Source organism: Amycolatopsis sp. NBC_01488 (assembly GCF_036227105.1).
GTDB lineage: Bacteria > Actinomycetota > Actinomycetes > Mycobacteriales > Pseudonocardiaceae > Amycolatopsis.
The window spans coordinates 5,031,937-5,493,309 of sequence record NZ_CP109434.1; the positions used below are offsets into that span (position 1 = coordinate 5,031,937).

Sequence of the window (461,373 nt, forward strand, 5' to 3'; positions counted from 1 at the left end):
CGTCCCCGGCGGAACACCGGCCTCCGGGTCCACCGCCCGGTACGTCAGCCCGGGCGCCGTCCCGCGCCTGCTGGTCACCGTCGAGCTGGACTGGTTCGCCAGCGTCAGCGCCGGTGCGCCCGGCTACGAGATCAGCTTCGTCCAGCGCGGCCACGAGTCGGTGCCGGACGGTTACCGGACGCAGCCGACGTCGGGACTCTCCTTCGGGCTCGTCGTCGAGGACGCCGCCGCGGAGGCGAAGCGGCTCACGGAGGCGGGTGTGGACCTGGTCACGCCCGTCGTCGACGAGGTCTACGGGCAGCGGCACTTCTCCGTCGCCGATCCGAACGGCGTGCTGCTCGACGTCATCGAGATGATCGCGCCCGACCCGGACTGGGCGGCGGCGAACCTCCCGGCGTCGTAGAGGACAATCGGAGTCGTGCCCGTACTGCGCTCCGACCCCGCCACCCCGCTCGATCCGGCGTTGCCCGACAGCGCGCTGAAGGGGCTCGGCAGCAGAGCGTTCGGGGTCTACGTGCACGTCCCGTTCTGCGCGACGCGCTGCGGCTACTGCGACTTCAACACCTACACCGCGGGCGAGCTCGACTCCGGCTCGTCGCCGCAGTCCTGGCTCGAGGGGCTGCGGCGCGAGCTGGAGCTGGCCGCGAAGGTCCTGGTCGTGCCGCCCGCCGCCGACACCGTGTTCGTCGGCGGCGGCACGCCGTCGCTGCTCGGCGCCGACGGCCTCGCCTCGGTGCTCGACGCCGTCCGCGACGTCTTCGGGCTCGCCCCGGACGCCGAGGTGACGACGGAGTCGAACCCGGAGTCGACGTCGCCGGAGTTCTTCGCCGGCATCCGCGAAGCCGGCTACACACGCGTCTCGCTCGGCATGCAGTCGGCCGCGTCGCACGTGCTGAAGATCCTCGACCGCGTGCACACGCCGGGCCGGCCGGGCCAGGCCGCCGCCGAGGCGCGCGCGGCCGGGTTCGAGCACGTGAACCTGGATGTGATCTACGGCACGCCCGGTGAGCGTCCCGACGACCTGCTCGCCACGCTCGACGCCGTGCTCGCGGCGGGCGTCGACCACGTCTCGGCGTACGCGCTGATCGTCGAGGAGGGCACGGCGCTGGCCCGCCGGGTGCGCCGCGGCGAACTGCCCGCGCCGGACGACGACGTGCTGGCCGCGGACTACGAGATGATCGATGCGGCCCTGTCGGCGGCCGGGCTGCGCTGGTACGAGGTGTCGAACTGGGCGGCCTCCGACGCCGCCCGCTGCCGCCACAACCTCGGCTACTGGCGCGGCGACGACTGGTGGGGCGCCGGACCGGGCGCGCACAGCCACGTCGGCGGCGTGCGCTGGTGGAACGTCAAGCACCCCGCGCGCTACACCGCGCTGCTGGCGGCAGGCGACTCGCCCGCGGGCGGCCGCGAGGTGCTCACCGACGACGACCAGCACCTCGAGCGGATCATGCTCGAACTGCGCGTCGCGGACGGACTTCCGCTGGACGTCCTCGACGAACCCGGCCTCGCCGAAGCCCGGGCGGCCGCGGCCGAAGGCCTGCTCGATCCGTCCGCTTTGGACACCCGCGGCCGCGCGGTCCTGACCGACCGCGGGCGGCTGCTGGCCGACGGCGTCGTCCGGCGGCTCGCGGGCTGACGGGATTAAATCCGCGGGGCCGGTCGTTGCTTGTATCGAGCAACGACTTCGAGGAGGCCCCCATGGCGCGCGCGATCAGGTTCGACGAGTACGGCGACGTGGACGTCCTCCGGGTCGAGGACGTCCCGCGGCCGGCACCGGGACGGGGGCAGGTGCTCGTCGAGGTCCGCGCCGCCGGGATCAACCCGGGCGAAGCCGCCATCCGGCAAGGGTTCCTGCACGACCGCTGGCCGGCGACGTTCCCGTCCGGGCAGGGCAGCGACTTCGCCGGCGTCGTCGCGGAACTCGGCGACGGCGTCGAGGAGATCGCCGTCGGCGACGAGGTGATCGGCTTCGTGCACACGCGGTCGAGTCACGCGGACTACGTCGTGGCGGAGGCTTCGGACCTCACGCCGCGGCCCGACGGGGTGTCGTGGGAGGCCGCGGGCGCGCTGTTCGTCGCCGGCACCACCGCCTACGCGGCGACGGCCGCGGTGCGCCCGCGCGAGGGCGACACGGTCGTCGTCTCGGGTGCGGCGGGCGGCGTCGGGTCGCTGGCCGTCCAGCTGGCTCTGCTCGCTGGTGCCACGGTGATCGGCCTCGCCGGGGAAGCGAACCACGCTTGGCTGCGCGAGCTGGGCGTGATCCCGGTGGCCTACGGCGAAGGCGTTCTCGAGCGGATCAAGGAAGCGGCGCCGGACGGCGTGCACGCGTTCGTCGACACGTTCGGCTCCGGCTACGTGGAACTGGCGCTGCACCTGGGCATCCACCCCGGGCGGATCGACACGATCATCGACTATGAGGCGGCCGCGAAGTACAACGTCAAGACCGAGGGCAACATGGCCGGCGCGTCGGCCGAGGTGCTGCGCGAGCTGAGCCTGCTGGTGGGAAAGGGACTTCTCGACGTGCCGATCGCCCGCGTCTACCCGTTGGACGAGGTGCGCGAGGCTTATCGCGAGCTGGAGCAGCGGCACACGCGCGGCAAGATCGTCCTGCGGCCCTAGTTCTTCGCCGCCACGACCTTCAGGCCGGCGAGGTAGACGTCGAGGGCGAACTCGAGGCGTTCGGTCGCGGTCTCGGCGGAGAAGAACTCGCCGATGTGCAGCATGTTCGGGAACGCGTCGGCGGGCAGTGAGCGCATGTACGCCACCATCTGCTCGCCGCGTTTCGCGGTCTCGGCTTCGTCGATGTCGCCCCAGGTCCAGCCGCTCGCTTCGTACGCGTACGCCTTGGCGTAGAGCGCCAGGGCGTCGCCGGCGAACGTCGCCTGCCTGAGCGTCAGGCCGCCCGCGCGCAGCAGGGCGAGCATCGCCTCGCCCTGCCGCAGCGAGCTGGGCGTGACCGGCACGGCGATGTCCCACGCCACCCGCGCGATGCCGGGGTGCGCGACCATCACCCGGATCTGGCCGCGGACCAGGTCTTTCACCTGCTCGTCCCAGCGCGCCGGGTCCGGGTCCGGGATCGGCGCTTCGGCGAGCACGGCGTCGAGCATCAGCTCCGCCAGCTCGTCCTTGTTGGCGACGTGCGCGTAGAGCGACGCGGGTCCCGTCTCCAGCTCCTGGGCGACCCGTCGCATGGTGACCGCGTCGAGGCCCTCCTTCGCCAGGATCTCCAGCGCCGTCTTCACGACGAGCTCCCGCGAGAGCGCGGGTTTCGTGGCCCGGCGGCGGGGGGCGCTGCGCCACGGCGGTGGGGGAACGGTCACGCGAACACTGTACTTGACGCGAACGTCGTTCGTCTGTAGAACGGTGTTCGTCAAACGAACGATGTTCGTGAAGGGGATCTCATGGCCACCACCACCGCCGAAACCGACGTCCGCGCCGTGCTCGGCCGGCTCACCGACGCGTGGAACTCCGCCGATGCCGCCGCCTACGGCCGGCTCTTCACCGAAGACGCGGACTACGTGACGTTCTTCGGGATGAACTTCCCGGGCCGGGAGGCGATCGAAAGCTCGCACCGCGCCCTCTTCGAAGGCCCGCTGAAGGGGTCGAAGCTGACCGGCCGGCTCGGCGCGTCGGCGAAGGTGCGGTTCGTCCGGCCGGACGTCGCCGTGGTCGTCGCCGGGGGCGGCTCTTCGGTCACCGGCGCGGACGCCACCGACGCGGGCCGTGAGTCGACCGTGAGCTTCGTGCTCGTCGAGGAGGACGGCGAGTGGCTGATCACGGCGTTCCAGAACACGCGTGTCTCGGATCCCCGCGGGTGAAAACGCTTGCGGAGGCGTCAGGGGTGGTCGCCCGGCCGCCCGCGGAGGTGTTCGAGGCGGTGCGGCGCCGCGTGACCGGGGGCGGCTACCCGATGCGGACGGAGGTCGACGCCGAACGCGGCTTCCTCGCGGTCCAGGGTGGCTGGTGGTACCGCGGGGAGTACCGCGTCACGGCCGATCCGGGCGGCGCGCGCGTCGAGCACCGCGTCGTCAACGTGGCCACGTGGGGACGCTGGGGTGTCCCGCCGGCCAACCGGTTCTTCTTCGGGTTCCGCGCGCGGACGTCTGCCGCTTTTGCCCGGATGCTCGAGGAACTGGCCACATCCGAGTAGGCAGCGCGGGGTTCCGGCGCGTACGGTTGCTTAGGTAAGCCTTAGTAGCTGAGCGAGGAGTTGGCCGATGGCCGAAGCACCCCGGCGGTCCGGACGGCCCGCGGTGAAACTGCGCGTGCTGCGCACCGAGCGGCTGACCCCGCACATGATCCGGATCGTCGCGGGCGGCGAGGGCATCGCCGAGTTCACGCCCAACGCGTTCACCGACGCCTACGTGAAGGTGCTGTTCAAGGTGCCGGGCGTCGAGTACCCGGAGCCGTTCGACGTCCAGGAGTGCCGGGCCACGCTGCCGCGGGAGCACTGGCCGCGGATGCGGTCCTACACCGTCCGGGCGTTCGACCCGCAGGCCGGCGAGCTGGTCCTCGACTTCGTCCACCACGGCGACGAGGGCATCGCCGGTCCGTGGGCCGCCGCGGCTCAGGCCGGGGACGAACTGCTGCTGTCCGGTCCCGGCGGCGCGTACGCACCGGGCACGGAGGCCGACTGGCACCTGCTGGCCGGGGACGAAAGCGCGTTGCCGGCCATCGCGGCGTCGCTCGAAGCGCTCCCGGCGGGCGTTCCGGCGCAGGCCGTGATCCTGGTCGAAAACGCCGACGAGGAGCAGCCGCTGGTCACCAAGGCCGACGCGCAGATCACGTGGCTGCACCGCTCGTCCGGCGGCGACGTCGCCACGGCGGTGCGCGAGCTGCCGTGGCGCGCCGGAGTGGTCCAGGCGTTCGTGCACGGCGAAGCGGGGTTCGTGCGGGAGCTGCGGCGCTACCTGCTCGACGAGCGCAGGGTGCGGCGTGAGCTGCTGTCGATCTCGGGGTACTGGCGCGCCGGCAAGAACGACGAAGCCTGGCGCGAGGAGAAAGCGGCCGAACGGGCCCGCGAGAAGTAACCTCGCCGCATGGCAGAACTCAAGGTGGACGTCGAGCCGGCCGAAGCCGGGTTCGACGCGGACCGGCTTTCCCGGATGGACACCCACTTCGACCGGTACGTCGAGGACGGCCGGTTGCCGGGCTGGCTCGCGGTGGTGAGCAGGCACGGCCGGATCGTGCACATCGGCCGCGGCGGCCACAGCGACGTCGAAGCGGGCACCCCGGTGGAGACCGACACGCTGTGGCGGATCTTCTCGATGACCAAGCCGGTCACGTCGGTCGCGGCGATGATGCTCGCCGAAGAGGGCTTGCTCGAGCTGGACGACCCGATCTCGCGGTGGCTGCCGGAGTTCGCCTCGCCGCGGGTGTACGTCAAGGGGTCGGCGCTGGCGCCGTTGACCGAGCCGGCGCGCTCGCCGATCCGCGTCTGGCACCTGCTGACCCACACGGCGGGCCTGACGTACGGCTTCCACCACGGCCACCCGGTGGACGCGATGTACCGCGCGGCGGGCTTCGAGTGGGGGACGCCACCGGGACTGGACCTGGCTGCCTGCTCCGAGCGGTGGGCGGAGTTGCCGCTGGTGTTCCAGCCGGGCGCGGAGTGGAACTACTCGATCGCGACGGACGTCCTCGGGCGGCTCGTCGAGGTGGTTTCCGGTCAGTCGCTGGACGAGTTCTTCTCGTCGCGCATCTTCACGCCGCTGGGCATGACGGACACGGGCTTCGTGGCTTCGTCTCCTTCTCGCCTGGCGGCGTTGTACGTGCCGGACCCCGCTTCGGGCCGCGCGGTGCGCAACGAGGCATTCGGCCGCTTGGGAACCTCGACCCCGGACTGCCTTTCGGGCGGCGGCGGCCTGGTGTCGTCGGCGGGCGACTATTGGCGTTTCACGGAGATGCTGCTGGGCGGCGGCACATTCGACGGCGCCCGGCTGCTGTCCCCGCGAACGGTGTCGCTGATGGCGAGCAACCACCTCCCGGGTCACGTGGACCTGGAGGAGTTCGGTCGGCCGTTGTTCGCCGAGATGCCGTTCGACGGACACGGGTTCGGGCTGGGCTTCTCGGTGTTGGAGGACCCGGTGAAGGCCCGCACGCTGTCATCGGCGGGAGAGTTCGCTTGGGGCGGCGCGGCTTCGACGGCTTTCTGGGTGGATCCGGACGAGGATCTGACGGTGGGGTTCTACACGCAGCTGCTGCCGTCGAGCACCTATCGGCTGCGGTCGCAGCTGAGGCAGCTGGTTTACCAGGCCCTCATCGACTGAGCTGGTTACGAATTCCGCTGAAAAAACGAAAAGTCCGGTCTCGAAACCGGAGCTTCAGGATGGTCGCGCAGTCGGACCTCCGCCTCCGCGATCCCTTCCGCAATCACCCTGCTGCCCCGCGCGTAGTCCAGCAGCTCCGCCACCGGGCGGTTGTCCGCCGAGTACACCGCCGTGAACCGGTCGAATCCGCGCTCCAGTGCCGCCAAGCCCAGCATGTTCAGCAACGCCGATGCCAGCCCCACCCGGCGCCACGCCGGGGCCACCGCTATCGCTATGTCCGCCACGCTCCTGCCCGTCGCCTCGTAGCGGGCGACCGCCACGCCCGGGCCGTCGGGACTGCGGGCCACCAGGGCGAACCGGCGCTCGTAGTCCAGCACCGTCAGGTGCTCCAGCAAGCGGGGCGTCACCTTGGGTGCCGAACCGCAGAAACGGCGGCGCAACGTCGCCGCGTCCGCGTTCCGGATCGCGGCACCCAGCTCCGGGGCGTCCTCCGGGGTGAGGGGGCGGACGCGCACCCGGCGGCCGTCGCGGAGGAGGAGCGTGCGGTCGAATCCCGGCGGCGGCTGCGTCACCGGCCCACCCTAGCGGCCGCTCGATCGGGCGGGGGCAGTTCCCGGAAACCGAGTACGTTGGCAGCAAAGGGTTCCTGGGGGAAGGGGCGGCCATGCGGCGGATCGGGATCGTCGGAGCGGGGCAAGCGGGACTCGTCCTGGCCATCGGACTGCGGCAACGGGGTTACGACGTCACGGTGTTCGCCGAACGTTCCGCGGACGACGTGCGCGACGGACGGCTCGTCTCCAACCAGTGCCTTTTTTCCACCCCGCTCTCGAACGGGAACGCGCGCTCGGCATCAACTTCTGGGAGGCGCCGCCCATCCGCGAAGTCGCCTTCGCCGCGGCCGGGGAAGGCGCCGAGCCCGCCATCTCCTGGCACGCCGGGCTCGACCGGCCGGCGCAGTCGGTCGACCAGCGCGTCAAGGTCGCCGACTGGATGACCGAGTTCGCGCGCCTCGGCGGCGACCTCCGCCTCCGGCGGGTCACCCCGGACGGCCTCGACGAGTGCGTCCGCGAGTTCGACCTGCTCATCGTCGCCGCCGGGCGCGGGCCGCAGTTCGACGCGCTCTTCCCGCGCGACGACGAGCGCTCGCCCTACCGCGAGCCGCAACGCGCGATCGGCGTGCTCTACGTCGCCGGGACACTGGCCGCCGTGCCCGGCCTGACCTTCGGGATGGCGCCGGTCGGCGAGTTCTTCCTGCTCCCGGTGCGGTCCGTGCACGGCCCGGTGCACGGCATCGGCTTCTTCGGCTTCCCCGGCGGCCCGATGGACGTCTGGGACGACGTCGCCGACGTCGAGCAGCACTACGAGACCGCCCGGAAGCTGCTGCGCGCGCACTACCCGTGGCAGGCGAAGCTCCTCGACGACGCGCGCCCGGTGGCGCCCACCGAAATGCTGCACGGCCGGATCACGCCGATCGTGCGGCACCCGGTGGGCTCCCTGCCGTCCGGGGCGAAGGTCCTCGCGATGGGCGACAGCGCGGTGACCAACGACCCGGTCGGCGGTCAGGGCGCCAACCTGGCCGCCCGCGCGGCCCGGGCGTACCAGGAGGCCATCGTCGAGCACGGCGACCGGCCGTTCGACGAGGAGTTCATGCACGACGCCTTTGCCCGCTACTGGCACCACGCCCGGCACGCGACGCGCTTCACCAACGACCTCCTGGCCCCGCCACCGGACCACGTTCTGGCCACTTTGGACACCGCGCAACGCGTTCCCGAAGTGGCGCACCGGTTCGCGCACCTCTTCGAGAACCCGGCCGACTACGAAGGCTGGCTGGGTGATCCCGACGCGGCGATGGCGTACCTTCAGTCGAAGGGACCCCGGTCCGGCGCGCACACCGTGCCACGCGCCGGGACGGAACCGGTCACGAAGTAGCGGTCCAGCCACGCGTCCACGCAGGCGCTCTTGCCGCGTGAGCCGTGGCCGTAGGTGTCCAGCGTCAGGAGATGGGCATTGGCGGGCTGCTTCTCCGCACGCTGAGCCCCGGCGTACGGCGTCTCGAGGTCGCCCTGGCGGTTGGCGAGGAGCAGGATCGGCGCCGTCGGGCGGTTCCACGGTCCGGTGTAGCGGCCGGTGTCCGAGACGTCCCACGTCGCGCACGGGAGCGTCTTGTAGACGTCGTACGGCCCGAATCCGCGGCCGACCTGGTCCGCGCGCCGGGCGTAGTCCCACCAGACGGCCGGATCACGCGGGTTCGCCGCGTCCGAGCACAGCGTCGCGCCGCCGCCCAGCAGGGAGTCGACGTCCGGCGGGCCGCCCGCGGCCGCGGGCACGCGATGCGAAGCCGGATCGGCCAGCGCCGTCAGGAACGCGGCCAGCTGCGGCGCGGCCTGGGCGTCGGTCAGGTAGTCGTGGATCTGCGCGATCGCGCTCTGGTAGGTGACGACGACCTGCTTGCCCGCGGTGTCCGTCACCGTGACCGGACCGGCCGCCAGGCGGTCGAGGACGGCGCCGTAACCGAAGTCGCAGCGCGCCGCGCAAGCGTCCAAAAAGGACTGAATCGCGCGGGGGCCGTCCTCGTAGCCCTGCAACCGGTAGCTCATCGGGCCGGCGCCGGTCGCCCAGCGCGCCGGGTCGTCGACGGCGTCCAGTGCCAGCGTGCCGACGCGGCCGGGGAACAGGTTCGCGTACGTCTCTCCGAGGTAGGTGCCGTACGACTTGCCGTAGAACCGCAGCTTCGGCTCGCCGAACGCGGCCCGCAGCCGGTCGAGGTCGCGGGCGATCGTCCCGGTCGACAGGTGGTTCGCCAGCGGGCCCGCGTTCTGCTCGCAGAGGTCCGTCACGGTGCGGGTGTCGGTGATCTGCTGCTGCTCGGCGTCGCGGGTCAGCGGGAACGTGCCGAGCGCCCGCTGCAGCACTTCCAGCTGCGACGGGTCGGTGAAGCAGTGGATCTTCGAGCTGGCGCCGACACCGCGCGGGTCGATTCCGACGATGTCGAAGTGCGCGTGCAGGAACGGCGTCAACGCGGGTGCGTAGCGCCCGGACGCGCCCGGGCCGCCCGGGTTGTAGAAGATGGTACCCAGCTTGTGGGCCTGGTCGGTGGCGGGCAGGCGGCCGACGGCGATCGACGCGGTGCCGGCGGACGGGTCCTGGTAGGACAGGGGGACGTCGAGGTGGCCGCACTGGTAACCGGCCTGACAGGTGTCTTCCCAGACGATTCCGGCGGGGCTCGCCGCGGCCGCGGGCGCACTCAAGGCGACCACGCTCGCGGCGGCCCCCAGAGCCAGCGCAGCACGGAGTTTCGGAGGATTCATGGGCCCGATCGTCCCGCCGCCGGGACCGGGCGCGCGCTGGTGCGCACCCCCGGAACCGGGGTAGGGCGGGCCCTACGCGGTCAGCTTCGGGATGATCTGCGAGCCGTAGGACGCCAGGGTCGCCTCGCGGTCGTCGTGCATCAGGTACAGCGAGAACTGGTCGACGCCCAGCTCCGCCAGCTCCTGCAACCGCTCCACGTGCGCCGACGCCGGGCCCAGCAGGCAGAACCGGTCGACGATCTCGTCCGGGACGAACTCCGTCGACGGGTTGCCCGCCTTGCCGTGGTGGCGGTAGTCGTAGCCCTGCCGCTCGCGGATGTAGTCGGTCAGCTCCCGCGGCACCGCGCCCGTGGAGCCGTAGCGCGCCACCAGGTCCGCGACGTGGTTGCCGACCATCCCGCCGAACCAGCGCAGCTGTTCGCGCTGGTGCGCCAGGTCGTCGCCGACGTACGCCGGCGCCGCGACGCAGATCGTGATGCCGCCCGGGTCGCGGCCGGCCGCGCGGGCGGCGTCGCGCACGGCGCCGATCGTCCAGCGGGCGATCGCCGGGTCCGCGCACTGGAGGATGAAGCCGTCGGCGTGCTCGCCGACCGTCTTCAGCGCCTTCGGCCCGTACCCGGCCATCCACATTTCGAGCCGCCCGTTGCGGATCCACGGGATCTGCACGGTCGTCTCGTTCATCGTCACCGCGCGGCCTTCGGCGAGGTCCTTCACCACGCGCATGCAGTCGCGGACGGTGGCCAAAGTGGACGGTGGCTTCCCGACGACCCGGTGTGCCGAGTCGCCGCGGCCGATGCCGCAGACCGTCCGGTTGCCGTACATGTCGTTGAGCGTGGCGAACGTCGACGCCATCACCGACCAGTCCCGGGTACCGGGGCTGGTCACCATCGGCCCGACGACCAGCGACGACGTCGCCGCGAGGATCGCCGAGTAGATGACGAACGGCTCCTGCCACAGCACGCAGGAGTCGAACGTCCAGCCGTAGCGGAAGCCGGCGTCCTCGGCGTCCTTCATCAGCCGCACGACGTCCCGCGCGGGCGGGTCGGTCTGCAGCACGATCCCGAAGTCCATTGGCCCGCTCCTAGTTCAGGTACTGGTTCAGCGAGCGGGACAGGAACTTGCCGTGTGACGTCGACCCGGTGAACCCGTCCGGCGACACGACCACGCGCCCACGCGAGAGCACGGTGTGCACGCGTCCGGTCAGCTCGAACCCTTCGTAGGCCGAGTAGTCGACGTTCATGTGGTGCGTCTCCGCGGACAGGGTCTGCGTCGCCGCCGGGTCGTAGATCACGATGTCCGCGTCCGAACCCGCCGCGATGACGCCCTTGCGCGGGTACAGGCCGAACATCCGCGCCGGCGTCGCCGAGCACGTCTCGACCCAGCGCCCGAGCGTCAGCTCACCGGCGACGACCCCCTGGTGCAGCAGGTCCATCCGGTGCTCGACGCCCGGCATGCCGTTCGGGATCGCCCGGAAGTCACCGCGCCCCAGCTCCTTCTGGTCCTTGAAGCAGAACGGGCAGTGGTCGGTGGACACCACGGACAGGTCGTTGGTCCGCAGCCCGCGCCACAGGTCGGCCTGGTGCGACTTTTCCCGCAGCGGCGGCGAAGCGACGTACTTCGCGCCCTCGAAGTCCGGCTTCGCCAGGTCCTCAATGGACAGATACAGGTACTGGGGACACGTCTCCGCGAACACGTTCTGACCGTCGTTACGCGCCTCGGCCACCGCCGCAAGCGCTTGCGACGCCGACAGGTGCACGATGTACAACGGCGAACCGGTGACCTTAGCGAGCTGGATCGCCCGCGACGTCGCTTCTCCTTCCAGTTCCGGTGGCCGCGTCAGGCCGTGGTAAACGGGGTCGATGTTGCCCGCGGAGAACGCCTGCGCCGCCAGCTGGTCGATCGCGATGCCGTTCTCCGCGTGCATCATGATCGTAGCGCCGATTTCGCGCGCTTTCTGCATCGCCAGCAGGATTTCCCCGTCCGTGGAGTAGAACGCCCCGGGGTAGGCCATGAACATCTTGAAGCTGCCGACGCCGCCGTCGACGCAGGCTTCCATCTCCTTCAGCGACTGGTCGTTGACGTCGCTGACGATCATGTGGAAGCCGTAGTCGATCGCGCAGTTGCCGTCGGCCTTCGCATGCCACTTGTCCAAAGTGGACAACAGCGACGTGCCCTTGGCCTGCACGGCGAAGTCGATGATCGTCGTCGTGCCGCCCCAGGCCGCCGCCGTCGTCCCGGTCGAGAACGTGTCGACCGAATGCGTGCCGCCGAACGGCATCTCCATGTGCGTGTGCGCGTCGATGCCACCGGGCAGGACGTACTTGCCGGTGGCGTCGATGGTCTCGTCACCGGTCAGCGTGCCGGGCGCCCCGACGGCGGCGATGGTCTCGCCGTCGACGAGGACGTCCGCGAGGAGCGCCCCCGACGGCGAGACGACCTGACCTCCCTTGATGAGCGTGGTCATCAGGCCTCCGCGAGCGGGCCGTAGGTGTCCGGGCGCCGGTCGCGGTAGAACGCCCACTGGTTGCGGACGTCGTCGAGCAGCGACAGGTCGAGGTCGCGCACCACGACCTCGTCGTCGGTGTCGGACGCGGCGTCGCCGACCAGCTGCCCGCGCGGGTCGACGAAGTACGTCTGGCCGTAGAAGTCGTTGTCGCCCAGCGGTTCCACGCCGACCCGGTTGATCGCGCCGACGAAGTACTCGTTCGCCACCGCGGCCGCCGGCTGCTCCAGCCGCCACAGGTACTGCGACAGGCTGCGGCTGGTCGCCGACGGGTTGAACACGATCTTCGCCCCGGCCAGGCCGAGCGCGCGCCAGCCCTCCGGGAAGTGCCGCTCGTAGCAGATGTAGACGCCGATGCGGCCCACGGCCGTGTCGAACACCGGGTAGCCGAGGTTGCCGGGGCGGAAGTAGAACTTCTCCCAGAACCCCTTCACCTGCGGGATGTGGTTCTTGCGGTACTTGCCGAGGTACGTGCCGTCGGCGTCGATCACCGCGGCGGTGTTGTAGTACACGCCGGGCTGCTCGACCTCGTACATCGGCACGATCAGCACGACGCCGTGGCGCTGCGCCACCTCCCGCATGAGCTGGGTCGTCGGACCGTCGGGGATGGCCTCGGTGTAGGAGTAGTAGTCGGTGTCCTGCACCTGGCAGAAGTACGGCCCGTAGAACAGCTCCTGCAGGCAGACGACCTGGGCGCCCTGCGAGGCGGCGGTGGCGATGTGGTCGACCGCCGCCTTGATCATGGACTCCTTGTCACCCGTCCACCGCTGCTGGATCAATCCGGCTCGGACGACGCTCACTTGCTTCCTCCTTGGTTGCTGACAGGGACAGGGCGGCGAAGACGACGAACGCGCCGACGAAGCCGACCACCCAGTTGTAGTCGTAAAGCGGCTTGAGGAACGGGATGAGCCCGTCCGCCGGGAACGGCCCGCCGTACGCTCCGCCGACCGCGAGCAGGGCTCCGACCAGCGTCGCGGCCAGCGCGCGCCAGTTCCAGCCACCGCTGAACCAATACACCCCATCGGGTGTGTACAGGTCTTTCAGGCGAAGCTTCGTGCGGTTGACGACCCAGTACCCGGCGACGAGCACCCCGGCGACCGCGCCGAGCAGGCCGCCGTAGAAGCCGAGCCACGCGAAGATGTAGATGTTCGGGTCCGAGTAGAGCCGCCACGGCTGGATCAGGATGCCGATGACGCCGGTGATGCCGCCGCCGATCGCGAAGGTGATCTTCTTCGGGAACGCGTTCGAGAAGTCGTAGGACGGGCTGACGACGTTGGCCGCGAGGTTCGCCGAGATCGTCGCGAGCACCAGCGCGACCAGCGCGACGACGACCACGACCGGGCTGGTGAACTTGTCGGCCAGCTGCGCCGGGTCCCAGATGTCCTGGCCGTAGAGCACGTGCCCGCCCGACGTCGTCAGGATGGCCACGATCGCGATGAACGTCATCGTGGTCGGCAGGCCGAGGATCTGGCCGCGGACCTGCTTGCGCTGGCTGCCGCCGAAGCGCGTGAAGTCCGGCATGTTCAGCGACAGCGTCGACCAGAACGCGATCATCGCCATCAGCGACGGCGCGAACACCTTCCAGAAGTCCGGGCCCCAGCCGAGCTTGCCGCCGTCGTCGAGGATCGGGCCGAGCCCGCCCGCCTTGACCAGCACGTACCCGAGCATGATCAGGAAGCCGACCGACACGAGCGGCGCCGTCCAGTTCTCGAACCGGCGGACCGCGTCCATGCCGCGCCAGATGATCAACAGCTGGCCGATCCAGAAGACCACGAAGGACAGCCAGAGCGTCCAGTGCTGCCCGGCGATCACCGGCGCGTCCCGCCACCACGAGCCGAGCAGGCGCCCGAGGATGACGTAGATGGCCTCGCCGCCCACCCAGGTCTGGATGCCGAACCAGCCGCACGCGATGAACGCGCGCAGCAGCGCGGCCAGGTTGGCGCCGCGCAGGCCGTAGAACGCGCGGGCGAACACCGGGAACGGGATGCCGTACTTGGTTCCGGCGTGGCTGTTGAGCAGCATCGGCGCGAGCACGATCAGGTTGCCGATCGTGATGGTGATCAGCGCCTGCACCCAGTTCATGCCGAGCGCGATCAGCGACGCGGCCAGGGCGTAGCTGGGGATGTTGTGCGCCATCCCCATCCAGAGCGCGAAGTAGTTGTAGGTGGTCCAGGTCCGCCTTGCGACGGGGACGGGGGCCAGCTCTTCGTTGAAGAACCGGCTGCCTTCGAGAGACCCGACGTCGGCGGGGTCGAGTTCGACCCGGCCGTCGTCGTGCACGCGCTGGTCTGCGGGTGTCGGCGCCATTGCGGAATCCTGCGCGCCGGGTCGCGGCCGGGGCAACGGCAGACTGTTCACTCTTCCCTGATCAGGAGTGCAGACTGTCGATTGCGCGAACGGCCGCCGAGGTGCATGACCTGCGTCACACATCCGGCGGTCACATCCCGGCAAAGCGGGGGAAACGTCTCCACAGGATCTTCACACTTCGCGCGGACCCTCTCCACCGGCGGTCCCTAGAGTCGTGCCCATGGAACCGGGAGTGCGGCGGGTGCTCGTCGTCGAGGACGACGTCACGATCGCCGCGTCGATCGCGGCCCGGCTGCGGGCCGAGGGGTTCACCGTGGACGTCGCCCACGACGGGCCGGGCGCGGTCGAAGCGGAAGCCGCGGCGGAGCCGGACCTGGTCGTGCTGGACGTCATGCTCCCGGGGTTCGACGGCCTGGAGGTCTGCCGCCGGATCCAGGGGCGGCGCCCGGTGCCGGTGCTCATGCTGACCGCGCGCGCCGACGAGACGGACATGCTGGTCGGGCTGGGCGTCGGCGCCGACGACTACCTCACGAAGCCGTTCTCCATGCGGGTGCTGACCGCCCGGGTGCACGCGCTGCTGCGGCGGGTCGAGCGGTCGGCGTCCGCCACGGGCACGCGGATCGTGCTGGGCGACCTCGAGATCGACGTCGACCAGCGGCGCGTCGCCCGGGCGGGGGTCGCGGCGCAGCTGACGCCGATCGAGTTCGACCTCCTGGTGCACTTCGCACGGCGGCCGCGGGCGGTGCAGCCGCGGGAACGGCTGCTGTCGGAGGTGTGGGACTGGGACGTCCACGGCACGTCCGCGGGCACCCGGGCGGTGGACAGCCACATCAAGGCGCTGCGGCGGAAGCTGGGCGCGGACCTCATCCGGACGGTGCACGGCGTCGGGTACGCGCTGGAGGCGGGATCGTGAAGGCTCTGCTGGTCAGGGTGGTCGAGCTGCTGCCACGGCCGCTGGACGGGATCCGGTCGATCAAGCTGAAGCTGGCGATCCTGATGGTCGCCTCCGGCGGGATCGCGTTCGCGTTCTTCAACTGGCAGATCGGCTGGCTGCCGCCCCGGACGACGATCACGGCGATGGTGCTGGCCCTGATGCTCTCGCAGGTGCTGGCCCACGGGATGACGCGGCCGCTGCGCGAGATGACGGCGGCGGCGCGGGCGATGGCGAAGGGCGACTACACGCGCCGCATCCGCGCGACGACCCACGACGAGGTGGGTTCGCTGGCGGAGGCGTTCAACCAGATGGCCGGCGACCTCGGCGACGCGGACCGGCAGCGCCGCGAGCTGGTGGCGAACGTGTCCCACGAGCTCCGGACGCCGATCACGGCGTTGAACGGGGTGCTGGAGAACCTGGTCGACGGCGTCGAGGACCCGGACCCGGCGACGTTGAAGACGGCGCTGCAGCAGACCGAGCGCCTGGCGACGCTGGTGGACGAGCTGCTCGACCTGTCGCGCCTCGACGCGGGGGCGATCCCGCTGCACAAGACCACCTTTCCGCTCGCTTCGTTGTTGACGGAGGCGGTCTCGGAAGCGGCGTTGGTGCGCGGGGTGACGTTCTCGGTGTCCGTTTCGCCGCCGGACGCTTCCGTGCTGGCGGACCGCGGCCGGCTGTTCCAGGTGGTGGCGAACCTGCTGGAGAACGCGGCCCGCCACGGCCCGGCGGGAGGCACGGTGCAGGTGCTCGCGGAGGTGCGGCCGGGCGAGCTGCGCATCGACGTCTGCGACGAGGGGCCGGGGATCGCACCGGCCGACCGCGTGCGGGTGTTCGAGCGGTTCACGCGGGGGGAGCGCCCGTCCGGCGGCGGGACAGGGCTGGGCCTGGCGATCGCGCGGTGGGCGGTGGAGCTGCACGGCGGGGCGATCGGGGTGGTGGAGCCGTCCGCGGGGGTCGGCAGCCGGATCCGGGTGACGCTGCCGACGGGGTAGTTCCCGGCCTGGTCGCGGGTGCCGTCCGCCGACCCGGTCGTGAGTGAGAAACAGTGTTCTAACGCTGTTTCTCACTCACGACTCCGGATATTCGCAAAAGCGAACACGAAAGCAGGCGAGATGCCGAAGAACAGGGTGGGTGAGCCCGGGCGGACGCGAGTGCCGCGGGGTAAGCGGTCAGCGGGGGTGACTTCCCCGGGATCCGGGCGGGGCGACCGGTTCGTCGCAGCAGGCTCTGCCCGGGCCGTGCTGGAGGCGGCTGGCGGTTCCTCTGAAACCGTGGCGGATGAAGCCCGGGCCGGTGGGGTCGCCGTTGCCGCGCCGCCGGTTTTGCTGCGGCAGGTTCCGCCGCCCAAGTCCGCCGTCGTTCCGCTGCCACCGGCCGTGCTGCCCGCCGCCCTGCTCGCCGGGGTGGCCGCGGCTCTCGTGCTGCCCGTCGACCGCCCCGGTGTCGGGTGGCTGCTCGCCGGGCTGGCCGTCGCCTTCGCCGTCTTCCTCGCCGATCGGCGGTCGCGGGACGACGGCGCCGGGTCGTTCACCTGGGGCAGCGCCGGGTGGGCCTTCCTCGCCCTCGCGCTGCTCGGGATGGGTGCCGTGCGGGCGTCCGGGTGGCTGTTCGCCCTCTGCGTGCTCGGCGCCTTCGTCTGCGGGTCGCTCGCCGTCGTGGGGAAGCGGACGATCAACTCCGTCTGCTACGACATGTTCGCCGTCCCGCTGGAGGCACTGCGCGCCGTTCCGTGGGCGGGTCGCGGCGTCGGGCGCTTCGCCGCCCGGCGCGACGGCGTCGCCCGGCGGATCGGGCTCGCCGTGCTCGCCACCGCGGCGCTCGTCGCCGTCTTCGTGCCGCTGCTCGCCAGTGCCGATGCCGCCTTCGCCGCCGTCGTCGACGCCGTCGTCCCCGATCTGAGCGTCGACGTCCTCGTGCGCTGGTGCTGCGTGTTCGCCGTCGTGGCGCTGCTGGTCGCCGGGGCTTGCTACTTCCTTGCCGCACCACCGCATCGCGCGGATGCGAATCGTCCATATCGGACGAAGTACGGTCTGGAGTGGACGGTCCCGCTCACCGTCCTCGTCCTGCTCTTCAGCGTGTTCGTCGGCGTCCGGCTGGTCGTGCTGTTCGGCGGCACCGGGTACGTCCTGCGCACCAGCGGCCTGACGTCGGCGGAGTACGCGCGCAGCGGCTTCTGGCAGCTGTGCGCGGTCACCGTGCTGACGCTGGCCATCGTCGCCGCGGCGCTGCGCTGGGCGCCGAACGTCACGAAGGCCGACCGCCTCCGCCAGCGTGTCCTGCTGGGTGCACTGAGCGCGTTGAGCCTGGTGCTCGCCGGGTCGGCGTTGAGTCGCATGTGGACGTACCAGGAGGCCTACGGCTTCACCGTCCTGCGGCTGCTGGTCGAGGTCTGCGAGCTGTGGTTCGGCGCGGTGTTCGTGCTGGTACTGGCATCGCTGGTCAAGCTCCGCTCGACGTGGCTGCCCCGCGCGGCGATCGCCACCGCGGCCGCGGCGCTGCTGGTGCTCGCCGTCCTCGACCCGGAACGCCTCATCGCCGACGCCAACCTCGACCGCGCGGCCGCCGGCAAGCCCCTGGACCACCGGTACCTGGCGGGATTCTCCACGGACGTGGTGCCGGTGGTGTCGGCCCGCCTGCCGGAACCGCTCCGGACGTGCGTGCTGCGCCAGATCCTCGCCGACGACACCCCCGACGGCTGGCCCGCCTGGAACTGGAGCCGGTCGAGCGCCCGCGACGTGACGCTCGGCACCTGCTGAACCGCCGACGCGTGCGGTGCGTGATTAGAAGCAATGCGCGGAAGCCACCGGGCCGTCGTGGGGGCGGCCCGGCGGCTTCCGCGCGCCCAACCGGTTTACTACGTTCGGGTGGTAACGCACTGTGTGCTCGCTCGCGGGCTTGGGTGTAGCGGATCTGCGACGGGGCGATGACCGACCTCGACGAATGCTTTACGCCGCCAGTTCGGCGATGACTGCCTCGATGAGCTGCGCGGAGTCCTGGTGGCTCAACGCCAGAGAAGACAAGGTCTCGATGGCTTTCCGGTAGTCGGCCACGTTGGGGTCGTCGTAGAGGTACCCGTTGCTGCGGTAGTGCTCCAGGTAGACGATCGGTGGCAGGTCGGCGTAGTCGAAGATGATGAATGGCCCGTAGTGGCCCGGGTGGTAGCCGATTCCATCCGGCACTATCCGCACCGAAACGTTGCGCAGCTGCATCCGCGAGCACAGGTAGCGGAGCTGCTCGGCCATCACGGCGGGGCCGCCGATGTTCTGGTGCAAGGCGGCTTCGCCGACCAAAAGCCGGCAGGGCAGGGGGTTTCGGCCGATCAGCATCTCGCGACGAGCGAGCCTGACCATCACCACGTTCTCGACGTGGGACCGAGGATGAGCTGTGCCGGCGAAGATGGCCCGGGTGTAGGCGGGTGTCTGCAGCATGCCGGGAACCAGAGCGGGACTCCAGCCGGCCATGCCGGCGGCTGCCTGCTCGTAGCTGACGTAGGTCGTCAGCATCGTGGGGCCGTCCAGGACGGCCTGATGGAGCCAGTTGGGATCGTTGGCGTAGCGGGCGAGGTTGAAGAGCCGCGCGCGTTCGGCGGGGCCGACCCGGAGCGCGCCGAGGATCATCGCCAGCTCTTCGATCTTCGGTACCCGCCTGCCGTTCTCCCAGTTCGAGATGTTCTGGGGAAGCAAGTCGGTCAACCGGCCGAGCTCCCTCACTTTGAGGTTGCGGGCCAGCCTGGCTTTCTTCATGCCGAAGCCCAGGGCGCGGGCCCGGGGCGTGGCGAACGGTGGTGGCATGGGGCACAGCCTGCCCAGGAGCAGGCCGTGCCCGGTCGGGCGATCCGTGTTCGTTGTAGCGGAACGGCGTCAGAACGCGAAGACGTCGTTCGAGTCGCGGTCCGCTTCGCAGTGGTTCGGGTACGTCGCCCGGAACGAGACCGGCTTGCCGTGCCAGGTGCCGACCGCCGTGACGTCCACGGGGGCGTAGATCAGCGTGCACATCTGGTGCCGCGCCGTGATCCGGGAGAAGTCGCCGTTCACGCCGTCGAGCACTTCGCACGCCTTCTCGCGCTTCGGGTGCGTGCCGCCCGTCGGGTCGCACGTCAGCACCACCGAACCGATGCGGTTGGCGGTGTCGTGGCTGGTCAGCTGCAACGTCGACGCCGGCGGGTGCGCGGGCGCGAGACAGCTCAAGCTCATCAGGCAGGCTGCGAGGGGGAGTAGGGCCATATCGGTTCCATCGGCAGTCCGAGGGCGATCACTGTGCTGCACGTCCGGGTGAGTCTTCTTCGCTCGACCGAGTGAGGTCCCAGGCCAGCAAGGCCACGTAGAGCGAGAGCATCGACTCCGGGTCTTCCAGCCGGACGCCGAGGACCTGCTCGATGCGGGCGAGCTGCTGGTAGTACGCGGTCCGCGAGGTGTGCGCCGCCGCGGCCGCCGCCGACTTGTTGCCGCCCTGCTCGCAGTAGTGCCGCAGCGCTTGGACCAGCCGGCTGCCGGAAGCCGCGTCGCGCTGCAGCAACGGCCCCAGCTCCCGCACGGCGAACGCCGTCACGCGCTCGTCGCCCGCCAGCAGGTGCAGCAGGCCGCGCAGGCGGACGTCCGACAGGCGGTGCAGCACGCGCTCGGCGCCGATCCCCAACGCGGCCGCCGCGACCTGGCCGGCCTCCAGGAGCGTCCGGCCCGCTTCGGCGGGCGACGAGACCGTCGTGCCGACCGCGAGCACGCCCGGCGCGCTGCCCCGGGCCTCGTGGACGTCGGTGGCGAGCCGCTGCAGCACGGTGTCGGCGTTCGCTTCCGGCGACAGCGCGATCAGCGCCCGCACCCCCAGCTCGTCCGTCGCCACCAGCGCCGACACCTTCGCGCGGCGCGCCGCCAGGACCGTCGCCTCGGCCAGTTCGCGCAGCACCGGGGGCGTGGAAAGCGAGGGCCGCCCGGTGACGGCCAGCCGCGGCCGGGCCGCCAGCCCGACCAGCTGCCGTCCGGTGAGCGGCACGGCCAGCGCCGAGGCGCGCGCCAGCAGCTCCGCCGTCGGCGCAGGCGACGCGAGCAGCTCGTTCAGCACGGCCCGGTGGGCCTGCCGCTCCAGGCCGTCCGAATCCTTGGCGACCAGCCGGTGCACGGCCAGCGCCGACGCGGCCCGCTCGGCGACCACCCGGTGGCGGTGCGGCGGCTGGTCGGCGCAGACGACGACCAGCCGTCCCCAGTCGTGCCCGCGCGCGCCCACGACGGTCACCAGCCAGCCCGAACCGGGGTGGTAGCCGGTCCGCTCGCCGAGCTGGACCACCCGCGACCGCGCCGGCCAGCCGGTGAGCAGCTCGGCGGGGTCGGTGCCGGCGGCGTCGTAGGCGAGCAGCTCGTGCGACAGCGTCTCGAGCACCACCGGCTGTTCGGTGAGCCGGGCGACTTCGCCCAGGACGACGCCGGGTTCGGCACCCGCGACCGTCAGGGCGGTGAACGTTTCGTGCACGCGCTCGGCGGCGCGCAGCTCGGCGACCTGGGCGTCGACGATCTGGCCGTTGACCGCCTCGGTGACGCTCACGTACCGGGTCTCGCGCGAGAGCGTCACCAGGGGCAGGCCGTGCTTCTCGGCCGCGTCGACCAGCGCGGCCGGCAGCTTGTCGCTCCAGTGCCGGACCAGCTCGATCACCAGGCCCGCGGCGCCGACCCCGGCCAGGTCGGCGACATACCGGGCGAGCGCCGGGCCGTCGTCGGGCAGTGCGACGCCGGTGGTCAGCACCAGCTCGCCGCCGCGCAGCAGGTGCGCGATGTCGGCGACCTCGGCGACGTGCGCCCAGCGCACCGGGGCGTCGAGCCCGGCGACGCCGGCGACGACGTGCGGACGGCCCTGGCGCAGCACCGGCAGCGCGAGCACCTCGGCGACGGTCGGGTACATGGCTCCTCGCGTGTTGCCAATCCGAGCAAAAGCAGGCCGACCCCGAGCGGCACGCAACCGGAGGTACGAAGTCATTCGGCCGTGACTGTGGTCGGATTGGCAACCATCGGCACGGTATCGGCAGGGACAGACTGTACGGCCGGGACGGTGAGTCCGTACACGTTGTCGATGGCGTCGGTGTGGCGCCCGCCCGGAGACTCTGGGTGATGTCCCCGAGCGAAGGAGCGCGCGCCGTGACCGACCGCATCAGCCACTGGATCGACGGCAAGCCGTTCACCGGGACCGCCGAGCGCTCGGGCGAGGTGTTCGACCCCGCGACCGGGCAGGTCCGGGCGCACGTCGACTTCGCCGGTGACGCCGAGGTCGAAGCCGCCGTCGCCGCGGCCAAGGCGGCGCTGCCGGGCTGGCGCGGGACGTCCCTGGCCGGCCGGACGCGGGTGCTGTTCGCCTTCCGCGAGCTTCTGGCCGCGCGCAAGCACGAGCTGGCGAAGATCGTCACGAGCGAGCACGGCAAGGTCGAGTCCGACGCCGCGGGCGAGGTCGCGCGGGCGATCGAGAACGTCGAGTTCGCCTGCGGCGCGGCTCAGCTGCTGAAGGGCGGCTTCAGCGAGAACGCGTCCACCGGTGTCGACGTCTACTCGATCGCGCAGCCGCTCGGCGTGGTCGGGGTGATCTCGCCGTTCAACTTCCCGGCGATGGTGCCGCTGTGGTTCGTCCCGAACGCACTCGCCTGCGGGAACACCGTCGTGCTCAAGCCGAGCGAGAAGGACCCGTCGGCGGCGGTGTTCATCGCGGAGCTGTTCGCCGAGGCCGGGCTGCCCGCGGGCGCGCTGAACGTGCTGCACGGCGACAAGGCGGCGGTGGACGGGCTCCTCACGCATGCCGACGTCAAGGCGATCTCGTTCGTCGGGTCGACGCCGATCGCGCGCTACGTCTACGAAACCGGCACCCGGCACGGCAAGCGCGTGCAGGCACTCGGCGGCGCGAAGAACCACATGGTCGTCCTGCCGGACGCGGACCTCGACCTGGCCGCTGACGCGGCGGTGTCGGCCGGGTTCGGCTCGGCGGGCGAGCGCTGCATGGCGGTGTCGGTGGTCGTCGCGGTCGACCCGGTCGGCGACGCGCTGGTGGCGAAGATCACCGAGCGGATGGCCCGGCTGCGCGTCGGCGACGGCCGCGAGCCGTCGTCCGAGATGGGTCCCCTGGTGACGGCGGCCCACCACGCGCGGGTCGCGTCCTATGTGGACGCCGGGGTGACCGAGGGCGCGTCCTTGGTGGTGGACGGGCGCGGGATCGAGGTTTCCGGTGCCCCGGACGGGTTCTGGCTGGGCCCGACGCTGTTCGACCACGTCCGCCCGGAGATGTCGGTCTACACGGACGAGATCTTCGGCCCGGTGCTGTCGGTGGCGCGCACGGCTTCCTACGACGACGCGCTGGAGCTGATCAACGCCAACCCGTACGGCAACGGCGTGGCGATCTTCACCGGCGACGGGTCGTCGGCGCGGCGGTTCCAGAACGAGGTCGAGGTCGGGATGGTCGGGGTGAACGTGCCGATCCCGGTGCCGGTGGGGTACTACTCCTTCGGCGGCTGGAAGGACTCGCTGTTCGGGGACAGCCACGCTTACGGGCCGGAGGGCTTCCACTTCTTCACGCGGACGAAGGTCGTGACGTCGCGGTGGCCCGACCGGTCGCACGCCGGGGTGAACCTGGGCTTCCCGCGCAACTCCTGAAGCCGGCCGACGCCTTCGCCGCGGTCGGTGCTACGCCGGCAGGACGTTGATCAGCAGCTTCGTGCGCGGAGCGATCAGCACGGTGTTGACCCGGTCCGGCCGGATCCGCTCGCGCAGCTTCCGCTCCAGCGGGTAGGTCCGGCCGCCGGCGCGGAGGCTGAACGTTTCGACGCTCTTGTACCCCTCCGGGCTGCGGTGCAGGCCGATCGGATACTGGTCGGTGAGGCGTTCGCGGTCGAAGTCGTGGGTCCAGCCCGTGACCGCGACCAGCCGGCCGTCGAAGGCGTCGGCGAGCCGCCGCCAGCAGACGAACGCGAACCAGCCGGTGATCGCCAAGAGCGGGACGACGGTGCCCAGCACTTCGCCGGCGGTCGCCGCCACGGTGGCGATACCCACCGTCGCCACGAGCGCGGCGAGCCCCACCACCGCGGCGAACCAGAAGGTGAGGTCGAGCAGCTTGCCGCGCTGCGCGGGGTGGAGCCGGCCGCCGCGGTTGGCCAGCTCCACCTCGGCCTGCTCGATCACTCGCCCTCGCCTTCGGGGTGGTCCTTCTCGTAGGCCTCGGTCGCCTCGTGGTACCGGTCGTACTGCTCGTTCTCCTGGCGGCGGCCCTCGGTCGCCACGCCGACCGTGTCGGCGGTGTTCCAGCGCACCTTCTCGTCCGGGTCGAGGACCTTGTGCTGGTTCAGCACGCTGCGGCCGTCCTCGGAGTACTTGTCGCCGAGGCCTTCGACCTTCTCGCGGCCCGGGACGCGTTCCTTGGCGGCGTCGCTCCACCCCTTCGCCGTGTCCTCGGCGGACTTCGCCTCCTTGCCCGCCTGCTTGAGCTCGTTGGCCTTGCGCTCGATGTTCGCGGCCGTGTCGACGCTCTTGTCCACGAGCTTGTCGACGCCCTTGCCCACCTTCTTCAGCGCGTTCGCCGCGCCTTCGAGGGCCGCCTTCGACTTGCCCGCGCCCTTCGCCAGGCTCTCGAGCTTCTCGACGACCTTCGTGATGCGCGTGCTGATCTTCTCGGCGAGCACGCCGCCCTCGACGACCGAGTCGGCGATGAACGCCGCGATCGTGCCGCCGAAGGTGCACCAGGACGCGGCCAGCGCGGCCAGGGCCTTGATGATCAGCTCGCCGACGAACGACGAGATCATGTCGCGGATCAGCCCGCGCTCGGTGCCGACCAGCGCCGCGCCGACGTTCATGGCCGTCGACGCGTCCCCGGCGTGCGACGCCGCGCCGCGCAGGACGCCGACGTAGCTTTCGGCCGTTCGCTGGTAGGCCTCGGCGGACCCGCAGTCGCTGAAGGACTGCTGGACCTTCTTCGCCTGCTGCTCGTAGCTCTCGGCCGTCTCGGTGAGCTGCTTGGAGATGTTCGTCCAGGTCACGGCCTTGGCGGTGACGGCTTCGGGCTTGCCGGCGAGCTTGTCCAGGCCGTCCTTGAGGAAGCTGATGTGCTCGATCAGCCAGCCGACCCCGGCACTCGCCAGCGTGCCGAGCGGGTCCATCGCCGCGCCGAGCAGGTCGAGGGCGTCGGTGCCGACGTCCATCGCGAGGTTGCCCCAGTCGCCGTTGCGCGCGTCGGTGAGCGTCGACGCGGCGTCGCTGAAGATGCCGGCGCCGCTCGTCTGGGCGTTGACGTTGTCGAGCTCACCCTTCGAGCCGTCACCCATGCCGGTGGTGAAGCCGCCCGGCGACTCGGCCGTCGCGACCAGCGGGTTCTCCTGCGTCTCGGTCATGCCGGGAGCTCCTTGCCGATGCCCTCGATCAGGCACTTCGTCTTCTCTTCGTGGTCGCGGAACGCCGTGTGCGCGGTCTTCACCCGGTCCGCGACGTCGTGGCCGGCCTCGACCGCCGCGCTCAGGAAGCTGTCGGCGGTGTCCACCCAGCCCTGGATCGGCACCGCGAACACCTGCCCGACCAGCCCGAACGCGTCGAAGTCGAGCGCGCCGGCGGTGCCGGCGGCGTCGACCGCCTGCTGCACCCGGTCGGCGATCTCGCGGATCTCGCCCTCGTGCCCGCCGAGGACGTCGAAGTCGACCTTCATCGCTTCGCCCGCCATCACAGCCCCCTGCGCAGGATCGGGCCGCCGAAGTCGTCGTCGTCTTCCGGGCGCGGCGGCCGGGCCGGGCGCGCGGGCGGTGGTGGCGGGGTTTCCCGTTGCGTTTCGGTGAATTCCCAGCGCGGCGGCGCCGTCTCTTCCTCCGGCAGCTCAGGCGCGGGGATCTGTTCCTGAAGGAATTTCATGGCGTCGCTGTCGGCGCCGATCACCGGCGCCATGACCGCGGTCAGCTGCTGGGCGGCGTCGACCTGCGCACGCTTGGCGGTCGCCAGGACGGCCTGGGCGAGCCGGGCGCGCGGCAGCTCGTCCGCGCGCGGGCCGAAGGTGAGTTCCTGCAGCGCACCGCTGGTGTTGACGGTGACCGTGACGGCTCCGTCGGCGCTCGTGGCGGTCGCCGAGACGCGCTCGAGCCGGGCTTTCGCCTCGGCGGCCCGCCGGGCGATATCGGGCATTCCGGCCGAAGCGGGTTCAATTCGGTTCACGGCGACCTCGGAGTCGGGGAAGGGCATGTGGATCAGAGGCAGCAAACCGCTTTTCGGTTCCCCCTTCAAGCCGGAAATCCCTTTCGAGGAAAGCGCATGGCAATTCCTTTGCCCATTCTTTACCTGTCCTGCGGGCCGGACACCCCGGCCTCGGTGGGCGGGGTTGAGCACGACTCGCTCAGGCTTCCGTAAACTCAAGCTGAGCAGCGAGCGAGGTAGGTGAGGAACCGGTGGCCAACGCGGACGAGCGCCGCTTCGACGTGCTGCGGGCGATCGTGGCCGACTACGTCGCCAACCAGGAGCCCGTCGGCTCCAAGGCGATCGTCGAGCGGCACAACCTCGGCGTGTCCAGTGCCACCGTGCGCAACGACATGGCGACCCTCGAAGAAGAGGGCTACATCACCCAGCCGCACACCAGCGCCGGCCGCGTGCCGACCGACAAGGGCTACCGGCTCTTCGTCGACCGGCTCTCCGAGATCAAGCCGCTGAGCGCCGCCGAACGCCGGGCGATCACCACCTTCCTCGACAGCGGCACCGACCTCGACGACGTCCTGCGCCGGTCGGTCCGGCTGCTCGCGCAGCTGACCCGGCAGGTCGCCGTCGTCCAGTACCCGATGCTGACCAACGCCAAGGTGCGCCACCTCGAAGTCGTGCCGCTCACCCCGGCGCGGCTGATGCTGGTGCTGATCGCCGACAACGGGCGCGTCGACCAGCGCACGGTCGACCTCGGCGACGTCGTCACCGAAGAAGACGTCAGCCGGCTCCGCACCGTCCTCAACGCGGCCATGGCCGGACGCCGGCTCAACGAGGCCGCGGCGCGGGTCGCCGAGCTGCCCGACAAGTCACCCGGCGAGCTGCGCGACGCGCTCATCCGCGTCACGACGGTCCTGGTCGAGTCGCTGGCCGAACACCCGGAAGAACGCCTGGTCCTCGGCGGTACGGCCAACCTCACCCGCAACGTCGCCGACTTCCCCGGCTCACTGCGCCAGGTCCTCGAAGCCCTCGAGGAACAGGTCGTCGTGCTCAAGCTGCTGGCCGCCGCGCGCAACCCCGGTGCGATCACGGTGCGCATCGGTGAGGAAAATGAAGACGAGCAGATGCGCAGCACCTCGGTCGTCTCCATCGGGTACGGCCAGGACATGGTGCTCGGCGGCATGGGGGTGGTCGGCCCGACCCGGATGGACTACCCCGGCACGATCGCCGCGGTGCGCGCGGTCGCCAACTACGTGGGGCAGATCCTGCACGGCCGCTGAGCCGGGCAGAGCAGAAGGAGAAGCGAAGACGGTGGCGAGGGACTACTACGGCATCCTCGGGGTGGCCAAGAACGCGAGCGATCAGGAGATCAAGCGCGCGTACCGGAAGCTGGCCAGGGAGCTGCACCCCGACGTCAACCCGTCGGAAGACGCGCAGCACAAGTTCGGCGAGGTGACGACCGCCTACGAGGTGCTGTCCGACCCGCAGAAGCGCAAGATCGTCGACCTCGGCGGCGACCCGATGGACGGCGGCGCGCGCGGCGGGGGCGGCGGCGACCCGTTCGCCGGGTTCGGCGGCCTCGGCGACATCATGGACGCCTTCTTCGGCGCGGCCGGTGGTGGCGGCGGCGGGCGCGGCCGCGGGCCCCGCAGCCGCGTCCAACCCGGCTCCGACGCCCTCATCCGGCTCGGCCTGTCCCTCGAGGAGTGCGCCACCGGGGTCGACAAGGAGATCGCCGTCGACACCGCGATCGTCTGCGACCTCTGCCGCGGCGCCGGCACCAGCGAGGGCACCTCGGTCAAGACCTGCGACACCTGCGGCGGCGCCGGCGAGGTCCAGTCCGTCCAGCGGTCATTCCTCGGCCAGGTCGTCACGGCCCGCCCGTGCCCGGTCTGCCGCGGCTTCGGCGAGGTCATCCCCGACCCCTGCCGCCAGTGCGGCGGCGACGGCCGCATCCGCGCCCGCCGCAACGTCACCGCCAAGATCCCGCCGGGCGTCGGCGACGGCATGCGCATCCGGCTGTCCGGCCAGGGCGAGGTCGGCCCCGGCGGCGGCCCGGCCGGCGACCTCTACGTCGAGATCGACGAGACCCCGCACGAGGTCTTCGTCCGCCAGGGCCACGACCTGCACTGCAACTTCCGCATCCCGATGACCACCGCCGCCCTCGGCGCCACGGTGCCCATCGCGACGCTGGTCGACGGCGACTACGAGCTCGACGTCGAACCCGGCACCCAGCCCAACGCCGAACTCGTCCTCACCGGCAAGGGCATGCCCCGCCTGCGGTCCTCCGGCCGCGTCGACGGCCGCGGCGACCTCCACGTCCACATCGACGTCGTGGTCCCGACGAAGCTCGACGAAGCCCAGCGCGAGCTCCTCGTCGAACTCGCCCAGCAGCGCGGCGAGGAAGTCCCCACCCTGGCGTCCAACGGCACCAAGCACGGCGGGCTGTTCGGCAAGCTCCGCACGAAGAACCACCGCTGACCCGTGCCCGACACCACGCTGCCGGTCTTCCTCGCCGCCTCCGTGCCCGCTTCGGGGCGCGCGACCCTCGACGGCGAGGAAGCCCGGCACGCGGCCACCGTCCGCCGCCTGCGCGCGGGGGAGCGGCTGGTGCTCTCCGACGGCGCGGGCACCATGGCCCGCTGCGTCGTCGAAGCCGTCCAGCCCGGCCGCGACGCCGCGTTGACACTGTCGGTCGAGGAGAGCTGGACCGAGGAACCACCCGCCCTGCGCGTCGTCCTCGCCCAAGCCCTCGCCAAGGGCGACCGCGGCGAACTCGCGGTCGAGCTCGCCACCGAAGCCGGCATCGACGCGATCGTCCCCTGGCGAGCCGCCCGCAGCGTCGCCAAGTGGGAGGACGGCGGCCGCGGCGACAAAGCCCTCGCCCGCTGGCGCGCCACCGCCCGATCCGCCGCCAAGCAAGCCCGGCGCGCCCACGTCCCCGACGTCACCGAACCCGTCACCACCGGCGAGCTGGCCGAGCTCGCGGCCACGATGTCCCTCGCGATCGTGCTCGAATCCGACGTCCCCGACCGCCTCACCGACCTCCGGCTCCCCGACACCGGCGACCTCCTCCTCGTCGTCGGCCCCGAAGGCGGCATCACCGACGACGAACTCCACAAGCTGCGGGAAGCCGGCGCGCGAGCCGTCCGCCTGGGCACCACAGTGCTCCGCACCTCCACCGCCGCGGCCGTCGCCCTCGGCGCGCTCGGCGCCCTCACCACCCGCTGGCGGTGAGAAGATCACCGGAAAAAAGACCCCCGATTTTGCGCCCAGTTATGGCGCGATCACACTCCGACCCGTTACTCTCGTTTACTAACGCGCCACACACCGTTTCGGGCCGGCGCGCCACTGGGAAAGCACAGACCCCGCCGGGCACCTCCCCCCTCGGTCCGGCGGCCGCCGCGGTGGCGGTAGATCGACCCCCAGGGTCTACCGCTCCGCGGCCCCCTTCCTCGCTTCGCTTCGGTCGTGGGCCGCTTTGCGTTCGTTGTGTTCTCTGGGGGTCAAACCCCCAGACCCCCAGCCGGGGGCGAGCCCCCGGACCCCCCGCGGCTGCCGCTCGGTGTCTGTCTGGTGGGGCGGCTTGCTGTCGCTAGGGTGTTGGTCATGAGTGAGGATGAGACTCTCTTCGAGCGGATCGTTGCTGGGGAGATCCCTGCTGACGTCGTGTACCAGGATGACTTGACCTTTGCGTTTCGGGATATTCGGCCTCAGGCGAAGGTTCATGTGCTTGTTGTGCCACGGAAGCGGTATCGGAACCTGGGGGAGCTTGCTGCCGGTGATCCGGGGTTGCTTGCCGCTGTTGCCCTTGCCGCTCGTAAGGTTGCTGAGCTTGAGGGTGTTCTCGAGTCGGGGTACCGGGTTGTCTTCAACAGCGGCTCCGATGCCGGGCAGACCGTCTTCCATGTTCATGCCCATGTTCTCGGGGGTGAGCCTCTGGGGCTCTTCGGGGCTCCTGAGCAGGACTAGGCGAAACCCGTCTGCGTTCCGTCGGTGGGTGCCAGTAGCATCGGTGGGGTCCGTTCTCCCTCACCGAGAAAGCAGGCCTGAGGCCACGTGGCCGGAACCGTACCGGGTGGAGCCGCCCGTCCCGACGTCCCCGGGGACGTCGCCAAGACCGAGGATGCCTCCGCTCAGGCTGCGCAGTCCCGGTTCCCCATTCCCGACGCCGCCGCCCTCAGCCTGCTCGGCTCCCGCGACGAGAACCTGCGTGTCGCCGAGGAGCTTCTCGCCGCGGACGTGCACGTGCGCGGCAACGAAGTCACCCTGACCGGCACCCCCGCCGACGTCGCGTTCGCCGAACGCGTCTTCGCCGAGCTCGTCCAGCTCGCGACCGGCGGCCAGCAGGTCGGGCCCGACACCGTCCGCCGCACCGTCGGCATGCTCTCCACCGGGGACGCCTCGCCCGCCGAGGTGCTCAGCCTCAACATCGTCTCCCGCCGCGGCAAGACCATCCGGCCCAAGACGCTCAACCAGAAGCGCTACGTCGACGCCATCGACAAGCACACCGTCGTCTTCGGCATCGGCCCCGCCGGCACCGGCAAGACCTACCTCGCCATGGCGAAAGCCGTCCAGGCCCTCCAGGCCAAGCAGGTCACCCGCATCGTGCTGACCCGCCCCGCCGTCGAAGCCGGCGAGCGCCTCGGCTACCTCCCCGGCACGCTCAACGAGAAGATCGACCCGTACCTGCGGCCCCTCTACGACGCGCTGCACGACATGGTCGAGCCCGAGTCCATCCCGCGGCTCATGCAGGCAGGCACCATCGAGATCGCGCCCCTCGCATACATGCGCGGCCGTGCGCAGCCTGTCGGCACGCCGGTGCTGACACCGGACGGCTTCCGGCCGATCGGCGACCTCCAGGTCGGCGACCTGGTCGTCGGGTCGAACGGCGAGCCGACGCCCGTCCTCGGCGTGTACCCGCAGGGCGAGAAGGACATCTACCGCGTCACCGCGAGCGACGGGTCTTCGACACTGTGCTGCGGCGAACACCTCTGGACGGTCCGGACGGCTTCCGACAAGCGCCGCAACAAGCCGTGGCGCGTCCTCGAGACCAAGGAAATGATCGGCAAGCTCCGGGCCGCCCACGCGCGCCGCTACGAGCTGCCGATGCTGACCGCCCCCGTGTGCCACCCCGAGCGTGAGGTCCCGATGGATCCCTACGCTCTGGGGCTCCTGCTCGGCGACGGCTGCCTGACCGGCTCCACGACCCCCGCTTTCGCGACCGATGATCCGGAACTGGCCGTCGCCCTCGAAATGGCGCTGCCCGGTGTGTCCGTGCGGCACAAGGGCGGGGTCGACTACGCCTTGAACCGCGTCCGCGAACCGGGTGACGTCATCACCCTGGAGAACCCGGTCACCGGTGTGCTGCGCGCGCTGGACCTGATCGGGACCCGTTCGCACACCAAGTTCGTGCCGGAGGTCTACCTCCAGAACTCCGCGGACGTCCGGCTCGCGGTCCTGCAGGGACTCCTCGACTCGGACGGCGGGCCGGTCACGCAGGTCGCCCGCACCTGCCGCATTCAGTACGTCACGACGTCGCCGCGGCTGAAGGACGACGTCATCCGCCTGGTGCAGTCGCTCGGCGGGGTCGCCTACACCCGGCGTCGCCTCGCGCTCGGCCGCAAGCCGGGCCGGGCCAACGGGCGCGACGTCGGCTATCGGCACGACGCGCACGTCGTCGAAATCCGGCTTCCCGCGGACATCGAGCCGTTCCGCCTGACCCGCAAGCGGCTGAAGTACCAGGAGACAGGCGGCGGACGTCCGATGCGGTTCATCGACCGCATTGAGCCGGCAGGCCGGGCTGAAGCGGTGTGCATCCAGGTCGCGGCGGAGGACTCGCTGTACGTCACCGAGGACCACCTGCTCACGCACAACACCCTCAACGACGCCTTCATCATCCTCGACGAGGCCCAGAACACCACGCCCGAGCAGATGAAGATGTTCCTCACCCGCCTCGGCTTCGGCTCCAAGATCGTCGTCACCGGTGACATCACCCAGGTCGACCTGCCCAGCGGGCAGCGCAGCGGCCTGCGCGTCGTGCGCGACATCCTCCACGGCGTCGAGGACCTCCACTTCGCCGAGCTGACCAGCCAGGACGTCGTCCGGCACCGGCTCGTCGCGAACATCGTCGACGCCTACGAGAAGTGGCAGGCCGTGCAGGACGCGCAGGACCAGCAGGGCAACGGCTGGAAGGGCAACCGGCGGTGAGCATCGAGATCGCCAACGAGTCCGGCGTCGACGTCGACGAGACGTCCATCGTCTCCGCGGCCCGCTACGCCCTCGACAAGATGGAGGTCAGCCCGCTCGCCGAGCTGTCCATCCTGCTCGTCACCCTCGACGTCATGGAAGACCTGCACGAACGCTGGATGGACCTGCCCGGCCCCACCGACGTCATGGCCTTCCCGATGGACGAGCTCGACTCCTCGCGCCGCCCCGACGCGCCCGACGCGTCGCCGGCGCTGCTCGGGGACATCGTGCTCTGCCCGGCGTTCGCCAAGGACCAGGCCAAGACCGCGGGCCACGAGCTGATCGACGAGCTGCACCTGCTCACCGTGCACGGCTGCCTGCACCTGCTCGGCTACGACCACGCCGAACCCGCCGAAGAACGCGAGATGTTCGCCCTCCAGAAGCGGATCCTCGGCGAGTACCAGGACGCCGTCGCCGCCCTGCAGAAGCGCGACGCCCAGCGCAACACCGACGACCGCGTCCTCGGCATCGCCGGGCTCGACGCGGCCACCACCCCGGCCGCCGAACCACCCGCCGGGGAAGCACCCTAGGCGTCAGGCATGGTCCAGCTCCTCTTCGCGATCGCGCTCGTGCTCCTCGCGGGCGTGTTCGCGGCGGCCGACGCCGCCATCAGCACCGTGTCGCAGGCCCGGGCCGACGGCCTCGCCCGGCTCGGGCTGCCCGGGGCCCGGCACCTCGCCGCGGTCGTCGCCGAACGCCGCCGCCACATCAACCTGCTGCTCCTGCTCCGCCTCGGCTGCGAGCTCACGGCCACCGTGCTCGTCACGGTGTTCGTCGGCACCCGCCTGGCGCCCCTGGGCCTGGCCGTGCTGGTCACCGCCGTCGTCATGGTCGTGGTCAGCTACGTCCTCATCGGCGTCGGCCCCCGCACCCTCGGCCGCCAGCACCCCTACCGCATCGGCCGCTACGTCGCCGGGCCCGTCCGCGTCCTCGGCTCGGTCCTCGGCCCGCTGTCGCGGCTGCTCATCCTCATCGGCAACGCCATCACCCCCGGTCAGGGCTTCCGCGAAGGCCCGTTCACCTCCGAGGTCGAGCTGCGCGAGGCCGTCGACCTCGCCCAGGAACGCGGCGTCGTCGAGGACTCCGAGCGCGAGATGATCCACTCGGTGTTCGAGCTCGGCGACACCGTCGCCCGCGAGGTCATGGTGCCGCGCACCGAGATCGTCTGGATCGAGCGCACCAAGACCGTCCGCCAGGCCCTCGCCCTGGCGCTGCGCACCGGCTTCACCCGGCTGCCGGTGATCGACGAGTCCGTCGACGACATCGTCGGCGTCGTCAACATCAAGGATCTGATGTCGGCGTACATGGACCCGGACGGGTCGAGCACGGTCGTCGACACGCTGATGAACGAAGCCTCCTTCGTCCCCGACTCGAAACGGCTCGACGAGCTCCTCAAGGAGATGCAGCGCTCGCACCACCACATGGCGATCGCCGTCGACGAGTACGGCGGCACCGCGGGCCTGCTCACCATCGAGGACGTCCTCGAGGAGATCGTCGGCGAGATCACCGACGAGTCCGACGCCGACGAGCGCCCCGAGGTCGAGGAGCTCAGCGACGGTGCCGTCCGCGTCTCGTCCCGGATGAGCGTCGACGACCTGGGCGAGCTGTTCGGCATCGACCTCGAAGACCACGACGTGGAGACCGTGGGCGGGCTGCTCGCGGAACGACTGGGTAGGGTCCCGCTACCGGGGGCCGAAGCCGAGGTCGCCGGCCTTCGGCTGTTCGCCGAAGGGGGCAAGGACCGGCGTGGCCGCATGCGGATCACGTCGGTGGTCGTGCACCCGGCCGACGCCGACGCGGTGACCGACCCGGCCGACCGCACCACCCGGCGCCGCACGCGCCTGCCCCACCCCGACGAACGCGACAGGAGCGTCGAACATGCCTGACCTCGAGGCGGACGACCAGAAGCTGGTCACCCTCGCGCGGTCCTCGCGCGCCCGCATCCAGGCCCCCGAAGGCGCCGCGGTCCGCGACACCGACGGCCGCACCTACGCCGCCGGCACCGTCGACCAGCCGTCGTTCAAGCTCACCGCGCTGCAGGCCGCGGTCGCCGCGGCCCTGTCCAGCGGCGCCGAAGGCATCGAAGCCGCCGCCGTCGTCAGCGAAGAAGGACTGCTCAAGGGCGCGTCCGTGCACGCCGTGCGCGACCTCGCGAAGTACGCGCCGATCATCCTCGCCGCCCCGGACGGCACGGTTCTCGAGGTGCTGGAGCGATGACGGAACACCGGTCCGGCTTCGCCTGCTTCGTCGGGCGTCCCAACGCGGGCAAGTCGACGCTGACCAACGCCCTCGTCGGCACCAAGGTCGCGATCACCTCAAGCAAGCCGCAGACCACGCGGCACGCGATCCGCGGGATCGTCTCCCGCGAGGACGCGCAGCTCGTCCTCATCGACACCCCCGGCCTGCACCGCCCCCGCACCCTGCTCGGCGAGCGGCTCAACGACATCGTGCACACGACGTGGTCCGAAGTGGACGTCGTCGGCTTCTGCGTGCCGGCCAACGAAAAGATCGGGCCCGGCGACAAGTTCATCGCCGGCGAGCTGCAGAAGATCGCCAAGCGCACTCCGGTGATCGGCATCGTCACGAAGACCGACCTCGTCCAGCCACAGCAGGTCGCCGAACAGCTCCTTGCGCTGCAGGACGTCATGGAGTTCGCCGAGCTGATCCCGGTGTCCGCGGTGGACGGTTTCCAGGTCGGCGCGCTCGCGGACCTGCTCGTCGGCAAGCTCCCCGAAGGCCCGCAGCTCTACCCCGGCGGCGAGCTGACCGACGAACCCGAGCAGACGCTGGTCGGCGAGCTGATCCGCGAGGCGGCGCTGGAAGGCGTCCGCGACGAGCTGCCGCACTCGATCGCCGTCACCGTCGAGGAGATGCTGCCGCGCGAAGGCCGTGACGACCTCATCGACGTGCACGCGTTCCTGTACGTGGAGCGGCCCAGCCAGAAGGGCATCATCCTCGGGCACAAGGGCGAGCGGCTGCGCGAGGTCGGCGCCACCGCCCGCAAGAACATCGAGGCGCTGCTCGGCTCCAAGGTCTACCTCGACCTGCACGTCAAGGTGGCCAAGGAGTGGCAGCGCGACCCCCGTCAGCTGCGCCGGCTCGGGTTCTGAGGTGACCGAAAAGCCGCGGCCGCCCGCCGACTACAACCCCGGGCCCCCGCCCGCGACCTACCTGGTCTGGGGGATCGTCAGCGCCGTCCTGTGCTGCCTCCCCTTCGGCGCCCTCTCGATCTACCAGGCCGCCAAGGTGGAAAAGCTCTGGGCCCAGGGCGATCCGGACGCCGCCCGCGCGGCGTCCGGCGACGCCCGGCGGTGGGCGATCGTCGCCGCGGTCGCCGGCGCCGTCCTCTGGGTCGCGGCGATCGTGACGGTCGTCCTGCTCTTCGGAACGCTCACCGACGACGCCGCGTCCCACTGACGACGTCGGCAGCAGGAGGCGAATCGCGGTGACCCAGCAGTACCCCCACTACGGATGGCAGCCGAACTACGGACCGCCGCCGGACAGCAACCTGGTCTGGGGGATCCTGACGACCGTGCTGTGCTGCCTGCCGTTGGGTATCGTCTCCATCGTGAAGGCGAGCCAGGTCAACACCCTGTGGTTCCAGGGCTTTCACGCCGAAGCGCACCGCGCTGCCGACGAAGCCCGCAAGTGGGCCATGTGGTCGGCGATCTCCGCGGGCGTCCTGATCGCGCTCTACCTGGCGTTCATCCTGGTCATGCTCGCCCTCGTCGGCGTCTCGTTCCGGTCGCTGGTGCCATGACGACCGGCTACCCGGGACACCCGGCCCGCGGCGCCAAGGCCACGCTGCGCGCGCTCGGCGCCCCGATGGCCGTCGTGGGCGGGCTGGGCGTGTGCTGCGCGGCCGTCCTGATCGGCGACCCCACCACCCCCGGCGGCTGGCTGCCGGTCTGCCCGACCAAGCTGCTGTTCGGCATCGACTGCCCGGGCTGCGGCGGCATGCGGATGGCGTACAGCCTGATGCACGGCGACCTGCCCGCGGCCCTGCACTACAACGCCGTGTCGCTCGTCGTCGTCCTCCTGTTCGTGTGGAGCACGATCGCCTGGACGGTCGGGCGGCTGCGCGGCCGGTTCGTCGGCAGCTGGCTGCACTGGCGCTGGACCCCGCTGACGTTCGGCGTCGTGTTCGTCGTCTGGTTCGTCATTCGCAACCTTCCGTTCGCCCCGTTCACCGGCTTGAAAGTCTGATTTCGACAGACGGGAACCGGTTCGCCACGCACCGCGTCGGAAGCTCGTCCGGTTCACCCGGACAGTGGATGCCTGGCGGTGCCGCCGCAGGTGAACCGAGTACGCTCCCGCGGACCAATGCCGTACATTCGGCGCGGTTCCGCACGGAGCGTGCGGTGGAGTGTCCAGCGAGGGGGAGAACCACATGACCGATCCCTACGGTCAGCAGTCCTTCGGGCAGCAGCCCGGCGGCCAGCAACCGTTCGGACAACCGCAGCCCGGTCAGGCGCCGCCGCCGTACGGGCAGCCCTACGGGCAGCCGGCGCCGTTCGGCCAGCCGGGAACGCCCTTCGGCGCACCGCAGAACTATGCGAACTGGGGCCAGCGGGCCGGCGCGCTGATCATCGACCAGGCGCCGATCATCGTCGTCTACCTCCTCGCGTTCATCCTGACCATCGCCGGCGCGCGCGGCATCGGCCTTCTCCTGTACGCGCTCGGCGGCCTCGGCGGCATCGGCTGGGCCGTCTACAACCGGTGGATCCAGCAGGGGAACACCGGGCAGTCGCTGGGCAAGCGCGTCCTCGGGATCAAGCTGATCTCCGAGCAGACCGGGCAGCCGGTCGGCGCCGGAACCGCGTTCCTGCGCGACATCTGCCACATCGTCGACGGCCTGCCGTGCTACGTCGGCTACCTGTGGCCGCTGTGGGACGACAAGAGCCAGACCTTCGCGGACAAGATCGTCAACTCCGTGGTGGTGCCGGCCGACGCCGCGCCCGGCCAGGTCCCGTTCGGCCCGCCCGGCGCGCAGCCGTTCGCCGGCGGCTACCCGCCGCCCGGGCAGCCGCAGTCCGGGGGATTCCCGCAGCAGCCCCAGTCCGGCGGCTTCGGCCAGCCCGCGCCGGGCGGCTTCCCGCAGCAGCCGTCCTCCGGCGGGTTCCCGCAGCAGCCGGCGTCCGGCGGCTTCGGGCAGCCCCCGCAGCCGGGTGGCTTCGGGCAGCAGCCGGGCCGGCCGCTCGCCCCGCCGCCGGGTGGTTCCGCCTTCGACGAAGTCGAGCGCACCCAGATGCTCCGCCCGGACTCCGCCGCAGGCGGGTCCGCGTTCGACGAACAGGCCGAACGGACGCAGATGCTGCGTCCCGAAGGCCAGGGCCACGGCCAGGGCGACGCCGGGGAAACCCAGAAGCTCCAGCCCGGCCAGTTCGGCCAGCCGCCGAACGACCAGCCGCCGCACCACTGAGGCACGCTTTTTCCCGCACACCGCCGGGTGACCCGGCGGACGTTCACGAGTAGTTGGGGTACACGCTCATGACCAATCCCTACGGCCAGCAGCAGCCGCCTTACGGCCAGCCGCAGTCCGGCGGTTTCCCGCAGCAGCCGCAGCCCGGCTACGGCCCGCCGTCGGGCGGCATGCCCGCCTACGGCCAGCCCGCGCCGTACGGCCAGCCCCCGACCGGCGGCTTCGGCGCCCCCGGCTACGGCATGCCCGGTGGCGGCGACATCAACGCCATCAAGGACTACAAGGGCTGGGCCATCGGCTGCATCTTCCTCATGTGGATCCTCGCGATCTTCGCGATCATGAAGTCCAACGAGGTCCAGACGTACAAGATGCAGGGCAATTACGCGATGGCGGAGCAGGCCTCCAACACCACGCGCACGCTCTGCCTGATCGCCACCATCATCGGGGCGCTCGGCTGGATCTTCGCGATCATCATGATCATCATCTCGATCGCCGCGGCCGCGTCCATCCCCACGTACTGCACCAGTTACTCCTGCTGAAACCGGGTCGGTCCACCCCGGCATCGCCCGACAGTGGGACGATGTCGGGGTGGTGAACCTCTACCGCGACACCGGGGTGGTGTTGCGCACGCACAAGCTGGGTGAGGCCGACCGGATCGTCACCCTGCTCACGCGCCGGCACGGCAAGGTCCGCGCCGTCGCGAAGGGCGTGCGGCGGACGTCTTCGCGGTTCGGGGCCCGGCTGGAGCCGTTCGGCCACGTCGACGTGCAGTTCTACACCGGCCGCACGCTCGACGTGATCACCCAGGTCGAGACCGTCGACGCGTTCCAGCTGCCGCTGGTCGCCGACTACCAGCGCTACACCGCGGCCAGCGCGATCGCCGAAACCGCGGACCGGCTCTCGGCCGAAGAGGGCGAACCGGTGCTCAAGCTCTACCTCCTCGTCTGCGGCGCGCTGCGGTCCCTCGCCGCCGGGGAGCGGGACGCGTCCCTCGTGCTCGACGCGTTCTTCCTCCGCGCGATGTCCTACGCCGGCTGGGCGCCCGCGCTCACCGAGTGCGCCCGCTGCGGCCTGCCGGGCCCGCACGTCGCGTTCAGCGTCCCCGCCGGCGGCTCGATGTGCCAGGACTGCCGCGTCCCGGGCTCGGTGCACCCGGCGCCCGAGGTCCTGGACCTGCTCACCGCCCTGCTGCACGGCGAATGGACGATGGCCGAGTCGACCCTGCCCGGCACCCGCCGCGACGCGAGCGGCCTGGTCGCGGCCCACCTCCAGTGGCATCTGGAGCGTCAGCTCCGGTCCCTCCCCCTGGTCGAGCGACGTGCCCGGGAGAGTGTGGTGCCCGGGCAGTAGGGTCGGGCCTGATCGGTTTCACCCATCCAGGGAGGCTCGCAGTGCTGCGCAGGGGACGCGAGAGCAAGGCGTCGCGATACGAGCTGCGGGCCCCGGATCCGCACCCGTCCGGCGCGAAGCCGCCGGAGATCCCGCGCGAGCTGGTGCCGAAGCACGTCGCGCTGGTCATGGACGGCAACGGCCGCTGGGCCAACCAGCGCGGCCTGCCGCGGATCGAAGGCCACAAGCGCGGCGAAGCGGTCATGATCGACGTCGCGAGCGGGGCCGTCGAGCTCGGCGTCAAGTGGCTTTCGGTGTACGCGTTCTCGACGGAGAACTGGAAGCGCAGCCCCGAAGAGGTGCGGTTCCTGATGGGCTTCAACCGCGACACGATCCGCCGCCAGGTCGACTACCTCGGCTCGATCGGCGTCCGCATCCGCTGGGCCGGGCGGCGGCCGAAGCTGTGGGCGTCGGTGATCAAGGAGCTGCAGGCGGCCGAGGAGAAGACCAAGCACAACACGGCGCTGAACATGACGATGTGCGTCAACTACGGCGGCCGCGCCGAGCTGGGCGACGCGATGCAGCGGATCGCGCGCGACGTCGCGGACGGTCGGCTGGACCCCGCGAAGGTCACCGAGAAGACCATCGGCAAGTACCTGTACCAGCCGGACATGCCGGACGTGGACCTGTTCCTGCGGCCCTCGGGCGAGCAGCGGACGTCGAACTTCCTGCTGTGGCAGTCGGCCTACGCGGAGATGGTCTACCAGGACACGCTGTTCCCGGACTTCGACCGGACGCACCTGTGGCGCGCGTGCCTCGAGTTCGCGAAGCGGGATCGCCGCTTCGGAGGCGCTGTCGACCAGGCTTCCTCATGAGCGCGACCGAAGCGGCGGAGACCGCGGAACTGCTTACGCAGGCGAAGGACTCCCTCGAGCGCTACCTCGAGGTGCACGTCGACGACGACGGCGCGCTGACGTTCGCCCACGGCGACGTCCCGTGCGTGATCCAGGCGACCCGGCTCGGCGAGGGCCTCACCGTGCTGACGCTGACCTGCGTGGTCGGCTGGGACCTCGTGGACGGGCCGGAGCTGCCGATCGCCGTCGCCGAGCGGGCGGGGCAGGGGTTGTTCGGGACCCTCGGCGTCGGGCATTCCGACAACGGCGTGGACGTGACGCTGCGGTACGCGTTCCCGGCGGCCGGGCTGGACGCCGCCGCGCTCGGGACGTTGCTGATGCTGGTGGTGTCGACGGCGTCGCAGCTGCGGACGGATTTGCCGGGAATCGTGCCTGACGAGTAACCCACTCGGGGTGTTGTACTTGCCGCGAACGGCGAATTTCGGCCGGAAAGCGGCACTTTTCGACCGTTCGCGGCTGTGCGCTGCTCTCGCTGTCGGACCGGGCTGGCATCATCTGCGCCATGGACACCCTTCCCGCAACCGCGACTGAACCGCGGCGGCGGTCTCGCCGGTTCCGGATCAGCTCGGTCGAGGTGCTGTGCGCGATCCTGCTGGTCGCGATCCTCGGCCAGGGTCGGTTGCAGCAGCTGTTCGACGTGCCCGCGTTGCGTACCGGCTCGACGGTGTTCGTGGCCGTGTGTGTGCAGGCGTTGCCGTTCCTGGTACTGGGGGTGCTGATCAGCGGGGCCATCGCCGCGTTCGTGCCCGCTCGGGTGCTGGAGAGGGTGCTGCCCCGTCGTGCGGGCGCAGCGGTCGGTGTCGCGGGTCTGGCCGGGGTCGCGCTGCCGGGGTGTGAGTGCGCTTCGGTACCGGTGGCGCGCCGGCTGATGGGGCAAGGTGTGGCGCCGGCGGCGGCGTTGACGTTCCTGTTGGCGGCGCCGGCGGTGAATCCGGTGGTGCTGGTGGCGACGGCGGTGGCGTTTCCGGGCAAGCCGGAGTTGGTGTTGGCGCGGTTCGCTGGTTCGTTGGCGACGGCGATGGTGATGGGCTGGTTGTGGGCCCGCTGGGGCAAGCTGGAGTGGATCACCGAACGCGCGTTGCGCCGATTGCCGGACGTGGCGGACGGGCAGCGGTGGCGGGTGTTCGCCGAGACGGCCCGCACGGACCTGGTCGAGGCGGGCGGCTTCCTGGTGCTGGGCGCGCTGATTTCGTCGGCGTTGAACGTGCTGGTGCCGGCGAAGTGGTTCGGCGTGCTGGGCGACCAGCTCGTCTTGGGCGTGCTCGTGATGGCGGTGCTCGCGGTCGTGCTGGCGCTGTGCAGTGAGGCGGACGCGTTCGTGGCGGCGTCGCTGACGGCGTTGCCGTTGTTGCCGAAGCTGGTGTTCCTGGTCGTCGGCCCGGCGGTCGACGTCAAGCTGTTCGCGCTCCAGGCAGGCACGTTCGGCCGGTCGTTCGCGGTGCGGTTCGCCCCGGTGACGTTGGTGGTGGCGACGGCGTGCGCCGTGGTGACCGGTCTGGTGGTGGGGTTGGCGTGAAGCGCGAGACGCAGAACATCCTGTTGCTGTTGCTCGGCGGCGCCCTGATCAAGATCGCGGTGAACGGCGACTATCTGCGCTACGTGAAGCCGGCGCAGCAGCCGTGGATCATCACCGGCGGCGGCGTCATGGTGGTGCTCGGGGCCGTCGCCATCGTGCGTGATCTCCTCGCCGCGCGGGCGAAAGCCGCCGAGCCGGACCACGATCACGACGGTCACGCGCATTCGGCGCGGCCCGCTTGGCTGCTGCTCGTCCCGGTGCTGGCCGTCTTCCTCGTCGCACCACCGGCCCTGGGCGCGGACTCGGTGATCCGGACCGAAGCGCGGGTCCCGGCGAGCGCGGCCGCCGCCAACGCCGCGTCCTTCCCGCCGCTGCCGACCGGGAACGTGGTGCCACTGACGGTCAACGAGTTCGTCAGCCGCGCGGGCTGGGACGCGGCGGGCACCCTCGACCACCGCACGGTTTCGCTGACCGGTTTCGTCGTGCACACCGGCGGCCGGACGCTGCTGGCGCGCCTGGTGATCAGCTGCTGCGCGGCGGACGCGTTCCCGGTGACCGTCCACCTCCGCGGCGATGAGGCCGACCAGCTCGCGAGCGACGCCTGGATCCAGGTGACCGGTCAGGTCGTCCCGGGCACGGCCACGAAGGACACCGGCTGCACGCCCGACTTCACCCTGGCCTCGATCGCGCCGGTCCCGGCCCCGAAAGATCCGTACGAGTACTAGGGCCTGTATCGAAGTCATCTCGAGCTGGTTGAGCTGGAGTTGGCGCTGTCGGGCGTGTCGATGGCCGAAATAGGTGAGGTCTCCGGTAGGTGGTTCGTCGACCAAGAAGAACCTGAACACCACCGGAGACCTCGTGGACACCCTAGCGGGGACGGGGCGGTTCGACCTGACCGACGAGCAGTGGGCAACGCTGAAGCCGTTGCTGCCCGCGCCGTCACGGCCGGGTCGGCCGTCGTTGTGGAGCAGACGGCAGCTGATCGACGGGATCCGGTGGCGGGTCCGCACCGGCGCACCATGGCGGGACATGCCGGTCGGATATGGATCCTGGGCGGCTGTTTATGGGTTGTTCCGGCGCTGGCAACGGGCTGGTGTCTGGCAGCGGATTCTGACCGCGTTGCAGGCTCTGGCCGAAGTCGAGGGGCGGATCACCTGGGACGTGAGCGTGGATTCCACGATCGCGCGGGCGCATCAGCATGCTGCGGGTGCGCGGAAAAGGGGGACCTGCAGGCCGAACCGCCGGGCGGGATCACCACCGAACCGGATGATCACGCGTTGGGCCGGTCCCGTGGTGGGTGGACCACGAAGGTGCATCTGGGGTGTGAGCAGGGACAGAAGCCGTTGTCGATCGTGCTGACCGCCGGGCAGCGTGGCGACAGCCCGCAGTTCGTTCCGGTCCTGGCCGGGATCCGGGTGCCCCGACCGGGCGGTGGCCGGCCGCGGACCCGTCCGGATCGGGTCCTGGCGGACAAGGCTTACACCTCGAAGGCCAACCGGGCGCACCTGCGCGGTCGTGGGATCAAGGCGACCATCCCGAGCAAGACCGACCAGGACGCGCATCGTAAGGCCAAGGGGTCGAAGGGCGGTCGGCCACCGGCCTTCGACCCCGAAATCTACAAGCAGCGTCATGCGGTGGAGTGCGGTATCAACCGGCTTAAACGCCACCGTGGGGTGGCTACCCGCTACGACAAGCTTGCCGTTCGCTACGAAGCCACCGTCCAGATCGCAGCGATCAACGAATGGCTATGACCGACTTCGATACAGGCCCTAGTGCTCGGCGCAGGTCCCGGTGATCTCGACCGTGTGCGAGATCTCCGAAAAGCCGTGCTCGGCGGCGATCTTCTCGGCCCAGCGCTCGACCGCCGGGCCCTCGACCTCCACCGTGCGGCCGCACAGGCGGCAGACGAGGTGATGGTGGTGGTGCGCCGAGCAGCGGCGGTAGATCGCCTCGCCCGAGTCCGTGCGCAGCACGTCGATCTCGCCGGCCTCCGACAGGGACTGCAGCGTGCGGTACACCGTCGTCAGGCCGATGCCGTCGCCGCGTTTGCGCAGCTCGTCGTGCAGTTCCTGGGCCGAACGGAAGTCGTCGACGGTGTTCAGCAGCTCGACGACCGCGGCCCGCTGGCGGGTCGATCGGCGCCCCGGCACCGGGGCCTGGCTGTGCGGTGCGACGGCGTTCATCACTTTCCTTCCTGCACGTGGGCGACGGCGTCGACGACGATGTGCGCCAGGTGGTCGTCGGCGAGCCGGTAGACGACCTCGCGCCCGCGCCGCTCGCCCTCGACCACGCCGGCGGTCTTCAGCACCCGCAGGTGCTGGCTGATCAGCGGCTGCGCGACGTCGAGGGCGTCCACCAGCTCGTGGACGCACCGGTCGGCGGCGCGCAGCTGCAGCACGATCGCGATCCGGACCGGCGCCGCCAGCGCCCGCAGCAGGTCGCCCGCGTCGGTCAGGACCGCCGCGGGCGGGTGTGCCGGTGCCGCGGCCGCCGCCGGAGCGCAGTCCGCGAGGCCCGGCTGGGCGCCACTCCCGGTGACCGTCGCCATTCCGCCTCACCCTCGTCGCCGCGACATGAATTCCGTAGTCATTGCCGATAACGGCACCACCCATCCTAGTGTTCCCGCGCGTAGCACCCACTCCGCGACCGCGCTCTGCGGATTACGGCCGGTCGTACTGCTCCATTCGGGTGAGTTCGTGGGGAATTGCCTCTTCGGCTTCGCAAGTCGTGGCCGACGGGGCAAGGTGGTCGCGGAGCGTTTCGTCGCTTCTCGTACGCTGGCGGCCCGCCCGAGCAGAGCAGTGGGGAGACATGGCCCGTTTCGTGACGAAAGCAGCCGCACTGGCGGCCGTCCTCTTCCCGCTGGTCGGCGCCGGGGTGGCCGGGGCGCAGAGCCAGGCCGTCGACGAGAAGACCGGGCCGGTTTCGTTCGCGAACATCGCGTCCGTCCGGATCGGCGGCGAAGGCCAGCACGGCGGCGCCCTGATCACCGAGACCCAGCGCTCCCCGCTGCTGCCCGGCCAGTCGAAGCTCGGCACGGACCGCGTCACGGTCCCCAAGGACGACGGCGAGCGCGCCACCTTCGGCGGGCACTACCAGATCGACCTCGGCCGCTACAGCTCCTCACAGGACCCCTATCCGGCCGGCATCGCGAGCCGGGACCACAACGTCGTGGCTGCGCTGCAGGCGACCACCGTGCCCACCGCCGTCGCCGAGACCAACTACGCGCTGCGCGACAACTGGCAGGGCGGCGCGAAGCCGGTCGACAACACCGTGCTCGTGCTCGAAGGCGCGAAGACGGCGGTGGACTGCACCGGGCCGGCGAAGCTCACCGGCACCTCGTCGGTGAGCCGGCTGTGGGTGCGCCAGGCCGGCGGGCTCGGCATCGTCCCGATGCCCGGCGGCACCGCGGGCCTCGAGCTGAAGAACCTGCGGCTCGGCCCGCCCGGCGACATCACGAACGCGAGCAAGGACACCACGGTCTCCGACCTCCGGCTGACCCGCGTCGGCACGTTCGACCAGCTGATCCGCCAGGACGGCTGGCGCGGTGGCGACTTCACCGCCGTCGCCGGCTGGCGCGTCGAGATCACCACCCACGTCAAGGACGCGGCGGGTACCGCGCTGCAGGACGTCCAGACGAGCGTCGTGCTCGGCGGCGTCAGCTGCTCGGTGCCGAAGGGCTTCGTCGCGAAGGCCGCGGGCAGCACCGGCGGCGGCACGAGCGCGACGCAGGCCGCCGTGCCGACGCAGGTCCCGGCCGGCTACCTCGGCGCGGCCGCGCCGGACACCGGCGGTGACGGCTCCCGCGTCCCGCTCGGCATCGGCCTGCTCTTCGGCGGGGTGTTCTTCGGGGCCGTCGCGCTGCTGCTCGGCAAGCGGCGCAAGTCCGGGACGGACTAGGTGCTGCGCACCGGGCTGGCCGCCGTCTCGGCGGCGCTGGCCGTGGCCGCCTTCGCGGCCGGCGTCATCGTGCTGACCTGGCTGCCGCCCGAGCCGACGTCGCTCGCCGCGCCACCGCCCGGCTCGCTGCCGGGGGAGAACGCGGCCCCGGCCGTGCTGCCCGCGGACAGCGAGTCCGGCGCGCAGCAGCGCCCGGGCACGGTCCGGCTCCCGGACGGCGCGACCGCCCGCCTGGTCCGCACGGAGCTCACCGACCGCGGCGTGCTCCCGATCCCGCGCGGCCTGGGCGACGCCGCCTGGTGGGGCGCCAAGCTGGGCGCGGCCCAGGGGGCGGCGCTGCTGTCCGGGCACGTGAACTGGGAGGGGCGGCGCGGCCCGTTCGACGAGCTGTGGCGCATGCGCGACGGCGACGAGGTGAGCGTGGTCGACGCCCGCGGCGGCCGCTGGGTCTACCGGGTCGACGACGTGGTGACGCTCCCGAAGGAGACGCTGCCGGACCAGGCCGCGAAGTGGTTCGCCCAGGACGGCCCCCACCGCCTGGTCCTGGTCACCTGCGGCGGCGACTACATCGGCGGCACCGAAGGCTACGACGAGAACCGCCTGGTCACGGCCAAGCTGGTGACCCGCCCGACGGGCTGACCGCCTGCGGGAGTCGGCCGAGTGGACCCCACCACCGCCGTCCGCGCCGCGTCCCTCCGGCTGATCGAATCCGGTGCAACCTCCGCCGCCCGCCACCGCATGTGAACCTCCGCAACGGCACGACAGCGAAGGAGCACAGGCGCATGCAGGAGCAGAACCCGGCGGAGCGGCAGACGGGCTCGGGCCGCTGGTGGATCGTCGGCGTCGCCGGCGCGTTCGTGGTCGCGGCGCTGGTCGCCGGCCTGCTCATCTTCACCGGAAAGGATGAACCCGCCGGTGCGAACGGCACCGCCACCACGTCCACCACCGCCGTGAAGCAGGACCAGCCCGCCAAGCCGGACACCGGCCGGACACCGGCGCAGCTGTCCCTTCCCGGGGGCGGTACCGCGAAGCTCGTCCAGGAGGACCTCGACGCCGCGGGCGCCCTCAAGATCCCCGAAGGGCTCGACGAAGCCGCCTGGTGGGGTGCCGAGCTGGGGGCCGACCACGGCGTCGCGCTGCTGTCCGGGCACGTGAACTGGAAGGGCAAGAAGGGCCCGTTCAACGAGCTCTGGCAGGTCAAGCAGGGGCAGGAGATCAAGCTGACCGACGCCGCCGGCGGCGCCTGGGTCTACCGGGTCGACGCGACCGAGACCATCCACAAGACCGACCTGGCCGGGCGCTCGGACCAGCTCTTCGACCCGGACGGCCCGCACAAGCTGCTCCTGGTCACCTGCGGCGGCGAGTACGTCGGCGGCAGCGAAGGCTACGAGGACAACCGCGTCGTGACGGCGTCGCTCGTGTCACGGCCGTAGCCTGCGCGAAAAGGACTCGGCCCCGGCGGATACCCTGGACGTTCTAGTCCGATAACCGTCCCCGCATGCTTCCGGAGCGTGGAGTGCCCACGAACACCATCGATACCGTAGTCAGCCTGTGCAAGCGCCGTGGTTTCGTCTTCGCCAGCGGAGAGATCTACGGCGGTACCCGCTCGGCGTGGGACTACGGGCCGCTCGGGGTCGAGCTCAAGGACAACATCAAGCGCCAGTGGTGGAAGACCGTGGTCCAGGGCCGCGACGACGTCGTCGGCCTGGACTCCTCGGTCATCCTGCCGCGTCAGGTGTGGGTGGCTTCCGGGCACGTCAACGTCTTCACCGACCCGCTGATCGAGTGCCTCTCGTGCCACAAGCGGTTCCGCGCCGACCAGCTCGCCGAGGAGTACGCGGGCCGCACCGGCAAGGAGACGTCGGAGGACGACCTGTCCGACGTGCCGTGCCCGAACTGCGGCACCCGCGGCAAGTACACCGAGCCGCGCGACTTCAACATGATGCTGAAGACCTACCTCGGCCCGGTGGAAACCGAAGAGGGCCTGCACTACCTCCGCCCGGAGACCGCGCAGGGCATCTTCGTCAACTACCTCAACGTGCAGACGACGGCCCGCAAGAAGCCGCCGTTCGGCATCGGCCAGATCGGCAAGTCGTTCCGCAACGAGATCACGCCGGGCAACTTCATCTTCCGGACGCGCGAGTTCGAGCAGATGGAGATGGAGTTCTTCGTCGAGCCGGGCGAGGACGAGAGCTGGCACCAGTACTGGATCGACGAGCGCACGAAGTGGTACACCGACCTCGGCATCAAGGCCGACAACCTGCGCCACTTCGAGCACCCGAAGGAAAAGCTCTCGCACTACGCGAAGCGCACCGTCGACATCGAGTACCGGTTCGCGTTCAACGCCGGGCAGGAGTGGGGTGAGCTCGAAGGCATCGCCAACCGCACCGACTTCGACCTGACGACGCACTCGAACCACTCGGGCGTCGACCTGTCGTACTTCGACCCGACCTCGAAGCAGCGGTTCCGGCCGTTCGTGATCGAGCCGGCGGCCGGTGTCGGCCGGTCGATGATGGCGTTCCTGATCGACGCCTACCACGAGGACGAGGTGCCGACCGCCAAGGGCGGCACCGAGAAGCGCGTGGTGCTGAAGCTCGACCCGCGGCTCGCGCCGTTCAAGGCCGCGGTGCTGCCGCTGTCGCGCAACGCCGACCTGACCCCGAAGGCGAAGGCCGTCGCCGACCTGCTGCGCAAGCACTGGAACATCGACTTCGACGACGCCGGGTCGATCGGCAAGCGCTACCGCCGCCAGGAGGAGATCGGCACGCCGTACTGCGTGACGGTCGACTTCGACAGCCTCGAGGACGACGCCGTCACGGTCCGCGACCGGGACACCATGGCGCAGGAACGCGTCGCGATCGACAAGATCGAGTCGTACCTGGCCGGGCGCCTGATCGGCTGCTGAACCACCCGGGGCCCGAGTACCCCTGACACCTGTCACGGTGAGGTCGTGACGCACGGTCTGGGGACCCGGGCCTCCCGGGCGGCAGCCTGGGGGCATGCGAGAAAAAGATTCCCAGGCGGTGGCGGCGGGGGCCGCGGTCCACCTCACCGGCCTGCGCAAGCACTACGGCGACGTGCACGCGGTCGACGGCGTCGACCTGACGATCGCCCCGGGCGAAGTGGTCGCCCTGCTCGGCCCCAACGGCGCCGGCAAGTCCACGACCGTCGACATGATCCTCGGCCTGACCACGCCGGACGCGGGCAACGTGCGCGTGTTCGGACGCACGCCGCTCGACGCCGTCCGCGCCGGCCTGATCGGCGCGATGCTGCAGGGCGGCGCCCTGATGGACGACCTGACCGTCGGGGAGACCGTCGGCATGGTCGCGGCGCTGCACCGCAAGCCGATGCCGGTGGCCGAGGCCCTGCGCGCCGCCGGCGTCGAGGAGCTGGCCGGCCGCCGCGCGAACAAGCTGTCGGGTGGGCAGAAGCAGCGCGTGCGCTTCGCCGTCGCCCTGGTCAGCAACCCCGACCTGCTGATCCTCGACGAGCCGACCGCCGCGATGGACGTCGGGACCCGGCGCGAGTTCTGGCAGTCGATGTACTCGTTCACCGAGTCCGGCCGCACGGTCCTGTTCGCGACGCACTACCTCGAAGAAGCCGAGGAGTTCGCCGACCGGGTGGTGCTGATGCGCCGCGGCCGCGTCGTCGCCGACGGGAGCGTCGCCGAGGTCCGCGCGCTGGCCGGTGGCCGCACGCTGCGGGCCGCCGTCCCGGGCGCCACCGAAGCCGTCATCGCCGCGCTGCCCGGCGTCAAGGAGTTCGAGCTGCGCGGCGACCGCGTGGCGATCTCCAGCGGCGACTCCGACGCGACGCTCTGGGCGCTCAAGACGGCGCTCCCGGCCGTGCACGACATCGAGATCAGCGCCGTCGGCCTCGAAGGCGCCTTCCTGTCCCTGACCGCCGACGAGACCCCGGAGTCCGTGCTATGAACGCCACCTACCTGCTCACCGAGATCCGCCGCAACTTCCGGGCGCCGCGGTTCCTGGTCTTCGTCATCGCGTTCCCGGTGCTGATGTTCCTGTTGCAGGCCAACGTCTTCACCAAGGCGAGCGATCCGAACCACACGCAGATCGCGGCCGTGATCATGATCAACATGATGACCTTCGGGACGTTCGCCGCGGCCAACACCAGCGGCGGCCGGCTCGCCCTGGAGCGTGCGCTCGGCTGGCAGCGGCAGCTGCGGCTGACGCCGCTGACCGGGTTCGGCTACCTCGGCGGCAAGGCGCTGTCCGGGATGCTCGTCGGCCTGCCCGCGCTGATCCTGGTGCCGGTGCTGGCCGTGACCGTCGAGGGCGTGCACCTCGACGCCGCCGGCTGGGTCCGCGTCCTCGCCGGCGTCTGGCTCGGCACGCTCCCGCTGGTGCTGCTCGGCCTGCTGATCGGCCAGTTCGGCACGCCGGATTCGATGCAGCCGATCAGCATGCTGGTCACCCTCGGCATGGGCTTCCTCGGCGGTCTGTGGATCCCGCTGGAGGGCATGCCGTCCTGGATGCACGACCTCGCGCAGATCATGCCGACGTACTGGGTGCTGCAGGTCGCGCGACCGGCCGTGACCAGCGACATGGTGGTCTCGCTGCCGCAGGCCGCCGGGGTGCTCGCGGCCTGGACCGCGGTGCTGGGGGCGCTGGTGATCAGGCGTTACCGTAAGGACAGCGCCCGCGTTTGAGGGCCGGAGAAGGGGCGAGGAACGGCGATGGCGAAGTCCGAGAGGCACGCGTTCGGGCTGAACGACAAGGAAGCGTGGTGGGCCGACCCGCTGCCCGATCCGGAGAACAACGGCCCCGACCGGGTGCGCTGGCCGATCATGGGCGTGTTCTTCCTGCTGCCGTTCCTGATCCCGGCCACGAAGTCGCTGGCCGCCCGGCCCGAGGTCGACGCCGGGGTCGTGCTCACCGGCGTGCTGGTGTACGCCTACGCGCTGTGCTACCTGCTGTTCCCGTTCGTCTTCCGCCGGACGCTGCGGGTGAAGCTGGGCTTCGGCATCGGGATGAACCTGCTGGGGCTCGGCGTGGTCGCGGCGGCTTCGGCGAGCCCGTTCATCCTGCTCTACGGCACGGCGGTGATGGTCTTCCTGTCCCCGGCCGCGTGGTCGGTGATCGTCGACCTCGCGACGCTGGCGGCCGGGGCGCTGCTGCTGGTCGCGGAGGGCAAGTTCCAGGACGGCTACGGCGACCTGATCACCGTCGGCTCGGTGACGCTGGCGATGTTCTTCATGGCGAACCTGATCCGCACGGTCCGGCGGCTCGAGCTGGCCAACAAGGAGATCGCCACCCTCGCCGTGACGAACGAACGCCAGCGCGTCGCCCGCGACCTGCACGACCTGCTCGGGCACAGCCTCACCACGATCACCGTGAAGGCGGGGCTGGCCCGGCGGGTGCTGGAGAGCGCCGGCGACATCCCGCGCGCGGTCGAGGAGATCCGCGAGGTCGAGAGCCTCACCCGCAGCGCGCTGTCCGACGTCCGCGCCACCGTGTCGGAATACCGCGAAGTGTCGCTGTCGGCGGAGCTCGTGGGGGCCCGTGCGGCGCTGCGGGCGGCGGAGATCGACGCCGACCTGCCGCACGCCGTCGACAACGTCCTGCCGGAGTTCCAGAACACGTTCGGGTATGTCCTGCGCGAAGCCGTGACGAACGTGCTGCGGCACTCCGGGGCCCAGCAGGTGAGGGTCAAGCTGGGTGGCAACTGGCTGGAGATCGAGGACGACGGCACGGCCACCGAGGTCAAGCCGGGCAACGGCCTGCGCGGGCTCTCCGAGCGGCTCGACGCGGTCGGGGGCACCCTGCGCGCGTCGCCCCGGCCCGGGGGAGGATTGCTGGTGCGGGCGGAGATCCCGCTGCCGGAACCGCGCGCGGCCACCCCGGCCGTGCGCGCCGAACCCGCGGGAGGACTCGCTTGATCCGGGTGTTGCTGGCCGACGACCAGGCCATGGTGCGCGGGGCGCTGGCCACCGTGCTCGGCCTCGAAGCGGACATCGAGGTGGTCGGGCAGGTCGGCTCCGGCGACGAGGTGGTGGCCGCCGCTCGTGAGGTCAAGCCGGACGTCGCCCTGCTGGACGTCCAGATGCCGGGCAAGGACGGCCTGGAGGCGGCGGCCGACCTGCGGGCCGCGCTGCCGTCGTGCCGGGTGATCATCTGCACGACGTTCGGCCGGCCCGGCTACCTGGCGCGCGCGATGGCGGCGGGCGCGGCCGGGTTCGTCGTCAAGGACGCCCCGCCCGAGCAGCTCGTCGAGGCCGTCCGGAGAGTCCACAGTGGACTCCGGGTGGTGGACCCGGCGCTGGCCGCCGAGTCGCTGGCCACCGGCGCCAGCCCGCTCACCGGGCGCGAGCGGGACGTGTTGCGGGAAGCCAAGGACGGCAGCACGGTCGCCGACGTGGCCCGCGCGCTGCACCTGTCCGAGGGCACCGTGCGCAACCACCTGTCCGCCGCGATCGGCAAGACGGGCGCCCGCACGCGCGCCGAAGCGGTCCGGGTCTCGGAGGAACGCGGCTGGCTCTGAGCGGCCCGCGGCCTTCTGACAAGATGGGGCGGGTGGGTACCGTTGAACGCACGAAGCCGACGCGCGCGAGCTGGGCGCGCCGGATCGCCTTCGGCACGGTCCTCATGCTGGTCGCGCTCGTCGGCGGCACGGCGTTCCGCGTCTGGCAGGTCGCGCGCGAGAACGACCGGACGCCCGCCGACGTCATCGTGGTGCTGGGCGCGGCGCAGTACAACGGCAAGCCGTCGGACATCTACGCGGCGCGGCTGGTGAAGGCGAAGCAGCTCTACGACTCGGGCGTCGCGAAGACGATCGTCACCGCGGGCGGCAAGAAGGCCGAGGACAACTTCACCGAGGCCCGCGCCGGCCAGCTCTGGCTGACCCGGCACGGCGTGCCGTCGGCCGCGACGCTGGCGGTCGGGGAGGGCAGCGACACGCTGCGCAGCCTGCGTGCGGTCGCGGACGAGGTCGAGGGACGCGGCTGGCACACGGCGGTGCTGGTCAGCGACCCGTGGCACTCCTTCCGGGCCCGGACCATGGCCGACGACCTGGGCCTCGACGCCTGGACCGCCCCGACGCACAGCGGTCCGATCGTGCAGGAACGCGTCACGCAGGTGCGCTACATCGTCCGCGAGACCGGCGCGCTGCTCTACTACCGGCTGACCAAGACCCCGGCGGACGACCTCTTCGCCACCTTCCTGGGCTGAGAACCTTCTTCTGGTCAGGACGGCGCCACGGACCGCAGCTCGCCGCTTGCTGCGGCCTCTCGTGCCGGCTGACCAAGGTTCCGCGGCATTTTGTCGGTGGCCGCGTTTAGGCTGGTCGGGTGGACTACACGGAGCACGACACCGCCCGCCTGCTGCCGGAACCGGCGAAGGGCGCGGCGCTGCCCGGCACGCGCGCGGACGGGCGCAGCGCGTTCTCGCGCGACCGGGCTCGTGTGCTGCACTCGGCGGCGTTGCGGCGGCTCGCCGGCAAGACGCAGGTGGTCGGGCCGGGGGAGGGCGCCGAGGTCACCGGCGTCCCGCGCACCCGGCTGACGCACTCGCTGGAGGTCGCGCAGATCGGCCGGGGCATCGCCGAGGAACTGGGCGCCGACCCGGATCTCGCCGACACCGCGGGGCTGGCGCACGACATCGGGCACCCCCCGTTCGGGCACAACGGCGAGCGCGCGCTCGACGAGGTGGCCGCGGCGTGCGGGGGCTTCGAGGGCAACGCGCAGACGTTGCGCATCCTCACCCGGCTGGAGCCGAAGCTGCTGTCCGCCGAGGGTGACCCGGTGGGGCTCAACCTGACCCGCGCGTGCCTGGACGCGACCACGAAGTACCCGTGGCCGCGCAAGCCGGGGCAGGCGAAGTACGGCGTGTACGGCGACGACGTCCCGGTGTTCTCCTGGTTCCGTTCCGGGGCGCCGGTGGAGCGGACCTGCCTGGAAGCCCAGATCATGGACTGGGCGGACGACGTCGCGTACTCGGTGCACGACGTCGAGGACGGCGTGCTGGCCGGCCGGATCAAGCTGCGCGTGCTCGCCCACCCGGACGAGCGAGCGGCGGTCGCCGAGGCGGCGGCCAAGCACTTCTCGGCGCAGTCGGTGTCCACTTTGGAGGATGCGGCGGCGGAGCTGCTGGCGCTGCCCGTGGTGGCGGCCCTGACGTCGGCGGAGCCGGACGGCTCGCCGGGAGCCCAGGTGGCGCTGAAGCGGTTGACGAGCGAGCTGGTCGGCCGCTTCACGACAGCGGCGGTCACGGGCACCCGCGCGGAGTTCGGCGAGGGGCCGCTGGGGCGTTATCGGGCGCGGCTGTGCGTCCCGGAGCAGGTCGCGGCGGAGGTGGCGCTGCTGAAGGCGCTGGCCCTGCGGTACGTGATGAGCGACCGCCGTCGGCTGGCGATGCAGGAGGGACAGCGCGAGCTGCTGGTGGAGCTGGTCCACGCGCTGGCCCGCCGCGCCCCGGAGTTCCTGGACCCGCTGTTCGTCCCGGCCTGGAACGCCGCCCCCGACGACGCCGGCTTGCTGAGGGTGGTGATCGACCAGGTCGCCTCCCTCACGGACGCGCAGGCCCACACGTGGTACTCGTGGCACGTGACCCGTCACCACCGCTGACCGGACCAAGCAGGCGCTCAGCAAGGCATCACACGTCTCCAGAGGGGCATCGCGCGTGTGTGGAGAGGCATCACGCCGATGCCCGCTCAATCACGCATGATGCCCGCCCGATCACGTGTGATGCCCGCTCAATCACGTGAGCCGATCCTCGGATGCGCGAAGCGACTGCATGGGTACGCGAGTCGATTCCCGGAGCCGGAGCCGGAGCCGGAGCCGGTGGCGGGGCCGGGTCCGAGGCTGGGCGGTGGGCGGACCTGGGCGTGTGGTGGTTCTGGCATGCCGTTGTGCGGTTGCGGGCGGGGGATTGTCACCGGTGGGCGGACTTCCGCGTGGCCGCCCGGTGGGGTGAACCGTTCCGGTACTCTCGCCCGCATGGCCACGGACAGGCACCTCCGGTTCGCCCTCGCCGTCCACGCGGCCCTCGGTGCCGGGGGCGGGAACTCCTGTTTCTCGCCGTATTCGGTGGCCAGTGCGCTGACCTTGGCTGCGCGGGCCGCCCGGGGGAAGACCCGCGACGAGCTCGTCGCGCTGCTCGGGGATCCCGACCGGCAGACCACCCTGCTGCGGGAGGCCGCGCAGCCGGTCGAAGAGGCACGAGGCGAGCAACCCGAGGTCGCCGTCTCGAACACGCTGTGGGCCGACGACCGGCTCCCGCTCGAAGACTCCTTCAAGGCCGAGCTGGCCGAATGGCCCGGCGCCGCCGTCGCGAGCGCGCCCTTCGAAAGCGAGCCCGAAGCCGCGCGCGCCCTGATCAACGAGGACGTCGAGCGCACCACGCGCGGCCTCATCCCGCAGCTGCTGCCGCCCGGGTCGATCGACCGGGATGTCGCGGCCGTGCTGGTCAATGCGCTCTACCTGAAGGCCGCGTGGAAGCTGCCGTTCCGCGAGGCCAACACCGCTGACGCGCCGTTCCACGCGCCGTCCGGGACCCGGGACGTGCCGACCATGTGGCTCAGCGAACGCGTCGGCTACGCGCACGCCGCCGGCTGGCAGGCCGTGCGGCTGGTCGCGGCGGGCGGCTTCCAGGCCGTGGTGCTGCTGCCCGACGGCGACCTCGCCGAAGCCGAAGCGGCCCTCGACCAGGCCGCGTTGACGAACCTGCTCGACGGAATCGGCTTCAAGCCGGTCGAGCTCGCGCTCCCGAAGATCTCGCTGGACGTCGCCAGCTCGCTCACCGGCGTGCTGCGCGGCCTCGGCGTCCGCACGATGTTCACCGACGAGGCCGACCTGAGCGGGCTCTCCCCGGACCCGCGGCTCACCGTGTCCGAGGTGCTGCACCAAGCCGTGCTGCGGGTGGACGAACAGGGCTTCGAGGGGGCCGCGGCGACCGCGCTGACCATGCGCCTCACCTCGATGATCATCGACGACCCGGTCACCGTGACGGTCGACCGGCCGTTCCTGCTGCTGGTCCGGCACGCCGGCACCGGGGCCCTCCACTTCCTCGCCAGGGTGGTCGAACCGTGAGCTTGAAGTCCGAAGCCGTCCCCGAACTCGTCCCGCCCGCCCCCGAACCACCCGAAGGCCCGAAGCGCTGGGTGTGGCAGGACTCCGCCATCACCGGCGGGTTCCTGCTGTTCACGATCCTGCTCTACAACGGGCTCTGGTTCGACCTCAAGCGCGGCTACCTCTGGAACGGCGCCTCCGACCAGAGCCAGTGGGAGTGGTACTCGACGGTCGTCGCGAAGGCCGTGCTGCACTTCCAGAACCCGTTCACCACCGACCTGCAGAACTACCCGCTCGGCGTCAACATGGCGGCGAACGCGGCGATGTTCGGCCTCAACATCCCGCTGGCGCCGATCACGCTGACCTTCGGCGCGACGCTGACGTGGGCGATCGTGCTCACCGCCGGGCTCGCCGGCACCGCGACCGGCTGGTACTGGGTGTTCTCCCGCCACCTGGTGCCCAACCGCACCGCGGCCGCGATCGGCGGCGCGTTCTGCGGCTTCGCCCCGCCGATGATCTCGCACGGCAACGCGCACCCGAACTTCGTCGTGCTGTTCGTGCTGCCGTTCATCGCGCTGAAGACGATCCAGATCGCGCACGGCGAACGCCCGGTGCGCAACGGGATCGTGCTCGGGCTGCTCGTCGCGTGGCAGATCCTGCTCGGCGAAGAACCGCTGATGATCTTCGCGCTGACGTTCGCCGTCTTCGCGATCGCCTACCTGATCCCGCACCGCGGGGAGATCCGCGGCATGCTGGCGCCGCTGGCCAAGGGGGTGGGCGTCGGCGCGGTCGTCGCGCTGCTGATCGCCGGGTTCCCGCTGTACTGGCAGTTCTTCGGCCCGCAGAGCTTCCACTCGCTGCTGCACGGGTCGGCGGGCAACGACACGGCGGCGTTCACGCGCTTCGCGACGCAGTCGATCGCCGGCTCGCCGGACGCGGCCGCGGACGTGTCGATGAACCGCACCGAGGAGAACGCCTTCTTCGGCTGGCCGCTGATCGTGCTCATGGTGGTGCTCACGATCTGGCTGTGGCGCGACGTCGTCTCGCGGGCGCTGGCGATCACGATGTACGTGATGGCCCTCCTTTCGCTGGGCGTCGAAATCACGGTGGCGCACGACGACACCGGCGTGCCCGGGCCGTGGAAGTGGCTGGGGCAGCTGCCGCTGCTGGACTCGCTGCTCGAGTCCCGGCTCGCGATGGGCTGCATCCCGGTGGTCGGCGGCCTCCTCGCGATCGCCACGCACCGCGTCTGGACGGCGGCCGCCGAGCAGCGAGAACCCTTGGAGGGCAAGCAACCCTTCCCGCTGCGCATGATCTGGATCGGCGCGGTGGTGGCGGTGCTGCTGCCGATCGCGCCGACGGAGCTGGTGACGCACGAGCGCCCGCTTTCCCCTCCCTTCTTCGCCGACGGGATCTGGCGCCAGTACGTCGCCCCGGGCGGCTCCCTGGTGCCGGTCCCGCTGCCGAGCACCGGCGAGGCGGAACCGCTGCACTGGCAGGTCGACGCGGGCCTGGGCTACCCGATGCCCGAGGGCTACTTCGTCGGCCCGACCTCACCGGACGACCGCCGCGGCCGCTACGGCGCCGTCCCGCGGCCGACGTCGGACCTGTTCGCCGAGGTCGAGCGCACAGGCCAGGCAGCGGACATCACCGAGGCCGACCGCACCCAGGCCCTAGCCGACCTGCGCTACTGGAATGCCGACGTGCTGGTGGTCGGCCCGCGCCAGAACCAGGAAGCGCTGAAGTCCACTGTGGAGCTTCTGCTGCGCAAGCCGGCGGAGTTCGTCGGCGGGGTGTGGATCTGGGACGTGCGCCCACTGACTCCGTGACCGCTCGGTACGCGAGACGTGCTTCGGCGCGCACGATGGGCCACCCAGGTTGATTTCGCCGCCTGAGCGCGGATCTGGAGCGTGCGCCCGCCGGCGCCGTGACCGCGGGACGTGGTTTGGCGCGTGCGACCTGGCGGTCGTTGCCGCGCTTGGGCGGCTGGTCCTGCCGCCCGGCTGCGGATCCCGCGCGCCGTCGCCTTCACCGGTGGGGCGCGACCGACTCGCGCGAAGCGATCACACGGCCTCCACCAGGACCCGTGCCAGCTCGGCCGGTTGCGAAAACATCGGCCAGCGACCGGTGTCCATCTCCACCAGCTCCCAGCGCTCGCTCTCGAGCAGCTTCACGACGTCCGGGCTCGGGGTCTCGCCGTCGAGGAGGCACTTGATGTACGTCGCCGGGATCTCGCCGAGCGAACCGCTCACCTCCGCCGGCTCGGTCAGGGACGCCGCCGGGTGCGGGGTCGATCCGCCGACTACGCGGGCGATCTGCTCGTCCGAAAGTCCTTGGCCCGCATAGTCTTCCGCCGTCAGCGGTGGCCAGTAGCCGCGGTCGGTGAGCGCGGAAACCTGGGCGGCGCTCCACGTCGATGTGAACGACTCGCCGTCGGCCGGGACGTTCGAGTCGACGAACACCGCGCGTTTCAGCCGGTTCCCGATCCGCTCGGCCGCCTGCCCCACCGGGATGCCGGAGTAGCTGTGCCCCACCACCACGACCTCCCGAAAGCCCGAGGCGACCTCGACGATGTCGCGCACGTGGGTTCGCTGCCCGGCCGGCACATCGCGCCGTTCGGCGAGGCCCGACAGCGTCACCGGGTGCACGCCGTGCCCGGCCGCGCGCAGCGCCGGTGCCACGTCGTCCCAGGCCCACGCGCCGAGCCAAGCCCCTGCCACCAAAACGAATTCAGCCATGATCGGAAACCTAGCGGAGGGGTCCGACAGTTTCGGTAGAGTCGGCGCCCGTGACCACCACGGACGACCAGGGGCGGACCGAGCCGCCCGTCGGCGGCGACGAAGCCGCGACGCTGCTCGGCTTCCTCGACTTCCACCGCGACACGCTGGCCTGGAAGTGCGCCGGACTGGACGCGGCCGGCCTGCGCGCGACGCACCCGCCGTCCACGATGACGTTGGGCGGCCTGCTCAAGCACCTCGCGTACGTCGAGGACTACTGGTTCTCCTGTGTCCTGTTCGACCGCGAGCCGGCGGCGCCGTGGAACGCCGTCGACTGGCGGGAAACCCCGGACTGGGACTGGGATTCCGCCGTCGACGACACCCCGGAGCAGCTGAGTGAACTGTGGCAGGACGCGGTCGCACGATCCCGCGAGCGCTATGCGGAGGCGCTGGCGAACGGCGGTCTCGCGCAGCCTTCGAAGCACACGCGGCGGGACGGCAGCACGCCGAGCCTGCGCTGGATCCTGGTCCACCTGATCGAGGAGTACTGCCGCCACAACGGCCACGCCGACCTCATCCGCGAGTCGATCGACGGCAGCACGGGCGAGTAGGTTCAGGCCGCCGGGCCAGCGCACGCGCGTCCGTCGTCGAGGACGACCTGGCGCAGCCGCGGGACGCGGTCAGCCACGGCGGTGGGCGATCTGGAAGACGTTGCCGAACGGGTCGCGGACCATCGCGCGCCGGTCGCCGTAGGGCGTGTTCGTCGGCGCTTCGATGCTTGTCGCGCCGCAGTCCAGGGCCCGGCGGTACGTCGCGTCCGCGTCGGCGACGTACACGTAGAGGAACGCGGGGAAGAGCGCGCGTTCGCCTTCGGCCGACACCATGAGGAGCGAGTCGCCGATGCGGATCTCGGCGGGCCGCCCATCCTCGGCCTCCCCGGTGGCGCCGAAGACCGTGCGCAGGAACGCGACGGCGGCGACGAGATCGCTCACCACCATCCGCGGGATCACCGTCTGGAAACCCGGAGTCATAACCGCACACCCAAGCCGGTTCCGGGCGTGATCACAAGTCAGCGCCGCAGGCCGACCAGCTTCACCAGGAACCGGTCGAGCTGCTCGCCGGCGGGCGGCCACGGCAGATCGGGCTCGTTGATCCGCTGCGCCAGCATGCCGTTGACGGCCGTCCGCAGGTCGATGGCCACGGTCGCGGCGTCGTCGGCCGGGGCCAGGCCGGCGTCCATGCACGCCTGGACGGCCTCGGTGGTGCGCGCGACCATGACCTCCTTGAACGGCATGCCGTGGCGCCGGTGGACCTTGCTTTCGTGCAGCACCTTGTAGAGCCCGGAGTGCTCCCGCGCCCAGTCCGCCTGCGCCAGGATGCGGGCGCGTAGCGCGGCGGCCGGGTCGGACGCGGCCGCGGCGGCGTCGTCGCCGGTGCGGACCAGCTCCTCGTGGCAGCGCCGCATCGCGGCCAGCACGAGCGCGTCGCGATCCGGGAAGTGCAGGTAGACCGACGTCGCCGCGATCGACACCGCCCGCGCCACGGCGCGCAGGGAGAGGGCTTCGTCGTCGGCCAGCTCCTCGAGCATCCGCACGGCGGCCGTGACGATCTCATCGCGCAGCAGGTCGCCCTGGCCGCGGGCGTTGGGACGGCGGCGGTTCTCGGTCATGGTCGGTCCAGTGTAGCTGGACACCCATCGCGCTACAGGTGTAGCGTCACTTGCACTACGGCTGTAGCGCTACGAACGTTCACCACACTGAGGGAGCACGATCTTGACCACGACCGAAACGCCGACCAACCTCGAGCGGCTCGCCGCTCTCGACCCGGTCTTCGCCCAGATGGTCGGCGCGACCGCGAAGTACGTCCGGGCGGTCCCGGAGCTGACCGACCGCGAGAAGGCGTTCCTGAGCGTCACGGCCGACGTCTGCCAGGCGAGCCTGGGCTTGGCCTTCCGCGCCCACGTGCAGGCCGGGCTGGCCGCCGGAGTGTCCACCGCGGACATCCGCGCGCTGCTGCGGTTCGTCTCCTACGACTGCGGCTACCACGCCGCGACGGCGGGCATCGAACGGATCGCCGAACTGGAGGAGGAACTCGGCATCGCCCGCCCGGAAGCCGAAGCTCTCGCGCCGGAACTGCTGTCGACCGGGCCGGACGCGGCGCCCAGCCCGCTCCCGGAACCGACCCGGGCCCGGCTGACCGAGCTGGACCCGCACTTCACGGGGTTCTTCGACCTGCAGTCGCGGATGCGCACCGGCCATGGCCCCGGCACGCTCAGCGAACGCGAACGCGGCCTGGTCAGCCTCAGCGTCGACGTCCACTACCAGACGCTGGCCGACACGTTCCGCGCGCACGTGGGGCGCGCCCGGCGCGGCGGCGCGGCACCGGAGGACGTGCGGGCCGCGCTGCGGTTCGTCGCCCAGTACGGCGTCACCCGGGCCTGGCACGCCTGGGAAGCGCTGAACCCGATTCTGGCGGAGAGCTAACCGAGGACCTCGTCCGCGAGCCGGCTGAGGTAGGCCGCGAACCGTTCGCGATCTTCGCGGTCCCAGTCGCCCACCAGCGCCTCGAACGCCTGGCGCTGGTGGGCCTGCGAAGCGGCGAGGAACTCCTTCGCCGTGTCGGTCAGGGTCAGTACCGCGCGGCGCGCGTCCCGGGCCGACGTCGAGCGCGCCACGAAGCCGTCGCGGCTCGCTTCGCCGACCATCCGGCTGGCCACCGAGCGGTCGACGCCCAGCTGGCGGGCGACGTCGGCGACCGTCACCTCGTCGCCGGCCGCGCCGTCGATCGCCTGGATGACGAACAGGTTCGGCACGGTCCACGCCGGTGGGGCGCCGTCGGCGAACCGCTCGACGACGTCCGGGGCCCACTGGCGCGCCCAGTGGCGGACCAGGCGGAACAGGGCCGGGCCGCCGTCGGACCTTGATGCGTGCATAAGGCACGTTATAATGTGTGCTTTATGCACGCATCTCGGAACCTCGCCTTCGCCGGCCTGCTGCTCGGCATGGCCATGGCCCAGCTCGACGGCCTGATCGTCGCCGCGGCCCTGCCCTCGGTCGGCGCCGACCTGCACGCCCGCACCGGGCTGGTCGCGGTGACCGCCGCCGGCCTGCTCACGCTCACCGTCGCGACGCCGCTGCACGGCAGGCTCGGCGACCTCCACGGCCGCCGAATCTCCTTCGTCGCCTCGATTCTCGTGTTCGCCGCGGCCTCGGCGTGGTGTGCCGCCGCGCCCGATCTCGGCTCGCTGGTCGCCGCCCGCGCCCTGCAGGGCCTGGGCGGGAGCGGGTTGATCGTCACGGCGATGAGTGCGCTCGGCGAGCTGTTCGAGCGCGATGAGCTGCTGCGCCGCCAGGGCTGGCAGACCGCCGTGTTCGCGGCGGCCACGCTCGGCGGGCCGCCGCTGGGCGGGCTCCTCGCCGCCGGCCCGGGCTGGCGGTGGATCTTCCTGGTCAACCTCCCGCTGTGCGTGCCCGCCCTGGTGCTCGGCCTGCGCGGACTGCCTGCGAAACCCCGTCGCGCCCAGGAGAAGTTCGACGTCGGGAGCAGTCTCCTGCTCGTGGCCGCGGGGTCGGCGGTCGTCGCGCTCGGGACCGTCGACGGCCTCGCGCGCAGTCCACTGTGGACGCCGGTCCTGGCCGGAACGGCCGTGGTCGCCGGATTCCTGTTCGTGCGCAGGCAACGCCGTGCGAAGAGCCCGCTGATCTCGCCGAAGGTCTTCGCGGACGCCGTCCTGGCGCGCGCGGTGGTGGTCAACGGCCTGGCGGGCGCGGCCCTCTACGGCACCTTCACCTACGTCGCGCTGGTCGCCGCGCTGAGCGCGGGCGCGGCCGGGACCGGCGCGCTGCTCGTCGCGATGACGGCCGGGCAGCTCACGCTGTCCGCGTCGTTCGCCGCGCTGGCCCGCCGCCGCCCGGACCTGACGGCGTGGGGCCGGGCCGGCTGCCTGCTCGGCACGGCCGGGCTCGCCGCGATCGCCGTCGCGGCCGCCCGGGACGGGACGCCGTGGCTCCTGGCACCGGGGCTGTTCGCGGTCGGCGCGGCCTTCGCGGTCTGCACGTCCGCCTACACCGTCCTGGGCCAGACCCGCGCCCGGCGCGAGCTGATGGGCGTCACGCTGGGCTCGCTGACCTTCGCCCGGCAGGCCGGCGGGCTGGCCGGGGCCGCGGTGTTCGGCTGGCTCGCGCTGGCCACGACCGGCGCGCTCGGTGCCGCCGGGCTCACCGTCGTGTTCGCTTCCGCGGCCGCGATCATGCTCGTGGCCTGCGTCACCGCGCCCGCTGTCACGTCTTCCGAGGCGGTCTCGTCCTCCTCGTGACCGCGAACGAAGGAGAACGCAGATGCCTCGCATCCCCGCGAAGAAGACGTCCGAAGCCGGCCTGTTCCTCAAGCTGGCCTACCGGATCGCCGGCCGGCGCTACGGCGCGGTGCCCGAGCCGATGGCCGTCGCCGCGCACCACCGCGGCCTGCTGCGGACGTACCTGGTGCACGAGCTGCTGGCCGAGCGGGCGTCGAAGAAGGTGCCGGCGAACGTGCGCGAGCTCGCCGTCTACCGCGTCGCGACCCGGATCGGCTGCTCGTGGTGCGTCGACTTCGGGACGATGCTGCAGAAGCACGACGGCCTGGACATCGAGCGGCTGAAGAAGATCGACGACTACGCGACCTCGCCCGCGTTCAGCCACCAGGAACGGCTCGCGATCGCCTACGCCGACGCCATGTCCGGCGAGCGGATCACCGTCACCGACGAGCAGGTCGCCGAGCTGGAGCGCGAGTTCGGCCGCGACGGCGTCGTCGAACTGACCTACCAGATCGCGCTGGAGAATTCGCGCGCCCGGATGAACAGCGCGCTCGGCATCGTCGACCAGGGCTTCACCTCGGGTGACGCCTGCCGCGTCCCGCTCCCGTAGGACCGGGAATCGGACCTGCCGCGGGCATCACGCGGGCGCGGCGCCGGGACGCGTGATCCGGGTCAGCTTGTCCGGGTTGACGATGTCGTAGATGGCCACGATCCTGCCGTCGCGGATGCTGACCGACTGGACGTGCTCGTCGAGCGCCAGGAAGCCCTCGCGGCCCGGCATCGGCGGCAGGTACATCCCGAGGTCGCCGTTGACCAGCACCGGTTCGCCGCGCTCGGCCATGCCGGGCGCGTACTTGCGCATGAGGCCCACGAAGAACCGGGCGATCTTGTCCGGCCCGACGATGAGCTGGCGCGCGGTGCGGCCCTTGCCGTTCGAGTCGCCGATGAGCACGACGTCCGGAGCCAGCAGCTCGGTCATCGCCCGGATGTCGCCCTCCTGCAGCGCGGTGACGAACTTCTTGAGGATCTTCGCCTGGTCGTCCAGCGGCACGCGCGGCGCCGGGTCGGCGTCGGCGAGCGCCTTGCGGCCGCGGGACGCGTGCTGGCGAGCGGCCTCGGCCGAGACGCCGAGCGCGTCGGCGATCTCCGAGAACGGCACCGAGAAGGCGTCGTGCAGCACGAACGCGACCCGCTGCTCCGGGGTCAGCTTGTCGAGCACGACCAGCGCGGCCATCCGCAGCCCGTCGTCACGGACCGCGACGTCGAGGGGATCTTCGCTCACTGGCCGCCCGAACGGCGTCACCACCGGCTCGGGCAGCCAGTTGCCGACGTACTTCTCCCGCCGCGCGGGGGCCGACTTGAGCCGGTCGAGGCAGATCCGGCCGACGACCGTGGTGAGCCAGCCGCGCAGGTCGCGGATCGCCACGCGGCCGGCGTCGTCGAGCCCGGCCAGGCGCAGCCAGGACTCCTGGACCGCGTCCTCGGCGTCGGCACGCGTGCCGGTCAGCCGGTAGGCGACCCCGATCAGGTGATCGCGGTGCGCGGCGAACTCCGCGGCGAGGGTTTCCTGGGCGGTGGGCGTGGAGGCCATCTCCCGAGTGTGCCGCACGCGAGGGGAGACGGGACGAGGGGAGACAGCGCAGCAGACTAGAGTGGTCGCCGTGGCAGGACGGATTCGGGAGAGCGACATCGCGGAGGTGCGCGAGCGGAACCGGATCGACGAGGTCGTCGGGGAGTACGTGGCGCTGCGCCGCGCCGGTGGAGGCAGCCTGAAGGGCCTCTGCCCGTTCCACAACGAGAAGACCCCGTCGTTCAACGTCCGCCCGACGCACGGCACCTTCCACTGCTTCGGCTGTGGCGAGGGCGGCGACGTGATCAAGTTCATCCAGAAGATCGACCTGATCACGTTCGTGGAAGCCGTCGAGCGGCTGGCCGACCGGGTCGGCATCCGGCTCACCTACGAAGGCGGCGGCGCGACGATCCAGCGCGACCGCGGCAGCCGCAGCCGGCTGATCGAGGCACACCGGGCCGCCCAGGAGTTCTACGCCGAGCAGCTGGTCACCGACGAGGCGCGCGCGGCGCGGGACTTCCTGTCCGAGCGCGGGTTCGACGCGGCCGCGGCGAAGACGTTCGGCTGCGGGTACGCCCCCGGCGGCTGGGACAAGCTGACGAAGCACCTGCTCAACCGCGGTTTCGAGGTCAAGGAGCTGCTGACGGCGGGGCTGTCCAAGGAGGGCCAGCGCGGCCCGATGGACCGCTTCCACCGGCGCCTCGTCTGGCCGATCCGCGACGTCGGCAACGAGGTCGTCGGCTTCGGTGCCCGGCGGCTGTTCGACGACGACCGGATCTCGGCGAAGTACCTCAACACCGCCGAGTCGCCGATCTACAAGAAGTCGCAGGTCATGTTCGGCCTCGACCTGGCCAAGCGCGAGATCGCGAAGCGGCACCAGGTCGTCGTGGTCGAGGGCTACACCGACGTGATGGCGATGCACGCGGCGGGCGTGCCGACGGCGGTCGCGTCGTCGGGCACGGCGTTCGGCGAAGACCACATGAAGGTGCTTCGCCGGCTGATGATGGACGACGACGCCTTCCGCGGCGAAGTGATCTTCACCTTCGACGGCGACGAAGCGGGCCAGAAAGCCGCACTCAAGGCGTTCGAGGGTGACCAGACGTTCGCCGGTCAGACCTACATCGCGGTCGCGCCGGACGGCATGGACCCGTGCGAGCTGCGGCTGGCCAAGGGCGACAGCGCGGTGAAGGACCTGGTCGCGCGGCGGACCCCGCTGTTCGAGTTCGTCATCCGGAGCACGCTCAAGAACTACGACCTCGACTCGGTCGACGGCCAGGTCGCGGCGCTGCAGAAGACAGTGCCGATGGTCGCGTCGATCAAGGACCGCGCGGCCCGCGACGGCTACGCGTCGAAGCTCGCCTGGTGGGTCGGCTGGCAGGACGTCGCGCAGGTGGTCAACCGGGTCCGCGGCAGCGCGGGCGCGACCGACCGGCGTGGCGGCCCGCCCCTCAAGCAACCGGCCCGCGTCGGTGCTCCGGAGGCTTCGGCGACGCCGGACGTGGCCCGCCCGGCGCCGAAGGACCCGCGGTTCGCCGTCCAGCGCGAGGCGTTGAAGGCCGCGCTGCAGCAGCCCGCGATCGCCGGGCCGGAGTACGACGCGCTGCCGCTGGAGGCGTTCACGCACCCGGTGTACGTCGCGGTGCACGAGGCCGTGCTCAAGGCGGGCGGTGCGGGCTCGGGCCTGACCGGCCCGGCGCTGCTGGACGCGGCGGCCCCGCACTGTCCGGAAGGGACGGTCCGGCGCGTGCTGTCCGAGCTGGCCGTGGAACCGTTGCAGGCCAAGGACGAAGTCGACTCCCGGTACATCTCGTCGATCCTCGCCCGGCTGCAGGAGGGGCTCGTCGGCCGGCAGATCGCGGAGATCAAGGGCAAGCTGCAGCGGCTCTCGCCGGTCGAAGCGCCGGACGACTACCGCGCGCTGTTCGGCGACCTCGTCGCGCTGGAGCAGTACAAGAAGTCGCTGGGCGAGCAGGCCGCCGCCGGCGCGTGGGGCTGACGTGGGGTTCCTGCGCCGGTTGCTGGGCGACCGCACGCCGGCCGGGTTCGCCGGCGTCCTGGAGCCGGGCGAGGACGTCGTCGACAGCGCCCCGGTCGAGGGCGGCGGGCACCTCGTCGTGACGCAGCTCGGGCTGTGGGTCCCTGCCGAAGACGGGGCGCGGCGCGTCGGCTGGCACCTCGTCGGCAAGGCGGCCTGGGCGGACGGCGTCTTCACGCTGACCGAGTCGGCCGAGGTGGGCACGGCGGGGTCGGCGGTCGTGCTGGCCGACCGGCCGCCGGTCCGCTACCGGCTGCCCTCGCCGGGCAAGGTGCCGCGCGAGGTGCACCTGCGCGTCGAGGGCTCGATCCGCTCGCGGCACCGGCAGGAGATCGGGGCCGGGGGCGCGTGGTTCGTGCAGCGCAAGGTGCCCGGCCGCGACGGCAGCGTCCTGCAGGTCCGGCCCGACCCGGGCACGGATGCCGAGCTGGTGACGGCCATCGCCGAGCAGGTCGCCGCGAAGCTGGTCAACCCCGCCGAATAGCAGTACGCTCGTACTCAGTACAGGCGTACTGTTTGCTGGGAGGCTGCCGTGTGGGATCCGGACAAGTACCTCGACTACGCCGACCTGCGGGCCCGGCCGTTCTACGACCTGGTCTCGCGCATCGGTGCCACCGCGCCGCGACGCGTCGTCGACCTCGGCTGCGGTCCGGGGAACCTGACGGTGTCGCTCCGGGACCGCTGGCCCGGCGCGGCCCTGGAGTGCGGCGATAGTTCACCTGAAATGGTGGCCGCCGCGCGCTCCCGCGGTCTCGACGCGTCGCTGCTCGACGTCCGCGACTGGACGCCGGCGCCGGACACCGACGTCGTCGTCTCGAACGCCGTCCTGCAGTGGGTGCCGGACCACTCGCCGTTGCTCCGCCGCTGGGCTTCCGCACTGCCCTCGGGGGCTTACCTGGCGATCCAGGTGCCGGGCAACTTCAACGCGCCTTCGCACGCGCTGACGCGGGAACTGGCGGCGTCCCCCGCGTGGTCGTCGCGGCTGGCCGACGTCGTCCTGCGCGAGGACGACGCGGTCTCGAGCCCGCTCGAGTACGCGAACCTCCTGGCCGACGCTGGCTGCGGCGTCGACGCCTGGGAAACGACGTACGTGCAGCCTCTGCGCGGGCCGTCGCCGGTGCTGGAGTGGATCACCGGGACGGCGCTGCGCCCGATCCGGGCGGCCCTGCCCGACGCCGAGTGGGAGCAGTTCCGCGCCGAGCTGGCCCCGCGGCTGGCTTCGGCGTACCCGACCCGCGCCGACGGCACGACGTGGTTCGAGTTCCGCCGCGTGTTCTTCGTGGCCCAGGTCTAGCGGCGCACCTTCTCGCTGATCTTGGCCCGGGCGACCCCGGCGGCCCCCTGCACCATCGGATGGTCGACGACCCGGCGGTAGGTGCGCACGAGCTGCTCGTACCGCCCCCGGCCTGCCTTGGCGCCCAGCACGTACCCCAGGCCTGCCCCCAGCAGGAACTTTTTCATCCGCGTCCACGCCTTCCGTCCGTAGGTCGTCCGACTGTCCATTGTCCAGGAAAACACCCCGAGGGGGCGGCTGCGCCAAGTGGGGGGTGCCGCGAAGCCGGTGGAGGGCATGGGTTAGAGTTCTTCTCGTCGGTCGGAGACCGGCACCGGAAGTGAGCGACATTCCCCTGTAGCTCAACTGGCAGAGCATTCGGCTGTTAACCGGAGGGTTCTTGGTTCGAGTCCAAGCGGGGGAGCTTACCGACGAGAAAGCCCAGGCCAGTGGCCTGGGCTTCTCTGTGTTGTGGAGCGATGAGAAACTCCGTCAGGGCGCCGCTGTTGCGGGCATCATCGCCTCCAGAACTTCGGCGTTCCCCAGGTTGGCTGCTCGCTGCGGTGGTTGGCCCCCTGCTACCGGTTGATCCGGTAGCGGATCAGGCGTGAGCTGTTGCCGACGACGGCGACCGAGGATGCGTTGTGCAGGATCGCCGCGGCCACCGGGGAGAGTCCGCCGGCGGCGGAGACGGCGAGCCCGATTGCGTTGACTGCGATGGACATTCCGTAGTTCTGGCGGATCAGGGTGATGCTGCGGCGGCCGAGGTCGCGTAGGTCGAGCAGCGCTCGCAGGTCGTCGGTGGCGAGGGCGACGTCGGCGGTTTCCACGGCGACGTCGGTGCCGCCGGCGCCCATCGCGATGCCGATGTCGGCCAGCGCGAGGGCGGGCGCGTCGTTGGTGCCGTCGCCGACGACCGCGACGGTGTGTCCCTCGGCTTGCAGCTGGCGGACGACGTCTTGTTTCTGCTCGGGCAGGACTTGGGCGCGGAATTCGTCGATCCCGAGTTCGGCCGCGACCGCCGCCGCGGTGGCCGGGTGGTCGCCGGTGAGCAGCACGATGCGCCGGACGCCGTCTGCGCGCAGCGCGGCGAGCACTTCCCGCGATTCCGGGCGCACCGTGTCACGTAGCGATACCAGACCGGTCAGCTTGCCGTCGACGGCCAGCAGGAGCGGTGTTTCGGCGTCCCGTTGCAGCTTGCGCACCCAGCGGGCAGCGTCCTCGGAGATCGCGATGTTCTCTCGGCGCAGCAGCTCGACGCTGCCGATGAGCATGACCCGCCCGTCGCTTTGGACCCGCATCCCTTGCCCGAGCAGGACCGCGCATTCCTCGTGCGGGGGGATTTCGATCCGCCGTTCCTCGGTGGAGCGGATGACCGCTGGGGCGAGGGGGTGCCGGGAGTGGATCTCGGAGCTGGCGGCGTAGGCGAGGACCTGCTCCGGCGACCACGTGTCGGCGAAGGAGATCACGTTCGTCACCACCGGGCGGCCCAGGGTCAGCGTTCCGGTCTTGTCGAACACGATCGCGTCGACCCGGCCGGCGGCCTCCAGGTGCGCGCCGCCCTTGATCAGGATGCCGCGGCGGGCGCCGTTGCCGATCGCGGCGCTGATCGCCGTCGGCGTGGCCAGCCCGACCGCGCACGGGCAGGCCACCAGCAGCATCGTCATCGCCCGGCGCACGTCCCGCGTCACCAGCAACGTCAGTGCCGAGAGCGCGAACGAGGCGGGCACGAACCGGCGGGAGAAGGTGTCCCCGACGGTCTGGATCGGCGCCCGGTCGCCCTGGGCCTGTTCGACGCGGGCGATGATCCGTCCGATCGCGGTGTCGGTGCCCACCGCCGTGGCTCGTACCACGATCCGGCCGCGCAGCAGTACCGAACCCGCGTGCAGCGCCATTCCGGGACCGACCGCGACGGGCAGCTGCTCGCCGGTGACCGCGGCCTGGTCCACGATGCCCTCGCCCTCGACGACCACCCCGTCGACCGGCAGGACCACCTGTTCGTGGACGACCACGTCGTCGCCGAGCAGCAGGTCGGCGATGTCGGCTTCGACCTCGACGCCCTGTGGGGTGCGCACCCAGGTCCGGGTCTGCGCGCCGGTGAGCAGCTCCGAGATCGCCCGCCTGCTCCGCCGCAGCGTCAGGTCCTGCAGGTACTCGCCGATGTCAGCAGCCACAGCACGGTCAACGCGACGACGTTCTCCCGCAGCACCAGGCTCGCCACGGTCGCGGCCGACACCAGCGCGTCGGTCCCGGCGCCGCGCCCGCCCGACAACGACCGCAGCGCGCCCCGCAGGAACGGGTACCCGGTGAAGATCGTGACCGCCGTCGCCGCCGTGCGGCTCGCCGGGCCGAGCATCGGGGGCCGGCGCAGCCCGTAGCGCCGCAGGCCGAGCAGCAGCAGGGCGGCACCGCCGGCCACCATGCGCAGCATGTCGGTGGTGCGGACGTCGGCCGAGCGGGGTGCCCGCGCGACCGGCGCGGCCGGATCCGAGCGCAGCGCCGCTTCGATGGCCGTCACCAGTTCGTGCCGGTCGCAGCGGTGCCGGTCGTACCAGACCACGACGCTGCCGGTGCGCGGATAGGCGTGTACCTGCCGCACGCCCGCGACCCGGTCGGCGGCGTCCTCGACGGCGACCGCGCGCGCCAGGCTGTCACGCAGCGTCTCCCCGACGAACCGGGCCCGGCCGGCGGCGTCGGAGACGAGGGTCAGCGGGGCGTCCGGCACGGCACTCAGTGCTCGTGTCCGTGCCCGGCCTGCGCGCCGGGGACCGGCGCCTGCTCCCCGATCCGCTCCCGGGCCTCGCTGAGCACGTCGGCGGTCGCCAGCCGCACCTTTTCCGCCCCGGTCTCGGCCGCGCGGGCGCCCTTCAGGCCCCACGCCGTCACCGTCACCGTCGCCGACCGGAATACACCCGAGCGGGCGACCCGCTTGACGCCGTCGTAGACCGCCGCCCCGGCCACACCGGTCACCACCACGCCCACCGCCTTGGCGGCGATCCCACCCAGCACCACCAGGCCTCCTCAGTCATCCAGCTCACCGGCACCGGCCTCGCCTGCGGCGAAGGGGCACCGGCGATGCGAGACCTGCGAGCCTAACCCCGCGGGCGGCTCGTGTCCTGACAGCCCATCCTACCTGGCAATGGTTGTCGTTACCGGCTGTCGTTCGTGAACCTGCCCACATCGAGGAACCGGACCAAATCCTTGAAAGGCCTATTTCCCCGGCCGCGTTCTCTTTCATTAGGAAATAGGAATATGATTATGAATACCCGTTTGTTACCGTCCAAAAGCTACAGTGCCGACCATGGAACAGGGCCCGGGTGACGCTCACCTCGCTGCCTGGCTCGATGCCCGGAATGCCCCTGCGGTGGCAGCGATGTTGCAGGCACTCGCCGCTCCGAGCCGATTGCTGATCCTCGCCCAGCTGCGCGACGGTCCGCTCGCGGTGACGACGCTGAGCGAGGCGCTCGGCCTCAGGCAGCCTTCGGTCTCGCACCATCTGGGTCTCCTGCGCGCGGCAGGCCTGGTCAGTGGGGTGCGCGACGGCCGAAGCGTGTTCTACCGGCTTCGCAACGAGCACGTGACCGCGCTCCTGGACGCGATCGTCCGGCACGGTGAGCACGTGCGGGCCGCCGCGGGTCGTGAGTGAGAAACAGTGTTCTAACCCTGTTTCTCACTCACGACCGGTCCGCGCTAGGGGAGAACCTTGAACGAGTAGGTCGCGTCGGCCGAGGCCGTCGCGAACCGGCGAGCGCGGCCGCGGCCACCGCCGTGGCGTTCGCACCCTTGCCGATCGGAGACGTGGTTCCGTTGCCGGTCAACGAGCTCGTCACTTCCCGGTGACGGTCCGGCTCACCGCTCCGAACGATCCCTGCGAATACTGAGACGTCGCGGGAGAGCCACCTCGAGGGGCTCGAGGTGGCTCTCCCGAAACGCCGGTCAGCTCAGGGTCACCGCGGTGTCGTCGATGCAGAACGAGGTCTGCAGGGACGAGTCTTCGGTGCCGGTGAAGGTCAGGGTCACCGTCTGCCCGGCGTAGGCCGAGACGTCGACGGTGCGCTGCTGGTAGCCGGTGGCCTTGTTGAGGTTGGAGTAGGTGGCCAGAGTGGTCGAGCCGGCCTTGACGGTCAGCTTGTCGTAGGCCGTCGTGGTGGTGGTCTCGGCGGTGTCGATGTGCAGGTAGTAGGTCAGGGTCGCGTGGCAGCCGGCGGGGATGGTCACCGACTGGGAGAGCGTGTCGGTGTGGGTGCTGCCGTAGCCGTCGAGGTAGGCCAGGTAGGTGCCGGTGTGCGGGGCTTCACCGTCGGCGGAGGTGGTGATGATGCCGGCGGACGCGGTCCAGGGGCTGGTGCCGGTTTCGAAGCCGGGGTTGCCCAGCTTCTGGCCGGAACAGCCACCGCCTCCGGCGGGGTTGATCGTCCAGCTGAAGGTGGTGCTGCCGGTGGCGCCGCTGGAGTCCTTGGCGGTCGCGGTGACCGAGTAGGTGGCGGCGGTGGTCGGCGTGCCGGAGACCAGCCCGGCGGTGCTGATGGAGAGCCCGGCGGGCAGGCCGGTGGCGGTCCAGGTGTAGCCGCCGCTGCCGCCGGAGGCCGACAGTTGCAGGCTGGCCGCGGTGCCGACGGTGCCGGTCTGGCTGCCGGGGTTGTTCGCGGTGACCGGGCCGGGGCCGGAGCCGCCGGCGGTGAAGGCGGCGGTGCCGTTGGGGGTGCCGAGCCCGGTCGGGCCGTCCCAGCCGGCGCCGGCCTTGCACTGCACGGTGACCGAGCAGCTGCCGTTGCTGCCGGAGGTCACGTCGTAGAGGTTTCCGCTGTGGGAGTAGGGATAGGCGGCCGGGGTGTCGGAGGCGCCGGGGTTGCCGGCGAGGGCGTAGACCGAGGCGATGATCGGCGACGAGGCGCTGGTGCCGCCGTAGACGGCCCAGCCGCTGCCGCCGTAGGTCTGGTAGACGGCGACCCCGGTTTGCGGGTCGGCCACGGCCGAGACGTCGGCGTCGGCGCGCTTGCTGCAGCCGGTGGTGACGTTCTGGAACGACGGCTTGGTCACCGAGATCGAGCAGCCGCTGCCGGCGCCGCTCCAGGCGGTTTCGGTCCAGCCGCGGGTGCCGCCGCCCTGGGTCAGCGAGGTGCCGCCGACCGCGGTGACGTACTGCGAGGAGGCCGGGTAGCTGATGCCGTAGCCGGAGTCGCCGGTGCTGGCGGTGATCGCGACGCCCGGGTGGTGGAAGTAGCTGGAGTCGTAGCTGGCTTCGCTGCCGTCCTCACTGCCGCCGTAGCTGTTGGACACGTACTTGGCGCCCAGCGACACGGCGGTGTTCACCGCGGTGCCGAGGTCGGCGGTGCTCGGCTGGCTGGCTTCGACGAGCAGGATGTGGCAGTTGGGGCAGATGGCGGAGACCATGTCGACGTCGAGGGAGATCTCGCCGGCCCAGCCGCTGTCCGCAGTGGGCAGGGGGCTGGTCTGGCCGTTTTCGTTGACCTTCTTGAAGCAGCCGTTGGCGGTGGTGCAGGCCGGCAGGCCGTAGGTGGAGCGGTAGGTGGCGAGGTCGGATTCGGCGTTGGGGTCGTCGTTGGAGTCCACAATTGCCACTGTCGCGGACGCGCTGCCGCTCGCGGTCAGGTTGTAGGCGCTGCGCAGACCGGACGGGCCGAAGCCGCTGGGCAGGGCGTTGGGCGCGAGCAGGGCGCGCATGGTGTCGGTCTGGCGTTCCGCGAAACACGTTGCCATACCTGGTTTTGCGACCGTGGCGCAGACGCGTGCGGTCGGGTGGACGGCGGCGGTCGCCGCGGGCGCGGCGATGGCCGGTGCCGCTACCGCGGGTGTGGTCAGTGCCAGCGCCGCGAGTCCGGCGACGGCGAGGATTCTTCGGGGTGAACGGGACACGATCCCTCCCAGAGAGATGCATGCGAACGGGAGTCCACTGTCTACATGGCGCGCTCCCGCGCGGGTAGCGACCTTCGGACGGTGCCGTCGTTTCGCCGGGCGCGCTGCGAGGGAAAGCCGCCGAACGGACCACCAAGGAACCGGCCATCTCTTGACGGTCAGCAGCAAACCGGACGAATCAGAAATCTCTTCCGGCATACTTTCGTCGGGTCCCGCACCGCGAATGGCCGGGCGCCTACCCCGCGGCGTCTTCGCTGTCGGACCGGCGGTAGATCACCCCGCGGCCGTCCCGGCCAGTGACGTGACCGACATCGCGCCGTGCCGCAGCCGGCCGAGGAGCAGCACCCGGCTTGGGGCGGCCGCGATGATTCCTTATTGATTGTCATATTCCTATGTCCTCATGATTCCGCTTCGTGGGGAACTGTTCGACAAATGCGACTTGCCTTGGGGAAGTCGAGAAAAATGGTCAGCTGGGACAAGTGGGACGGCGTTCGGTTACGAACCGGGAACGGTTTTCATTGGCGACAACCGTGCGCCTTGAAGTGACAATCACTTTCACCTAGCGTCCGTCGCGCCCCCACCGATCGGCGTAACCACGCAGAGGGCCGTCACGCCCTGTTGAGGAGACCGTTCCGCGATGACCATTCAGCTCATCGGCAACCGCCGGCGCCGCGCGACCGGCCTGACCACGGCCGCGGCACTGGCCGTGGTGCTGACCGGATGCGCCACGTCGGCGCCGGCCCAGAACACCGGTTCCACCGGGTCGAACACCAAGATCGCCGTGGTGGCCGCGGAAATCTTCTGGGGCAGCATCGCCACGCAGCTCGGCGGTGAGCACGTCACCGTCACCAGCATCATCGACAATCCCGACACCGACCCGCACGACTACGAGCCGACCCCGGCTGACGGCCGGACCCTCGCGTCGGCGCAGTACGCGATCGTCAACGGGATCGGTTACGACCCGTGGGCGCCGAAGCTGGTCGCGGCCAACCCGAACGCCCAGCGCACCGTGCTCACCGTCGGGGACCTGGTCGGAGTCAAGGAAGGCGGGAATCCGCACCGCTGGTACTCGCCCGACGACGTGCACAAGGTGATCGAGCAGATCTCCGCGGACTACAAGAAGATCGACCCCGCCGACGCGGCCTACTTCGACACCCAGAAGCAGACCTTCGAAACCCAAGGGCTGGGCCAGTACACGACGCTGATTTCCGACATCAAGGCGAAGTACGCCGGTACCCCGATCGGCGCGTCGGAATCCATCGTCTCACCGCTGGCCGAGGGACTCGGGCTGAAGATGCTCACCCCGGACAGCTTCCTGACCGCCATCAGCGAGGGCAGCGACCCGACCGCCGCGGACAAGTCCACGATCGACGCCCAGATCAAGGGCAAGCAGATCAAGGTCTACGTCTACAACAGCCAGAACTCCACCCCGGACGTGCAGGCCCAGGTCGACGCGGCGAAGGCGGCCGGGATCCCGGTGGCCACGGTGACCGAGACCCCGGACCCGGCCACCGCGTCGTTCCAGGACTGGCAGACCAAGCAACTGCAGGGCATCGAGCAGGCCCTGGGGCAGGCCACCGGCAAGTGAAGATTCCGAACGCGGCGACCGGGACGGCGGCGGGCGAAGTCCCGTCGCCGTCGGGCGCGTCGACCGGTCAGGACGTCATGCAGCACACCGAACCCGTGATCTCCCTTCGTGACGCCGCGGCGAGCGTCGGCGGCCGGACGCTGTGGAGCGGGGTGACCCTGTCGGTGGCGCCCGGTGAGTTCGTGTCCGTGCTGGGACCCAACGGGGTCGGCAAGTCGACCTTGATCAAGGTGGTTCTGGGGCAGTGGCCGGCGGCCGGCCGGGTGCGGGTGCTCGGCGGCGCGCCGGGGCACGACAACCATCGCATCGGCTATCTCCCGCAGCGCCGCAGTTTCGACGCCTCCCTGCGGATCCGCGGCGAGGACGTCGTCCGGCTGGGCTGGGACGGCGACCGGTGGGGCATCCCGCTGCCGTTCGTGAGCCGGTTCAGCGCCCGTCGCCGTGCCGCGGACGCGCGGATCGCCGAGGTCGTCGACCTGGTCGGCGCGTCCGCGTACGCGCAGCGCCCGATCGGGGAGCTCTCCGGCGGCGAGCAGCAGCGCCTGCTCATCGCCCAGGCCCTGGTGCGGCGGCCGGCGCTGCTGTTGCTGGACGAGCCGCTGGACAGTCTCGACCTGCCCAACCAGAGCGCGGTCGCCGCGCTGATCAGCCGGATCTGCCACGACGAGCAGGTCGCCGTCGTCATGGTGGCCCACGACGTGAATCCCATCCTCGGCTACCTGGACCGCGTCGTCTACATCGCCCACGGCGGCGCCGTGGCCGGGACCCCGGACGAAGTCATCACCAGCGAGACATTGACGCGGCTGTACGGCACGCCGATCGAGGTGCTGCGCAGTTCCGACGGCCGGCTGGTGGTCGTCGGCGGCCCGGAGGCCCCGGCCGTCCACACCGACCGCCACGACGGCACGGCGAGCGGAGACAGTGGTGCTGCTCGCTGACGCGGTGTCCGGGCCGAGCTGGGACCTCGTCGCCGACATCCGGGAACTCTGGTCGTTCCCGTTCATGGTCAACGCCTTCCGTGCGGGCACGATCGTCGCCGTCGCCGCCGCGGTGATGGGCTGGTTCATGGTGGTGCGCCGGCAGACCTTCGCCGGGCACACGCTGGCCGTGGTCGGGTTCCCCGGTGCGGCCGGAGCCACCCTGATCGGCGTGGGCGCCGGCTACGGGTACTTCACGTTCTGTGTGCTGGCCGCGCTGGTGATCGCCGCGATTCCGCGTGGTGGCCGGGAAAGCTACGGACACGAGTCGGCCGCCACCGGCACCGTGCAGGCCTTCGCGCTGGCCTGCGGGTTCTTGTTCGTCGCGCTGTACAAGGGCTTTCTCAACGGCGTCAACGCACTGCTGTTCGGGACCTTCCTCGGCATCACCGACGCGGACGTCGTGACCCTGCTGGCCGTGACGGTGCTGGTGCTGGTCGTGATGGTGGTGCTGGGGCGCCCGCTGCTGTTCGCGTCCGTCGATCCGATCGTCGCGGCCTCGCGGGGTGTTCCGGTCCGCGTCCTGTCGGTGGTGTTCCTGGTGCTGCTGGGCACGGCGGTGGCCGAGGCCAGTCAGATCACCGGGACGCTGCTGGTGTTCGCGCTGCTGGTGATGCCCGCGGCCACCGCGCAGGCACTGACCGCCCGGCCTGCCCTCAGCCTCGCGGTCGCGATCGCGCTCGCCGTGGCGATCACCTGGCTCGGCCTCGGGGTGGCCTACTACTCGCCGTATCCGATCGGGTTCTTCGTCACCACGATCGCCTTCATCCCGTATGTGCTGGCCAAGCTGACGCGCCGGCGGGTCGGCGCCCGGCGCCGGTGGGCGCAGCGGGCCGGGAGCCTCGCGTGAACGTGCTGGTCGCCGCGTTCGAGCATCCGTTCTTCGCCAACGCGTTCCTGGCGGGCACCATGATCGCGGCGGCGTGCGGCCTGATCGGGTACTTCCTGGTGCTGCGGGCCCAGGTCTTCACCGGTGACGCGCTCAGCCACGTCGCGTTCACCGGCGCGCTGGCCGCGCTCGCGTTCGGGCTCGACCTGCGGATCGGGCTGTTCACCGCGACGATCGCGATCGCGGTCCTGATGGGTGCCCTGGGGCGCGGGGGACACCCGGACGACGTGGTGATCGGCAACATCTTCGCCTGGATCCTCGGGCTCGGCGTCTTCTTCCTCACCGTCTACACGACCAACCGCAGCACCGCCAACGGCGCGGCCGGGGTGAACGTCCTGTTCGGATCGATCTTCGGGATCAGCTCGGGCAACGCGGTCGCCGCCGCGGTCATAGGTGTCGTCGTGTGCCTGCTGACGCTGCTGATCGCCCGGCCGTTGCTGTTCGCCACGCTGGACCCGGCGGTCGCCGCCGCGCGCGGGCTGCCGGTGCGGTTGCTCGGGCTGGGGTTCCTCGCGCTGGTCGGCGCCTGTACGGCCGAAGCCACCCAGGCGGTCGGTGCGCTGCTGCTGCTCGGCCTGCTCGCGGCGCCCGCCGGAGCTGCGGTCCGGCTCACGACGCGTCCCTACCGGGCGTTGAGCCTGTCCGCCGCGCTGGCCGTGGGCGACATGTGGGCCGGGCTCGGGCTGAGCTACGCGATCCCGAAGCTGCCGCCCAGCTTCGGCATCCTCGCCGTGGCATCCACCGGCTACGCCGTGGTCCTCACCGCATCCGCACTCCGCCGCCGCAGCACCAAGGCCCCGAGCTCCGCCACGCCATGACCGGCTCCGGCCCGCGCCGGAAGCACTACGAGACCCGGCAGCGACAAGCCGTTCTCGACGCGCTTGCCCGGGCGCCCGGCTTCCTCAGCGCCCGGGCCCTGCACGACCAGCTGCGCCTCGACGGCCGGCCGGTCGCGCTCAGCACCGTGTACCGGGCGTTGCACGCCTACGCCGAGGCCGGCCGGATCGGCATCACTCGCACCGCGGTCGGTGAGCACCTGTTCCGCCTCGCGCCCATCGCCGGACGCAGCCACTACCTGGTGTGCCGTGCCTGCGGTGCCAGCGTTCCCCTCGATGCGCACATCCCCGGGGACTGGGCGGTCGCCGTCGCCGCGGAGCACGGATTCGCCGACATCCACGTCGTCATCGAACTCGCCGGGCTGTGTCCGACGTGCGGAAATGAACCAAAGGACAGCATCCGGCGTAAGTCCTTGTGTACGGACGTGAGAGCGTCCGTGCCGGAGGTGGAAAGGGAAGACCTCCGAAGCCGCGCAAACCGGAGGTACCACCCGTGACGACGACCGAAGCGGCCCCGGTCCGGGGTGAGCGCGACGACCCGGACCGGCCGGACGGCTGGCACTTCGATCCACTCCTCATCCTCGTGCTGGTCCTGCTTGTCGGGTTCCTGCTGCAGAGCCCGATCCGCCGGGTGTTGTCCGCGCCCGCGATGCAGAACTGGATGACCGTGTTCGTCGCGGTGGCGCTGCAGGCCCTGCCCTTCCTCGTCCTCGGTGTGCTGCTTTCGGCCGTCCTCGCGGTGTTCGTCCCACCGGCGTTCTTCGCCCGCGCGCTGCCGAAGAAGCCGACGCTGGCGGTGCCGGTCGCCGGGTTGGCCGGGGTCGTCCTGCCTGGGTGCGAGTGCGCGTCGGTGCCGGTGGCCGGGGCGCTGGTCCGCCGGGGCGTGACTCCGGCGGCGGCGCTGACGTTCCTGCTCTCGGCCCCGGCGATCAACCCGATCGTGCTGACCGCGACCGCCATCGCGTTCCCCAACGCCCCGCAGATGGTGCTCGCCCGGTTCGTGGCGAGCCTGCTCGCGGCGTGCGGGATGGGCTGGCTGTGGCAGCGGCTGGGCCGCACCGACTGGCTGCGCCCGCCGGCTCACCGGTCCTTCGACGGCCTCGGCAAGGGAGAGGCGTTCTGGGGATCGGTCCGGCACGACGTCGTGCACGCCGGTGGTTTCCTCGTCGTCGGCGCGATGGCCGCGGCCACGCTCAAGGCCGTGGTGCCGGCGAGCTGGCTGCACACCGCGGCCGCCAACCCCGTGGTCTCGGTCCTCGCCCTGGCGGTCGTCGCGGTGCTGCTGTCGATCTGTTCGGAGGCCGACGCGTTCGTGGCCGCGTCCCTGACCCAGTTCTCGCTGACCGCCCGGCTGGCGTTCCTGGTCGTCGGGCCGATGATCGACCTGAAGCTGTTCGGGATGCAGGCGGCCACGTTCGGCCGCGGGTTCGCGCTGCGGTTCGCCCCCGTCACCTTCGCCGTGGCGATCGGCGTCGCCGCGCTGGCCGGGGCGGTCCTGCTGTGAACCGGCAAGCGCAGGCGGTCCTGCTGGCCCTGCTCGGCGGGGCCGTGCTCTACGCCGGCAGCACCGACCTGTTTCAGCGTTACGTCAAGACCGGATTGCGGCCCTTGCTGCTCGGCGCCGGCATCGTCCTGATCGCCGCGGCCGCGGCCACCGTCTGGTACGAGTGGCGCGCGTCCCGGAACAGTCGGTCCGAACGTGGTCACGACCACCGCGAGCGGCGGATTTCCTGGTTGCTCGTCGTGGCGTTGTTCGCGCTCGTCCTGATCAGGCCGCCGGCGCTGGACTCCTACAGTGGCCTGCGCGCGGGCACCGCGGTGCCCGCGCCGTTCGGGTTCCCCGCCCTCCCCGCCGCCGGCCCGCTCTCCCTCGGCGTACTCGACTACGCCGGCCGCGCGATCTACGACCACGGACGTTCTCTGCAGGGGCGGCAGATCGAACTGACCGGCTTCGTCGCTGTCGACCAGGGCGGTGCGGTCTACCTCATCCGCATGATCCTCAACTGCTGCGCCGCGGATGCCCAGCCGGTCAAGGTCGGCCTGACCGGCCAGGTTCCGCCCGTCCTGCAACCCGACACCTGGCTCGACGTCACCGGCACCTACACCGGCAAGCAGACCACCGACCCGATCAACAACGGCGCCGTTCCCTTCATCGACGTCCAGCAAGCCAGGCCGGTCCCCGCCCCATCCGACCCGTACGAAAGCATGGGGTGACGGTCCCGGTGGGACCGGCTGCGCAGGTGGCCTGACCGAGCGCAACGTAGGCAGAGCGGGAGAGGTGGCCGGGCGTGGGTTCCGGAGAGTGGTCGGCTGTTCTCCCGGCCGCTGCCGTGCGTGGTGGTGCCGGCCGGCACCGGACGCCGTTTCGCCGCGCTCGACGGATTGCTCGTCGGGTCCGGTCGCGCCACCCGCTGACCGTGCTCGTGGTGGCGGCGTTGGCGCTGGTGGTGGCCGCGACGCCGGTGGCCGCGCAGGACCAGCCGCCGCTGCCGAGCGTGCCGCAGAGTGCCGAGATCCAGCTCAAGGTCGAGCGCGACGGCTCGCTCTCGGTCGCCGAAGCGATCTCCGTCCCGGACGGCGTCACGATGGACCGCCGCGTCCCGCTGCGGGTCGCGGCGCCGCGCCACCACGACCGCGTCTACGGCGTGCGCGACGTCGTCCTGGAAGGCCGCGGGACGGCGAACGTGGACTCCGGCGCGTTCACCGTCCACCTCACCTCCGGCGCGTCGATCGTCCGGTACACAGTGGACGGTGCGGTCGACGGGAACCGGGTCACGTGGGAACTGGCCGGCGGCTGGAGCGCCGACCTGAAGTTCATTCGGGCCTCCTTCGCGGCGCCCAGGATCCCCACCGCCGTCGACTGCCTCGCCGGCCCGCCGGACTCGGACTTCCCGTGCGCCGCGGCGCAGATCGACCACGCCGGGCTGACGCGGTTCAGCCAGCAGAACCTGGCCGCGGGGCAGCGGATGACGGCGACCGTCGAGCTGCCCGCGGGCACCGTCCCCGCGAACGCGGAACTCGTGCCCGCCAAGACGATCGCCGGTGCGTTCGTGCTCACCGCCCCGGTCGGCTGGGCCTGGACGGCCTTCGGCGTGCTCCTGCTGGCCGCGGCCGCGCTCGTGGTGTTCGCGCGCCGCCGGGACGCTGGGGCGGGGGAAGCGCCGAAGGCGGAGCTGGTCGCGAAGGGCGGCGAGTTCGCGTCGCCCGAAGGCGTCCTGCCGGGCCACGCCGGCCTGCTGCTGCACGGCCGCGCCGGGGCCGCCGATCTCGCCGCGACCGTGCTCGACCTCGCCGTCCGCAACTACCTGTGGGTCAGCGCCGAGGACACCGGCTGGCGCCTGGTCCGCCGCAACCCGCCCGACGAGCACCTCACCACCTTCGAGCGGGCCGTGTTCGACGCCGTCGTGCCGGAGGACTCGGTGGCGCTGGCCGAGCTGCGCAAGAACCACGTCACCGTCGCCTCGGAGGAGCTGTACGCCGACGCCGCCCGCCGCGGCTGGCTCGCGCGCCGGCCGAGACGACTCGGCCGCGCCGGAATCCGGCTCGCCTTCTACGGCGTGTTCCTCACCGTCTTGCTCGCGCTGACCGTCGGCTACGCCCAGCTCGGCGTCATCGTCGCCGCGGCCGGGGTCGCCGCCGCCGTCGCCTCGGCCGCCCTGCCCGCGCGCCGGCGAGCCGGTGCGGAACTGGCGGACCGCCTTCGCGGCGTTGCCGCGGAACTCGCGTCGGTAGCGCCCCAGGATCTGACGGAACCCCAGCGCCAACTGGTGTTCTCCCGCGCGTTGCCGTACGCGCTCGCTCTGGGCGAGCTGGGACCGTGGGTGGCCGCGTTCGACGCCCTCGACCACCCGCCGCCGGTCTACTGGCACGACGGCGACAGCACCCCTGACCAGGCCGGATGCTTCGCGACGGCCCTCGCGGGCACCTTCGCCCCCGCCCGACGCGGCCGCCTCCTCGACACCGTGGCCCGGGACACCGGCTCTCTTCTGCCGGCCGAAACACCGGAAACCGCGCGGTCCTCATAGGGATCGGGTCGGGCACCACTCGTCCGACCGGGGCCAGCTGCTCAACCAGAGCCCTAAGCTGCGCGACTGCTAGTCGCGCAGCGCCGGCAGCACCTGCGCACCCAGCCGGGCGATGGTGGCCAGGGTGCGATCCCGGCTGCCGCTGCCTTCCACCATCATGATCACGTGGTCGATGCCGGTCCGTTCCGCGCTCTCCCGCAGCCGCGCCACACACAGCTCGGGACTGCCCACGGGGTGCAGCGAACACAACAGGTCGGTGTAGGCAACGGGATCCCGGGTCGGGCCGGGGCGGCCGTCCACCGGCGTGTGGGCCGTCAACCCGGCGGCCAGCCAGCCCGGCATCGCCGCACGCAACTCCCGCACCGCCTGCTCTCGGTCGTCGGCGACGTGGGCGAGCACCGCGGACACGTGCTCCACCGCGGCCGGATCACGGCCGGCCGCGGTGGCCGCCCGCGCGTAGTGGCGCACCATGGCCACCTTCTCCTGGTCGCTGATGTGCATGCCCAGCAACATGGGCAGCCCTCGCGCCGCCGCGAGTTCGACGGTGGCGCTCGAGGTGCAAGCCACCACGACCGGCGTGTGCGGCACTGACAGCGGCGCGGGCACGATCGGCACCTCGCGAAACGCGAAGTGCTCCCCGCTCGCCGTCACCGTCGGCCCGGCCAAGGCGGCCAACAGCAGGTCCAGACTCTCGCCGAAGCCACGCTCGTAGCGATCCAGGCCGGTGCCGAAGACCTCCAGGTCCACCCACGGCCCGCCGCGTCCGACGCCCAACCGGAACCGGCCACCGGAGACCTGGTCCAGCAACGCGGCTTGCTCGGCCAACGCGACCGGGTGCGCGGTGGACAACACGCTCACCGCCGTGCCCACCGCGATGGCACCGGTGCGGCCCAAGACGTGTGCGGCGAAGGTGATTGCCGACGGGCACACCCCGTAGGGCATGAAGTGATGCTCGGCGATCCAGACATCGTCGAACCCGGCTGCCTCGGCGCAGCTCGCCGCGTCGACCGAGCGGCGCAGGGCCGCGCCGTCGTCCTGGCCGGGAAAGCGGCCCGCCAAAAGGAAAACCCCGAATCTCGCAACCATTCCGATATTCTCCACGCCGATGGCCGGGTGCGAGCCGGGACCGGCTGGAAGCCCACAGCCATCGCTCCACGCAGAAGCGGTGATTCAGTGGACGTGGACCAAGTCCCACGCCGGGAACGGGTCCGCCCCGGTGGCGACCGCGCCGAGGCAGTCCCGCAGGGCGGCCAGCAGCGCGCTCCCGGCCAGGTCGACGCCGATGAACACCAGCTCCTGGGTCGGTTCCCCGGCCACGCCGTGGGGTTCGAACCGTGCCACCGCGCCCGCCTGCGACCACAGCCCGGTGACGCCGGGCCGGGACGCCAGCGTGAAGAACCCCTTGGACCGAAGTACCGTCCCGAACTCGCCGGAGTCCAGTCGCCGCGCCACGAAGTCCCACAGCGGGGCCGGATCGAACGCCCGCGACGCGCGGAACACGACGCTGGAGATGCCGTACTCCTCGGTCTCCGGCACGTGGTCGCCGTTCAGCTCGGCCACCCAGCCCGGCGCCTCCTGCGCCTTCGCCACGTCGTAGCGGCCGGTCCCGAACACCCGCTCCAAGGGGACGTCCCCGAAGCTGCCCGTGACGACGTCGGCCGCCGGGTTCAGCCGCCGTAGCACCGCCACCAGCCGCTCGACGTCGGCCGCGGGGACGAGGTCGGTCTTGTTCAGCAGCAGGACGTCGGCGAACTCCACCTGGTCCACCAGCAGGTCGCTGACCGTCCGCTCGTCATCTTCGTACTGGTCGAGCCGCCGCTCGGCGAGTGAGTCGCCGGTGGCCAGTTCGCGGGCGAAGTTCGCCGCGTCCACCACCGTCACCATCGTGTCGAGGCGCGCGAGCGGGTCCAGGAACGAGAACGTCGCCGCCACCGGCATCGGCTCGGAGATCCCGCTCGACTCGATCAGCACGTGGTCGAAGCGGTCGTCGGCGCACAGCGCCGCCACCTCCTCGAGGAGATCCTCGCGCAGTGTGCAGCAGATGCACCCGTTGGTCAGCTCGACCAGGCGCTCCTGCGAGCGCACGAGCGCGGCGTCGATGTTGACCTCGCTCATGTCGTTGACGATCACGGCGACGCGCACCCCGGACCGGTTGGCGAGGATGTGGTTGAGCAGCGTCGTCTTGCCCGCGCCGAGGAACCCGGACAGGACCGTGACCGGAACGCTCACCTTTCGAGCCGGTGGAAGTGCTTGATCAGGCGGCGGGGGACGAGTTTCGTCTCGCCGTCGACCTTGATCGGTACCAGATCCGGCACCGCGGCCTTCCATTGCGCACGCCGGGAGCGGGTGTTGCTGCGTGACTTCTTGCGCTTGGCGACGGCCATCAGCGGTTGCCTCGCTTTCCGTAGCGGCGGTGGAACTTTTCGACCTGGCCGGCGCTGTCCATGATCCGCTGGGTGCCGGTCCAGAACGGGTGTGACCAGGAGCTGATGTCGACCATGACGAGTGGGTAGGTGCGGCCGTCGGTCCATTCGACGGTCTTGTCGGAGGTGATGGTGGAGCGGGTCAGGAATGCGTCGCCGGTGGCGGAGTCCTTGAACACGACGGCGTGGTAGTCGGGGTGGATTCCGGATTTCATCGCTCTTCCTTTCGATTCGCCGCGGTCGCTTCGGTTCGCGCCGGGTCGCTGTCTTCGCAGGGTTCTTCGTGCCAGTCGCCGAAGGGGTCGGGGTAGCGCTGCCACTCCGCCGGGCCGGCGGCCAGTTCTTCGTCGGTCAGTAGAGCGCCGCGCAGGGCCGCGTCGATCTCGTCCGGCGTTGTCTGGTCCGTCACCACGACGAGCTCCTGCGCGCGGTCGCCGTGCACCGGGTGCCAGCGCAGGGACGCCAGGGTGCGGCGCTCGGGGGAGACGTCCGTCCACTCCGGACCGTCGGGTGCGGCGAGCCACGGCCCGGCGTGGCCGATGCCCAGGCCGCCGCCGGCCGATTCGATCCAGAACGCGACGTCGGGCTGGCTGGCCACCCAGGCGCGGCCGCGGGTGCGGACGACGCCGTCGAGGAGCACGTCGAGGGCGTCGTGCAGCCGCTGCGGGTGGAACGGCCGCTGGGCGGTGAACGTGACCAGGCCGATGCCGCAGTCGACGTGCACCGGCGGTTCGCCGCGCAGCAGCGCGCCGTGCAGGTCGGTGACCTCGCCGCGCCGGGCGTTCGCCGGGACCGCGTCGAGGACGCTGTGCCCGTCGATGCGGTTCAGTTCGACGCGGGGGACCGACGGCGCGACCCGGTCGAGGACGGCGGACGCTTTCGCGGCGGTCCACGCGTCGGTGGCGGCGCCGGCGAGCACGAGGACGTCGGCGAACTCGGCCTGCGACAGCGCGACCTGCGCGACGGTGCGTTCGTCCTCCGGGCTGGCTTGCAGATTCCGCTCGGCGGGGACGTCGTCGCCGGTCGCGTCGGCGAGGAAGGTCGCGCAGTCCACGACGGCGAGCACCGCGCGTAGGTCGACGTCGTCGCTGACCGGGTGGTCGCCGACCAGGACGTTGCGGATCGCCCAGCTGACCGGCTCGGGTTCCATGGCTTCGTCGAGCCGGACGACGATCCGGCGGACCTGCGGCATTCGGGCGAGGTGGCGTAGCAGCGGGAGGAGGTCCTCGCGCAGGGTGCAGGACACGCAGCCGTGGGCGAGTTCGAGGACGGTCAGCTGGTCGCGCTGCTCGAGCTGCAGGCGGCGGCGGACGACGCCGGAGTGGATCTCGCGCAGGTCGTGGTGGACGACGGCGGTGCCCGGCTCGGCGATGCGCAGCAGTTCGGCGAGTGTGGCGTTCGGTCCCGGGGCGAGGCCGGTCACGAGGATGAGCGGGACGCGGGGGTCAGGGGTCACGGGGGCTCCAGGAATGCGGGCGGGGTACGGTGCGTACAGTAGATGAAAACGAAAACCACTATCAACTCGGGAGGGTCCGTGTCCGCCGTGTGCCAGGTCACCGGCCGTAAGGGCGAAGGGGGTGAGGCTGTGATGGCGAAGTGCACCGACGTCCGCCCGGTGGTCAAGCTGCGGTCCACCGCCGCGTGACGGGATTAGTGCCCAGCAACAGAAACAGGTCGCCACGGCGATCAAGGACGCCCGCGAGATGGCACGATTGCCGTATCCCGTGGCAGGCCGTACAAGCTGAACAGCGACGCGTATCGGGCGGCGCGACCGTGGGCGCCGCGAGGGATGCACTGATGCCGTGCCTCAGGGCCAGGCTCAGCAGGTGCCGTTCTGCACCGGGTAGTGGATGACGACCGCGCCACCGGTGGCGTAGTTGGCGACATCGGCAGCCACCTGCCGGCCCTGCGGAGACTCCCTCGCGGCGGTCATTGCCGCGGCGTCAGCGAACTCGGCCTCGAAGACCGCGAAGTACGGCGTCTGTCCCTGCGTCGCTGTCACCTCGAAGCTGTAGCGCCACGCGAGCAGGCCGGGCATGCGCGTGACCAGCGGGAGGTGGTTGCTCACGTAGTAGTCGCGGAAGTGGTCGGGATCGGCGGGCTCGGGATACAGGACCACCAGCTTGTGCATGACGACCTCCGTTCAGCGGCGAGCGACCACGACACCCGGAGTGCGCGATCACCGCGAGGCGGACAGTAGATCAGACTCCACGCCAAGATCCAGTGCAGTGCGGACGAGCCGTCTGCTCCGAGACCGTCGCCGCTCGACGGCGTACGGCGGCACGGCCCCGTGCGAAGTTTCCGAGTGCTCAGCGCCGTGGTCGCGCACCCGTTGGCCGGACGTCCCCGTTTCGTCACAGCGTCGCAACACGATACGGCCGGTAATCGCGCAGGGTGGGCCGCGTCACCGAATCGGCGGGAACTCGGCGCAGCCGGCAGCCGACTGATAGCTGCGAGGCAGGCGAAAGGAGCTCGATGTCCATCGACCAGAGCGAAGACCGCACGGCCGAGGCACCGCCCGAGCCCCGGTTGACCTGGGCGGCGGTTCGCCCGCTGCTGGTGCGGCTGCATTTCTACGCCGGGGTGTTCGTCGGCCCGTTCCTGCTGGTCGCGGCGGTCACCGGGCTGGCGATGTGCGCGGCCATGGTCGCGATGGTGTGGCCGGCCACGATGGGCGTGGCCGGCCTGCCGCAGGTGGTGCTGTTCGGGCTCGCCGCCGCGTGGTTCGCCGTGGCCGCCGCGCGGGGCGCCGCGCACGAGGGCCGGTGGCACCCCGGCTACCACGCGGCGATGATGCTCGCGATGGTGTGGATGGTGTTCGCCATGCCCCGCGCCGTGGTCGGCAGCGGGGCCGCGACGACGATGGACATGCCGGGAATGGAGGGCATGGCCATGGCGCTTCCGTCGGCCGGCGGCGGAGTGCCCGCCGACGTGGTGATCGTCGCGCTGACGCTGGCGATCGCGTTCTGCCTGGCGGGGATCGCGTTCCTGGTCCGGGTCGTCGACGCGGCACGGGTCGCGCCGCCGTCGGTGCGCACGGCCGGGTGGGGTGCCGACGCCCTGATGGGCCTCGGCACCTCCGTGCTGCTGCTGGCGATGCTGTGAGGTCAGGCCGGCGTGAGAAGAAGCTGGTCGAGCACCCCGGCCTTGACGTCGGCGACCAGGACTTCGAGCTGGTCCACGCTCATTTGGATCTGCTGGCCGAAGTCGTCGGTGATGACGATCCGCCGCTCGGCGGGCGCGTCTTCGGCTACGTAGAGCTCCGGACAGCCGCAGTTGCACTGGCCGCAGAACGTCGCGACGTGACGCAGGGAGGGGTCCATGGTCGTTCTCCTCGGCTCGGAGGGCACTTCGGTCACTGCCACCGGTCGAGTAGTCGGACGCGGCCGCGGAATGGTTCCCCGATCAGCCGATCAGGTGACGCAACCCGGAGGAAGAGCCTTCTGAAGGTGCTGCGTATTCTCGGCGCTGGTCACCCCCTGTCGCTGCCACCGAACATCGACGGCGACCACGGAGAATCCATGTCTTCCGAGACGACCACACCCGCTGCGCAGAGCGTCGAACTCAAGCTCGACGGCGCGCTGGCCACCCCGGTGGTCTTCCGGGCCGCGGCACCGTTCCACCGGGCGGTGTGGTGGAACCTGCGGCACGGTTCGTCCAGTATGGACACTCTGGTGTCGCCGGACGCGCTGCGCCTGGCGCACCGCACCCTGGGCACGATCCGCGGCAACCTCGCCTGGGCGTTCGGTTACAACCTCGCCGCCATCCCGATCGCCGCACTCGGCCTGCTCAACCCGCTCATCGCCGGCGCCGCCATGTCGCTGTCGCCCGTGCTGGTCGTGTCCAACAGCCTCCGCCTGCGAAACTTCGCCGGCACCGGGGAAGTCCCCATCCGTCACGAAATCGAGGAAACCGCATGAAGATCGCCAGGCTTTTCGCCGCTGCCTTGCTCGCGTTGGCCGGGTTGCTGGCCTTCGCCGGGCCCGCGTCCGCCCATGCCGCGCTGAAGTCCAGCTCACCGGCCGAGGGCGCGAGTCTCGCGGCCGCGCCCAAGAAGGTCGACCTGACGTTCGAGGAGGCCGTGACGCTGCAGCCGGACCCGATTTCGGTGACCGGTCCGGACGGTGCGAAGTGGACGGTCTCGACGCCGACGGTGACCGATGCGACGATCACGGCCGCGGTGGTCCCCAGCGGCCCGGCGGGGGCGTACACGCTGACGTACAAGGTCGTCTCGGACGACGGTGACAAGGTGACCGGCGCGGTGCACTTCACCCTCACCGCGCCCGCTTCGCCGCCCACCACGTCCAGCTCCGCCGCACCGACGTCGTCCTCGGCGGCGCCGGTCACGACGGCGTCGCCGACCCCGGCCGCGTCGAGCGACACCAGCGGGGGTGTCCCGGCGTGGGTGTGGATCCTGATCGCGGTCGTGGTCGTCGTGGCCGCGGTGGTGGTCGGGCTGCGGCTGCGGCGGTCCCGGCAGTAGGTCCGCGCGGATGTCCGGGAACCAACTCACGCCGTCGTGCGACTACTGCTGGTGGAGCGTCGGCGACGCCGAAGAGGATTCCGGTGAGAACACGGCGGTGGACAGCGGCCGTGACGGTCCTTTTCGGACTGTCGGTGTGCGGGGCGGCCGACCCGGCCCAGCCCGCCGCCGCACCCTCGTCGCCGAGCAGTTCCATGAAGACGGGCGCTCGCCTCGCCTCCGAAGCGCGTCGTGACGATGGACGGTGGCGCGGCGGCGATCCTGGAACGCCTCGGTGTCGCCGATCGGATCGTCGGCACCGCCGCGCCGGACTTCTTCCAGGATGATGCCGGGCTCGGGGGCGTCGTCCCGGGTGTCGGTCACCGACACGCTGATCCCCTGCGAACTCGCCACCGGTGCCCGACCCGGGCCGACGAACCGGACGTCGAATCGGTCCGGGACCACGCTCAGCAGGTAGACCGGGCCGAATACGTCCAGCAACTGGAAACCCGCTGCTTTCCCATCGTCACCGCCTCTCGGTGGTCGTCAGGCGAGCCGGGTCGGTTCTCCGCGATCATCAAGCCGCGCGACGACGGCCGGCCGGCAGGTGCGGGAACCGGCGGCGCGGACCCCGGCCACCGTCCGCGGCCCCGGGCTCCCAGCCGAGCCTGACCTCGTCGTGCGCCTCGGGCTCGACGCGCGTACTCGGGCCCGGCGTCGATGTGCGGCGGTGCTGGCGGCGGACGCCGTAGAGGAGCCCGACCCCGGCCACGAGCAGGCCGTGCGACAGCACCCGGGACACGGTGACCTGGCCGTCGAAGAGGTCGATGCCCGAGATGAGGCCGAGGACGGCGACGAACCCGGCCAGCGCGGGCAGCAGCCCCGACGCCGTCGCCGGGCGCAGCGCCGCCCAGAGCAGGCCGAAGCCGACCGCGAGGTTCCAGGCCGCGCTCTCGTTGCCGAGATGCACGGCCATCGCCATCATCCCGCCGTGCTCGGCGTGCCCGACGTCCGCGCCGAGCAGCTCGGCGAGCCCGAGGCCGCTCTGGACCAGCGCGACGAGGGCCAGGGCGATCCGCAGGCCCCAGCGCTGGGCCGGCGGGGCCGGCACCTCGGTGAGGATGCGTTCGGTCAGGTCCGGCACCCGCGGTGCCTCGCGGACCAGGAGCAGCCGCCGCAGCCGGACGGCGTCGTCCTGCCAGGCCCGGCACTGCGGACAGCCCGCGAGGTGGCGGTCGACCACCGGGTCCGGCAGCGACCCCGCCTCACCGTCGATCCGGGCCGAGAGCGCTTCACGGAAGTCGGAGCAGTTCACCTCCACATAGTCGCGCGCAGACCCCTCCGAGTTCCCGCCGGTGTGGGCTACGGTGTCGCCTCGTGAACTCCAGCCGGGATCGTGACGACGAACGGATCACCGCGCTCGCCCTCGCCGCGGCGCGCGGTGACCAGCGCGCCTACGAGGACTGGGTGCGGTCGACGCAGGCCGACGTCTGGCGGTTCGTGGCCCATTTGACCGACTCGGTCGTCGCCGACGACCTGACGCAGGAAACATACGCCCGCGCGGTGATCTCGCTCATGCGGTTCGCCGGGCGGTCGTCGTCGCGGACCTGGCTGCTCTCGATCGCCCGGCGCGCGGTCGTCGACCACTTCCGGGCGCGCTCGGCCCGCCCGCAGCTCTCCGGGCAGGACTGGACGGCGGCCACCGAGGAGCAGTCCGCCCGCAGCCGCGCGGCCGTCTCGGGATTCGAAGAGGTCGTCGAAGTCGGCCTGCTGCTGCGGGACCTGGACGACGAGCGCCGCGAGGCACTCGTGCTGACCCAGTTGCTCGGGTACACCTACGCCGAGGTCGCGGAGATCTGCGGCTGTCCGATCGGGACGGTGCGCTCCCGCGTGGCCCGCGCCCGCGAAGACCTGCTGGCCGCGCGCGACGAGCGTGGCAACGTCATGTGACGCTGGGTCAGCCGACCGCCGGATACCCCGGCCGGGTCCCGGCCATCGCGGCCAGCAGGTCTTCCCTCGCTCTGGCGACACGGGAGCGGATCGTGCCGACGGGGCAGCCGCTCACCTGCGCGGCGTCCGAATAGGACAGTCCAAGGATCTGGGTGAGGACGAACGCCGCGCGGCGGTCGGCGTCGAGGGCCTGGACGAGCTGGTCGAGGACGACCTGCTCGTCGACCCAGACGACCTACCCGATGACCAGGACGACCTGCGGGCACTGCGCCAGTTCGGTCCGCGAGGAGCTCGGCGAGCTGCCCGGCGTTCGTGCGGTCGAGGTGGACCTCGGTACCGCCCGAGCCCGAAGAAAGCGCTTCCCTGCCGCCGGCCGACGCACTTCGCCGTCGCCTGCAGCTGTCGGCGTTGTTCGGCGCTCCGGTGATCCTGCTGGCGATGGTGCCGGTCCTGCAGTTCCCGGCCTGGCAATGGGTTTCGCTCGTCCTGGCGACGCCGGTGGTGGGGTGGGGTGCGTGGCCGCCGCTTACCTGTGGTCGCTCTACGCGTTGTTCTTCGGTGGCGCCGGGGTCATCGGCATGCGCCACTCGAGACCGCCGTGCCGGGCGCGGCCACCGTGGCCGGCTGTGCCTCTCGGTCATCCGCAGCAGCAGTCGGTTGGCGGTTCGGCAAAGGGAGTTCGGCCAGACTCAGGTCGGCATCGTGCCACCACCCATGCGGCGTGATTTGGGCGATGCCGCCGCTTCAGCGGGGGTAGGTGGCGGTGGCCTTGATTTCGATGAGGAATTCCGGCCGGGCGAGGCCGCTGATGCCGATCATCGACCAGGCCGGGTAAGGGGCTTCGACGAAGCGCTTCTTCACGTCCAGGAAGCCGGGGAGGTGCTGGTGGATGTCGACGTGGTAACTGGTGACCTCCACCAGGCTGGTGAGGTCGAGCTTCTCGAGCCGGAGGATCTCCTCGATGCGCCGGAGCGCTCGCTCGGTTTGTTCTTCGATCGTGTCGGGGACCGTTCCGTCGGGGCGGCTGCCGATCTGTCCGGCGATGAAGAGGTGGTCGTGTGCGCGGACGGCGGGGGAGTAGCCGAAGCGTGCGAAGCCCCCGGTCGTCTGCCCGAAAACCGCGGAGTCCGAAGGGATCTCGACAGAGTAGTTCGTCATCGCGGGTGGAGCCTTTCTCGGAGTTTTCCGGTGCGCCTGGCCGTGACGAGCAGGCACTCAATTGCGCTGTATACCGCCGGTCAGTCGCCCCACCGGCAGGTGCGGGCGGCCTGTTCCATGCGGGTCTCGCCGGCCGCGCGGCGTTGGCGGAGCAGTTCGCCGGGCACCGAGTAGCGGGGTGCGTTGGCCGGGTCGGCCGCGGCCTGGGTGACGATGGCGTCGACGAGCGAGCGGACCATGGTCAGGCGGGGGTAGGCGGCGTGGATGGCTTGCGCCTGCTCGTCGGTGACCGTGTCGGGCCGGCCGGCGCCGAGGACGCCGCCGAAGTCGAGGCCGATGCCTTGGCGAACGAGCACGCACAGCGTGCCGCGGCGTTCGGCGATGCCCGCCGACGTGTGCAGGGCGATCGCCTGCCACACGGCGTCGACGTCGGCCGCGGGCAATCCTTGTGCGGTGAGGAATTCCGCGGTGCGGTCGGCGCCTTCGACCTCGAACCGCTGCCGGTGCGGGCCGTCGGCGGCCAGGCCGAGGTCGTGGAGTGCGCAGGCGGCGAACAGCAGCTGGTCGTCGTAGTCCTGGCAACCGAGGCGGCGGGCGGTCAGGCGGGCGAACAGGTAGCTGCGGACGCTGTGGTTGAACAGGGACGGCGGTTCCGCGTTCCGGGCGAGGTCCACGGCCGCACGGGCCAAGGGTGTGTCCGGCAGCGCGATCGGACCGGTGCGGGGACGGCGTGTCATGCGGTCCACAGTGGCGGCAACCGGTCTGAGCCGGCGAGTGGCAGGATTGCCGCGTTTCGTTAGAATCCTGCCATGGCTGTGCACAGAGTCGCGGTGCTGGTCCTGGCCGGGGTGAGCCCGCTCGATCTGGCGATCCCGACGCAGGTCTTCGCCACGCGTGCCGAGACTTCCTACGACCTGACGGTGTGCTCGCTGACGCCTCAGGTCACCACGACCGTGGGCTTCGATCTGCTCGTCCGCGGCGGCCTGGAGCAGGTGCGGGCCGCCGACACCGTGATCGTGCCCGGATTCGAGCCGCCTCTCGTGCCGCCGCCGGAACCCGTGCTCGACGCGCTGGCCGAGGCCCGCGACCGGGGCTGCCGGGTGGTGTCCATCTGCACGGGCGCGTTCGCGCTGGCGGCAGCCGGGGTGCTGGACGGCCTGCACGCGACCACGCACTGGCAGCACATCGAGGACCTGGAACGGACGTTCCCCGCGGTGCGGGTGGACCGCGACGTGCTCTACGTCGACGAGGGGGACGTGCTCACCTCGGCCGGGGTGTGCTGCGGGATCGACCTGTGCCTGCACATCGTGCGCCGTGACCTCGGCGCCGTGGTGGCCAACCGGATCGCCCGCGGACTGGTTGCCGCACCGCATCGCGACGGTGGCCAGGCGCAGTTCGTGCCGGCGCCGGTCGCGGTGGCCGGCGACGCGTCCCTGGCCGCGACCCGGGCCTGGGTCCTGGAGCGGCTGGACCAGCCGCTCACGCTGGCCGTGCTCGCCCGGCACGCGAGGATGTCCCAGCGTTCGTTCATGCGCCGGTTCGCCGAGGAGACGGGCACGACGCCGTTGCAGTGGCTGGTCAACGCCCGGCTCGGCCTCGCCAGGGAGCTGCTGGAGACCACCGGCCACTCGGTGGACCGGGTGGCCAGGGACTGCGGGTTGGGCACCGCCGCCAACCTCCGGCTGCACTTCCGCCGGACGCTGGGCACCACGCCCACGGCCTACCGGCGGACGTTCACCCGCTGAACCGGCGTTACCGGGTCCGGCCATCCCCTTTCCCGGGCATTCGGAAAGCGCTTCCTGCCGAATCGGTGAACCCGGGGTTGGCCAAAACCGGGGGAAAGATGGCAATCGCGCCGATTCCGGCTGCGGGACGTGCTGGGTAGCGTGGTGCCGAATCGACCACAGGAGGACTGATTTACCCATGCTGACTGGTTCACCCCGCGTGACAGCCTGGTCGCCGCTGCGGATTGCGGCCACCGTCGAACTGGTCTCGCTCATCGTCCTGCTGGTGAACCTGGCCACCGCGCACTGGCCCGCGGTGTCCTCGTTGCTGGGGCCCACCCACGGTTGCGCCTACCTGTTCGTGTTCATCGCCACCGCACGCCACCCGGACACGACCCGGGTGATCACGGCAACAGCCCTGGTCCCCGGCATCGGCGGAATGCTCGCCCTGCGGCAGCTTTCACGCCGCCGGACATCGGACACCTCGGCGCCTGATACCGCGACACAGGAACGCCATCGATGATGGTTCCCCTGGACGCCGAAATCGCGGCCGTGCCCCGGCGACTTGCGGACCCGGCGGGAAGTGTTCGGCCCTTGCCCCCGGCTTCGGCATCAGCCCCAACCACATCGCGATCATGGGCGACAGCGTCGGTGACGGCCTCGCCGCCGGGGTCGCCCGCCTACGGCCCGAGGACGTCGAGCGGGTCGAAGCCGTCGTACAACACGACCTGAACGGGCACGGTGTCGCTCCTTCGCTCGTCAGTCGGTGACGCCGTGCGTGGCGGACCGGGGCTGGGCGAGCATCCGGCTCAGCGCGTCGACGCCGGCCGCGACCGCTTGCTCGAACCGGGGCCCGAGGTGGAGGAAGGGCAGGAACCCGTGGGGCAGATCGGGTTCGCGCACGGCGGTGACGCCGATCCCGGCGGACCGGAGCCGGGCGGCGTAGGCCTCACCCTCGTCACGCAGGGGGTCGAATCCGGCGGTGACCAGGTGAACGGGCGCCGTCCGGGGATCGATTTCCCCGTAGAGCACCGACACCCGCGGATCGGTGCGGTCGATCCCGGCGGGCAGGTAGCGGTCCTGGAACCACCCGATGTCGGCGTCGGTGAGCAAAAATCCCCGGCCGAACGTGGTGCGCGACGGATGGCGTCCGGCGAGGTCTGTGGCGGGGTACAGCAGCCACCGGCCGGCCGGCAACGGGCCGCCGTCCCGCTCGGCGGCCTGGCGCGCCGCCACCGCCGCGAGCGTCGCGCCGGCGCTGTCCCCGCCGAGCACGATCCGCTCCGGATCCACATCGAGTTCGCCGGCTCGGGCGACCGCGTCGTCGAACGCGGCGAGAGCGTCCTGCACCCCCGCCGGGAACGGGTCTTCCGGCGCGAGCCGGTAGTCCACCGACAGCACCCGGTGCCCGGAGCGCTCGGCGACGTACCGGGTGACGTGGTCGTACCCCGAGCGGCTCCCGATCACCCAGCCACCGCCGTGGAAGAAGACCAGCAGACCCGAAGGAGCCGCGCTCGTGGCCGGCTCGTACAGCGTCGCCGCGAGGCCGCCCGCGACGGTCAGTTCACGCGTCCGCACGCGGGAGTTCGGTCGACGCCCCGCGCGGAGGACCGGCGCGTTGCGGTCCAGCGTCGCCCGGGACGCCGTGGGCGAGTCGTCGACCACGAGGACGGATTCGCCGCGCTGGGAACGGATCAGCAGGCGGGCATCCACCGCCAGTTCCTGTCCCTCGACGACGATGTCCGGTCCGGCCATCGCCTTCCTCAGCCGCGTAGGCGCGCGCGCCAGCAGGGCCACCACGATCTCCTGGGCACGAACCGATGCCGGGACACGCTCTTGATGGGGCACGTCCACCTCCTCGACTGAGTTACAGTGTGACTGTAACTCACGCCGGAAAGGATCTCACAGAGATGGTGGAATGAGCGACGACACGAGCAAACCCGCGCCCGGGGCGGCCCCGCACCCGGAGCCCGTTCCCCCGCCCAACGCCGCGTTCCTGGTCATGGCGCTGGGACAGCGGATCCGCGATCGGGTCGACCGCGCGCTGCGTGCGCACCGCATCTCACGGCGGCATCTGTCGGCCCTCGGTCACCTGTACCGCGAACCGGGGATCTCCTACAGCGAGCTCGCGCGCCGCGCCCACGTCACCCCGCAGAGCATGATGGCGACGCTGCGGAACCTCGAGGACTTGGGAGCGGTGAAACGGTCCTCGGATCCTGGCCGCGGCAGAACCGCCACCCTGCACGTGACCGCCGAAGGGCACCGCCTCCGCGAGCACGGGCAGGGCATCCTCGCCGAAGCCGAGGCCGAACTCCTGGCCCGGGTTCCGCCCGATCTCCACCGGTGCTTCGTCGAGGCTCTCGGCCGTGCTCTGCGCGCCCCGGCCGACTGACTCGGTATCGACTTCGCAACTGTTGGCTGTAGTGAGGATGCGACCCTGCCGATTCTTGTCCGGATTGTCGGGGATGGAGCCGGTTGTGGGGCCAGGGTGGGAAAACTCCGCGATCGGGCGTCGTCTACGTTGACGCGTCGCGTGCGGACGCACGGGTTTGCGGGAAGGGGAGAACCGACGTGGGTGCTCGTCAGGAACGACGCTTGGTCAAGAATGCTGCCGCGCTGATGCGGCCCGAGGAGCGCGTCGAGCTTGTCGCCTTGGCGAAGGTCGGCTCGGTGAAGAAGGCGGTCGGGAAGTCGATCGCGTACGGCCTTGCGGTCGGCGTGCTCAGCGGCGGTACGGTGCTGGCCTTCTCGACGCAGGCCGAGGCCTACGTGGTGCTGACCGACCAGCAGATCCTCTTCTTCCGCTCGCACGCCGGCACGCCGGGCAAGCACCTGCTGAGCGTGCCGCGGGCCTACGCCGCCATCACGGAGCCGAAGTCCGGGTTCCTGCTGAAGTTCCAGCTGCACGTCCAGGGGTGGTCCGAAGTCCTGGCCCTGACGGTTCCCCCGCTCCCGCCGCGCTTGCGCAGGCGCGGGGTCGCGCTTACGCAGCTCCTGCCCCGGGTCTTGCCTGCCCCGGCGGTACGCAGCCGGTAACCGGACGGGCCCGGTCGCGCACCTCGCGACCGGGCCCTCGCCCCGGTCAGTTGTACGCGACCTGGGTGGTCGAGTTGGCGCTGATCCAGGTGATGGTTCCGTGCTGGAAGTTGTTGCGGCGGCCGCCGGTGACGCCGAACTCGTCGCTGGCCGGGTAGCCCAGGGCGCTCTTCTCCCAGCCCAGCGACGCCCACCTCTGCCGGATCGCGCCGTGGATGGACTGGGCGCCGGTGGCCTGTGTCCAGTAGATGGAAGCGCCTTGCGCGCCGTTGAAGTGGTTGAAGCGGCCGACGCCGTCCGGGGTGCCGTCCTCGTCCGTGGTGGGGTAGCCCAGTCCGGTCTCCCAGCCGAGTGCGGCCCATTTCTGCCGGATCAGGCCGTGGATGGATTGGGCGCCGGTGGCGGAGGTCCAGTAGATGGAGGCGCCTTGGGCGCCGTTGAAGTGGTTGTACCGGCCGACGCCGTCGGGGGTGCCGGACTCGTCGGTGGTGGGGTAGCCCAGTCCCGTCTCCCGGCCCAGTGCGGCCCATTTCTGCCGGATCGCGCCGTGGATGGACTGGGCGCCGGTGGCCTGTGTCCAGTAGATCGAGGCGCCTTGCGCGCCGGTGAAGTCGTTGTAGCGGCCGACGCCGTCGGAGGTCGCGGTTTCGTCCGTGGTCGGCAAGCCGAGTACGCCGCCGGGGCCGCCGAGCTGCTGGTAGTGCTGCCAGATCGCGCCGTGCACCGCGTACGCGCCGGTGGTCGGGAAGTAGCCGACGATGCCGTGCTCGTAGTTCTGCGCCCAGCCGCCGGCGGCCGGGTATTCGCCGCCGGAGGAGTTGCCCAGGTAGGACGACGCGCCGCCGAGGTCGGTGTAGTGCTGGGCGATCTTGTCGGGCCCGGTGCCGGTGGCGAAGGCCTGCAGGTCGGTGCCGCTGCCGTTGAACACGTCCTGGTCACCCGGGAACGTGCCGGACGACGCGGTCTGGTCGAACGTGTAGTCCGTCCAGCTCGCCGGCATCGTGACCGTGGACGTGATCCACAGTGGATCGTTGGTGAAGTTCGGGTTGTTCGCGGTGCAGTTGGTCCACCAGCCGTTGGTGGTGTAGATGACCGGCCACCGGTTCGTGCGGTCGTGGACCGTGGTGACGAAGTCGGAGATCCACGCCGAGATCTGCGCCGGGGTCATGTTGTAGCACCAGCCGGCCCAGTCCGCGGTGCTGTAGGGGTTGTATTCGATGTCCAGCACCGGTGGCAGCGTCTTGCCGTCCGCGACCCAGCCGCCGCCGTGGGCGAGGAAGAACTGTGCCTGCGCCGCGCCCGAGGAGGTGTCCGGCAGCCCGAAGTGGTACGCCCCGCGCAGCAGCCCGGCATCCGCGGAACCGGCAAAGTCCGCGGTGAACTGCGGGTCCACATAGGTCGTGCTCTCGGTGGCCTTCATGTACGCGAACTTCGCGCCCTGGCCGGCTGCCGCGCTCCAGTCCACTGTGCCCTGGAAGTGGGACACGTCCATGCCCGGCGTCGTCACCCCCGAGGCCGCGGCCGCCCGCGCCGCGGCTTTCGGTGTCGCCGTTGTGTGCGCGCCGACTGTGGAGCCCAGGTAGTCGGAATCCGGATGGACCGGCACGCTCGCGGTACCCCGCGAAGCACTCGGGGCTGCCGAAGCGCCCGATGCGATGGCTGGTGTCCCGGCCAGCACCCCCGTGACCAAGACGGTGACCGCACCCACGGTCACCGCACCACGAACCCAACCCATCACGAACCTCCACCTGGTATCTGTTCATCCCGCTATCGACGGGAGCGTGGAAGCGTTACCGACACGGACACGAAATCACCCTGGTCACAGGGAATTCCGGTGGCTGTCACCTTCCGTCGACGAAGCGTGGACCGGCCACTGCGGACAGTGCCCACTCCGAGGGCGGCCGAGGGGTGCGGGTCGTGTCGGATGCGCCTCGAGAGGACTCGGCGGGGATGTGACCGTCATCGGCAGTGTGATCCTGTTGGGGTGAGAGCCGGTCGGTACTGGGTCCGGTCCGATGTGGCTTGGAGGGCGAGCGCGGCGAAGGCGAGGTCTTGCAGGGCGATGCCGACCGAGTTGAACAGGGTGATCTGCTCGCGTCCGGTGGGGCCCGTGGTCGGGGCGGGGTGGCGCGCCGACGGTGTCGATCGGCCGGACCGTGCGGACGGCGGCGACGTGCTCGACCGCGAGCGGCCCGGCACCGACCAGGCCACTTCGACGTGCCGAGGTGACCGGTGGCGGCGTTACCGGGGCAGCACCTTGTCGGCGAGTGTCTCGACGACGCGGGCGACGTCGGCGGGAGCTCTCAGGTCGGCGCTGTGGTCCCGCTTGGGCATGACCACCCGTTCACTGTGTGGCAGGACGCGCTTGAGGACATCGAGCCGCTCGGCGAGGTTGTCGGGGCTGCGGTCGCCGCCGAGCAGCACGGTCGGCACGGTGATCCGGGCATAGGTGTCCAGGCGTACCCCGAGTTGCTGGATCGCTTCGAGGTCGTCGATCTGGCACGGCACGTACTTGCGGAGGTGGGGGACCGTGCCGGCGACCGTGCCCATCAGCGTGGCTTGCCACCAGGGCAGTCCGACACCCCGCCGGGTGAAGATCCTCATCGCCTTGGCGGGGTGGCCCGCGGCGATCGCGGCTCGCGCTCGAGTGAGGACCTCGCCGCCCTCGCCGACCGGCGGCGGCTCGATCATGGCCGGGGGCTCGAAGATCACGGCGCCGGCGAACGAGGACGGCGGCGCGGCCGCGAGGGCCTCGAGTGAGACCACGGCCCCGGACGAGTGGCCGTAGAGCAGCACCGGCCCGTCGACGGCTCGGGCCACCGCGAGCACGTCCTCGGCCTCTTGGCCGACCGAGCAAGGCACACCCTTGGACTTGAGGTCCAGCCGGTATTGGCGACGGTGCAGCCGAAGCACGCGAAAACGCTGGGCGAGGATCGCGGCGAGCTTCTTGCTCCGCGATCCGTCGTCCAAACCGGGGTGGACCATCAGGATGGCCGGTCCGCTTCCTTCTTCGCGGACCGGGATGTCGGTTCCGTCGGCCGAGACCACCGTGACCATGTGTCTCCTCATCATGTCGTCTGCCTGATTATCAGTACTGCTGACTGTCAGGCTATCGATAGGATTCGAGCGTGTCCACGACTGAGGGGCCGGTGCCGGATCGACCGCACGACGATGGTCGCGCTGCCGGACACCCGGCCGGCATGGGGGAACGGCTCGGGGCCGCCGGAAACGGAACCGCGGAAGCCGCCGGAGGAGTAGCAGCGGCGGGATACCGCGCCGGCGGCGCTGTGCCGATTCAGGTTGCCTTCTTCTCGGTGAGTTCGACGCGCAGCAGGGCGGCGTGGCGGACGACCCCGTCGGGTGGGGCGGTGGTTCCGCCGTCGGTGGTCACGTAGAGCACCCGGCCGCGGTCGGCGGGGGCCCGGCCCCAGGCGGCGCTGGAGGGTCCCACGAGGACGGGGTCGAGCGGGTCGCCGATGAGGTGGCGCACTTCGCTGCCGTGCCGGGGAACCAGCGGGACCCGGTCGAGGGTGTTGGCGCGATGCCGTGTCACGTAGGCGAAGCCGGCTTCGTCGTCCACGCAGAAGTCGTCGCCGTCGGACAGGGCGGCGACGAACTCCGGCGGGCCGGCCGGATCGAGGGTGGCCGGGTCGACCGGGACGCGCATGAAGACCTGCTGGGCGGTGGAAGTGTAGTAGAGGTAGCCGGTGCGCCGGCTGTAGCGCACGCCGTTGACGCCGGGCTGGGGCGGGGGCGCGACCTCGCTGTCCGGGTCGTCGCCCATGGTGTCGTGGGCCAGCCAGACCCGTGCGGTGGGTCCGGCGAGGTCGACGCGCCAGATCAGGCCGGCGAAGCAGTCGGCGACGGCCAGCACGCCGGGGCCGAGCAGGCAGGAGCCGTTGAGTGCGCGGACCCGGTCGTCGAAGGTCAGGATCGTCTGCGGGATCAGCCGGTCGCCCGGCTGCCAGCCGGTGAGGTCCAGGCGCACGAGGTGGGACTCGTGGGTGGTGTAGCCCTCGGTCAGGCACAGGACGAACACTTCGGGCTCGACCTCGGCGATGCCGGTGACGAGGTGGTCGAAGGTGTGCACCAGCACCGGTTCGACCGGTTCCCCGGCCGGATTCGCGGGCACGTACCACAGTTCCTTCTGCAGCACCGCGGTGACCAGCACCGAGCCGTCGGCGCGGACGGCGAGGTTCTCCAGGAAGTGGCCCTTCGGGAACTGGGCGACCGGGGTCACGGTGACATCGGGAAGCGGGGTCATGGCCATGATTTCTCTCCTCCTTCGGCGTCAGGAACGAAGGGTGCGCAGGCCGGTGCGGATTTCGCCGACCAGGATTTCGGGCTGTTCCCAAGCCGCGAAGTGGCCGCCCTTGTCGGCCTCGCCGTAGTGGATCAGATGGCGGTAGGTGTCTTCGATCCAGCTTCGCGGCAGGCGGGGGATGTCCCTCGGGAAGACGGTCACCGCAACGGGAAGCGTCAGCTTCGGGCCGGCGAAAGTGGCCGATCTGTTCTCCCAGTAGATGCGGCCGGACGACGCCGCGCTGTTGGTGAACCAGTAGAGGGATATCGCGTCGAGCATGTCGTCCCTGCTGAGGGCATCCTCGGCGAGTCCGTGGTTGTCCGTCTTGGACTGGAACTTCTCGTAGATCCAAGCCGCCTGACCAGCGGGAGAGTCCGCCAGGGCGAATCCGACCGTCTCCGGCTTCGTGCCCTGAAGGTGGTTCGACCCCCCGAGATCGCCGGTGTAGTGGGCGAGCGTCTCCACGGCGTGGCGCTGTTCGGGCGACAACGTGTCGGGCATCTGTGCGGGAAAGGCGTACTGGGTGTTCAGGTGAATTCCGAGAAGCCCCTCAGGCTGCATGGCCCCGAGGGTAGTGGTGACGACGGCACCCCAATCGCCGCCTTGCGCGGCCCATCTCGAGTAGCCGAGACGCTTCATCAGCTCCGCCCACGCGCTTGCGATGCGCGAGACAGTCCACCCGGTCTCCGTGGGCTTCTGGGAGAACCCGAACCCGGGGAGCGACGGGACGACGACGTCGAACGCATCGGCGGCGTCTCCTCCGAACGACACCGGATCGGTCAACGGGCCGATCAGCTTCATGAACTCGACGATCGAGCCCGGCCATCCGTGCGTGAGGATCAGCGGCATCGCGTGGGGATGCTGGGACCTGACGTGGATGAAGTGGATGTCCAGCCCATCGATCTCCGTCAGGAACTGGGGGAAGCGATTGAGCTCGGACTCGAAGCGCCGCCAGTCGTAGCCGCGCTCCCAGTAGCCGACCAGAGATCTGGCGTTCTCCACGCGAACCCCTTGCGACCAGTCGCCCACCGTTTCCGGATCCGGCCATCGAGTTCTGGCCAGTCGCTGCTTCAGGTCGTCGATCTCCGAATCCGGGATCGAGACGGTGAACGGGCGGACGAGGGCCGAGGTCGGCGGTGTGGTCATGGATTTCTTCTCTCGGGCTTCGAAGCACGGCACAACACTTCATTGCACACTGGTGTGCAGCCTACGTCGTTGCACACAGGTGTGCAACACTGTGTCGTGCCCACCGAGTCCTCCCGTGCGCGCTCGATGAACGAGACACGCGAGCGCATCCTCGACGTCGCCCTCGATGTGCTGGGCGAAGACCCCGACGCCGGGATGGGCGACATCGCCTCCGCTGCCGGCGTCGTCCGTCGCACGGTCTACGGCCATTTCCCCTCGCGCCTCGACCTGGTTCGGACACTGACTGAACGGGCCGTCACCGAGATGACATCCGTGCTCACCGACGTCACCGCCTCCGACGCGGAAGCGGACACGGCGTGGGTCGACTTCATCGCCCGGGTCTGGCCGGTGGCGCACCGGTACCGGGTGCTGTTGGCGCTGCGCCGTGGCGAGTACGGCGAGGCGATCCACGGCCTGCTCGGGCCACTCGACGAGCTCCTCGCCGACCTCGTGAAACGGGGCCAGGACAGCGACGTGTTCGCCCAGCACCTGCCGTCGGACATGCTGAGCCAGGTCGCCTACGGCGTCGTGTTCGCCATCGCGGACAGCGACCTGTCGAACGGGACCGTCGGCGCGCGGGCCGCGACGATCACGAGCCTGCTGATGCTGGGCGTGCCCGAGCCACGCGCAATCGCTCTCGTGGGCGACCGGCCCTGACGACGGCCCCGGTCGGTCCGGCACCCGTCCTGTGGTGTGATCCGGGGGTGAGCCGTGCCGTGGAGGAGAGCAACCGGCGGATGCTGCGGGCCCGGGACACCATGGACCGGGACTACGCCAAGCCGTTGGACGTGCCCGCACTGGCGCGGGTCGCGCACGTCTCGGCGACGCACTTCATCCGGACCTTCCGGGTCACCTTCGGGGAGACGCCGCACCGCTACCTGCAACGGCGACGGGTCGAGCGGGCCATGTTCCTGCTGCGCTCGTGCGACCGGAGCGTCACCGACATCTGCCTGGAGGTCGGCTTCACCAGCCTCGGCACCTTCAGCAGGACCTTCCGGGACATCGTCGGCGAACCGCCGACGGCCTACCGGCGGCGCGGGCCGCTGGCGGACGTGCCGACCTGCTTCGCCATGGCGTGGATGCGGCCACGGGACGATCGTTTCGGATAAGCGTCCCGGTGGGCACCTGAACTACCGTCACCCCCATGCTCAACGCAATCACCATTTCGCAGATCTTCGTGCTCGACCAGGACGAGGCACTCGACTTCTACGTCGGCAAGCTCGGCCTGGAGGTCAACACCGACGCCGACCTGGGCTTCATGCGGTGGCTGACGATCAACGTGCCCGGTCAGCCGGACCGCGAGATCCTGCTCGAGAAGCCCGGGCCGCCCAGGATGGACGAGGCGACGGCGAACCAGGTCCGGGACCTGCTGACGAAGGGCGCGATGGGCGGCTCGCTGTTCTTCGGCAGCGACGACTGCCGCAAGACCTACGAGACGCTGCTCGCCAAGGGCGTCGAGTTCACCGACGAGCCGACCGAGCGCCCGTACGGGATCGACTGCGGCCTGCGCGACCCGTTCGGCAACAGCATCCGGTTCAGCCAGCCGCTCTCGGGTTCCTGAACCGCGCGGCGCCGGTCAGCGCAGCCAGCGCAACGCCGCGTCGACGCAGTCCTCGGGAGTGCTGTCGAACGCGATGGCCGCGTCGGGCGCGTGCTGCCGGACCAGGTTGACCACCTGTTCGAAGAGCCCGAGCAGGGGCTCGTGCGTGCGGATGCCGGCGCCGATCACCACACAGGCATAGGTGTCGGCGGTCAACGCGTCCGCGACGGCCTGCGCGGGATTTTCGTCGAGGGCCACCAGGCAGTAGTCGGCGGCGACGCCGTGCTCGTCGAACCGGTCCTGGCCGCGAGCGATCGCGGCCAGGACCGGCGCGGGGTCCCAGCCGTCGAGCTTGGCGGGGTCGAGTCCGATGACCAGCACGCGTGTCATCGCCGAGACGATACCCGGGGGCCGCGGTTGCCGTCCGGTGGTTCGTCCGGCGACGATGGTGGCTGTGCCCGCCTCCGCTGTCCCGCCGCTCGCCGGCGAGGACCACACCTGCGCCGGGTGCGGGATCTCCTACGCCACGCTCACGATCGAGTCGGCCCGCGCGATCATCGGGTCACTGCCCGGCGCGGCGGGTGCCGTGGTCGAGCACGCGCCGCGGGAGCTGCGGCAGCGGCCGGCGCCGGACCGCTGGTCGGCGCTGGAATACCTCGTCCACCTGCGCGACGTCTGCGTCACCTACACGATCCGGGTGCACCGCGCCCGCACCGAGGACCGGCCCGTTCTCGAGCCGATGCTCAACGACCTGCGCGCACGACGCTTTCGCTACAACGACCGCGGCATCGAGGGCGTGCGCGACGAGCTCGCGGCCTGCGCCGCCGGGCTCGGCGACGAGATCGACCGGCTCACCCCACCGGACTTCGACCGCACGGTGACCCGCCTCGCGGGCGAACACCGCACGGCTCGGTGGCTGGTCCGGCAAGCCGCCCACGAGGTCACGCACCACCTCGACGACATCCGGCGTTGCCTGGCCGAACCGAGTCGAGCGAACTGAGCGGGCCGGCCGCGGTCGGGCCCGACCGCGGCCGGCCCTGCGGGATCAGCGCGTGAACGTGAACCAGTTGATGTTCACGAAGTCCGCCGAGCCGCCGCCGAACGTCAGGTACACGTCGTGGACGCCCGTTGCCGATCTCACGATGTTCGCCGGGACCGTTTGCCACTGCTGCCAGCCGCCGTTGTTGGCGAAGTCGATCTCCGCGATCACCGGGCCCGTCGTGCTGTCGAGACGCGCCAGGATCGCGCCGCTCACGCCCGCCGCCGCGCCGGAGGCCAGGCGGGCGACGAACTGGGCCGGCGAGCTGGAGCCGAAGTCGAGGCCGGCGTACTTCAGCCAGTCGCCGCCCGCGATCCAGCCGACGTCCGTGCCGCCTTCGCTGCAGGCTTCGTTCTGCGTGCCGCTCTGGGCGCTGTACGACTCGGCCTGGATCGTCGAGTACGCGCTCGTGCCGCCGCCGGGCGGGGGTGTCGTGCCGCCGCCCGCGCCCGGGCCCAGTGCGACCGTCCAGGACGTCGGGGCCGGGTCCTGGAGGTGGCCGTCCACCGGCTGGGCGCCCGTCGGGCCGACGTCGTCGTACGGGAAGGCGTAGCCGATCGACGCGTTCTGGTGGACCAGGCGGGCGTAGTGGTTCGTGGTCGCGTCCTTGTAGTACTGGGCGGGCGCGACGCCGTCGGGCTGGTTGTTGCCGCCGGCGACCAGGAGGCTGCTGCGGTTGAGGGCCGCCGCGAGGCGGGCGGCGATCGCGCCGCGGGCGTCGCCACCCGAGTTGTACAGCGGGCCGCTCGCGCAGCCGAAGATGTCGATCGCGCTCGGCTTGGTGAACGGGACGCCGTTGGTGTTCAGGCCGGCGAACACGATCGTGTCGCCGCTGACCGTGCCCGTGTACGCGCCGATGCTGCCCTGGCCGTTGATCGTCAGCGGCGTCGAGCGGTAGTGGTCCCAGACGGCGTTCAGGTAGTTCGTCCAGTAGCCCCCGAAGTCGACCGGGGAGTGGCCGGGGGCGAGCACCCGCACCACCTTGCCGGACGCGTCGGTGACGACCAGCCGGTCCCACGGCGCCCCGTCGGTGTTGTGCTGCGCTCGGAGCCCGTCCGCGATGGCCGCGAGCGCGCCGTCCGGCAGCGGGCTGACCGACTGCGCGCCCGCCGCGCCCGTGGTGGCCATCGACACCGGCAGCGCCACCATGTCGACGTAGCTGATGTTCGCATACAGGTTCGCGCTGTTGTAGGTGAACTCGCAGAACGTCCAGTTCGTCTGCCAGTTCGGGTCCGAGCTGGTGAAGCCGGGCTGCACGAGGCCGGGGCCCGGGTTGACGAAGAACTGGATCTTCTTGTCCGCCGAGAACCACACCCGGCCGCCGATGACGTAGTCGCGCAGGGTCACGGTGACCTGGGACCCCGAGCCGCCCAGCGGGATGGCGTAGTCCGGGATCGGCGTCACCGGCGAGGACGGGTTGGGCAGGCGGTGGAACTGGCCGTCGGCCGTCACGAAGCCGGGCCAGCCCGACGTGTCCGCGCCGCTGACGTAGGCGTAGACGGTGCCGCTGCCGGAATTGTTCTTCAGCGTCAACGGCAGGGCCGTCGCGGCCCGCGCGCTCGGCGCGGTGCCGGTGGACCACAGTGGCGCGCTGGTCACGGCGGCCGCGAGGCCCGCCGTGACGAAGGTACGCCTGGACAACATGGCGCCTCCTCGGGGAGGGCGGCCGAGTGCGTGGCGGGAGGCACGCGTCCGCGGGGTGGGGGTCGTCGAACGCTAGGTACGTGGCGCCGACGTGGTCAATGCCCCCAGGTCAGGTGGGGTACGCGCGGCCGCCGAGCTTGCCCTCGCGTACAGGTGCCGGCCTGGGGCCGTCCGCGCGGGAATGGCCGCCGGAAAGGCGGGAGCGCAATTCGGGAGATGCTTCCTGCTCCATTCGGGGACTACTCATCCAGGGGGCGATCAACTTAGGTTGTCGCGGTCGGCGACCTTTTCCGCTAGCCGTACCACGACCGGGCCCGGTTAGCTGATCACGGGGCACCGCGCGGGCGGTTCTTCCGCGGTGGAGGGAAAGCCGATGAGCGAAGCGCGGGGCCGCACGAAGCGGTACGAGCCGACGACCGAAGCGTGCGGGCGGGCGGGCCACGCCGCCGGGAGCGGCTGACAGACCCGGCGGGAGCACTCCCCCCTCCCGCCTGCGAGGTACGACGTCCGGCGCACCCATCCCCCAGTACGGCGCGCCGGACGTCGTGCCGACTACCAGAACCGTCCACAGGGGACAGACAGCGGATCAGACGGTGGCCGCGGCCTTCAGGTGCCGCCGGGCGTTGTCGGCCAGCTCGCCGATGTTGCGGTCCAGCAACGTCTTCAGGTAGCCGGGGCCGATGCCGAAGTCGTCGAACCCGGTCACGAGGCTCCGCAGCTTCTCGATCCGCACCTCGCCGCGCTTGGCCGGCATGTCCACCAGCTTGCGCTCGGCTCGCGTGCCGAGGCGCTCCTCCAGCCCGTCCACGATGTCCTCGATGGCCTCCGACCGCCCGGACGCCACGTTGACCACCTCGTCGCAGATGCCCTGGGTGAGCAGCGAGTCGATCATCCGCATCATGTCGCCGACGTCGAGCAGGTCGCGGGAGACGCCGGAGTGCAGCGTGACCTCGCCCGCGAGCAGCTGGCGCGTCAGGGACGGCAGCAGCTGGTGCGGCGACTGGCCCGGCCCGACGATGTGCGACAGCCGCAGGACGAGCCACCGCGCGCCGGACAGCGCGCAGACGTGCTCGAGGCACAGCTTGTGCCGGCCGTACGGCGTGAGCGGGAAGACCGCGCCGCCTTCGCTGCCGACCGACTGGTCGGCGCCGTACATGCCGGTCGACGCGGTGGACAGGAAGATCACCGTGCGGCCGGCGGCGCGGCAGCGGCGGATCACGTCGTAGACCAGGGTGGACTCCCGCTGGAACGCGGAGACGTCGTTGACGAGCACCGTCGAGACGCCCGCCGCGATCAGGGTGACGTCCGGGTGCCGGTCGCCGAAGTACCGGCGCGTGTGGTGGGCGATGAAGCCGTTCCCGATGATCTCCATCAGCGGGTCACCGTCCGGTCGTCGGACACGCCGGCCGCGCTCGCGAACACTTCGTCGGCGAGCCGCGCGGTGTCGAGGGAGGAGGAGAGCCAGGCCGCTTCGGACTCGTCGCGCCCGGCGAGCGCGGCGACGGCGAACGAGCGCAGCGACAGCTCGAACTGATGCGCCGGCGGCAGCCACAGCTCTTCGACGTGGTCCTGCTCTTCGATGCGCAGCACGGGTTGGCGCCCCGGCGGCGGCGTGAAGGCGCGGTCGAGCGACAACGAGGCGGCGCTGCCCCAGAGGTCGTACCGCGAGCGGTAGCTGTGCTGGAACCCGAAGTCGAGGGACGCGGTGACCCCGCTCGCCGAGGTGAGCAGCACGTGCCCGGCGACGTCCACGCCGCCGTCGTCGTACCGCAGGGTGGCGCCGGTGACCCGGAGGTCGGGGCCCAGCAGGAAGAGCGCGGCGCGCAGCGGGTAGACCCCGACGTCGAGCAGGGCCCCGCCGCCGAGCGACGGCTGGTAGCGGATGTCGTCGGCGGGCAGCGGCGGGATGCCGAACGACGCGGTGAACGTCCGGAGCTCGCCGAGCCGGCCGGCGTCGAGCAGCTCGCGCACCCGCGTGTGCTGGGGGTGGTGCACGAACGTGAAGTTCTCGCGCAGCACCAGGTTCCGCTCGGTGGCCAGCCCGGCCAGGTCCTCGGCCTGCTCGAGGTCGAGCGTGAGCGGCTTCTCGCACAGCACGTGCTTCCCGGCCAGCAGGGCTTTCCGGGCCCATTCGTGGTGCAGGCTGGTCGGCAGCGAGACGTACACGGCGTCGACGTCGGAGCCGGCGAGCAGTTCGTCGTAGGTCGTCGCGGTGGCGTGGAAGCGCGCGGCGAACTCCCGTGCCTTCTCCGGCGCGCGGGCCGCAACGGCGGTCAAGGTCAGCTCCGGCACGGCGGCCGCGGCGGGCAGCGTGCGCCGCGCGGCGATCGACGAGCAGCCCAGCGCACCCAGGCGCAGCGCGCGGCTCACCGCAGGCCCCGCAGGCAGGCGATCAGGCTGCGGGCCTGCACGTTGACGTAGTGGCTGTGCCGCAGCAATTCGTTGAGCTGGTTCAGGGTGAGCCACCGGAAGTCGGGCAGCCCGGCGTCCGGGAAGTCCGCGGGCACCTCGATGATCTGGTAGTCGCTGTACGCGTGGTGGAACCGGCCGCCCTCTTCGGAAAGCTGAGCGGAGAACAGCACTTGGTCGTCGCGTCTGCCCAGCACCGTGTCGAGGAACGGCGGCCGGTCCGCAGGCGGGGTGAGCACGTAGTTGTCCGGGGTGCACTGCACGGTCGGCGCGAGCTCCACCACGTCGAGGTAGCCGGGCTCGACGCGCGCGTTGAGCAGCGCGTGCAGCACGCCGTCGACGCGCTTCACGAGCAGCGCCACCACGCCCGCGCCGTGCGGCCGGACCAGCGGTTGCGTCCACTGCGCGACTTCACGCCCGTTCGTGGTGATGTCGACGGCGATGATGCTGAAGAACAGGCCGAGCTCGTGCGAGATCGATGCCGGCGTCCGGACCCAGTTCGCGACTTCGCGCAGCGGGAGCGGGCTGGTGCGCACGACGTGCTGGGCCTGGCGCGAGGTGATCCAGCTGAGCACCTCGGTGCGGGTGTGCAGGCTGCCGGAGTACAGCGCCGAGGACCGGGCGACGGCCGCGGCGAGGTCGGTCCCGGCGTCGGCCTCGAAGCCCTCGAGCCCGGCCGGCATGCAGGACAGCACCGTGCGGGCGTCCATGTTGACCAGGTTGTCCTGCTTGAGCAGCTCGTGCAGCTGGCCGAGGGTGAGCCAGCGGAAGTCGTCGGGCAGCTCGTCCTCGCCGGGGAACCCCGCGGCCTCGACGATCATGTTCCGGTTGCGCTTGCGGTAGAACCAGGAACCCTGCTCGGACTGCAGGACGTCGGCGAGCACGGTCTCCGGGTCCGGGTCGCGGAAGTGGTCCAGGTAGGGGACGGGCCTCCCGCCGTGGACGCGGGTGTAGTTGCTCTTGGTCGCCTGGACCGTCGGCGAAATCTGGACGCCGTTGACGTTGCCCGGTTCCGACTTCGCCTGCATCAGGCAGTGCAGGACGCCGTCGATCTCCTTGACGAGGATGCCGAGGATGCCGATCTCCGGCTGGTTGATGATCGGCTGCGACCAGTGCGTGACCGGGCCGTGGTCGGTGTCGACCTCGAGCCCTTCGACGCCGAAGAAGCGGCCGCTGTCGTGGCGCAGGTTCCCGGAGCCGGGGTCGAACCCCCACTGCCGCAGCTCGCCGAACTCGATCCGGCGCACTTCGTGGCGGTGGGCGAGGTTGCGGTCCGCGATCCACTTCTCGACGACAGCGTTCGGGGTCGCGACGCCGTCGGTGGCGGCCGCCGACTTCGCCAGCCGGTGTGGCAACGTCACGTCCGGTTTGCGGAGCAAGCCGGTTCCAGTGTGACGCTCCATGGATTTCACCTCGCGTGGCCGGCGGACGGGTCGTCTCCCTTTGTAGCTGGGGAAATCTAGGAGGAATGCTGGTCTTTGCCGGGCCGGCGCGGGGACACTAGGCGATTCATTGGATTCCCTGTGCACGCCGGGGCCGGCGCTCCCGGCCGACCTAGGGTGACCGGCGTGGACGTCTCCGGCGGGCATGTCGCCTTCTTCGGTTTTCCGGGCTTCGGTCACCTCCGGCCGACGCTGCCCGTCGTGCGCGAGCTGCTTTCGCGCGGGCACGACGTGTCGTACGTCGTCGCCGAGCGCTTCGCCGGCGTGGTCGCCGAGACCGGCGCGAGAGTGCTGACCTACCCGTCGGCGTTCCCGGAGTCGATGCCGGACGTGCACACCGCCGACGACCTCGCCGAGGTCCTCGCGCACTACCTCGACGAGGCCTACGCGCCGCTCGCCACCGCGTGGCCGGCGTTCGCGGACCGCCCGGTGGACCTCGTGGTCCAGGACGTGCTGAGCACCGACGTCGGCGCGCTGGTCGCGCGGCGTGCCGGCTGTGGGGTCGTCCGGCTCTTCGCCGGCTTCGGCGGCAACGACGAGGTTCCGCTCAACGGCAGCGAAACCGAGCTGGCCGGCCCGCCGCTCGATCCGGCGCACCCCGCGCTGGCGGCGTGCGGCGAACGCGTCACCGCGCTGCTCGGGAAGTTCGGTTTGGACACTCCGCCGGACTTCCCGCCCGGGGGCGGCGAGGTCGTGGCGAACCTCGTGTTCGTGCCGCGCGCCTTCCAGCCCCGTGCCGAGTGCTTCGGCGACGAGTTCGTGTTCGTCGGCCCGACCGGTGACGACGGCGAAGCCGCCGAAGGCTGGGCGGCGCCGGGTGACGCGCCCGTGGTGCTCGTGTCGCTGGGCACCTCGTCCAACAGCAACCCGGGCTTCTTCACCGCCTGCGGGCGGGCGTTCGCCGGCACCGGCTGGCGGGTCGTGATGACCACCGCCGGGCACGTCGGCGACGACGTCGCGGCGGCCATGCCGGACAACGTCGAGCTGCACTCCTGGCTCGACCACCGCGCGGTCCTGCCGCACACCGACGTCGTCGTCTGCCAGGCGGGGACGGGGTCCCTGATGGACGCGTTCGGCCACGGCGTACCCGTGGTCGCCGTGCCGCAGCGGCCGGAGGCGCGGGTGACGGCGCAGAACGTCGAGCGGCTGGGCCTGGGCCGCGCGCTGCTCGACGACGTGACCGGCGACGACGTGCGCGACGCCGTCCTGGCCGTCGCCGCCGACGCGGCCGTGGCGGCCGAGGTCGCCCGGATGCGCGCGGCCATCAAGGCGTCCGGCGGCGCGAAACGGGCGGCGGACGTGCTCGAACGCGCCGTGCGGGCCGGCGACGGAGAACCGGCATGAGCGACGACGACAAGCTGCGCGGGTACCTCAAGAAGGTCACCGCGGACCTCTACCGGACGCGCGAGCGGCTGCGCGACGCGGAGGACCGCGAGCACGAGCCGATCGCGATCGTCGGGATGAGCTGCCGCTACCCCGGCGGTGTCCGCTCGCCGGAAGACCTCTGGGACGTCGTGGCTTCGGGCCGCGACGCGATCTCGGAGTTCCCCGTGAACCGCGGCTGGGACCTCGACGCGCTGTACGACCCCGACCCGGAACGCGCCGGCAAGTGCTACACCCGCCACGGCGGCTTCCTGCACGACGCGGACGAGTTCGACCCGGAGTTCTTCGGCATCTCGCCGCGCGAGGCGCAGACGATCGACCCACAGCAGCGGCTGCTGCTCGAAACGGCCTGGGAGGCGTTCGAGCGCGGCGGGATCGATCCGGCGTCGCTGCGCGGCAGCAGCACCGGCGTGTTCGCCGGGGTGATGTACAACGACTACGCCACGCGCCTGACCGACCTGCCCGCGAGCCTCGAAGGCTATGTGGGCAACGGGAGTGCCGCCAGCATCGCCTCCGGCCGGGTGGCCTACACCTTCGGGCTCGAGGGCCCGGCGGTCACGGTGGACACCGCGTGTTCGTCGTCGCTCGTGGCACTGCACTGGGCCGCGCAGGCGTTGCGCCGTGGTGACTGCTCGCTGGCCTTGGCCGGGGGCGTCGCCGTGATGTCGACGCCGGTGACGTTCATCGGGTTCAGCCGGCAGCGCGGCCTTTCGCCGGACGGCCGGTGCCGGTCGTACGCCGACGCCGCCGACGGTACCGGCTGGGGCGAGGGCGTCGGATTCCTGTTGCTGGAACGGCTTTCCGACGCGCGGCGCAACGGGCACCCGGTGCTCGCGGTGGTGCGCGGCTCGGCCGTCAACTCCGACGGCGCGAGCAGTGGCCTCACCGCGCCGAACGGCCCGTCGCAGCAGCGGGTCATCCGCGCCGCGCTGGCCGACGCGGGTCTGTCCGCCGCGGACGTCGACGTCGTCGAGGGCCACGGCACCGGGACCACGCTGGGCGACCCGATCGAGGCGCAGGCGCTGCTGGCGACCTACGGCCGCGAACGCGCGGGCGGGGCGCCGCTGTGGCTGGGTTCCGCGAAGTCGAACTTCGGGCACACGCAGGCCGCGGCCGGCGTCGGTGGCGTGATCAAGATGGTCATGGCGCTGCGCCACGAGCTGCTGCCGCGCACCCTGCACGCCGAGATTCCGTCGTCCAAAGTGGACTGGGAGGCCGGTGAGGTCGAACTGCTGCAGGAGGCGGTCGCGTGGCCTGCGGGTGAGCGGACGCGGCGGGCCGGGGTCTCGTCCTTCGGCGTGAGCGGCACCAACGCGCACACGATCATCGAGCAGGCCCCCGAACCCGAGCCCGTGGCCGAGGAGGCCGGGGCCCCGGGCCCGGTTCCGGTGGTCCTGTCGGCGAAGACGCCCGAGGCGCTGCGCGAACAGGCCGCCCGGCTGCGGTCGCGTGTGGACGGTCACCGGCCGGTCGACGTCGCGTATTCGCTGGCCACCACGCGATCCGCGTTCGAGCACCGCGCGGTCGTCGTCGCGGAGACCGCCGAGGAACTGCGGGACGGCCTGGCCGAGCCGGCGTCGATCGGCGAAACCATCCCCGGCAAGACGGCTTACGTGTTCCCGGGCCAGGGAGCGCAGCAGCCGGGCATGGGACGCGGGCTGTACGCCGCGTTCCCCGCCTTCGCGCGAGCCTTCGACGAGGTCTGCGCGGGCTTCCCCGGACTGCGGGAGCTGGTGTTCGGCGGCGGCGGGCTGGACCGCACCGAGGTGACCCAGCCCGCGCTGTTCGCCGTCGAGGTCGCGCTGTACCGGCTCCTGGAGTCGTGGGGCCTGACGCCGGACTTCGTCATGGGCCATTCGATCGGCGAGCTGGCCGCCGCGCACGTCGCCGGGGTGCTCGACCTGCCGGACGCGTGCCGCCTGGTCGCCGCGCGGGCGCGGCTCATGCAGTCGGTGTCCGCGGCCGGGGCGATGGCGTCGGTGCGGGCCACCGAGGACGAGGTGCGGCCGCTGCTGCGCGAGGGCGTGGCCATCGCGGCGGTCAACGGGCCCGAAGCCGTGGTCGTCTCCGGGGACGCCGACGCCGTCGAGGAGATCGCGGCGCGGTTCGCCGGGGCGAAGCGGCTGCGCGTCAGCCACGCGTTCCACTCCCCGCACATGGACGCGATCCTGGACGAGTTCCGTGCCGTCGCGGAGACGGTTTCCTTTGCGGCGCCGAGGATTCCGGTGGTGTCGAACGTGACCGGCGAACCCGCCGACGTTTCCTCGGCCGCGTACTGGACCGAGCACATCCGCGCCACCGTCCGGTTCCACGACGGCCTGCGCTGGCTCGCGGCGAACCGCGTGACGCGCTTCGTGACGCCCGGTCCCGGCGGCGTCGTCGCCGCGATGGCCGGCGACTGCGTGCCGGACGCCCTGGTCGTCCCGGTCCTGCGCCGGGACCGCGACGAGGTGCGCACCTTCACCGAAGCCGTCGGCAACCTCCACGTGGCCGGGTTCAGCCCGGACTGGCAAGCCGTCTTCGCCGGTCGTGGCGCGCGGACCGTGGACCTGCCGACCTACGCCTTCCAGCGCGAGCGCTACTGGCTGGACGGGCAGCGCGCCGTCAAGCCGGCCGGTGCGCTGTACCGCGTCGAGCAGGTCCCGGCGACCGCCACCGGCCCGGCGGTCGACTGGCGCGAGCTGGGCTCCGACGTGCCGCCGGTGGTCTTCTTCCGCTGCGAAGCCGAGGATGACGTCGTCGAGGCTGCGCACAGCATGGCGCGAGAAGCCTTGGCAGTGCTGCAGGCGTGGCTGGCCGACGACCGGTACGCGCGGTCGAAGCTGGTCTTCGTCACCCGGGGCCTGGCCGGCGCCGCGGTGCGGGGCCTGGTCCGTTCCGCGCAGGCCGAGCACCCCGGCCGGTTCGTCCTGGCGGACCTTGCCGACGACGCCGAGCTGCCCGCCGAGTTCGTCACGGAGGAACCGGAAGCCCGCTACGCCGCGGACGGGATCACCGTGCCCCGGCTCGTCGAGTCCACTTCGGACGAACCCCGCCGCCGTCTCGAAGGGACCGTGCTCGTCACCGGCGGGCCCGGTGCGCTCGGGAGCGAACTGGCCCGGCACCTGGTCCGCGTCCACGACGTGCGCCGGCTCGTCCTCGTGAGCCGGCGCGGCCCGGAAGCGCCGGGCGCGCGCGAGCTCCAGGTCGAACTGGCGGCGGAGGGCGCCGAAGTCGTTCTCGCCGCCTGCGACGTCGGCGACCGGGAAGCCCTGGCCGGGCTGCTCGGCGAGGTCGGCCCGCTCGCCGCGGTGGTGCACGCGGCCGGAGTGCTCGACGACGGCGTCGTCGCCTCGCTGACCCCCGAGCGGCTCGACGCCGTGCTGCGGCCCAAGCTCGACGCGGCCTGGCACCTGCACGAACTCACCGAAGGCCGGTCCGCGTTCGTCCTGTTCTCGTCCGCCGCCGGGGTGCTGGGTGGCGCAGGGCAGGGCAGCTACGCGGCGGCCAACACCTTCCTCGACGCGCTCGCCGCGCACCGGCGGGAGCTGGGCCTGCCCGCGGTGTCGCTGGCCTGGGGACCGTGGGTGCCCGAGGGCGGGATGACCGGGCAGGTGACCGACGCCGACCTCGCCCGCATGCGCCAAGGCGGTGTCCGGCCGCTGCCCGCCCGCGACGCGCTGCGCCTGTTCGACCGGGCGATCGCCGGAAGCGACGCCGTCGTGCTGCCGATCGACTTCGCCGTCGACGACCTGGACACCACCCGGCCGTTGCTCGGCGGGCTCGCCGGAGACCGGTCCGGGCCGGTCGCGCGGCTCGCCGGGGAAGCCGAGCGGCCGTCCGCGCCGGTCGGCCTGTCCGACTTGCCCGCGGCCCTCGACCTGGTCCGGGCCCAGGTGGCGGCGGTGCTCGGCCACCCCCCGGCGTCCGTGCGCGCGGACCGGCCCTTCGCCGACCTCGGGTTCGATTCGCTGACCGCGGTCGAGCTGCGCAACGCGCTGAGCCGCGAGACCGGCCTTACCTTGCCTTCGACTCTCGTCTTCGACCACCCGACGCCCCGTGCGCTCGCCGAGCACCTGCTCGGGGCGGCCGACCTCCGGCCCGTCGAGGTCGCCGTGCGCGCCGACGAGCCGATCGCGATCGTGGCGATGAGCTGCCGGTTCCCCGGCGGGGTCAGCACGCCCGAGCAGCTGTGGGAACTCCTCACGGCCGGGCGTGACGTCATCTCGCCGTTCCCCGCCGACCGCGGCTGGGACCTCGACACGCTCTACCACCCGGACCCCGACCACCCCGGCACCTGCTACACGCGGGAAGGCGGCTTCCTCGACGACGCGGCCGGGTTCGACCCGGAGTTCTTCGAGGTGTCGCCGCGTGAGGCCGTCGCGATGGACCCGCAGCAGCGGCTGCTGCTGGAGACCGCCTGGGAGGCCTTCGAACGCGCCGGGATCGACCCGGCGGCGCTGCGCGGCAGCCGCACCGGCGTCTTCGCCGGGACCAACGGCCAGGACTACTCGTCGCTGCTGCGGGACTCGGCGGACGACGTCGCCGGGCACCTCGGCACCGGCAACGCGGCGAGCGTGCTGTCCGGTCGCGTCTCCTACACCTTCGGGCTCGAAGGCCCGGCCGTCACCGTCGACACGGCGTGCTCGTCGTCGCTGGTGGCGCTGCACCTCGCGGCGCAGTCGCTGCGGTCCGGCGAGTGCTCGCTGGCGCTGGCCGGCGGCGTCACCGTGATGTCCACGCCCGCCGGGTTCGTGGAGTTCAGCCGCCAGCGCGGGCTCGCCGAAGACGGCCGCTGCAAGGCCTTCGGCGAAGCCGCCGACGGCACCGGCTGGTCGGAAGGCGCCGGAATCCTGTTGCTGGAACGGCTTTCCGACGCCCAGCGCAACGGCCGCCGGGTGCTGGCGGTGCTGCGCGGCTCGGCCGTCAACCAGGACGGGGCGAGCAACGGGCTGACCGCCCCGAACGGCCCTTCGCAGCAACGCGTCATCCTCGCCGCGCTCGCCGACGCCGGGCTCGCGCCGTCCGATGTGGACGCCGTGGAAGCGCACGGCACCGGCACCCGGCTCGGCGACCCGATCGAGGCCCAGGCGCTGCTCGCCACCTACGGGCAGGACCGCGAGCGTCCGTTGTGGCTCGGCGCGATCAAGTCGAACCTCGGCCACACCCAGGCCGCCGCCGGGGTCGCCGGGGTGCTCAAGATGGTCCTCGCGCTCGGGCACGAGGTGCTGCCGCGCACGCTGCACGCCGACGTCCCCTCGGAGCGGGTCGACTGGACCGCCGGGAACGTCCGGCTGCTGACCGAGCCGGTCGCGTGGCCCGCCGACGGACGGCCGCGCCGGGCCGCGGTGTCCGCGTTCGGCTTCAGCGGTACCAACGCGCACGCCGTGTTGGAACAGGCCCCCGCGGCCGAGCCGTCGACCGAGTCCACTGTGGACGCACTGCTGTGGCCGCTGTCCGGCCACACCGAGGCGGCGTTGGCCGCGCAGGCCGCCGCGCTGCTCCCGGTGGCCGGAACCGAGCAGGCCATCGGCTCCGCGCTGGCGGCCCGGACGGCGTTCGACCACCGGGCCGTCGTGCTCGCGCCCGACCGGGAGACCGCGGTGCGGAACCTGCGGCTGCTGGCCGAGGGCGGCGAAGGCCCGGGCGTCGTGCGTGGCCGCGTCGCCGACGAAGGCCGCTCGGCGTTCCTCTTCACCGGCCAAGGTGCCCAGCGCACGGGCATGGGACTGCCGCTGCGCGAGGAGTTCCCCGTATTCGCCGAAGCCTTCGACGCGGCCTGCGCGCGCTTCGACCTCCCGTTGCACGAGGTGATCGCCGAGGGCGGCGCGCAGCTCGACCAGACCCGCTTCACCCAGCCCGCGCTGTTCGCCGTCGAGGTCGCGCTGTTCCGCCTGCTGGAGTCGTGGGGCCTGACGCCGGACTTCGTCATGGGCCACTCGATCGGCGAGCTGGCGGCCGCCCACGTCGCGGGCGTGCTGACCCTGGACGACGCCTGCACGCTGGTCGCCGCGCGCGGCCGGCTCATGCAGGAGCTGCCCGCGACGGGCGCGATGGTGGCGCTGCGCGCGACCGAGGAGGAGGTCCGGCCGCTGCTCACCGCGTCGGCCGGGATCGCCGCCGTCAACGGTCCCGCGTCGGTCGTCGTGTCCGGTCTCGAAGACGACGTCCTCGGCATCGCCGCGCACTTCACGCAGCTCGGCCGCGAGACCAAGCGGCTGCGCACCAGCCACGCGTTCCACTCCCCGCTGATGGACCCGATGCTCGCGCGGTTCCGCGAGGTCGCCGCCGGACTGTCCTATCGGGACCCGCGGATCGGGCTGGTCTCGAACCTCACCGGCCGGCTCGCCACCGCCGCCGAGCTGCGCTCGCCCGAGCACTGGGTCCGGCACGTGCGGGACGCGGTCCGCTTCGCCGACGGCATCGATTGGCTGGCGTCCCGGGGTGTCACCCGGTTCGTCGAGATCGGGCCGGACGCCGTGCTCTCGGCGATGCTCGGCGAGTGCGTGGACGACGTCTTCGTGACCGCGACTCAACGACGCCGGCGGCCGGACGTCGAGACCGTGCTGACCGCGGTCGCGGAAGCCCACGTCCACGGCTTCTCCCCGGACTGGTCCGCGCTGGTCCCGGCGGGCGAGCGGGCCGAGCTGCCGACCTACGCCTTCCAGCGCCGCCGCTTCTGGCCCGGCACGTCGGCACGACGCGCCGGCGACGTGGCGACCGCCGGGCTGGCCGCCAGCCCCCACCCGTTCCTCGGCGCCACCGCCGAACTGGCCGGGTCCGCCGGTGTCCTCGGCACCGGCCGGATCTCATTGCGAACCCACCCCTGGCTCGCCGACCACGGCATCGGCGGCTCGGTGCTCTTTCCCGGGACGGCGTTCGTCGAACTCGCCGTCGACGCGGGCGACCGCGCCGCCCGCCCGCAGGTCGAGGAGCTGACCCTCGGGGCGCCGCTGGTGCTGCCCGCGACCGGCGGCGTCCGGCTCCAGGTCCTGACCGGCGCGCCGGACGAGTCCGGGGCGTGCACCCTGACCATCCACTCGCGCGCCGAGGACGCGGCGCCCGACAGCCCGTGGACGCTGCACGCGAGCGGCGTGCTGACGCCGGAAGTCCCGGCACCCGGCGACGACCTCGCCGAGTGGCCGCCTCCGGGCGCGGAAAGCCTTGGCACGGAAGGACTCTACGACCGGCTCGCGGCCGGCGGGTTCGGCTACGGGCCGGTCTTCCAGGGCCTGCGGCGCGCCTGGCGGCACGGCGAGGACGTCTACGCCGAGGTCGAGCTCCCCGAGACCGCCGCTGCCGCCGACGGTGCGTTCGGGCTGCACCCGGCGCTGCTCGACGCGGTCCTGCACGCGGCGGCGTTCCTGCCGTTCCCGCCCGCCCCGAACGGCAGGCTGCCGTTCTCCTGGCGCGGGGTGTCGCTGCACGCCGAAGGGGCGCGCGCCCTGCGGGTGCGGCTCACCCGCACGGGTGCCGAGTCCCTCTCCATCGCGATCGCCGACTCCGCCGGCCGGGCCGTGGCCACCGTGGATTCGCTGGCGTTGCGGGAGTTTTCGCCCGACCAGCTCGCGGCCCGGCCGGACGCGCTGTACCGGCTCACCTGGCCCGGCCACGACGGCGACCTCGCCGGTCCGTCGTGGACGGTCGCCGACTCGCTCGGCGACCTCACCGAGGTCCCGGACGTCGTCGTGATCCCGTTCGCGACGCGGCCGGTGCGGGAGGCGACGCACGACGCACTCGCGCTCGTTCAAGGCTGGCTCGCCGACGACCGGTTCGCCGCCGCGAAGCTCGCGCTGCTGACCTCCGGCGCGGTCGTCACCGAAGACGGCGACGGACCGGCCGATCCCGCGCTCGCCGCGGTCTGGGGCCTGGTGCGCTCGGCGCAGTCGGAACACCCCGGCCGCTTCGCGCTGGTCGACTCCGACGGCTCGGCGGACCTCGCCGACGCCTTGGCGGCGGGGGAGAACCAGGTCGCGGTCCGCGCGGGCGTGGTCCGGGTGGCGCGGCTGGCGAAGGAAACCGACGCGCTGACCGTCCCTTCCGGACCCTGGCGCGTCGACATCGCCGAGCGCGGCACCCTCGACGGGCTGACCGTGGTGCCCTGTCCCGAATTCGCCGGACCGGTCGCGCCGGGTGCGGTGCGGATTTCCGTGCGTGCCGCCGGCGTGAACTTCCGGGACGTGCTCAACACGCTCGGCATGTACCCCGGCCCGGCCACCGCGCCGGGGCTGGAGGGCGCCGGGGTCGTCACGGCCGTCGGCGACGGCGTCACCCGGTTCGCGCCGGGCGACCGCGTGCTGGGCATGTTCGGCGGCGCGTTCGGGCCGGTGGCGGAGGTCGACGAGCGGCTGCTCTGCCGGCTGCCCGCCGGGATGTCGTTCGCGCAGGGCGCTTCGGTGCCGGTGGTGTTCCTGACCGCGCTCTACGCGCTGACCGACCTCGCTGACCTGCGGCCGGGCGAGACCGTCCTGGTGCACGCGGCGGCGGGCGGCGTCGGCATGGCCGCGGTGCAGCTCGCGCGGCTGCTCGGCGCCGAGGTGTACGGCACCGCGAGCCCCGGCAAGTGGGCCACGCTGCGGGCGTCCGGCCTGGCGGACGACCACATCGCGTCGTCGCGGACCCTCGACTTCGAAGGGGAGTTCCTCGCGGCGACCGGCGGACGCGGCGTCGACGTCGTGCTCGACTCCCTCGCGGGTGACTTCGTGGACGCGTCCCTGCGGCTGCTGCCCCGCGGCGGTCGCTTCCTGGAGATGGGCAAGACCGACGTGCGCGATCCCGAACGCGTCGCGTTCGACCACCCGGGCGTCCGGTACCAGGCGTTCGACCTGGTCGAGGCCGGGTACGACCGGATCCGCGAGCTGTTCGACCGCCTCCTGGAGTGGTTCGAGGCCGGGGTGCTGACGCCGATCCCGGTCACCTCCTGGGACGTCCGGCGCGCACCCGCCGCGTTCCGGCACGTCAGCCAGGCGAAGCACGTCGGCAAGGTCGTGCTGACCGTGCCCGCGCCGCTCGACCCCGAGGGCACCGTCCTGATCACCGGCGGTACCGGCGGGCTCGGCCGCCTGCTGGCGCGGCACCTCGCGACGTCCGGCGTCCGGCACCTGCTGCTCGCGAGCCGTCGCGGACCGGCGGCCGACGGCGTCGAAGAGCTGCGGGCCGAGCTGTCCACCTGGGGAGCCGAGACTTCCGTGGTCGCCTGCGACGCGGCCGATCGGGACGCGCTGGGGAAGCTGCTGGCCGACGTCCCGGAGCAGCACCCGCTGACCGCGGTCGTCCACGCGGCCGGAGTGCTCGACGACGGGCTGGTCGGCGCGCTCACCCCGGACCGGCTCGACACCGTGCTGCGGCCGAAGGTTTCCGCGGCGGTGAACCTGGACGAGCTGACGCGCCACCTCGATCTGTCCGCGTTCGTCCTGTTCTCGTCGGCGGCGGGCGTGCTCGGCGCGCCCGGGCAGGCGAACTACGCCGCCGCGAACGCTTTCCTGGACGCGCTGGCCCGGCGCCGGAGGTCCGCGGGGCTGCCCGCGCTGGCGCTGGCCTGGGGCCCGTGGCGGCCGACCGGCGGCATGACGGCCGGGTTGTCCGACGCCGACGTGCGGCGGATGGCGCGGTCCGGGCTGCCGCCGTTGCCCGCGGACCAGGGGCTGGCGTTGTTCGACGCCGCGCTGGGCGCGCCCGACGCGGTGCTCGTACCGATGCTGGTCGATGCCCGCGTGCTGGGTGCGGGCGACGTCCCGGAGCAGCTGCGCGCGGTGGTCCGGACCGCCGTCCGGCGCCGCACGGCCACCGCACCGGCCGAGGCCGACCTGCGGCAGCGGCTGGCCGCGACGTCCGGCGAGGAGCGGCGGCAGGCGCTGCTGGAGCTGGTGTGCGCGCAGGTGGGCGCGGTGCTGGGCTACGGCGGCGCGGAGCCGGTGGATCCGTCGCGGGTGTTCAAGGAGCTGGGCTTCGACTCCCTGACCGCGGTGGAACTGCGCAACCGGCTCAGCGCGGCGAGCGGGATTCGCCTGCCGGCGACGCTGATCTTCGACTACCCGACCCCGGCGGCGCTCGCGGACCACGTGGGCGAGGAGCTGTTCCCCGAAGCCACCGAGGAGGACGTCGAGGAGGCGGAGATCCGTGCGGCGCTGGCGTCGATTCCGATCGCCCGGGTGCGCGAGGCGGGGTTGCTGGAGGCGCTGCTGAGGCTGAGCGGCCGTGCCCCGGCGCTCGTGACGGATTCCGAAGACGACGGCCTCGGCGAACTGGACGTCGACGATCTGGTGCGGATGGCGCTCGGTACCGACGAGGCGTGAAACGGAAGCGGCCGTCCTGGTGACCCCCCGACCGGGACACCAGGACGGCCGCCAGGTCCGTCGAAAGTGCTTTCAGGAAATGAAGAACCGGCGCCGCCCGGCGGCGGTCGTCTTCCGGGACGTGGCGCTGCGGACGAAGAACAGCAGGCCCACGACGATGGTGACGCCGCCGCCGATCACGCCGATGGTGTGCTGGCCCGCGTTGATGATGATCGCGATCCCGCCCGCGACCAGGATCAGCCCCATGACGAGGGAAACGAACGGGCGGCCGCCTTGTTCTTTGGCCATGGGAAACTCCTTGGAAACGGTGGACGACGAATTGCCTGTGCTCGATTCAAGCACACGGCGATCAGCGTTGTGAGTCCTCGAAAGTCGTCTTCCGACCATCGAAAGTTGACATTCCCGAGTTGCCGGTCGCGCTGGGTACTGGGAAGATCACCCCCGTCCGGGGGTTGCAACTTTGGTTGTGGTGACAAGCGACCTTGTGCAGTAGCCCGACAGCGGTGGCAGCCGGTTGACTGTCTTCAGGTACCCAGGAACGGATACGGAGCAGGCGCTTGATCACAGCACGAGATCTGACGAAGCGATACGGGGACACGACGGCCGTCAACGGCCTGTCGTTCGACATCAAGCCCGGCGTCGTGACCGGTTTCCTGGGGCCCAACGGGGCCGGCAAGTCGACCACGATGCGGATGATCCTCGGCCTGGACGCCCCCAGCGGCGGCTCGGTCACGGTGAACGGCAAGGCCTACCGCGACCTGCCCGCGCCGATGCGCGAGGTCGGCGCGTTGCTCGACGCGAAGGCCGTCCACGGCGCGCGCACGGCGTACCGGCACCTGCAGTGGGTGGCGCAGGCCGGCGGCATTCCACGCAAGCGGGTCGACGAGGTGCTCGACACCGTCGGCCTCACCGACGTCGCGGGCAAGAAGGTCGGCAACTTCTCGCTCGGCATGTACCAGCGGCTCGGCATCGCCACGGCCCTGCTGGGCGATCCGCCGACGCTGCTGTTCGACGAGCCGGTGAACGGCCTCGACCCCGAGGGCATCTACTGGATCCGGACGCTGATGCAGGACCTCGCCGCCGAGGGGCGGACGGTCTTCGTGTCCAGCCACCTGATGAACGAGATGGAAGAGACCGCCGCGCACGTCATCGTGATCGGCCGCGGCGAGCTCATCGCCGACATGCCGATCGCCGACTTCACCCAGCGCAGCGCGCGCAGCCACGTCCACGTGGTTTCGCCGAAGGCCGCCGAGCTCGCCGAAGCACTCGAACGGGCGGGCGGCAAGGTGACGAAGCTGGACGACGGCTCGCTCAACGTCGTCGGCCTGGACGCGCCGGAGATCGGCGACCTCGCACTGGAGCGCCGGCTCGGGCTGCACGAGCTGACGCCGGTCCGCGCCAGCCTCGAGGCCGCGTTCATGGACCTCACCAAGGACAGCGTGCAGTACCGGTCGCACAGCGGCGCACCGCCGGAGGAGCACAAGGTACTCGAGACGGTGCGGGCGCTCGCGTCGGAAGGGACTGAATAACGTGACCACCGCAACGGCCTCGCTGCCGGAGACGAAGACCTCGCCCGGCATCACCAACACGCTCGCCGCGGAATGGACCAAGATCAAGTCGGTCCGCTCGACCTGGCTCGTCGTCATCGCCGCGGCCGTCGTCAGCGTCGGGTTCTCGGTGCTGTTCAGCTTCCTGACCGAGCAGGACTACAAGAACCTGCCCGCCGGGCAGACGGCGGACTTCGACTCGGCCGGCACCGCCATGGTCGGGATGAACCTCGGCCTGATCCTCATCTCGGTGCTCGGGGTGCTCGCCGTGTCCGGTGAGTACTCGACCGGGATGATGCGCCTCACCCTGGCGATCACCCCGCACCGCGGCCGGGTCCTGATCGCCAAGGCCGTGGTCGTCGGGCTGCTGGCGTTCGTGCTCGGCACCCTGTTCGCGACGGCGGCGTTCTTCATCGGCCAGCTCGTGCTCGGCATCAACCCGGCCATCCCGACGCTGGGCCTCGGCGGCCCGGGCGTGCTGCGCAGCCTGCTCGGCTGGGGCGCGGAGTTCGCGGCGTTCGCGCTGCTGGCCCTGTCGTTCGGCGTGATGATGCGCAGCGCGGCGGGCGCGATCGCGACGGCGATCGGCTTCATCTTCGCCCCGGCGATCCTCGGTGCGCTGCTGCCGCAGTGGGTCCAGCGCGACATCCTGGCGTACTTCCCGGCGTCGGCGGCGGAGCAGCTGAGCACGGCCCAGCTGAAGACGGACTCGGTGACGTACCTGGGCCCGCTGACCGGCGGCGGCACGCTGCTGACGTGGGTCGCGGTGGCGCTGGTGGTGGCGTTCTCGCTGATGGGCAAGCGCGACTCGGGCTGAGCGGTCTACCACGGCCGGTCGTGAGTGAGAAACAGGGTTAGTACGCTGTTTCTCACTCACGACCTTTTGCCACGTCGAGGATGCGGTCGGCGGCCGTGACAGCGCCCCCGCCTTCGTGCGCGTGGTCTCGCATGGCCCGCATCCGCGCGCCGATGCCTTCGTCCGCCGCCACCGCCAGGACTGCGTCGCGAATACGTTCCGGCGTCACCTCCGCACGCGGGATCCGGACGCCGAGACCCAGCTCCACCACCCGTTCCGTGTTGACTTCCTGCTCGCCGTGCATCGGCACCAGGACGAGCGGGGTCCCGCAGTAGAACGCCTCCATGACGCTCCCCATGCCCGCCGACGTCACGAACGCCGACGCGTGGCGCAGCACCGCCGGGTGCGGAACCCAGGGGCGCGCCTCGACATTCTGCGGCAGCGTCCCCAGTGACGCCGGGTCGACACCGCCGCCCAGGGTCATCACCACGTTCCAGAGCAGGTCCGCGAACGCGCTCGCGCACTGGCGGAAGAAGTCCGGCTGGTCGTTGAACGCCGACGTCCCGAGGGACACCAGCAACACGGGGTTCCCGTTCGACGGCGGCTCCCAGCCCGTCAGCGGCCGCTGCGGGCCGAAGCACGGCCCGGTGAACGTGTGCCGCGCGTCGAACGTCTCGCCCGCGTACTGGAAGTCGCGGGGAATGAGGACCAGCTTGTGGTCGCGTCCGTCGTCGAGGAACCGTTCGGCGGTCCGGCCGGGAGCTTCGGCCGCCAGCAGGGCGTTCAGGTCGGCGACGAAGTCGTAGGAGTCCTCTGTGGATGGTGGCGACGGGTACCGTGCGACGTGCGCCGGCAGCGAGTAGTGCTCGTTCGACGCGAAACACGCCGACAGCTGGATCGTCGGGCACGCGACGTCGTGGGCGAGCACCCGGCCCGCGATCCACATGGTCGAGTCGAACGCGAGCACGTCGGGCGGGTCGTCCGCCAGCAGCTTCCGCACCGGCGCCAGCGGCTCGAGACAGCTGGACGCGCCGGTCAGCGCGGCGGCCAGGCGGTGCGAACCCGGGTCGTCGGCCGGCCCGTCGTAAAGGAGAGGCCGGGCGCCGGTCGCAGCGATCCGGTCGGCGAACGCGCTCCCGGTGGCCACGGTGACCCGGTGGCCGCGCCGGACCAGCTCGCCGAGGACGTCCAGGACGGGGGTCACGTGCCCGTGGCCGGGCAGGGTGCAGAGCACGACGTGTCGGGTCACACCGGCCATGCTCGCACCGCGCATTCTGGGATTTCGCCAGACGTCCCGCCGCTAGCCTCGGGCGCGAACCCTGGTGGAGGTGGGCGGATGGAGTTCGGCTGGACCGCGGACCAGCGGCAGCGCTACGACCGGACACTGGCCGACACGCGGGCGGCCTTCCCGGCCGCACCCGAGTACGTGTTCAGCCGCGAAAAATGGGCCCTGCTCGGCAAGTTCGGCGTCCTCGGCGCCAGCGTGCCCACTGAGCACGGCGGTGGCGGCCTGACCGCCCTGGAGACGGCGCGGGTCTTCGAAGCCGCCGGACGCGGCTGCCCGGACACCGGCCTCGTCTTCGGCGCCGCCGCGCACCTGTTCGCCTGCACCATGCCGATCGTCGACTTCGCGCGCCCTGCGCTGCGCGACCGGCTCCTGCCCGGCCTCGCCGCCGGCGACCTGATCGCCGGCAACGCGATGACCGAGCCCGAAGCGGGGTCCGACGTCGGCGCGCTGCGGACCACGGCCATCCCGGTCGACGGCGGGTTCGTCCTCGACGGCGTCAAGAGCTTCGTCAGCAACGGCCCCGTCGCCGACGTCCTGGTCACCTACGCGGTCACCGACCCGGCCGCCGGTCACTGGGGCATCACCGCCTTCGCCGTCGACGCCCGTTCGCCGGGAATCGTCCTCGGGGAGCCGTTCGGCAAGCTCGGCATGGAAGGCTGCCTGGCCTGCGAGGTCACCTTCACGGAGTGTTTCGTGCCCGCGGACGCCGTCCTCGGCGAACCGGGCCAGGGCTCGGCGATCTTCCAGCACTCGATGGGCTGGGAGCGCGCCTGCCTGTTCGCGCTGTACCTGGGCGTGCAGGACCGGCTGATCGAGCGCTGCCGGGAGCACGTGCGCGAGCGCCGCCAGTTCGGCAAGCGGCTCGCGGAGTTCCAGTCGGTGTCCAACCGGATCGTGGAGATGAAGCTGCGGGCCGAAAGCGCCCGCCTGCTGCTGTACCGGGCCTGCTGGGCGCTGGACCAGGGCGAAGACGCGACGCTGTTCGCGGCGCTGTCGAAGCTCGCGGTGTCCGAAGGGACGGTGGCGAGCGCGACGGACGCCGTGCAGCTGTTCGGCAGCCGCGGCTACCTGCGCGCGCAGGGGATCGAAGCCGCGCTGCGGGACGCGATCGGCGGGACGATCTTCTCGGGCGCCTCCGACGTGCAGCGGCAGCTGGTCGCGATGGAACTGGGGTTGTGAGCACCATGGACCTGCTGCACCAATTGGTTCTCGCCGCGAAGGAGCGCACACCGGACGCCCCGGCCGTGCATGCCGGCGCGACGACCGTGACCTACCGCGAGCTGGACGAGCTGGCGGACCGGCAGGCCGCCGGGCTGCACGCGGCCGGCGTCCGCCGCGGCGACCGGGTGCTGATCTGGGCGGAGAAGAGCGTCGAGGTGGTGGCGCTGATGCAGGCGTCGCTGCGGCTGGGCGCGGTCTACGTGCCGGTCGCGCCGTCGAACCCCGTCTCGCGGGTGCGGCTCATCGCCGACGGCTGCACACCCGCACTGGTGGTCGCCGACGAGGCGGGACTCGCGGCCGGCTGGGGCGCGAACCCGCCGCCGCTCAGCTCGTTCGCCGCACTGTCCACAAGCGACACACCGCCGCCGCTCGAGCACGTCGGCCCGGACGAGCCCGCCTACATCCTCTACACCTCCGGCTCGACGGGCGCGCCGAAGGGCGTCCTGATCAGCCACCGCAACGCGCTCGCGTTCGTCGAGTGGGCCGCGGCCGAGACCGGGCTGCACGCGGGCGACCGGCTGGCCAACCACGCGCCGTTCAACTTCGACCTGTCGGTGTTCGACCTCTACGGCGCGTTCCTCGCCGGGGCGTCGGTGGACCTGGCCGGTTCGGACCTCTCGTACTCGCCCGCCGAGCTGACCGAGTTCCTGCACGGGCGCGGGATCAGCGTGTGGTACTCGGTGCCGTCGGCGCTGCTGCTGATGATGCGCCACGGCGGCCTGCTCGACCGGCCCGCCCCGGCGTCGCTGCGGGTCTGCGTGTTCGCCGGGGAACCGTTCCCGATCGCCGGGGTGCAGACGCTGCGCCGCGCGTGGCCGGACGTCCGGCTGTTCAACTGGTACGGCCCGACCGAGACCAACGTCGTCACCAGCTACGAGGTGACCGACGCGGACCTCGCGCGAACCGGCGGCCTGCCGATCGGGCGGGCGTGTTCGGGCGCCACGCTGACGCTGTCGGACGGCGAGATCGTCGTCGACGGCCCGACGGTCATGCTCGGCTACTGGGGTGCGGCGCCGCAGCTGGGCGGCTACCGCACCGGCGACGTCGGCCGGTACGACGCGGCGGGCGAGCTGGAGTACGCGGGCCGCCGCGACGCGATGGTCAAGCTCCGCGGCCACCGCATCGAGCTGGGCGAGATCGAGACGGCACTGGCCCGCCACCCAGCGGTGGCCGAGGTGGCGGTGGTGGTGGCGGGAGCGGGCATCGACGCGCGTCTGCGCGCGGTGATCGTCCCGCGCCCGGACCAGCGCGTGACGCTGCTGGGGATGAAGGCCCACTGCGCGGCGCACCTGCCGAAGTACATGATCGTCGACGAGGTGAGCCTGGTCGACGAGCTGCCCCGCACGGCCAACGGGAAAACGGACCGGGCCAAGCTGGCCGCGGCTCACTGACGCGGAAACGGAAGAGGGCGGTCCCGAAGCCCGGGACCGCCCTCTTCCGTCGTGCTCAGGAGTTTCGGGCGATGACGTAGTGGGTCGGCAGGTCCAGACCCGAGCCGCCGGCCAGCGTCTCCGTCGTGCGCAGCAGCAGTTCGCCGCCGTCGATGACGGTGAAGCCGCCCAGCTCGTACACCGTCTCCAGTTCCGCCTCGCCCGCCGCCGGCTGCAAGCCGATGCCGAAGTAGATCGACACCCGCTCCAGCTTCGGGAGGTCGTTGGCCGGGTCGGCGATCAGCTGCTGCATGTACGTGTAGCTCGCCGGCGTCAGCTCCTGGTCGAACACGCACCCGCGCGCCCCGGCCAGCACGGCCAGGTTGCGCGCGCACGCCACCCGCCGGTCGACCGGCAGCTGGTGGATCACGCCCGAGAGGTAGATGTTCACGTCGCCGTACTGCGCATGGAACGCCGCCACCGCCGCGTCGTCGAGCACGTCGAGCAGCTCGTAGGAGACGTTGTCCGCGGCGTTCTCCACCCAGGCCCGGTTCAGCGCGGCCTCGGCGATGTCGACGCCGACGACCCGGTCGTACAGCCTGGCCAGGTACTTCGTCTGGGTTCCGTTGCCGCAGCCGAGGTCGACGAGCGGGAGCGCCGGGTCGAAGTGCGCCTTGAACAGCTCGGCGTGCGCCGCCGCGCCGTCGGCCGGCTCGCAGTCCCAGAAGGCCGCGCCCGCGCGGTCCGGGAGGTCCGTCCAGTAGGCCTCCCACACCTGGCCGTCCTTGTTCGCCATGGTCGGCTTCTCCCGCCGGGTCAGTTCTTCGGCCACGGGATTTCCGGGGCCGCGTAGTACTTCACGCCGAGCGCCGTCCACCGCGGGCCCTGCGCCGCCAGCCGGGACGCGAACGACGTCCAGTCGTGGCTCGCCTGCGGCGACCAGCCGATCTCGGCGATCGCGGGCAGCCGCGGGAACGCCAGGTAGCGGACGTCGTCGAGGCTCCGCACGGTGTCCGTCCACAAGGGAGCTTCGACGCCGTCGATGTTCGAGGTGAGCGCGCCGGGCACCACCGCCGTCGGATCCCAGCCGTAGGCGGCCTGGACGCTGATGTCGCCCGCCCACTCCAGGCCGATGCCGGCCGGAACACCGGGGGCGTACTTCATGTCGAGGTAGGTGTAGACGCACGGGGCCATGATCAGCTTCGCGCCCTGTTGGCTGGCTCCGCCGACCTCGTTCTGGGTGCCGTCGTAGATCCAGAACTCGCCGGTCGCGCCCTTCGGCGGGGTCGCCGTGAGCATCTCCGCCCAGCCCAGCAGCTTCTTGCCGAGCTTGGCCACGATCGGCGCGATCTTCTTCATGAACGCGGTGTACTGCGCGTCGTCGAGGTCCTGGATCTCGTCGCCGCCGACGTCGAGGTAGCCGCCCGGGGTCAGCGCCGCGAGCTGGCCGAGCACGTCGCCGATGAACTGGTACGTCACCGGCTTGCCGACGCACAGGTCCGACCGCGGCGCGGGGGTGAGTCCGGTGTAGACCGGCCCGGCGACGCCGTCGCAGTTGAGCTCGGCGTACGACGACAGCGCCGCGCCGAAGTGCGACGGCATGTCGATCTCCGGCACCACTGTGATGTGGCGGCTCTGCGCGTAGGCGACGATGTCGCGGTACTGGGCCTGCGTGTAGAACCCGCCCGCTCCGCCGCCGGAGCCGGTGCTCGCGCCCTTGGCGGTCAGGTTCGGCCAGCCGTCGATCTGCAGCCGCCAGCCCTGGTCGTCGGTGAGGTGCAGGTGCAGGTTGTTGACCTTGTACAGCGCGATGTCGTCGAGGTACTTCTTGACGTCGGCGACCGGCAGGAAGTGCCGCGCCACGTCCAGCATGGCACCGCGGTACGGGTAGCGCGGGTAGTCGAGGATGTGGCCGCCGGGCACCGTGAGCGTCCCGCCGAGCGAGGCGGGCAGGAGCTGGCGCAGCGTCTGCACGCCGTTGAACAGGCCGGCGGGCTGCGCGGCCCGGATGGCCACCCCGGACGCGGTGCTGTCGAGCTGGTAGCCCTCGGCGCCGACGCGCGGGTCGGCGCCGCCGAGCAGCAGCGAGATCCCGGGCAGCACCTTCGAGAGCCCGGGCAGGGCGGGCGCGGGCACCACGGGGACGCGGAACCGGGTCGCCGGGCGGAGCAGCCCGGCGAGGTAGTCGGCGACCTGACGGGCATCGGTGCCGCCGGAGGTGAACACCACCGTCTCCGGACCGAGCCGGTAGCGGTCGGCCGGGTCCGGCGTCACCGACACCGGCGCCGGCACGATCTGCTGCAGGGCCGATGCGGCCGGCACCGGCTGCGGGGCGGCGCCGGCGGGCACCGCGGGGGCGAGCAGGCCGAGGAGGGCGAGGAACAGCACCCCACGCCTGGCACTTCGAGCGGTCATGAGCCGTCCATTGCGGATAGTGGTGACGGGAAGAAGAGAGTGGCCTCTTTCTCTTAACTTCCTGGTGGCGGGCGAGTCCACCCGATCGGCCGACGTCTGGGGAGACTGCTAGGTCCGGTTACTCCGCACGCCGGAACAACTAAGGTTGTGAACCGACAACCTTCCGTCACCGACTGTCAACCTTTGGCCGTTTTTCGGCCGGTTCCCATCCGCCAAGATCGAGTGGTACGAGCTGCCACAGAAACGGGTGACCGACATGACCGAGACGCCGACCGCCGTCCACTACCGTGCCTACCTCCTCGCCTACGACCTGGAGAAGGAAGACCTCTACGACCGCACCCGCACGGCGTTCCTGACCCGCGCCGGCGTGCTCACCGAGCTGGCGCTGCGCGGCAACATCGCCGACGAAGACGGCGACGCCGTGCTGGTCAGGTCGGACCCGACCGGCGACCCGGTGCTCGACCGGCTGCTGGCCCAGATCGGCAACGAGAAGCGCAGCTGGAAGTCGTGGATCCGCCACGACTACAAGGAGACCCTCGACGCGATCGAAGAGCAGCTGGTGGCCCAGAAGCTGCTGACGGTCGACGAGAAGAAGGTCCTCGGCGTCGTGCCGAAGACCCACGTGACCGTCACCGACCCGGCACTGGCGAAGGCTCTCCAGGAGCACGCGGTCGAGGTGCTGCACGGCTCGACCCCGGCCGCCCAGGTCGGCGCGGACGACGCCGCGCTCGTCGCGCTCGCCGCCGCCGGGACGGTGCCGAGCGTCGTCACGCGCAAGGAGAGCAAGGGCGAGTACAAGGACCGCATCGAAGAGCTGACCGACCGCGTCGGCGAGGTCGCGCCCGGCCTGGAGAAGGCCCTGCGTGGCATCCGCCTCACGATGATCGCCGCCCAGGGCGGCCTCGGCTTCAGCGGCTGACTCCCTTACCGCGACGAAAGGACCCGGTGGCCGTTTCGGCCACCGGGTCCTTTCGCGAGAGCGGAGATCAGCCGAGCGCGGGCATGACCTTGTCCGCGAACAGGTTCAGCGTGCGGGACATCGTCTCCAGCGACTGGCCGCCGAAGTCGAGGTTCCACAGGATGACGTCCGGGCCGAGCACGTCGCGGACCTCTTCGATGCGGCCCAGGACCGTGTCCGGCGAGCCGACGACCGCCTTGGCCTCCAGGCCGTCGGTCTCCAGGTCGAAGCTCGCCATCTGGCGCGCCATCGCCGTGTAGCCCTCGTACGCGGGCGATTCGACGTTGTGCCAGGACAGGATCGCTTCCTTGAAGGCGTTGAACGACTTCACCATGAACGGCACGGCCAGGTCGCGCGCCTCCTCGTCGGTGTCGGCGATCAGCAGCGGGATGCTCACCGCGAACTTCGGCTTGCGGCCCGAATCCCCGTGCTCCTCCAGGAAGGCGGTGCGGTACAGCTCGACGTACTCGCGCTTGCGGGCCATCTCGTTGAGCTGGGTCGAGCTGATCAGCAGGTTGAAGCCCTTGCGGCCGGTCCAGTCGAAGCTGGCCGGGGTCGCCAGCGCGGCCACCCACACCGGCGGGCCGTCCTGCTGCACCGGCGCGGGCAGCGAGTTCGCGTTCTCGTAGGAGAAGAACGGCGTGTCCTCGGTGACGTCCTTTTCGTTCCACAGCCGCACGACGGCCTCGATCGTGGCGAGGAACCGCTCGCGGCTGGTGTCCATGTCGACGCCGAACGCCTCGAACTCGTAGGGCAGGAAGGCCCGCGCGAACCCGACGTCCAGGCGGCCACCGCTCATCACGTCGACCTGCGCGGCGTGCGCGGCGATCTGGATCGGGTGGTGGAACGAGGCCTGGATGCCGCCGGTCATCAGGCGGATCGACTGGGTGCGCGCCGCCACGGCCGACAGGAACGCCAGCGGGCTGGGGGAATATCCGCCGTAGGAGCGCAGGTAGTGCTCGGTCATCTTGACGTAGTTCAGGCCGAGCCGATCGGCGAGCACACTGACCTGCAGCACATCCTGGAAGTACTGCGAGGCGGTCGTGGTCTCCGGGTCGCAGTCCGGCAACAGCGAGACGCCATACTCCACGTTCTGATACCTCCGGCGAATAGGGTGGCGAGCCTGGATGGGCCGGCTGCCACCTTTTTCCACCCGCCCGGCCCGGGACAGCCGCCCTAGCAGGCGAACCCTGGGGGAACTCTTAAGGAGTCCCGCGCCCGGAGCTGAGGTTTTGCCTAGAGACCCCATGCTAGCCCGGCTTCCCTCATGAGGGCGTGCGTAGCGTCGCGGCAGCCGCGTCGGACACGTTCGTTAGGGGAATTCGGTGACTCTGGGGTATCTCTTCGGCGCGAACATCTCCGATCCCGACCCGGAGCACGGTGCGCACCTCTACGAGGCGTACCCGGCCATGCGCCGCTCCTACGAGCAGGTGCGCGACTGGACCGGCCTCGAACCGCGCGCCCTGCTGCGCGGTGAATTCGAGCCCCGGGGTGACCACGACCGCTTCAGCCTCGCCGGCATCCGGCTGGCCGCACTGGCTTTCGGCATCCACGACGTGCTCGCCGAGTCCGACGTCCACCCCGGCGTCGCCGGGGGCATCAGCCTCGGCGGCCTGATCGCGAGTTCGGTGGCGGGCGCGGTGGACCGCCGGGTGCTGTTCGACCTGCTGGTGCGCGAGGCCAAGACGCCGGTGCCCGACCCGGCGCCCCCGGCGCAGGGCGCGGCCATCGCCTTCCTCCCGGTGACCGAAGACCCGACGTTCTACTACGGCGACCGGCGTCCCGGCGTGTACCTCGGCGGCGACTTCGGCGTGCTCGCGAACGGCACCGCGCGGCTGCTCATGCTCAGCGGCACGGCCGACGCACTGGACGAGCTCGTCGCGCAGAGCCCGCCCGGGATGATCAGCGTCATCGACGGCCAGCCGTTCGCCGTGCATTCCCCGCTGCGCCAGTACGCGACCGACTTCATGGCGCCCACGGTCGCGGCGATGGCGGTGACGGACCCGCGGATCCCGGTGTGCTCGTTCCTGGAGGAGCGCGCGCTGACGACAGCGGACGAGGTCCGCGATCTGTTCCAGCGCAACAAGACCACCACGATGAGCCTGCCGCACGTGTGTGCCGGGATGAAGGCACAGGGCGTCCGGCTCGCCTTCGTGCTCGGCCCGACGCTGCCGGCCGGGGTGCTCGACTTCGCGTTCCCCGTCGTGCGCATCACCGAGCCGCACCACGTCACCGACGCCATGACCGCGATCTACGACCACGCGGTCGACCTGGTCGCCCCCGCCTGACCCGAGCAAGGAGAAGACCGTGAGCACCCGCACGCACGAACGTGCCAGCCTGACCGACCACTGGTTGTCCCTCGACCTCGACGCGTGGACGCGGCACGTGGTGCGGAGGCACTTCAACCCCGAGCTCGGCAGCCCGTACTGGCTCAAGCGCGCGACCGAGCTGTCGTTCGACCCGCTGGACATCACGCGGTACGACCAGCTCGCCGAGTTCGGCCCGTTCCCGCCCGGCGACCTGCGCGGCATCGACCCCGGCGACCTGGTGCCGCGCGCCGTGCCGCGGCCGCTGACCGGCCGCGTGTGGGAGTCCGGTGGCACCACCGGCGACCCGGTGCGCGTGTTCTACACCGAAGACATGATGACCCACCGCGTCGAATGGCGGCGCTGGTCGTACCTCTTCGACGGCTACCGGCCGGGCCGGACCTGGCTGCAGGCGACGCCGAGCGGGCCGCACCAGATCGGCAACGGCGCGATCGAGCTGTCCGAGCAGCTGGCCGGGCTCGTCTACGGCATCGACATGGACCCGCGGTGGATCAAGCAGCTCATCCGCGCCGGCAAGATGAAGGAGCTGGGGGAGTACACCGACCACGTGCTCGCGCAGATCGTCGACATCCTGCGCTCGCAGCACGTCCACTACCTCAACACCACGCCCGCGCTGCTGCAGAAGCTGATCGCGCGGCAGCCGGAGCTGGTCGCCGCGCTCGACGGCGTCCGCCTCGGCGGCACGCACATGAGCCCGCGGATGTACCAGGACTTCGTCCAGGCCCTCGACGGCGGGCTCGTCCGCTCGGGCTACGGCAACACCTTCGGCAACGCGGTGAGCCTGCACCCCGAGGACGGCGGCGCGATTCTTCCCTACGCGCCGACTTACCCGCAGGTGACGATGTCCGTCGTGGACCCGGCGGACTTCCGGAAGAACGTCGACAACGGACAGTTGAAGCTCACCGTGCTGCACGAAGACCTCTTCCTGCCCAACCTGCTCGAGCGCGACGAGGCGACCCGCTACGACACCAAGGGCGAGTGGCCGGTCGACGGCGTCTTCAACGTGCGCCCGCTGCAGGTGAGCCAGGCCGCCCCGGAAGGCCTCTACTGATGGCGCCGACGGTCGTCGTCATCGGCGCCGGCGTCATCGGCGCCGCGGTGACCTACCACCTCGCCCGGCGCGGGGCGCGGGTGCACTGCGTCGACCGCGCGGACCGGCCCGCCTCCGGCACGACGGAGGTCGGCTTCGCCACGGCGACGGCGTACCGGCGCTTCCCCCGGGCGTACTTCGAGCTGAACCAGGCGGGCATCGACGAGCACGCGGCGCTGGCCGGGGACTCCGCACCCTGGTGGCACCGCACCGGGACGGTGGCCTGGACCGACGACGAGTCGTTCGCCGGCTACCTCACCCAGCTCGAAGAGTGGGGCTGCCCGGTCGAGCGGCACGTCCCGAACGGCGGTTCGGTGGTCTTCCCGTCGTCGGGACCGGTCGCCTTCCTGCCGTCCGAGGGCTGGATCGACGCGGTCGCCTTCACCCGCCACCTCCTGGACCAGGCGGTTTCCCACGGCGCCACGCTCGAACTCGGCGCCGAGGTGACGTCGGTGTCGCGCGGTGCAGGGCTCGCGGACGGCCGCCGGATCGAGGCCGACGTCGTGGTCAACGCCACCGGATCGGCCGCCGACGAGATCGGCGCGCTGGCCGGCGCCCGCCCGTTCCTCGGCGCGCCCCGGCGCAGCCTGATCGCCCACTTGCTGGTCGACGGCGACCCGCTGGACTTCATCCTGCGCGCACCGGAGGTCAGCATCCGGCCGGACGGCCCGGGGCGCGTGGTCCTGCGCTCGGACCGCGTCGACCGCGGCCTGCCCCCGCGCTCGGGCACCCCCGACCCGGAGTTCGTGAAGGACCTCCTGGACCGGGCGGCGAAGGTCGTCCCGCTGCTCGGCACGGCGACCGTGCGCACGGCCGCCGTGGTGGACGCGCGGTGTGCGCGTGACGAACTGCCGAGTGTCGGGCCGTTGTCGGCGCTGCCGGGGTACTACGAGGCCGTCGCGAGCGCGGGCGTCACGCTGGCGCCGTTGTTCGGCAAGGCGCTCGCTGCCCGCATCGTCGACGGGAAGCCCGATGCGCTGGTCGACGTCTTCACACCGGACCGCTTCGGTGCCGGGGTCGTGAGTGAGAAACAGGGTTAGAACACTGTTTCTCACTCACGACAGCCGCGGCAGACTCCAGCACTAGGTGGTTCCCCAAAAAATCCGCCGCATACTGATCTCGCACCGCGGGAAGCGGTGCGAAGGGGTGTAGCTCTCAATTGGCCAGAGCAGCGGTTTCCAACACCGACGGTTGCAGGTTCGAGTCCTGCCGCCCCTGCCACGAACACCGCGCCACCGGTCCCGGCCGGGCCCGCCGACCGTTGGGAGTGACCGAGGTGACCCTCTGGACCGAGCTGCTCGGCAGCCAGACCCACGTCCTCGGCGAGAAGCACCGGACTCGCGTCATCGAGGCCGGTGACGGCGAAGCGCTCGTGCTGCTGCACGGCGTCGGCGGCCACGCCGAGGCGTACGCGCGCAACGTGAACCGGCTCGGCCGGCACTACCGCGCGATGGCGATGGACCTGCTGTGGCACGGCTTTTCCGCCAAGCCCGACTTCACCCACGACGCCGTCGGCACGTACGTCGAGCAGGTGCTCGACCTGCTGGACTCCCAGGGCATCGAGCGCGCGCACCTCGAAGGCGAGTCGCTCGGCGGCTGGGTCGCGCTGACGCTCGCGCTGGAGCACCCCGACCGCGTCGGCAAGCTCGTGCTCAACACCACCGCGGGCATCAAGTGGGCACCCGGCTCGGTCGACGAACGGCCCGCCGAAGGACGCGAGGCCCTGCGCGCCCGTTCGCTGGCCGCCATCGAAAACCCGACCGCGGAGACCATTCGCACGCGGCTGGAGTGGCTGATGGCCACCCCGGACCGGGTCACCGACGAGCTGGTCGAGGTCCGCCGCCGGATCTATGCCGAGCCCACGACCAACGCCGCCCTGCGCACGGTGTTCGAGAACTCCTTCGGGTTCGGCTCCGGCCCGAACCGGAAGATCTCCGAGGACCGGCTGGCGGCGGTGAGCGTGCCGACGCTGGTGCTGTGGTCGGACCACAACCCCGGCAGCGGGCCCGACGTGGGCCGCCGGATCGCGAAACTCATCCCGGGCGCGGCTTTCCACTGTGTCGCCGACGCCGCGCACTGGCCGCAGTGGGAGCAGGCCGAGGAGCACGACCGCGTGGTCCTCGGCTTCCTGGGCCGTGCGGAGTGACCAGCAGGAGGACGGACCCCATGCGCATCCGCAGTCTCGCCTACGTCGGACTGTCCACAAGGGAGGTTCCGGCGTGGGAGACGTTCGCCGCGGACGTCCTGGGCCTGCCGGGCCAGTGGGTCGACGACGGACGTCTGCTGCTGCGCATGGACGAGCGGGCCTACCGCTTCGACGTGCGCCGCGGCGAGAGCGAAGCGCTGTCCTGGCTCGGCTGGGAAGTGGCGAGCGCCGCCGACCTGGCCGCGCTCGAACACGACCTGGTCGCGGCCGGCGTCGCGGTGACCAGCGCGACCGCCGCCGAGTGCGCCGACCGCCGCGTCGCGGGCATGGCCTGGCTCGAAGACCCGTCCGGGCTGCGCCACGAGCTGTTCTACGGGCAGGAGGCCGACTTCCGGCCGCTGCGCCTGACGCGCGCGCTCACCGGCTACCGGACCGGCGAGCACGGGATGGGCCACGCCGTCGTCGGCGTCACGAACTACGCCGAAACGCTGGCGTTCCTGGTGGACACGCTCGGCTTCGGCGTCAGCGACACCTTCAAGGGCTTCATCGCGTTCCTGCACTGCAACCCGCGCCACCACTCGATCGCGCTGGTGGAGACCGACGAGCCCGGACTGCGGCACATCATGCTGGAGACGACGACGCTCGACGACGTCGGCTCGACCATCGACGTCGCCTACGACCGCCGGATCGTCACGCGCACGCTGGGCAGGCACAGCAACGACCGGGCCGTCTCCTTCTACCTCGAAACGCCGTCGGGCTGGGAGATCGAGTACGGCTGGGACGGCCTCGAGGTGGACACCGCCGACTGGTCGACGCGCCAGCTGGCCGGGCCGACCAGCCTGTGGGGGCACCACCACGTGACCGGCACCGAGATCAAGACCTCATGACCCCCGACGCCATCGACCCGGACATCACCCAGCTGTCCGGCTGGCAGCGGGAATGGGTCAAGGCCGCGCGCGCTTCGGTCGACGAGGAAGAGCTGGCGCTGCTGTGCCAGGCGGCCACCGACATCCCCAGTCCGACCGGGTGCGAGCGGGAGCTGGCCGAGTACTTCCGCGACGTGATGACCTCGGCCGGGACCGACAGCCGGGTGCAGGCGATCGACGAACGCCAGGCCAACCTCGTCACCCGCGTCGGCACCGGCCGCACGGGCGCGCAGCTGCTCCTGCTGGCGCCGCTCGACACGGCGTTCGCGCCGGGCCCCGAGGACGCGCCGTGGCTGGGGGAGCGGCCCCGCCCCGACTTCACGCTGCCCGCGCAGCGCTACGGCGACAAGATCGTCGGGCTCGGCGCGGAGAACCCGAAGGCGTTCGCGGGCTGTGCCCTCGCCGCCGCGCTCGCCGTGCACCGCTCCGGCGTGCCCCTGGACGGGCAGCTGGTGGTCGCGCTCGTCGGCGGCAGCATGCCGGTGCTCGCCGGGGAGCAGTCGTCGCGGCGCAACTCGGGCATGGGCGTCGGCACCCAGTTCCTGATGGACCACGGCCAGTGCTCCGCCGACCTCGCGATCGTGCTCAAGCCGGGCTATTCGGTGGTGCACGAGGAGGTCGGGTTCGTCATCTTCCGCGTCGTCGTGCGCGGTTCGGTCGGCTACACCGGCAGCCGGCACAAGGGGCACTACAGCAACGCGATCGTCGCCGCCGCGCGGATGATCGGGCGGCTGGAGAGCTGGTTCGCCGAGTACACCACGCGCAACTCCTCGGGTCAGGTCGCGCCGCAGGGCGCGGTCACCGCGATCCGGGCCGGTGACGGGACCAAGCCGGCGTTCAACCCGGCGACCTGCGAGTTCTGGGTCGACCTGCGGGTCAACCCGCGCACCACGGTCAACGACGTCGCCGGCCAGTTCGAGGCGATCGTCGCCGAACTGCGCGCGACGGAACCCGCGGTCGGGATCGAGGTCGAGCTGGTCGCCGGCCAGGCGGGCTCGGCCACGCCCGCGGACAGCCCGGTCGTCACGCGGCTGATCCGCGCCTGGGAAGACGTCGAAGGCCGGCCGCACGTGCCGGGCAAGCCGGGCAGCGGCCTGTCCGACGGCGGCGTGCTGCGCCGCCACGGCATCCCGACCGCGCGGATCGGCCTGCCGGTGCCCGCCCACCCCGGCCCGTTCGAAGGGTTTTCCATGGGGGTCGCGGACCTGCCAGCCATGCGCCGGCTGGTCGACCTGCTGGTCGGCGTCGTGGTCGACGTGACCACCCGGCAGCGCGCCGAACTGTGCGAACCCCCTGCGAGCAGTCGAGGAGACGACCGATGACCGACACCGTCGGTGACAAGCAGGCCCCTCCGGCGCGGCAGACGACCGTCGGCGGCCCCGGCCGCCGCGACTGGTCGACCTGGCCCCGCTACGAAGCGGCGGCGCTCGGCTTCCGCGAGTACTGGTACCCGGTGGCGTGGTCGCGCAAGATCGGCAAGAAGCCGCGCGCGATCCAGGTGCTCGGTGAGAAGATCATGCTGATCCGCGACGGTGGCGCGGTCCGCGCGCTGCACGACCGGTGCCCGCACCGCGGGGTCCCGCTGAGCCACGAGATGTCGTCGCAGGAGTTCCCCGGCACGTGGAGCTGCTGCTACCACGGCTGGACGTTCGACCTGGAGACCGGCGTGCTGGTCGCCGCGATCACCGACGGCCCGGAGTCGCCGATCTGCGGCAAGGTCACCGTGCGGACGTACCCGGTCGAGGAGGCCCGCGGCCTGGTGTGGGTGTGGCTGGGCGACGGCCCGGCCCACCCGTTCGCCGAGGACGTCCCGGAGGAGCTGCTCGACCCGGACGCGGTCGTCGTCGGCCGGATCACCGTGCGGGACGGCAACTGGCGCTTCGGCGCCGAGAACGGCTTCGACGACGGCCACGCGAAATGGCTGCACCGCAACGCGTTGTGGACCAAGCGCGTCAAGATGCCGGTGTGGAGCGAGATGAAGGTCATCCGCGACGGGCCGTGGATCACCCGCCGCAAGGACAAGATGCACTACAGCGCCTCGTTCCCCGGCCTCGGCGACTTCCCGAAGAAGAAGTGGTACCGCCGGCGCGAAGGCAACAAGACGAAGGTGTCGCTGCGGCTGCCGGGCACGCTGCGGGTGAAGTACGCGGAGTGGTCGCACTTCGAGTGGTGGGTCGCCGCGACGGCGGAGAACCACACGTACGTCCAGCTCGCCGTGATGAACCAGGGCAAGTGGCGCAACCGCCGGTTTTGGCTCTACTACTGGACGTGGGCGCGCTGGGTGTTCCACGGCATGTTCAACGACGAGGACCGGCTGATGGTCGAGGTGACCGACGCCCCGCCGGAGCGCCTGTACCGCCCCGACGTCTCGCTGACCGAGTGGCGGCGGATGGTCGAGGAGGAGGCCCGGCGCAGCCCGGTCGAGGTCGTCAAGGAGCGCCAGGCGGAGAAGAGGCGGGCGAAGCATGACTGAGCCGTTCCGGCTGGTGGTCGGGATGTCCGGCTCCAGCGGCGCGATCTACGGGATCCGCCTGCTGGAGATCCTCAAGGGCATGCCCGAGGTGGAGACGCACCTGGTGGTCACACCGGCGGCGCGGCAGACGATCGCGTTCGAGACGGACTGGACGCCGGATTCCGTCGCTTCCCTGGCGGATTTCACCTATCGGCCCGGTGACATCGCGGCGCCGATTTCGAGCGGGTCGTTCCCGATCGACGCGATGATCGTGCTGCCGTGCTCGGTGCGCAGTCTCGGGGCGATTGCCTGGTCGCAGAACGACAGTCTTTTGGTTCGTGCGGCCGATGTGACGCTGAAGGAGCGGCGGAAGCTCGTCGTCGCGTTGCGCGAGACGCCGTTGCACCTGGGTCACCTCCGCGCGATGACGCAGGTGACGGAGATGGGCGGGATCCTGGCGCCGCTGATGCCCGCGTTCTACGGACGCCCGAAGACGGTGGGTGACCTGGTGGATCACCAGGTCGGCCGGCTCTGCGACCTGCTCGGGATCCGGCCGCCGGACGAGCTGGTCGAACGCTGGCACGGCCCCGCGCAGGTTTAACCCGCACCGGCGGAAAGCGTGGTGGAAGGTCGCCCGCACCGGCGTCGACGCCGGTGCGGGCGACCTTCAGTCCAAATAGGACGCCAGCGCGTCCCCGTCCTCCAGCAGCGCGCGGTGGTCCACCCGCGCCACCACCTCCGGAGGTACCCGGCACGACGGCGGGAACACCGCCGGCGGCACGGGTTTCGTGCAGTCGAAGATCAGCTTCGTCTCCATCGGGCCCTTCTCGTCCCGATTGTGCCCGTAGGTCACCGGGTTGAGCTGACCGCCGAGGAAACCCGGCATGATCGTCAGGTCGCGGTCGGCCTGGAAGCGCGTCGCCAGGCACCACAGCGTCTCGACTTCGTTGAACACGTCGACGTCGTCGTCCACCACGAACACGTGCTTGAGCAGCGGGTCGACCGCCAGCGCAGCGCACGCCGCGAGCTTCGGCTCGCCCTCGACGCGCTTGCTCATCGACAGGTACAGGTGCGACCGCGCCATGCCCGACAGCGGGAGGTGCACGCCGGTCACCGTCGGGACCGCTTCCTTGACCCGGCGGTAGATGCTGCCCATCCGGGGGAGCCCGCCCAGCATGCTGTGCTCGGTGTGGGCGTTGAAGACGTCGACGAAGATGGGCTTGCGGCGCATGGTGATCGCGGTGATCTTCACGTACGGTTGCGGGCCGGTGCGGGTGTAGAACCGCGGGTACTCGCCGAACGGGCCTTCGACGGCCGTCGCGTCCGGGTCGGTGTCGATCACGCCCTCGATGACGATCTCGGCGCGGGCCGGCACTTCGAGGTCGACCGTCTTGCAGGGCACCATCTCCAGCGGTTCGCCGAGCAGGCCGCCCACGACGTCGAGCTCGCCGCCGATGCCCTCCAGCTTGGACACCGCGCCCATCAGCAGCGCCGGGTGGTGGCCGATGACCAGCGCCACCTCCATCGGCTTCCGCTGCTCGCGCAGCTTGCGCAGCACGTAAGCGGTGTGGTGGGCCGGGTTGACCTGGATGCCCACCTGGTCGCTGCCCTGCTGCTGGTGGCGGAAGATGCCCGCGTTGATCTTGCCGCTGTCGGGGTCGCGGCAGATGGTCACGGCCGAGGTGATGTACTTGCCCGCGTCCAGCTCCTGGTGCTTGAGCAGCGGCAGCAGGCCGACGTCGATGTCGTCGCCGGTGAGCACGACCTCCTGCACCGGCGCGGTGTCCACGGTGACCGGCTTGATCCCGGACCCCTCGCGCAGCGCGTACTCGGGCACCATCGAGCGGACGTCCGCGCCGATGCTGCGCGCGAGCCGCTCGTAGGTGCCGTGCAGGTTGATGAGCAACGGGATCTCGGAGCCGCCGACGTTTTCGCACAGCACCGCCGGGAAGCCGGGGTACGCGGGGTCGTCCTCCATGCGGTCGACCAGCGCGGTGACCTCGAACTCGGGATCGACCGGCTTGCGCACGACCTTGACCTGGCCCGGCTCCAGCTCGGCCAGGAATGTCCGCAGATCCTTTGCCATCAAACGCCTTCCGTTCGCAAGGTGGCTCGCGAACCGAGTATCGGCCCCGGTCACGGCGCCGACGGGGCCCGGACGGCAAGAACTAGGGGAATGCTTCGTCCTGACGCCCGCGTGGCGCTCGGCCGGGGTCGCCGGGTGCTAAATGGTCTCGTCCACGAAGCCGCGCGTCGTCGTACGTCAGGAGAACGACATGACCGTCACCGCAGCGCCGCCCCGCGAAGCCGCGGCGGCCGAACTGGCCCGGTCCTGGGCCGAGGATCCCCGGTGGCGCGGAGTCCGCCGGGACTACTCCGCCGAGGACGTCCTGCGGCTGCGCGGCAGCGTGACCGAGGAGCACACGCTGGCCCGGCTGGGCGCGGAGCGGCTCTGGAACCTCCTGCACACGCAAGCCTACGTCCACTCGCTGGGCGCGCTCACCGGAAACCAGGCCGTGCAGCAGGTGCGCGCCGGCCTCAAGGCCATCTACCTCTCCGGCTGGCAGGTCGCCGCCGACGCGAACCTCTCCGGCCACACCTACCCCGACCAGAGCCTCTACCCGGCCAACTCCGTGCCGCAGGTCGTCCGCCGGATCAACAACGCGCTGCTGCGCGCCGACCAGATCAGCTGGGCCGAGGACGAAAAGGACGCTCCGCACTGGCTGGCGCCGATCGTCGCGGACGCCGAGGCGGGTTTCGGTGGCGTGCTCAACGCGTTCGAGCTGATGAAGGGCATGATCGCCGGCGGTGCCGCGGGCGTCCACTGGGAAGACCAGCTGGCCGCGGAGAAGAAGTGCGGCCACCTCGGCGGCAAGGTGCTCATCCCGACGTCCCAGCACGTCCGCACGCTGCAGGCCGCGCGCCTGGCCGCCGACGTCTGCGACGTCCCCAGCCTCGTCATCGCCCGCACCGACGCCCAGGCCGCGAACCTCATCACCAGCGACGTCGACGACCGCGACAAGCCGTTCCTGACCGGCGAGCGGACCCCCGAGGGCTACCACCGCGTCCGCGGCGGCATCGAGCCCTGTATCGCCCGTGGCCTCGCCTACGCGCCGTACTCCGATCTGCTGTGGATGGAGACGTCCAAGCCGGACCTCGAGGTCGCACGCCGGTTCGCCGAGGCGATCAAGGCCGAGTACCCCGATCAGCTGCTGGCCTACAACTGCTCGCCGTCGTTCAACTGGAAGCAGCACCTCGACGACGCGACGATCGCGAAGTTCCAGCGCGAGCTGGGGCACATGGGCTACAAGTTCCAGTTCATCACCCTCGCGGGCTTCCACGCGCTGAACCACTCGATGTTCGCCCTGGCGCGCGACTACGCCGACGAAGGCATGACGGCCTACGTCGAACTCCAGGAACGCGAATTCGCCGCCGAGGCCGCCGGCTACACCGCGACGCGCCACCAGCGCGAGGTCGGCACCGGCTACTTCGACCTCGTGAGCACGGTCGTCAACCCGTCCAGCAACACCGTCGCGCTGATGGACTCCACCGAGAAGTCGCAATTCTACTGAGCATTTCCCCAGTCCGCACCGTGCTAGAAACAAATTGACGACACATCAGCCACGCGAACAATGGAATTCAGGACGGTTGCCCATGCGCATGCCCGAGAACCTCGAAGACATGGTTTACGGAGTCTATGGAACCACTGAAATCGCGGTGAAGCCATGTCCGTTCACGCAGGCCGAGATCGATGAGCTCGAGAGCACCAACGAAATGCTCATCTACGTGCCCCAGGAGATCTCCGAGGCGCAGATGATCGAGACCGGCAAGCTCAACACGAACTTCCGCTGGGAAGTCGAGCAGAACATGATCAAGAGCCCGATGACCGACGAGTCGCACTGGCTCATCTGCTCGGCCTCGCCGATCCCGGAGATGCTCGGCCAGAGCACCCAGGCCATCTCCCGCGTCTACGACGAAGAGGGCCTCGACGGCATGGACTTCCGCCGGTACCTGGCCTTCGTGCTCACCTACCGACACCTGACCAACGAGTACCCCGACTTCCGGCAGTGGTGCCTGCTCGTCGGCGGCCACTACGACCGCAGCGGCATCTCGCTGGTCGGCTTCGACAAGCACGGCAACTTCGGCCACCACGGCTGGATGAAGAACTTCAAGGCCAAGATGTCCGGCGGCCGGTACGTCGCCTTCGCCCCGCGCAAGCACATCAACGCCGAGACCGAGCGCCTCGAGCGCCCCCGCCGTGGCTCGCGCAACAAGGCCACGCACGACGCGGGCACCGACTGAGGCTTTTCCGAATTCCCAGCACAACCCTGTGCGTGGAACTGTGCCGTCACTGGAGGAAACAACCATGGCAGACGACGAGCGCGTGGACATCACGCGGAAGCTCGTTGAGTTCGTCGAGAAGCACCTGTTGGACGGCAAGGACGTGGGCGAGCTGACCACGACCACGCCGTTGCTGGACTGGGGGCTGCTCAACTCGATCGAAACCACCCGGCTGGTCGCCTACCTCCGCGAGGAGTTCTCCGTGCGGGTGCCCCCCACGGAGATGGTGGCCCGGCACTTCAAGGACATCGAAAGCATCGCCGACCTGGTGACCTCGCTGCGCGCGCCGGTCGCCTGACCCCTGTCTCGGATCTTGAACGGAGAACCTGTGTCCTACGACTACGATGTCGGCATCATCGGCGGTGGCCCGGCCGGTTCCACGGCGGCGTCCTACCTGGCCAAGGCCGGCCTTTCGGTGGTGGTCTTCGAGGGCGAGACGTTCCCTCGCGAGCACGTCGGCGAGTCCCTGGTCCCCGCGGTCATCCCGGTGATGCACGACATCGGGGTCATCGGGAAGGTCGAGGCGGCCGGCTTCCCCCGCAAGTACGGCGCCGCGTGGACCTCTTCGGACACCCGCCCGACCAGCACGCTGGACTTCGACGCCGGCTCGCACGGCCTCGGCGTCGCGGAAATCGCCTACGAGGAGCGCGACCAGGACGGCGTCGACCGCGTCTACGCCTGGCACGTCGACCGCGGCCAGTTCGACTCGCTGCTGCTGAAGCACTCCGAGGAACTCGGCGCCAAGGTCTACCAGGGCGTCCGGGTCAACCGCGTCGACTTCACCGACCGCGACCGCCCGGTGCTGCAGGCGAAGATCGGCGAGCAGCCGATCGAGGTCGCCGTCCGCGTCGTGCTCGACGCGTCCGGCCGCCAGACCCTGCTGGGCCAGCAGCTCAAGGTCAAGGTGCCGGACAAGGTCTTCAACCAGTACGCGGTGCACACGTGGTTCGAGGGCCTCGACCGCGCGTCGCTGGCGCGCCGTCCCGAGGACGCCGACTACATCCACGTGCACTTCCTGCCCCAGGAGAACACCTGGGTCTGGCAGATCCCGATCACCGAGACCATCACCTCGATCGGCGTCGTCACCCAGAAGGAGAAGTTCAAGGAGCACAAGGACGACCTCGAGGGCTTCTTCTGGAACTCCGTCGGCACCCGGCCGGAGATGCTCGACGCGCTCAAGAACGCCAAGCGCGTGCGGAAGTTCAAGACCGAGGGCGACTACAGCTACGGCATGAAGCAGATCGCCGGCGACTCGCTGGTGCTCATCGGCGACGCCGCCCGCTTCGTCGACCCGATCTTCTCCAGCGGCGTCAGCGTCGCGATGAACAGCGCGCGCCTGGCGGCCAAGGACGTCATCGCCGCGCACCAGGCCGGTGACTTCCGGCGGGAGCGGTTCGACAACTACGTCGACACCCTCCGCAAGGGCGTCAACATCTGGTACGACTTCATCTCGATGTACTACCGGCTGAACGTGCTGTTCACCGCGTTCATCGACGACGACCGCTACCGCAAGGACGTCATCCAGATGCTCCAGGGCGACGTCTACGACGCCGAGGAGCCGGCGGCCCTGACCGCGATGAAGGAGTACGTCGCCGCCGTCGAGGCCGACCCCACGCACCTGTGGCACGGGCACCTCGGCAGCCTCAAGGCCTCTTCTTCGGCACTGGCGCTGTTCTAGCCAGACACCCGGTCGTGAGTGGGAAACAGTGTTCTAACCCTGTTTCCCACTCACGACCTTTTCCGGCAGCGTGAGCGGAGAGGTCAGCCATGTCATCGCTCGACGAGCGCACCCCCGAAACCCCGGACACCGCGGCCCCGGCGAGGCGGCCCCGGACCTGGATTTCCTACGGGGTCATGGTGGTCGTCCCGGTCGTCGTCGCGTTCTTCCTGCTGCGCACCGGCGGCGACGAGGGCGGGACCGCGACCGGGCACCTCGCCGGCGCGCCCGACCCGGTGGCCAAGCTGCTGTTCGCCCTGCCGGTGATCTTCCTGGCCTGCCGCCTGCTTTCGGCGGTCTCGCGGAAGCTGGCGCAGCCGACGGTGATCGGCGAGATCTTCGCCGGGATCCTGCTCGGGCCGTCGTTCCTCGGCTGGGTGTGGCCCGCGGCCTACCACTGGATCTTCCCCGACCACCTGGCCGCCACGATCAACACGTTCGCCCAGATCGGCCTGGTCATCTTCATGTTCCTGGTCGGCTACGAGCTGGACGTCGAGCTGGTTCGCCGCCGCAGCAAGGCCGCGGTGCTGGTGAGCCACGCCAGCGTCGCGCTCCCGTTCCTCTCCGGCGTGCTGCTCGCGTTCGCCCTGTACCCCACGCTGGGCGCCGGGGTCGGCCGCCTGCCGTTCTCGCTGTTCCTCGCGATTTCGATGAGCATCACGGCGTTCCCGGTGCTGGCGCGGATCATCACCGACCGCAAGATGGCGAAGCTGCCGATCGCCGCGCTCGCGCTCAGCTGCGCCGCCGTCGACGACATCACCGCGTGGTGCCTGCTGGCGCTCGTGGTCGCCATCGCGAGCGCGACCTCGATGGCCGCCACCGCGGTCACCGTGGGGCTCACGGTCGCGTTCTTCGCGTTCATGCTCTTCGTGGTTCGCCCGCTGCTGCGCCGGCTGTTCGCGCCCACCGAGCAGGGGCAGAAGGCACTGCCGACGACGGCGGTGGTGTCCGTGCTGCTGGCCGGGCTGCTGCTGTCCGCGCTGGCCACCAACGCCATCGGCATCCACCCGATCTTCGGCGCGTTCCTCTTCGGTGCCGTGACGCCGCGTGGGTCGCTGCCGATCCGCCAGGCCACCGAGCAGATGCACTCGCTGACCGTCACGCTGCTGCTGCCGCTGTTCTTCGTCTACACGGGACTGCGCACGAAGTTCGACCTGATCGGCTCGGATGCGGTGCTCTGGCTGTGGTGCGCGCTGATCGTCGTCGTGGCGATGCTGGGCAAGTGGGGCGGTGGCGTGGTCGCCGCACGGCTGTCCGGGATCGGCAGGCGGGACGCGTGGTCGCTGGGCGCGTTGATGAACTGCCGGGGGCTCACCGAGCTGGCGGTGCTCAACATCGGGCTCGACCTCAAGGTGATCAGCCCGACGATGTTCGCGATGCTGGTGATCATGACCCTGGTGACCACGGTGGCCACCTCGCCCGCGCTCTCGCTGATCGAGCGGTACAAGCGGCGCTAGGAGCCGGTCATGCCCGACATCACCTTCCTGCCCTACCCCGCCTACGGCCACATGACGCCGGTGCTGCCGGTGGTCGCCGAGCTCGTCCGGCGCGGGCACCGGGTCACCTGCTTCACCTCCGGCGAGTTCGCCGACCGGGTCGCCGCTACCGGCGCCCGTGCCGCGGACTACGGCTGCGACCTGTCCACCGCGCAGCCGGACATCACGAACGCCGACGAGGCCGCCCGGGCGCCGCTGGACCTGCTCGAGCAGAGCATGGCCGTGCTGCCCGCCGTGGACCGCCTGCCCGCGCCGGACCTGCTCGTCTACGACACGACGCTGTGGGCGCCGGGCCGGCTGCTGGCCCGGAAGCGGAAGCTGCCGACCGTGCAGCTTTCGGCGACGGTGGCGTCGAACGAGCACTTCTCGCTGACCAAGGAGAACCAGACCTTCGGCGAGGCGGTCGACCCGGCGCACCCGGCGATCGCCCGGTTCGTCACGCGCCTGGGCGAGTACTTGGCCGACCACGGCCTCGGGGCGCTGACGCTGGAGGAGTTCTTCACCGGCGGTGACGAGTTCACGCTGGTGTTCCTGCCCCGCGCGTTCCAGCCGGCCGGGGAGACGTTCGACGAGCGGTTCGCCTTCGTGGGGCCGCCGGCCGGGGCGCCGGCCGGTTCGTGGCGGCCGCCCGCCGACGGCCGTCCGGTCGTGCTGATCACCTTGGGCACGACCGTCAACGACCGGCCGGAGTTCTTCCGCACCTGCGCCGAGGCGTTCGCGGGCCTGCCGTGGCAGGTCGTGCTCACCTTGGGGAACCGGGTCGATCCGGCGACGCTGGGGCCGTTGCCGGCCAATGTGGAGGCCCACCGCTGGATCGCGCACGGCGACGTCCTGCCGCACTGCTCGGTGTTCCTCTGCCAGGGCGGGATGGGCAGCCTGATGGAGGCGCTGTTCTTCGCCGTCCCCGTGATCGCCGTGCCGCACCACCCGGAGCAGCACATCAACGCCCGGCAGATCCGGCGGCTCGGCCTGGGTGCCTCCCTGGACAAGGAAACCGTGACCGCCGCGCGGATCCGGGACACGGTGCTCGCCGTCGACCGCGACCAGGACGTGCGCCGGCGCGTCGAGCTGATGCGGCGCGAGGTGCGCGCCGCGGGCGGGGCGGTCCGGGCCGCCGTCGAAATCGAAGCCGTCGAAAGCGAAGCCAGAGCCGCCGCGAACCTGGCCGAAGGGAGCCGGAAGTGACCGAGCCGTCGCCGTTGCCCGTCAAGCGGAGCTGCCCGTTCGACCCGCCGGACGAGTACCGGACCCGGCGGGGGATCAGCCCGCTGGCGTTCGAAGCCAGTCCCGGCCCGGCCACCGGCTGGCTGGTGACCAAGCTGTCCGACGTCCGCACGGTGCTGGCCGACGCCCGGTTCAGCCACCGCAACGACCTCGTCGCGCTCGCGGTGCCGCCGCCGTTCCCGATGGACACCTACGAACCCGAGCCGGCCGCACCCGGTGCGTTCCCGAAGATGGACGGTGCCGACCACGCGCGGTACCGGAAGCTGATCGCGAAGTACTTCACCGTGCGGCGCACCCGGGAGCTGATCCCGGCCGCGGAGCGGATCGCCTCCGAGCTGCTGGACGCGATGGCCTCGGGAGGTGCCGGGGCCGAACTGGTCACCGCGTACGCCGAGCCGCTGGCCACCCGGCTGATGTGTGAACTGGTCGGAGTGCCGGAGTCCGACCGCGAAGAACTGTTGCACCATTTGAACGTCGTGGCCCGGATGCGGTATTCGCTGGAGGAACTGATCGCCGCGATCACCGTCGTCGGCGGCACGCTGGAGCGGCTCGTCGACGCGGCGTTCGACGACCCGCGCGACGACCTGCTCGGCGAGCTGGCCCGTACCGGCGAGCTCGACCGGCCGGAGCTGGTGAACCTGGCCTGGGCGCTGATCGGCGGCGGGTTCGACACGACGACGAACATGCTGGCACTGGGCACCTTCGCGCTGTTCGAGCACCGCGACCAGCTGGAGCGGCTGCAGGCCGAACCGGCGCGGTGGCCCAACGCCGTCGAAGAACTCCTGCGGTACTTGACGGTCTCGCACCTCGGCGCGAGCCGGGCGGCACTGGCGGACGTCGAACTGGGCGGCCAGGTGATCCGCGAAGGCGAGACCGTGGTCGTCGCGCTCCCGGCGGCCAACCGTGACCCCGAGCGCTTCCCCGACCCCGACCGGCTCGACATCGGCCGGGTGACCCAGGGGCACGTCGCGTTCGGCCACGGCGTGCACCAGTGCATCGGCCAGCACCTGGCCCGGTTCACGATGCGGGTGGGGTTCGAGGCGCTCTTCACGCGCTTCCCGGCGCTGCGGCTGGCCGTGCCCCGGGAACAGGTCCCGCTGCGCGACGACATGCTCCACTACGGGGTCCACGCGCTGCCCGTCACCTGGACCTCCGGAGTCCTCTAGGCACCGCACTAGACCTGACCTGTCCGCCGTGGACAGCGTTGTGGCGCCTGTGTTGCCGTGGACGTCGAGCCGTCTCCCCAGAAAGGAAGCCGCCCGCCGATGGAGCGTGAGATGACGGGGTTTGCGAGCACTCCGGGCGAGCCGGTCGCCGTGGTCGGGCTGTCCTGCCGCCTCCCGGGCGCGGACGGGCCCGCCGCCTTCTGGCGGCTGCTGACCGAGGGCCGCAGCGCGATCACCGACGTGCCCGCCGGCCGGTGGGACGCCGAGGAAACCGGTGTCCGCCAAGGCGGATTCCTCGACGACGTCGACCGCTTCGACGCCGCGTTCTTCGGCATCTCGCCCCGCGAAGCCACCGCGATGGACCCGCAGCAGCGGCTGGTGCTGGAACTCGCGTGGGAAGCCCTGGAGCACGCCGGGATCGTGCCCGCGAGCCTCGGCGGCAGCGCCGCGGGCGTGTTCGTCGGCGCCATGGGGGACGACTACGCCGCGCTCGTGCACGCGAGCGACCCCGCGGCGATCACCCACCACACCATCACCGGCGTGCACCGCAGCCTGCTCGGCAACCGCGTCTCCCACCTGCTCGGCGCGCACGGCCCGAGCTTCACCGTCGACTCCGGGCAGTCGTCCTCGCTCGTCGCCGTCCACCTGGCGGTGCAGAGCCTGCGCCGCGGCGAGTGCCCGATCGCGCTGGCGGGCGGGGTCAACCTCACCTTCGCGCCGGGCAACGCCGTCACCGTGGCTCGCTTCGGCGGGCTTTCGCCGGACGGCCGGTGCTTCACCTTCGACGCCCGGGCCAACGGTTTCGTGCGCGGCGAGGGCGGCGGGCTCGTCGTCCTCAAGACGCTCTCGCGGGCGCGCGCGGACGGCGACGAGATCCTGGGCGTCATCCGCGGCACCGCGGTCACCAATGACGGCGCGAGCGACGGCCTGACCGTCCCGGACGCCGAGGCCCAGGCCGCGGTGGTGCGCGGCGCCCACGCCGACGCCGGGATCTCGCCGTCCGCGGTCGGCTACGTCGAACTGCACGGGACCGGGACGAAGGTCGGGGACCCGATCGAGGCGGCCGCGCTGGGTGCGGTCTTCGCCGCCGGACGCGACGAGCCGCTGCCGGTCGGCTCGGTCAAGACGAACATCGGGCACCTGGAGGGCGCGGCGGGCATCGCCGGGCTGCTCAAGGCGCTCCTCGCGGCGCGCCACGCGACGCTGCCCGCGAGCCTGAACTTCGCGACGCCGAACCCGGCGATCCCCCTCGACGAACTGAAGCTCCACGTCGTGGCGGAGCGGACCGGCTGGGCCGCCGAACGCCGGATCGCCGGCGTCAGCTCGTTCGGCATGGGCGGGACCAACGCCCACGTCGTGCTCGAAGCGGCCGAGCCCGTCGCCCCTCGCGAGGCGACCGACGCGGCGGCACCCTGGCTGCTCTCGGCCCGCACCGCGACGGCGCTGCGAGCGCAAGCGCGCCGCCTGCTGTCGCATGTGGACGACCACCCCGAACTGTCCCCTGTGGACGTCGGCTGGTCGCTGGCGACGCGTCGCACGGCGTTCGAGCACCGCGCGGTCGCCGACGGCCGCGACGGGTTGCGGGCGGTAGCCGACGGAATGGCCGTCACCCAGGGCGTCACGGCCACGAACGACGGCCGCGTCGTCTTCGTCTTCCCCGGCCAGGGCGGCCAGTGGGCCGGGATGGCCGCCGAGCTGCTCGACGCCTCGCCGGTGTTCGCCGCGCGGCTGGCCGAGTGCGCCGCCGCACTCGCGTCGCACCTCGACTGGGACGTCGTCGACGTCCTCCGCCACGGGACGCCGTCGCTCGACCGCACCGACGTGCTGCAGCCCGTGTTCTGGTCGGTCGCGGTGTCGCTGGCCGCCGAGTGGCGGGCGCACGGGGTCGAGCCCGGGGCCGTGCTCGGGCACAGTCAGGGCGAGCTGGCGGCCGCCGTCGTCGCCGGTGCGCTGTCGCTGGCGGACGCGGCGCGGATCGTCGCGCTGCGCGCCAAGCTGCTCGCCGACCGGATGGCCGGGAACGGCGGCATGCTGTCGGTCGACCTGCCGGTCGCAGCCGTCGCCGAGGTGCTCGCGGCCTACCCCGGCCGCCTCTCGGTCGGCGCCGTCAACGGCCCGGCGACGACCGCGGTTTCCGGCGACCTCGACGCCCTCGACGAACTGCAGGCCGAGCTGTCCGCCCGCGAGGTGCGCTGCCGCCGGATCGCCATCGCCTACGCTTCCCACTCCGCGCAGGCGGAGCCACTGAAGGACGAGCTGCTGCGGCTGATCGCCGGAATCCGGCCGACGGCGGCGAAGATCCCGTTCTACTCGTCGACCGCGGGCGGCCTGCTCGACACCGAACGGCTCGACGCGGACCACTGGTTCGCGAACCTGCGGCAGCCGGTGCTGTTCGACCCGGCCGTGCGGGCCGCGCTGGCCGCTGGGATGGGCGTGTTCGCCGAGATCAGCCCGCACCCGGTGCTCGTCGGCGGCCTGCTGGAGACCGCGGCCGACGCCGGCCGCCCGGCCGCGGCGGTCGGCACGCTCCGCCGAGGCGACGGCGGCCCGGCCCGCTTCGCCACGTCGGTCGCCGAGCTGTGGACCCGCGGCGGCAGCGTCGACTGGACGGCCGCGTTCCCCGGCGCCCGCCCGGTGGACCTGCCGACGTATGCCTTCCAGCGCGAGCGCTTCTGGCTCGACGGGAACACCGCCGAAACCGTCGGTGCGCACCGATACGCTGGTAACCGGGGGCCGGAGGCACGCCCAGCGCAGCCGGCCCAAGACCTTCTCGACACCGTCCGCGCCCACACCGCGCTGGTGCTCGGCCACCCCGGCCCGGAGGCGATCGACCCCGCGGCGTCGTTCAAGGATCTCGGCTTCGACTCGATCATCGGCGTCGAGCTGTGCACGCGGCTGTCCGACGCGACCGGCCTGAAGGTGCCCGCGACCTCGGTGTTCGACCACCCGACCCCGGCCCGGCTCGCCGCGATGCTGCGCGGTGAGCCGTCCGGGATCTCCCCGGGCGCCGAAGCCCGCGCCGCCGAGCCGATCGCGATCGTCGCCATGAGCTGCCGGTACCCGGGCGGCGTCCGCTCGGCCGACGAGCTGTGGCAGCTGGTCGCCGACGGCCGCGACGTCATCGGCGGCCTGCCCGCCGACCGCGGCTGGGACCTCGACGGCCTGTACGACGCCAACCCGGGCAAGGCGGGCAAGTCCTACGCGCGCCACGGCGGTTTCCTCACCGACGTCGCCGAGTTCGACGCGGACTTCTTCGGCATCTCGCCCCGCGAAGCCCTCGCCATGGATCCGCAGCAGCGGCTGCTGCTGGAGACCACGTGGGAGGCGTTCGAAAACGCCGGCATCGACCCCGCGTCGCTGAAGGGCAGCCGCACCGGCGTCTACGTCGGGGCCACCTCGTCCGAGTACGGCCCGCGCCTGTTCGAAGGCGGCGAAGGCTTCGACGGCCACCTGCTGACCGGCACCACCGGCAGCGTCGCGTCCGGCCGGCTGGCCTACGTCCTCGGCCTGGAGGGCCCGGCGCTGACGGTCGACACGGCATGCTCGTCCTCGCTGGTCGCGCTGCATCTCGCCGTGCGCGCGCTGCTGGCGGGGGAGTGCACGCTGGCGGTCGCCGGCGGCGCGGCCGTGCTGGCCAGTCCCGGCATGCTCGTCGAGTTCAGCCGCCAGCGCGGCCTGTCGGCCGACGGCCGGTGCCGGGCCTTCTCGGCCGACGCCGACGGCACGGGCTGGGCCGAGGGCGCGGGTGTCGTGCTGGTCGAGCGGCTCTCCGACGCCCAGCGGCTCGGCCACCCCGTGCTCGCCGTCGTACGCGGCACGGCAGTCAACTCCGACGGCGCGTCCAACGGCCTGACCGCACCGAACGGGCCGTCCCAGCAGCGCGTGATCCGCTCCGCGCTGGCCGACGCCGGGCTCACACCGTCCGAAGTGGACGTCGTCGAGGCCCACGGCACCGGCACGCCGCTGGGCGACCCGATCGAGGCCCAGGCGCTGATCGCCACCTACGGCCACGACCGCGAACGGCCGCTGCTGCTCGGCTCGCTGAAGTCGAACCTCGGGCACACGCAGGCCGCCGCGGGCATCGGCGGCGTGATCAAGATGGTCCAGGCCCTGCGCCACGGCGTCGTGCCGCAGACGCTGCACGCCGACGAGCCCAGCCCGAAGGTGGACTGGTCCGCCGGCGCGGTGACCCTGGCCGCGGCGGCGCAGCCGTGGCCGGAGACGGGCGCGCCTCGCCGGGCCGGGGTGTCGTCGTTCGGCATCAGCGGGACGAACGCGCACGTCATCGTCGAGCAGGCGCCGCAATCGGTTCCCACGGCGTCCGAAGAGGACGGACTGGGCGTGTGGGTGCTGTCCGGCCGCACCGAAGCCGCGGTGGTGGACCGGGCGTCGGCGCTGGCGGAGACGTCGCACGGCGTCGCCGCAGTCGGCTGGTCCCTCGCCTCGACGCGGACCGCGTTCGAGCACCGGGCCGCCGTGGTCGGCGAACGCGCCCAGCTCCTGGACGGCTTGCGCGAAATCACCACGCGGACCCCGGGTGCGTCCGTGGTCACCGGCGTCACGGGCCCGGTCGGCCGGACGGTGTTCGTCTTCCCCGGTCAGGGCGCCCAGTGGGTCGGCATGGCGGCCGGCCTGCTCGAGGAGTCGGCGGTCTTCGGCCGGCGGTTCGCGGAGTGCGCGGCGGCGCTCGAGTCCTTTGTCGACTGGTCGCCTGTGGACGCTCTGCGCGAGGGCGAGTTGGACCGGGTCGACGTCGTCCAGCCTCTGTCGTGGGCGGTGATGGTGTCGCTCGCCGCGCTCTGGCAGTCGTACGGCGTCACGCCGGACGCGGTCGTCGGGCACTCCCAAGGCGAGATCGCCGCGGCCGTGGTCGCGGGTGGACTGTCCCTCGAGGACGGTGCGCGCGTGGTCGCGTTGCGCAGCAAGGCCATCGCGGCCGGACTGGCGGGCAAGGGCGGCATGGCCTCGGTCGCGCTGGACGCCGAACGCGTGCGGGCGTTGCTCGACGACCGGATCTCGATCGCGGCGTTCAACAGTCCGTCGTCGACGGTCGTGTGCGGCGACCCGGCGGCCCTGCGGGAACTGGTCGCGCGCTGCGAACGTGAGGGCATCCGGGCGCGGGCGATCCCGGTGGACTACGCGTCGCACTCCGCGCACGTGGAGGCGATCGAAGCCGAGTTGTGCGAGGCGCTCGCGGACATCCGGCCGCGGACCGGGCAGATCCCGTTCTCTTCGACCGTCACCGCCGAACCGATCGACACCGCGACCCTCGACGCCGGGTACTGGTACCGCAACCTGCGCCGGCCGGTCCGGTTCCACGAGACCGCCGTAGCGCTCGCCGAGCGGGGGCACCGCTTCTTCGTCGAGGTCAGCCCGCACCCGGTACTCGGCGGCGGACTCCAGGAGACCACGGATGCGGCCGTCGTCGGGACGTTGCGGCGGAACGAGGGCGGGCTCCGCCGGTTCCTGCTGTCCGCGGCCCAGCTCTGGGCGCACGGTCACGACGTCGACTGGTCGGCCCTCTACCCACAGCGGCGCACGGTGAGCCTGCCCACCTATCCCTTCCAGCGGCAGCGGTTCTGGCTCGAACCCGCGACCAAGCCCGCCGACGACAGCCGGTTCTGGACCGCGTTCGACGACGGCACGCTCGGCCTCGCCGAGGACACGCCGTGGCGCGACGCACGGCCGGTGTTGGCCCGCTGGCGGCGGCAAGCCGACTTGGACCACTGGCGCCACCGCATCGCCTGGCGCGCGTTGCCGGAACCGCACGCCACTCCGCTCACCGGCACGTGGCTCGTCGTCACGCCCACCGCCGGAGTCCTCGCCGGACTCGACGCCGACCTAGTCGACGTGCTCGTCACCGACGACGACCGCGCCACTCTCGCCGAACGGCTGGCCGGGCTGAACCCCGCCGGAGTCCTCGCGCTGGCGACGTCCGACGACCCGATCCACGCCGTCACCAGCGCGGCCGTGCTCGTCCAAGCCCTCGGGGACGCCGGGATCGACGCGCCGCTGTGGTGCCTGACCCGCGGCGCGGTCGCCGCGGCCGACACCGACCCGGCGCCGAAGCCGGAGCAGGCCGCGGTCTGGGGGCTCGGCCGGGTGGCCGCGCTGGAGCACCCCGGCCGCTGGGGCGGGCTGATCGACCTGCCCGCGACCTGGGACGCCGACGTCGCCGCCCGCCTGGCCGCCGTACTGTCCGGAGTGGACGGTGAGGATCAGGTCGCCATCCGGCCGTCCGGCGTGTTCGCCCGCCGGCTGGTCCCCGCGTCCCTGCGGGGCAAGTCGCCGGCCCAGACCTGGGAGACGCGCGGCACCGCGCTGGTCACCGGCGGCACTGGCGCGCTCGGCAGGCACCTCGCCCGGTGGCTCGTCGCGCGCGGTGCCGAGCACGTCGTCCTGACCGGGCGCCGCGGCGCCGACACGCCCGGCCTGGCCGAGCTGCGGGACGAGCTGGCCCCCCGGGTGAGCGTCGTGGCCTGCGACGTCGCCGACGCGGACGCCCTCCGCGAGCTGGTCGACGGCCTCGACGACCTCCGCACCGTCGTCCACGCGGCCGGGACCGGCACGCTCGCCGCGCTCGACGACACCGACCCCGCCGCGATCGCCGAAGTCCTGCGGGCCAAGGTGCTCGGCGCACGGCACCTCGACACCCTGCTCGGTGACCGCGAGCTGGACGCCTTCGTGCTCTTCTCCTCGATCTCCGGCGTCTGGGGCGTCGCCGACCACGCCGCCTACGCCGCGTCGAACGCCTACCTCGACGCTCTCGCGCTGCGCCGCCGAGCACTCGGCCGGACCGCGCTGTCGGTGGCCTGGGGTCCCTGGGCGGGCGGCGGCATGATCGCCGAGTCCCTGCACGACGTCCTCGCCCGCCGCGGCGTCCCGGTCATCGAGCCCGAGCCCGCTCTCCTCGGCCTGGGACAGGCGCTGGACCACGACGAGGCGTTCGTCGCGGTGGCCGAGATCGACTGGCCGGTGTTCGCCGAGGTCTTTTCCGCCGTCCGGCCGAGCCCGCTGCTCGCCGAGCAACCCGAAGTCAAACGGCTTCGCGAAGAGACACCGGACACCGCGGGCTGGACCGAGCAGCTCGTCGCGCTTTCCGGACCGGAGCGCGAAAAGCTCGTGTCCACTTTGGTCCGGCAGCAGGTCGCGGCCGCACTCGGACACTCGACTCCGGAGAACATCGACGTCCGGCGTGCGTTCAAGGACCTCGGCTTCGACTCGCTCACCGCCGTCGAGCTGCGCAACCGGCTCAGCGCGGCGACCGGGCTGAAGCTGCCGAGCACGCTGGTGTTCGACCACCCGACGGCCGCGCTGCTGACCGAGCACCTCCTGGCCCAGGTGACGCCCGAGTCCACAGTGGACGACACCGCTCCGGTCGCGGTCGCCGACGACGACCCGATCGCCATCGTCGCGATGGGCTGTCGTTTCCCCGGCGGCGTCGCCACCCCCGAACAGCTCTGGACCCTGCTGACCGACGGCGTCGACGCGATCTCCGGCCTCCCCGCCGACCGCGGCTGGGACCTCGGCTCGCTCTACGACGCCGACGCGAGCCGGCCCGGCACCACCTACGCCCGCCACGGCGGCTTCCTCGCCGACGCCACCCGGTTCGACCCGGCGTTCTTCGGCATCTCGCCGCGCGAAGCCGTCGCGATGGACCCGCAGCAGCGGCTGCTCCTGGAGGTCTGCTGGGAGGTGTTCGAGCGCGCCGGCATCGACCCGGCCGCGCTGCACGGCACACCGGCCGGGGTGTTCGTCGGCATGACCGACCAGGCCTACGGCTCGGGCGGCGCCGAAGGCGAGGACTACCTGGTCACCGGCGCGGTCTCCAGCGTCGCCTCCGGCCGGATCGCCTACGTCCTCGGCCTGGAGGGCCCGGCCGTCACGGTCGACACGGCGTGCTCGTCGTCGCTGGTGGCGCTGCACCTCGCGGCGCAGTCGCTGCGCTCCGGCGAATGCTCGATGGCGCTCGCCGGCGCGTCGATGGTGATGTCGACGCCGAGCCAGTTCGTCGGCTTCAGCCGTCAGCGCGGCCTCGCGCCCGACGGCCGCTGCAAGCCGTTCGCCGCCGCCGCCGACGGGTTCGCGCTCGCCGAAGGCGTCGGCGTCCTGCTCGTGGAACGGCTGTCCGACGCGCGCCGCAACGGGCACCCGGTGCTCGCGGTGCTGCGCGGGTCGGCGATCAACTCCGACGGCGCGTCCAACGGCCTGACCGCGCCGAACGGCCGGTCGCAGCACCGCGTCATCCGCGCCGCGCTGGCGGGCGCGGGCCTGCGTCCGTCCGAAGTGGACGTCGTCGAGGCACACGGGACCGGAACCCCGCTGGGCGATCCGATCGAAGCGCAGGCGCTGATCGCCGCGTACGGGCCGGAGCGCGAACGGCCGTTGCTGGTCGGGTCGCTGAAGTCGAACCTCGGGCACACCCAGACCGCGTCCGGGGTCGCCGGGGTGATCAAGATGATCGAGGCCATGCGCCACGGCGTGCTGCCGAAGACGCTGCACCTCGACGAGCCGACCGCGGAGGTCGACTGGTCCTCGGGGGTGGTGGAGCTGGTGGCCGAGGACCGGGCGTGGCCGGAGACCGGGGCCCCGCGACGCGCAGGCGTGTCGGCGTTCGGCATCAGCGGCACCAACGCGCACGTGATCCTGGAGCAGGCTCCCGAAGAATCCCCGGTGGACGCCCTGCCGGACACCGTCGGCACGTGGGTCCTGTCGGCCCGCTCCGAGGCGGCCGTGCGCGCGCAGGCGGCGGCGCTGGCCGAGTCCGCCCACGGCGTCGCCGAGACCGGCTGGTCGCTGGTCAGCACCCGATCGACGTTCGAGTACCGGGCCGCGGTCGTCGGTGATCGCGACGAACTCCTGGCCGGGCTGCGCGAACTGGCCGCGGGCGGTCCCGTGAGCACCGGGACCGCGGGCGAGACCGTCTTCGTCTTCCCCGGCCAGGGTGCGCAGTGGGCGGGGATGGCGGTCGGCCTGCTCGACGAGGCGCCGGTGTTCGCCGAGCGGATCGCGGAGTGCGCGGCCGCACTGGCGCCCTATGTGGACTGGTCGCTGACCGACGTCCTGAGTGACGCGACCGCCCTGGACCGGGTCGACGTCGTGCAACCGGCGTCGTGGGCCGTGATGGTCTCCCTGGCCGCGCTGTGGCGGGCGCACGGGGTCGAGCCCGACGCGGTCGTCGGGCATTCCCAGGGCGAGATCGCGGCCGCGGTGGTCGCGGGCGGACTGTCCCTTGAGGACGGTGCGCGGGTGGTTGCACTGCGCAGCAAGGCGATCGCGGCCGGACTCGCGGGGCGCGGCGGGATGGCGTGGATCGCCGCTCCGGAAGCCGAGGTCACCCCCTTGCTGGCCCCCTACGGCGGCCGGCTCTCGATCGCCGCGGTCAACGGGCCGCGCTCGGTCGTCGTCTCCGGCGAAGTCGATGGCCTCGAAGCGCTGCTCGCCGAAGCCGGTGACCTGCGGATTCGCCGCATCCCGGTGGACTACGCCTCGCACTCGGCCGCGGTCGAGGCGATCGAGGCCGAGCTGGCCGAGGCCCTCGCGCCGGTCCGGCCCCGGCCGTCGGCGATCACCTACGTCTCCGGCGTCACCGGCGCCCCGGTGGACACCGGCACGCTCGACGCCGGGTACTGGTACCGCAACCTGCGTCAGCCGGTGCGCTTCCACGACGCCACGAAGACGCTCATCGCAGCCGGACACCGGTTCTTCGTCGAGGTCAGCCCGCACCCGGTGCTCGGCGGCGGGATCGAGGAGACCCTCGACGAGACGTCGGAGACGGCCGCCGTCGTCGGCACCCTGCGCCGCAACGCGGGCGACCGCCGCCGGTTCCTGACCTCCCTCTGCCAGCTGTGGACGCACGGCCACGACGTCGACTGGCCGGTCCTCTACCCGGTCAAGCGCACCGTCCCCGTGCCGACCTACCCGTTCCAGCGGCAGCGGTTCTGGCTCGAGCCGCGGTCATCGGCCCCGGCCGTCCGGTCCGCTGTGGACGAACTCCGATACGAGGTCCGCTGGAGCCCGCTGGCCACTCCGCGCCCCGCCTCGCTCGACGCGGGCTGGCTCGCCGTGGTCCCCGCCGGGCACGACTGCCGCGACCTGCTCGGCCCGGCCGTCCGCCTGCTCGAAGTGTCCACTGAGGACCGTGCGGAGCTGGCCGCCCTGCTGGCCGCCGAAGCACCACCCGTCGGCGTGGTCTCCCTGCTCGCACTGGACGACCGGCCGCACGCCGAGCACCCCGTGCTCACCGCCGGGCTCGCCGGGAACGTCGTGCTCACGCAGGCACTGGCCGACGCCGGGATCGCCGCGCCGCTGTGGTTCGCGACCCGCGGCGCGGTCTCGGCCGAGCCCGGCGAGCCCCTGGTGAACGCCGGCCAGGCGATGGCGTGGGGCCTCGGCGGGATCCTCGGCCTCGACCAGCCCGACCGCTGGGGCGGCCTCGTCGACCTGCCGCCCGCCACGGACGCCGCCACCGCCGGCCGGCTCGCGGCCGTCCTCACCGGCTACGACGGCGAGGACCAGGTGGCGCTGCGGCCGTCCGGGGTGTTCGCCCGCCGGCTGGTCCGCGCGCCGGCGTCCCCGCCCGCCGGAACACGCTGGCGGCCGCGCGGCACCGTGCTCGTCACCGGGGGTACGGGCGCACTCGGCGGGCAGGTCGCCCGCTGGCTGGCCGCCCACGGCGTCGAGCACCTGGTCCTGCTCAGCCGCCAGGGCGACAACGCGCCGGGGGCAGCCGAACTGACCGGCGAGCTGTCCGCGCTCGGAGCCAAGGTGACCGTCGCGGCCTGCGACGTCTCGGACCGCGACGCCCTGCGCGAGCTGCTCGCGGAACTGCCGTCGCTCGACGCCGTGGTGCACACGGCGGGCGCGGTGGACGTCGAACGCCCGATCACCGCCGTGACCCTGGCCGACTTCGCCGAGCTGGCCGAGGCCAAGGTCCGCGGCGCCCGCAACCTCGACGAGCTGTGCGGCGACCTGGACGCGTTCGTCCTGTTCTCCTCCGGCGCCGGCGTCTGGGGCAACGCGGGCCAGGCCGGCTACGCCGCCGCGAACGCTTTCCTGGACGCGCTGGCCCACCAGCGCCGCGACCGCGGGGTGCCCGCGACGTCGATCGCCTGGGGCGCCTGGGCGGGCGGCGGCATGGTGGACGAGAACGTCGGTGCGCAGCTGGAGCGGCGTGGCGTCCCGATGATGCGGCCCGAGCTGGCCGTCACCGCGATCCAGCCGTCGGTCGACAGCGGCAGCCCGACCGGCGTCGTCGCCGACATCGACTGGGCGAAGTTCACCCCGCTCTACACCGCCTCGCGGCAGCGCCCGCTGCTGCGCGAACTGCCCGAGGCGCAACAGGAATCCCCTGTGGACAGTGGCGGTGGCGAGCTGGCGAAGCGGCTGCAGGCGGCGTCGGAGAGCGAACGCGACCGGGTCGTGCTCGACCTGGTGCGCGGCGAGGTCGCCGCGGTGCTCGGCTTCCCGGGCCGCGACGCCGTCCGGCCGACGCAGACGCTGAAGGAACTGGGGTTCGACTCGCTGACCGCGCTCGACCTGCGCAACCGCCTCGGCGCGGCGACCGGCCTGAAGCTGCCCGCCACCCTGGTCTTCGACTACCCGACGCCCACCGCCGTCGCGAAGCACCTGCTCGCCGGGCTGGTCGTCGAGGAGACCGAAGCCGGCGACCTCGTCGGCGAGCTGGACCGGATCGAAGCCGCGCTGGCGGACCTGCCCGCCGACGACCTCGGCCAGGTCACGGCCCGGCTGCGGAAGCTGCTGTGGAAGTGGGACGACCCGGGCGACGACGACCTCGAAGGCGACGACCTCGAACTCGACACGGCGACCGACGACGAGATGTTCGCGGCGATCGACCGAGAACTCGGAATCTCTTGACGTGAGCGGAAACCAGGAGCGGACGCAGATGCGCAACGAGGACAAGCTCCGTGACTACCTCAAGCGGGTCACGGCCGACCTGAAGCTGGCCAACCGGCGCCTGCACGACGTCACCGAGCGCCGCGCGGAGCCGATCGCCGTCGTGTCGATGAGCTGCCGGTTCCCGGGCGGCGTCACCACGCCGGACCAGCTGTGGGACCTGCTCGCCGAGGGCCGGGACGCCGTTTCGCCGTGGCCGGCCGACCGGGGCTGGGACCAGGACCTCTACGACCCCGACCCCGAGCGCGTCGGCCGCAGCTACGTGCGCGACGGCTGCTTCCTGACCGACGCCGCGCAGTTCGACCCCGCGTTCTTCGGCATCTCCCCGCGCGAAGCCGTGGCGATGGACCCGCAGCAGCGCCTGCTGCTGGAGACCACCTGGGAGGCCTTCGAACGGGCGAAGCTCGACGCGGCCGCCCTGCGCGGCAGCTCGACCGGCGTGTTCGTCGGGGCCAGCAACCAGGGCTACGCCGGTGGCCTGGTCACCGCCCCCGAAGGTCTGGAAGGGCTGCTGCTCACCGGCGGTTCGGCCGCTGTGCTGTCGGGCCGGCTCGCCTACACCTTCGGGCTGGAGGGCCCGGCCGTCACGGTCGACACCATGTGCTCGTCCTCGCTGGTCGCCCTGCACCTGGCGGTTTCCGCGCTGCGCAACGACGAGTGCTCGATGGCCCTGGCCTGCGGCGCCACCGTGATGGCCAACCCCCGCAACTTCGTCGAATTCAGCCGCCAGCGCGGCCTGTCCGCCGACGGCCGCTGCCGCGCGTTCTCCGCCGACGCCGACGGCACCGGCTGGGGCGAGGGCGTCGGCGTCGTGCTCCTGGAACGGCTGTCCGACGCACGCCGCAACGGCCACCCCGTGCTCGCCGTCATCCGCGGCACGGCGATCAACCAGGACGGGGCGTCGAACGGCCTGACCGCCCCCAACGGGCTTTCCCAGCAGCGCGTGATCGAGGCCGCGCTGGCCAACGCTCGGCTGGCGCCCGAGCAGGTCGACGTCGTCGAGGCGCACGGCACCGGCACCAAGCTGGGCGACCCGATCGAGGCACAGGCCCTGCAGGCGACCTACGGCCGCGACCGCGACCGGCCGCTGCTGCTCGGCACGGTCAAGTCGAACATCGGCCACACCCAGGCGGCCTCCGGGGTCGCCGGCGTGATCAAGATGGTCCTCGCCCTGCGTGCGGGCGTCCTGCCGAAGACGTTGTTCGCCGACGAGCCGACCCCGCACGTGGACTGGACCGCGGGCGCGGTCTCCCTGCTGACCGAACAGACGGCGTGGCCCGACACTGGTGCGCCGCGCCGGGCCGGGGTGTCGTCGTTCGGCGGCAGCGGCACCAACGCGCACGTCGTGCTGGAAGGCGTCCCCGACGAGCCCTCGACTGCCGGAGAGTCCACTGTGGACACGGCGGTGTGGGTGCTGTCGGGCCGTTCCGATACCGCGCTGAAGGCCCGCGCTGCCGAGTTGGCCGAGCTGCGGGACGCGAACATCGCCGACGTCGGCTGGTCGCTGGCCGCCACGCGCTCCGCGTTCGAGCACCGCGCCGCGGTCGTCGGCCGGGACCGGTCCGCGCTGGTCGCGGGCGTCCGCGAGATCGCCGAATCCGGCACGGCCGCCGGTGGCGCGGTGGTCGGCGGGGAAGCTCAGGTCGTGGGCGGCACCGTGCTCGTCTTCCCCGGCCAAGGCGCCCAGTGGGCCGGGATGGCCGTGGACCTGCTGGCGTCCTCGCCGGTGTTCGCGGCCCGGATGGCCGAATGCGCATCGGCTCTGGAAGCCTTCGTGGACTGGAAGCTGGCCGACGTCCTCGGTGACGCGGCGGCCCTCGAACGGGTCGAGGTCGTCCAGCCGGTTTCGTGGGCGGTCATGGTGTCGCTCGCCGCGTTGTGGGCGGCGCACGGCGTCACGCCGGACGCCGTCGTCGGGCACTCGCAAGGCGAGATCGCGGCCGCTGTCGTCGCGGGTGCGCTGTCGCTGTCCGACGGCGCCAAGGTCGTCGCGCTGCGCAGCAAGCTGATCGCCGCCCGGCTGGCCGGCCTCGGCGCGATGGCGTCGATCGCCGCGCCCGAAGCCCAGGTCTCGACGCTGCTCGCGGACGGTGTGTCCATCGCGGCCGTCAACGGACCCGCGTCCGTGGTGATCTCCGGCGAGGTCGCCGCCGTCGAGGAGGTGCTGGCCCGCGCCGAAGCCGGTGGACTGCGCGTGCGCCGGATCGCGGTGGACTACGCGTCGCACTCCGCCGTGGTCGAGGTCCTCGAAACCGAACTGCTCGAAGCCCTGGCGGACCTCGAACCCCGCGCCGCGCAGATCACGTTCGTCTCCAGCGTCACCGGTGAGATCGCCGAGACGCTCGACGCGGCCTACTGGTACCGGAACCTGCGGCAGCGCGTGCGGTTCCAGGACGCCACCAGGACCCTCATCGCCGACGGGCACCGGTTCTTCGTCGAGTCGAGCCCGCACCCCGTCCTCGGCGGCGGCATCCAGGAGACCCTGGAAGACGTCCTCGACGCCGGTTCGGCGGCCGTCGTCGGCACGCTCCGGCGTGGCGAAGGCGGCTTGACGCGGTTCCTGACCTCGGTGGCTCAGCTGTGGACGCGGGGGCACGACGTCGACTGGACGGCCGTCTACCCCCAGGCTGCCACGGTCGCTTTGCCGACATATCCCTTCCAGCGGCAGCGCTACTGGCTGGAGACGCCGGTCGAGACCGCCGCGGCGGACGGGGAGTTCTGGAGCGCGGTCGAGGACGGCGCCCTCACCGACGAGCTGGGCGTCACCGCGGAAACGCCGTGGCAGGAAGTGCTGCCGGCCCTGGCGGACTGGCGGCACCGCCGGACCGAGCTGTCCACAGTGGACCAATGGCGGTACCGGATCAGCTGGCAGCCGGTCACCGCACCGGCGCCCGCGTTGTCCGGTACCTGGCTGGTCGTGCACGCGCCCGACGTCTGCCTCGACGCCCTGGAGAAGGCGGGCGCGGTCGTCCGCACCCTGCGGGTCGACGAGACCGACGACCGCGCGTCGCTGGCCGAGCGGCTGCGCGGCGAGACCGACATCGCGGGCGTGCTCTCCCTGCTCGCGCTGGACGAACGCCCCCACGCCACGCACCCGGTACTCGACACCGGTCTGGCCGCGAACCTCCTGCTCTCCCAGGCTCTGGGTGACGCCGGGAGCACCGCGCCGCTCTGGCTCGCGACGCAGGGAACGGCCGTCGTCGTGCCCGGCGACGAGGCGCCGAACCCGGGCCAGGCGACGACCTGGGGCCTCGGGCGGGTGCTCGCCCTCGAACACCCCGACCGCTGGGGCGGCCTGGTCGACCTGCCGGAGATCCTCGACGAGCGCGCCGCCGCCCGGCTCTGCGCCGCGCTCACCGGGATCGGCGACGAGGACCAGCTGGCCGTCCGCGACTCCGGGCTGTACCGACGCCGCCTGCGTCGCGCCCCCTTGCAGGGCACCGCGCCCGAGTGGCGGACCAGCGGGACCGCGCTGATCACCGGCGGCACCGGTGGGCTCGGCGCGCACGTCGCCCGCTGGCTTGTCGGCCGCGGCGCCGAGCACCTCGTGCTCACCAGCCGCCGCGGTCCCGACGCGCCGGGCGCCGCCGAGCTGCGGGAAGAACTCGAAGCGATGGGCGTCGAGGTGACCATCGCCGCCTGCGACGTCGCCGACCGCGAGGCGCTGTCTTCGCTGGTCAGCGGCCTGTCGGAGATTCGCGCGGTGGTCCACACCGCAGGTGTCGGCCTGCTGGCCCCGCTCGCCGAGACGACGTTGCCCGAGTTCGAAGAGGGCGCCCGCGCGAAGCTCGCCGGTGCCCGCCACCTGGACGCGTTGTTCGGCGAGGCCGGCCTCGACGCGTTCGTCCTCTATTCGTCGGTCGCCGGTGTGTGGGGCAGCGGCGACCACGGCGCGTACGCCGCCGCGAACGCCTTCGTCGACGCGCTCGCCGAGAGCCGCCGCGCCCGCGGGCTCGCCGGGACCTCGGTCGCCTGGGGCATCTGGGCCGGCGACGGCATGGTCTCCGACGTCGTCGCCGACCAGCTCAAGTGGCGCGGGATCCCGTTCATGGCCCCGGAACCGGCGCTGCTCGGACTGGCCCAGGTGCTCGATCACGACGAGCCGTTCCTGGCCGTCGCCGACATCGACTGGGCGCGGTTCGTCCCGGTCTTCACCGCCGCCCGCCCGCGGCCGCTGCTGTCCGAGGTGCCGGAGGTCGCGGCCGTGCTGGCCGCCGAATCGGAGGTCACCGAAGCGGAGACGGGCGCGGCAGGTGCGTTGCGCGCCAAGCTGTCCGCACTGTCCGAAGAGGACCAGGAGCGCGAGCTGCTTGGGCTCGTGCGCAAGCACGCCGCCGCCGTCCTGGGCTACGCCGGGCCGGAGGACGTCGACTCCTCCCGCGCGTTCCGGGAGCTGGGCTTCGACTCGCTGACCGCGATCGAGCTGCGCAACCGGCTCACCGCGGCCACCGGCCTGAAGCTGTCCGCCACTCTGGTGTTCGACTACCCGAACCCGACGACCCTCGCCCGGCACGTGCGCACCGAGGTCCTCGGCGCGCCCGCACCCGCGGTGGCCGCGCCGGTCACGGCGACCGACGAGCCGCTGGCCATCGTCGGCATGAGCTGCCGGTTCGCCGGCGGCATCGGCAGCCCGCGGCAGCTGTGGGACCTGATGATGGCCGAGGCCGACGCCATCGGCGAGTTCCCCGGCGACCGCGGCTGGCAGCCCGGTGCGCTGTACGACCCCGACCCCGACAGTGCCGGTCACAGCTACACCCGCGCGGGCGGCTTCCTCTACGACGCCGCCGAGTTCGACCCGGGCTTCTTCGGCATCAGCCCGCGCGAAGCCCTGGCGATGGACCCGCAGCAGCGCGTCGTCATGGAAGCCGCGTGGGAAGCCCTCGAGGACGCCGGGTTCGACCAGGCCGCCGTCCGCGGCAGCCGCACCGGCGTGTTCGTCGGCGCCAGCGGCCACGACTACGGCCAGCGGCTGCGCGAGGTCCCCGAAGGCGTCGAAGGCCACCTGGTCACCGGCGGCACCGGCAGCGTGACGTCCGGCCGCGTCGCCTACACCTTCGGGCTCGAGGGTCCGGCGGTCACGATCGACACCGGCTGCTCGTCGTCGCTGGTCGCGCTGCACCTGGCCGGCCAGGCCCTGCGGTCGGGGGAGTGCGACCTCGCGCTCGCCGGCGGCGTCGCGGTGATGTCGACCCCGGCGCCGTTCGTCGCGTTCAGCCGCCAGCGCGCGCTGGCCGCCGACGGCCGCAGCAAGCCGTTCTCCGCCGAGGCCGACGGCATGGGCCTGGCCGAGGGCGTCGGCATGCTGCTCGTCGAACGGCTTTCCGACGCGAAGCGCAAGGGACACCGCGTGCTGGCCGTGGTCCGCGGAACTGCGACCAACCAGGACGGCGCGTCCAACGGCCTGACCGCCCCGAACGGCCCGTCGCAGCAGCGCGTGATCCTCTCCGCGCTGGCCGCGGCCGGGCTCGAACCGTCCGAGGTGGACGCCGTCGAGGCACACGGCACCGGCACCACCCTCGGCGACCCGATCGAGGCCCAGGCCCTGATGGCCACCTACGGCCGCGACCGTTCAGCCCCGCTGTGGCTGGGCTCGGTCAAGTCGAACATCGGCCACAGCCAGGCCGCCGCAGGTGCCGCGGGCGTGATCAAGATGGTGCTGGCCATGCGTCACGGCGTGCTGCCGCGCTCGCTGCACTCGGAACACCCGTCACCGCACGTCGACTGGTCCTCCGGTGCCCTCGAACTGCTCACTTCGGCGACACCGTGGCCGGACAAGCCGGGACCGCGTCGCGTCGGCGTGTCCTCCTTCGGCGTCGGCGGCACGAACGCCCACGTCGTGCTGGAACACGACCCCGCTCCCGAACCCGCCGCCGAGCGTGAGCCGGTCGCCGGCCCGGTGCCGTGGGTGCTTTCGGCGCGCTCGGCGGCCGGTCTGCCGGCGCAGGCCTCGAAGCTGGCGGCCGTCGCGGCCGCGGACATCGCGGACATCGGCTGGTCACTCGCCTCGACGCGAACCGCGTTCGAGCACCGGGCCGTGGTGCTGGGCTCAGACCGCGACGAGCTGCTGGCCGGGCTCGGCGGTCTGGCCGGCGGAACGCCGAGCGCGTCGGTGGTGACCGGCGTGGCGGGCACGCTCGGGCGGACGGTGTTCGTCTTCCCGGGCCAGGGCGCGCAGTGGGCCGGCATGGCCGTCGGCCTGGTGGACTCGTCATCGGTGTTCGCGGAGCGGTTCGCGGAGTGCGCGGCGGCGCTTGAGTCCTTTGTCGACTGGTCGCCGTTCTCCGAGCTGCGCGAAGGTGCGTTGGACCGGGTCGATGTGGTGCAGCCGCTGTCGTGGGCGGTCATGGTTTCGCTGGCCGCGTTGTGGCAGTCTCACGGCGTGACGCCGGACGCGGTGGTCGGCCACTCCCAAGGGGAGATCGCCGCCGCGGTGGTCGCGGGTGGACTGTCCCTGGTGGACGGTGCCCGCGTGGTCGCGCTGCGGAGCAAGGCGATCGCCGCCGGGCTTGCCGGCCGGGGCGGGATGGCGTCGGTCGCGCTCGGCGCCGAGCAGCTCGAGAAGCTCCTCCCCGAGTGGGCCGGCCGGATCACGATCGCGGCCTTCAACAGCCCGTCCTCGACCGTCGTCTGCGGCGAGCCCGAGGCCCTCGAAGAACTGCTGGCCCAGTGTGTCGCCGACGGCGTCCGCGCCCGGCTGATCCCGGTGGACTACGCCTCGCACTCGGCGCACGTGGAAACGATCGAGAGCGAACTGCTCGACGTGCTCACCGCGATCGAGCCGCGGACCGGCGAGATCCCGTTCTACTCCACGGTGTCGGCCGAGCCGATCGACACCGCGTCGCTCGACGCCGGGTACTGGTACCGCAACCTGCGTCAGCCGGTGCTGTTCACCCAGACCGTCGAGGTGCTCGCGGCGCGCGAGCACTCCGTGTTCGTCGAGGTCAGCCCGCACCCGGTCGTCACGTCCGCGATCGCCGAGGCCGTCCCGGACGCCGTCGCGACCGGCACGCTGCGGCGCGGTGAGGGCGGCCTGGCGCGGTTCCGGACGTCGCTGGCCGAACTGCACGTCCGCGGGGTCGACGTCGACTGGGCGCCGGTCTTCCCGGGCGCCGCGACGATCCCGCTGCCCACCTACGCCTTCCAGCACCAGCGCTACTGGCTGGACGCCCCCGCCCGCGACGCCGATTCGCTGGACGACGCGTTCTGGGCCGCCGTCGAGCGATCCGACGTCGAAGCGCTCGCCGCCTGGCGCGTCAAGCGGCAAGCAGAGTCCACTGTGGATAGTTGGCGGTACCGCGTCGAATGGACCCCGCTGGCCATCGCGTCCGGAACGATCATCGCGAACTGGCTCGTCGTCGCCCCGGTCGGATCTGACGCCCAGGAACTCGCCGACGGCCTCGGCGCGCGCCTGCTGGTGCTTCCGTCCGATGTGGACCGTCAGCGGTGCGCCGAGCTGCTTCGCGAGGCAGGCCCGTGCGAGGGCGTGCTCTCCCTCCTGGCCCGCGACGGTCTCACGCCGAACTTGACGCTGCTGCACGCCCTCGGCGACGCCGGGATCGACGCACCGCTCTGGTGTGCCACGAGCGGCGCGGTCAGCACCGGCGCCGCGGATCCGATCCGGACCGCGGAGCAGGCGCTGACCTGGGGCTTCGGCCGGATCGCGGCCATGGAGTACCCGCAGCGCTTCGGCGGCCTCGTCGACCTCCCGGCCGACCTCGACGCCCGCGAGATCGCCCGGCTCGCCGCGGTCCTCGGCGCGCCGGGCCCCGAGGACCAGCTCGCCGTCCGCGCTTCCGGGGTCTTCGGCCGCAGGGTGGTCCGCGCGGCCCCGGCCCGCGGCACGACGACGCCGTGGCGGCCGTCCGGCACGGTGCTGCTCACCGGCGGCACCGGCGGGATCGGCGCGCACCTCGCCCGCTGGCTCGCGGGCGCCGGAGCCGAGCGGCTGGTCCTCACCAGCCGTCGCGCCCAGGACCTCGCCGAGCTGACCGCCGAGCTGGCCGACCTCGGCACCGAGCTGACCGTGGCGGTCTGCGACGTCGCCGACCGCGAACAGCTGGCCGAGCTGCTGGCCGGGCTGCCGGACCTGACCGCGGTGGTGCACGCCGCCGCCGTGCTCGACGACGGCGTCCTCGACCGCCTCACTCCCGAGCGGATCGCGGGCGTGCTGCGGCCCAAGGCCGACGCCGCACGGCACCTGCACGAGCTGACCGCCGGCCGCGACCTCTCGGCGTTCGTCCTGTTCTCCTCGCTGGCCGGCACGCTCGGCGGGCCGGGCCAGGCGAGCTACGCCGCGGCCAACACCTACCTCGACGCGCTCGCCCGCGAGCGCCGCGCCGCCGGCCTGCCCGCGACGTCCGTCGCGTGGGGCGCGTGGAGCGGTGGCCGCGGCGAAGGCCTGGCCGCGCAAGGCCTGCCCGCGATGGATCCCGAGCTGGCGATCCGCGCGTTGCAGCAGGCCCTGGACGAGAACGAGACCGTGCTCGCGGTCGCCGACATCCGCTGGGACCGCTACCGCAAGACCCTGGCCCAGGGCCGCCCGAGCGCCGCGCTGCTGGGCATCCCCGAAGCGGCGGTGCCGGAAGCCGTCGAAACCGGCTGGGCCGACCGCCTGGCGGGCCTCGGCGAGGAGGACCAGCACCGGCTGGTCCTGGAGCTGATCCAGGCCCAGGCCGCGGTGGCGCTCGGCTACCCCGGACCCGAGTCGATCGAGCCCGGCCGCGCCTTCCGCGACCTCGGCTTCGACTCGCTCACCGCCGTCGACCTGCGCAACCGGCTCGGCGAGGCCACCGGCCTGCGGCTGCCGGTCACGCTGGTCTTCGACCACCCGACCGCCGTCGCGCTCGCCGGCCACGTCCGGCGCGAGCTGGTCGGCGAAGTCGTGAGGGAGACCGCGGTCCCGGTGGCCGCGGCCACCGACGAGCCGATCGCGATCGTCGCGATGTCCTGCCGCTACCCCGGCGGGGTCGTCGACCCCGAAGACCTGTGGCGGCTCGTCGCCGAGGGCGTCGACGCGGTCGGCGAGTTCCCCGCCGACCGCGGCTGGGACGTCGAACGGCGCTACGACGCGGACCCGGACAAGCCCGGCACGTTCTACACGCGCGGCGGCGGCTTCCTGCACGACGCGGCCGAGTTCGACCCGGCGTTCTTCGGGATCGCGCCGCGCGAGGCGCCCGCGATCGACCCGCAGCAGCGGCTGCTGCTGGAGACGTCGTGGGAGGCGGTCGAGCGCGCGGGCATCGACCCGTCGCTGCTGCGCGGCAGCCAGACCGGTGTCTTCGTCGGCTCCAATTACCACGACTACGGCGGCCGGCTGCGGCACGCGCCCGGCGAGTTCGAAGGGCACCTGGCGACCGGCAGCGCGGGCAGCGTCGCGTCCGGCCGGATCGCCTACACCTTCGGCCTGGAAGGCCCGGCGGTCACCGTCGACACGGCGTGCTCGTCGTCGCTGGTCGCGCTGCACTGGGCGGTCCGGGCCCTGCGGTCGGGCGAGTGCGATCTCGCGCTGGCCGGCGGCGTCACGGTGATCTCCTCGGTCGACACGTTCGTCGAGTTCAGCAGGCAGCGCGCGCTGTCCCCGGACGGCCGGTGCCGCGCGTTCTCCGCGGACGCCGACGGCGCGGGCTGGGCCGAGGGCGTCGGCATGGTGCTGGTGGAACGGCTGTCCGACGCGCGCCGCAACGGGCACCCGGTGCTCGCGGTCGTCCGGGGCAGCGCGGTCAACCAGGACGGCGCGTCCAACGGCCTGACCGCGCCGAGCGGGCCCGCGCAGCAGCGCGTCATCCGTGCCGCGCTGGCCGACGCCGCGCTCGCACCGTCCGATGTGGACGCCGTCGAAGCGCACGGCACGGGGACGACACTGGGCGACCCGATCGAGGCGCAGGCGCTCATCGCGACCTACGGCCAGGACCGCGATCGGCCGCTGTGGCTCGGCTCGGTGAAGTCCAACATCGGGCACACCCAGGCCGCGTCCGGCATCGCGGGCGTCATCAAGATGGTGCAGGCGCTGCGCCACGGCGTCCTGCCGCGGACGCTGCACGCCGAGACGCCGTCGCCGCACGTCGACTGGTCCGCCGGACGCGTCCAGCTGCTGTCGGAGCCGGTCGAGTGGGCCGCGAACGGCCACCCGCGGCGCGCGGCGGTGTCGTCGTTCGGGGTCAGCGGCACCAACGTGCACACGATCCTCGAAGAGGCACCGTCGCTGCCCGAGCCGGGGGAAGCCGTTACGAAGCAACGGTTCACCGCTTGGCCGGTGTCGGCCCGGTCGGAAGCCGCGCTGCGCGGCCAGGCCCGGCGGCTGCTGACGTTCGTGGAGTCCGAAGTGGACACCGCCGATGTCGCGCGTTCGCTGGCTGCCCGTGCGAAGTTCGGGCACCGCGCGGTCGTCGTCGGCGAGAGCCTCGCCGAGCTGCGAGACGGGCTGGCCGCGCTCGCCGTGGACCGGCCCTCCGCCGGGCTGCGGCGGCACACCGCGCGCGGCGGGCGCACGGCGTTCCTGTTCACCGGCCAAGGGGCGCAGCGGCTCGGCATGGGCCGCGAGCTGTACGACCGCTTCCCGGTCTTCGCCGGCGCCTTCGACGCGGTGTGCGCGCACCTGCCGGTTCCGCTGCGGGACGTCGTGTTCGGTGACGACGCGGCCCGGCTCGACCGGACCGGCTTCGCCCAGCCCGCGTTGTTCGCCCTCGAAGTGGCGTTGTTCCGGCTGCTCGAATCCTGGGGCATCCGCGTTGACTTCGTCGCGGGCCATTCGATCGGCGAGCTGGCCGCGGCGCACGTCGCCGGAGTCTTTTCGCTGGCCGACGCGGCGAAGCTGGTCGCCGCGCGCGGCCGGTTGATGGAGGCGCTGCCCGAGGGCGGCGCGATGGTGGCGATCGCGGCCACCGAGGCCGAGGTCGTCCCGCTGCTCGACGAACGCGTGTCCCTGGCCGCGGTGAACGGACCCGAAGCGGTCGTCGTTTCGGGTGCGACCGAAGCCGTGCTGGCGCTCAAGGAGCACTTCGCCGCGCTGGGCCGCAAGACCAAGCGCCTGGACGTCTCGCACGCGTTCCACTCACCGCTCATGGACCCGATGCTCGCCGAGTTCGCCGCGGTCGCGGCGAGCCTGACCTACCAGCGGCCGCGGATTCCGGTCGTGGCGGCCGGTGACGTCGCGACGCCGGAGTACTGGGTGCGGCACGTGCGGGAGGCCGTCCGGTTCGCCGACGGCGTCCGCGCGCTGGCCGCGGACGGCGTCACGCGGTTCGTCGAGCTGGGCCCGGACGCGGTGCTCGCCGCGCTCGTCCCGGACTGCGCCGGACCGGTCGAGCTGAGCGTGGGTTCCTTGCTGCGCAAGGGACACGACGAGGAACGGTCGTTGCTCACCGCGCTCGCCGGGCTGCACACGGCCGGCGCCGACGTCGACTGGGCCGCGGTGCTCGGCCGCGGCGGGCACGTCGAACTGCCGACGTACGCGTTCCAGCGGGAGCGGTACTGGCTGGACGCCCCGGCCGTGACCGGCGATGTCACCGGCGCCGGGCTCAGCGAACCGGACCACCCGCTGCTGGGCGCGGCGGTGTCGCTGGCCGGGTCGGACGGCGCGCTGTTCACCGGCCTGCTGTCGGCGACCAGCCACCCGCTGCTGGCCCAGCACGTCGTGCTCGGCAGCGTCTTGCTGCCGGGGACGGCGTTCATGGAACTCGCCGTGCACGCGGCGGACAAGGTCGGCTGCGAACGCGTCGAGGAGCTGACCCTCGCCGCACCGCTGGTGCTGCCGGAGCAGGGTGGCGTCCGGCTGCAGGTCGCCGTCGGCGGGCCGGACCGCTTCGGCACCCGCTCGATCGACATCTACTCCCGCGCCGACGAAGCCATGGAAGACGAGCCGTGGACCACGCACGCCAGCGGCTCGCTCGCCGCGGCGGCGGCCCCCGCGGCCGGTGACCTCACCGGCACCTGGCCGCCCGCCGACGCCGAGCCGATCGACCTCGGCGGCCTCTACGACCGCATCGCGGACAACGGGTTCGCCTACGGGCCCGCGTTCCAGGGGCTGCACCGGGCCTGGCGCGTCGGCGACGAGATCTTCGCCGAGGTCGGCCTGCCGGAGCAGGAACGGGCGGCAGCCGGACGGTTCGGCCTGCACCCGGCGCTGCTGGACGCGGCCCTGCACACCGTCGCCCTGCGCGACGAGAGCCGCGCGGTGCTGCCGTTCGCCTGGTCGGGGGTGACCCTGCACGCCGGCGGCGCGTCGGCGCTGCGGGTGCGCGTCACCGGGCAGGGCGACGACACGGTGGCCCTGGCGGTCGCCGACCAGGACGGCCTGCCGGTGGCCACCATCGGTGCACTGACCCTGCGGCCGGTTTCCGCGGAGCAGCTCGACGTCGCGCGGTCGGCGTACCACGAGTCGCTGTTCCGGGTGGGCTGGGTGATGGCCCCGATCACGCCGGTCAGCCACTCGGCGGCCGAACGCTGGGCCGTCGTCGGGCACGACGTCGGTGTCCGCGTCACCAAGGCCCTCGGCACCGCCGGCGTCCCGGTGGAGTCCTTCCCGGACTTCGACGCGCTGGGCGCGGCGGTGGCGGCGGGTGCCCCGGTGCCCGAGGTGGTCGTGGTGACCAGCGGCCCGCACGACGACGAGGACGTCGCGCGCGCGGTCCGGACCGCCACCCACGGCGCGCTGGAGCAGGTGCAGGGCTGGCTGGCGAGCGAGCGGTTCGCCGGGTCCCGCCTGGTGTTCGTCACCCGCGGCGCGATCGCGACCCGTGTCGGCGAAGGCATCACCGACCTCGCGACGGCGGCGGTCGTCGGCCTGGTCCGCTCGGCGCAGTCGGAGAACCCCGGCCGGTTCGTGCTGGTCGACCTCGATGACCGCGAAGTCTCCTACGCGGCGCTCCCGTCCGCCGTGGCCTGCGGCGAGCCGCACGTCGCGGTCCGGATCGGCGCGATCCAGGTGCCGCGCCTGGCCCGCGTCCCGGCCACCACGCCGGCGCCGGTCCCCGCTTGGGACCCCGAGGGCACGGTGCTGATCACCGGCGCTACGGGGACCCTCGGCACGCTCGTCGCCCGGCACCTGGTGACCGCCCGCGGCGCCCGCCGGCTGGTGCTGACCAGCCGGCGCGGGCCGTCGGCGGAAGGTGCCCGAGAGCTGGTCGAAGAGCTGACGGCGTGGGGTGCCGACGTCACGATGGCCGCCTGCGACGTCAGCGACCGCGACGCGCTGGCCGCGCTGCTGGCGGCGGTGCCCGCCGAGCACCCGCTGACCGCGGTGGTGCACACCGCGGGCGTCCTCGACGACGGCGTCGTGTCCGCGCTGACCACCCGCCAGCTGGACACGGCGCTGCGGCCCAAGGTCGACGCGGCCTGGCACCTGCACGAGCTGACCGCCGGGATGAACCTGGCCGGGTTCGTCGTGTTCTCCTCGCTCGCCGGGACGTTCGGCGGCACGGGCCAGGCGAACTACGCTGCGGCCAACGCGTTCCTCGACGCGCTGGCGCACGTGCGCCGGGCGCAGGGGCTGCCGGCGTTGTCGCTGGCGTGGGGCCTGTGGGCCGAGCGCAGCGGCATGACCGGCAAGCTCGCGGACGCGGACCTCTCCCGCCTCGCCCGCGGCGGCGTCGAGCCCATGCCGTCGGACGAGGGACTGGACCTGTTCGACATCGCGTGCACGCTCGACGAGGCGGTGCTGCTGCCGGTCCGCCTGGTCGTGGAGGCCATGCGCGACCGCGTCGGCGAGGACGCGATCCCGGTGATCCTCCGTAGCCTGATCCGCACCCCGGTGCGCCGCGCGGTCCGCGCCGCCCCCGCCGACCCGGTGGACAGCCTGACCCACCGCTTGGCCGGGATGACGGAGGCCGAACGCGACGGAGCGTTGCTGGACCTGGTCCGCACCCACGCGGCGACGGTCCTGGGCTACGCGGGCCCGGACGCGATCGAGCCGGACCGCGGCTTCCTCGAGCTGGGCTTCGATTCGTTGAGCGCGGTGGAGCTGCGAAATCTCCTCGGCGCGGCAACGGGCCTGCGTCTCCCGGCGACGCTGCTGTTCGACTACCCGTCGACGACGGTACTGGTGGAGTATTTGCGTTCCGAGCTGGTTCCCGACGTCCCGGCGGCGATCCTGCCCGCCTTGGCCGAGCTGGACCGCGTCGAGTTCGCGTTGCCGGAGCTGCTGGCGGACGCGCAGGCCCGATCGACGTTGGGTACGCGGTTGCAGGAGCTGCTGGCCCGGGTGAACGGCGCGTCCGCCACGGTCACCGCGGTCGAGGAGAAGCTGGAGTCCGCGACGGACGACGAGATGTTCGCGCTGATCGACGAACTCGACCTCGACTGACCCACCGGGCGGTCCCCACCCGTCCCTGGGGGCTGACCCCGGTCCAGTCTATCGGCCACGCCCGACGAAACCGGCCGGGAAGAGGGTTTCCGGCGCGGTTGTCCACAGTCGCGCCGGCCTGGGGACAGATCGGGCCGAGCGCGCCAAGTCTAGGGATTTGCGGGTGCCGCGTGCGGTTCACTCGAGGCGACCACGCCGTGAACCTGGAGGTACCTGGTGGCACTGTCTTCGGACAAGGACAAGGTCGTCGAAGCACTCCGGGCGTCCTTGCGGGACAACAAGCGGCTGCGGGAGCAGAACGACCGGCTCGCGGCCGCCTCCAGGGAACCGATCGCCGTCGTCGCGATGAGCTGCCGTTTCCCAGGCGGCGTCACCTCGCCCGAACAGCTGTGGGACCTCCTGCGCGACGGGACCGACGCCATCACCGGCTTCCCCGCCGACCGCGGCTGGACCGCCGACGAACTCGCCGGCAGCAACACGGCCGAGGGCGGCTTCGTCGACAATGCCGCCGACTTCGACCCCGGCTTCTTCGGCATCTCGCCCCGTGAAGCGCTCGCCATGGACCCGCAGCAGCGCCTGCTGCTGGAAGTTTCCTGGGAGACCTTCGAACGCGCCGGGCTGGACCGGGACGCGCTGAAAGCCAGTGACACCGGCGTCTTCATCGGCTGCAGCAACCAGGCCTACGGCTCGAGCGACTTCGACACCCTGCCCGACGAAGTCCGCGGCCACCTGCTCACCGGCAGTGCCGTGTCCGTCGCCTCGGGCCGGATCGCCTACACGTTCGGCCTCGAAGGCCCCACCGTCACCGTCGACACCGCCTGCTCGTCCTCGCTCGTCGCGCTGCACCTCGCCGTGCAGGCGCTGCGCACGGGGGAGTGCTCGATGGCGCTCGCCGGCGGCGTCACCGTGATGGCCACGCCCGCGGTGTTCGTCGAGTTCACCAGCCAGGGCGGCGTTTCCGCGTCCGGCCGGTGCCAGTCGTTCGCCGACACCGCCGACGGCACCGGCTGGGGCGAGGGCGCCGGCGTGCTGCTCGTCGAGCGGCTGTCCGACGCGCGCGAGAACGGCCACCCGGTGCTCGCCGTCCTGCGCGGCTCCGCGGTCAACTCCGACGGCGCGTCCAACGGCCTCACCGCCCCCAACGGCCTTTCGCAGCAACGCGTCATCCGCGCCGCGCTCGCCAACGCGGGCCTCAAACCGTCCGAAGTGGACGCCGTCGAGGCGCACGGCACCGGCACCACGCTCGGCGACCCGATCGAGGCCCAGGCCCTGCTCGCGACCTACGGGCGCGACCGCGAGCACCCGCTCCGGCTCGGCTCGATCAAGTCGAACATCGGGCACACCCAGGCCGCCGCCGGGGTGGCCGGCGTGATGAAGATGGTCCTCGCCCTGCGGCACGGCGAGCTGCCCCGCACGCTGCACGTCACCGAGCCGTCCGCCCAGGTCGACTGGACGCGCGGCTCGGTCGAGCTGCTGACCGAGCACGCCGCCTGGCCCGAGACCGGCGCGCCCCGCCGGGCCGCGGTGTCCTCGTTCGGCGTCGGCGGTACCAACGCCCACGTCGTCCTCGAAGCCGCTCCACCGTCCGCGCCCGAGGAAACCGAAGCGCCGCAAGGTCCTTCGACCTGGGTGCTGTCCGCCCGCACCGCCGAAGCCCTGCGCGAGCAGGCCGACCTGTTGCGCAAGCACGTCTCCGGAAACCAGCGGCCGGGTGACATCGGGCTTTCGCTGGCCACCGCCCGCACGGCCTGGGAACACCGCGCCGCCGTGGTCGGTGACACCGTCGGAGACCTGGTCCGCGGCCTCGACGCACTCGCGGACGCGACGCCGTCGGCCGATGTGGTCCGGGGCATCGCCGTGCCGCCCGGCAAGACGGTCTTCGTCTTCCCCGGCCAGGGCGCGCAGTGGGCCGGGATGGCCATCGGCCTTCTCGGCGAGCCCGTCTTCGCGGCCCGGATGGCCGAGTGCGAGGCCGCGCTGGAGTCCCACGTGGACTGGAAGCTGACCGACGTCCTCGGCGACGCGGACGCGCTCGCCCGGGTCGACGTCGTGCAGCCCGCGTCCTGGGCCGTCATGGTCTCGCTCGCCGCGCTCTGGCAGTCGGTGGGAGTACGGCCCGGCGCCGTCGTCGGGCACTCCCAAGGGGAAATCGCCGCGGCCTGCGTCGCCGGTGCACTGTCCCTTGAGGACGGTGCACGCGTGGTCGCGCTGCGCAGCAGGCTCATCGCCGAGGTGCTCGCGGGCAAGGGCGGCATGGCATCGGTCGCGTTGTCCCCGGCCGACGTCACCGCGCGCCTCGACGAGCGGATCAGCGTCGCGGCGGTGAACGGCCCCGGCTCGGTCGTGCTCTCCGGCGAGCCGGAAGCACTCGACGAACTGATCGCGACCTGCGTCGCCGAAGGCATCCGCGCCCGTCGCATCCCGGTGGACTACGCGTCGCACTCCGCGCACGTCGAGGCCATCGAGGACGCCCTGCTCACCGCGCTCGCCCCGATCAGCCCGCGCGAAGCCGCGATCCCGCTGCACTCTTCGGTGCTCGGCGAGCGCATCGACACCAGCACGATGGACGCCGGCTACTGGTACCGGAACCTGCGGCAGCCGGTCCTGTTCGACACGGCGGTGCACGGCCTCGCCGCGGCGGGGTTCAGCACGTTCGTCGAGGTCAGCGCCCACCCCGTGCTCGCCGCCGCGGTCGAGGACACCCTGGACGGGCCCGTCGTCGTCGGGTCGCTGCGCCGCGGGGAAGGCGGCCGGGCGCGGTTCCTGACGTCCCTGGCCGAGCTGTGGAGCCGCGGTGCGACGGTCGAGTGGGCCGGGCTCTTCCCCGGCGCGCGGCGCGTCGGCCTGCCCACCTACCCCTTCCAGCGCGAACGCTACTGGCTGACGGCGTCGGAGAAGGCGACGGGCGCGGCCGACGACCAGTTCTGGTCCGCTGTGGACAGTGGCGACACCGCAGGGCTCGCCGCTTCGCTGGACGTGGACGCGACCGCGCTCGCCGACGTCCTGCCCGGCCTCGCGCAGTGGCACAAACGCCGTCACGAGCAGTCCGTTGTGGACAATTGGCGATACCGCATCGCGTGGCAGCCCGCGACCCCGCTCGAAGCGGAGCTGACCGGACGCTGGCTGGTCGTCGCCCCCACCGGATACCCGGCCGACGACCTCGTCGAGGGCCTGGCCGCGCACGGCGCCGAGCCGGTCCTGGTGACCGTCGAGCCCGGCGGTCGGCTCCCGGAGCTGCCCACCGAAGGCGTCACCGGCGTCCTGTCGCTGCTCGCCTTCGCCGACGACGGCCTCTACGCCACCATCGAGCTGGTCCGGGCGGTGGCCGCGCCGCTGTGGCTGCTGACCCGCGGCGCCGTCTCCACCGGCCGGTCCGACCGGCTGACCCGGCCCGAGCAGGCGCAGGTCTGGGGCATGGGGCGGGTCGCGGGCTTGGAGCACCCGGCCCGCTGGGGCGGCCTCGTCGACCTGCCCGACGTCCTCGACGACCGCGCGCTCGGCCGGCTGGCCCGGGTGCTCGCCGACGCGAGCGAGGACCAGGTCGCGATCCGGGCGGCGGGGGTGCTGGTCCGCCGCCTGGTCCCGGCGCCGCTCGGCGCCACCCGCCCGGCCCGCGAATGGCGGACGAGCGGAACGGCGCTGGTCACCGGCGGTACCGGCGCGCTCGGCGCGCACATCGCCCGCTGGCTCGTCGGCGTGGGAGCCGAGCACCTCGTCCTGACCAGCCGCCGGGGTCCGGACGCCGACGGCGCCGCCGAGCTGCGCGACGAGCTGACCGCACTCGGCGTCGAGGTGACCATCGTGGCCTGCGACGTCGCCGATCGCGACGCCTTGGCCACCCTGCTCGCCGACGTCGAGCCCCGCACCGTCGTGCACGCGGCCGGGGTCGGCCGCTCGGCCGCCCTCGCCGACACCGACCGCGCCGAAGTCGCCGAAACGCTGCGCGCGAAGGTCCAGGGTGCGGCCAACCTCGACGCCCTGTTCACCGGCGAGCTCGACGCGTTCGTGCTGTTCTCCTCCAACGCCGGCGTCTGGGGTGGCGGCGGCCAGGCCGCGTACGCCGCGGCCAACGCCGCCCTCGACGCGCTCGCGCAGCACCGCCGAGACCGCGGCCTGACCGCGACGTCGGTGGCCTGGGGCGCCTGGGCCGGCGCGGGCATGACCGCCGACGGCTCCGCGGAGCAGCTGCGCCGCCGGGGCATCCGCGCGATGGATCCCGCCCTCGCACTCACCGCGCTGCGGCAGGCCCTCGACGCCGACGAGACGTTCCTGGCCGTCGCGGACATGGACTGGGCGCGGTTCGCCCCCGCCTTCACCGCGGCCCGCCCACGCCCGCTGCTCGACGAGCTGCCCGAGGTCCGCCGGGCCCTCGAGACCGAACCCACCGAGCACGACTCTCCTTGGGCGCACCGGCTTTCCGGCCTGACCGAGGCCGCGCGGGCGGAGGCGCTGCTGGACCTCGTGCGCGCCGAGACCGCCGCCGTGCTGGGCTACCCCGGGCCGGGTTCGATCGAGCCGGACCGGGCGTTCCGCGACCTGGGCGTCGATTCCCTGATCGCGCTGGAGGTCCGCAACCGGCTCGTCGCGGCGACCGGGCTCAAGCTGCCCGCGGTCGTGCTGTTCGACCACCCGGACCCGCGGCGGCTCGCCGCGTTGCTGGGGCACGAGCTGCTCGACGCCGGCCCCGTGGCGGCCGATCGGCTCGTGTCCCGGGTGGACCCCGGCGACCCGATCGCCATCGTGTCGATGGCGTGCCGCCTGCCCGGCGACGTGCGCTCGCCGGAAGACCTGTGGGACCTCGTTTCCGCGGGCGCGGAGGGGCTGTCGGCCTTCCCGGTGAACCGCGGCTGGGACCTCGACGGGGTGGGCGGCTTCGTCCACGACGCCGACGAGTTCGACGCCGCTTTCTTCGGGATCTCGCCCCGGGAAGCCGTGGCCATGGACCCGCAGCAGCGGCTGCTGCTGGAGAGCGCGTGGGAGGTCTTCGAGCGCGCCGGCATCGACCCGCGTTCGCTGCGCGGTAGCGCGGCCGGGGTGTTCGTCGGCTGCGGCACGCAGGGCTACGCCACCGGCCACGCCGAGGCGGCGGAGGAGGTCGAAGGGCACCTGCTCACCGGCAACGCCGGTGCGGTCGTGTCCGGCCGGGTGTCCTATGTGCTCGGTCTCGAAGGACCCGCGGTGACCGTCGACACGGCGTGCTCGTCGTCGCTGGTGGCGCTGCACCTGGCCGCCCAGTCGGTCCGCTCGGGCGAGTCGTCGATGGCGGTGGCCGGCGGCGTGACGGTGATGGCGACGCCGGGCGCGTTCCTGGAGTTCGCCAAGCAGGGCGGCCTGGCCGGCGACGGCCGCTGCAAGTCCTTCGCCGACGCGGCGGACGGCACCGGCTGGGGCGAGGGCGTCGCGCTGGTGCTGGTCGAGCGCCTGTCGGACGCACAGCGCCTCGGCCACCCGGTGCTCGCGCTCCTGCGCGGTTCGGCGATGAACTCCGACGGCGCGTCGAACGGCCTGAGCGCCCCGAACGGCCCGTCCCAGCAGCGCGTCATCCGCGCGGCGCTGGCGAACGCGGGCCTGGAACCGTCCGATGTGGACGCCGTCGAGGCGCACGGCACCGGCACGACGCTGGGCGACCCGATCGAGGCGCAGGCGCTGCTGGAGACGTACGGCCGGCACCGCGACCGGCCGCTGTGGCTGGGGTCGGTGAAGTCCAACGTGGGCCACACGCAGGCGGCGTCGGGCGTCGTGGGCGTGCTCAAGATGGTGCTGGCGATGCGCGGCGGCACGTTGCCGAAGACACTGCACGTGGACCGGCCGTCGGACCGGGTGGACTGGACGTCGGGCGACGTGCGGTTGCTGACGGAGGCCCAGGACTGGCCGGCGGGCGAGCGGCCGCGCCGGGCCGGGGTGTCGTCGTTCGGGGTCAGCGGCACCAACGCGCACGTCATTCTCGAGGAGCCGCCGGGAGTTCCCGCTGTCCACAGTGCATCCGCCGGTGGCGTGGTGCCGTGGGTCCTTTCGGGCCGCACCGAGCAGGCAGTGCGCGATGCCGCGCGCCGCCTGCCCGACGGTGACCCGGTCGACATCGCGCTCGCGCTGGCCGCGCGGTCCGCGTTCGAATACCGGGCCGTGGTGGTCGGCGACGATGGTGACGACCTGCTCGCCCGGCTCGACGCGGTGACCCCCGTGCTCGCGGAGCCGGGCAAGACGGCGTTCCTGTTCTCGGGGCAGGGTTCACAGCGCACCGGGATGGGTGCGGAGCTGTACGAGCGGTTCCCGGTGTTCGCGGACGCGTTCGACGCGGTGTGTGCGCTGGTGGACTCTTCGCTGGATCGGCCGTTGCGGGAGGTCGTTTCCGATTCCGGCTCGGCGCTGGACGAGACCGGGTACACGCAGCCCGCGTTGTTCGCGGTCGAGGTGGCGTTGTTCCGGCTCCTGGAGTCGTGGGGCATCCGGCCGGACTACGTGGCCGGGCACTCGATCGGCGAGCTGGCCGCGGCGCACGTGGCCGGGGTGCTGTCCCTTGAGGACGCTTGCCGGTTGGTGGCGGCCCGGGCAGGTCTCATGCAGGCGCTGCCGGGCGGGGGCGCGATGCTGGCCGTCGAGGCCACCGAAGACGAGGTCTCCGCGATCCTGACCGGCGGCGTGGACTTGGCCGCGGTCAACGGGCCGTCGTCCGTGGTGGTGTCCGGCGAGGTCGACGCGGTTGCCTTGATCGAGCGGCACTTCACCGGGCTGGGCCGGAAGGTCCGACGGCTGACCGTGTCGCACGCGTTCCACTCGGCGCTGCTGGACCCGATGCTGGACGCGTTCGCGGCCGTCGCGGACGGGCTGACCTTCCACGCGCCGGAGATTCCGCTCGTGTCCACTGTGTCCGGTCGGCTCGCCGGCGACGAGATCCGGACGCCGGAGTACTGGGTGCGTCAGGTCCGCGAGCCGGTGCGGTTCGCGGACGCGTCCGTCTCGCTGGCCGGGCTCGGCGTCACGCGAGGACTCGAACTCGGCCCCGACGGCGTGTTGTCGGCGCTGGCCGCGTTTCCCGCGGTTCCCTTGCTGCGCAAGGATCGTGCCGAATATCCGAGCCTGCTCACCGCGCTGGCCGACGCGCACACGCGGGGCCACACCGTCGACTGGCGGGCGGTTCTGCGGGCGGCGCACCCCGGGCGTCCCGGTGGCGCCGTCACGGTGCCGACGTATCCGTTCCAGCGTCGGCGCTACTGGCTGGAGGCACGCCCGTCGGCGGGCACGGAACTGGACGAGCGGTTCTGGGCCGCCGTCGAGAGCGGCGATCTCCCGGAGCTGACCGACGTCGACGCGCAGACACCGCTCGGTGCGGCGCTGCCCGCGCTGGCGGCCTGGCGGGACCGGGGCCGGTCGCGATCGCTGGTCGAGCAGTGGCAGTACGAGATCACCTGGACCACCCTGGCCAGTCTCGGCGCGGGCCGCCTCGACGGACGTTGGCTCGCGGTGGTCCCGGCCGGCGCGGAAGACCTGCTCCGTGCCCGCTTCGACGTGCTCGAGGTGACGCCCGCCGACGATCGGGCTTCCCTCGCCGCACGCTTGCGCTCCCACGACGGGCTCGCCGGGATCGTGTCCACAGTGGACGTCGGCGGCCAGCTGGCCCTGGTCCAGGCCCTCGGCGACGCGCAGATCGACGCACCGCTGTGGTGCGTCACCCGGGGCGCGGTCGCGGCAGCGGAAGGTGACGTGCCGGACCCGGCGCAGGCGATGGTCTGGGGCCTCGGTCGCACGGTGGCCCTGGAACACCCCCACCGCTGGGGCGGCCTGGTGGATCTGCCCGCCGAGGTGGACGAGCCGACGCTGGACCGGCTGTGCGCGATCCTCGGCGGAGCAACGGGGGAGGACCAGCTGGCCCTGCGCGGTCCCGCGGTGCTGGGCCGCCGCCTCGCCCGGGTCGTGAGTGAGAAACAGCGTTCTAACCCTGTTTCTCACTCACGACCCTGGCAGCCGAGCGGCACCGTCCTCGTCACCGGCGGTACCGGCGCCCTTGGGAAGCACGTCGCGCGCTGGCTGGCGGACGCCGGAGCCGAACGCCTCGTCCTGCTCGGCCGCCGGGGCCCCGACGCTCCCGGCGCCCGGGACCTGGCCGCGGAACTGACCGCGCTGGGCACCAAAGTCGACCTCCTGGCCTGCGACGTCACCGACCGCACGGCGCTCGAGACGACTCTGCGCGACGTCGGCGAGCTCACCGCCGTCGTGCACACCGCCGGTGTCCTGGCCGATGGCGTGCTCGAAGCCCTCACTCCGGAACGCCTGGCCGAGGTCGTCGACGCCAAGGCCACCGCGGCCCGGCACCTGCACGAACTGACCGCGACGCACCCGCTCCAGGCGTTCGTCCTCTTCTCCTCCTGCGCGGGCACGTTCGGCGCGGCCGGGCAAGGCAACTACGCCGCCGCCAACGCCTACCTCGACGCCCTCGCTGAACTGCGTCGGGCGCAGGGCCTGGTGGCGACCTCGATCGCCTGGGGTCCCTGGGCCGACGGCGGGATGGCCACGGCGGCCGCCGCCGAGGAGCACCTCGGGCGCACCGGGCTCGTCCCGCTGCGGCCCGAGCGGGCGGTCACCGCGCTGCGGGCCGCGGTCGACGACGGCGTGGCGGCCGTCACCGTCGCCGACGTCGACTGGGACCGGTTCGCCCCCGCGCTCACCGCGTCCCGGCCGAGTCCGTTGATCGGCGGCCTGCCCGAGGTGCGCCGGCTCGAGCCGGTCGCCGCGGATCCGCTGGAGTTGTCGGCCGCGGACGCCGACCGGGTGCTGCTCAGGCTGGTGCGGGAGCAGGTCGCCTTCGCACTCGGCCACCGCTCGGCCGACGACGTCCCCGCCCACCACACCTTCAAGGAACTCGGCTTCGACTCCCTGACCGCGGTCGAGCTGCGCAACCGCCTCGACACCGCCACCGGCCTGCGGCTTCCGGCCACTCTCGCGTTCGACTACCCGACCGCGACGGCGCTGGCGGCGTACCTGCGCACCGAGTTGCTGGGCGAGGCCGAAGAAACCCCGGCGACCCTCGCAACGAACACCGACGAGCCCATCGCCATCGTCGGCATGAGCTGCCGGTTCCCCGGCGGCGTGCGGAACCCGGACGAACTCTGGGCGCTGCTCGCCGAGGGCCGCGACGCCGTCTCGGAGTTCCCCGCCGACCGCGGCTGGGACACCGACGCCCTCTACCACCCCGATCCGGACCACGCCGGCACGACCTACGTCCGCGAGGGCGGCTTCCTGGCCGGTGCCGACCAGTTCGACGCCGAGTTCTTCGGCATCTCGCCGCGCGAAGCGCTCGCCATGGACCCCCAGCAGCGGCTGCTGCTGGAAGCCTCGTGGGAGGCCCTGGAGCAGGCGGGCGTCGACCCGCTGTCGGTCCGCGGCGCGCCCGTCGGGGTGTTCGCCGGGACAAACGGCCAGGACTACACCGCGGCGCTGCACTTCGGTGCGGAGAGCGTCGACGGCTACCTGGCGACCGGCAGCGCGGGCAGTGTCCTTTCCGGACGGATCGCCTACCAGCTCGGGCTCGAAGGCCCGGCGATGACCGTCGACACGGCGTGCTCGTCGTCGCTGGTCGCCCTGCACCTCGCCGCTCAGTCGCTGCGCGCGGGCGAGTGCTCGCTGGCACTGGCCGGCGGCGTGACGATCATGTCCACGCCCGGCCTGTTCGTCGAGTTCAGCAGGCAGCGCGGTCTCGCGAAGGACGGGCGGTGCAAGGCCTTCGCCGACGAGGCGGACGGTACCGGCTGGGGCGAGGGTGTCGGCGTCGTCCTCGTCGAACGGCTCTCCGACGCGCGCCGCAACGGACACCCGGTGCTCGCGATCGTCCGGGGCAGCGCGGTCAACCAGGACGGCGCGTCGAACGGCCTGACCGCGCCGAACGGCCCGTCGCAGCAGCGCGTGATCCGGGCCGCGCTGGCGAACGCGGGCCTGCGACCGTCCGATGTGGACGTCGTCGAAGCGCACGGCACCGGCACGACACTGGGCGATCCGATCGAGGCCCAGGCCCTCCTGGCGACCTACGGCCGCGACCGGGACGCGCAAGAGCCGCTGTGGCTCGGCTCGATCAAGTCGAACGTCGGGCACACGCAGGCTGCGGCCGGGGTCGCCGGGGTCATCAAGATGGTGCTCGCCCTGCGTCACGGCCTGCTGCCCGCGACCCTGCACGTCGGCGAGCCGTCGCGGCACGTCGACTGGGCCGGCGGTGCGGTGTCCCTGCTGACCGAGCCGCGCCCGTGGCCCGAGCGCGAAGGACCGCGCCGCGCCGGGATCTCGTCGTTCGCCGTGAGCGGCACGAACGCGCACGTCATCGTGGAGCAGGTTCCCGAGGTACCCACAGAGTCCACGGTGGACAGTGGCGGTCTGACCGCGTGGGTGCTCTCGGCCCGCTCGGCGGCGGCGGTCCGCGACCGGGCGGCCGCGCTGGCCGAGGTGCCCGGAAGCGTCGCCGAGATCGCCTCGTCGCTGGTGAGCACCCGCTCGACGTTCGAGCACCGCGCGGTCGTCCTCGGCGACCACCGCGACGACCTCGTCGCAGGACTGCGCGAGCTGGCCGCCGACGCACCGGGAGCCGCCGTGATCACCGGCACCGCCGGCGTGACGGGCGAGACGGTGTTCGTCTTCCCCGGCCAGGGCGCGCAGTGGGTGGAAATGGCCGTAGGGCTGCTCGACGAGCCCGTCTTCGCGGAAAGGCTCGCCGAGTGCGCCGCCGCGCTGGCCCCGCACGTCGACTGGTCGCTGACCGACGCACTGAGCGACGCGGACGCGCTGGCCCGGGTCGACGTCGTGCAGCCCGCGTCCTGGGCCGTGATGGTGTCCCTTGCGGCGCTGTGGCGTGCACACGGGATCGAGCCGGACGCGGTCGCCGGGCACTCGCAGGGCGAGATCGCGGCCGCGGTCGTCGCGGGTGGACTGTCCCTCGAGGACGGTGCGAAGGTCGTCGCGCTGCGCAGCAAGGCGATCGCCGCCGGGCTCGCCGGGCAGGGCGGCATGGCCTCGATCGCACTCGGTGCCGGAAGCGTGGCGGAGCTGCTACCGGCGGGGGTCGCGATCGCGGCCTACAACAGCCCGGTCTCGACGGTGGTGTGCGGCGATCCGTCCGCCGTCGACGACCTGATCGCCCACTGCGCGGACCAGGACACCCGCGCCCGGCGCATCCCGGTCGACTACGCGTCCCACTCGGCCTACGTCGAAGACATCCGCGACGAACTGCACGAAGTCCTGGCGGGCCTGACTCCCCGCACGGGTGCCGTCCCGTTCTACTCCGCGGTGACCGCCGAGCCGGTCGACACGGCGACCCTGGACGCCGGGTACTGGTACCGGAACCTGCGCGAGCCGGTCCGCTTCCTGGACACGACCCGCGCGCTCGTCGAGCGGGGGCACCGGTTCTTCGTCGAGGTCAGCCCGCACCCGGTGCTGCTGTCGGCGATCCAGGAGACCCTCGACGACACCCCGGGCGTCGTCGTCGGCACGCTGCGGCGCGGCGAAGGCGGCCCGCGCCGGTTCCTGACCTCGGTCGCCGAACTGTGGACGCAAGGGCACGACGTCGACTGGCGGGCTCTTCTTCCGGAGACGCGTACGGTCGGCCTGCCCACCTATCCGTTCCAGCACAAGCGCTTCTGGCCGAAGCCCGCGCCAGCCGTGACGACCGCCGGTGATCCGGTGGACGACAGCTTCTGGGCCGCGGTGGAACGCGAGGACCTGGCCTCGATCGCCGGCACGCTGTCCGTCGCGCCGGAACCCCTCGGCGACGTCCTGCCCGCGCTCGCGTCCTGGCGTCGCACCCGGCTCGAAACATCCACTGTGGACGGCTGGCGCTACCGCATCACCTGGAAGCCGCTCGCCACCGAACGGCGGCCCTTGGCGGGCACCTGGCTGGTCGTGACGCCGGAAGCCGGCGACCAGGCGTGGATCGACGCCGCACGGCAAGCCGTCGAGGAGGCGGGCGCCACCGCCGTCACGATCACCGTCGGCGCCACCGACCGAGCCGCGCTCGGCAAGCGCCTGGTCGACCTCGCCCCGGTGGACGGCGTGCTGTCCCTGCTGGCCCTCGACCCGGCCGCGCACCCGCTGCTCCCGCGCGGCGTCGCGAACACCCTGCTCCTGACCCAGGCACTCGGCGACGCCGGGATCGCCGCCCCGCTGTGGCTCGCCACGACGGGCGCGGTGGCCACCGGCCGGGCCGACGCCGTGACCGACGCGGCGCAGGCCCAGGTCTGGGGGCTCGGCCGGGTCGTCGGCCTGGAACACGCCGACCGCTGGGGCGGGCTGGTCGACCTGCCCGAGACCGCCGACGAGCGTGACCGGCAGCGGTTGACGGCGATCTTGGCCGGGGCGGGCGACGAGGACCAGGTCGCCGTCCGGGCGTCCGGGGTGCTCACCCGCCGCCTGGTCCCGGCCCCCATCGGCGACGGCGCCCCGGCCCGCGACTGGCGGCCGTCCGGCACCGTGCTCGTCACCGGTGGCACCGGGGCGCTCGGTGCGCACGTCGCCCGCTGGCTCGCCGGCCGGGGCGCGCACCGCCTGGTGCTCACCAGCAGACGCGGCGAAGCGGCCCCCGGCGCGGCCGAACTCCGCGACGAGCTGACCGCGCTCGGCGCGACCACGACGATCGCCGCCTGCGACGTCGCGGACCGCGCGGCCCTGGAAGCGCTGCTCGACCAGCTGGCCGCGGCGGGGGAACCGGTGCGGGCCGTCTTCCACGCGGCCGGGATCGTGCAGGGCACCGCGCTCGACGACACCGAGCTGACCGAATTCGCCGAAGTGGTCTCGGCGAAGGTCGCGGGCGCCACGCACCTCGACGCGCTGCTCGACGACCTCGACGCGTTCGTGCTGTTCTCCTCCAACGCGGGCGTCTGGGGCAGCGGCGGCCAGGGCGCGTACGCCGCGGGCAACGCGTTCCTCGACGCGCTCGCACAGCGACGGCGTGACCGCGGGCGCACCGCAACGTCGATCGCGTGGGGCGCCTGGCAGGGCGCGGGCATGGCGGGCGACCACGACGCCGAGGAGCACCTGCGCCGCCGCGGCGTGGGCGCGATGCCGCCGGCGCGGGCGCTGCTCGCGCTGGGCCAGGCGATCGATCGCGACGAGACCGTGCTCACCGTCGCCGACGTCGACTGGGACCGGTTCGTGCGGGGCTTCACCGCCGCGCGGCCGCGGCCGCTGCTCGACGACCTGCCCGCGGTCCGCCGGGCGCTGGAAGCCCAGACGGCGGAGGCCGAGCCGGCGTCGGAGGACTTCGCGGGCCGGCTCACCGGCCTGCCGCCCGCCGAGCGGGAGCGGGTGGTGCTCGACCACGTCCGCGACGCCATCGCCCGGGTGCTCGGGCACGCGGGTGCCGACGCGATCGACGCGAACCGGCCGTTCAAGGAGATCGGCTTCGACTCCCTGACCGCGGTGGAGCTGCGCAACCGCCTGCGCGCGGCGACCGGGCTCAAGCTGCCCGCCACCCTCGTCTTCGACCACCCGACGCCGTCGGCGCTGGCCGGGTTCCTGCTCTCGGCCCTGGTCGGCGCCGACGTCTCGGTCCTGGGGGAGCTGGACCGGATCGAGGCGCTGGTTTCAGGGGTTTCCCCAGACGATGCCACCTTCGGGCAAATCACCAGCCGACTTCAGACCATGCTGAACAAGCTGGGTGAAGCCCGGGCGGCCGACGGTCGTCTCGGGGCCGCCCAGCAGCTCGAAGGCGCGACGGACGACGAAATTTTCGACTTCATCCACCGGGAGCTCGGCAGGTCGTGATGCCCGTGCCGGTGGAGGACCACAGGCGAGGGCGCTGGTGAACGAAGAGAAGCTCCGGGACTACCTGAAGTGGGTCACGACCGACCTCGCCGAGACCCGGCAACGCCTCCAGGAGCTGGAGGCCGGGGAGCGGGAGCCGATCGCGATCGTCGCGATGGGCTGCCGGTTCCCGGGCGGCGTGACCTCTCCGGAGGATCTTTGGGACCTCGTCGACGGCGGCACCGACGCGATGTCGGCGTTCCCGGCCGACCGCGGCTGGGACATCACCAGCGGCGACTACGCCCGCACCGGCGGATTCGTCGACACCGCCACGACGTTCGACCCGGCGTTCTTCGGCATCAGCCCGCGCGAGGCGCTGGCCACCGACCCGCAGCAGCGGCTGCTGCTCGAAGTGTCCTGGGAGGTCTTCGAACGCGCCGGGATCGACCCCGGCTCCCTGACCGGCACCTCCGCCGGGGTCTTCGTCGGCTCGACGCCGTCCGGGTACGGCCTGGGTAGCGAGACCGACGAGGTCGCCGGGCACCTGCTCACCGGCAACGCGGGCAGCGTGCTGTCCGGGCGGCTCGCCTACAGCTACGGCCTGGAAGGGCCCGCGGTCACCGTCGACACGGCGTGCTCGTCCGCGCTGGTCGCGCTGCACCTCGCCTGCCAGGCGCTGCGCAAGCGCGAGTGCTCGCTCGCGCTGGCCGGCGGTGCGACGATCATGTCCACCCCGGCCGTCTTCCTCGAGTTCGCCCGCCAGGGCGGCCTGGCCGGTGACGGCCGCTGCAAGCCGTTCGCCGAGGCCGCCGACGGCACCGGCTGGGGCGAGGGCGTCGGCCTGCTGCTGCTCGAACGCCTCTCCGACGCGCGGCGCCGCAACCACCCGGTGCTCGCCGTGGTCGAGGGCTCGGCCGTCAACTCCGACGGCGCGTCCAACGGCCTGACCGCCCCGAACGGTCCCTCGCAGCAACGGGTGATCCGCGCCGCGCTCGCCGCCGCGGGACTGTCGCCGTCCGATGTGGACGTCGTCGAAGCGCACGGCACCGGCACCACGCTGGGCGACCCGATCGAGGCCCAGGCGCTGCTGGCCACCTACGGGCAGCACCGCCCGGCGGACCGGCCGCTGCGGGTCGGTGCGGTGAAGTCCAACATCGGGCACACCCAGGCCGCCTCCGGCGCGGCCGGCGTCATCAAGATGGTCCTCGCCCTGCGGCACGGGCACCTGCCGCACACCCTGCACCTGGACGAGCCGTCGTCCCATGTGGACTGGACGGCCGGGTCGGTCGAGCTGCTGGGCGCGCCGATGCCGTGGCCGGAGCGTGACGCGCCCCGCCGGGCCGGGGTGTCCGCGTTCGGCGTCAGCGGCACCAACGCACACCTCCTCCTGGCCGAGGCGCCCGCGGTCGAAGAGGCCGAAGAAGTCCCGGCCGCGGACGGACCGTGGCCGTTCCTGGTTTCCGCGCGGGGCGCGGCCGCTCTGCGCGAGCAGGCCGCGAGCCTGCGGTCCCTTGTGGAGAAGGAAAACCTGGCCGACGTAGCCTGGTCGCTGGGCACTGGCCGGGCAGCCCTGGACGATCGGGCGGTCATCCTCGCCGACAGCCGTGACGAGCTGCTGCGCGGTCTCGACGCGCTCGGCGTCGACGGCGTCGCCCCGGGGGTGCTGCGCGGCTCGATCCGACCGGGGAAGCTGGCTTTCCTTTTTACTGGCCAGGGTTCCCAGCGCGCCGGGATGGGTGGCGAGCTGCACGCGCGGTTCCCGGTCTACGCGGCCGCGTTCGACGAGGTGTGCGCGGAGTTCGACCGCCATCTCGACCGTCCACTGCGGACGGTGATCGCCTCGGGCGAGCACCTCGACGAGACGGCCTGCACCCAGCCCGCGTTGTTCGCGGTCGAGGTGGCGCTGTACCGGCTGGCCGAGTCCTGGGGCTACCAGCCGGACTACCTGCTGGGCCACTCGATCGGCGAACTGGTCGCCGCGCACCTGGCCGGTGTCCTTTCGCTGGCCGACGCGTGCACGCTGGTCGCGGCGCGCGGTCGCCTGATGCAGGCGCTGCCCGCCGGCGGCGCGATGGTCGCCGTGCAGGCGACCGAGGCCGAGATCACGCTGGTCGACGGGCTGTCCATCGCGGCCGTCAACGGGCCGTCGTCGATTGTGCTCTCCGGCGACGAGGACGCCGTGCTGGCCGCCGCCGGGCACTTCGCCGGGCTCGGCCGCAAGACCAAGCGCCTCGACGTCTCGCACGCGTTCCACTCCGCCCGCATGGACGGGATGCTCGCCGAGTTCCGCCAGGTCCTCGACGGCCTCACCTTCCACCCGCCGAAGATCGCGGTCGTCTCCAACGTCACCGGCACGCTCGCCGACCAGCTGACTTCGCCCGGCTATTGGGTTTCGCACGTCCGCGAGGCCGTGCGCTTCGCCGACGGCGTCGGCTGGCTGAGCGAGGCCGGGGTGACCGGCTACCTCGAACTCGGCCCCGACGGCGCGCTGGCCGCGCTCGCCCAGGACTGCGTGCCCGCCGGTACGGCCGTCGCCGCACTCCTGCGCCGGGACCGTCCGGAGGTGCCGGCCGCGCTCACCGGCGTGGCCCGGATGCACGTGTCCGGCCACGGCCCCGACTGGGCGGCCGTTCTGGGCGGCGGCCACCAGGTCGATCTGCCCACGTACCCCTTCCAGCGTCAGCGTTACTGGCTGGAGCCCGCCGCGTCCACCGGCTCCGGGGACGACGCCTTCTGGTCCGCTGTGGACTCCGGGACCCTCGCCGAGGTGCTGAACCTGCCGGAGGGCGCGGTCGGCGACCTGCTGCCCGCCCTGTCGGCCTACCGCGCGAAGCGGCAAGAAGCGTCCACTCTGGACGCTTGGCGGTACGGGATCGGCTGGACGCCGGTGTCGTCCGCGGCGACCCCGCTCACCGGCACGTGGCTGGTCGTCGTCCCGGCGGAGGACTTCGCGTCGCCGGTCCTCGATGCACTGGTGAGCCGCGGGTTCGTCCCCGTCACGCTCGACCGGCTGCCCGAACGCACCGAGGTGGCCGGTGTTCTTTCCTTGCTGGCTCTGGACGGCGAGGCATCGGCGACCCTGCTGCGCACCATCGAGCTGGTCCGTGGTGCGGCCGCCCCCGTCTGGGTCGCCACCCGAGGCGCGGTCTCGACCGGGCAGTCCGACTCACTGCGCGCGCCCGAGCAGGCTCCGCTGTGGGGCCTCGGCCGGGTCGCCGCGCTGGAGTACCCGCAGCGCTGGGGCGGTCTGGTCGACCTGCCCGAGAACCTCGACGAGCGCGCGCTCGACCGCCTGACGGGCGTGCTGACCTCGGGCGAGGACCAGGTGGCGCTGCGCGCGTCCGGTGTCTTCGGGCGCCGGCTGCGGCGGACCACCGGCCCGGCCGCCGAACCGTGGTCGCCCGCCGGGACCGTGCTGATCACCGGCGGCACCGGCGCACTGGGCGCGGTCGTCGCCCGCACGCTCGCCGAGGCCGGGGCCGAGCACCTCGTCCTGGCCGGCCGCCGCGGTCTCGACGCCCCGGGCGCGACGGCGCTGCGGGACGAGCTGACCGCGCTCGGCACCCGGGTCACCGTCGCCGCCTGCGACGTCGCCGACCGCGGCGCCGTGGCCGCGCTCCTGGACTCGCTGCCCGACCTCGACGCCGTCATCCACACCGCCGGCGTCCTCGACGACGCCGTGCTCGACGGCGTCACCGCCGAACAGCTCGCCACGGTCTTCCGGCCCAAGCTCGACGCCGCCCGCCACCTCGACGAGCTGACCCGCGACCGGGCCCTGTCCGCGTTCGTGCTGTTCTCGTCGTTCGCGGGCAGCCTCGGCGCGGTCGGGCAGGCCGCCTACGCCGCCGCCAACGCCGGGCTCGACGCGCTCGCCGAACAGCGTCGCGCCGCCGGGCTGCCCGCCACCTCCGTGGCCTGGGGCCCGTGGGGCGGCAGCGGCATGGCGGCCGAGGACCTGGTCGCCGACCGGATGCGCCGGGGCGGTGTGCCGCCGATGGCCCCGCGCCTGGCCGTCGCCGCGTTGCGCCGCGCGATCGGCGGCGGGGAAGCGAACCCGATCGTCGCCGACGTCGACTGGGCGAGGTTCGTGCCCGGCTTCACCACCACCCGCCCCAGCCCCCTGCTCGGCGACCTGCCCGAGGCGCGGGACGCGATGCGCACCCCCGACGAGCAGCCCCTGGCCGCTCGGCTGACCGCACTGTCCACAGAGGACCAGCAGACGCTGCTGCTCGACGTCGTCCGAACCCAGGCCGCCGCCGTGCTCGCCTACCCCGGGCCGGAGGCGGTCGAACCCGAGCGGGCGTTCAAGGACCTCGGGATCGACTCGCTGACCGCCGTCGAGCTGCGCAACGGCCTCGGCGCCGCGACCGGGCGCGCGCTGCCCGCGACGCTGGTGTTCGACTACCCGACCCCGGCCGCCGTCGCCACCTACCTGCGCGATGAGCTGGCCGGGGCCGCCGGGACGCCGGTCGTCACGCGGTCCGCCACGGCCGTCGAGGACGAGCCGCTCGCCATCGTGTCGATGGCCTGCCGCCTGCCCGGCGGCGTGCGGTCACCCGAAGACCTGTGGGACCTCCTGGCCGGCGGCCGCGACGCCGTCACCACGTTCCCCGAGGACCGCACCTGGCCGCTGGCCGACCTGTACCACCCCGACCGCGGCCACGAGGGCACCAGCTACACCCGCCACGGCGGCTTCCTCGACGGCGTGGCCGACTTCGACGCGGGCTTCTTCGGAATCTCGCCCCGCGAGGCCCTGGCGATGGACCCGCAGCAGCGGCTGCTGCTGGAGACGTCGTGGGAGACGTTCGAGCGCGCGGGCATCGACCCGCTGTCGCTGCGCGGTTCCCCGGTCGGTGTCTACATCGGAACCAACGGCCAGGACTACGCGGCACTGCTGCGCGAGACCGGCGAAGGCAGCTCGGACGGCCACGCCGGGACCGGGAACGCCGGGTCGGTCGTCTCCGGCCGGATCTCCTACGTGCTCGGCCTGGAAGGTCCGGCCGTCACGGTCGACACGGCGTGCTCGTCGTCGCTGGTGGCACTGCACTGGGCCGCGCAGTCGCTGCGCTCGGGCGAGTCGTCGATGGCGCTGGTCGGCGGCGTGACCGTGATGACGACGCCGGGCGCGTTCCTGGAGTTCAGCAAGCAGGGCGGTCTGGCCGAAGACGGCCGCTGCAAGGCCTTCGCCGACGGCGCGGACGGCACGGGCTGGGGCGAAGGCGTCGGCCTGATCCTCGTCGAACGGCTGTCCGACGCACGCCGCAACGGACACCCGGTGCTGGCTCTGGTCCGCGGTTCCGCGGTGAACCAGGACGGCGCGTCGAACGGGCTCACGGCGCCGAACGGCCCGTCGCAGCAGCGCGTGATCCGGGCCGCGCTGGCGAACGCGGGCCTGGAACCGTCCGATGTGGACGCCGTCGAGGCGCACGGCACCGGCACGACGCTGGGCGACCCGATCGAAGCGCAGGCGCTCCTGGCGGCGTACGGCCGGGACCGCGAGCAGCCGTTGTGGCTGGGTTCGCTGAAGTCGAACATCGGGCACACGCAGGCCGCGGCGGGCGTCGCCGGGATCATCAAGATGGTCCTGGCACTGGGCCACGGCGTGCTGCCGAAGACCCTGCACGTCGACCAACCCTCACGGCACATCGACTGGGAGAGTGGCGCGGTCGCGCTCCTGACCGAGGCACGCGACTGGCCGGAGCAGGACGGTCCGCGCCGCGCGGGCGTGTCGTCGTTCGGGGTCAGCGGCACCAACGCCCACGTCATCCTCGAAGGCGTTCCCGCAGACGAGTCCCCGGCCGCTTCGGACGGGCTGGTGCCGTGGGTCCTGTCCGGACGGTCCGACGCCGCGTTGCGGGACGCCGCGCGGGATCTGCTGCGGCTGGGGGACACCGAGGTCGCCGCGGTCGCGGCCGGTCTGAGCAAGCGTGCCGCGTTCGAGCACCGGGCCGTCGTGCTCGGCGCGGACTTCGCCGAGCTGGCGACCGGCTTGGCCGCCCTCGCGGCCGGCGGTTCGGCGGCGAACCTCGTCCAGGGCACGCAGAACGCCGGGAAGTCGGCGTTCCTGTTCTCCGGGCAGGGTTCGCAGCGCGTCGGGATGGGTGCGGAGCTGTACGAGCGGTTCCCGGTGTTCGCGGACGCGTTCGACGCCGTCTGCTCGCTGCTGGACTCTTCGCTGGACCACCCGTTGCGGGAGGTTGTCTTCGGCGACGCCAGTCTGCTGGATCAAACCGGGTACACGCAGCCCGCGTTGTTCGCGGTCGAGGTGGCGTTGTTCCGGCTCCTGGAGTCGTGGGGCATCCGGCCGGACTACGTGGCCGGGCACTCGATCGGCGAGCTGGCCGCGGCGCACGTGGCCGGGGTGCTGTCCCTTGAGGACGCTTGCACGCTGGTGGCGGCTCGGGCGAGCCTGATGCAGGCGCTGCCCGCGGGTGGCGCGATGCTCGCCGTGGAGGCCACCGAAGACGAGGTCGCCGCCGTGCTCGGGGACGGCGCGGGCTTCGCCGCGATCAACGGTTCACAAGCGACTGTCGTATCCGGTGAAGCCGACGCCGTCGCGTCGATCGAGGCGCACTTCGCCGCGCTGGGCCGCAAGGTCCGGCGGCTGACCGTGTCACACGCATTCCACTCCGCGTTGCTGGACCCGATGCTGGACGCGTTCGCGGCCGTCGCCGACGGGCTGACCTTCCACCCGCCGAAGATCCCGCTGGTGTCCACTGTGTCCGGTCGCGTGGCCGGCGACGAGATCCTGACGCCGGTGTACTGGGTCCGCCAGGTCCGCGAGCCGGTGCGGTTCGCCGACGCCGTCGGGACGCTGGCCGGGCTTGGCGTCACCGGGTGCGTCGAACTGGGCCCGGACGGGGTGCTCGCCGCCCTGGCGCAGGACACCCTGCCCGCGACGGCGGCGCTGCGCAAGGACCGGCCCGAGGAGCGCACGCTGCTCGCCGCGCTGGCCCACCTCCACGTCGGTGGCCACACCCCGGACTGGGCCGCGGTGCTGCGCCCGGCGCCGTTCGTCGTGCTGCCCACCTACCCCTTCCAGCGTGCGCGTTTCTGGCCGCGCGTCCCCGAAGCCGGTGCCCCGGTGCGCGGGGTGGTGGACGGCGAGTTCTGGTCGGCGGTCGAGGCCGCGGACCTGGCCGCCCTCGCCTCGACCATGGACGTCGCCGAGTCCGAGCTGACCGGTCTCGAAACCGCCCTGCCGCTGCTCGCGCGGTGGCACGGCGACCGCGCCGATCGGTCTACTGTGGACAACTGGCGCTACGCCGTGAACTGGCGCCCGCTGACCGGAAAGCTCGACGGGAAGCCGGGTACCTGGCTGCTGGTGCTCCCCGAGCACGGCGTCGCGCCGGACTTCCTCGAAGCGCTGACCACGGGCCTCGACTGCGTCCCGGTGCACGTCGCCGACCTGCCCGTCAACGGCGACTTCGACGGCGTGCTGTCCCTCCTCGCCCTCGACGAGCGGCCCGCGCCGGACGCACCGGGTAGCACCGTCGGCCTCGCCGCGACCCTCGAACTCGTGCAAGCGCTCGACGATGCCGCGCCGCTCTGGTGCGCCACCTCGGGCGCGGTCTCCGTCGGCCGCGCCGACGCGGTCCGCAGCGCGGCCCAGGCGGCGCTCTGGGGCTTCGGCCGCACCGCCGCCGTCGAACACGCCGACCGCTGGGGCGGCCTGGTCGACCTCCCCGCCGTGCTCGACGACCGCGCGGTCGCCCGGCTGGCGAGCGTCCTGGGCGGGACGGAAGACCAGGTCGCCGTCCGCGACTCCGCCGTGTTCGCCGCCCGCCTCGAACGCGCCCCCGCGACGACCTCCGGCACGTCGTGGCGGCCGCGCGGAACCGTGCTGGTCACCGGCGGGACCGGGGCGCTCGGCGCCGAGGTGGCCCGCTGGCTGGCCCGCGGTGGCGCCGAGCACCTGGTGCTCACGAGCCGCCGTGGCCTCGACGCTGCCGGCGCGCCGGAACTGCGTGCGGAACTGACCGCCCTCGGCGTCACCGTGACCGTCGCGGCCTGCGACGTCACCGATCGCGAAGCCGTCGCCGAGCTGATCGCGGGCATCGACGGGTTGCGGGCGGTCGTGCACGCCGCCGGGGTGGCCCAGTCCGTGCCGATCGCCGGGCTCGGCGTGGCCGAGTTCGCCGGGTTCACCGCCGCGAAGCTCGCCGGCGCCGAGAACCTGAACGCCGTCCTCGGCGACCGCGAACTCGACGCGTTCGTGCTGTTCTCCTCCATCGCGGGGGTCTGGGGCAGCGGCGGCCAGAGCGCCTACGCGGCCGCGAACGCCTACCTCGACGGCCTCGCCCACCGTCGCCGCGCGGCCGGGCTGGCTGCGACGTCGGTCGCCTGGGGGCCGTGGGCGGGCGGCGGCATGCTCGCCGCCGAAGGCGCCGAAGACCACCTGCGCCGCCGCGGCCTCCGCCCGCTGGACCCGGGGCTGGCGATCACCGCGCTGCGGCAGGCCCTCGACGCCGGCGACACCGCGGTGACCGTCGCCGACGTCGACTGGGCGCGGTTCGCCCCCGGTTTCACCTCGGTCCGCCCGAGCGCGCTGCTCGGCGACCTGCCCGAGGTCCGCGCCGCGCTCGACGTCCCGGTCGAGGCCGCCCCGGCCCGCGACCTGTCCGCCGAGGACCTGCTGGACCTCGTCCGGCGCGAGGCCGCGTTCGCACTCGGGCACGCCGACCCGCGGTCCGTCGCGGTCGACCGGCCCTTCCGCGACCTGGGCTTCGACTCGCTGACGGCCGTCGAGCTGCGCAACCGCCTGAGCGCGGCCACCGGCTTGAAGCTGCCCTCGACGCTCGTCTTCGACCACCCGTCGGCGACCGTCCTCGCGGCCTTCCTGACCGCCGAGCTGTCCGGCACCGACACGGCCCCCGTCGCGGTGCGGGACGTGGCGGACGCCGACGAGCCGATCGCGATCGTCGGCATGAGCTGCCGCCTGCCCGGCGGGATCACGTCGCCGGAAGAGCTGTGGCAGCTGCTGGCCGACGGCGGCGACGCCATCTCCGCCTGGCCGGAGGACCGCGGCTGGGACGTCGAGGGCCTCTACGATCCCGACCCCGACGCCGAGGGCAAGAGCTACTCCCGCGACGGCGGCTTCCTGACCGGCGCCGGCGAGTTCGACGCGGCCTTCTTCGAGATGAGCCCGCGCGAGGCGCTGGCCACCGACCCGCAGCAGCGGCTGCTGCTCGAGAGCTCCTGGGAGGCGTTGGAACGGGCCGGGATCGACCCGCGTTCGCTGGCCGGCTCCCAGTCCGGCGTGTTCGTCGGCGCGGGCGTCTCGGGTTACGCCGCCGGTCTGCGCGAAGCCCCCGAAGGCCTCGGCGGGCACCTGCTCACCGGTAACGCGGGCAGTGTCCTTTCCGGACGGATCGCCTACCACCTCGGCGTCGAGGGCCCGGCCGTCACGCTGGACACGGCGTGCTCGTCGTCGCTGGTCGCGCTGCACCTCGCCGCTCGGTCCCTGCGTTCGGGCGAGTGCTCGCTGGCGCTGGCCGGCGGCGTCGCGGTGATGGCCAACCCCGCCGCGTTCGTCGAGTTCAGCCGCCAGCGCGGCCTCGCACCGGACGGCCGCTGCAAGGCGTTCGCCGACGGCGCCGACGGCACCGGCTGGTCCGAGGGCGTCGGCATGCTCGTGCTGGAGCGGCTGTCCGACGCCCAGCGGCTCGGGCACACCGTGCTCGCCGTCGTGCGCGGGTCCGCGGTGAACTCCGACGGCGCGTCCAACGGCCTGACCGCCCCGAACGGGCCGTCGCAGCAACGGGTCATCCTGGCCGCGCTCGCCGACGGCGGCCTGGCACCGTCCGATGTGGACGCCGTCGAAGGGCACGGCACCGGCACCCGCCTCGGCGACCCGATCGAGGCGCACGCCCTGCTGGCCACCTACGGCCGCGACCGCGAGCGTCCACTGTGGCTCGGCTCGCTGAAGTCCAACCTCGGGCACACCCAGGCCGCGGCCGGGGTGGCCGGGGTGATCAAGATGGTGCTGTCCCTCCGACGCGGACTGCTCCCGAAGACCCTGCACGCCGAACAGCCCTCGTCCGAAGTGGACTGGACGGCGGGCAACGTCTCGCTGCTCACCGAGGCGATGCCGTGGCAGGCCGACGGTCAGCCGCGCCGGGCGGGCGTCTCGGCGTTCGGCGTCAGCGGCACCAACGCGCACGTCGTCATCGAAGAGGCCCCGGCGACCGAGCCCGAGCTGCCCCGGCCGCGGCGCGCCGGGCTCGTCCCGGTGGCGCTGTCCGGCCGGTCGGAGGCGGCGCTGCGAGCGCAGGCCGCCCGGCTCCTCGACACCGCTGATGCCGACCTGGCCGACCTGGCGTGGTCGCTCGCGACGACTCGCTCGGCGTTCGAGCACCGCGCCGTCGTATTGGCGGAGGACGACGCCGAGCTGCGGGCCGGGCTCGCCGCGCTGGCCGAGGGGGCCAAGTCCGCCGGGGTGGTGCGCGGGACGGCCGCGCCCGGCCGGACGGCGTTCCTGTGCACCGGCCAGGGCGCGCAGCGGGTCGGGATGGGGGCCGAGCTGTACCGCGAGTACCCGGCGTTCGCCTCGGCGTTCGACGCGGTGTGCGCGCACTTCGAGGGCGAGCTGGACCGTCCACTGCGGACGGTGATCGCGTCGGGGGAGCGGCTGGACGAGACGGAGTACACCCAGCCCGCGCTGTTCGCGGTCGACGTGGCGCTGTACCGGCTGCTCGAAGACTGGGGGGTGCGTCCCGACTTCGTCGGCGGCCATTCCATCGGTGAACTCGCCGCCGCGCACGTCGCGGGCGTGCTGTCCCTCGCGGACGCGTGCACGCTCGTCGCCGCCCGCGCTCGACTCATGCAGGCCTTGCCCGAGGGCGGGGCGATGGTGGCGGTCGCGGCCACCGAGGACGAGGTCACGCCGCTGCTGACCGAGGGGGTGTCGCTGGCCGCGGTCAACGGGCCGTCGTCGGTCGTGCTGTCCGGGGACGAGGACGCCGTGCTCGCGGTCGCCGCGAGGTTCGAGAAGACGCGGCGCCTGAAGGTGAGCCACGCGTTCCACTCGGCCCGGATGGACGGCATGCTCGCCGACTTCCGTGCGGTGGCAACGGGCTTGACGTATCACGAGCCGACCGTGCCGGTGCTGTCGAACGTCACCGGCTCGCTCGCCTCGGCCGCCGAGCTGGCCGACCCGGAGTACTGGGTCCGGCAGGTCCGCGCGACCGTCCGGTTCGCCGACGGCGTCCGCACGCTGGCCGGGCGCGGGGTGACGCGGTTCCTCGAACTGGGGCCGGCGGGGGTGCTCTCCGCGATGGTCGCCGAGTGCTCGGACTCCGCCGTGGTCGCCGTGCCGGTGCTGCGGGCCGAGCGCCCCGAGGCCCGCACGGTGCTCGCCGCGCTCGCCGCGCTGCAGGTCGACGGCGGCGGCGTCGAGTGGGCTCAGGTGCTGCGCGAGGGCTCCCGCGTCGAGCTGCCCACCTACGCGTTCCAGCGTGAGCGGTACTGGCTGGAGGTGCCGGCTGTCGAGGGCGACCCGGCGTCGCTCGGCCAGTCGGGTGCGTCGCACGGCCTGCTGGGTGCGGCCGTGGAACTCGCCGGCGCGGACGGTGTCGTGCTGACCGGGCTGCTGTCGCTCGAGGCCGCGCCGTGGCTGGGTGAGCATCGGGTCGACGGCGAGATCCTGTTCCCCGGGGCGGGGTTCGTGGAGCTGGCGCTGCGCGCAGCCGACGAGATGGGGTGCGACCAGGTCGAGGAGCTGGTCCTGGAGGCCCCGCTGGTCCTGCCCGAGCACGGCGGCGTACCGGTGCAGGTCCGCATCGAATCCTCGGACGGCGCGCGGCGCGCGTTCGGCATCTACACCCGCGGCGACGGCTGGGTCCGGCACACCACCGGGTTCCTCGCCGAAGGAATGTCCACTTCGGACGATCTGACGCAGTGGCCGCCCGCCGGTGCGGTGCCGATCGACGACTTCTACATCCGACGCGCGGCGGCCGGGTTCGCCTACGGGCCGACGTTCCAGGGCCTCCGCGCGGCGTACCGCTCGGGCGACGACGTGTACGCCGAGGTGGCCCTGCCCGCCGGAACCGCCACCGGGGAGTGGGGCCTGCACCCGGCGCTGCTGGACGCGGCGCTGCACGCGCTGGCGTTCGCCGACCTGCCGGACGTGCTGCCGTTCTCGTGGGCGGGCGTCAGCCTGCACGCGACGGGCGCGACCGAGCTGCGAGTCCGCCTGCGGCGGACGGGAAGCGCGGTCCAGCTGACCCTGGCCGACCCGACGGGCCGGATCGTCGCCACGGCCGACGCCGTCGTCCTGCGCCCCGCCACCCGTCGCGCGGCCACGACCCACCACCGCGTGGAGTGGGTCGTGAGTGAGAAACAGGGTTCTAACGCTGTTTCTCACTCACGACCGGCCGCGGCGATCGGTGACGTCGGGCTGGGCGAGTTGTCCGCCTATGGCGAGTTCGCCGAGCTGGCGGCCGCCGGCGAGGTGCCCGAGGTCGTCTTCGCCTCCTGCCGGCCCGAGGACACCGATGACCTCACCTGGGCCGTCTGGGCTTCGGCGCAGCGGGCGTTGGCGCTGGTCAAGGCCTGGCTGGCCGACCCGCGGTCCGCCGGCTCACGGCTCGTGTTCGTCACCCGTGGCGCGGTCGCCGTGCGTGACGGCGAAGTGCCGGACGTCGTGGAAGCCGCCGTCTGGGGTGCCGTGGAGCCGCTGCTGACCGCGCACCCCGGCCGGTTCGCCCTCGTCGACGGCGCCGTCGTCGAGCCGGACGCGGATCGGCTCGCGGTCCGTGACGGCGTCGGCTACGAGCCGCGGACCACCGCGGTCACGCCGGACGCCTGGAAGCCCGAGGGGACCGTGCTGCTCACCGGCGCGTCCGGTGACCTGGGCGCCGCCGTCGCGCGGCACCTCGTCGAGGACCGGGGCGTCAAGCGGCTCGTCGTCCTCGGGGAGGCGACCCTGCCGGTCCCGGCCGACGTCATCGCCTGCGACCCCGCCGACCGCTACGAGCTGGCGCGAGCACTCCGGGACGTCCCGGACGTGACCACGGCCGTCCACATCGGACTCGCCGAAGGCGCGGCGGACCTGCGAGAGCGCGCGGACATCGCGTTCAACCTCGCCGAACTGGACGTCGACCTCGTGGTCCTGACCGCCGCGGGCGGCGACGGCCTGGTCGCGGCGCAGAGCGCGGTGCTCGAAGCGGTCGCGCACAGTGCGCTGGCCTGCCGTCCCGGTGAGACGTTCGACCTGCTGGGTACGCGGGGTGCGCTCCGCGTCGTCGAGCACACCCCGGCGAAGGCCAAGACCCGCCGGGTGGTCGCCCAGGTGGCCGACGCGGGCAACGCGCTGCACCAGAAGCTCGCCCGGTTGCCCGAAACCGACCGGCACCGGGCCCTCCTCGACATCGTCCGCACCGAAGCCGCGCTGGTCCTCGGCCACGCCGGGCCGGACGCGGTCGGCGCCGACCGCGCGTTCAAGGAACTCGGCGTCGACTCGCTGACCGCCGTCCAGCTGCGCAACGGCCTGAACACCGCGACCGGCCTTCGCCTGCCCGCGACCTCCGTCTTCGACCACCCGACGCCCACCGCGCTGGCGAAGGCACTGCACGCCGAGCTGTTCGGTGAAGAGGAAGAGCGCACCGAGGCCGTCACCCGGGTCGACGAGCCGATCGCGATCGTCGGCATGGCCTGCCGCTATCCCGGCGGCATCGCCGACCCCGACGACCTCTGGCGGCTCGTCGCCGAGGGCGGCGACGCGATCTCGCCGTTCCCCACCGACCGCGGCTGGGACCTCGAGGCGCTCTACGACTCCGACCCGGACGCGCCGGGCACCTGCTACGCCCGCGAAGGCGGGTTCCTGCACAACGCGAGCGAGTTCGACCCCGGCTTCTTCGGGATCAGCCCGCGCGAGGCCGTCGCGATGGACCCGCAGCACCGCCTGCTGCTGGAAGTGTCGTGGGAGTCGCTGGAACGCGCCGGGATCGACCCGGCCACCCTGCGCGGCAGCCGGACCGGCGTCTTCGCCGGCATCACCTACCAGGACTACGGTGGCCTCCTCGGCGCCGCGACCGACAGCTTCGAAGGCTTCCTCGGCACCGGCAACTCCCCGAGCGTGCTCTCCGGCCGCGTCGCCTACACCTTCGGCCTGGAAGGGCCCGCGGTCTCGATCGACACCGCGTGCTCGTCGTCGCTGGTGGCGATCCACTGGGCCTGTCAGTCGCTGCGGGAGAGCGACTGCACCCTCGCCCTCGCCGGCGGCGTGACGGTCATGTCCACTCCGGTCTCGCTGGTCGAGTTCAGCCGCCAGCGCGCGCTGGCGGCCGACGGGCGCAGCAAGCCCTTCTCCGCCGACGCCGACGGCGCGAGCTGGGCCGAGGGCGCCGGGATGCTGCTGCTGGAACGGCTTTCCGACGCCGAGCGCAACGGTCACCGCGTGCTCGCGGTGATCAAGGGCTCCGCGATCAACTCCGACGGCGCGTCCAACGGCCTCACCGCCCCGAACGGGCCGTCCCAGCAGCGGGTGATCCGGCGGGCACTGGCCAACGCGCGGCTGTCACCGTCCGATGTGGACGTCGTCGAGGCGCACGGCACGGGCACGAAGCTGGGCGACCCGATCGAGGCGCAGGCCATCATCGCCACCTACGGCCAGGACCGTGAACGTCCGCTCTGGCTCGGCTCGTTCAAGTCCAACGTCGGGCACGCGCAGGCGGCCTCCGGCGTGGGCGGCGTGATCAAGATGGTCCAGGCCATCCGGCATGGCCTGCTACCGAAGACGCTGCACGCCGAGGTCCCGTCGCCGCACGTCGACTGGGACGCGGGCGACGTCAGCCTGCTCACCGAGACCCGGCCGTGGCTCGCCGACGGCCCGCGCCGAGCGGGGGTCTCGTCGTTCGGGATGAGCGGGACGAACGCGCACCTGATCCTGGAGCAGGCCGCCGGGAACGCCGCCGAGCGGGAGAAGCGGGAGACGCCGGCGGCGGTGCCGTGGCTGCTGTCCGGCCGGACGGCCGACGCGCTGCGCCGCCAAGCCGAACTTCTGTCCACGGTGGATTCCGACGTCGCCGATGTCGCGGTGTCCCTGGCCACGACGCGGTCGGCGTTCGAGCACCGGGCCGTCGTCGTCGGCGCCGGTCGTGCCGAGCTGCTCGCCGGGCTGGCCGACCCGGCCGTGCGCGGGGTCGCCGGGACGCCCGGCAAGACCGTGTTCGTCTTCCCCGGCCAGGGCTCGCAGTGGGTCGGCATGGCCCTCGAACTCGCCGACGCGGCACCGGTGTTCGCCGACCGGCTCGCCGAGTGCGCCGCCGCGCTCGCGCCGTTCGTCGACTGGCGGCTGACCGACGTCCTGGGTGACGCCGAGGCCCTGGCCAGGGTCGACTTCGTGCAGCCCGCCTGCTGGGCGGTCATGGTGTCGCTCGCCGCGCTGTGGGAGTCCTACGGTGTCCGGCCGGACGCTGTGATCGGGCACTCCCAGGGGGAGATCGCCGCGGCGTGCGTCTCCGGTGGACTGTCCCTCGAGGACGGTGCCCGCGTCGTCGCGCTGCGGAGCCAGGTGATCCGGGCGTCGCTGGCGGGCCGGGGCGCGATGGCGTCGGTGGCCTTGCCCGCCGAGGACGCCGAACTGTTGCTGACGGCATACGCCGGTCTGTCCGTGGCCGCGTTGAACGGCTCCGCCGCGGTGACCGTCTCCGGCGACCCGGAGCAGGTCGACGCGCTGGTGGCCCGCTGCGCGGCGGAGGGCGTCCGGGCCCGCAAGGTCCAGGTCGACTATGCCTCGCACTCCGCGCACGTCGAGGCCATCGAGGCCGAGCTGCTGGACGTCCTCGCGCCGGTCGCCCCGGGCGAGGCGCGGATCCCGTTCTACTCGACCGTCACCGGCGACTGGCTCGACACGACCGAGCTGACCGCGGCGTACTGGTACCGCAACCTGCGGCAGCGCGTGCTGTTCGCGCCCGCGACCGTGGCGCTCGGTGAGCAGGGCTTCGGCGTGTTCGTCGAAGCCAGCGCGCACCCGGTGTTCGGCACCGCGATCGCCGGGACGCTCGAAGACGCGCTGGTCACCGGTTCGCTGCGCCGCGGCGAAGGGGGGCTCGCGCGGTTCCTGACCTCGGCCGGAGAGCTGTGGGCCCGCGGGGCGGAAGTGGACTTCTCGCCCGCGTTCACCGGTGCGTCCACTGTGGATTTGCCGACTTATCCGTTCCAGCGCGCGCGGTACTGGCCGACGCTGCCGGGCCCGGGCGACGTCGCCGCGGCCTCCGCGGACGGCGCTGCCGCCGACGCCGGATTCTGGTCGGCCGTCGAGCGTGCCGACGCCGGCGAGCTGGCCCGGACGCTCGGTCTCGACGCACCCGCCGTCGAAGGCCTGCTGCCCGCACTGGCCGCCTACCGCAGGCAGCGTCGCGAAGAATCCACTGTGGACAATTGGCGCTACCGCGTCGGCTGGCAGCCGGTCACCGTCGACGCGACCCCGCGTCTCGACGGCACCTGGCTCGTCGTCCGCCGCCCCGAGGACGAGACCGCGTTGTCGCTGGACCGCTTCGGTGCCGAGATCGTCACGGTCGAGGCCGAGGTCGGCATCGACCGAGCCGTCCTGGCCGAACGGATCGGGGACGTCGAACCGGCCGGGATCGTGTCCCTGCTGGGCACCGACGAGTCCTACCATGGGCTCGTCGACACGTTGACCCTGCTCCAGGCCCTCGCCGACCTCGACGCTCCCTTGTGGACGTTCACCCGGGGCGCGGTCTCGACCGGCAAGGCAGACGCGCTCCGTCAACCGGCCCAGGCGCCGGTGTGGGGCCTCGGCCGCGTCGCCGCGCTCGAACACCCCAGGCGCTGGGGTGGCCTGCTCGACCTGCCCGCCGACCTCGACGAGCGGGCGGTCGCCCGCGTGGTCGCCGCGATCACCGGGGACGAGGACCAGGTCGCCGTCCGCGCGTCCGGTGTCTTCGCCCGCAGGCTTCTGCGATCCCCGCTCGGCTCGGCGACGCCGACCCGTGAGTGGACGCCGGAGGGAACCGTCCTGGTCACCGGCGGCACCGGCGCGCTCGGCGCGAAGGTCGCCCGCTGGCTCGCCGGACGCGGTGCCGAGCGGCTGGTGCTCACCAGCCGACGCGGTGCGGACGCTCCCGGCGTGGCCGAGCTTTGTGAGGAACTGGCCGGGCTCGGTGCCGAGGCCACCGTCGTGGCCTGCGACGTCGCCGACCGTGACGCGCTCGAAGCCGTCCTGGCCGAGTATCCGCCGACCGCCGTCGTCCACGCCGCCGGTGTGCTCGACGACGGCGTGCTGTCCTCGCTCACCCCCGACCGCCTCGCGGGCGTACTGAAGCCCAAGGCGCTCGCCGCGTTCCACCTGCACGAGCTGACCCGGGACCTCGACCTGTCGGCGTTCGTCTCGTTCGCGTCCACCGCGGGCGTCTGGGGCGGCCCCGGCCAGGGCAACTACGCCGCCGCCAACGCCTATCTCGACGCGCTCGCCGAGCACCGGCGCTCGCTCGGGCTGGCCGCGACGTCGATCTCGTGGGGCCCGTGGGCCGACACCGGCATGGCCGACGCTGCCGCCGTGGCCGAACGGCAGCGCCTCGGCGGCATCCACGCGCTGGACCCCGAGTTGGCGATCGCGGCGTTGCAGCAGGCCCTCGACCACGGCGAGACCACCCTGACCGTGGCGGGCGTCGACTGGGCGCGGTACGTGCCGTCGTTCACCGCCGTCCGGCCGAGCCCGCTGCTGCTCGGCATCCCCGAGGCCCGCGCGGCGATGGAAACCGCGACGGAAAAGAAGAGTCTCGGGCTGGACGAACGCGAAATTCTCGACTTCGTCCGCACCCAGGTCGCCGGGGTGCTCGGGTACGCCGGGCCGTCGGACGTCGAGCCGAACCGGGCGTTCACCGACCTCGGCTTCGACTCGCTGACCGCGGTCGACCTGCGCAACCGCCTGTCCGCGGCCACCGGGCTGAAGCTGCCCGCCACGCTGATCTTCGACTACCCGACCACGACCGCCCTGGTCGCGCACCTCAAGGGCGAGCTGGGCGACGCGGCCGACACGCCGTCCACAGTGGACGCCATGCCGAGGGCCGTCGAAGACGACCCGATCGCCATCGTCTCGATGGCCTGCCGGTTCCCCGGTGGCGTGCGCTCGCCGGAGGACCTGTGGGCGCTGCTCTCCGGCGGCGCGGACGCGATCACCGACTTCCCCGGCGACCGCGGCTGGGACCTCGACGCGCTCTACGACCCGGATCCCGACCACCAGGGGACCTCCTACACCCGCCGCGGCGGGTTCCTCGACGGTGCCAGCCGGTTCGACGCCGCGTTCTTCGGCATCAACCCGCGCGAAGCCCTGGCCATGGACCCCCAGCAGCGGCTGCTGCTCGAAACGGCGTGGGAGGCCGTCGAACGCGCCGGGATCGACGCGGCGTCGCTGCGCGGCGGCCCGGTCGGCGTCTTCGCCGGGTCCAACGGCCAGGACTACACCCCGCTGCTCGCGCTCGGCGACGACGAGGGCGTCGAGGGCTACACCATGACCGGCAACGCGGGTTCCGTGGTGTCCGGCCGGATCTCCTACGCGCTCGGCCTCGAAGGCCCGGCCGTCACGGTCGACACGGCCTGCTCGTCGTCGCTGGTCGCCGTGCACCTCGCGACGCGGGCGCTGCGGTCGGGGGAGTGCTCGCTGGCACTCGCCGGCGGCGTCACGATCATGTCGACGCCGTCCGGGTTCATCCAGTTCAGCCGCCAGCGCGGGCTCGCGCTCGACGGCCGCTGCAAGGCGTTTTCCGACGACGCCGACGGCACCGGCTGGGGCGAGGGCGCCGGGATGGTGCTCCTCGAACGGTTGTCCGACGCGCGCCGCAACGGGCACCCGGTGCTCGCCCTGGTGCGCGGAAGTGCGGTCAACCAGGACGGCGCGTCGAACGGCCTCACCGCCCCGAACGGTCCGTCACAGCAGCGGGTGATCCGCGCCGCGCTGGCCGACGCCGGACTGGCACCGTCCGAAGTGGACGCCGTCGAAGCGCACGGCACCGGCACGGTGCTCGGCGACCCGATCGAGGCGCAGGCCGTCCTGGCGACCTACGGCCAGGACCGCGACCGGCCGCTGTGGCTCGGGTCGGTCAAGTCCAACATCGGGCACACGCAGGCCGCCGCCGGCGCGGCCGGGATCATGAAGATGGTCCTGTCCCTGCGTCACGACCTGCTGCCGAAGACGCTGCACGCCGACGTCCCGTCGTCCCATGTGGACTGGACGGCCGGCGATGTGCGGCTGTTGTCCGACGCCGTCGACTGGGCGCCGAACGGGCACCCCCGCCGTGCGGGTATCTCGTCGTTCGGCGTGAGCGGCACCAACGCCCACGTGATCGTCGAGCAGGCGCCCGAGGAACCCACTGTGGCCGAGGCGACGTGGTCCGGTCCGGTGCCGTGGGTGTTGTCGGGCCGGTCCGAAGCGGCGCTGCGGGCGCAGGCGGCCCAGCTCGCCGAGCAGCTCGAGACGGGGACGCGTCCGGCCGACGTCGGCTGGTCCCTGGCCACCGGCCGGACGGCCTTCGAGCACCGCGCGGTGGTGATCGGCACCGAGACCGAAGAGCTGCTGCGGGGGCTGCGTGACCTCGTCGACGGACCTCTGCCCGGCCCGGCGAGCGAAGGCCGGATCGGGTTCCTCTTCACCGGACAGGGCGCGCAGCGGCTCGGCATGGGCCGCGAGCTGTACGCCGGGCACCCGGTGTACGCCGAGGCGTTCGACGCGGTGTGCGCGCACTTCGCCGCCGAGCTGGACCGGCCGTTGCGGGATGTCGTCTTCGGTGACGAGGACCTGCTGAACGAGACCGGCTACACCCAGCCCGCGCTGTTCGCGGTCGAGGTCGCACTGTTCCGCTTGCTGGAGTCGTGGGGCGTGCGGCCCGAATACCTGGCGGGACACTCGATCGGCGAACTGGCCGCCGCGCACGTCGCCGGGGTGTTCTCCCTGGCGGACGCGTGCCGGCTGGTCGCCGCGCGCGGACGGCTGATGCAGGCGCTGCCACGCGGTGGCGGGATGCTGGCCGTGACCGCTACCGAGGACGAGGTCACGCCGCTGCTCACGGACACGGTGAGCATCGCCGCGATCAACGGGCCGACGTCGATCGTGGTCTCCGGCGACGACCTCGGCGGAATCGAACAGCACTTCACCGCACTGGGCCGCAAGACCAAGCGGCTCACCGTGTCCCACGCGTTCCATTCGCCCTTGATGGAGCCGATGCTGGCCGAGTTCGCGAAGGCGGCCGAGCAGATCACCTACGCCGAACCGAACCTGCCGATCGTGTCCACGGTGACCGGTGCGGTCGCGTCCGTGGCCGCACCGGAGTACTGGGTCGGCCAGGTGCGCGCGGCCGTGCGGTTCGCCGACGCCGTCACGACCCTGCACGGCCTCGGCGTCAACCGGTTCGTCGAGATCGGGCCGGACGCCGTCCTCGCGCCGATGGTGGAAGCGGCCGTGGCGGTGCCCACCCTGCGCGCGGGCCGTGACGAGCGGGTCACCGTGCTGGCCGCGGTGGGCGAGTTGCACGTCCACGGGCAGAGTCCCGATTGGACGGCCGTGTTCGCCGGAACCGGCGCACGCCGGGTCGACTTGCCGACGTACGCGTTCCAGTACCAGCGCTTCTGGCCGCATCTGTCCGGGCTGCCCGTCGGTGATGTCACCGCCGCCGGCCTCACCGCGGTGGACCACCCGCTCCTCGGCGCGGCGGTCTCCGTGGCCGGGTCCGACGAGCTGCTCTTCACCAGCCGGCTCGCGCTGTCCACCCACCCGTGGCTGGCCGGGCACGAGGTGATGGGGCAGGTTCTCCTTCCTGGCACGGCGTTCCTGGAGCTGGCCGTCCGCGCCGCGGACCAGGCCGGGTGCGCCCGCGTGGAAGAGCTGACGCTGGCCGCGCCGCTGGTGCTGCCCGAGCGTGGCGGCGTCCAGCTGCAGTGTTCGGTGGGCACGCCCGGCGAGGACGGGACGCGCACCTTCACCGCGCACTCGCGCGCCGAGGGCGCCGACGACTGGGTCCTCAACGCCACCGGCTTGCTCGCTGTCGAAGCCGGAGAGCCCGGCGAAATGCTGACCGAGTGGCCGCCTGCGAAGGCGGAACCCCTTGCCGTGGACGACTTCTACGACACCTACGCGGCGGGTGGGTTCGCCTACGGGGACGCCTTCCGTGGCCTGGCCGCCGCCTGGCGGTCCGGCGACGACGTGTTCGCCGAGATCGCCCTGCCCGAGTCCGCCCGCGACGACGCGCGCCGCTTCGGCCTGCACCCCGCCCTGCTCGACGCGGCCCTGCAGGCGTTGCTCTACCTGCCCTTGGCAGGCTCCGGGCAGAGCAGGCTCCCGTTCTCGTGGTCGGGCGTCACCCTGCACGCGTCCGGCGCCGACGCCCTGCGCGTCAAGCTGAGCCCGGCCGGGCCGGACGCCCTGGCGTTGACCATCGCCGACCCGGCGGGCCACCCGGTCGCCACCGTCGGCTCGCTCGCCATGCGGCAGATCTCGGCGGAGCTGCTGGCCGAGCCCAGCCGCCTGCCCGACTCGCTGTTCCAAGTGGACTGGATTCCGCTGGCCGCCGGGTCCGAACCGGACACCGGATCGTGGGCCGTCCTCGGCCCGGACCAGCACAAGCTCGGCGTCCAGCTCGGCACGTCCGGCCCGCTTGCGTCCTATGTGGACATCGACGCGCTGGTCGCCGACAGTGGCGCGCCGCCGGAGGTGGTCTTCGCGCCGCTCGTGCCGGACCGTGCGGCGGACCTGCCGGGCTCGGTGCGAGCGGCCACCGGCCTGGCCCTGGCCACCGTGCAGCGCTGGCTCGCCGAAGACGCACTGGAAGGCGCGAAGCTCGTGTTCGTCACCTCCGGCGCGGTGGCCCATCGCGGCGAGGTGACCGATCTGGCCAACGCCGCCGTCTGGGGCCTGGTCCGCTCGGCGCAGGCCGAGCACCCGGACCGGTTCCTGCTGGTGGACGTCGACGGCCAGGAGGCCTCCTACGGCGCGGTCCCGGCCGCGCTCGCCACCGGCGAACCGCAGGTGTCCATTCGCGACGGTGCGCCGCACGCGGCCCGGCTGGTCCGCGCCGGGACGGCCGGTGGCGTGCTCAGCGCCCCGAAGGACGGGCACTGGCGGCTCGACGTCGTCGACAAGGGCACCCTGGAGAACCTCGCCCTGCTGCCGTGCCCCGAAGTCGCCGGGCCGCTGCCGGACGGGCACGTGCGGATCGCCGTCCGCGCGGCGGGCGTCAACTTCCGCGACGTCCTCAACGCTCTCGGCATGTACCCCGGCGAGGCCGGGGCGATGGGCCTGGAAGGCGCGGGCGTGGTGACCGAAGTCGGCCCGGGCGTCACCGGGCTCGAGGAAGGCGACCGGGTGCTCGGCATGTTCCCCGGCGCGTTCGGGCCGGTCGCGGTCGCCGACCAGCGGCTCGTCGCCCGCGTCCCGGACGGCTGGTCGTTCGCCGAGGCGGCGTCCGTGCCGATCGTGTTCCTCACCGCCTACTACGCGCTCGTCGACCTCGGCCGCGTCCGGCCGGGGGAGACCGTGCTGGTCCACGCGGCCGCGGGCGGCGTCGGCATGGCCGCCGTCCAGCTCGCGAAGCACCTCGGCGCCGACGTGTTCGGCACCGCGGGCGCCGGCAAGTGGGGTGCGCTGCGCGAGCACGGCCTCGCCGACGACCGGATCGCCTCCTCGCGGACCCTGGACTTCGCGGACCGGTTCCTCGCGGCCACCGAGGGCCGCGGCGTCGACGTCGTGCTCGACTCGCTGGCCGGGGAGTTCGTCGACGCGTCCCTGCGGCTGCTGCCGCGCGGCGGCCGGTTCCTCGAGATGGGCAAGACCGACGTCCGGGTCCCCGCCGACGTCGCCGTGGCCCACCCGGGCGTCGCGTACCAGGCGTTCGACCTCATCGAGGCCGGGCCCGCCCGGATCGCCGAGATGCTGCGGGAGGTCCTCGACCTGCTCGGCCGGGGCGTGCTGCGGCCGATCCCCGTCACCGCGTGGGACGTCCACCGCGCGCCGGCCGCGTTCAAGTACCTCCAGCAGGCGCAGCACGTCGGCAAGGTCGTGCTGACCGTGCCCGCGCCGCTCGACCCCGAGGGCACGGTCCTGATCACCGGCGGCACCGGCGGCCTCGGCGGGCTGCTGGCCCGCCACCTGGTCACCGAGCACGGCGCCCGCCACCTGCTGCTCACCAGCCGTCGTGGTCTCGCGGCCGAAGGGGCGGCGCAGCTGCGGGACGAGCTGACCGGGCTGGGTGCGACCGTCACGGTCGCGGCCTGCGACGCGGCCGACCGCGACGCCCTGGCCGCCTTGCTCGCCGAAATCTCCGACGACCACCCGCTGCGCGCGGTGATGCACACCGCCGGGGTGCTCGACGACGGCGTCGTCGGCTCGCTGGACGCGGCCCGCCTCGACAAGGTGCTGCGGCCCAAGGTCGACGCCGCGGTGCACCTCGACGAGCTGACCCGCCACGCCGACCTCACCGCGTTCGTGCTGTTCTCCGGCGCCGCCGGGCTGTTCGGCGGTGCCGGCCAGGCCAACTACGCGGCCGCGAACGCCTTCGTCGACGCCTTCGCCACCCACCGGCACGCTCTCGGGCTGCCCGCGGTGGCCCTGGCGTGGGGCCCGTGGTCGGCGTCGGCCGGCATGACCAGCGGACTGACCGAGACGGACCTGGGCCGGATGGCTCGCGCGGGACTGCTGCCGCTGTCGGCCGAACTCGGGCTCGCCCTGCTCGACGCGGGCATGGCCTCGGGCGAGGCGGCCGTGGTGCCGATGCGCGTCGACACCGCCGCGCTCGCGTCCTCGAGCGCGGTGGCCCCGCTGTTCCGGGGGCTCGTCACCGCCCCGGCGCGGCGCGCGGTCGCGTCCGCGGCGAAGGCCGAACCGGTGGGACTCGCAGAGCGGCTGGCCGCGACGCCGGTTGCCGACCGCGAGGACCTGGTGGTGGAGCTGGTTTCCGGTCAGGTCGCCGCCGTGCTGGGGCACGCGTCCACAGTGGACATCGACCCCGGCAAGGCGTTCAGCGAGCTGGGCTTCGACTCGCTCACCGCGGTGGAGCTGCGCAACCGGCTCGGCGCGGTCGCCGGGAAGCGGCTGCCGGCCACGCTGGTGTTCGACTACCCGACGGTCGCCGAGCTGGCGGGCTACCTGCTCGGTGAGATCGCTCCGGCGGCGCCGTCCGCGAACGGCCTGGTCGACGACCTGCGCGGGTCGCTCGAAGCACTTCCCGAGGGCTACGAGGGCCGCGACGAGATCACCGAGCGGCTGCAGAGCCTGCTGGACTGGTGGACCGGCACCGCGGAACCGCAGTCGGACGACGAAGTCGCGGCCGCGTCCGCCGACGAGCTGTTCGACCTGATCGACAAGGAGTTCGGGGCGTGACCTCCGACAACGAGAAGAAGCTGCTCGACTACCTCAAGAAGGTCACCACCGACCTGAGGGCGGCGAACCAGCGGTTGCGCGAGGTCGAGGACCGGGACACCGAGCCGGTCGCGGTGATCGGGATGGGCTGCCGGTTCCCCGGCGGCGTCCGCTCTCCCGAGCAGCTGTGGCAGCTGCTGGCCGACGGCGGCGACGGCATGGCGGGCTTCCCGGCCGATCGCGGCTGGCCCGCGGCGCTGTACTCCGGCGACGCCGAGCAGGCGGGCACCAGTTACGTCCGCGAGGGCGGGTTCGTCTACGACGCGGCGGAGTTCGATCCTGGCTTCTTCGGGATGAGTCCCCGCGAGGCGCTGGCCACCGACCCGCAGCAGCGGCTGCTGCTCGAAACGGCGTGGGAGACCATCGAACGCGCCGGGATCGACCCGCTGTCGCTGCGCGGCTCGCGGGCGGGCGTCTTCGTCGGCGGGACGTCCACCGGCTACGGCTCGGGCCTGACCGCGTTGCCCGACGGCGTCGAAGGGCACCTGCTCACCGGCAACTCGACCGCCGTCATCTCCGGCCGGGTCGCCTACCAGCTCGGGCTCAAGGGCCCGGCGGTCACCGTGGACACCGCGTGCTCGTCGTCGCTGGTCGCCCTGCACTGGGCCGCCCAGGCGCTGCGGCGCGGCGAGTGCTCGCTGGCGCTCGTCGGCGGCGTCACCGTCATGTCGACGCCCGGGATGTTCCTGGAGTTCAGCCGCCAGCGCGGGCTCGCGCCCGACGGGCGGTGCAAGCCGTTCGCGGCCGCGGCCGACGGCACCGGCTGGTCCGAGGGCGTCGGGCTCGTCCTCGTCGAGAAGCTGTCCGACGCGCTGGCCAACGGCCACCCGGTGCTCGCCGTGGTCCGCGGCTCGGCGGTCAACTCCGACGGCGCGTCCAACGGCCTCACCGCACCCAACGGCCCGGCGCAGCAGCAGGCCATCCGCGCCGCGCTGGCGAGCGGCGGGCTCACACCGTCCGATGTGGACGTTGTCGAGGCACACGGCACCGGCACCACGCTGGGCGACCCGATCGAGGCGCACGCACTGCTGGCGACCTACGGCCAGGACCGCGACCGGCCGCTGTGGCTCGGCTCGGTGAAGTCGAACATCGGCCACACCCAGGCCGCCGCCGGCGTGGCCGGGGTGATCAAGATGGTGCTGGCCATGCGGCACGGGCTGTTGCCGCGCACGGTGCACGTCGACGAGCCCTCGCCGCACATCGACTGGTCGGCCGGGCGCGTCGAGCTGCTCACCGAGAACGTTTCGTGGCCTGCCGGGGCGACCCCGCGCCGGGCCGGGGTGTCCTCGTTCGGCATCTCCGGGACCAACGCGCACGTGGTCCTGGAGAGTTACGACCTGGTGCCCGACCCGGCGACCACGTTCGGCGCGCCGGTGCCCCTCGCGCTCTCGGCGCGCTCGCGCGAAGCCCTCCGGGAGCAGGCCGTCCGGCTGCGTGACCACCTGAGTGCGGGCCCGCCGCTGGCCGACACCGCGTGGTCGCTGGTCACCGGGCGTTCGGCGTTCGAGCACCGGGCCGTCGTGCTGGCCGCCGACGCCTCCGAGGCCGTGACGGCCCTGGACGCCCTGGCCGCCGACGAGCCTGCGGCGTCCCTTGTGGACGGTGTGGCGGGCAAGGCGGGCAAGACCGCGTTCCTGTTCTCCGGCCAGGGTTCCCAGCGGATTGGCATGGGTGCCGGGCTGCGTCGCGAGTTCCCGGTGTTCGCGGCCGCCTTCGACGAGGTGTGCCAGGGCTTCGACGGGCTGCTGCCCGGCCCCCTGGCCGAAGCGATCTCGGGTGCGTCCTTGGACGACACGGGATACACCCAGCCCGCGCTGTTCGCCGTCGAGGTCGCGTTGTTCCGGCTACTGGAGTCCTGGGGCGTGCAGCCGGACTTCCTGGCCGGGCACTCGATCGGCGAGCTGGCGGCGGCGCACGTCGCCGGGATCCTCACGCTGGCCGACGCGTGCACGCTCGTCGCCGCGCGGGCGCGGCTGATGCAGGCCCTCCCGGCCGGCGGCGCGATGGTCGCCGTGCAGGCCACCGAAGCCGAGGTCACGCCGCTGCTGGGCGAGCGGGTCGACCTCGCGGCCGTCAACGCGGCCGACTCCGTCGTCCTGTCCGGCGACGAAGACGCAGTGCTCGCGGCGGCGGCCGAACTGGCTTCGCGCGGGCGCAAGACCAAGCGGCTCAGCGTGTCGCACGCCTTCCACTCGGTGCTGATGGAGCCGATGCTGGCGGAGTTCCGGCAGGCCGTGGCCGGGCTGACGTTCTCGGTGCCGAAGATCCCGGTCGTCACCGGCGGCCCCGCCGACCTGACCGACCCGGAGTACTGGGTGCGGCACGTGCGCGAACCGGTCCGGTTCGCCGACCGCATGACGACCCTGGCCGCCCGCGGTGTCGCGCGGTTCGTCGAGGTCGGCCCGGGCGGGACCCTTGCCGGAATGGCGAGTGTGCCCGTCGTGCCGGTGCTGCGCGCCGGGCGGGACGAGCGGGAGTCGGTGCTGTCGGCGCTGGCCGAGCTGTACGTCCGCGGCGGCCCACCCGCCTGGACCGGCCTGCTCGACGGCGCCCGCCGGGTCGACCTGCCGACCTACGCCTTCCAGCGCTCACGGTTCTGGCTCACTTCGCCGGAGTCCGAAGCTCCCGCGGGCGACGCCGGCGCGGACCGCTTCTGGTCGGCGGTCGAACGGCAGGATCTCGACGCGCTGACCGCGACGCTCGACGTGCCGTCGGAAGCGCCGCTCAGCGATGTCCTGCCCGCGCTGGCCTCCTGGCGTCGCCGGAACCACGACGAGTCCACTGTGGACGGCTGGCGGCATCGGATCACCTGGCGCCCGCTCACCGGGACCACCGCGGCACGGCTGCCGGGCCGCTGGCTCGTGCTGGCGCGAGAAGGCGCCGACGATGTCATCGCGGGCCTGGAAGACCGGGGCGCGGACGTGCTTCGCGTCCCGGCGGACGCCGACCTGGCCACCCTGCTGACCGACGAGCCAGCCGGGATCCTCTCGCTGCTGGCCGTGGATCAGACGCTCGCGCTGGTGCAGGCCCTCGGCGCGCTCGGCTGGTCCGCGCCGCTGTGGTGCGCGACCCGGGGCGCCGTCTCGACCGGCCGGTCCGACCGGCTCGCACACCCGGAGCAGGCCCAGGTGTGGGGCCTCGGCCGGTCGGCCGCGGTGGAGCACCCGCGCCGGTGGGGCGGCCTGGTCGACCTGCCCGAGCACCTCGACGACCGTGGCCTCGACCGGCTGTGCGGAGTGCTCGCCGACGGCGCGGAGGACGAGGTCGCGATCCGGGCCGCCGGGGTCTTCGCCCGGCGGCTCGGGCGAGCGCCGTTGTCCGCCGACTGTCCCGAGTGGACGGTCGCAGGAACGGTGCTGATCACCGGCGGCACCGGCGCGCTCGGGGGCCACCTCGCGCGCTGGGCGGTCGACCGCGGCGCGTCGCGCGTCGTGCTGGCGAGTCGCCGTGGCCCGGACGCGCCGGGCGCGGCCGAGCTGACCGCGCGCGGCTTCGACGTCGTGGCCTGCGACTTCGCCGACCGAGACGCCGTCACCGCGCTGGTGGATTCCCTGCCGGACCTGAGCGCCGTCGTGCACGCGGCCGGGGTGCTCGACGACGGCGTGCTCGACGGGCTCACCCCCGAAAAGCTCGACCGGGTGCTGCGGGCCAAGGCGACTTCCGCCCGGGTGCTGCACGAGGTCACCGCGGACCGCGACCTCTCGGCGTTCGTGCTGTTCTCGTCGCTGGCCGGCACGGTCGGCTCGGCCGGGCAGGGCAACTACGCCGCCGCGAACGCCTACCTCGACGCGCTGGCCGCGCACCGGCGGGCCCGCGGGCTCGCCGCGACCTCGATCGCCTGGGGACCGTGGGCCGACGCGGGGATGGCGGCCGACGACGCCGTCCGCGACCGGCTGCGCCGCGGCGGCCTCACCCCGCTGACTCCCGGACTCGCCCTGGCCGCGCTCGACCGGGCCCTGGGTGCCGGGGACGTGACCGTCGCGGTCGCCGACATCGACTGGGCGGTCTACGGGCCCGCCCTCACCGCCGTGCGCCCGAGCCGGCTGCTGGCCGAACTCCCCGAAGCGGCGGCCGAAGCGCCGTCAGCGCAACTGTCCGAAGAGGACACTCTGACGCTGGTGCGGCGGCAGGTCGCGGCCGTGCTCGGGTACGCGGACATCGCCGCGGTCGCCCCGGACCGGTCGTTCAACGACCTCGGCTTCGACTCGCTGACCGCCGTCGAACTGCGCAACCGGCTCGGCGCGGCCACCGGGACGGACCTGCCCGCGACCTTGATCTACGACTACCCGACGGCCGCCGACCTGGCCACGCACCTCGCGGCGGGTGTCCCGGACGCCGAGCCGGTCGTCGCGCGGCCCGCGGTGTCCACAGAGGACCCGGTCGTCGTCGTGGCGATGGGCTGCCGGTTCCCCGGCGGCGTGCGGACCCCGGAAGACCTGTGGGACCTGCTGCTGTCCGGCGGTGACGCGGTTTCGGGCTTCCCCGCCGACCGGCACTGGGACGTCGCGGGCCTCACGGCGGCCGGGGTCGTCGCGGGCGGCGGCGCGTTCGTCGACGGCGTCACCGAGTTCGACCCGGCCTTCTTCGGCATCTCGCCGCGCGAAGCACTGGCGATGGACCCGCAGCAGCGGCTCGTCCTGGAAACCGCCTGGGAGGCACTGGAACGCGCCGGGGTCGACCCGGCCCGGACCGCGGACGTCGGCGTGTTCCTCGGCACCAACGGGCAGGACTACCCGGCGGTGCTCGCGGCCTCCGGCGAGGACTTCGGCGGGTTCGTCGGCACCGGGAACGCGGCTTCGGTCGTCTCGGGCCGGGTGTCGTACGTGCTCGGCCTCGGCGGACCGGCGGTCACCGTGGACACGGCGTGCTCGGCGTCGCTGGTGGCGCTGCACCTGGCCGCGCAGTCGGTGCGCTCGGGCGAGTGCGCGATGGCGCTGGCCGGTGGCGTGACGGTGATGGCGACGCCCGGCGCGTTCGTCGAGTTCTCCCGCCAGGGCGGGCTCGCGGCGGACGGCCGGTGCAAGGCCTTCGCCGACGAGGCGGACGGCACGGGCTGGGGCGAAGGCGCCGGCGTCGTGCTGGTCGAACGGCTGTCGGACGCGCGGCGGCTCGGGCACCCGGTGCTCGCGGTGCTGCGAGGCTCGGCGATGAACCAGGACGGCGCGTCCAACGGCCTGACCGCCCCGAACGGCCCCTCGCAGCAGCGAGTTATCCTGGCTGCGCTGGCGAACGCGGGCCTGTCACCGTCCGATGTGGACGCGGTGGAAGCGCACGGGACGGGCACCGCGCTGGGCGATCCGATCGAGGCGCAGGCCTTGCTGGCAACCTACGGCCGGGCCCGCTCGCAGCCGTTGTGGCTGGGTTCGCTGAAGTCGAACATCGGGCACACGCAGGCGGCCGCCGGGATCGCCGGGGTCATCAAGATGGTCCTCGCACTGGGGCACGGCGTGCTGCCGAAGACGCTGCACGCGGACCGGCCGTCGCGGCACGTCGACTGGGACAGCGGCGCGGTGGCGCTGCTGACCTCGACCACCCCTTGGCCGCCTGCGGAGCGGCCGCGCCGGGCGGGCGTGTCGTCGTTCGGCTTCAGCGGCACGAACGCCCACGTCATCCTCGAACAGCCACCCGCCACGGACGTCGTGAGTGAGAAACAGTGTGCCAACCCTGTTTCTCACTCACGACCAGCCGCGGCAGACTGCGTCGTCTGGCCGCTGTCGGGCCGGTCGGCCGAGGTGCTGCGGCAGCAGGCCCGGCGGCTCGCGGAGTTCGTCGAAGGCTCGGACGTTCCGCTTGCCGACGTCGGCCGGTCGCTGGCCGCTCGGGCGGTGTTCGAGCACCGGGCCGTCGTGACGGGTGCCGGGCGCGAGGACCTGCTCGCCGGGCTGGCCGCGGTCGCGTCGGGCTCGAAGGGGCGGGGTGTGGTCAGCGGGCGCGCCGGTGCCGGCGCGACCGGCCTGCTGTTCGCCGGCCAGGGATCGCAGCGCGCCGGGATGGGGGCCGAGCTGTACGCGCGGTTCCCCGTGTTCGCGGACGCGTTCGACGCGGTGTGCGCGGCGCTGGACGCTTCGCTCGATCGGCCGTTGCGGGACGTCGTCTTCGGCGACGCTCGGGCGCTGGACCAGACGGGGTACACCCAGCCCGCGCTGTTCGCGGTCGAGGTCGCGCTGTTCCGGCTGCTGGAGTCGTGGGGTGTGCGGCCGGACTTCCTGGCCGGGCACTCGATCGGCGAGTTGGCGGCGGCGCACGTCGCCGGGGTGTTCTCGCTGGAGGACGCGTGCCGCTTGGTGGCGGCGCGGGCGGGCCTCATGCAGGCACTGCCCGCCGGGGGCGCGATGCTCGCTGTGCAGGCCGCCGAGCAGGACGTTCTCGAGATCGCCGCGGGCCGAGCCGATCTGGCCGCCGTCAACGGGCCCCTGGCCACGGTGCTTTCCGGCGAGGCCGGCGTGCTGGCGGAGATCGCCGCCGAGCTGGCCGCGCGCGGGGTGAAGTCTAGGGATTTGCGGGTCTCGCATGCGTTTCACTCGGCACATATGGACGCGATGCTCGAGGAGTTCGCCGAGGTGGCGCGCGGGATCGGCTATGCCGAGCCGCGCATCCCGGTCGTGTCCACGGTGACCGGGCGGGCCGACTTGACCGACCCGGAGTACTGGGTGCGCCAGGTGCGCGAGCCGGTGCGCTTCGCCGACGCCGTGTCGACGCTGCGTGAGGCGGGCGTCGCGCGGCTGGTGGAGCTGGGCCCGGACGGAACGCTGAGCGCGCTGGCCGAGGGCTGCGTCCCGACGCTGCGCAAGGACCGGCCGGAGGTCGCCACGGTTCTGCTGGCGGTGGCGTCTTTGCACGTCAGCGGGCCCGCCGTGGACTGGACGCCGCTTTCGCCGGGGACTCGGCACGTCGCGCTGCCCACGTACCCGTTCGAGCGTCGGGTGTTCTGGCCCGAGGTGCCGGTCCCGAGCGGTTCTCCGGCCGACGCTTGGCGCTACCGGACGTCGTGGCGGCCGGTGGCCGACCGGCCGGGGACGCGGTTGTCCGGCCGGTGGCTCGTGGTGGTCCCCGCCGGGTTTGAGGACGATCCGCTGGTCAAGGCCGTGGTTCCGGCGCTCGCGGAGGCGGGAGCCGAGCCGGTGCCGGTGACGCTCGGAACGCCCGACCGTGACGCTGTCGCCGCTGAGCTGCTGGGCTTCGGTCCCGCCGACGGCGTGCTCTCGCTGCTCGGGCTGGCCGTCCACGCCACGCCGGGCCGGCCGTCCGTGCCCCTCGGCCTCGCGCTGAGCACCACCCTCCTCCAAGCGCTCGGGGATGCCGACCTCACCGCGCCGCTGTGGTCCGTGACCGCGGGAGCCGTCGGCGTCGACGGCGAAACTCCCGCGCAGCCCCTCGCCGCCGGGGTCTGGGGACTCGGCCGAACCGCCGCGCTGGAGCATCCCGGCCGCTGGGGCGGGCTCGCCGACCTGCCCGTCGAGCCCGGCGAACCCGAGCTGACCCGGCTGATGACCGCCCTCAGCGGCAGCGAAGGCGAGGACCAGCTCGCGATCCGCCCGGCCGGCACCTTCGTGCGACGGCTCGTGCGGGCCCCGATCGCAGCACCCACCGAGCCCTGGACCCCGACCGGCACGGTGCTCGTCACCGGCGGCACCGGCGCGCTCGGCGCCGAGGTCGCACGGTGGCTGGCGCGGACCGGCGCGCCGCACGTCGTGCTGGCCGGGCGGCGTGGGGCCGCCGCGCCCGGGGCCGCCGAACTCGAAGCCGAGCTCAGCGCGCTCGGCGCCAAGGTGACCATCGCCGCCTGCGACCTCGCCGACCGCGCCGCCGCCGCCGAGCTGCTCGAGTCGCTGCCCGACCTCGACGCCGTCGTCCACGCCGCCGGTGTTCTCGACGACGGCGTCCTGGACTCCCTGACACCGCACCGGCTCGCCACCGTGTTGAGGTCCAAAGTGGACTCCGCGGTCATCCTGGACGAGCTGACGCGCCACCGCGACCTGTCCGCGTTCGTGCTGTTCTCCTCCCTGGCCGCCACGCTCGGCGCGGCCGGGCAGGGCAACTACGTCGCGGCCAACGCCGTGCTGGACGCCCTCGCCGAGCACCGGGCCGGCCTCGGCCTGCCGGCCACCTCGATCGCCTGGGGCCCGTGGGCCGGCGCGGGCATGGCCGCCGGGAACAGCGGCCGCGCCGAGCGCGGCGGGATCCGCCCGATGGCCCCCGAGTTGGCGACCGCGGCCCTGCACCGGGCGCTCAGCGGCGGCGAGCCCGTGGTCACCGTGGCCGACGTCGACTGGGAGCGGTTCACCGTCCGCACCGCACGGCTGCTCGACGACCTGCCCGAAGCGCGCCGAGCAGCGGCAGAACCCGAGCAGGACTTCCGGGCGAAACTCGACGCGCTGACCGGGTCCGAACGGGATCGCGCGCTCCTCGACCTGGTGCGTGCCGAAGTGGCCACCGTCCTCGGCTACCCGAGTCCGTCCACAGTGGACCCTGAACTGGCGTTCAAGGAGCTGGGCCTCGACTCGCTCACCGCGGTCGAGCTGCGCAACGGCCTCGCCGCCGTCACCGGCCTGTCCCTGCCCGCGACGCTCGGGTTCGACTACGCCACCCCGGCGGCGCTGGCCCGGCACCTCGGCCGCGAACTCGGCCCGGCCGACCCGGCCGCGGCGGCCGAGGCCGAGCTGGACCGGATCGAGGCGGCCTTCGCCGGGCTGACCGCCGAGCAACTGGCCGGCACCCGGATCACCACCCGGCTGCAGGCGCTGCTGGGCCGGCTGGCCGAAACCGCGGAGCCGGCCGGGAGCGCGCGGCAGAAGCTCGAGACGGCCAGCGAAACCGAGATCTTCGACTTCATCGACAACGAGCTGGGACTCGCGTGACGCGCGGGGGCGCCGGCGGGCGGGGTGCGACGTGAACGAGGAGAAGCTGCTCGGGTACCTGCGCAAGGTCACCGCCGACCTGCACGAAACCCGGGAACGGCTGCGCGAGGCCGAATCCGCCACGCCCGAGCCGATCGCCATCGTGGCGATGGCCTGCCGGTTCCCCGGTGGCGTCGAGACGCCCGAGGACCTCTGGCGGGTGCTCGAAACCGGCACCGACACGCTGACGGGCTTCCCGGACGACCGCGGCTGGGACCTCGACGCCGTCTACCACCCGGACCCGGCCCACCCCGGCACGAGCTACGTCGACCAGGGCGGGTTCGTCCGCGACGCGGGCGCGTTCGACGCGGCGTTCTTCGGGATCTCGCCCCGCGAGGCCCTCGCCATGGATCCGCAGCAGCGGCTGCTGCTCGAGACGTCCTGGGAAGCCTTGGAGCGCGCCGGAATCGATCCGGCGGCCCTGCGGGGAGAGCCGGTCGGCGTGTTCGCCGGGACCAACGGCCAGGACTACCCGGGCCTGCTCAGCCTCGCGCCCGGCGTCGGCGACGGCTACGAGAGCACCGGCAACGCGGCGAGTGTCCTTTCCGGACGGATCTCCTACGCGCTCGGCCTGGAGGGCCCGGCCGTCACCGTCGACACGGCGTGCTCGTCGTCGCTGGTCGCACTCCACTGGGCGGCGCACGCGCTGCGCGAGGGAGAGTGCCGCCTGGCGCTCGCCGGTGGTGTCACGGTCATGACGACGCCCGGCGCGTTCATCGGCTTCAGCCGTCAGCAGGGCCTGGCCGCGGACGGCCGCTGCAAAGCGTTCGCCGACGGCGCCGACGGGACCGGCTGGGGCGAGGGTGCCGGCGTCGTGCTGCTGGAACGGCTTTCCGACGCGCGGCGCAGCGGGCATCCGGTGCTCGCGATCGTCGCGGGCTCGGCGATCAACTCCGACGGCGCGTCGAACGGGCTGACCGCCCCGAACGGCCCGTCGCAGCAACGCGTCATCCGCGCCGCACTGGCCGACGCGGGCCTCTCGCCGTCCGATGTGGACGCCGTCGAAGCGCACGGCACCGGGACGAGCCTGGGTGACCCGATCGAGGCGCAGGCCCTCCTGGCCACCTACGGCGAGCACCGGCCTGCGGGCCGTCCACTGTGGCTCGGTTCGATCAAGTCGAACCTCGGGCACACCCAGGCCGCCGCGGGTGTCGCCGGGGTCATCAAGATGACCCTCGCGCTGCGCAACGGCGTCCTGCCGAAGACCCTGCACGTGGACCAGCCGACGTCGCGGGTGGACTGGTCGGCCGGGGACGTCCGGGTGCTGACCGAGCCGGTCCCGTGGCCGGAAGACGGGCGGGTGCGCCGCGCGGGCGTCTCGGCGTTCGGCGTCAGCGGCACCAACGCCCACGTGCTCCTGGCCGCACCCCCGGCCGAAGAACCCTTGCTGCCCGAAGAAAGCACGTCGTCGGTGGTGCCGTGGGTCCTTTCGGGACGGTCAGAGGCCGCACTCCGCGGCCAGGCCGCGCGGCTGGCGCGTGTCGAAGGTGACCCGGCCGGGATCGGGCTGGCGCTCGCCACGACTCGTTCGGCCTTCGAGCACCGGGCCGTGCTGGTCGGCGACGCAGGCGAACTCGCCGAGGGGGTACGCGCGCTCGCGAAGGGCGACGACGTGCCCGGCCTCGTCCGCGGCGCGGTCACCGAAGGACTGACTGCCTTCCTGTTCACCGGCCAAGGCGCGCAACGCGTCGGCATGGGGCGGGAGCTGCACGCCCGGTTCCCGGCCTACGCCACCGCTTTCGACGAGGTCTGCGCGGAGTTCGACCGGCACCTCGACCGTCCACTCAAGACGGTGGTCTGGTCCGGCGAAGCCCTCGACGAGACGGCCTGCACCCAGCCCGCGCTGTTCGCGATCGAAGTCGCGCTGTTCCGGCTGCTGGAGTCTTGGGGCGTGACGCCCGACCATCTCGCCGGGCACTCCATCGGCGAGCTGGCGGCGGCGCACGTCGCCGGGGTGTTCTCGCTCGCCGACGCCGCCGAGCTGGTCGCCGCGCGCGGCCGGCTGATGCAGGCGCTGCCGGGCGGCGGCGCGATGGTCGCCGTCCAGGCCACCGAAGCCGAAGTGACGCCGCTGCTCACCGGCGCTGTCTCGCTCGCGGCGGTCAACGGCCCGGACTCCGTCGTGGTGTCGGGCGAGGAAGCGGCCGCGGGAGAGATCGAACGGCACTTCGCAGACCTCGGCCGCCGGACCCGGCGGCTCACCGTCTCCCACGCCTTCCACTCGCCGCTGATGGACCCGATGCTGGCCGAGTTCGCCCAGGTCGCGGCGCGGATCACGTACGCACGGCCGCGGCTCCCGATCGTCTCGACGGTGACCGGGACAGCGGTGACCGAGGAGCTGACCACGCCGGAGTACTGGGTGCGCCAGGTCCGGGAGCCGGTCCGGTTCGCGACGGCCGTGGCCGCGCTCGCGGACTCCGGAACCACCCGGTTCCTGGAGCTGGGGCCGCACGGCGTGCTCGCCGCCATGACCGAGGAGTGCCTGCCCGGCGCGACCGTCGCCGCGCTGCTGCGCAGGGACCGCGACGAGGTCCGGACCGCGCTGGCCGCCGTCGCGGCGGTGTACGTCCGCGGCGCGCGGGTGGCCTGGGGCGAGCTGTTCCCCGGTGCGCGGGCGAGTGAACTCCCGACCTACGCCTTCCAACGCGAGACGTATTGGCCGGAGCTGCCCCGCCCGGTCGGTGGCGCTACGCGGGACGGCCTGCTCAAGCTCGACTGGGTGCCGATCGCGGCGGGGGAGCCGGTCCCGGCGGCGTGGGCCGTGCTCGGCTCCGGCCACCGCGAGCTGGGCGCCGCCCTGTTCGCCGAGCTGGGCGCGCTGGCCTGCCACCCCGATCTCGACGGCGTCGCGGAGGCGGGCGCGCTGCCCGACGTCCTGGTCGCCCCGTTCCTGTCCCGGTCCGAAGAGGACACTCCCGGTACGGCGGCTCGTCGCGCGCTGCGGCTCGTGCAGGCGTGGCTGGCCGACGAGCGGTTCGACGGCCGGACGCTGGTGGTGCTGACGCGCGGCGCCGCCGTCGCCGACGGGGTGGCGGATCTCGCGCAGGCCCCGGTGTGGGGCCTGGTGCGCTCGGCCGCCGCGGAGAACCCCGGCCGGTTCGTGCTCGCCGACGTCGACGACCTGGCCGCCGCACGCCTCCTGCCCGCGGCGCTCGCCACCGGCGAACCGGAGTTCTTGCTGCGCGACGGCGAGATCCGGGCGGCACGCCTGGCCAAGCTCACCTCGGCCGAGCCGGGGCCGTCCGCGTCCTTCGGTCCGGAAGGGACAGTGCTCGTCACCGGCGGCACCGGGGCGCTGGGCGCACTCGTCGCCCGCCACCTGGCCACCCGGTACGGCGTGCGCCACCTGCTGCTCGCCGGCCGGCGCGGCCCGGCTGCCGACGGCGCGGCCGAGCTGGTCGCCGACCTGACCGAGCTGGGTGCGGAACCCGTCGTCGCGGCCTGCGACGCCGCCGACCGCGACGCGCTGGCCGCACTGCTGGCGGGCATCCCGGCGGACCGCCCGTTGACCGGCGTCGTCCACGTGGCCGGTGTCCTCGACGACGGCGTCGTGTCCGCGCTGACCCCCGAGCGCCTGGATGCCGTGCTGCGCCCCAAGATCGACGCGGTCACCCACCTCCACGAGCTGACCGCCGACGCCGATCTGACGGCCTTCGTCGTGTTCTCCTCGATCTCCGGCACGCTCGGCCCGGCCGGGCAGGCGAACTACGCGGCGGCCAACGTCTGGCTCGACGCGCTGGCCCGCCACCGCCGCGACCGCGGCCTGCCCGCGCTCGCGCTCGGCTGGGGACTGTGGGAGCAGGCCGGCGGCATGACCGGCACCCTCGCCGACCGCGACCGCGACCGCCGCCGGCTCGGCGCCGCCGGCATGATTCCGCTGTCCACTGTGGACGGACTGCGGCTGTTCGACGCGGCCTGCCGCGCCGGGGAGCCCGCGGTGCTGCCGATCCGGTTCGACCTCGACGTCCTCGCCGCCGCCCCGGTCCTGCCGCCGGTGTTCGCCGGGCTCGTCCCGCCGCGGCCGGCCGCCGAACCCGCCGCCGACCGCCCGGCCGACCCGCTGGACGTCGTCCGCACCGCCGTGGCGCTGGTGCTCGGCTACGCGAACGCGGCGGCCGTCGAGCCGGACCGGGCGTTCAAGGACCTCGGCTTCGACTCGCTGACCGCCGTCGAACTGCGCAACCGGCTGGCCGCGGCCACCGGGCAGCGGCTGCCCGCCACGCTGATCTACGACTACGCCACGCCGAACGCCCTGGCCGCGCACCTGACCGGCGACGCGGGACCGGCGGTGCCTGCCTCGGTCGCGGCCCGGACCGACGACGAGCCGATCGCGATCGTCTCGATGGCCTGCCGGTTCCCCGGCGGCGTCCACACCCCGGACGAGCTGTGGACGCTGCTCGCCGAGGGCCGCGACGCGGTCGGCGGTTTCCCGGCCGACCGCGGCTGGGACCTCGATGCGCTCTACGACCCGGACCCCGACAGCGAAGGCACGTCCTACGCCCGCGAAGGCGGTTTCCTCGACGACGCCGCGTTGTTCGACCCTGCCTTCTTCGGGATCTCACCCCGGGAAGCCCTCGCCATGGACCCGCAGCAGCGGCTGCTGCTCGAGACGTCCTGGGAAGCCCTCGAACGTGCCGGGATCGACCCGGAGTCGCTGCGCGGTCAGCCGGTCGGCGTGTTCGCCGGGACCAACGGCCAGGACTACCCGGCGCTGCTCGCGCTGTCGCCGAAGAGCGCCGAAGGCTACCTCGGCACCGGCAACGCCGCTTCCGTGCTCTCGGGCCGGATCTCCTACGCGCTCGGGCTGGAGGGGCCGGCCGTCACCGTGGACACGGCGTGCTCGTCCTCCCTGGTCGCGCTGCACTGGGCGATCCAGGCGCTGCGTGCGGGGGAATGCTCGCTGGTGCTCGCCGGCGGGGTCACCGTCCTGGCGACGCCGGGCTCGTTCGTCGAGTTCAGCCGCCAGCGGGGGCTGTCGCCGGATGGCCGCTGCCGTGCCTTTTCCGACGATGCGAACGGCACCGGCTGGGGCGAGGGCGCGGGAATACTCGTGCTGGAAAGGCTTTCCGACGCGCGGCGCAACGGGCACCCGGTGCTCGCGGTCGTCCGCGGCAGCGCGGTCAACCAGGACGGTGCGTCGAACGGGCTGACCGCGCCGAACGGGCCGTCGCAGCAACGGGTGATCCGGGCGGCACTGGCGAGCGCGGGCCTGGGACCGTCCGATGTGGACGCCGTCGAAGCGCACGGCACCGGCACGAGCCTCGGCGACCCGATCGAAGCCCAGGCGCTGATCGCCACCTACGGCCAGGACCGCGACCGTCCACTGTGGCTGGGTTCGATCAAGTCGAACCTCGGCCACACGCAGGCGGCGGCCGGGGTCGCCGGGGTCATCAAGATGGTGCTGGCCCTGCGGCACGGCCTGCTGCCGCAGACTCTGCACGCCGACGTCCCCTCGTCGCATGTGGACTGGGCCGGCGGTGCCGTGCGGCTGCTGTCCGAGCCCGTGCCGTGGCCGGACGACGACCACGTGCGCCGCGCCGGTGTCTCGTCGTTCGGCGTGAGCGGCACCAACGCCCACGTCATCATCGAAGCCGCCCCTGATACCCCCGAAGCGCCACTTTCCCGTGAAAGTGGCGCGCTGACGGCGTGGGTCGTGTCGGGGCACACTCCGGAAGCCCTGCGGGGTCAGGCCGAACGATTGCTGAGCCACGTCGAGGCCCACGCCGCCGAGATCGGCACGGCGCTGGCGGCCCGCACGGTGTTCGCTCACCGCGCTGTCGTGGTGGGTGCCGCCCGGGACGAGCTGGTGCGCGGACTGGCCGCCGTCGCCGCCGACCGTCCCGCGCCCGGCGTCACCACGGGCGTGCGCGCCGAGGGCGGGACGGCGTTCCTGTTCACCGGCCAGGGCGCGCAGCGGCTCGGCATGGGCGCGGGCTTGCGTCGCGCGTTCCCGGTGTTCGCCGAAGCCTTCGCCGAGGTGTGCGCGGAGTTCGACACCCACCTCGACCGGCCGCTCCTCGACGTCGTCGACACCGACCCCGGTCTGCTCGACCAGACCGGCTACACCCAGCCCGCGCTGTTCGCGATCGAAGTGGCCCTGTTCCGGCTCCTGGAATCCTGGGGGGTCCGCCCCGACCGCCTCGCCGGGCACTCGATCGGCGAGCTGGCCGCCGCGCACGTCGCGGGCGTCTGGTCGCTGCCCGATGCCTGCGCCGTCGTCGCCGCACGCGGCCGTCTGATGCAGGCGTTGCCGGTCGGTGGCGCAATGCTCGCGATCGAGGCGACCGAAGCCGAGGTCGTGCCGACGCTGCCCGCGGGTGTCGAGCTGGCCGCGGTCAACGGGCCGGCGTCCGTGGTGGTGTCCGGTGCCGAGGACGGCGTCCTGGAGGTCGAACGGCACTGGGCCGGGCGCAAGACCCGGCGGCTGCGCGTCTCGCACGCCTTCCACTCGCCGGCCATGGACGGGATGCTCGCGGAGTTCGGCCGGGTCCTGGCCCGCGTCACCTTCGCATCGCCCGCCATCCCGATCGTCTCGACGCTGACCGGTGCGCCCGCCGACCTGACCTCGCCGGAGTACTGGCTGCGCCAGGCCCGCGGGACGGTCCGGTTCGCCGACGCCGTCGCCACCCTCGCCGGGCTGGGCGTGACCCGGTTCGTGGAGCTGGGCCCGGACGGCGTGCTCACCGCGCTGGCCGCGTCCACTGTGGACGAGCAAGCAGTGGTCACCGCGGTGCTGCGCAAGGACCGTGACGAGCCTCGGGAACTGCTGGCCACACTGGCGAAACTGCACGTCAGTGGCTCCACAGTGGACTGGGTGACCGTCCTCGGCGGGGCCGGCGGCGCGGCGGAGCTGCCGACGTACGCCTTCCAGCACGAGCGGTTCTGGCCCGAATTCTCCCTGACGCCGACCGGTGACGTCACGATGGCGGGGCTCGACCGTCCGGACCACCCGCTGCTGGGCGCGTCGGTCACGAACGCCGAGGACGGCGCCGTGGTGTGCACGGGCCGCGTCTCGACGCGGACCCACCCGTGGCTCGCCGACCACGTCGTCGCGGGCAGCACGCTCTTCCCCGGCACCGGGTTCGTCGAGCTGGTCCTGCGCGCGGCCGAGCAGGTCGGCGCGGGCGGCATCGACGAGCTGGTCATCGAGACACCGTTGCCGCTGCCCGAGCGCGACGGCGTCCAGCTGCAGGTCGTCGTCGGCGCACCGGACGACGCGGGCGCGCGCCCGGTGACCGTCCACTCGCGACTCGACGGCGAACCGTGGACCCGGCACGCCGGCGGACGGCTCGCCGCCGAACTCGGTCCCGTCCCCGAAGACCTGACGGAGTGGCCGCCGACCGGGGCCGAGCCCCTGGACCTCGACGGCCTGTACACCGGCGGCCCGGACGGCGGGTTCGGCTACGGCACGGCCTTCCAGGGCCTGCGTGCGGCTTGGCGGCTCGGTGACTCGGTGTGCGCGGAAGTGGCGCTGCGGCCCGAGGAGCATGCGGACGCGGCCCGGTCCGGCCTGCACCCGGCGCTGCTGGACGCGTCACTGCACGTGCTGGGCACGGTCGCCGAGTGGGCGGGCCGGAACTACCTTCCGTTCTCGTGGAGCGGGGTGACGCTGCACGCGAGCGGCGCCACGGCGGTCCGGGTCACGGTGACTCCGAACGGCCAGGACACGGTGCAGCTCGGCCTGGCCGACCCGGCCGGTCACGCGGTGGCGTCGATCGACGCGCTGGTGCTGCGGCCCCTCGTCCCCGGCGCGGTGCGGCCGGTGCGGAAGGCGCACGAGTCGCTGTTCCGGCTGGACTGGCGGCCGGTCGCGGCGGCCCCGGTCGATGCCCGCGCCCGGCGGTGGGCGGTCGTCGGCTCCGATGACCTCAAGGTCGGGCCGGCGCTCGACGCGTCCGGCGTCACGTGCGAGTCCTATGTGGACCTCGGCGCGCTGGGGGCCGCGGCCGGGCTCGGCATGGCCGTGCCGGAAGCGGTGCTGGCCGTCCGCACTCCGGCCGCCGGCGCGCTCCCGGACGCCGCCCGGGCCACCGCGCACGACGTGCTGGCGTTGTTGCAGGGCTGGCTGGCCGACGAGCGGTTCGCGGCGTCCCGCCTGATCGTGGTGACCCGAGGCGCGGTGGCCGCCGCGGCCGGCGACGGCGTCCCCGACCTGGCGTGCGCGCCGGTGTGGGGCCTGGTCCGCTCGGCGCAGTCGGAGCACCCGGGTCGCGTCCGCCTGATCGACCTGGACGACCACGACGAGTCGGCCGCCGCGCTGCCGTCCGCGATCCTCGGGGACGAGCCGCAGTTGGCGATCCGTGAAGGTGCCCTGCTCGCGGCCCGGCTGATGCGGGTGACGACCGAGGTTGCCGCTGTGCCGTCGCCAGCGGTCGTGGCCGGCGAGCCTCAGCCCACGATCGGCGAAGGTGCGGCCCGCGCGGCGACCGAGGCTGCCGCTGCGCCGCCAGCGATCGTCAGCGAGGAGCCCCAGTCGGCGATCCGCGAAGGTAGTCCGCTAACCACCGAAGCCGCCACCGGCAAGCGGCCGTTCGGGCCGGACGGCACGGTGCTGCTCACCGGCGCCACCGGGAGCCTGGGCCGTGTGCTGGCCCGGCACCTGGTCACCGCGCACGACGTCCGGCGGCTCGTGTTGACCAGCCGGAGCGGTGAAACCGCGCCCGGGGCCGCCGAACTGCGGGCCGAGCTTACCGAACTCGGTGCGGACGTCCGGTTCGCCGCGTGCGACACCGCGGACCGGGCCGCGCTCGCCGGGCTGCTGGCGGATGTCCCCGACCTCGCCGCGGTCGTGCACGCGGCGGGCGTGCTCGACGACGGCGTCCTGTCCTCTCTTACGCCGACCCGGATGGACGCCGTCCTGCGGCCGAAGGTCGATGCGGCCTGGCACCTGCACGAGCTGACCGTCGACCGGAACCTCTCGGCGTTCGTGCTCTTTTCCTCGGTCTCGGCCACCTTCGGCGGACCCGGGCAGGGCAACTACGCCGCCGCGAACGCCTTCCTCGACGCGCTCGCCGCTCACCGGGCCGCTCGCGGCCTGCCCGCCCAATCGCTGGCCTGGGGGCTGTGGGAGACCGGGATGAGTTCCGCGCTCGACTCCGCCGACCGGAAGCGGATGTCGCGCGGTGGCGTCCACGCGCTGCCCGTCGAGCAGGGGCTGGCGCTGTTCGACGCCGCCACCGCGCTCGCCGAACCCGCGCTGGTCCCGGCGAAGCTGGACCTCGCTGGGCTCAGCGGCGGTCCGGTCGCTTCCATCCTCAAAGGACTCGTTCGCCCGGCGAGACGAGCCGCCGCGCCGGTGTCCGGCGAGGCCGCCCTGCGCGCCGCGCTGGCCGGGAAAGCCGAGCCGGACCAGCAAGCCGTGCTGCTGGAGCTGGTCCGGGCCACCGCGGCGACGGTGCTGGGCCACGCCGGCCCGGAGGCCGTGCGCCCGGACGTCGGGTTCCTCGTCGCCGGCTTCGACTCGCTCACCGCGGTCGAGCTGCGCAACGCCCTCGGCGCGGCCACCGGCCTGCGGCTGCCGCCGACGCTGGTCTTCGACTTCCCGGCGCCCGACGACCTCGCCGCGCACCTGCGGACCGAGCTGAACGTCAGCGCGGTCGCGCCGACGACCAAGTCCACAGTGGACCAGGGTGAGACCTTGAGCGCGCTGTTCCGCACGGCGTGCGAACTCGGCAAGATGAAGGAGGGCTTCGAGCTGCTGCAGAACGCGGCGCTGCTGCGGCCCACCTTCGACGCGGCCGCCGACCTGGCCGAGCGGCCGGGTTCGGTGCAGCTGGCCGCCGGGGAGCACACGCCGAAGCTCGTCTGCTTCAGCTCGTACGTGGCGCTGGCCGGGGTGCACCAGTACGCCCGGTTCGCCTCGCCGTTCCGCGGCGACCGCGACGTCCACGCGCTGCCGGCGCCGGGGTTCGTCAAGGGCGAGGCGCTGCCGAACAGCGTCCACGCGGTCGCCGAGGTGCAGGCGGACTCGGTCCTGCGGGCCGCCGGCGGCAAGCCGTTCGTGCTGCTCGGGTCGTCGTCGGGCGGGATGCTCGCGCACGCCGCCGCCGAACTCCTCGAAGAGCGGGGCACGCCGCCGCTGGCCGTCGTCCTGCTCGACAGCTACCTGCCGCGCGAGGACTCGCCGCTGGACCGGTTCCGCGACGAGCTGTTCGGCGGGATGTTCGACCGCGAAGAGGTGTTCGCGCCGATGGACGTCGCCCGGCTCTCGGCGATGAGCTGGTACTTCCGGCTGCTGGCCGGCTGGTCGCCCGCGAAGCTCTCGGTGCCGCTCCTGCTGGTCCGCTCGTCCGAGCCCCCGGTCGCCGACGCGCGGCTGGCCCCCGAGGAGTGGCAGACGCACTGGGACACCGCCGATTTCGTCGTCGACGTGCCCGGCAACCACTTCACCATGGTCGAGGACCACGCCGCCACCACCGCCGAGACCGTGCGCGGCTGGCTCGGCGCCACCCTGAGGACGGAGTTTCACGCATGACTGAGAACCCGGAGCTGTGGCTCCGCCGCTACCACGAGGCGGACGCGGGCGCCGTCCGGCTGTTCTGCCTGCCCCACGCGGGCGGCTCGGCCAGCTTCTACTTCCCGATGTCGGCCGGGCTCGGCCGGTCGGTCGAGGTACTGGCCGTGCAGTACCCCGGCCGCCAGGACCGGCGGCTCGAGCCCGGCATCGACAACCTGCCGGAACTGGCGGACCGGCTGGCCGAGGTGCTGGCGGAGCGGACCCGCGAGCCGTTCGCGTTGTTCGGCCACAGCATGGGCGCGACGCTCGGGTTCGAGGTCGTCGCCCGGCTGGAGCGGTCCGGCGTGACCCCGCTGCACCTGTTCGCCTCCGGCCGCCGGGCGCCTTCGTGCCGCCGCGACGAGTCCGTGCACAAGCTCGACGACGACGGGGTGATCGCCGAGGTGCGCAAGCTCGGCGGCACCAACGCGGCCGTGCTGGGCGACGAAGAGATCCTCCGGATGGCTCTGCCCGCGATCCGCAACGACTACCGGGCCGCCGAGACCTACGTCCAGCGGCCGGGACCGAAGCTGGCCACGCCGATCACCGTGCTGACCGGCGACGCCGACCCGAAGACCACCCTGGCCGAGGCACGCGCCTGGCAGGACCACACCGACGGCGGGTTCGAGCTGAAGGTGTTCAACGGCGGGCACTTCTTCCTCGCCGACCACCAGCCCGAGGTGCTGCGGCTGATCTCCACGCGGCTCGCCGGCCAGTTCTCCGGCCACCACTGAAAGGCCCTGCCGTGCGCGTGTTGTTCGTGACGCTGGACGAGAAGTCCCACCTCTACTGCATGGTCCCGACGGCCTGGGCGCTCGTCGCGGCCGGGCACGAGGTGCGGGTGGCGGCCTCGCCCGGGTTCACCGACGTCGTCACCGGCACCGGCCTGACCGCAGTGCCGGTCGGCGTGGACAACACGATGCACGAGGGCATGAAGCAGAACCGCGACGCCCAGGAAGCCGACATCGCGAACTGGAACGACACGGATCCGGCGTCGCACACCTGGGAGGCGCTGCACCAGCGCTACACCTTCACCGTGTGGGCCGGGTTCGCGATCTACAACGACGAGATGGTCGGGGACCTGGTGGCCCACGCGCGGGAATGGCAGCCCGACCTGGTGGTCTGGGACGCGCTGACCTACGCGGGGGCGATCGCGGCGAAGGCGTGCGGCGCCGCGCACGTGCGGCAGCTGTGCTGGGCCGACGTCTGGTGCGCCATGCGCGTCACCTTCCTGAAGGTGATGGCCGAGCAGCCGGCCGAAGAGCAGGAAGACCCGCTGTACGACTGGCTCGAGCTGACCGGACGCCCGTTCGGCGTGGACTTCGACGAGGAGCTGGTCACCGGCCAGGCGACGATCGACCCGCTGCCGGAGTCGCTCGGCGCGCACTCCGGCGTCCGGCGGCTGCCGGTGCGGCACGTGCCCTACAACGGCCGGGCGGTCGTGTGGGACTGGCTGCGCGAACCGCCGTCACGGCCCCGCGTCTGCCTGACGCTGGGATCGTCCAACACGGACGCGTTCGGCGGCGACTACGTCTCCATTCCGGAGATACTGGCCGCCTTGTCCACTCTGGACATCGAGGTGGTCGCGGCGCTGGTGCCCGAGCAGCGGAAGGCACTGGACGAGGTCCCGGCCAACGTCCGCGTCGTCGAGTCGGTCGCGCTGCACACGGTGCTGCCGAGCTGCGCGGCGATCGTCCACCACGGCGGCTTCGGCAGCTACGGCGCGGCGCTGGTGGCCGGGGTCCCGCAGCTGACGGTGACCACGCCGATCGCCGACCACCTCCTGCGTCCCCAGCGCCTCGTCGACGAGGGCGCGGGACTGTTGTTCACCCACGACGGCTTCACCGCCGACGACCTGCGGTCCGCGGTGGCCCGGCTGGTCGGGGAACCGGAGTTCGCGGCCAACGCGCGTCGCCTGCGCGACCTCGCGCTGGCCCAGCCGACCCCGCACGAGCTGGTCGCGGACCTGGAGAAGCTGGTCGCCGAGCGGTCGTGAGTGAGAAACAGCGTTAGAACACTGTTTCTCACTCACGACGTCCTCAGCCCAGGCGGCGGCGGATCTCGGGTGCGTGCTCGATCGCGAAGGCCACGAGCGCCGACACCTCGCGGACCTGCTCGCTCGTGACGGACGGGCCCGTCGGCAGCGTCAGCACCCGCCGGGAGAACGCGTCGGTGGCGGGCAGCGACACCGGCCGCTCGGTGCGGTAGGGCTCGCACTCGTGCACGCACGGCGAGAAGTAGCGCTGCGCCAGCACGTTGTCCGCCCGCAGCAGGTCGAGGATCGTGTCGCGGGACAGGCCGCACTCCTGCTCGTCGACCTTGACGACGTTGTACTGGTAGCTGTTGCGGTTCTCTTCGTCGTAGCGGTGCATCTCCAGGCCGGGCAGCCCGTCGAGCTCGGCGGCGTACTGCTCGTAGTGGGCCCGGTTGGCGGCGATGGTCGCGGGCAGCGCGTCGAGCGAGGTCAGCCCCATGGCCGCCGACGCCTCGCTCATCTTGGCGTTGGTGCCGGCGAACTCGGTGACGTGCTCCTCGCCCCAGCCGAAGTTGTGGGTGTAGCGGGCGCGCTGCGCGAACTCGTCGTCGTTGGTGACGATCGCGCCGCCCTCGAACGTCGTGACGACCTTGGCCGCGTGGAAGCTGAACATCTCGGCCTTGCCGAAGCCGCCGAGCGGCTGGGCGCCGTAGGTGCAGCCGATGCCGTGCGCGGCGTCGAAGAAGAGGGTCAGGCCGTGCGCCTCGGCGATCTTCTCCAGCTCCTGGACGGCGGCCGGCTGGCCCCACAGGTGCACGCCGACCAGCCCGGTGGTGCGCTCGGTGATCAGCCGCTCGACCTGCTCGGGGTCGATGCAGCCGGTGGCCGGGTCGAGGTCGCAGAAGACCGGCGTCAGGCCGAGGTAGCGCATCGCGTGCGCGGTCGCGACGTAGGTCATGGACGGCATGATGACCTCGCCGCCGAGCCCGGCCGCCCGGGCCATCACCTCGAGCGCGATCGTCCCGTTGCAGGTGGCGACGCAGTGCTTCGCGCCGGTGTGGTCGGCGATCCGCGCCTCGAACTCCTTGACCAGCGGGCCGCCGCTGGTGAGGCGTCCGCTGTCGAGGGCCACTTCGAGCCGCTCGTAGAACTTCGCCCGGTCCCCGGTGCTCGGCTTTCCCACCACGAGGGTCTTCTCGAAGGCCATCGGGCCGCCGAACCGGGCCAGGTCGTCAACGCTCGTCTTCATGAAGGTCCTTCCCCAGGGGTCGCGGACTGCCCTTCCCGCGATGACGTGCATTTCGGTGCTTTACAACAGGTGTTGAGATCCCCCTCGTGCGGTCGTCTGCAGGATAAGGACGCCGCGAGCGAGTGACGGATCTTGCCGGGAAACTCTGTGGAACCCCCTAGTCGTCCCGACGTGGAAACGTTCCAACCGGTTTTGGGGGGAAACCGCCAGAAGTTGCGTGGTAGCCGGTGTACCCGCGGTCGTGGCGGCCCGACGATGCGGTGGTGAGCAGGCACATCGCGGTCTTCAGCTTCCCCGCGTACGCGCACGTCGCGCCGGTCCTCCCGATCGTCGCCGAGCTGGTGCGCCGCGGCCACCGGGTCACCTTCGCCGTGGTCGACGAGTTCGCCGCGAAGGTGGCGGCGACCGGCGCCGAAGTACTGCCGTACACCTCGACCTTCCCGTGGGCGACCGGACTGGGCGACACCGCCTCGGAGGGGTACGCGTTGCGGGCCATGCTGGCGTTCATGGGCGAAGGTCTTGCGCCGCTGGACGTCGCCATGCGGCGGTTCGCCGACGATCCGCCGGACCTGGTCGTGCACGACCTGGCGGCGTCCGAGACGGCGCGGCTGATCGCGCGGAAGTGGTCGGTGCCCACGGTGCAGTCGTGCCCGGAGTTCGCCTCCAACGAGCACTTCCGCCTGAACGAGGCGCAGGCCGAGTCGGACTCCGCCGAGCCGCCGGACCTCACCGACCCCGAGCTGGCCGCGTTCGTGGCGCACGCCCACCGGCTGCTGGCCGCGCACGGTCTGTCCGATGTGGACACCAGCGCCGGCGATCCCGGCTACCACCTCGTCTACCTGCCGAAGGCGTTCCAGATCCGCGGCGAGACCTTCGGCGACCGCTTCGCGTTCGTCGGGCCGTGCTTCGACCGGACGGTGCCGCCGGGGGAGTGGACGCCGCCCGCGGACGGGCTGCCGGTCGTGCTGATTTCGCTGGGCACTTCGCGCAGCCGCGAGCAGGTGGGCTTCTTCCGCAAGTGCGTGCGCGCGTTCACCGGGCAGCCGTGGCACGTCGTGCTGACGCTCGGGCGGTGGGTCGACCCGGCCGAGCTGGGACCGCTGCCGGAGAACATCGAGGCGCACCCGTTCGTCGCGCACGCGGCGCTGCTGCCGCACACCCGGGTGTTCGTCACCCACGGCGGGCTCGGCAGCACCATGGAAGCCCTGCACTACGGGGTGCCGATGGTGATGACGCCGTCCCAGAGCGACCAGGTGGTGACCGCGGCCCGGGTCGCCGACCTCGGGCTGGGCCACGTCGTCTCGCGGACCGAGGTCACCGAGGAAGAGCTGCTCGACGCCGTCACGCGGACCGCGTCCGATCCGGTGGTGACCCAGCGGGTGCGGTGGATGAGCGAGCAGGTCGCGCTGGCCGGCGGGGAGACCCGCGCGGCCGACGCCGTCGAGTCGTGGCTGCGAGCGAAAGTGGAGGCGAAGTGAAGCTGGCGGAGGTCTACCTCGGCGCGATCGGCACGTACGTGCCCGCGACCACCGGCGTCGAGGCGGCGATCGAGCAGGGGTGGCTGACCGCCGAGGACGCCGAGACGTCCGGCCTGACCGGCGCGGCCTGCGCCGGCGAGACCCCGGCGCCGGACATGGCGCTGTGGGCCGGGCAGGAGGCCGTGGCACGGGCGGGCGTCGACCCGGAGTCGCTGGACGTCCTGCTCTACGCCGACAACTACCACTCGGGCCCGGACGGCTGGTTCCCCCAGTTCTGGCTGCAGCGGCACCTGGTCGGCGGTGACCTGCTGGCGGCGCAGCTGCGCCAGGGCTGCAACGGCATGTTCGGCGCGCTGGAGCTGGCGGCGACGTACCTGATCGCCCGCGGCGGCGGGACGGCGATGACGGTCGCGTCGGACAACTCGACGTCCCCGCTGGTCAACCGCTGGCGCTGCCTGCGCCCGGACTTCGTCATCGGCGACGGCGCGACGGCGGTGGTGCTGAACACGACGGCCGGCTTCGCGCGGCTGAAGTCGGCGAGCTCGATCACCGTGCCCGAGCTGGAAGGCATGCACCGCGGCGACGAGCCGATGTTCCCGCCGGGCGCGACGATCGGCCGGTTCATGGACTTCGCCGAGCGCATCGACTTCTTCGGCTTCGAGCACCGCGACACGATGCTCCACAGTGGACTGAACCTGCTGAAGACGCGGTCGGAGCTGATCGACCGCGTGCTGGCCGAGGCGGGCATCGGGATCGACGCGGTCAGCCGCATCGCCTACAACCACGGCTCCCGCACGTACGTCGAGGACGGTCTGCTCGCGATGCTGGGCATCCCGCTGGAGAAGTCGAACTGGGACTTCGGGCGGGGGCTGGGTCACCTCGGCGCGAGTGACCAGGTGGCGGCGCTGGCGAACATGCTCGGGACGGGCCAGCTGGCGCCGGGGGACCACGTGCTGATGGTCGGGATCGCGCCGGGGGTCAGCGTGGCGGGTGCGGTGGTGGAGATCCTGGACGTTCCCGCGTGGGCGGCGCCGGTGGTGCCCCGGTCGAGCTGAGCCGGCGGTTGCCTCCGCCGGACGCGCCGCGGTGATCACAGAGTCACCGCTGTCACACGGCAGCTGCTGTGCGTAGCAGGTGGAAACTTCCCAACATCCAGTGAAGTTCACTGGAACTCCCTGGAAACGCGAATCAGGTGGGCTGAGGTCTCCCTCGGCCCACCTGATCCGGTTCGTCAACGGTGTGCGGGCTCAGCCGCCGCTGCCGCCGCCGTACGCACCGCCCAAAAGGCGGCTGCGGCGCTTGCGGTTCTTTTCGTCGTCGGCCTTGGCGTTGTCCGCCTTGCTGTCGGACGGCTGCTTCTTGGAATTGTCTTCCTTTTTTCCGAAGATACCCACTGTGCCTCATCCCTTCCTTACGCCGACCGCCGGGAGAAATCGATCCCTGCCTTCGCAGGATAGCGCAGGGTACTGCTGAGCGCACCCTTCGCGACGCGCATTCGAGGGGATTTCCGGTGGGTTCCCGCCACGCGGGAAAAAGGGCCGGCGGGGTCGTCCGGGCCGGCGCCGGTGCCGGAGAACCCGGACATCGACCCCAACCCGGGCGGCCCCGCCGGCCCCGGGAAACGCGATCAGCGGATGTACTGCGGGGTGACCTTCGGCGGCCACTGGCCGATGCACAGGATGCCCTGCGAGTACGCCTTCGAGACCAGCGCCGAGCGGTTCGGCGACTTGAACTGCCGCAGCATCGCCCCGACGTGGTACTCGATGCCCTGCCGGCTCAGGTAGAGCTTCGAAGCCAGCTGCACGGTCGAAATCCCGGCGGCGACGCCCTCGAGCACCTTCGCGTCCAGCTCGCTGAGGAGCTTGGTCTTCTCGATCGCCTGCCGCGAGGTCTCCGCCGCGCGGTCCGGCTTGATCAGCACGACGATCGTGGTGACCTGACCGGACTGGCTGCGCACCGCGATCCCGGTCAGCCCGCCCGAGAGCACCGGCTGCGCGGGCCGCACGCCCACCAGGCGCGCGCTGAAGCGGTCCCGGCGGCCTTCGTTCAGCCGCGCCAGCTGCTGGAGGGTGAACTGCTTGGCGCTCGGGTGCACGAAGTCCACAAAGCTCTGTCCGAAAACGTCGGACGCGGTGCGTCCCAGCTGACGGAGAAAATCGCCATTGGCTTCGATGACCCGGAGATCGGGACCCAGGTTCGCGATGCAGACGTCGGACATGTCGAAGGCGGGCACGTTCTGGTTCTGTCTTTCGGCGACGGCCGGGAGGCCGGGCGGCACCGCCGCCGGCCGCTCGGCCAAGGAATCGACACGCATGTTCATCGAGTTCGAACCCCCAGATTCGTTTTCGAGGCATTGTCCACGGACAAAAGTGTCAACGACCCCCGAGCTCCCCTCAAGAGGGTCCACGGCACCTGTCCGGATGGGATCTTCACACCACCCCAGCAGAAGACCTCGAGCCCTTCCCCAGAACGTCCTCGAGTCCACCCGCACAGATCCGCTTCGGTCCGTTTCGTTGGAAACAAACCAAATGACGTCTCGTACGCTAGCCAACGGGGTATGGCCCGTCAATGCCGGTGCGGGGGTTCGGCGCTAACACTGGGGTCCGCCCGGCCGGAGGTACGGCACCCCGGGGCGCACCTTCGGTAGTGCGGTATCGGCGCGGCACCGCGCGTTCACGCTCCGCTCGCCGGCCGGTTCCCCGGCGGGTCAGCGCACGGTCGTCGTGACCGGCAGCCGCTGGACGCCGAACACGCCGCCGGCGTGGAACGGGACCTCCGCACCCGGGGCGACCCGCAGGTGCTCGAACCGCTCGAACAGCAGCTCCAGGGCGACGCGGCCCTCGAGCCGCGCGAGCGGCGCACCCAGGCAGAAGTGGATGCCGTGCCCGAACGCGGCGTGCGCGTTCGGCGTGCGGTGGAGGTCGAACCGCGCGGGGCCGGCGAACTCGCGCTCGTCGTAGTTGGCCGACACGACCCAGGCCCAGACGATCGAGTCGGCGGGGATCACCGTGCCGGCCACCTCGACGTCCTCCGTGGTCACCCGGACCACCCGGGGGAACGGCGGCCGCAGCCGCAGCACCTCCTCGAGCAGCGGCTCCACCAGCGACGGGTCGGCCCGGACCCGCTCGTAGCCGCCGGGAGCGTCCTCCAGGCAGAGCAGGACGTTGCCGAGCAGCATCGTGGTGGTGACGTGCCCGGCGAGCAGCAGCAGCGCGGTGAAGTTGCCGACCTCCTCGTCGGTGAGCCGCTCGCCGTCGATCGACGACTCCACCAGGCGGGTCAGCAGGTCGTCACGCGGCTGGGCGCGCCGGTCGGCGATCTGGGCGTTCAGGTACGCCTCCATCTCCTCGATCGCGACGGCCAGCTTCTCGCCGGTGCTGGGGTCGTCCACCTGCAGCGCCATCAGCGCCTCGGCCCAGCCCCGGAACAGCGCGCGGTCCGTGGCGGGCACGCCGAGCAGCTCGGCGATGACGATCACCGGCAGCGGATAGGCCAGCACGTCGACCAGGTCGAACGCCGTCGCGTCCGGCTCGACGGCCGTGAGCAGCTCGCGGGTGACCTCGGTGATCCGGGGCTCGAGGTCGGCGACGACCTTCGGGGTGAACGCCTGGCTGACCAGGCGGCGCAGCTTCCGGTGCTCGGGCGGGTCGATGACCAGCAGCGTGCCCGGGGGCGCCTGGTCGCCGGGCGAGGTCAGGCGCGTCGTGTCCGAGGAGAACAGCCGCGCGTCGGTGCTGACGCGTCGGACGTCGGCGGACCGGAACACGTGCCAGGCCCCGGCTTCGTCCTGCCAGACGGGCGTGTCGGCCCGCATCTTCTCCAGCCAGGCGAGCAGGGAAACCCCGCCGTCCGGGGCGATTTCCGGGGCAGCGGTCAGCTCGGTGGTGTCCACGTCGAATCCACTCCTGGGTCAGGCGGTCAGTCGGGCCTCGACGCGGTCCGCGGCCGCCGCGGCGCCCCCGGCGTCGGTGATGTGCTCGCGCATCCGCGCCACGCGCTCGTGCGCGCCGGCGTCCTCGGCGAGGCCGGTGACGGCCGCCCGCAGCGACTCCGCGTCGACGTCGCCCGGGTCCACCCGGACGCCGAGGCCGAGCTCGGCCAGCCGGTCGGCGACGATCTCCTGCTCCAGCGTGCGGGGCACGACCACCGGCGGGACGCCCAGCGCGAGCGACTCCATGGTGCTGCCCATGCCGGCGTGCGAGACGAACCCGCTCGCCCGGCTCAGCACGGCCGGCTGCGGCACCCACGGGTGCAGCTCGAAGTTCGGCGGCACCGGGCCCAGCTCCGCGGGCGAGACCAGCCGGCCGATCGTCATCACGACGTGCCACGGCGACCCGGCGAACGCCTCGAGGCAGGAGGCGAAGAACTCGCGCTGGTGGTGGTAGCCGAAGCTGCCCATGGCGATCAGCAGCACCGGCCGGTCGTCCGGCGGGGCCCAGCCGTCCGCGCGGTCGCCGAGGCACGGCCCCACGAACGCGAACCCGTCGTCGAAGGTGTCGCCGCCGGGCTGGAACTCCCGCGGCAGGAACACGAGCTTGGTGTCCTCACGGGCTTCCGCGAACTCCGCGGCCGAAGTGCCGGGCAGGTGCTCGGCGAGCACGTCCCCGACCACCGACGCGGCCTTGGCCAGCGCGGGGTGGTCCGGGTCGGGCGCGGGGACCTTGCCCGCCATCGAGGCGTACGGCGAGAACCGCTCGTTCGCGACGAACGTCGAGCACATCAGCAGAGCGGGGATGGCCCACTTGCGCGCCAGCAGACGTCCGGTGGGGTAGCCGAAAGCGTCGTACAGGAAGACGTCCGGCCGGTCGTCTTCGAAGGCACCGAGCGCGGTCCGCAGCGGCGCGAAGCCTTCCAGCGCCTGGGCGAGCCCCGCTTCCGCGACGACGTCGCCGGTGATCTCCTCCGGGATCGCCACGGTGTCCCAGGACTTCGGCACGTGGGATGCGTACGGCAGCACGGTGGCACCGGTGGCGCGCACGGCGTCGGCGTACTGCTCGGCCACCACGTAGCTCACCCGGTGACCGCGCCGCACGAGCTCGGCGGCGACGGGCAGCGTCGGGTTGACGTGCCCGTGGGCGGGATAGGTGAGGAAGGCGAGGTGGCTTCCCGGCGGGGGAGTCATGCCTCGAAAGCTAGTCGGCCGCGGCGGGCAGTCAACCATGTCTAGGCGAACCCCTCGGGTCGCGCGATGAGCAGGGAAAAGGGGATTCGCGGTGTGTTACCTGTAACCATGCCCGATCCCGTGCGGCGGAAGGAAGCGTCCGTGACCCTGTTCGTCGAAGCCGAGGGGATCACCAAGACCTTCGGCAAGGTCCGCGCGCTGGACGACGTCAGCCTGCAGGTGCCGCGCGGCACCGTGTGCGGGCTGCTGGGCCACAACGGCGCCGGCAAGACCACTTTGGTCAACGTGCTGACCACGCTCGTGACGCCGACTTCGGGCCGGGCGAGGGTCGCCGGGCTGGACGTCCAGCGCGACGCCGTCGCCCTGCGCAGCCGCATCGGGCTCACCGGCCAGTTCGCGTCGGTGGACGAGCAGCTTTCCGGCTTCCGCAACCTGATCCTGATCGCGCGCCTGCTCGGCGCGTCCACCAAGGCGGCCAAGGAGCGCGCGGACGAGCTGCTGACCGCGTTCGGCCTGCGCGACGCGGCCGGCCGCCCGGCGAAGACGTACTCCGGTGGCATGCGGCGACGGCTCGACCTGGCCGCCAGCCTGGTCGGCCACCCCGACGTGATCTTCCTCGACGAGCCGACGACGGGCCTCGACCCGGCCGCCCGGATCGCCATGTGGGAGATCGTGGAACAGCTCGTGCGCGACGGCTCGACCGTGCTGCTCACCACCCAGATGCTCGACGAAGCCGACCGGCTCGCCGACAAGATCGTCGTGCTGGCACAGGGAAAGGTGATCGCCGCCGGGACCGCGGCCTCGCTCAAGGCGCAGGTCGGCAAGCGCACGGTCACCCTGACGCTGGCCGACCGGCCCGACGCCGAACGCGCCGCGGACGCGGTGCGCCGGACCGGGCTAGAGCCGCGCGAGTCCGGAGTGGACGAACTGGCCGGGCTCGCGCTGACGGTGCCGGTGGAGAAGTCCACCGACCTCGCGCGCGTGGTCCGGGCGCTCGACGACGTCGCGGTCGAGCCGGTCGAGCTGGCCCTGGTCGACCCGCGGCTCGACGACGTGTACCTCGCGCTCTCCGGCGCGCCGCGGGATCCCCACACCGAAACCGAGAGGCCCTGACCCGATGAGCGTACCCACGGCACTGTCCCCCGCGGAGGAGTCCACAGTGGCCGGACCGGCCGGGCCGTGGCGCGGCACCACGGTGCCGATGCAGATCCTCATCCTGACCGGCCGCTCGCTGCGGGCGGTCGTGGCGTCCCGGGCGCTGGTGCTGCTCGGCCTGCTGCAGCCGCTCATCGTGCTGATCCTGTTCAGCCAGGTGTTCGCGAGCCTGGCCGGTACCAGCTCGTTCCCGGCCGGGGTGTCCTACATCGACTACCTGATGCCCGCGGTGCTGGTGATGGGCTCGCTGTCGGTGGCGCTGCAGTCGGGCGTCGGCCTGCTCGACGACATGCGCAACGGCGTCGTGGCCCGCTTCCGCACGCTGCCGATCGCGTCGGCGTCGGTGCTGGTGGCGCGCAGCCTGGCGGACGTCGTGCGGCACGCGCTGCAGCTGGCGATCATGCTGGTGCTGGCGGCGACGCTGTTCGGGTTCTCACCCGGCGGCGGCTTCACCGGCGTGCTGCTGGCGTGGCTGATGTGCATCGCCGTGGGCTGGTCGCTCAGCTGGATGTTCATGGCCATCGGCGTGTGGATCACGAACGTCGAGGTGATGCAGGGCGTGACGTCGATGGTGATGTTCCCGCTCATGTTCGCGTCCTCGGCGTACGTCCCGCTGTCGTCGCTTCCGGCGTGGCTGCGCGCGGTGGCGACGGTGAACCCGCTGACGTACTCGGTCGACGCGTCGCGCAACCTGGCGCTGGGCAACCCGGTGGGGGCAGGGGGCCTGGCGGCGCTGGGCGCGGCGGGCCTGATCGGCCTCACCGGCGCGATCGTCGCCACGCGGGGCTTCCGCCGCTCGGCCTGACCCTGCCACGGGGTCGTGAGTGAGAAACAGGGTTAGTACGCTGTTTCTCACTCACGACAGCCGCGGCAGACTGCTTACGGGAGCAGGGCTTCCAGCGCGTCGGCGGCCGCGGGCGCACCACCGGCCTGCTCGATCTCCTTGGCCATCAGCGCGAGCCGGGCGGTCAGCGAGTCGTCTACCGCCAGGGACTCGACCGCGGCGTAGATCGCCTCGCCGCTCGCCTCGGCGACCGGGATGTGCCGGCCGAGACCCAGCTGCGCGACGCGGTGGGCGTTGGCCAGGGTCTCGCCGCTGTGGGAGACCGCCACGACCGGGACCTCGTAGCGCAGCGCCTCCAGCACGCTGCCCATCCCCGCCTGGCACACCAGCGCCGTCGCGTGCTTCAGCACCGACGGGTGCGGCATCCAGTTGTGCGCCTCGACGTTCGGCGGCAGCTCGCCGAGCGCGGCCAGGTCGGCGCCGCGGCCCAGCGTCAGCACCACGTGCCACGGCTTGCCGCGGAAGGCCTCGATGCAGCCGATGAAGAACCCGAGGTCCTTGCTCATCGACGTGCCCAGCGAGATCAGCACCACCGGCAGGCCGTCGCCGGGCGGGGACCAGCGGCCTTCGAGGGCCGCGCAGTCCGCGGTCGGCCCGACGAACAGGTACCGCGGACCGAACGTCTCGCTCCCGTAGTGGAACGCCTGGGGGATGTAGACCAGACGCGGCTCGTCGCCGGCCGCCGAAAGGCTGTCCGTCGCCAGCCGCGGGTCGAGCCCGTGCCGCGTGAGCAGCGCCGCGACACCCGCGCCGAACTCTTCGCCGAACCGCGCGAGGCGCGGGTCCTGGTGGTCGAAGCCGGTGGCGGCCGGGTGGTCGTCGGGCGGCTGGGGTGCGCCGGGGATCTCGTCGTCGTCGTTCTCGATGAAGACGGGACAGCTTTCGACGAGCGGGAGGTCCCAGGCGCGCGCCAGCACGCGGGCGGCGTTGCCGCTGATGGTGTCGTGGACGACGAGGTCGGGCCGGTCGCCGGACAGCCGTTCGAGTGCCGTTTCCAGCGGCGCGAAGCCTTCGCGCATGAGGTCGATGATCATCGTCACGGCGTCGTCGGCGCTGTCGACCTTGGTGACCGCCGCGGGGAAGTCCGAGTGGTAGGGCAGCACCTCGGCCGCGCTGTCGCGCAGCAGGCCCGCGAACTGCTCGGCGACGACGAACGTGACCCGGTGGCCCCGCTCGGCGAGTGCGGCGGCCGGGCCCAGCATCGGGTTGATGTGCCCGACGCCCGGAAAGCTGAAGAAGACGATGTGCCGGCCCTGGGTCATGGCTGGAGTATCGCGAGAAACCCCAGTACAGCGCCCTTTCACGGACCAAGTCTAGGGGAATCGCTACCCTCACTTTCCGTCCTCAAACTTCACTTCCGAGTGACTACGAAGGTTGCGGCCGCGCGCGGCTTGATCGACTTTCGTTGCTCGGGATGAGGACTCCCGGCCGCAGAAACGCGAGGTCCGCCCGGGTCTACTGGGGGTATGACCCTTACCAGTGGAACCACCGACAGCCGGCCGGGCCGCACGCGCCCGGCGTTCGCGCGGACCCCGGTTCTCCTGATCGCGGGAGTCGCCGGCGCGCTGCTCCTCGTCGCCAGCCGGAACTACGGGTTCTCCTTCGACGAGGCCTACTTCGTGGTGGCCGGCCGCGACCACCCCGCGTGGGGCTACTTCGACCAGCCGCCGCTGGTGCCGTTCCTGGCCGCCGGGCTGGACCACCTGTTCCCCGGCTCGCTGGTGGCCCTGCGGCTGCCCGCCACGCTGGCCGCGGTCGGCGGGATCGTGCTGACCGCGCTGATCGCCCGCGAGCTGGGCGGCCGCCGGGTCGCGCAGACCGTCGCCGCCGCGGCGTACGCGATGTCCGGCGCCACGCTGATCGCCCACTACCTCGCGACCTACTCGATCGACCCGTTCTGCTGGTCGCTCATCGTCTGGCTGGTGGTTCGGTGGACCCGGGTGCGCGACGACCGGCTGCTGTTCGCCGCCGGGCTCGTCACGGCCGTGTCGCTGCAGACGAAGTTCCTGGTGCCCGCGCTGTGGGTGGCGCTCGCCGTCGCGTCGCTGGTCTTCGGCCCGCGTGACCTGGTGCGGCGTCCGCTGCTGTGGGCCGGCGCGCTGGTCGCGACGCTGACGACCGTGCCGACGCTGGTCTGGCAGGCCGCCCACGGCTGGCCGTACACCCGGATGTCCGAGGTCGTCGCGGCCGAGTTCCCCGGCACCGGCGCGTTCCTGCTCGAGGTGCTGTCCGGGCCCGGCCTGGTGATCGGCGTGCCGCTCGCGCTGTTCGGCTTCGGGCGCCTGCTCGCCGCCCGCGCCCTGCGGCCGTACCGCTTCCTCGGCCTCGCGTTCCTGCTGCTGATCGTGGCCTACCTGCTGACGTCCGGCCGTTCGTACTACGTCTACAGCCTGTACGCGCTCCTGTTCGCGGCCGGTGCGGTGGGCCTGCAGGACGTCAAGTGGCCCACGGCCGCGAAGGTGCTCGGCTGGGTGCTCGTCGCCGCGTCGGTCCTGCAGGCGCTCGTCGCGCTGCCGATCTACCCGAAGTCCTGGGCCGAGCGCATCCCCGACGTGCCGCTGCTGCCGCTGACGGCGAAGGTCTTCGTGCAGTCCGACGGCCAGCTCGGCCAGCTCTCCGACGCCGTCGTGCAGGTCTACCGGTCGCTGCCGCCCGAACAGCGCGCCCACACGGCGATCATGACCGACAGCTACGCGTTCGCCGCCGACCTCGAGCTCTTCGGCAGCGAACGCGGACTGCCGGGCGTCTACAGCGCGCACCGCGGGTACTTCTACTTCGGGCACCCGGACGAGAGCGTCGACAGCGTCCTGTTCGTCGGCGACGCGAGCCCGGTGGTGGCCGGGGCCTTCGCCCGCCACCAGGACGTGGTGCCGCAGCTGATGACCGTCTTCAGTGGACGGACCACCGCGTGGGACGCGTTGTGGCCGAGGCTGCGCACGCAGTAGCTCAGCCCTTGAGCGGCTCCCACCAGTCGCGGTTGTTCTTGTACCAGTCGACGGTGTCGCGCAGGCCGGTGTCGATGCCGACCCGCGGGGCGTAGCCCAGCTCGGTGGCGATCTTCGTGATGTCCACCGAGTAGCGGCGGTCGTGGCCCTTGCGGTCCTCGACGGGCCGGATCGCGGTGTGGTCCCGGCCGGTGATTTCGAGCAGCCGCTCGGTGAGTTCGCGGTTGGTCAGCTCGGTGCCGCCGCCGATGTTGTAGACCTCGCCCGCGCGGCCGGTTTCGGCCACCAGCTGGATGCCGCGGCAGTGGTCGTCGACGTGCAGCCAGTCGCGGACGTTGAGGCCGTCGCCGTAGAGCGGTACCTGGAGCCCGTCGACCAGGTTGGTGACGAACAGCGGAATGACCTTCTCGGGGTACTGGTAGGGCCCGTAGTTGTTGGAGCAGCGCGTGATCGAAGCGTCGAGCCCGTGGGTGCTGAAGAACGCGCGGACCAGCAGGTCGGACGACGCCTTGGACGCCGAGTACGGCGAGTTGGGGGCGATCGGGTGGTCCTCGGGCCAAGAGCCCTCGTCGATGGAGCCGTAGACCTCGTCGGTGGAGACGTGCACGAACTTGCCGACCTCGCGCTCCAGCGCGGCCTGCAGCAGCGTCTGGGTGCCGAGCACGTTGGTGCGGACGAACTCCGCCGACCCGGCGATCGACCGGTCCACATGGGACTCGGCGGCGAAGTGCACGACGAGGTCGGTGCCGGTCAGCTCCCGCTCGACGACCTCGGGGTCGCAGATGTCGCCGACGACGATCCGCAGGCGCTCGTCCCCGGCGACCGGCGCCAGGTTCGCGCGGTTGCCCGCGTAGGTGAACTTGTCGAGCACGACCAGCTCGTCGGGCTCGAAACCGGTGTAGTGGCCGGAAAGCACGTTGCGGACGTAGGCCGAGCCGATGAAACCGGCGCCGCCGGTGACCACCATGCGCATGGGAAGGATCCTCCGGGGTTCAGACCGCGGTGAGCGGCCGCGCGCGGCGCGCGAAGTCCATGACGTACTCGCCGTAGCCCGAGCTGCCGATCCGCTCGCCCAGCGCGTAGCACCGGTCGGCATCGATGAAGCCCATGCGCAGCGCGATCTCTTCGAGGCAGGCGATCTGCACGCCCTGGCGCGCTTCCATCGTCTGCACGTACTGCCCGGCGTCCAGCAGCGACTTGTGCGTGCCGGTGTCGAGCCAGGCGAAGCCGCGGCCGAGGTCCACGCAGCTCGCGCGGCCCCGGTCGAGGTAGACGTTGTTGACGTCGGTGATCTCCAGCTCGCCCCGCGCGGACGGCTTCAGCCCCTTGGCGATCTCGACGACGTCGTTGTCGTAGAAGTACAGGCCGGTGAGCGCCAGGTTCGACTTCGGGTCGGCCGGCTTCTCCTCGATGGAGACCAGGTTCCCGTCGGCGTCGATCTCGCCGATGCCGTGGCGGTGCGGGTCGGAGACCTCGTAGCCGAACAGGACGCAGCCCTTGAGGTCGTGCGTCGCGGCGCGCAGCACGTCCGAGAAACCCTGCCCGTGGAAGATGTTGTCGCCGAGGATGAGGGCGGACGTGTCGTCGCCGACGTGCTCCTCGCCGATGATGAAGGCCTCCGCGAGGCCGTTCGGGTGGGCCTGCTCGGCGTAGCTGAGCTGCAGGCCGAGCTCGGCGCCGTCGCCGAGCAGCCGCTTGAACGCGGGCAGGTCGTGCGGGGTCGAGATGAGCAGGATCTCGGTGATGCCGGCGAGCATCAGGACCGACAGCGGGTAGTAGATCATCGGCTTGTTGTAGACCGGGACGAGCTGCTTCGAGACGCCGAGCGTGACCGGGTGCAGCCGGGAGCCACTGCCGCCGGCCAGGATGATGCCTTTCATGGGAGCCCCACGTTCTCGGTCGGTAAGGGTCGTGACCGGGCCGACCCTAAGTCCGGGACTAGTAGGAGAATCTCCAGTCCTGGCCCGGAGTCAGCGCGGCGCCGGGTGCTTCTGCCGGTTCTCCGTCGTTGGCACGTACGCCGGCAGGTCCGCGGCGATCCGGAACCCGCCCTCGGGCGTGGCACCCGCCTCCAGCGTGCCGCCGACCAGCTCGACGCGGTGGCGCAGGCTCGACAGCCCCAGCCCGGAACCGCTGCCGGCCAGCACCTCGTCCGGCGGGCGCCGGGGCGGGGCGTTGACGACGCGGATGCCGACGCCGTCCGGCCGGTAGCGCAGCTCGACGCGGATCTCGGCGCCCGCCGCGTGCTTGCGGGCGTTCGTCAGCGCCTCCTGCACGATCCGGTGGACCGTGCGCGCGATCGTCGGGGACATCCGGGAGCGCTCGCCCTCGACGTCCAGCTCCACCGGGATGCCGGCCGCGACCGACTCGGCGACGAGCGTGGCGGGGTCGGGGGCCTGCTGCTCGGGCGTGCCCGCCGAGCCGTGGCGCGGGCTCGGGCCCGCCATCCGCTCGGAGATGTCGGCCGACGTCGTGTTCAGCACCCCGACCAGGTCGCGCAGCTCGTCGAGCGCCATCGCGCCGCGGGCGCGGATCTCCTCGGCCGCCTTGCGGACGTCGGGTTCCTTCGAGCTGATGCCGAGCGCCCCGGCGTGCAGCACCATCAGGCTGAGCCCGTGGGTGAGGACGTCGTGCATCTCCGCGGCGAGCCGGCGGCGCTCCTCGAACCGGGCCTGCTCGGCCAGCAGGTGCGTCTCGCGCTCGGCCCGCTCGGCGCGGTCGCGCAGTTCCTGCAGCAGCTGCTTGCGCGCGTCCAGGTACAGCACGACCGCCGACGGGCCGATCGTGCTGAGCAGGCCGACCGGGGTGATCGTCCAGCTGGGCGCCCACGGCTCGCTGCCGATGATGGCGAAGGCACCGATGAGGGGGAACGCGACGCGCGGGTTCTCCAGCCGGACCAGGAAGATCACGATGACCGACGTGACGCGGGGCAGGATCAGCGGGCTGGCCGGGTCCTCCGGGGAGAGCAGGCCGGGGGCGAGCCCGTCGGCCAGCACCGTCGCGAACGCGACGGCCAGTGCGATGCCGGCGACCGTCTTGGGGAAGCGCCGCAGCCCGAGCACCGAGACGTCGACCACCAGCTGCAGGACGAGGTCCGCGCGCGGGCCCGCCCAGCCGGTGGTGGGGTGGCTGTTGAGGCAGATCACCACGTCGAGCGCGCCGAAGATCACCGCCAGGCTGAGCAGCGTCGCCAGTTCGTGCTTGGGCCCCATCCGCGCGCCCGGATGCTCACGCAGCGTGGTTCGAGTACCTGGAGTGACGTCCGACACGGGCTCCACGGTAGCTCCCGGGCCCCGGTCGAGGAGGCGGACCGGGACTTCCGGGCCGGACTAGCGACGAAAGTTGCCCGCCGGTGGGTGGACCGACAACTTTCGTTGGTTGCCCGTCACCCCGTCGGCCCATGGGCACCAACGGGCACCTCAAGTCTTGGTTAAATGTCCAGTTTCGGGCGCTCGGTAATGCTACAAGTATGTCACCCGTCCGGGTGGTGGTGTTCGCTGACAGCGTCCGTCGCGCCTGGTACGGTCACTCGATAGTGGAGGAAGTGGCGCAGATCGGGCATCGACGGTGGTTTCCCTCCCGGCGGCGGTGTCAATAGCGTTCGAACGGTCAGGTCCTTCGGCGGCTCTGGGGGCTGCGGGAAAGGCTCGGTTTTGCCGAGTTTGCAGGAAAGGTCGATGGCGGCATGTCGGATCCCACTCCGAATCCGGTCTTCGCCGGGGATTCGGGCACGTTGTCCCGGTGTGCGGTACTGGCGTGGACGGAGTCCGCGCAGGCCGTGCTGGTGGACGGGGCGCCCGGTGGCGGTGCCCGAGCCCTGCTCGCGGGCTTCGAAGCGTCGGAAACCGGCCGGTCCGCGAATATTATTCGCCTTTCCGGACGGGCTGCCGGCGAGCCCTCCGAGTTCCACGCGCTCACCGAACTGTTCGCGGGCCACGCCGATCCGGCCGGTGCCATTGCGCGAACGCTGGAACTGCCCGCGGAAGACGGTTCCGCGGTGCACCGGAAATTCCGCACGCTGCGTTCGCTGCTGCTTTCCGGGCCATTGCGGAAAACGAATTCCGTCATCTTCGTCGAAGACGCTCATCGGTGCGACGAAATGTCGGTGCGGTTCTTCGACTTCCTCCTGCGGTGCGGCCGCGGAGAGCGGTTTCTGCTCGTCCTCTGCCGCCGCCCCGGTGAGCCCGGTCCCGGCGCGTGGGCACTGGGGCAGATCGGCGCGCAGGACCGCTGCCACCGCTGGGAAGTCGCCGCGGCCAGCCCGGTCGACGCGCTGGCCGGCCTGTCCGCGCAGGCACGGACCGTGGCCACCGCCGTCGCCGTGCTCGACGAACAGAACGTGACGAGGGTGGCGGCTTTGTGCGGGCTGCCCGCGCGGCCGGTGCGGATGGCGCTCGAGGAAATTCGCCGGGCGAATCTGTTCGCCGGAAGCGTGCTCGACCGCTCGGTCCGATCCCGCCTGCTCGCGGAAACACCGGCCGAAGAACTCGCTCACCTGCATTTGCGCGCGGCCCGGGTGCTCAACGACGACGCCCGGCCCGCCGCCGAAGTCGCCCCGCACCTCGGCGCGCTGCCGCGGCTCGACGAGCGCTGGATGATCGACCTCGCGCTCGAAGCCGCGGCCGCCGCGGAGCACCGGGGCGACCCGGCGACCGCGGTCGCCCACCTCGCCCGCGCGGCCGCCGCCGAACCGGCGCGGCTCGACGTCCGGCTGGCGCTGGCCGCGGCCCGGCTCGGGCTCGACCCGGAAGCCGCGATGACGGAGCTGCGCACGGCCGCCGGCCACGTCCGCGACCCGCGCGACCACTGCGCCGTCGCCGTGCTGTTCGCGCTCGCGGCCACCGCGGCGGAGGCCGCGGGCCGTCGGCAGGCGCCGCTCGGCGGCCGGATCGACCGGCTGGCCGCTCGGCTCGGCACCGATTCGCCCGCGGTGCCCGTGGCGGCCCTCGCCGCCGCGGCCACGACCCGGGAGGCCGCGCGCGGCCTCCTGCGGGAACGGGCCGCGACCGCCCCCGCGCGGCCGCGGCCCGGCACCCCGGCGCCCGGGACCTCGCGGACCGGGCGGCCGCCTCGCCCTGGCGGGCCGCGGCAGGGAGGTCGCGGCGGCCTGCGCCCGGGCCGTGGTCCGGCTGCCCGTGGCGGCCGCGGGCAGCGACGACCTGCTCGCCGCCGCGCGGACCCTGCGGCTGGTCGACGACGCGCCGAACGCCCTGCGGGCACTCGACCGCGCTGTCGCCGAGGCCGCGGTGCGCGGCGACCGGCCGGGGCTCGGCCGGGCGCTGGCCGCCCGCTACTGCGCGCTGCGGGAGAGCGGCGACCGCGACGGCGCGCTCGCCGACGTCCGGGTCGCGGCGCTGGCGACCGCGGGACAGCGCCCCGGGATCGAGGTCCGGACGGCGCTGTCGATCGCCCTGCGCGACGACGACGAGCCGGCCGCTGCCGAGCGTCTCCTGCGCGGGGTCCGCCCCGGCGAGCTGGACGGCGCGCCGTCCGAGCGGCACCTCTGGCTGCTCGCCCTGGCGCGGGCGCGTGCGGCGCGCGGCGACGTCGACGGCGCGCTGGAGCTGCTGCTCGAATCCGGCCGGCGCCAAGGAGAAGCCGGCCTCGGCAATCCGGTGTTCGCGCCGTGGTGGTTCACCGCCACCCTGCTGCTCGCCGGGAACGGCCGGCCCGGGGAAGCGGCCGTGCTCGCCGAGCGCGGGCAGGAGCTCGCCGAGGGCTGGCCGACACCGACCGCGCGCGGCCTGGTGCTGGTCGGCCGCGGCGTGGTCACGTCGGGGACACGGGCGGTGGAGCTGCTGGCCGAGGCGGTCCGGGTCCTGGCGAACTCGCCCTGCCGGGTGGAGTACGCGCGGGCGGAATACCTGCTGGGCAAGGCGTTGACGGGTGCGGGCGACCGCAAGGCCGCGCGCCAGCACCTGCGCCAGGCCGCGATGCTGTCGGCCTGCTCGGGCTGGCGCTCGATCGGCGCGCTCGCGCGGGAACTGCTCGAAGAGTCGGGCGGCCGGCTGCGGAAACCACGTGCCGACGTGCTGACGCTGCGCGAACGCGAAGTCGCCGACCTGGTCGCCCGCGGGGCGAGCAACCGCGACGTCGCGGGCACCCTGTTCGTCTCGCCGAGGACCGTCGAGCTGCACCTGACCAACGTCTACCGGAAGCTGGCCGTGGACAGCCGCGCCGAGCTGGCCGCGGCGCTGCGGGCGAGCGCGGGCTCGCCGGTCCCCGGGGCACCGAAGAGGACGCATGGGCTCGCCGGGTGACGACGAGCGACCGGCGCTCGCCGAGCGGACGCCGCCGGCCGCGGTCGGCCTGCCGCCCCAGCGCGGCGTGCCCGGGCCACGGCTGGTCGAACGCGACGAAGAATCCGCGCTGCTGACCGGGCTGGTCCACGACCTGGGCGAGGGACGGCCGGCGGTCGTCACGGTCACCGGCGGCCCCGGCTCCGGCCGCAGCGCCCTGCTGGCGTTCGTCGCGGCGACCGCCCGGCAGGCGCGGCTGCGGGTCGCGCACGTGCCGTGCTGCCCGTCCGACGGCACCCAGCCGTTCACCGTGCTGCACCAGGTCTTCACCACCCTCGGCGGCGCGCTTCCCCCGACCGCGGCCGGCGGCCCGGTGCCGGGCGGACGCGTCCTCGCCGGGCTGTGCCGGGACCTGGCCGCCGCGGTGCACGGCCGGCCGCTCGTGCTCGCCGTCGACGACCTGCACTGGGCCGACGCCGCGTCCCGGGCGTGGCTGCGCACGCTTTCCGGGCTCCTGCGGGAGATTCCGGTGCTGCTGGTGGTCAGCCAGACCAGCGGGCTGGACGACTGGCGGCCGGCGGCCGCCGCGCACCGCGTCCGGCTGCGCCCGCTCGGCGACGCGGCGGTGGCCGGCCTGGTGCGCGAGCGGCTGGGCGCGGGGGCCGACGAGCGGCTCGCCGAGCACGCCGTGCGCGGCAGCGGCGGAAACCCGGCGGTGCTCACCGAAGCCCTGAACCGGCTGCGCATGGAACCCGCTTTCGCGCGCGAGCAGGCCGGGCTGTTCACCAGGATCGCCGGCGAGCGCCTGCTGCGGCTGGTCGACGGCCTGCCCGCCGAGCTCGTCGCCGTGCTGCGCGCCGTTGCGGTGGGCCAGGACGGCTTCGGCCCGGCGTTGCTGGCCGAGCTCGCCGGGTGCCCGCCGGAGCGGCTGGCCGCCGACCTCGCCCGGCTGCGGGCGCTCGGCCTGGTCACCGCGACCGGCGAGCTGACCGAACCGGACGCGGGTCAGCGCGTGCTCGGCCGGATGACCGAGGGCGACCGCGACGCGTTCTTCACCCGCGCGGCGAAGCTGGGCTACGACCACGGCGTCGCGAACGCGGCCGTCGCGGCGATCCTGCGGCGGACCCGCGCGATCGGCGAGCCGTGGGTGGTGGCGGTGCTGCGCGCGGCGGCCCGGCCGGGTCAGGCCGGCCGCGACGGCGAGGTGACGGCGTCGCTCAAGCGCGCTCTGCAGGAGCCACTCGAACCGGCGCTGCGCGCGGCCGTGCTCATCGACCTCGGCGCCGCCGAGCTGCTGCTCGACCAGGACGCGGGCGACCGCCACCTGGCCCAGGTCGTGTCCGAAGTGGACGGTCCGGGGCTCGGCGGGCTGCGGCTGGCGGCCGCGGACCTGCTCGGCGCGCGGGGCGGCCTGCACGCGCGCACGCTCACCGCCGCGTTCCGCCGCCCGGACGTCTCGACGGCCGAGCGCGAGACCCTGCTCGGCCTGTACTGGCTGGCCGACGGCGACCCGGAGGACCGCTCGACGGTCGGCGGCTACGGCATGCCGCCGCTGCCCGAGCGGCCGGCCGACCCGGCGCGGGCGGCCGTGGCCGCGGTGCTGCTCGCCCGGCGCGGGCTGCGGCCCGCCCGGGTGCGCGGGCTCGCGCGGGCCGCGCTGGCGCAGCCGGTGGCGGAGGCGAGCTCGCTGACCGTGCGCGCCGCGGCGGTCCGCGCGCTGGTCCTCACCGGGGACCTCGCCGAAGCCGACACCCACGGCGAAGAAGTGCTCGCCCGGGCGCGCCGCGAGTGCTCCCGGACGCTGGTCGCCCGCGCGCTCGTCGAGCGGGCCGAACGGCACCTCGCGTCGGGCACGCTCGACGACGCGGCGGCCGACTTCGCCGACGCGCACGAGCTGGTGCCGCCCCGGCACTGGCACTCGATGCTGCGCGCCCGGGTCGTCGCGGCCGAGGCGCGGGTGCACCTCGAAGCCGGCCGCGCCGACCTCGCCCGGCAGGTGCTCCAGCGCGACCCGATCGAGCCGGGACCCGGCCTCGGCAGTGCGTTCCTGTTGTACGCCAAGGGAACCGTGCTGCTCGGCGAGGGGCGACCCGACCGCGCACTCGCCGCGCTGCGCGAGTGCGGCCGCCGGCTTTCCGCGCGGGGCTGGGAAAACCCCGAACTCCTGCCGTGGCGGTCCGCTGCCGCCCAGTGCCTGGTGGCGAGCGGCGAGCGGGACGCCGCCCGGCTGCTGCTCGCCGAGGAGCTCGCCGCCGCGACCGCGTGGGGCACCCGCGCCGCGGTCGGCGGCGCGCACCTCGCCGCGGCGCTCACCCTCGGCCCCGCGGACGCCGCCAGTGCCGGGCACCTGGCGCGGGCCGTCGAACTGCTGCGCGGCAGCGGCAGTCACCTGCGCTTCGCGACGGCGCTGGTGGAGCTGGCGGCGGCCGGCGACGGCGCGGCCGGCGACCACCTCGCGGAGGCGGGCGTCCTGGCGGCGCGGTACCGCTGGCGGCGCGTCCTCGCCCGGCTGCACGACCTCACCGGCCGGCCCGTGGCGGACGGCGGCCACGGGCTTTCCGAAGCCCAGCGCCGGGTCGCGAAGCTGGCGGCCGCGGGCACGTCCAACGCCGGGATCGCGGTGGAGCTGGCGGTGACCCGGCGAACGGTCGAGCTGCACCTCACCAACGTCTACCGCAAGCTGGGCATCGGCGGCCGGCGCCAGCTCGCCGAGGCGCTCGCGTCGGCGGGCCTGCCCTCGGGCGAGGAGGGGTAGCCGTGGCGCTGCCGGAACGCGAGACCGACCTGCGCCTGCTGCTCGGCGCGGTCGCCGCGGCCGGGACGGGGGAGGGCTCGGTCACGGTGGTCACCGGGCAGCTCGGCGTGGGGAAGACGGCGCTGCTCAAGGAAGTCCTGCGCGCGGCCGAGGCGGACCGGGACGGCCCGAGGGTGCTCACGGCGGTGGCGAGCCGGACCGAACAGGACTTCGACTTCGGGATCGCCTGCCAGGTCCTCGAGCCGCTGGTCGCCGAAGCGGACGAGCGGGCCGCGGACCGCTGGTTCGCGGGCCCCGCGGCCGCCGCGCGGTGGCTGTTCCCCGGCGCCCCGGGCTGGCCGGGGTGGGAACCGGGCGAGCACAACGACGTCCTGACCACGCACGGACTGGTCGGCCTGCTCGCCGCGATCAGCGCCGACCGGCCGCTCGCCGTGCTGGTCGACGACCTGCACGTCGCCGACCGGCAGTCGCTGACCTGGCTGCGGCAGTGCGCGCGGCGGATCCACGACCTGCCGTGCGCGCTCGTCGTCACGGTCCGCGAAGGCGACCCGGGGCCCGACCGGCCCGCGATCCGCGAGCTGTGGGAGCTGGCGAAGACCCGGGTCCGGCCCGCGAACCTGTCCGAGGCCGGCGTCGGGGCGGTGCTGCGCGCCGCGGCCGACAGCCGGGCGAGCGACGCGGGGTTCGTCGCCGCCTGCCACGCGGCGAGCGCCGGAAACCCCTTGTACCTCACCGAAGTCGTGCGGGGCGGTCACCCGCACCGGGCCGGGCCGTCGGTGCTCCAGGAGCGGCTGGCCGCCCAGTTCGCCGTGCTGGCCCCGCAGGTGCGCGACTGCGCCCGGGCGATCGCGGTGCTCGGCGAGGACGTCCGGCCGTGGCTGGTCGAGCACCTCACCGGCGCCGACTCGGTGGCCGTCGCGGAAGCCGTACGGGCCTTGAGCCGGCTGGGGATCCTCGGCCCGGGGTGCCCGGCGCGGTTCGCCGCACCCGTGGTGCGCACCGCGATCGAGGCGTCGATGACCGCGCAGGAGGACCTGCGGCTGCGGGTGCGCGCGGCGACCGTGTTCCACGAGGCCGGGTTCGCCGCGGAGACGGTCGCGGCCCAGCTGCTCGAAGTGCCCGCGCCGTCGCCGTCGCCGTGGATGCCGGAGGAACTGCGCACGGCGGCCGACGCGGCGACCCGGCGCGGCGACCCGGAGACGGCGGCGCGGTACCTGCGCCGCGCGCTGCTCGACCTGCCGCCCGACGGCCCGGAGCGCGGCTGGCGGCTGGTCGACCTGGCGCTCACCGAAGCCGCTTTCGACGTCTCCGCGGCGATCCGGCACCTCACGCAGGCGATCGGGCTGCTGCCCAGCCCGCGCGAACGGGCCGAGGCGGTCACCCTGCTGCCGCTTTCGGCGTTCCTCCGGCCCGAGGCCGCCGTCCTCGCCGGCCGCGTCCGCCCGGAGGACGCCGGCGCGCAGGCCAAGCTCCGCCTGGAGGCGCGGATCCGGCTCACCCGCTGCGAAGACCCGGTGCTGCTCGCCGGGGCCGTGGACCGCCTGCGCGAGCTGGGCCCGGAGCCGCCGATCGGCACCCTCGCCGAACGCGAGCTGCTGGCGGTCCTGCTCCACGCGGCCACGCTGAGCGCCGGGCTGCCCGCGCGGGCGGTGGCGGAGCTGACCGACCGGCTGCTGCGCTGCGCCCCGGCGTCGTCGGCGGAGTTCGCGGGCACCGCGCCGCTGCTGATCATCTCCGCTCTCGCCGCGGGCGCCGTCGGCCCGACGTCGGCCTGGCTGGAGAGCGCGGCCGGCGAACCGGTCCGCGGCCGGCCCGCGCGGCCGGCGTCGCTGATCGCCGCGCGCGCGGCGGTGCTGGCCCAGACCGGGCAGCTCACCCGTGCGCGGTCGATGGCCTGGGAGGCGCACGAGCTGATCGGCGGGAACCTGGGCGAGGCACCCGAATCGCTGGTGATGGCGCTCGTGGCGGTCGCGGTGATCACCCGCGACGAACGCCTCGCCGCGACGCTCCTCGAGCACTACGACGAGCAGGCGTTGGGACGGGCCGGCCTGCACATCCGGGCCGCCCTGCTGATGCTGCGCGGGGCCACGGCGGCCGTCGAGGATCCCCGTGGCGCGCTGGCGCGGTTCCTGGACTGCGGCGCGGCCCTGCACCGCGCGGGCTGGCGGAACCCGGCGCTGTTCCCGTGGCGGACGTGGAGCGCGTGGCTGCAGCGGCGTCTCGGCGACCGCGTCTCGGCGGGCGAGCTGATCGACGACGAGGTCCGGTGGGCCCGGCGGTGGGGCGCGCGGGTGGCGATCGGCCGCGCGCTGCGGATCAAGGCGTCGCTGGCGCCGGGCGCGGAGGCGGACCGCCTGGTGGCGGAGTCGATCGGGATCGCGCGGGCGTCGGGCGACCGGCTGGAGCTGGTCCGCGCCCTGCTGGCGGAGGGCGCGCTGCTGCGCGAAGGCGGCGACGCGCGGGCGGACGAGCGGTTCCGCGAGGCCTACCGGCTCGCCGAGGGCTGCGGCGCGCCGTGGCTCACCGGCAGGACGGCCGAGGAGACGACCGGCCCGGGGACGGCGGCCGGGCCGTCGGCCGCGCTGAGCGAGGCGGAGGGCCGGGTGGTCGGGTTCGCCCTCGACGGGCTGACCAACGGCGAGATCGCGGCCGAGATCAACGTGAGCAGGCGGGCGGTCGAGAAGCACCTGACGAACTGCTACCGGAAACTGGGCATCTCCGGCCGGGCGGAACTGGCGGAAGTGTTCGGCGCCTGGGGTTTCGGGGCGCGCAGCAGCGCGTGAGTCAGCCCGCGAGACCGGCTTCGTGGGCCAGCAGGCCGGCCTGGGTGCGGTTGGCGCAGCCCAGCTTGGTCAGCATCCGCGAGACGTAGCTCTTCACCGTGGCCTCGGACAGGTGCAGCTTGGCCGCGATGGCGGCGTTCGACATGCCCTCGCCGAGGCAGACGAGCATGTCGAGCTCCCGGTCGGTGAGGTCGGCGGTGCGCTCCCGGGCCTCCTGCGAGCGTTCGTGCTCGCCGGCGGACGCGGTGACCATCCGGCGCGCGGCCTCCTTGGACAGCACGGTGTGCCCGTCGGCGGCGACGCGCACCAGCCCGATCAGGTCCTCCGGGGGCGTGGACTTCAGCAGGAAGCCGGACGCGCCGGCCCGCAGCGCCTTGAGGACGTAGCTGTCCGTGTCGAACGTCGTGAGCGCGACGAGGGCGGGCGGGTCGGGGAGCTTGACGATCCGCTCGATCGCGGTCAGCCCGTCCACGCCGGGCATCCGCAGGTCCATCAGCATGACGTCGGGGCGGAAGCGCCCCGCGGCCTCGACGGCTTCGGCGCCGTCCTGTGCCTGCCCGACGATGTCGATGTCGTCGGCGGAGGTCAGCACCGTACGCAGGTGCGCGAGCACCATCGGCTCGTCGTCGACGATCACCAGGCGGATCACGCGGTCGTCTTTCCCTTGGGTGCGCACACCCGCAGTATCGCATTGACCGGGCCACCGCCGCCTGGACGGCGCAAAACCCCTCCGGACGCCCTGCGCCGGAGGGGTTTCGCCGTGGATCAGCCCTTGGCGACCAGGTCCAGCAGCGTGCCGGTGAGGTCGAGGTGCTCGTCGACGCTCGTCGTCAGGTAGGTGATGTCGACGAAGGCGTGGTCCGGTTCGAGGACCGTGACGATCTTCTTCACCGACTCCGCGATGAGCTCGGGTGTGGCATCCGGGGCGGCGTTCACGCGCAGCGCGACGCCGATGGCCTTCGGGTCCCGTCCGGCGGCTTCGGCGTCGGCGCGGATCTTGGCCAGGGTGGCGGTGAGCACGTCGGCGGGGAACTGCTCGGGGACCGACCAGACGGGCAGCCAGCCGTCGGCCCGCTCGGCCACGCGGCGCAGCGACTTCTCCCCGAACCCGGCCAGGTGCACCGGCGGCTTGCGCACCGGCTTGAGGCCGACGTGGGACTCGGCGATGGCGTAGCCGACGCCGTCGTGCGCCACGGTGTCCTTCGTCCACCACGTCTCGAGCAGGTCGAGCAGGTCGTCGAGCCGCTTGCCGCGCTCGCTCATCGGGATCCCGACGGCGGCGTACTCGTCGGGCGACCAGCCGATGCCGAGGCCGGGCAGCAGCCGCCCGTTGGCGGCGACATCGAGGCTGGTGAGCAACCGCGCGAAGTTCGCGGGCTGGTACTGCGTGGCGTTGATGGTGCTGGAGCCGAGGACCGCGGTCTCGGTCACGGCGGCGGCGACGGCCAGCGCGGTGAACGGGTCGTGCGCGGTGTGGAACTCCTCGGGCATGGTGTCGTAACCCGGGTAGGAGACGACGGGCGCGACCGGCGAAAGCAGCCGGTCACCGACCCAGAGACCGGCCGCCCCGGCTCGTTCGGCTTCACGTGCGTACCGGGCGATCCCGCCCGGCGTGGTGGCGGCCTTGCCGAAGACCGGAAGGCTGAACCCCAACTGCATGAATTCTCCCCTGGAGAGCGAACGGATCGTGTTGATCCTGCAGCCAGTAGTACTCGGATCTAGTTGCTCGTTCAAGTACGTCTGGTCCGAACCACCGGCGACCTGCTCGATCGTCGCCGGTTCTCCTCAAGGAACGAAATACAGGCCGTTGGCGGTGAAGGTGTCCTTGTGCGCCAGGACGAACTGCTCGACCGACCGCGGGACGAGCCCGCCGATCCGCTCGACGACGTCGTTGGTGCCGGCGAACACGCCGTGGCGGTAGTCGATCGCGACGTGGCCGAGGTGCTGGACGAGGTGTGCGGGCAGCCCGCGCGCGGTCATCGCCGAGGTGAACTCTTCGACGCCGATCGGCTCGTAGCGCACCGGGATGCCCAGCGTGCCGGCCATGATCCGGGCGATGGCGTGGTGGTCCAGCTCGACCGGGCCGTGCAGGGAGTAGGCGGCGCCGGCGTGCGGCTCGGGGTCGGTCAGCACCGCGGCGATCACGTGCGCCTGGTCGGCCGAGGCGATCGGCGCGTGCCTGCCGTCGCCGAACGGGAGGCGCAGGAGTCCTTCGCCGTCGCGCAGTTCCCACCACGAGGTGAGCCACTCGGCGAAGAACGTCGGCCGCAGGTGGGTGGTGAGCAGGCCGGTGCGCTCCAGGACGCGCTCGGCGAGCCAATGCTGCCGAGCCGCGTTGCTGCGTGCTTCGCGGCGGGCCGAGATCTGCGACATGTCCACCACCGAGCGGACGCCGTTTTCCGTTGCGGCCTGGGCGAAGGTGACGGTCGCGTCGAGCAGGCCCGCGCGGATCGGGTAGCAGAAGTAGGCGCCGCTGACGCCACGCAGCGCGGCGGTGACGCCGTCGAGGTCCAGGAAATCGGCCTGGACCACTTCGGCGCCGGCCGCGGCGAGCGCGCGCGAGCGTGCGTCCTCGCGGCGCACCATCGCCCGGACGTGGTGGCCGCGGGCCAGCAGCAGGTCGACCGTGGCGCCGCCGGTCTTGCCGGTCGCGCCGGTGACGAGGAACATCGCACCCTCCCGAGGTCAGTTCGTTCAGTGAACTACCGCACCGTAGCACGAGCTGGTTCAATGAACGAACTGCCCGTGTAGGCTGGCGATATGGCTCTTCCCAGCACCTACGCGGACCGCAACTGCTCGCTCGCGCGCTCGCTCGAGGTCGTCGGGGAGCGGTGGACGCTCCTGATCGTCCGCGACGCGTTCTTCGGCGTCCGGCGCTTCGGTGACTTCGCCGCGCAGCTCGGGATCCCGCGCGCGGTCCTCACCAGCCGCCTGAAGTCCCTGGTGCAGGAGGGTGTCCTGGTCCGCGAGGAAGACGGCGGGGTCGTCGAATACCGCCTGACGGAGAAGGGCGTCGCGCTCTGGCCGGTCGTGCGGGCGCTGATGGGCTGGGGCGACGCGTTCTACTCCCCGGCCGGCGAAAAGCGCACAGTCCGCCACGACGCGGACGGCGGCCGCCTCGATCCCGACGGCCGCTGCGAGGAGTGCGGCGCGCTGGTCCCGGTCCCGGAGATCCGCGTCGAGCCGGGGCCGGGCTTCGAGCCGCCGCCGGGTGGCCCCGACCCCGTCTCGGCGGCGATCAACACGCCACGCCGCCTGCTGGAGCCGGTCGCGCCCCACCGGGTGTGACCCGCGTCATGCCCTGTCACAGCGTCCGGGCAAGCGGTGTCTTGAGGCCGACCGAAGAAGGAGACCTCATGAACACCGCACTCTGGATCGCCGCCGCGCTGCTCGCCGTCGTCGCCCTGACCGGGGGCGTCAGCAAGACGTTCGTCTCGAAGGCGAAGCTCGCCGCCACCCCGGGCGGGGAATGGACCGGCGAACGCGGCGTCGGCTTCGTCAAGACTCTCGGGGTCCTGGAACTGCTGGCCGCCGTCGGACTGATCCTGCCCGCCGCGCTCGGCATCGCCCCGGTGCTGGTCCCGGTGACCGCCGCCTGCTGGGTGCTGCTCATGGTCGGCGCCATGGCCACCCACCTCCGCCACGGCGAGGCGAAGTTCGCCGCGCTGAACGCGGCTTACCTCGCCGTCGCGGTCTTCGTCGCCTGGGGCCGTTCATGAGCGCGACCGAAGCCTTCGTCGCCCACCGCAACCTGCTCTTCACCGTCGCCTACGAGATGCTCGGCTCGGCGGCCGACGCGGAGGACGTCCTGCAGGAGACCTGGCTGCGCTGGGCCGACGTCGACCTCGGGCAGGTGCGCGACCGGCGCGCCTATCTGGTCCGCATCACCACGCGCCTGGCGCTGAACCGGCTGCGGACGGTGAAGCGCCGCCGGGAGGCCTACGTCGGCCCGTGGCTGCCCGAGCCGCTGCTCACCACGCCGGACGTCGCCGAGGACGTCGAGCTCGCCGAGAGCGTGTCGATGGCGCTCATGCTCGTCCTCGAGACGCTGTCGCCGACCGAGCGAGCCGTCTTCGTGCTGCGGGAGGTCTTCGACTTCGGCTACGACGAGATCGCCGCCGCCGTCGGCAAGACCCCCGCGGCCGTCCGGCAGATCGCGCACCGCGCCCGCAAGCACGTCGACGCCCGCCGCCCGCGCGAGCCGGTCTCCGCCCGCGAGACCCGGGCCGCGCTGGAGTCGTTCCGGCGCGCGCTGGAAACCCGGGACCTGCAGGGCCTGCTCGACGTGCTCGCCCCGGACGTCGTCCTGGTCAGCGACGGCGGCGGCGTCAAGCAGGCGGCGCTGCGACCGGTCGCGAGCGCGGCCAAGGTGGTCCGGTTCATCACCGGCGGCATCGGCCGCACCGCGGCGAAGCTGACCAGCGCGCCCACGGTCGTCAACGGCAGCCCGGGGCTCGTCCTGCACCTGGACGGCGAGCTCGACGGCGTGATGGCGGTCCGCGTCGAGGACGGCCGGATCACCGGTCTCTACTACGTGCGCAACCCGGAGAAGCTCACCCACGTCGAGGCGGAGACCGCGCTGACCCTGCGGTGACCGCGTTCGGACGTGGGCCGGGCTCGCGGCGGACAGTAGCGCCGCGGACGCAGCACGTGCGGGCGGACAGGTATGGAGTCAGGTACTTGTACGGGTGCGGCGACGCGTGCCCCGGCGCAAGCTGATGCCGCCCCCCGACGACCTCAGGAGGTCGGAAAACCCATGGTGCACGGCCGGTCGCGTCCCCTCCTCCGGGTCGTTTCCCCCGCGGACGTCCCGGAGCCGCGGCCGGCCCCCTCGGGGTCGCGCGACCGCTACGCCGACGTCGACGACCGGCGGCTGGCCGCCATCCTGGCCGCCGAAGACACCGCCGAGGAGCACGGCCTCAACCCGCACACCCGGAGCACCTGCTACGTCCACCGGTGCTGGGCCCACCAGTGCGTCGGCGACCCGCTGCACGTCCTCGTCGTCACCGGGCACCGGTGGTGCCGGCGCTGCGAGTGCCCGGTCGACGTCGCCGTCGACGAGACCCCGCCCGGCGCGGTGCACCTGTACTGCCCGCGCTGCGGCCAGGCCGGCTCGGCGGCCAACCGCGAGGTCCGCCAGGCCTGCCGCACGAGCCTCGCCGCGATGCACGGCGGCGACACGCCCACGCTGTACGGCCTGCCCGACGCCTGACCCGTTCGGGTTGCTTCCTCCGAGGGGCTCGCATTGACCGGCCCGCGCGGACTTCCCTACGGTGCACGGGTGGGCAAGGCCGGCGTGACGGGTGGGAGGGGCAACCTGCCCGCGGAGACCACGAGCTTCGTGGGACGCAAGTCCGAGGTGGCCGAGGTCAAGCACCTGCTGACCCGCGCGCGGCTGGTCACGCTGACCGGCGTGGGCGGCGTCGGCAAGACGAGGCTGGCCGTGCAGACCGCCGCCGGGCTGTCCCGCGCGTTCCCCGACGGCGCCTGGCTGGTCGAGCTCGCCGGGCTCCGGGACCCGGCGCTGGTCGCGCACACCGTGCTCGAGGCACTGGGCGTCCACGACGAAACCGGCCGCACGGCCGCGGCGGTGCTGGCCGAGCACCTGCGGGACCGGCGGCTGCTGGTGATCCTGGACAACTGCGAGCACGTCCTCGACGCCTGCGCCACGCTGGCGCACGACCTGCTGCGGGCCGCGCCCGGGCTGCGGCTGCTCGCGACCAGCCGGGAACGGCTCGCGCTGGCCGCCGAGCACCTGTGGCCGGTCTCCCCGCTGCCGCTGCCCGAGGCCGGCCGCACGCTGCCCGGCGGGGCCTGGCTGCGCTACCCGGCGTTGACGCTGTTCGCCGAGCGCGCGGCCGCCGTCCAGCCCGGGTTCTCCGTCACCGCCGAGAACCAGGAGCACGTGGCGCGGGTGTGCCGGCTGCTGGCGGGCATCCCGCTGGCGATCGAGCTGGCGGCCGTGCGGCTGCGGGTGCTGACGCTGGCGGAGCTGGAGTCCGGGCTGGGCGACTGCTTCCGGCTGCCCGGCACGGTGAAGCGCGGCGGCGAGCCCCGGCACCAGACGCTGCTGGCCGCGATCGACTGGAGCTTCGCGCTGTGCAGCCCGGCCGAACGGCTCCTGTGGGCCCGGACGTCGGTGTTCGCCGGCGGCTTCGACCTGGCCGCGGCCGAGCGCGTCTGCGCGGGCGAGGACGTCCGCGCCGGGCTCGCCGGGCTGGTGGAGAAGTCGGTGCTGGTCCGCGAGGCCGGGCGGTTCCGGTTGCTGGAGCCGCTGCGGCAGTTCGGCCGGGACAAGCTGACCGAGTCGGGGGAGGCGGACGCGGTCCTGCGGTCCATGCGGGACCACTACCTCGAGCTGGCGGTGCGCAGTGAACGGAAGTGGTTCGGGCCGGAGCAGGCGGAGACCTTCGACCGGACGCGCCTGGAGCACGCGAACCTGCGGGCTTCCCTGGACTACAGCCTGACGACGCCGGGCGAGGTCGAGACCGGCCTCCGGCTCGCGTCGACGCTCTGGTTCTACTGGGCGGGCTGCGGGGTGTTCGGCGAAGGACGGCACTGGCTCGACCGCGCGCTCGAGCTGTTCCCCGAACCGGGTGCTTCGCGGGCGAAAGCGTTGTGGGTCAACGGTTATGTCGCGACGCTGCAGGGCGACAACGCCGGCGCGATCGCGATGCTGGAGGAGTGCCGCGCGTACGCGGTGAGCGCGGGCGACGAGGTGGCGCTGGCGTACGCGACGCACCGGCTCGGCTGCAACCTGCTGGTCGGCGACGACGTCGGCGACGCGAAGGCGCTGTTCGAGGAGGCCCAGGCCCGCTACCGGGAGCTCGGGGAGCTCAACAGCAACGTGATGCTGGCCGGCATCGAGCTGGCGATCGCGTCGATCTTCCTGGGCGACCTCGACCGCGCGGGCGAGCTGTGCGAAGAAGCGTGCGCGACGGGCGTCGCCCACGGCGAGCAGTGGGCGCGGGCGTACGCGATCTTCGTCCAGGCCCTGGTCGCCCTGGGCCGCGGCGACTTCCGCCGTGCGGCCGAGCACGGGCGGCACTGCCTGCGCGTCAAGCGGAAGTTCCACGACCTGCTGGGCATCGTCCTGGCGATCGAGGCCCTGGCCTGGACCGAAGCGGCCCGCGGCCACTGGGAGCCGGCGGCGACGATGCTCGGGTCCGCCCAGCCGATCTGGGCCGCGGTCGGGTTCCCGATGTTCGGGTCGCGGTACTTCGGCGCCCCGCACGGAGAGTGCGAGAAGTCGGCCCGCCGGGGACTGGGGGAGAGCGCGTTCGAGGCGGCCTTCCGCCGGGGATGCGAGTTCGGCCTGGAGGAAGCGATCGCGTACGCACTGGGCGACACGACGCCGTCCCCCGCCCCTGGCCCGTCGCGGTCGACGCCGTTGACGGACCGGGAGCGCGAAGTCGTCCTGCTGATCGCGGACGGCCGCTCCAACCAGGAGATCGCGGACAAGCTGGTCATCTCCCGCCGGACCGCGGAGGGCCACGTGAACCGGATCCTGCGCAAGCTGGACTTCGATTCGCGCAGCCAGGTCGCCGCGTGGGCGGCCCGGGTGTCGCGGCTCTAGCCGAGCCGATCGGCCCACTCGGCGAACGCGGCCACCAGGTCCCTGGGCGCGTCGATCTCCTTCAACCGCCGCAGCTGGTCTTCGATGTAGTGGCGGTACAACGGAACCAGTCCCGCCGCCAGCTCCGGCCGCAGCTCGGCCGCGTCCAGGGGATGGCCCTCGCGAACCCGCAGGGCCAGCCGCACCAGCGACGCCGCCGGGGCGGCCGGCTGGGACAGGTACCACTCGATCGCCTCGTCGTTGTTCGCCGCGCGGCCCGACGGGAGCGTTGCCGAGTACCGGAAGCGGACCGGGAACAGCACCGCCTTCGTGAACCACACCGTGTCCACCAGCAGGCGGCGCGGCTCGCGGAACTCCGCGGTCACCTCGGGTGTCGCCAGGACGGCGACGGCGAACGAAGCGCTTTCCAGCAGCAGCTCCGCCGCCGCCGGGCGGGCCACCTCCGCGAGGACGTCCGAGCCGAGCAGGACCCGGCCGTGGTCGGCCAGCTGCAGGCGGTCCAGTGCCGGGAAACGGCCGTCGTCGCGGCCCTCGCGCAGCGCCGGCAGGGACGCCCAGAACACCGACAGCTTGCGGTGTACCGGACTCCGCTCCTGCAGGGCCGCCGTGGTGTCCGCGATCGACGAGCCGTCGGCGTCCGTCAGGACGAGGGCCAGGTCGATGTCGCTCGCCGCCGGGGCGTAGCCGCCGTAGGACAGGCTGCCCAGCAGGTACGCGCCGATCAGGCGCTCTCCCAAGGCTTCCTGGTACGCGCGGGCGGCTTCGGCGGCGATCTCACGGGCGGCCGAAGCCGGGTCGGTCCTGGTCACGCGGCCACCGTGGCGCGATGCGCGCACTCGGCGATCCGGTTCGAGACGACGCCGATCACCTGCCACGCCCGGTCGAGCACCTCGACGACGTCCTCCACCGTCCAGTCGTCGCGGCGCCGCAACAGCTCGTAGCCCATCTCGAGGTGCTCGACGTCGGCTTCGTCGTGCAGGTCGAAGTACTCGTCCTGCGGGAACGCGCGGGTGCCCGCCTGGCTGAACACCAGGCTGCCGGCTTCGAGGGCCAGGTGCGCGAGCACCGCGCGCTGCACCCCGGGCAGGATCGCGAACTGGTCGACGAACCACGACGCGCCCGCCTCGATCACCGGGTCCCAGACCAGCTGCCGGTCGTCCGCGCGGCTGCGGGCCAGGATCCTGTCGTGCCCGATCTCCTCCTCCTGGTGCTCCAGGGCCAGCGCCCGCAGCTCCGGGTCGCTCTCGTAGGTGACCCGGGCGCTGATCATCCGCTGGAAGGCGTTCGACCACGGCTGCAGGTACGTGAGCACCGCTTTCTTGGTCTCCTCCGGGGTTTCCGCGTCCGTCAGCAGCCGGATCAGGTCCGACGCCGCGTACTCCCGTTGCCGCTGCTCGTTGTGGCGCGCGACGCGCTCGACGTCCTGCTGGGTCACGTTCGGCTCCTTACCGTGGTGCTGCGGGAGATCATCTTTCCGGGGCGGCTAAGCAAGATCAACCGGCGCGAGGGACCGGTCGTACACGGGGAACCGGAAGTACGTGGTGACGTCGCCGGGGCGGCCCGCTGTGCGGTAGCTCACCAGCTCGAGGATGCTCGACGCGGCCGGTGGATCGGGCGTCAGCGCGGCGGTGAGGAGGCGGAACCGTCCCGGGTCGACGCCTTCGCGGTGCAGCAGCGCGGCCGTGCGCTCCACGGCTTCTTCGTCACCGGAAGCGAGATCGGGCAGGCGCAGGTACGTCGTGGACTCGGCCGCGCGGTCCAGCCCGGACCGGAACGCGAGGCAGCTCAACGCCGCCTCACCAGCGTCTTCCCGGTCACCGGCCAGGGTTTGGTAGGCGGCCCGCGCGTCGTCGGCGTCGTGGCGGAGCGCGACCGAGGCGACGCGGTTCACCTCGGCCAGGCCGGCGCCGTGGTTGCGGTAGTAGACCTTCACCCTGGCGTCGGCCTCGTCGGCGAGGTCCACCGCGAAGAACTCGATTTCCCGGCGGCCTTCGACGTTTTCGACCCGGCGGCGCGCGTCGTCCCACGCGTCCGCCATGCCGAGGCGGTCCATCGCCTCGGCCACGGCCGCTTCGCGGTGCGCGTGCGGCCACGGGTAGAGCCCGAAGTAGGTCTTGTGGACGATCCTCGACGGCGGGCGCCAGGCGATCGAGTGCCAGAGGGGCGCGGGCGACGGTCGGCCGCCGCGGGGCGTGAACGTCTCGTGCAACCCGTGCAGCCTGCGGAAACCGCTGTCTTCGGGCGGGGGCACGTCGTGGCCGAGGCTGTCGAACAGCACCCGCAGCTCCGGGTGCCGCCCGGACCAGTTCACCGACATCTCGGCCGGGAAGCCGTCCTCCGCCACATAGGACGGCTGGGCCGGCGCGGGCCCGATCCGCTCGTGCGCCCACGGCGGCAGCAGGGCGCGCAGCATCCGGGTGGTCCGGACGGACTGCGCCACCGGCACCCCGAGCGCCTCACAGGCGGTAGCCCAGAGCCCGCACAGAAAGTCACCGAAGAGACGACCCTGTGCCGGGTAGTTTTCCCTTATATATTCAGGAAACTTCGGCACGTGAATCGTCACGTGCGGATGCTATCAGTTTGCTGCTTGCTCAACTAAAAAGCTGCACCCGGGTGGTGCAACCAATTGCGCCATGTGGGTTTGCCGGTGTCCGAGGTGGACACGCTGGGACACATCGGACACCGGCCGGTCCGGACCGGACAGAGAGCGGACAAAGCGCAGGTCTCAGACGTGCGCGGGGACCACCGTCATCGCGTGCTTGACGAGCCGGATCAGCGCGAGCTTGCTCGAGTCCCTGTCACGCGCGTCACACATGACGATCGGCACCCGGTCCGGGACCACCAGGGCTTCGCGGACCTCGTCGGCGGTGTAGCGCGGGGCGCTGTCGAAGCAGTTCACCGCGACGACGAACGGGATCTTCCGCCGCTCGAAGAAGTCGATGGCGGCGAAGCTGGTCTCCAGCCGCCGGGTGTCGACCAGCACGATGGTCCCGATCGCGCCGCGGGCGAGGTCGTCCCACATGAACCAGAAGCGCGCCTGGCCCGGCGTCCCGAACAGGTACAGCACGTGCCGCGGCGAGATGGTGATCCGGCCGAAGTCGAGCGCGACCGTCGTCGTGGTCTTGCGCTCCACCCCGGACAGGTCGTCGATCCCGGCGCTCGCTTCGGTGAGCACCTCTTCGGTGGTCAGCGGCGGGATCTCGCTGACCGAGCCGACCATGGTGGTCTTCCCGGCGCCGAAGCCGCCCGCGACGATGATCTTGACCGGCGTGGGGACCAGTTCGTCAGTACTTGATGAGGCCATCGAGAACCGCCTGGAGTGTTTCGAGGTCCGGCGACTGCGCCGGGTGGTGGGCAGGGGACCGCGTGATGACGAGGCCGCGTTCGATCAGGTCGCCGACGAGCACGCGCACCACCCCCAGCGGGATCTTCACGTAAACGGCGATCTCGGCGACCGACACCGGGTGCCGGCACAGCTGCACGATCGCCTGGTGCTCCGGGCCCAGCCCGGCCGGCTCCTGCTCCGACCGCAGCGTCATCACCTGCGTGGACAGGTCGAGCCGCGCGTTGTCGGCCGGGGTGCGGCCACTGGTGATCGTGTACGGCCGGACGAGCGGCCCGGCGGCCTCGTCGTACCAGCTTTCGTCCCCGCTCATGTGGCCTCCCGTAGGACGTGCGCCGCTTCGCGCGGCGCGGACGCCATGTAGTCCCCGACCCGCTTGACCAGCCGGCTCATCTCGTAGGCGATCATCTCGACGTCGACGGTGTCCGCCGCCAGCACGGCGAGGCAGGCGCCCTGCCCGGCCGCCGAGACGAACAGGTAGCCGCGCTCCATCTCGATCATGTTCTGCAGCACCGGTCCGCGGTTGAACTGCTTGCTCACCCCCTTGGCCAGGCTCTGCAGGCTGGAGGCGATGGCCGACAGCTGGTCGGAGTCGTCCTTGCCCATGCCGGCCGACTTGCCGATCAGCAGCCCGTCGGCGGACAGCACGATGGCGTTCTGCGCGCCGACCACGCGGTTGACCACGTCGTCGAGCAGCCAGTTGAGATCGGGTTTGGGGTTCCCGTACTCGTTCATGCGTCAGAGACCTTGACTTTCCTCTGTGGACTTATCGGTGTGCGGTCGCGGGCTACGCATCGTCGGACCCGACCCGGCCCCGGCGCGTGCCCTTGTGGAACGCCGCGAGCGTGCGGGCGGTCCCTTCTCCGGGCGCGACGACGTCGTCGCTCTCGTCGGGTTCGGTTTCGAGCTGGGCGACGAGGTTCTGCTGGGGCTCGCGCCGGGGGAGCCGGGGCCGGTCGTCGGCCGGCCCGGACGACGCCGGGGGAGCGGACGGCGGGGCCTGGGCGGGCACCGGCTCGCCGGCCGCCGGCGGTGCGGCGGGGACGGCGGGCAGCGGGTCGGGCGGGGTGAGCGCGCGTGCCGGGTACGGCCTCGGCTTGACGTCTCGCTTCATCGGGATCTGGCCGGTGAACGAGCTGGGCGTGTCCATGGCAGCGAGGGGGCTTTCTGCCTGCGGCGCGGGTGCGCCCACCGGGGCGAGGACCGCGGTGGTCTCCGCCGGGGAGGAACCGGGCTCTTCGGGGACGTTCCCCTGCTGGCCGGCCAGGTGCTGCGTCGGGATGAGCACGGTGGCCCGGAGGCCGCCGTAGCGGGACGGGTCGAACGTGACGGTCATCCCGAGCTTCGCCGCGAGGCGCGCGACCACGAACAGGCCGAGGCTGGAGTCGGCCCGCAGCGCCATCGCGTCGAACTCGGGTGCCTCGGCCATCATCGCGTTCGCCCACTCGCGGACGCCGTCCTTCATGCCGAGCCCCTGGTCCGACACGTCGACGACGATCCCGCGCGCGACCGCGCGGCTGGTCACCTCGACCGGCGACCCGGGCGGCGAGAACGTCGTCGCGTTGTCGACCAGCTCGGCGACGAGGTGGATCGTGTCGGCCACCGCGGCGCCGACGATCGCGACGTCGGGCACCTGCTCGACCTGGACCCGCGCGTACTGCTCGGTTTCCGAGACGGCCGCGCGCAGGACCTCCATCAGCGCCACCGGCTTGCGCCAGCGGCGGCCCGGCTGCTTGCCGCCGAGGATGATCAGGTTCTCGGTGGTGCGGCGGGCGCGCGCGGCGAGGTGGTCGAGCTGGAACAGCGCGGCCAGCTGGGTCGAGTTGTCCTCGCGGGCTTCCATCTCGTCGAGGATCTGCAGCTGCTGGTGGACCAGGACCTGGTTGCGGTGCGCGATGCCGAGGAACACGTTGTGCACGCCGCTGCGTGCTTTCGCTTCGCTCGCCGCGGCGTTGACGGCGGTCAGCTGGGCGGTGTTGAACGCCTCGGCCACCTGGCCGATCTCGTCGCGGCCGTGGTCGAGCTGCGGGAGCTCTTCCTTCAGGTCGACGGGTTCGCCGTTCTTCAGCCGCTCCACGATGTTCGGCAGCCGGTTGCGGGCCAGGTCCAGCGAGTCGTTGCGCAGCCGCGCGAGGCGCGTCATCAGGGCGCGGTCGACGAGCGAGCGGGACACCCGCACCGCGACGATGATCGCCGCCAGCGACGCGAGCAGCGCCAGGATGCTGCCGATGATCACGTTGCGCAGCTGGGCGTCACCGGAGTCGATGGCGGCCGCGGAAACCTTGTCCGCCTGGGTGATCGCGAGGTCGTTGAGGGACTGCGCGACCTGGTTCGTCGCGGTCAGCCAGTCCGTTTCGGACACCGGCACGGAGTTCTGCTCGCCGGGCGACCACGGGCCGTGCTTCACGATCCCCTGTTCGGCGGTGGCCAGCTGCTGCCACGCGGCGGTCTTGGTCAGCGTCCGGTACTTGTTGCGGACGCTCGCGTCGAGGAACGGCTCGATCTGCGCCAGCTGCGTCCGGTAGGTCCCGGACAGCTGCGCGAACTGGGCGAAGTCGTCGGGCGCGAAGGTGCCGGCCGAGAAGGCCGTCGACACGAGCGACGTCTCGCGTGACATGGCGTCACCGGCGCGGAAGACCGAGGTCGCGGTGATGCCGCCGGTCGCGGCTTCGGCGTCGGGCACGACGCGGGCCTGGGTGTCGAAGAGGTTGGACGCGGTGTCCATCACGCCGTTGTAGTAGCTGTTGACCTGCGCGCGGTCGATGCTGCGGAAGGAGATCTGGGAGCGCAGCACGGGCAGCTGGTCGAACTGCGACTTCAGCGCGTTGACCTTGGCCGCGATCTCGTCCGGCGCGTTGGAGATCGTCGCGGCGAACGCGTCCTTGAGCGCGCCGAGCTTCTCGTCGGTCGCCTTCTGCTGCACCTGCAGCCGGCCCGGGCCGAGCGCCGGGTCGTCGAGGTACTGCAGCGCGGACTGGCGTTCCTTCTGGAACTCGGCCAGCGCGGTGGCGGCGGGGATGGACACCTCGCGCACGGACGCGGCGACCAGCCGGACGTAAACGCCGTTGAAGAGGAAGTAGGAGGAGACCGCGATCCACAGCACCAGCAGGGTCACGCTGGGAATGAGGACGGTCCTGGTCAGCCTTTTGCGGATCGACTTGTCGTAGGGCTTGTCCGAGTCGTCCTTGGCGTCTTTGTTCTGCACGGCGGTTCACGAACTCCTGAGTGACGGTCGGCGAAAAACGGGGACCCGGACGAGGAAGCGGACACGACGATGGGACACAGCTGCCGCCGTCACCCGTCTTCGCCTCACCCTCCGTGTTGCCGCGGAATCGATCAGGGTCCGTTTTTTACCACGAACCACTGCCGGGCGGTCGTGCTGACCCAGCCTCCGGACGGCGGTCCGCACGGGGGCGAACGGCGTTTACCGACTGCGTTGGGACGACTACTCCCGTTTCCTCTGGTAACAGGCCCGGAAGGTATTTACGGCGCTTGCACGCTGGGCCGAACGGGTGAAAGTGAATTGGGCCGGCCCGCCGCGCCGCGGCGTTCGCGACGCGGGAAAGAACGGGCACGGCGAATGCCTCGGAGTGCCTTCGGGTCGTGGTCGCGGACGACGCTGCGTCACGGCGGGGCGAGAAGACGATCTTCGTCACTGAGGTGCGCGGCAGCCGAAGCGACTTTACATCTGATGATCTATTGTCAATCTAACTGGACTTCACCTACAGTCATGTAAACCCAGCCAACGGAGGAGGGTGTGATGACCGGAGCGACGATCCCCGCGGGGTCGACCGAACGGTGGCGCGACCGCAAGCGCTACCTGTGGCTGATCGGCCTGGTGGTGCCGTCCCTGGCGTTCCTCGCCATCGGGCTGCACGCGGCCACCGGGTGGGGCGTCTGGTTCTGGATCGGCCCGATCGTCATCCTCGTGGTCGTCCCGCTCATCGACCTGCTCGCCGGCCTCGACCGCGCCAACCCGCCGGACGACGTCATCGAACGGCTGGAGAACGACCGCTACTACCGCTGGATCACCTTCGCGTTCCTGCCCGTGCAGTACCTCGGTTTCGCCGCTGCGTTCTGGCTGATCGCCCGCGGCGACCTGACCGTCGCCGACAAGATCGGGCTGGCGACCTCCATCGGCTGCATCGGCGGGATCGGCATCAACACGGCGCACGAGCTGGGGCACAAGAAGGAGAGCCACGAGCGCTGGCTGTCGAAGATCGCGCTGGCGCAGAGCTGCTACGGCCACTTCTACATCGAGCACAACCGCGGCCACCACGTCCGCGTGGCGACGCCGGAGGATCCGGCGAGCAGCCGCGTCGGCGAAAGCTTTTACCGCTTCTGGCCGCGCACGGTCTTCGGCTCGCTGAAGTCGGCGTGGCGCCTGGAGCGCAAGCGCTACGCCCGCCGGGGCAAGCACCCCTACCGTCTCGGCAACGACGTCCTCAACGCCTGGCTGATGTCGGCGGTCCTCTGGGCCGCGATGGTCGCCTGGCTCGGCGCCGGCGTCCTGCCCTACCTCGTGATCCAGGCCGTCGTCGGGTTCTCGCTGCTGGAGGTCGTCAACTACATGGAGCACTACGGCATGCTGCGGCAGCGCGTCGGCGCGCCCGGGAAGCGCCGCTACGAGCGGGTGGATCCCAGCCACAGCTGGAACTCCAACAACATCGCCACCAACGTCCTGCTCTACCACCTGCAGCGGCACAGCGACCACCACGCCAACCCGACGCGGCGCTACCAGACGCTGCGCGACTTCGCCGAGTCGCCGGTGCTGCCCACCGGGTACGCGGGGATGATCGTGCTCGCGCTCGTCCCGCCGGTGTGGCGCCGGGTGATGGACCCGCGGGTGCTCAACCACTTCGACGGCGACCTCTCCCGGGCCAACATCCAGCCTTCGCAGCGCGAGAAAGTCCTTGCCCGGTACGGAACCCGCGTCACGGCGGCCGCGGCGGCCGATGTCGCCGACACCCACGGCGACGCCACCGAGGGCGGCAGGTGCCCGGGCTGCGGCTACGTCTACGACGAGCAGCTCGGCGACCCGCGCGAGGGCTTCCCGGCCGGCACGCCGTGGGCGGCGATCCCGGACTCGTGGTGCTGCCCGGACTGCGGCGTGCGCGAGAAGGTCGACTTCGTCGCGCCGGGCCGGGTGGGTGCGTGATGCGGATCGAAGCGGACCGCGGCAAGTGCGCCGGCCTGGGCATGTGCGAGGCGATGGCGCCGGACTTCTTCGAGGTGGGCGAGGACGGCACGGTCGTGGTGCTCGCCGAGCGCCCCGGCGAGGAGCACCGGACCGACGTCGCCGCGGCGGTCGGCTCCTGTCCCGTGCTCGCCCTGAAGTTGACATGACCTTCGTCGTCGTCGGCGCCTCGCTGGCCGGGCTGCGCGGTGGAGTCCGCGCGCCGCACCGGGTACCGCGGCCGGATCGTGCTCGTCGGCGCCGAGGCGCATCTGCCCTACGACCGGCCGCCGCTGTCGAAGGCGTTCCCGGCCACCGGCTGGCTCGAGGGCAGCGGCTTGACGCTGCACGAGCGCGGTGTCGTGTGCGACGCGACGCTGTGCGCCGGACCGCCGGGCGTCTACGCGGCGGGCGACCGGATCGTCGGCGCGCTCACCGTCGACCGCCCGCGCGAGATCATGAAGTACCGCCGTCGCATCGCGACGCGGGCCTCGTGGTCCGAAGCGCTGGCCTTCGCGGGCGCGGCCTAGAATGGCGATCATGAGCGCCGCACTCCCGGCCCCCCTCGCCGGGGGCCAGCACCGGCGGCCGATCATCACCGCGGCGATCGAGCTGACCGCGCGGTCCGGCTGGCAGGCGGTCACGATGGCCCGGCTGGCCGAGGTCGTCGGCGTGAGCCGCCAGACCGTCTACAACGAGATCGGCTCCAAGGCCGCGCTGGCCGAGGCGATGGTCGCGCACGAGCTCGACCGGTTCCTCACCGTCGTCGGCGCCGCCTTCGACCGGCACGGCGACGACCTGGTCGAGGCGATCCACGACGCCGTCCGGGCGGTCCTCGAGCTGGCCGACGACAACACCCTGCTGCGCGCGATCGCCTCCGCCACGCACGGCACCGCCCCCGAACTGCTTCCGCTGCTGACGACCGGGGCGGGCACGCTGCTGGCGCAGGCGAAGACGATGCTCGCCGCGCGCGTGGCGGCCTACCGCCCGCCGCTCACCGAAGAGCAGGTCGCCGTCGTGATCGACCTCGTCGTGCGGGCCGTCCTCAGCCACGTCATGCAGCCGTCGGACACCCCGGCCCGCACCGCGGACGCGCTGGCGTGGGTCGCGGCCCGCGTCCTCGGCGTGGCCGCGACCCCGCCGCTGCGGCACCGCTGACTCACCGGAGGCCGTGCCGGTCCAGCCACGCCGAGATCTCGGCGGCGATCTCCTTCGGCCGGTCTTCCTGGGCGTGGTGCCCGGCCTCCCCGCAGGCGACGACGTCGAGCGCGGCGATGTTCTCTTCGCACCACTGAGCCGTTTTCTCCCCGATGAGCAGCGTGGGGGATCCTTCGAACGTCATGAGCAGCTTCGGCGTTCCGGTGCTGGTCTTCAGCCACTCGTCGTAGGCCTCGATGCGCGGGATCAGCTCGGCCGGTTCGCCGCCGAGCGGCAGCTGCCGCGCCCACGCGAGCACCGGCCGGCGGCTCTCGGGCGTGGGGAACGGCGCGAGGTACGGCTCGAGATCCGCCACCGGCGTGCGCACGCCGCCGGTGAACGCCTGCCGGACGAACAGATCCTGCTCCAGCACCATTTCCTCGCCGACGCCGGGGGTGCGGATCTTCCGCGTGCGTTCGGCCGCCTGCGGCGAGACTTCCGCCCAGTCGATCGGCTTCACGATGGTCTCGAAGAACGCCACCCCGCGCACGCGGTCCGGGTGCCGGGCGGCGTGGTCGAACGCGAGCGCGCCGCCCCAGTCGTGCCCGACGAGGACGACGTCGTCCAGGCCGAGCGCGTCGAACCAGGCGTCGAGGTAGCGGGCGTGGTCGGCGAAGGAGTACTCGATGTCGGGCTTGGCGGAGCGGCCCATCCCGATGAGGTCGGGGGCCAGCAGGCGGCCGCCGCCGACGTGGGGGAGGACGTTCCGCCAGCCGTACGACGACCCCGGGTTGCCGTGCAGGAAGACGATCGGGGTGCCGGAGCCGGATTCTTCGAAGTGCAGGGTCATGGCTGGTCCCTTCAGAGATCCCATGGGGTGTCGAGGAGGAGGGTGAGCTCGCGGGTCAGGGCCGCGGTGCGATCGCCGTCCCGGCCGCCGAGCGGCGCGAGGAGCCGGTCGAGCAGCTCGGCCACGGTCGCGATCGCCGGCTCGACGACCTCGCGGCCGCGGGCGGTGAGGGCCAGCCGGATCGTGCGGGTGTCGCCGGGGTCGCGGGTGCGTTCGACGAGCCCGTCGGCGTCGAGCGTGCGGGCGAGCTTCGAGACGTAGAGGGCTTCCAGTCCGGTGTGGTCGGCCAGCTCCCGCTGGCTCGGGGTCGCGCCGGCGCGTTCCAGGCCGAAGAGCGAGGCCAGGAAGACGTACTGGGCGTGCGTCAGGCCCACCGGGGCCAGGGCCCGGTCCACCGCAACCCGCCACTTCATGGACAGTCGCCAGACGAGGTGTCCCGGAGTGCTCATGCCAGATACTGTACATGGCTACTAAGTACATGGCTACTATCAGACGGCAAGCGGTCGACTGCTCAGCCGGCCAGTTCGCGGATGCGGTCCATGGCCGCCCGGACCTCGGCGAAGCCGGTGGTCAGCGGGCTCAGCCCGACGCGGATGCCGTCGGGACGGCGGAAGTCGATCAGCACGCCGTTTTCGATGAGCACCCGGGAAAGCCGCTCGGCGTCCGGGTGCCGGAGGGTGACGTGCCCGCCGCGGCGGGCGTCGTCGCGCGGCGAAGCCACCGTGAAGCCGAGCGGGACGAGCCACGCGTCGGCGAGGTCGAGCACCCAGCGGCCCAGCGCGACGGCCTTGGCCCGCACGCGCTCGATCCCGGCTTCGGCCAGCAGCGCGACGCCTTCCTGGACGCCCACCATGCCGAGCACCGGCGGAGTGCCGGACAGCGCGCGGCGGATACCGGGCGCGGGCACGTACTTCGCGGCCATGCCGAACGTGTCGGCCGCGCCCATCCAGCCGGTGATCGGCTGGCCGAACGCCGCGTGGTGGCGCGCATTGACGTAGAGGAACGCGGGCGCGCCGGGCCCCGCGTTGAGGAACTTGTACGTGCAGCCGACGGCGAAGTCGGCGCCGTCGGCGTCCAGTGAGACCGGGATCGAGCCGACGCTGTGGCAGAGGTCCCAGACGACGAGACCGCCGCGGTCGTGCACCAGCCGCGTGATCCCGGCCAGGTCGGCGATCGCGGCGGAGCGGTAGTCCACATGGGACAGGACGACCGCCGCGGTTCGCGGGCCGGTGACCGCCGCGACGTCGTCGGCGTGGACGTCCGGGCTTTCGATCCACCGGACCGTCAGGCCGAGTTCGGCGGCGACGCTCTCGACGAGGAACCGGTCGGTGGGGAAGTTCCCGGTGTCGGTGACGATCTCGTCGCGACCCGGGCGCAGCGCGACGGCCGCCCGGAGCACCTTGTACAGGCACACGGACGTCGAGTCGGCGACGATGGTCTGCCCGGGCGCGGCACCGAGCGCGACGCGGCCCAGCTCGTCCCCGATCCGTTCGGGCAGCTCGAGCCAGCGCTCTTCCCACGACCGGATCAGCCGCGCGCCCCATTCGTCGCCGACGACCTGCCGGAGGCGTTCGGCGGTGGCGCGCAGCGGACGGCCCAGCGAGTTCCCGTCGAGGTACGCGACGACCCCGGGGTCGGTGATCGGGACGAAACGATCCCGGAACGCGGCCAGCTCGTCTTCGGCGTCGAGGCGCTCGGCTTCCGCGCGCGTGGTCAGCGGTCCTTCTCCTTGCCCCGCACGGTTTCCTTGCGCACCTCGGCCTGGGTGGCGCGCTCGCGCACCAGCCAGTCGGGGTTCTCGGTCTTGATGGCGTCGATCTGCTCGGTGGTGAGCGCCTCGGTGATCCCGCCGCGGGTGAGGCCGCCGATGGAGACGCCCAGCTTCGCCGCGACGACCGGCCGCGGGTGCGGGCCGGTGCGGCGCAGCTCGCGCAGCCACTCCGGCGGTTCGGCCTGCAGCGCGTTCAGCTCGTCGCGCGAGACGACGCCCTCCTGGAACTCCGGGGGCGTGGCTTCGAGGTACACACCCAGCTTCTTCGCCGCGGTCGCGGGCTTCATCGTCTGGGCGGTCTTGTGCGACGTCATGCCGTCCAGGGTAGCCAGCGCCCCGCCCGGTAGCCTGACCCGGTGACCACGTTCCGTCTCGCGTACGTCCCGGGCGCGACGCCCGCCAAGTGGGTGCGGACGTGGGGCGAGCGGCAGCCGGCCGTGCCGCTGGAGCTGGTCCCGGTCGCCGCGGCGGACGCGACGGACCTGGTCCGCTCGCGCGGCGCGGACGCGGCGCTGCTGCGCTCCCCGATCGACCGCGACGGCCTCCACGCGATCCCGCTCTACACCGAGACGTCGGTGGTCGTCGTCCCGAAGGACCACCTGATCGCGGCGGCGGACGAAGTGTCCACAGCGGACTTCGCGGACGACGTCGTGCTGCGGCCGCTGGACGACACGCTCGAGTGGCCGTCGCCGCCGGGCCGTGCGGCACTCGAGCGCCCGGAGACGACGGCGGAGGCGATCGAGCTGGCGGCCGCGGGGGTGGGCGTGCTGGTGGTCCCGCAGTCCCTGGCCCGCCTGCACCACCGCCGCGACCTGACCTACCGGACGGTCACCGACGCCCCGCAGTCGAGCGTGGCGCTGTCCTGGCTCGAGGACGAGACGACGGACCTGATGGAGACGTTCATCGGGATCGTGCGCGGCCGCACGGTCAACAGCACGCGCGGACGGCAGGCCCCCGTCGAGAAGAAGCGCCCGGAACGCAAGCCGCCGGCGGCCGCGAAGAAGCCCGCGCCCCGGCGCACCGGCGGCGGTGCCCCGAAGCGCGGGAAGCCGCGCCGGAAGTCCTGAGGCCCGTCAGTTCGTCGAATAGACGCAGTTGCCGTCCGCCCGGTCCGGCAGGTCGGGGTCGTCGAACCACAGGCCGTTCTCGCCGAGGTAGCGGAACTGGATCACCGTGCCCGCCGCCACGTCCACCGACGCCGACCGGCGGCCGTTGGAGCGCGTGGTGAGGCGGTGGCGGCCCGGCGTCCAGTCGTTGAACGACCCCACCACGCTCACCCGTCCGGGTGGGGCGCCGGCCGGGAGGCTGAACGTCACTCGCTGGGTGCCGGCCCGGCTCTTGCTGGTCTTGATCACGCGTGACGGCCTTTCGGAGAGGGGGAAAGTGGGGCGTGCTCGGCACTGAGCGCCGACATGATGACACACCGGTGACCGATCGGTCACCCGCAGTGCCCGAAGGAATTACCCAGCCGCTCAACGGTTCGCCACCGACCGGGTGGTCCTGCCGCGAACCATGATCATCTTGCTGCCGGACGTGCGTTCAGGTGCGAAACTGGCAGCCGTGACCGTCGCCGCCGATCGTCAAGTCAAGGACCCGTGTGCCTGGCTCAGCGCCGTCACCCTCGATCTCGCCGGCGTTCATCCCGCCGACACGCGAGGGGTGCTCATGACGGTGTGGGACGGGCTGGTCGCCGCTCGGCTGGCCGGGCTGCACGCCGCCGAGGCGTCGCCCCGCTGGCGGGCCCGGCAGCGCCACGCCGAAGCGGTCGAGTTCGACCTCGCCGTCCAGCTGGCCCGCACCTGCACCGCCGGTACCGGCCTGGCCATCCCGGCCGGGCTGCCCGGAGCCGCGGTCGCTTGGCCCCTCGAGCGGGCCGACGCCGCCGTCGCCGCGATCATCTCCTTCTGCGCCACCGCCGAAACCATGCTCCGCCGGGCCGGCGAACTGACCCCGGTGTGGGAGGACAGCCTGCTCGGGCCGGTCGCGCTGACCCGCTACCTCGCCGACTCCTGGGCCGGCCGCCACACCGGCTGCCCGCTGCGCCTCCCGGCGCCCCCGCCGTCGTGGTGGCGCTGACGGCCGTCCGTCAGGAAAAGGCTGGGCCGGCCGAACCCGGCACCGCGTGAAAGGAGGCCGGGGGTGGCCGGATCAGCTGTCCCGCCCGTGAGACTCCCGCACGCGACCCGCGCGGCCGTGCGGGCGGTGCTGCTGGCCGAACTGGTGTCCGCGGAGATCCGCACCCGCGCGGCGGGGTGCTCGCCGGAAGCGCTGTTCGACGTCCTGAGCGTTCGGCTGCGCACGGTAGCCGAGGACGGCGAGCCGGCCGGTGATGCCGGTCTGCTCGCCCGGCCGCGCTCAGCGGCCGAGGACGGCCAGGACCGTCGTCACGATGCGGTCGACCCTGGCTTCGTCGGCGAGGGCCGTGGCTAGCCAGTCGTCGCGGGTGGATCCGTGGTGCGGCAAGCGGTCGAGCGCGCTTCCGCCTCCCCCGAACACGTGCCGGACGACCGTCGTGACCGCCGTCGCGGGGTCCTCGCCGCGGTCCAGCCTCGTCTCGATCGCGCGCAGTGCCTGCTCGGCCAGGCCCGCGAGCCGGGTGTCGTCGGCCTCGTGCGGGGCGACCAGCTGCAGCGGGACGGGCTCGGCCGCGCCGTCCGCCGGCATCGGCGCGACCGGCGCCCGCTTGTGCCCGAGCGGGCCTTCGACGTGCTGGGCGTGCCACTTCGGCCGGCCGCGCATGGCGGCCAGGACCGTCCGCACCTCGCGGTCGAGCGTGTCGCGCCCGGCCGGCGGTGCCCCGGTGAGCTCGGCGCGGCGCGCGGCCCAGCCGTCCAGCGGCCACAGCTCGGCGCCCGCGGTCGCCGGCACCCCGGCCCAGACGAGGATCTGGACGGCCAGGTCGCACAGCCACGGGTCGCGGCCGAGGGCCTCGCCCAGCCAGGCGGGCAGGCGAGGCCGTTGCAGGGCCCCGATTTCGCCGCGCCGCCGCCGGTGCGCGTCGACCGTCGCCGGGCTCAGCCGGGTCGCCAGCCAGCCGTCGAAGTTGTCGATCGGGTCCGTCGCGCGCCGCAGCGCGTGCTCCACGACCGCTTCGACGTCGTCGTGGAAGCGGTCGAGGCAGTCGGGGCGCAGCCATTCGAGCCCGCGGACGCAGTCCGGGTGCCGGCGCTGCTGCTCCAGCGGCTTGGTGATCCGCGCGAAGACCAGCGGCCAGGCGACGGTGTAGACCGCGCCGCGCAGGCGGGCGAGATCGCCGGGCGGGGCGGCCGAAGCGGAGCCCGCGAGCCGGCCGTCGCGGGCCAGCCGGCGGACGCCGTCGACGTCCGCCGGCCCGATGGGCGCGTGCGTGGTGTCGAGCAACCCGTCCTCCCCGATGTCGTCGACCGGGAAATGATCGGTCAGCCGGGGAATGGGAAAAGGCCGCCCACGGGCCGAATCGCGGCGGGACTGGCCACGGACTGGCCACCTCCGGGAATCACCTGATCGGCGCATCCGCTGCCGCCGATCGCGCGGAAGTCCGCGTGCCACAATCGAAATCCCATGGCACACGAGGACGGGTTGCTCCGCGAGCTCACCACTTTGCGCCGCGGCTGGGGATTGGAAGCCGAACGGCTGCGCGACCGGCTGGGGCCGATCGTCGCGGCGTGGTGCGAAATCCACCGGACGGCGAACGACCGCGAGGCGCGCCGGGCGCTGCGCGAAGCGATTTCCGCCGCGATCGCGGAGTTCCCGGCCGACGACCGGCTCGCGGTCAACGTCGCGCTGGGCATCGCCCCCGGCTCGCAGCACGCGCTGCTGTCCGATCGGGTCGGGGTCCTCGCGGACCGGCTGCGCGTCTCCGAGCGCACGGCGCGACGCCGGATCGACCGGTCGTTCGCCCGGCTGGCCGCCGAGATCGAGGCCGCCGCACGGCCCGGCGAGGGCGTGCCCGACCCGGACCAGGGCTGGTTCGTCAAGCGGCTCAAGGCCCTCGTGCGGCTCGACACCCCCGAGCCGGAGCTGATCGAGGAACGGCTGATCGTGGCCACCCGGGACGGGCTGAGCCGGATCGCCGCCCAGTTCACCGTGCCCCGCGTCGAGGACGGCGGCGACGGCGAGCGGCAGGTGGCCGCCGATGCCCAGCACGGTGTCCGGATCACCGACGCGAAACGGGTGGGACAGCGGCACTTCCGCTGGCTGCTCGACCTCCCGCGGCCGTTGGCCCGTGGCGACACCCACACCTACGCGCTGGTCATCCGGATCCGGGACGGCCTGCCGATCCGGCCGTCGTACACGTTCGTGCCGCTGGTGGCGTGCGAGTCGTTCACCGTGCGGGTCCGCTTCGATCCGCGGCGGCTGCCGTCGCGGGTGTGGCGGCTGGACCGGGTGCCGCCGTCGGTGCTCGCCGACCCGCCCCAGCCGGGCGAGCCCTTGGCGCTCGACGGCGCGTGCGAGGTGGCGCAGGAGTTCGCCGCCCCGCAGCTCGGCTACGCCTACGGGCTGCGGTGGGTCGATCTTCCTCGACTCGAATGGTCCTCGTCGAGCTGACCGGTCCGCGGCAGCAAGCACTTGCAGACCCTCGCCCGCGCCGGCGGCGGACCCGCTCGACCGCCTGCACCTGATGGCCTGCCCCGGATCACGCTCGCGGGCGTTGATTCCTTCGCGCGGCGAAAGGGCCCTCCGGCGCCGGAGGGCCCTTTCCCGGCAAGGATCAGTTGGGCACGCAGCTCGACCAGTTCGCGGAGTCGTTGATGTTGTTCGGGTTGGGCAGGCGGCCGTACACGTAAAGGAGGTAGAAGTTCAGGTTCGCCCGGCCGTCGTAGTGGTTGAAGACCGCCTGCACGGAGCCGTCGCCGTTGTAGTACGTCCCCTGGTGGCAGGACGGGAACGGGAAGTAGGCGGCCGATGCCGGCGCGGCGAACGCCACCGTCGCCGCGGCTCCGGCGGCGAGCACTCCGGCGGCCGTGGCCGCGCGGGTGAAGAAACTGGTCACGAGAATCCCCTTGTCATCCGATGAACGGTTTCGGTGAGCGGGAGACGCCGTTTTGTTTTCCCCACTCGGCGCTCCCGTGTTCCAGCAAACCAGCGTCGCGGGGAGTGTCGCGAGCTATTCGATCCTGCTTGAAAAAGGCAGGCGGGCTGGCCTTCCGCCGGAGCGGAATGCGGCGGTGGCCGTTCGGGTGGGGCGGGCGGGGCTCGAACCCGCGGCCAAGGGATTATGAGTCCCCTGCTCTAACCAACTGAGCTACCGCCCCCTGGCCTCGGCGCGCAGGCGGCTCGAGGATTTGCATTCGCACAGAAGACTCAGTTCGCTTCAAGTTATCACAGCGGCCATCCGGGCAGATCCGGTAGGCCGAACAGGTTGAAGTGGCCACCGGCCGGCGCACGCTCGTCTAGGTTGCAAGGGCGTCGCCGCTGCACGGAACGGCGGGAGGGTGAGCGATGGTCACGGCACCGCGAGCCGCCCTCCACGGTCCGTATGCGCTTCGGCTGGCGCTGCTGGACGCACTCACCGCCGGGGCGGGCCTGGGCTACCTGGCGCACCAGTACCGGGAGGCGCTCGTGGCGAACCTCGCGGCCATCGGCCTGTCCCTGCTGTTCGCGTTCGCACTGGGCTACGTGCTCCGCACGGCGACCCGCGTCCTGCGGCGAGCGAACCGGCGCATGGACGCGATTTTCGGCGAAGAACTGCGAAAGCCGTCGCCGCGGCCCCGGTGAGAAAGCGATTCCACTCAGGTACCGCCGCCGGGCCTGCCGCGCGCCGCTGTTACGCCCTCCACAGTGGACGGTGAGTCTCGTCGCCCGGTACCGCAAGCTCCGCTCGGCCCGCAGCTCCAGCAGGGCTGGTCGAACAGCCGGACGCCGTCGCCCTCATCGATCAGGCCGGGACGAGCGCCCCGACGTCGGCAGCGGCGTACCGGCGGGCCAGCGTCGCGCAGACGATCAGCTGGATCTGGTGGAACAGCATCAGCGGCAGCACGAGCAGCCCGACCTGCGCGTGCCCGAACAGCACCGTCGCCATCGGCAGGCCGCTGGCCAGGCTCTTCTTCGACCCGCAGAACACGATCGTGACCCGGTCGGCGCGGGCGAAGCCCAGCAGGCGGGCGCCCCGGCCGGTCGCGCCCAGCACCGCCGCCAGGAGCACGCAGCAGACGCCGGCCAGCACCAGGAGGTGGACCACGTCGAGCCGGTGCCAGATGCCTTCGGTCATGCCCGCGCTGAACGCCGTGTAGACGACCAGCAGGATCGAGCCGCGGTCGAACAGCTTGAGGGGCGCGGAATTCCGGGTGATCCAGGCGCCGATCCAGCGCCGCGCGAGCTGGCCCGCGACGAACGGCGCGAGCAGCTGCAGCACGATCCCGAGCACGGCCGAACCGTCGACGCCGGCGCCGTTGCCCGACAGCAGCAACGCCACCAGCAGCGGCGTCAGCACGATCCCGGCCAGGTTGGACAGCGACGCGCTGCAGATCGCCGCCGCGACGTTGCCGCGGGCGATCGAGGTGAACGCGATCGACGACTGCACGGTCGAGGGCAGCACGGCCAGGAACAGCACCCCGGCCGCGAGCTGGGCCGGCAGCACCGACGACGGCAGCAGGAACAGCGCCAGGCCGAGCAGCGGGAACAGGACGAACGTCGCGGCCAGCACCACCGCGTGCAGCCGCCAGTGCCGCAGCCCGTCGAGGGCCTCCTGCGCGGACAGCCGGGCGCCGTACAGGAAGAACAGCAGCCCGACGGCGATGGTGGTGGCGGTGCTGAAGCCGTCCGCCACGACGCCCGAAGCGGGCAGGAGCGTGGCGACGCCGACAGTGGCGAGGATGGCGACGACGAACGGGTCGAGGCGGAACCGGGACATGGATCTCCTTCCACAGCCATTCTCGGCGACGCCGTGCTCATTGTGAACCCCGATGACCGGACTGACTGTCATCGCGGATCGCGATAAAGTGACCGGGTGCTCGACCCGCGCCTGTGCCGTTCGTTCCTCGCCGTCGCCGAGACGCGCAGCTTCACCGCGGCCGCGCGCCGGCTGGGGGTCGGCCAGCCGACGGTCAGCCAGCACGTCCGCCGCCTCGAACGCGACTCGGGCGGGCTGCTCTTCGCGCGCGACACCCACACCGTCGAGCTCACCGCGCGCGGGCAGGCCATGCTGGGATTCGCGCAGACCGTCGTCGACACCGAAGAGCGCGCCGAGCGGCACTTCCGGGGTGCCGAGCTGCGCGGCCGCGTGCGCTTCGGCGTCTCGGAGGACTTCGCGCTCGGCGAGCTGCCGGAGATCCTGCACCGGCTGCGCCGCAGCCACCCCCTGGTGGACGTCGAGCTGACCGTCGAGCTGTCGGACGTCCTCGCGCAGCGGCTGCGCGCCGGCCAGCTGGACCTCGTGCTGGGCAAGCGCCGCCCGGGCGCCCACCACGGGCGGCTGCTGTGGCGCGAGCCCCTGGTCTGGATCGGCTCGACGGCGACGGTGCTGGAGCCCGGCCAGCCGGTGCCGCTGGTGCAGTACCCGATGCCGTCGATCACGCGGCAGCTCGCCGTGGAGTGCCTCGAACGCGCCGGGCTGGAGTGGCGGGCGGCGTGCCAGACGTCGAGCCTCACCGGCCTGCGCGCCGCGGCGGCGGCCGGGCTCGGCGTCACCCTGCACGCGCGCAGCCTGGTGCCCGCCGACCTCGTCGAGCTGGCCGGCCTGCCCGAGCCCGGTGACATCGAGTTCATGCTGCTGGCCCGCGAGTCGGCGGAAGGTCCGGCCGCGGCCCTCGAACAGTTCGTTTTGGACCGGGTGCGGCGCTAGTCCTCTTCCCCCGTCAGCAATCTTCGGAGCCGCGCCAGCGCGCGGTGCTGGGCGACGCGGACGGCGCCGGGCGTCGAGCCCACCGCCGCGGCCGTTTCCTCCGCCGACAGCCCGACGACCACCCGCAGCACGACGATCTCCCGCTGCTTCGCCGGCAGCACGTCCAGCAGCCGCGCGAGCCGTTCGTTCAGCTCGAACCGCAGGGCGTGCTGCTCCGGACCGTCCGCTTCGGACACGCCGTCGGGAATCTCGGGCACCGGGTCGGAGCGGTTGCGGGCCGCGGCGCGGTGCGCGTCGGCGACCTTGTGCTGGGCGATGCCGTAGACGAACGCGAGGAACGGGCGGCCCTGGTCGCGGTAGGACGGCAGCGCGGTCAGCACGGCCACGCACACTTCCTGGGCGACGTCGTCGGCCGAGGCGAACGACCGTTCGTGCCGGCCGACGCGGGCGCGGCAGTAGCGCACCACCAGCGGCCGGATGGTGGCCAGCAGGCGGGCGGTCGCGGCGGCGTCGCCGGCGATCGCGTCGGCGACCGGCTCGTCGTGGCGCCGCCAGTGCGAGGGGAAGGCCTCGGGCGGCTGCGTCGCGGCTATCTCGCGGACGAGGGCGCGGCTGCGCACCCGGAGCAGGGTGCCCTCTACGTCGAGGCCGACGCGCAGCGAGTCGTGCAGCGCGGCGTTGGACTCCCGCAGCAGCTCGGTGATCGCGGGGTCCCCGTACTCGGTTGCCGGCATGGTGCTCACCTTTCCCTGTCCCGCCGGCCGGGCCGTACGACCCGGTGGCGCCTGAGGCGGTCCCGCACGTGGCGGAGGTTGGAGCGGACGGTCGCGGGGGCGATGCGCAGCGCCGTCGCGATCTGCGTGGGCGTGAAGCCGTCGAGTGACCAGGCGAGGACGATCCGCTGCCGGCCGGGGAGGGCGGCGAGCAGCTCGAGCAGGTCCGCGTGCTGGTCGGCCACCGCGCCCAGCTTCTCGTCGTCCCGCGGGTCGCCGGCGAGGGTCCAGTCCGCGCGCGCGTCGTCCACCGCGTCGAGCAGCCGGCCGGCGACGCGGCGCACCCACGCGCGCGGGTCTTCGAGCGTCGGCCACGCCTCCAGCGCGTGCAGCATCGCCTCGGCGGCGATGTCCCGGGCCGTCTCGACCTCGAACCCGGCCTTGCACAGGAACGCCACGAGCGAGGGGAAGTCGGCGCGGAAGAACGCGTCGAAATCGTCGCCAGCGCACACGGACCCCTCACCACCCCTCGCCTCCACTGGAACAAGTGCGCTGAGGTGACCGCTACGTGTAACGATTCGATCAAGACTGCTCGGGAGGAGTAATGGTCTGCGCCGGATCGGTGACGACCGGTGACGAATGGGTGCGGGCATCCCGGGTACCCGAGCCCGATGACCCAGCGAGACACGGTCCAGCGCCTGCTGGCCGAGGCCGGCCCGACGTACGCCGCCGAAGCCGGGATCAAGCTCGCCGACAAGCCGGCGCCGCTCTACCGGCTGCTGGTGCTGTCGGTGCTGCTCTCGACCCGGATCAAGGCGGCCATCGCCGTCGACGCGGCCCGGGAGCTGCAGGCCGCGGGCATGGGCACGGCCAAGGCGATGACCGACGCGACGTGGCAGCAGCGGGTGGACGCGCTCGGCCGCGCGCACTACAAGCGCTACGACGAACAGACGGCCACCGCGCTCGGCGAAGGAGCGCAGCACCTCATCGACGAATACGCCGGGGACCTGAGACGTGTGCGCGAAGCCGCGAACGGCGAATTCCGGACACTGGCGGGGCTCCTCACGAAGGTGCCGAGACTCGGGCCAACGGGCGCCGAGATCTTCACCCGCGAGGTGCAGCTGGTGTGGCCGGAGTTTCGTCCGCACCTGGACCGGAAAGCCTTGCAGGGTGCGGAAAAGCTCGGCCTGCCGACGCAGCCGGGGCGGCTCGCGAAGCTCGTCGGACCGGACGAGCTGGCGCACCTCGCGGCGGCCCTCGTGCGGGTCACGCTGGAGCGCGGTCTCGCCGATCGAGTGATGTGATCGACATCGAGATCCCCGGAAGAAAGGCGTACTCTCATGTGTTGCAGTCTTGGTTGCCCGGAGGGTGAGCCGGGGACCGAAGCCAAAACCCCCTTGACCCACGCGGATCCGCTCGCGCGCCCGCGGCCGTCAAGTCGGTTGACGCGCCACGACAATGGGAAACAGAAGAAGCAGAGGGAGGTGAACGAAGGAAATGGAAGCCACGATGACGGGCTGGGCGGAACTCGCGGCCTGCAAGGACGAGGACCCGGAACTGTTCTTCCCGATCTCCGCGATGGGCCCCGGCGCCCGGCAGACCGCGCAGGCCAAGGCCGTGTGCGCGCGCTGCCCGGTGCGCGCCGAATGCCTCGGCTACGCGCTCGACAACGGCCTGGACCACGGGATTTTCGGCGGGACCACCGCCGAGGACCGACGCCGGCTGGCGCGTACCGCGCCGCAGCGGCACCGAGCTGCGTGACCTGCCGCCCGGTGACCTCTTCCCGGCGGCCGAGTAGACGAACACCGAAACCGGAAGAATTTCTTTCCGGGTGAGTGTGCGCCCGGGCGGGTGATTCCCCGTGAATCACCCGCCCGGGCTTTTTCACGCCGTTCGCGGGTGCGCACTGCACTACCGAATGCGCGCGTCGGTCATCGGCGCGCGGTGCCGGGCGTGGCGACCCGACGCCATCGTGCTCAGTCGTCCCGCCAGGTCTCCGGGAGCCCCCACGCCGCCGCCGGGACGGACTCGAAGGCCGCCAGCTCGGTGACCAGCCCGTGCTCGATCGTCAGCAGGGACACCCCGAACCAGCGGTACTCGTCCTCGCCCGGGCGGCGCAGCCAGGTCGCCACGGCGGGCTGGCGGTTGGCGCGCGTCGGGCGCATCCGGAAGCGGCCGACGCAGTGCGGGGAAGCGGGGTCGAGCGAAAGCGACAGTGCGCGGACGATCGCCGCCGCGCTGCCGAACCAGAGCTCGTACGGCGGCATGACGGCGCGGGCCTCTTCGTGCAGCAGCCGGGCGACCGCTTGCGGGTCGCCCGCCTCGTACGCCGCGATGAACCGCTTGAGCAGCGCGGTTTCCTCGGCCGTCGGATCGCCGGCCGTCCACTCGGCACGGTGCGCGGGCAGCCGTTCACGCAGGGTCGCCCGGGCTCGCTGCAGCGCGCTGTTCGCCGACGCGACGCTCGTCTCCAGGAGGTCCGCGGTCTCCTTGGCCGACCAGCCCAGGACGTCCCGCAGCACGAGCACCGCCCGCTGCCGCGGCGGCAGGTACTGCACGGCGGCGAGGTAGGCCAGCTCGATGGTCTCCCGCTCGACGACGACGGCGTCCGGCCCCGCCTCGTCCAGCAGCCGGTCCGGGACGGGCTCGAGCCACGGCAGGTCGGCGGCGGCGATGGGGCCGCCGGGCTCCCCGGACGGCCCGAGCTGATCGGGCAGCACCCGCCGCGGCCGCCGGGCGAGGACGTCGAGGCAGGCGTTGGTCGCGATCCGGTAGAGCCAGGTCCGCACGCCGGCCCGGCCCTCGAACCGGTCCCGGGCCTTCCAGGCGCGCAGGAAGGTCTCCTGGGCGAGGTCCTCGGCGTCGGCCAGCGAGCCGAGCATCCGGTAGCAGTGCACCTGGATCTCCCGCCGGTGCCGTTCGACGAGCGTCTCGAAATCCGGAACGTGATCCACCCGGGCACGCTAGCGCAGTTCGCGGCCGGGTTCAGGCTTCCCGGCCGAGGATCCGCGCCTTGGCGGCGTCGTACTCGCTCTCGGTCAGCGACCCGTCGTGGTGCAGTGCTCGACGAGCGCTCGGCGTCCGGCCGGGAGTGTCGGTGATCTCCGGTCTCGCGGTCCGGCGGGCCAGGGCTTCCGTCCGAACACAGGCACTCCTCGCAGGGTCGCTCCGCCCGAGCGAAGCCGAAGGCGACGGCGGCCGCCGGGGTGTTACGCGGGGCTGGGAGACTGCTGCCGTGAGCGGAACGGTGCTGGTGCTGGGTGGACGCAGCGAGATCGGGCTGGCCGTGGCGGAACGCCTGGCCGGCGACCACGAACGGTTCGTCCTGGCCGCCCGCCCCGGCGCGGACCTGACCGCCGCCGCGGCCACCCTCCGCGAAGCCGGCGCCGAGACCGTCGAGACGGCCGAGTTCGACGCCGACGACCTCGCCGCCCACGGGCCCTTCCTCGAGAAGGTCGCCGCCGAGCACGGACCCCTCGACGTCGTCGTGCTCGCCTTCGGCATCCTCGGCGACCAGGCGCGGGCCGAGGAGGACGCTGCGCACGCCGTCGCCATCGTGCACACCGACTACGTCGCCCAGGTCGGCGTGCTCACCCACGCCGCGAACCTGCTGCGCGCCCAGGGCCACGGCAGCCTCGTCGTGTTCTCCTCCGTCGCCGGGGTGCGCGTGCGGCGCGCCAACTACGTCTACGGCTCCGCGAAGGCCGGGCTCGACGGCTTCGCGAGCGGCCTCGCCGACGCTCTGCCGGGCTCCGGCGTCCACCTCCTGCTCGTCCGGCCCGGGTTCGTCGTCGGGCGGATGACCGAGGGCATGAGCCCGGCGCCGTTCTCGAGCACGCCCGAGCAGGTGGCCGACGCGACGGTCGCCGCGCTGCGGAAGCGGCGCGGGGTCGTCTGGGTGCCCGGTGTACTCCGTCCGGTCTTCTTCGGGATGCGCTTGCTGCCGCGCGCCGTCTGGCGCCGGATGCCCCGCTAGGTGTGGCCACGCCCACAGCACTTTTTCGTGTGCGCGCCGGTACTTTCCGTCGCGAAACCGGCCGATCGGCTCGATCCGGCTCGGCCGATCGGGCAGCGTCACAGCTTTTCGACAACTTTCTCAGCTGATTCCCAGCTAACGCGGTGATCCTCGAAGGAGGGGGCTCATCAGAGGGAAGCAAGGGGAAGTGTCGTGCTGCTGTCGTCCCGGGGGCGTCGCATCGGCGTGCGAGTCGCGCTCGGCGTCGTGTCGGCGCTGGTGCTCGGCGCCACCGGGTACGCCTGGTCGCAGCTGAGCAAGCTGGACGACGGCCTCGTCACCGCCGACGTCATCCCGCCCTCGGCCCGGGTCGACGGCGGCAACACCCTCCCCGGCGAACCGCTCAAGGTCGCCCAGAACATCCTGCTCGTCGGGATCGACGCGCGTACCGACGCGTACGGCAACCCGTTGCCACAGAACGTGCTCGACGCGCTGCACGCCGGAAGCAGCGGCGACGGCGGGGACACCACCGACACGATGATCGTCGTCCACATCCCGGCGGGCGGTGCCGCGGCGACGGCGATCTCGATCCCGCGTGACTCCTATGTGGACGTCGCGGGCGGCTACGGCAAGCACAAGATCAATTCGGCGTACAGCCGCGGCAAGAACGCCGCGATGTCCGGGTTGCGCGCCCAGGGCCTGTCCGGCGCGCAGCTGGAGGTGGCGGCGAACGAGGCCGGCGCGAAGACCGCGATCCAGACGGTCGAGAAGTTCACCGGGCTGACGATCAACCACTACGCGGCCATCAACCTCGCCGGCTTCGACGCGCTGTCGCAGGCCGTCGGCGGCGTCGAAGTCTGCCTCAAGGCGCCGGTGCACGACACCTACTCCGGCGCGGACTTCCCGGCCGGTCCGCAAACGCTTTCCGGTGCGCAGGCGCTCGCGTTCGTCCGCCAGCGCCACGGCCTGGCCAACGGCGACCTCGACCGGATCGCGCGGCAGCAGGCGTTCCTCTCCGGAATGGCGAAGAAGGTCCTGAGCGCGGGCACGTTCACCGACCCGTCGAAGCTGAGCGCCCTGGTCGACGCGGTGCAGGGGTCCGTGGTGCTGGACAAGGGCTGGGACGTGCTGAGTTTCGCGCAGCAGCTGCGGGGGATGAGCTCCGGGGCGATCGCGTTCGCCACGATCCCGGTGCAGAGCCTGTCGCTGGCGACGCCGTCGGACGGCGACGCGGTGAAGGTCGACCCGGCGCAGGTCCAGCAGTTCGTGCGCACGGCGATCAGCACGCCCACGGTCCAGGCCTCGGGCGAGGACAGCACCGGCGGCGGGGTCCGGCCGGTGGCGGCGACCACCACGGCCACGCCGTCCTCGAACGCGAAGCAGCCGGCGACCAGTACGGCCGCCGGCTGCGTCAACTGAGTGCTTACACGAACGCGGACTGCCCGGTGATCGCCTTGCCGACGATCAGCGTGTTCATCTCACGCGTGCCTTCGAAGGAGTAGATCGCCTCGGCGTCGGCGAAGAACCGCGCGACGTCGTAGCCGAGGACGATCCCGTTGCCGCCGAAGATCTCCCGGCTCCAGGCGACGACCTCGCGCATCCGCGACGTCACGAACGCCTTGGCCAGCGACGACTGCTCGTCCTTGAAGATCCCGGCGTCCTGCAGCCGGGCGAGCTGCACCAGCATGCCCCACGACGCGGTGATGTTGCCGAGGCTCTTCACGAGCAGGTCCTGGACCAGCTGGAACCGCGCGATCGGCCGGCCGAACTGCGTGCGCTCCTGTGAGTAGGCCAGTGCGGCTTCGTAGGCGCCGATCATCACGCCCAGCGCCTGCCACGCGACGCCGCCGCGGGTGGCGCGCAGGATCTCCGCGACGTCGCGGAAGCCGTTGATGCCCTGCAGCCGGTTCGCCTCCGGCACGCGGACGCCGGTCAGGGTGATCTCGGCGTTCTCGACGATCCGGAACGCGGTCTTGCCCTGGATCTTCTCCGGCACGAAGCCCGGCGTGCCCTTCTCGACGACGAACCCCTTGACGTGGTTGTCGTCGACGTCCCGGGCCCACACCACGACGTAGTCGGCGAAGGTCGCGTTGCCGATCCACTTCTTGGCGCCGTTGAGGATCCAGACGTCGCCTGATCCATCTTTTGAAAGACGCTGTGCGGTGGTCCGCATGCCACCGGCCACATCGGACCCGCCGAGCGGCTCGGTCATCGCGAACGCGCCGATCTTGTCCATCGCGGCCATCTCGGGCAGCCAGCGGTCGCGCTGTTCCTGACTGCCACCACTGTAGATCGAGTACATCGCGAGTCCGTTGTGGACACCGAAGAACGTCGCGACGGACGCGTCCGTGCGGCTCATCTCCATCGCCATCATGCCGGTGAGCAGGTGGCTGACCGCGGGCTTGTGCTCGCCGTAGCCCTCGTAGGGCAGGCCCGCGAGGCCGGAGTCGCGGAACATCCCGATCAATTCCTTCGGGAAGGTGCCGGCTTCCCAGTTCTCGTTCACCAGCGGCTTGACGTCGGTGGTCATGAACTCGCGCGCCTTGACGAGCAGCTTGCGCTCGTCGTCCGGCAGCAGCGCCTCGAAGTCGTAGAAGTCGGCGGTCAGCTTGTCCTTGAGCGGTTCCATGTCAGTTCTCCTCCACTGCCTGCAAAACGGCGAGCTGCTTGCGGTCGCGCGTCTCGGCCAGTGCCGAGTACGTGGAGGAGCCGTAAGCTTGTTCGACGGCTTCGATCAGCCGTTCCTGCTCTTCCGGGCTCTGACTGGGGTTGCCCAGCCCGGCCCACATCTTCTTCATGGACTTGCCGATGTGCTCGGCCATGTGCCGGTAGCCGCCGGGGCCGCCACCGAGGTGCGAGCCGAGGAACGGCCCGACGGTCGCCCAGCGGATGCCGAGTGAATTCGTGATCACCTTGTCGAGTTCTTCCGGCGTCACGACGCCCTGCTCGACGAGGTAGATCGCCTCGCGGCTCAGCGCGTTCTGCAGGCGATTGCCGACGAATCCGGGGATCTCCTTGCGCTCCACGACCGGCGTCCGGCCGAGGGAGGTGTAGAACTCGACGGCCTTCTCGACCGACTCTTCGCTGGTGCGCTCACCCGGGACGACCTCGACCAGCGGGATCAGGTGCGGCGGGTTGAACGGGTGTCCGATGAGGACCCTGCTCGCGTCGATCTCGCCGGTGAACGCCGTCGACGGGATGGCGCTCGACGAACTCAGCAACAGCGCGTGGTCCGGAGCTTCCTCGACGAGCTTGGCGAACAAGTCCTTTTTGAACTCGACGTTCTCGGGTCCGTTCTCCTGCACGACGTCCGCGTCGCGCACGGCTTCGGTGACGTCGGCGGCGAGGTGGACGCGGCCGGCCAGCTCCGCGGCGGTGGTGCCGAGGTGCGGCGCGAACTGGGCCAGCGCCTCCTCGACGGCCTCGGCGAGGTCGGGGCGGGGGTCGGTGACCCGGACGGTCAGGCCGTGGTGGGCGAACAGCGCCGTCCAGGACAGGCCGATGGTGCCCGCGCCGATCACCGCTGCATTGGTGAACTTCATGACTGGGCTCCCTTCAGGTAGTCGAAGACCGGCTTGACCGGGGCGAGCGTCAGGTCGGTGCGGATGTGGCTGGCGGAGACGACCTCCAGCACCGGCAGGTCGGCCAGCGGGGCCAGGACGTGCTGGAACAGCTGCAGGCGCGCGGGGCCGGTGTAGGCCTCCTTGACCACGACGTCGGTGATCTCGGTGCGGACCAGCTCCTGCACGCGCGGGGCGCCGTCGTAACCCGGGATCGTCTTGAGCATGAACGTCGGGACCGTGATCTGGCGTTCGGCTTCGCGGACGTCCAGCTCGTGGTGCTTGTAGCCCATGGTCGCGGTGGCGACCCGGAGCGTCCCGTAGTCCAAAGTGCCCACGAGGACACCGTTGTCGGCATAGAGGTCCGGGCTGCCGACGGTCTTCGGGTACGCGCTGACCTCGCGGCCGGACGCGGTCGCCGGGAAGTTGTCGAGGTACATCGCGTGCAGGTACTCGCCGCGTTCGCCGTCGAAGCTGACCTCGATCGCCTGGCCGGACTCGGTGTACGGGCCGTAGCCGGAGACGTCGCCCATCTTCATGACTTCGAAGCGCACCAACGGTTCTTCGACCTGCAGCGGCTCCGGCACGACGGCGCGCAGGGCGTCGGCGTCGGTGCGGTAGACGATGTTCAGGTACTCGCGGTTGGTGAACCTCGGGACCACCGGCGCGAACGCCGGGGCGGTCAGGGGAGTGGTCACATGCCTGCGGACTTCGTCGATCTTCATCGTTATTCGCCTGTCCACTTCGGAGCGCGGCGCTCGGCGAAGGCGGTCATGCCCTCGCGGACGTCGGCGGACTGCATCAGCTTCTTCGTCTCTTCCCGTTGCACGGCAAAGGCTTCGGCCTCCGAGCCGCGCACGATCTTCTTGACGGCGGCCAGCGCGAGCGGCGCGTTTTCCGCCAGCTTCTCGGCCAGCTGGAGCGCGACCGCGGCGGCGTCGCCGGTCGGCGTCACGCGGTTGACCAGGCCCAGCTCACCGGCACGGCGTCCGGTGACGGGCTCGCCGGTGAGCAGGAACTCCATCGCCAGGTGGTACGGGATCCGCTTCGGCAGCCGGATCACGCCGCCACCCGCGGCGATCAGGCCGCGCTTCACTTCAGGCAGGCCGAACTTGGCGTTTCCGGCGGCCACGATCAGGTCGCAGCCCAGGGCGAGTTCGAACCCGCCGCCCATCGCGAACCCTTCGACCGCGGCGATCAGCGGCTTGGACAGCTCGGCCTCGGTGAGGCCGCCGAACCCGCGTCCCGGGATCTCCGGAGACTCGCCCTTCAGCGCGGCCTTGAGGTCCATCCCGGCGCTGAAGGTGTTCTCGGCGCCGGTCAGGACGCCCGCCCGGAGCGTGGGGTCGTTCTCCAGCTCGTCGAGGGCGGCAGCCAGCTGGGTCGCGACGGCCGCGTTCACCGCGTTGCGGGCCTGCGGCCGGTCGATCGTGATCAGCAGGGTGCTGCCGATCCGCTCGGTGCGTACTTCCATCGTCGTGCTTCCTTCAGTTCAGTTCCGCGAGGACTTCGGCGGTGTCCTGGCCGGCCAGCGGGGCCAGGCGGCGGATCGAGCCGGGCGTCGCGGAGAACTTCACCGGGATGCCGACCGTGCGGATGGCGCCCTCGCTCGGGTGCTCGACGGTGTCCAGCAGGTGGCCGTCGCGGACGTACGGGTCCTCGTGCGCGCGGTCCAGTTCGAGCACCGGCGCCATCGGGATGCTGTGCTTCGCGCAGACCTCGGCCCACTCGTCGGTGGTCAGCGCCGGGGCGCAGGCGGCGATCTGCTCGGTCAGCCAGTCGTTGTCGACGCGGTCGATGGCCTCGCCGTTCACGCGCGGGTCCGCGGCGAGGTCCGGGCGGCCGGCCGCGGCGAAGAAGTCGCGGAAGTTGGCCGGGTTGTAGGGGATCACGCAGGCGAGGCCGTCCTTGGTGCGGACCGCGGCGTGGCCCTTCGTCATCGACAGCGCGAACCCGGTGGGGCCCTCGGCGGGCTCGTAGGTGTGCCCGGCGAGGTGCTCGACCAGGTTGAACGCGAGCAGCGTGTCGGTCATCGGGATCTCGATCTGCTGGCCCTGGCCGGTCTTGTCGCGGTGGACCAGCGCGGCGAGCACGCTGTAGGCGATGGTCAGCGACGACACCTTGTCGCCGATGATCGTCGGCAGGTAGACCGGCTCGCCGAGCGCACGGTTCGCGACGTCGACCAGGCCGGAGGAGGCCTGCACGGTCTCGTCGTAGGCGGCGTTGCCGGCGCGGTCGGAGTCGCCGCGGAAGCCCTGCGCGTGGGCGTAGACCAGGCGCGGGTTGCGCTCGGCGACGTCGGCGTAGTTCAGGCCGAGCCGGGCCAGCGCGCCGGGGCGCATGTTGGTGATCAGCACGTCGGCCGTGTCGATCAGCTTGAGCGCCTGCTCGCGCTCGGCTTCGTCCTTGAGGTTGAGGGCCACGCTGCGCTTGTTGCGGTTGACGTTCAGGTTCAGCGGGGTCATGCCCGGCGTGGTGCGGTACTGGCCCACCCGCACGGTGTCCGCGGGGGACTCGATCTTGATCACGTCGGCGCCGAGGTCGCCGAGGATCTGGGCCGCGTACGGGCCCATCACCACGGTCGAGAGGTCGATCACGCGCACGCCGTCCAGTGGGCCGGCCGCGGTGCTGATGTCCGTCATCGTTCGTCCTTTCGCGCCTTGCTGTTTCGCTCTACTTACGAACGTAGGCGCGGGCGGCGCGAAAGGGAATGATCATGATGCGCACAATGGTGTGACCGCAGCGGTCACACCATTGTTTAAGTGCTGATCGGGTCTTTGAACACGTCTTTCGCTGCTTCGACGAGTTCCCGCAGGTCGCCGTCGGTGCGATCGCGGCGCCAGAGCAGGCCCGTGTCCAGCTGGGGACGGAAGTCGGTGAAGGGCAGCACGATGACGTTGTCGAGCCGGTAACCGTGCATCGGGCTCCTCTCGTCCAGCATGGAAATGGAAAAAGCTTCGCCGCTGGAAATGATTTCCGACGTCCCGCTGTAGCCGGTGTTCGTCAGGCGAATGCGTTTCTTGACGCCGAGTTCGTTCAATTGGTGATCGAGCTGGTCGAAGTACGCCGGGGTGATTTCCCCAGGTGAGGCGACGTACGGGAATTCGGTCAGCTCGGCCAGGCTCACCGAGTCCCGGCCCGCGAAGAGATCGGCGGGAACGACCGCGCCGAGCCGTTCCGACATCACCGGCACCTGCTCCAAGGTGGGGTCGGTGACCGGCAGCCGCGCCAGCGTGAGGCCGAGCTTGCCCTCGTGGACGCCCTGGACGAGGTCGGCGGTGGTGCCGGGCCAGCGCTTCAGCTCATAGCGCGCCTTGACCCGCTCGGCGAGGGCGTTGACGCGTTCCCGCAGGTCGGGGTGCACCCCGGCGGGCATGCCGAGGAAGACGGTGCTGCGCTCCGGCCGCGTCGCCTCCCTGAGCCGCCACGGGATGGCGCCGACCTGCTCGAGGACGTCCCGCGCGAGCGGCAGGAGGGCGGCCCCGGCGGCGGTGAGCGTGACGTGGTGGGTGGAGCGGTCGAAGAGCTGCTGCCCCAGCTCGTGCTCGAGGTCCTTGATCCGCTGGCTGAGCGGAGAGGCGGCCATGTGCAGCTTCCGCGCGGCGGCGGAGAAGTTCAGTTCCTCGGCGACCGCGACGAAGTAGCGCAGGTGCAGCATCTCCATGGCCCGACCCTAACGACCCGCCCGCCCACCCACGCGCCCCGACGCCCAGCCAACCGTGTCGACCCCCCATTCACCCGAGATGCCCCTCCAGTCACGTGAGATGCCCCTCCAATCACGCGAGATGCCCCTCCAGTCACGCGAGTTCCGCCTTCAATCACGCGAGTTCCGCCTTCAATCACGCGAGATACGTGTCTGGTCACGCGAGTTCCGCCGCTGATCACGTGAGACGCGGGTTCAGCGGGCCGACGCGCCGCGGCGGACCAGGGCGAGCAGCCGGCCGGGTTCGCCGCCGGACAACGCGATGCCGGTGGCGAGCAGGAGGAGATCCAGCTCCGTGACGTCGGCGGCCACCGCGCTGGCGGTCCGCGCGCGGTCGAGCAGGGCGGCGGCGGTCGTGTTCATCGCCGCGTGCCAGCCGGCGAACAGGCTCTCGTGCGCACCCGCGGGATCGGCCAGCGAGAGCGCGAGGTCGCGCTTGGTCCGCACGTGCTCGACGAAAAGACCCAGCCAGGCGAAGAGCGCTTCGCCGGGGTTGTCGGCGTCGAGCTTCGCGCGGCTTCGCAGCTCCGCGACTTCGTCGGCGTACACCGCGACGACCAGCTCACGCCGGTTCGGGAAGTGCCGGTACAGGGTGGCGTTGCCGACACCGGCGCGACGCGCGATGCGGTCGAGCGGCGCGTCCGGGCCGTCCTCGGCGAAGACCTCCTTCGCCGCGGCCAGCACGAGCGCCTGGTTGTCTCGCGCGTCCGACCTGCGGGCCCGTGCGGCCATGCTGCTCCCTTGCCAAGTGGGGACGTCCCCGGTTAGCGTAGCTCAACACTAACCGGGGACATCCCCACTTAAGGAGTGAGCATGGACGCCGCCGAGGTCCACCGCCGCCTGATCGCGTTGACGCCGTTCACCGCGGAGAGCGTCGCCGAAGGCCTGCGCTACATCGACCCGCAGGTGATCGACCACCGCGGCGGCGCGGGCGGCGACCACCACGGCATCGACGCCTGGCGCGCCAAGTGGGAAGCCATGCTCGGCGGCGAGTTCTTCGCCGACTTCCGCGACGTGGGCGTGCGGGTCGAGCAGAACGTCGCCGACGGCGAGTTTTCGGTCAACCGCTACACGAGCACCGGCACCCAGATCTCGACCGGCCGCGGCTACGCCGTGACGAGCATGGACATGATCCGCGTCCGCGACGGCCGGGTCGTCGAGCACTGGGCCGTGATGGACGTGACGGCCCGCGCGGCCCAGCTGGCCCCTCCGGCGTGACTCGCGTGATCAGACCCGTATCTCGCGTGATTGGGCGCGAGACTCGCGTGACTGGAAGGGCATCTCGCGTGATTGGAGGGGCATCTCGCGTGACTGAGGGGGTGACACGGTGGTCAGCCGAGGGGGAGGGGGACCGTCGCGTCGGAGGGGGCCAGGGGGAACGTGATCGTGAACGCCGCGCCGCCCTCGGGGGCCGGGCCGGCCGTCAGTGTTCCGCCCATCCGGGTGACCAGGCCGTGGACCAGGGCCAGGCCGATGCCCGACCCGACCGGACGGCGGTCGCGGTACCTCGCGTTCAGCACCCCGCGTTCGAACGCCACTGGATAGTCCTCCGGCGCCAGACCGGGCCCGCCGTCCCGCACCGACAACGAAGCCCCCGAAGCGGACACCGACAGTGAAAACACCATCGGCGCCCCGCCCGGTGTGACGCGCAGCGCGTTCTCCGCGAGCCCGTCGACGACCTGACGCAGCCGTCGCGCGTCCGCCAGGACCGGGACCGGGGACGAAGGTGCCGAAACGGATAGCCGCACGTCCTCTCGCGCGCACCGCAGCTGCCAGACCTCGGCGCAGTCGCGCAGCAGCGCCCCCAGATCGAGCGTCGTGACGTCGAGGCGGAACTCGTCGGCCCCCAGCCGGGCCAGCTCCAGCAGGTCGGTGACCAGCCGTTCCAGTCGCAGTGCCTCCCGCTGGATCGTCTCCCCGGCCCGGACCGCGTCGGGACCTGAGGCGACGCCGTCCGCGATGGCCTCGGCGAACCCCGTCACCGCGGTCAGCGGCGTCCGCAGCTCGTGCGACACCGAGAGCAGGAAGTCCCGCTGCCGCGCTTCGCTCACCGCCAGCGCGTCGGCCAGCGAGTTCAGCGAGCCGGCCACCTCCGCCACCTCGCGCGGCCCCTCCACCGGCACCCGGACGTCCCGCCGTCCCGCCCGCAGCGATCCCGCGGCCGCGGCGGCCCGGCGCAGGGGACGGCCCAGCAGCCGGCCCGAGACGAACCCGGCCACCGCCGCCACCAGCAGCCCGATGCCCAGCGCCAGTGCGATGCTGCGCACCAGCGCGCGCTGGGTCGCTTCCGCGTTGCGCGCCGGCTGCACCAGGGCGAACGCCGCCCCGCGCGTGCCGACCACCCGCGTCTCGACGAGGTACTGCGTGCCGCCGACCGTGGCGTGCCCGGAGTGGTTCGCGCCCAGCCCGAGCTTGCCGGCGGCCTGCACGGCGACCGCGTCCCCGACCGCCTGCCCGCCCGCGCGCCGGACCACCACGGAGATGCCCTGCCCGCGCACGACGTCGGCGACCTTGCCGACGCCGAGCCGGTTCCCGATGCCGGTTTCGTCCAGCTGTGACGCGACGACGTCGGCCTGCGCCGCCAGCGACGACTGCAGCACGTTGTCGGCCGTGGTCCGGATCAGCCGGGCCCCGACGAGCCCCGCCACGATCACCGCCACGCCCGCGACGGCGAGGCACACCAGCGTGATCCGCCCGGCCAGCGTCCCTCTCATGCCGGATCCGCCGCGTAGCCGATGCCGCGCACCGTCCGGATCGGACTCGACGCGCCGAGCTTCGCCCGCAGCTGCGCCACGTGGACGTCGACCGTCCGCGTGCCCGCCGCCGCGGCGTAGCCCCAGACGGCGCTCAGCAGCTGGTCGCGCGAAAGCACCTGCCCCGGGTGCCGGAGCAGGTGCGCGAGGAGGTCGAACTCGGTGGACGTCAGGGAGATCTCCGTCTCGCCCGCCCAGGCCCGTCGGCTCGTGAGGTCGACGCGCGCGCCGCCGACGGTCACCACCGAGGCGGCCGGCGTCGCCCCCGACGCGCGGCGCAGCACCGTCCGGACGCGCGCCGCCAGCTCGCGCGGGCTGAACGGCTTGGTCAGGTAGTCGTCCGCGCCGATCTCCAGGCCCAGCAGGCGGTCCAGCTCGTCGTCGCGGGCGGTGACGAACAGCACCGGCGTCCAGTCGCCCGCCGCGCGCAGCGCCTTGCAGATCTCGATACCGTCCATTCCGGACAGTCCGATGTCGAGCACGACCGCCACCGGCTTGAGCCGCTTGACCGCGTCCAGCGCCCGGCCGCCGTCGGCCTCGACGTGCACGCCGAAGCCGTCGCGCTTGAGGTAGAGCGCCGCCAGTTCGGCGATCGCGGCCTCGTCCTCGACCACGAGGACGAGGCCGCGCCCCGGTGACCCCATGCCTGCTCCCGTCTCCGCCGTCACGGACGGGGAAACGCTAGCCGGTCAGGGCGAGCCATCGCTGTTCATGTCGGACTCGACGCCGTTGAGGGTCGACTCGATCCCGCTCAGCTCGGACGACGCCGGGGACGAACCGGAGTCCGGCGACCCCACCAGGTTGTCGCGGCAGGCGGAGCAGCCGAGCGCGATGAGCGCGGCGGCCCCGACCGCTGCCGCGATCCGCGCGCCCCTCATTTCGTCGGCGCCGGGGCGGCGGGCTTGCAGTGCGCGGCCGCGAAGGCGTCGAGCTTCTGCTTCGCCGCGTTCAGCTCGCCGATCCGGCCCTGCCGCTTGGTGGCCCGCTCGTCGAGCTTGGTGGCGCGGTCGTTGTGCCCGGCGGCGCGCTGGTCCTGGGCGCGGGCCTTCAGGTTGGCGACCGAGCCGGCCACCTCCGGGCCCCCGTTGATCCGCTTCTCCAGGTTGTCGGCCTTCTTCTGCAGCTTCGGCACCCAGTCGGAGCAGACCTGCTGCGACTCCTCGGGGCTGAGCGTGATCGGCGCGACCGGCGCCGGCGACGTCGTCTGGGCCGAGGCCAGCGGCGCCGCCACCAGCAGGCAGGCCGCGCTCCCGCAGCCCGCCAGCGCCAGCCGCGTCCAGGTGGTTCCTCGCATCGTGTCTCCTCGTATCCGTTCGGGGGTACGGGAGAACTTTCGCGGGCCGGTGTTCGGAGGGTGTCCGCCTAATGTTCGGGCTGTGTAAGGCCGGCTTCCACCATCGCCAGGAACCGGTCCATCGCGGCGTTCACGGCGTCGCGGTCGCCGGTCGTGACGAGGTCGAGCAGCAGCCCGCGCGTGACGGCGAGGCCGAGCCGGGCGTGCGCGGGCCGGTCGGCTTCCGGGACGCCGCGTTCCGCCAGCAGCGCTTCGATCGGGCCCAGCCAGCCGTCGATGACGCCGTCGAGGAACTCGGTGGTCCCCGGCGTGCCGCCGAGGGCCTGGCCGTAGAGCTGGAAGAAGAGCTTTTCGTTGGCGCGCAGGTCGTCCGCGGTGAGCCGCCGCCAGAACTCCGCCGGGTCGAGGCCGGCCAGCGCCGCCCGCTGCCGGGCCTCGACCTCCCGGGCCACCGCCGTGAGCAGGCCTTCCTTGGAGCCGAAGTGGTAAATCAGCATGCGGTGGCTGGTGCCGAGGTCGGCCGCCAGCGCGCGCAGGCTCTTGCTCGCGCCGCCGTGGTGGGCGATGTCGTCGATCGCCGCGTCGAGGAGCCTGGAGCGCGGGCTTGCGTCGATCATGTACCAGATGGTACACGTACCAAATGGTACAGAGAATCTCGGTCCGCGGGGTGACGTCCGCGGACGCCGATACCGTGTACGCGCTGCTGCGGGACGGCGCGAGCTGGCCCCGCTGGTCGCCGCTGGGGTCGTTCGAGCTGGTCCGCGCAGGCGAAGGCGAGCCCGAGGGGCTCGGCGCGCTCCGGCTGTTCCGGACCGGCGGCATCCGCTCGTACGAGGAGATCGTCGCGCTGGAGCCCGGCCGCCGGTTCGGCTACGCGCTGGACCACGGCCTGCCGCTGCGGGACTACGTCGCCTACGTCGACCTGTCCCCGGCCGACGGCGGCACGGAGATCCACTGGCACTCGACGTTCACGGCGAAGATCCCCGGCACCGGCTGGCTCTACCGCCGGTTCCTCACTCGCTTCATCGGGCAGGTGGTCGCCGGGCTGGTCGACGCGGCCGGGGTGCGCGCGGCCCCATAAAGTGGGCGCATGTCAGCGCCACGACGGGGACGGACCGGCCGCACCCAGGAGGAACGCAGTGCGGCGATGCGCGTCCGGCTGCTCGACGCGACGATCGACTGCCTCGTCGAGTACGGCTACGCGGGCACGACGACCACGCGGGTGGCCGACCGCGCCGGCGTCACGCGCGGCGCGCAGGTGCACCACTTCCCGACGAAGGCCGACCTGGTGACGTCGGCGGTCCGGCACCTGGCCCGGAAGCGCACCGAAGTCGCGATGGCCGAGCTCGACCGGCTCCGCGCGGCCGGCGACCCGGTCGGCGACGCGCTGCAGCTGATGTGGGAGATGCACCAGGGGCCGGTGTTCTCGGCGACGGTCGAGCTGTGGGTCGCCTCCCGCACCGACCCCGAGCTGCGTGGCCAGATGGCGGCGGTCGAGCCGATCGCGACGTCCAGCCTCGTCGAGTTCGGCAAGGCCCTGCTGCCGGAGCACGCGGGGCACCACGAGTTCCTGCACGCGGTGTACACGGCGATGGACGTGGTGTGCGGCATCCTCGTCGCGAGCTGGGCGACGCGCGACCAGGAGGAGTTGGAGGCCCGCTGGGAACGCGGCCGCCGTCACCTGCGCCTGTTGTTCACCACGTTGCTGGCCGCCACCGCCTGAACGGCGTGTTACTCTCCCGGGGAAAGTGAGGAGTGCGCTGTGCTGTCGAACCCGTACGACCGCAACTGCCCGACCCGCCAGCTGCTGGACCGCATCGGCGACCAGTGGACGGTGCTGATCGTCGGCGCCCTCAAGGACGGCCCGCTGCGGTTCACCGAGATCGGGCACCGGGTGGACGGGATCTCCCAGAAGGTCCTGACGCAGACGCTGCGCAGCCTGGTCCGCGACGGCATCCTGACCCGCACCGCGTACGCGGTGATCCCGCCGAAGGTGGAGTACGAGCTGACCACGCTGGGACGCAACCTGTCCGAGCCGCTGGAGATGCTGGACCAGTGGGCGCGGCGGCACATGACGGCGGTCCAGGAAGCACGGGACGCCTACGACGCGGAGCACACCCCCGCGTCGGCCTAGCGCTGGACAGCCGGCTCCCGCGGGGGCAAGACGCTTCCCGGGACGGGACACTCGTCGGCGTGCTCGCCGAGACCGTGCCCGCGCCGGGCCTGGGCACTCGTCCTGATCACCGCGCTGGTGGCGACGCCGTCCTTCGCCGGGCCGGCCACCGGCACCCGCAGCCTCCTGACCGGCGCCGACGTCCCCGGCACCCTGGTCCACGAAGGCGGCTACGCGGTGGTGAGCCTGCTGACCGTCGCCGGCGTCGTCCGCATCGGGATCACCGGCGCGGAATCCGGCTTCACCCAGCCGAGGAACGCGCCGCCGCTCGCGGGCGTCCTGACCGCGCCTGGGCGGTGTGGCACGCCGCGCCCTTGCTGGGGGCGTGAGTTCGGCGGCCGCCGAAGCGTCGGGCGCCTAGGTTCGAAGCCATGGACGAATTCCGCGCGCTCCACCGCCCCGGCGCCCCGCTGCTGCTGCCCAACGCCTGGGAGTTCGGCGTCGGCGCTTTCCTCGCCGCGCAAGGCTTCCGTGCCCTCGGCACCACCAGCCTCGGCGTGTCCGCCGCGGCCGGTGAGCCCGACGGTGCCCCCGCCACCCGGGACGCCACCGTCGCCCTCGCCCGGCGCCTCGCGCGGCTGGACGTCCTCGTCAGCGTCGACATCACCGACGGCTTCAGCGCCGATCCGGCCGCCGTCGCCGATCTCGCCGCGGAACTCGCCGACGCCGGTGCCGTCGGCGTCAACCTCGAAGACGGCCGTGCCGACGGCGAACTGGCCCCGATCGAGCGTCAGAAAGCGCTGGTCGAGGCCGTGAAGGACCGCGCGCCGGGCCTGTTCCTCAACGCCCGCACCGACACGCACTGGGCCGGCGACCGCTCCGTCGAAAGCGCCGAAACGCGGGCGAGAGCCTACGCGGACGCGGGCGCCGACGGCGTCTTCGTGCCCGGCCTGGCCGAACCCGCGGACGTCGAACGGATCGTCAAGATCGGGCTTCCGGTCAACCTGCTGTTCCTGCCCGGCAAGGTCACCTTCGCCGGTCTCGCGGAGCTGGGCGTCGCGCGGGTCAGCCTGGGCTCGCTGCCGTACCGCATGGCGTTGCGGGCGGCGGCCGACACGGCGTCGGCGATCCGTGACGGCGGGGAGCTACCGCTGCGCCCGCCGAGCTACGCCGACGTCGTCGCGCTGCTGCCGTAACCGGGTTGCCCGGTCTGCCAGCCTGAAGACCATGACCGACTTCGCCGTCCCACCCGGCTACCTCAACACGCCCAGCATCGGCATCCCGCCGGCCCCGGTGGCCGCCGCGGTGGCGGAGTCGGTCGAACGATGGCGCACCGGCGCGACCCGGCCCGGGGAGTTCGACCAGTACGTCGACCGGTCGCGCGCCGGGTTCGCCCGCCTGCTCGGCGTCGAACCCGGGCGGGTCGCGATCGGCGCGTCGGTCTCGCAGCTCGTCGCGAACGTCGCCGCCGCGCTGCCCGCCGGCACCCGCGTGCTCGCCGCCGAAGGGGATTTCACCAGCGTGACCTTCCCGTTCGCGGCCCAGGACGCCGTGGTGACCGAGGTGCCCCTGGAGGTGCTGCCGGAGCGGGTCGAGGGCCACGACGTCGTCGCGGTGAGCGTCGTGCAGTCCGCCGACGGCCGGATCGTGGACCTCCCCGCGCTGCGAGCCGCCGCCGAAGCCGCCGGGGCGGCGGTGCTGCTCGACGCCACCCAGGCCGTGGGCTGGCTGCCCCTGGACGTCGCCTGGGCGGACTGGGTGGTCGCGGCCGGCTACAAGTGGCTGCTCTCCCCGCGTGGCTGCGCGTGGCTCGCCGTGCGGCCGGACGCGCACGAGCGCACCCGGCCGGTCGCGGCGAACTGGTACGCGGGGGAGGACCCGTGGGCCACGGTCTACGGCCTGCCGCTGCGCCTGGCCGGCGATGCCCGCGCGTTCGACCTCTCGCCGGTCTGGCTGGCCCAGGTCGGCGCGGCCGCCGCGCTGGAGTACCTCGTCGGCCTCGACCTCGCGCAGGTCGCGGCGCACAACACCGGCCTCGCCGACCAGCTGCTCGAGAAGCTCGGACGGCCGCCGCGCGGCACCGCGATCGTCGCGCTGGACGCCGACCCGGAGCGGGTCGCGGCGGCCGGGATCGTCTCGAGCGTCCGCGGCGGCCGGGTGCGCGTCGGCTTCCACCTCTACAACACCGCTGACGACGTCGAACGCGTCTTACGCGCATTCGAGTGAACGCCGCCGGGACGGTGAACTACCGTATGGCCTCGTGGTTGGTGCGCATTTCACCCCAGGCCCGTCCGACACGGCCCCGCTGGGCGCGGTGCCCCCGCAGCCCCGGCCGCCCGTGCCGGGACCGCCGGCGCGCGACACCCGGTCCCTGCTGCTCAGGGGCGCCGGGCTGGTCGCGATCGCCGTTGTGTCCGGGCTGCTGTGGTTCCTGATCCGGCACGACTCGACGCCGGCCGAGCCCGTCGCGCAGCCGCCGGCCCAGAACACCGGGCAGTACCAGTTCACGCAGGTCGCCGGGCCGGCGAAGTCCACGGACTGCGCCGCGAAGTCCTACGGCAAGACGCACGACTTCTTCGTGGACAACGCCTGCCAGTCGCTGGTGCGCGCGCTGTACACGACAGAGTCGGGCGGGGCGAAGGCGCTGGTGTCGGTGGTGCTGGTCGGGATGCCGGACTCGACGAAGGCGAAGGCGCTCAAGACGCTCACCGAGCAGGACGGCACCGGCAACGTCACGGACCTGGTGAAGGACAAGACGTTCGCCGGCACCGGCACGCCGAGCGTGAGCGGCACGAACGCGGCGTACGCGTCGAAGGTGGACGGTACGAACACGACGATCGTGCTGGCCGACTTCTACGGCAAGCACTCGGACAAGACGCTGCTCGACAAGATCGCGAAAGACGCGCTGCGGCTGTCCGCCGACCTGCCCGGCTGACCCGGTCGCGCGCGGGCACGCCGCGCACGACCGGGACGCTCAGCCCGCCTGGCCGGGCAGGGCGATGGCCACCGGCTTCTCGCCCGCCTCGGCCCGCCACGGCGTCCCGCGCCGCGAAGCCGCCACCAGCGCGTGCAGTGCCGTCGTCCGCAGCGCCGCGTCGTCTGTGTGGTTCACCACCGCGAGCCACGCGTTCGCGCAGTCGGCCTCGGCCGTCGCGACCACCAGGGACGCCGACTTCGCGTCCGTCACCGGCTTCTTCGGCACGTACGCCGCTTCGGGCGCGACCGGTGTCGCGCCGGAGGCGGACAGCATCGTCTGCAGCACGTCGCGGCGGACGGCGTGCTCCGCCGCGCCCGCCTTCTCGCCGTCGGCGAAGTCGGCCGGCAGGAACGCGCTGACCAGGCCGTACACCCACACGGCGGCGTGCTCGGCGGCGAGCGCGGTCTGCAGCGGGTCCACCACCTCGGCGGCCACCGCGCCGCCGGGGGCGGTCAGTGGCGGGGCGTCGTCGCCGGGGCCCAGCGCCGGGGCGGTGCGCTGCAGGGCCGCGCAGCCCGCGGCCACCGCGGCGACCAGCCCGGCGCGGTAGCGCGGCAGCCCGCCGACGAGGTCCTCGGCCTGCTTGCGCGCGGCCGCCAGCCGCTCCTTGAAGCCGCCCAGTGCGGCCGGGGCCGGGGGTGTCGGGGACGCCGCCGGCTTCGGCCGGTTCAGGCGGTCCACTTCGGACTTCAGCGCGGCGGCGTGGGCCGCGCGCGCGTCGGCGAGCTGGCCGGCGACGTCGGCGTTCTCGCCCTTGGCCAGCGCCCGCGCGGCGGCGGCGTCGGCCTCGGCGGCGGCCAGCAGCGGCTGCAGCGGGTCGGGGCTCTCGTCGTAGCCGGGCCCGCACGCGGCGAGGGGGACGGCCAGCGCGGCCAGTGCCCCCGCGCGAAGGGCGGCACGACGGGTCAGGTCGGTCGGTCTTCCGGTCACGTCGGCCCATCCTGCCAGGCCCCGGGGCGGCCCCGCCGCTCGCGCGGGGTGACGGGGCGACCGGATAAGCTGGTCCACCACCGCACCGAAGACGGACACCGCGCGAACCAAGGAGAGCCCCACGTGCCAGGAGAACTCGCCAGCCGGCTTCAGCCGATAGTGGCCGAAGCCGTCACCGCCGCGGGTTTCGACCTCGACTCGTTCGAGGTGCAGCAGGCCGGTCGGCGGCAGCTGGTCAAGGTCGTCGTCGACGCCGACGACGGTGTCGGGCTGGACGAGGTCGCCGAGGTCAGCCGCAAGGTCTCGGCGGCGCTCGACGAAAACGAGCACGTGCTCGCGAGCGCGTACACGCTGGAAGTCACCTCGCCGGGCCTCGACCGCCCGCTCACCCAGCCGAGGCACTGGCGGCGCGCGCGGTTCCGCCTGGTGAAGATCACCCCGGCCGAGGGCCCGGCCTTCGTCGGCCGGGTCGGCCACGCGGGCGAGGACGCCGCCCGCGTCCTCGACGGCGGCAAGGTCCGCGACGTCCGCTACGCCGACGTGGCGAAGGCGGTCGTGGAGATCGAGTTCAAGCAGCCGCCCGCCGAGGACCTGAAACTGCTCGAAGACGACGCGTCCGGCATGATCGCGGCCGAGACGGAGAAGGGGTCGAAGTGAACGTCGACATCGCCGCGCTGCGGGCGATCGAACGGGACAAGGACATCCCCTTCGAAACGGTGATCGAGGCCATCGAGACGGCCCTCCTCACCGCGTACAAGCACACCGAGGGCCACCAGTCGCACGCCCGCATCGACATCGACCGCAAGACCGGCCTGGTGCGCGTGCTCGCGCACACGCTGACCCACGACGGCCAGGTCGACGAGGAGTGGGACGACACCCCCGAGGGCTTCGGCCGGATCGCCGCGACCACCGCGCGCCAGGTCATCCTGCAGCGGCTGCGCGACGCGGAGCACGAAAAGACGTTCGGCGAGTTCTCCACCAAGGAGGGCGAGATCGTCGCCGGCGTGATCCAGCGCGACGCCCGCGCCAACGCCCGCGGCATGGTCGTGGTCCAGGTGGGGGACACCGAGGGCGTGCTGCCCTCGGCCGAGCAGGTGCCGGGGGAGTCCTACGAGCACGGCAGCCGGATCAAGGCCTACGTGGTCACCGTGTCCCGCGGCAACCGCGGCCCGCAGATCACGCTGTCGCGCACGCACCCGAACCTGGTGCGCAAGCTCTTCGCGCTCGAGGTGCCCGAGATCGCCGACGGCACGGTGGAGATCGCCGCCGTCGCGCGGGAGGCCGGGCACCGCACGAAGATCGCGGTCAAGTCGACCGTGCCGGGCGTCAACGCCAAGGGCGCGTGCATCGGCCCGGTCGGGGCCCGGGTGCGCAACGTGATGAGCGAGCTGGCCGGCGAGAAGATCGACATCATCGACTTCTCGGAGGACCCGGCCCGGTTCGTCGGGAATGCGCTGTCGCCCGCGAAGGTTGTCTCGGTACGAGTCGTGGACGAGCGGGCGAAGACCGCCCGCGTCGTGGTGCCGGACTTCCAGCTCTCGCTGGCGATCGGCAAGGAGGGCCAGAACGCCCGCCTCGCCGCCCGCCTGACCGGCTGGCGGATCGACATCCGCAGCGACGCCGCACCGGTGGACGACGAGGGTGATCAAGACCACGCCCGTCCATCGCGGCCCGCCGCGACAACCGGTTCGGCTGAGTGAAGGTCGAAGCGCTAGACTCAGGAGTGGTTCAACGCCCGCGGCGGGTAGCCGAGCACCAGCCCCACCGGAATCCTCCGGTGCGGACTTGTGTCGGCTGCAAGCGGCGGGCATTGATCGGTGAGCTGCTGCGCGTGGTCGCGGTGGCCGGGCGGGTGGTCGTCGACGAACGTCGGCGGCTGCCGGGCCGGGGGGCTTGGCTGCACCCCGACCCGGACTGCCTGGCCAAGGCCGAACGGCGGCGAGCCTTCCCGAGAGCCTTGCGGGCTCCCGGGGCGCTCGACGCCCGCGAGGTCCGCGAGCACGTCGGGCGCACCACCCCGCACCACGAAGCCGGGACGTCCCCGGGTTCGCGAGGAATCAAGGAAGCAGGTCGACCCGTCATGAGTCAGCCGTGAAGCTGAAGCCATGAGCGTCAGACAATAAGGACGAGGTCAGCGGGTCCCCCGCCTGGCCTCCCCTAGATGAGGAGAGTTGTGCCAGGCAAGGCCCGCGTACACGAGCTCGCGAAGGAGCTCGGCATCACCAGCAAGGACGTTCTCGCCAAGTTGAAGGAACAGGGCGAGTTCGTGAAGTCCGCGTCGTCCACGGTCGAGGCGCCCGTCGCCCGCCGTCTCCGCGACGCGTACGCCCCCAAGGGCGCCAAGAAGCCCGCACCGACCCCCGGCCCGTCGGCCCGTCCCGGACCGCCGGCCGCCAAGCCCGCCGCCCCGAAGCCCCCCGCGCCCGCTCAGCAGGCACCGGCGGCCCAGGCGGCACCCGCCCCGGCCGCTTCGGCCCCGGCGGCACCCCAGCAGCAGGCGCCCGCGGCGTCGAAGCCGGCCTCCCCGGGGCAGCGCCCCGGTCCCGGTCCGCGGCCCGGCCCGCGTCAGCAGCCGGCGGCGCCCGCACCCGAGCAGCAGGTCCCGGCGGCGAAAGCCGACGCTCCCGCCGCACCCAAGCAGGACACCCCGGCCGCGCCCGCCGCGGGCAGCACCGGTTCGGTCGTCCCGCCGAAGCCGCAGGGCCCCAAGCCCGGCGGCCCCAAGCCCGGCCCGCGCACCCCGCGCGTCGGCAACAACCCGTTCGGCGTCGGTTCCGGCGCTCCGCCGCGTCCGCAGGGCCAGCGTCCCGGCGGTGGCGGTCAGGGTGGCGACAGCCGCCCGCCGCGTCCCGGTGGCGGCGGCGGTGACCGTCCGGCCCCGCGGCCCGGTGGTGGCGCCGGCGGCAACCGGCCGAGCCCGGGCAACATGCCCCCGCGGCCGAACCCCGGCATGATGCCGGGCCGCACGCAGCGTCCCGCCGGTCCCGGTGGCGGCGCCCGCGGTGGTCCCGGCGGCGGTGCCCGTGGTGGTCCCGGTGGCGGCGCTCGTGGCGGCCCCGGTGGCGGTGGCGGCGGCGGTTTCCGCGGCGGTCCCGGTGGCGGTGGCGGTGGCGGTGGCTTCCGCGGCGGCCCCGGTGGCGGCGGCGGTGGCGCCGGCGGCGGTTTCCGCCCGGGTGGCGGCACCGGTGCCCCGGCGGGTGGCGGCGGTTTCCGCGGCGGCGGCGGTGGCCGTGGCGGCCCCGGTGGCCGTGGCGGCACGGCGGGTGCCTTCGGGCGTCCCGGTGGTCCCTCGCGCAAGGGCCGCAAGTCGAAGCGGCAGAAGCGCCAGGAGTACATGGACAACATGCAGGCGCCCAGCGTCGGCGGCGTCCGCCTGCCCAAGGGGCAGGGCGAGACGATCCGGCTGCCGCGGGGTGCTTCGCTGACCGACTTCGCCGAGAAGATCGACGCCAACCCGGCTTCGCTGGTGCAGGTGCTCTTCCACCTCGGCGAGATGGTCACCGCGACGCAGTCCGTGTCGGACGACATCCTCGAGCTGCTCGGCGGCGAAATGAACTACAACGTTCAGGTCGTCAGCCCCGAGGAGGAGGACCGCGAGCTGCTGGAGACCTTCGACATCACCTACGGCGACGACGCCGGTGGCGAAGAAGATCTGCAGGTCCGCCCGCCGGTCGTGACCATCATGGGTCACGTCGACCACGGTAAGACCCGGCTGCTCGACACGATCCGGAAGACGAAGGTCCGCGAGAGCGAGGCCGGCGGCATCACGCAGCACATCGGTGCGTACCAGATCGAGACCGAGCTCGACGGCAACCCGCGGCTCATCACCTTCATCGACACCCCGGGTCACGAGGCGTTCACCGCCATGCGTGCCCGTGGTGCCAACTCGACCGACATCGCGGTGATCGTGGTGGCGGCCGACGACGGCGTGATGCCGCAGACGGTCGAGGCGATCAACCACGCGCAGGCCGCCAAGGCGCCGATCGTGGTCGCGATCAACAAGATCGACAAGGAAGGCGCGAACCCGGACAAGATCCGGCAGCAGCTGACCGAGTACGGCCTGGTCGCCGAGGAGTACGGCGGCGACACGATGTTCGTCGAGATCTCCGCGCGGGAGAACATCAACATCGACGGCCTGCTGGAAGCGATCCTGCTGACCGCCGACGCCGCACTGGACCTCCGGGCCAACCCGGACATGGAGGCCCAGGGCGTCGCGATCGAGGCACACCTCGACCGCGGCCGCGGCCCGGTGGCCACCGTCCTGGTCCAGCGCGGCACGCTGCGCGTCGGTGACTCGGTCGTGGCGGGTGACGCCTACGGCCGCGTCCGCCGGATGGTCGACGAGCACAACGTCGACGTGACCGAGGCGCTGCCGTCGCGGCCTGTCCAGGTCATCGGGTTCACCTCGGTGCCGGGTGCGGGCGACACCTTCCTGGTGGTCGACGAGGACCGCGTCGCCCGGCAGATCGCCGAGCGCCGCTCCGCTCGTACGCGCAACGCGCTCAACGCGTCGCGGCGCAAGCGGGTCAGCCTCGAGGACCTCGACTCCGCCTTGAAGGAGACGAACAGCCTCAACCTGATCATCAAGGGTGACAACTCGGGTACCGTCGAGGCCCTCGAAGCCTCGCTGCTCCAGCTGGACGTCGGCGACGAGGTCGAGCTGAACGTGGTCCACCGCGGTGTCGGTGGCGTGACCGAGTCGGACATCGACCTGGCGACCGCGTCCGACGCGATCGTCCTCGGGTTCAACGTCCGGGCCCAGGGCAAGGCGACCGAGCGGGCCACCCGCGAGGGCGTCGACGTCCGGTACTACACGGTCATCTACCAGGCGATCGACGAGATCGAGCAGGCCCTCAAGGGCATGCTTAAGCCGGAGTACGAAGAGGTCGAGCTGGGCCGCGCGGAGGTCCGCGAGGTCTTCAAGTCCTCCAAGATCGGCACGATCGCGGGTTGCCTGGTCATGTCCGGCGAGATCCGGCGCAACGCCCGGGCGCGTCTGCTCCGCGACGGCACCGTCGTCGCGGAGAACCTGCCGATCAGCTCGCTGCGGCGGTTCAAGGACGACGTGGTCGAGGTCCGCGAAGGCTACGAGTGCGGTCTGACGCTCGGTTCGTACGGCGACATCAAGGTCGACGACGTGATCGAGACGTACGAGCAGCGCGAGAAGCCGCGAGCGTAAGGACGATCGACACCGGGTGTGCGTTCTCGCGCACACCCGGTGTCTCCCTACTACACCACCAAAATTGCTTATGTTCGTCGGAGCCCTCGAGCTCGACATCCTGCTCGGCGACGTCCATTCGCTGAAGCAGAAGCGATCTGTGGTCCGTCCGGTGCTGGCCGAGGTGCGCAAGCGCTTCGCCGTGTCGGTGGCCGAAGCCGGGCACACCGACCTGCACCGCCGGACCCTCATCGGGGTGGCCGTGGTCGCCGAAGGTGGCGAGCACGTGCGGGACGTGCTCGACTCGTGTGAGCGGTACGTGGCGAGCCGGCCGGAGTTCGAGCTGCTCACCGCACGCCGCCGGCTGCTCGGTCCTGAAGACTAGGAGAAAGACATGGCTGATCCTGCTCGGGCTCGCAAGCTCGCCAAGCGGATCTCGCAGATCGTGGCGTCCGCGATCGAGCACGAGGTCAAGGACACTCGGCTGGACTACGTGACCATCACGGACACGAAGGTCACCGGCGACCTGCACGACGCCACGGTGTACTACACGGTGCTCGGCGAGAAGCTGGACTCCGTTCCGGACTTCGCCGGTGCTGCCGCCGCGCTCGAATCGGCGCGGGGGATGCTCCGCACGAAGGTCGGCCAGGGCACCGGTGTCCGCTACACGCCGACGCTGACGTTCGTCGCGGACACCATCCCCGAGGAGTCGAAGCGGATCGAGGACCTCCTCGCCAAGGCCCGCGAGGCCGACGCGGAAGTTGCGCGCCGCTCGGCGGGCGCCCAGCACGCGGGCGAACCCGACCCGTACAAGGCGCCGCGCGAAGACGCCGAAGACGACGAGTTCGCGGAGGAGGAGAGCCGGGGCTGACCCGTGCTCTCCCGCCGCGGCCTGCTCGCCGGCAGCGCACTCGCGCTGCTGGCGGGCTGCTCGTCGTCCCCTTCCGCTCCGGCGCCGGGCCCACCTGCCGTCCCGGAGCCGACTCGTCCGTCGGCGCTGAGCGAACCGGTGACCGTCCAGCGCATGCACTCGGCCGCCCGCGGCACGGACGTCGACCTGGTCCTGATCACCCCGGAAGGCGTCTCGGCATCGGGACTGCCGGTCTGCCTGGCCCTGCACGGGCGGGGAGCGCGTGCCCGGACGTTCCTCGACCTGGGCGTCCCTGCGGCGTTGACGCAGGCCGTGCGCGCGGGCGTCCCGCCGTTCGCGGTGGCCGCGCTCGACGGCGACCACTACTGGGTCGACGTCGGTGGTGACGACGACCCGCAGCGCATGCTCACCGAGGAAGTCCCGGGCTGGCTGCAGAGGCGCGACCTGCGTCCGGCGTCGGCGGTGTTCGGCATTTCCATGGGCGGCTTCGGCGCCTTACGCTTCGCCCGCGCCCACCCGGACCTGAAGGCGGTCGCCACGGCGAGCGCGGCGCTGTTCGTCAGCTGGCCGGATGCCCGGTCTCGTAAGGTGTTCGCGGACGAGGACAACTGGCGAGCGGAAGAACCGTTGCTGCACACGGGAGAGCTGCGCCCGGCGAACCTCGGCATCTGGTGCGGCGAGTCGGATCCGTTCCTGGGCGCGGATCAGAAGCTGGTGAAGGCCGTGAATCCGGCCGTGGCCGCGGTTTCGCCGGGCAAGCACGAGGACGCCTACTGGCGCGGCGTGCTGCCGGACGTCCTGAAGTTCGTGGGACAGCGGCTAAGCTGACGCGCGCGCGAACAGGATCGCTTGCGAGACCGCGCTTTCCGGGTTGAGCGCCCACTCCGCCTCGATCGTGAACCCGGCCGCCCGCACCCGCTTCGCCAGCCACCACGGCTGTCGCAAGTGGACGTGGACCCGCATCGGGTGCCCGCCGTAGCCTTCGGTCTTCAGCCGGGTGCCCACGCCGACGTGGTAGCCGATCACCAGCAGCCCACCCGGTCGCAGCACACGCCGGAAGTGCCCGAGCGCCACCGGGACGTCGTCGTCCGGGACGTGGATCAGTGACCAGAACGCCAGCACCCCCGCCACGGACGCGTCGGGCAGCGCCAGGTCCGTCATCGAGCCGACGTCGAATCGCAGCTCCGGATGGGCCTGCCGGGCCAGGTCGACCATCGCGGGCGAAAGGTCGATGCCGGACGCGTTGACGCCCAGCGAAGCCAGGTACGCCGTGAAGTGCCCCGGGCCGCAGCCGACGTCCACCGCCGGTCCGTCGACCTCCGACGCGAACAACGTCAGCGCCGCCCGCATGTGCGGGTGCTTCTCGAGAGCGCCGGAAACGAACTCGGCGTAGCTCGAAGCCACCGTGTCGTAGGAGTCGCGGGTGTCCGCGAGCCAGGTCATCGCGCACGCAGCCCGTCGAGGACCATGCCGAGCGCGCGCCGCCAGTCCGGGATCGCCGTCGCCGCGGCGAACACGATCGCCAGGTCTTCGCCGCGGAAGTCCGGCCGCAACGACCCGGCTTCCTGGGCGCGCGCGATGATCCGGTTCATCCGGGAAGCGTTGGCGTGCTTGGCTTTCTCCAGGCCGGACGCAGGGTCGAACGCCCGCGAGCACACCTCCGTGAAACCGCGGTCGGTGACCTGCATCAGGACCGACCGTTCGAGGAAGTGCACGAAACCCGCCCAGGGATCGTCGTACGCGAGAGCTTCTTCGGTGACCGCCTCGGCTTCTTCGAGCGTCGGCAGGAACGCCGCTTCGACGAGGTCGGCCCGCGTCGGGAACCGGTTGTACAGCGTGCCGATCGCGACCTCGGCGCGCCGCGCGATCTCGTCGAGCGGGGCGTCGACGCCCTTGGCGCCGAACACCTCCCGCGCGGCCGCGACCAGCGCCTCCCGGTTGCGCCGGGCGTCCGCGCGCAGGGGGCGTTGCTCGAGCGTCACGCGCCGGAGTATAGCCAAGCGGACGCCCGTCTCAGGTTCCTCACGCGCCCGCGGCCCGCCGGGTTGCCTCCTGATCGGAACCTCACAGTGCCTGCCGCCCGCGGCCGCCGGGAGCACAATGGGAAGAGCGGGGCTCACCCGCACCGAGGCGGCCACCGAGGGAGGTCGGCACCATGCACTCCGACCTCTCCCCGGCGGGCCGGACCGGAGTCCTCCTGGTCGGGACCCGCGGGCAGCGGGGACCCGGTGAGGTACTGATCAGGATCAGGGGCGGCCTGGAAACCTTCCTTGCCTGGTCCGACACGGAGCTGCCGAAGGGCACGACCGTCCTGGTCGTGGACACCCGGGGTCGGCGCACGGTCGACGTCGTGGCGTGGGACGTCTCGGAACCCACTATCTAGTGTGCGAAGAAGGACAGCCATGTTCGGGTATCGCGTTCCCGCGCCCAACGAGGCGATGCTGATCTCGGGGGGCAAGCACAGCAGCGGCGCGTCGCCGTTCCGGGTCGTCACCGGCCACGGCGCGTTCGTCATGCCGGTCTTCCGGAAAGTCCGGTTCCTGACGCTTTCCATGAACGAAGCCGAAGTGACCGAAGTGTGCGTCACGAAACAGGCGATCGCCCTGACCGTGCGGGCGGTGATCGCGTTCAAGGTCGGCAACGACACCGAGAGCATCGTCAACGCCGGCCAGCGCTTCCTCTCCGACCAGGACCAGATGTCCGTGCTGACCGGCCGGATCTTCGCCGGCCACCTGCGCTCGATCATCGGGTCGATGACGGTCGAGGAGATCATCACCGAGCGGCAGAAGCTGGCGACCGAGGTGCTGGACGGCTCCGCGGTCGAGATGGCCAAGATCGGCCTCACCGTCGACGCGCTGCAGATCCAGTCGATCGACGACATGAAGCTCGGCTACATCGCGGCGATGGCCGCGCCGCACAACGCCGCGATCCAGCGGGACGCCCAGATCGCCCAGGCGGTCGCGAACCAGACCGCCGCCGAGGCCGAGCAGAAGTCGCAGCGGACGCAGGCGGAGTACGCGCGGCAGACGTCGATCGTGCAGGCGCAGTACCGCGCCGAGGTCGAGGCGGCCCAGGCCGAAGCCGCTCAGGCCGGCCCGCTCGCGCAGGCGAAGGCCCAGCAGGAGGTCATCGACGCGCGCACCGAGCTGGCGCAGCGCGAGGCCGAGCTGCGCCAGCAGCAGCTGGTCGCCGAGGTGATCAAGCCGGCCGACGCGGAGGCCGAGCGGATCCGCATCCTGGCGCTGGCCGACGCGGAGAAGATGCGCGTGCAGGCGGAGGCGGCCGCGTCGAACAACCGGGTCGCGCTCGACCGGATGCTCATCGACCAGCTGCCGCAGATCGTCAAGGAAGCCGGGCGCGGGCTGGCCGGGGCCAACGTCAACATCCTCAACGGCGCCGATGGCCTGGGCGAGATGGCCGCGGGGCTCGTCGGCCAGGGACTGTCCATCTTGGACTCGGTGAAGCGTGGCCTGACCACGCCGCCGCCGGCTCCCACCGGGGCGCCGGAGGAGAACGGGCAGGCGCCGGTGAAGGGTGAGCTCACCCAGTAGCGCTTTGTCGACTCAGGCTCTATCGACTCAAGACGTGGGCTTCACCGCGACGACCAGGTCACGCAGGATGGCCTGGTCGACCCGGTGGCCGAACTCCGCCCACGGCCCGCCTTCGCGGACGTCGAGCCCGGCTTTCCGCAGCACCTCGACGAGTTCTTCGCGCGGCAGCACGGTGGTGTTCCACGAGATGCCGAGCGCGCCGCCCGGGCGCAGCACGCGCGTCCACACCGGGACGGCCGCCGCGAGGAGGTCGCGTGGGCTGCGCTGCAGGCCGGCTTCGCGGTGGCTGCCGTGCTGGACGCCGTACGGCGCGTCGGTGACGATCACGTCGCACGAGTTCGCCCGCAGCACCTCGTCGGTGGTCAGCGTGTCGGCCTGGAAGTAGGTGAGCTTGCGGGTGTCGCCGGTTTTGTAGTCTTCCTTGTTCAGCGCGTACTCGATGTCGAGCCGGCGCCCGAGCCGGACCTTGTTGCGGCGCAGCTGTCCCGAGTCGGCGGTGTGCTTGACGCGCTTGTTCCGCAGCCACGTCTTGATGAACGCTTCGTAGGCCTCGAAGTCCTTGGCGTCGACGTCCAGGCCGGTGGCGTGCAGGCCGTACATGATCGCCTGGTTGAGCGTGGTGCCGCGGCCGCACAGCGGGTCGAGCAGGTACTTCGGCCGGTCGGAGAACGGGTCCGCCGCCGCCAGCAGCGTCACGTTCAGCAGCAGCTTCGTGAACGACTCGTTGGTCTTGCCGGCGTACTTCTGGATGGTCAGCAGGTCCGAGTCGGCCTTCGCCAGCGGCGTCACGGTGACCGGGCGCAGGACGCCGTCACCCAGCTCGAACAGCGCGTACAGCGACGACAGGTTCGACAGCAGCGCGAGGTCGCGCTCGCCCAGGGCCGCCGAGCTGGTGAAGCGCACGTAGCCGACGCCGCCGAGCTCGACCTCCTCGATCCCGGACAGCTCGGCCGACAGCGTCGTGCCGAAGATCGCCAGCTCGGCGCGCAGCAGCGCGGGGGAGGAGGCGGCGTAGACCCGGTTGGCGGACGGGTGGACCAGGATCACGTACTCAGGCATCCCGCAGAGCGTAGCGTGACGCACCGTGACCCCTACTTTGGCGCAGGACATCCGGGACGCGGCGGCGCTGCTCGCGTCGGCGACCGACGTGACGGTGCTCGGCCACGTCCGCCCCGACGCGGACGCCCTGGGCAGCGCGCTCGCCCTCGGCCGGGCGTTGCACCAGCGCGGCGCGAAGGTGCGTGTCTCCTTCGGCGAGCCCGACGAGGCGCCCGAGACGCTGCGGTGGCTCGACGAGGACGGCCTGCTCACCCACCCGGACGACCTGCCCGACACCGAGGCGCTGCTGGTCTGCGTCGACACGCCGGTGCCGAAGCGGCTGGGCCGGCTCGCCGGGCGGGTCGAGCTCGCCGGCTCGGTGCTGGTGATCGACCACCACGCGACCAACGCGTGCTACGGCGGCTGCAACGTCGTCGACGAGTCCGCCGAGGCCAGCGCGATCCTGGTGTTCCGGATCCTGGACGCGATGGGCGTCGAGCTGGACGAGCCGATCGCCCGCGGGATCTACGCGGGCATCGTCACCGACACGAGCGGGTTCCGGCGGGCGAGTCCCGAGACGCACCGGATGGCGGCGCGGCTGCTGGAGGCGGGCGTCGACGCCGAGCTGGTGGTGCGGCGGATCGTCGACGAGCGGCCGTTCACGTGGCTGCCGATGCTGTCGTCGGTGCTGCGCGAGGCGCAGCTGGAGCCGGAAGCCGCGCAGGGCAAGGGATTCGTGCACGCGGTGGTCCGGGTGGACGCGGCGCGGACGGTGCGCGCCGAGGAGGTCGAGTCGGTGATCGACGTCGTCCGCTCGGTGCGCGAGGCGGCCGTCGCGGCGGTGCTCAAACAGGACCTGGGCAACCCCGCGCAGTGGCAGATCTCCTTGCGCAGCATCGGGATCGACGTCTCGGCGGTGGCGGCGGAGTTCGGCGGCGGCGGGCACCGGCAGGCCGCGGGCTGCACGGTCGCGGGCACCGCGGAGGAGGTCCTGGCCGGTCTGCGGGCGGCGCTGGAGCGCGCGCCGCTGCTCTAGGCTGAGCCGGGTGGTGGTGCGGTTCGACGAGGAGTTCCTGAAGGACCCGGTGTGCTCGTACGCGCGGCTGCGCGCGGTCGGCCCGGTGCACCGGGCCGAGGCGCCGGACGGCTCGCCGGTCTGGCTGGTCACCGGCTACGACGACGTCCGCGCGGCCCTCGCCGACCCGCGGCTGTCCCTCGACAAGGCGAACGCCACCACCGGCTACCGCGGGCTGGCGCTGCCGCCCGCGCTGGACAAGAACCTGCTCAACCTGGACGCGCCCGACCACACGCGGCTGCGGCGGATCCTGGGCCGCGCGTTCACGCCGCGCCGGGTCGAGGCGCTGCGCCCGGCCGTCGAGGAGATCGCGGGTGCGCTGGCGGACGCGGTGACCGGGGCCGACCTGCTCGCCGAGTTCTGCGTCCCGCTGCCCATCCGGGTGATCTGCACGCTGCTCGGCGTCCCGCCCGCCGACGTCACGCGGTTCCGCGAATGGACCGACGCGGTCCTGGTGCCTGCCGACGCCGGGCGGGCGCGGGCGGCGATGGGCTCGCTGTACGCGTTCCTGACGGCGCTGGTCGAGGCGAAGCGGGCGTCGCCGGGGGAGGACCTGCTGAGCGTGGTCGCGGACTCCCTGTCCGCCGACGAGATGCTGAGCGCGGCGTTCCTGCTGCTGCTCGCCGGGTACGAGAACGTGGTGCACGTGCTGGGCAACGGCCTGGCGGAGCTGCTGTCGGCCGGGCTCACCTCGTCCACTGTGGACGAACTGGTCCGGCACGCTTCGCCGCTGCAGCTGGCGATCCGCCGGTTCCCGACGGAGGACGTCGAGATCGGCGGCACGACGATCCCGGCGGGCGAGACCGTGCTGCTCGCCGTGGCCTCGGCGCACCGCGACGCGTCGGTGTTCCCCGACGCGGACGTCTTCGACCCGTCGCGGGCCGAGAACCCGCACGTCGGCTTCGGGTTCGGTCCGCACTACTGCCTCGGCGCGCCGCTGGCCCGGCTCGAACTGTCGATCGGGCTCGAGGCGTTGTTCTCGCGCTACCCGGGGATGTCGCTCGCCGTGCCGTACGCGGAGGTGGAGTGGCGCTCGGCGTTCCGGAGCCGGTCGCTGCGGGCGCTGCCGGTGCGGCTGAACGGACGCTTCCCGCACTCCGGAACTGTCGGTGGTGGCGGCTAGAGTCCGGTTCGTGGTGAATGTGGAGGAGCGGGAGCGGCTCCCGGCGAAGCGTGTGCTCGGCCTGGCCGTGCCCGCGCTGGGGGTGCTGGCGGCCGAGCCGTTGTACGTGCTGGTCGACACGGCGGTGGTCGGCCACCTGGGCGCGCTGCCGCTGGCCGGGCTCGCGCTCGGCGGCGTCGTGCTGGCCCAGGTGTCGAGCCAGCTGACGTTCCTGTCGTACGGCACGACGTCGCGCACCGCCCGGCTGCACGGCGCCGGCCGCCGGGCCGACGCGGTCCGCGAGGGCGTGCAGGCGACCTGGCTCGCGGTGTTCGTCGGGCTCTTCGTGCTGGTCGCGGGACAGCTGCTGGCCTGGCCGATCGCGCGGGCGCTGTCGGGCAGCGACGAGATCGCGGCCGCGGCGGTGTCGTGGGTGCGGATCGCGCTGTTCGGGGCGCCGCTGATCCTCGTCACGATGGCAGGCAACGGCTGGATGCGCGGGGTGCAGGACGCCGCGAAGCCGTTGCGGTACGTCCTCGCGGGCAACGGGATCTCGGCCGTGCTGTGCCCGGTGCTGGTCTACTGGGCCGGGCTCGGGCTGGAGGGCTCGGCGATCGCGAACGTCGTCGCGCAGGTGATTTCGGCGTCGCTGTTCCTCGCGGCGCTGGTGCGCGAGAAGGCTGGGCTCCGGCCGGACTTCAAGGTGATGCGCGCGCAGCTCGGCCTCGGCCGCGATCTGGTGCTGCGCAGCCTCGCGTTCCAGGCGTGCTTCATCTCGGCGGCGGCGGTCGCGGCCCGGACGTCGACCGAGGCGGTGGGCGCGCACCAGGTGGTGCTGCAGCTGTGGACGTTCCTGGCGCTGGTGCTGGACTCGGTGGCCATCGCGGCGCAGTCCCTGGTCGGGGCGGCGTTGGGGGCGAACTCGGCGCGGCAGGCGCGCGGGGTGGCGGCGCAGATCACCGGGTACGGGCTGCTGCTGGGGTGCTTCCTGTGCGTGCTGTTCGCGGCGCTGTCGTGGGTGCTGCCGCACGCGTTCACGTCCGACCCGGGGGTGCTGGCGGAGATCCCGCACGCGTGGTGGTTCTTCGTGGCGCTGCAGCCGATCGCGGGGGTGGTCTTCGCACTGGACGGCGTCCTGCTGGGCGCGGGTGACGCGGCGTTCCTCCGCAACGCGACCCTCGGCAGCGCGGCACTCGGTTTCCTGCCGCTGATCTGGGCGTCGCTGGGCTTCGGCTGGGGCCTGACGGGCATCTGGACCGGCCTCTCGCTGTTCATGGTCCTCCGCCTGGCGTTCGTCCTGTACCGCTGGCGCTCCGGAACCTGGGCGGTAACGGGCGCGATCCGCCCGGCGTAACCCGCGTGATCAGAGCCGGAACTCGCGTGATTCGGGCCGCAACTCGCGTGATCGAAGCCGTAACTCGCGAGTTCCGGCTTCAATCACACGACTTCCGTGCTCAATCACGCGAGTTCCGGCTTCCGTCACGCGAATGACGGGTTCAGGCTCGGGCTCGGCGGGCGTGGCGGACCCGGCGGTCCACCATCCGCCGCAGGAACGGGGCCGCCAGCGGGCCGAGCGCCGCGAGCAGGGCCACTGATCGGTCCGGGTAGACCGCGTACCGCTCGCGTTCCACCGCCCGCACGATCGCCGACGCGACGGCCTCGGCCGCCATCGGGCGGATCGTCCCGCTGATCGCCGCCGTCTCCGCGGGCTTCCAGCGGTTCTCCTCGGCCAGCTGCGGCGTGTCGACGTCCGGCGGGTACACGCACGCGACGTGCACCCCGGCCGGGTTCAGCTCGTCGCGCAACGCCTCCATCAGCCCGCGCACCGCGAACTTCGCCGGCGCGTACGCCGTGTACCCGTAGATCCCCAGCACCGCGGCCGCCGACGAGATCGCCACGATCGACCCGGACCGTCGCCGGACCATCGACGGCGCCACCGCGCGGACCGCGTGCAGCGTCCCGAAGTAGTCGACCTCCACCATCCGCCGGAAGACCTCGTCGTCCAGCTCCAGGAACTCGCCCGGACGCGCCTGGCCGGCCGACGTCACCAGGACGTCGCACGGCCCGGCGGCCGCCTCCAACGACGAGAACGCCTCCGCCACCTCCGCCTGCGAAGAGACGTCGGCGACGGCCGTCCGGACCGAGAAGCCGCGTGACTTCAGCGACACCGAAGCCTTCCGGAGCCGCGATTCGTCCCGGGCCACCAGCGACACCGACGCGCCGCGCGCGGCCAGCGCGGCCGCCGTCGCCAGGCCGATCCCGCTGGACCCGCCTGTGATCACCGCGTGCGCCCCGCGTAGTCCGGTCACGACACCACCCCCGAACGCGAATGAGATTCACATACAACCATGTGGTGAACGCCACCGGGATCACAGCTATGTTTCGCCGTTGCTTAGGCGCTACAAGTAATAGGGACGGCAGCGCAGGCGTCCGCACCACTCGTACGCCGAATCCCTGGAGGAACTTGTGCCGCCCGCCACCGGCCGCGCCACCGCCCGGTCCTGGCTCATCTGGCTCGCCGCCGTCACCGTCTACCTCCTCGCGGTCTTCCACCGCACCTCCTTCGGCGTCGCCGGGCTGCAGGCGGCCGAGCGCTTCGGCGTCGGCGCGGCCGCGCTCGGGACGTTCACCGTCCTCCAGGTCGGCGTCTACGCCGCCATGCAGATCCCGACCGGCGTCCTGGTCGACCGCTACGGTCCCCGCCGCGTCCTCACCGTCGCGGTGCTGGTGCTCGGCGCCGGCCAGCTCCTCCTCGGCGTCGCGCACTCCTACGGCCTCGGCCTACTCGCCCGCGGCGTGCTCGGCCTCGGCGACGCGCTCACCTTCGTCAGCGTGCTGCGCCTGGTCGCGGCCCACTTCCCGGGCCGCCAGTACGCGCTGTTGACGTCGTTCACCGCGGCCGTCGGCTACATCGGCAACCTCGCCGCCACCGTCCCGCTCTCGCTGGTGCTCGACAGCGCCGGCTGGACCCCGACCTTCCTCGCCGTCGGCGCCGTCACCGTCCTCTACACCGTGGTCGTGACGCTCCGGGTCCGCGACGTCCCGGCCGGCGTCACGCAGCCGGAACGCGAAGCCGTCCGCCCGCGCGAGCTCGCCCACCAGGTCGCCGAGGCGTGGCGGACGCCCGGGACGCGGCTGGGCTTCTGGGTCCACTTCAGCACCATGTTCGCCCCCAACGCCCTGACGCTGCTGTGGGGCGTGCCCTGGCTGGTGCAGGGCCAGGGGCAGTCGAAGGCCACCGCGAGCGCGTTGCTGACCGTGTTCGTCTTCGGCTCGATGGCCGGCGGTCCGCTGCTCGGCGGCGTGATCGGCAGGCGCCCGTCGCTGCGGATGCCGCTGGTCGGCGGCTACATCGGCGGGGCCGCGCTGATCTGGGCGGTGCTGCTGAGCTGGCCGGGCCAGGTGCCGGTGGCGCTGCTGGTGCCGGCGTTCGCGTTCCTCGCACTCGGCGGCCCGGCGTCGATGATCGGCTTCGCGCTCGCCCGCGACTACAACCCGCTGTCCCGCGTCGGCACGGCGACGGGCGTGGTCAACGTCGGCGGCTTCGTGGCGACGACCATCGCCGCCCTGCTCGTCGGCGTGCTGCTGCAGTGGACGGGCGGGAACTTCCGGATCTCGCTGCTGGCGATCGTGGCGATCCTGGCGCTGGGCACGTCCCGGATGCTGGTGTGGTGGCGCCGCACACGCGCCCACCTGTTCCTCGCCGAGGCCCGCGGCGAGGAGCTGCCGGTGCGCATCACCCGCCGCCGCTGGGACGCGGCGCTGCCGGAGACGCCGATCGTGGCCGCTTGACCGAAGCCGGCAGGAGCCGCGGGCACGGCCTGCCCCGAGGGATGCACGCGGGCGGCGTCGATCAGCAGCGCCGCCGGTGTCGGCGCGCGCGGCAGGACCGCCGAGAACGCCGTCCCGTCGCGCACCACGACGAGGCACTGGTGGGTTCCCGCCCACGCGGCGAACTCTCGGCAGCGAACGCCGAGCGGCCTGATCGAACCACGATCAGCGGCCGCTAGGGTTGCCGCGTGTCGAGCCCCAAGCCGCCCCGCCGTCCTGCCCCGCCGCCCGGTCTCGTGATCGTCGACAAGCCCGCCGGGATGACGTCGCACGACGTCGTCGCCCGGGCCCGCCGCATCATGGGGACCCGCAAGGTCGGGCACGCCGGCACGCTCGACCCGATGGCGACCGGCGTGCTGGTGCTCGGCATCGAGCGCGCCACCAAGCTGCTCGGCCACCTCGCGCTGGACCGCAAGACCTACCTGGCCACCCTCAGCCTCGGCAGCAGCACCACGACCGACGACGCCGAGGGCGAGGTCCTCACGCAAGCCGAGACCACGCACGTGGAGGACGACGACATCGCGCGGGGCGTGGCCAAGCTGACCGGCGCCATCCAGCAGGTGCCCAGCGCGGTGAGCGCCGTCAAGATCGACGGCAAGCGCGCCTACGCCCGGGTCCGCGCGGGCGAGGACGTCGTCCTCCCGCCGCGCCCGGTCACCGTCTACCGGTTCGACGTCCTCGCGATCCGCCACGAGGAGGACCACGTCGAGGTGGACGCCGTCGTCGAGTGCTCCTCCGGCACCTACGTCCGCGCGCTGGCCCGCGACCTGGGGACCGACCTCGGCGTCGGCGGCCACCTCCAGGCCCTCCGCCGCACCACGGTCGGCCCGTTCACGCTGGCCAAGGCGCGGACCCTCGACCAGCTCGAGGAGACCCCCGAGCTGAGCCTGGACCTCGACGCCGCCGTCGCGGCGGCCTTCCCGCGCCGCGACCTCGACGCGGCGACGGCGAAAGCGGTCCGGCACGGCCAGCGCATCCCCGCCGCGGGCGTCGAAGGCACCTACGGGCTCTTCGGGCCCGACGGCCGGGCGCTCGCCCTGGCCGCCGACGAAGAAGGTGTGTCCCGAGCAGTGGTCGTGCTGCTGCCCGCCTAGGGTGGCCCTGGAGAGACGGGAGTCTGACGTGCTGCGGTGGCGTGGGCTGGGGGACCTCCCCGGCGGCTGGGGCCGGTGCGTGGTCACCATCGGCGTGTTCGACGGGGTGCACCGCGGGCACCAGGAGCTGGTCAGCCGGACCGTGGCCGCGGCGGCCGAACGCGGGCTGCCGAGCGTCATGCTGACGTTCGACCCGCACCCGTCGGAGGTGCTGCGTCCCGGCAGCCACCCGGCGCAGCTGACCACGTTGCGGCGCAAGGCGGAAATCGTCGAGAGCCTCGGCGTCGACGTCTTCTGCGTGCTGCCCTTCACCCTGGAGCTCTCGCGGCTGCAGCCGGAGGAGTTCGTGCACGAGGTGCTCGTCGACCGGCTGCACGCGGCCGCGGTGGTCGTCGGCGACAACTTCACCTTCGGCGCCAAGGCCGCCGGCGACGTCGCGCTGCTGCGCACCCTCGGCCGCCGCTTCGGCTTCGCCGCCTACGGCGCCGAGCTGCAGGGCAAGGAACTGTCCGAAGAGGACCAGTCGGCGATCACGTTCTCGAGCACGTACGTCCGGTCGTGCATCGACGCGGGTGACGTCGTCGCCGCGGCCGAGGCGCTCGGCCGCCCGCACCGCCTGGAGGGCATCGTCGTCCGCGGCGACGGCCGGGGCCACGAGCTCGGCTACCCGACGGCGAACCTGTCGACGCCGCGGTTCGCCGCCGTCCCGGCCGACGGCGTCTACAGCGCCTGGTTCACCCGCTCGGCGGACCCGAAGCGCCGGCTGCGCGCGGCGGTCTCGGTGGGCACGAACCCGACGTTCTCCGGGCGCGAGCGGACCGTCGAGGCGTTCGTCCTCGACGTCGACGAGGACTTCTACGGCCAGCACGTGGCGATCGACTTCGTGACGCGGCTGCGCGACCAGGTGCGGTTCGCCGACTCGGCCGGGCTGGTCGCGCAGATCGACGACGACGTCGTCGCGACGAGAAAGGCACTGGAGGTGCCCCCGGACGCCCCGACCGGGGACGAATAGGGGGATTTCGCGGTCACGCACCCGGCAGCGATGGCAAGATGCTCACGGACGGTGTGCGCGCCGATGGGAAGCGAAGCGGTTTAGGGGAGCGGAACTGGTGGAGGACCACAAGATCGTCCAGCGCAACATCGCGTTGCAGCGCGAGTGGTACGGGGAGCCGCTCGGCGACCGGGTGCGCCGCCTCGTCGTCGCGTTCGACGTTTCGCAGGCGTTCCTGGCCGAGGTTCTCGGGATCAGTGCCCCCATGCTCAGCCAGGTGATGAGCGGGCGGCGGGCGAAGATCGGCAACCCGGTCGTGCTGGCCAGGATGATCATGCTCGAGCGCAAGATCCTGGTGCCCGAGGTCGCCGCGGGCAACCGCGACGCGATGCTGGCCGCGATGGAGGACGTCCGCGACGCCCGGCCCACCGTCGGCCGCGACAACATCCCGGTGGTGAACGACGACCAGAAGGTCCTCGCCTACCTGCGCGACCTGGCCGAGGACGAGGACCTGAGCGAGGCCGCCAAGCGGCTCGACGACGAGTTCCCGGCCATCGCCGACCTGCTGCGCCGGGCGGGCCACGGCGCCTGATGCCGGTCCTGTTCAGCGCGCTGCTCCCGCCGGACGACGTCGTCGAAGCGGTCGCCGAAGCACTGGGAGCTCTCGGCGAACCCGGGGACGGCCTGCGCTGGGAGCCGCCGGAGCGCTGGCACGTCACCCTCGCCTACTACGGCCAGGACGACGTCGAAGCCCGCGCCGCCTGGCTGGCGGACCGGCTGGCCGGCCGGGGCGCCGTCGACGTCCGGCTGGAAAAGGCCGCGACGTTCCCCGGGGTGCTGTGGTTGACTGTCGCCGGATCGGAGCTGACGCCGCTCGCGCACGCCGCGGGCGCCGACGCCGAGCCGAGGCCTTACCGGGCCCACCTGACGCTCGCGCGGTTCCCCCGGGAAGAACCCGGGCTCACCAGGCGTTGGACAGAGAGGCTCTCGGGCTTCAGCAGCCGCCGCTGGTCAGCCGGCGAGGTGGCGCTGATGGCCAGCGAGCGCGAAGAGGGCGGCCCCCGCTACCGGGTGGCCCGTACCTTCGAGCTGGACGGCGCCTGAAGCCCCTGTTCAGCGGGCTGGTAACCTCACGGGCGGGTCCGGCTGCAGTCCGTGGCGGCCGTGACCGTCTTCCCGGCGTTCATTCCGCGTCCGGGGCCGCACGGCACTGATTATTTCGAGGAGCAACACAAGTGGCGCTGTCCACCGAAGAGAAGAAGTCGATCCTGGCCGAGTACGGCGTGCACGACTCGGACACGGGATCCCCCGAGGCCCAGGTCGCGCTGCTGACCAAGCGGATCGTCGGCCTCACCGAGCACCTCAAGGCTCACAAGCACGACCACCACTCGCGTCGCGGGCTCCTGCTGCTGGTCGGCCGTCGCCGCCGGCTGCTGAACTACGTGATGAAGGTGGACATCGAGCGTTACCGTGCGCTGATCCAGCGCCTCGGCCTGCGCCGATAGCTTGAACCGAAGGGGAGTGACCACCGGTCGCTCCCCTTCGGACTAAAGAACAACGGCGCGAGCGCGCACGAGGGACCGTCCGCCGGTCCTCGGTAGTGGCTCCCGGGAAGAGTCCCGTGGGCTTCGATCGAAGACCGGCATCACTCCTCGAGCGTCCTCAGCGAGACGGGTCCCAGGGTGGGAGACTCGCGCCGGCTAGAAGGAACCAAAGAGGAGAAGCATCTATGACCGACTCCACCGGAGTCACCGTGCACGAGACCGAAGCCGTGATCGACAACGGCAAGTTCGGCACTCGCACCGTTCGTTTCGAGACGGGCCGCCTGGCCAAGCAGGCCGCCGGCGCCGTCGTCGCGTACCTCGACGAAGAGACCATGCTGCTCTCGGCGACGACCGCGTCGAAGCACCCGAAGGACCACTTCGACTTCTTCCCGCTGACGGTCGACGTCGAGGAGCGCATGTACGCCGCCGGGCGCATCCCGGGCGCGTTCTTCCGCCGCGAGGGCCGTCCCTCGACCGACGCGATCCTGACCTGCCGCCTGATCGACCGGCCGCTGCGCCCGTCGTTCACCGACGGTCTCCGCAACGAGATCCAGGTCGTCATCACCGTCCAGAGCCTCAACCCGGACGACCCGTACGACGTGCTGGCCATCAACGCCGCGTCGGCGTCGACCCAGATCGCCGGCCTGCCGTTCTCCGGCCCGGTCGGCGGCGTGCGCGTCGCGCTGATCGAGGGCCAGTGGGTCGCGTTCCCGACCTGGTCGCAGCTGGAGAAGGCGACCTTCAACATGGTCGTCGCGGGCCGCATCGTCGGTGATGACGTCGCGATCATGATGGTCGAGGCCGAAGGCACCGAGAACACGCTCGACCTGATCGCCGACGGCGGCCAGGCGCCGGACGAGGCCGCGGTCGCCGCGGGCCTCGAGGCCGCGAAGCCGTTCATCAAGGTGCTGTGCGAGGCCCAGCAGAAGCTGGCCGACGTCGCCGCCAAGCCGACCGGTGAGTTCCCGGTCTTCCTGGCCTACGAGCAGGACGTCTACGAGGCCGTCGCGGCGATCGCCACCGACGACCTGGCCCGCGCGCTGCAGATCCCGGGCAAGCAGGACCGCGACGCCGCGACCGACGAGGTCAAGGCCGCCGTCCTGGAGAAGGTCGGGCTGGGCGAGGGCGAAGCCTTCGAAGGCCGCGACAAGGAGATCGGCGGGGCGTTCAAGGCCCTGACGAAGAAGATCATGCGCCAGCGGGTCCTCACCGAGAAGATCCGCATGGACGGCCGTGGCCTCACCGACATCCGGTCGCTCTCGGCCGAGGTCGCCGTGATCCCGCGGGCGCACGGCTCGGCGCTGTTCGAGCGCGGCGAGACCCAGATCCTGGGTGTCACCACGCTGAACATGCTTCGCCTGGAGCAGCAGATCGACTCGCTGTCCCCGGAGACGCACAAGCGCTACATGCACCACTACAACTTCCCGCCCTTCTCCACCGGTGAGACCGGCCGCGTCGGTTCGCCGAAGCGCCGCGAGATCGGCCACGGCATGCTCGCCGAGCGCGCCCTGGTGCCGGTGCTGCCGAAGCGTGACGAGTTCCCGTACGCGATCCGCCAGGTCTCCGAGGCGCTGGGCTCCAACGGCTCGACGTCGATGGGCTCGGTCTGCGCGTCCACCATGGCGCTGTACAACGCCGGCGTGCCGCTGAAGGCGCCGGTCGCGGGCATCGCGATGGGCCTGGTGTCCGACGAGGTCGACGGCGAGACGCGCTACGTCGCGCTGACCGACATCCTCGGTGCCGAGGACGCCCTCGGCGACATGGACTTCAAGGTCGCCGGCACCAAGGACATCATCACCGCGCTGCAGCTGGACACGAAGCTCGACGGCATCCCTTCCGAGGTGCTCGCCGCCGCGCTGAAGCAGGCGAAGGACGCTCGCCTCACCATCCTGGAGGTCATCGCCGAGGCGATCGACGGCCCGGACGAGATGAGCCCGTACGCCCCGCGCGTCACCAGCGTGAAGATCCCGGTGGACAAGATCGGCGAGGTCATCGGCCCGAAGGGCAAGATGATCAACTCGATCACCGAGCAGACCGGTGCCGACATCTCCATCGAGGACGACGGCACGATCTACGTGGGCGCGGCCGACGGCCCGTCGGCGGAGTCGGCGATCGACCTGATCAACGCCATCGCCAACCCGCAGCTGCCCAAGGTCGGCGAGCGCTTCCTCGGCACCGTGGTGAAGACGGCCGCGTTCGGCGCGTTCGTCTCGCTGCTGCCGGGCAAGGACGGCCTGGTGCACATCTCCAAGCTGGGCAACGGCAAGCGGATCGCCAAGGTCGAGGACGTGGTCAACGTGGGCGACAAGCTCCGCGTCGAGATCGCCGACATCGACAACCGCGGCAAGATCAGCCTGATCGTGGTCAAGGAGGACGACGCGAAGCCCGAGGGCGACGCTGCCCCCGCCGACGCCGAGAAGGCCGACGCCAAGTAGCACCAGTTCCGCCGAAGGCCTCCTGACCGCGGTGGCGGTCGTGAGTGGGAAACAGCGTTAGAACACTGTTTCTCACTCACGACCCCGGCGGCAGGGGGCCTTCGCGGCATCGTGAGTAAGGAACCCATGGCACGGCAGGTTTCCGGGCACGAGCAGCCCGTCGGCACCACCCGCACGCTCGAGTCCACTCCGGACGGTGCGGTCGTCAAGCGCAGCGTCCTGCCCGGCGGCCTGCGCGTGATCACCGAGCACGTCCCGGCGTCCCGCTCGGCCACGGTCGGGCTGTGGGTGGGCATCGGCTCCCGCGACGAGCCGGCCGCCGTCGCCGGCGCCGCCCACTACCTCGAGCACCTGCTGTTCAAGGGCACCAAGCACCGCGACGCCACGCAGATCGCCGAGGAGATCGACGCCGTCGGCGGCGAGTTCAACGCCTTCACGGCGAAGGAGCACACCTGCTACTACGCGCAGGTGCTCGACGCCGACCTGCCGCTTGCCGTGGACCTGGTCACCGACGTCGTGTTCGAGGCGCTGTGCACCGACCGCGACATGGACATGGAACGCAGCGTCGTCCTCGAAGAGATCTCGATGCGCGACGACGACCCCGAGGACCTGCTGCACGAGACGTTCGTGACCGCCGTCCTCGGCGACCACGCGCTGGGCCGCCCGGTGCTGGGCACCGAGAAGTCGATCATCGGCATGTCCCCGCCGGCCCTGCGGAACTTCTACAAGCGCCGCTACACGCTGCCGCGGATGGTCCTGTCCGTGGCCGGGAACATCGACCACGGCCAGGTGCTCCGCCTGGTGCGCAAGGCGTTGCGAGGCAAGCTGACGGGCGCGGCGACGCCGATCGCCCCGCGCGAGGGCCGCGCCCGGATCAAGACCCTCCCGAAGCTGGCCCTGCACACCGACGACACCGAGCAGGCGCACGTCATGCTCGGCCTGCGCTCGCTGTCGCGCCACGACGACCGCCGCTTCGCGCTGTCGGTGCTCAACGCGGCGCTCGGCGGCGGCATGTCGTCCCGGCTGTTCCAGGAGATCCGCGAGCAGCGCGGGCTGGCGTACCAGGTCTATTCGTCGGTCGCGAGCTACGCCGACACCGGCCACCTGGCCGTGTACGCGGGCTGCCAGCCGGAGAAGCTCGGCGACGTCGCCGGCGTCATCCGCGAGGTGCTCGACAAGGTCGGCGTCGACGGCCTGACCGACGCCGAGGTGGCCCGCGCCAAGGGCCAGCTGCGCGGCGGCATCGTGCTGGGCCTGGAGGACACGTCCTCGCGGATGTCGCGGATCGGCAAGAACGAGCTCAACTACGGCCGCTACCTGGGCGTCGACGACACGATCGCCCGCATCGACGCCGTCACCACCGACGAGGTGTGTGCGCTCGCTCGCAGTTTGTTCGCGCGGCCGGGCGGGGTCTCGGCGGCGGCGGTCGTGGGGCCGTACGCTCACGCCGACGACCTTCCGGACGACTTGCACGAGGTGATCGCTTCATGACCATCAACGTCGGTGTGCTCGGCGCGCGCGGCCGGATGGGGGCGACGGTGGTGAACGCCGTCGAAGGCGCTTCGGACCTGAAGGTGGTCGCGGCGCTCGACGCGGGCGACGACTTCGCGGCGCTGGCCGAAGCGGAGGTCGTCGTCGACTTCACCCACCCCGACGCCGTCATGGACAACCTGAAGTACCTGGTGGAGCACGACATCCACGCGGTCGTCGGCACCACCGGCTTCAGCGATTCTCGATTGGCCGAGCTGCGCGGGTTGCTGGAGCCGAAGCCGTCGCTGGGGGTGCTGATCGCGCCGAACTTCGCGCTCGGCGCGGTTCTGGCGATGCGGTTCGCGGCCCAGGCGGCCAAGTTCTACGCGTCGGCCGAGATCATCGAGCTGCACCACAACCGCAAGGCGGACGCCCCGTCCGGCACCGCCGCGCACACCGCCCGGATGATCGCCGCGGCGCGCGCGGAAGCCGGTGTGGCGCCGGGGCCGGACGCGACGACGTCCGAGCTGGCCGGCGCCCGCGGCGCCACGGTCGAGGACGTCCGCGTCCATTCGGTCCGGCTGCCCGGTCTCGTGGCGCACGAGGAGATCCTGTTCGGCGGCGAGGGGGAGACCCTGACCATCCGCCACGACTCGCTCGACCGGACGTCGTTCATGCCGGGCGTGCTGCTCGGCGTGCGCACGGTGGTCGCGCGGCCCGGCCTGACGGTCGGCCTGGAGAACGTGCTCGACCTGTGACGGTGTTCGAATGAAAGCGCGCAATGTCGCGCTGCTGATGACGGCGGCGCTGCTCGTCTACCTGGTCCTGCTCGCCGACCGGGCGTTCGCGCTCTTCGCGTCCGGCTCGGGGGCGGGTATCGCGCTGGGCGTCGGCGTGCTGCTGCTGCCGCTGCTGGGCCTGTGGATCGTGGTCGTGACCTGGCGCAACGGCCTGCAGATCCAGCGGCTGTCCCGCCGGCTCGACGCCGAGGGCCAGCTGCCGGACGTCTCCGGCCTGCCGCGCCGTCCTTCGGGACGTGTGGATCGCGACGCGGCCGACGCGTGGTTCCAGGACCGCCGCGCCGAGGTCGAGGCGGACCAGGAGAACTGGCGCGCCTGGTACAAGCTGGCGTACGCGTACGACATCGCGGGCGACCGCCGCCGCGCTCGGGAGACGATGAAGAAGGCCGTCGAGCTGGAGGCCGCCGACCGCTGAACCGGCGGTGTGGCAGTTCGCTGACAGTTGTCGTTCGTTCGGGAAACGCGCGGTGTTCGTACCATCGCTCGCATGACACCGACTTGGTCTGCTTCCCCGGGTTTGCGGGCGCTGTCCGCGTCGCTGCGTGAAGTGCGCGGGGCACGGAAATTCGGCTTGCGTGAGCTGGCGCGGGCGCTGGGCATTCACCGAAGAAGCCTCGCAAGCTCTGCTTCGAGAGGCAGCGCGAGAGGGGGCAACTTGAACACGTGGCGCAAGTCGAGCTATACCGGCAAAGAAGAGTGCGTCGAGGTTCTGCTCGCCGAAACCGTCGGCGTGCGGGACACGAAAGCCCGTCACCTGGGACGGCTCACCGTCTCTCGCGCCGCTTGGACCGCGCTCGTCTCAGTGGTGGAGCCAGCCCGCGAACACCGCGGGTGAAGCGGCGATCAGGCTGAAGCGGATCCACCTTCCGGCCAGGCCCGCGGTCAGGAACGTCGCGAGCCGCATCCGGACCACGCCGGCCAGCACGCTCGTTGCCATGAACGGCGGCAGGCCCACCAGGGAGCTGATCCCGTACGTGCCCGCCATCCAGTGCGGGTGCCGGTGGCAGCGCTCGCGCAGCCGGTCGATCCAGCCGCGGAGCCGCTTGGTCCGCAGTTCCCAGCGCACGCGCCGGGCCGTCATCGGGCGCTCGCGGTGGAGGCGGTCGTGCAGTGCCTTCGGCAGCTTGATCGTGCCGCGCGCGGCCAAGAAATAGAGCGACTTCCCGGCGATCTGCCCGACGGCGACCGCCGCGCCGAGCCACAGCCAGTGCAGCCCGGGCTGGCTCGCGCACAGCCCGATCAGAAAGATTTCGGCGTTGATCAGCGGCACGATGGCCGAACCGAACGCGACCCCCAGCGTCAGCAGGATCCAGCTCATCGTGTCACCTCCTCAAGTGGGTTCGTGTACTCCAAGTTATCAGTTCGAAATTCGGATGCACTGGGGTTAACCCCCCTCTTCGGCCGGTGGTCCGCACCAGAAGATCACCTGCCGGACCGCTTCCGGTCACCTCCCGCTGCCACGCTGGCGGGGTGGCCGCCGAGCGATCCCGTATGCCCGCTGACCGATTCGGCGCCCTGTGCCGGGCGATCGTGCGCGTCCTGCCCCTGGGTCTGTCGCGGATCGTCGCGCCGACGTTTCTGGGGTTCTGCCTGATCAACGGCTGCACGTTCGGCATCGATCTGGGGCTGTTGACCGTTTTCCACGGTTTGGCCGGCTGGCCCGTGTGGCTCTCGATCACGCTTTCGTACGGGTGCGCGTTCGGGTTGAGCTTCGTGTTGAACCGGACGTTCAACTTCCATTCCCACGCCGCCGTCGGATTTCAGCTGGTGCTTTACATCGGCGCTATTGCTGTCAATTACGCGGCGTTTTTGCTGGGTGTGGGCGCGGGCCTGACGGCGCTGGGCGTCGAATACCACCTGTCACGGGTGCTCGCGGGCGCCTGCGAGGGCGTGTTCATGTACGCCGTGCTGCGGTGGGTGGTCTTCCGCGACGCCGGCTCAGGCGAGCGCGAGGTCGAGGCCGCCGGTGAGGCGGACCTCGCGGACCATGCGGTCGCCGGTGTCGAGGGTGCGGACCGTGCCGTCGGGGTGCCAGCCGGCCCGGCGGTAGAAGCCGAGGGAGGCGTGGTCGCCCTGGGCGACCCAGGTGATGCCGCGGCCGGCGCCGTCGGCCCGGAGGCCCGCGGCGGCCGTCGCGAGTAGCCGGCCGGCGTGCCCGCGGCGGCCCCACCGCGGCTCGACCAGCAGGGTGGCGATCAACCCGGTCGTGTCCGCGTCCTCGGGCAGGCTGCCGTCGGCGGCGGCGACCTCGCCTTCGGGTGCCCGGCCCACCACGCAGAATCCGACGGTGAACTCGCCTTCGGTGGCGACGTAGACCTGGCTCGCGGGGTGCTCGATGGTCTCGGCCCAGGTGCCGACGAGGTCGGCGGCGTCCAGCTCGGCCAGGGCGTTCTTGCCCAGCAGGTCCTCGTAGGCGGCGTGCCAGGTGTCGCGCTGGATCCGGGCGATCTCCGCGGCGTCGGACAGGTCGGCGGGACGGACGGCGGCGTCGCTCATGGGTCCTGAAGATAGCGGTGCGCGTTTTTGTCGGTGGTGGGTGGCACCATGACGGCACCATGCAAACGATCAGCGTCACGACGGCCCGGAAGACCTTCCTGGCCGCACAGGGCTTCGCCGACCCGCGTCCGTCCGGTCCCGTTTCCCGGCGGCACCTCAAACGGGTGCTGTCCCGCGTCCAGCTGCTGCAGCTGGACTCGGTGAACGTCGCGGTCCGGGCGCACTACATGCCGGTGTTCTCGCGGCTGGGCGCGTACGAGCCCGCGCTGCTGGACGCGGCGGCGTGGGCGCACTCGGCGCGTCAGCCGCGGCTGCTGGTGGAGACGTGGGCGCACGAGGCGAGCCTCCTGCCGGTCGAGGACTGGCCGCTGATCCGCTCGGGCGCGAAGCGCGACGGCTGGTGGAAGCACTACGGGCCGCTGATCGAGAAGTCACCGGGGCTGGTCGAGGAGATCCTGTCGGTGGTGAAGGAGCTGGGCCCGATCGGCGCGGGCGGCATCGAGCGCGAGGTGGAGGCGGACGCGCAGCGCCGCGGCCCGGGCTCGTGGTGGGAGCGCTCGGAGGTCAAGCGCGTCTGCGAGTACCTGTTCGGCGTCGGCCAGCTGACCACGGGCACGCGCCGCTCGTTCGAACGGCTCTACGACCTCACCGAGCGGGTGGTCCCGGCCGAGATCCTGTCTCGCACGGTCTCCGCGGAGGAGGGCGCGCGGGGCCTGATCGAGCGGTCGGCGCGCGCGCTCGGCGTGGCGAAGGAGACGGACCTGCGCGACTACTACCGCCTCGGCCCGGCCCCGGCGCGCCAAGCGGTGTCGGAGCTGGTGGAGTCGGGAGTCCTGGAGCCGCTGACGGTCCACGGCTGGAAGGCGACGGCGTACCGCCACGTCGAGGCACGTACCCCTCGCGCGGTGCCCGGACGCGCGCTGCTGTGCCCGTTCGACCCGCTGATCTGGGAGCGAGCCCGCACGGAGCGGCTGTTCGGGTTCCGCTACCGCATCGAGATCTACGTCCCGGAGCCGAAGCGGGTGTACGGGTACTACGTGTTCCCGTTCCTCCTGGACGGCGCACTGGTGGCGAGGGTGGACCTGAAGTCCGACCGCGCGGCGGGAGTCCTGCGCGTCCAGGGCGCGTTCGCCGAGGAGGGCGTGGACGTGGCCCGGGTCCTGCCGGAGCTGGCGGCGGAGCTGCGGCACATGGCGGAGTGGCTGGGCCTGTCCGGCGTGGTGGTGGGCGCCCGCGGCGACCTGGCCCGGCCCTTGGCGAAACTGGTGCGCTGAAGCCCGGACCGCACGAACGCACAAGAAACGGGCCGTTCCCGGAAACCCCCGCCGGGAACGGCCCGTCACCCCCTTTTCCCTCAGCCGGCCGCGCGCGTCACCACGGCGTTGCCGGAGCCGGTGCGGGCGCGCACCTTCAGCTTCACGCCGCCCTCGGGAGCGTTTTCCGCGACGTCCAGCTCGCTGGACACCTTGCCGCCGCTCGAGGTCAGGTCGACCTCCGCCGCCGTGCCGCCGCGGATGCCGATGCGGACCTCGCCCGATCCCGTGATCAGGTCGAGCGTGCCGGACGCCGCGTCGGCCACCGAGAGGTCGCCGCTGCCCGTGCGGGCCATCACCTCGCCCGAGACCGCGCCCAGCCAGACGTCGCCGGTGCCCGTCGCCAGGGTCGCGGAGCCCGCGATCGACAACGCCTCGACGTGGCCGCTGCCGCTGCGCAGCTGCAGGCCGCCGAGCGTCGGGCCGAGCTTGATGCCGCCGCTGCCGGTGCGGATCGTCGCCGAGCCGTCGGCGCGGTCGAGCTTGACCTCGCCCGAGCCGGTCAGCAGGTCGACGCGCCCGGCCGAGCCGCTCACCGTGACGTCCGCCGCACCGGCCCGCACCTCGACGTGCGAACCCGCCGGGGCGCGCACCTGCACCGACAGCGCGACGTTGCGCAGCTGCCACGCCTTCGGTGCCTGGACGACCAGGCGGTTGCCCAGCTTCTCGATCCGGCTCTGCCGCACCGCTTCGGCGGGGTTGGCGCCCGACGGGTCGACGCCCAGCTGGTCGCCGAAACGCTCGCCGACCCAGGACAGCAGGCTGTTGACCCCCGCGACCCACGGCTGCTGCTCGCCCTGGTCGTGCCGCAGCTCGACGCGGGCGCCGGAGTCGCCTTCGAGGACGACCTCGACGCGGCCGATCGTCACGCCGATGTCCAGCTCCAGCGGGACTTCGGTGTCGAACTCGTCGATCCGCACCAGCTCGTCGTTCGGCGCCGCGCGCTCGGAAGCTTCCGAAGCCTCTTCGTTCGGTGTGCTCTGCTCGTCGGTCATCGTCTATCCCCTCAGCCTTCGACCCAGCCGTGCAGGTGCGACCCGGGCCGTTCGCCCTTGCCGTGGTGCTTGGAGCCCCCGCCGAGGGCGCCGTGCCCCAGCGCTCCCTGCACCGCCTGGGAGACGAACGTGTTCAGCGAGACGCCCTGGGCCTGCGCCGCGCGCTCGGCCTGTCCCTTGATCTGCTCGACCAGGCGCAGCGTGATGCGCGAGATGTCACCGCCGTCGATCGGTGGTGGCGGCGTGGTGTCACGTGGTGTCTCGCGTGGGGGCGCCTCTTCGGCGGCCCCGGTGACGACCACGCGGACGTCCCGGCCGTCCAGCCGCACGTCGACCACCTGGCCGGGCAAGGCGGCGGTGACCTCGGCGGCGAGGTCGGCGAGGGCGTTCATCAGCGTCAGGCGGACGGCGGGTTCGAGCGCGGAGGACAGCAGCGCGGCCGCCCGCCGGGTCTGCTCGTCCCCGGCGGCAGCCGTGTTCGCGAGGTCCTCGCGAAGGTTGGCGATGTACGGCGTCAGGTCCATGACATCAATATGACGTCATCAGTGGTGTCAGTCAAGGAGCCGGTGATGTCACGTGTCGCCCGGGAGTGGGCGCCCGCACGCGGTTAGGCTGCCGGGGGAGCCTGCGGAAGGAGTGCGGACGTGGCCGAAACCGTGTCACCGAGGGTGCAGCTGATCGCGAAGACGGAGTTCTTCCCGCCCGCCGACGTCCCGTGGACCACCGACGCGGAGGGCGGCGAGGCGCTCGCGGAGTTCGCCGGCCGCGCCTGCTACCAGTCCTGGAAGAAGCCGAACCCCGCCACCGCGACCAACGCCGGCTACCTCGAGCACATCATCGACGTCGGCCACCTTTCGGTGCTGGAGCACGGCTCGGTGACCTTCTACATCACCGGAATCTCGCGCTCCCTGACCCACGAGCTGATCCGGCACCGGCACTTCTCGTACTCGCAGCTCTCGCAGCGGTACGTGCCCGAGCGCGACGCCGAGATCGTCGAGCCGGCGGTCATCGCGAACGACCCGGTGCTGCACGAGAAGTTCCTCGCCGCGGCGCAGGCGAGCGTCGACGCCTACACCGAGCTCCTGGCCGGTCTTGAGGAGAAGTTCGCCGACGTCCCGAGCGCGACCCTGCGCCGGAAGCAGGCCCGCCAGGCCGCGCGCGCCGTGCTGCCGAACGCGACCGAGACCCGCATCGTCGTCACCGGGAACTACCGGGCCTGGCGCCACTTCGTCGCCATGCGCGCCACCGAGCACGCCGACGTCGAGATCCGCGAGCTGGCCGTGGAATGCCTGCGGCAGCTGCAGAAAGCCGCGGCGAACGTGTTCGCCGACTTCACCATCTCGACGCTGCCGGACGGCACCGAGATCGCTACGAGCCCGAAGGTGTTCGAAGGCTGATGAAGCGTCTCGCGATCGATGTCCGCCCCGGCGAGTACGCCGTGGTCCGCCTGCCCGCGGACGCCCCGGTGCCCGCCGAGCTCCTCGCCCCCGGCGAACCCGCGTTCGTCTCGGTGACCCGGACGCCCGAAGAGCTGTCCGTGATCTGCCCCGCCGGGCGCGAACCCGACGGCGGCACGGCGTCCGAGGGCGGCTGGCGGCTGCTGTCCGTGCGCGGCCCGCTGGAGTTCACGCTCACCGGCATCATCGCCGCGCTGGCCTCGGAGCTGGCCGCGGCCGGGGTCGCGCTGTTCTCGATGTCCACCTTCGACACCGACCACATCCTGGTCCGGGGCTCCGACCTCGGTCACGCTGTGAAGGCGCTGCGCGAGTCCGGCCACGAAGTCGCGCATCCCTGAGCCGGTTGCGGGTACCCGCGGCGCGAGGGTGGGACCCGGCACCCTTGAAATTGAAAGTTCGGCACGCCTAAACTTCGATTTGGGATCCCCGACACCCGGTTGAGAGGCAGGCGCCATGGCGGTCACGGAGGCGGTCCGGCCGAGACTCGCGTCGCGGCTGCGCACCGGGTCGGCCCTGCTCGGCCCGGCGTTCGTCGCCGCGATCGCCTACGTCGACCCGGGGAACGTCGCCGCCAACATCAGCGCCGGCGCCCGCTACGGCTACCTGCTGGTCTGGGTGATCGTCGCGGCGAACCTGATGGCCGCGCTCGTGCAGAACCTCTCGGCGAAGCTGGGCCTGGTCAGCGGGATGTCGCTGCCGGAGGCCCTGCGCGCCCGGCTGTCACGGCCCGCGCGGCTGGCCTACTGGCTGCAGGCCGAGGTCGTCGCCGTCGCCACCGACCTGGCCGAGGTCGTCGGCGGCGCGATCGCGCTCTACCTGCTCTTCGACCTGCCGCTCGTCGCCGGCGGGCTGGTCACCGGCGCGGTCTCGCTGACGCTGCTGGCGGTCCAGGACCGCGGCGGCCAGCGGACGTTCGAGCGCGTCGTCACCGGCCTGCTGCTGGTCATCGCCGTCGGCTTCCTGGCCAGCCTGTTCGTCGAGCCGCCGTCGGCGGCGGGCACGCTCGGCGGCCTGGTGCCGAAGTTCGAGGGATCGGGCAGCATCCTCATCGCCGCTGCGATGCTGGGCGCGACGGTCATGCCGCACGCCGTCTACCTGCACTCCGGCCTGGTCCGCGACCGGCACGGCGCCCCGGACGTCACCACCCGCCGCCGCCTGCTGCGCGCCACCCGCGCCGACGTCGGACTGGCGATGCTGCTGGCCGGCGTGGTGAACCTCGGCATGCTGCTGCTCGCCGCGACGAACCTGCAGGGCCAGGCGGGCGTCGGCAGCATCGAGGGCGCGCACCACGCGGTCGCGGCGGCGCTCGGCCCGGGCATCGCGCTGATGTTCGCGATCGGCCTGCTGGCCTCGGGCCTGGCGTCGACGTCGGTCGGCGCGTACGCGGGCGCGATGATCATGCAAGGGCTGCTGCACAAGCGGATTCCGCTGGTCCTGCGCCGGCTGGTGACGCTCACCCCGGCGATCGTGGTGCTCGCCCTCGGCGCGGATCCGAGTGCCGCGCTGATCGTTTCGCAGGTGGTCCTGTCGTTCGGGATCCCGTTCGCGCTGGTGCCCCTGATCCGGCTGACCGCGGACCGTGATCTGATGGGGGCGGACGCCAATCGCCGGCTGACGACCATCGCGGCCTCGCTGATCGCGGTGGTGATCATCGCGCTCAACCTGGTGCTGATCTACCTCACCTGCACCGGTTGAGCCCACGAGCAGGGAGGCCTCGGCCATGGCCTGGATCTTCGCCCTCAACGCCGAATGCGGTGGGCGGGAGACCCACGCCCGGGACCTCGCGCGCCACTTCGACGGCTGGCGGTCCCGCATCTTCTCCGACGGCGGCGGCTGGTGGTGCGGAGTCGTGCCCGAAGACCTCGGCGAGCAGGGGATCCGGTCCGCCGACGACGCGACGGCGACGACCGCGGCCGGACGGCGCCTGTACTGGCTGCTGCGCACCGCGCCGCCGGTCTACCGCTACGCACTCGCCGGGGTCGAGATCGGCGCGTTCCGCACGTACGACCAGCTGATGGCGGAGAAGGACCTGACGGTCTTCCCCGGCCTGGTGGTCAGCGAGGACATCTGGGCCGCGACCGGGAAGCGCGCCGCGTTCAGCGACTTCGCCCCGGGCTACCGCTGGATCCCGTACCGCGGCGAGACCCACACCCGCGGCTGACAACAATTCCGCGGAACCCCCGGCGGTTCCCGGCGGTCCGACTAGCATCTGCGCGACCGCCGCCCGAAGGAGCACCGTGACCGACGAACAGACCCGGCCGTATCCACCCCAGGCGCCCACCACGCCTGGTCAGCGGGTGGTCGCGGGCCGTTACGCGCTGCTCGGTGAGCTCGGCCGGGGCGGCATGGGCGTCGTGTGGCGGGCGCAGGACCAGGTCATCGGCAGGCAGGTCGCCGTCAAGGAGCTGCGGCTGCCCGACGCCGAGTCCGCCGCCGTCTTCTCCGAACGCGCGCTGCGCGAGGTGCGCACCGGCGGCCGGCTCAACGACCCCGCCGTCGTCACCGTCTACGACGTCGTCACCGACGGCGGGACGACCTTCATCGTCATGGAGCTCGTCGAAGCGCCGTCGCTGGCCGACCTCGTCCGGCAGCGCGGCCCGCTGCCCTCGGCGCAGGCCGCCCTGATGGGGGAGCGGGTGCTCGCCGCGCTGCAGGCCGCGCACGCCGCCGGGATCGTGCACCGCGACGTCAAGCCGGCCAACATCCTCGTCGCGCCGGACGGCCGCGTGAAGCTCACCGACTTCGGCATCGCCCACGCCGTCGACGACCCGCGCCTGACCACCAGCGGCATGATCGTCGGCTCACCCGCGTTCATGGCGCCCGAGCGCGTCGAGGGCCGCGAAGCGCTGCCCGCGTCCGACCTGTGGTCGCTCGGCGCGACGCTGTTCTTCGCCGTCGAAGGCACGATCCCGTTCGAGCGCGCGACGACCGCGGCGACGCTGCACGCGATCATGACCGAGATCCCGTACCTGACCCGCGGCCAGGGCCCGCTCGCCGCAGCCGTCCTCGGCCTGCTCGTCGCCAACCCCGACGCGCGCCTCACCGCCGCCCAGGCGCAGAACCTGCTGACCACGGCGCAGGGCATGCGGCCCACCCCGCCGGGCGGCACCGCGATGCCGGCCCACCCCCCGACGCACGTCGCGCCCCAGCCGCCGAAGAAGCACCTTCGCGCGCTGTGGCTCTCCCTGGCCGCGGTGGCGGTGATCGGCGCCCTGGTCGGCGGCTTCTTCGCGGGCAAGGCGTTCGAGACGCCCGCGGTGGACGCCCAGAAACGCGACACGGTCACCTACGGCGTCGACGGCTACCTCAAGATCGAGGACGGCTCGAGCTACAACCGCTGCTACAACACCGCCGTCCAGCAGAACGTGGTGATCGGCAACGACAACCAGGCCAGCACCTGCGAAAAGACCCACACGCTGGAGATCTACGACATCGAACGGGTGCTGCCGACCGGGAGCTACAGCGACTCCGACGCGACCGTCGCGCAGTACCCCGACTTCGCGGCGGTCACCGCCTTCGCCGAGGCCCGCTGTGCCGAGTCGTTCCGATCCTCGGTGGTCCCGGCGGACAAGCGAGCCGACCTCGTCTACCGGGCGATCGTGCCGACCGCGGCCGAGTGGAACCTCCGGCCCGGGGAAGGTCATGAGCCCAGCCGCGAGTTCTACTGCGTGCTGGCCAAGGCCGACGGCGGCCCGATCTCCGCGCCGATCGTGACCAAGGTCAAGTAGAAGTTCCGCGACGAGCGGCCGCCGCACGGAAATCCTCCGCACTTCGCCGCGCGTGACCAGGTCGGCGCGGTTTTGTCGGTGCGACGGGGTACCGTCTCAGCATGTCCAACCCACCTACCGCAGCACCCGGACGGCCCTTCGGGCGCGTGCTCACCGCGATGGTCACGCCCTTCGACGCCGAAGGCGCGCTGGACCTGAAGCGGGCGCAGGAGCTGGCCGAGCACCTCGTGGAGCTGGGGAACGACGGCCTCGTCATCAACGGCACCACCGGCGAGAGCCCGACCACGAGCGACGCGGAGAAGCAGGAGCTCGTCCGCGCCGTGGTCGAGGCCGTCGGCGACCGCGCGACCGTCGTGGCCGGCGCCGGCACCAACAACACCGCGCACAGCGTCGAACAGGCGAAGCAGGCCGAAGAAGCGGGCGCGCACGGCCTGCTGGTCGTCACCCCGTACTACTCGCGCCCCAGCCAGGCCGGGCTGCACGCGCACTTCACGGCGGTCGCGGACAGCACCGGGCTGCCGGTGATGCTCTACGACATCCCGCCGCGCTCGGTCGTGCCGATCGAGGTCGACACGCTGCTGCGGCTGGCCGAGCACCCGCGGATCGTCGCGGTCAAGGACGCCAAGGGCGACCTGATCGCCGGGTCCGAGGTCATCGCCAACACCCACCTCGCCTACTACTCCGGCGACGACGGCCTGAACCTGCCGTGGATCTCGGTCGGCGGGGTCGGCGTCGTGAGTGTGATCGGTCACGTCGTGGCCGGCCGGATCCGCGCGATGATCGACGCCTACGAGAACGGCGACACGTCCACCGCGCGCACCAACCACCGCGGCATGCTGCCGGTGCTGCGCGCGATGTCGCGGGTCGGCGGGGTCGCGTTCAGCAAGACGGCGCTGCGGCTGCGCGGCTTCGACGTCGGCGAGCCGCGGCTCCCGATCGTCGCCCCGACCGCCGAGCAGACCGCCCTGATCGCCGGTGATCTCGGCCAGGGCGGCGTGCCCCTGGGCGACACGGCGGCCCGGGACTGGCATGGTGAGCGGGTGGCACAAGCAGATTCGAGGGCCGCCTACGTGGCGCCGACCTCGCACACCAGCGTTGGGACCCTGCCTCGGTGAGCTCACTTCCCCCAGGTCCAGGCCCCACCAACGCCCCGCCCGCACTGCCAGCCGGAGCCCTGCGCGTCGTCGCGCTGGGCGGCATCGGCGAGGTCGGGCGCAACATGACCGTCTTCGAGTACGGCGGCCGGCTGCTCATCGTCGACTGCGGGGTGCTCTTCCCCGAAGACGACCAGCCCGGCGTCGACCTGATCCTGCCCGACTTCCGCGCGATCGAGGACCGCCTCGACGACATCGAGGGGCTGGTGCTCACCCACGGGCACGAGGACCACATCGGTGCCGTCCCGTTCCTCCTGCGCCTGCGGCCGGATCTGCCGATCTACGGCTCGAAGTTCACCAACGCCCTGCTCGCGGCCAAGGCCAAGGAGCACCGGCAGCGGCCGAAGCTGATCCAGGTCCGCGAGGGCGAGCGCCGCGACGTCGGCGTGTTCAACCTCGAGTTCTTCGCGGTCAACCACTCCATCCCGGACGCGCTGGCCGTGGCCATCCGCACCCCGGCGGGCGTGGTCCTGCACACCGGCGACATCAAGCTCGACCAGCTCCCGCTGGACGGGCGCCTCACCGACCTGGCCGGCTTCTCCCGGCTCGGCGACGAGGGCGTCGACCTGTTCTGCGTCGACTCGACCAACGCCGAGGTGCCCGGGTTCGTGATGCCCGAGCGGGACATCGGCCCGGTGCTCGACGACGTCATCCGCCGCGTCGACCAGCGCGTGATCGTGGCCTGCTTCGCCAGCCACGTCCACCGCGTGCAGCAGGTCCTCGACGCTGCCCAGCGGCACGGCCGCCGGATCGCGTTCGTCGGCCGGTCGATGGTCCGCAACATGGGGATCGCGGCCGAACTCGGCCTGCTCAACGTGCCGGACGGCCTGCTCGTCGACCTCGACCAGGCGAGCAACCTCCCGGAGAGCAAGGTCCTGTTCGTGTCGACGGGTTCGCAGGGCGAGCCGCTCTCGGCGCTGTCGCGGATGGCGCGCGGCGAGCACCGGCAGATCTCGATCCGCGCGGGCGACACGGTCGTGCTGGCCAGCTCGATGATCCCGGGCAACGAGACCGCGGTGTTCGGCGTGGTCAACGGCCTGACCCGGCTCGGCGCGAACGTCGTGCACCAGGGCAATGCCAAGGTGCACGTGTCCGGCCACGCGTCGGCCGGCGAGCTGCTCTACCTGTACAACGCGGTGCGCCCGAGCAACGTGATGCCGGTCCACGGCGAGTGGAAGCACCTGCGCGCCAACGGCGAGCTGGCCATCCGCACCGGCGTCGCGGCGGAGAACGTGGTCATCGCCGAAGACGGCGTGGTCGTCGACCTGGTCGACGGCAAGGCGTCCCGCACCGGCCGCGTCGAGGTCGGGCACGTCTACGTCGACGGCCTTTCGGTCGGCGACGTCGGCGAGTCGACCCTGTCCGACCGGCTGGTCCTCGGCGAGGGCGGGTTCATCTCGATCAGCGTCGCGGTGGACTCCAGCACGGGCCGCGCGGTCAGCAGCCCGACGGTGTCCGGCCGCGGCTTCTCCGACGACCCGAAGGCGCTCGACGCGGTCGTGCCGCTGGTGGAGATGGAGCTGGCGCGCACGGAGTCCGAGGGCATCACCGACACGCACCGGATCGCACAGGCGGTCCGCCGGGTGGTCGGCCGCTGGGTGGCCGACACCTACCGCCGCCGCCCGATGATCGTCCCCACGGTCATCCCGGTCTAACGCCATGAAGGGCACCCCATGGACTTCGAGTCCATGAGGGTGCCCTTCATGGCGTTCAGCGCGCCAGCTTGGTGAGGGCCAGGACAAAGGCCACGGTCGCGGTCTGGCGGAGCAGGGCCCACCGGTCCCGGCGCTGGTCGTGTCGTGTCGGTTTCATGCGTACCCCCAACCGGTCAGGCCTCCAGTGTCGCGCGCGGACATCCCACTCGCGGACGGATCGGATCCCTTCCCGGGTATGAGGGTTCCCTGTTACGCCATCCGGACCACGAGCCGGTGGTTTGCCGGGCGCTAACCTTGGTCGCACCCCGCCTCGGGAAGAGAGGCCGCGCCGATGGGACGTCACTCGCCGGACGGAAGACGACGCCGGCTGCTCGTGCCCGCCGTCGCGACCGGGCTCGTGGTCGTCGTCGGGGCCGGGGCCTGGGTCACCGTCTCGGCGGTGAAGTCCCGGCCCACCTGCGAGCAGCCGGCGAAGGTCCTGGTCACCGCGTCCGCCGACATCGCGCCCGCGCTCGAGCTCGTCGCGCGTGGTCTGAACCTCCAGTGCGGCAGCGTGGAGGTCCAGACCAGGGAGGCGGCCGCCGCCGCCGAGCGGCTCGCGCTGTCCGATGGCAGCCCGCGGCCGCAGGTGTGGGTACCCGACTCGACCCTCGCGCTGCGCCGCGCGCACCAGCTGGGCGCCGCGGACGTCCCCGAGACCGGCGCGGCGGTGGCCAGCTCGCCGGTGGTGCTGGCCGTCGCCGAAGACGTCGCGAAGGGCATCGGCTGGCCCGAGCGCACGCCCACCTGGTCCGACGTACTGGGCGCGCAGGGGGCCGTCCCGGGGATGTCCGATCCGGCCCGCGATGCGGTGAGCGCCGTGGCCTTGCTGGGCTTGCGGGAGAGCGTCAAGGCGGCCGCCGAGCCGGCGGGCGCGTACGTCGCGCTGCTGCGGCGGTTCTCCGCCACCACCCTCGGCGCGGAGACGGACCTGATCGCGCGGCTGCCGGGGTCGAGCGGCAGCGGCGGGGCAGGCGCCGTGACGACGTTCCCGGCGTCGGAGAACTCCTTGCTGCGCCACAACATCGAGGACCCGACGTCGCCGCTCGTGGCCGTCTACTCGACGGCCGTGCCCACATTGGACTATCCCTTCGCCGAGCTGGGCGGGATCACCCCGCAGCAGCGCCCGATCGTCGACGCGCTGCGGGACGCGGTGCTCGGCGACGCGGGCGCGGACGCCATCGCGAAGACGGGCCTGCGCGCGGCGGGCGGCCAGGCGCTGCGCGCGCACACCGACGACCCGCGCGTGTCACCGCCGGGCATCCGGACCGCGAACCTGCCGCCCGCCACGGCCGTCGACGAGCTGCTCACCCAGTGGGCGGGGATCAACCTGAGCGCGCGGGTGCAGGTGCTCGTCGACGTCTCGGGGTCGATGAACGCGCAGGTGCCGGGAACCGGGCTGAACCGCATGCAGCTTTCGATGCAGGCGACGGCGAAGGCCCTGCACCTGTTCAAGCCCACGACCGAGCTGCGGATGCTGGCGTTCTCGACCCACCTGGACGGCGACAAGGACTACCGCGAGCTGCTGCCGATGGCCCCGGTGGCCCAGCACCTGGCGGACGGCGCGCTCGACAAGCTCGCCCAGGTGAAGGCCACCCCGGACGGCGGAACGGGGCTGTACGACAGCGTGCTGGACACGTACCGCACGGCGCGTCGCGAGTGGGAGCCGGGCCGGCTCAACCTGGTGATCGTCCTGACCGACGGCCGCAACGAGGACCCGCACGGCATCTCGCGCGCGGAGTTGCTGACGGAGCTGGCGAAGCTGCAGGACCCCCGCCGCCCGATCCCGGTGATCGGCGTGGGCATCGGCCCCGACGCGGACAAGGCCGAGCTGGACCAGCTGACCGCGGCGACCGGCGGCCAGGCGTTCGTGGCCCCGGACCCGGCGAAGATCACGGACGTCTTCTTCGCCGCCCTGAGCCACATCGCCGGCGGCTAGCTGGCTGAACCACGCCCCTCAGGTCGTCAGGATCTCCGACTTCCGCTGCACCAGGAACGCCCCGGCCAGCAGGATCGCCGAGCCGAGCAGTTGGGGCCACGTCAGCTCCTCGCCGATGAACGCCCACGCCGCGACGGTCGTGATCACCGGCTCGACCAGGCCGAGCACGCTCGCGACCGACGCGGGCAGGTGCCGCAGCGACGAGATCCCGCAGACGTACGCGAGCACCGTCGCGACCAGTACCAGCAGGACCATCAGCAGCCACACCGGCGGGTGCCACGCGCCGAACTCGACGTCGGCCGCGAGCAGCGCGACCGGCCACGTCCACGGCGGTGCGACCAGGCTGATCAGCACCGCGCCGATCACCATGCCCCAGGTGACCAGGCCGAGCGGGTCGATGTCGGCCACCGCGCGCTCGCCGAGGAGGAAGTACCCGGCCGAGCACAGCGCCGCACCGAAGCCGGCGAGCAGGCCGACGCCGTTCAGCGTGACGCCCTGCCAGACCTGCGCGACCAATCCCAGGCCGGCCATGGCCAGCGCGATGCCGCCCCACACCGACCGCGGCAGCCGGTGCCGCCGCACGAACCGCACCCACAGCGCGATGAGCACCGGCGAGACGAACTCCAGCAGGATCGCGATGCCGACCGGGATCCGGCCCGCGGCGACGAAGTAGAGCAGCTGCACGCCGGCGACGCCGAGCAGGCCGTACCCGGCCAGCACCGGGAGCTCCGACCGGCGCACCCGCAGCTTCTTCGGAGCGACCAGCGCGACTCCGGCGAGCAGCACGAACCCGGCGAGCCCGATGCGCATCGCGGCCACCTGCTCCGGGCTGAACCCGGCGGACATCGCGGACTTGCCCAGCGTGCCCGACGTGCTGAAGAACAGCGCGGCGAGCAGGACGAGCGTGGTCCCGCGGCCGCGCTGGGCGACCCGGACAGGTGCGAGGACGGGCAGCTCGGTGGTCACCACCGCGACTGTAGGGGCCCGCCACGTCACTGCCAAAGCGGTTTTCGCGGTTACTCGGCCTGCTTGAGTCCGGTCGCGACGTGCGTCGCGATCGTGGCGAGCCGCCGCCCCTGGACGTGCAGCGCGCCGAGGGCGAGCTCGTCCGGCGCCGCCGACTTGCGGGAGACGAACGAACCGCCGTACGGGTTGCCGGACTCCATCAGGTGCGGGTCGGTGTAGCCGAGCGGGACCACGATCGCGCCCCAGTGGTAGAAGACGTTGTTGATCGCCAGCAGCGTCGACTCCAGGCCACCGTGCCGGGTGGACGCCGTCGTGAACGACGTCGCGACCTTGTCGGCCAGCTTTCCCTTGGCCCACAACCCACCCGTGCTGTCCAAATAGGACTTGAGCTGAGCTGCCGGGCCGCCGAACCGGGTCGGGCTGCCGACCGCGAGCCCGTCTGCCCAGACGAGGTCGTCGAGCGTGGCCAGTTCGTGGTGCGGCCCCGAGTCGACCCAGGCCTGCCACCGCGGGTTCTGCGCGACGAACTCGGCGGGCACGGTCTCGGGCACGGTCCGCACCCGGACGTCCGCCCCAGCCTCGCGCGCGCCCGCGGCGAGCGATTCGGCGAGGGCAGCGGTGTTCCCGGTCGCGCTGTAGTAGACGACGAGTATCCGTGTGCTCACGTCCGCCGACTCTAGGGGCACCCGCGCCGATGTCTCAGGATCCGGACGCCGGCTTCCACGGGCTGACGGTGTCGGTCGGCCGCGTCGGGTCGTGGAAGCGAGGCCGGTCGAGTTCGCCCGCACGCAGCGGGACGAGGCCGTCGGTGATGGCCTGCATGATCTTGGCGTGCGCGCGCACGCCGGCGCCGGGCCGCTCCGGCTCGACGTCCGACAGGTCGACGGGCTCGCCGAAGTGCACCCGGAACTTCGGGCGGCGCAGGGGAGCGCTGAGCCCGGAGCGGGCGAGGGGGACCAGGTCGGCGGGGCCGTTGACGGTTTCGGTGCCCCAGTAGACGGCCTCGTGCGCGCCCCACTGGCTGATCGGGATGACGGGCACGCCCGCGGCCAGCGCGAGCCGCGCGGCGCCGGTCTTGCCGCGTTCCGGCCACAGGCCCGGGTCGTGGCTGATCCGGCCCTCGGGGTAGACGATGATCGGCTCGCGCGTGGTCTTGAGAGCTTCGACGGCCTCGGTGAACTGCCCGACAGCGGTCGCGGCGACCTTCCGGTCGACCCGCAGGTGGCCGCTGACCCGCAGCGCCGGGCCGATGACCGGGGCGTCCAGGATGCCGCCGGCCAGCATGAACCGGGGGTTGATGCCGATCCGCTTGCACGCCGCCATGAGGACGAACGCGTCGAAGACGCCGATGTGGTTGGCGGTCATGAGCAGCGGCTTGCCGCGCAGCTGCGCCGGGATCCGGCCGCTGACGGTCAGGCGGCCGACGAGGTTCACCAGCCCGCGGTCGATGTTCAGCATGGTCCGCCAGATGGCGGGGGCTCGGCGGGAGGTGTTGTCGGAGTGCAGCGCGACCATGGGCAAGAGCATGGCAGACGCCGATTTCACCCGGATGGCCGCTCGGGATACCGGTCTGGGTGGGTTTTCTTGGGGCTTCGGCCTGGCACGGCGGCGCGAAAGGGCCGTTCGCGCCGGTGTGAGGCAGAAGTTCACCCTGCGCTGAGAGTGGCGCATGTGACGAAAGGCCACGGCCGGTTACCTTTAGAGACATGGCTGGGTCGGCGACGAGGAAGCGAAGCACGGGCAGCGGCGCGAAGGGGGCAGCGGCGCGTAAGCCGCGTACACCCGCGAAGCCACGTACCGCCTCCGCTCGCAGGCCCGCCCCACGCGGGCGCCGCAAGACGCCCGGGCTCTTCGGCAAGGGCGTCCGCGGCACGTGGAACCTGCTGGCCAAGGGCATCGGCACGCTGGCCCGCACGGTCGGCCGCACCCGGGAACTCGAGGCCGAACACCGCCGTGACGGCCTCGCGCTGGGCCTGATCGCCCTGGCCATCGTCGCGGCCGTCGGGGTCTGGTGGCGGGCCGCCGGGCCGATCGGGGCCGGGGTCGAGATCGCCACGCGGACCGTCCTCGGGGCCGGGGCCGTCACGCTTCCGCTGGTGCTCGTGGTCGTCGCGGTCGCGCTGATGCGGTCCGAGCCGCATCCCGAGACGCGGCCGCGGATGGTGATCGGCACCATCATGGTCGTCCTGTCCGTGCTCGGGATGCTGCACATCTTCACCGCGCTCCCGGCCACGAACGACGGCCGGATGTACGCCGGCGGCATCATCGGCGCCTTCTCCGGCGGGCTGCTCACCATGGGCGTCACCACCTGGGTCGCCGTCCCGATCCTCATCCTCGCGCTCGTCTTCGGCGTGCTCGTCTTCACCGGCACGCCCGTCCGCGAGATCCCGCACCGCCTCCGCAACTGGGGCCTCGACGACGAGGAGATCGCCGAAGCCGAGCAGCGGTCCGGCTTCGCGACCGACGAAGAGGCCGTCACCGAAGCCGACCCGAAGGCCGCGCGCCTGCGCAAGCCGTCGCGCCGCCGCCAGGCCGCCGACGCGAACCCGGAGCAGCTCGACCTCGACACCATGCTCGCCGAGGCGCCGACGCCGATCAAGCCGCCCAAGGCTGTGCCCAAGCCGGTCGAGGTGCCCGAGAAGAAGCCGAAGAAGGCCCCGGAACCGCCGCTCGCCGTCACGCGGACCGTCGAGGGCGACTACCAGCTCCCGCCGCCCGACCTGCTGAAGCTCGGCGACGCGCCGAAGTCCCGCAGCAAGGCCAACGACGCCATGATCGAGGCGATCACCGGCGTGCTGGAGCAGTTCAGCATCGACGCGCAGGTCACCGGCTTCACCCGCGGCCCGACCGTGACGCGCTACGAGGTCGAGCTCGGCCCGGGCGTGAAGGTCGAGAAGATCACCGCGCTGACGAAGAACATCGCCTACGCGGTGGCCACCGACAACGTCCGGCTGCTGGCGCCGATCCCCGGCAAGTCCGCGGTCGGCATCGAGGTGCCCAACTCCGACCGCGAGATGGTCCGCCTCGGCGACGTGCTGCGCGCGCCGTCCACGGTCAAGGACAACCACCCGATGGTGATCGGCCTCGGCAAGGACATCGAGGGCCACTTCGTCACGGCGAACCTGACGAAGATGCCCCACCTGCTGGTCGCCGGCTCCACCGGGTCCGGTAAGTCGAGCTTCGTCAACTCCATGCTGGTGTCGCTGCTCGCGCGGGCGACGCCGGACGAGTGCCGGATGATCCTGATCGACCCGAAGATGGTCGAGCTGACGCCCTACGAGGGCATCCCGCACCTGATCACGCCCATCATCACCCAGCCGAAGAAGGCCGCCGCCGCGCTGGCCTGGCTGGTGGAGGAGATGGAGCAGCGCTACCAGGACATGCAGGTCAACAAGGTCCGGCACATCGACGACTACAACAAGAAGGTGAAGTCCGGGGAAATTACCGCGCCGCCGGGGTCCGAGCGCGAATACCGGCCGTACCCGTACATCATGGCGATCGTCGACGAGCTCGCCGACCTGATGATGACCGCCCCGCGCGACGTCGAGGACGCGATCGTCCGGATCACCCAGAAGGCGCGCGCCGCGGGGATCCACCTGGTCCTGGCGACGCAGCGGCCGTCCGTCGACGTCGTGACCGGCCTGATCAAGACGAACGTGCCCTCGCGGCTGGCCTTCGCGACGTCGTCGCTGACCGACTCGCGGGTCATCCTCGACCAGCCGGGCGCGGAGAAGTTGATCGGCATGGGCGACGCGCTCTACCTGCCGATGGGCGCCGGCAAGCCGGTCCGCATCCAGGGCGCGTTCGTCGGCGACGAAGAGATCTCCGCGGTCGTCACCTACGCCAAGGAGCAGGCGCAGCCGGACTACCAGGACGGCGTCACCGCGCAGAAGGCCGGCGAGAAGAAGGAGATCGACCCGGACATCGGCGACGACCTCGACGTCCTGCTGCAGGCGGCGGAGCTGATCGTGACGTCCCAGTTCGGCTCGACGTCGATGCTGCAGCGCAAGCTGCGGGTCGGGTTCGCCAAGGCGGGCCGGCTGATGGACCTGCTGGAGAGCCGCGGGATCGTCGGACCGTCGGAGGGCTCGAAGGCCCGTGACGTGCTGATCAAGCCCGAGGAGCTGGAAGGCGTGCTGTTCATGATCCGCGGCGGCGACCCCGTCCCGGCCGACCCGGACGACGAGTAGTGCAACCCGCGGGCGGGGTCGTTCCGTCCTGAGCACATGGACCTGCAGCGCTTCGCAGCCGGGCTGTTCGCCTTCGCCGTCCTCGCGGTGGGCGCCGGGAGTTCGGTCGCCTCCGGGCAGCCGGTCCCGGCCCGGGCGCCGTCGACCGTCAGCACCGCTCCCCGGGGTGACGTCACCCTGCGGCTCGGCCAGGAAGCCGCGATCCAGGGGAAGGACCTCGCCGTGCGGTACACGCACCTGGTGAACGATTCGCGGTGCCGCCCGACCATGACCTGCATCTGGCAGGGCGAGGCGACGCTCGCTTTCCTGCTGAGCGAGCCGGGCCGCGGCGAGAGCACGACGGCCGAGCTGCACAGCGGCCCCCGGACCGGCCCCCAGGCGACCTCGTTCGCCGCCAGCCGCGTCGAGCTGGTGTCGGTGAGCGAGGACGGCCTGGCGGCGACGGTCCGGGTCAGCTGAGGGGCGTGCCCCAGTGGTCGAGGTAGGACACTTCGGACAGCGGGATCCGCTCGGCCGGCTTGAAGTCGGGGGTCGTCGTGTAGGCGACCGGAAGCAGCCCGGCCTGCGTGTAGCCGTCGGGCACGCCGAGGATCTCCGCCGCCTCGGGCTCGCGCGAGAGGTGGTACGTAGTGAGCGTCGAACCCAGCCCGCGGGAGCGCAGCGCCAGCTGGAAGTTCCAGACCGCTGGGAAGATGCCGCCGTAGAAGGCCGCGTCGGTCGCGTTGTCGCCTGCCGGGCGGCCGCGCAGGCAGGGGATCACGAACACGGGCACCGCTCGATCACGTCGATCAGGTGCCGCCCCGACGCCAGCGCCCGCGACGGGCCTTCCTTCGCCCGCTCGGCGAGGTAGGCCTCGCCGACCTCGCGGAAGAGCGCGCCGAGCCGCTCCTTGACGCTCTGGTCGCGCACGACCAGCCAGCGCCACGCCTGGGCGTTGCCGGGGGTCGGGGCCTGCAACGCGAGGTTCAGGCACTCCTCGAGGACCGCGGACTCCACCGGCCGGTCGAGGTCGAGCTTGCGCCGGACGGCGCGGGTGGTGGACAGCAGGTGATCGATCTCCATGCCCCCATCCTGACCCGGGTCCGGCACGACCCGGGTCAGGGGGCGGGCTCAGCCGCCGAACTTGCGGACGGCCTCGTAGTACGTCCACGCCGCGCCCTTGCAGGCGATGTTGGAGCCGCAGACGCTCTTCAGGTCGGAGTAGAGGTTGTCGTCGATCTTGAGGCGGTTCGCCTCGGTGAACCGGCCCTGCTTCTTGTAGTTGCGGTAGCCGAAGTCGTGCCGGTGGCAGCCGGGGAGGAACTTCCAGCCGAACGGGTTGTCCGGCGCCCACGAGCAGCCGTCCGAGGACCAGTCGAGCTGGCCGTTGTACGGCGCCTGGTTCCGGATCGTCTCGAAGTTCGAAAGCGAGGTGCTGAAGAGGTACTGGTCGGTGACGGTCGGGATGTCGACCGCCGCCGCCGTGCCGGCGCCCAGCAGGGCACCCCCGCCGACAGTCGCGGCCACCGCGACGGTGGCCCCCAGGTTCCGCAGAGTCGTGCGCATCTTGTGCGTTCCTTGCTGATCAGGTGAGGAATTGACCTGATCATCCTGGGACACCGCGGTGGCGTGCGTCACCGCCCGGAAGGATGTTAGGGGGAAACCTTCAGAATCCGGGCGGTGAACAGGGGTGCTCAGAGCTCGAGCAGCATCCGGGAGTTGCCCAGGGTGTTCGGCTTGACGTACGGCAGGTCGAGGAACTCGGCGACACCGGTGTCGTGCGAGCGGCGCATCTCCTCGTAGACCTCGTGCGACACCGGCGTCCCCTGGATCTCCACGAAGCCGTGGCCGGTGAAGAAGCCGGTCTCGAAGGTCAGCACGAACAGCCGCTTCAGGCCCAGCTCCCGGGCCTCCTTTATCAGCCGCGCGACCAGCACCCGCCCGACGCCCTGGCCGCGGACGGCCTTGTCGACCACGACCGTGCGCAGCTCGGCGATGTCCTCCCAGAGCACGTGCAGCGCGGCCGCGCCGACGACCTCGTCGTCCACCTCCGCGACCCAGAACTCCTGGACCGCTTCGTACAGCGTGACCAGGTCCTTCTCCAGCAGGACGCGACCGGCGTCCGAGTCGACGAGGGCCTTGATCTTGCGGACGTCGGCGATCCGCGCGCGGCGGACGGCAGGGGAGGCGGACGGCACGATCGTCAACCCTGCCACATCGCCCCGCGCGGGCGCCGACACGACCGGGCTACGCCGTCGTCGGGCCGGCCGGGACCGGCGGCTACCCTGAACGTCGTGCCTTCTCCTGCCACTGACCCTGCCGCCACCCGACGCGTCTCCCTGCTGACCCTGGGCTGCGCCCGCAACGAGGTCGACTCGGAGGAGCTGGCGGGCCGGCTGGCGGCCGGCGGCTGGGAGCTGGCGGCCGATCCGGAGGACTCCGACGTCGTGGTGGTCAACACGTGCGGCTTCGTCGAGTCGGCCAAGAAGGACTCCGTCGACACGCTGCTCGCGGCGTCCGACACGGGCAAGAAGGTCGTCGCCGTCGGCTGCATGGCCGAGCGCTACGGCCACGAGCTGGCCGACAGCCTGCCCGAGGCGGATGCCGTCCTCGGCTTCGACCACTACGCCGACCTTTCCGACCGGCTCGACGACGTCGTCGCGGGCCGCAAGGTCGCCTCGCACACGCCGGGCGACCGCCGCAAGCTGCTGCCGATCAGCCCGGTCCAGCGGCCCGCCGCGGCCGAGAGCGTCGAGGTCCCGGGCCACGCGCAACACGGCTGGGGTCCGCGGGTGCTGCGCACGCGCCTCGACGACTCGCCGGTCGCCGCGCTGAAGATCGCCTCCGGCTGCGACCGGCGCTGCTCGTTCTGCGCGATCCCGTCGTTCCGCGGCTCGTTCGTCTCGCGGCAGCCGGACGAGATCGTCGCCGAGGCGCTGTGGCTGGCCGAGCACGGCGTCAAGGAGCTATTCCTGGTCAGCGAAAACTCGACGTCCTACGGCAAGGACTTCGGCCGCGACGGCGCCACCGCGCTGGAGCGGCTGCTGCCGCGGCTGGCGGAGATCGACGGCATCGAGCGCGTCCGCGTCTCGTACCTGCAGCCGGCCGAGACGCGCCCGCAGCTGGTCAAGGCCATCGCGACCACGCCGGGCGTCGCCGAGTACTTCGACCTGTCGTTCCAGCACTCCAGCGAGCAGGTGCTGCGCCGGATGCGCCGGTTCGGCTCGACGGACTCGTTCCTCGCGCTGACCGAGCAGATCCGCGAGTACGCGCCCGAGGCGGGCATCCGCACCAACGTGATCGTCGGCTTCCCCGGCGAGACCGAGCACGACCTCTCCGAGCTGGAACGCTTCCTGACCGGCGCGCGCCTGGACGCGGTCGGCGTCTTCGGCTACTCCGACGAGGACGGCACCGAGGCCGAGACCTTCGACGGCAAGCTCGACGCCGAGGAGGTCGCGGCCCGTGTCACGCGGATCTCCGCGCTGGTCGAGGAGCTGACCGCGCAGCGCGCCGAGGACCGGATCGGCACCTTCGTCGACGTGCTGGTCGAGCTGGACGACGACGGCGAGCTGACCGGCCGCGCCGCCCACCAGGCCCCGGAGGTCGACGGCGAGTGCGTCATCCTCGACGCGCCGGAGAAGGTCCAGGTGGGCGACTTCCTGCGCTGCGAGGTCGTCGACTCGGCGGGCGTGGACCTGGTCGTCCGCGCGGTACCGGACGCCGACCGGTGAGTGCGCTCCCCAGCGACGCCGCCGACGAGGGCACGGCCCACGAAGGCCCCGCCCAGGTCCCGGTCGCCACGCCGGTCCCGACGCTCAACGTCGCCAACCTGCTGACGCTGTCGCGGCTGGTCCTGGTCCCGCTGTTCGTCGCCGCGCTGTTCGTCGGCGACGGCCACGACACGACCTGGCGCGCGCTCGCGACCGGGCTGTTCGCGATCGCGTCGGCGACCGATCAGCTCGACGGCTGGGTGGCCCGCAAGTACGGCCTGATCACCGACTTCGGCAAGATCGCCGACCCGATCGCGGACAAGGCGCTGACCGGTGCCGCGCTGGTGGGCTTGAGCATCCTCGGCGAGCTGGGCTGGTGGGTCACGATCGTCATCGCGGTCCGCGAGATCGGCGTGACGCTGCTGCGCTTCTGGGTGATCCGCCACGGCGTGATCCCGGCCAGCCGCGGCGGCAAGGCCAAGACGATGGCCCAGATCGCCGCGATCACCGCCTACCTGCTGCCACTGCCGGCGGGTGCGGACCCGGTGCGCTGGTCGCTGATGGGCCTGGCGCTGGTGCTGACGGTGGTCACGGGCGTCGACTACCTGGTCCGGGCCCTGCGGCTGCGCGCGGCCGGGCGCCGGGTCACCGGGAGCTGAGGGTGGCGGACGAGCAGGCCGCGGCCCTCGTCGCCGCCCTCACCGCCCGCGGCGAGACGGTCGCCGCCGCCGAGTCGCTGACCGCCGGGCTCGTCTGCGCCACCCTCGCCCAGGTCCCCGGCGCCAGCGCCGCCCTGCGCGGGGGTCTGGTCGTCTACGCCACCGAACTGAAGACCGCACTCGCCGGGGTCGACGCCGCCCTCCTGGCCGAGCACGGCGCCGTCCACCCCGAGGTCGCCGCGCAGCTGGCCGAGGGTGCTCGCGAGCGGTGCGGCGCCACCTGGGGGCTCGGGCTCACCGGCGTGGCCGGGCCGTCGCCCCAGGACGGGGTCGCGCCGGGCACCGTGCACGTCGGGCTCGCCGGGCCGGGAACACACACACCGCGTCTTTCGGGGGCTCGGGTGGCGGAGCCCCCGACCCGAGGCGAAGCCTCGTTTGTCACAGTCCGTCTTTCGGGGGCTCGGGTGGCGGAGCCCCCGACCCGAGGCGGAGCCTCGTTTGTCACAGTCCGTACCCTGGCCCTCGACGGCGACCGGGACTTGATCAGGACCGAATCGGTCCGGGCGGCGTTTGCCCTGCTCGGGGAACATCTGACGTGAACCGGGCGTTCGCCCTTGGCGTACGGGCACCCCAACTCCTGCGCCCAGGGCGCCGCTCTGGGTAACGTAGGGGGTACTTGTACGGAAGGGAGGCGCGTGATGACCGTGCTGTTGCGTGAGGCGATCGGTGATCGGCTCCGTCATGCCCGCACCAACCAGCGTCGTACGCTGCGCGACATCTCCCGCGCCGCCAGGGTCAGCCTCGGCTACCTCTCGGAGGTGGAGCGGGGCCAGAAGGAGGCGTCGAGCGAGCTGCTCGCGTCCATCTGCCAGGCCTTGGACCTTCCGCTCGGCGAGCTGCTGCACAAGGTGGCGGCGGACGTTTCGGCCCTCGACAACGTCGAGGTCGCACCGGTCGACGAGCGGATCGGGGACGGCGCGCCCCGGGAGAAGGTGCCCGAGCGCGGCGCCAAGGCCGCGTCGGCCGGCATCGAAGGCGGCCGCCTGATGTCGGAGCTGATCGGCAACGACCTCGCCGACCTGCGGGTTTCCCCGGCGCCACGGATGAACACCACCCTGCGCACGACGATCGGACAGCCGAAGCTGGCCTCGACGATCGCCGCGTAGTAACGGATCGGACACGACGACGGCCCCGGGCAACGCGCCCGGGGCCGTTCGCGTGGGATACCGGGGTGATCAGGGGCGAACCCTGAAATCCCCCGGGGTCGCCTGGAACGGACGTGGCCGACCTGACACGATGGAACCCAACGCCGGGGTCGGTGCGTTGCATGTGCAGGGGAGCGACGCCCCACCTCGAGTACCTAGGCCCGTGGGACGCAAGAAGGCAGGCGGAGGAGATGGCCAACCCGTTCGTGAAGTTCTGGAAGTACATGATGGCGGCGTTCTCGTCGAAGATCGACGAGCACGCCGACCCGAAGGTACAGATCCAGCAGGCCATCGAGGAGGCGCAGCGCAACCACCAGGCGCTGACGCAGCAGGCCGCCTCCGTGATCGGCAACCAGCGGCAGCTGGAGATGAAGCTCAACCGGCAGCTCGGCGACGTCGAGAAGCTGCAGGCCTCGACCCGGCAGGCCCTCGTCCTCGCGGACGAGGCCCGGTCCAAGGGTGACGAGCAGAAGGCCGTCGAGTTCGAGAACGCCGCGGAGAGCTTCGCCACGCAGCTCGTCACGGCTGAGCAGAACATCGAGGACCTGAAGACGCTGCACGACCAATCGCTGCAGGCCGCGGCCCAGGCCAAGAAGGCCGTGGAGCGCAACTCGCAGATGCTGCAGCAGAAGCTCGCCGAGCGCACGAAGCTGCTCTCGCAGCTGGAGCAGGCGAAGATGCAGGAGCAGGTCTCCGCCTCGCTGAACCAGATGAGCCAGCTGGCCGCGCCGGGCAACACGCCGTCGCTGGAAGAGGTCCGCGACAAGATCGAGAAGCGCTACACCACGGCGCTGGGCTCGGCGGAGCTGGCGCAGAACTCGGTCCAGGGGCGGATGATGGAGGTCCAGGCCTCCACCACGCAGCTGGCGGGCCAATCGCGCCTGCAGCAGATCCGTGCGTCGATGCACGGTGACTCGGTCGCCCAGGTGACCGACGGCGGCAAGGCGGCCCAGGCGCCGGCCAGCAGCTCGGCCGACATCCAGCGCGAGATCCAGGCGCGCGTGCAGGCCGAGCAGGGCAAGAACCCGGCCTGACGCGGGCAGCGAGATCGAAGGGGGCGAGCATGGGGCAGCAGGGCAGACGACGCGACTTCAGCGAGTTCGGCGCGAAGCTGGAGAAGCACATCGAGAAGCTGCCTGACTACGCCGTGCGCGCCCAGGAAAAGCTCCAGAAGGTGCAGCGGTACTTCCCGCCGGCCGACCAGGCCGGCGGGAGGCCCGCAGCCCAGCGGCCCCGCCCGAACCCGCTGCAGCGGCCGCCGGTGCGGCGGCCCGACATGTCGGCGACGTGGTCGTCGATGGCGAACCAGGTCCCGGCGTTCGCCGAGGCCCGGGCGAAGTGGGACCGCTGGAACCACCCGGCCGCGAAGCTCGAACGCCGCAAGCGCCGGACGTCGCGCGCGCTGACGCTGTGGGTCCTGCTGACGATCCTGTGCGGCGTCCTCGCCGTGGCGGCCGGCATGGGCTGGATGAGCGCCACCGCCACCGCGATGATGCCGCAGGCGATCATGGCGTTCGCCGGAGCCGTCGTCTTCGGCACGTTCAGCGTCCGAAGCGGACTCAAGCTGCGGGAGCTGAAGCGCACCCCGCTCCCGGTCGCGCCGGCCGGCCCGCCGCCGCTGCCGCCCGCCGGGTCCGCAGCGCGCGAGCCGATGGAGCGGCTGGCGGAGTGCGAGGCGTCGCTGGGCGAATTGCTGCGCCAGCTCTCGGTACCGTCCTCGGTGGGTACGACCCCGGTGTCCGAAGTGTCCGTCGCCGACGCCGGGCAGACCGCGGCCGAAGCCGCCGCCGCGTTGCGCGGCCTGGCGGGCCGCATCCAGGCGATCGAACGCGGCCGCGACTCCGCGCCGGCCCGCGAGCAGGCGGCCCTGGACGCGGCGGTCGGTAAGCTCCGCGAACAGCTCGACGACGGCCTCGAGGGCTACCGCGGTCTGGTCGCCGCGGCCGGCCACACGGTCGCCGCGTCGAGCGACGGCCTGGTGACGTCCAAACAGGCCCTCACCGATGCCACCGATCGCCTCGCCGGCCTGGCCATGGCGCTGCGCGAACTCTCCTGACCCGGTGCCGGCGTGATCCGGGCCGTGACTCGCGTGATCGGACGCGGAACTCGCGTGATCCGAGCCGTAACGGGCCCAATCACGCGAGTTCCGGCTTCCATCACGTCAGTTCCGGCTCCGATCACGCGGATTCGGCCTTCGCTGGGCCGTTGGGTTTTGAAACTCGGCCGTTCGGGTGCCGGATCCGGCGGAATCCGGTCTTCGTCACCCGGCGTGCGTGATCGTGCGTTTCACCCCGGCGTCGCGCCCTGTTCACCTCTTGGTGCCGAAACAAGCGCGTAATCGGAAACTGATCGCTACGGAAACGTCCGCCACCTAACGTTTCTGTCATGCATGAAGAGGTGTCACTCGCCGGGAGGCCCGCCGTGCTTTGAGGATCGCCGGCGCCGACCGTACACAGTGGACTTTCTCGACCGCCGAGGAAAGGACGCCCCGTGACCACGCTCCCGCCGGACCCGGATCCTGTCTCGCCGACCCCGCCCACCGCCTCCCACCGCGTCATCGCGGCCTTCGAACGCATCACCGAGGCCGACCGTCCCGAGCTCTGGTCCACCCTGCGCGCCGTCGAAGACGTCCTCGTCGACGCCAAGGCCGTCGACGAGCGCGTCAAGGCGGGGGAGGACCTGCCGCTGGCCGGCACCGTCCTCACCGTGCCGGAGCTGATCGACGTCGCCGGGCAGCCCTCCGGCCGCTCGGTCCCGGAAACCAGCGCCACGGTCGTCGCGCGGCTCACCGCGGCCGGCGCCGTCGTGCTCGGGAAGACCGGCTGCGCCACGGTGGCCGCGGCCTGGGACCGGACCAAGACCGGCGGCCGCGGCGCGGCGGTCGCCGTCGCGCTCGGCATCGTCGACCTGGCACTGAGCACCGCGGGCGCGGTCCCGGCCGCGCTGAACGCGATCGTCGCGCTGAAACCGACCCGCGGCCTGCTGCCGATGACCGGCGTCCGCTCGTCCGAAGCCGTCTCCGTGTACGCGAACGGCCTGGTCGCCGGCCGCCGCGCGCTCGCCCTGATGACCGGCCCGGACGGCGTCTCCCCGACGCGCACCTGGCCCGCCGACGTCCGCCTCGGCGCCGGCGAGCACCCCCGCATCGCCTACCCGGCGAACCTGCCCCTGAGCGCCGCCGCGGCCATGGCGTTCGAGGGCGTGGTGAAGCGGCTGACGGCGGCCGGGGCCGTCCTGGAACCGATCTCCCTGGGCAAGCACGCCTTCGAGGACGCGCTGCTGCTGCCGACCGTGCCGGACCACCCGGACCTCGCCGAGGCGCTGGCCGATCCGGCCGCCGTGCAGCACCGCCTGGCCGGCTGCACCGCCTTCGCGAACCTCCTCGACCTGGCGGCGGTCACCGTCCCGGTGCTGCCGGGCGACAAGCGCCCGTTCGGCGTCACCTTCCTGACGCGGGCGTTCGAGGACCAGATCGGCCTCGACCTCGCGACCGTCTGCACGGACGAGCCCATGACGCCGTACCCGGAACCGGGCGAGGACGTCGTCGTGTTCGGCGCGCACCTGCGCGGCCAGCCGCTCAACCCGCGGCTCACCGAGCTCGGCGCCCGGTTCACCCGGCCGGTCCGGACCACCGAGAGCTACCGGATGGTGCTGCTGGACACCGAACCGCCGCAGCCGGGCGTGCTGGACCACGCCGAGGGCAGCAGTCTCGACGGCGAAAGCTGGCGGCTGTCCCCGGCCGCGTTCGAGCGGTTCGTCACCACGCTGAAGGGCCCGTTCGTGCTGGAGCGCGTCGAGCTCGAGGACGGCTCGCGGCCGCTGGCCGTCCGGTGTGACCCGAACGCGGGCGGAACCGGCCTGGACCGCTACGAATCCTGGCGTGGCTACGTCCGGTTCACCTCGACCGCCGGGCCGCGAGACCCCGGCTGACCCGGCGCACCAGGCCCGGCCCGTGCAGCGCGAACCCGGTGTAGAGCTGCACGAGTGACGCCCCGGCGTCCACCAGGCGCACGGCGTCGTCCGGGCCCATGATCCCGCCGACGCCGATGATCGGCAGGCTCCCGCCGGTGTGGTCGTGCACGAACCGCACGACCTCCGCCGCGCGGGCGGTCAGCGGCCGGCCGGACAGCCCTCCCGCCTGTCCGGCCAGGCTGCTCTCCGCCGGCACGATGCCGTCGCGGGCGAGCGTCGTGTTCGTGGCGATGATCCCGGCGACGCCGTGCTCCAGCGCGACTTCCAGCAGTTCGGCGAGGGCGTCCTCGGTGAGGTCCGGCGCGACCTTCACCAGCACCGGCGTCGGTGCGCTGCTTCCGGCCAGCTCGGCGGACGTCGTACGCAGCTCGCCGAGCAGCTCGCCCAGCGCGGTGCGATCCTGCAGCTGCCGCAGCCCCGGCGTGTTCGGGGAGCTGACGTTGACCGCGAAGTAGTCGGCGTACGGGTACAGCGCACGCAGCGAGAAGCGGTAGTCCTCGACGGCGTCTTCGAGGGGGGTGACCTTCGACTTGCCGATGCTGATCCCGAGCGGCACCCCCGGCTTCCCGTCGCGCGCGAGCTTGGCGGACAGGGCTTCCGCGCCGTCGTTGTTGAAGCCCATGCGGTTGATCACCGCGTCGCTGGCGGGGAGGCTGAACAGCCGCGGCTTCGGGTTGCCCGGCTGCGCCAGCCGGGTCACCGTGCCGACCTCGACGAACCCGAAGCCGAGCGCGGCCCACGCCGGCAGCGCGCGGCCGTTCTTGTCCATCCCGGCGGCCAGGCCGACGCGGTTGGGGAACCGCAGGCCGAGCACGGTCACCGGGTCGTCGACGCGCAGGGCACCGCCGACCGCGGGCGCGACCTTGCCGAGCCGGGCCAGGACGCCGATCGTGCGCTCGTGCACCAGCTCGGGGTCGTGGTCGGACAGCCGGTACAGCGCCGGGCGGACGATCTTGTCGAAGAACACGCCCCCATGCTGCCAAACCGCCCGGATCGCGCGACCGGAGCGTCACGTCCGCGTGAAGGGGGCCACTACGCGCCGCTGGCCCGCAGGTCCTTCCACTCGTCTTCGAGCATCGCGTAGACCAGTTCGTCGGTCCACTCGCCCTTGACGATCTCGTTCTCCCTCAGGTGCGCTTCCTCGCGCATCCCGAGGCGCTCCATCAGCGCGGCGGACGCGGTGTTGCGGCCGTCGCACCGGCCGATGATGCGGTGCAGCCCCAGATCCTCGAAGCCCAGCCGCAGCAGTTCCGTGGTCGCCTCGGCGGCCAGGCCCTTGCCGTGGTGGTCGGGGTGGAAGACGAACCCGATCTCGCCCTGCCGGTGCTCGCTGCTGAGCCACTCCAGGTTCAGGTCGCCGATCAGCTGTCCCGTCGCGGCGAGTTCCACGGCCACCGCCAGGAACTGCCCTTCCTTCGTCAGGGTCGAGCTGTGCACCCGTTTCGCGAGCGCGGCGGCTGATTCGGCGCGGCTGCGCGGACCCCAGTAGAGGTAGCGGGCGACGTCGGCGCGGGATTGGAAGGAGTTCAGCGCGTCGAGGTCGTCGGGCGTGAACGGGCGCAGGAGCAGCCGATCCGTGGTGATCGGGTAGTCGGGCCTGAGCATGGGTTCCAGGCTAGCGACCTTCAGCCGTCCGGGGGACAGAACAGCGGACTGCTTTCGTCGAATCCGGGGGTCGGATCGCCGGACGGTCGTCCGGCGCCGCCGGACGGCGTGACCTGCACAAATGAGCGCATGAAGGAACCCCCGGGGTGCCTCTCGAACGCCGTCAAACGCTCGAGCCCGAGCCGGACTGGTGCTCGGAAACCCCGGGGGCACGGTGACTGCCTGGTATTCGCTATCAGGCATCACGTGAAGCAGGCGATGAGCCGAAGGTGGCTCAGTTGTAGCGCTGCTCAAAGTCCTTCACGTGCCATCCGCTAGCGGACAGCCACCTCACGAGTCCTGTTGGAATACAACTTTGGACCACCTCCTCTCTCGTGTACTGCCACGCTAGGCGAAGATCCCGGTGTCCGGCAACGTCATTTGTGTGATCTCAGTCCGCAGACCGGCCTTGCGTGGCTCGTCGAGGAAGGACGCGTCGACGGCGTTCTCCGCCAGCCGCACCAGTTCGGCCGCGGTCAGCCCCAGGGTTTCGGCGACGGCGATGTACTCGCCGGTGAGCGTGGCGCCGAACATCGGCGGGTCGTCGGTGTTGAGCGTGACGACGACGCCGTGGTCCAGCATCCGCCGCACCGGGTGCGCGGCGAGGCTCGGCACCTGGCCGGTGCGCACGTTCGACGTCGGGCACACTTCGAGCGGGATCCGGTGCGCCGCAAGGTGTTCCAGCAACGCGGGGTCGGCCACGCAGCTGGTGCCGTGCCCGACGCGTTCGGCGCCGAGGTCGTGCAGCGCGGACCAGATCGTGGCCGGGCCGGTGGTTTCGCCGGCGTGCGGGACGCTGTGCAGCCGGGCTTCCCTGGCGCGGGTGAAGAACGGCTCGAAGCGCGCGCGCCCGACGCCCAGCTCCGGGCCGCCGAGGCCGAAGGACACCAGGCCGCCGGGGCGTTCGCGGAGCGCGAACACGAGCGTCTCGCGTCCGGCTTGGGTGCCCTTTTCGCCGGGAATGTCGAAACACCAGGCCAGTTCGACGCCCAGTTCGGCGGCTTCGGCCCGGCCGGAGGCGAGTCCGGCCAGCAGATCGTCGCCGGGAACGCCGTCGAGCAGGTGGTTGTACGGCGTCACGGTGACTTCGGCGTAGCGGCAGTTCTGGGCGGCGAGATCCGCGGCCAGGCCGGTCACCAGCGTGTGGATGTCGTGGCGGTCGCGCACGAGCGAGGTGACCGCCAGGTAGCTGGTGAGGAAGTGGGCGAAGTCGCGGAAGGTGAAGAACTCCGCGAGCTCGCGCTCGTCGGTGGGGACGCCGGCGGCCGGCCACCGCCGGGCCAGCTCGCGGACGGTCGGCAGGCTCGCCGAGCCGACGAGGTGGACGTGCAGTTCGACCTTGGGCAGGGCGTGCGCGAACGCGCGCAGCGCCTGCCCGGTCAGGATTCCGGGCATGACTGAGCTCCCTGGGGGCCGGACGGGTGACGGAAGGGCGCGCGCGGCTCAGGGAGCGAGGTCGCCGCGTTCGGTGTCGGCCCCGTAGAGCGGGAGCTTGAACGACGTCACGGGCCCAGTCTAGCCCGCGGGAGCCGGGCCGTGCTGGTCCTTCGGGCAGAACCAGGTCGGCCGCTGCTGGACGTCGTGGCCCTGCGTGCGGACCAGGACCTCGCCGCCGCAGCGGAAGCAGCCCTGGCGGGTGCGCTCGTAGACCCAGTTCTTGCGGTTGCGGTCGAGGTGGCCGGTGGTGCTCTGCTCGAAGCGCCCGGCGGACGCGTTGGCCAGCAACAGCTTGCGGGCGAGCGCGACCGTGTGGTCGGCGTCCACTTCGGACACCGGCGTCCACGGCGTCACGCCGAGCAGGAAGGCGAGCTCGCACTTGTAGAGGTTGCCGACGCCCGCCATGATCCGCTGGTCGAGCAGCGCGAGGCCCAGCTCGCGTCCGGGTTCGGCCGCCAGCGCCGCCGCCGCGCGGGCCGCGTGCTTGTCCGTCCACTGTGGATCCAGCAGGTCCGGGCCGAGGTGGGCGACGAGGTCGCGCTCCTCCGGCGTGGCCACGAGCTTGAGGTCGTGCACGCGGAAGCCGATGGCCTGGACGTCGGCCGCGGTCAGCACCACGCGGGCGTGGTGACCGGGCCGCCGCCACTTCGCGCCGGCCGGGTAGACGTCCCACATGCCGTCCATCATCAGGTGCGAATGCAGGGTGAGGTCGCCGGAGAAGCGGGTGAACAGGTGCTTGCCGACCGTCCCGACGCCGAGCACCTCGCGACCGGAAAGGTCCACAGTGGCCAGTTGCGGCACGCGGAACTGACCGCGCAGCAACGTCTTTCCCGCCATCGCCTCGTCGAAGCGCTTTCCGACCAGGTAGACGGTGTCACCTTCGGGCACGGCTCACCCCGCGGATTCGGACACCTCGGCCGGGGCCTCGGGCGTCTCCGGCGCCGGGCCCTCGGGCCAGTCCGGGCCTTCGGGCTCCTCGCCGGCGATGCGGTGGCGGCCCGCCCGGTTGGAGCGCAGGATCTTCGCCAGCACCATGTTGAACGTCAGCGCGATCTCCTGCGCGCCGGGCGAATGCCACTCGTGGATCGGGCTGCACGCGCCCTGGGCCTGCTGCACGGCGAGCCGGTCGGTGATCGCCGTCGGCATCACCAGCGAGCCGAAGTTGTCGCGCAGCTCGGCGATCCGGAACTGGTGCTCGTAGGACCGCACCCGCAGCTTGTTCACCAGGACGCCGATCGGGCGCAGGTCCGGGTTGAGCTCCTTGCGGATCTTCTCGATCGCTTCCAGGGCCCGGTTCGCGCCGGCGACGGCGTAGATCGTCGGCTCGGTGACGATCAGCGCGCTGTCCGCGGCGACCAGCGCCGACTTCGTCAGCCGGCCCAGCGACGGCGGGCAGTCCAGGATCACCAGCTCGTACGGCGTTTCGCGCAGCGGCGTGCGGTGCAGCTCGTCCAGCGCGCGGGAGAAGTTGGCCAGCCGCTCGCTGTCGGCGTCGGGGTCGTTGAGCAGTTCCAGCTCTTCGGTGCCGACCAGGACGTCGACGTCCTCGCTCCAGACGCTCGGCGCGATGGCGCGTTCGAGCACCTCGCGCGTCGGGGTCTCGAGCACGTCGGCGAGGGTCGCGTCGGTGTACGGCGGGTCGAGCGAGGTGGTGGCGTTGCCCTGCGGGTCGAGGTCCACCACCAGCGTCCGCGTGCCCCTACGCAGGGCGGCGGACGCGATACCGAGAGCGACCGTCGTCTTGCCGACGCCTCCCTTGAGGCTGAGTACGGCGACCGTGTGCACGACGACCAGCCTACGGGTGCGTGCGAGGCGCGCCGCCGGGCAAGGGGCGTTCACTCGAAGGGAGGAGCCGGGGAGGCGGCCCGGGGCGGGCACTACCCTGTGCGGCATGAAGACGGAGACCGTGGCCGCCCGGGGTTCGGGCCCCGTCCGCCGGGTGCTCGAGGCCGAGCTGAAGGCCGCCCGCGCCCGGGGCGCCGAGCACCCCCGCGTCGTCGACGTGGGTGGCGGCAGCGGCGGCTGGGCGGTGCCGTTCGCGGCCGCGGGCTGCCGGGTGACCGTCGTCGAGCCGAGCCCGAACGCCCTGGCCACGCTGCAGCGGCGGGCCGAAGAGGAAGGCGTCTCAGAGCTGATCACGGTCGTCGCGGACGACTCGGACGCGCTCGGCCGGTACGTCGAGGCCGGCTCGGCCGACCTGGTGCTGGCGCACGGGCTGCTGGAGATCGTCGACGACCCGGCCGCGGTGCTGGCCGCGCTGGCCACCGCGGTCGCGCCGGGCGGAGCGGTGTCGGTGCTGGTCGCGAACCGGCACGCGGCGGTGCTGCACCGCGCGCTTTCGGGCCGCGTCGGCGAGGCCCAACGGCTGCTCGAGAGCGCGGACGGGGTCGTCCCCGGCGACACCGTGCTGCGCCGGTTCTCCGCGGCCGGCCTGCGGGCCGAGCTGGAGGCCGCGGGCCTGGACGTGACGCTGCTGCAGGGCGACCGGGTGATCTCGGACCTGGTCGGCGGGGACGTCCGCGAGGACGAGCTGGCGGAGTTCGAGCGGGTCGCGGCGGGGTCGCCGGCGCTGCGGGACATCGCCGGCCGGCTGCACGCGGTCGCGCGGCACGCCTGACCCTTTTCGCGGCTGTTTCGGCCGTCGCGCTGCCGGCGTCGACGAAACTGTCGGTGGTGGCCGGTAGCGTCCCGGGCGTGGGGCGAAATGCTGAGCTGCCGGGCGGGATGGGCCGGTTCCGGGTCCGGCCGGGAGAACCGCTGCCGGACGACACCGGGTGCGGGATGCTGCACGTCGACATGGACGCGTTCTTCGTGTCCGTCGAGCTGCGGACCCGGCCCGAGCTGGCGGGCAAGCCGGTCGTCGTGTCCGGCGGCGGGCCGCGGGCCGTCGTCGCGGCGGCGAACTACCCGGCGCGGAAGTTCGGCGTTCGCTCGGCGATGCCGTTCTCGACGGCTAAGCGGCTGTGCCCGCACCTGATCAACATCCCACCGACGGGCGGGCTCTACAGCGAGGTCTCCCGCGGCGTGATGGGCATCTTCCGCGAGCTCACACCACTCGTCGAACCACTGAGCCTCGACGAGGCCTTCCTGGACGTCAGCGGGGCGCTGCGGCGCCTGGGCGCGACACCGGCGTCGCTGGGTGCGCAGCTCCGCTCGCGGGTCGCGGCCGAGCACGGGATCACCTGCTCGGTCGGGGTGGCGAAGGTCAAGTTCGTCGCGAAGCTGGCGTCGGGGATGGCGAAGCCGGACGGCATGGTCGTGGTGCCCGCGGCGGAGACGCTGGCGTTCCTGCACCCGCTGCCGGTGTCGGCGCTGTGGGGCGTCGGCGCGCGGACGGAGGAGCAGCTGCGCCGGCTGGGCCTGGACACGATCGCCGACGTCGCGGCGTTCCCGCCGGAGCGGCTGAAGAAGTCGCTGGGGACGGCCGTCGGCGAGCACCTGTACCGCCTCGCGCACGGGGTCGACGAGCGCGCGGTGGTCGTCGACTCCCCGGAGAAGTCGATCGGCGCGGAGCACACGTTCGACGTCGACCGCCATTCCCGTGCCGAGCTGGGCCTGGAGTTGCTGCGCCTGGCTACGCGCGTGGGGGCGACGCTGCGGGAGCGGGGCGTGCGCGGCCGGACGGTCTCGATCAAGGTGCGCTTCGCGGACTTCCGGACGATCACGCGCGCCCGCACGCTGGTCTCGGCGACGGACGTGGCGCGCGAGATCCACGCCGTGGCGGTGGCGTTGCTCACCGAGCACGCGCCGACGGGGGCGGTGCGGCTGATCGGGGTGCGCGTCGAGGGGCTCGACACGGGGGAGGCGGGGGAGCAGCTGGTGTTCGAGTCCCCGGCCCCGCGCTGGCGCGACGCGGAAGTGGCGGCGGACGTGGCGCGCTCGAAGTTCGGGTCGGCGGCCGTGCGGCCGGCTTCGTTGCTGGGGCCGCGGGAAAGCTTCCGCGACCGCCCCGCCCCTCCCGCGCGAGCCGTGCACACGGCGGGTGATCCTCCAGTCCGGGAGCCGTCCCCCACATCGCCGCCGACGTCGTAAAACGGTCACGATCGGCGACGGTGACCGTCCGCAACCCCGATCCGGAAGGATTTAGCCCAATTCGATCCCTACTGGATGCGGGATCGGGTAGTCGTCCGGGCGCGGGCCTCGTATCCTGGACAGTGCCACCCCGCCTGGGGTTGGCTGTTGGGTCCAGGACGTTGCGCGGCCCGGCGCCCGCGACAGCTGTGCCGGAGGAGGAAAGATGCCACTCTCCGAGCATGAGCAGCGGCTGCTCGATCAGATCGAGCGCGAGCTCTATGCCGAGGACCCCAAGTTCGCATCCACGGTGCGTGGCACCCGGTTGCGTCGCCCCGCTCGCCGACGGCGTATCCAGGGCATCGCCCTGTTCGTAGTGGGCGTGGCCCTGCTGGTGCTGGGCGTGGTGGTGCCGCAGTTCCGGGTGGCCGACATCCCGCTGATCAGCGTGCTCGGGTTCCTCGTGATGTTCTTCGGGGTCATGTTGGCCGTCACATCGCTTCGGCACGGCGCCGAAGCGGACGGCAAGGGCGGTGGATCGCGCGGGGCCAAGCAGTCGGGCCGCCGGAGTTCCTTCACCCAGCGCATGGAAGAACGCTTCCGCCAGCGCTTCGAAGAGCAGTAGCGCCGCCAGACCACGAGATCCGCGTCCCGCCGCCACGGTAGGACGCGGATCTTATTGTGTGCTCAACCACGCCGGCGACCCCGCACCGCGACTGTGGTGACAGTGGGTGACGCCCAGCTGGGTGATCCGCGTGCCCGGACCCGGAACTCGCGTGTCCGAACCCCGAACTCCCGTGATCAGAGACGTAACTCGCGTGATTGGAGGGGTATCTCGCGTGATCAGAAGGGCATCGGCGCTGATGCCCCTCCAGACACGCGCGATGCCCGCCTGGTCACGCGCGATGCCCGCCGGCGCACGTCTCAGTCGCGGTTGCGGAAGAGGGACTTCGGGAACAGGCGGCCCTTCCAGGACAGCGGGGCGTTCCGGTGCAGGCTCCGCCGCACGTGGTCGAACGCCGACGGCAAGGTTGGGTCCGGGGCGCCGTTCTCGCCGTACCAGGACTTCTCCACCACGCCGATCACCGTGCGCAGGCCGTCGCGGCCTTCGTCGTCCAGGTGGTGCTTCGCCGCCAGCTTCTGGCTTGCCACGCGGACGGTGTCGCTCGGCGGGATCGGCAACCCGCGGTCGGCGCACTCGGCCCGCAGCTCGGACCACGCCGCGTCCGCCGCACCCGGCCGCTGCGCGACGATCTCCTGCAGCCGGCGCCGCCGTCCGACGTCGCGCGCGGCCGACGGGCCCAGCAGCCCGGCCAGCAGGAGCACCACGATCAGGCTGAACCACCAGGCCACCAGCCACGTCAGCACGCCGAGCACCGCCACCCACAACGCGGCGGCGATGAGCGGCAGCCAGTTTCTGAGCGTCGCCGCGAGCCCGGTCGCCGCGGGTTCGCGGTCCGGCCGTCGGCGACGCCCGCCCGCGATCACCAGGACCGTCGCGACCAGCGCGAGCGCGACCAGCGCCAGGACGAGCACCCACAGCCAGGTCGGCGTGCCCTCGTCGGCCGCCTGCGGGCCCTGCGCCTGCTGGTTCTGCCCGGTGTCGCGGGGCACGCCGGTCGGCGCCGCGCTCGACTGGACCGTGCTCGGCGCCACCTGCGTGTCGTCGGGCTGGTTACCGTCCTGCGAGCCGGCCTGCAGGTACGACGGGGTGATGCCACGGCCGTCCGACAGCGGCGTCGGGTCGAAGGTCACCCAGCCCTTGTCGCCGAAGTACGCCTCGACCCACGCGTGCGCGTCCTGGGTGCTGATCGACAAGTAGTCGTTGACCTGCGAGCCGGGTGTGAAGCCGATGGCCACCCGCGACGGGATGCCCGCCACCCGCAGCATCACGGCCATCGCCGACGCGAACTGCTCGCAGAAGCCCCGCTTGCCGTTGAGGATGAAGTCGGCGAGCGCGTCGGCGTCGTTCGCCGGCGCGGTCTTCGTGTCGTAGACGAACCCGTTCTGCGCCGTGAAGTACCGCCAGATCGCCGACGCCCGGTCGAAGTCGTTGGACGCGCCGGCGATCAGCTGCTGCGTCTTCGCGCGGACGCGGTCGTCGACGCGGTCGAGCTGCGTGTAGCGCGGCGGCAGGTCGTCGACGCGCGGGGTCACGCGCAGCTCCTGGGCCGTGGGTTCCTTCAGCGACGCGTATTCGGTGTAGGACGGCGGAACCTCGCTGCGCGTGGTGAACACCGTGCCGCTGACCTGGTCGTAGAGGTAGCCGTTGGCGGCGCCGTCGATCACCCGCGGCGCGCCGTACACCGGCAGCCAGTTGTCGCGCCAGCTCGTCGGCTCGACGTCGATCCGGCGCGCGGCACCGCTGCCGTCGTCGCCCGGCGCGGCCGGCAGCTGCGGCCCGACCGGGACGCCCTGCTGCGAACGGCCGTCGTCGTGCAGGCCCCAGCCCTTGTTGGGGTAGTACGTGTCCAGCGTCATCGCGCGCAGCAGCCGCCGGTCGGTGCCGAGGCCGCGGACCTTGAACAGCTCGCGGTTGGCGCCCTGGTCGAGCATGCCGCGCAGCTCGGTGAACGGCTGGATGCCGAACCCGCCGGCGCCGGCGCCGGGGCCGTCGCCGCCGTTGCCGAACGGGATCCGCCCGACCGTGCCGACCCAGGTGATCGCGCCGCCGAACAGGCCGAGCACGATCGCCGCGGCCACCACCGCGACCGGCGCGGACAGCACAGCAGGCTTGCCGCTGCGCCCGGGCGCCTCCCGGGTCCGCCAGCGGCGGTGCCGGTGGTTGCCGTCGACCGCCAGCAGGCCCGCGAACGCGGCGCCGCCGAGCAGGAACGTCCACCACGGCAGCATTTCCTCGGAGAGCGCGGCCGGCACGGCGTAGACGCAGAGCAGCACGAGCCCGGTCGCGGCGGGGGCCGCGGCGGCCACCGTCAGCGTGTCGACCAGGACGGCGACCAGGCCGACCAGGATCGTCACCAGGCAGAGGATCGGCTGGCTGCCCTCCACCGGCGGCAGCCCGACGCGGATCTGGTCGGCGGCGGCCGACAGCGTGCTCCCGATCTCGCCGAACGCTTCCGGGCCGGGGATGACCTGCAGGATCCCGTGCGAGGTGAACGCGCCGGTGATCAGGAAGAGCAGCACCAGCAGCTGGCCGAGCCCGACCAGCACGGTCGGCACCTGCAGCGAGCGCAGCGCGAGGCCGGTCGCCGCGATCAGCAGCACCGCGACGAACAGGTAGCCGAACCAGGCCAGGCCCGACACGACGCTGGTCACCGACGTCGCCGCGCACAGCGTCGCGATCCCGGCGGCGGCGGGGGCGAGGAGGCTGCTCCGCCAGGCCGAAAGAGGGTGCTGCGAAGCGGGACGCCGCGGCGGGTTCGCGGACGGGCGCGGCGGGGCGGCGGTGCTCATCGGGTACCGCCGATCAGCGTGCCGCGGCGGGCGCCCGCCTGGCACAGCTCGGCCCACACCTGCGGCATCGGGGAACCCGGTCCCGCGATCACCACGCCCCAGCCGGCCGCGCGCAGCAGCGCCGCCGAGTCCTCGGTCGCGGCCGCGCGCTGTTCCGGCGCGCTGACGCCCGCCGACCACGTGGGCGTGTCCAGCAGGACGGCCAGGCTGCGGATGCCGCGCGGGCGGAACTGGGCCAGCTCGTGCACGGCCTCGGTGCTGACCGTGCCGAGCACGGCGATCAGCTCCTGGCCGTCGGCCGGGTCGCCGGCCAGCGTGATGTCGCGCTGGTGGGCGGGCTGCAGCGCGGCCAGCGCGTCGAGCACGACGTGGTCGTAGTGGTCGCCGCCGTCGCCGGGGGTGTCGGCGAGCGTGACGCCGTGCTCGCTGACCAGCCGGACGCGGTGCCCGGACCGGCGCAGGTGCAGGGCGGCCGAAGCGGCGAAGGACACCGCCCACTCCAGGCTGGCGGCCGGGCCGCTGCCGTGGTGGGCGGCCGCGCGGTGGTCGAGCAGCACCGTCGTGCCGCCGCGCCACGGCCGTTCCTCGACGCGCACCATGATCTCGTCGCGGCGGGCGGTCGAGCGCCAGTGCACCTTCCGCAGGTCATCGCCCTGGCGGTACTGCCGGACGATGACGTCGGCCTCGCCCTGCCCGGCGTGCAGCCGGACCGTGCCGTCGTCGCCGACGCCGATGCCCGCGCCGCTCGGCAGGCCCCACAGCGGGACCACCCGGGGCACGACGACCAGCCGCGAGTGCCCGATCAGCTCGCGCTCGAACTCGCAGAGCCCGAACGGGTCGGTGATGGTCGCGCGCAGCGGCCCGACCTGCTGGATCCCGCGCAGCACCGGCTGCAGCGGGTAGCGCAGCGCGACCTTCCGGTCGTGCGGGAGGCGTTCGACGACGAACCGCGGCCGCGAGCCCAGCGCGTACGGCACGCCGTCCTCGAGGAGGATCTCGCCGGCCGGCAGCCGCCCGCTGCGCCACAGCTCCAGCTGCACCTCGCCGGCGCCGCCGACCGCGACCCGCTGGGGGTGCAGCGCGCGGGTGGCGCCGATGCGCAGCCGGGTCGCCGAGATGAACGCGGCGACCAGCAGTGGCAGCGCCACCACGAAGACGGCGACCCGCAGCAGGTCGCGTTCGTTGAGCACGAACGAGCACACCGCGGCCGCCAGCCCGGCGGCCAGCAGGCAGCGGCCGCGGGTGGTCAGGCCGGACAGGGCACGCAGCACGTCGTCCTTCTCCCCTTCGAGGGCGGTTACTGGGGCCGGGAGCCCTGCGGCACCGGCACCCGGTGCAGCACCGCCCGCACGACGTCGGTCGCCGACCGGCGCGCCGCGTGGGCCTCGGTGGTCAGCACCAGGCGGTGCGCGAGCACCGGCACCGCGACCGTGTGCAGGTCGTCCGGCACGACGTAGTCACGCCCCGAAAGCGCCGCCTGCGCCCGCGCCGCGCGGACGAGGTGCAGCGTCGCGCGCGGGGACGCGCCGAGCCGGATCTCCGGGACCTGCCGGGTGGCCGCGACGAGGTCGACGGCGTACCGGCGGACCTCCGGCGCGATGTGCACGCCGCGGACCGTCTCGATCAGCCGGTGCACGGTCTCGCCGTCGGACACCGGCTGCAGGTCGTCCATCGGGTTGTGCCCGGCGTGCTCGTCGACCATGGCCAGCTCGGCCTGCTGGTCGGGGTAGCCGATGGAGACGCGCGTGGTGAACCGGTCGCGCTGGGCTTCGGGCAGCGCGTAGGTGCCTTCCATCTCGATCGGGTTCTGGGTGGCGATCACCATGAACGGCTCGTCGAGGTGGTAGGTCGAGGTGTCGACGGTGACCTGGTGCTCTTCCATGCACTCCAGCAGCGCCGACTGCGTCTTCGGCGAGGCGCGGTTGATCTCGTCGCCCACCACGATGTTCGCGAACACCGGGCCGGGGCGGAACTCGAAGTCGCCGGACTGCCGGTTGTAGATGGAGACGCCGGTGACGTCGCTGGGCAGCAGGTCCGGGGTGAACTGGATGCGGCTGACGGTGCAGTCGATCGAGCGGGCGAGCGCCTTGGCCAGCGACGTCTTCCCGACCCCGGGCACGTCCTCCACCAGGAGGTGGCCCTCGGCGAGCAGCGTGACCAGCGCGATCCGGATGACGTCGGGCTTGCCGACCAGCACCCGCTCCACGTTCGCGGCGATCCGCCGCGCGGTCTCGTGCAGTTCGTCCAGCGACACTCTGGCGGGGCGGCCGGCGGCCCGGCCGTTGCCCGCGGGCTCCGCCGGGTAAGGCGGTCGCCCGGATGCCTGCTCGCCCGATCCGGGCGCCGCAGACTGGATTCTCGACGTCACTCGACCTCCTGGTGGCGCATGGCCGCGCGCACTGTGCGCACCGCCGGGCCCGAACGGCCCCCATCGCTGCTGTCCGCGCGCAGCGACCAGCCTTCCATCCAGTGTGTCAAACCCGGGCGAACCTGGGGGCGGAACCCCGCGTAGCCCCGGGGAGCACGCCCGGCACGACGGTCGATGACACTGCGCAAGCAGGGACGATACCCCGAACGGGTGTGTTGTCACCCGATTCTGGGCGCTCCCGCTGACGCCTCGCGCTGTCGTATGCTGCGGTTCGAGGTCGCCCGGCTGTGTCCGCTTTCGGAGAGGCGTGATCGCTTGTGAGCGAGGTCCGCACCCAGCCGCCGTTCGACGTGCGCGGCTTCGCGGTCGCGCCCGAGCTGGCCACGGACGCGTACGCGAAGCTCGGCCGGCTGCAGGACGTCGTCGGCGAGATGGTCCGCGAGGCCAAGGTGCTCGGCCGGAGCGTTCCGCTGGGCGGCGGGTACGCCGGGGAGATCGGCAAGTTCATGGCCGAGTACGGCATCGGCGGGACGGGCTCGGCCGTCCAGCAGCTGACGGCGTTCGGCAAGGAGCTCGACACGCTCAAGCACCGGATCGGCCAGGCGCTGGCGAAGTACCAGCACGCCGACGAGCAGGCGGCCGACGGGGTGGACTGCACGGGTGGCTGAGCGCGTGAAGCTCCTGGGGGTCCCGGCCGTTCTCCTGCTGCTCGCCGGCTGCGGGCAGCAGCGAACCGCCGAACCGGCCGCCGGTCATTCTTCGGCGCCCGCCACCGCCACGGCCGGGCAGCCGCCCGTCGTCGCGTGGACCGGCCTTGCCGCGATCGACCCGTGCGCGCTGCTCGACCCGCAGGACCGCTCGACCGCCGGGGTGAGCGTGCTCGGCAAGCCCAAGGACATCGCGGGTGCCCGCGCGTGCGACTGGACCGTGCCCGGCGCCTTCGGCGTCACCGTGACCCTCAGCGATACCGACGGACTGGCCGACCTCGAGGTCGCGAAGAAGACGGCCACCAAGACCAAGGTCGGCACGCACCCGGCGCTGCAGGTGGCGGACAAGAAGGCCGCCGACGGCACCTGCGCGGTGCTGCTCGGGGTGGGCGACGCGGCCAGCGTCCAGATCGACGTCAGCAACACCGGCTTCTCGGACACCCCGCTCGCGTGCCGCCGCGCGGGCACGGTGGCCGGGCTGGTCGAGCCCAAGCTGCCCTGAACCGGGAGGTGCGCCGTGTCCGAAGCCCCAGTGCCCACCGCGAGGTACGAGGCCTACAGCCACGAGGCGATGGCCGCGGAGGTGGCGCGGGACAACGACCCGGTCGCCGCGGGCGAGGCGGGCGCGCGCTGGGACGGGCTGGCGAAACGGCTGCACGAGTCGACCGCCGACCTCGCCGCGCTGGTCGCGTCTTCGGAAGAGAACTGGCGTGGCCGGGCGGGCGACGCGGCGCGCGCGGCGGTGGACCGGGCCGCGCGGTGGCTGTCGCACTCCGCCGCGGTGTCGGCGTCGGTGGGCAGCGCGGTGAGCGCGCAGGCGGAGGCGGCCGCGCGGGCCCGCGCCGACATGCCGCCGCCGGTGACGTACGACCCGGCGGCGATGATCCGCGACGCCGCGTCGTCCGGGAACGTGCTCGTCCTGGCCGGGCTGGCCGACGAGATGGCCGCCCGCCGCGCCGAAGCGGAAGCCGCGCGGCAGAAGGCGATCGACGTCATGCGGACCCGTGACGAGGCCCTGCGCGGCCACGTGCCCGCCGAGACGTTCGCCGACCCGCCCACGCTGGGGCCGGCTTGATCCGCGTCTCGGCGTCGGCGTTCGACATCCTCTGGACCGACCTCGGGCACGACCGGCCGCCGGAGCCGCTGACCGTGCGCAGCGTCGGCGCGACCGAGGAGGAACGCGCCGAGGTGCGCTCGGCGGTGTACGAGAACCTCGCCGAGCGGGGCCTGTACGACGGCGCTTTGGCACCGGCGCTGGCCGCGCGTCTGGATCTCCTGGCGGGCGGCGAGGTGTTCGTGGCGTGCGAGGCGCTGGCGGACATGACGGCGGCGGCCCCGTTCCGCGCGGTCACGGCGAGCGGTGGCGGCCACGGCGTGCTGGCGACCCAGCCGGAGCAGACGATCGGCCTGGACTCGATCCGCCCGGCCGAGGTCTGCACGGCCCTGGTCGACGTCTTGCCGGAACTGACGGCGGGGCCCGGCTACGGCGTCAACCTGGCGGCGTCGGCGCTTTCGGGCGCATCGGGTTCGGCGTCGACGTCCGCGCAGCAGCAGGAGGTCCTGGCGATCCAGGCCCGGCCGGTGTACGCGGCGGGCCAGTTCAGCGTGAGCCGGCGTACGGCGTCGGGCCGGGTGGAGCGGGTGGGCGGCCTGACGTGGTTCGACACCGACGTCGGCGCGTACTGCGCGACCAGGACGCCGGGGCGAGGTGGGCAGGAGTGGGTGAACGTGACCCCGGTCGACAGCGCCCGGCTCGCTTCCCGCATCGCCGCCCTGATCACCCCGGAGGACTGACCACCCGGGCATCACGCGTGATTGAAGGGGCATCACACGTGATTGGAGGGGCATCTCGCGTGATTGAAGGGGCGACACGGTGATGCCCGCTCAATCACGGGTGATGCCCGCTGGATCACGGGTGATGCCTGCTGGATCACGGGTGATGCCCCGCTGATCACGCGGTGGCTCCACTGGGCCCCACCGGCGTCCCCCACCGGGCCCCACCCTGGCTCCCCACCTGGCCCCACGGGCTGGGCCTTGGGTTCTTTCGCGGCCGTTATGCGGACGTGTGGGGTACAGCTGAGGTTGCTCCGGCCCCCGGCACGGGGGATCTTGGCCACCGTCCCCCACTGCACCCCCCACCAGCCCCCACGCTGCTGACCTGGGCAAACGGACCACACGACGGAGTGAGGCGCCGGTTTCCCGCGTTGACTGTGGTGAAAAGTGGGGTACGGTGGTGGCCAGTGGGGCGGAAGGGAAGCCCCGGAGCCGTCCGAGGTGGTTCGCCACCCCAGGCGGTAGGGAGGTGGAGGCCGTGTTCCTCGGCACCCACACCCCGAAGCTGGACGACAAGGGGCGGCTCGCGCTGCCCGCGAAGTTCCGTGACGCCTTGGCGGGTGGGCTGATGCTTACCAAGGGGCAGGACCACTGCCTCTTCGTCTTCCCCCGCGCCGAGTTCGAGCAGATGGCGCGCAAGGTCGCCGACGCCCCGTTCACCAACGAGGCGGTCCGGGCCTACCAGCGCTACCTGTTCGCGGGCACGGACGAGCAACGGCCGGACGGCCAGGGGCGCATCAGCATCGCGCCCGAGCTCCGCCGCTACGCGGGGCTCAGCAAGGAGTGCGTGGTGATCGGGGCGATCACCAGGCTGGAGATCTGGGACGCCCAAGCGTGGCAGGGCTACCTGGAGGAGCACGAAGACAGCTACGCGAAGGCTCGAGAGGAAGTACTGCCGGGCGTCTTCTAGGCGCGTGGTCGCGGTGCACCTTCGTCGTCGGGGGACGAAGAGGTTCGCCGCCCGCGCGGTGCGGGACCGCCCACCCGGATGCCGTGAGGCCTCTGTCCGCTCAACAGCCCTGGTGCACCTTCCCCGGTACCAGGTCGGCAGCGGGCGGACAGGGACCTGACGGCATCCGCCATATTTCCCCCGGGCCGCCCAGGCGAGAAAGGGGGGAGGGACCATGACGGCACCCGAGCACGTCCCGGTGCTGCTGAGGCGCATCGTCGAGCTGTTCACTCCCGTGTTCGCCGAGCGCGACGCCGTCCTCGTGGACGCGACCGTCGGCCTCGGCGGGCACTCCGACGCCCTCCTCGAAGCGTTCCCGCGGCTGCGCCTCGTCGCGCTGGACCGCGACCCGGCCGCGCTGGAGAAGTCCGCCGAACGCCTCGCCCGCCACGGCGACCGCGTCGACTTCGTCCACACCGTCTACGACGGGCTCCCGGAAGCCCTCGAAAGCGTGGGCCTCGCCAAGGCCGATGGCATCCTGTTCGACCTCGGCGTCTCGTCGATGCAGCTGGACCGCGCCGAGCGCGGGTTCGCCTACTCGAAGGACGCGCCGCTCGACATGCGGATGGACCCGACCACCGGGTTCACCGCTGCCGACGTGCTCAACACCTACCCGCCCGGCGAGCTGATCCGGATCCTGCGCGACTACGGCGAGGAACGGTTCGCGCAGCGGATCGTCCGGGCCGTCGTGGCCGCGCGGGAGAAGGAGCCGTTCACGATGAGCGGCCGCCTGGTCGAGCTGCTCTACGACGCCGTGCCGGCGGCCAGCAGGCGGACCGGCGGCCACCCGGCCAAGCGCACGTTCCAGGCGCTGCGGATCGAGGTCAACGGCGAGCTGGAGGTGCTCCGCCGCGCCATGCCGGCCGCGCTGGGCGCGCTGCCGGTCGGCGGGCGGATCGTCGTCGAGTCGTACCAGTCCCTGGAAGACCGGCTGGTCAAGCAGGCGCTGGCCGAGCTCGCGAAGTCCCGCACCCCGGAGGGGCTCCCGGTCGAGCTGCCGGGACACGGGCCGGAGCTGAAGCTCCTGACCCGGGGCGCCGAAAAGGCCGGCGAAGAGGAGATCGAGGAAAACCCGCGCGCCGCTTCGGTGCGGTTGCGGGCCGCAGAGAGGATCGGAGAGCCGCGATGACCGCTCCCACGAAGTCCCGCCGCCGCAACGCGCCGGCGACGCGGGGCCGCAGCGAGGCCGCCCGCACCTCGACCACCGTCGAGCCGGACCCGCAGACCCTCCAGCCGGGCACGGCCGCGCCGCGCCGCGCGTCGCGGGGCCGCACGTCCGCGGCCGAGCGCGCCTACGCGCGCCGCGCCCAGCGCGCCGACCTGCTCAAGGAGCGCGAGCCGCGGCCGAAAGCCGAGCCGGGACAGCCGCGGCCGAAGGTCAAGCTCAAGCTGCGGCTGCCGAAGTCGCGCGCGTCGTTCGTGCTGATGATGATGGCGCTGCTGGCCGCCGGCGTGGCGACCACGCTGTGGCTGACCACGCAGGCGATCGCCGACTCCTACCGGCTCGAGCAGCTGCGCACGACCAACTCGAACCTGGCCGAGACGAAGGAACAGCTGCAGCGCGAAGTGGCGAAGGCCGAGTCGCCCTCGTCGCTGGCCCCCGCGGCCCAGCAGCTGGGCATGGTCCCGGGCGGCGACCCGGCACGCATCGTCGTCGGCCCGGACGGGAAGACCTCGCTCGTCGGCGAGCCCAAGAAGGCCAAGGCGGACACGCCGGCGGTGCCCGCGGCGCCCCCGGCCGCGCCCGCCGCCGGCACCCAGTCGCAGCAGGGCGCGCCGATCGAGGGCGACCAGCCCGCCGTGCCCGCCGACGAGCAGCCCGCGCCACCGGCGCAGCCGGGCGGCGGCCAGTGATGGCTTCGAGCCGGGGGCAGGCCCGCTCGCGCGCCACGGGCAGCGCGCGGCGGACCTACGCCGCCGGGACGCGCAGCGCGGCCGCGCGGCGGGGCAACGGCGGCCACCGCGGCCGGTTCTCCGCCGTGCGCCTGATCCTGGTCGCCGTGCTGCTCGTCGCGGGCGTGAAACTGGTGCAGGTGCAGTGGTTCGACGCCGCGGCGCTCTCGGCCGCGGCCGAGCGGCAACGCGCCCAGACCATCGACATCCCCGCCCAGCGCGGGTCCATTGTGGACCGCAACGGCGCCAAGCTCGCGTTCAGCGTCGAAGTGCGCTCGCTGTCGGTGAACCTGAAGACGCTCCACAAGAACATGGACGACTTCGCCGCGAAGAACCCCGGCACGAAGAAGACGTTCGACAGCGAGACGGCCGACGCCGCGAAGTACATCGCCGCCAAGGTGCCGAACCAGCTGACCGAGCCGCAGCTGCTGGAGCTGCTGCGCAAGCCGGCGTCGTTCACCTACCTCGAGCACAACGTCGAGCCGTCGGTCGCGGCCGACATCGTCAAGCACTTCGCGTGGATCAGCGTCGAGACGCGCGCGCTGCGCGAGTACCCGGGCGGCAGCCTGGCGTCGAACATCGTCGGCGCCGCGAACTGGCGCTCCGACGACGTGGACGTGTCCAAGCACAACCTCCACGGCCTCGTCGGGCTGGAGCAGCTGCGCGACAACGACCTGGCGGGCACGCCGGGCCGGATGCTGGTCAACACGAAGAACGGCAGCGACAACGTCGTCATCCCGGGCACCGAGCGCGACCTGCAGGCCGCCGTGCCGGGGTCGGACCTCGAGCTGACCATCGACTCCGACCTGCAGTACGAGGTGCAGCGGCAGCTGTCGGACTACGTCGAGCAGTCGCACGCCAAGGGCGGGCAGGCGGTCGTGCTGGACGCCAAGACCGGCGAGGTCTACGCGCTGGCCAACGACAAGACGTTCGACCCCAACGACCAGTCGACCTGGACGAACGAGGACCTCGCCAACCCCGCGGTGACCACGCCGTTCGAGCCCGGCTCGGTCAACAAGGTCGTCACCGCCACCGGCGCGATCGACTACGGCGTCGCGACGCCCGAGTCGACCATCCAGGTGCCCGGCGCGCTGCAGGTGGCCGACAAGACCGTGCACGACGCGTGGACGCACGGCACGCAGACATTCACCACCACCGGGATCTTCGCCAAGTCGTCCAACATCGGGACGCTGCTGCTGGCGCAGAAGATCGGCGAGGAGCGCTACTCCGACCTGCTCAAGAAGTTCGGCCTCGGCCAGCGCACCGGCGTCGGCCTGCCCGGCGAGAGCGCCGGTGTCGTGCCCGCGCGCAGCCAGTGGTCGGCGACCACCTTCGGCAACCTGCCGATCGGGCAGGGCCTGTCGATGACCGTGCTGCAGATGGCCGGGATGTACCAGGCGATCGCGAACGACGGCCTGCGCGTCGAACCGCGGATCGTCAAGGCGAAGGTGAACCCGGACGGCACGGTGGTGCCCGAGCCGGCGCCGAAGTCGGTCCAGGTGGTCGGCCCGCAGACGGCCAAGACGGTGCGCGACATGATGCGCGCGGTCGCCCAGAACGGCAAGGGCCTGCAGAAGGGCACCGCGCCGACCGCGGCGGTCGAGGGCTACCAGATCTCCGGGAAAACCGGCACCGGCCAGCAGGTCGACCCGCGGACGCACGCCTACAGCGACCACCTGTACAACATCACCTTCGCCGGTATCCTGCCCGCCGACCACCCCCGGTTCGTCGTCGGGATCCGGCTCGACGCGCCCGACACGACCCTGCCGGTGGGGCACTCGGCCGCGCCGCTGTTCCACACCATCGCGTCGTACCTGACGCAGCGGTACCAGATCCCGCTGTCGGACGGCCCGTCGCCGGAGGTCCCGCTGATCGTGCAGTGAGCACGGTCCGTCAAAGGCCCCTTACCGGGTGCGGGCCTTCCGCGTCCACTGTGCACAGCGGCCCTGCGCGCCGGGGGAAAGCCTTGCGGCGCAACGGGGTGCGGGACGCCGTCTAGCACATGTGCCTCAGCCGCGCGCAATCGCCGTACCGCGTGCGGGCCCCCCGGACGCCCGCCGGTAGCCTCTTGGCCGTGTCCGTGTCCTCGTCCAGTTCCCAGGTGCCGGAAAGCCCGGTGAAAGCGGTCCCCGCGCCGCCGCGCCCGGCGCGCATCGACCCGGTCCCGCTGGCGACGCTGCTCGCCAGGGCGGACGCGCGGCTGATCGCCGAGTCGCCCGACGCCGCCGAGCTCACCGTCACCGGCACCACGCTGCGCGCCCAGCACGTGCTGCCCGGCGACCTCTTCGCCGCCCTGCCCGGCGCCCGCGCCCACGGTGCCGACTTCAGCGACCAGGCGATCGCCGCCGGTGCCGTCGCGGTCCTCACCAACGCCGACGGGGCCGAGCGCCCCGCGCTGCGCGACGCCGGCGTCCCGATCCTGGTGCACGCCGACCCGCGCGCCGCCCTCGGCGAGATCGCCGCCTGGATCTACGGCGAGCCGTCGTTGCGGCTGGCCGTCCTGGGCGTCACCGGGACCTCGGGCAAGACCACGACGTCCTACCTGGTCGACGCCGGGTTGCAGGCCGCCGGGCTGACCACCGGCCTGATCGGCACCGTCGAGACGCGCATCGCCGGCGAGCGGCTGGTCAGCGGGTTCACCACGCCGGAGGCACCGGACCTGCAGGCACTGCTCGCGGTCATGCTGGAGCGCGGCGTCACGCACGTGCCGATGGAGGTCTCGAGCCACGCGCTCGCGCTGGGCCGCGCCAACGGCACCCGGTTCGCGGTCGGCGCGTTCACCAACCTCTCCCAGGACCACCTGGACTTCCACAAGGACATGCAGGAGTACTTCGCCGCGAAGTCGCTGCTGTTCGACGGCCGCTCGACCACCGAGGTCGTCGTGGTCGACAGCGCGTGGGGCCAGGCGCTGCTCACACCGCAGACGGTCACCGTGACCACGGACCCGGGCACCGAGGCCGCGTGGAAGGCCACCGACCTGCAGGCCACGCCGCACGGCGAGCAGACGTTCACCCTGCACGGCCCGGACGGCCTCAGCGCGCCCGCGCGGATCCCGCTGCCGGGCGAGTTCAACGTCGCCAACGCCGTGCTGGCCGCGGCGATCCTCGGCACCGCCGGGGTGGCCCTGGAGCACATCGTGACCGGGCTCGCCCGGGTGCAGGTGCCGGGCCGGATGGAACGGGTCCACGTCGGCCAGGCGTTCACCGCCGTCGTCGACTACGCCCACAAGCCGGCCGCGGTCGCCCAGGGCCTGGACGCCCTGCGGGCCCGCGCCGAGGGCCGGATCATCACCGTCCTCGGCTGCGGCGGCGACCGCGACACCGCCAAGCGCCCGATGATGGGCGAGGCGGCGGCTCGCCGCAGCGACGTCCTGATCGTCACCGACGACAACCCGCGCTCCGAAGACCCCGCGGCGATCCGCGCCGCGATGCTCGCCGGCGCCCGCGCCGTCGGGCCCGCCGAGGGCGGGGAGGTCGTCGAGATCGGTGACCGCCGCGAAGCCATCGAGCACGCCGTCGCGCTCGCCGAGCCGGGCGACATCGTCTTCGTCGCCGGCAAGGGGCACGAGTCCGGCCAGGAGGCCGGCGGCGTCGTGCACCCGTTCTCCGACCGCGACGAGCTGGCCGCGGCCATCCGCAACAAACTCGAGGTGAGTGTGTGATCGTGCTCAGCCTGGCCGAGATCGCCGACGTCGTCGGCGGCCGGCTGCACCGCGCCGACGCGGGCGCCCAGGTGACCGGCAGCGTGGAGTTCGACACCCGGAAGCTCACGCCGGGCGGCCTGTTCGTCGCCCTGCCCGGGGAGAAGGTCGACGGCCACGACTTCGCCGCGCAGGCCGTCGAAGCCGGCGCGGTCGCCGTGCTGGCCGCCCGCGAGGTCGACGCGCCCGCGATCGTCGTGCCGCCGCTCGCGGCGGGCGAGGCCCACGAGCGGTCGGTCGCGCTGACCGGCGACAAGGACGGCTCCGGCGCCGCGGTGCTGGCCGCGCTGGGCAAGCTGGCCCGGTTCGTCGTGCAGCGCCTGGCCGAGGGCACCCTGACCGTCGTCGGCGTCACGGGCTCATCCGGCAAGACGTCGACGAAGGACCTGATCGCCCAGCTGCTCGAGCCGCTCGGCCCGACGGTCGCGCCGCCCGGGTCGTTCAACAACGAGCTGGGCCACCCCTGGACGGCGTTGCGTGCCGACGCCGGGACCCGGCACCTGGTGCTGGAGCTCTCGGCCCGCGGGCCCGGCCACATCGCCCACCTCGCCGAGATCGCCCCGCCGCGGATCGGCGCGGTGCTCAACGTCGGCAGCGCGCACGTCGGCGAGTTCGGCTCGCGCGAAGGCATCGCGAAGACCAAGGGCGAGCTGGTCGAGGCGCTGCCCGAGGACGGCGTCGCCGTGCTCAACGCCGACGACCCGCTGGTCAGCGCCATGGCGAGCCGCACGAAGGCCCGCGTCGTGTTCTTCGGCGAGAGTGCGTCCGCCCAGGTCAGGGCGACCGGCATCACGCTCGACGACCAAGCCCGCGCGTCCTTCCGGCTGGTCACCCCGGCGGGGGAGGCGGACGTGCGGCTGCCGCTGCACGGCGAGCACCACGTGAGCAACGCCCTCGCCGCCGCCGCGATCGCGCTGGAGCTGGGCTCGTCGCCGGACGAGGTCGCCGCGCGGCTGTCGGCCGTCGAGCGGCGCTCGGCGCGGCGCATGGAGGTCGTCACGCGGCCCGACGGCGTCACGATCCTCAACGACTCCTTCAACGCCAACCCCGAGTCGATGCGGGCCGGCCTGAAGGCCCTCGCGGCGATGACGCGGGAGTCCGGCCGCCGGTCCTGGGCCGTGCTCGGCGTGATGGGCGAGCTCGGCGCGGACGCCGTCACCGCCCACGACGAGATCGGCCGCCTGGTCGTCCGGCTCAACATCGCCAAGCTCGTCGTGATCGGCCCCGAGGCGGCGGCCATGCACCAGGGCGCGCACCAGGAGGGCTCCTGGGGCGAGGAATCCACTCTGGTACCCGACGTCGGGGCCGCGATCGCTCTGCTGCATGATCAGCTCCGTCCCGGGGACGTCGTGCTGGTCAAGGCCTCCAAGGCGGCCGGCCTCTGGCGGGTCGCCGAAGCGCTGCTCGAACCCCGGGAAACCGACAACTCCGAAGAACGCTCGAACGGTGGTGACGCGTGATCAGCATCCTGATCGCGGCCGCGGCGGGCCTGCTGATCTCCATCCTGCTCACGCCGTACCTGATCCGGGTGTTCTCCCGGCAGGGCTTCGGCCAGGAGATCCGTGAAGAAGGCCCGCAGGGACACAAGTCCAAGCGCGGTACCCCGACCATGGGCGGTGTCGCGATCATCATCGCGATGGTCGTCGGGTACTTCGCCGCGCACTTGATCAACTGGATGTTCAACTCCCGCAGCGGCGCGCCGACGGCCTCCGGGCTGCTCGTGCTGATGCTCGCGGTGGGCCTGGGGATCGTCGGGTTCCTCGACGACTTCATCAAGATCCGCAAGCAGCGCAACCTGGGCCTGAACAAGACCGCGAAGCTGGTCGGCCAGCTGGTGGTCACGATCGCGTTCGCGGTGCTGGCGCTGAACTTCGCCGACTCGCGCGGCATCACGCCGGCGTCGGTGAGCCTGTCCTACGTCCGCGACCTCGCGCTGATCACCTTCCCCGCGGTGTTCTTCGTGATCTTCTGCTACATCGTGATCTCCGGCTGGTCGAACGCGGTGAACTTCACCGACGGCCTCGACGGCCTGGCCGGCGGCTCGGCGGCGATGGTGCTCGCGACCTACGTCGTCATCGCGTTCTGGCAAGAGCGGCTCAACTGCGCCAACGGCCCGGCGCCCGCCTGCTACGACGTCCGCGACCCGCTCGACCTGGCGGTGGTCGCCGCCGCGGCCACCGGCGCCTGCGTCGGGTTCCTCTGGTGGAACGCGGCCCCGGCCAAGATCTTCATGGGCGACACCGGCTCGCTCGCCCTCGGCGGCCTGGTCGCCGGGCTGTCCATGACCACCCGCACCGAGCTGCTCGCCATCGTCATCGGCGGCCTGTTCATGGTCGAGATGATCTCGGTGGTCGCGCAGATCGCGGTGTTCCGGACGACCCGGCGAAGGCTGTTCCGGATGGCGCCCTTCCACCACCACTTCGAACTCGCCGGGTGGGCGGAAACCACGGTGATCATCCGGTTCTGGCTGCTCTCGGCCATCTGCTGCATGTTCGGGCTCGGTCTGTTCTACAGCGAGCAGCTGGGCTTCGGAGGCTGACGTTGGAGATCTCCGGTCGTCACGTTCTCGTCGCCGGGGCCGGGGTCACCGGCAAGTCGGTCGTGCCCGTGCTGGTCGAGCTGGGCGCGCGCGTCACCGTCACCGATGGAAACGCCGAGCGCCTGGCCGAGCTGGCGGGGCTGGGCGCCGAGCTGGTCCCGGGCCTGACCGAGCCGCCTTCGGACGTCGTCCTCGTCGTCACCAGCCCCGGCTGGCGGCCGACGTCACCGCTGCTGGTCGCCGCCGCCGAGGCGGGGGTCGAGGTGATCGGCGACGTCGAGCTGGCCTGGCGAGTTGGTCAGCTTCGCGAGCACCCGCCGTCGTGGCTGGTGGTCACCGGCACCAACGGCAAGACGACCACCGTCGGCATGCTCGAGTCGATCCTCAAGTCGGCCGGCAGCAACGCCGTGGCCTGCGGGAACATCGGCTACGCGGCCCTCGACGCGGTCCGCGCGGGCTACGACGTGCTGGCCGTCGAGCTGTCGAGCTTCCAGCTGCACTGGTCCTCGACGCTGGCCCCGGACGCAGCCGTGGTGCTCAACCTGGCCGAGGACCACATCGACTGGCACGGCTCGATGCCCGAGTACGCGGCCGCGAAGGGGCGCGTCTACACCCGCGCCAAGGTCGCGGTGCACAACGCCGACGACGACTGGTCCACGCGCATCGCCGAGGCGCACGCGCCCGAGCGCGCCCGCCGCGTCGGCTTCCGGCTCGACACCCCGCGGGCCGGAGAGCTGGGGATCGTCGAAGACCTGCTGGTCGACCGTGCTTTCGTCGCCGACCCGGCCACCAGCGCCGAGGAGCTGGCCACCCTCTCCGACGTCCGCCCGGCGGGCCCGCACAACGTTTCGAACGCCCTGGCCGCGGCCGCGCTGGCCCGCGCCCACGGCGTCTCGCCGGAGGCCGTGCTGAAGGGGCTGCGCGAGTACCAGCCGGCCCCGCACCGGGCCGTCGAGGTGGCCGAGGTCGCCGGGGTCCGGTACGTCAACGACTCGAAGGCGACCAACCCGCACGCGGCCGCCGGGTCCCTGCGGGCGCACGAGTCGATCGTGTGGATCGCCGGGGGCCAGCTCAAGGGCGCCTCGGTCGACGAACTCGTGCGCAGCGTCGCCGGCCGCCTGCGCGGGGTCGTGCTCCTCGGCGTCGATTCACCCGTGATCGCCGCCGCGGTCGCGCGACACGCGCCGGATGTCCCGGTGAACAGCCTCCGTCCGGGTGACCATGAACCCATGACTGCGGCGGTGAGTGCGGCCAGCGCGATGGCCCGGCCAGGTGACGTGGTGCTGCTGGCACCCGCCGCGGCGTCGTTGGACATGTTCTCGAGCTACGGCGAGCGCGGCGACGCGTTCACCGCGGCCGTGCACGTCCTCCGCGACGACGCAGCGGGGGAGCCGAGTGCCGGTCACTGAGCCCAAGACGCCCCAGCCCCGGGAGACGCCGAAGCGGCCGCGCCGCGAGCGCAAGGAGAGCGGGTTCGTCGCCTTCCGGACGGCGCTCACCGCGTGGCTCTCGCGCCCGCTCGCGTCGTTCCACCTCGTGCTCGCCCTCACCGGCGTGCTCACCGTCATCGGTGCCGTCATGGTGCTGTCGGCGTCGTCGGTCGCGTCCTACGACCCGAAGACCGGCAGCGGGGTCTACTCGCTGTTCGTCAAGCACCTCGTGTTCGTCGCGATCGGCTCGGTCGTGTTCTGGCTGGGGCTGCGGGTCAAGCTGGAGCGGATCCGCGCGATGTCGGCCACCGCGACGGTCGTCTGCCTCGGCCTGCTCGTCCTCGTGCTCACCCCGCTCGGCACGACGGTCAACGGCTCGCAGGGCTGGTTCAAGCTCGGCGAGTTCACCTTCCAGCCGGTGGAGGCCGCGAAGGTCGCGCTGGCTTTCTGGGGCGCGCACATCCTGGTGATCAAGTACAACGTGATCCACCAGTGGCGGCACCTGCTGGTCCCGGTCGTGCCGATCGCGCTGCTGATGTTCGCCCTGGTCATGCTGCAACCGGACCTCGGCGGCACGGTCACCCTCGCCGTCGTGCTGCTGGCGCTGCTGTGGTTCGCCGGCGCCCCGAAACGGCTGTTCGGCGTGATCCTCGCGGGCGGGCTCGCCGGCGTGCTCGTGCTCGCCCTCATCGCGCCCTACCGGCTCGCCCGCGTCATGTCGTTCCTCTCGCCGGACGCCGACACCACCGCCGAGGGCTTCCAGGCCAACCAGGCCAAGCTGGCGCTCGCCGACGGTGGGTTCCTGGGCAAGGGGCTCGGCCAGGGCGCGTCCAACTGGGGCTACCTGCCGAACGTGCAGAACGACTTCATCTTCGCCCTGATCGGCGAGGAGCTCGGGCTGATCGGCTGCGTCGTCGTGCTCGCCCTGTTCGCCGCGGTCGCCGTCGTGGGCCTGCGGATCGCCACCCGCAACATCGACCCGTGGATCCGGATCGTCTCCGGCACGCTGACGGTGTTCCTGGTGGCGCAGGCCGGCATCAACATCGGCTACGTCGTCGGCCTGCTGCCGGTCACCGGCGTCACGCTGCCGCTGATCTCCTACGGCGGGACGTCGCTGGTGATCACCATGCTCATCATGGGGGTGCTCGCGAACGCCGCCCGGCACGAACCGGAGGCGGTGGCCGCGCTGCGCACCCAGGGGCCGGGTAAGTTCGGACGCCTGCTGCGGCTGCCCGCGCCCGATCCGTACCGCCCGCCCGCCACCCGCAAGGGGGCGGCGCGCACCGGGGCGAAGGCGGCCAGGCCCGCGCCCCGTGCGGCGCGGCCCGCCCCGGCGCAGGAACGACGCAGGTCGGTCCGCGAACCGGTGCGCCGCAGCGCGGCACGGACGAGCACGGCCACGTCTCGCGGCGGGGCCGCGCGGACAACAGCGAGCCGTGGTACCCGGAGTACCGCGAACCGGAGAGGTCATTGGTGAGTAAGCCCGTCAAGGGAGCCGAGCGAGCCGCCTCGGGCAGAGGGCCCGTGGTCGTGGTCGCCGGAGGTGGCACCGCAGGACACATCGAACCCGCCCTCGCCCTGGCCGACGCCGTCAAGCGGCTGCGCCCGGACGCGACGGTCGTCGCGCTGGGCACCGAGCGCGGCCTGGAGAACAAGCTCGTCCCGGCCCGCGGCTACGAGCTGGCGCTGATCCCGCCCGTGCCGCTGCCGCGCAAGCCGACGCCGGAGCTGCTGCGGCTGCCACTGAGGGTGCGCGACTCGGTCCGCAAGACCCGCGAGGTGCTGGACCGGGTCGGCGCGGACGTCGTCGTCGGCTTCGGCGGCTACGTCGCCCTGCCGGCCTACCTGGCCGCGCGCGGGCGCGTCCCGATCGTCGTCCACGAGGCCAATCAGTCGCCCGGCCTGGCGAACAAGGTGGGCGCGCGGTTCGCCGCGCGCGTCGCCGTCGCCGTTCCGGGCACTCCGCTGCCGAAGGCCGAAGTCGTCGGGATCCCGCTGCGGCGGTCGATCACGTCGCTCGACCGCGCCGCGCTGCGCGCCGAGGCCCGCGCGCACTTCGGGCTGGACCCGGACGCGCCGACGCTGCTCGTGTTCGGCGGGTCGCAGGGCGCGCAGTCGATCAACGCCGCGGTGTCCGGCGCGGCCAAGGACCTGGCCGACGCCGGGGTCGGCGTGCTGCACGCGCACGGCCCGAAGAACACGCTGGTCGTCCAGGAGTTCCCGGGCAAGCCGGCCTACGTGCCGGTGCCGTACCTGGAGCGGATGGACCTGGCCTACGCGGCGGCCGACGTCGCGATCTGCCGCTCGGGCGCGATGACCGTCGCCGAGGTGACCTCGGTCGGGCTGCCCGCGGTGTTCGTCCCGCTGCCCATCGGCAACGGCGAGCAGGCCACCAACGCCCGGCCGGCGGTCGACGCCGGGGCCGCGCTGATGGTCGACGACGCCGACTTGACCCCGGCCAAGGTCGCCGAGCTGGTGATCCCGCTGGTCACCGACGCGGACCGGGTCGCGAAGATGGGCGCGGCCGCGGTCGGCATGGGCCACCGCGAGGCCGACGAGACCCTCGCCCGCATCGTTTTGGAGGCCGCCGGTGCCTGAGTTGCCTGAAGAGCTGCGCCGGGCGCACCTGATCGGGATCGGCGGCGCCGGCATGTCCGGCATCGCCCGGATCCTGCTGGCGCGCGGGGCTTTCGTGTCGGGCTCGGACGCCAAGGAGTCGCGGGCGCTGCTGTCGTTGCGCGCGCAGGGTGCCGAGTTGTTCGTCGGCCAGAGCGCCGCGAACCTCTCGGCGCTGGCCGAGCCGCCGTCCGCCGTGGTCGTCTCGACGGCGATCAAGGAGACGAACCCCGAGCTGGTCGCGGCGCGCGCCGCCGGGATCCCGGTGCTGCACCGCGCGGAGGCGCTGGCCGGGCTGATGGCGGGCCACCGCGTCGCCTGCATCGCGGGCACGCACGGCAAGACGTCGACGACGTCGATGCTCACCGTGGCACTGCAGCACTGCCGGCTCGACCCGTCGTTCGCCATCGGCGGCGACCTCAACGAGTCCGGCGCCAACGCCCACCACGGCGAGGGCGGCATCTTCGTCGCCGAGGCCGACGAGAGCGACGGCTCGTTCCTGGCCTACTCGCCGTCGGTCGCGGTCGTGACGAACATCGAGCCGGACCACCTGGACCACCACGGCACGGCCGAGGCCTACACGAAGGTGTTCACCGAGTTCGTCGGCCGGATCGTGCCGGGCGGGTTGCTGATCGTCTGCGGTGACGACCCCGCGGCCGACGAGCTGGGCAAGCAGGCGTCGGAGCTGGGAGTGCGGGTCCGTCGCTACGGCCGCACGGTGACCGACTCCGGCGACGCACGCGTCCTGGACTACGCCCCGGCGCCGGACGGCGGCGTCGTGCAGCTCCTGCTGGACGGCTCGGAGCTGTCGGTGCGGGTCGCCGTGCCCGGTGAGCACATGGCGTTGAACGCCGTCGCGGCGCTGCTCGCCGGGATCGAGCTGGGCGCGCCCGCGGCCGACCTGGCGGACGGGCTCGCGGCGTTCGGCGGCGTGCGGCGCCGGTTCGAGTTCAAGGGCCGGGCCGGCGACGTCCGCGTCTACGACGACTACGCCCACCACCCGACCGAGGTGTCCGCGCAGCTGCGCGCGGTGCGGACGGCGGCCGGGTCCGGGCGGGTGATCGTGGTGTTCCAGCCGCACCTGTACTCGCGGACCAAGACGTTCTCGGCGGAGTTCGCCGACGCGCTGTCGCACGCCGACGAGGTCGTCGTGCTGGACGTCTACGGCGCGCGCGAGGAACCGGAGCCGGGCGTGACGGGCGCGCTGATCGCCGACGCGGTGACCGTGCCGGTGCACTACCAGCCCGCGTTCGACGTCGCCGCCGGCCTGGTGGCGGGCCTCGCGCGCCCGGGCGACCTCGTCGTCACCATGGGCGCCGGGGACGTGACGCAGCTGGGGCCGGAGATCCTCGCCGAGCTGGACAAGCGCTGAGCCGATGAGTCCGACCAGGGAACGCCGCCGTCCGTCCGAAGAGGACGAACGGGAGCGCGCTGCCCTGGCGCGGGAACGCCGCCGTCCGTCCGAAGAGGACGAACGGGAGCGCGCTGCCCTGGCGCGGGAACGCCGGGGGCGGCGGTCGGAAGAAGAACGCCGCCGCACCCGCGCGGCCACGCGCCCCACGCCGCGCACCCGGCCCCACCGGCGGGTCGAGATCCGCCGCCGGTGGGTGGCGCTGCTCTCGGTGCTGACCGTGATCGCCTTGGTGTACCTGCTGTTCTTCAGCTCGATGCTCGGGGCGAAGGACGTCTCGGTCAGCGGCTCGCGCACGGTGTCCGCCGACCAGATCCGCGCGGTGGCGGCGGTGCCGCTGGACAAGCCAATGCTGCGGCTGAGCACCGACGACATCCGCGACCGGGTGGCCGCGATGCCGGGCATCGCGACGGTCGAGGTCTCGCGGTCGTGGCCGAACACGGTCGAGATCACGGTGACCGAGCGGACGGCGATCGCGTTCTTCGACAGCGGCCCGGGCGGCGACGGCGTCCACCTCGTCGACGGCGGCGGCGTGGTGTTCAAGACGGTGCCTGCGCGGCCTGCGGGGTTGCCGGAACTCAAGCTGCCGAAGGTGTCGGCGGACGACCCGGTGACGCGCGCGGTGACGGCGGTGCTCGGGGTGATCCCGGAGCAGCTGCTGAAGCAGGTCACGACGGCCACGGCGAAGACCCCGGCGAGCGTCGAGTTCACGCTGTCGAGCGGGAAGATCGTCCGCTGGGGAACGGCGGAGCAGACCGACCGCAAGGCCAAGGTCCTGGCGGCCCTGCTCACCCAGGACGGCAAGGTCTACGACGTCGCGGCGCCCGAGCTGCCGACCATCACTTCCTGACTTTCTGTAATTCGCGTGCCCTCGGCTTCTCGTATGGCGTACGATCTCGTACGGCATACGAGAACGAGGAGGGTGTCATGACGATCCTGGTGACGGGCGCGACCGGCAGCGTGGGACGGCTGGTGGTCGACGAACTGCTGGCGGCGGGAGTCTCGGTGCGGGCGCTGACCGTGGATCCCGCGCGGGCCGCACTGCCCGCGGAGGCCGAGGTGGTCGTCGGGTCGCTGGCCCGGCCGTCGACGCTGCCGCTCGAGGGGGTCGACGCCGTGTACCTGGCGCCGATGGCGCGGACCGTCCGGCGGTTCTGCGAGCGGGCGATCGACGCGGGGATCAAGCGCGTCGTCGCGTTGTCGGGCAGCAGTGTCGGCGACGATCACGAGGGGTCCAGCGGCAACGAGTACGGCGCCGTCGAGGCCGCCGTGCGGGAAGCCGGCTTCGCGTGGACGTTCCTGCGGCCCGGCGTGTTCATGAACAACACGCTCGACTGGGCGGGCATGGTCCGCGCGGGAGAGGTCACGGTGGCCTACGGCGATGCGACGCAGACCCCGATCGACCTCGGCGACATCGCCGCGGTGGCCGCCCGCGTGCTGACCACCGAAGGCCACGTCGGCCAGACCTATGTCCTCAGTGGACCGGAGGCGATCAGCCTGCGCGGGCAGGTCGCGACACTGGAATCCGTGCTGGGTAAGGAGATCCGGTTCCGCGAGCTGACCCGGGCGGAGCAGCGCGCCCAGTGGGTCGGCTACGGCGTCCCGGAGCCGGTCGTCGACTGGCTGCTGGACGGCTTCGAGGAGACGCTGCGGCACCCGCAGGTGCCGACCGGCGTCGTCGAGGAGCTGCTGGGCCGTCCGGGCACGACGTACGCTTCGTGGGTGGCCGCGCGCCGGGACGTCTTCGCCTAGACCTCGGTGCGCGTCATCCCGGCCAGGCCGAGCAGCGGGAGCACGCCGGCGAACACGACGACCGCCGTCCAGCCGCCCAGGTGGTAGGCGATCGAGCCCGCCTGGGAGCCGATCGCGCCGCCGATGAAGAACGTGCCCAGGTAGACGCTGTTGACCCGGGCACGGGCCGACGGGTCGAGCTGGTAGATCACGTGCTGACCGGTCACCAGCGTCGCCTGGACGGCCGAGTCGATCGCGATCGCGGCGATCGCCAGCATGATGACGCTGTGCGCGCCGAAGCCGGCGAGCGCGAAGGCCGCCGCGCAGAGGACGAACGCGCCCGCGGTGAGCCGCCGGCCGTGGCCGTGATCCGACCACCGCCCGGCCAGCGGCGCCACCGCGGCGCCCGCCGCTCCGGCCAGCGCGAACAGGCCGACGCCGAGCTGGCTGTAATTGAACGGCGGCGCGGTGAGCACGAACGCGATCGTCGTCCAGAACGCGCTGAACGCCCCGAACATCGCCGACTGGTACAGCGCGCGGTGACGCAGCGCGGGGTGCTTCTTCGCCATGGCCAGCGTCGAGCGCAGCAACTGTCCATAGTGGACGTCGGTCTTGGGTGCCCGGCGCGGCAGGATGAACCGCAGCACGACGGCGAGCGCGGCCATCAGGGCCGCCGAGATCAGGAACACCACGCGCCAGCCGGTCACCTCGGCCAGCAGGCTGGCGACGACGCGGGAGAGCAGGATGCCGAACAGCAGCCCGCTCACGACGCGCCCGACGATCCGGCCGCGGATGGCGTCGGGGGAGATGTCGGCGGCGAACGGGACGAGGATCTGCACGACGACCGACGCCGCCCCGACGACGAGCGAGGCGATGAGCAGCACGGCGAACCCGGGCGCGACCCCGGTGACGACGAGGCCGGCGCACGCGACCGCGAGCAGCGTCGCGACGAGGCCGCGGTTCTCGAGGCGGTCACCGAGCGGGACGAGCAGCAGCATCCCAGCGGCGTAGCCGATCTGGGTGGCGGTGACGACCCCGCCGGCGGCGGCTTCGCCGACTCCGAAGGTGTGCCGCAGCTCGGCGAGCAGCGGCTGGGCGTAGTAGAGGTTGGCGACGGTCAGTCCACAGGAGACGGCCAGCAGCAGCACCAGCCACCCGGGCGGCGCTTTCTGCTCGGTCTCGGTCATGCGTGCCCCCAGCGTCGTGGAACCGGTTTGATCGGTTCCGACGGTACCAGTCAAACCGGTTCCCGAGTACTGTGACCCGTATGACGGACCGATTCCGCGCAGGCGCGGGCAGGCTGTGCCTCGACTTCGTCCGGACGCTGCGCTACCGCGGGACACCGGAGGAGCGGGAGGAGCTGCCCGACGCGGCGGCGTGGGGAGCGTGGATCGACCAGCTGGGCCCGTTCGCGGCCCCGGTTCACCCGGCTTCGGCGGCGGACGCGCAGGTGCTGCGGGAGGCGATTTACGAGCTGCTCACCGGTGAAGTGCGGGAGCCGGTGCGCCGGCGGTTGAACCGGTTCGCGGCGCTGCCGGTGCCCGCACCCTCGCTGACGACCGCGGGCGAACTTCGCTGGCAGGCGGCGGATCCCGCGGAGGCGATGCTGGCACTGTTGGCGAGGGACGCGCTGGAGCTGGTGACGTCCCCGGAGTCGGGACGAGTACGCCGCTGCGCGGGCGAGCGGTGCGGCGCGCTGTTCCTGGACACGTCGAGGCCGGGCACGCGGCGGTGGTGCTCGATGGAGATCTGCGGGAACCAGGCGAAGAAGTCGACTTATCGAGCCAAGGTTTCGGTCTCCTGACGCAGGGTTATGCGAACACGCGACTGAACGCTGAGTGACCTTGATCGCACCCAGCGTGCTGGCTACCGTGATCGCCATGAAGCTCATGAAGATCGCCGGTGACTGCAAAAGCGATGATTGCCCGGCTGTCCACCTCACCGACCGCGGGTCACTTTTCATCGTCGGCGCTATCGTAGGTGCGGACGATCGGCCTGCCGTGGGACCCGGGGAACAGGTGGTCGAGGTGTCGATCGGCCTGGTCAGGGAGGCGCTGCATGCTCTTGGATCTTGACCGGTGGCGCGAGATCTTCCGCGGTTTCTCGAAGTCGGCCTTCCGGCTGGAGACGCACCAGGTCTACACCATGCCGGACGAGCGCGAGGACTTCGAACGGTTCCTCGCGGGTCTGCCCGCCCGGCCTGACGACAACCATGAATGGCACGAGCGAGTTCGCGGGTACGTCGCAGCGGGCAAAACGATTCAGCGGGCGAAGGTCATTCGACGGCCCCTGACCGACTACAACCGGTATCTCCTCGCCGAGGGCATTCCCGATAACGTCAAAGCGGGCGAAGACTACCGGATCATCGACGTCGATGACGAGGACACCGGTCTCCCCGATCAGGACTTCTGGCTGTTCGATGAACGTGTCGTGGTTCACCTCGACTACGAGTCCGACGGCACCCAGTGCGGCCGTCAACTGGTCGACAAGCCGGATCTCGCGAAGTACCTGCGCTGGCGTGATCTCGCCGTGCAACTGGGGGTTCCGTTCGACGAGTGGCATGCTGGACCCTGATCAGGAGCAGGACAAGCGCAAGTCCCTCGCCTCAGTACTCCGCGAATTGCGCACAGCGGCCGGGCTCTCCGGGGAGAGGCTGGCCCTCCGATGTGCCATGAGCCAGGCGAAGATCAGCCGGACCGAAACGGGGAAGACCCTTCCGACCGTGGTTGATGTGGAGCGCATCCTCCGGGCGCTCGAGATCAGCCGGGCCGAGGCGGAGCCGGTGCTCGCCTTGGCGCGATTGGCCGCCGTCGGGTACGCGTCGCGCCGGACCTCCGCCAGGCTCGGTTTTTGGCAGAAGCAGAACGACCTGCGAGCCATGGAACGGGACTCCAGGATCATGCGTCATTTCCTGCCGAGCGTCCCGACCGGGCTTCTGCAGACCTCCGATTACGCTCGTGTCGTTCTCGCTCCGACGGTGGCCGGCGAACCCGCCGGTGACATCGACCGGATCATCGAAGGCCGGTCGGTCCGCCGGCAATTGCTGCTGGATTCGTCCCGCCAGTTCTCTTTCGTGCTGACCGAGAGCGCAGTCACCTGGCGGGCTGGCAGTCTTGCGCAAGGACACGGTCATCCCCGACGTGCCGATGAACGTGTTCGTCGTCTACGACGAGCGCCTGGTCACCGTGGAACTCTTCTCCGGAGAGGTCGTGCTCCGCGACCCTCGCGATGTCGCTTACCACCTCGAACTCTTCGAATTCTTCAAGAACCGAGCTGTGCGCGGCGAAGCCGCCACCCAGTTGCTGCGGATGATCGCGCGCGAGTTCTTGCGCGAAGGCGAATAGTACTCGCCATTGCCGGAGCGCAATTCTACGGTGGCGCTATGGAAAACCTCACTCGCACCTGTGGCAACTGCAAGTGAAGGGCTGCGATGGCACCGGCACGATCACCATTGTCGAAGACCGACCCGTTGTTGCGCCCTGGTCTCGTCCCCGACGATTTCCACTTCGGTGCCAGAACGCAGACCTTCTACCGCGCCCCGTATCCGACGGAAGGACCGGTGGAAACCACGGACGCATCAGGCCGTCGGCTGTGGATGTACATGTACGCGCACTTCGTGTTCTGCTGGGCCGAAGGTGCCTCGCAGGTCCACGTCAGCCATGGAACGCTCGCCGGACCGAAGATGACCCTGTGGACCGACGTGCGCATCGCCGGATGCTGGTCCGGCACCGCCTTGGCGGAGTTCGGCCGCGCCTGGGTGACGGAACACCTGGCGAAGTTCGCCCGGTGAACGGCCCCCTCGGCGAATCCGAGGGGGCCGCGCTTGAATCCGAGCTCAGCTGAGCGCCGCGTCCAGGGTGATCGTCGTCCCCGCCAGCGCCTTCGACACCAGGCACATCGCCTTCGCCGTCAGAACTGTCGGACCCCTCTGGCAGAGTCCCGGCCATGACCGAACGACCGCAGCGCCCGAAGGTCCCGCTCACCGGCAGCGAGCGCGAGATCCTCACCAGCCTGCTCGACTACCACCGCGCGACGGTCGCCTGGAAGGGCGGCGGGCTCACCGAGGACCAGGCCCGGCGAGTCCACCTGCCCAGCGAGCTGACCACCGTCGCCGGGCTGATCGCCCACCTCACGCTCAACGAGTGGTTCTGGTTCGCCGTGGTCGTCGACGGCGAAGAGGACACCTGGGAGGCGAAGCTCGAGCAGGACCCGGATGCGGAGTTCCGGGTCCCGGCGGACACCAAGCTCGAAACCCTCCTGGCGGACTACGAAAAGCACTGCGCCCGCAGCCGCGAAATCGTCGCGAAGCACGGCCTGGACGACGAAGTCACGCACAAGGAGGAGACGTTCAACGTCCGCTGGGTCGTCACGCACATGATCGAGGAGACGGCCCGGCACGTCGGCCACCTCGACGTCCTGCGCGAGCTGACCGACGGTGTCACCGGGGACTGACCTTCTTGGGCGGCAACGGGAAGAAGCCGCTGGTCCGCTCGACGTAGTGGGCGTATGCCGGGCGGGTGCGAGCCATTCCCTTCTCCAGCATGGGTTTCCCCGTCCCGCGGGCCAGCGTGAAGGTCATCGCGACGGGGGAGAGGATGGTCGCCGCGCCCGGCCACGTCGAGCAGGCCAGCAGGTAGAGGCCCCACCACACGCACGCGTCGCCGAAGTAGTTCGGGTGGCGCGTGTAGCGCCACAACCCCGTGTCGAGGACCTTGCCCTTGTTCGAGGGATCGGCCTTGAACCGGCGCAGCTGGTCGTCGCCGACCGTCTCGAACGCGAACCCTATCAGCCACACCACCACGCCGAGCCAGCCGAGCACGCCGAACCCGGTGCCGTACATCGCGAACTGCACCGGCAGCGAGACGAAGTACAGCACCAGACCCTGGAACAGGTACACGCGGACGAAGATCCGGAGCGGCTCCTGCCGCATCCGCGCGTACCGCGGGTCCTCCGGCAGCTTGTGGTTGCGCAGGTGGAGGTGCAGGGAAAGCCGTCCGCCCCACACCACGGTCAGCGCTGTCACCACCAGCCGCAGGGAAAGGGGGCCGTCGCCGAAGGGGAACGCGGCGAGCGCGACGATCGCGAAGCCGAGCCCCCAGAACGTGTCGACCGTGTCGTAGCGCTTGCGCGCCCGCGCGATCCCGAAGGTCACCACGACCGCCACCACCGTGACGCCGGCGGTGACCAGCAGCGTTCCGCCGAGGGTCATCAGTTCCACTCCCGCGTCGCCGGCAGGCCGCTGCGACCGTGCTCGTCGGGCCGCACGCTCAGGATCTGGTCCACGCCCATCCGGTTCTCCTCGAACGCCAGTGCCCCACCGGCCAGGTAGAGCCGCCAGACCCGCGCGCCCGGCTCGCCGATCAGCGCGACGACGTCGGCCCAGTTCCGCTCCAGGGTGTCGGCCCAGGCGCGCACCGTCCAGACGTAGTGCTCGCGCATCGCGTGCACGTCCCGGACTTCGAGACCGGCGTTTTCGAGGTGCTCGACCGTCCGGCCCACCGGGCGCATCGTCATGTCCGGGGCGATGTACCGCTCGATGAACGCGCCGCCGCCGGGGGCGACGTTCCCGCGGGATATCTGTTGGATCAACACCCGGCCGCCGGGCTTCACCATGCGCCGCAGCGTCGCCGCGTACGCCGGGTAGTTGATCTCGCCGACGTGCTCGCCCATCTCGATCGACGCCACCGCGTCGAACGGCGTGTCCGGCAGCTCCCGGTAGTCCTGCCGCCGGACTTCGACGCGGTCTTCGAGGTCGTGCTGGGCGAGCCGGCCGCGGATGTGCTGCAGCTGCTCGGCCGAGAGCGTGATGCCGACGGCGTGCACGCCGTGGTGCTTGGCCGCGTGGACCAGCAGCGAGCCCCAGCCGCAGCCGACGTCGAGCAGCCGCATGCCGGGCCGCAGCCCCAGCTTGCGGCAGATCAGCTCCAGCTTGTCGTGCTGTGCCTGCTCGAGGCTCTGCGACTCGGAGGTGAAGTACGCGCTGGAGTAGGCCATCGAGTCGTCGAGCAGCAGCTGGTAGAAGGCGTTGCCGAGGTCGTAGTGGTGGGCGATGGCGGACTTGTCGCGCAGCAGGCTGTGCAGCTTGCCCGACAGGCGGGCCTCTTCGACCGGCGGCTTCGGCGGCGGTCCGACCACCCCGAGCCGGGCGGCGAGGCGGACGGCCTCCACCCACTCGCGCGGGCCGATCTTCACCCGAGTCAGGTCCCCCGTGCGGGTGAGGGCCCAGATCCGGCGGAAGCCGTCCGTCAGGTCTCCCTCGACGTCGAGGTCACCGGTCACGTAGGCGCGGGCGAGCCCCAGCTCGCCCGGCGCGTAGAGCAGGCGGCGCAGGGCACGGCGGTTGCGGAGCACCACCGTGGGCGCGTCCACTGGGCCGGCGCGGGTTCCGTCCCAGGTCCGCAGGCCGACGGGGAGCTGCCCGCCGAGGAGCTTCCCGGCGAACGAGGCGAGGCGGTGCGCGGTGCTGTTCGGCATGTCCGGGATTCGCTCCGCCCCGCGCGGTGGATTGGTGCCGCGGCCGGCCAATCCGCTCCCGGTGCGGCGGCGAAGTACCGGTGTGGAGATCACGGGAGAACGCATCGCCGTCATCGGCAGCGGGGTGGCCGGGCTGACGGCGGCCTACCTGCTGCAACGCCAGTACGAGGTGCTGCTCTTCGAGGCGGACGATCGCCTGGGCGGGCACGCGCACACGCACGACGTCCCGAGCGCGCACGGCGGGACCGTCGGCGTCGACTCCGGCTTCATCGTCCACAACGAGCGCACCTACCCGACGCTGCTGCGGCTGTTCGGCGAACTCGGCGTGCGCACGCGCGACACGGAGATGTCGATGAGCATCCGGTGCGACGGCTGCGGCCTGCAGTACGCCGGCGCCAAGGGACTGCCCGGGCTCTTCGCCCAGCGCGGCAACCTCGCGCGGCCCCGCTACCTGCGGATGCTGGCCGAGGTGAAGAAGTTCCACCGGCACGCGAAGCGGTTGCTGACGGCGAAGGACGCCGGCGACGTCACGCTCGGCGCGTTCCTGGTCATCGGCGGCTACAGCCGCTACTTCACCGACCACTTCATGCTGCCCCTGGTCTCGACGGTCTGGTCGGCCGACCGCAGCGACACCCTCCGCTACCCGGCGCGGTACCTGTTCGAGTTCCTCCGCAACCACGGCATGCTCTCGGTGAAGAACTCGCCGGCGTGGCGGACCGTCGTCGGCGGGTCCCGCGAATACGTCGAACGCGCGGCCAAGCAGCTGACGGCAGTGCACCTGTCGACGCCGGTGCGCTCGGTGCTGCGGACCGCGCGGGGCGTCGAGGTCCGCGACGACGCCGACACGCCGCACCGGGTCGACCGGGTCGTCGTCGCCACGCACGCCGACCAGGCGCTGGCCCTGCTGGCGAACCCGACACGCGCCGAGCGCGCGGTGCTCGGCGCGTTCCGCTACTCGGAGAACGAGGCCTGGCTGCACACCGACACGAGCGTGCTGCCGTCGCTGGCCGACGCCCGCGCGGGCTGGAACTACCGCGCCCCGGTCTGCGGCGCGCCGACCGGCGCGGTCCAGGTCAGCTACGACATGAACCGCCTGATGAGCCTCGACGAGCCGACCGGCTACGTCGTCACGCTCAACCCGGGCGACGGTCCCGAAAAGGCGCAGCTCGTCGCGCGGATGCGCTACGAGCACCCCGTCTACACCCCGGAATCCGTTGCGGCGCAACCAAGGCTGCCCGAGCTGAACGACGGCGTGCTCGCCTACGCCGGCGCGTACCACGGCTGGGGCTTCCACGAGGACGGCTGCTCTTCGGGCGCCCGCGCCGCCGAAAGCTTCGGAGTGGATTGGTGACGAACGCGCTCTACGACGCCACGGTCGCGCACGTGCGGCGGATCGATCCGCCGCACTCCTTCGCGCACCGCGTGTACCTGTGGCTGGTGGACCTCGACGCGCCGCCGCGGCTGCCGTGGTGGCTGCGGCCGTTCGCGCGGTTCGACCGCCGCGACCACTTCGTCGCGAGCGACCCGCGCGGGATCCGGGAGAAGCTGGACGCGTGGCTCGCCGAGCGCGACGTCGACCTGCGGGGCGGCAAGGTCGTCATGCTGGCCGCCGCGCGCGTGCTCGGGTACGTGTTCAACCCGATCAGCATCTACTGGTGCCACGACCCGGAAGGCCGGCTCGCGTGCGTCGTCGCCGAGGTGCACAACACCTACGGCGGCCGGCACGCCTACCTGCTGCGTCCCGACGAAGCCGGTCTGGCCCGCGCGGCCAAGGAGTTCTACGTCTCGCCGTTCCAGGAGATGGACGGCGAGTACCGGATGCGGCTGCCCCACCCGGAAGCGTTGCTCGACCTCACCGTCGCGTTGCGCCGCGGGAACTCGACGCCGCTGGTCGCTACGCTGCGAGGGGTTCGCCGCCCGGTGAACCCGCGGTGGCTGGCCCGGCTCGTGCTGGCCCGGCCGCTGCTCCCGCAGCGGGTGTCCGCGCTGATCCGCCGCCACGGCGTCGCGTTGTGGCTGCGGAAGGCCGCGGTCGTGCCGCGCACCCCGCAGAACGCCGGAGGACAGCTGCATGGATGAGCCGGCTCGCCCGCGCCGCATGGCGCCGGTACCCGCCGAAGTCCCGGCCGGGCCGACGGCCGAGGAGCTCATGGTGCGCGTCGCGAAGGGCGACGAGCGGGCGTTCGAGCTGCTCTACGACCAGCTCGCCGGGCCGATCTTCGGGCTGGTGCGGCGGATCGTGCGGGACACGGCCCAGTCCGAAGAGGTCGCCCAGGAGGTGCTCGTCGAGCTCTGGCGCACCGCGACGCGGTACGCGCCGGACAAGGGCTCGGCGCTGAACTGGGCGATGACCCTGGCGCACCGCCGTGCGGTCGACCGCGTCCGCTCGGCGCGCGCCAGCACCGAGCGGGAGCAGAAGGCGACCTTCGAAGCCGCCCGCGGCCGGCCGTTCGACGAGGTCGCCGAGTCCGTCACCGCGCGCCTCGAACGCTCCCAGGTGCGCCGGTGCCTGTCCTTCCTGACCGAGCTGCAGCGCGAATCCGTGCTGCTCGCCTACTACCAGGGCTATACGTATCGCGAGGTGGCCGAAGTGCTGTCGACGCCGCAGGGAACCATCAAGACGCGGCTGCGGGACGGGCTGATCCGCCTGCGGGACTGCCTGGGGGTGACCGCGTGAGCACGCCCGAGATGCACACCCTCGCCGGCGCCTTCGCCCTCGACGCCGTCTCCGACGTCGAGCGCGCGGAGTTCGCCCGCCACCTCGAGCAGTGCGAGTCCTGCGCGCAGGAGGTCGCCGAGCTGCGCGCGACCGCGGCGCGGCTCGGCGCGGCGATGGCCGAGGAGCCGCCGCCGGAGTTCAAGGACCGCGTCCTGGCCGCCATGCACGCCACCCGCCAGCTGCCGCCGCGGACCCGGCCCGGCTCGCCCGACCGGCACCGCCGTTCGGCGCGCGCCCCGCGCTGGGCGGTCGTCGTGGCGGCCGCGGCCGCCGTCGTCGGGCTCGCCGCGGGCGGCGTGTTCGGCGGGATCGCGCTGACCCAGCAGCGGGAGCTGCAGAGCGCGCAGACCCAGCTGGACCAGGCGAAGGACCGCTACGCGCCGGTGGCGGCGCTGCTCGCCGCGCCGGACGCGAAGACCGCCCACGGCGAGGCGCCCGGCGGCGGTGGCGTGACGGTCGTCCTGTCGAAGTCGCTGAACCGCGTGCTGGTGATGGACGCCGGGCTGCCGGCCCAGCCCGGCGGGAAGGTGTACGAGGCCTGGCTGCTCACCGGCGGGGACGCGCCGCGCCCGGCCGGGGTGATCGCCTCGGCGGCCGACGGCGGCCTGGTCGTGGCCGACGGCGCCGGGAACGCCGACAAGCTCGCGGTGAGCGTCGAACCGGCCGGTGGATCGCCCAGCGGGACGCCCACCGACGTGCTCATGAGCATGCCCGTACCGGCCTGATCGCCGCGCCATAGCAGACCGGGCCGGAGCGGTGCTCGCGGCTCCTCGCTCTTGCGCGCTCGAACGTGTTGTGGCAAAACACCTTTGCGACACACGGCGTGCCTACTGGATTAGAGCCTGCCTGGTGCCTACCGTCCTGCCTAACGTCGGCGGTTGACATAACTCTCAATCTGGGGTTGAGGTTGAGAGTTGATCACCCACCGGCGGGCTGTACGGGCACAACGATCAGGAAGGCGGACTTCGATGACGCCCCCGCACAACTACCTTGCGGTGATCAAGGTGGTCGGCATCGGCGGTGGCGGCGTGAACGCCGTGAACCGCATGATCGAGGTCGGCCTCAAGGGTGTCGAGTTCATCGCGGTGAACACCGACGCCCAGGCACTGCTCATGTCCGACGCCGACGTCAAGCTCGACATCGGCCGCGAACTCACCCGGGGCCTCGGCGCGGGCGCCGCCCCCGAGGTCGGCCAGAAGGCCGCCGAAGACCACCGTGAAGAGATCGAAGAGGTCATCAAGGGCGCCGACATGGTGTTCGTGACGGCTGGCGAAGGCGGTGGCACCGGCACCGGTGGCGCCCCGGTCGTGGCGCAGATCGCCCGCAAGCTGGGCGCGCTGACCATCGGCGTCGTGACCCGCCCGTTCACCTTCGAGGGCAAGCGCCGCGGCAAGCAGGCCGAGGACGGCATCCAGTCGCTGCGCAACGAGTGCGACACCCTCATCGTGATCCCGAACGACCGGCTGCTGCAGCTCGGCGACATCGGCGTCTCGCTGATGGACGCGTTCCGCTCCGCGGACGAGGTGCTGCTGTCCGGTGTCCAGGGCATCACCGACCTGATCACCACGCCGGGCCTGATCAACCTGGACTTCGCCGACGTCAAGAGCGTCATGTCCGGCGCGGGCTCCGCCCTGATGGGGATAGGGAGCGCACGCGGTGAAGGCAGGGCCATCCAGGCCGCGGAGAAGGCGATCAACTCGCCGCTCCTCGAAGCCTCCATGGATGGTGCGCACGGCGCACTGCTTTCGATCGCGGGTGGTTCGGATCTGGGCCTGTTCGAGATCAACGAGGCCGCCTCACTGGTGCAGGAGTCCGCGCACCCGGACGCCAACATCATCTTCGGCACGATCATCGACGACTCGCTCGGCGACGAGGTCCGCGTCACGGTGATCGCGGCCGGGTTCGACGCGGGCGCGCCGACGCACAAGAAGCTCGACCCGTCGACGTTCGGCTCCGGCTCGCGCTCGGGCGGGACCACCGCGTCGGCCTCGGCCGGCCAGGTCTCGCACCCGCCGACGTCGTCGGGGGCCACCCCGGTGCCGTCGTCGGGCAGCTCCGGCTACCCGGTCGCGCCGCCGCGGTCGCACTCGCCGCTGCCGTCGGCCACGGGGAACCAGTCTTCGGGTGGGCTCCCGCAGCCGGGCGGCGGGTCGCGCGGCTACTCGCCGATCGGCTCGAACGCGACCCAGGGCAGCCTGCCCGGCCGCGCGATGCCGGTGCACGACGACCCGTCGGACGACGAGGTCGACGTGCCGCCGTTCATGCGGCGCTAGACACACCGCCGAAGGCCATCGCCCGCTGACTAGAGTCGGCGGGTGGTGGCCTTCAGTGACGTCAGGAGGATTCGTGCGGGTTCGGCGAGTGGTCACGACCAGGGCGGGCGGCGCGTCGCGGCCGCCGTACGACACGTTCAACCTGGGCGACCACGTCGGCGACGACGAGGGGAACGTCTACGCCAACCGCAAGCGCCTCGCGGCCGAGCTGGGCCTGGCCGAGGACAAGCTGGCCTGGATGGAGCAGGTCCACGGCCGGACGGCGACCACTGTGGACGGCTCCGAGACCCGCGCGGCCGAGGCGACCGACGCGCTCGTGACCGCGACGCCGGGTGTCGCGCTCGTCGTGCTGGTCGCCGACTGCGTCCCGCTCCTGCTGGCCGACGCCGAGGCCGGGGTGGTCTCGGCGGTGCACGCCGGGCGCGTCGGCGCGCGCGTCGGCGTCGTCCCGGCGGCGGTCGAGGCCATGCGGGCAGCCGGCGCCGAGGTGGGCCGCATCGAGGCGCTGCTCGGCCCGGCGATCTGCGGCGACTGCTACGAGGTCCCGGCCGCCATGGCCGCCGACGTCGAAAAGCACGTGCCCGGCAGCGCCTGCAAGACCCGCCAGGGCACCCCCGGGCTGGACCTGCGCGCGGGGCTGTGGCGGCAGCTCGCGGACCTGGGCGTCGGCAAGATCGGCGTCGACCCGCGGTGCACGAACGAGGACAAGACGCTCTTCAGCTACCGCCGCGACGGGACCACCGGGCGGATCGCCGGGATCACCTGGATCGAGGCATGACCGCCGACGCGCTCTTCTCCGTGGAGGCGGCATGAACGTGGAGGCGGCATGAACACCGTCGACCGCAAGGCCGAGCTGGCCGCGAACCTCGCCGAGGTCGAGGCGCGGATCGCCGCCGCGTGCCGCGCGGCCGGGCGGGCGCGGGACGAGGTCAAGCTGGTCGCGGTCACCAAGACGTTCCCCGCCTCGGACGCCGCGTTGCTGACCGACCTCGGGGTCGTCCACCTGGGGGAGAACCGCGACCAGGAGGCCGGGCCGAAGGCCGCCGAAGTCGCCGGGCTGCGGCCGGACGCGGCGCCGCACTGGCACCTGGTCGGCCGATTGCAGCGGAACAAGGCACGGTCGGTGGTCGAGTGGGCACAGGAAGTGCAGTCCCTGGACTCGGCCCGGCTGGCGGATGCGCTCGCGAAGGCGGTGCGTGCGGCTCGCGACGCCCAGATCCGTGACGAACCCCTCGACGTGCTGATCCAGGCCAGCCTCGACGACGACCCGGAACGCGGCGGCTGCCCGCTGGGCGAGCTCGCCGCGCTCGCCGAGCATGTCACTCACACGGGGGAACTGCGGCTTCGCGGCCTGATGGCCGTCGCGCCGCTCGGCGCCGATCCGGCGGCCGCCTTCGAACGCCTCGCCCGCGCGGGTGAGCGGCTCCGCGAAGATCACCCGAATGCCGCAGACGTCTCCGCCGGGATGAGCCATGATCTCGAGCAGGCGATCACGCACGGCTCGACGTGTGTGCGTGTCGGAACCGCGCTGCTCGGCGGACGCGGTTTAGCCTCGCCGTAGGGAGCTCGCGCGGTCGTCACGTTTAGTGGTCGCCCGGGCGGGGCACTGACGGCGTGGAGAAACGTTGGTGCGGGAGCGGCTAGGGCTAGGGAGAGGCATGAGCGCGCTGCAGAAGCTGAAGGCCTACTTCGGGATGGTGCCCGCTGACGACGACGGTTACGAAGTCGATGACGACTATCGGCGCGGCTACGACGACTACGACTCCTACGAGGAGCCGGCTCCGCGGTCGTCGCGCTCACGGTACCGCGAGGTCGAGGACACTTATGACGAGCCCGTCAGCCGCAGCCGGTCACGCTCCGTCGCCGGCTTGGAGCCTGCCGTCCACGGCGCGCTCGCGATGGATCGTCAGCCGGAGCCCGTGGCCCGCCTGCGACCGGTCACCGAGCCGGTCGTGCGGCAGCCGGTGCGTGACCCGTTGAGCCGGATCACCACGCTGCACCCGACCAGCTACGCGGAGGCGCGCGCGATCGGCGAGCACTACCGCGAGGGCATCCCGGTGATCATGAACCTCACCGAGATGGAGAACGCGGACGCCAAGCGGCTCGTCGACTTCGCCGCCGGGCTGGCGTTCGCGCTCCGCGGGTCGATGGACAAGGTCACCAACAAGGTGTTCCTTCTCTCACCGCCCGATGTGGACGTCACCGCGGAGGACCGCCGACGGATTGCCGAGGGCGGATTGTTCCTGCGCGGCTGAAGTCGCGCTTACCGCTGAGCGCAAGCAGACGTGATTTTGTCGACCCGATGCCGCGTCGACCCCCTCAACTGCGTCTTCGGCGAGGACGCCCGGTTAGAGTAGGTACGTGGAAGCTGTGTGGCTGGTCGTCTGGTACGTGCTGTTCGCCTTCTGGCTGCTGCTGACGGCGCGGATCGTGATCGAACTCGTCCGGACCTTCGCGCGTGAGTGGCATCCGGCCGGGGGGGTTGCGGTGACGCTCGAGACCATCTACACAGTGACGGACCCGCCGGTTCGTCTGTTCAGGCGAATCATTCCGATGGTTCGAATCGGCGGCGTCGGACTGGACTTGTCGATTATGGTGCTGCTGTTGGTTGTGTTCTTCGCGATGCAACTGGCGACTCCAAGTTGATCGGGGAAACTTGGGTGGACCCTGCAGGCCATGGAGTGCGTGAGGTGATCTGATGTCGTTGACCCCCGCTGACGTGCATAACGTTGCGTTCAGCAAGCCGCCCATCGGCAAGAGGGGCTACAACGAGGACGAGGTGGACGCGTTCCTCGACCTGGTGGAGACCGAGCTGGCGCGCTTGATCGAAGACAACAACGAGCTGCGCCAGCAGATGGAGCAGCTCGACGCCGAGCTCGAGTCGACTCGTGGCGAGCTCGACAACGCCAAATCCGCGCCCCCGATGCGGGAAGAGCCGTCCCGGCGCCTCGCGCCGGTGCCGCCGCCGCAGTCCGCCATGGAGCAGACCCAGGCGCACTCGATGGTCGGCGACAGCACGGAGCCGAACGTGCAGGCGGCCAAGGTCCTCGGGCTCGCCCAGGAGATGGCCGACCGGCTGACCGCCGAGGCGAAGACCGAGTCCGACGGGATGCTGGCCGAGGCCCGCACCAAGTCCGAGCAGCTGCTCTCGGACGCCCGGGCGAAGTCCGACTCGATGGTCAACGAGGCGCGCACCCGCGTCGACACGATGCTGAACGACGCGCGGACCCGGGCCGAGACGCTGGAGCGCCAGGCGCGCGACAAGGCGACGACGCTGGAGCGCGAGTCGCAGCGCAAGTACACCGAGACGATGAACAGCCTCAACGCCGAGAAGGGCGGGCTGGGCAAGAAGATCGAAGAGCTGCGCACGATCGAGCGGGAGTACCGCACGAGGTTGCGCGGGTTCCTCGAGTCCCAGCTGCGCGAGCTCGACGACCGGGGCTCCGCGGCCCCCGCGTCGGCGTCCTCGAACTCCGGGCAGTCGTCCGGTTCCTCGAGCGGCGGCCAGGGCTACTCGTTCGGCCCGCGGGCCGAAGCGGGCTGAGTTTCGTTCCGGGCCCTGCCTCGCCGGCACCAGCCGGCGGGGCGGGCCACGGTTCGGAGTCGATCCGGTACCGCACGTGGGCGGGTCGACGGACGATCTTGCCCCGTTCGTGCTGTAATTCAGCGTGCTTTACATCGTGCTGGTACTGGTACTGGCGGCTCTGGGGTTGCTCGTCACCGCGTTGATCACGGCTTCTTCGCTGTGGGCGTGGGTTTCCATCGGCCTCTCGGTGCTGGCCGGGCTGATCCTGGTCGCCGACTGGCTGCGCCGCCGGCGGCGCGCCACGGCACCCGCCGAGCCGGCACCCGAAGAGCCCGCCGCCGAAGAGCCCGTCTCCGAGGAGTCCCCGGCGGAAGAAAAACCGGCGGAAGAAAAACCGGCCGAAGAGGAGCAGACCGTCCTCATCCCGGCGGCCGGTGATCTGGGTGATCCGGCCGACACGCCCGAGCCCGACGAGCCGATGGCGGCGGAACCCGTCGCGGCCGCGGCCCCGGCCGAAACGAAGCCCGACCCCGAGACCGACCCGGGTGAGGAAGAGACCACGCCGGCCGACATCGCCGTCCTGGCCGACCTCGAAGACGAGGTCGTGGTCGTCGACGAACACCCGCGCTACCACTTGACGACGTGCGTCTGGCTCGGCACGCGCGACACGATCCCGATCGGCGTCGGCGAGGCCCGTCAGCTCGGCTTCACCCCGTGTGACCGCTGCACCCCGGACGCGATCCTGGTGGCCGCCCACCGCTGACGACCCGCCGTCAAGCGGCGAGGTCCGCCAAACCCAGGTGGGTGGCCAGCGCCCGCACCCCCGCCGGCGTCAGCTTCAGCGCGCGGTGAGCCCGCGCGCGCCGCTGGACCCAGCCCGCGTCCACGAACCGGGCCGCGACGGCCGCGCCCAGTGCGCCCGCCAGGTGGTGGCGCTGCTCGCTCCAGTCCAGGCAGAACTTCAGCAGCGGACGGCGTCCGGCCGCCGCCGCGTCCAGGTCCACGCCCAGCGAGGCGAACACCGAAGGCGCCGCCGGACCCAGCGTGTACGGGTGTTCGCGCAGCGGAGCCGAAATCCGGTCGCCCGGCCGCCGTCGCGTGTCGGACGCCCCGGCCAGCGCACCCCGCTCGAGCAGCGCCGACGTCACCGCGACCCCGAGCCGGCCCGCCAGGTGGTCGTAGCACGTCCGGGCCGTGCGCAACGCCTCCGCGCGTGTGCCCTCGCGCAGCGAGGACACCGGCTGCGCCGGCGAGAACCGCGCCAGCGTTTCCAGCAGCTCGGCGGTGTCCGGGCCGGCCAGCCGGTAGAACCGGTGCCGTCCCGATTTCTCGGCGACGACCAGGCCCGCCGCCCGCAGCTTCGCCAGGTGCGCGCTGACACCCTGCGCGGACAGCCGGGCTTCGGCCGCCAGCACGGACGCCGCCAGCGCCCGGCCGTCGGCGAGCGCGAGCAGCACGCGGACCCGCGCCGGGTCCGCGAACAGCGCCGCGGTGCGGGCGATGTCGGCGTCGCCTTCCATACCTCCAGGATGCGCCCGGCACACTTCCACCGCGACGGAAGCGTCCGCGCGGTCCACTGGGGACATGCGTTCCGCACTCCTCGTCACCATGTGCGCCGGGATGTTCCTCGTGCAGCTGGACGTCACGGTCGTCAACGTCGCCCTGCCCGCCATCGGCGCGGACCTGCACGGCGGCCTCGCGGCACTGCAGTGGGTGGTGGACGGCTACTCCGTCGTCCTGGCCGCGCTGCTGCTCACCGGCGGCGCGCTCGGCGACGTCTTCGGCCACCGCCGGGTCGTCCTCGCGGGCTTCGTCGTGTTCGGCGCGGCGTCGGCCGCGTGTGGGCTCGCCGGGGCGGCACCGTGGCTCGTCGCCGCCCGAGCCGGGCAGGGCCTGGGTGCCGCGTTGCTGCTGCCCGGCACGCTCGCCGTGATCACCAACGCCTACCCGGGACACGCGGAGCGCGCGCGGGCCCTCGGCAGCTGGGCCGGGGTGTCCGCGCTGGCGCTGGCGGCGGGCCCGGTGCTCGGCGGCGCCGTCGTGTCCGCGGCGGGCTGGCGGCCGGTGTTCTGGCTCAACGTCCCGATCGTGCTAGCGGCCGCCGTTGCGACCCGGCGGCTCGTACCGCGCGGCGACCGCGCGCCCGGCCGGCGGGTCGACGTCGCCGGGGTGGCGACCGCCGCGCCTGCCCTCGGCGCCGGCGTCTACGCGGTCATCGGCGGGAACGTGGTGGCCGCGGTGGTGGCGGTCGTTGCGCTGGCCGCCTTCCTGGCCGTCGAGCGCCGGTCCGCCGACCCGATGCTGCCGTTGGACGTCGCACGGCGGACGGCGGGCGCGAACTTCGTCGCCGTGGCGATGAACTTCGTCGGCATCGGCGCGATGCTCGTGCTGACGCTCTACCTTCAGGGCGTGCGCCACGCGTCGCCGTTGCGAGCCGGGCTCGAGGTGCTGCCGCTGTTCGGACCGCTCTCGGTGCTGGCGCCGATCGCGGGGCGGCTGACCGGCCGGTTCGGGCCGCGCCCGCTGATGGTCTCCGGACTCGCCCTGGGCGCGCTCGGCATGCTGAACCTGGTGCGGCTCACCGAAAACAGCGGTTACGCGGACCTCCTGCCGACGCTGCTCGGGCTCGGCGTCGGGATGGGCCTGCTGACGACGGCGGTGGTGACGGCCGCGGTCGGCGGCATCCCGCCCGAGCGCGCCGGCGTCGCCAGCGGCATCAACAACACCGCCCGCCAGGCCGGCGGCGCCCTCGGCGTCGCGGTGCTCGGCGCGGTCGCCGGCGAGCCGGGCGGCGGGTTCGTCACGGGCCTGCACGGGGCCGGGCTGATCGCGGCGGCGTTGTGGCTGGTGGCGATCGGCGTGACGCTGACCGGGGTACGTGCCCCTCGTGACAACCGGGTTGCGCGGGCCGGTTAACCTGGTACCAGCAAGGCGTCGATCCGGCCATCACCGGGGAGCCTCCGGAAGAACCGAGCGCCACGCTCTCAGTAGAACCGGACGGGTGCGGCCCGTGACAGCCGTCGAACGAGCGGCCCGGCAGCGTCACCGCCGGGCAAGCGGGGTGGTACCGCGGTGCGCCGCCAGGCGTTTCGTCCCCGTGTGGGTGACCGGGAGCCGGTCGTCCGTACGAGAGCGACGAACCGAGGAGCACCGGGATGTACCCCCAGGCCCACTTCGACGACAGCGCGGGCGTTCCGTCGCAGCCGTCCTTCCCCGCGCTGGAGAAGCAGGTCCTCGCCTACTGGGAGACGGACCGGACGTTCCAGGCGAGCATCGACGCGCGTCCCGCGGGCGAGCACGGCGACAACGAGTACGTCTTCTACGACGGCCCGCCGTTCGCCAACGGCCTGCCGCACTACGGCCACCTCCTCACCGGGTACGTCAAGGACCTGGTGCCGCGCTACCAGACGATGAAGGGCCGCAAAGTCGAGCGCCGCTTCGGCTGGGACACCCACGGCCTGCCCGCCGAGCTGGAAGCCATGCGCCAGCTCGGGATCACGGAGAAGGCCGAGATCGAAGAGATGGGCATCGCGAAGTTCAACGAGGCTTCGCGCGAGTCCGTCCTGCGCTACACGAGCGAGTGGCGCGAGTACGTCACCCGCCAGGCCCGCTGGGTCGACTTCGACAACGACTACAAGACGCTCGACGTCACCTACATGGAGTCGGTGCTCTGGGCGTTCAAGCGCCTGTGGGACAAGGGACTCGTCTACGAGGGCTACCGCGTCCTGCCCTACTGCTGGCGCGACGAGACGCCGCTGTCCAACCACGAGCTGCGGATGGACGACGACGTCTACCAGAACCGGCAGGACCCGGCCGTCACCGTCGGCTTCCGGTTGCAGGGCAACGACAACGACAGTGCCGAACTTGACGGCACCTACCTGCTGATCTGGACGACGACGCCGTGGACGCTGCCGTCGAACCTCGCCACCGCCGTGCACCCCGAAGTCCGGTACGTCGTCGTCGAGAGCGAGAACTTCCCCGGCAAGCGGTTCCTGCTCGCCGAAGCGCGCGTCGCCGCGTACGCGCGCGAACTCGGCGAAGAGCCGACGGTCGTCGCGCACTACACCGGCACGCAGCTGCTCGGAACCCGTTACGCGCCACCGTTCCCGTACTTCGTGGGCACGGAGAACGCGCACCGGGTGCTGGCCGCGGACTACGTCACGACCGAAGACGGCACCGGGGTCGTGCACATCGCGCCCGCCTACGGTGAAGAGGACAAGGTCGTCACCGACGCGGCCGGCATCACCCCGGTGACGCCGGTCGACGCGCAGGGCAAGTTCGACTCGACCGTGCCGGACTACACCGGCCAGCAGGTGTTCGACGCCAACCCGAACATCATCCGCGACCTGAAGAACGGCACGGGTTCCGCAGCCGAGCAGGGCGCGCTGCTGCTGCGCCACGAGACCTACGACCACCCGTACCCGCACTGCTGGCGCTGCCGCAACCCGTTGATCTACCGCGCGGTGTCGTCGTGGTTCGTCGCGGTGACGCAGTTCAAGGACCGGATGGTCGAGCTGAACCAGCAGATCACCTGGTACCCGGAGAACGTCAAGGACGGCCAGTTCGGCAAGTGGCTGGAGAACGCGCGGGACTGGTCGGTCTCGCGCAACCGCTACTTCGGCACACCGATCCCGGTGTGGCAGTCGGACGACCCGGCGTACCCGCGCACCGACGTCTACGGCTCGCTCGACGAGCTGGAGGCGGACTTCGGCGTGCGGCTGGACAACCTGCACCGGCCCTACATCGACGAGCTGACCCGGCCGAACCCGGACGACCCGACCGGGAACTCGACCATGCGCCGCGTCCCGGACGTCCTCGACGTCTGGTTCGACTCGGGCTCGATGCCGTATGCCCAGGTGCACTACCCGTTCGAGAACGCCGACTGGTTCGAGCACCACTACCCGAGCGACTTCATCGTCGAGTACATCGGGCAGACGCGCGGCTGGTTCTACCTGCTGCACGTGCTCGCGACGGCGCTGTTCGACCGGCCGGCGTTCCGCACCTGCGTCTCGCACGGCATCGTGCTGGGCTCCGATGGCGCGAAGATGTCCAAGTCGCTGCGCAACTACCCGGACGTCAACGAGGTCTTCGAGCGCGACGGCTCCGACGCCATGCGCTGGTACCTGATGGCGAGTCCGATCCTGCGCGGCGGCAACCTGGTCGTCACCGACAAGGGCATCCGCGACGCCGTCCGCCAGGCCGTGCTGCCGCTGTGGAACTCGTACTACTTCCTCGCGCTGTACGCGAACGCCGAGGGCGTCGAAGGCCAGTGGCGCACGGATTCGCCGAACGTACTGGACCGGTACGTCCTGGCGAAGACGCACGAGCTGGTCACCGACGTCGAGTACGCGATGGACCACTACGACGTCGCGGGCGCGTGCCAGACCGTGCGGGACTTCCTCGAGGTCCTCACGAACTGGTACGTCCGCCGCTCCCGGGACCGGTTCTGGGCCGGTGACCAGGACGCGATCGACACGCTGCACACCGTGCTGGAGGTGACGTCGCGGGTGGCGGCGCCGCTGCTGCCGCTGACCGCCGAGGTCGTCTGGCGCGGCCTCACCGGCGGCCGTTCGGTGCACCTGACCGACTGGCCGAACGCGAACGACCTGCCCGCGGACGCGGCGCTGGTCACCGCGATGGACCGGGTGCGGCAGGTGGCGTCGTCGGCGCTTTCGCTGCGCAAGGCGAACAAGCTGCGCGTGCGGCTGCCGCTGTCGTCGCTGGTCGTGGCGGCCGAGGACGCCGAGTCGCTGGCGCCCTTCGCCGACATCCTGCGCGACGAGGTGAACGTCAAGGCGGTCGAGCTGACCACCGACGTCGCCGCGCACGGCGGGTTCGAGGTCGCGGTGAACGCCCGCGCGGCCGGCCCGCGGCTGGGCAAGGACGTCCAGACCGTGATCAAGGCCGTCAAGGCGGGCGACTGGTCGTTCCAGGGCGGCGCCGTGGTCGCGGCCGGGATCGCGTTGCACGAAGGCGAGTTCGAGCGGCGGCTCGTCGCGAAGGGCGGCGGCGCGGCGGCGGAGCTGCCCGGCGGGTCCGGGCTGGTCCTCATCGACACCGAGGTGACTCCCGAGCTGGCGGCCGAAGGCCTGGTCCGCGACCTGGTCCGGGTCGTGCAGCAGGCGCGTCGCGACGCCGGGCTCGATGTCGCCGACCGGATCTCGCTGACCGTGGACGCACCTGCCGAGATCGTCGAGGCGGCTCGGACGCACGAGAAGTTCCTGGCGTCGGAGACGCTGGCGACGTCGGTGACCCACGCCCCGGTGGCCGACGGGTCCGCGGGCACGGTCGGCGACGGCACGAAGGTCACGGTCGCGGTCGCGAAGGCCTGATCGCCGGGGTGGCCGGTAGGGTGAGAACCCGACTGGCCACCCCGACGGTTCGGGGGCGGCTTCCTTGGGGGAGGGGATCGCGCAAATGAGTCCTGCCAAGAGACGCGGCGTCCTGATCGGCGGCGCGCTGCTCGTCGTCGCGGTCGTGGTGGCGGCGTTCTTCGTGCTGAACGGCGGCGGATCGACGCCGGAAGCCGAAGCCGGGGCGACGAGCGTCGAGAGCCCGGGCGCGATCGACCCGCATTCGGCGATCACCGAGTACCTGCAGGACCTGTCCGAGAACAACACCGACGCGGCGAGCCGGCTGACCGACGCCGCCCCGGCGGCCGCGGTGGCCCTGCGGGACGCGCGGAACACGCTGAACCCCTCTTCGCTGACGGCCAAGCTGACCGTCCTGCAGCCGACCCCGGCCGGGGCGACGCAGACCGGCGGGACGTTCAGCTTCGCGTGGACGCTGAAGCCGGGCAAGGTCTGGACCTACGACGTCACGTTCCAGCTGACCCAGGCCGGCGGGAAGTGGCTCGTGCACTGGGCGCCGTCGCTGCTGCACCCGAAGCTGGAGGCGGGGCAGCGGCTGGTGATCAGCACGGCCGTGCAGGACACGACGGCGGTGGCCGACCGCGACGGCAAGCCGCTGCTGATCAGCGGATCCGGTGGCCTGCGCGCGGTGGACGGCGATCCGGCGCCGCTGCTGCGTTCGGCGCTCACCGGGCAGGTCACCGCCGCGTCCGGGGGCGGCTTCGCCGTCGAGCGCGTCGACACCAGTGGGAAGAGCCTGGAGACGCTGTTCGGGAAGGCGTCGGCCGAAGGCGCGCCGGCTCTGGTGTCGAGCCTGAGCCTGGCCGCGCAGAACTCCGCGCAGGCCGCGGTGAACAGCTTCAAGGGCTCGGCCATGATGGTCGCGCTCGACGCCGGGTCGGGCGACATCCTGGCCGTGGCGCAGAACGCGGCCGCGGGGACCACGCCCAAGGCGCTCAACGGGCTGTACGAGCCCGGTTCGTCGTTCAAGATCGCGACGTCGGTCGCCGCGATCCAGCAGAGCGGCCTGACCGCGGGCTCGCCGGTCGACTGCCCCGGCGTCGCGACGATCGGCACGCGGACGGTCCGGAACGAAGGCTTCGAGCTGGGCGCGACGAACCTGCAGACGGCGTTCGCGCGGTCCTGCAACACGACGTTCGGCCAGCTCGCGCTGGACCTCCCGGCCGACGGGCTGGTGAAGGCCGCGAACGAGCTGGGCCTCAACGCCGACTACGAGATCCCGGGGATCAACACCGAGCTGGGCAAGGTCGAGCCCGCGGCGAGCAAGGACGAGCAGGTCGAAGACGGGTTCGGCCAGGGCCGCATCCAGGCCAGCTGCCTCGGCGGCGCGCTGGTGGCCGCGACGGTCGCGTCCGGCAAGGCGATCACGCCGCGGCTGTGGCACGAACTGGATACGCAGGTGGTGAAGGGCTACTCGCCGCCGCCCGCGGCGGTGCTCGGCCAGGTGCGGACGATGATGCGCGCGGTGGTGACCAGCGGAACGGGCCGCGCCGCGGCAGGCGCGGGCGCGGTGTTCGGCAAGACGGGCACGGCCCAGTTCGGCGACGGTTCGAACGCCACGGGCTGGTTCGTCGGTTACCGCGGCAACGTCGCGTTCGCGGTGGTCCTGGAGAACTCGAACGACTCGGGCCCCGCGGTCGCCCTCGCCGCCAAGTTCCTGAAGGCCCTCTGACCCAGCGGGTCGGCTCGCGTATCCAAAGGGTCGGCCCGTGAGCCGACCGTCCAGGTACGTGAGCCGATTGTGCGGGTACGTGAGCCGACCGTTCCGGTCGGAAGGTTCGGCGGCGGGCGAAGCGACGCCGCCGTACCGTGGGCGCATGGAGACGATCGCTCTCGCCGAGGTTGCCGCGGTGCTCGCCGACCCGAGCCGCGCCACCATGTGCCTCGGCCTGCTCGACGGGCGGGCCTGGACCGTCGGCGAGCTGGCCAAGGCGGCCGGGATCGCGCTCTCCACGGCCAGTGAGCACGTCACCCGGCTGGTCGACGCCGGGTTCGTCGTCCGGGTGAAGCAGGGCCGGGCCAGCTACGTCCGGATCGCCGACCCGCGCGTCGCCGAGCTGATCGAGCACCTCGCCCAGCACGCCGAGCACCGGCCGGTGAAGAGCCTGAAGGCGTCGCTGCGGGTGAAGCGCCTCGGCTTCGCGCGGACCTGCTACGACCACTTGGCCGGCGTGCTCGGCGTGGCCGTCCGCGACGGCATGCTCGCGACCGGGCTCGTCGACACGGCCGACGGGCTGACACTCACCGGCCGCGGCCGCGAAGTGCTGACCGGGCTCGGCGTGCCGCTCGCCGCCGGGCGGCGGCCGCTGCTGCGCGACTGTCTGGATTGGACGGAGCGGCGCGACCACCTCGCCGGCGCGCTGCCCGCCGCGCTGCTCGACCGGGCGGTCGACGCCGGCTGGGTCGCCCCCGACGGCCACCGCGCGGTGAAGGTGCATCCCAGCGCGGCCAAGCCGTTCGCCGCGCTCGGTGTCGATCTCGACGCCCTGAGTACGCCTTAACACACCGGGTGCCCGACTCCGGTCGGCGGTACACGAACGAGTTAACCCGACCGCTTCACTATTCTGAGTGCCCACGGCACTCGGAGGGAGGCGGCATGGACCAGCTTCCCGTGCTGCTCGGCGTCGGCGGTGTCGTGCTGCTCGCCTCCGTGCTCGCCGTGCGCGTCTCCATCCGGCTCGGCCTGCCGTCGCTGCTGCTGTACCTCGGGATCGGCGTGGTGCTCGGCGAAGCCGGCTTCGGCATCCGGTTCGACAACCCCGAGCTGACCCAGTCGCTCGGCCTCGCCGCCCTCGTCATGATCCTCGCCGAAGGCGGGCTGACGGCGCGGTGGTCGGCCGTGAAACCTTCGCTGGGCCTCGGAATCGCACTGTCCACAGTGGCCGTGGCGGTCAGCGTCGCGGTCACCGGCGCGGCCCTGCACTTCCTGCTGGGCCTCGACTGGCGGTTCGCGCTGCTGTGGGGCGCGGTGCTCGCCTCGACCGACGCGGCGGCGGTGTTCTCCGTGCTGCGCACGGCCGGGATCGGCAAACGCCTGGTCGGCGCGCTGGAGCTGGAGTCCGGCATCAACGACGCGCCGGCGTACATCGCGGTCGTCGTGCTCGCCCAAGGCACCACAGTGGACTGGACGCTGCCGCTGCTGGTGGTCTACGAGCTGGGGGCGGGCCTGGCGATCGGCCTCGCGTTCGGCTGGCTCGGCGGCGTCGCGCTGCGCCGGGCCGCGCTGCCGGCGACCGGCCTGTACCCGCTCGCGACGGTCGCGGTGTGCGTCGTGGCGTACTCGTCCGGGCAGCTGGCGCACGCGTCCGGGCTGCTCGCCACCTACGTCGCCGCGCTGGTGCTGGGCAATTCGCGGCTGCCGCACCGCTCGGACACGCTCTCGTTCGCCGAAGGGCTCGGCTGGCTGGCGCAGATCGGGCTGTTCGTGCTGCTCGGGTTGTTCGCCTCGCCGAGCCGGCTGTTCGAGACGATCGTGCCGGGCCTGGTCGCGGGCGCCGTCGTGCTGCTGCTCGCGCGGCCGATCTCGGTGGTGCTCTCGGTGCTGCCGTTCCGGTTGCCGTGGCGGGAACAGGCGTTCCTGTCGTGGGCCGGGCTGCGCGGCGCGGTGCCGATCGTGCTCGCGATGATCCCGCTCTCGGAAGGGCTCCCGGGCGCGCAACGGCTGGTCGACGCGGTGTTCGTGCTGGTCATCGTGCTGACGCTGGTGCAGGGCGCGACCCTCGGGCCGCTCGGGCGCAAGCTCGGGCTGGCCAGGAAGTCCGAGCCGCACGAGATCGAGGTCGACTCCGCGCCGCTGGACGAGCTGGGCGCCGAGCTGCTGCAGGTCCGCATCCAGCCGGGCTCGAAGCTGCACGGCGTGTACCTCTCGGAGCTGCGGCTGCCGGTCGGCGCGACGGTCAGCCTGGTCGTGCGCGAAGGCGCGGGCTTCACGCCGCAGAAGACCAGCCGGCTCCAGGAGCACGACCAGCTGCTGGTGGTCACGACGAGCGGCGTCCGCGACGACGTCGAACGCCGGCTCCGCGCGGTGGACCGGGCCGGGCGCCTCGCCCGGTGGCTGGGCGAATCGGGTCGCTAACCCGTTCGTGGTCGTGACCGATCGGACGACTTGCCCGCCGCCGATCTCCTCGTTGTCCGATCGTTGTCCGGTTCTTGTGCTGACCTCGTGATCTTCTTCCACGAGGGTGAGCTTTACTCCGCAAGATCTTCCCGATGATCCAACCTTTGGCCTACTGTGCGCTCGATCCGGTTAGTTCGAATGGGTGAGCGTTAGGTCAAAGGAGTACGCACGGTGACGAAACTGCATGGTCGTGGGGCGGTCCTGATCGCCGCGATGTCCGCGGTCCTCGGGCTGGCCGCCGCGCCGGCCGCGACCGCCGAAGTGGGTCCGTTCCCGGCGCTCGCCCTGCCGTTCAAGGCGGGTCAGCAGGTGTACTCGGCCGGCATCCACTCCGACGACGGCAGCACCGGCGTCAAGAACGCGATCGACTTCAGCCCGGCCGACCGCACCGTGCGCGCGCCGCTGGCCGGCACCGTGCACCTGCAGCACTGCGCGGGCGGCGACTGGGTGACCATCGACCACGCCGGCGGCTGGCGGACCGGGTACTACCACCTGGAGGGCATCAAGGTCACCGACGGTGAGCACGTCGAGGCCGGCGCCGAACTCGGCTCGACCGGCAACGCGCTCCCGTGCGGCGGCAGCAGCACCGGCGCCCACGTCCACTTCACGCTCTGGACCCTGCCGGACGCCCCGGCGGCGAACTGGGACGGCAAGTCGTACGCGGAGGTCTCGACCGCGGTCGCGGCGGCCAGCGGCGAGCCGGTCGACGGGAAGACCCTCGGCGGCTGGCGCTTCACCGCGGGAGCCGAGCAGTACACGGGCACCGCGACGCACCTCGCCGACAACGCGGTGACGCAGCTGCCGGGACGCTTCCGCGCCAACCCCTGACGGCCTTCACGCTGTGTGAGCGGCGTCTCAGATCGTGCGGCGGGGTTGGCCGCCGGCCGCGTTTTCGGTTACCTTCTGGCTCAGGTCATGAGTGCCAGCGCGAAGCCCCGGCTTGCTGGCCGGCAACCCTCCTACCGCGGTGGGGTGCCCCGGGTGAAGACCGGGCCGGTCGCGTCGTGCGACGGGCAAGCGCGGGCCCCTCGCCGGGGTCCCCCGGACCGCCGAGGAGGCACCGATGACTCTCGCCATCGACCGCACCAGCACGATCACCACCCTGGCCGAAGCCGGCCCACGCGTGCCGGAAACCGTCGCCGAGCCCGCTCCGACCGCACTCGGCGCCACCCCGGAAACCGTTGCCCCGCACCACATCCCGACCGTCGCCGGTGCGTCGCTGCGCGTCCCGCTCGTCACCGGTGAGACCGTCGGCTACGCCAACCTCGACCACGCCGCGAGCGCCCCGTGCCTCGACGCCGTCCGCACCAAGGTCGACGAGTTCCTGCCCTGGTACGCCAGCGTCCACCGCGGCGCCGGCTTCGCGTCGCAGGTCTCCACCAAGCTCTACGAGCGCACCCGCGACGTCCTGCGCCGCTTCGTCGACGCCCGCCGGACCGACACCGTCGTGTTCACCCGCAACACCACCGATTCCTTCAACCTGCTCGCCCGCAGCCTGCCCCGGCACACCACGGTGATCGTGTTCGACACCGAGCACCACGCCGCGCTGCTTCCGTGGCCGGGCCCGAACGTCCGCCGGATCCCGACCCCGCGGACGCGCCTCGCTGCAGTGTCCGCTGTGGACGAAGCGCTCGCGGATTCCCCGCAGGGACCGCGATTGGTCGTCGTCACCGGAGCGTCCAATGTGACCGGTGAACTGCTCCCGGTGGCGGAGATCGCCGCCGTGGCGCGCAAGCACGGCGCCCGCGTCGCGCTCGACGCCGCCCAGCTGGCGCCGCACCGCCGGATCTCGATCAAGGAGCTGGACGTCGACTACGTCGCGGTGTCCGGCCACAAGCTGTACGCGCCTTTCGGTGCCGGCGCGCTGATCGGCCGCGCCGACTGGCTGCGCGCCGCCCGGCCGTACCTCGCCGGCGGCGGCGCGACGAAGCTCGTCACCGAGGACGCGGTGGTCTGGAACACCGGCCCCGAGCGGCACGAAGCCGGCTCGCCCAACACCGTCGGCGTGTACGCGCTCGGCGTCGCGTGCGAGACCCTCGGCGAGCACTGGGACGCCGTGGTGGCGCACGAGCGGGCGCTGCTCACCCGGCTGCGCAAGGGACTCGAGGGCATCCCGGGCTGCGCCGAGCTGCGGCTGTTCGACGCAGCCGTCGACCGCGTCGGCACGGTCAGCTTCGTCGTCGACGGCTTCGACCCGGGTTGGCTGGCCGCGGTTCTTTCGGCCGAGTACGGCATCGGCGTGCGCGACGGCGCCTTCTGCGCCCACATCGCGGCCAAGCGCCTCATCGGCGTCACCGGCGGCACCGGGCAGCAGGCGGTCCGCGTCAGCCTCGGCTTGGGCAGCACCGAAGAGCACGTCGACCGCGTGGTGCTGGCATTGCGCCAGATCGTCGCGCGCGGCGCTCGCTGGGAGTACGCGAAGGCGGACGGCCGCTGGGCGCCCGTCGGCGACCCGCGTGAGCTGCCGCCGTTCTGCTGAGCACCAGCCTGGGCCGAGGGGGAGAGGGCAGCGTTTCCGGTTTCCGCTGGCACTGCTCGGGTTGGCGCAGATCGTCACGGCCGCCGCGGTTGACGTCGTTCCGTCGGCGACGCTGGGTCGGCACGCCGGCGGCCGTTCCGCTGCTGGACCTGGCCGGCGCGCTCCGGTTCCGGCTGTCCGGTGACGTGCGCGGCGCGCTCGTCGCGGCGCTGGGCCTGCTGCGTACGAGCGCAGCTGGCTCCTGGTGGCCACCGGCGTGTTCGTCCTGGTCACGGGCGTGTTCCTGCCGCCGACGGCGGGCGCGCTCGTGGCGGCGGGCGTGCTGTTCGCGGCCGCCGACGCGGCCTGACCAGTGCCGTGGACAATGGAGCGGTGAGCACCGAGCCCAGCCACTCCGAACCCGACACCGAATCCGACGCTGCCGCCGCCGAGGTGGCGCCCGAGACCGTGCAGGAGACGCCGGAAGCCCCGGCGGAGCCGCTGCCGAAGCGCCGCGTGGGCTGGGTGTTCGCCGTCGCGGTCGTGTTCTGGGCGATCGACCTGGTGACGAAGAACCTGGTCGCGGCCAACCTCGAGGGCAAGGAGCCGGTCCGGGTCCTCGGCGGGCTGATCTACCTGCAGGTGATCCGCAACCCGGGTGCCGCGTTCTCGATGGCGACCGGCATGACGTGGGTGCTCGCGCTGGTCGCGCTGGCCGTCGTCATCGCGATCGTCTGGCTGTCGCGGCGGCTGCGCTCGATCGGCTGGGCCATCGGCCTCGGCCTGGTCCTGGCCGGCGCGCTCGGCAACCTGACCGACCGCATCTTCCGCGCGCCCGGCGGGCTGCAGGGCCACGTCGTCGACTTCATCTCCGCGTTCGCCCCGAACGGCAAGGGCTTCGCGATCTTCAACATCGCCGACTCGGCGATCTGCGTCGGCGGCGCGCTGATCGTGCTGCTGTCCCTGCTGGGCAAGGACTACGACGGCACGTCGACCAAGGACAAGAAGAAGGTCGCCGAGCAGGAGGAGCAGGCGTGAGCTCGCGGATGCTCCCGGTGCCCGACGGGCTCGACGGGATGCGGGTCGACGCCGGCCTCGCGAAGCTGCTCGGCCTTTCCCGCACGGTCGTGGCCGAGCTGGCCGAATCCGGCGACGTCCTGCTCGACGGCCGTCCCGCGGGCAAGTCCGACCGGCTCTCCGGCGGCGGCCTGCTGGAGATCACGCTGCCGGAGCCGGCGAACCCGGTCGAGGTCGTCGCCGAGCCGGTCGAGGGCATGAAGATCCTGCACGACGACGACGACATCGTGGTGATCTCCAAGCCGGTCGGCGTCGCGGTGCACCCGAGCCCGGGCTGGACCGGCCCGACGGTCGTCGGCGGCCTCGCCGCGGCCGGCCTGCGCATCGCGACGTCGGGCGCGGCCGAGCGCCAGGGCGTGGTGCACCGGCTCGACGCGGGCACGACCGGCGTGATGGTGGTGGCCAAGAGCGAGCACGCGTACACGGTGCTCAAGCGCGCGTTCAAGGAACGTACGGTCGACAAGGGCTACCACGCGATCGTCCAGGGCCACCCGGACCCGATGCGCGGCACGATCGACGCCCCGATCGACCGCCACCCGCGCCACGACTACAAGTTCGCGGTCGTCCAGGGCGGCCGCCCGAGCGTGACGCACTACGAGGTCGTCGAGGCGTTCCGCGCGGCGTCGCTGGCGCACATCAAGCTCGAAACCGGGCGGACGCACCAGATCCGCGTGCACTTCTCGGCCCTGAAGCACCCCTGCGTTGGCGACCTGACCTACGGCGCGGACCCGGTCCTGGCCCGCCACCTCGGCCTGAGCCGCCAGTGGCTGCACGCGAAGACGCTGGCGTTCGCCCACCCGGCGGACGGCCGCTGGGTCGAGTTCGAGTCGGAGTACCCGGACGACCTGGCGAAGGCGTTGAAGATCCTGCAGGACGAAAGCTACTAGTCCTCGATCGACCAGGTCAGCGTGCGCTCGTCCGGTTCCGGCCGCGGGCTCCAGCGGACCGAGACCACCCGCGTCGCGTCCGGCAGGACGTACACCGTGTGGCCGCCCAGGGTCTCGCCCGGCTGGACGCCGATCTTGTGCGGCGGCCGGGACGTCAGCGACACCGGCGCCTTGCCGATCGCGGTGCCGTCGGCGGCGAGCAGCTCGAGGTAGTTGTCGGGCAGCGACGCGAACGGGATCGGCCCGCGGTTGGTGATCTCGGTGTGCACGACCACCGCGCGCTCGCCCGCTTCCAGCCGGTAGCCCGCCGCGCCGAACAGGTAGTCCGCCGGGTCCTGGACCTCGAGGAGCTGCACCGAAAGCTGCTCTCCCTCCAGGCCCTGGGTCTCCAGGACCTCACCGATGCGGCCCCGCCTGCCCGTCCCGGCCGGCCGGGCGGGTTCGTCGCCGCGGGCCCACGACGCGGTCTGCGGCAGGCCCCACGTGCTCACGGCCGGGTCGAGCGGCACCGGCGGCGCGAACTGCTGGGGCGGCCGCTGCTGCGGCGGGCGGGGCGGCGGGCCCGGGTACCGCCCGGACGGCGTCCCCTGGACGGCGTGCGGCCCCGAGGGCGCGCTTGGGACGTGGTGGGGACCGGACGGCACGCCCTGGACGTTGTACGGCCCGGACGGCACACCCTGCGGGCCGGACGGCGGCATCGGCGGCTGCTGCGGCACCGGCTGCGACGGCGGGAACTGCTGCGGCGGCCGGTTCGCCCACGACGGCGGTGAGCCCGCGATCGCCGCCCGCAGCCCCTGCGGGTCGCTCTCGACGCCGACGAGCAGCGGCAGCCCGCTGCCGGAGAGCGCCACGAGCCGGTAGGCGACCTCACGCGGGTCCATGCCGACCTTCGCCGCCAGCTCGTGCACCGCGGCCTTGCCGAGGTCGGCGAGCGCGGCGAGCAGGCGGGTATCCACGGGATCGGTCACGGCCACCCGCTGAACGCTACCGCCTGGCCGGAGCGCCCGCGCCGACCCCGTCGGCCGCTCACCGTTCTTGTCGGTGATCTCCGTTAGGGTCGGCCGGGAGCACACCGTCGAAGCTGGGGGTCCTGCCATGACCGCGGTCACCGAACTCGCCGACGAGTTCGTCGAAGCGCTGTTCGCCGCCGATCCGCTGACGCCGGCCCTGCTGGGCATCCGCCCGGCCGAGCCCGGCCTGCCGGACCTGTCCGCGGAAGCCGAGCAGGCGCACCGGGCGCGGCTCGCGGCGTTCGCCGAGCGCGCCCGCGCGCTGGACACCGCCGGGCTGTCGGCCGAAGACCGCGTCACCCGCGAGGTCCTGATCGCCACGGCGGAAGACCGCGTCGCGTCGATCGACAGCCGGATGGCGGAGTTCACGGTCACCGACGTCATGGTCGCGCCGGCGGCGACGCTGCTCATCGCCCTGCCGATGACGACGGTGACCGCGGGCGAAGCCGCGGAGGCCCAGCTCGGGCGGCTGGCCGCGGTTCCGGAGTACCTGCGCCAGGCCGCCGGGCGGCACGCCGAGGGCATCGCCGCCGGGCGCGTCCCGGTGGCGCACCTGGTCGAGGCCGCGATCGCGCACCTCGACCGCTACCTGGCCGACCCGGACGCGGACCCGCTGCGCCGCCAGCCCGCGCCGGACGAGGACTTCGCCCGCCGGCGCGACGAGCTGCTGGCCGACGTCGTGCGCCCGGCCTTCGCCGAGTACCGCGACTTCCTCGCCACCGAGGTGAAGCCGCACGGGCGTCCGGCCGACCGGCCCGGCCTGAAGTGGCTGCCCGGCGGCGAAGAGACGTACGCGCGGCTCGCGAAGGTGCACACGACCACCGACCGCACCCCGGCGGAGCTGCACCGGACGGGGCTCGACATCATCGACGCGCTGGCTGCCGAGTACCGCGAGCTGGGGAAGAAGGTGTTCGGCACCGACGACCTGGCGGAGATCTTCCGGCGGCTGCGCACCGACCCGGCCCTGCGGTGGACCAGCGCCGAAGAGCTGCTGGACACCGCACGGACCGCCGTCGCCCGCGCGACCGCCGAAGCCCCGAAGTGGTTCGGGACCGTGCCGTCGCAGCCCTGCCGGGTCGAAGCGGTGCCCGAGGAAGCCGCGCCCGGCGCGCCCCCAGCGTACTACCTGCGTCCGGCCGCCGACGGCTCCCGGCCCGGCATCTACTTCGCGAACACCCACGAAGCCACCGAGCGGTTCCGGCACTCGGCCGAGTCCGTCGCGTTCCACGAAGCGGTGCCGGGGCACCACTTCCAGCTGAGCGTCGCGATGGGGCTGACCGAGCTGCCGCTGCTGCGCCGCATCGGCTCCTTCACGGCCTACACCGAGGGCTGGGGCCTCTACAGCGAGCGCCTCGCCGAGGAGATGGGCCTCTACTCCGACGACGTCGCGCGGCTCGGCATGCTGACCGCCGACTCGATGCGGGCGGGCCGCCTGGTCGTCGACACCGGCCTGCACGCGCTGGGCTGGAGCCGTCAGGAAGCCGTCGACTACCTGGCCGAGCACACGCCGATGGCGCGCGTCGAGATCGAGGCCGAGACCGACCGCTACATCGCGTGGCCGGGCCAGGCGCTGGCGTACATGGTGGGGCGCCTGGAAATCCAGCGGATCCGCGCCGGCGCCGAGGAACGGCTCGGGTCCCGGTTCGACGTCCGCGCGTTCCACGACCTCGTGCTCGCCGGGGGCGCGCTGCCGCTGTCGGCGCTCGCCTCCACCGTCGACGACTGGGTGGCCGGGCACGGTGACACGGTCAACGGCCTGGCCGCCGAGCTCGTCGAGCTGACCTTCGAGCAGGAACCGCTGTTCCCGTCGGTCTTCGGCCTGCCCGGCGACCACGACCGGCTCGCCGACCAGAGCCGGGCGGCGCAGGAGCGGTTCCGGGCCGCCTACCGGGAGCTCGCCGCCCGCGCCCGGGCGCTGCCCGGCGACGGGCTGAGCGCCGAAGAGGCCGTGACGCGCGAGGTCGTCATCGCCGCCGCCGAGGTCGAGGCCGACAAGCTCGGGGCCCGCAGCGCCGACATCGCGGTCAGCGACGGCCTGACCGCGCCCGCGCTGGGGCTGCTGCTGTACCTGCCGTACTACAAGCTCGACGACGAGAAGAAGGCCCGCGGGTTCCTCGCCCGGCTCGGCGCGATCGGCACGTTCCTCGAGACGCTGACCGAGCGCCAGCGGGAGAGCCTGGCCGACGGACTGGTGCCGCCGGCCTACCTCGCACGTGTCGGCATCGAATACATCGACCGCTATCTCGCCGCGCCGGACAGCGACCCGCTGAAGGTGGGCACGACGGCGGCCGTCGAGGGCTTCGAAGCCGAACGCGACCGGCTGCTCGCCGAGGTCGTCCACCCGGCGTACGCCCGCTACCGCGACTTCCTGCGCGCCGAGGTCGAGCCGGTCGGCCGGCCCGACACCGCACCCGGCATCGGCCACGTCCCCGGCGGCGCGCAGCGGTACGCCGCGCTCATCCGCGCGGAGACGACGACCGAGCGCACGGCCCAGGACCTGCACGACACCGGGCTGGCGATCATCGAGCAGCTCGCGGGGGAGTACCGCGAACTGGGGCAGCAGGTCTTCGGCACCACCGACCTCGCCGAGATCTTCGAGCGCCTGCGCACCGACCCGGCGCTGCGCTGGCGCGACGGCGAAGAGCTGCTGTCCGCGGCCCGGGACGCCATCGCGCGCGCGGAAGCGGTTGCCCCGCAGTGGTTCTCGCGCATCCCGGCCGAGAAGTGCGAGGTCGCGCCGGTGCCCGAGGCCGACGCGGCGAGCGGCACGATCGCGTACTACCTGCAGCCGTCGCTCGACGGTTCGCGGCCGGGCACCTACTACGCCAACACCTACGAAGCCGACAAGCGACCGCGGTTCACCAGCGAGGCGATCGCGTTCCACGAAGCGGTGCCGGGCCACCACTTCCAGCTCAGCCTGGCCCAGGAGCTGAGCGACCTGCCGCTGCTGCGGCGGATCGGGATGTTCAACGCCTACGCGGAGGGCTGGGGGCTCTACGCCGAGCGGCTGGCCGACGAGATGGGCCTGTACTCCGACGACGTCGCGCGGCTGGGCATGCTGACGCAGGACTCGATGCGCGCGGGCCGGCTCGTCGTCGACACCGGGATGCACGCGCTGGGCTGGAGCCGGCAGCGGGCGATCGACTTCCTCGTCGACCACACGCCGATGGCGCGGATGGAGATCGAGGCGGAGATCGACCGGTACGCCGGGTGGCCGGCCCAGGCCCTCGGGTACATGGTGGGGCGGCTGGAGATCCAGCGGCTGCGCGCCGAGGCCGAGGCGGCGCTGGGCGAGCGCTTCGACATCCGCGACTTCCACGAAGTCGTGCTGGGCCACGGCATGCTGCCGCTCCCGGCGCTGGCCAAGGTCGTCTCGGACTGGGTCGCGAGCCGGACCGACACCCCCGAGTCGCTCGCGGACAAGTGCCTGGAGCTGATGTTCGAAGCCCAGCCGCTGTTCCGGTCGCTCTACGGCCTGCCCGGCGCGCACGACCGGCTCGCCGACCAGTCCGCGGAAGCAGCCGTCCGCCGGCGCGCCGGGTTCGCCGACGTCATCACGCGCGCCGAGGCGCTCGACCCGGCTTCGCTGACGCCGGCCGCGCGCGTGACCCGCGACGTCGTGATCTGGCAGGCGCGCACGCTGATCGACGTGCTCGACTCCCGCCGCGCCGACATCGCGGTGAGCGACGGGCTGGCCGCGCCGGCGCTCGAGCTGCTGATGCTGCTGCCGCAGACGGTGATCGACGACGAGGCCAAGGCCCGCGGCTACCTGAGCCGGCTCGGGGCGATCGGCACGTACCTGGACCAGCTGATCGAGCGGCAGCGAGCCGCGCTCGCCGAAGGACTCACGCCGCCGGAGTTCCTGGCGCGCATCGGGGTCGGGTACGTCGAGCGCTACCTCGCAGCGCCGGACGGCGACCCGTTGAAGGTGCCGGTCCACGGGCTCGAGGCCGAGCGTGACCGGTTGCTGGCCGACGTCGTGCGGCCCGCGTACGCGCGGTACCGCGACTTCCTGGCCGGCGAGGTGGTCCCGGCGGGGCGGCCGGAGACGTCGCCGGGCATCGGCGACCTGCCGGGCGGCCCGGAGCGCTACGCGGCGCTGATCCGCGCCGAGACGACGACCGAGCGCACGCCGCAGGACCTGCACGACACCGGCACGGCGATCATCGAGCGGCTGGCGGGGGAGTACCGCGAGCTGGGGCAGCGGGTGTTCGGCACGACCGACCTCGCGGAGATCTTCGAACGGATCCGCACGGACCCGGCGTTGCGCTGGCGCGACGGCGAGGAGCTGCTGAACGCCGCGCGGCGGACGATCGCCCGGGCGGAAGCCGTTGCGCCCCAGTGGTTCTCGCGCGTTCCGGAGCAGCACTGCGAGGTCGCCCCGGTACCCGACGCGGAGGCCGAAAGCGGGTCGATCGCGTACTACATCGACCCGTCGCTCGACGGTTCGCGGCCGGGCACGTACTACGCCAACACGCACGAGGCGGACCAGCGGCAGCGGACACTGGGCGAGTCGGTCGCGTTCCACGAAGCCGTACCCGGGCACCACTTCCAGCTGACGCTCGCGCAGCAGCTCGAAGACGTCCCGATGCTGCGGCGGATCTGCCTGTTCAACGCCTACGTCGAGGGCTGGGGGCTGTACGCGGAGCGGCTCGCGGACGAGATGGGGCTGTATTCGGACGACGTCTCGCGGCTCGGCCTGCTGACGCAGGATTCGATGCGCGCGGCGCGGCTGGTGGTGGACACCGGGCTGCACGCGCTCGGCTGGAGCCGCCAACGCGCGGTGGACTACCTGCGCGACAACACGCCGATGGCGCAGCTCGAGATCGAGGCGGAGATCGACCGCTACGCGGGTCACCCCGCGCAGGCGCTCGGTTACATGGTGGGCCGCCTGGAGATCGAGCGCCTGCGCGCCGACGCTGAGCGGGCGCTGGGCGAGCGGTTCGACATCCGCGAGTTCCACGACACGGTGCTGGGCAGCGGAACCCTCCCGCTCCCGGTGCTGGCGGACGTGGTGGCCGACTGGGTGGCGGCCCGCGCCGCCGGAGACGGCGAATGACGCCCGGCCGAAAACACCGTGTCGACCCGCCAATCACGCGTGTCGACCTCGCGAGCACGCGTGCGGTGACCTGGCCCGGCCCGGACCACGAGGAGCTGACGTGACCTGGCTCGACGTCGCCGACGACACGCCGTTCGGCCTGGACAACCTGCCCTACGGCGTCTTCTCCGTGGGCGGCGCGCCCGAGCGGCGGGCCGGGGTGGCCGTCGGCGAGCAGGTCCTGGACCTGACCGCCGCGGCCGCCGAGACCGCGGCCGCCTTCGCGCCGCTGCTCACCTCCGGTGTCCTCAACCCGCTGCTGGCCGCCGGGCCGGACACCTGGCGGGAGGTCCGCGAGAGCGTCCGGACGTGGCTGACCGAACCCCGGTACGCCGCTGCGCTGCGCCCGCATCTCGTGCCACTGGCCGAGGTCACCACGCACCTCGCGTTCGAGGTCGCGGACTACGTCGACTTCTACTCCAGCGAGCAGCACGCCCTCAACGCCGGCCGGATCTTCCGGCCCGACGCGGCCGAGCTGCCGCCGAACTGGAAGCACGTGCCGATCGGCTACCACGGCCGCGCCGGCACGGTGGTCGCGTCGGGCACGCCGGTTGTCCGCCCGCACGGGCAGCGCAAGCCGCGCAGCGCCGACGCTCCTACGTTCGGCCCCTCGCGGCTGCTGGACATCGAGGCCGAGGTCGGGTTCGTCGTCGGCGTCCCGTCCACGCCGGGCACCCGGGTGTCCACAGAGGACTTCGCGGACCACGTCTTCGGCGTCTGCCTGGTCAACGACTGGTCGGCCCGCGACATCCAGGCCTGGGAGTCCCAGCCGCTGGGCCCGTTCCTCGGCAAGTCGTTCGCGACGTCGGTGTCGCCGTGGATCGTCCCCCTCGCGGCGCTGGAGCACGCGCGCGTCGACGGCCCGCCGCAGGACCCGGAGCCGTTCGACTACCTGCGCACCACCGAAAAGTGGGGGCTGGACCTGGCGATCGAGATCCGGCTCGACGGGCACCTGGTGTCGAGCCCGCCGTTCGCGACGCAGTACTGGACGGCCCCGCAGCAGCTCGCGCACCTGACGGTCAACGGCGCGAGCCTGCGCACGGGCGATCTGTTCGCCTCGGGCACGGTCACCGGCCCGGCTCGCGACCAGCGCGGCTCGCTCCTGGAGCTGTCCTGGGGCGGCCGCGAACCCCTGCACCTCCCGGACGGCCGGCAGCGAACGTTCCTGGAGGACGGCGACGAAGTGATCATCAGCGCGACGGCCCCGGGCCCGAACGGCACCCGCATCGGCTTCGGCGACGTCCGCGGCACCGTGGTCCCCGGCTGACCCGCGACGCAACCCGGAACACGCGTGCCCGGAGCCGGAACTCGCGTGACTGAAGGTGGATCTCGCGTGACTGAGCCCGGATCTCGCGTGATTGAGCCCGGATCTCGCGAGTCACGGCTCCGATCACGCGAGTTACGGCTCTGATCACGCGAGATCCGGCTCCGATCACGCGAGATCCGGCTCTGATCACACGGACGCTCGCCGGCCGGTGAGTGGCGGTGCGCACACCCGCCGAGCCCCGGGGTGCCGCATAATGGCGCCACTAAGCGCTTGCTCAGCACGGGAGGACGTCCATGAGGATCGGGACCGGGATCAGCTACTCCGGAGGCTTCGCCGAAAGCGTCGCCGACGTCGTCGAACTGGAGAAAGCCGGCCTCGACGTCGTCTTCGTTCCGGAGGCCTATTCCTTCGACGCCGTCAGCCAGCTCGGCTACCTGGCCGCGAAGACCGAACGCGTCCAGCTCGCGTCCGGCATCTTCCAGATCTACACCCGCACGCCGACCCTCACCGCGATGACCGCGGCCGGGCTCGACTTCGTCTCCGACGGGCGGTTCATCCTCGGCCTCGGCGCCTCCGGCCCGCAGGTCATCGAGGGCTTCCACGGCGTGAAGTACGACGCCCCGCTGGCCCGTACCCGCGAAATCGTCGAGATCTGCCGCCAGGTGTGGCGCCGGGAGCGCGTCGTCCACGACGGCAAGCACTACACGATCCCGCTGCCGCCGGAGCAGGGCACCGGCCTCGGCAAGCCGCTCAAGCTGATCAACCACCCGGTGCGCGAGCGGATCCCGGTGCTGCTGGCCTCGCTCGGGCCGAAGAACGTCGCGCTCACCGCCGAGATCGCCGAAGGCTGGCAGCCGATCTTCTTCCACCCGGAGAAGGCCGCCGACGTCTGGGGCGAGTCCCTGGCCGCGGGCAAGGCCAAGCGCGACCCGGCGCTGGGCGAGCTGGACACGTTCGTGAGCGCCGCGCTGGCGATCGGCGACGACGTCGAGCCGCTGCTCGACCACCTGCGCCCGGTCGTGGCCCTCTACGTGGGCGGGATGGGCGCGCGCGGCAAGAACTTCTACAACGACCTCGCCCGCCGCTACGGCTACGAGGCCGAGGCGAAGCTGATCCAGGACCTCTACCTCGACGGCAAGAAGGAGGAGGCCGCGGCGGCCGTCCCGGTCGAGCTGCTGCGCTCGATCTCGCTGGTCGGCCCGGCGGGGTACGTCAAGGAACGGCTGGCGGCGTTCAAGGAGGCGGGCGCGACGACCCTGGTGGTCAACCCGATGCTGCCCGGGCGCGAGGCGCGGGTCGCGGCGGTGTCCCAGCTGCGTGAGCTGCTCGGCTGAACCGGGATCAGACCGGGACCGCGTAGACGGCGATCCGCGGGGAGTCGATCCCCGCGGTGTCGTGCGTCCCGTCGCTGGTGATCAGCCGCAGCTCGGGGCCGGAGCCCTCCGGGGCGACGAGCGTGCTGTCCGGCTCGTCCGCCGGGAACGTCGCCGTCCTGCGGACCGTGAAGCGGGCTTCGCGGCCCTCGTCGTCGCGCACGACGACCGCGGCACCCGGTGTCAGCGTGCCGAGGCGGGCGAAGGCGCCGCTCGAGTACCCGAAGCCGGCGTGCCCGGACAGCACGGCGACCCCCGGCGCGCCGGGGGCGGGACCGTCGGCGAACCAGCCGACGCCCAGCGCCGTGCCGGGCTGCTCGCGGCGACCGGAGACGTGCCCGAGGTCGACCACGTGGCTCAGCGCGAGGCCCAGGTCGGGGATGACCAGCGCGGCGGGCAGGACCCCGGCGCCGACGGTGACCGGGCGGTCCGCGGCCGCACCGGTGCCGGCCGGATCAGCCGGCCCGAGCACCGCCGTGACGCCGAGCAGGACACAGCTGAGCCCGGCCACCACCGCCAGCACGGCGGCGGCCGGCCGCACGAGCGCCGGGCGCCGCTCGACCGCGTTCTCCTGCCGCACGCCGGTAAAATCGGGCCCAGGCGAGGCGGTGTTACCGAATCGTGTCCCGGGGTGCCGCGCTTCACTCGTTCGGGTTACTCGGCTGTGACCTTCGCGTCAATAAGCCGCGGCCAAAGGGACTAAAACCGAAAATCACCACCAAACGCGGGTGAATTCGGGCAGAATTATATGTTTACAACAGCCGAACTGAGGACATCTACCAGGTGGAAGTGAGGTGCGCCGAGTCGTGCGAAGAATCAACGAGCCCGCGGTGGGCGTACTGGACGTCGGTTCGTTCAGCGCTCGCCTGGTGGTGGTTCCGGTGGACGGCTCGCCCCGCGAGCCGGTGCTGAACCACCAGACGCGGCTGCGCCTCGACCGGGAGCTCGACGTCCGCGGCCGCCTTTCCGACCGTGGCATCGCCGCCGTCACGGCCGCCGTCGCCGCGGGCATGACCACCGCGTACCGCCACGGCGTGGGCGACGTCTTCCCGTTCGCGACGTCCTCGATCCGCGACGCCGCCAACGCGGCGAAGGTCGTCCGGCACGTCGCCGGCGAAACCGGCGTCGAGCTGCGGTTCCTCTCGGGCCGCTGCGAAGCCGAACTGACCTACCTGGCCACCCGCCGCTGGTTCGGCGCCGAGGCCGGCCCGTTGCTGGTGCTCGACATCGGCGGCGGCACGGTCGAGCTGGCCGCGGGCTGCGGCGACCAGGCCACGTTCGCGCGGTCGCTGCCGCTGGGCGCGCGGTCGATGACCCGCGACTGGCTGCCGACCGAACGCGTTTCGGCCAAGCAGGTCGCCGGGCTGCGCGCGCACGCCCTCGACGTGGTGACCACCGCGCTCTGCGCCGCGGACGTCGACGCCCCGCGGGTCGTCGGCTGCTCGAAGGTGCTGCAGCAGCTCGCGCGGCTGGCCGGTGCCCGCCCGAGCAAGTGCAAGGAGCTGCGGATCGACGACCTGCGTGCCTGGATCCCGCGGCTCGCCGCGCTGCCGCCGTCCAAGCGCGCGAAGCTGCCGGGCATCTCCCGCAGCCGCGCCCACCAGGCCCTGGCGGGCGCGATCGTGGCGGAAGCGCTGCTGACGGTCGCGGGCGGCAAGGTGGCGATCTGCCCCTGGTCGACCCGGGACGGCCTGCTGCTGACCCTGCAGGACCGGGCGCGGGAGAAGGCCGGCAGCCGGGTCGTGGCCGCCTGACCCCTGGTCGTGGCGGGAAAAACCGGGTATTCCGGAAAGCATGAGCGAGCAGCAGCGCATCCACGCCCGTGACGACGAAGACGACGAACTCCCGAAGCTGCCCACCCCCGGCAAGCTGACCCACGACGTGCCCACCGCACCCGACCCGGACGTGAACCCGGGCGGGACCGAAGAGGTTCCGGCCCCGCCCGGGCGGGACGCCGTCAGCGACCTTCCACAGTGATCGGGTTGGCCGGCTCCGCGTACTGACGCACCTTCTCCGAATCACGCCGCATGGGCGCACGGCCCGGCGGCTGCTTCGGCGGGTCGCCCGCGTCGATCTTCGGGATCGCGAACCGCTGCGGCTCCACGGTGAGCGTGCTGCGCTCGCCGTGGTGCAGCACTTCGATCGGGTCGCCGTCCAGCACGTGGTAGGTCGCCTGGTCGCGGTCGATCTCCACCTGGAACCGGGTGCCGCGGAACATCAGGCGGAAGGTGATCCGGTCCAGCTGCGGCGGCAGCCGCGGCGAGAACGCCAGCGTCCCGCCGTGGTCGCGCAGGCCGCCGAAGCCGGCCACCGCGCCCTGCCACGCTCCCGCCAGCGACGCCATGTGCAGACCGTTGCGGACGTTGTTGTGCACGTCGTGCAGGTCGGTCAGCGCGGCTTCGGCGAGGTAGTCGTAGGCCAGCTCCAGGTGCCCGACCTCGGCCGCGACCACCGCCTGCGTCCCCGCCGACAGCGACGAGTCCCGCACCGTGCGGGCCTCGTAGTAGGCGAAGTCGCGGGCTTTCTCCTCCAGGCTGAACGAGTCGCCGCACAGGTGCAGCGCCAGCACCAGGTCCGCCTGCTTGACGACCTGCTTGCGGTAGAGGTCGAAGTACGGGAAGTGCAGCAGCAGCGGGTAATGCGCGAGATCCGTGTGCTCGTAGTCCCACTCGTCGTGGTCGAGGAAGCCCTCCGACTGCGGGTGCACGCCGAGCTCTTCGTCGTAGGGCAGGTACATCGCCGCGGCGGCCGCGCGCCACGAGTCCAGCTCGACGGTGTCGACACCGAAGTGCGCCGCCACGTCCGGGTGCCGCTCGCACGACTCCGCGGCGGCCAGCAGGTTCCGCCGCGCCATCAGGTTCGTGTAGACGTTGTTGTCCGCCACCGCCGAGTACTCGTCGGGCCCGGTGACGCCGTCGATGCGGAACGCGCCGTGCCGGTCGTGGTGGCCCAGCGACGCCCACAGCCGCGCGGTTTCCAGCAGGAGCTCGGCGCCGTAGTCGCGCTCGAACTCCTCGTCGCCGGTCGCGTTCAGGTACCGCAGCACGGCGTCGGCGATGTCGGCGCTGACGTGGAACGCGGCCGTGCCCGCCGGCCAGTACGCCGAGCACTCGGCGCCGTTGATCGACCGCCACGGGAACGCCGCGCCGCGCAACCCCAGCTGGTGCGCGCGTTCCCGGGCTTTGTCCATTGTGGAGTGACGCCAGCGGAGGGCGTCGCGTGCCGCGTCCGGCATCGTGTAGGTGAGCACCGGCAGGACGAACGACTCGGTGTCCCAGAAGGCGTGCCCGTCGTAGCCCGGGCCGGTCAGGCCCTTGCCCGCGATCGCGCGGCTTTCGCCGCGGGCCCCGGCCTGCAGGAGGTGGAACAGCGCGAAGCGAACCGCTTGCTGCAGCTCGGGATCGCCCTCGACCTCGATGTCCGAGGTGGCCCAGAAGTCGTCGAGGAACTCGCGCTGCTCGGTGACCAGTCCCTTCCAGCCGGTCTGGCGCGCGCCCGCGAGCGCGGCCTCGACCTGCGACCGCAGCGCGGGCACCGAGCGCTGCGCGGACCAGCCGTAGGCGAGGAACTTGGTGATGCGCAGCCGCCCGCCCTTCGGCACGTCGACCGCGACGGTGAGCCGGGCGAGGTCCTCTTCGGCGTGGATGCGGGCGCGGATCCCGTCGTCCACCTCGATCTTGTGGTCCATCGCCGCGGCCATCCGCAGCCCGGAGCGGCGGGTCTGGTGCACCAGCACGGCGTTGTAGTCGGACGCGCGGTGGAACTCGCCGACCAGCGGCGACTCCAGCGCGGCGGCCACCCGCGGGTCGCTGGTGTCGGTCTCGATCGGCTCGTTGGCCAGCAGGTCGGACTGGACGACCAGCTGCAGGTCCTCGTCGAGCGGCTCGACCTCGTAGCGGATCGCGGCGATCGCGCGCTGGGTGAACGACACCAGCCGCTCGGTGCGCACGCGGACCCGCCGTCCGGTCGGCGACGACCACTCGGTGCTCCGGCTCAGCGTGCCCTTGCGGAAGTCGAGCACCCGGTCGTGCTTGGTGGCGGCGCCGTAGCGCATGTCGAGCGGCTCGTCCTCGACGAGCAGCCGGATGATCTTGCCGTCGGTCACGTTGACGACGGTCTGGCCCTCTTCGGGGTAGCCGTAGCCCGCTTCGGCGTAGGGGAGCTCGTGCTGCTCGTAGAAGCCGTTGAGGTAGGTGCCGGGCAGCCCCCGCGGCTCGGCCTCCTCGAGCGTGCCGCGCAGCCCGATGTGCCCGTTCGACACGGCGAACGCCGACTCGGTGCGTTGCAGGGCGTCGACGTCCATGCCGCGCCACCGCAGCTCCCACGGCGCGCACTCGTAGCCGCGGGGTTCCTCTTCGGTCATCAATCCTCCAGGAGGTCGGCGAGGTCGTCGACGACGATGTCGGCCCCGTGGGCCCGCAGCTGGTCGGCCTGGTTCGCCCGGTTCACGCCCACGACGTACCCGAAGTGGCCGGCCTTCCCGGCCTGGACGCCGGACTGGGCGTCCTCGAACACGGCCGCGTGCGCGGGCTCGACGCCGAGCGCCGCGGCGCCGGCCAGGAACGAGTCGGGTGCGGGCTTGCCCTTGAGGTGCTGCTCGCGGATGACGAGGCCGTCGACGCGGGCCTCGACGTACTTGCTCAGGTCACCGGCGTCGAGCACCTTCGCGCCGTTCGCGGACGACGTCACGACGGCGATCCGCAGACCGGCGGCCTTGACCGCGTCGAGGTAGCGGATCGAGCCGGGGTAGGGATTCACCCCGCGTTCGTCGATGATCTTCAGGACGAGCTCGTTCTTGCGGTTGCCGACGCCGTTGACGGTGGGGGCGTCCGGCGGGTCGTCGGGGGTGCCTTCGGGCAGCTCGATCCCGCGTGAGCGCAGGAATTCGCGGACGCCGTCGGCGCGCGGGCGGCCGTCCACATAGGTCGCGTAGTCCAGGTCGGTGAACTCGCGGAAGCCGGCGCCGTCGCGGGCGCGCAGGAACTCGTCGAAAGTCCGCTTCCAGGCTTCGCTGTGGAGAACGGCCGTACCGGTAAGCACCCCGTCGAGGTCGAACAGGCAGGCGGTGATGGTCTCGGGCAATCCCGTCATGCCCGCACGCTACCGGTCCCGGTCTTCGGGCGTGCGCGCTTGGGGGTGTGGCCGCACCCGATGGATGAGTTCGTGCACGGTGGCGTCGGCGAGCCGGTAGCGCACGACGCGTCCGGTGCGCTGCGTGGTGACCAGCCCGTGCGCCCGCAGCAGCCGCAGTGCTTGCGAAACCGCGGTGTCCGTCATGCCGGTGACCACGGCCAGGTCGGTGACGCTGATTTCGCGCGCGTAGTGGATCGAGACGAGCAACGCCAGCCGCGACGGGTCGGCGACCACGGAGAAGCGCTGGGCCCATTCGTCGATGACGGCGCGGTCGCCCAGCCCGTCGACCGCCGCCGCGACGCGTTCCGGGTCGATCAGCTTGCGATCGGTGCTCACCCCCGGATGATTCCACCCGGCTCGCGGCCGGACCACCGGTGGCCTCGGTCACGCGCGCTTGACGACGGCGGGGCGCTGGGCGAAGCTGCGGTTAAGACAGTTGTCATAGTCGAGGAGCCGGGATGACCGACGTCGAAGCGCAGGTCCGTTCGAAGACCATCACCTGGCAGGACCCGCTGGAAACCGCCCGCCTCGGCGCCACCATGTCCGGGTTCGACTACCTGACCGCCGTCGCCGAGGGGCGCGTCCCCGGCCCGCCGATCGCCGCGCACTTCGGGTTGCGCTGGGAACACATCGGCCACGGCGAGGTCGTCGCGGTCGCCGAGCCGGACGAGTCGCTGTACAACCCGATCGGGATGGTCCACGGCGGCGTCGCGGCCACGATGCTGGACTCGGTGGTCGGCTGCGCGGTGCACACGACGCTGCCGGCCGGCGTCGGCTACTCGTCGGTGGAGTTGAAGGTCAGCTACCTGCGCGCCATCCACGCCGGCCGCGGCGAAATCCGCGCGACCGGCCGCGTCGTGAAGGAGGGTTCGCGGATCGCCTTCGCCGAGGGGGAGATCCGCGACGCCGAGGGCAACCTGCTGGCCACGGCGTCGGGGACCTGCGTGATCACGCGCTGAGGGGCTGCTTGACGTCCCAGTGCTCGACGACGAGACCGTCCTCGACGCGCAGGATGTCGACGACGGCGGTGCCGGTCACGTGCAGGTGCACCACGACGAGGTCGTCCTCGGCGACGACGTGCTTGATCTCCGCGGCCGCGCCGGCCAGTGGTGAGTTCTGGACGGCGTCGGCGAACGCTTCGCGACCGTTGGGCAAACCAGGGCTGTGGGTCACGAAATCGGGGTGCAGCGCGGCCTTCGCGGCGTCGAAGTCCTTGTGCACGAACAGGTTCTCGAGGCAGTCGAGGACGATCTTGCGGTTCTCGTTCATGCGCTCATGGTCGGCTTCCGGCGCTTCGCGGTCGATTACGTCGCGGGTAATCACCGGGGCGGGCGGACTCGCCGGGCACGGATCGCGCCGTCGCCGCCGAAGCGGCCGATGACGGCGGCCAGGAGGGCGCGGGCGTCCTCGACCCGCTCGGTGCCGAACTCGGCTTCCAGTTCACCCTGGAGTTCTTTTCTGAGGGTGCGAGTGGCTTCGACGGCGTTCCGCGCGTGCTCGGTGAGGTGCAGGAGCTTCGTGCGCGCGTCGCCGGGGTCGGGCTCGCGGCTGAGCAGTCCCCGGCGTTCGAGATCGGCGACGGCCTTCGACGCGGCTTGCTGGGTGACGCCCATGCGTTCGGCGAGTGCGGTGATGGACAGCGGCGCGGCCAGGACGTGCTGGATGACGACGCCGTCGTTGAACCTCAGGTCCCCCAGGTCCTGACCGGCGAGCCGCCGCTGGACCTCGTCGGTCATCGCCCAGCCCGCGAAGAGCGCGGTGAGCGAGAGGTCGAGGGTGCTAGGATGCACAACCATGGTTGTGGAATCTAGCAGAGTGCCGGCCGAGCTGGCCGGGGCGTTCGTCCGCGTGGCGCACCGGATCGTCTGGTGCACGCTGGTGACCGTCGACGGCCGGGGCCGGCCGCGCTCGCGGGTGGTCCACCCGATCTGGGAGCACGGCCCGCCCGGGTTGACGGGATGGCTGTTCACCCGCCCGACGCCGCTCAAGGTGGCGCACCTGGCGGCGTCGCCGTACGTGTCGTGCTCGTACTGGGATCCGCAGCACGAGGTGGCGGTGGCGGAGTGCCGCGCGGAGTTCGCCGACGACGAGCCGACGCGCAGGTACTTGTGGGACCTGTTCGCGTCGGCTCCGGAACCGCTGGGCTACGACCCCAAGATCCTGGGCGGCGAGGACCACCGCGACCCGAAGATCACGGTGCTGAAGCTGACGCCGTGGCGGATCTCGACGGGCGGCGAAGCCTGGCGCGCGGCCTAAGCCGCGCCCACGCGGAGGTCGAAGACCAGCCCTTCGGCCGCCCGCAGCCCGACGCTGATCGCGCCGGTCAGCACCGCGTCCTCGCCCAGCTCGCCCTGGACCACCTTCGGCACCAGCGGCGTGAACGCCCGCAGCGCGCGGTCGAGCGGCTCCAGCAGCAGGTCCGCCGCCGTGCCCATGCCGCCGCCGAGGACGATCAGCTCCGGGTCGATCACCGCCGCCACCGACGCCACCGTGTACGCCAGCCGGTCCGCTTCCGCCTCCAGGGCACGGCGGGCCAGTTCGTCGCCCTCGCGGGCCAGGCGGAACACCTCGCGGGCCGACTTCGCCGTGCCCAGGCCGAGTTCCCGCGCGCCGCGGACCACCGACTGGGCCGCGGTCGCCTCTTCGAGGTGGCCGCGCGCGGGCGGGGAACCGGGGGAGTCGGCCGCGCGCGTGCGGCCGTACGGCAGGTAGCCGATCTCGCCCGCCGCGCCCGTCGCGCCGCGGAACACCCGGCCGTCGACCATCATGCCCATGCCGACGCCGGTGCCGATCGTGATGCAGCCGAACACCGACGCCCCGCGCGCGGCGCCGCTCTCGCCTTCGCCGACCGCGGTCAGGTTGGCGTCGTTCTCCACCATCAGGTCCGGCCCCAGTGCGGCCTCGAGGTCGTCGATCAGCCCCGCGCGGCCCCACCCCGGCAGGTTCGGCGCGTGCCGGAAACAGCGCTTCTCCGGGTCGGCGACGCCGGGGGAGCCGACCACGCGGACAACGATGTCGGCCTGCGTCAGCCGTGCTTCCGCGACCGTCGAAGCGGCGATCTTCCCGACCGCCGTCACCAGCGCCGCGCCCGAACGGGCCGTGTTGCGTTCGTCGCGGCGCGCCACGATCGCGCCGCCGAGGTCCGACACCGCGACGCGGATGTGCTCGCGCCCGATGTCGACGCCCAGCACGTACCCTGCGGTCGGGTCGGCCTCGTAGAGCACCGCCGAACGTCCGGTACCGGTGGACGTGTGCCCGGTCGGGCGCGCCAGCCCGGCGGCTTCCAGCGCCAGCAGCGCCTGGCTGACCGTCGGCTTCGACAGCCCGGTGTCCTTCGCCACCTGTGGCCGGGTCGCCGGCCCGCTGCGGCGCAGCAGGTCGAGCACCGCCCGCTGGTTGATCTTGCGCATCCCGGCGGGGGTCCCGACCGTTGGAGCTCCTACGCCGGCCACCCGTGCCCGCCTCCTGTCGTCCTCGTGCTTCCTGCCACGCTAGCCGCCCCGGCTGTGAATCCGCCGGAATACGCCCGCTCCGGGACCCGTTGACCGGGTCATGAGCACTCCGGTACGCGGCCGGGTCCGCGTGGCACAAGGCGCGAAGCGGGTGCGCGTGTTCCTCGGCGGGCAGGTCGTCGCGGACACGGTGCACCCCCTTCTGGTGTGGGAAGTTCCCTACTACCCCACGTACTACTTCCCGCGCGCGAACGTCGTGAGCGGCCTGTTGACCCCCTCCGGCCGGACGTCGCACTCGCCCAGCCGCGGAGAAGGTGTTCTGTCGACGATAAAGGGTGGCCGAGCCGAGGTGGTGGACGGCGCGCTGGAATACCCGGATTCGCCCATCGAGGAGCTGCGCGGCCACGTCCGCTTCGAGTTCGGCGCGTTCGACTGGTTCGAAGAGGACGAACAGATCTTCACGCACCCGCGCGACCCCGGCGTCCGCGTCGACGTCCTGCCGAGCTCACGCCACGTGCGGATCGAGGTCGACGGCGTCGCCGTCGCCGACACCGTCCGCCCGCACCTGCTGTTCGAGACCGGCCTGCCGACCCGCTACTACCTGCCCCGCGTCGACGTCCGGATGGACCTGCTCGAGAAGATCGGCACCGTGACGCACTGCCCGTACAAGGGCGCGGCCGAGCACTTCGACGTGGCCGGGCACGAGGACCTCGCCTGGAGCTACCCGACGCCGCTGCCGGAGAGCACCCGCGTCGCCGGCCTGGTGGCGTTCCTCGACGAGAAGGTCGACGTCTTCGTCGACGACGTCCGGCAGGAACGGCCGAAGACGAAGTTCGCCTGAGCGCCTCACGCGTCCGGCAGCCAGTTCCCGTGGAAGCCCGCGGGGACGCGCTGCGGGAGGTGGACGGTCGCCACGGGCGCCGCGGCGACGTTGCCGGCGTCGAGCACGACGAGGTCGCTGCGGTCCTCCGCCGCGTCGTGGACGTAGGTGAGCAGCCAGCCTTCGCCGTGCTCCGCCGGGACGAACACCGCTTCGCCGGGAAGGTGCCGTTCGCCGAAGACGTGCTCGGCCGACGTGCCCGCGTGCAGGTCGTAGCGGCGCAGGACGTCGTGGCCGGTGACGTGCCCGAACCGCGCGTCGGCGCCGGTCCGATCGGCTGGCGGAGCTGGAGGCCTCGATCGACTGGGGCGACGACGACCCCTCGGTGTACGGCCGGCTGGTCCTCGAGTGGGGCAAGCGCTTCTCGGCGATGCAGCGCGAGTGGGCGGAATGGGCGGTCAAGCAGATCAAGTGAGGACCGTATAACGCCCTATACGGCGGCGCACTGTGTCGACTCCCCAGTCACGCGTGTCGACTCTCTGCGCACGCGGTGCGGCGGGCGGCGTGTCCACAGTGGACTCACTCGAGGTCGCCGAACCGTCGGCGGCCGTCGCGGCGGGGAACGGCGGGACGCGAGAAGCGCCCCGCCGTCGTGCGGCCTCAGCCGTCCGAGGACTGCTTCCAGAGGTTGATGCCCGCGTCGGTGGCGTGCCCGTCGATCTCGGTCAGCTCTTCCGAGCCGAAGTCGAGGTTGCCCAGCGCGCCGACGTTGTCCTCCAGCTGCTTGACGCTGCTCGCGCCGATCAGCACCGACGTGACCCGGTGATCGCGCAGCGCCCACGCGAGTGCCAGCTGCGCCAGCGACTGCCCGCGCCGCCCGGCGATCTCGTTGAGCGCCCGGACGCGGCCCAGCCGGTTCTCGTCGAGGGTGTCCGGATCGAGCGACTTGCCCTGCGCTGCCCGGGAATCCGACGGGACGCCCTTGAGGTACTTGTCCGTCAGCAGCCCCTGCGCCAGCGGCGAGAACGCGATGCAGCCCGCGCCCACTTCCTCGAGGGTGTCCAGGAGGCCGTCCTCCTCGATCCAGCGGTTCAGCATCGAGTACGACGGCTGGTGGATCAGCAGCGGCGTGCCCAGCTCGCGCAGCAGCCGCGCCGCCTCCGCGGTCCGCTCCGAGTTGTACGACGAAATCCCGACGTAGAGCGCTTTCCCGGCGCGGACGGCGGCGTCGAGCGCCCCGACCGTCTCCTCGAGCGGCGTCTCGGGGTCGAACCGGTGCGAATAGAAGATGTCGACGTGGTCCAGGCCCAGCCGGCCGAGCGACTGGTCCAGGGAGGACAGCAGGTACTTGCGGGAACCCCACTCGCCGTACGGGCCGGGCCACATGTCGTAGCCGGCCTTGGTGGAGATCACCATCTCGTCGCGGTACGGCTGGAAGTCGGTGGCGAGCAGCCGCCCGAAGTTCTCCTCCGCCGAGCCGTACGGCGGGCCGTAGTTGTTGGCCAGGTCGAAGTGCGTGATGCCGAGGTCGAAGGCGCGGCGGGTGATGTCGCGCTGGACGTCCAGCGGGCGGTCGTGGCCGAAGTTGTGCCACAGCCCGAGCGAGATCGCGGGCAGCTTGAGCCCGGACCGCCCGCAGCGCCGGTAGGGGATCGATTCGTATCGGCCGGAAGCCGCAGCGTAGGTCACGCGGCCGATGCTAGCGGGCTCGTCGGGTACGCTCCTGGTGAGCGACCGCTTAGGAGGCACGTGGTGGGCACCGGATTCTTCACCTCCGTCGACGACGTGTCGGCCAAGCTGGCCGAAGCCGGCTACCTGGCCTCGACAGCCGTGGCGACCACCGTGTTCCTCGCCGACCGGCTCGGCAAGCCGCTGCTGGTGGAGGGCCCCGCCGGCGTCGGCAAGACCGAGCTCGCCAAGGCGGTCGCGCAGGTCAGCGGCTCACGGCTGGTGCGCCTGCAGTGCTACGAGGGCATCGACGAGGCTCGCGCGCTGTACGAGTGGAACCACGCGAAGCAGCTGCTGCGGATCACCGCCGGCCGCGACGAGACGTGGGAGCAGGCCCGCACCGACATCTTCGGCGAAGAGTTCCTGCTGCGCCGCCCCCTGCTCACCGCGATCTCGTCGGACGAGCCGACCGTGCTGCTGATCGACGAGACCGACAAAGCCGACATGGAGGTCGAGGGCCTGCTGCTGGAGGTGCTCGGCGATTTCCAGGTGACCGTGCCGGAGCTGGGCACGATCACCGCGACGCGCGCGCCGTTCGCCGTGCTGACGTCGAACGCGACGCGCGAGCTGTCCGAGGCGCTGCGCCGACGCTGCCTGTTCCTGCACATCGACTTCCCGGACGAGGACCTCGAACGCGACATCGTCCGGCTCAAGGTCCCGGGCATCGACGACGCCCTCGCCGATTCCGTCGTCCGGGTGATCGCCGCACTGCGCGCGATGGACCTGCGCAAGCTGCCGTCGGTCGCCGAGACGATCGACTGGGCGCGCACGCTGCTCGCGCTCGGCGCGTCGACATTGGACGACCAGGTCGTGCGCGAGAGCCTCGGCGTCGTCCTCAAGCACCAGGACGACATCGCCAAGGCCGGCGCCGGCCTGAAGCTCGAACAGGTCCTGGACGCGTCGTGACCGGCGGCGTGCCGGAGCGGCTCGCGTCGTTCGTCAAGGCACTGCGGGCCCAGGGCATCCCGGCCGGCCCCGCGGAGACGGTCGACGCCGCGGCCGCGCTGGAGGTCCTCGGCATGGACGACCGCTCGCTGGTCCGGGAGGGCCTGGCCGCGGCCTTGGTCCGGCGTGGCGGCCAGCGCGCGGTGTTCGACGCCGCGTTCGACCTGTACTTCCCGGCCGGGATCGGCGCGCCCGAGCGGGCCCGCGAAGACCGTCCGTCGACAGTGGACGAACTGCGCGACCAGCTCGCGGCAGCACTGGCCGACGGCGACGAGCAGGCGTTGTCCCAGCTCGCCGGGCTCGCGGTCGACATGCTCGGCCAGTACGGCTCGTCGTCCGGCCCAGGTGGCGGGTTTTCGGCCCACCAGACGCTGGAGCGGCTGCAGCCGCAGACGCTGATCGCGCGCGTGCTGGCCGCCGTGCGCGGCGGCGGCGCGCGTGGCGAGTTCACCGACCGGCTCGACCGCGACGAGATCCGCCGCCGCGTCGAAGGCTTCCGCGGGCGGGTCCGCACCGAGGCGCGCCGCCGCGCGGCCGAGATCCGCGGCCGCGAGCGCGTCGCCAAGCACGCCATCGCGCCCGCGCCCGACCGCGTCGACTTCCTCATCGCGAGCCGGAACCAGCTCGCGGAGCTGCGCCGGACGATCCAGCCGTTGTCCCGCAAGCTCGCGACGCGCCTCGCCGCCCGCCGCAAGCGCACGACCCGCGGGCAGATCGACCTGCGCCGCACGCTCCGGCGGTCGCTCTCGACCGGCGGGGTGCCGCTGCGCCCGGCCTACCGGCACCGGCGGCCCGGCCGGCCCGAGATCGTGCTGCTGTGCGACCTCTCCGGCTCGGTGGCGGGCTTCGCGAACTTCACCATGCTGCTGGTCCAGGCGCTGCGCGACCAGTTCGGCAAGATCCGCGTGTTCGCGTTCGTCGACAGCGCCGACGAGGTCACCCACCTGGTCACCACCGGCGTCGCCGACCCCGAGCACCTGGGCGCGCGCATGCTGTCCGAGGCGGCGCTGGTGCGCTGGGACGGCCACAGCGACTACGGCGGCTCCCTGCGCCAGTTCACCGAAAACTGGCTGGACGCGGTCGGCCCGCGCACGTCGGTGCTGATCCTCGGCGACGCCCGCACCAACGGCGGCGACCCGAACCTCGACGCCGTCCGCGAGATCAAGGCCCGCGCCCGGCACGTCCACTGGCTGAACCCGGAACGGCGGTCGCTGTGGTCGACCGGCGACTCCGCGGCGCTGGAGTACGCCGACGTCGTCGAGATGCACGAGTGCCGCACGGTGCAGCAGCTCTCCACGCTCGTCAGCCGCCTGCTGCCGGTGTGAGCCACGCTTCGATGTCTCGCAGCATCGCTGCCTTCGTCGCCTCGGGCGCGAAGGACGCCGTGACGCTCGCCCGCGCGAAGTCCGCCATCACGGCGTCGTCGTAGCCGAACGCGTCCCGGACGCGGGCGTACTCCGCGGCCAGGTTCGCGCCGGTGACCGACGGGACGTCGGTGTTGAGCGTGACCGTCAGCCCGGCGTCGAGGAGCCGGGGGAGCGGGTGCTCGGGCAGGGACGGCACCAGTCCGAGCGTCACGTTCGACGACGGGCAGACCTCCAGCGCCAGGCCCCGTTCGCGCACTTCGGCGACGAGCGACGGGTCCTCGAGGACGCGGATGCCGTGGCCGAGCCGTTCGGTGCGGCCGACGTCCAGTGCTTCGCGGATGCTGTCCGGCCCGGCGTCCTCGCCGGTGTGGTGCAGCAGGTGGACCCCGGCCGCGTGGGCCTTCTCGAAGACCGTCGCGAACGGCCGGAGCGAGTGGTTTTCCTCACCGGCCATGCCGATCGCGAAGACGTCGTCGTACTTCAGCGCCAGGTCGAGGGTGCGTTCGGCGCGGTCGACGGAACGGCGTCGCGAGTGGTCCAGCAGCAGCCGCCACTCGAGCCCGGACGTGCTCGCATTCAGTCCTTTGAGGACGGACTCGATCGGCATTTCCCGGTCGCCCAGGCGTTCTCCGTGGGAGGCCGCGGTGAACGTGACTTCCGCGTAGCGCGTGCCCTGGGCGGCTTCGTCTTCGCAGTACTCGCGGGCGATGCGCTCGAAGTCCTCGGGACGCCGGAGGCAGGACCGGACGAGCGCGTTGTAGTCGGCGAAGGCGCGGAAGCCGTCGAACACCGGCGGCCCGGCCGGGACGTCGACGCCGTTGGCCTCGCCCAGTTCGCGCAGCGTGCCCGGCCGGATAGTGCTCTCCAGGTGGACGTGCAGGTGAGCCTTCGGCAGGGCGGCCAGGTCGCGCATGATCACGACCCTAGAGGTGCGTGGCGGGCCGCCGCGCGTCGATTTCGGATGCCACCGTTCGGCCCTTGCGCTCGCGCCCGCCGGGTCGGAAGCTGATGCCAGGTGATCAAGCTCAGGGGGAGCCCATCGTGGATTCGTTCAAGTACTTCCGCCGTGCCCTGCCCGCGGCCCTGTCGCTGGCCGTCGTGCTGACCTGCGCGCCCGCCGCGCTCGCCGACGGCCCGCAGCCCGGCAACCACTGGCTGCTCGACGAAACCGGCGGCGACCAGGCCGCGGACAGCGTCGCGGGCCGGACGGCCGTGCTCCACAACGGCCCGGTCTTCGGGCCGGGACGCGACGGCAACGCGCTGACCTTCGACGGCGTCGACGACTTCGCCGCGTCCGACGCCGTGGACGTCCGGACCGACGGGAGCTTCACCGTCTCGGCCTGGGTGAACATCGCCGTCAAGAACTTCGGCCTTTCGACCGCGGTCAGCGTCGACGGCGAGCACACCAGCCGGTTCCGGCTCGGCCACGTCCTGGACGACGACAACAACCAGTTCGGGGCGTGGAGCTTCGAGGCGGCGGAATCCGACACCGACCAGCCGCAGGTGACCAAGGAGGCCGTGAGCACCTTCCCGACCGAGACCGGCACGTGGGCGTTCCTGGTCGGCGTCCACGACGCGGCCACCCACCGGCTCTGGCTCTACGTCAACGGCACCCGGGTGGGTGACGGCACCCTGAACACGGAGTGGCAGCCCGCCGGCGGTCTGCGGATCGGCGGCGCGCTCGCCGCGGGCGCTCCCGCCGAGCCGTGGCCGGGCAGCGTCGACGACGTCCGGCTCTACCCGGGTGTGCTGGACAAGGACCAGATTTCCGCGCTCTACCGGTCCTACCCCCGGCCGTAGGACGTTTGGTCCTGGTCACACGGGGAACCTCCGGGTGGTTCGTCCGCGTTGTCAGGATGACCGTTACCGATGAGGGAGGACTACCGTGGCTTTCCTGCGCAAGCTGACCGTGCTGGCCGGGGCCGCCGGCGCCGCCCGCGCCTACGCCAAGAAGAACCCGGAAAAGGTGAACGAGGCCGTCGGCAAGGCCGCCAAGTTCGTCGACGACAAGACCAGGGGGAAGTACCACGAGCAGATCGCCGGCGCGGTCCGCAAGGTCAACTCCGTGACCGGGCCGGACGGCCGGCCGGGGCCGGCGACCCGCTAGGTCACTCGGCGGTCAGCGCTTCGAGGACCCCCTCGCCGTACTTGGCGAGCTTGTTCTCGCCGACGCCGCTGACCGTGCCCAGCTCGGCCAGCGAAGCCGGCCGTTGCGTGGCGATCTGGCGCAGGGTCGCGTCGTGGAACACGACGTACGCGGGCACGCCCTGCTCCTTCGCGACGCCGGCCCGCCAGGCACGCAGCCGCTCGAACAGCGGGGCCGCCTCCGCCGGCAGGTCCGCGGCGGGGGCGGCCTTCCGGGTGCCGCGGACCTTCGCGGCCGCCGCGCGCTCGGGCTCGCGGCGCAGCATCACCTCGCGGTCACCGCCCAGCACTTCGGCGCTGGCTTCGGTGAGCACCAGCGAGCCGTAGTCGCCCTCGACCGCGAGCAGGCCCTGGGCCAGCAGTTGTCGCACGACCGCGCGCCACTCCGGCTCCCGCAGCTCGGTGCCGATGCCGAACGTCTTGAGCGTGTCGTGCTGGAACTGGGTGACCTTCGGCGTGGTCTTGCCGAGCAGGATGTCGATCACCTGACCGGCGCCGAACTTCTGGCGCCGCTCGTTGCGCAGCCGCACGATCGTCGACAGCAGCTTCTGCGCCGGGATCGTGCCGTCGAACTTCTCCGGCGGGCTCAGGCACGTGTCGCAGTTGCCGCAGGGCTCGCCCTGCTGCCCGAAGTAGTTGAGGATCTGCACGCGCCGGCATTCCACCGTCTCGCAGAGCGCGAGCATCGCGTTCAGGTGCGCGCCCAGCCGTCGCCGGTGCGCGTCGTCGCCCTCCGAAGTGTCGATCATCTTGCGCTGCTGCACGACGTCCTGCAGCCCGTACGCGAGCCACGCGGTGGACGGCAGGCCGTCCCGCCCCGCGCGGCCGGTCTCCTGGTAGTAGCCCTCGACGGACTTCGGCAGGTCGAGGTGCGCGACGAACCGGACGTCCGGTTTGTCGATGCCCATGCCGAACGCGATCGTCGCGACCACGATCAGGCCGTCCTCGCGCAGGAACCGCGACTGGTGCTTCGCGCGGGTGCGCGCGTCGAGGCCCGCGTGGTAGGGCACCGCGGGAATCCCGTTCTGCACCAGGAATTCCGCGGTCTTTTCGACGGAGTTCCGGGACAGGCAGTAGACGATTCCGGCGTCACCGCGGTGCTCGGTGCGCAGCAGCTCCAGCAGCTGCCGCTGCGGCGAGTTCTTGCCGACGATCCGGTACTGGATGTTCGGCCGGTCGAAGCTCGCGACGAAGTGCCGGGCCTCGTCGAGGTTCAGCCGGGTCGCGATCTCCTTGTGCGTGGCTTCGGTCGCGGTGGCGGTGAGCGCGATCCGCGGCACGTCCGGCCAGCGCTCGTGCAGCGCGGAGAGCTGGAGGTAGTCGGGCCGGAAGTCGTGGCCCCACTGGGCGACGCAGTGCGCCTCGTCGATCGCGAACAGCGAGATCTTGCCGCGGTCGAGCAGCCGCACGGTCGATTCGACCGAAAGCCGTTCGGGCGCCAGATAGAGCAGGTCGAGCTCGCCGGAGAGGAACGCCGACTCGACCTCCTGGCGGGCCGCGTAGTCCTGCGTCGAGTTGAGGAAGCCCGCGCGGACGCCGGCGTTGCGCAGCGCGTCGACCTGGTCCTGCATCAGCGCGATCAGGGGTGAGACCACCACGCCCACACCCGGCCGCACCAGCGCGGGGATCTGGTAGCACAACGACTTCCCGCCACCGGTGGGCATCAGCACGAGCGCGTCGCCACCGGCGATCACGTGCTCGACGATCGCCGCCTGGTCGCCGCGGAAGCTGTCGTAGCCGAACACGCGCTGGAGCGTCTCCAGCGCTTCGGACACCGTTGCCGTCTCGGGGGCTGCCACGCGGCCGAGTCTAGAGCCGGGGTCCGACAACTTCCGGCCGCCCTCTCCGGCGCGGCGGGATCAGAGCCGTTCGCCGAGCAGCTTCGCGAGGGTCACGTAGACGTCTTCGCGGATCCGGTGCACGTCCAGCACGCCGGCCCGGGTTTCGCCGTGGCTCGCCTTGGTCACGGCGATCCGCGTCTGCTGCTCGGGGATCCCGTCGACGTCCGCGTCCGGTCCCTGGCAGTAGAACGCGGCGTCGCCGGCGCCGGGGATGGGCACCGCGGCTTCCCCACACGACTTCGCGATCTCGGCGGACAGCGCTCGCAGCGACCGGCCGCCGGGCACCAGGATCCGCAGCTGGAACGCGGCGGCGTCGTGGAATTCGCTCTGGTAGGTGCACCGGAACGACCCCTTCTTCGCCGGTTGTTCGACCGCGGTGGCCGACCAGGCGCCACCGATCGCGCGGGTGATCTCGTCGACGGTGACGAACGGGCACGCCGCCGTGACCTTCGCGGGCGTGACGAACGCCGGAGCCGGCGGCGGGCCGGTGGTGGTGTGGGCCGGGGTCGGCCGGTGGCTCGTCGTGACCGGCGGGGGCGCGGCCGGAGCCGTCGGGCCGGCACAGGCGGTGACGCAGGCGAGCACGCACAAGGCGGCCGTCCCCCTCGGAAGTCGCATGATCCGAACCTAGCCCGTACCGGTCACGGCCGGATGACACACTGGATCCGATGGACGAGTACTTCCCGGTCCCCGACCTCGCCGCGCATTTCGCCGGCGAGTGGCGGCTCGACCGCGAAATCCGCACTGCGGAAGGGCATCCGGCGGGAGAGGTGACCGGCACCGCCACCTTCACCGAGGAGGGCGGCGTCCTCGTCTACCACGAAGCCGGCGAACTGCGGCTCGGCGCGTACACCGGCCCGGTGACGCGCACCCTGCACTATCGGCTCACCGCGCCCGGCCGCGCCGACGTGCACTTCGACCACGGCGGGTTCTTCCACGCGCTCGACCTGCGCGCCGGGCACTGGGAGACGGACCACCCGTGCCGCGACGACCGCTATCGGGGGAGCTACCGCGTGCTCGACGCGCGGCGGTGGCGGCAGGAGTGGGCGGTCCGCGGGCCGGCGAAGGACCACGTGATCGTCACCCGGTTCACCCGGCCGCCGGGGTGAGCAGGCCGGCCAGGTCGATCCGCCGCAGGAACTCCCGCCGGATCCGGTCGCCGGCCGCTCAGACGATTCCGCCGTTGGCGCGCAGCACCTGGCCGTTGACCCAGCGGGCCGGGCCGGCGAGGAACGCGACGACCTCGGCGATGTCCTCGGGCCGGCCGAGGCGCTCGAGCGGCGGCTGCTTGGCCATCCGGCCGATCGTCTCCTCGTCCTTGCCGTCGAGGAACAGCGCGGTCGCCGTGGGGCCGGGCGCCACGGTGTTGACGGTGACGTCGCGGCCGCGCAGCTCGCGCGCCAGGATCATGGTGATCGCCTCGACCGCGCCCTTGGTCGCGTTGTAGATGCCGTAGCCGGGCAGGTTCAGCCCGAGCACCGACGTCGAGGTGGTGATCACGGCGCCGCCGTCGCGGACCCGCCGCGCGGCCTGCTGGGCCACCGCGAACGTGCCGCGGATGTTGGTGCGGTGCACCCGGTCGAGGACCTCGAAGTCGGTGTCCGCGATCGGCGTCGGCGCGTTCATCACGCCGGCCAGGTGCGCGACGACGTCCACGCCGCCGAACGCGGTCTCCGCGGTGTCGAACAGCCCCGCGACCGCGGCCGGGTCGGCCACGTCGGCGCGGACGGCGATGGCCCGGCCGCCCCGCTCGGTGATGGCGTCGACGGCGGCCTGGGCCTCCTTTTCGTTGCCGGCGTAGTTGACGACGACCGCCATGCCGTCGGCGGCCAGGCGCTCGGCGACCTGGCGGCCGATGCCGCGGGAGCCGCCGGTGACGATCGCGACCCGGGACTCAGTGGGGGTGCTCATCGGTTCCTTCTTCCGGTCCGGGCGGTGGCTGTATCACCGCTTCCCTTGTTCTGTTATCGACGATAGCACCACGATGGTAACAACGCTAGTCCGTAACTGTTATCGTCGTTACACCACGGGTGTGGCCTCGGCATCCGGCCGTATCCGCGCCGCCGGTCGGCCGAATCGCGGGCTGACCCGGTTTTCGGGCCTGGGCGGGCGGGAACACCGGACGCATCGGGGGCGACATCCGTGAAGGAGTTTGCACAATGCCCACATGGCTGATCGTCGTGATCGTCATCGTGGCCATCGCGGTGCTCGGCGCCGTGATTTGGCTTGTGACGCAAGAGATGCAGCGAAAACGCCTGCAGCAGCGGTTCGGTCCGGAGTACGACCGAGCCGTCAAGGAGAGTGACAACCCGCGTGCGGCGCAACGGGAACTGGCCGAGCGGGAACGCCGGCACAAGGAGCTCGACATCCGCCCGCTGTCGGCGTCGGCGCGCGAGCGCTACACCCAGGAATGGGCGCAGGTGCAGGAAAAGTTCGTCGACCAGCCGGCCGCCGCGGTCTCCGACGCCGACCGGCTCCTCGTGGGGCTGATGGGCGAGCGGGGCTACCCGACCGAGGGGTACGAGCAGCAGGTGGCCGACCTTTCCGTGCGGCACGCCAAGACCCTGGAGCACTACCGCGCCGCGCACACCACGCAGCAGAAGCGCGACGGAGCGTCCACTGAGGACCTCCGCGACGCGATGGTGCGCTACCGCACGGTCTTCGAGGACCTGCTGACCGACGGCGCGGACGACGAGCGGCACGACCACCACGACCGTCGCAACGGGCACGACCGCACCGAGCACGACCGCGACCGTGCCGACGAGGCCCGCGACGACGACCGTCACGAGACCGGACAGCACGAGCGACAGGCGTCCGCGCAGCCGCGGACCGAGTGGAACGGAGGACGCTGACCATGACCGAGCACCTGACCCGGCACGGCACCGAACACGACGACGACCTCACCGGGCGTGAAGACGTCCGCGAGCCGGACGGCACCGACGTCCCCGGCCAGGACCGGGCCGACTTCCGCGAGCCGGGCACCGACGAGGGCTACGAGGGCGACCGCGAAGCCGATCGCGACGGTGAACAGAACCTGAGCACCGCCGACCTGGCTTCGGCTTCGGCCCAGCCGACCGCCGGCGACGCCCACGCGGACGCCACTCCCGCCCAGTCGGGTGGCGACGTGGAGACCCCGCCGCTGATCGACGAGGAGAAGATCACCGGCTTCCGGGACCGCTGGCAGAACGTGCAGACCGGCTTCGTCGACGACCCGAAGCAGGCCGTCCACGACGCCGACGAGCTGGTCGCGGCCGTGATCAGCGCCCTGGCGACCACGTTCGCCGAGCACAAGAGCGAGCTGGAAGGCCAGTGGCGGCAGGGCGAACCAGCCACCGAGGAACTGCGGATCGCACTGCGCCGCTACCGCTCGTTCTTCGACCAGCTGCTCCCGCGGTAGCCGGACCCGTTTGCCGGCGGGCATGATCGGGTAGCACGCCGGTGAACGGGTTCAGCCAATGGGAGGCAGCCGAATGAACGTGGCCGATCTGCTCGTCGACGGGTTCGGCCGGGTCCGCGAGCACGTGCACGCGGCGGTGGAAGGGCTCACCGCCGAGCAGCTCCGGACCCGGCTGGACGACGGGGCCAACTCGATCGCCTGGCTGGTGTGGCACCTGACCCGCGTCCAGGACGACCACGTCGCCGACGTGGCCGGGACCGAGCAGGTGTGGACAAGCCAGGACTGGCTTTCGCGGTTCGGGCTCCCGTTCCCGGCGGGCGACACCGGCTACGGCCACCGCCCGGCCGACGTCGAGGCGGTCCGGGTCGATGAGCCGGACCTGCTCGCCGGGTACTACGACGCCGTGCACGAGCAGACCGTGCGGTACCTCGAGAACCTCGACGACGAGGCGCTCGACCGGGTCGTCGACGAGGCGTGGGACCCCCCGGTGACGCTGGGCGTGCGGCTGGTCAGCGTCCTCGACGACGACATCCAGCACGCCGGGCAGGCGATGTTCGTCCGCGGCGTGCTGGAACGCCGTCAGTCCTCGTAGCCGCCGCCGCGGTGATCGGCCAGGCGCCGCGGGCCGGGCCCGTCGGTGCCGAGCCGGTCGCCCGGGTTGGCGAGCCGGCACTTGGCCAGGGACATGCAGCCGCAGCCGATGCAGTCGGTGAGCTGGTCGCGCAGCTGTTCCATCTGCCGGATCCGCGCGTTCAGGTCGTCCTGCCAGCACCGCGAGATCCGCGCCCAGTCCGCCCGGGTCGGCGTGCGGTCGTCGGGCAGGAGCGCGAGCACCTCCCGGATCGCCGACAGCGGCATGCCGACCCGCTGGGACATCCGGATGAAGGTCACCCGCCGCAGCGCGTCCCGGCCGTAGCGGCGCTGGTTGCCCGCGGTGCGGCGGCTGCGGATGAGGCCTTCGTCCTCGTAGAACCGCAAGGCCGATGCGGGGACCCCGCTGCGCCGGGAGAGCTCGCCGACGGTGAGGTCGGGCAGCGTGCGCGCTGTGGCGTTCACCATGCTCCCCAGCCAACCACAGCCGCACGCTTGACTTCAAGCTCGCTTGAAGTCTGATTCCGACCCCGGTCTTCGTGGCGGGTGACCGTCCACAGTAGACGAACGTCGCTCAGAACGCCTGGCACGTTTGGTACGGCAGCTGGACGTCCGTTCCGGAGAGGCTGATGGTGCCGTCGACCGAATACCGGGTCTGCGCCGCCAGTGCGGCGAACGCGGTGCAGGTCAGCTGGTTGATCCCGAGGCCGGAGATCGGCTTCAGCGCGAACGGGAACGTGATCGCCGCCGGCGGGCCCGGAGTCAGCGTGATGGGCCCGGACCGAGCCGGGAGCGCGGTCACGTAGCCGTCGGCCGCCTCCTCGGTGGTCGGTCCGGCCAGGAGGGTCGCCAGGGCTGCCTCGACCCCGACGGTGCTGCCGGACGACCGTGTCACCGGGGCCACCCGCCCGTCGATGACGAAGTACAGGATGAGGTCGGTGCCGCGCCCGGGGGCGCCCGGGTTCCGCAGCGTCGGCGCCGGGCCGGCCGGGACGGCGCCGGTCGGCTTGACGCCGCACGCGCTCACCAGCAGCAGCGCGACCAGGACGAAGAGCTTCTTCACGGTGCCTCCACGAACGGGGCCTCCTCGAACCGGGCTTCCCGGGGCAGGCGCAGCTCGAACCGCGCGCCGCCGCCGGTGTTGGCCGCGACGATGTCGCCGCCGTGCAGCCGCGCGTTCTCGCGCGCGATGGACAGCCCGAGCCCGCTGCCCTCGGACCGCGCCCGGGACGTGTCCGCCTTGGCGAAGCGGTCGAAGACCCGGGGCAGGACCTCTTCGGGGATGCCTGGCCCGTGGTCGGTGACGGTCAGCACGAGGTCGCCGGGCCCGGCCCGCAGCACCACCTCGACCGGGGGCGCACCGTGCCGCAGCGCGTTGCCGACGAGGTTCGCCACGACGATGTCCAGCCGCCGCCGGTCGAGCGCGGCCGTGATGCCGGGCGGCAGGTCGGCGACCACGGCGGAGCTTTCGGAGCCGGGCTCCCAGCCGCGCGCGGTGAGGCTGTCGGTGACCGCGGCGGCGACGTCCAGCTTCTCCCGGCGCAGCTCGGCCCGGCCGGCGTCGAACCGGGAGATCTCGATCAGGTCCTGGACCAGCCGCGTCAGCCGTTTGGTCTCCGCCGACACCAGCCGCGCGGCGACCGCGGTGTCCGCGGGCAGCTGGCCGGCGTCCTCGTCGAGGACGTCGGTGACGGCGTTCATCGCGGCCAGCGGGGTGCGCAGCTCGTGCGAGACGTCGGCGACGAACCGCCGCGCGTCGGCCTCCATCGCGCGCAGCGTCCCGACCGTGCGCTCCAGCTCCGCCGCGGTGTGGTTGAACGTCGTGACCAGCTGCGCGAGCTCGTCGGCGCCCTTGACGCGCAGGCGTACGTCGAGCCGCCCCCGGCCGAGCTGGTCCGCCGCGGTGTTCAGCGCGCGCACCGGCCGCAGCACCTGCCGGGCGGCCAGCAGGGCCACCGCCACCGCGAACGGCAGGGCGAGCGCGGAGACCAGCCAGGCCTGGCGGGCCAGGTCGGCGATCGCGGCCTGCTGCTGGCCCAGCGACGTCCCCGAGTAGACCTCGAGGCCGCTCGCGGTGCCCGACCCGGTCTGCACCGGGATCCCCACGTAGAACATCGGGTAGCCCTGGGCGTCGACCCGCTGGAACTGGATCCTCGTGCCGGTCGCGACGGCCTGGCGCAGCTCGGCGGGCACGTCGTCCACCGTCATGCCCGACGACGAGTGCAGGCCGTGGTAGACGACCAGCGCGCCGCCGGGCTTGAGCGCGGCCGCGAACGCGTCGAGCGTGGCCTGGGACGGCGGCAGCGACACGGTCGGCAGGTACGCGACGATCTGGTCGCGCAGCTTCAGCATCGTCTGGTCCTGGACGCCCTTGAGGATGGCGTTGCGCGCGGAGACGTAGCTCGCGCCCGCCGCCGCGGTGGCGCCGAAGATCATGATGACCGCGAAGGCGGCGACCAGCCGGGGCCTCAGCCCGGCGAGCCACGAGCGGACCGGCCGGATCACGACCGGCCGAACCGGTAGCCGAACCCCCGGACCGTCCGCACGTACTCCGGCTTCGCGGGCGTGTCTTCGATCTTCGCCCGCAGCCGTTGCACGCACGCGTCGACGAGCCGCGAGTCGCCGAGGTAGTCGTGGTCCCAGACGGCGGAGAGGATCTGCTGGCGGCTGAACACCTGCCCGGGCGTGCGCGAGAGCTCCAGCAGCAGCTTCAGCTCGGTCGGGGTCAGCGACACCGGGGCGCCGCGCTTGGTCACCTCGAGCGCCGCCCGGTCGATGACCAGGTCGCCGTGGCGTTCCTCGGGCTGCGGCGGCTCATCCGGCCGCTCGGTGACGGCCCGGCGCAGCACCGCGCGGATCCGCGCGTCCAGCACCCGCGGTTCGACCGGCTTCGCGACGTAGTCGTCCGCGCCCGCTTCGAGCCCGGCCACGATGTCGAAGTCGTCGCTGCGCGCGGTGAGCATGATGATCGGGATCGGCCCCGACGCGCGCATCCGCCGGCACGTCTCGAAGCCGTCCATGCCGGGCAGCATCAGGTCGAGCACGACGAGGTCGGGCCGGTGGTGCACGAGCACCTCGATGCCGCGCTCGCCCGACTCCGCGGTGTGCACCACGTGCCCCTGCCGCCGCAGGGCCAGCTGCAGTCCTTCCCGCACCGCCGCGTCGTCCTCTACCACCAGTACCTCGGCCACGGCGCCATTATTCGGAAAAGCGCACGTCGTGGCGACCCGGGCGGATCTTGTAGCAAAACCATGACATCGCGCTGACGGGATCTCGAAATGCCGGATCCAGACTCGGGGACATGGCAGTGATCAGCTCCGACGTACGCCCCGTCACCCCGCCGGCCGGGCGCCACGCGCTCGTGACCCGGGCCGTGTCCCGCACCGCCGTGCTCGCGGCGAGCGCGGCCGGGTTCGCCCTCGCCTTCGTCGCGGCCTACCTGCTCTTCGTCCGCACGGAGGCCGGCCGCGGCGTCGAGAACGGCGTCGTCCGCAGCGCCCAGACCGCGGGAGAATCAGTGGACTGGGCGGCCCCGCTGCGGGACGCCGACCTGGTCGTCGTGCTCGGCGCCGTCGCGGTCCTGCTGGTGGTGATCGCCCTGGCCCGGCGGCGGTTCGCGCTCGGCGTGACGGCCCTGCTCCTGCTCGCCGCCCCGCTGGTGGTGGCGCAGCTGCTCAAGCTGTACGTCCTGGACCGGCCGGCCACCGGCGACCGGCTCGGCGTCGCGAGCCACAACAGCTTCCCGAGCGGGCACGTCAGCGCGGCGATGGCCGTGCTGGTGGCGCTCGCGATCGTCCTGCCGCGCCGGTTCCGCCCGCAGGCCCTGGTGGCCGGCGGGGTCGGCGTCGCCTGGGTCTCGGCCGCGGCCGTGGCGCTGGGCTGGCACCGGTTGAGCGACACCGTCGGCGGCTGCCTCCTGGTCGCCGCGGTCACCTGCGCCGGGGCGGCGGTGGTTTCCGCCCGCCGCCCCGACGGTGACCGGGTGCCGCCGGCCCCGGTGCTCTGCGGCCTGTTCGCCCCGCTCGCGCTGGTGCTGGTGGGATACGCGGTGCTCGCGACGGCGACGTCCGGCGCCGCCCAGTTCGTCGCGGCGATGGTGCTGGCGGCACTCTCGGCGATGGCGGTGGTGCTGCTGCTCGTCGGGCCGTTGCGCCGGGTCGCGTTCGACCCGGCGGAGGCAAGGGTCCGGCGACTCCGGCGCCACTGACCCGAGCCCGGCTCGCGCGCCTGGGGGTCAGTCGGCGTAGCTCGGCTGGCCTGGGTGGCCGGTTCGCTTGGCGGGAACGGCATCTCGCGTGGTTGAGGGGGCATCACTCGTGACTGGGTGGGCATCTCGCGTGATGGGAGGGGCATCACTCGTGATTCGAGGGTCGACGCGGACTTTCGGGCGGGCCAGTTTCGGGGGATTGGACCGCGACACCGCGGGCGGCGGCGCCTAGCGTCGGGGTCGTGCATCCGAGGCTTGCCGAAGACCTGAAGTCCCTGCCCGATCTTCTCGACGCCGCGCGGAAACTCGCCGGCGAAGCGCTTGCCGGGCTGCCTGAGCGGCCCGCCGCCGTCCCGCCCGGCGAGGTGACTCGCGCGCCGCTGCCGCTCGAGGGCGCCGGGGCCCGGGGCGCGCTGGAGGAGTTCGCGCAGCGCTGGGAAGCCGGCTTCGCGGGCAGCGCCGGGCCCCGCTACCTCGGGTTCGTGACCGGCGGCGCGACTCCGGCGTCGCTCGCCGGGGACTGGCTCACCGCCGCCTACGACCAGAATCCCGCCAGCGGCATGGATTCCTCGGCGCAGGACCTGGAACGCGAGACCGTCGGCTGGCTGGCCGAGCTGTTCGGGCTCGACGCCGAATTCTCCGGCGCGTTCGTCACCGGCGCCACGATGTCCACGGTCACCGGCCTCGCCATCGCCCGCGAATGGCTCGGCGAGCGCGCCGGAGTGTCGGTGTCCGACGACGGCGCCGCCGCGCTCGGCCCGGTCACCGTGCTGTCCGGCTCGCCGCATTCGAGCATCCTGAAGGCGTTGTCGTTCCTCGGGATGGGCCGTTCGGCGCTGCGGAAGGTGCCGGTGCTGCCGGGCCGCGAAGCCGTCGACGTCGGCAAGCTGGCCGAGGCGCTCGAATCGCTCGACGGGCCGGCCGTCGTCGTCGCGAACGCGGGCACCGTGAACACCGTCGACTTCGACGACCTGCGCGCGATCGCCGCGCTCAAGCAGCGGTACGACTTCTGGCTGCACGTCGACGCCGCGTTCGGCGGGTTCGCCGCGCTCGCGCCGGAGCACGAGGCGCTGACCGCGGGCCTCGACCAGGCCGACTCCGTGGTGGTCGACCTGCACAAGTGGCTCAACGTGCCGTACGACTCCGCCGTCCAGTTCACCCGCCGCCGCGACCTGCAGCTGCGCGTGTTCGGCAACAACGCGGCCTACCTCGGCGAGATCGGCGAGACCCCGGACTTCCTGCACCTCACGCCCGAGAACTCCCGGCGGCTGCGCGCCCTCCCGGCGTGGTTCTCGCTCGTGGCGTACGGCCGGGACGGGCACCGCGAGATCGTCGAGCGCTGCGTGTCGCTCGCCCGGGACCTCGGCGCGCGCCTCGACGGCTCGCCTCGCTGGCGGCTGCTCGCGCCGGTGCGGCTCAACGTCGTGTGCTTCGCTCCGGCCGAAGACGTCACCCAGGACCGGATCGACGCCCTCGTCCGCGCCATCGCCGAAGACGGGACCACGTTCCTCACCCCGACCGTGCACGACGGCCGCCCCGCCCTGCGGGCGGCGTTCAGCAACTGGCGGACGACCACGGCCGACGTCGATCGCGTCTTCGCCGTGCTCGAGCGCGTGGCCGCCGGTTAGCTCCGGTCGGACTTCGGCATCAGGTACTTCCACGGCGAGGCGCCGACGCCCAGCTCGCACGGCACGTGGACCAGCGCCGGCCGGCCCGCGGCGAACGCCTTGTCCAGCGCGCCGCGCAGGTCGTCCGGGGTGCGCGCGGTCAGCCCGAGCGCGCCGAACGTCTCGGCGAGCCGGGCGAAGTCCGGG

At 72.4% G+C, this 461,373-nt stretch carries 380 protein-coding genes, 3 tRNA genes, 15 pseudogenes and 1 riboswitch (2 of these 399 cut by a window edge); of the genes and pseudogenes, 251 read left to right on the forward strand and 147 right to left on the reverse strand.

Translation table 11 applies throughout. The features are described 5' to 3' along the window. Positions 1-78 carry the start of a TetR/AcrR family transcriptional regulator gene (locus OG738_RS24285; RefSeq protein ID WP_329044320.1) on the reverse strand. Its footprint begins 450 nt before the window's first position, so 78 of the gene's 528 nt are visible here — the first part of the coding sequence; the start codon lies at positions 76-78; its stop codon lies beyond the left edge, outside the window. Positions 79-160: 82 nt separating this feature from the next. Between OG738_RS24285 and OG738_RS24290 the strand changes: the two genes are divergently transcribed. The 3 genes from OG738_RS24290 to OG738_RS24300 all read left to right on the forward strand — a co-directional run bounded on the left by OG738_RS24290 (position 161) and on the right by OG738_RS24300 (position 2,619). After that, positions 161-403 carry a VOC family protein gene (locus tag OG738_RS24290; RefSeq protein WP_329044322.1) on the forward strand — a complete coding sequence of 81 codons (243 nt, stop codon included), beginning with the start codon at positions 161-163 and terminating at the stop codon, positions 401-403. Positions 404-418: 15 nt separating this feature from the next. After that, positions 419-1,636 carry a radical SAM family heme chaperone HemW gene (gene hemW, locus OG738_RS24295; protein ID WP_329044323.1) on the forward strand — a complete coding sequence of 406 codons (1,218 nt, stop codon included), beginning with the start codon at positions 419-421 and terminating at the stop codon, positions 1,634-1,636. Between the two features lie 62 nt (positions 1,637-1,698). After that, positions 1,699-2,619, forward strand: a complete 921-nt coding sequence (locus OG738_RS24300; protein WP_329044325.1) for an NADP-dependent oxidoreductase — start codon at positions 1,699-1,701, stop codon at positions 2,617-2,619. On the opposite strand, the gene OG738_RS24305 is transcribed toward OG738_RS24300, so the two are convergent. Then, positions 2,616-3,320, reverse strand: coding sequence for a TetR/AcrR family transcriptional regulator (locus tag OG738_RS24305; RefSeq protein WP_442875806.1), 705 nt, complete (start codon positions 3,318-3,320; stop codon positions 2,616-2,618). The two genes, OG738_RS24300 and OG738_RS24305, sit on opposite strands and share 4 nt — an antisense overlap. 81 nt (positions 3,321-3,401) lie before the next feature. Here OG738_RS24305 and OG738_RS24310 point away from each other — a divergent pair, with 81 nt between their 5' ends. The 4 genes from OG738_RS24310 (at position 3,402) to OG738_RS24325 (ending at position 6,269) form a co-directional block, all read left to right on the forward strand. Further along, positions 3,402-3,818: an SgcJ/EcaC family oxidoreductase gene (locus OG738_RS24310; RefSeq protein WP_329044327.1), complete on the forward strand. Its 417-nt coding sequence runs from the start codon at positions 3,402-3,404 to the stop codon at positions 3,816-3,818. After that, positions 3,815-4,150: a hypothetical protein gene (locus OG738_RS24315; RefSeq protein ID WP_329044329.1), complete on the forward strand. Its 336-nt coding sequence runs from the start codon at positions 3,815-3,817 to the stop codon at positions 4,148-4,150. Before OG738_RS24310 ends, OG738_RS24315 begins: the two co-directional genes overlap by 4 nt. Positions 4,151-4,217: 67 nt before the next feature. Beyond that, positions 4,218-5,030 (forward strand): siderophore-interacting protein, encoded by an 813-nt coding sequence (locus tag OG738_RS24320; RefSeq protein WP_329044331.1) that lies wholly within the window; start codon positions 4,218-4,220, stop codon positions 5,028-5,030. A 9-nt stretch (positions 5,031-5,039) separates the two neighbouring features. Then, a complete protein-coding gene (locus OG738_RS24325; RefSeq protein ID WP_329044332.1) occupies positions 5,040-6,269 on the forward strand; it encodes a serine hydrolase domain-containing protein in 1,230 nt (409 codons plus the stop codon). 5 nt (positions 6,270-6,274) lie between these two features. Here the strand turns inward: OG738_RS24325 and OG738_RS24330 are convergent, their stop codons facing one another. Further along, complete coding sequence (locus OG738_RS24330) at positions 6,275-6,841, reverse strand: GNAT family N-acetyltransferase (protein WP_329044333.1); 567 nt, start codon at positions 6,839-6,841, stop codon at positions 6,275-6,277. A 92-nt stretch (positions 6,842-6,933) separates the two neighbouring features. On the opposite strand from OG738_RS24330, the pseudogene OG738_RS24335 reads away from it, so the two are divergent. Both OG738_RS24335 and OG738_RS24340 read left to right on the forward strand, forming a co-directional pair. Beyond that, a pseudogene (locus OG738_RS24335) lies at positions 6,934-6,990 on the forward strand (hypothetical protein); the annotation flags it as partial. Between the two features lie 83 nt (positions 6,991-7,073). After that, positions 7,074-8,198, forward strand: coding sequence for a styrene monooxygenase/indole monooxygenase family protein (locus tag OG738_RS24340; protein ID WP_329044335.1), 1,125 nt, complete (start codon positions 7,074-7,076; stop codon positions 8,196-8,198). On the opposite strand, the gene OG738_RS24345 is transcribed toward OG738_RS24340, so the two are convergent. The 5 genes from OG738_RS24345 to OG738_RS24365 all read right to left on the reverse strand — a co-directional run bounded on the left by OG738_RS24345 (position 8,129) and on the right by OG738_RS24365 (position 14,387). Continuing rightward, positions 8,129-9,577, reverse strand: a complete 1,449-nt coding sequence (locus tag OG738_RS24345; RefSeq protein ID WP_329044336.1) for an alpha/beta hydrolase — start codon at positions 9,575-9,577, stop codon at positions 8,129-8,131. The two genes, OG738_RS24340 and OG738_RS24345, sit on opposite strands and share 70 nt — an antisense overlap. 72 nt (positions 9,578-9,649) lie before the next feature. Continuing rightward, positions 9,650-10,648, reverse strand: a complete 999-nt coding sequence (locus OG738_RS24350) for a TIGR03842 family LLM class F420-dependent oxidoreductase (protein ID WP_329044337.1) — start codon at positions 10,646-10,648, stop codon at positions 9,650-9,652. A 10-nt stretch (positions 10,649-10,658) separates the two neighbouring features. Beyond that, on the reverse strand, positions 10,659-12,041 hold the full coding sequence (gene hydA / locus OG738_RS24355; protein ID WP_329044338.1) for a dihydropyrimidinase: 1,383 nt from the start codon (positions 12,039-12,041) through the stop codon (positions 10,659-10,661). Further along, positions 12,041-12,823, reverse strand: coding sequence for a nitrilase-related carbon-nitrogen hydrolase (locus tag OG738_RS24360; RefSeq protein WP_329056820.1), 783 nt, complete (start codon positions 12,821-12,823; stop codon positions 12,041-12,043). The genes hydA and OG738_RS24360 overlap by 1 nt, the downstream gene beginning before the upstream one ends. A gap of 10 nt (positions 12,824-12,833) precedes the next feature. Next, positions 12,834-14,387 (reverse strand): NCS1 family nucleobase:cation symporter-1, encoded by a 1,554-nt coding sequence (locus OG738_RS24365; RefSeq protein ID WP_329044339.1) that lies wholly within the window; start codon positions 14,385-14,387, stop codon positions 12,834-12,836. 241 nt (positions 14,388-14,628) lie between these two features. Here OG738_RS24365 and OG738_RS24370 point away from each other — a divergent pair, with 241 nt between their 5' ends. From OG738_RS24370 to OG738_RS24380, 3 genes are all read left to right on the forward strand, one after another. Continuing rightward, positions 14,629-15,300 carry a response regulator transcription factor gene (locus OG738_RS24370; RefSeq protein WP_329056821.1) on the forward strand — a complete coding sequence of 224 codons (672 nt, stop codon included), beginning with the start codon at positions 14,629-14,631 and terminating at the stop codon, positions 15,298-15,300. Further along, the gene (locus tag OG738_RS24375) at positions 15,297-16,313 is read left to right on the forward strand and encodes a sensor histidine kinase (protein ID WP_329044340.1); all 1,017 of its coding nucleotides are present in this window, start codon (positions 15,297-15,299) and stop codon (positions 16,311-16,313) included. The genes OG738_RS24370 and OG738_RS24375 overlap by 4 nt, the downstream gene beginning before the upstream one ends. 120 nt (positions 16,314-16,433) lie before the next feature. Then, positions 16,434-18,077, forward strand: a complete 1,644-nt coding sequence (locus OG738_RS24380) for a DUF4153 domain-containing protein (RefSeq protein WP_442875807.1) — start codon at positions 16,434-16,436, stop codon at positions 18,075-18,077. A gap of 189 nt (positions 18,078-18,266) precedes the next feature. On the opposite strand, the gene OG738_RS24385 is transcribed toward OG738_RS24380, so the two are convergent. The 3 genes from OG738_RS24385 to OG738_RS24395 all read right to left on the reverse strand — a co-directional run bounded on the left by OG738_RS24385 (position 18,267) and on the right by OG738_RS24395 (position 21,210). Continuing rightward, complete coding sequence (locus tag OG738_RS24385; RefSeq protein WP_329044343.1) at positions 18,267-19,112, reverse strand: helix-turn-helix domain-containing protein; 846 nt, start codon at positions 19,110-19,112, stop codon at positions 18,267-18,269. Positions 19,113-19,181: 69 nt separating this feature from the next. Further along, positions 19,182-19,514 (reverse strand): SSI family serine proteinase inhibitor, encoded by a 333-nt coding sequence (locus OG738_RS24390; protein ID WP_329044344.1) that lies wholly within the window; start codon positions 19,512-19,514, stop codon positions 19,182-19,184. Between the two features lie 58 nt (positions 19,515-19,572). After that, the gene (locus tag OG738_RS24395; RefSeq protein WP_329044345.1) at positions 19,573-21,210 is read right to left on the reverse strand and encodes a PucR family transcriptional regulator; all 1,638 of its coding nucleotides are present in this window, start codon (positions 21,208-21,210) and stop codon (positions 19,573-19,575) included. A gap of 233 nt (positions 21,211-21,443) precedes the next feature. Here OG738_RS24395 and OG738_RS24400 point away from each other — a divergent pair, with 233 nt between their 5' ends. Then, positions 21,444-22,940, forward strand: coding sequence for a CoA-acylating methylmalonate-semialdehyde dehydrogenase (locus OG738_RS24400; RefSeq protein ID WP_329044346.1), 1,497 nt, complete (start codon positions 21,444-21,446; stop codon positions 22,938-22,940). Positions 22,941-22,970: 30 nt separating this feature from the next. Here the strand turns inward: OG738_RS24400 and OG738_RS24405 are convergent, their stop codons facing one another. The 4 genes from OG738_RS24405 to OG738_RS24420 are packed head-to-tail and all read right to left on the reverse strand — an operon-like array spanning position 22,971 to position 25,541. After that, complete coding sequence (locus tag OG738_RS24405; protein WP_329044347.1) at positions 22,971-23,465, reverse strand: hypothetical protein; 495 nt, start codon at positions 23,463-23,465, stop codon at positions 22,971-22,973. Then, the gene (locus OG738_RS24410) at positions 23,462-24,667 is read right to left on the reverse strand and encodes a hypothetical protein (protein ID WP_329044348.1); all 1,206 of its coding nucleotides are present in this window, start codon (positions 24,665-24,667) and stop codon (positions 23,462-23,464) included. Before OG738_RS24410 ends, OG738_RS24405 begins: the two co-directional genes overlap by 4 nt. Continuing rightward, complete coding sequence (locus OG738_RS24415; protein WP_329044349.1) at positions 24,664-24,990, reverse strand: type VII secretion target; 327 nt, start codon at positions 24,988-24,990, stop codon at positions 24,664-24,666. Before OG738_RS24415 ends, OG738_RS24410 begins: the two co-directional genes overlap by 4 nt. Continuing rightward, on the reverse strand, positions 24,990-25,541 hold the full coding sequence (locus OG738_RS24420; RefSeq protein WP_329044351.1) for a YbaB/EbfC family nucleoid-associated protein: 552 nt from the start codon (positions 25,539-25,541) through the stop codon (positions 24,990-24,992). Before OG738_RS24420 ends, OG738_RS24415 begins: the two co-directional genes overlap by 1 nt. A gap of 161 nt (positions 25,542-25,702) precedes the next feature. On the opposite strand from OG738_RS24420, the gene hrcA reads away from it, so the two are divergent. The 22 genes and pseudogenes from hrcA (at position 25,703) to OG738_RS24530 (ending at position 42,626) form a co-directional block, all read left to right on the forward strand. Further along, positions 25,703-26,725, forward strand: a complete 1,023-nt coding sequence (gene hrcA / locus OG738_RS24425; protein WP_329044353.1) for a heat-inducible transcriptional repressor HrcA — start codon at positions 25,703-25,705, stop codon at positions 26,723-26,725. 31 nt (positions 26,726-26,756) lie between these two features. Further along, positions 26,757-27,926, forward strand: coding sequence for a molecular chaperone DnaJ (gene dnaJ, locus OG738_RS24430; RefSeq protein WP_329044355.1), 1,170 nt, complete (start codon positions 26,757-26,759; stop codon positions 27,924-27,926). A gap of 3 nt (positions 27,927-27,929) precedes the next feature. Further along, positions 27,930-28,682 (forward strand): 16S rRNA (uracil(1498)-N(3))-methyltransferase, encoded by a 753-nt coding sequence (locus OG738_RS24435; RefSeq protein ID WP_329044357.1) that lies wholly within the window; start codon positions 27,930-27,932, stop codon positions 28,680-28,682. Positions 28,683-29,054: 372 nt separating this feature from the next. Next, positions 29,055-29,417 (forward strand): histidine triad nucleotide-binding protein, encoded by a 363-nt coding sequence (locus tag OG738_RS24440; RefSeq protein WP_329044358.1) that lies wholly within the window; start codon positions 29,055-29,057, stop codon positions 29,415-29,417. 87 nt (positions 29,418-29,504) lie between these two features. Further along, positions 29,505-30,245 (forward strand): annotated as a pseudogene (locus tag OG738_RS24445) (PhoH family protein); the annotation flags it as partial. A 456-nt stretch (positions 30,246-30,701) separates the two neighbouring features. Next, a pseudogene (locus OG738_RS24450) lies at positions 30,702-31,058 on the forward strand (LAGLIDADG family homing endonuclease); the annotation flags it as partial. Between the two features lie 153 nt (positions 31,059-31,211). Then, positions 31,212-31,655, forward strand: coding sequence for a PhoH family protein (locus tag OG738_RS24455; RefSeq protein WP_329056822.1), 444 nt, complete (start codon positions 31,212-31,214; stop codon positions 31,653-31,655). Further along, positions 31,652-32,224, forward strand: a complete 573-nt coding sequence (gene ybeY / locus OG738_RS24460) for an rRNA maturation RNase YbeY (RefSeq protein ID WP_329044361.1) — start codon at positions 31,652-31,654, stop codon at positions 32,222-32,224. The genes OG738_RS24455 and ybeY overlap by 4 nt, the downstream gene beginning before the upstream one ends. Positions 32,225-32,233: 9 nt before the next feature. Continuing rightward, positions 32,234-33,580, forward strand: a complete 1,347-nt coding sequence (locus OG738_RS24465) for a hemolysin family protein (protein WP_329044362.1) — start codon at positions 32,234-32,236, stop codon at positions 33,578-33,580. Then, on the forward strand, positions 33,573-33,911 hold the full coding sequence (locus OG738_RS24470; protein WP_329044364.1) for a cytidine deaminase: 339 nt from the start codon (positions 33,573-33,575) through the stop codon (positions 33,909-33,911). The genes OG738_RS24465 and OG738_RS24470 overlap by 8 nt, the downstream gene beginning before the upstream one ends. Continuing rightward, positions 33,908-34,804 carry a GTPase Era gene (era, locus tag OG738_RS24475; protein ID WP_329044365.1) on the forward strand — a complete coding sequence of 299 codons (897 nt, stop codon included), beginning with the start codon at positions 33,908-33,910 and terminating at the stop codon, positions 34,802-34,804. The genes OG738_RS24470 and era overlap by 4 nt, the downstream gene beginning before the upstream one ends. Before the next feature lies 1 nt (position 34,805). Beyond that, the gene (locus tag OG738_RS24480) at positions 34,806-35,111 is read left to right on the forward strand and encodes a CD225/dispanin family protein (RefSeq protein WP_329044366.1); all 306 of its coding nucleotides are present in this window, start codon (positions 34,806-34,808) and stop codon (positions 35,109-35,111) included. Between the two features lie 28 nt (positions 35,112-35,139). After that, complete coding sequence (locus OG738_RS24485) at positions 35,140-35,454, forward strand: CD225/dispanin family protein (protein ID WP_329044367.1); 315 nt, start codon at positions 35,140-35,142, stop codon at positions 35,452-35,454. After that, a complete protein-coding gene (locus OG738_RS24490) occupies positions 35,451-35,900 on the forward strand; it encodes a DUF2752 domain-containing protein (RefSeq protein ID WP_329044368.1) in 450 nt (149 codons plus the stop codon). The genes OG738_RS24485 and OG738_RS24490 overlap by 4 nt, the downstream gene beginning before the upstream one ends. Positions 35,901-36,084: 184 nt before the next feature. Continuing rightward, the gene (locus OG738_RS24495; RefSeq protein WP_329044370.1) at positions 36,085-37,116 is read left to right on the forward strand and encodes an RDD family protein; all 1,032 of its coding nucleotides are present in this window, start codon (positions 36,085-36,087) and stop codon (positions 37,114-37,116) included. Between the two features lie 68 nt (positions 37,117-37,184). Then, positions 37,185-37,655 (forward strand): CD225/dispanin family protein, encoded by a 471-nt coding sequence (locus tag OG738_RS24500; RefSeq protein WP_329044371.1) that lies wholly within the window; start codon positions 37,185-37,187, stop codon positions 37,653-37,655. 49 nt (positions 37,656-37,704) lie between these two features. Further along, positions 37,705-38,466: a DNA repair protein RecO gene (gene recO, locus OG738_RS24505; protein WP_329044373.1), complete on the forward strand. Its 762-nt coding sequence runs from the start codon at positions 37,705-37,707 to the stop codon at positions 38,464-38,466. A gap of 41 nt (positions 38,467-38,507) precedes the next feature. Then, on the forward strand, positions 38,508-39,320 hold the full coding sequence (locus OG738_RS24510; protein ID WP_329044374.1) for an isoprenyl transferase: 813 nt from the start codon (positions 38,508-38,510) through the stop codon (positions 39,318-39,320). After that, complete coding sequence (locus OG738_RS24515) at positions 39,317-39,742, forward strand: YbjN domain-containing protein (protein WP_329044375.1); 426 nt, start codon at positions 39,317-39,319, stop codon at positions 39,740-39,742. The genes OG738_RS24510 and OG738_RS24515 overlap by 4 nt, the downstream gene beginning before the upstream one ends. 119 nt (positions 39,743-39,861) lie before the next feature. Then, on the forward strand, positions 39,862-40,875 hold the full coding sequence (locus OG738_RS24520; RefSeq protein WP_329044377.1) for a permease: 1,014 nt from the start codon (positions 39,862-39,864) through the stop codon (positions 40,873-40,875). Further along, on the forward strand, positions 40,872-41,600 hold the full coding sequence (locus OG738_RS24525; RefSeq protein ID WP_329044378.1) for a TIGR03943 family putative permease subunit: 729 nt from the start codon (positions 40,872-40,874) through the stop codon (positions 41,598-41,600). Before OG738_RS24520 ends, OG738_RS24525 begins: the two co-directional genes overlap by 4 nt. A gap of 133 nt (positions 41,601-41,733) precedes the next feature. Continuing rightward, positions 41,734-42,626, forward strand: a protein-coding gene (locus OG738_RS24530; RefSeq protein ID WP_329044379.1) for an IS5 family transposase whose coding sequence is annotated in 2 segments (ribosomal slippage) — positions 41,734-42,142 and positions 42,142-42,626 — 894 coding nt in all. Because the reading frame shifts where the segments join, the coding sequence is not laid out codon by codon here. Between the two features lie 18 nt (positions 42,627-42,644). Here OG738_RS24530 and OG738_RS24535 read toward each other — a convergent pair. Next, the gene (locus OG738_RS24535) at positions 42,645-43,058 is read right to left on the reverse strand and encodes a Fur family transcriptional regulator (RefSeq protein ID WP_329044380.1); all 414 of its coding nucleotides are present in this window, start codon (positions 43,056-43,058) and stop codon (positions 42,645-42,647) included. Beyond that, the gene (locus tag OG738_RS24540) at positions 43,058-43,423 is read right to left on the reverse strand and encodes an ArsR/SmtB family transcription factor (RefSeq protein ID WP_329044381.1); all 366 of its coding nucleotides are present in this window, start codon (positions 43,421-43,423) and stop codon (positions 43,058-43,060) included. Before OG738_RS24540 ends, OG738_RS24535 begins: the two co-directional genes overlap by 1 nt. 263 nt (positions 43,424-43,686) lie before the next feature. Here OG738_RS24540 and OG738_RS24545 point away from each other — a divergent pair, with 263 nt between their 5' ends. From OG738_RS24545 to OG738_RS24600, 12 genes are all read left to right on the forward strand, one after another. Beyond that, positions 43,687-44,775, forward strand: coding sequence for an LPXTG cell wall anchor domain-containing protein (locus OG738_RS24545; protein ID WP_329044382.1), 1,089 nt, complete (start codon positions 43,687-43,689; stop codon positions 44,773-44,775). Continuing rightward, the gene (locus OG738_RS24550) at positions 44,776-45,414 is read left to right on the forward strand and encodes a class F sortase (protein WP_329044383.1); all 639 of its coding nucleotides are present in this window, start codon (positions 44,776-44,778) and stop codon (positions 45,412-45,414) included. A gap of 143 nt (positions 45,415-45,557) precedes the next feature. Further along, positions 45,558-46,208 carry a class F sortase gene (locus OG738_RS24555; protein ID WP_329044385.1) on the forward strand — a complete coding sequence of 217 codons (651 nt, stop codon included), beginning with the start codon at positions 45,558-45,560 and terminating at the stop codon, positions 46,206-46,208. Positions 46,209-46,291: 83 nt separating this feature from the next. Next, on the forward strand, positions 46,292-47,680 hold the full coding sequence (locus tag OG738_RS24560) for a glycine--tRNA ligase (RefSeq protein WP_329044387.1): 1,389 nt from the start codon (positions 46,292-46,294) through the stop codon (positions 47,678-47,680). 94 nt (positions 47,681-47,774) lie between these two features. Then, entirely contained in the window at positions 47,775-48,707 is a 933-nt protein-coding gene (locus OG738_RS24565; RefSeq protein WP_329044389.1) for an ABC transporter ATP-binding protein, read from the forward strand. Further along, the gene (locus tag OG738_RS24570) at positions 48,704-49,444 is read left to right on the forward strand and encodes an ABC transporter permease (protein WP_329044391.1); all 741 of its coding nucleotides are present in this window, start codon (positions 48,704-48,706) and stop codon (positions 49,442-49,444) included. The genes OG738_RS24565 and OG738_RS24570 overlap by 4 nt, the downstream gene beginning before the upstream one ends. 27 nt (positions 49,445-49,471) lie before the next feature. Beyond that, entirely contained in the window at positions 49,472-50,674 is a 1,203-nt protein-coding gene (locus OG738_RS24575) for a sensor histidine kinase (RefSeq protein ID WP_329044393.1), read from the forward strand. Next, the gene (locus tag OG738_RS24580; RefSeq protein ID WP_329044394.1) at positions 50,671-51,276 is read left to right on the forward strand and encodes a response regulator transcription factor; all 606 of its coding nucleotides are present in this window, start codon (positions 50,671-50,673) and stop codon (positions 51,274-51,276) included. Before OG738_RS24575 ends, OG738_RS24580 begins: the two co-directional genes overlap by 4 nt. A gap of 32 nt (positions 51,277-51,308) precedes the next feature. Continuing rightward, a complete protein-coding gene (locus OG738_RS24585; RefSeq protein ID WP_329044395.1) occupies positions 51,309-51,962 on the forward strand; it encodes a YdcF family protein in 654 nt (217 codons plus the stop codon). A 119-nt stretch (positions 51,963-52,081) separates the two neighbouring features. Next, the gene (locus OG738_RS24590; RefSeq protein ID WP_329044396.1) at positions 52,082-53,356 is read left to right on the forward strand and encodes a deoxyguanosinetriphosphate triphosphohydrolase; all 1,275 of its coding nucleotides are present in this window, start codon (positions 52,082-52,084) and stop codon (positions 53,354-53,356) included. Between the two features lie 372 nt (positions 53,357-53,728). Beyond that, positions 53,729-54,820 (forward strand): serpin family protein, encoded by a 1,092-nt coding sequence (locus tag OG738_RS24595; protein WP_329044398.1) that lies wholly within the window; start codon positions 53,729-53,731, stop codon positions 54,818-54,820. After that, the gene (locus tag OG738_RS24600) at positions 54,817-56,628 is read left to right on the forward strand and encodes a glycosyl transferase (protein WP_329044399.1); all 1,812 of its coding nucleotides are present in this window, start codon (positions 54,817-54,819) and stop codon (positions 56,626-56,628) included. The genes OG738_RS24595 and OG738_RS24600 overlap by 4 nt, the downstream gene beginning before the upstream one ends. Before the next feature lie 234 nt (positions 56,629-56,862). Here the strand turns inward: OG738_RS24600 and OG738_RS24605 are convergent, their stop codons facing one another. Next, positions 56,863-57,537, reverse strand: a complete 675-nt coding sequence (locus OG738_RS24605; protein ID WP_329044400.1) for an alpha/beta fold hydrolase — start codon at positions 57,535-57,537, stop codon at positions 56,863-56,865. 50 nt (positions 57,538-57,587) lie between these two features. On the opposite strand from OG738_RS24605, the gene OG738_RS24610 reads away from it, so the two are divergent. Then, positions 57,588-58,127, forward strand: a complete 540-nt coding sequence (locus tag OG738_RS24610) for a DinB family protein (RefSeq protein ID WP_329044401.1) — start codon at positions 57,588-57,590, stop codon at positions 58,125-58,127. Positions 58,128-58,196: 69 nt separating this feature from the next. Here OG738_RS24610 and OG738_RS24615 read toward each other — a convergent pair whose 3' ends face one another. Continuing rightward, a complete protein-coding gene (locus tag OG738_RS24615) occupies positions 58,197-58,547 on the reverse strand; it encodes a VOC family protein (RefSeq protein WP_329044402.1) in 351 nt (116 codons plus the stop codon). Positions 58,548-58,585: 38 nt separating this feature from the next. Beyond that, on the reverse strand, positions 58,586-59,185 hold the full coding sequence (locus tag OG738_RS24620) for a TetR/AcrR family transcriptional regulator (RefSeq protein WP_329044404.1): 600 nt from the start codon (positions 59,183-59,185) through the stop codon (positions 58,586-58,588). Positions 59,186-59,288: 103 nt separating this feature from the next. Between OG738_RS24620 and OG738_RS24625 the strand changes: the two genes are divergently transcribed. After that, positions 59,289-59,999, forward strand: coding sequence for a carboxymuconolactone decarboxylase family protein (locus tag OG738_RS24625; protein ID WP_329044405.1), 711 nt, complete (start codon positions 59,289-59,291; stop codon positions 59,997-59,999). Here OG738_RS24625 and OG738_RS24630 read toward each other — a convergent pair. Then, the gene (locus tag OG738_RS24630; protein WP_329044406.1) at positions 59,996-60,448 is read right to left on the reverse strand and encodes a MarR family winged helix-turn-helix transcriptional regulator; all 453 of its coding nucleotides are present in this window, start codon (positions 60,446-60,448) and stop codon (positions 59,996-59,998) included. The genes OG738_RS24625 and OG738_RS24630 overlap by 4 nt on opposite strands. A 24-nt stretch (positions 60,449-60,472) precedes the next feature. Here OG738_RS24630 and OG738_RS24635 point away from each other — a divergent pair, with 24 nt between their 5' ends. Together OG738_RS24635 and OG738_RS24640 are read left to right on the forward strand one after the other, a co-directional pair. Next, positions 60,473-61,831: an MFS transporter gene (locus OG738_RS24635; RefSeq protein ID WP_329044408.1), complete on the forward strand. Its 1,359-nt coding sequence runs from the start codon at positions 60,473-60,475 to the stop codon at positions 61,829-61,831. Between the two features lie 22 nt (positions 61,832-61,853). After that, a complete protein-coding gene (locus OG738_RS24640; protein ID WP_329044409.1) occupies positions 61,854-62,420 on the forward strand; it encodes a carboxymuconolactone decarboxylase family protein in 567 nt (188 codons plus the stop codon). A gap of 27 nt (positions 62,421-62,447) precedes the next feature. Here the strand turns inward: OG738_RS24640 and OG738_RS24645 are convergent, their stop codons facing one another. Further along, a complete protein-coding gene (locus tag OG738_RS24645; RefSeq protein WP_329044410.1) occupies positions 62,448-63,401 on the reverse strand; it encodes a sigma-70 family RNA polymerase sigma factor in 954 nt (317 codons plus the stop codon). 61 nt (positions 63,402-63,462) lie between these two features. Between OG738_RS24645 and dnaG the strand changes: the two genes are divergently transcribed. The 3 genes from dnaG to OG738_RS24660 are packed head-to-tail and all read left to right on the forward strand — an operon-like array spanning position 63,463 to position 66,709. Continuing rightward, positions 63,463-65,376, forward strand: a complete 1,914-nt coding sequence (dnaG, locus tag OG738_RS24650; protein WP_329044411.1) for a DNA primase — start codon at positions 63,463-63,465, stop codon at positions 65,374-65,376. 1 nt (position 65,377) lies between these two features. After that, positions 65,378-65,899: a hypothetical protein gene (locus tag OG738_RS24655; protein ID WP_329044413.1), complete on the forward strand. Its 522-nt coding sequence runs from the start codon at positions 65,378-65,380 to the stop codon at positions 65,897-65,899. Between the two features lie 48 nt (positions 65,900-65,947). Then, a complete protein-coding gene (locus OG738_RS24660) occupies positions 65,948-66,709 on the forward strand; it encodes a trans-aconitate 2-methyltransferase (protein WP_329044414.1) in 762 nt (253 codons plus the stop codon). On the opposite strand, the gene OG738_RS24665 is transcribed toward OG738_RS24660, so the two are convergent. Continuing rightward, positions 66,706-66,876 carry a hypothetical protein gene (locus OG738_RS24665; protein ID WP_166641722.1) on the reverse strand — a complete coding sequence of 57 codons (171 nt, stop codon included), beginning with the start codon at positions 66,874-66,876 and terminating at the stop codon, positions 66,706-66,708. The genes OG738_RS24660 and OG738_RS24665 overlap by 4 nt on opposite strands. Before the next feature lie 163 nt (positions 66,877-67,039). On the opposite strand from OG738_RS24665, the gene OG738_RS24670 reads away from it, so the two are divergent. Further along, positions 67,040-67,112: transfer RNA gene (locus OG738_RS24670), tRNA-Asn, on the forward strand. Positions 67,113-67,266: 154 nt separating this feature from the next. On the opposite strand, the gene OG738_RS24675 is transcribed toward OG738_RS24670, so the two are convergent. The 3 genes from OG738_RS24675 to OG738_RS24685 are packed head-to-tail and all read right to left on the reverse strand — an operon-like array spanning position 67,267 to position 69,700. Beyond that, positions 67,267-68,862: a heavy metal translocating P-type ATPase gene (locus OG738_RS24675; protein WP_329044416.1), complete on the reverse strand. Its 1,596-nt coding sequence runs from the start codon at positions 68,860-68,862 to the stop codon at positions 67,267-67,269. Further along, positions 68,826-69,413 carry a hypothetical protein gene (locus OG738_RS24680; protein WP_329044417.1) on the reverse strand — a complete coding sequence of 196 codons (588 nt, stop codon included), beginning with the start codon at positions 69,411-69,413 and terminating at the stop codon, positions 68,826-68,828. Before OG738_RS24680 ends, OG738_RS24675 begins: the two co-directional genes overlap by 37 nt. Positions 69,414-69,418: 5 nt before the next feature. Continuing rightward, positions 69,419-69,700 (reverse strand): DUF1490 family protein, encoded by a 282-nt coding sequence (locus tag OG738_RS24685; protein ID WP_329044419.1) that lies wholly within the window; start codon positions 69,698-69,700, stop codon positions 69,419-69,421. A gap of 289 nt (positions 69,701-69,989) precedes the next feature. Between OG738_RS24685 and OG738_RS24690 the strand changes: the two genes are divergently transcribed. Next, positions 69,990-70,334: an ArsR/SmtB family transcription factor gene (locus OG738_RS24690; RefSeq protein ID WP_329044420.1), complete on the forward strand. Its 345-nt coding sequence runs from the start codon at positions 69,990-69,992 to the stop codon at positions 70,332-70,334. 290 nt (positions 70,335-70,624) lie between these two features. On the opposite strand, the gene OG738_RS24695 is transcribed toward OG738_RS24690, so the two are convergent. Then, entirely contained in the window at positions 70,625-72,565 is a 1,941-nt protein-coding gene (locus OG738_RS24695; protein WP_329044422.1) for a putative Ig domain-containing protein, read from the reverse strand. Positions 72,566-73,202: 637 nt separating this feature from the next. Between OG738_RS24695 and OG738_RS24700 the strand changes: the two genes are divergently transcribed. The 8 genes from OG738_RS24700 to OG738_RS24735 all read left to right on the forward strand — a co-directional run bounded on the left by OG738_RS24700 (position 73,203) and on the right by OG738_RS24735 (position 80,880). Further along, positions 73,203-74,153 (forward strand): metal ABC transporter solute-binding protein, Zn/Mn family, encoded by a 951-nt coding sequence (locus OG738_RS24700; protein WP_329044423.1) that lies wholly within the window; start codon positions 73,203-73,205, stop codon positions 74,151-74,153. Continuing rightward, positions 74,150-75,091: a metal ABC transporter ATP-binding protein gene (locus OG738_RS24705; RefSeq protein WP_329044424.1), complete on the forward strand. Its 942-nt coding sequence runs from the start codon at positions 74,150-74,152 to the stop codon at positions 75,089-75,091. The genes OG738_RS24700 and OG738_RS24705 overlap by 4 nt, the downstream gene beginning before the upstream one ends. Continuing rightward, the gene (locus OG738_RS24710; protein WP_329044426.1) at positions 75,078-75,980 is read left to right on the forward strand and encodes a metal ABC transporter permease; all 903 of its coding nucleotides are present in this window, start codon (positions 75,078-75,080) and stop codon (positions 75,978-75,980) included. Before OG738_RS24705 ends, OG738_RS24710 begins: the two co-directional genes overlap by 14 nt. Further along, entirely contained in the window at positions 75,977-76,837 is an 861-nt protein-coding gene (locus tag OG738_RS24715; protein ID WP_329044427.1) for a metal ABC transporter permease, read from the forward strand. Before OG738_RS24710 ends, OG738_RS24715 begins: the two co-directional genes overlap by 4 nt. Beyond that, a complete protein-coding gene (locus OG738_RS24720; RefSeq protein ID WP_329044428.1) occupies positions 76,834-77,352 on the forward strand; it encodes a Fur family transcriptional regulator in 519 nt (172 codons plus the stop codon). The genes OG738_RS24715 and OG738_RS24720 overlap by 4 nt, the downstream gene beginning before the upstream one ends. Further along, on the forward strand, positions 77,349-78,359 hold the full coding sequence (locus tag OG738_RS24725) for a permease (protein WP_329044429.1): 1,011 nt from the start codon (positions 77,349-77,351) through the stop codon (positions 78,357-78,359). The genes OG738_RS24720 and OG738_RS24725 overlap by 4 nt, the downstream gene beginning before the upstream one ends. After that, complete coding sequence (locus OG738_RS24730) at positions 78,356-79,069, forward strand: TIGR03943 family putative permease subunit (RefSeq protein WP_329044430.1); 714 nt, start codon at positions 78,356-78,358, stop codon at positions 79,067-79,069. Before OG738_RS24725 ends, OG738_RS24730 begins: the two co-directional genes overlap by 4 nt. A 203-nt stretch (positions 79,070-79,272) precedes the next feature. Then, a complete protein-coding gene (locus OG738_RS24735; protein ID WP_329044431.1) occupies positions 79,273-80,880 on the forward strand; it encodes a DUF2207 family protein in 1,608 nt (535 codons plus the stop codon). A 69-nt stretch (positions 80,881-80,949) separates the two neighbouring features. Here the strand turns inward: OG738_RS24735 and OG738_RS24740 are convergent, their stop codons facing one another. The 5 genes from OG738_RS24740 to mrf form a co-directional block, all read right to left on the reverse strand. Further along, positions 80,950-81,966, reverse strand: a complete 1,017-nt coding sequence (locus OG738_RS24740; protein WP_329044432.1) for an LLM class flavin-dependent oxidoreductase — start codon at positions 81,964-81,966, stop codon at positions 80,950-80,952. An 84-nt stretch (positions 81,967-82,050) separates the two neighbouring features. Further along, positions 82,051-83,109: a GTP-binding protein gene (locus OG738_RS24745; protein WP_329044433.1), complete on the reverse strand. Its 1,059-nt coding sequence runs from the start codon at positions 83,107-83,109 to the stop codon at positions 82,051-82,053. After that, positions 83,106-83,264 (reverse strand): 50S ribosomal protein L32, encoded by a 159-nt coding sequence (gene rpmF, locus OG738_RS24750; protein ID WP_329044434.1) that lies wholly within the window; start codon positions 83,262-83,264, stop codon positions 83,106-83,108. The genes OG738_RS24745 and rpmF overlap by 4 nt, the downstream gene beginning before the upstream one ends. Then, positions 83,264-83,518: a type B 50S ribosomal protein L31 gene (locus tag OG738_RS24755; RefSeq protein WP_329044435.1), complete on the reverse strand. Its 255-nt coding sequence runs from the start codon at positions 83,516-83,518 to the stop codon at positions 83,264-83,266. The genes rpmF and OG738_RS24755 overlap by 1 nt, the downstream gene beginning before the upstream one ends. Further along, positions 83,515-84,759 carry a ribosome hibernation factor-recruiting GTPase MRF gene (mrf, locus tag OG738_RS24760; RefSeq protein ID WP_329044437.1) on the reverse strand — a complete coding sequence of 415 codons (1,245 nt, stop codon included), beginning with the start codon at positions 84,757-84,759 and terminating at the stop codon, positions 83,515-83,517. Before mrf ends, OG738_RS24755 begins: the two co-directional genes overlap by 4 nt. 190 nt (positions 84,760-84,949) lie before the next feature. Between mrf and OG738_RS24765 the strand changes: the two are divergent. Then, positions 84,950-85,048, forward strand: a pseudogene (locus OG738_RS24765) (30S ribosomal protein S18); the annotation flags it as partial. Between the two features lie 74 nt (positions 85,049-85,122). Here the strand turns inward: OG738_RS24765 and OG738_RS24770 are convergent. Next, positions 85,123-85,434, reverse strand: coding sequence for an EthD family reductase (locus OG738_RS24770; protein ID WP_329044438.1), 312 nt, complete (start codon positions 85,432-85,434; stop codon positions 85,123-85,125). Positions 85,435-85,778: 344 nt separating this feature from the next. Between OG738_RS24770 and OG738_RS24775 the strand changes: the two genes are divergently transcribed. Further along, entirely contained in the window at positions 85,779-86,408 is a 630-nt protein-coding gene (locus tag OG738_RS24775) for a DUF5134 domain-containing protein (protein WP_329044439.1), read from the forward strand. A 2-nt stretch (positions 86,409-86,410) separates the two neighbouring features. On the opposite strand, the gene OG738_RS24780 is transcribed toward OG738_RS24775, so the two are convergent. After that, positions 86,411-86,626, reverse strand: a complete 216-nt coding sequence (locus tag OG738_RS24780) for a hypothetical protein (protein WP_329044440.1) — start codon at positions 86,624-86,626, stop codon at positions 86,411-86,413. Between the two features lie 342 nt (positions 86,627-86,968). On the opposite strand from OG738_RS24780, the pseudogene OG738_RS24785 reads away from it, so the two are divergent. Together OG738_RS24785 and OG738_RS24790 are read left to right on the forward strand one after the other, a co-directional pair. Further along, positions 86,969-87,223: pseudogene (locus OG738_RS24785) on the forward strand (heavy metal translocating P-type ATPase); the annotation flags it as partial. Then, complete coding sequence (locus OG738_RS24790) at positions 87,220-87,786, forward strand: copper resistance CopC family protein (RefSeq protein WP_329044441.1); 567 nt, start codon at positions 87,220-87,222, stop codon at positions 87,784-87,786. The pseudogene OG738_RS24785 and the gene OG738_RS24790, both read left to right, overlap by 4 nt. A gap of 42 nt (positions 87,787-87,828) precedes the next feature. Here the strand turns inward: OG738_RS24790 and OG738_RS24795 are convergent, their stop codons facing one another. Continuing rightward, on the reverse strand, positions 87,829-88,266 hold the full coding sequence (locus tag OG738_RS24795) for a hypothetical protein (protein WP_329044443.1): 438 nt from the start codon (positions 88,264-88,266) through the stop codon (positions 87,829-87,831). A 76-nt stretch (positions 88,267-88,342) separates the two neighbouring features. Beyond that, positions 88,343-89,080: a zf-HC2 domain-containing protein gene (locus OG738_RS24800; RefSeq protein WP_329044445.1), complete on the reverse strand. Its 738-nt coding sequence runs from the start codon at positions 89,078-89,080 to the stop codon at positions 88,343-88,345. 62 nt (positions 89,081-89,142) lie between these two features. Here OG738_RS24800 and OG738_RS24805 point away from each other — a divergent pair, with 62 nt between their 5' ends. Continuing rightward, positions 89,143-89,715 (forward strand): sigma-70 family RNA polymerase sigma factor, encoded by a 573-nt coding sequence (locus OG738_RS24805; protein ID WP_329044446.1) that lies wholly within the window; start codon positions 89,143-89,145, stop codon positions 89,713-89,715. A gap of 7 nt (positions 89,716-89,722) precedes the next feature. Here the strand turns inward: OG738_RS24805 and OG738_RS24810 are convergent. Continuing rightward, positions 89,723-89,941 (reverse strand): annotated as a pseudogene (locus tag OG738_RS24810) (sigma factor-like helix-turn-helix DNA-binding protein); the annotation flags it as partial. A 16-nt stretch (positions 89,942-89,957) separates the two neighbouring features. On the opposite strand from OG738_RS24810, the gene OG738_RS24815 reads away from it, so the two are divergent. Next, a complete protein-coding gene (locus OG738_RS24815; protein ID WP_329044447.1) occupies positions 89,958-90,440 on the forward strand; it encodes a heavy-metal-associated domain-containing protein in 483 nt (160 codons plus the stop codon). A gap of 19 nt (positions 90,441-90,459) precedes the next feature. Here the strand turns inward: OG738_RS24815 and OG738_RS24820 are convergent, their stop codons facing one another. Together OG738_RS24820 and OG738_RS24825 are read right to left on the reverse strand one after the other, a co-directional pair. After that, positions 90,460-90,873 carry a RidA family protein gene (locus tag OG738_RS24820; protein WP_329044448.1) on the reverse strand — a complete coding sequence of 138 codons (414 nt, stop codon included), beginning with the start codon at positions 90,871-90,873 and terminating at the stop codon, positions 90,460-90,462. Between the two features lie 80 nt (positions 90,874-90,953). Then, positions 90,954-91,610, reverse strand: coding sequence for an HD domain-containing protein (locus OG738_RS24825; protein ID WP_329044450.1), 657 nt, complete (start codon positions 91,608-91,610; stop codon positions 90,954-90,956). A 72-nt stretch (positions 91,611-91,682) separates the two neighbouring features. Here OG738_RS24825 and OG738_RS24830 point away from each other — a divergent pair, with 72 nt between their 5' ends. Beyond that, positions 91,683-92,618 (forward strand): GlxA family transcriptional regulator, encoded by a 936-nt coding sequence (locus OG738_RS24830; protein ID WP_329044452.1) that lies wholly within the window; start codon positions 91,683-91,685, stop codon positions 92,616-92,618. 199 nt (positions 92,619-92,817) lie between these two features. Next, positions 92,818-93,120 (forward strand): DUF3817 domain-containing protein, encoded by a 303-nt coding sequence (locus OG738_RS24835; RefSeq protein WP_329044454.1) that lies wholly within the window; start codon positions 92,818-92,820, stop codon positions 93,118-93,120. 236 nt (positions 93,121-93,356) lie between these two features. On the opposite strand, the gene OG738_RS24840 is transcribed toward OG738_RS24835, so the two are convergent. Further along, positions 93,357-94,445, reverse strand: coding sequence for an alpha/beta hydrolase (locus OG738_RS24840; RefSeq protein WP_329044456.1), 1,089 nt, complete (start codon positions 94,443-94,445; stop codon positions 93,357-93,359). Positions 94,446-94,515: 70 nt separating this feature from the next. Between OG738_RS24840 and OG738_RS24845 the strand changes: the two genes are divergently transcribed. Next, a complete protein-coding gene (locus tag OG738_RS24845; protein WP_329044457.1) occupies positions 94,516-94,989 on the forward strand; it encodes a MarR family winged helix-turn-helix transcriptional regulator in 474 nt (157 codons plus the stop codon). A 203-nt stretch (positions 94,990-95,192) separates the two neighbouring features. After that, positions 95,193-95,633: a hypothetical protein gene (locus tag OG738_RS24850; RefSeq protein WP_329044459.1), complete on the forward strand. Its 441-nt coding sequence runs from the start codon at positions 95,193-95,195 to the stop codon at positions 95,631-95,633. Positions 95,634-95,679: 46 nt separating this feature from the next. On the opposite strand, the gene OG738_RS24855 is transcribed toward OG738_RS24850, so the two are convergent. The 5 genes and pseudogenes from OG738_RS24855 to OG738_RS24875 form a co-directional block, all read right to left on the reverse strand. Then, a complete protein-coding gene (locus OG738_RS24855; RefSeq protein ID WP_329056824.1) occupies positions 95,680-96,561 on the reverse strand; it encodes an LGFP repeat-containing protein in 882 nt (293 codons plus the stop codon). Between the two features lie 21 nt (positions 96,562-96,582). Next, a pseudogene (locus OG738_RS24860) lies at positions 96,583-97,368 on the reverse strand (GH25 family lysozyme); the annotation flags it as partial. A gap of 506 nt (positions 97,369-97,874) precedes the next feature. Beyond that, positions 97,875-98,690 carry an alpha/beta fold hydrolase gene (locus tag OG738_RS24865; protein ID WP_329044460.1) on the reverse strand — a complete coding sequence of 272 codons (816 nt, stop codon included), beginning with the start codon at positions 98,688-98,690 and terminating at the stop codon, positions 97,875-97,877. Between the two features lie 238 nt (positions 98,691-98,928). Beyond that, positions 98,929-99,903 (reverse strand): hypothetical protein, encoded by a 975-nt coding sequence (locus OG738_RS24870; RefSeq protein ID WP_329044461.1) that lies wholly within the window; start codon positions 99,901-99,903, stop codon positions 98,929-98,931. Between the two features lie 21 nt (positions 99,904-99,924). After that, positions 99,925-101,082, reverse strand: a complete 1,158-nt coding sequence (locus OG738_RS24875; protein ID WP_329044463.1) for an epoxide hydrolase family protein — start codon at positions 101,080-101,082, stop codon at positions 99,925-99,927. A gap of 126 nt (positions 101,083-101,208) precedes the next feature. Here OG738_RS24875 and OG738_RS24880 point away from each other — a divergent pair, with 126 nt between their 5' ends. From OG738_RS24880 to OG738_RS24890, 3 genes are all read left to right on the forward strand, one after another. After that, on the forward strand, positions 101,209-101,778 hold the full coding sequence (locus OG738_RS24880) for a TetR/AcrR family transcriptional regulator (protein ID WP_329044464.1): 570 nt from the start codon (positions 101,209-101,211) through the stop codon (positions 101,776-101,778). Between the two features lie 80 nt (positions 101,779-101,858). Continuing rightward, a complete protein-coding gene (locus tag OG738_RS24885; protein ID WP_329056825.1) occupies positions 101,859-102,230 on the forward strand; it encodes an AraC family transcriptional regulator in 372 nt (123 codons plus the stop codon). Positions 102,231-102,265: 35 nt separating this feature from the next. Further along, a complete protein-coding gene (locus tag OG738_RS24890) occupies positions 102,266-102,682 on the forward strand; it encodes a VOC family protein (RefSeq protein ID WP_329044465.1) in 417 nt (138 codons plus the stop codon). Between the two features lie 15 nt (positions 102,683-102,697). Here OG738_RS24890 and OG738_RS24895 read toward each other — a convergent pair whose 3' ends face one another. After that, on the reverse strand, positions 102,698-103,051 hold the full coding sequence (locus OG738_RS24895; protein ID WP_329044467.1) for a hypothetical protein: 354 nt from the start codon (positions 103,049-103,051) through the stop codon (positions 102,698-102,700). A 64-nt stretch (positions 103,052-103,115) separates the two neighbouring features. Here OG738_RS24895 and OG738_RS24900 point away from each other — a divergent pair, with 64 nt between their 5' ends. Then, positions 103,116-103,661, forward strand: a complete 546-nt coding sequence (locus OG738_RS24900) for a DinB family protein (RefSeq protein ID WP_329044468.1) — start codon at positions 103,116-103,118, stop codon at positions 103,659-103,661. Positions 103,662-103,706: 45 nt separating this feature from the next. Here the strand turns inward: OG738_RS24900 and OG738_RS24905 are convergent, their stop codons facing one another. The 4 genes from OG738_RS24905 to OG738_RS24920 form a co-directional block, all read right to left on the reverse strand. Next, the gene (locus tag OG738_RS24905) at positions 103,707-105,344 is read right to left on the reverse strand and encodes a beta-1,3-glucanase family protein (protein WP_329044469.1); all 1,638 of its coding nucleotides are present in this window, start codon (positions 105,342-105,344) and stop codon (positions 103,707-103,709) included. 586 nt (positions 105,345-105,930) lie between these two features. Continuing rightward, positions 105,931-106,716 (reverse strand): NAD-dependent epimerase/dehydratase family protein, encoded by a 786-nt coding sequence (locus OG738_RS24910; RefSeq protein ID WP_329044470.1) that lies wholly within the window; start codon positions 106,714-106,716, stop codon positions 105,931-105,933. Then, entirely contained in the window at positions 106,716-107,714 is a 999-nt protein-coding gene (locus OG738_RS24915; protein WP_329044471.1) for a Gfo/Idh/MocA family protein, read from the reverse strand. The genes OG738_RS24910 and OG738_RS24915 overlap by 1 nt, the downstream gene beginning before the upstream one ends. Next, positions 107,711-109,156: an NDP-hexose 2,3-dehydratase family protein gene (locus tag OG738_RS24920; protein ID WP_329044472.1), complete on the reverse strand. Its 1,446-nt coding sequence runs from the start codon at positions 109,154-109,156 to the stop codon at positions 107,711-107,713. The genes OG738_RS24915 and OG738_RS24920 overlap by 4 nt, the downstream gene beginning before the upstream one ends. A gap of 165 nt (positions 109,157-109,321) precedes the next feature. Between OG738_RS24920 and OG738_RS24925 the strand changes: the two genes are divergently transcribed. Next, entirely contained in the window at positions 109,322-110,539 is a 1,218-nt protein-coding gene (locus OG738_RS24925) for a macrolide family glycosyltransferase (protein ID WP_329044473.1), read from the forward strand. Further along, positions 110,536-120,852, forward strand: a pseudogene (locus tag OG738_RS24930) (SDR family NAD(P)-dependent oxidoreductase); the annotation flags it as partial. The gene OG738_RS24925 and the pseudogene OG738_RS24930, both read left to right, overlap by 4 nt. A 72-nt stretch (positions 120,853-120,924) precedes the next feature. Here OG738_RS24930 and OG738_RS24935 read toward each other — a convergent pair. Next, on the reverse strand, positions 120,925-121,140 hold the full coding sequence (locus OG738_RS24935; RefSeq protein ID WP_329044477.1) for a hypothetical protein: 216 nt from the start codon (positions 121,138-121,140) through the stop codon (positions 120,925-120,927). A gap of 269 nt (positions 121,141-121,409) precedes the next feature. Between OG738_RS24935 and OG738_RS24940 the strand changes: the two genes are divergently transcribed. Both OG738_RS24940 and OG738_RS24945 read left to right on the forward strand, forming a co-directional pair. Further along, complete coding sequence (locus tag OG738_RS24940) at positions 121,410-122,381, forward strand: ABC transporter ATP-binding protein (RefSeq protein WP_329044478.1); 972 nt, start codon at positions 121,410-121,412, stop codon at positions 122,379-122,381. A 1-nt stretch (position 122,382) separates the two neighbouring features. Next, positions 122,383-123,216: an ABC transporter permease subunit gene (locus OG738_RS24945; RefSeq protein ID WP_329044480.1), complete on the forward strand. Its 834-nt coding sequence runs from the start codon at positions 122,383-122,385 to the stop codon at positions 123,214-123,216. Between the two features lie 52 nt (positions 123,217-123,268). Here OG738_RS24945 and OG738_RS24950 read toward each other — a convergent pair whose 3' ends face one another. Next, the gene (locus OG738_RS24950; protein WP_329044482.1) at positions 123,269-124,444 is read right to left on the reverse strand and encodes a macrolide family glycosyltransferase; all 1,176 of its coding nucleotides are present in this window, start codon (positions 124,442-124,444) and stop codon (positions 123,269-123,271) included. A gap of 87 nt (positions 124,445-124,531) precedes the next feature. Here OG738_RS24950 and OG738_RS24955 point away from each other — a divergent pair, with 87 nt between their 5' ends. Both OG738_RS24955 and OG738_RS24960 read left to right on the forward strand, forming a co-directional pair. Continuing rightward, the gene (locus tag OG738_RS24955) at positions 124,532-125,662 is read left to right on the forward strand and encodes an acyl-CoA dehydrogenase family protein (RefSeq protein ID WP_329044484.1); all 1,131 of its coding nucleotides are present in this window, start codon (positions 124,532-124,534) and stop codon (positions 125,660-125,662) included. Between the two features lie 5 nt (positions 125,663-125,667). Continuing rightward, complete coding sequence (locus OG738_RS24960; protein ID WP_329056826.1) at positions 125,668-127,095, forward strand: AMP-binding protein; 1,428 nt, start codon at positions 125,668-125,670, stop codon at positions 127,093-127,095. Between the two features lie 55 nt (positions 127,096-127,150). On the opposite strand, the gene OG738_RS24965 is transcribed toward OG738_RS24960, so the two are convergent. Both OG738_RS24965 and OG738_RS24970 read right to left on the reverse strand, forming a co-directional pair. Next, the gene (locus OG738_RS24965; protein ID WP_329044485.1) at positions 127,151-127,906 is read right to left on the reverse strand and encodes a class I SAM-dependent methyltransferase; all 756 of its coding nucleotides are present in this window, start codon (positions 127,904-127,906) and stop codon (positions 127,151-127,153) included. After that, a complete protein-coding gene (locus OG738_RS24970; RefSeq protein ID WP_329044487.1) occupies positions 127,891-129,489 on the reverse strand; it encodes a beta-N-acetylhexosaminidase in 1,599 nt (532 codons plus the stop codon). The genes OG738_RS24965 and OG738_RS24970 overlap by 16 nt, the downstream gene beginning before the upstream one ends. Positions 129,490-129,745: 256 nt before the next feature. Between OG738_RS24970 and OG738_RS24975 the strand changes: the two genes are divergently transcribed. Next, entirely contained in the window at positions 129,746-130,408 is a 663-nt protein-coding gene (locus OG738_RS24975) for a GOLPH3/VPS74 family protein (RefSeq protein ID WP_329044489.1), read from the forward strand. Positions 130,409-130,475: 67 nt separating this feature from the next. Here OG738_RS24975 and OG738_RS24980 read toward each other — a convergent pair whose 3' ends face one another. Further along, positions 130,476-131,537 (reverse strand): LLM class flavin-dependent oxidoreductase, encoded by a 1,062-nt coding sequence (locus tag OG738_RS24980; protein WP_329044491.1) that lies wholly within the window; start codon positions 131,535-131,537, stop codon positions 130,476-130,478. 235 nt (positions 131,538-131,772) lie between these two features. Here OG738_RS24980 and OG738_RS24985 point away from each other — a divergent pair, with 235 nt between their 5' ends. The 9 genes from OG738_RS24985 to OG738_RS25025 all read left to right on the forward strand — a co-directional run bounded on the left by OG738_RS24985 (position 131,773) and on the right by OG738_RS25025 (position 139,989). Next, positions 131,773-132,735: a hypothetical protein gene (locus OG738_RS24985; protein ID WP_329044493.1), complete on the forward strand. Its 963-nt coding sequence runs from the start codon at positions 131,773-131,775 to the stop codon at positions 132,733-132,735. 19 nt (positions 132,736-132,754) lie between these two features. Further along, positions 132,755-133,825 carry a hypothetical protein gene (locus OG738_RS24990; protein ID WP_329044495.1) on the forward strand — a complete coding sequence of 357 codons (1,071 nt, stop codon included), beginning with the start codon at positions 132,755-132,757 and terminating at the stop codon, positions 133,823-133,825. Next, a complete protein-coding gene (locus OG738_RS24995; RefSeq protein WP_329044497.1) occupies positions 133,825-134,904 on the forward strand; it encodes an NAD(P)/FAD-dependent oxidoreductase in 1,080 nt (359 codons plus the stop codon). Before OG738_RS24990 ends, OG738_RS24995 begins: the two co-directional genes overlap by 1 nt. Before the next feature lie 102 nt (positions 134,905-135,006). Then, a tRNA-Trp gene (locus OG738_RS25000) sits at positions 135,007-135,085 on the forward strand. 55 nt (positions 135,086-135,140) lie between these two features. Continuing rightward, positions 135,141-136,010, forward strand: coding sequence for an alpha/beta fold hydrolase (locus tag OG738_RS25005; RefSeq protein ID WP_329044498.1), 870 nt, complete (start codon positions 135,141-135,143; stop codon positions 136,008-136,010). Between the two features lie 20 nt (positions 136,011-136,030). Then, positions 136,031-136,897: a VOC family protein gene (locus OG738_RS25010; protein ID WP_329044499.1), complete on the forward strand. Its 867-nt coding sequence runs from the start codon at positions 136,031-136,033 to the stop codon at positions 136,895-136,897. Continuing rightward, on the forward strand, positions 136,894-138,258 hold the full coding sequence (locus OG738_RS25015; protein WP_329044500.1) for a M20 family metallopeptidase: 1,365 nt from the start codon (positions 136,894-136,896) through the stop codon (positions 138,256-138,258). The genes OG738_RS25010 and OG738_RS25015 overlap by 4 nt, the downstream gene beginning before the upstream one ends. Next, positions 138,255-139,409 carry a Rieske 2Fe-2S domain-containing protein gene (locus OG738_RS25020; protein WP_329044501.1) on the forward strand — a complete coding sequence of 385 codons (1,155 nt, stop codon included), beginning with the start codon at positions 138,255-138,257 and terminating at the stop codon, positions 139,407-139,409. The genes OG738_RS25015 and OG738_RS25020 overlap by 4 nt, the downstream gene beginning before the upstream one ends. Continuing rightward, a complete protein-coding gene (locus tag OG738_RS25025; RefSeq protein ID WP_329044503.1) occupies positions 139,402-139,989 on the forward strand; it encodes a UbiX family flavin prenyltransferase in 588 nt (195 codons plus the stop codon). Before OG738_RS25020 ends, OG738_RS25025 begins: the two co-directional genes overlap by 8 nt. A 66-nt stretch (positions 139,990-140,055) precedes the next feature. On the opposite strand, the gene OG738_RS25030 is transcribed toward OG738_RS25025, so the two are convergent. After that, positions 140,056-141,474, reverse strand: coding sequence for a UbiD family decarboxylase (locus OG738_RS25030; protein ID WP_329044505.1), 1,419 nt, complete (start codon positions 141,472-141,474; stop codon positions 140,056-140,058). 190 nt (positions 141,475-141,664) lie between these two features. On the opposite strand from OG738_RS25030, the gene aceA reads away from it, so the two are divergent. From aceA to OG738_RS25105, 15 genes and pseudogenes are all read left to right on the forward strand, one after another. Further along, on the forward strand, positions 141,665-142,960 hold the full coding sequence (gene aceA / locus OG738_RS25035) for an isocitrate lyase (protein WP_329044507.1): 1,296 nt from the start codon (positions 141,665-141,667) through the stop codon (positions 142,958-142,960). Between the two features lie 109 nt (positions 142,961-143,069). After that, complete coding sequence (locus tag OG738_RS25040) at positions 143,070-143,690, forward strand: hypothetical protein (RefSeq protein ID WP_329044509.1); 621 nt, start codon at positions 143,070-143,072, stop codon at positions 143,688-143,690. 64 nt (positions 143,691-143,754) lie between these two features. Continuing rightward, complete coding sequence (locus OG738_RS25045) at positions 143,755-144,027, forward strand: acyl carrier protein (protein WP_155545874.1); 273 nt, start codon at positions 143,755-143,757, stop codon at positions 144,025-144,027. A gap of 30 nt (positions 144,028-144,057) precedes the next feature. Beyond that, positions 144,058-145,407, forward strand: a complete 1,350-nt coding sequence (locus OG738_RS25050; protein ID WP_329044511.1) for an NAD(P)/FAD-dependent oxidoreductase — start codon at positions 144,058-144,060, stop codon at positions 145,405-145,407. An 89-nt stretch (positions 145,408-145,496) separates the two neighbouring features. Further along, positions 145,497-146,903 (forward strand): cation:proton antiporter domain-containing protein, encoded by a 1,407-nt coding sequence (locus OG738_RS25055; protein ID WP_329044513.1) that lies wholly within the window; start codon positions 145,497-145,499, stop codon positions 146,901-146,903. A 9-nt stretch (positions 146,904-146,912) separates the two neighbouring features. Continuing rightward, positions 146,913-148,127 carry a macrolide family glycosyltransferase gene (locus tag OG738_RS25060; RefSeq protein WP_329044514.1) on the forward strand — a complete coding sequence of 405 codons (1,215 nt, stop codon included), beginning with the start codon at positions 146,913-146,915 and terminating at the stop codon, positions 148,125-148,127. Then, complete coding sequence (locus OG738_RS25065) at positions 148,124-149,332, forward strand: cytochrome P450 (RefSeq protein ID WP_329044515.1); 1,209 nt, start codon at positions 148,124-148,126, stop codon at positions 149,330-149,332. Before OG738_RS25060 ends, OG738_RS25065 begins: the two co-directional genes overlap by 4 nt. 111 nt (positions 149,333-149,443) lie before the next feature. Beyond that, positions 149,444-161,209, forward strand: a complete 11,766-nt coding sequence (locus OG738_RS25070; protein ID WP_329044517.1) for a type I polyketide synthase — start codon at positions 149,444-149,446, stop codon at positions 161,207-161,209. Between the two features lie 28 nt (positions 161,210-161,237). After that, a complete protein-coding gene (locus OG738_RS25075) occupies positions 161,238-175,547 on the forward strand; it encodes a type I polyketide synthase (RefSeq protein ID WP_442875952.1) in 14,310 nt (4,769 codons plus the stop codon). A 243-nt stretch (positions 175,548-175,790) separates the two neighbouring features. Then, positions 175,791-189,284, forward strand: a pseudogene (locus OG738_RS25080) (type I polyketide synthase); the annotation flags it as partial. Positions 189,285-189,318: 34 nt separating this feature from the next. After that, a complete protein-coding gene (locus tag OG738_RS25085) occupies positions 189,319-213,594 on the forward strand; it encodes a type I polyketide synthase (protein ID WP_329056827.1) in 24,276 nt (8,091 codons plus the stop codon). Between the two features lie 20 nt (positions 213,595-213,614). Next, positions 213,615-222,491: pseudogene (locus OG738_RS25090) on the forward strand (type I polyketide synthase); the annotation flags it as partial. Positions 222,492-222,531: 40 nt separating this feature from the next. Beyond that, positions 222,532-233,004 (forward strand): annotated as a pseudogene (locus tag OG738_RS25095) (type I polyketide synthase); the annotation flags it as partial. Beyond that, positions 233,001-233,759 (forward strand): thioesterase II family protein, encoded by a 759-nt coding sequence (locus OG738_RS25100; protein ID WP_329044525.1) that lies wholly within the window; start codon positions 233,001-233,003, stop codon positions 233,757-233,759. The pseudogene OG738_RS25095 and the gene OG738_RS25100, both read left to right, overlap by 4 nt. 11 nt (positions 233,760-233,770) lie before the next feature. After that, positions 233,771-235,021, forward strand: a complete 1,251-nt coding sequence (locus OG738_RS25105) for an activator-dependent family glycosyltransferase (RefSeq protein ID WP_329044527.1) — start codon at positions 233,771-233,773, stop codon at positions 235,019-235,021. A gap of 43 nt (positions 235,022-235,064) precedes the next feature. On the opposite strand, the gene OG738_RS25110 is transcribed toward OG738_RS25105, so the two are convergent. After that, positions 235,065-236,249 (reverse strand): aminotransferase class I/II-fold pyridoxal phosphate-dependent enzyme, encoded by a 1,185-nt coding sequence (locus OG738_RS25110; RefSeq protein ID WP_329044528.1) that lies wholly within the window; start codon positions 236,247-236,249, stop codon positions 235,065-235,067. Between the two features lie 263 nt (positions 236,250-236,512). On the opposite strand from OG738_RS25110, the gene OG738_RS25115 reads away from it, so the two are divergent. Together OG738_RS25115 and OG738_RS25120 are read left to right on the forward strand one after the other, a co-directional pair. Continuing rightward, positions 236,513-237,727: a macrolide family glycosyltransferase gene (locus OG738_RS25115; RefSeq protein WP_329044529.1), complete on the forward strand. Its 1,215-nt coding sequence runs from the start codon at positions 236,513-236,515 to the stop codon at positions 237,725-237,727. Next, positions 237,724-238,782, forward strand: a complete 1,059-nt coding sequence (locus OG738_RS25120) for a ketoacyl-ACP synthase III family protein (protein WP_329044530.1) — start codon at positions 237,724-237,726, stop codon at positions 238,780-238,782. The genes OG738_RS25115 and OG738_RS25120 overlap by 4 nt, the downstream gene beginning before the upstream one ends. A gap of 192 nt (positions 238,783-238,974) precedes the next feature. Here OG738_RS25120 and OG738_RS25125 read toward each other — a convergent pair whose 3' ends face one another. From OG738_RS25125 to OG738_RS25140, 4 genes are all read right to left on the reverse strand, one after another. Beyond that, positions 238,975-239,121, reverse strand: coding sequence for a hypothetical protein (locus OG738_RS25125; RefSeq protein WP_329044532.1), 147 nt, complete (start codon positions 239,119-239,121; stop codon positions 238,975-238,977). A gap of 233 nt (positions 239,122-239,354) precedes the next feature. Then, positions 239,355-240,047: a helix-turn-helix transcriptional regulator gene (locus OG738_RS25130; RefSeq protein WP_329044534.1), complete on the reverse strand. Its 693-nt coding sequence runs from the start codon at positions 240,045-240,047 to the stop codon at positions 239,355-239,357. Positions 240,048-240,434: 387 nt separating this feature from the next. Further along, on the reverse strand, positions 240,435-241,619 hold the full coding sequence (locus OG738_RS25135) for a cytochrome P450 (protein ID WP_329044535.1): 1,185 nt from the start codon (positions 241,617-241,619) through the stop codon (positions 240,435-240,437). 18 nt (positions 241,620-241,637) lie between these two features. Then, on the reverse strand, positions 241,638-242,849 hold the full coding sequence (locus OG738_RS25140) for a macrolide family glycosyltransferase (RefSeq protein ID WP_329044536.1): 1,212 nt from the start codon (positions 242,847-242,849) through the stop codon (positions 241,638-241,640). Positions 242,850-242,957: 108 nt separating this feature from the next. Here OG738_RS25140 and OG738_RS25145 point away from each other — a divergent pair, with 108 nt between their 5' ends. Together OG738_RS25145 and OG738_RS25150 are read left to right on the forward strand one after the other, a co-directional pair. After that, positions 242,958-243,962 carry an ATP-binding cassette domain-containing protein gene (locus OG738_RS25145; protein ID WP_329044539.1) on the forward strand — a complete coding sequence of 335 codons (1,005 nt, stop codon included), beginning with the start codon at positions 242,958-242,960 and terminating at the stop codon, positions 243,960-243,962. Positions 243,963-243,966: 4 nt separating this feature from the next. Then, entirely contained in the window at positions 243,967-244,809 is an 843-nt protein-coding gene (locus OG738_RS25150; RefSeq protein WP_329044540.1) for an ABC transporter permease, read from the forward strand. Between the two features lie 74 nt (positions 244,810-244,883). Here the strand turns inward: OG738_RS25150 and OG738_RS25155 are convergent, their stop codons facing one another. Continuing rightward, on the reverse strand, positions 244,884-246,110 hold the full coding sequence (locus OG738_RS25155; protein WP_329044542.1) for a macrolide family glycosyltransferase: 1,227 nt from the start codon (positions 246,108-246,110) through the stop codon (positions 244,884-244,886). 204 nt (positions 246,111-246,314) lie between these two features. On the opposite strand from OG738_RS25155, the gene OG738_RS25160 reads away from it, so the two are divergent. Then, positions 246,315-247,793 (forward strand): ArnT family glycosyltransferase, encoded by a 1,479-nt coding sequence (locus tag OG738_RS25160; RefSeq protein WP_329044544.1) that lies wholly within the window; start codon positions 246,315-246,317, stop codon positions 247,791-247,793. Position 247,794: 1 nt separating this feature from the next. Here the strand turns inward: OG738_RS25160 and rfbB are convergent, their stop codons facing one another. The 4 genes from rfbB to OG738_RS25180 form a co-directional block, all read right to left on the reverse strand. Continuing rightward, positions 247,795-248,766, reverse strand: coding sequence for a dTDP-glucose 4,6-dehydratase (gene rfbB, locus OG738_RS25165; RefSeq protein ID WP_329044546.1), 972 nt, complete (start codon positions 248,764-248,766; stop codon positions 247,795-247,797). 19 nt (positions 248,767-248,785) lie between these two features. Next, positions 248,786-249,673: a glucose-1-phosphate thymidylyltransferase RfbA gene (gene rfbA, locus OG738_RS25170; RefSeq protein ID WP_329044548.1), complete on the reverse strand. Its 888-nt coding sequence runs from the start codon at positions 249,671-249,673 to the stop codon at positions 248,786-248,788. Positions 249,674-249,763: 90 nt separating this feature from the next. After that, the gene (locus OG738_RS25175) at positions 249,764-251,062 is read right to left on the reverse strand and encodes a sensor histidine kinase (RefSeq protein WP_329044550.1); all 1,299 of its coding nucleotides are present in this window, start codon (positions 251,060-251,062) and stop codon (positions 249,764-249,766) included. 203 nt (positions 251,063-251,265) lie between these two features. After that, positions 251,266-252,600, reverse strand: a complete 1,335-nt coding sequence (locus tag OG738_RS25180) for a hypothetical protein (protein WP_329044551.1) — start codon at positions 252,598-252,600, stop codon at positions 251,266-251,268. Positions 252,601-252,913: 313 nt separating this feature from the next. On the opposite strand from OG738_RS25180, the gene OG738_RS25185 reads away from it, so the two are divergent. Genes OG738_RS25185 through OG738_RS25195 form a run of 3 tightly spaced genes read left to right on the forward strand, consistent with a single transcriptional unit; the run spans position 252,914 to position 259,570 of the window. Next, positions 252,914-254,053 (forward strand): helix-turn-helix transcriptional regulator, encoded by a 1,140-nt coding sequence (locus OG738_RS25185; RefSeq protein ID WP_329044553.1) that lies wholly within the window; start codon positions 252,914-252,916, stop codon positions 254,051-254,053. After that, complete coding sequence (locus tag OG738_RS25190; RefSeq protein ID WP_329044554.1) at positions 254,037-256,787, forward strand: ATP-binding protein; 2,751 nt, start codon at positions 254,037-254,039, stop codon at positions 256,785-256,787. The genes OG738_RS25185 and OG738_RS25190 overlap by 17 nt, the downstream gene beginning before the upstream one ends. A gap of 2 nt (positions 256,788-256,789) precedes the next feature. Beyond that, complete coding sequence (locus tag OG738_RS25195) at positions 256,790-259,570, forward strand: ATP-binding protein (protein ID WP_329044555.1); 2,781 nt, start codon at positions 256,790-256,792, stop codon at positions 259,568-259,570. A 1-nt stretch (position 259,571) separates the two neighbouring features. On the opposite strand, the gene OG738_RS25200 is transcribed toward OG738_RS25195, so the two are convergent. From OG738_RS25200 to OG738_RS25210, 3 genes are all read right to left on the reverse strand, one after another. Beyond that, positions 259,572-260,219: a response regulator transcription factor gene (locus OG738_RS25200; protein ID WP_329056828.1), complete on the reverse strand. Its 648-nt coding sequence runs from the start codon at positions 260,217-260,219 to the stop codon at positions 259,572-259,574. Positions 260,220-260,335: 116 nt separating this feature from the next. Next, a complete protein-coding gene (locus OG738_RS25205) occupies positions 260,336-261,229 on the reverse strand; it encodes a TIGR03619 family F420-dependent LLM class oxidoreductase (protein WP_329044557.1) in 894 nt (297 codons plus the stop codon). A 126-nt stretch (positions 261,230-261,355) separates the two neighbouring features. Further along, on the reverse strand, positions 261,356-262,240 hold the full coding sequence (locus OG738_RS25210) for an NmrA family NAD(P)-binding protein (protein WP_329044558.1): 885 nt from the start codon (positions 262,238-262,240) through the stop codon (positions 261,356-261,358). A gap of 90 nt (positions 262,241-262,330) precedes the next feature. On the opposite strand from OG738_RS25210, the gene OG738_RS25215 reads away from it, so the two are divergent. The 5 genes from OG738_RS25215 (at position 262,331) to OG738_RS25235 (ending at position 267,146) form a co-directional block, all read left to right on the forward strand. Then, entirely contained in the window at positions 262,331-262,858 is a 528-nt protein-coding gene (locus OG738_RS25215; RefSeq protein ID WP_329044560.1) for a winged helix-turn-helix transcriptional regulator, read from the forward strand. 68 nt (positions 262,859-262,926) lie between these two features. After that, on the forward strand, positions 262,927-263,289 hold the full coding sequence (locus OG738_RS25220; protein WP_329044561.1) for a DoxX family protein: 363 nt from the start codon (positions 262,927-262,929) through the stop codon (positions 263,287-263,289). Continuing rightward, the gene (locus OG738_RS25225) at positions 263,286-264,164 is read left to right on the forward strand and encodes an RNA polymerase sigma-70 factor (RefSeq protein WP_329044562.1); all 879 of its coding nucleotides are present in this window, start codon (positions 263,286-263,288) and stop codon (positions 264,162-264,164) included. Before OG738_RS25220 ends, OG738_RS25225 begins: the two co-directional genes overlap by 4 nt. Before the next feature lie 162 nt (positions 264,165-264,326). Beyond that, positions 264,327-264,782, forward strand: coding sequence for a hypothetical protein (locus OG738_RS25230; RefSeq protein WP_329044564.1), 456 nt, complete (start codon positions 264,327-264,329; stop codon positions 264,780-264,782). A 69-nt stretch (positions 264,783-264,851) separates the two neighbouring features. Next, positions 264,852-267,146 (forward strand): ATP-binding protein, encoded by a 2,295-nt coding sequence (locus tag OG738_RS25235; protein WP_329044566.1) that lies wholly within the window; start codon positions 264,852-264,854, stop codon positions 267,144-267,146. Here OG738_RS25235 and OG738_RS25240 read toward each other — a convergent pair. The 7 genes from OG738_RS25240 to OG738_RS25270 form a co-directional block, all read right to left on the reverse strand. After that, positions 267,143-267,955: a hypothetical protein gene (locus OG738_RS25240; RefSeq protein ID WP_329044567.1), complete on the reverse strand. Its 813-nt coding sequence runs from the start codon at positions 267,953-267,955 to the stop codon at positions 267,143-267,145. The genes OG738_RS25235 and OG738_RS25240 overlap by 4 nt on opposite strands. Next, entirely contained in the window at positions 267,952-268,581 is a 630-nt protein-coding gene (locus OG738_RS25245; protein WP_329044568.1) for a hypothetical protein, read from the reverse strand. Before OG738_RS25245 ends, OG738_RS25240 begins: the two co-directional genes overlap by 4 nt. 48 nt (positions 268,582-268,629) lie before the next feature. Beyond that, positions 268,630-269,586 (reverse strand): hypothetical protein, encoded by a 957-nt coding sequence (locus OG738_RS25250; protein ID WP_329044569.1) that lies wholly within the window; start codon positions 269,584-269,586, stop codon positions 268,630-268,632. 285 nt (positions 269,587-269,871) lie between these two features. Beyond that, positions 269,872-270,450 carry a GTP-binding protein gene (locus OG738_RS25255; protein WP_329044570.1) on the reverse strand — a complete coding sequence of 193 codons (579 nt, stop codon included), beginning with the start codon at positions 270,448-270,450 and terminating at the stop codon, positions 269,872-269,874. After that, a complete protein-coding gene (locus tag OG738_RS25260; protein ID WP_086680729.1) occupies positions 270,431-270,802 on the reverse strand; it encodes a DUF742 domain-containing protein in 372 nt (123 codons plus the stop codon). The genes OG738_RS25255 and OG738_RS25260 overlap by 20 nt, the downstream gene beginning before the upstream one ends. Further along, positions 270,799-271,224, reverse strand: a complete 426-nt coding sequence (locus OG738_RS25265) for a roadblock/LC7 domain-containing protein (protein WP_329044574.1) — start codon at positions 271,222-271,224, stop codon at positions 270,799-270,801. Before OG738_RS25265 ends, OG738_RS25260 begins: the two co-directional genes overlap by 4 nt. A gap of 52 nt (positions 271,225-271,276) precedes the next feature. Next, positions 271,277-273,694 carry a sensor histidine kinase gene (locus tag OG738_RS25270; RefSeq protein ID WP_329044575.1) on the reverse strand — a complete coding sequence of 806 codons (2,418 nt, stop codon included), beginning with the start codon at positions 273,692-273,694 and terminating at the stop codon, positions 271,277-271,279. A gap of 555 nt (positions 273,695-274,249) precedes the next feature. On the opposite strand from OG738_RS25270, the gene OG738_RS25275 reads away from it, so the two are divergent. The 4 genes and pseudogenes from OG738_RS25275 (at position 274,250) to OG738_RS25290 (ending at position 276,823) form a co-directional block, all read left to right on the forward strand. Continuing rightward, the gene (locus tag OG738_RS25275; RefSeq protein ID WP_329044576.1) at positions 274,250-275,647 is read left to right on the forward strand and encodes a fatty acid desaturase; all 1,398 of its coding nucleotides are present in this window, start codon (positions 274,250-274,252) and stop codon (positions 275,645-275,647) included. Next, a complete protein-coding gene (locus tag OG738_RS25280) occupies positions 275,647-275,835 on the forward strand; it encodes a ferredoxin (RefSeq protein ID WP_329044577.1) in 189 nt (62 codons plus the stop codon). The genes OG738_RS25275 and OG738_RS25280 overlap by 1 nt, the downstream gene beginning before the upstream one ends. Further along, positions 275,832-275,973, forward strand: a pseudogene (locus OG738_RS44710) (FAD-dependent oxidoreductase); the annotation flags it as partial. The gene OG738_RS25280 and the pseudogene OG738_RS44710, both read left to right, overlap by 4 nt. A gap of 223 nt (positions 275,974-276,196) precedes the next feature. Continuing rightward, positions 276,197-276,823 (forward strand): TetR/AcrR family transcriptional regulator, encoded by a 627-nt coding sequence (locus OG738_RS25290; RefSeq protein ID WP_329044579.1) that lies wholly within the window; start codon positions 276,197-276,199, stop codon positions 276,821-276,823. 1 nt (position 276,824) lies between these two features. Here OG738_RS25290 and OG738_RS25295 read toward each other — a convergent pair whose 3' ends face one another. The 4 genes from OG738_RS25295 to OG738_RS25310 form a co-directional block, all read right to left on the reverse strand. Continuing rightward, entirely contained in the window at positions 276,825-277,652 is an 828-nt protein-coding gene (locus tag OG738_RS25295; RefSeq protein WP_329044581.1) for a haloalkane dehalogenase, read from the reverse strand. An 11-nt stretch (positions 277,653-277,663) separates the two neighbouring features. Next, complete coding sequence (locus OG738_RS25300; RefSeq protein WP_329044583.1) at positions 277,664-278,101, reverse strand: MarR family winged helix-turn-helix transcriptional regulator; 438 nt, start codon at positions 278,099-278,101, stop codon at positions 277,664-277,666. Between the two features lie 62 nt (positions 278,102-278,163). Then, a complete protein-coding gene (locus OG738_RS25305) occupies positions 278,164-279,369 on the reverse strand; it encodes a kynureninase (RefSeq protein WP_329056829.1) in 1,206 nt (401 codons plus the stop codon). Beyond that, positions 279,366-279,710 carry a DUF5997 family protein gene (locus OG738_RS25310; protein WP_442875953.1) on the reverse strand — a complete coding sequence of 115 codons (345 nt, stop codon included), beginning with the start codon at positions 279,708-279,710 and terminating at the stop codon, positions 279,366-279,368. Before OG738_RS25310 ends, OG738_RS25305 begins: the two co-directional genes overlap by 4 nt. A 69-nt stretch (positions 279,711-279,779) precedes the next feature. Between OG738_RS25310 and OG738_RS25315 the strand changes: the two genes are divergently transcribed. After that, positions 279,780-280,490 (forward strand): LysR family substrate-binding domain-containing protein, encoded by a 711-nt coding sequence (locus OG738_RS25315; protein ID WP_329044587.1) that lies wholly within the window; start codon positions 279,780-279,782, stop codon positions 280,488-280,490. Positions 280,491-280,496: 6 nt separating this feature from the next. On the opposite strand, the gene OG738_RS25320 is transcribed toward OG738_RS25315, so the two are convergent. After that, positions 280,497-280,778, reverse strand: a complete 282-nt coding sequence (locus tag OG738_RS25320) for an isoamylase (RefSeq protein ID WP_329044588.1) — start codon at positions 280,776-280,778, stop codon at positions 280,497-280,499. Between the two features lie 205 nt (positions 280,779-280,983). On the opposite strand from OG738_RS25320, the gene OG738_RS25325 reads away from it, so the two are divergent. Both OG738_RS25325 and OG738_RS25330 read left to right on the forward strand, forming a co-directional pair. Then, positions 280,984-281,499: a hypothetical protein gene (locus tag OG738_RS25325; protein WP_329044590.1), complete on the forward strand. Its 516-nt coding sequence runs from the start codon at positions 280,984-280,986 to the stop codon at positions 281,497-281,499. Positions 281,500-281,586: 87 nt separating this feature from the next. Further along, positions 281,587-281,853: a hypothetical protein gene (locus OG738_RS25330; protein ID WP_329044592.1), complete on the forward strand. Its 267-nt coding sequence runs from the start codon at positions 281,587-281,589 to the stop codon at positions 281,851-281,853. On the opposite strand, the gene OG738_RS25335 is transcribed toward OG738_RS25330, so the two are convergent. After that, positions 281,779-282,783, reverse strand: a complete 1,005-nt coding sequence (locus OG738_RS25335; RefSeq protein ID WP_329044595.1) for a hypothetical protein — start codon at positions 282,781-282,783, stop codon at positions 281,779-281,781. The two genes, OG738_RS25330 and OG738_RS25335, sit on opposite strands and share 75 nt — an antisense overlap. 180 nt (positions 282,784-282,963) lie before the next feature. On the opposite strand from OG738_RS25335, the gene OG738_RS25340 reads away from it, so the two are divergent. Further along, complete coding sequence (locus OG738_RS25340; RefSeq protein WP_329044597.1) at positions 282,964-283,950, forward strand: hypothetical protein; 987 nt, start codon at positions 282,964-282,966, stop codon at positions 283,948-283,950. Positions 283,951-284,113: 163 nt separating this feature from the next. On the opposite strand, the gene OG738_RS25345 is transcribed toward OG738_RS25340, so the two are convergent. After that, positions 284,114-284,395, reverse strand: a complete 282-nt coding sequence (locus OG738_RS25345; RefSeq protein WP_329044599.1) for a hypothetical protein — start codon at positions 284,393-284,395, stop codon at positions 284,114-284,116. Between the two features lie 188 nt (positions 284,396-284,583). Next, a tRNA-Ile gene (locus tag OG738_RS25350) sits at positions 284,584-284,657 on the reverse strand. A 187-nt stretch (positions 284,658-284,844) separates the two neighbouring features. On the opposite strand from OG738_RS25350, the gene OG738_RS25355 reads away from it, so the two are divergent. Beyond that, entirely contained in the window at positions 284,845-285,120 is a 276-nt protein-coding gene (locus OG738_RS25355) for a hypothetical protein (protein WP_329044601.1), read from the forward strand. 160 nt (positions 285,121-285,280) lie between these two features. Here OG738_RS25355 and OG738_RS25360 read toward each other — a convergent pair whose 3' ends face one another. Then, a complete protein-coding gene (locus tag OG738_RS25360) occupies positions 285,281-286,255 on the reverse strand; it encodes a bile acid:sodium symporter family protein (protein WP_329044603.1) in 975 nt (324 codons plus the stop codon). Between the two features lie 96 nt (positions 286,256-286,351). Here OG738_RS25360 and OG738_RS25365 point away from each other — a divergent pair, with 96 nt between their 5' ends. After that, a complete protein-coding gene (locus OG738_RS25365; protein WP_329044605.1) occupies positions 286,352-287,185 on the forward strand; it encodes a LysR family transcriptional regulator in 834 nt (277 codons plus the stop codon). Here OG738_RS25365 and shbA read toward each other — a convergent pair. Beyond that, positions 287,182-287,778, reverse strand: coding sequence for an RNA polymerase sigma factor ShbA (gene shbA, locus OG738_RS25370; RefSeq protein ID WP_329056831.1), 597 nt, complete (start codon positions 287,776-287,778; stop codon positions 287,182-287,184). The two genes, OG738_RS25365 and shbA, sit on opposite strands and share 4 nt — an antisense overlap. A 146-nt stretch (positions 287,779-287,924) precedes the next feature. Further along, positions 287,925-288,410, reverse strand: coding sequence for an RNA polymerase sigma factor (locus tag OG738_RS25375; RefSeq protein ID WP_329044607.1), 486 nt, complete (start codon positions 288,408-288,410; stop codon positions 287,925-287,927). 159 nt (positions 288,411-288,569) lie between these two features. Here OG738_RS25375 and OG738_RS25380 point away from each other — a divergent pair, with 159 nt between their 5' ends. Both OG738_RS25380 and OG738_RS25385 read left to right on the forward strand, forming a co-directional pair. After that, complete coding sequence (locus OG738_RS25380; protein WP_329044608.1) at positions 288,570-289,202, forward strand: endonuclease; 633 nt, start codon at positions 288,570-288,572, stop codon at positions 289,200-289,202. Between the two features lie 193 nt (positions 289,203-289,395). Next, positions 289,396-289,659 (forward strand): WhiB family transcriptional regulator, encoded by a 264-nt coding sequence (locus tag OG738_RS25385; RefSeq protein WP_329044610.1) that lies wholly within the window; start codon positions 289,396-289,398, stop codon positions 289,657-289,659. Positions 289,660-289,874: 215 nt separating this feature from the next. On the opposite strand, the gene OG738_RS25390 is transcribed toward OG738_RS25385, so the two are convergent. Then, positions 289,875-290,852, reverse strand: coding sequence for an RNA polymerase subunit sigma-70 (locus OG738_RS25390; RefSeq protein ID WP_329044611.1), 978 nt, complete (start codon positions 290,850-290,852; stop codon positions 289,875-289,877). A gap of 281 nt (positions 290,853-291,133) precedes the next feature. Between OG738_RS25390 and OG738_RS25395 the strand changes: the two genes are divergently transcribed. Then, complete coding sequence (locus OG738_RS25395; protein ID WP_329044612.1) at positions 291,134-291,874, forward strand: SDR family NAD(P)-dependent oxidoreductase; 741 nt, start codon at positions 291,134-291,136, stop codon at positions 291,872-291,874. Positions 291,875-292,066: 192 nt separating this feature from the next. Next, the gene (locus tag OG738_RS25400) at positions 292,067-293,272 is read left to right on the forward strand and encodes an LCP family protein (RefSeq protein WP_329044614.1); all 1,206 of its coding nucleotides are present in this window, start codon (positions 292,067-292,069) and stop codon (positions 293,270-293,272) included. A gap of 4 nt (positions 293,273-293,276) precedes the next feature. Here OG738_RS25400 and OG738_RS25405 read toward each other — a convergent pair whose 3' ends face one another. The 7 genes from OG738_RS25405 to OG738_RS25435 form a co-directional block, all read right to left on the reverse strand. Next, positions 293,277-294,482 (reverse strand): acyl-CoA dehydrogenase family protein, encoded by a 1,206-nt coding sequence (locus tag OG738_RS25405; RefSeq protein WP_329044616.1) that lies wholly within the window; start codon positions 294,480-294,482, stop codon positions 293,277-293,279. A gap of 1 nt (position 294,483) precedes the next feature. Continuing rightward, positions 294,484-295,395 (reverse strand): 3-hydroxyacyl-CoA dehydrogenase NAD-binding domain-containing protein, encoded by a 912-nt coding sequence (locus OG738_RS25410; RefSeq protein WP_329044617.1) that lies wholly within the window; start codon positions 295,393-295,395, stop codon positions 294,484-294,486. Continuing rightward, a complete protein-coding gene (locus OG738_RS25415; protein WP_329044619.1) occupies positions 295,392-296,138 on the reverse strand; it encodes an acetoacetate decarboxylase in 747 nt (248 codons plus the stop codon). Before OG738_RS25415 ends, OG738_RS25410 begins: the two co-directional genes overlap by 4 nt. Before the next feature lie 2 nt (positions 296,139-296,140). Then, a complete protein-coding gene (locus OG738_RS25420; RefSeq protein ID WP_329044621.1) occupies positions 296,141-296,887 on the reverse strand; it encodes a crotonase/enoyl-CoA hydratase family protein in 747 nt (248 codons plus the stop codon). A gap of 13 nt (positions 296,888-296,900) precedes the next feature. Continuing rightward, entirely contained in the window at positions 296,901-298,055 is a 1,155-nt protein-coding gene (locus tag OG738_RS25425; RefSeq protein ID WP_329044622.1) for a CaiB/BaiF CoA transferase family protein, read from the reverse strand. A 116-nt stretch (positions 298,056-298,171) separates the two neighbouring features. Next, complete coding sequence (locus OG738_RS25430; protein WP_329044623.1) at positions 298,172-299,077, reverse strand: LysR family transcriptional regulator; 906 nt, start codon at positions 299,075-299,077, stop codon at positions 298,172-298,174. A gap of 234 nt (positions 299,078-299,311) precedes the next feature. Beyond that, positions 299,312-299,848: a TetR/AcrR family transcriptional regulator gene (locus OG738_RS25435; RefSeq protein ID WP_329044624.1), complete on the reverse strand. Its 537-nt coding sequence runs from the start codon at positions 299,846-299,848 to the stop codon at positions 299,312-299,314. A gap of 81 nt (positions 299,849-299,929) precedes the next feature. Between OG738_RS25435 and OG738_RS25440 the strand changes: the two genes are divergently transcribed. Further along, complete coding sequence (locus OG738_RS25440) at positions 299,930-300,334, forward strand: ester cyclase (RefSeq protein ID WP_329044626.1); 405 nt, start codon at positions 299,930-299,932, stop codon at positions 300,332-300,334. Positions 300,335-300,447: 113 nt separating this feature from the next. Here the strand turns inward: OG738_RS25440 and OG738_RS25445 are convergent, their stop codons facing one another. The 5 genes from OG738_RS25445 to OG738_RS25465 all read right to left on the reverse strand — a co-directional run bounded on the left by OG738_RS25445 (position 300,448) and on the right by OG738_RS25465 (position 303,780). Then, complete coding sequence (locus OG738_RS25445; RefSeq protein WP_329044628.1) at positions 300,448-301,830, reverse strand: sensor histidine kinase; 1,383 nt, start codon at positions 301,828-301,830, stop codon at positions 300,448-300,450. After that, positions 301,827-302,513: a response regulator transcription factor gene (locus OG738_RS25450; protein WP_329044629.1), complete on the reverse strand. Its 687-nt coding sequence runs from the start codon at positions 302,511-302,513 to the stop codon at positions 301,827-301,829. Before OG738_RS25450 ends, OG738_RS25445 begins: the two co-directional genes overlap by 4 nt. A gap of 45 nt (positions 302,514-302,558) precedes the next feature. Continuing rightward, positions 302,559-302,747 (reverse strand): hypothetical protein, encoded by a 189-nt coding sequence (locus OG738_RS25455; RefSeq protein WP_329044630.1) that lies wholly within the window; start codon positions 302,745-302,747, stop codon positions 302,559-302,561. Next, on the reverse strand, positions 302,744-303,163 hold the full coding sequence (locus OG738_RS25460; protein ID WP_329044631.1) for a hypothetical protein: 420 nt from the start codon (positions 303,161-303,163) through the stop codon (positions 302,744-302,746). The genes OG738_RS25455 and OG738_RS25460 overlap by 4 nt, the downstream gene beginning before the upstream one ends. Before the next feature lie 68 nt (positions 303,164-303,231). Then, the gene (locus OG738_RS25465) at positions 303,232-303,780 is read right to left on the reverse strand and encodes a TetR/AcrR family transcriptional regulator (RefSeq protein WP_329044632.1); all 549 of its coding nucleotides are present in this window, start codon (positions 303,778-303,780) and stop codon (positions 303,232-303,234) included. Between the two features lie 23 nt (positions 303,781-303,803). On the opposite strand from OG738_RS25465, the gene OG738_RS25470 reads away from it, so the two are divergent. The 3 genes from OG738_RS25470 (at position 303,804) to OG738_RS25480 (ending at position 305,297) form a co-directional block, all read left to right on the forward strand. Continuing rightward, on the forward strand, positions 303,804-304,244 hold the full coding sequence (locus OG738_RS25470) for an SRPBCC family protein (protein ID WP_329044633.1): 441 nt from the start codon (positions 303,804-303,806) through the stop codon (positions 304,242-304,244). A 66-nt stretch (positions 304,245-304,310) separates the two neighbouring features. Beyond that, entirely contained in the window at positions 304,311-304,886 is a 576-nt protein-coding gene (locus tag OG738_RS25475) for a TetR/AcrR family transcriptional regulator (protein WP_329056832.1), read from the forward strand. A gap of 39 nt (positions 304,887-304,925) precedes the next feature. Then, positions 304,926-305,297, forward strand: coding sequence for a winged helix-turn-helix transcriptional regulator (locus OG738_RS25480; RefSeq protein WP_329044634.1), 372 nt, complete (start codon positions 304,926-304,928; stop codon positions 305,295-305,297). A 209-nt stretch (positions 305,298-305,506) separates the two neighbouring features. Here the strand turns inward: OG738_RS25480 and OG738_RS25485 are convergent, their stop codons facing one another. Further along, positions 305,507-305,641 carry a hypothetical protein gene (locus tag OG738_RS25485; RefSeq protein ID WP_329044635.1) on the reverse strand — a complete coding sequence of 45 codons (135 nt, stop codon included), beginning with the start codon at positions 305,639-305,641 and terminating at the stop codon, positions 305,507-305,509. A gap of 66 nt (positions 305,642-305,707) precedes the next feature. Here OG738_RS25485 and OG738_RS25490 point away from each other — a divergent pair, with 66 nt between their 5' ends. The 3 genes from OG738_RS25490 to OG738_RS25500 all read left to right on the forward strand — a co-directional run bounded on the left by OG738_RS25490 (position 305,708) and on the right by OG738_RS25500 (position 308,211). Next, positions 305,708-306,472, forward strand: a complete 765-nt coding sequence (locus tag OG738_RS25490) for an isocitrate lyase/PEP mutase family protein (RefSeq protein WP_329044637.1) — start codon at positions 305,708-305,710, stop codon at positions 306,470-306,472. 31 nt (positions 306,473-306,503) lie between these two features. Continuing rightward, positions 306,504-307,502 carry an aminotransferase class V-fold PLP-dependent enzyme gene (locus OG738_RS25495; protein ID WP_329044639.1) on the forward strand — a complete coding sequence of 333 codons (999 nt, stop codon included), beginning with the start codon at positions 306,504-306,506 and terminating at the stop codon, positions 307,500-307,502. Positions 307,503-307,614: 112 nt separating this feature from the next. Beyond that, positions 307,615-308,211: a hypothetical protein gene (locus OG738_RS25500; RefSeq protein WP_329056833.1), complete on the forward strand. Its 597-nt coding sequence runs from the start codon at positions 307,615-307,617 to the stop codon at positions 308,209-308,211. Between the two features lie 39 nt (positions 308,212-308,250). Here OG738_RS25500 and OG738_RS25505 read toward each other — a convergent pair whose 3' ends face one another. Next, a complete protein-coding gene (locus tag OG738_RS25505; RefSeq protein ID WP_329044640.1) occupies positions 308,251-309,183 on the reverse strand; it encodes a ferritin-like domain-containing protein in 933 nt (310 codons plus the stop codon). A 123-nt stretch (positions 309,184-309,306) separates the two neighbouring features. Here OG738_RS25505 and rimP point away from each other — a divergent pair, with 123 nt between their 5' ends. The 7 genes from rimP (at position 309,307) to OG738_RS25540 (ending at position 316,040) form a co-directional block, all read left to right on the forward strand. Further along, on the forward strand, positions 309,307-309,840 hold the full coding sequence (gene rimP, locus OG738_RS25510; protein WP_329044641.1) for a ribosome maturation factor RimP: 534 nt from the start codon (positions 309,307-309,309) through the stop codon (positions 309,838-309,840). After that, positions 309,837-310,883: a transcription termination factor NusA gene (nusA, locus tag OG738_RS25515; protein WP_329044642.1), complete on the forward strand. Its 1,047-nt coding sequence runs from the start codon at positions 309,837-309,839 to the stop codon at positions 310,881-310,883. Before rimP ends, nusA begins: the two co-directional genes overlap by 4 nt. A 77-nt stretch (positions 310,884-310,960) precedes the next feature. After that, complete coding sequence (locus OG738_RS25520; RefSeq protein WP_329044643.1) at positions 310,961-311,278, forward strand: YlxR family protein; 318 nt, start codon at positions 310,961-310,963, stop codon at positions 311,276-311,278. Positions 311,279-311,356: 78 nt separating this feature from the next. Then, entirely contained in the window at positions 311,357-314,362 is a 3,006-nt protein-coding gene (gene infB / locus OG738_RS25525) for a translation initiation factor IF-2 (protein ID WP_329056834.1), read from the forward strand. Between the two features lie 70 nt (positions 314,363-314,432). Beyond that, positions 314,433-314,726, forward strand: a complete 294-nt coding sequence (locus tag OG738_RS25530) for a DUF503 domain-containing protein (RefSeq protein WP_155545954.1) — start codon at positions 314,433-314,435, stop codon at positions 314,724-314,726. Between the two features lie 9 nt (positions 314,727-314,735). Then, complete coding sequence (rbfA, locus tag OG738_RS25535) at positions 314,736-315,212, forward strand: 30S ribosome-binding factor RbfA (protein ID WP_329044646.1); 477 nt, start codon at positions 314,736-314,738, stop codon at positions 315,210-315,212. A 3-nt stretch (positions 315,213-315,215) separates the two neighbouring features. Next, complete coding sequence (locus OG738_RS25540; RefSeq protein ID WP_329044648.1) at positions 315,216-316,040, forward strand: alpha/beta hydrolase; 825 nt, start codon at positions 315,216-315,218, stop codon at positions 316,038-316,040. Here the strand turns inward: OG738_RS25540 and OG738_RS25545 are convergent. Together OG738_RS25545 and OG738_RS25550 are read right to left on the reverse strand one after the other, a co-directional pair. Further along, on the reverse strand, positions 316,032-316,655 hold the full coding sequence (locus tag OG738_RS25545; RefSeq protein WP_329044650.1) for a class I SAM-dependent methyltransferase: 624 nt from the start codon (positions 316,653-316,655) through the stop codon (positions 316,032-316,034). The genes OG738_RS25540 and OG738_RS25545 overlap by 9 nt on opposite strands. Continuing rightward, a complete protein-coding gene (locus OG738_RS25550; RefSeq protein ID WP_329044651.1) occupies positions 316,652-317,194 on the reverse strand; it encodes a TetR/AcrR family transcriptional regulator in 543 nt (180 codons plus the stop codon). Before OG738_RS25550 ends, OG738_RS25545 begins: the two co-directional genes overlap by 4 nt. A gap of 173 nt (positions 317,195-317,367) precedes the next feature. Here OG738_RS25550 and OG738_RS25555 point away from each other — a divergent pair, with 173 nt between their 5' ends. Together OG738_RS25555 and OG738_RS25560 are read left to right on the forward strand one after the other, a co-directional pair. Next, positions 317,368-317,595 (forward strand): hypothetical protein, encoded by a 228-nt coding sequence (locus OG738_RS25555; protein WP_329044652.1) that lies wholly within the window; start codon positions 317,368-317,370, stop codon positions 317,593-317,595. Between the two features lie 19 nt (positions 317,596-317,614). Beyond that, positions 317,615-318,763: an SPFH domain-containing protein gene (locus OG738_RS25560; protein ID WP_329044653.1), complete on the forward strand. Its 1,149-nt coding sequence runs from the start codon at positions 317,615-317,617 to the stop codon at positions 318,761-318,763. Between the two features lie 27 nt (positions 318,764-318,790). Here OG738_RS25560 and OG738_RS25565 read toward each other — a convergent pair whose 3' ends face one another. Next, positions 318,791-319,822, reverse strand: coding sequence for a TRM11 family SAM-dependent methyltransferase (locus tag OG738_RS25565; protein WP_329044654.1), 1,032 nt, complete (start codon positions 319,820-319,822; stop codon positions 318,791-318,793). A gap of 25 nt (positions 319,823-319,847) precedes the next feature. Between OG738_RS25565 and OG738_RS25570 the strand changes: the two genes are divergently transcribed. Genes OG738_RS25570 through OG738_RS25580 form a run of 3 tightly spaced genes read left to right on the forward strand, consistent with a single transcriptional unit; the run spans position 319,848 to position 323,332 of the window. Further along, on the forward strand, positions 319,848-320,837 hold the full coding sequence (locus tag OG738_RS25570) for a DHH family phosphoesterase (RefSeq protein WP_329044655.1): 990 nt from the start codon (positions 319,848-319,850) through the stop codon (positions 320,835-320,837). A 10-nt stretch (positions 320,838-320,847) separates the two neighbouring features. After that, positions 320,848-321,999, forward strand: a complete 1,152-nt coding sequence (locus OG738_RS25575) for a cytochrome P450 family protein (protein WP_329044656.1) — start codon at positions 320,848-320,850, stop codon at positions 321,997-321,999. Between the two features lie 13 nt (positions 322,000-322,012). Further along, positions 322,013-323,332 carry an MATE family efflux transporter gene (locus tag OG738_RS25580; RefSeq protein WP_329056835.1) on the forward strand — a complete coding sequence of 440 codons (1,320 nt, stop codon included), beginning with the start codon at positions 322,013-322,015 and terminating at the stop codon, positions 323,330-323,332. Positions 323,333-323,474: 142 nt separating this feature from the next. On the opposite strand, the gene OG738_RS25585 is transcribed toward OG738_RS25580, so the two are convergent. After that, positions 323,475-324,287 carry an SDR family oxidoreductase gene (locus OG738_RS25585; protein WP_329044658.1) on the reverse strand — a complete coding sequence of 271 codons (813 nt, stop codon included), beginning with the start codon at positions 324,285-324,287 and terminating at the stop codon, positions 323,475-323,477. 157 nt (positions 324,288-324,444) lie between these two features. Between OG738_RS25585 and OG738_RS25590 the strand changes: the two genes are divergently transcribed. From OG738_RS25590 to OG738_RS25640, 11 genes are all read left to right on the forward strand, one after another. Further along, positions 324,445-325,770, forward strand: a complete 1,326-nt coding sequence (locus OG738_RS25590; protein ID WP_329044659.1) for an MFS transporter — start codon at positions 324,445-324,447, stop codon at positions 325,768-325,770. Positions 325,771-325,997: 227 nt separating this feature from the next. Continuing rightward, a complete protein-coding gene (truB, locus tag OG738_RS25595) occupies positions 325,998-326,903 on the forward strand; it encodes a tRNA pseudouridine(55) synthase TruB (protein ID WP_329044661.1) in 906 nt (301 codons plus the stop codon). A 28-nt stretch (positions 326,904-326,931) separates the two neighbouring features. Next, positions 326,932-327,915, forward strand: coding sequence for a bifunctional riboflavin kinase/FAD synthetase (locus OG738_RS25600; RefSeq protein ID WP_329044663.1), 984 nt, complete (start codon positions 326,932-326,934; stop codon positions 327,913-327,915). 97 nt (positions 327,916-328,012) lie between these two features. Next, positions 328,013-328,486, forward strand: a complete 474-nt coding sequence (locus tag OG738_RS25605; protein ID WP_329044664.1) for a helix-turn-helix transcriptional regulator — start codon at positions 328,013-328,015, stop codon at positions 328,484-328,486. After that, complete coding sequence (gene thpR, locus OG738_RS25610; RefSeq protein WP_329044665.1) at positions 328,486-328,998, forward strand: RNA 2',3'-cyclic phosphodiesterase; 513 nt, start codon at positions 328,486-328,488, stop codon at positions 328,996-328,998. The genes OG738_RS25605 and thpR overlap by 1 nt, the downstream gene beginning before the upstream one ends. 131 nt (positions 328,999-329,129) lie before the next feature. Further along, positions 329,130-329,399: a 30S ribosomal protein S15 gene (gene rpsO / locus OG738_RS25615; RefSeq protein WP_003084034.1), complete on the forward strand. Its 270-nt coding sequence runs from the start codon at positions 329,130-329,132 to the stop codon at positions 329,397-329,399. A 224-nt stretch (positions 329,400-329,623) separates the two neighbouring features. Then, positions 329,624-331,873, forward strand: a complete 2,250-nt coding sequence (locus tag OG738_RS25620) for a polyribonucleotide nucleotidyltransferase (protein WP_329044666.1) — start codon at positions 329,624-329,626, stop codon at positions 331,871-331,873. 126 nt (positions 331,874-331,999) lie between these two features. Beyond that, positions 332,000-333,364 carry a M16 family metallopeptidase gene (locus OG738_RS25625; protein WP_329044667.1) on the forward strand — a complete coding sequence of 455 codons (1,365 nt, stop codon included), beginning with the start codon at positions 332,000-332,002 and terminating at the stop codon, positions 333,362-333,364. Further along, positions 333,361-334,101: a 4-hydroxy-tetrahydrodipicolinate reductase gene (gene dapB / locus OG738_RS25630; RefSeq protein WP_329044668.1), complete on the forward strand. Its 741-nt coding sequence runs from the start codon at positions 333,361-333,363 to the stop codon at positions 334,099-334,101. The genes OG738_RS25625 and dapB overlap by 4 nt, the downstream gene beginning before the upstream one ends. A 10-nt stretch (positions 334,102-334,111) precedes the next feature. Next, on the forward strand, positions 334,112-334,558 hold the full coding sequence (locus OG738_RS25635; RefSeq protein ID WP_329044669.1) for a tetratricopeptide repeat protein: 447 nt from the start codon (positions 334,112-334,114) through the stop codon (positions 334,556-334,558). 72 nt (positions 334,559-334,630) lie between these two features. Continuing rightward, a complete protein-coding gene (locus OG738_RS25640; protein ID WP_329044671.1) occupies positions 334,631-334,978 on the forward strand; it encodes a DUF397 domain-containing protein in 348 nt (115 codons plus the stop codon). Here the strand turns inward: OG738_RS25640 and OG738_RS25645 are convergent. Then, positions 334,943-335,461, reverse strand: coding sequence for a hypothetical protein (locus OG738_RS25645; RefSeq protein WP_329044673.1), 519 nt, complete (start codon positions 335,459-335,461; stop codon positions 334,943-334,945). The two genes, OG738_RS25640 and OG738_RS25645, sit on opposite strands and share 36 nt — an antisense overlap. A gap of 173 nt (positions 335,462-335,634) precedes the next feature. On the opposite strand from OG738_RS25645, the pseudogene OG738_RS25650 reads away from it, so the two are divergent. Then, positions 335,635-336,009 (forward strand): annotated as a pseudogene (locus OG738_RS25650) (GtrA family protein); the annotation flags it as partial. A 72-nt stretch (positions 336,010-336,081) separates the two neighbouring features. Here the strand turns inward: OG738_RS25650 and OG738_RS25655 are convergent. Continuing rightward, on the reverse strand, positions 336,082-336,639 hold the full coding sequence (locus OG738_RS25655) for a GNAT family N-acetyltransferase (RefSeq protein ID WP_329044675.1): 558 nt from the start codon (positions 336,637-336,639) through the stop codon (positions 336,082-336,084). Between the two features lie 59 nt (positions 336,640-336,698). Here OG738_RS25655 and OG738_RS25660 point away from each other — a divergent pair, with 59 nt between their 5' ends. Then, on the forward strand, positions 336,699-337,913 hold the full coding sequence (locus tag OG738_RS25660; protein WP_329044677.1) for a winged helix-turn-helix domain-containing protein: 1,215 nt from the start codon (positions 336,699-336,701) through the stop codon (positions 337,911-337,913). Between the two features lie 80 nt (positions 337,914-337,993). Here OG738_RS25660 and OG738_RS25665 read toward each other — a convergent pair whose 3' ends face one another. Then, a complete protein-coding gene (locus tag OG738_RS25665) occupies positions 337,994-338,947 on the reverse strand; it encodes a DUF4097 family beta strand repeat-containing protein (protein ID WP_329044678.1) in 954 nt (317 codons plus the stop codon). Between the two features lie 11 nt (positions 338,948-338,958). Beyond that, a complete protein-coding gene (locus OG738_RS25670) occupies positions 338,959-339,471 on the reverse strand; it encodes a toxin-antitoxin system HicB family antitoxin (protein WP_329044679.1) in 513 nt (170 codons plus the stop codon). Positions 339,472-339,591: 120 nt separating this feature from the next. On the opposite strand from OG738_RS25670, the gene thyX reads away from it, so the two are divergent. The 8 genes from thyX to OG738_RS25710 all read left to right on the forward strand — a co-directional run bounded on the left by thyX (position 339,592) and on the right by OG738_RS25710 (position 348,919). Then, positions 339,592-340,344 (forward strand): FAD-dependent thymidylate synthase, encoded by a 753-nt coding sequence (gene thyX, locus OG738_RS25675; protein WP_329044681.1) that lies wholly within the window; start codon positions 339,592-339,594, stop codon positions 340,342-340,344. Further along, positions 340,344-340,742: an ACT domain-containing protein gene (locus OG738_RS25680; protein ID WP_329044683.1), complete on the forward strand. Its 399-nt coding sequence runs from the start codon at positions 340,344-340,346 to the stop codon at positions 340,740-340,742. Before thyX ends, OG738_RS25680 begins: the two co-directional genes overlap by 1 nt. A gap of 115 nt (positions 340,743-340,857) precedes the next feature. After that, positions 340,858-342,099 carry an Nramp family divalent metal transporter gene (locus tag OG738_RS25685; protein WP_329044684.1) on the forward strand — a complete coding sequence of 414 codons (1,242 nt, stop codon included), beginning with the start codon at positions 340,858-340,860 and terminating at the stop codon, positions 342,097-342,099. A 25-nt stretch (positions 342,100-342,124) separates the two neighbouring features. After that, positions 342,125-342,565 carry a hypothetical protein gene (locus OG738_RS25690; RefSeq protein ID WP_329044686.1) on the forward strand — a complete coding sequence of 147 codons (441 nt, stop codon included), beginning with the start codon at positions 342,125-342,127 and terminating at the stop codon, positions 342,563-342,565. A gap of 76 nt (positions 342,566-342,641) precedes the next feature. Next, on the forward strand, positions 342,642-344,132 hold the full coding sequence (locus tag OG738_RS25695; RefSeq protein ID WP_329044687.1) for a serine/threonine-protein kinase: 1,491 nt from the start codon (positions 342,642-342,644) through the stop codon (positions 344,130-344,132). Positions 344,133-344,233: 101 nt separating this feature from the next. Next, positions 344,234-345,247, forward strand: coding sequence for a 4-hydroxy-tetrahydrodipicolinate synthase (gene dapA, locus OG738_RS25700; protein WP_329044688.1), 1,014 nt, complete (start codon positions 344,234-344,236; stop codon positions 345,245-345,247). Then, positions 345,244-346,941, forward strand: a complete 1,698-nt coding sequence (locus OG738_RS25705; RefSeq protein WP_329044690.1) for a ribonuclease J — start codon at positions 345,244-345,246, stop codon at positions 346,939-346,941. The genes dapA and OG738_RS25705 overlap by 4 nt, the downstream gene beginning before the upstream one ends. A gap of 331 nt (positions 346,942-347,272) precedes the next feature. Next, positions 347,273-348,919, forward strand: a complete 1,647-nt coding sequence (locus OG738_RS25710; protein WP_329044691.1) for a substrate-binding domain-containing protein — start codon at positions 347,273-347,275, stop codon at positions 348,917-348,919. A gap of 18 nt (positions 348,920-348,937) precedes the next feature. Here OG738_RS25710 and OG738_RS25715 read toward each other — a convergent pair whose 3' ends face one another. Genes OG738_RS25715 through OG738_RS25725 form a run of 3 tightly spaced genes read right to left on the reverse strand, consistent with a single transcriptional unit; the run spans position 348,938 to position 351,400 of the window. Continuing rightward, on the reverse strand, positions 348,938-349,885 hold the full coding sequence (locus tag OG738_RS25715; protein WP_329044694.1) for an EamA family transporter: 948 nt from the start codon (positions 349,883-349,885) through the stop codon (positions 348,938-348,940). A 50-nt stretch (positions 349,886-349,935) separates the two neighbouring features. Continuing rightward, the gene (gene wrbA, locus OG738_RS25720) at positions 349,936-350,550 is read right to left on the reverse strand and encodes an NAD(P)H:quinone oxidoreductase (protein ID WP_329044695.1); all 615 of its coding nucleotides are present in this window, start codon (positions 350,548-350,550) and stop codon (positions 349,936-349,938) included. 34 nt (positions 350,551-350,584) lie between these two features. Then, on the reverse strand, positions 350,585-351,400 hold the full coding sequence (locus tag OG738_RS25725; protein ID WP_329044697.1) for a lysophospholipid acyltransferase family protein: 816 nt from the start codon (positions 351,398-351,400) through the stop codon (positions 350,585-350,587). A 191-nt stretch (positions 351,401-351,591) separates the two neighbouring features. On the opposite strand from OG738_RS25725, the gene OG738_RS25730 reads away from it, so the two are divergent. Together OG738_RS25730 and OG738_RS25735 are read left to right on the forward strand one after the other, a co-directional pair. Beyond that, positions 351,592-354,075, forward strand: a complete 2,484-nt coding sequence (locus OG738_RS25730; protein WP_329044698.1) for a DNA translocase FtsK — start codon at positions 351,592-351,594, stop codon at positions 354,073-354,075. A 36-nt stretch (positions 354,076-354,111) separates the two neighbouring features. Continuing rightward, on the forward strand, positions 354,112-354,534 hold the full coding sequence (locus OG738_RS25735; protein WP_329044700.1) for a hypothetical protein: 423 nt from the start codon (positions 354,112-354,114) through the stop codon (positions 354,532-354,534). Here OG738_RS25735 and OG738_RS25740 read toward each other — a convergent pair. The 3 genes and pseudogenes from OG738_RS25740 to OG738_RS25750 form a co-directional block, all read right to left on the reverse strand. Beyond that, a pseudogene (locus tag OG738_RS25740) lies at positions 354,527-355,137 on the reverse strand (nitroreductase family protein). The gene OG738_RS25735 and the pseudogene OG738_RS25740 overlap by 8 nt on opposite strands. A gap of 48 nt (positions 355,138-355,185) precedes the next feature. After that, complete coding sequence (locus OG738_RS25745) at positions 355,186-355,620, reverse strand: phospholipase (RefSeq protein ID WP_329044701.1); 435 nt, start codon at positions 355,618-355,620, stop codon at positions 355,186-355,188. 128 nt (positions 355,621-355,748) lie between these two features. Continuing rightward, complete coding sequence (locus tag OG738_RS25750; RefSeq protein ID WP_329056836.1) at positions 355,749-356,252, reverse strand: amino-acid N-acetyltransferase; 504 nt, start codon at positions 356,250-356,252, stop codon at positions 355,749-355,751. Between the two features lie 96 nt (positions 356,253-356,348). Here OG738_RS25750 and rimO point away from each other — a divergent pair, with 96 nt between their 5' ends. From rimO to OG738_RS25785, 7 genes are all read left to right on the forward strand, one after another. Next, a complete protein-coding gene (rimO, locus tag OG738_RS25755) occupies positions 356,349-357,785 on the forward strand; it encodes a 30S ribosomal protein S12 methylthiotransferase RimO (protein ID WP_329044702.1) in 1,437 nt (478 codons plus the stop codon). Further along, positions 357,782-358,423, forward strand: coding sequence for a CDP-diacylglycerol--glycerol-3-phosphate 3-phosphatidyltransferase (gene pgsA, locus OG738_RS25760; RefSeq protein ID WP_329044703.1), 642 nt, complete (start codon positions 357,782-357,784; stop codon positions 358,421-358,423). Before rimO ends, pgsA begins: the two co-directional genes overlap by 4 nt. A 2-nt stretch (positions 358,424-358,425) precedes the next feature. Then, positions 358,426-359,022, forward strand: coding sequence for a CinA family protein (locus tag OG738_RS44715; protein ID WP_442875808.1), 597 nt, complete (start codon positions 358,426-358,428; stop codon positions 359,020-359,022). Between the two features lie 99 nt (positions 359,023-359,121). Then, on the forward strand, positions 359,122-359,589 hold the full coding sequence (locus OG738_RS25770; RefSeq protein WP_329044704.1) for a helix-turn-helix domain-containing protein: 468 nt from the start codon (positions 359,122-359,124) through the stop codon (positions 359,587-359,589). 230 nt (positions 359,590-359,819) lie between these two features. Then, entirely contained in the window at positions 359,820-360,662 is an 843-nt protein-coding gene (locus OG738_RS25775; RefSeq protein WP_285998191.1) for a PspA/IM30 family protein, read from the forward strand. Between the two features lie 29 nt (positions 360,663-360,691). Then, positions 360,692-361,684 (forward strand): phage shock envelope stress response protein PspM, encoded by a 993-nt coding sequence (gene pspM, locus OG738_RS25780; protein ID WP_329044708.1) that lies wholly within the window; start codon positions 360,692-360,694, stop codon positions 361,682-361,684. A 434-nt stretch (positions 361,685-362,118) separates the two neighbouring features. Beyond that, positions 362,119-363,558, forward strand: coding sequence for an allophanate hydrolase-related protein (locus tag OG738_RS25785; RefSeq protein ID WP_329044709.1), 1,440 nt, complete (start codon positions 362,119-362,121; stop codon positions 363,556-363,558). On the opposite strand, the gene OG738_RS25790 is transcribed toward OG738_RS25785, so the two are convergent. The 5 genes from OG738_RS25790 to OG738_RS25810 all read right to left on the reverse strand — a co-directional run bounded on the left by OG738_RS25790 (position 363,524) and on the right by OG738_RS25810 (position 368,466). Further along, entirely contained in the window at positions 363,524-364,567 is a 1,044-nt protein-coding gene (locus OG738_RS25790) for a quinone-dependent dihydroorotate dehydrogenase (RefSeq protein WP_329044711.1), read from the reverse strand. The genes OG738_RS25785 and OG738_RS25790 overlap by 35 nt on opposite strands. A 65-nt stretch (positions 364,568-364,632) precedes the next feature. Further along, positions 364,633-365,205, reverse strand: coding sequence for a GNAT family N-acetyltransferase (locus OG738_RS25795; RefSeq protein ID WP_329044712.1), 573 nt, complete (start codon positions 365,203-365,205; stop codon positions 364,633-364,635). Between the two features lie 387 nt (positions 365,206-365,592). Then, entirely contained in the window at positions 365,593-366,639 is a 1,047-nt protein-coding gene (gene add / locus OG738_RS25800; RefSeq protein WP_329044714.1) for an adenosine deaminase, read from the reverse strand. Positions 366,640-366,759: 120 nt separating this feature from the next. Continuing rightward, on the reverse strand, positions 366,760-367,569 hold the full coding sequence (locus OG738_RS25805) for a DNA-formamidopyrimidine glycosylase family protein (RefSeq protein WP_329044716.1): 810 nt from the start codon (positions 367,567-367,569) through the stop codon (positions 366,760-366,762). A gap of 3 nt (positions 367,570-367,572) precedes the next feature. Further along, positions 367,573-368,466, reverse strand: a complete 894-nt coding sequence (locus OG738_RS25810; RefSeq protein ID WP_329044717.1) for a ParA family protein — start codon at positions 368,464-368,466, stop codon at positions 367,573-367,575. A 106-nt stretch (positions 368,467-368,572) separates the two neighbouring features. Here OG738_RS25810 and OG738_RS25815 point away from each other — a divergent pair, with 106 nt between their 5' ends. From OG738_RS25815 to OG738_RS25825, 3 genes are all read left to right on the forward strand, one after another. Beyond that, positions 368,573-369,298, forward strand: a complete 726-nt coding sequence (locus tag OG738_RS25815) for a methyltransferase domain-containing protein (RefSeq protein ID WP_329044719.1) — start codon at positions 368,573-368,575, stop codon at positions 369,296-369,298. 107 nt (positions 369,299-369,405) lie between these two features. Then, positions 369,406-370,713 carry a DNA polymerase IV gene (dinB, locus tag OG738_RS25820; RefSeq protein ID WP_329056838.1) on the forward strand — a complete coding sequence of 436 codons (1,308 nt, stop codon included), beginning with the start codon at positions 369,406-369,408 and terminating at the stop codon, positions 370,711-370,713. 205 nt (positions 370,714-370,918) lie between these two features. Continuing rightward, on the forward strand, positions 370,919-371,317 hold the full coding sequence (locus OG738_RS25825) for a DUF3040 domain-containing protein (protein WP_329044720.1): 399 nt from the start codon (positions 370,919-370,921) through the stop codon (positions 371,315-371,317). Between the two features lie 299 nt (positions 371,318-371,616). Here the strand turns inward: OG738_RS25825 and OG738_RS25830 are convergent, their stop codons facing one another. The 3 genes from OG738_RS25830 to OG738_RS25840 are packed head-to-tail and all read right to left on the reverse strand — an operon-like array spanning position 371,617 to position 376,474. Continuing rightward, positions 371,617-374,106 (reverse strand): transglutaminase family protein, encoded by a 2,490-nt coding sequence (locus OG738_RS25830; RefSeq protein WP_329044721.1) that lies wholly within the window; start codon positions 374,104-374,106, stop codon positions 371,617-371,619. Next, positions 374,103-375,377, reverse strand: coding sequence for a DUF58 domain-containing protein (locus OG738_RS25835; RefSeq protein ID WP_329044724.1), 1,275 nt, complete (start codon positions 375,375-375,377; stop codon positions 374,103-374,105). Before OG738_RS25835 ends, OG738_RS25830 begins: the two co-directional genes overlap by 4 nt. A 26-nt stretch (positions 375,378-375,403) precedes the next feature. Continuing rightward, positions 375,404-376,474, reverse strand: coding sequence for an AAA family ATPase (locus OG738_RS25840; RefSeq protein WP_329044725.1), 1,071 nt, complete (start codon positions 376,472-376,474; stop codon positions 375,404-375,406). A gap of 317 nt (positions 376,475-376,791) precedes the next feature. Here OG738_RS25840 and OG738_RS25845 point away from each other — a divergent pair, with 317 nt between their 5' ends. The 17 genes from OG738_RS25845 (at position 376,792) to OG738_RS25925 (ending at position 395,304) form a co-directional block, all read left to right on the forward strand. Further along, positions 376,792-377,142 carry a hypothetical protein gene (locus OG738_RS25845; RefSeq protein WP_329044726.1) on the forward strand — a complete coding sequence of 117 codons (351 nt, stop codon included), beginning with the start codon at positions 376,792-376,794 and terminating at the stop codon, positions 377,140-377,142. Then, complete coding sequence (locus OG738_RS25850) at positions 377,135-377,683, forward strand: DUF3558 domain-containing protein (RefSeq protein WP_329044727.1); 549 nt, start codon at positions 377,135-377,137, stop codon at positions 377,681-377,683. Before OG738_RS25845 ends, OG738_RS25850 begins: the two co-directional genes overlap by 8 nt. 15 nt (positions 377,684-377,698) lie before the next feature. Further along, complete coding sequence (locus tag OG738_RS25855) at positions 377,699-378,256, forward strand: PPE domain-containing protein (RefSeq protein WP_329044728.1); 558 nt, start codon at positions 377,699-377,701, stop codon at positions 378,254-378,256. Next, positions 378,253-378,975 carry an ESX secretion-associated protein EspG gene (locus tag OG738_RS25860; protein WP_329044729.1) on the forward strand — a complete coding sequence of 241 codons (723 nt, stop codon included), beginning with the start codon at positions 378,253-378,255 and terminating at the stop codon, positions 378,973-378,975. The genes OG738_RS25855 and OG738_RS25860 overlap by 4 nt, the downstream gene beginning before the upstream one ends. A gap of 517 nt (positions 378,976-379,492) precedes the next feature. Then, positions 379,493-379,924 carry a division/cell wall cluster transcriptional repressor MraZ gene (gene mraZ, locus OG738_RS25865; RefSeq protein ID WP_329044731.1) on the forward strand — a complete coding sequence of 144 codons (432 nt, stop codon included), beginning with the start codon at positions 379,493-379,495 and terminating at the stop codon, positions 379,922-379,924. 214 nt (positions 379,925-380,138) lie between these two features. Continuing rightward, a complete protein-coding gene (gene rsmH, locus OG738_RS25870) occupies positions 380,139-381,092 on the forward strand; it encodes a 16S rRNA (cytosine(1402)-N(4))-methyltransferase RsmH (RefSeq protein ID WP_329044732.1) in 954 nt (317 codons plus the stop codon). After that, the gene (locus OG738_RS25875; RefSeq protein ID WP_329044733.1) at positions 381,089-381,817 is read left to right on the forward strand and encodes a hypothetical protein; all 729 of its coding nucleotides are present in this window, start codon (positions 381,089-381,091) and stop codon (positions 381,815-381,817) included. Before rsmH ends, OG738_RS25875 begins: the two co-directional genes overlap by 4 nt. Next, positions 381,817-383,739, forward strand: coding sequence for a peptidoglycan D,D-transpeptidase FtsI family protein (locus OG738_RS25880; protein WP_329044734.1), 1,923 nt, complete (start codon positions 381,817-381,819; stop codon positions 383,737-383,739). The genes OG738_RS25875 and OG738_RS25880 overlap by 1 nt, the downstream gene beginning before the upstream one ends. A gap of 233 nt (positions 383,740-383,972) precedes the next feature. Further along, positions 383,973-385,517, forward strand: a complete 1,545-nt coding sequence (locus tag OG738_RS25885; protein ID WP_329056839.1) for a UDP-N-acetylmuramoyl-L-alanyl-D-glutamate--2,6-diaminopimelate ligase — start codon at positions 383,973-383,975, stop codon at positions 385,515-385,517. Next, entirely contained in the window at positions 385,514-387,016 is a 1,503-nt protein-coding gene (locus tag OG738_RS25890) for a UDP-N-acetylmuramoyl-tripeptide--D-alanyl-D-alanine ligase (RefSeq protein ID WP_329044735.1), read from the forward strand. Before OG738_RS25885 ends, OG738_RS25890 begins: the two co-directional genes overlap by 4 nt. After that, positions 387,013-388,095, forward strand: coding sequence for a phospho-N-acetylmuramoyl-pentapeptide-transferase (gene mraY, locus OG738_RS25895; protein WP_329044737.1), 1,083 nt, complete (start codon positions 387,013-387,015; stop codon positions 388,093-388,095). Before OG738_RS25890 ends, mraY begins: the two co-directional genes overlap by 4 nt. Before the next feature lie 2 nt (positions 388,096-388,097). Continuing rightward, the gene (gene murD / locus OG738_RS25900; RefSeq protein WP_329044738.1) at positions 388,098-389,504 is read left to right on the forward strand and encodes a UDP-N-acetylmuramoyl-L-alanine--D-glutamate ligase; all 1,407 of its coding nucleotides are present in this window, start codon (positions 388,098-388,100) and stop codon (positions 389,502-389,504) included. Continuing rightward, positions 389,491-391,002 carry a putative lipid II flippase FtsW gene (gene ftsW / locus OG738_RS25905; RefSeq protein WP_329044740.1) on the forward strand — a complete coding sequence of 504 codons (1,512 nt, stop codon included), beginning with the start codon at positions 389,491-389,493 and terminating at the stop codon, positions 391,000-391,002. Before murD ends, ftsW begins: the two co-directional genes overlap by 14 nt. Beyond that, a complete protein-coding gene (murG, locus tag OG738_RS25910) occupies positions 390,999-392,123 on the forward strand; it encodes an undecaprenyldiphospho-muramoylpentapeptide beta-N-acetylglucosaminyltransferase (RefSeq protein ID WP_329044743.1) in 1,125 nt (374 codons plus the stop codon). The genes ftsW and murG overlap by 4 nt, the downstream gene beginning before the upstream one ends. Further along, positions 392,116-393,513 (forward strand): UDP-N-acetylmuramate--L-alanine ligase, encoded by a 1,398-nt coding sequence (gene murC, locus OG738_RS25915; protein ID WP_329044745.1) that lies wholly within the window; start codon positions 392,116-392,118, stop codon positions 393,511-393,513. The genes murG and murC overlap by 8 nt, the downstream gene beginning before the upstream one ends. A gap of 4 nt (positions 393,514-393,517) precedes the next feature. After that, the gene (locus OG738_RS25920) at positions 393,518-394,402 is read left to right on the forward strand and encodes a cell division protein FtsQ/DivIB (RefSeq protein ID WP_329044747.1); all 885 of its coding nucleotides are present in this window, start codon (positions 393,518-393,520) and stop codon (positions 394,400-394,402) included. A 77-nt stretch (positions 394,403-394,479) separates the two neighbouring features. Further along, the gene (locus OG738_RS25925) at positions 394,480-395,304 is read left to right on the forward strand and encodes an NAD(P)H-binding protein (protein ID WP_329044750.1); all 825 of its coding nucleotides are present in this window, start codon (positions 394,480-394,482) and stop codon (positions 395,302-395,304) included. On the opposite strand, the gene OG738_RS25930 is transcribed toward OG738_RS25925, so the two are convergent. Continuing rightward, positions 395,301-396,470, reverse strand: coding sequence for an MFS transporter (locus tag OG738_RS25930; RefSeq protein WP_329044752.1), 1,170 nt, complete (start codon positions 396,468-396,470; stop codon positions 395,301-395,303). The genes OG738_RS25925 and OG738_RS25930 overlap by 4 nt on opposite strands. Before the next feature lie 80 nt (positions 396,471-396,550). On the opposite strand from OG738_RS25930, the gene OG738_RS25935 reads away from it, so the two are divergent. The 7 genes and pseudogenes from OG738_RS25935 to OG738_RS25965 all read left to right on the forward strand — a co-directional run bounded on the left by OG738_RS25935 (position 396,551) and on the right by OG738_RS25965 (position 399,735). Next, positions 396,551-397,087: a CGNR zinc finger domain-containing protein gene (locus tag OG738_RS25935; RefSeq protein ID WP_329044754.1), complete on the forward strand. Its 537-nt coding sequence runs from the start codon at positions 396,551-396,553 to the stop codon at positions 397,085-397,087. Positions 397,088-397,163: 76 nt separating this feature from the next. After that, positions 397,164-397,358, forward strand: coding sequence for a hypothetical protein (locus tag OG738_RS25940; protein ID WP_329044757.1), 195 nt, complete (start codon positions 397,164-397,166; stop codon positions 397,356-397,358). Further along, positions 397,342-397,857, forward strand: coding sequence for a DUF6879 family protein (locus OG738_RS25945; protein ID WP_329044758.1), 516 nt, complete (start codon positions 397,342-397,344; stop codon positions 397,855-397,857). Before OG738_RS25940 ends, OG738_RS25945 begins: the two co-directional genes overlap by 17 nt. Beyond that, a pseudogene (locus OG738_RS25950) lies at positions 397,844-398,335 on the forward strand (Scr1 family TA system antitoxin-like transcriptional regulator); the annotation flags it as partial. The gene OG738_RS25945 and the pseudogene OG738_RS25950, both read left to right, overlap by 14 nt. A gap of 61 nt (positions 398,336-398,396) precedes the next feature. Beyond that, a complete protein-coding gene (locus OG738_RS25955) occupies positions 398,397-398,627 on the forward strand; it encodes a hypothetical protein (RefSeq protein WP_329057070.1) in 231 nt (76 codons plus the stop codon). 107 nt (positions 398,628-398,734) lie between these two features. After that, on the forward strand, positions 398,735-399,073 hold the full coding sequence (locus OG738_RS25960; protein WP_329044760.1) for a hypothetical protein: 339 nt from the start codon (positions 398,735-398,737) through the stop codon (positions 399,071-399,073). Between the two features lie 155 nt (positions 399,074-399,228). Next, positions 399,229-399,735, forward strand: a complete 507-nt coding sequence (locus OG738_RS25965) for a DinB family protein (protein WP_329044762.1) — start codon at positions 399,229-399,231, stop codon at positions 399,733-399,735. Here OG738_RS25965 and OG738_RS25970 read toward each other — a convergent pair. Then, complete coding sequence (locus tag OG738_RS25970; RefSeq protein ID WP_329044763.1) at positions 399,722-400,492, reverse strand: DUF1295 domain-containing protein; 771 nt, start codon at positions 400,490-400,492, stop codon at positions 399,722-399,724. The two genes, OG738_RS25965 and OG738_RS25970, sit on opposite strands and share 14 nt — an antisense overlap. Continuing rightward, on the reverse strand, positions 400,492-401,757 hold the full coding sequence (locus OG738_RS25975) for a cyclopropane-fatty-acyl-phospholipid synthase family protein (protein ID WP_329044765.1): 1,266 nt from the start codon (positions 401,755-401,757) through the stop codon (positions 400,492-400,494). The genes OG738_RS25970 and OG738_RS25975 overlap by 1 nt, the downstream gene beginning before the upstream one ends. An 82-nt stretch (positions 401,758-401,839) precedes the next feature. On the opposite strand from OG738_RS25975, the gene OG738_RS25980 reads away from it, so the two are divergent. The 11 genes from OG738_RS25980 to OG738_RS26030 all read left to right on the forward strand — a co-directional run bounded on the left by OG738_RS25980 (position 401,840) and on the right by OG738_RS26030 (position 411,038). After that, on the forward strand, positions 401,840-403,108 hold the full coding sequence (locus tag OG738_RS25980; RefSeq protein ID WP_329044768.1) for an NAD(P)/FAD-dependent oxidoreductase: 1,269 nt from the start codon (positions 401,840-401,842) through the stop codon (positions 403,106-403,108). Beyond that, positions 403,102-403,836 (forward strand): DUF1365 domain-containing protein, encoded by a 735-nt coding sequence (locus OG738_RS25985; protein WP_329044770.1) that lies wholly within the window; start codon positions 403,102-403,104, stop codon positions 403,834-403,836. Before OG738_RS25980 ends, OG738_RS25985 begins: the two co-directional genes overlap by 7 nt. Beyond that, positions 403,829-404,434 carry an ECF RNA polymerase sigma factor SigK gene (gene sigK, locus OG738_RS25990; protein ID WP_329044771.1) on the forward strand — a complete coding sequence of 202 codons (606 nt, stop codon included), beginning with the start codon at positions 403,829-403,831 and terminating at the stop codon, positions 404,432-404,434. The genes OG738_RS25985 and sigK overlap by 8 nt, the downstream gene beginning before the upstream one ends. Then, the gene (locus tag OG738_RS25995) at positions 404,431-405,201 is read left to right on the forward strand and encodes an anti-sigma factor (RefSeq protein WP_442875809.1); all 771 of its coding nucleotides are present in this window, start codon (positions 404,431-404,433) and stop codon (positions 405,199-405,201) included. The genes sigK and OG738_RS25995 overlap by 4 nt, the downstream gene beginning before the upstream one ends. A 243-nt stretch (positions 405,202-405,444) precedes the next feature. Next, a complete protein-coding gene (gene ftsZ, locus OG738_RS26000; RefSeq protein ID WP_329044773.1) occupies positions 405,445-406,749 on the forward strand; it encodes a cell division protein FtsZ in 1,305 nt (434 codons plus the stop codon). A gap of 73 nt (positions 406,750-406,822) precedes the next feature. Beyond that, positions 406,823-407,527, forward strand: a complete 705-nt coding sequence (pgeF, locus tag OG738_RS26005; protein ID WP_329044774.1) for a peptidoglycan editing factor PgeF — start codon at positions 406,823-406,825, stop codon at positions 407,525-407,527. 48 nt (positions 407,528-407,575) lie between these two features. Continuing rightward, positions 407,576-408,310 carry a YggS family pyridoxal phosphate-dependent enzyme gene (locus OG738_RS26010; RefSeq protein WP_329044775.1) on the forward strand — a complete coding sequence of 245 codons (735 nt, stop codon included), beginning with the start codon at positions 407,576-407,578 and terminating at the stop codon, positions 408,308-408,310. A gap of 97 nt (positions 408,311-408,407) precedes the next feature. Then, a complete protein-coding gene (locus OG738_RS26015) occupies positions 408,408-409,004 on the forward strand; it encodes a cell division protein SepF (protein ID WP_329044777.1) in 597 nt (198 codons plus the stop codon). A gap of 115 nt (positions 409,005-409,119) precedes the next feature. Then, positions 409,120-409,395, forward strand: coding sequence for a YggT family protein (locus OG738_RS26020; RefSeq protein ID WP_072477845.1), 276 nt, complete (start codon positions 409,120-409,122; stop codon positions 409,393-409,395). Positions 409,396-409,447: 52 nt separating this feature from the next. After that, positions 409,448-410,293 (forward strand): DivIVA-like cell division protein Wag31, encoded by an 846-nt coding sequence (gene wag31, locus OG738_RS26025; protein ID WP_329044779.1) that lies wholly within the window; start codon positions 409,448-409,450, stop codon positions 410,291-410,293. A gap of 124 nt (positions 410,294-410,417) precedes the next feature. After that, positions 410,418-411,038, forward strand: coding sequence for a hypothetical protein (locus OG738_RS26030; RefSeq protein ID WP_329044781.1), 621 nt, complete (start codon positions 410,418-410,420; stop codon positions 411,036-411,038). Positions 411,039-411,048: 10 nt separating this feature from the next. Here the strand turns inward: OG738_RS26030 and OG738_RS26035 are convergent, their stop codons facing one another. Further along, a complete protein-coding gene (locus OG738_RS26035) occupies positions 411,049-411,795 on the reverse strand; it encodes an ArsR/SmtB family transcription factor (protein WP_329044783.1) in 747 nt (248 codons plus the stop codon). Positions 411,796-411,859: 64 nt separating this feature from the next. Between OG738_RS26035 and OG738_RS26040 the strand changes: the two genes are divergently transcribed. The 9 genes from OG738_RS26040 to OG738_RS26080 all read left to right on the forward strand — a co-directional run bounded on the left by OG738_RS26040 (position 411,860) and on the right by OG738_RS26080 (position 425,185). Beyond that, entirely contained in the window at positions 411,860-413,191 is a 1,332-nt protein-coding gene (locus OG738_RS26040; RefSeq protein WP_329044784.1) for an MFS transporter, read from the forward strand. Between the two features lie 239 nt (positions 413,192-413,430). Then, a complete protein-coding gene (ileS, locus tag OG738_RS26045; RefSeq protein WP_329044785.1) occupies positions 413,431-416,607 on the forward strand; it encodes an isoleucine--tRNA ligase in 3,177 nt (1,058 codons plus the stop codon). 85 nt (positions 416,608-416,692) lie between these two features. After that, positions 416,693-418,318: a penicillin-binding transpeptidase domain-containing protein gene (locus tag OG738_RS26050; RefSeq protein ID WP_329044786.1), complete on the forward strand. Its 1,626-nt coding sequence runs from the start codon at positions 416,693-416,695 to the stop codon at positions 418,316-418,318. Between the two features lie 145 nt (positions 418,319-418,463). Beyond that, positions 418,464-419,147: an ArsR/SmtB family transcription factor gene (locus OG738_RS26055; RefSeq protein WP_329044787.1), complete on the forward strand. Its 684-nt coding sequence runs from the start codon at positions 418,464-418,466 to the stop codon at positions 419,145-419,147. 95 nt (positions 419,148-419,242) lie between these two features. Next, positions 419,243-420,721: a potassium/proton antiporter gene (locus tag OG738_RS26060; RefSeq protein ID WP_329044788.1), complete on the forward strand. Its 1,479-nt coding sequence runs from the start codon at positions 419,243-419,245 to the stop codon at positions 420,719-420,721. A gap of 213 nt (positions 420,722-420,934) precedes the next feature. Further along, a complete protein-coding gene (locus OG738_RS26065; protein ID WP_329044789.1) occupies positions 420,935-421,591 on the forward strand; it encodes a M23 family metallopeptidase in 657 nt (218 codons plus the stop codon). Positions 421,592-421,674: 83 nt separating this feature from the next. After that, positions 421,675-421,789: riboswitch (SAM riboswitch) on the forward strand. A 37-nt stretch (positions 421,790-421,826) separates the two neighbouring features. Further along, positions 421,827-423,242 (forward strand): aminotransferase class V-fold PLP-dependent enzyme, encoded by a 1,416-nt coding sequence (locus OG738_RS26070; RefSeq protein WP_329044791.1) that lies wholly within the window; start codon positions 421,827-421,829, stop codon positions 423,240-423,242. A gap of 432 nt (positions 423,243-423,674) precedes the next feature. Next, the gene (gene lspA, locus OG738_RS26075; protein ID WP_442875954.1) at positions 423,675-424,259 is read left to right on the forward strand and encodes a signal peptidase II; all 585 of its coding nucleotides are present in this window, start codon (positions 423,675-423,677) and stop codon (positions 424,257-424,259) included. Beyond that, on the forward strand, positions 424,256-425,185 hold the full coding sequence (locus OG738_RS26080) for an RluA family pseudouridine synthase (protein WP_329044793.1): 930 nt from the start codon (positions 424,256-424,258) through the stop codon (positions 425,183-425,185). Before lspA ends, OG738_RS26080 begins: the two co-directional genes overlap by 4 nt. On the opposite strand, the gene OG738_RS26085 is transcribed toward OG738_RS26080, so the two are convergent. After that, positions 425,182-426,159, reverse strand: a complete 978-nt coding sequence (locus OG738_RS26085; protein WP_329044795.1) for an AsnC family protein — start codon at positions 426,157-426,159, stop codon at positions 425,182-425,184. The genes OG738_RS26080 and OG738_RS26085 overlap by 4 nt on opposite strands. A gap of 121 nt (positions 426,160-426,280) precedes the next feature. On the opposite strand from OG738_RS26085, the gene OG738_RS26090 reads away from it, so the two are divergent. The 3 genes from OG738_RS26090 (at position 426,281) to OG738_RS26100 (ending at position 433,894) form a co-directional block, all read left to right on the forward strand. Further along, a complete protein-coding gene (locus OG738_RS26090; protein WP_329044796.1) occupies positions 426,281-431,254 on the forward strand; it encodes a DUF885 domain-containing protein in 4,974 nt (1,657 codons plus the stop codon). A 100-nt stretch (positions 431,255-431,354) separates the two neighbouring features. Then, a complete protein-coding gene (fahA, locus tag OG738_RS26095; RefSeq protein WP_329044798.1) occupies positions 431,355-432,560 on the forward strand; it encodes a fumarylacetoacetase in 1,206 nt (401 codons plus the stop codon). Between the two features lie 293 nt (positions 432,561-432,853). Next, positions 432,854-433,894 (forward strand): LLM class F420-dependent oxidoreductase, encoded by a 1,041-nt coding sequence (locus OG738_RS26100; protein WP_329044800.1) that lies wholly within the window; start codon positions 432,854-432,856, stop codon positions 433,892-433,894. A gap of 7 nt (positions 433,895-433,901) precedes the next feature. Here the strand turns inward: OG738_RS26100 and OG738_RS26105 are convergent, their stop codons facing one another. Further along, a complete protein-coding gene (locus tag OG738_RS26105) occupies positions 433,902-434,513 on the reverse strand; it encodes a class F sortase (protein ID WP_329044803.1) in 612 nt (203 codons plus the stop codon). Between the two features lie 226 nt (positions 434,514-434,739). On the opposite strand from OG738_RS26105, the gene OG738_RS26110 reads away from it, so the two are divergent. Both OG738_RS26110 and OG738_RS26115 read left to right on the forward strand, forming a co-directional pair. After that, positions 434,740-435,687 carry a Ppx/GppA phosphatase family protein gene (locus OG738_RS26110; protein WP_329044804.1) on the forward strand — a complete coding sequence of 316 codons (948 nt, stop codon included), beginning with the start codon at positions 434,740-434,742 and terminating at the stop codon, positions 435,685-435,687. A gap of 40 nt (positions 435,688-435,727) precedes the next feature. Continuing rightward, positions 435,728-435,910 carry a hypothetical protein gene (locus OG738_RS26115; protein WP_329044805.1) on the forward strand — a complete coding sequence of 61 codons (183 nt, stop codon included), beginning with the start codon at positions 435,728-435,730 and terminating at the stop codon, positions 435,908-435,910. Here the strand turns inward: OG738_RS26115 and OG738_RS26120 are convergent. Genes OG738_RS26120 through OG738_RS26130 form a run of 3 tightly spaced genes read right to left on the reverse strand, consistent with a single transcriptional unit; the run spans position 435,891 to position 439,402 of the window. After that, a complete protein-coding gene (locus tag OG738_RS26120) occupies positions 435,891-438,296 on the reverse strand; it encodes a glycoside hydrolase family 65 protein (protein ID WP_329044807.1) in 2,406 nt (801 codons plus the stop codon). The genes OG738_RS26115 and OG738_RS26120 overlap by 20 nt on opposite strands. After that, positions 438,296-439,024: an HAD family hydrolase gene (locus OG738_RS26125; RefSeq protein ID WP_329044809.1), complete on the reverse strand. Its 729-nt coding sequence runs from the start codon at positions 439,022-439,024 to the stop codon at positions 438,296-438,298. The genes OG738_RS26120 and OG738_RS26125 overlap by 1 nt, the downstream gene beginning before the upstream one ends. 9 nt (positions 439,025-439,033) lie before the next feature. Further along, positions 439,034-439,402: an ArsR/SmtB family transcription factor gene (locus tag OG738_RS26130; RefSeq protein ID WP_329044811.1), complete on the reverse strand. Its 369-nt coding sequence runs from the start codon at positions 439,400-439,402 to the stop codon at positions 439,034-439,036. 122 nt (positions 439,403-439,524) lie between these two features. On the opposite strand from OG738_RS26130, the gene OG738_RS26135 reads away from it, so the two are divergent. Next, positions 439,525-440,025, forward strand: coding sequence for a PaaI family thioesterase (locus OG738_RS26135; RefSeq protein WP_329044813.1), 501 nt, complete (start codon positions 439,525-439,527; stop codon positions 440,023-440,025). On the opposite strand, the gene OG738_RS26140 is transcribed toward OG738_RS26135, so the two are convergent. Next, the gene (locus OG738_RS26140) at positions 440,015-440,335 is read right to left on the reverse strand and encodes a nuclear transport factor 2 family protein (protein ID WP_329044815.1); all 321 of its coding nucleotides are present in this window, start codon (positions 440,333-440,335) and stop codon (positions 440,015-440,017) included. The genes OG738_RS26135 and OG738_RS26140 overlap by 11 nt on opposite strands. 50 nt (positions 440,336-440,385) lie before the next feature. Beyond that, positions 440,386-440,862, reverse strand: a complete 477-nt coding sequence (locus OG738_RS26145; protein ID WP_329044816.1) for a MarR family winged helix-turn-helix transcriptional regulator — start codon at positions 440,860-440,862, stop codon at positions 440,386-440,388. Between OG738_RS26145 and OG738_RS26150 the strand changes: the two genes are divergently transcribed. Then, complete coding sequence (locus tag OG738_RS26150) at positions 440,861-441,322, forward strand: pyridoxamine 5'-phosphate oxidase family protein (protein WP_329044818.1); 462 nt, start codon at positions 440,861-440,863, stop codon at positions 441,320-441,322. The genes OG738_RS26145 and OG738_RS26150 overlap by 2 nt on opposite strands. Here OG738_RS26150 and OG738_RS26155 read toward each other — a convergent pair. Next, a complete protein-coding gene (locus OG738_RS26155; protein ID WP_442875810.1) occupies positions 441,319-442,476 on the reverse strand; it encodes an ROK family protein in 1,158 nt (385 codons plus the stop codon). The genes OG738_RS26150 and OG738_RS26155 overlap by 4 nt on opposite strands. Positions 442,477-442,618: 142 nt before the next feature. Here OG738_RS26155 and OG738_RS26160 point away from each other — a divergent pair, with 142 nt between their 5' ends. Next, positions 442,619-443,359 (forward strand): DUF427 domain-containing protein, encoded by a 741-nt coding sequence (locus OG738_RS26160; RefSeq protein ID WP_329044821.1) that lies wholly within the window; start codon positions 442,619-442,621, stop codon positions 443,357-443,359. A gap of 5 nt (positions 443,360-443,364) precedes the next feature. Here the strand turns inward: OG738_RS26160 and OG738_RS26165 are convergent, their stop codons facing one another. Then, positions 443,365-443,622: a carotenoid oxygenase family protein gene (locus OG738_RS26165; protein ID WP_442875955.1), complete on the reverse strand. Its 258-nt coding sequence runs from the start codon at positions 443,620-443,622 to the stop codon at positions 443,365-443,367. Positions 443,623-443,696: 74 nt separating this feature from the next. Between OG738_RS26165 and OG738_RS26170 the strand changes: the two genes are divergently transcribed. Next, entirely contained in the window at positions 443,697-443,813 is a 117-nt protein-coding gene (locus OG738_RS26170) for a hypothetical protein (protein ID WP_329056842.1), read from the forward strand. Between the two features lie 185 nt (positions 443,814-443,998). Here OG738_RS26170 and mgrA read toward each other — a convergent pair whose 3' ends face one another. Further along, entirely contained in the window at positions 443,999-445,027 is a 1,029-nt protein-coding gene (gene mgrA / locus OG738_RS26175) for an L-glyceraldehyde 3-phosphate reductase (RefSeq protein WP_329044822.1), read from the reverse strand. Positions 445,028-445,090: 63 nt separating this feature from the next. On the opposite strand from mgrA, the gene OG738_RS26180 reads away from it, so the two are divergent. Both OG738_RS26180 and OG738_RS26185 read left to right on the forward strand, forming a co-directional pair. Then, positions 445,091-445,972: an AAA family ATPase gene (locus OG738_RS26180; RefSeq protein ID WP_329044824.1), complete on the forward strand. Its 882-nt coding sequence runs from the start codon at positions 445,091-445,093 to the stop codon at positions 445,970-445,972. Beyond that, positions 445,969-447,336, forward strand: a complete 1,368-nt coding sequence (locus OG738_RS26185) for a vWA domain-containing protein (RefSeq protein WP_329044825.1) — start codon at positions 445,969-445,971, stop codon at positions 447,334-447,336. Before OG738_RS26180 ends, OG738_RS26185 begins: the two co-directional genes overlap by 4 nt. On the opposite strand, the gene add (OG738_RS26190) is transcribed toward OG738_RS26185, so the two are convergent. Beyond that, positions 447,314-448,291, reverse strand: coding sequence for an adenosine deaminase (gene add, locus OG738_RS26190; protein WP_329044826.1), 978 nt, complete (start codon positions 448,289-448,291; stop codon positions 447,314-447,316). The genes OG738_RS26185 and add (OG738_RS26190) overlap by 23 nt on opposite strands. A 128-nt stretch (positions 448,292-448,419) precedes the next feature. Between add (OG738_RS26190) and OG738_RS26195 the strand changes: the two genes are divergently transcribed. Further along, positions 448,420-449,178, forward strand: coding sequence for a LamG domain-containing protein (locus OG738_RS26195; RefSeq protein WP_329044827.1), 759 nt, complete (start codon positions 448,420-448,422; stop codon positions 449,176-449,178). An 85-nt stretch (positions 449,179-449,263) separates the two neighbouring features. Continuing rightward, positions 449,264-449,485, forward strand: a complete 222-nt coding sequence (locus OG738_RS26200; protein ID WP_329044829.1) for an antitoxin — start codon at positions 449,264-449,266, stop codon at positions 449,483-449,485. A gap of 1 nt (position 449,486) precedes the next feature. Here OG738_RS26200 and recQ read toward each other — a convergent pair whose 3' ends face one another. Together recQ and OG738_RS26210 are read right to left on the reverse strand one after the other, a co-directional pair. After that, positions 449,487-451,322, reverse strand: a complete 1,836-nt coding sequence (recQ, locus tag OG738_RS26205; RefSeq protein WP_329044830.1) for a DNA helicase RecQ — start codon at positions 451,320-451,322, stop codon at positions 449,487-449,489. Positions 451,323-451,382: 60 nt separating this feature from the next. Continuing rightward, positions 451,383-451,982 (reverse strand): hypothetical protein, encoded by a 600-nt coding sequence (locus OG738_RS26210; RefSeq protein ID WP_329044831.1) that lies wholly within the window; start codon positions 451,980-451,982, stop codon positions 451,383-451,385. A gap of 50 nt (positions 451,983-452,032) precedes the next feature. On the opposite strand from OG738_RS26210, the gene OG738_RS26215 reads away from it, so the two are divergent. Further along, complete coding sequence (locus tag OG738_RS26215) at positions 452,033-452,473, forward strand: DUF6314 family protein (protein WP_329044832.1); 441 nt, start codon at positions 452,033-452,035, stop codon at positions 452,471-452,473. 58 nt (positions 452,474-452,531) lie between these two features. Here the strand turns inward: OG738_RS26215 and OG738_RS26220 are convergent, their stop codons facing one another. Next, the gene (locus OG738_RS26220; protein ID WP_329044833.1) at positions 452,532-453,275 is read right to left on the reverse strand and encodes an SDR family oxidoreductase; all 744 of its coding nucleotides are present in this window, start codon (positions 453,273-453,275) and stop codon (positions 452,532-452,534) included. A gap of 248 nt (positions 453,276-453,523) precedes the next feature. On the opposite strand from OG738_RS26220, the gene OG738_RS26225 reads away from it, so the two are divergent. The 3 genes from OG738_RS26225 to OG738_RS26235 all read left to right on the forward strand — a co-directional run bounded on the left by OG738_RS26225 (position 453,524) and on the right by OG738_RS26235 (position 455,353). After that, positions 453,524-454,216 carry a hypothetical protein gene (locus tag OG738_RS26225; RefSeq protein WP_329044834.1) on the forward strand — a complete coding sequence of 231 codons (693 nt, stop codon included), beginning with the start codon at positions 453,524-453,526 and terminating at the stop codon, positions 454,214-454,216. Between the two features lie 2 nt (positions 454,217-454,218). Continuing rightward, complete coding sequence (locus OG738_RS26230; protein ID WP_329044835.1) at positions 454,219-454,761, forward strand: hypothetical protein; 543 nt, start codon at positions 454,219-454,221, stop codon at positions 454,759-454,761. A 73-nt stretch (positions 454,762-454,834) separates the two neighbouring features. Then, positions 454,835-455,353 carry a mycothiol transferase gene (locus OG738_RS26235; RefSeq protein ID WP_329044837.1) on the forward strand — a complete coding sequence of 173 codons (519 nt, stop codon included), beginning with the start codon at positions 454,835-454,837 and terminating at the stop codon, positions 455,351-455,353. Here the strand turns inward: OG738_RS26235 and soxR are convergent. From soxR to OG738_RS26255, 4 genes are all read right to left on the reverse strand, one after another. After that, positions 455,341-455,820: a redox-sensitive transcriptional activator SoxR gene (gene soxR, locus OG738_RS26240; RefSeq protein WP_329044838.1), complete on the reverse strand. Its 480-nt coding sequence runs from the start codon at positions 455,818-455,820 to the stop codon at positions 455,341-455,343. The two genes, OG738_RS26235 and soxR, sit on opposite strands and share 13 nt — an antisense overlap. Before the next feature lie 106 nt (positions 455,821-455,926). Continuing rightward, the gene (locus OG738_RS26245) at positions 455,927-456,415 is read right to left on the reverse strand and encodes a hypothetical protein (RefSeq protein WP_329044839.1); all 489 of its coding nucleotides are present in this window, start codon (positions 456,413-456,415) and stop codon (positions 455,927-455,929) included. Continuing rightward, positions 456,412-457,788, reverse strand: a complete 1,377-nt coding sequence (locus OG738_RS26250; RefSeq protein ID WP_329056843.1) for a HAMP domain-containing sensor histidine kinase — start codon at positions 457,786-457,788, stop codon at positions 456,412-456,414. Before OG738_RS26250 ends, OG738_RS26245 begins: the two co-directional genes overlap by 4 nt. Before the next feature lie 65 nt (positions 457,789-457,853). Beyond that, positions 457,854-458,543 carry a response regulator transcription factor gene (locus OG738_RS26255; protein ID WP_329044840.1) on the reverse strand — a complete coding sequence of 230 codons (690 nt, stop codon included), beginning with the start codon at positions 458,541-458,543 and terminating at the stop codon, positions 457,854-457,856. Positions 458,544-458,653: 110 nt separating this feature from the next. On the opposite strand from OG738_RS26255, the gene OG738_RS26260 reads away from it, so the two are divergent. Both OG738_RS26260 and OG738_RS26265 read left to right on the forward strand, forming a co-directional pair. Then, positions 458,654-459,559, forward strand: coding sequence for a phosphatase PAP2 family protein (locus OG738_RS26260; RefSeq protein ID WP_329044841.1), 906 nt, complete (start codon positions 458,654-458,656; stop codon positions 459,557-459,559). A 242-nt stretch (positions 459,560-459,801) separates the two neighbouring features. Further along, positions 459,802-461,187 carry a pyridoxal phosphate-dependent decarboxylase family protein gene (locus tag OG738_RS26265; RefSeq protein ID WP_329044842.1) on the forward strand — a complete coding sequence of 462 codons (1,386 nt, stop codon included), beginning with the start codon at positions 459,802-459,804 and terminating at the stop codon, positions 461,185-461,187. Here the strand turns inward: OG738_RS26265 and OG738_RS26270 are convergent. Continuing rightward, on the reverse strand, positions 461,184-461,373 hold the end of the coding sequence (locus OG738_RS26270) for a thiamine pyrophosphate-dependent enzyme (protein ID WP_329044843.1). It continues 1,481 nt past the right edge of the window; 190 of the gene's 1,671 nt are visible here — the last part of the coding sequence; its start codon lies beyond the right edge, outside the window; the stop codon is at positions 461,184-461,186. The genes OG738_RS26265 and OG738_RS26270 overlap by 4 nt on opposite strands.

What these genes read in the sequence shown, in the direction of transcription:
- OG738_RS24595 (WP_329044398.1), top strand. Translation starts at nt 53,729, where the DNA reads ATGGCCACGGACAGGCACCTCCGGTTCGCCCTCGCCGTCCACGCGGCC.
- OG738_RS26070 (WP_329044791.1), top strand. Translation starts at nt 421,827, where the DNA reads ATGACTCTCGCCATCGACCGCACCAGCACGATCACCACCCTGGCCGAA.
- OG738_RS24540 (WP_329044381.1), bottom strand. Translation starts at nt 43,423, where the DNA reads ATGGCGACGGTCACCGGGAGTGGCGCCCAGCCGGGCCTCGCGGACTGC.
- era (WP_329044365.1), top strand. Translation starts at nt 33,908, where the DNA reads ATGACGGAACACCGGTCCGGCTTCGCCTGCTTCGTCGGGCGTCCCAAC.
- OG738_RS26100 (WP_329044800.1), top strand. Translation starts at nt 432,854, where the DNA reads ATGAGGATCGGGACCGGGATCAGCTACTCCGGAGGCTTCGCCGAAAGC.
- OG738_RS24365 (WP_329044339.1), bottom strand. Translation starts at nt 14,387, where the DNA reads ATGGCGCCGACACCCGCAGACCAGCGCGTGCACGACGACGGCCGGGTC.
- OG738_RS25475 (WP_329056832.1), top strand. Translation starts at nt 304,311, where the DNA reads ATGCGCGTCCGGCTGCTCGACGCGACGATCGACTGCCTCGTCGAGTAC.
- OG738_RS24775 (WP_329044439.1), top strand. Translation starts at nt 85,779, where the DNA reads ATGTCCATCGACCAGAGCGAAGACCGCACGGCCGAGGCACCGCCCGAG.
- OG738_RS25665 (WP_329044678.1), bottom strand. Translation starts at nt 338,947, where the DNA reads ATGACCGACGAGCAGAGCACACCGAACGAAGAGGCTTCGGAAGCTTCC.
- OG738_RS25295 (WP_329044581.1), bottom strand. Translation starts at nt 277,652, where the DNA reads ATGACCCTGCACTTCGAAGAATCCGGCTCCGGCACCCCGATCGTCTTC.
- OG738_RS25945 (WP_329044758.1), top strand. Translation starts at nt 397,342, where the DNA reads ATGCTCTTGGATCTTGACCGGTGGCGCGAGATCTTCCGCGGTTTCTCG.
- OG738_RS26125 (WP_329044809.1), bottom strand. Translation starts at nt 439,024, where the DNA reads ATGACGGGATTGCCCGAGACCATCACCGCCTGCCTGTTCGACCTCGAC.
- OG738_RS24870 (WP_329044461.1), bottom strand. Translation starts at nt 99,903, where the DNA reads ATGGCCATGACCCCGCTTCCCGATGTCACCGTGACCCCGGTCGCCCAG.
- OG738_RS25735 (WP_329044700.1), top strand. Translation starts at nt 354,112, where the DNA reads ATGGACCTGCAGCGCTTCGCAGCCGGGCTGTTCGCCTTCGCCGTCCTC.
- OG738_RS26260 (WP_329044841.1), top strand. Translation starts at nt 458,654, where the DNA reads ATGGCAGTGATCAGCTCCGACGTACGCCCCGTCACCCCGCCGGCCGGG.
- OG738_RS26160 (WP_329044821.1), top strand. Translation starts at nt 442,619, where the DNA reads ATGAGCACTCCGGTACGCGGCCGGGTCCGCGTGGCACAAGGCGCGAAG.
- OG738_RS25360 (WP_329044603.1), bottom strand. Translation starts at nt 286,255, where the DNA reads ATGTCCCGGTTCCGCCTCGACCCGTTCGTCGTCGCCATCCTCGCCACT.
- OG738_RS24535 (WP_329044380.1), bottom strand. Translation starts at nt 43,058, where the DNA reads ATGAACGCCGTCGCACCGCACAGCCAGGCCCCGGTGCCGGGGCGCCGA.
- OG738_RS26220 (WP_329044833.1), bottom strand. Translation starts at nt 453,275, where the DNA reads ATGAGCACCCCCACTGAGTCCCGGGTCGCGATCGTCACCGGCGGCTCC.
- OG738_RS24495 (WP_329044370.1), top strand. Translation starts at nt 36,085, where the DNA reads ATGACCGATCCCTACGGTCAGCAGTCCTTCGGGCAGCAGCCCGGCGGC.
- OG738_RS25275 (WP_329044576.1), top strand. Translation starts at nt 274,250, where the DNA reads ATGACCGGAGCGACGATCCCCGCGGGGTCGACCGAACGGTGGCGCGAC.
- OG738_RS25300 (WP_329044583.1), bottom strand. Translation starts at nt 278,101, where the DNA reads ATGAGCACTCCGGGACACCTCGTCTGGCGACTGTCCATGAAGTGGCGG.
- OG738_RS26050 (WP_329044786.1), top strand. Translation starts at nt 416,693, where the DNA reads ATGAGTCCTGCCAAGAGACGCGGCGTCCTGATCGGCGGCGCGCTGCTC.
- OG738_RS25340 (WP_329044597.1), top strand. Translation starts at nt 282,964, where the DNA reads ATGGCACACGAGGACGGGTTGCTCCGCGAGCTCACCACTTTGCGCCGC.
- OG738_RS25495 (WP_329044639.1), top strand. Translation starts at nt 306,504, where the DNA reads ATGACCGACTTCGCCGTCCCACCCGGCTACCTCAACACGCCCAGCATC.
- OG738_RS24360 (WP_329056820.1), bottom strand. Translation starts at nt 12,823, where the DNA reads ATGATCAAGGCGGCGGTCGACCACATCGCCACCGCCGCCTCGCAGGGC.
- OG738_RS24635 (WP_329044408.1), top strand. Translation starts at nt 60,473, where the DNA reads ATGCACGCATCTCGGAACCTCGCCTTCGCCGGCCTGCTGCTCGGCATG.
- OG738_RS25625 (WP_329044667.1), top strand. Translation starts at nt 332,000, where the DNA reads ATGGCACGGCAGGTTTCCGGGCACGAGCAGCCCGTCGGCACCACCCGC.
- OG738_RS24490 (WP_329044368.1), top strand. Translation starts at nt 35,451, where the DNA reads ATGACGACCGGCTACCCGGGACACCCGGCCCGCGGCGCCAAGGCCACG.
- OG738_RS25160 (WP_329044544.1), top strand. Translation starts at nt 246,315, where the DNA reads ATGACCCTTACCAGTGGAACCACCGACAGCCGGCCGGGCCGCACGCGC.
- pspM (WP_329044708.1), top strand. Translation starts at nt 360,692, where the DNA reads ATGGGGCAGCAGGGCAGACGACGCGACTTCAGCGAGTTCGGCGCGAAG.
- ftsZ (WP_329044773.1), top strand. Translation starts at nt 405,445, where the DNA reads ATGACGCCCCCGCACAACTACCTTGCGGTGATCAAGGTGGTCGGCATC.
- OG738_RS24995 (WP_329044497.1), top strand. Translation starts at nt 133,825, where the DNA reads ATGGCGCCGACGGTCGTCGTCATCGGCGCCGGCGTCATCGGCGCCGCG.
- OG738_RS26120 (WP_329044807.1), bottom strand. Translation starts at nt 438,296, where the DNA reads ATGACCGAAGAGGAACCCCGCGGCTACGAGTGCGCGCCGTGGGAGCTG.
- OG738_RS24310 (WP_329044327.1), top strand. Translation starts at nt 3,402, where the DNA reads ATGGCCACCACCACCGCCGAAACCGACGTCCGCGCCGTGCTCGGCCGG.
- OG738_RS25725 (WP_329044697.1), bottom strand. Translation starts at nt 351,400, where the DNA reads ATGGTCGCGCTGCACTCCGACAACACCTCCCGCCGAGCCCCCGCCATC.
- OG738_RS24865 (WP_329044460.1), bottom strand. Translation starts at nt 98,690, where the DNA reads ATGGTCACGGTGGTCTCGGCCGACGGAACCGACATCCCGGTCCGCGAA.
- OG738_RS25880 (WP_329044734.1), top strand. Translation starts at nt 381,817, where the DNA reads ATGGCTTCGAGCCGGGGGCAGGCCCGCTCGCGCGCCACGGGCAGCGCG.
- OG738_RS25445 (WP_329044628.1), bottom strand. Translation starts at nt 301,830, where the DNA reads ATGAGAGGGACGCTGGCCGGGCGGATCACGCTGGTGTGCCTCGCCGTC.
- OG738_RS24300 (WP_329044325.1), top strand. Translation starts at nt 1,699, where the DNA reads ATGGCGCGCGCGATCAGGTTCGACGAGTACGGCGACGTGGACGTCCTC.
- OG738_RS25640 (WP_329044671.1), top strand. Translation starts at nt 334,631, where the DNA reads ATGACACCGACTTGGTCTGCTTCCCCGGGTTTGCGGGCGCTGTCCGCG.
- OG738_RS25380 (WP_329044608.1), top strand. Translation starts at nt 288,570, where the DNA reads ATGACCCAGCGAGACACGGTCCAGCGCCTGCTGGCCGAGGCCGGCCCG.
- rsmH (WP_329044732.1), top strand. Translation starts at nt 380,139, where the DNA reads ATGACGGCACCCGAGCACGTCCCGGTGCTGCTGAGGCGCATCGTCGAG.
- OG738_RS25150 (WP_329044540.1), top strand. Translation starts at nt 243,967, where the DNA reads ATGAGCGTACCCACGGCACTGTCCCCCGCGGAGGAGTCCACAGTGGCC.
- OG738_RS26155 (WP_442875810.1), bottom strand. Translation starts at nt 442,476, where the DNA reads ATGCGCAAGATCAACCAGCGGGCGGTGCTCGACCTGCTGCGCCGCAGC.
- OG738_RS24830 (WP_329044452.1), top strand. Translation starts at nt 91,683, where the DNA reads ATGGCTGTGCACAGAGTCGCGGTGCTGGTCCTGGCCGGGGTGAGCCCG.
- OG738_RS25410 (WP_329044617.1), bottom strand. Translation starts at nt 295,395, where the DNA reads ATGAAGTTCACCAATGCAGCGGTGATCGGCGCGGGCACCATCGGCCTG.
- OG738_RS25680 (WP_329044683.1), top strand. Translation starts at nt 340,344, where the DNA reads ATGAAGCGTCTCGCGATCGATGTCCGCCCCGGCGAGTACGCCGTGGTC.
- OG738_RS25290 (WP_329044579.1), top strand. Translation starts at nt 276,197, where the DNA reads ATGGCGATCATGAGCGCCGCACTCCCGGCCCCCCTCGCCGGGGGCCAG.
- OG738_RS25685 (WP_329044684.1), top strand. Translation starts at nt 340,858, where the DNA reads ATGGCGGTCACGGAGGCGGTCCGGCCGAGACTCGCGTCGCGGCTGCGC.
- OG738_RS25815 (WP_329044719.1), top strand. Translation starts at nt 368,573, where the DNA reads ATGAAGACGGAGACCGTGGCCGCCCGGGGTTCGGGCCCCGTCCGCCGG.
- OG738_RS24545 (WP_329044382.1), top strand. Translation starts at nt 43,687, where the DNA reads ATGGCCCGTTTCGTGACGAAAGCAGCCGCACTGGCGGCCGTCCTCTTC.
- OG738_RS24720 (WP_329044428.1), top strand. Translation starts at nt 76,834, where the DNA reads ATGACCGGCTCCGGCCCGCGCCGGAAGCACTACGAGACCCGGCAGCGA.
- OG738_RS25545 (WP_329044650.1), bottom strand. Translation starts at nt 316,655, where the DNA reads ATGACCTGGCTCGCGGACACCCGCGACTCCTACGACACGGTGGCTTCG.
- OG738_RS24470 (WP_329044364.1), top strand. Translation starts at nt 33,573, where the DNA reads ATGCCTGACCTCGAGGCGGACGACCAGAAGCTGGTCACCCTCGCGCGG.
- OG738_RS24410 (WP_329044348.1), bottom strand. Translation starts at nt 24,667, where the DNA reads ATGACCGAGACGCAGGAGAACCCGCTGGTCGCGACGGCCGAGTCGCCG.
- OG738_RS24780 (WP_329044440.1), bottom strand. Translation starts at nt 86,626, where the DNA reads ATGGACCCCTCCCTGCGTCACGTCGCGACGTTCTGCGGCCAGTGCAAC.
- OG738_RS25745 (WP_329044701.1), bottom strand. Translation starts at nt 355,620, where the DNA reads ATGCGCACGACTCTGCGGAACCTGGGGGCCACCGTCGCGGTGGCCGCG.
- OG738_RS25920 (WP_329044747.1), top strand. Translation starts at nt 393,518, where the DNA reads ATGAGTCCGACCAGGGAACGCCGCCGTCCGTCCGAAGAGGACGAACGG.
- OG738_RS24325 (WP_329044332.1), top strand. Translation starts at nt 5,040, where the DNA reads ATGGCAGAACTCAAGGTGGACGTCGAGCCGGCCGAAGCCGGGTTCGAC.
- ileS (WP_329044785.1), top strand. Translation starts at nt 413,431, where the DNA reads ATGTACCCCCAGGCCCACTTCGACGACAGCGCGGGCGTTCCGTCGCAG.
- OG738_RS26115 (WP_329044805.1), top strand. Translation starts at nt 435,728, where the DNA reads ATGAGCGAGCAGCAGCGCATCCACGCCCGTGACGACGAAGACGACGAA.
- OG738_RS25935 (WP_329044754.1), top strand. Translation starts at nt 396,551, where the DNA reads ATGACGGACCGATTCCGCGCAGGCGCGGGCAGGCTGTGCCTCGACTTC.
- OG738_RS25435 (WP_329044624.1), bottom strand. Translation starts at nt 299,848, where the DNA reads ATGGCCGCACGGGCCCGCAGGTCGGACGCGCGAGACAACCAGGCGCTC.
- OG738_RS25490 (WP_329044637.1), top strand. Translation starts at nt 305,708, where the DNA reads ATGGACGAATTCCGCGCGCTCCACCGCCCCGGCGCCCCGCTGCTGCTG.
- OG738_RS25770 (WP_329044704.1), top strand. Translation starts at nt 359,122, where the DNA reads ATGACCGTGCTGTTGCGTGAGGCGATCGGTGATCGGCTCCGTCATGCC.
- OG738_RS25030 (WP_329044505.1), bottom strand. Translation starts at nt 141,474, where the DNA reads ATGGCAAAGGATCTGCGGACATTCCTGGCCGAGCTGGAGCCGGGCCAG.
- OG738_RS25430 (WP_329044623.1), bottom strand. Translation starts at nt 299,077, where the DNA reads ATGGAGATGCTGCACCTGCGCTACTTCGTCGCGGTCGCCGAGGAACTG.
- OG738_RS26090 (WP_329044796.1), top strand. Translation starts at nt 426,281, where the DNA reads ATGACCGCGGTCACCGAACTCGCCGACGAGTTCGTCGAAGCGCTGTTC.
- OG738_RS25965 (WP_329044762.1), top strand. Translation starts at nt 399,229, where the DNA reads ATGACCGAACGACCGCAGCGCCCGAAGGTCCCGCTCACCGGCAGCGAG.
- OG738_RS25140 (WP_329044536.1), bottom strand. Translation starts at nt 242,849, where the DNA reads ATGACTCCCCCGCCGGGAAGCCACCTCGCCTTCCTCACCTATCCCGCC.
- OG738_RS25830 (WP_329044721.1), bottom strand. Translation starts at nt 374,106, where the DNA reads ATGAGCACCGCCGCCCCGCCGCGCCCGTCCGCGAACCCGCCGCGGCGT.
- OG738_RS25730 (WP_329044698.1), top strand. Translation starts at nt 351,592, where the DNA reads ATGGCTGGGTCGGCGACGAGGAAGCGAAGCACGGGCAGCGGCGCGAAG.
- OG738_RS24570 (WP_329044391.1), top strand. Translation starts at nt 48,704, where the DNA reads ATGAACGCCACCTACCTGCTCACCGAGATCCGCCGCAACTTCCGGGCG.
- OG738_RS24565 (WP_329044389.1), top strand. Translation starts at nt 47,775, where the DNA reads ATGCGAGAAAAAGATTCCCAGGCGGTGGCGGCGGGGGCCGCGGTCCAC.
- OG738_RS24910 (WP_329044470.1), bottom strand. Translation starts at nt 106,716, where the DNA reads ATGGAGATCATCGGGAACGGCTTCATCGCCCACCACACGCGCCGGTAC.
- dapB (WP_329044668.1), top strand. Translation starts at nt 333,361, where the DNA reads ATGACCATCAACGTCGGTGTGCTCGGCGCGCGCGGCCGGATGGGGGCG.
- rbfA (WP_329044646.1), top strand. Translation starts at nt 314,736, where the DNA reads ATGGCTGATCCTGCTCGGGCTCGCAAGCTCGCCAAGCGGATCTCGCAG.
- add (WP_329044714.1), bottom strand. Translation starts at nt 366,639, where the DNA reads ATGCCCGGAATCCTGACCGGGCAGGCGCTGCGCGCGTTCGCGCACGCC.
- OG738_RS25020 (WP_329044501.1), top strand. Translation starts at nt 138,255, where the DNA reads ATGACCGACACCGTCGGTGACAAGCAGGCCCCTCCGGCGCGGCAGACG.
- OG738_RS25450 (WP_329044629.1), bottom strand. Translation starts at nt 302,513, where the DNA reads ATGGGGTCACCGGGGCGCGGCCTCGTCCTCGTGGTCGAGGACGAGGCC.
- thpR (WP_329044665.1), top strand. Translation starts at nt 328,486, where the DNA reads ATGCCGGTCCTGTTCAGCGCGCTGCTCCCGCCGGACGACGTCGTCGAA.
- OG738_RS24440 (WP_329044358.1), top strand. Translation starts at nt 29,055, where the DNA reads ATGAGTGAGGATGAGACTCTCTTCGAGCGGATCGTTGCTGGGGAGATC.
- OG738_RS25455 (WP_329044630.1), bottom strand. Translation starts at nt 302,747, where the DNA reads ATGAGGGGCGCGCGGATCGCGGCAGCGGTCGGGGCCGCCGCGCTCATC.
- OG738_RS25565 (WP_329044654.1), bottom strand. Translation starts at nt 319,822, where the DNA reads ATGCCTGAGTACGTGATCCTGGTCCACCCGTCCGCCAACCGGGTCTAC.
- OG738_RS25040 (WP_329044509.1), top strand. Translation starts at nt 143,070, where the DNA reads ATGGTTTACGGAGTCTATGGAACCACTGAAATCGCGGTGAAGCCATGT.
- OG738_RS24690 (WP_329044420.1), top strand. Translation starts at nt 69,990, where the DNA reads ATGGAACAGGGCCCGGGTGACGCTCACCTCGCTGCCTGGCTCGATGCC.
- OG738_RS24575 (WP_329044393.1), top strand. Translation starts at nt 49,472, where the DNA reads ATGGCGAAGTCCGAGAGGCACGCGTTCGGGCTGAACGACAAGGAAGCG.
- OG738_RS24975 (WP_329044489.1), top strand. Translation starts at nt 129,746, where the DNA reads ATGACCGAGACGCCGACCGCCGTCCACTACCGTGCCTACCTCCTCGCC.
- OG738_RS25145 (WP_329044539.1), top strand. Translation starts at nt 242,958, where the DNA reads ATGCCCGATCCCGTGCGGCGGAAGGAAGCGTCCGTGACCCTGTTCGTC.
- OG738_RS24665 (WP_166641722.1), bottom strand. Translation starts at nt 66,876, where the DNA reads ATGAAAAAGTTCCTGCTGGGGGCAGGCCTGGGGTACGTGCTGGGCGCC.
- OG738_RS24770 (WP_329044438.1), bottom strand. Translation starts at nt 85,434, where the DNA reads ATGCACAAGCTGGTGGTCCTGTATCCCGAGCCCGCCGATCCCGACCAC.
- sigK (WP_329044771.1), top strand. Translation starts at nt 403,829, where the DNA reads ATGGATGAGCCGGCTCGCCCGCGCCGCATGGCGCCGGTACCCGCCGAA.
- OG738_RS25255 (WP_329044570.1), bottom strand. Translation starts at nt 270,450, where the DNA reads ATGGCCTCATCAAGTACTGACGAACTGGTCCCCACGCCGGTCAAGATC.
- OG738_RS24700 (WP_329044423.1), top strand. Translation starts at nt 73,203, where the DNA reads ATGACCATTCAGCTCATCGGCAACCGCCGGCGCCGCGCGACCGGCCTG.
- OG738_RS24970 (WP_329044487.1), bottom strand. Translation starts at nt 129,489, where the DNA reads ATGACCGCTCGAAGTGCCAGGCGTGGGGTGCTGTTCCTCGCCCTCCTC.
- OG738_RS24385 (WP_329044343.1), bottom strand. Translation starts at nt 19,112, where the DNA reads ATGCCACCACCGTTCGCCACGCCCCGGGCCCGCGCCCTGGGCTTCGGC.
- OG738_RS26225 (WP_329044834.1), top strand. Translation starts at nt 453,524, where the DNA reads ATGCCCACATGGCTGATCGTCGTGATCGTCATCGTGGCCATCGCGGTG.
- OG738_RS25260 (WP_086680729.1), bottom strand. Translation starts at nt 270,802, where the DNA reads ATGAGCGGGGACGAAAGCTGGTACGACGAGGCCGCCGGGCCGCTCGTC.
- OG738_RS24960 (WP_329056826.1), top strand. Translation starts at nt 125,668, where the DNA reads ATGGACCTGCTGCACCAATTGGTTCTCGCCGCGAAGGAGCGCACACCG.
- OG738_RS25055 (WP_329044513.1), top strand. Translation starts at nt 145,497, where the DNA reads ATGTCATCGCTCGACGAGCGCACCCCCGAAACCCCGGACACCGCGGCC.
- OG738_RS25130 (WP_329044534.1), bottom strand. Translation starts at nt 240,047, where the DNA reads ATGAACATGCGTGTCGATTCCTTGGCCGAGCGGCCGGCGGCGGTGCCG.
- OG738_RS25655 (WP_329044675.1), bottom strand. Translation starts at nt 336,639, where the DNA reads ATGAGCGACGCCGCCGTCCGTCCCGCCGACCTGTCCGACGCCGCGGAG.
- OG738_RS25190 (WP_329044554.1), top strand. Translation starts at nt 254,037, where the DNA reads ATGGGCTCGCCGGGTGACGACGAGCGACCGGCGCTCGCCGAGCGGACG.
- rpmF (WP_329044434.1), bottom strand. Translation starts at nt 83,264, where the DNA reads ATGGCCGTCGCCAAGCGCAAGAAGTCACGCAGCAACACCCGCTCCCGG.
- OG738_RS24640 (WP_329044409.1), top strand. Translation starts at nt 61,854, where the DNA reads ATGCCTCGCATCCCCGCGAAGAAGACGTCCGAAGCCGGCCTGTTCCTC.
- OG738_RS26015 (WP_329044777.1), top strand. Translation starts at nt 408,408, where the DNA reads ATGAGCGCGCTGCAGAAGCTGAAGGCCTACTTCGGGATGGTGCCCGCT.
- OG738_RS26215 (WP_329044832.1), top strand. Translation starts at nt 452,033, where the DNA reads ATGGACGAGTACTTCCCGGTCCCCGACCTCGCCGCGCATTTCGCCGGC.
- OG738_RS26010 (WP_329044775.1), top strand. Translation starts at nt 407,576, where the DNA reads ATGAACACCGTCGACCGCAAGGCCGAGCTGGCCGCGAACCTCGCCGAG.
- OG738_RS25690 (WP_329044686.1), top strand. Translation starts at nt 342,125, where the DNA reads ATGGCCTGGATCTTCGCCCTCAACGCCGAATGCGGTGGGCGGGAGACC.
- OG738_RS25310 (WP_442875953.1), bottom strand. Translation starts at nt 279,710, where the DNA reads ATGAAGCCCGCGACCGCGGCGAAGAAGCTGGGTGTGTACCTCGAAGCC.
- OG738_RS24515 (WP_329044375.1), top strand. Translation starts at nt 39,317, where the DNA reads ATGAGCGCGACCGAAGCGGCGGAGACCGCGGAACTGCTTACGCAGGCG.
- OG738_RS25775 (WP_285998191.1), top strand. Translation starts at nt 359,820, where the DNA reads ATGGCCAACCCGTTCGTGAAGTTCTGGAAGTACATGATGGCGGCGTTC.
- OG738_RS25205 (WP_329044557.1), bottom strand. Translation starts at nt 261,229, where the DNA reads ATGCAGTTGGGGTTCAGCCTTCCGGTCTTCGGCAAGGCCGCCACCACG.
- OG738_RS24740 (WP_329044432.1), bottom strand. Translation starts at nt 81,966, where the DNA reads ATGGTTGCGAGATTCGGGGTTTTCCTTTTGGCGGGCCGCTTTCCCGGC.
- OG738_RS26060 (WP_329044788.1), top strand. Translation starts at nt 419,243, where the DNA reads ATGGACCAGCTTCCCGTGCTGCTCGGCGTCGGCGGTGTCGTGCTGCTC.
- OG738_RS25645 (WP_329044673.1), bottom strand. Translation starts at nt 335,461, where the DNA reads ATGAGCTGGATCCTGCTGACGCTGGGGGTCGCGTTCGGTTCGGCCATC.
- OG738_RS25100 (WP_329044525.1), top strand. Translation starts at nt 233,001, where the DNA reads ATGACTGAGAACCCGGAGCTGTGGCTCCGCCGCTACCACGAGGCGGAC.
- OG738_RS24415 (WP_329044349.1), bottom strand. Translation starts at nt 24,990, where the DNA reads ATGGCGGGCGAAGCGATGAAGGTCGACTTCGACGTCCTCGGCGGGCAC.
- OG738_RS24790 (WP_329044441.1), top strand. Translation starts at nt 87,220, where the DNA reads ATGAAGATCGCCAGGCTTTTCGCCGCTGCCTTGCTCGCGTTGGCCGGG.
- OG738_RS24615 (WP_329044402.1), bottom strand. Translation starts at nt 58,547, where the DNA reads ATGACTCCGGGTTTCCAGACGGTGATCCCGCGGATGGTGGTGAGCGAT.
- OG738_RS25465 (WP_329044632.1), bottom strand. Translation starts at nt 303,780, where the DNA reads ATGATCGACGCAAGCCCGCGCTCCAGGCTCCTCGACGCGGCGATCGAC.
- OG738_RS25925 (WP_329044750.1), top strand. Translation starts at nt 394,480, where the DNA reads ATGACGATCCTGGTGACGGGCGCGACCGGCAGCGTGGGACGGCTGGTG.
- OG738_RS25825 (WP_329044720.1), top strand. Translation starts at nt 370,919, where the DNA reads ATGCCACTCTCCGAGCATGAGCAGCGGCTGCTCGATCAGATCGAGCGC.
- rfbA (WP_329044548.1), bottom strand. Translation starts at nt 249,673, where the DNA reads ATGAAAGGCATCATCCTGGCCGGCGGCAGTGGCTCCCGGCTGCACCCG.
- OG738_RS24455 (WP_329056822.1), top strand. Translation starts at nt 31,212, where the DNA reads ATGCGGTTCATCGACCGCATTGAGCCGGCAGGCCGGGCTGAAGCGGTG.
- OG738_RS25215 (WP_329044560.1), top strand. Translation starts at nt 262,331, where the DNA reads ATGGCTCTTCCCAGCACCTACGCGGACCGCAACTGCTCGCTCGCGCGC.
- OG738_RS25560 (WP_329044653.1), top strand. Translation starts at nt 317,615, where the DNA reads ATGTTCGGGTATCGCGTTCCCGCGCCCAACGAGGCGATGCTGATCTCG.
- OG738_RS25225 (WP_329044562.1), top strand. Translation starts at nt 263,286, where the DNA reads ATGAGCGCGACCGAAGCCTTCGTCGCCCACCGCAACCTGCTCTTCACC.
- OG738_RS25425 (WP_329044622.1), bottom strand. Translation starts at nt 298,055, where the DNA reads ATGACGGACATCAGCACCGCGGCCGGCCCACTGGACGGCGTGCGCGTG.
- OG738_RS24465 (WP_329044362.1), top strand. Translation starts at nt 32,234, where the DNA reads ATGGTCCAGCTCCTCTTCGCGATCGCGCTCGTGCTCCTCGCGGGCGTG.
- OG738_RS24905 (WP_329044469.1), bottom strand. Translation starts at nt 105,344, where the DNA reads ATGTTGTCCAGGCGTACCTTCGTCACGGCGGGCCTCGCGGCCGCCGTG.
- OG738_RS25940 (WP_329044757.1), top strand. Translation starts at nt 397,164, where the DNA reads ATGAAGCTCATGAAGATCGCCGGTGACTGCAAAAGCGATGATTGCCCG.
- wag31 (WP_329044779.1), top strand. Translation starts at nt 409,448, where the DNA reads ATGTCGTTGACCCCCGCTGACGTGCATAACGTTGCGTTCAGCAAGCCG.
- OG738_RS25025 (WP_329044503.1), top strand. Translation starts at nt 139,402, where the DNA reads ATGACTGAGCCGTTCCGGCTGGTGGTCGGGATGTCCGGCTCCAGCGGC.
- OG738_RS24395 (WP_329044345.1), bottom strand. Translation starts at nt 21,210, where the DNA reads ATGTACCCGACCGTCGCCGAGGTGCTCGCGCTGCCGGTGCTGCGCCAG.
- OG738_RS24885 (WP_329056825.1), top strand. Translation starts at nt 101,859, where the DNA reads ATGCTGCGGGCCCGGGACACCATGGACCGGGACTACGCCAAGCCGTTG.
- OG738_RS25210 (WP_329044558.1), bottom strand. Translation starts at nt 262,240, where the DNA reads ATGTTCCTCGTCACCGGCGCGACCGGCAAGACCGGCGGCGCCACGGTC.
- OG738_RS25975 (WP_329044765.1), bottom strand. Translation starts at nt 401,757, where the DNA reads ATGCCGAACAGCACCGCGCACCGCCTCGCCTCGTTCGCCGGGAAGCTC.
- OG738_RS24825 (WP_329044450.1), bottom strand. Translation starts at nt 91,610, where the DNA reads ATGACACGCCGTCCCCGCACCGGTCCGATCGCGCTGCCGGACACACCC.
- OG738_RS24350 (WP_329044337.1), bottom strand. Translation starts at nt 10,648, where the DNA reads ATGGACTTCGGGATCGTGCTGCAGACCGACCCGCCCGCGCGGGACGTC.
- OG738_RS24755 (WP_329044435.1), bottom strand. Translation starts at nt 83,518, where the DNA reads ATGAAATCCGGAATCCACCCCGACTACCACGCCGTCGTGTTCAAGGAC.
- OG738_RS26035 (WP_329044783.1), bottom strand. Translation starts at nt 411,795, where the DNA reads ATGGAAGGCGACGCCGACATCGCCCGCACCGCGGCGCTGTTCGCGGAC.
- OG738_RS25415 (WP_329044619.1), bottom strand. Translation starts at nt 296,138, where the DNA reads ATGAAGATCGACGAAGTCCGCAGGCATGTGACCACTCCCCTGACCGCC.
- OG738_RS25620 (WP_329044666.1), top strand. Translation starts at nt 329,624, where the DNA reads ATGACCGACTCCACCGGAGTCACCGTGCACGAGACCGAAGCCGTGATC.
- OG738_RS25710 (WP_329044691.1), top strand. Translation starts at nt 347,273, where the DNA reads ATGGGACGTCACTCGCCGGACGGAAGACGACGCCGGCTGCTCGTGCCC.
- OG738_RS25440 (WP_329044626.1), top strand. Translation starts at nt 299,930, where the DNA reads ATGGACGCCGCCGAGGTCCACCGCCGCCTGATCGCGTTGACGCCGTTC.
- OG738_RS24320 (WP_329044331.1), top strand. Translation starts at nt 4,218, where the DNA reads ATGGCCGAAGCACCCCGGCGGTCCGGACGGCCCGCGGTGAAACTGCGC.
- OG738_RS25060 (WP_329044514.1), top strand. Translation starts at nt 146,913, where the DNA reads ATGCCCGACATCACCTTCCTGCCCTACCCCGCCTACGGCCACATGACG.
- OG738_RS25230 (WP_329044564.1), top strand. Translation starts at nt 264,327, where the DNA reads ATGGTGCACGGCCGGTCGCGTCCCCTCCTCCGGGTCGTTTCCCCCGCG.
- OG738_RS25015 (WP_329044500.1), top strand. Translation starts at nt 136,894, where the DNA reads ATGACCCCCGACGCCATCGACCCGGACATCACCCAGCTGTCCGGCTGG.
- OG738_RS24630 (WP_329044406.1), bottom strand. Translation starts at nt 60,448, where the DNA reads ATGCACGCATCAAGGTCCGACGGCGGCCCGGCCCTGTTCCGCCTGGTC.
- OG738_RS25155 (WP_329044542.1), bottom strand. Translation starts at nt 246,110, where the DNA reads ATGACCCAGGGCCGGCACATCGTCTTCTTCAGCTTTCCGGGCGTCGGG.
- OG738_RS26250 (WP_329056843.1), bottom strand. Translation starts at nt 457,788, where the DNA reads ATGATCTTCGGCGCCACCGCGGCGGCGGGCGCGAGCTACGTCTCCGCG.
- OG738_RS25355 (WP_329044601.1), top strand. Translation starts at nt 284,845, where the DNA reads ATGGTCACGGCACCGCGAGCCGCCCTCCACGGTCCGTATGCGCTTCGG.
- OG738_RS25795 (WP_329044712.1), bottom strand. Translation starts at nt 365,205, where the DNA reads ATGCTCAGGCCCGACTACCCGATCACCACGGATCGGCTGCTCCTGCGC.
- OG738_RS25470 (WP_329044633.1), top strand. Translation starts at nt 303,804, where the DNA reads ATGGTACAGAGAATCTCGGTCCGCGGGGTGACGTCCGCGGACGCCGAT.
- OG738_RS24880 (WP_329044464.1), top strand. Translation starts at nt 101,209, where the DNA reads ATGAACGAGACACGCGAGCGCATCCTCGACGTCGCCCTCGATGTGCTG.
- OG738_RS25930 (WP_329044752.1), bottom strand. Translation starts at nt 396,470, where the DNA reads ATGACCGAGACCGAGCAGAAAGCGCCGCCCGGGTGGCTGGTGCTGCTG.
- OG738_RS24895 (WP_329044467.1), bottom strand. Translation starts at nt 103,051, where the DNA reads ATGACACGCGTGCTGGTCATCGGACTCGACCCCGCCAAGCTCGACGGC.
- OG738_RS24520 (WP_329044377.1), top strand. Translation starts at nt 39,862, where the DNA reads ATGGACACCCTTCCCGCAACCGCGACTGAACCGCGGCGGCGGTCTCGC.
- OG738_RS24845 (WP_329044457.1), top strand. Translation starts at nt 94,516, where the DNA reads ATGAGCGACGACACGAGCAAACCCGCGCCCGGGGCGGCCCCGCACCCG.
- OG738_RS26235 (WP_329044837.1), top strand. Translation starts at nt 454,835, where the DNA reads ATGAACGTGGCCGATCTGCTCGTCGACGGGTTCGGCCGGGTCCGCGAG.
- OG738_RS26040 (WP_329044784.1), top strand. Translation starts at nt 411,860, where the DNA reads ATGCGTTCCGCACTCCTCGTCACCATGTGCGCCGGGATGTTCCTCGTG.
- OG738_RS24605 (WP_329044400.1), bottom strand. Translation starts at nt 57,537, where the DNA reads ATGGCTGAATTCGTTTTGGTGGCAGGGGCTTGGCTCGGCGCGTGGGCC.
- soxR (WP_329044838.1), bottom strand. Translation starts at nt 455,820, where the DNA reads ATGGTGAACGCCACAGCGCGCACGCTGCCCGACCTCACCGTCGGCGAG.
- OG738_RS25555 (WP_329044652.1), top strand. Translation starts at nt 317,368, where the DNA reads ATGCACTCCGACCTCTCCCCGGCGGGCCGGACCGGAGTCCTCCTGGTC.
- rfbB (WP_329044546.1), bottom strand. Translation starts at nt 248,766, where the DNA reads ATGCGCATGGTGGTCACCGGCGGCGCCGGTTTCATCGGCTCGGCCTAC.
- OG738_RS25970 (WP_329044763.1), bottom strand. Translation starts at nt 400,492, where the DNA reads ATGACCCTCGGCGGAACGCTGCTGGTCACCGCCGGCGTCACGGTGGTG.
- OG738_RS26055 (WP_329044787.1), top strand. Translation starts at nt 418,464, where the DNA reads ATGGAGACGATCGCTCTCGCCGAGGTTGCCGCGGTGCTCGCCGACCCG.
- OG738_RS25070 (WP_329044517.1), top strand. Translation starts at nt 149,444, where the DNA reads ATGACGGGGTTTGCGAGCACTCCGGGCGAGCCGGTCGCCGTGGTCGGG.
- OG738_RS24920 (WP_329044472.1), bottom strand. Translation starts at nt 109,156, where the DNA reads ATGGAGCGTCACACTGGAACCGGCTTGCTCCGCAAACCGGACGTGACG.
- OG738_RS25875 (WP_329044733.1), top strand. Translation starts at nt 381,089, where the DNA reads ATGACCGCTCCCACGAAGTCCCGCCGCCGCAACGCGCCGGCGACGCGG.
- hydA (WP_329044338.1), bottom strand. Translation starts at nt 12,041, where the DNA reads ATGACCACGCTCATCAAGGGAGGTCAGGTCGTCTCGCCGTCGGGGGCG.
- OG738_RS25460 (WP_329044631.1), bottom strand. Translation starts at nt 303,163, where the DNA reads ATGCGAGGAACCACCTGGACGCGGCTGGCGCTGGCGGGCTGCGGGAGC.
- OG738_RS24820 (WP_329044448.1), bottom strand. Translation starts at nt 90,873, where the DNA reads ATGACGAACTACTCTGTCGAGATCCCTTCGGACTCCGCGGTTTTCGGG.
- OG738_RS25110 (WP_329044528.1), bottom strand. Translation starts at nt 236,249, where the DNA reads ATGAAGACGAGCGTTGACGACCTGGCCCGGTTCGGCGGCCCGATGGCC.
- dinB (WP_329056838.1), top strand. Translation starts at nt 369,406, where the DNA reads ATGGGCCGGTTCCGGGTCCGGCCGGGAGAACCGCTGCCGGACGACACC.
- OG738_RS25075 (WP_442875952.1), top strand. Translation starts at nt 161,238, where the DNA reads ATGCGCAACGAGGACAAGCTCCGTGACTACCTCAAGCGGGTCACGGCC.
- dapA (WP_329044688.1), top strand. Translation starts at nt 344,234, where the DNA reads ATGTCCAACCCACCTACCGCAGCACCCGGACGGCCCTTCGGGCGCGTG.
- OG738_RS26145 (WP_329044816.1), bottom strand. Translation starts at nt 440,862, where the DNA reads ATGGTTGTGCATCCTAGCACCCTCGACCTCTCGCTCACCGCGCTCTTC.
- OG738_RS24380 (WP_442875807.1), top strand. Translation starts at nt 16,434, where the DNA reads ATGCCGAAGAACAGGGTGGGTGAGCCCGGGCGGACGCGAGTGCCGCGG.
- OG738_RS24890 (WP_329044465.1), top strand. Translation starts at nt 102,266, where the DNA reads ATGCTCAACGCAATCACCATTTCGCAGATCTTCGTGCTCGACCAGGAC.
- OG738_RS25635 (WP_329044669.1), top strand. Translation starts at nt 334,112, where the DNA reads ATGAAAGCGCGCAATGTCGCGCTGCTGATGACGGCGGCGCTGCTCGTC.
- OG738_RS24555 (WP_329044385.1), top strand. Translation starts at nt 45,558, where the DNA reads ATGCAGGAGCAGAACCCGGCGGAGCGGCAGACGGGCTCGGGCCGCTGG.
- OG738_RS25530 (WP_155545954.1), top strand. Translation starts at nt 314,433, where the DNA reads ATGTTCGTCGGAGCCCTCGAGCTCGACATCCTGCTCGGCGACGTCCAT.
- OG738_RS24345 (WP_329044336.1), bottom strand. Translation starts at nt 9,577, where the DNA reads ATGAATCCTCCGAAACTCCGTGCTGCGCTGGCTCTGGGGGCCGCCGCG.
- OG738_RS25405 (WP_329044616.1), bottom strand. Translation starts at nt 294,482, where the DNA reads ATGGAACCGCTCAAGGACAAGCTGACCGCCGACTTCTACGACTTCGAG.
- OG738_RS24500 (WP_329044371.1), top strand. Translation starts at nt 37,185, where the DNA reads ATGACCAATCCCTACGGCCAGCAGCAGCCGCCTTACGGCCAGCCGCAG.
- OG738_RS24645 (WP_329044410.1), bottom strand. Translation starts at nt 63,401, where the DNA reads ATGGCCTCCACGCCCACCGCCCAGGAAACCCTCGCCGCGGAGTTCGCC.
- OG738_RS25660 (WP_329044677.1), top strand. Translation starts at nt 336,699, where the DNA reads ATGCAAACGATCAGCGTCACGACGGCCCGGAAGACCTTCCTGGCCGCA.
- OG738_RS24390 (WP_329044344.1), bottom strand. Translation starts at nt 19,514, where the DNA reads ATGAGCTTGAGCTGTCTCGCGCCCGCGCACCCGCCGGCGTCGACGTTG.
- OG738_RS26210 (WP_329044831.1), bottom strand. Translation starts at nt 451,982, where the DNA reads ATGCGACTTCCGAGGGGGACGGCCGCCTTGTGCGTGCTCGCCTGCGTC.
- OG738_RS24955 (WP_329044484.1), top strand. Translation starts at nt 124,532, where the DNA reads ATGGAGTTCGGCTGGACCGCGGACCAGCGGCAGCGCTACGACCGGACA.
- add (WP_329044826.1), bottom strand. Translation starts at nt 448,291, where the DNA reads ATGCGCGACCTGGCCGCCCTGCCGAAGGCTCACCTGCACGTCCACCTG.
- OG738_RS25670 (WP_329044679.1), bottom strand. Translation starts at nt 339,471, where the DNA reads ATGGACCTGACGCCGTACATCGCCAACCTTCGCGAGGACCTCGCGAAC.
- OG738_RS26230 (WP_329044835.1), top strand. Translation starts at nt 454,219, where the DNA reads ATGACCGAGCACCTGACCCGGCACGGCACCGAACACGACGACGACCTC.
- OG738_RS25010 (WP_329044499.1), top strand. Translation starts at nt 136,031, where the DNA reads ATGCGCATCCGCAGTCTCGCCTACGTCGGACTGTCCACAAGGGAGGTT.
- OG738_RS25265 (WP_329044574.1), bottom strand. Translation starts at nt 271,224, where the DNA reads ATGAACGAGTACGGGAACCCCAAACCCGATCTCAACTGGCTGCTCGAC.
- OG738_RS26150 (WP_329044818.1), top strand. Translation starts at nt 440,861, where the DNA reads ATGGTTGTGGAATCTAGCAGAGTGCCGGCCGAGCTGGCCGGGGCGTTC.
- aceA (WP_329044507.1), top strand. Translation starts at nt 141,665, where the DNA reads ATGACCGTCACCGCAGCGCCGCCCCGCGAAGCCGCGGCGGCCGAACTG.
- OG738_RS24815 (WP_329044447.1), top strand. Translation starts at nt 89,958, where the DNA reads ATGACCAGGACGACCTGCGGGCACTGCGCCAGTTCGGTCCGCGAGGAG.
- OG738_RS26135 (WP_329044813.1), top strand. Translation starts at nt 439,525, where the DNA reads ATGACCGACGTCGAAGCGCAGGTCCGTTCGAAGACCATCACCTGGCAG.
- OG738_RS25045 (WP_155545874.1), top strand. Translation starts at nt 143,755, where the DNA reads ATGGCAGACGACGAGCGCGTGGACATCACGCGGAAGCTCGTTGAGTTC.
- OG738_RS24935 (WP_329044477.1), bottom strand. Translation starts at nt 121,140, where the DNA reads ATGGCCAAAGAACAAGGCGGCCGCCCGTTCGTTTCCCTCGTCATGGGG.
- OG738_RS25420 (WP_329044621.1), bottom strand. Translation starts at nt 296,887, where the DNA reads ATGGAAGTACGCACCGAGCGGATCGGCAGCACCCTGCTGATCACGATC.
- OG738_RS25280 (WP_329044577.1), top strand. Translation starts at nt 275,647, where the DNA reads ATGCGGATCGAAGCGGACCGCGGCAAGTGCGCCGGCCTGGGCATGTGC.
- OG738_RS24620 (WP_329044404.1), bottom strand. Translation starts at nt 59,185, where the DNA reads ATGACCGAGAACCGCCGCCGTCCCAACGCCCGCGGCCAGGGCGACCTG.
- OG738_RS25385 (WP_329044610.1), top strand. Translation starts at nt 289,396, where the DNA reads ATGGAAGCCACGATGACGGGCTGGGCGGAACTCGCGGCCTGCAAGGAC.
- OG738_RS25220 (WP_329044561.1), top strand. Translation starts at nt 262,927, where the DNA reads ATGAACACCGCACTCTGGATCGCCGCCGCGCTGCTCGCCGTCGTCGCC.
- OG738_RS24875 (WP_329044463.1), bottom strand. Translation starts at nt 101,082, where the DNA reads ATGACCACACCGCCGACCTCGGCCCTCGTCCGCCCGTTCACCGTCTCG.
- OG738_RS26140 (WP_329044815.1), bottom strand. Translation starts at nt 440,335, where the DNA reads ATGAACGAGAACCGCAAGATCGTCCTCGACTGCCTCGAGAACCTGTTC.